Annotated in this window: 446 protein-coding genes, 12 tRNA genes and 3 pseudogenes (1 of these 461 running past the window's edge); 254 read left to right on the forward strand and 207 right to left on the reverse strand. The window is 62.8% G+C overall.

Annotated features, from left to right (window positions below):
* Positions 1–217, reverse strand: the 5' portion of a protein-coding gene (locus tag MCUHO_RS09925) for an MBL fold metallo-hydrolase (RefSeq protein WP_067077705.1). 386 nt of this gene lie to the left of the window's left edge; the window shows 217 of its 603 coding nt (coding positions 1–217); its start codon is at positions 215–217; its stop codon lies off the left edge, out of view.
* Positions 218–242: 25 nt separating this feature from the next.
* Here MCUHO_RS09925 and thiC point away from each other — a divergent pair, with 25 nt between their 5' ends.
* Positions 243–1,532: a phosphomethylpyrimidine synthase ThiC gene (thiC, locus tag MCUHO_RS09930; protein ID WP_153020033.1), complete on the forward strand. Its 1,290-nt coding sequence runs from the start codon at positions 243–245 to the stop codon at positions 1,530–1,532.
* Between the two features lie 182 nt (positions 1,533–1,714).
* Here the strand turns inward: thiC and MCUHO_RS09935 are convergent, their stop codons facing one another.
* Together MCUHO_RS09935 and purE are read right to left on the reverse strand one after the other, a co-directional pair.
* Entirely contained in the window at positions 1,715–2,116 is a 402-nt protein-coding gene (locus MCUHO_RS09935) for an arsenate reductase ArsC (RefSeq protein ID WP_067077709.1), read from the reverse strand.
* Between the two features lie 130 nt (positions 2,117–2,246).
* Positions 2,247–2,639 (reverse strand): 5-(carboxyamino)imidazole ribonucleotide mutase, encoded by a 393-nt coding sequence (purE, locus tag MCUHO_RS09940; protein WP_067077712.1) that lies wholly within the window; start codon positions 2,637–2,639, stop codon positions 2,247–2,249.
* 135 nt (positions 2,640–2,774) lie between these two features.
* Here purE and MCUHO_RS09945 point away from each other — a divergent pair, with 135 nt between their 5' ends.
* The 4 genes from MCUHO_RS09945 to MCUHO_RS09960 are packed head-to-tail and all read left to right on the forward strand — an operon-like array spanning position 2,775 to position 5,956.
* Positions 2,775–3,905, forward strand: a complete 1,131-nt coding sequence (locus tag MCUHO_RS09945; protein WP_067077715.1) for a pyridoxal-phosphate-dependent aminotransferase family protein — start codon at positions 2,775–2,777, stop codon at positions 3,903–3,905.
* On the forward strand, positions 3,902–4,363 hold the full coding sequence (gene ribC, locus MCUHO_RS09950) for a riboflavin synthase (RefSeq protein ID WP_067077718.1): 462 nt from the start codon (positions 3,902–3,904) through the stop codon (positions 4,361–4,363). Before MCUHO_RS09945 ends, ribC begins: the two co-directional genes overlap by 4 nt.
* A 58-nt stretch (positions 4,364–4,421) precedes the next feature.
* Entirely contained in the window at positions 4,422–4,829 is a 408-nt protein-coding gene (gene ribH, locus MCUHO_RS09955) for a 6,7-dimethyl-8-ribityllumazine synthase (protein WP_067077722.1), read from the forward strand.
* Positions 4,826–5,956 (forward strand): pyridoxal phosphate-dependent aminotransferase, encoded by a 1,131-nt coding sequence (locus tag MCUHO_RS09960; protein ID WP_067077725.1) that lies wholly within the window; start codon positions 4,826–4,828, stop codon positions 5,954–5,956. The genes ribH and MCUHO_RS09960 overlap by 4 nt, the downstream gene beginning before the upstream one ends.
* On the opposite strand, the gene MCUHO_RS09965 is transcribed toward MCUHO_RS09960, so the two are convergent.
* On the reverse strand, positions 5,953–7,647 hold the full coding sequence (locus MCUHO_RS09965) for a tetratricopeptide repeat protein (protein ID WP_067077728.1): 1,695 nt from the start codon (positions 7,645–7,647) through the stop codon (positions 5,953–5,955). The genes MCUHO_RS09960 and MCUHO_RS09965 overlap by 4 nt on opposite strands.
* Before the next feature lie 194 nt (positions 7,648–7,841).
* Between MCUHO_RS09965 and radC the strand changes: the two genes are divergently transcribed.
* From radC to MCUHO_RS09990, 5 genes are all read left to right on the forward strand, one after another.
* Positions 7,842–8,513, forward strand: a complete 672-nt coding sequence (radC, locus tag MCUHO_RS09970) for a RadC family protein (protein WP_067078842.1) — start codon at positions 7,842–7,844, stop codon at positions 8,511–8,513.
* 236 nt (positions 8,514–8,749) lie between these two features.
* Positions 8,750–9,406: a YIP1 family protein gene (locus MCUHO_RS09975; RefSeq protein ID WP_067077731.1), complete on the forward strand. Its 657-nt coding sequence runs from the start codon at positions 8,750–8,752 to the stop codon at positions 9,404–9,406.
* A 1-nt stretch (position 9,407) separates the two neighbouring features.
* On the forward strand, positions 9,408–10,550 hold the full coding sequence (locus MCUHO_RS09980; RefSeq protein WP_067077734.1) for a COG1361 S-layer family protein: 1,143 nt from the start codon (positions 9,408–9,410) through the stop codon (positions 10,548–10,550).
* Positions 10,551–10,555: 5 nt separating this feature from the next.
* Entirely contained in the window at positions 10,556–11,227 is a 672-nt protein-coding gene (locus MCUHO_RS09985; protein ID WP_067077737.1) for an ABC transporter ATP-binding protein, read from the forward strand.
* The gene (locus tag MCUHO_RS09990; RefSeq protein ID WP_067077739.1) at positions 11,224–12,369 is read left to right on the forward strand and encodes an ABC transporter permease; all 1,146 of its coding nucleotides are present in this window, start codon (positions 11,224–11,226) and stop codon (positions 12,367–12,369) included. Before MCUHO_RS09985 ends, MCUHO_RS09990 begins: the two co-directional genes overlap by 4 nt.
* A gap of 3 nt (positions 12,370–12,372) precedes the next feature.
* Here the strand turns inward: MCUHO_RS09990 and MCUHO_RS09995 are convergent, their stop codons facing one another.
* From MCUHO_RS09995 to MCUHO_RS10010, 4 genes are all read right to left on the reverse strand, one after another.
* Positions 12,373–12,627: a hypothetical protein gene (locus MCUHO_RS09995; RefSeq protein ID WP_153020034.1), complete on the reverse strand. Its 255-nt coding sequence runs from the start codon at positions 12,625–12,627 to the stop codon at positions 12,373–12,375.
* Entirely contained in the window at positions 12,620–13,297 is a 678-nt protein-coding gene (locus tag MCUHO_RS10000) for a DUF2953 domain-containing protein (RefSeq protein ID WP_067077744.1), read from the reverse strand. Before MCUHO_RS10000 ends, MCUHO_RS09995 begins: the two co-directional genes overlap by 8 nt.
* Positions 13,298–13,312: 15 nt before the next feature.
* The gene (locus tag MCUHO_RS10005) at positions 13,313–13,762 is read right to left on the reverse strand and encodes a spore germination protein GerW family protein (RefSeq protein ID WP_067077747.1); all 450 of its coding nucleotides are present in this window, start codon (positions 13,760–13,762) and stop codon (positions 13,313–13,315) included.
* A 110-nt stretch (positions 13,763–13,872) separates the two neighbouring features.
* On the reverse strand, positions 13,873–14,457 hold the full coding sequence (locus MCUHO_RS10010) for a metal-dependent hydrolase (protein ID WP_067077759.1): 585 nt from the start codon (positions 14,455–14,457) through the stop codon (positions 13,873–13,875).
* 141 nt (positions 14,458–14,598) lie between these two features.
* On the opposite strand from MCUHO_RS10010, the gene MCUHO_RS10015 reads away from it, so the two are divergent.
* The 9 genes from MCUHO_RS10015 to MCUHO_RS10055 are packed head-to-tail and all read left to right on the forward strand — an operon-like array spanning position 14,599 to position 23,478.
* A complete protein-coding gene (locus tag MCUHO_RS10015) occupies positions 14,599–15,957 on the forward strand; it encodes a TrpB-like pyridoxal phosphate-dependent enzyme (RefSeq protein ID WP_067077762.1) in 1,359 nt (452 codons plus the stop codon).
* Positions 15,958–15,997: 40 nt separating this feature from the next.
* Positions 15,998–17,467, forward strand: a complete 1,470-nt coding sequence (locus MCUHO_RS10020; protein ID WP_394328831.1) for an anthranilate synthase component I family protein — start codon at positions 15,998–16,000, stop codon at positions 17,465–17,467.
* The gene (locus MCUHO_RS10025) at positions 17,467–18,045 is read left to right on the forward strand and encodes an anthranilate synthase component II (protein ID WP_067077768.1); all 579 of its coding nucleotides are present in this window, start codon (positions 17,467–17,469) and stop codon (positions 18,043–18,045) included. Before MCUHO_RS10020 ends, MCUHO_RS10025 begins: the two co-directional genes overlap by 1 nt.
* Entirely contained in the window at positions 18,042–19,058 is a 1,017-nt protein-coding gene (gene trpD / locus MCUHO_RS10030; RefSeq protein ID WP_067077772.1) for an anthranilate phosphoribosyltransferase, read from the forward strand. The genes MCUHO_RS10025 and trpD overlap by 4 nt, the downstream gene beginning before the upstream one ends.
* The gene (locus MCUHO_RS10035; RefSeq protein WP_067077776.1) at positions 19,055–19,807 is read left to right on the forward strand and encodes an indole-3-glycerol phosphate synthase TrpC; all 753 of its coding nucleotides are present in this window, start codon (positions 19,055–19,057) and stop codon (positions 19,805–19,807) included. The genes trpD and MCUHO_RS10035 overlap by 4 nt, the downstream gene beginning before the upstream one ends.
* A complete protein-coding gene (locus tag MCUHO_RS10040) occupies positions 19,804–20,379 on the forward strand; it encodes a phosphoribosylanthranilate isomerase (protein ID WP_084385992.1) in 576 nt (191 codons plus the stop codon). Before MCUHO_RS10035 ends, MCUHO_RS10040 begins: the two co-directional genes overlap by 4 nt.
* Positions 20,376–21,548, forward strand: a complete 1,173-nt coding sequence (gene trpB / locus MCUHO_RS10045; RefSeq protein ID WP_067077779.1) for a tryptophan synthase subunit beta — start codon at positions 20,376–20,378, stop codon at positions 21,546–21,548. The genes MCUHO_RS10040 and trpB overlap by 4 nt, the downstream gene beginning before the upstream one ends.
* Positions 21,545–22,381: a tryptophan synthase subunit alpha gene (gene trpA / locus MCUHO_RS10050; protein ID WP_067077782.1), complete on the forward strand. Its 837-nt coding sequence runs from the start codon at positions 21,545–21,547 to the stop codon at positions 22,379–22,381. Before trpB ends, trpA begins: the two co-directional genes overlap by 4 nt.
* Positions 22,378–23,478, forward strand: a complete 1,101-nt coding sequence (locus tag MCUHO_RS10055; protein WP_067077785.1) for an ATP-NAD kinase family protein — start codon at positions 22,378–22,380, stop codon at positions 23,476–23,478. Before trpA ends, MCUHO_RS10055 begins: the two co-directional genes overlap by 4 nt.
* Before the next feature lie 723 nt (positions 23,479–24,201).
* Here MCUHO_RS10055 and MCUHO_RS13015 read toward each other — a convergent pair.
* The 6 genes and pseudogenes from MCUHO_RS13015 to MCUHO_RS10080 form a co-directional block, all read right to left on the reverse strand.
* Positions 24,202–25,092, reverse strand: a pseudogene (locus MCUHO_RS13015) (Na/Pi cotransporter family protein); the annotation flags it as partial.
* Between the two features lie 82 nt (positions 25,093–25,174).
* Positions 25,175–25,765, reverse strand: a complete 591-nt coding sequence (locus tag MCUHO_RS10060; RefSeq protein WP_067077789.1) for a hypothetical protein — start codon at positions 25,763–25,765, stop codon at positions 25,175–25,177.
* Positions 25,762–26,313: a hypothetical protein gene (locus MCUHO_RS10065; RefSeq protein WP_067077791.1), complete on the reverse strand. Its 552-nt coding sequence runs from the start codon at positions 26,311–26,313 to the stop codon at positions 25,762–25,764. Before MCUHO_RS10065 ends, MCUHO_RS10060 begins: the two co-directional genes overlap by 4 nt.
* A 195-nt stretch (positions 26,314–26,508) precedes the next feature.
* Entirely contained in the window at positions 26,509–26,709 is a 201-nt protein-coding gene (locus MCUHO_RS10070; RefSeq protein WP_067077794.1) for a hypothetical protein, read from the reverse strand.
* Positions 26,710–26,721: 12 nt separating this feature from the next.
* Positions 26,722–27,270, reverse strand: coding sequence for a Yip1 family protein (locus tag MCUHO_RS10075; RefSeq protein WP_067077796.1), 549 nt, complete (start codon positions 27,268–27,270; stop codon positions 26,722–26,724).
* Between the two features lie 255 nt (positions 27,271–27,525).
* Positions 27,526–28,026 (reverse strand): hypothetical protein, encoded by a 501-nt coding sequence (locus MCUHO_RS10080; RefSeq protein ID WP_235808240.1) that lies wholly within the window; start codon positions 28,024–28,026, stop codon positions 27,526–27,528.
* A gap of 280 nt (positions 28,027–28,306) precedes the next feature.
* On the opposite strand from MCUHO_RS10080, the gene MCUHO_RS10085 reads away from it, so the two are divergent.
* The gene (locus tag MCUHO_RS10085; protein WP_067077799.1) at positions 28,307–28,990 is read left to right on the forward strand and encodes a hypothetical protein; all 684 of its coding nucleotides are present in this window, start codon (positions 28,307–28,309) and stop codon (positions 28,988–28,990) included.
* A gap of 58 nt (positions 28,991–29,048) precedes the next feature.
* Here the strand turns inward: MCUHO_RS10085 and MCUHO_RS10090 are convergent, their stop codons facing one another.
* The gene (locus MCUHO_RS10090; RefSeq protein ID WP_067077802.1) at positions 29,049–29,783 is read right to left on the reverse strand and encodes a winged helix-turn-helix transcriptional regulator; all 735 of its coding nucleotides are present in this window, start codon (positions 29,781–29,783) and stop codon (positions 29,049–29,051) included.
* Between the two features lie 272 nt (positions 29,784–30,055).
* On the opposite strand from MCUHO_RS10090, the gene MCUHO_RS10095 reads away from it, so the two are divergent.
* From MCUHO_RS10095 to MCUHO_RS10140, 10 genes are all read left to right on the forward strand, one after another.
* Complete coding sequence (locus tag MCUHO_RS10095) at positions 30,056–30,727, forward strand: hypothetical protein (RefSeq protein ID WP_067077805.1); 672 nt, start codon at positions 30,056–30,058, stop codon at positions 30,725–30,727.
* A gap of 77 nt (positions 30,728–30,804) precedes the next feature.
* Positions 30,805–31,932, forward strand: a complete 1,128-nt coding sequence (locus MCUHO_RS10100; protein WP_067077819.1) for a PQQ-binding-like beta-propeller repeat protein — start codon at positions 30,805–30,807, stop codon at positions 31,930–31,932.
* 86 nt (positions 31,933–32,018) lie between these two features.
* Positions 32,019–32,438 carry a MarR family winged helix-turn-helix transcriptional regulator gene (locus tag MCUHO_RS10105; protein ID WP_067077822.1) on the forward strand — a complete coding sequence of 140 codons (420 nt, stop codon included), beginning with the start codon at positions 32,019–32,021 and terminating at the stop codon, positions 32,436–32,438.
* A 54-nt stretch (positions 32,439–32,492) separates the two neighbouring features.
* Positions 32,493–34,874, forward strand: coding sequence for an endopeptidase La (lon, locus tag MCUHO_RS10110; RefSeq protein WP_067077825.1), 2,382 nt, complete (start codon positions 32,493–32,495; stop codon positions 34,872–34,874).
* Positions 34,875–35,082: 208 nt separating this feature from the next.
* Complete coding sequence (locus MCUHO_RS10115; RefSeq protein WP_067077828.1) at positions 35,083–35,484, forward strand: hypothetical protein; 402 nt, start codon at positions 35,083–35,085, stop codon at positions 35,482–35,484.
* A gap of 20 nt (positions 35,485–35,504) precedes the next feature.
* Positions 35,505–35,945 (forward strand): FIG domain-containing protein, encoded by a 441-nt coding sequence (locus tag MCUHO_RS10120; protein WP_067077831.1) that lies wholly within the window; start codon positions 35,505–35,507, stop codon positions 35,943–35,945.
* 37 nt (positions 35,946–35,982) lie between these two features.
* Entirely contained in the window at positions 35,983–36,969 is a 987-nt protein-coding gene (locus tag MCUHO_RS10125) for a hypothetical protein (protein ID WP_067077834.1), read from the forward strand.
* 240 nt (positions 36,970–37,209) lie between these two features.
* The gene (locus tag MCUHO_RS10130; protein WP_153020036.1) at positions 37,210–37,641 is read left to right on the forward strand and encodes a hypothetical protein; all 432 of its coding nucleotides are present in this window, start codon (positions 37,210–37,212) and stop codon (positions 37,639–37,641) included.
* Between the two features lie 17 nt (positions 37,642–37,658).
* The gene (locus tag MCUHO_RS10135; RefSeq protein ID WP_067077840.1) at positions 37,659–38,756 is read left to right on the forward strand and encodes a carboxypeptidase-like regulatory domain-containing protein; all 1,098 of its coding nucleotides are present in this window, start codon (positions 37,659–37,661) and stop codon (positions 38,754–38,756) included.
* Position 38,757: 1 nt separating this feature from the next.
* A complete protein-coding gene (locus MCUHO_RS10140; protein WP_067077842.1) occupies positions 38,758–39,570 on the forward strand; it encodes a hypothetical protein in 813 nt (270 codons plus the stop codon).
* Positions 39,571–39,584: 14 nt separating this feature from the next.
* Here the strand turns inward: MCUHO_RS10140 and MCUHO_RS10145 are convergent, their stop codons facing one another.
* Positions 39,585–40,070 (reverse strand): helix-turn-helix domain-containing protein, encoded by a 486-nt coding sequence (locus MCUHO_RS10145; RefSeq protein WP_067077845.1) that lies wholly within the window; start codon positions 40,068–40,070, stop codon positions 39,585–39,587.
* A gap of 21 nt (positions 40,071–40,091) precedes the next feature.
* The gene (locus MCUHO_RS10150) at positions 40,092–40,286 is read right to left on the reverse strand and encodes a hypothetical protein (RefSeq protein WP_067077847.1); all 195 of its coding nucleotides are present in this window, start codon (positions 40,284–40,286) and stop codon (positions 40,092–40,094) included.
* Positions 40,287–40,336: 50 nt separating this feature from the next.
* Here MCUHO_RS10150 and MCUHO_RS10155 point away from each other — a divergent pair, with 50 nt between their 5' ends.
* The 7 genes from MCUHO_RS10155 to MCUHO_RS10180 all read left to right on the forward strand — a co-directional run bounded on the left by MCUHO_RS10155 (position 40,337) and on the right by MCUHO_RS10180 (position 45,371).
* A complete protein-coding gene (locus tag MCUHO_RS10155; protein ID WP_067077850.1) occupies positions 40,337–40,567 on the forward strand; it encodes a hypothetical protein in 231 nt (76 codons plus the stop codon).
* Between the two features lie 157 nt (positions 40,568–40,724).
* Positions 40,725–40,955 (forward strand): hypothetical protein, encoded by a 231-nt coding sequence (locus tag MCUHO_RS10160; protein ID WP_067077853.1) that lies wholly within the window; start codon positions 40,725–40,727, stop codon positions 40,953–40,955.
* Positions 40,956–41,143: 188 nt separating this feature from the next.
* Positions 41,144–41,299, forward strand: coding sequence for a hypothetical protein (locus MCUHO_RS12790; protein WP_161485896.1), 156 nt, complete (start codon positions 41,144–41,146; stop codon positions 41,297–41,299).
* Between the two features lie 73 nt (positions 41,300–41,372).
* Entirely contained in the window at positions 41,373–42,107 is a 735-nt protein-coding gene (locus tag MCUHO_RS10165; RefSeq protein WP_067077856.1) for a carotenoid biosynthesis protein, read from the forward strand.
* A 93-nt stretch (positions 42,108–42,200) separates the two neighbouring features.
* A complete protein-coding gene (locus MCUHO_RS10170; RefSeq protein WP_067077859.1) occupies positions 42,201–43,676 on the forward strand; it encodes a phytoene desaturase family protein in 1,476 nt (491 codons plus the stop codon).
* Between the two features lie 8 nt (positions 43,677–43,684).
* Positions 43,685–44,509 carry a phytoene/squalene synthase family protein gene (locus tag MCUHO_RS10175; protein ID WP_067077862.1) on the forward strand — a complete coding sequence of 275 codons (825 nt, stop codon included), beginning with the start codon at positions 43,685–43,687 and terminating at the stop codon, positions 44,507–44,509.
* Between the two features lies 1 nt (position 44,510).
* Positions 44,511–45,371, forward strand: a complete 861-nt coding sequence (locus MCUHO_RS10180; protein WP_235808241.1) for a prenyltransferase — start codon at positions 44,511–44,513, stop codon at positions 45,369–45,371.
* A 3-nt stretch (positions 45,372–45,374) separates the two neighbouring features.
* Here the strand turns inward: MCUHO_RS10180 and MCUHO_RS10185 are convergent, their stop codons facing one another.
* Positions 45,375–46,307 carry an AEC family transporter gene (locus MCUHO_RS10185; RefSeq protein WP_067077864.1) on the reverse strand — a complete coding sequence of 311 codons (933 nt, stop codon included), beginning with the start codon at positions 46,305–46,307 and terminating at the stop codon, positions 45,375–45,377.
* Positions 46,308–46,791: 484 nt separating this feature from the next.
* On the opposite strand from MCUHO_RS10185, the gene MCUHO_RS10190 reads away from it, so the two are divergent.
* The 5 genes from MCUHO_RS10190 to MCUHO_RS12430 all read left to right on the forward strand — a co-directional run bounded on the left by MCUHO_RS10190 (position 46,792) and on the right by MCUHO_RS12430 (position 51,022).
* The gene (locus MCUHO_RS10190; RefSeq protein WP_011842978.1) at positions 46,792–47,535 is read left to right on the forward strand and encodes a DUF6345 domain-containing protein; all 744 of its coding nucleotides are present in this window, start codon (positions 46,792–46,794) and stop codon (positions 47,533–47,535) included.
* A 9-nt stretch (positions 47,536–47,544) separates the two neighbouring features.
* Complete coding sequence (locus MCUHO_RS10195) at positions 47,545–48,507, forward strand: hypothetical protein (RefSeq protein WP_011842979.1); 963 nt, start codon at positions 47,545–47,547, stop codon at positions 48,505–48,507.
* Positions 48,508–48,545: 38 nt separating this feature from the next.
* Complete coding sequence (locus tag MCUHO_RS10200; RefSeq protein ID WP_011842980.1) at positions 48,546–49,121, forward strand: hypothetical protein; 576 nt, start codon at positions 48,546–48,548, stop codon at positions 49,119–49,121.
* Positions 49,122–49,623: 502 nt separating this feature from the next.
* Entirely contained in the window at positions 49,624–50,628 is a 1,005-nt protein-coding gene (locus tag MCUHO_RS10205) for a hypothetical protein (protein WP_011842981.1), read from the forward strand.
* A 19-nt stretch (positions 50,629–50,647) separates the two neighbouring features.
* Positions 50,648–51,022 carry a hypothetical protein gene (locus MCUHO_RS12430; protein ID WP_082223163.1) on the forward strand — a complete coding sequence of 125 codons (375 nt, stop codon included), beginning with the start codon at positions 50,648–50,650 and terminating at the stop codon, positions 51,020–51,022.
* 525 nt (positions 51,023–51,547) lie between these two features.
* Here the strand turns inward: MCUHO_RS12430 and MCUHO_RS10210 are convergent.
* The 5 genes from MCUHO_RS10210 to MCUHO_RS10230 form a co-directional block, all read right to left on the reverse strand.
* Positions 51,548–51,742, reverse strand: coding sequence for a hypothetical protein (locus tag MCUHO_RS10210; RefSeq protein WP_011842984.1), 195 nt, complete (start codon positions 51,740–51,742; stop codon positions 51,548–51,550).
* Positions 51,743–51,914: 172 nt separating this feature from the next.
* Positions 51,915–52,388: a winged helix-turn-helix domain-containing protein gene (locus MCUHO_RS10215; protein ID WP_011842985.1), complete on the reverse strand. Its 474-nt coding sequence runs from the start codon at positions 52,386–52,388 to the stop codon at positions 51,915–51,917.
* Between the two features lie 119 nt (positions 52,389–52,507).
* Positions 52,508–53,323, reverse strand: a complete 816-nt coding sequence (locus tag MCUHO_RS10220) for a hypothetical protein (protein WP_067077867.1) — start codon at positions 53,321–53,323, stop codon at positions 52,508–52,510.
* Between the two features lie 26 nt (positions 53,324–53,349).
* Complete coding sequence (locus MCUHO_RS10225) at positions 53,350–54,126, reverse strand: PepSY domain-containing protein (RefSeq protein WP_067077870.1); 777 nt, start codon at positions 54,124–54,126, stop codon at positions 53,350–53,352.
* 15 nt (positions 54,127–54,141) lie between these two features.
* Positions 54,142–54,837 carry a hypothetical protein gene (locus tag MCUHO_RS10230; protein ID WP_067077873.1) on the reverse strand — a complete coding sequence of 232 codons (696 nt, stop codon included), beginning with the start codon at positions 54,835–54,837 and terminating at the stop codon, positions 54,142–54,144.
* Positions 54,838–55,296: 459 nt separating this feature from the next.
* Between MCUHO_RS10230 and MCUHO_RS10235 the strand changes: the two genes are divergently transcribed.
* The 14 genes from MCUHO_RS10235 (at position 55,297) to argB (ending at position 67,702) form a co-directional block, all read left to right on the forward strand.
* Positions 55,297–56,658: a hypothetical protein gene (locus MCUHO_RS10235; RefSeq protein ID WP_161485897.1), complete on the forward strand. Its 1,362-nt coding sequence runs from the start codon at positions 55,297–55,299 to the stop codon at positions 56,656–56,658.
* Positions 56,659–56,829: 171 nt separating this feature from the next.
* Entirely contained in the window at positions 56,830–57,279 is a 450-nt protein-coding gene (locus MCUHO_RS10240) for a hypothetical protein (protein ID WP_048115122.1), read from the forward strand.
* Between the two features lie 27 nt (positions 57,280–57,306).
* Positions 57,307–57,753 carry a hypothetical protein gene (locus MCUHO_RS10245; RefSeq protein ID WP_011842993.1) on the forward strand — a complete coding sequence of 149 codons (447 nt, stop codon included), beginning with the start codon at positions 57,307–57,309 and terminating at the stop codon, positions 57,751–57,753.
* An 815-nt stretch (positions 57,754–58,568) separates the two neighbouring features.
* Positions 58,569–59,357: a hypothetical protein gene (locus MCUHO_RS10250; protein WP_067077879.1), complete on the forward strand. Its 789-nt coding sequence runs from the start codon at positions 58,569–58,571 to the stop codon at positions 59,355–59,357.
* A gap of 1 nt (position 59,358) precedes the next feature.
* Positions 59,359–60,300: a calcium-dependent protein kinase gene (locus MCUHO_RS10255; RefSeq protein ID WP_067077882.1), complete on the forward strand. Its 942-nt coding sequence runs from the start codon at positions 59,359–59,361 to the stop codon at positions 60,298–60,300.
* 76 nt (positions 60,301–60,376) lie between these two features.
* Positions 60,377–60,931 carry a hypothetical protein gene (locus tag MCUHO_RS10260; protein WP_153020038.1) on the forward strand — a complete coding sequence of 185 codons (555 nt, stop codon included), beginning with the start codon at positions 60,377–60,379 and terminating at the stop codon, positions 60,929–60,931.
* Between the two features lie 314 nt (positions 60,932–61,245).
* A complete protein-coding gene (locus MCUHO_RS10265; RefSeq protein ID WP_054847610.1) occupies positions 61,246–61,656 on the forward strand; it encodes a transglutaminase-like domain-containing protein in 411 nt (136 codons plus the stop codon).
* A gap of 9 nt (positions 61,657–61,665) precedes the next feature.
* Positions 61,666–62,523, forward strand: a complete 858-nt coding sequence (locus tag MCUHO_RS10270; RefSeq protein ID WP_067077888.1) for a hypothetical protein — start codon at positions 61,666–61,668, stop codon at positions 62,521–62,523.
* Between the two features lie 250 nt (positions 62,524–62,773).
* Positions 62,774–63,082: a hypothetical protein gene (locus tag MCUHO_RS10275; protein WP_067077891.1), complete on the forward strand. Its 309-nt coding sequence runs from the start codon at positions 62,774–62,776 to the stop codon at positions 63,080–63,082.
* A 204-nt stretch (positions 63,083–63,286) separates the two neighbouring features.
* Positions 63,287–64,192, forward strand: coding sequence for an ADP-ribosylglycohydrolase family protein (locus tag MCUHO_RS10280; RefSeq protein ID WP_067077894.1), 906 nt, complete (start codon positions 63,287–63,289; stop codon positions 64,190–64,192).
* 25 nt (positions 64,193–64,217) lie between these two features.
* The gene (gene argC / locus MCUHO_RS10285; protein WP_067077897.1) at positions 64,218–65,204 is read left to right on the forward strand and encodes an N-acetyl-gamma-glutamyl-phosphate reductase; all 987 of its coding nucleotides are present in this window, start codon (positions 64,218–64,220) and stop codon (positions 65,202–65,204) included.
* A gap of 10 nt (positions 65,205–65,214) precedes the next feature.
* Positions 65,215–65,700 (forward strand): CBS domain-containing protein, encoded by a 486-nt coding sequence (locus MCUHO_RS10290; RefSeq protein WP_067078851.1) that lies wholly within the window; start codon positions 65,215–65,217, stop codon positions 65,698–65,700.
* A complete protein-coding gene (argJ, locus tag MCUHO_RS10295) occupies positions 65,697–66,836 on the forward strand; it encodes a bifunctional glutamate N-acetyltransferase/amino-acid acetyltransferase ArgJ (RefSeq protein ID WP_067077900.1) in 1,140 nt (379 codons plus the stop codon). The genes MCUHO_RS10290 and argJ overlap by 4 nt, the downstream gene beginning before the upstream one ends.
* Positions 66,833–67,702 (forward strand): acetylglutamate kinase, encoded by an 870-nt coding sequence (argB, locus tag MCUHO_RS10300; RefSeq protein WP_067077903.1) that lies wholly within the window; start codon positions 66,833–66,835, stop codon positions 67,700–67,702. The genes argJ and argB overlap by 4 nt, the downstream gene beginning before the upstream one ends.
* 12 nt (positions 67,703–67,714) lie before the next feature.
* On the opposite strand, the gene MCUHO_RS10305 is transcribed toward argB, so the two are convergent.
* A complete protein-coding gene (locus tag MCUHO_RS10305) occupies positions 67,715–67,999 on the reverse strand; it encodes a chorismate mutase (protein WP_067077906.1) in 285 nt (94 codons plus the stop codon).
* A 93-nt stretch (positions 68,000–68,092) separates the two neighbouring features.
* Here MCUHO_RS10305 and MCUHO_RS10310 point away from each other — a divergent pair, with 93 nt between their 5' ends.
* On the forward strand, positions 68,093–68,683 hold the full coding sequence (locus tag MCUHO_RS10310) for a site-2 protease family protein (RefSeq protein ID WP_067077910.1): 591 nt from the start codon (positions 68,093–68,095) through the stop codon (positions 68,681–68,683).
* Positions 68,684–68,698: 15 nt separating this feature from the next.
* On the opposite strand, the gene MCUHO_RS10315 is transcribed toward MCUHO_RS10310, so the two are convergent.
* From MCUHO_RS10315 to MCUHO_RS10355, 9 genes are all read right to left on the reverse strand, one after another.
* Positions 68,699–72,769 (reverse strand): PAS domain S-box protein, encoded by a 4,071-nt coding sequence (locus MCUHO_RS10315; protein WP_235808242.1) that lies wholly within the window; start codon positions 72,767–72,769, stop codon positions 68,699–68,701.
* Between the two features lie 203 nt (positions 72,770–72,972).
* Positions 72,973–73,593, reverse strand: coding sequence for a flavodoxin family protein (locus tag MCUHO_RS10320; protein WP_067077915.1), 621 nt, complete (start codon positions 73,591–73,593; stop codon positions 72,973–72,975).
* Positions 73,590–74,201: a flavodoxin family protein gene (locus MCUHO_RS10325; RefSeq protein ID WP_067077918.1), complete on the reverse strand. Its 612-nt coding sequence runs from the start codon at positions 74,199–74,201 to the stop codon at positions 73,590–73,592. The genes MCUHO_RS10320 and MCUHO_RS10325 overlap by 4 nt, the downstream gene beginning before the upstream one ends.
* A 48-nt stretch (positions 74,202–74,249) precedes the next feature.
* Positions 74,250–75,743 carry a BCCT family transporter gene (locus MCUHO_RS10330; RefSeq protein WP_067077921.1) on the reverse strand — a complete coding sequence of 498 codons (1,494 nt, stop codon included), beginning with the start codon at positions 75,741–75,743 and terminating at the stop codon, positions 74,250–74,252.
* The gene (locus MCUHO_RS10335) at positions 75,733–76,563 is read right to left on the reverse strand and encodes a universal stress protein (RefSeq protein WP_067077924.1); all 831 of its coding nucleotides are present in this window, start codon (positions 76,561–76,563) and stop codon (positions 75,733–75,735) included. The genes MCUHO_RS10330 and MCUHO_RS10335 overlap by 11 nt, the downstream gene beginning before the upstream one ends.
* A gap of 177 nt (positions 76,564–76,740) precedes the next feature.
* The gene (locus tag MCUHO_RS10340; protein WP_067077926.1) at positions 76,741–77,385 is read right to left on the reverse strand and encodes a peroxiredoxin; all 645 of its coding nucleotides are present in this window, start codon (positions 77,383–77,385) and stop codon (positions 76,741–76,743) included.
* A gap of 3 nt (positions 77,386–77,388) precedes the next feature.
* Positions 77,389–77,739 carry a carboxymuconolactone decarboxylase family protein gene (locus tag MCUHO_RS10345; RefSeq protein WP_011843019.1) on the reverse strand — a complete coding sequence of 117 codons (351 nt, stop codon included), beginning with the start codon at positions 77,737–77,739 and terminating at the stop codon, positions 77,389–77,391.
* A gap of 5 nt (positions 77,740–77,744) precedes the next feature.
* Positions 77,745–77,870: a desulfoferrodoxin FeS4 iron-binding domain-containing protein gene (locus MCUHO_RS10350; RefSeq protein ID WP_011843020.1), complete on the reverse strand. Its 126-nt coding sequence runs from the start codon at positions 77,868–77,870 to the stop codon at positions 77,745–77,747.
* A gap of 10 nt (positions 77,871–77,880) precedes the next feature.
* Positions 77,881–78,123, reverse strand: a complete 243-nt coding sequence (locus MCUHO_RS10355; protein ID WP_067077929.1) for a zinc ribbon-containing protein — start codon at positions 78,121–78,123, stop codon at positions 77,881–77,883.
* Positions 78,124–78,222: 99 nt separating this feature from the next.
* Here MCUHO_RS10355 and MCUHO_RS10360 point away from each other — a divergent pair, with 99 nt between their 5' ends.
* A complete protein-coding gene (locus MCUHO_RS10360; RefSeq protein ID WP_067077932.1) occupies positions 78,223–78,813 on the forward strand; it encodes a flavodoxin family protein in 591 nt (196 codons plus the stop codon).
* Here the strand turns inward: MCUHO_RS10360 and MCUHO_RS10365 are convergent.
* On the reverse strand, positions 78,805–79,656 hold the full coding sequence (locus MCUHO_RS10365) for a cation diffusion facilitator family transporter (RefSeq protein WP_235808243.1): 852 nt from the start codon (positions 79,654–79,656) through the stop codon (positions 78,805–78,807). The two genes, MCUHO_RS10360 and MCUHO_RS10365, sit on opposite strands and share 9 nt — an antisense overlap.
* 101 nt (positions 79,657–79,757) lie before the next feature.
* Between MCUHO_RS10365 and MCUHO_RS10370 the strand changes: the two genes are divergently transcribed.
* Both MCUHO_RS10370 and MCUHO_RS10375 read left to right on the forward strand, forming a co-directional pair.
* Positions 79,758–80,258, forward strand: a complete 501-nt coding sequence (locus tag MCUHO_RS10370; protein ID WP_067077938.1) for a rubrerythrin family protein — start codon at positions 79,758–79,760, stop codon at positions 80,256–80,258.
* Between the two features lie 90 nt (positions 80,259–80,348).
* Positions 80,349–81,533 (forward strand): FAD-dependent oxidoreductase, encoded by a 1,185-nt coding sequence (locus tag MCUHO_RS10375; RefSeq protein WP_067077941.1) that lies wholly within the window; start codon positions 80,349–80,351, stop codon positions 81,531–81,533.
* On the opposite strand, the gene MCUHO_RS10380 is transcribed toward MCUHO_RS10375, so the two are convergent.
* Positions 81,493–81,843, reverse strand: coding sequence for a hypothetical protein (locus MCUHO_RS10380; protein ID WP_067077944.1), 351 nt, complete (start codon positions 81,841–81,843; stop codon positions 81,493–81,495). The genes MCUHO_RS10375 and MCUHO_RS10380 overlap by 41 nt on opposite strands.
* A gap of 102 nt (positions 81,844–81,945) precedes the next feature.
* Positions 81,946–83,331: an ATP-binding protein gene (locus tag MCUHO_RS10385; protein ID WP_201786426.1), complete on the reverse strand. Its 1,386-nt coding sequence runs from the start codon at positions 83,329–83,331 to the stop codon at positions 81,946–81,948.
* 141 nt (positions 83,332–83,472) lie between these two features.
* On the opposite strand from MCUHO_RS10385, the gene MCUHO_RS10390 reads away from it, so the two are divergent.
* The 4 genes from MCUHO_RS10390 (at position 83,473) to MCUHO_RS12910 (ending at position 86,803) form a co-directional block, all read left to right on the forward strand.
* Positions 83,473–84,075 (forward strand): CDP-alcohol phosphatidyltransferase family protein, encoded by a 603-nt coding sequence (locus tag MCUHO_RS10390; RefSeq protein ID WP_067077950.1) that lies wholly within the window; start codon positions 83,473–83,475, stop codon positions 84,073–84,075.
* A gap of 134 nt (positions 84,076–84,209) precedes the next feature.
* Positions 84,210–85,523 (forward strand): lysine 2,3-aminomutase, encoded by a 1,314-nt coding sequence (kamA, locus tag MCUHO_RS10395; RefSeq protein ID WP_067077953.1) that lies wholly within the window; start codon positions 84,210–84,212, stop codon positions 85,521–85,523.
* The gene (gene ablB, locus MCUHO_RS10400) at positions 85,513–86,352 is read left to right on the forward strand and encodes a putative beta-lysine N-acetyltransferase (protein WP_067077956.1); all 840 of its coding nucleotides are present in this window, start codon (positions 85,513–85,515) and stop codon (positions 86,350–86,352) included. The genes kamA and ablB overlap by 11 nt, the downstream gene beginning before the upstream one ends.
* 226 nt (positions 86,353–86,578) lie before the next feature.
* Positions 86,579–86,803 (forward strand): nucleotidyltransferase family protein, encoded by a 225-nt coding sequence (locus MCUHO_RS12910; protein ID WP_201786427.1) that lies wholly within the window; start codon positions 86,579–86,581, stop codon positions 86,801–86,803.
* Between the two features lie 90 nt (positions 86,804–86,893).
* Here MCUHO_RS12910 and MCUHO_RS10410 read toward each other — a convergent pair whose 3' ends face one another.
* The 5 genes from MCUHO_RS10410 to tfrA form a co-directional block, all read right to left on the reverse strand.
* Complete coding sequence (locus tag MCUHO_RS10410) at positions 86,894–87,124, reverse strand: hypothetical protein (RefSeq protein ID WP_067077959.1); 231 nt, start codon at positions 87,122–87,124, stop codon at positions 86,894–86,896.
* Between the two features lie 95 nt (positions 87,125–87,219).
* Positions 87,220–87,705 carry a HEPN domain-containing protein gene (locus MCUHO_RS10415; protein ID WP_067077962.1) on the reverse strand — a complete coding sequence of 162 codons (486 nt, stop codon included), beginning with the start codon at positions 87,703–87,705 and terminating at the stop codon, positions 87,220–87,222.
* Positions 87,680–88,213 carry a nucleotidyltransferase domain-containing protein gene (locus MCUHO_RS10420; RefSeq protein ID WP_235808244.1) on the reverse strand — a complete coding sequence of 178 codons (534 nt, stop codon included), beginning with the start codon at positions 88,211–88,213 and terminating at the stop codon, positions 87,680–87,682. The genes MCUHO_RS10415 and MCUHO_RS10420 overlap by 26 nt, the downstream gene beginning before the upstream one ends.
* 169 nt (positions 88,214–88,382) lie before the next feature.
* Positions 88,383–89,846, reverse strand: coding sequence for a fumarate reductase (CoM/CoB) subunit TfrB (tfrB, locus tag MCUHO_RS10425; protein WP_067077968.1), 1,464 nt, complete (start codon positions 89,844–89,846; stop codon positions 88,383–88,385).
* Entirely contained in the window at positions 89,843–91,474 is a 1,632-nt protein-coding gene (gene tfrA / locus MCUHO_RS10430; protein WP_067077971.1) for a fumarate reductase (CoM/CoB) subunit TfrA, read from the reverse strand. Before tfrA ends, tfrB begins: the two co-directional genes overlap by 4 nt.
* A gap of 72 nt (positions 91,475–91,546) precedes the next feature.
* Between tfrA and MCUHO_RS10435 the strand changes: the two genes are divergently transcribed.
* The 5 genes from MCUHO_RS10435 to MCUHO_RS10455 all read left to right on the forward strand — a co-directional run bounded on the left by MCUHO_RS10435 (position 91,547) and on the right by MCUHO_RS10455 (position 96,145).
* Positions 91,547–92,938 carry an aspartate kinase gene (locus MCUHO_RS10435; protein ID WP_067077973.1) on the forward strand — a complete coding sequence of 464 codons (1,392 nt, stop codon included), beginning with the start codon at positions 91,547–91,549 and terminating at the stop codon, positions 92,936–92,938.
* Positions 92,928–93,926, forward strand: a complete 999-nt coding sequence (gene purM / locus MCUHO_RS10440) for a phosphoribosylformylglycinamidine cyclo-ligase (protein ID WP_084385997.1) — start codon at positions 92,928–92,930, stop codon at positions 93,924–93,926. The genes MCUHO_RS10435 and purM overlap by 11 nt, the downstream gene beginning before the upstream one ends.
* A gap of 102 nt (positions 93,927–94,028) precedes the next feature.
* The gene (locus MCUHO_RS10445; protein ID WP_067077980.1) at positions 94,029–95,132 is read left to right on the forward strand and encodes a DUF362 domain-containing protein; all 1,104 of its coding nucleotides are present in this window, start codon (positions 94,029–94,031) and stop codon (positions 95,130–95,132) included.
* 1 nt (position 95,133) lies between these two features.
* On the forward strand, positions 95,134–95,703 hold the full coding sequence (locus tag MCUHO_RS10450; protein WP_067077983.1) for a flavodoxin family protein: 570 nt from the start codon (positions 95,134–95,136) through the stop codon (positions 95,701–95,703).
* A gap of 94 nt (positions 95,704–95,797) precedes the next feature.
* Positions 95,798–96,145, forward strand: coding sequence for a 4a-hydroxytetrahydrobiopterin dehydratase (locus MCUHO_RS10455; protein ID WP_067077986.1), 348 nt, complete (start codon positions 95,798–95,800; stop codon positions 96,143–96,145).
* Here the strand turns inward: MCUHO_RS10455 and trxA are convergent.
* Positions 96,142–96,558 (reverse strand): thioredoxin, encoded by a 417-nt coding sequence (gene trxA / locus MCUHO_RS10460; RefSeq protein ID WP_067077989.1) that lies wholly within the window; start codon positions 96,556–96,558, stop codon positions 96,142–96,144. The genes MCUHO_RS10455 and trxA overlap by 4 nt on opposite strands.
* Before the next feature lie 137 nt (positions 96,559–96,695).
* Between trxA and MCUHO_RS10465 the strand changes: the two genes are divergently transcribed.
* Positions 96,696–96,770: transfer RNA gene (locus tag MCUHO_RS10465), tRNA-Met, on the forward strand.
* Positions 96,771–96,983: 213 nt separating this feature from the next.
* Here MCUHO_RS10465 and purF read toward each other — a convergent pair.
* The 3 genes from purF to MCUHO_RS10475 are packed head-to-tail and all read right to left on the reverse strand — an operon-like array spanning position 96,984 to position 98,854.
* Positions 96,984–98,420, reverse strand: coding sequence for an amidophosphoribosyltransferase (gene purF / locus MCUHO_RS10470; protein WP_067077991.1), 1,437 nt, complete (start codon positions 98,418–98,420; stop codon positions 96,984–96,986).
* Positions 98,421–98,429: 9 nt separating this feature from the next.
* Positions 98,430–98,612, reverse strand: coding sequence for a 50S ribosomal protein L37e (locus MCUHO_RS12440; protein WP_011843084.1), 183 nt, complete (start codon positions 98,610–98,612; stop codon positions 98,430–98,432).
* Between the two features lie 14 nt (positions 98,613–98,626).
* Positions 98,627–98,854 carry an LSM domain-containing protein gene (locus tag MCUHO_RS10475; RefSeq protein WP_011843085.1) on the reverse strand — a complete coding sequence of 76 codons (228 nt, stop codon included), beginning with the start codon at positions 98,852–98,854 and terminating at the stop codon, positions 98,627–98,629.
* A gap of 108 nt (positions 98,855–98,962) precedes the next feature.
* On the opposite strand from MCUHO_RS10475, the gene MCUHO_RS10480 reads away from it, so the two are divergent.
* The 4 genes from MCUHO_RS10480 (at position 98,963) to MCUHO_RS10495 (ending at position 100,725) form a co-directional block, all read left to right on the forward strand.
* Positions 98,963–99,460 carry an RNA-binding protein gene (locus MCUHO_RS10480; protein ID WP_067077993.1) on the forward strand — a complete coding sequence of 166 codons (498 nt, stop codon included), beginning with the start codon at positions 98,963–98,965 and terminating at the stop codon, positions 99,458–99,460.
* A gap of 50 nt (positions 99,461–99,510) precedes the next feature.
* Positions 99,511–99,888: a cell division protein SepF gene (locus tag MCUHO_RS10485; protein WP_067077995.1), complete on the forward strand. Its 378-nt coding sequence runs from the start codon at positions 99,511–99,513 to the stop codon at positions 99,886–99,888.
* Positions 99,888–100,415: a ZPR1 zinc finger domain-containing protein gene (locus MCUHO_RS10490; protein WP_067077997.1), complete on the forward strand. Its 528-nt coding sequence runs from the start codon at positions 99,888–99,890 to the stop codon at positions 100,413–100,415. The genes MCUHO_RS10485 and MCUHO_RS10490 overlap by 1 nt, the downstream gene beginning before the upstream one ends.
* A 76-nt stretch (positions 100,416–100,491) precedes the next feature.
* Entirely contained in the window at positions 100,492–100,725 is a 234-nt protein-coding gene (locus tag MCUHO_RS10495) for a hypothetical protein (protein ID WP_067077998.1), read from the forward strand.
* Between the two features lie 40 nt (positions 100,726–100,765).
* On the opposite strand, the gene MCUHO_RS10500 is transcribed toward MCUHO_RS10495, so the two are convergent.
* The 9 genes from MCUHO_RS10500 to MCUHO_RS10540 form a co-directional block, all read right to left on the reverse strand.
* Positions 100,766–101,245, reverse strand: a complete 480-nt coding sequence (locus MCUHO_RS10500) for a GNAT family N-acetyltransferase (RefSeq protein ID WP_067078859.1) — start codon at positions 101,243–101,245, stop codon at positions 100,766–100,768.
* Positions 101,246–101,255: 10 nt separating this feature from the next.
* Entirely contained in the window at positions 101,256–102,659 is a 1,404-nt protein-coding gene (locus tag MCUHO_RS10505; RefSeq protein ID WP_067078001.1) for a PAS domain S-box protein, read from the reverse strand.
* A 28-nt stretch (positions 102,660–102,687) separates the two neighbouring features.
* Positions 102,688–103,980 carry an ATP-binding response regulator gene (locus tag MCUHO_RS10510; RefSeq protein WP_235808245.1) on the reverse strand — a complete coding sequence of 431 codons (1,293 nt, stop codon included), beginning with the start codon at positions 103,978–103,980 and terminating at the stop codon, positions 102,688–102,690.
* 31 nt (positions 103,981–104,011) lie between these two features.
* Positions 104,012–106,318 (reverse strand): hybrid sensor histidine kinase/response regulator, encoded by a 2,307-nt coding sequence (locus MCUHO_RS10515; protein WP_067078007.1) that lies wholly within the window; start codon positions 106,316–106,318, stop codon positions 104,012–104,014.
* An 11-nt stretch (positions 106,319–106,329) separates the two neighbouring features.
* The gene (locus MCUHO_RS10520; protein ID WP_067078009.1) at positions 106,330–108,711 is read right to left on the reverse strand and encodes a methyl-accepting chemotaxis protein; all 2,382 of its coding nucleotides are present in this window, start codon (positions 108,709–108,711) and stop codon (positions 106,330–106,332) included.
* Between the two features lie 130 nt (positions 108,712–108,841).
* Positions 108,842–109,822, reverse strand: a complete 981-nt coding sequence (locus MCUHO_RS10525) for a chemotaxis protein CheW (RefSeq protein ID WP_067078011.1) — start codon at positions 109,820–109,822, stop codon at positions 108,842–108,844.
* 65 nt (positions 109,823–109,887) lie between these two features.
* Positions 109,888–110,748, reverse strand: coding sequence for a DUF4097 family beta strand repeat-containing protein (locus MCUHO_RS10530; protein WP_067078862.1), 861 nt, complete (start codon positions 110,746–110,748; stop codon positions 109,888–109,890).
* A 32-nt stretch (positions 110,749–110,780) separates the two neighbouring features.
* Positions 110,781–111,617, reverse strand: coding sequence for an ABC transporter permease (locus tag MCUHO_RS10535; RefSeq protein WP_067078014.1), 837 nt, complete (start codon positions 111,615–111,617; stop codon positions 110,781–110,783).
* A gap of 4 nt (positions 111,618–111,621) precedes the next feature.
* A complete protein-coding gene (locus MCUHO_RS10540; RefSeq protein ID WP_067078017.1) occupies positions 111,622–112,572 on the reverse strand; it encodes an ATP-binding cassette domain-containing protein in 951 nt (316 codons plus the stop codon).
* Between the two features lie 337 nt (positions 112,573–112,909).
* Here MCUHO_RS10540 and MCUHO_RS10545 point away from each other — a divergent pair, with 337 nt between their 5' ends.
* Positions 112,910–113,404: a hypothetical protein gene (locus MCUHO_RS10545; RefSeq protein WP_067078020.1), complete on the forward strand. Its 495-nt coding sequence runs from the start codon at positions 112,910–112,912 to the stop codon at positions 113,402–113,404.
* Positions 113,405–113,524: 120 nt separating this feature from the next.
* Here MCUHO_RS10545 and MCUHO_RS12665 read toward each other — a convergent pair whose 3' ends face one another.
* On the reverse strand, positions 113,525–113,725 hold the full coding sequence (locus tag MCUHO_RS12665) for a hypothetical protein (RefSeq protein WP_153020039.1): 201 nt from the start codon (positions 113,723–113,725) through the stop codon (positions 113,525–113,527).
* 202 nt (positions 113,726–113,927) lie between these two features.
* Between MCUHO_RS12665 and MCUHO_RS12795 the strand changes: the two genes are divergently transcribed.
* The 5 genes from MCUHO_RS12795 to MCUHO_RS10570 are packed head-to-tail and all read left to right on the forward strand — an operon-like array spanning position 113,928 to position 117,173.
* Positions 113,928–114,092: a hypothetical protein gene (locus MCUHO_RS12795; protein ID WP_161485898.1), complete on the forward strand. Its 165-nt coding sequence runs from the start codon at positions 113,928–113,930 to the stop codon at positions 114,090–114,092.
* A gap of 5 nt (positions 114,093–114,097) precedes the next feature.
* Positions 114,098–115,396: an arginine deiminase family protein gene (locus MCUHO_RS10555; RefSeq protein ID WP_067078864.1), complete on the forward strand. Its 1,299-nt coding sequence runs from the start codon at positions 114,098–114,100 to the stop codon at positions 115,394–115,396.
* 4 nt (positions 115,397–115,400) lie between these two features.
* Positions 115,401–116,345, forward strand: a complete 945-nt coding sequence (gene arcC, locus MCUHO_RS10560; RefSeq protein WP_067078026.1) for a carbamate kinase — start codon at positions 115,401–115,403, stop codon at positions 116,343–116,345.
* 60 nt (positions 116,346–116,405) lie between these two features.
* Complete coding sequence (locus MCUHO_RS10565) at positions 116,406–116,744, forward strand: DUF5518 domain-containing protein (RefSeq protein ID WP_067078029.1); 339 nt, start codon at positions 116,406–116,408, stop codon at positions 116,742–116,744.
* A 54-nt stretch (positions 116,745–116,798) separates the two neighbouring features.
* Entirely contained in the window at positions 116,799–117,173 is a 375-nt protein-coding gene (locus MCUHO_RS10570) for a DUF5518 domain-containing protein (RefSeq protein ID WP_067078032.1), read from the forward strand.
* On the opposite strand, the gene MCUHO_RS10575 is transcribed toward MCUHO_RS10570, so the two are convergent.
* Positions 117,163–118,383 carry an MFS transporter gene (locus MCUHO_RS10575; protein WP_067078034.1) on the reverse strand — a complete coding sequence of 407 codons (1,221 nt, stop codon included), beginning with the start codon at positions 118,381–118,383 and terminating at the stop codon, positions 117,163–117,165. The genes MCUHO_RS10570 and MCUHO_RS10575 overlap by 11 nt on opposite strands.
* Before the next feature lie 132 nt (positions 118,384–118,515).
* Between MCUHO_RS10575 and MCUHO_RS10580 the strand changes: the two genes are divergently transcribed.
* The 4 genes from MCUHO_RS10580 (at position 118,516) to MCUHO_RS10590 (ending at position 122,268) form a co-directional block, all read left to right on the forward strand.
* Complete coding sequence (locus MCUHO_RS10580; RefSeq protein WP_067078038.1) at positions 118,516–119,892, forward strand: MFS transporter; 1,377 nt, start codon at positions 118,516–118,518, stop codon at positions 119,890–119,892.
* A gap of 86 nt (positions 119,893–119,978) precedes the next feature.
* Positions 119,979–121,595 carry an ATP-binding protein gene (locus MCUHO_RS10585; RefSeq protein ID WP_067078042.1) on the forward strand — a complete coding sequence of 539 codons (1,617 nt, stop codon included), beginning with the start codon at positions 119,979–119,981 and terminating at the stop codon, positions 121,593–121,595.
* A gap of 85 nt (positions 121,596–121,680) precedes the next feature.
* On the forward strand, positions 121,681–121,839 hold the full coding sequence (locus tag MCUHO_RS12445) for a rubredoxin (RefSeq protein ID WP_084385998.1): 159 nt from the start codon (positions 121,681–121,683) through the stop codon (positions 121,837–121,839).
* A gap of 267 nt (positions 121,840–122,106) precedes the next feature.
* The gene (locus tag MCUHO_RS10590) at positions 122,107–122,268 is read left to right on the forward strand and encodes a rubredoxin (protein WP_328585635.1); all 162 of its coding nucleotides are present in this window, start codon (positions 122,107–122,109) and stop codon (positions 122,266–122,268) included.
* A 105-nt stretch (positions 122,269–122,373) separates the two neighbouring features.
* On the opposite strand, the gene MCUHO_RS10595 is transcribed toward MCUHO_RS10590, so the two are convergent.
* From MCUHO_RS10595 to MCUHO_RS10615, 5 genes are read right to left on the reverse strand one after another with little or no spacing between them, the layout of a single operon-like run.
* Positions 122,374–122,895 (reverse strand): hypothetical protein, encoded by a 522-nt coding sequence (locus MCUHO_RS10595; protein ID WP_067078047.1) that lies wholly within the window; start codon positions 122,893–122,895, stop codon positions 122,374–122,376.
* A 34-nt stretch (positions 122,896–122,929) separates the two neighbouring features.
* Positions 122,930–123,979 (reverse strand): ABC transporter ATP-binding protein, encoded by a 1,050-nt coding sequence (locus tag MCUHO_RS10600; RefSeq protein WP_067078050.1) that lies wholly within the window; start codon positions 123,977–123,979, stop codon positions 122,930–122,932.
* Complete coding sequence (locus MCUHO_RS10605; RefSeq protein WP_067078053.1) at positions 123,980–124,792, reverse strand: ABC transporter permease; 813 nt, start codon at positions 124,790–124,792, stop codon at positions 123,980–123,982.
* 2 nt (positions 124,793–124,794) lie between these two features.
* Positions 124,795–125,286, reverse strand: a complete 492-nt coding sequence (gene tsaA / locus MCUHO_RS10610) for a tRNA (N6-threonylcarbamoyladenosine(37)-N6)-methyltransferase TrmO (protein ID WP_067078056.1) — start codon at positions 125,284–125,286, stop codon at positions 124,795–124,797.
* Positions 125,283–126,086, reverse strand: a complete 804-nt coding sequence (locus MCUHO_RS10615) for a molybdate ABC transporter substrate-binding protein (RefSeq protein WP_235808246.1) — start codon at positions 126,084–126,086, stop codon at positions 125,283–125,285. The genes tsaA (MCUHO_RS10610) and MCUHO_RS10615 overlap by 4 nt, the downstream gene beginning before the upstream one ends.
* Positions 126,087–126,252: 166 nt before the next feature.
* Between MCUHO_RS10615 and MCUHO_RS10620 the strand changes: the two genes are divergently transcribed.
* Positions 126,253–126,621, forward strand: a complete 369-nt coding sequence (locus MCUHO_RS10620) for a nuclear transport factor 2 family protein (RefSeq protein ID WP_067078062.1) — start codon at positions 126,253–126,255, stop codon at positions 126,619–126,621.
* Here MCUHO_RS10620 and thiE read toward each other — a convergent pair.
* Both thiE and thiM read right to left on the reverse strand, forming a co-directional pair.
* Complete coding sequence (thiE, locus tag MCUHO_RS10625) at positions 126,618–127,253, reverse strand: thiamine phosphate synthase (protein ID WP_067078066.1); 636 nt, start codon at positions 127,251–127,253, stop codon at positions 126,618–126,620. The two genes, MCUHO_RS10620 and thiE, sit on opposite strands and share 4 nt — an antisense overlap.
* Positions 127,253–128,092 carry a hydroxyethylthiazole kinase gene (thiM, locus tag MCUHO_RS10630; RefSeq protein WP_084385999.1) on the reverse strand — a complete coding sequence of 280 codons (840 nt, stop codon included), beginning with the start codon at positions 128,090–128,092 and terminating at the stop codon, positions 127,253–127,255. Before thiM ends, thiE begins: the two co-directional genes overlap by 1 nt.
* Positions 128,093–128,222: 130 nt before the next feature.
* On the opposite strand from thiM, the gene mch reads away from it, so the two are divergent.
* Positions 128,223–129,179 carry a methenyltetrahydromethanopterin cyclohydrolase gene (gene mch, locus MCUHO_RS10635; protein WP_067078069.1) on the forward strand — a complete coding sequence of 319 codons (957 nt, stop codon included), beginning with the start codon at positions 128,223–128,225 and terminating at the stop codon, positions 129,177–129,179.
* 435 nt (positions 129,180–129,614) lie between these two features.
* On the opposite strand, the gene MCUHO_RS10640 is transcribed toward mch, so the two are convergent.
* From MCUHO_RS10640 to MCUHO_RS10655, 4 genes are read right to left on the reverse strand one after another with little or no spacing between them, the layout of a single operon-like run.
* Positions 129,615–129,887, reverse strand: coding sequence for a 4Fe-4S dicluster domain-containing protein (locus tag MCUHO_RS10640; protein WP_067078072.1), 273 nt, complete (start codon positions 129,885–129,887; stop codon positions 129,615–129,617).
* A gap of 6 nt (positions 129,888–129,893) precedes the next feature.
* Positions 129,894–130,373: a pyridoxamine 5'-phosphate oxidase family protein gene (locus MCUHO_RS10645; protein ID WP_067078871.1), complete on the reverse strand. Its 480-nt coding sequence runs from the start codon at positions 130,371–130,373 to the stop codon at positions 129,894–129,896.
* A 5-nt stretch (positions 130,374–130,378) separates the two neighbouring features.
* The gene (locus MCUHO_RS10650) at positions 130,379–130,870 is read right to left on the reverse strand and encodes a pyridoxamine 5'-phosphate oxidase family protein (RefSeq protein ID WP_067078075.1); all 492 of its coding nucleotides are present in this window, start codon (positions 130,868–130,870) and stop codon (positions 130,379–130,381) included.
* A gap of 18 nt (positions 130,871–130,888) precedes the next feature.
* Positions 130,889–131,977, reverse strand: a complete 1,089-nt coding sequence (locus MCUHO_RS10655) for a (Fe-S)-binding protein (protein ID WP_067078078.1) — start codon at positions 131,975–131,977, stop codon at positions 130,889–130,891.
* 326 nt (positions 131,978–132,303) lie between these two features.
* Between MCUHO_RS10655 and MCUHO_RS10660 the strand changes: the two genes are divergently transcribed.
* On the forward strand, positions 132,304–133,158 hold the full coding sequence (locus MCUHO_RS10660) for an Mrp/NBP35 family ATP-binding protein (RefSeq protein ID WP_067078081.1): 855 nt from the start codon (positions 132,304–132,306) through the stop codon (positions 133,156–133,158).
* 45 nt (positions 133,159–133,203) lie between these two features.
* Positions 133,204–133,395: a hypothetical protein gene (locus MCUHO_RS10665; protein WP_067078873.1), complete on the forward strand. Its 192-nt coding sequence runs from the start codon at positions 133,204–133,206 to the stop codon at positions 133,393–133,395.
* A 35-nt stretch (positions 133,396–133,430) separates the two neighbouring features.
* On the opposite strand, the gene MCUHO_RS10670 is transcribed toward MCUHO_RS10665, so the two are convergent.
* A complete protein-coding gene (locus tag MCUHO_RS10670) occupies positions 133,431–135,302 on the reverse strand; it encodes a PAS domain S-box protein (protein ID WP_067078096.1) in 1,872 nt (623 codons plus the stop codon).
* A 367-nt stretch (positions 135,303–135,669) separates the two neighbouring features.
* Positions 135,670–135,754 (reverse strand) — tRNA-Ser (locus MCUHO_RS10675).
* Between the two features lie 51 nt (positions 135,755–135,805).
* Between MCUHO_RS10675 and MCUHO_RS10680 the strand changes: the two genes are divergently transcribed.
* Entirely contained in the window at positions 135,806–136,009 is a 204-nt protein-coding gene (locus MCUHO_RS10680) for a thiamine S protein (RefSeq protein WP_067078099.1), read from the forward strand.
* A gap of 1 nt (position 136,010) precedes the next feature.
* On the opposite strand, the gene thsA is transcribed toward MCUHO_RS10680, so the two are convergent.
* The 5 genes from thsA to MCUHO_RS10705 all read right to left on the reverse strand — a co-directional run bounded on the left by thsA (position 136,011) and on the right by MCUHO_RS10705 (position 140,733).
* Positions 136,011–137,600, reverse strand: coding sequence for a thermosome subunit alpha (gene thsA / locus MCUHO_RS10685; protein WP_067078103.1), 1,590 nt, complete (start codon positions 137,598–137,600; stop codon positions 136,011–136,013).
* A gap of 214 nt (positions 137,601–137,814) precedes the next feature.
* Positions 137,815–138,429, reverse strand: a complete 615-nt coding sequence (locus MCUHO_RS10690; RefSeq protein WP_067078108.1) for an orotate phosphoribosyltransferase-like protein — start codon at positions 138,427–138,429, stop codon at positions 137,815–137,817.
* Between the two features lie 21 nt (positions 138,430–138,450).
* Positions 138,451–138,906 carry an NOB1 family endonuclease gene (locus tag MCUHO_RS10695; protein ID WP_067078113.1) on the reverse strand — a complete coding sequence of 152 codons (456 nt, stop codon included), beginning with the start codon at positions 138,904–138,906 and terminating at the stop codon, positions 138,451–138,453.
* A complete protein-coding gene (rtcA, locus tag MCUHO_RS10700) occupies positions 138,903–139,889 on the reverse strand; it encodes an RNA 3'-terminal phosphate cyclase (protein ID WP_067078117.1) in 987 nt (328 codons plus the stop codon). Before rtcA ends, MCUHO_RS10695 begins: the two co-directional genes overlap by 4 nt.
* Entirely contained in the window at positions 139,876–140,733 is an 858-nt protein-coding gene (locus MCUHO_RS10705) for a ribose-phosphate diphosphokinase (protein WP_067078121.1), read from the reverse strand. Before MCUHO_RS10705 ends, rtcA begins: the two co-directional genes overlap by 14 nt.
* A gap of 81 nt (positions 140,734–140,814) precedes the next feature.
* Between MCUHO_RS10705 and lonB the strand changes: the two genes are divergently transcribed.
* The 5 genes from lonB (at position 140,815) to MCUHO_RS10730 (ending at position 146,826) form a co-directional block, all read left to right on the forward strand.
* Complete coding sequence (gene lonB, locus MCUHO_RS10710) at positions 140,815–142,752, forward strand: ATP-dependent protease LonB (protein WP_067078132.1); 1,938 nt, start codon at positions 140,815–140,817, stop codon at positions 142,750–142,752.
* A 6-nt stretch (positions 142,753–142,758) separates the two neighbouring features.
* Positions 142,759–144,087 (forward strand): TldD/PmbA family protein, encoded by a 1,329-nt coding sequence (locus tag MCUHO_RS10715; RefSeq protein WP_067078135.1) that lies wholly within the window; start codon positions 142,759–142,761, stop codon positions 144,085–144,087.
* On the forward strand, positions 144,084–145,376 hold the full coding sequence (locus MCUHO_RS10720; protein ID WP_067078138.1) for a TldD/PmbA family protein: 1,293 nt from the start codon (positions 144,084–144,086) through the stop codon (positions 145,374–145,376). The genes MCUHO_RS10715 and MCUHO_RS10720 overlap by 4 nt, the downstream gene beginning before the upstream one ends.
* Positions 145,377–145,640: a pro-sigmaK processing inhibitor BofA family protein gene (locus MCUHO_RS10725; RefSeq protein ID WP_067078141.1), complete on the forward strand. Its 264-nt coding sequence runs from the start codon at positions 145,377–145,379 to the stop codon at positions 145,638–145,640.
* Between the two features lie 550 nt (positions 145,641–146,190).
* Complete coding sequence (locus MCUHO_RS10730; RefSeq protein ID WP_067078144.1) at positions 146,191–146,826, forward strand: hypothetical protein; 636 nt, start codon at positions 146,191–146,193, stop codon at positions 146,824–146,826.
* A gap of 106 nt (positions 146,827–146,932) precedes the next feature.
* Here the strand turns inward: MCUHO_RS10730 and MCUHO_RS10735 are convergent.
* Together MCUHO_RS10735 and MCUHO_RS10740 are read right to left on the reverse strand one after the other, a co-directional pair.
* A pseudogene (locus tag MCUHO_RS10735) lies at positions 146,933–147,610 on the reverse strand (KaiC domain-containing protein); the annotation flags it as partial.
* A 14-nt stretch (positions 147,611–147,624) separates the two neighbouring features.
* Positions 147,625–148,461 carry an RAD55 family ATPase gene (locus MCUHO_RS10740; RefSeq protein ID WP_067078151.1) on the reverse strand — a complete coding sequence of 279 codons (837 nt, stop codon included), beginning with the start codon at positions 148,459–148,461 and terminating at the stop codon, positions 147,625–147,627.
* Positions 148,462–148,733: 272 nt separating this feature from the next.
* On the opposite strand from MCUHO_RS10740, the gene MCUHO_RS10745 reads away from it, so the two are divergent.
* Genes MCUHO_RS10745 through MCUHO_RS10805 form a run of 14 tightly spaced genes read left to right on the forward strand, consistent with a single transcriptional unit; the run spans position 148,734 to position 162,571 of the window.
* On the forward strand, positions 148,734–150,344 hold the full coding sequence (locus MCUHO_RS10745) for a type II/IV secretion system ATPase subunit (RefSeq protein WP_067078155.1): 1,611 nt from the start codon (positions 148,734–148,736) through the stop codon (positions 150,342–150,344).
* Between the two features lie 59 nt (positions 150,345–150,403).
* Positions 150,404–152,284 (forward strand): type II secretion system F family protein, encoded by a 1,881-nt coding sequence (locus MCUHO_RS10750; RefSeq protein WP_162839717.1) that lies wholly within the window; start codon positions 150,404–150,406, stop codon positions 152,282–152,284.
* A 54-nt stretch (positions 152,285–152,338) separates the two neighbouring features.
* Positions 152,339–152,494, forward strand: a complete 156-nt coding sequence (locus MCUHO_RS12855; protein ID WP_162839718.1) for a hypothetical protein — start codon at positions 152,339–152,341, stop codon at positions 152,492–152,494.
* Positions 152,478–153,014: an alpha/beta hydrolase gene (locus MCUHO_RS10755; RefSeq protein ID WP_067078162.1), complete on the forward strand. Its 537-nt coding sequence runs from the start codon at positions 152,478–152,480 to the stop codon at positions 153,012–153,014. Before MCUHO_RS12855 ends, MCUHO_RS10755 begins: the two co-directional genes overlap by 17 nt.
* 51 nt (positions 153,015–153,065) lie before the next feature.
* Positions 153,066–153,395: a V-type ATPase subunit subunit G family protein gene (locus tag MCUHO_RS10760; RefSeq protein WP_067078165.1), complete on the forward strand. Its 330-nt coding sequence runs from the start codon at positions 153,066–153,068 to the stop codon at positions 153,393–153,395.
* Complete coding sequence (locus tag MCUHO_RS10765) at positions 153,382–155,343, forward strand: V-type ATP synthase subunit I (RefSeq protein WP_067078170.1); 1,962 nt, start codon at positions 153,382–153,384, stop codon at positions 155,341–155,343. The genes MCUHO_RS10760 and MCUHO_RS10765 overlap by 14 nt, the downstream gene beginning before the upstream one ends.
* 4 nt (positions 155,344–155,347) lie before the next feature.
* Positions 155,348–155,596, forward strand: a complete 249-nt coding sequence (locus tag MCUHO_RS10770) for an ATPase (RefSeq protein ID WP_066958717.1) — start codon at positions 155,348–155,350, stop codon at positions 155,594–155,596.
* Positions 155,597–155,607: 11 nt separating this feature from the next.
* Entirely contained in the window at positions 155,608–156,186 is a 579-nt protein-coding gene (locus MCUHO_RS10775) for a V-type ATP synthase subunit E family protein (protein ID WP_067078173.1), read from the forward strand.
* Between the two features lie 13 nt (positions 156,187–156,199).
* Positions 156,200–157,255 (forward strand): V-type ATP synthase subunit C, encoded by a 1,056-nt coding sequence (locus MCUHO_RS10780; protein ID WP_067078177.1) that lies wholly within the window; start codon positions 156,200–156,202, stop codon positions 157,253–157,255.
* A gap of 1 nt (position 157,256) precedes the next feature.
* On the forward strand, positions 157,257–157,559 hold the full coding sequence (locus tag MCUHO_RS10785; RefSeq protein ID WP_067078180.1) for a V-type ATP synthase subunit F: 303 nt from the start codon (positions 157,257–157,259) through the stop codon (positions 157,557–157,559).
* Positions 157,559–159,313 carry an ATP synthase subunit A gene (locus MCUHO_RS10790; RefSeq protein ID WP_067078184.1) on the forward strand — a complete coding sequence of 585 codons (1,755 nt, stop codon included), beginning with the start codon at positions 157,559–157,561 and terminating at the stop codon, positions 159,311–159,313. The genes MCUHO_RS10785 and MCUHO_RS10790 overlap by 1 nt, the downstream gene beginning before the upstream one ends.
* A gap of 2 nt (positions 159,314–159,315) precedes the next feature.
* Positions 159,316–160,701, forward strand: a complete 1,386-nt coding sequence (locus MCUHO_RS10795; RefSeq protein ID WP_067078189.1) for an ATP synthase subunit B — start codon at positions 159,316–159,318, stop codon at positions 160,699–160,701.
* A 6-nt stretch (positions 160,702–160,707) separates the two neighbouring features.
* Positions 160,708–161,334: a V-type ATP synthase subunit D gene (locus MCUHO_RS10800; RefSeq protein ID WP_067078193.1), complete on the forward strand. Its 627-nt coding sequence runs from the start codon at positions 160,708–160,710 to the stop codon at positions 161,332–161,334.
* A 22-nt stretch (positions 161,335–161,356) separates the two neighbouring features.
* Positions 161,357–162,571, forward strand: a complete 1,215-nt coding sequence (locus MCUHO_RS10805; protein WP_067078198.1) for a phosphoglycerate kinase — start codon at positions 161,357–161,359, stop codon at positions 162,569–162,571.
* A 571-nt stretch (positions 162,572–163,142) separates the two neighbouring features.
* Here MCUHO_RS10805 and MCUHO_RS10810 read toward each other — a convergent pair.
* The 4 genes from MCUHO_RS10810 to minD form a co-directional block, all read right to left on the reverse strand.
* Complete coding sequence (locus MCUHO_RS10810; protein WP_067078201.1) at positions 163,143–164,000, reverse strand: damage-control phosphatase ARMT1 family protein; 858 nt, start codon at positions 163,998–164,000, stop codon at positions 163,143–163,145.
* A gap of 42 nt (positions 164,001–164,042) precedes the next feature.
* Positions 164,043–164,116, reverse strand: a tRNA-Pro gene (locus MCUHO_RS10815).
* Between the two features lie 64 nt (positions 164,117–164,180).
* Positions 164,181–164,360 carry a hypothetical protein gene (locus MCUHO_RS10820; RefSeq protein WP_067078876.1) on the reverse strand — a complete coding sequence of 60 codons (180 nt, stop codon included), beginning with the start codon at positions 164,358–164,360 and terminating at the stop codon, positions 164,181–164,183.
* A gap of 23 nt (positions 164,361–164,383) precedes the next feature.
* Positions 164,384–165,169 carry a cell division ATPase MinD gene (gene minD, locus MCUHO_RS10825; protein WP_067078204.1) on the reverse strand — a complete coding sequence of 262 codons (786 nt, stop codon included), beginning with the start codon at positions 165,167–165,169 and terminating at the stop codon, positions 164,384–164,386.
* Between the two features lie 354 nt (positions 165,170–165,523).
* Here minD and MCUHO_RS10830 point away from each other — a divergent pair, with 354 nt between their 5' ends.
* Both MCUHO_RS10830 and MCUHO_RS10835 read left to right on the forward strand, forming a co-directional pair.
* On the forward strand, positions 165,524–165,886 hold the full coding sequence (locus MCUHO_RS10830; RefSeq protein WP_235808247.1) for a roadblock/LC7 domain-containing protein: 363 nt from the start codon (positions 165,524–165,526) through the stop codon (positions 165,884–165,886).
* Positions 165,886–166,521, forward strand: a complete 636-nt coding sequence (locus MCUHO_RS10835; RefSeq protein ID WP_067078208.1) for a response regulator — start codon at positions 165,886–165,888, stop codon at positions 166,519–166,521. The genes MCUHO_RS10830 and MCUHO_RS10835 overlap by 1 nt, the downstream gene beginning before the upstream one ends.
* Before the next feature lie 73 nt (positions 166,522–166,594).
* On the opposite strand, the gene MCUHO_RS10840 is transcribed toward MCUHO_RS10835, so the two are convergent.
* Complete coding sequence (locus tag MCUHO_RS10840; protein WP_067078211.1) at positions 166,595–167,026, reverse strand: phosphate-starvation-inducible PsiE family protein; 432 nt, start codon at positions 167,024–167,026, stop codon at positions 166,595–166,597.
* A gap of 190 nt (positions 167,027–167,216) precedes the next feature.
* Here MCUHO_RS10840 and MCUHO_RS10845 point away from each other — a divergent pair.
* From MCUHO_RS10845 to MCUHO_RS10890, 10 genes are all read left to right on the forward strand, one after another.
* Positions 167,217–167,290, forward strand: a tRNA-Lys gene (locus tag MCUHO_RS10845).
* 78 nt (positions 167,291–167,368) lie between these two features.
* Positions 167,369–167,620, forward strand: coding sequence for a DNA-directed RNA polymerase subunit H (locus MCUHO_RS10850; protein ID WP_067078214.1), 252 nt, complete (start codon positions 167,369–167,371; stop codon positions 167,618–167,620).
* A gap of 43 nt (positions 167,621–167,663) precedes the next feature.
* Positions 167,664–169,205 carry a DNA-directed RNA polymerase subunit B'' gene (locus MCUHO_RS10855; protein WP_067078217.1) on the forward strand — a complete coding sequence of 514 codons (1,542 nt, stop codon included), beginning with the start codon at positions 167,664–167,666 and terminating at the stop codon, positions 169,203–169,205.
* On the forward strand, positions 169,202–171,016 hold the full coding sequence (rpoB, locus tag MCUHO_RS10860) for a DNA-directed RNA polymerase subunit B (RefSeq protein WP_067078220.1): 1,815 nt from the start codon (positions 169,202–169,204) through the stop codon (positions 171,014–171,016). Before MCUHO_RS10855 ends, rpoB begins: the two co-directional genes overlap by 4 nt.
* 21 nt (positions 171,017–171,037) lie before the next feature.
* The gene (locus MCUHO_RS10865; protein ID WP_067078224.1) at positions 171,038–173,686 is read left to right on the forward strand and encodes a DNA-directed RNA polymerase subunit A'; all 2,649 of its coding nucleotides are present in this window, start codon (positions 171,038–171,040) and stop codon (positions 173,684–173,686) included.
* An 8-nt stretch (positions 173,687–173,694) separates the two neighbouring features.
* Complete coding sequence (gene rpoA2 / locus MCUHO_RS10870) at positions 173,695–174,867, forward strand: DNA-directed RNA polymerase subunit A'' (protein ID WP_394328832.1); 1,173 nt, start codon at positions 173,695–173,697, stop codon at positions 174,865–174,867.
* A complete protein-coding gene (locus MCUHO_RS10875; protein ID WP_067078230.1) occupies positions 174,867–175,154 on the forward strand; it encodes a 50S ribosomal protein L30e in 288 nt (95 codons plus the stop codon). The genes rpoA2 and MCUHO_RS10875 overlap by 1 nt, the downstream gene beginning before the upstream one ends.
* Before the next feature lie 3 nt (positions 175,155–175,157).
* Positions 175,158–175,607, forward strand: coding sequence for a NusA-like transcription termination signal-binding factor (locus MCUHO_RS10880; RefSeq protein ID WP_067078233.1), 450 nt, complete (start codon positions 175,158–175,160; stop codon positions 175,605–175,607).
* A gap of 234 nt (positions 175,608–175,841) precedes the next feature.
* Positions 175,842–177,278 carry a hypothetical protein gene (locus tag MCUHO_RS10885; protein ID WP_067078236.1) on the forward strand — a complete coding sequence of 479 codons (1,437 nt, stop codon included), beginning with the start codon at positions 175,842–175,844 and terminating at the stop codon, positions 177,276–177,278.
* Between the two features lie 287 nt (positions 177,279–177,565).
* Positions 177,566–178,150, forward strand: a complete 585-nt coding sequence (locus MCUHO_RS10890; protein ID WP_067078239.1) for a GNAT family N-acetyltransferase — start codon at positions 177,566–177,568, stop codon at positions 178,148–178,150.
* A 140-nt stretch (positions 178,151–178,290) separates the two neighbouring features.
* Here MCUHO_RS10890 and MCUHO_RS10895 read toward each other — a convergent pair whose 3' ends face one another.
* The 3 genes from MCUHO_RS10895 to MCUHO_RS10905 form a co-directional block, all read right to left on the reverse strand.
* The gene (locus MCUHO_RS10895) at positions 178,291–179,322 is read right to left on the reverse strand and encodes a DUF1786 domain-containing protein (RefSeq protein ID WP_067078243.1); all 1,032 of its coding nucleotides are present in this window, start codon (positions 179,320–179,322) and stop codon (positions 178,291–178,293) included.
* Between the two features lie 86 nt (positions 179,323–179,408).
* On the reverse strand, positions 179,409–182,813 hold the full coding sequence (nrdD, locus tag MCUHO_RS10900; RefSeq protein ID WP_449405512.1) for an anaerobic ribonucleoside-triphosphate reductase: 3,405 nt from the start codon (positions 182,811–182,813) through the stop codon (positions 179,409–179,411).
* Positions 182,814–183,034: 221 nt separating this feature from the next.
* Positions 183,035–183,331 (reverse strand): glutaredoxin family protein, encoded by a 297-nt coding sequence (locus MCUHO_RS10905; RefSeq protein ID WP_394328827.1) that lies wholly within the window; start codon positions 183,329–183,331, stop codon positions 183,035–183,037.
* 207 nt (positions 183,332–183,538) lie between these two features.
* On the opposite strand from MCUHO_RS10905, the gene thpR reads away from it, so the two are divergent.
* The 3 genes from thpR (at position 183,539) to MCUHO_RS10920 (ending at position 185,951) form a co-directional block, all read left to right on the forward strand.
* Complete coding sequence (thpR, locus tag MCUHO_RS10910; protein WP_067078249.1) at positions 183,539–184,078, forward strand: RNA 2',3'-cyclic phosphodiesterase; 540 nt, start codon at positions 183,539–183,541, stop codon at positions 184,076–184,078.
* Complete coding sequence (gene cca / locus MCUHO_RS10915) at positions 184,075–185,448, forward strand: CCA tRNA nucleotidyltransferase (protein WP_067078252.1); 1,374 nt, start codon at positions 184,075–184,077, stop codon at positions 185,446–185,448. The genes thpR and cca overlap by 4 nt, the downstream gene beginning before the upstream one ends.
* 86 nt (positions 185,449–185,534) lie before the next feature.
* Entirely contained in the window at positions 185,535–185,951 is a 417-nt protein-coding gene (locus tag MCUHO_RS10920; RefSeq protein ID WP_067078255.1) for a hypothetical protein, read from the forward strand.
* A 151-nt stretch (positions 185,952–186,102) separates the two neighbouring features.
* On the opposite strand, the gene MCUHO_RS10925 is transcribed toward MCUHO_RS10920, so the two are convergent.
* Genes MCUHO_RS10925 through MCUHO_RS10940 form a run of 4 tightly spaced genes read right to left on the reverse strand, consistent with a single transcriptional unit; the run spans position 186,103 to position 190,437 of the window.
* Positions 186,103–187,122, reverse strand: coding sequence for a Coenzyme F420 hydrogenase/dehydrogenase, beta subunit C-terminal domain (locus MCUHO_RS10925; RefSeq protein WP_067078258.1), 1,020 nt, complete (start codon positions 187,120–187,122; stop codon positions 186,103–186,105).
* 5 nt (positions 187,123–187,127) lie between these two features.
* Entirely contained in the window at positions 187,128–187,865 is a 738-nt protein-coding gene (locus MCUHO_RS10930) for a GltB/FmdC/FwdC-like GXGXG domain-containing protein (protein WP_067078260.1), read from the reverse strand.
* Between the two features lie 5 nt (positions 187,866–187,870).
* A complete protein-coding gene (locus MCUHO_RS10935) occupies positions 187,871–189,388 on the reverse strand; it encodes a glutamate synthase-related protein (RefSeq protein WP_067078263.1) in 1,518 nt (505 codons plus the stop codon).
* Positions 189,385–190,437, reverse strand: a complete 1,053-nt coding sequence (locus MCUHO_RS10940) for a class II glutamine amidotransferase domain-containing protein (RefSeq protein WP_067078265.1) — start codon at positions 190,435–190,437, stop codon at positions 189,385–189,387. Before MCUHO_RS10940 ends, MCUHO_RS10935 begins: the two co-directional genes overlap by 4 nt.
* Before the next feature lie 101 nt (positions 190,438–190,538).
* On the opposite strand from MCUHO_RS10940, the gene MCUHO_RS10945 reads away from it, so the two are divergent.
* Positions 190,539–191,867, forward strand: a complete 1,329-nt coding sequence (locus MCUHO_RS10945; protein ID WP_067078268.1) for a glutamine synthetase family protein — start codon at positions 190,539–190,541, stop codon at positions 191,865–191,867.
* Between the two features lie 84 nt (positions 191,868–191,951).
* Here the strand turns inward: MCUHO_RS10945 and MCUHO_RS10950 are convergent, their stop codons facing one another.
* The 4 genes from MCUHO_RS10950 to MCUHO_RS10965 form a co-directional block, all read right to left on the reverse strand.
* The gene (locus MCUHO_RS10950) at positions 191,952–192,269 is read right to left on the reverse strand and encodes a hypothetical protein (protein WP_067078271.1); all 318 of its coding nucleotides are present in this window, start codon (positions 192,267–192,269) and stop codon (positions 191,952–191,954) included.
* Position 192,270: 1 nt separating this feature from the next.
* On the reverse strand, positions 192,271–193,173 hold the full coding sequence (locus MCUHO_RS10955; protein WP_067078274.1) for an Mrp/NBP35 family ATP-binding protein: 903 nt from the start codon (positions 193,171–193,173) through the stop codon (positions 192,271–192,273).
* 195 nt (positions 193,174–193,368) lie between these two features.
* Entirely contained in the window at positions 193,369–193,806 is a 438-nt protein-coding gene (tsaA, locus tag MCUHO_RS10960; protein WP_067078277.1) for a tRNA (N6-threonylcarbamoyladenosine(37)-N6)-methyltransferase TrmO, read from the reverse strand.
* 4 nt (positions 193,807–193,810) lie between these two features.
* Positions 193,811–194,239 carry a ribonuclease HI family protein gene (locus MCUHO_RS10965; protein WP_067078280.1) on the reverse strand — a complete coding sequence of 143 codons (429 nt, stop codon included), beginning with the start codon at positions 194,237–194,239 and terminating at the stop codon, positions 193,811–193,813.
* A 177-nt stretch (positions 194,240–194,416) separates the two neighbouring features.
* On the opposite strand from MCUHO_RS10965, the gene MCUHO_RS10970 reads away from it, so the two are divergent.
* From MCUHO_RS10970 to MCUHO_RS10980, 3 genes are all read left to right on the forward strand, one after another.
* Positions 194,417–195,085 carry a phosphoribosyltransferase gene (locus MCUHO_RS10970; protein ID WP_084386029.1) on the forward strand — a complete coding sequence of 223 codons (669 nt, stop codon included), beginning with the start codon at positions 194,417–194,419 and terminating at the stop codon, positions 195,083–195,085.
* Positions 195,086–195,153: 68 nt separating this feature from the next.
* Positions 195,154–195,621, forward strand: coding sequence for a YbhB/YbcL family Raf kinase inhibitor-like protein (locus tag MCUHO_RS10975; RefSeq protein WP_067078286.1), 468 nt, complete (start codon positions 195,154–195,156; stop codon positions 195,619–195,621).
* Positions 195,622–195,677: 56 nt separating this feature from the next.
* Positions 195,678–196,136 (forward strand): YbhB/YbcL family Raf kinase inhibitor-like protein, encoded by a 459-nt coding sequence (locus MCUHO_RS10980; protein ID WP_067078289.1) that lies wholly within the window; start codon positions 195,678–195,680, stop codon positions 196,134–196,136.
* Positions 196,137–196,180: 44 nt separating this feature from the next.
* Here the strand turns inward: MCUHO_RS10980 and MCUHO_RS10985 are convergent, their stop codons facing one another.
* Complete coding sequence (locus tag MCUHO_RS10985) at positions 196,181–196,633, reverse strand: CBS domain-containing protein (RefSeq protein WP_067078292.1); 453 nt, start codon at positions 196,631–196,633, stop codon at positions 196,181–196,183.
* A gap of 118 nt (positions 196,634–196,751) precedes the next feature.
* On the opposite strand from MCUHO_RS10985, the gene MCUHO_RS10990 reads away from it, so the two are divergent.
* Both MCUHO_RS10990 and MCUHO_RS10995 read left to right on the forward strand, forming a co-directional pair.
* A complete protein-coding gene (locus MCUHO_RS10990) occupies positions 196,752–197,681 on the forward strand; it encodes a DUF475 domain-containing protein (protein WP_067078295.1) in 930 nt (309 codons plus the stop codon).
* Positions 197,682–197,770: 89 nt separating this feature from the next.
* Entirely contained in the window at positions 197,771–198,346 is a 576-nt protein-coding gene (locus MCUHO_RS10995; RefSeq protein WP_067078298.1) for a flavin reductase family protein, read from the forward strand.
* Positions 198,347–198,367: 21 nt separating this feature from the next.
* Here the strand turns inward: MCUHO_RS10995 and MCUHO_RS12860 are convergent, their stop codons facing one another.
* The gene (locus tag MCUHO_RS12860) at positions 198,368–198,532 is read right to left on the reverse strand and encodes a hypothetical protein (protein WP_162839720.1); all 165 of its coding nucleotides are present in this window, start codon (positions 198,530–198,532) and stop codon (positions 198,368–198,370) included.
* 157 nt (positions 198,533–198,689) lie between these two features.
* Here MCUHO_RS12860 and MCUHO_RS11000 point away from each other — a divergent pair, with 157 nt between their 5' ends.
* The gene (locus MCUHO_RS11000; RefSeq protein ID WP_067078301.1) at positions 198,690–199,481 is read left to right on the forward strand and encodes a hypothetical protein; all 792 of its coding nucleotides are present in this window, start codon (positions 198,690–198,692) and stop codon (positions 199,479–199,481) included.
* Positions 199,482–199,505: 24 nt separating this feature from the next.
* On the opposite strand, the gene MCUHO_RS11005 is transcribed toward MCUHO_RS11000, so the two are convergent.
* The gene (locus MCUHO_RS11005; protein ID WP_067078303.1) at positions 199,506–200,624 is read right to left on the reverse strand and encodes a TIGR04084 family radical SAM/SPASM domain-containing protein; all 1,119 of its coding nucleotides are present in this window, start codon (positions 200,622–200,624) and stop codon (positions 199,506–199,508) included.
* Between the two features lie 98 nt (positions 200,625–200,722).
* Here MCUHO_RS11005 and MCUHO_RS11010 point away from each other — a divergent pair, with 98 nt between their 5' ends.
* Together MCUHO_RS11010 and MCUHO_RS11015 are read left to right on the forward strand one after the other, a co-directional pair.
* Entirely contained in the window at positions 200,723–201,058 is a 336-nt protein-coding gene (locus MCUHO_RS11010) for a cupin domain-containing protein (RefSeq protein WP_067078305.1), read from the forward strand.
* Positions 201,059–201,255: 197 nt separating this feature from the next.
* Positions 201,256–204,012, forward strand: coding sequence for a cation-translocating P-type ATPase (locus MCUHO_RS11015; RefSeq protein ID WP_067078883.1), 2,757 nt, complete (start codon positions 201,256–201,258; stop codon positions 204,010–204,012).
* Here MCUHO_RS11015 and MCUHO_RS11020 read toward each other — a convergent pair.
* Together MCUHO_RS11020 and MCUHO_RS11025 are read right to left on the reverse strand one after the other, a co-directional pair.
* Positions 203,970–205,895, reverse strand: coding sequence for a beta-propeller domain-containing protein (locus MCUHO_RS11020; RefSeq protein ID WP_067078307.1), 1,926 nt, complete (start codon positions 205,893–205,895; stop codon positions 203,970–203,972). The two genes, MCUHO_RS11015 and MCUHO_RS11020, sit on opposite strands and share 43 nt — an antisense overlap.
* Positions 205,896–205,989: 94 nt before the next feature.
* Entirely contained in the window at positions 205,990–206,919 is a 930-nt protein-coding gene (locus MCUHO_RS11025; RefSeq protein WP_235808250.1) for a calcium/sodium antiporter, read from the reverse strand.
* A 171-nt stretch (positions 206,920–207,090) separates the two neighbouring features.
* Here MCUHO_RS11025 and MCUHO_RS11030 point away from each other — a divergent pair, with 171 nt between their 5' ends.
* The 5 genes from MCUHO_RS11030 to MCUHO_RS11050 all read left to right on the forward strand — a co-directional run bounded on the left by MCUHO_RS11030 (position 207,091) and on the right by MCUHO_RS11050 (position 212,448).
* Positions 207,091–207,804 (forward strand): SagB/ThcOx family dehydrogenase, encoded by a 714-nt coding sequence (locus tag MCUHO_RS11030; RefSeq protein ID WP_235808251.1) that lies wholly within the window; start codon positions 207,091–207,093, stop codon positions 207,802–207,804.
* A gap of 89 nt (positions 207,805–207,893) precedes the next feature.
* Complete coding sequence (locus tag MCUHO_RS11035; protein WP_067078885.1) at positions 207,894–208,607, forward strand: YkgJ family cysteine cluster protein; 714 nt, start codon at positions 207,894–207,896, stop codon at positions 208,605–208,607.
* A 67-nt stretch (positions 208,608–208,674) separates the two neighbouring features.
* Positions 208,675–210,462, forward strand: coding sequence for an SLC13 family permease (locus MCUHO_RS11040; RefSeq protein ID WP_067078313.1), 1,788 nt, complete (start codon positions 208,675–208,677; stop codon positions 210,460–210,462).
* Positions 210,463–210,495: 33 nt separating this feature from the next.
* Positions 210,496–211,896, forward strand: a complete 1,401-nt coding sequence (locus MCUHO_RS11045; RefSeq protein WP_235808252.1) for a dihydrolipoyl dehydrogenase family protein — start codon at positions 210,496–210,498, stop codon at positions 211,894–211,896.
* 177 nt (positions 211,897–212,073) lie between these two features.
* Positions 212,074–212,448, forward strand: a complete 375-nt coding sequence (locus MCUHO_RS11050) for a hypothetical protein (RefSeq protein ID WP_201786428.1) — start codon at positions 212,074–212,076, stop codon at positions 212,446–212,448.
* 182 nt (positions 212,449–212,630) lie between these two features.
* Here MCUHO_RS11050 and MCUHO_RS11055 read toward each other — a convergent pair whose 3' ends face one another.
* The 9 genes from MCUHO_RS11055 to MCUHO_RS11095 form a co-directional block, all read right to left on the reverse strand.
* On the reverse strand, positions 212,631–213,023 hold the full coding sequence (locus tag MCUHO_RS11055; RefSeq protein WP_067078317.1) for a 4Fe-4S binding protein: 393 nt from the start codon (positions 213,021–213,023) through the stop codon (positions 212,631–212,633).
* 7 nt (positions 213,024–213,030) lie between these two features.
* Positions 213,031–214,110, reverse strand: coding sequence for a hydrogenase large subunit (locus tag MCUHO_RS11060; protein ID WP_067078319.1), 1,080 nt, complete (start codon positions 214,108–214,110; stop codon positions 213,031–213,033).
* A complete protein-coding gene (locus MCUHO_RS11065) occupies positions 214,095–214,475 on the reverse strand; it encodes an NADH-quinone oxidoreductase subunit C (protein ID WP_067078321.1) in 381 nt (126 codons plus the stop codon). The genes MCUHO_RS11060 and MCUHO_RS11065 overlap by 16 nt, the downstream gene beginning before the upstream one ends.
* Entirely contained in the window at positions 214,472–214,954 is a 483-nt protein-coding gene (locus tag MCUHO_RS11070) for an NADH-quinone oxidoreductase subunit B family protein (protein WP_067078323.1), read from the reverse strand. Before MCUHO_RS11070 ends, MCUHO_RS11065 begins: the two co-directional genes overlap by 4 nt.
* 5 nt (positions 214,955–214,959) lie before the next feature.
* Positions 214,960–215,838 carry a respiratory chain complex I subunit 1 family protein gene (locus tag MCUHO_RS11075; RefSeq protein ID WP_067078325.1) on the reverse strand — a complete coding sequence of 293 codons (879 nt, stop codon included), beginning with the start codon at positions 215,836–215,838 and terminating at the stop codon, positions 214,960–214,962.
* Positions 215,835–217,739: an NADH-quinone oxidoreductase subunit 5 family protein gene (locus MCUHO_RS11080; protein ID WP_067078327.1), complete on the reverse strand. Its 1,905-nt coding sequence runs from the start codon at positions 217,737–217,739 to the stop codon at positions 215,835–215,837. Before MCUHO_RS11080 ends, MCUHO_RS11075 begins: the two co-directional genes overlap by 4 nt.
* Before the next feature lie 156 nt (positions 217,740–217,895).
* Positions 217,896–218,261 carry an HIT family protein gene (locus tag MCUHO_RS11085; protein WP_067078329.1) on the reverse strand — a complete coding sequence of 122 codons (366 nt, stop codon included), beginning with the start codon at positions 218,259–218,261 and terminating at the stop codon, positions 217,896–217,898.
* A 50-nt stretch (positions 218,262–218,311) separates the two neighbouring features.
* Complete coding sequence (locus MCUHO_RS11090) at positions 218,312–219,490, reverse strand: DUF362 domain-containing protein (protein WP_067078331.1); 1,179 nt, start codon at positions 219,488–219,490, stop codon at positions 218,312–218,314.
* 1 nt (position 219,491) lies between these two features.
* Positions 219,492–220,268 carry a ribonuclease III family protein gene (locus MCUHO_RS11095; protein WP_067078333.1) on the reverse strand — a complete coding sequence of 259 codons (777 nt, stop codon included), beginning with the start codon at positions 220,266–220,268 and terminating at the stop codon, positions 219,492–219,494.
* Positions 220,269–220,394: 126 nt separating this feature from the next.
* On the opposite strand from MCUHO_RS11095, the gene MCUHO_RS11100 reads away from it, so the two are divergent.
* Positions 220,395–221,207: a hypothetical protein gene (locus MCUHO_RS11100; RefSeq protein WP_201786429.1), complete on the forward strand. Its 813-nt coding sequence runs from the start codon at positions 220,395–220,397 to the stop codon at positions 221,205–221,207.
* Positions 221,208–221,221: 14 nt separating this feature from the next.
* Here the strand turns inward: MCUHO_RS11100 and MCUHO_RS11105 are convergent, their stop codons facing one another.
* The 5 genes from MCUHO_RS11105 to MCUHO_RS11125 are packed head-to-tail and all read right to left on the reverse strand — an operon-like array spanning position 221,222 to position 226,848.
* Positions 221,222–222,475 (reverse strand): molybdenum cofactor synthesis domain-containing protein, encoded by a 1,254-nt coding sequence (locus MCUHO_RS11105; RefSeq protein WP_067078335.1) that lies wholly within the window; start codon positions 222,473–222,475, stop codon positions 221,222–221,224.
* A 59-nt stretch (positions 222,476–222,534) separates the two neighbouring features.
* Positions 222,535–223,335 carry a formylmethanofuran dehydrogenase subunit C gene (locus MCUHO_RS11110; RefSeq protein WP_067078337.1) on the reverse strand — a complete coding sequence of 267 codons (801 nt, stop codon included), beginning with the start codon at positions 223,333–223,335 and terminating at the stop codon, positions 222,535–222,537.
* A gap of 13 nt (positions 223,336–223,348) precedes the next feature.
* Positions 223,349–225,061: a formylmethanofuran dehydrogenase subunit A gene (locus tag MCUHO_RS11115; RefSeq protein ID WP_067078339.1), complete on the reverse strand. Its 1,713-nt coding sequence runs from the start codon at positions 225,059–225,061 to the stop codon at positions 223,349–223,351.
* Between the two features lie 3 nt (positions 225,062–225,064).
* On the reverse strand, positions 225,065–226,435 hold the full coding sequence (locus MCUHO_RS11120) for a formylmethanofuran dehydrogenase subunit B (protein ID WP_067078341.1): 1,371 nt from the start codon (positions 226,433–226,435) through the stop codon (positions 225,065–225,067).
* A complete protein-coding gene (locus MCUHO_RS11125; RefSeq protein ID WP_048063713.1) occupies positions 226,435–226,848 on the reverse strand; it encodes a molybdopterin dinucleotide binding domain-containing protein in 414 nt (137 codons plus the stop codon). Before MCUHO_RS11125 ends, MCUHO_RS11120 begins: the two co-directional genes overlap by 1 nt.
* 996 nt (positions 226,849–227,844) lie before the next feature.
* Here MCUHO_RS11125 and mcrB point away from each other — a divergent pair.
* The 9 genes from mcrB to MCUHO_RS11170 all read left to right on the forward strand — a co-directional run bounded on the left by mcrB (position 227,845) and on the right by MCUHO_RS11170 (position 237,250).
* Positions 227,845–229,149: a coenzyme-B sulfoethylthiotransferase subunit beta gene (mcrB, locus tag MCUHO_RS11130; RefSeq protein ID WP_067078343.1), complete on the forward strand. Its 1,305-nt coding sequence runs from the start codon at positions 227,845–227,847 to the stop codon at positions 229,147–229,149.
* A gap of 16 nt (positions 229,150–229,165) precedes the next feature.
* A complete protein-coding gene (gene mcrD, locus MCUHO_RS11135) occupies positions 229,166–229,636 on the forward strand; it encodes a methyl-coenzyme M reductase operon protein D (RefSeq protein ID WP_067078345.1) in 471 nt (156 codons plus the stop codon).
* 89 nt (positions 229,637–229,725) lie between these two features.
* The gene (gene mcrG / locus MCUHO_RS11140; RefSeq protein ID WP_067078348.1) at positions 229,726–230,490 is read left to right on the forward strand and encodes a coenzyme-B sulfoethylthiotransferase subunit gamma; all 765 of its coding nucleotides are present in this window, start codon (positions 229,726–229,728) and stop codon (positions 230,488–230,490) included.
* 5 nt (positions 230,491–230,495) lie between these two features.
* On the forward strand, positions 230,496–232,202 hold the full coding sequence (mcrA, locus tag MCUHO_RS11145) for a coenzyme-B sulfoethylthiotransferase subunit alpha (protein WP_067078350.1): 1,707 nt from the start codon (positions 230,496–230,498) through the stop codon (positions 232,200–232,202).
* A gap of 820 nt (positions 232,203–233,022) precedes the next feature.
* Complete coding sequence (gene dinB / locus MCUHO_RS11150) at positions 233,023–234,105, forward strand: DNA polymerase IV (protein WP_067078352.1); 1,083 nt, start codon at positions 233,023–233,025, stop codon at positions 234,103–234,105.
* A gap of 274 nt (positions 234,106–234,379) precedes the next feature.
* Positions 234,380–234,808 (forward strand): hypothetical protein, encoded by a 429-nt coding sequence (locus MCUHO_RS11155; protein WP_067078354.1) that lies wholly within the window; start codon positions 234,380–234,382, stop codon positions 234,806–234,808.
* Positions 234,809–234,982: 174 nt separating this feature from the next.
* Entirely contained in the window at positions 234,983–235,297 is a 315-nt protein-coding gene (locus MCUHO_RS11160; RefSeq protein WP_235808253.1) for an HNH endonuclease, read from the forward strand.
* A gap of 109 nt (positions 235,298–235,406) precedes the next feature.
* Positions 235,407–236,246: a tetratricopeptide repeat protein gene (locus MCUHO_RS11165; protein WP_067078357.1), complete on the forward strand. Its 840-nt coding sequence runs from the start codon at positions 235,407–235,409 to the stop codon at positions 236,244–236,246.
* 149 nt (positions 236,247–236,395) lie between these two features.
* On the forward strand, positions 236,396–237,250 hold the full coding sequence (locus tag MCUHO_RS11170; protein ID WP_067078359.1) for a MerR family transcriptional regulator: 855 nt from the start codon (positions 236,396–236,398) through the stop codon (positions 237,248–237,250).
* Between the two features lie 10 nt (positions 237,251–237,260).
* Here the strand turns inward: MCUHO_RS11170 and MCUHO_RS11175 are convergent, their stop codons facing one another.
* Both MCUHO_RS11175 and MCUHO_RS11180 read right to left on the reverse strand, forming a co-directional pair.
* Positions 237,261–238,685 carry an alpha-amylase family glycosyl hydrolase gene (locus tag MCUHO_RS11175; protein ID WP_067078361.1) on the reverse strand — a complete coding sequence of 475 codons (1,425 nt, stop codon included), beginning with the start codon at positions 238,683–238,685 and terminating at the stop codon, positions 237,261–237,263.
* A 38-nt stretch (positions 238,686–238,723) separates the two neighbouring features.
* On the reverse strand, positions 238,724–239,935 hold the full coding sequence (locus MCUHO_RS11180) for a geranylgeranyl reductase family protein (RefSeq protein WP_067078363.1): 1,212 nt from the start codon (positions 239,933–239,935) through the stop codon (positions 238,724–238,726).
* Between the two features lie 103 nt (positions 239,936–240,038).
* Between MCUHO_RS11180 and MCUHO_RS11185 the strand changes: the two genes are divergently transcribed.
* On the forward strand, positions 240,039–241,268 hold the full coding sequence (locus MCUHO_RS11185) for a radical SAM protein (RefSeq protein WP_235808254.1): 1,230 nt from the start codon (positions 240,039–240,041) through the stop codon (positions 241,266–241,268).
* A 25-nt stretch (positions 241,269–241,293) separates the two neighbouring features.
* Here the strand turns inward: MCUHO_RS11185 and MCUHO_RS13020 are convergent, their stop codons facing one another.
* The 6 genes from MCUHO_RS13020 to MCUHO_RS11220 all read right to left on the reverse strand — a co-directional run bounded on the left by MCUHO_RS13020 (position 241,294) and on the right by MCUHO_RS11220 (position 249,464).
* Positions 241,294–242,472 carry a DUF2795 domain-containing protein gene (locus MCUHO_RS13020; RefSeq protein WP_235808255.1) on the reverse strand — a complete coding sequence of 393 codons (1,179 nt, stop codon included), beginning with the start codon at positions 242,470–242,472 and terminating at the stop codon, positions 241,294–241,296.
* Between the two features lie 194 nt (positions 242,473–242,666).
* Positions 242,667–244,337, reverse strand: coding sequence for a DUF2795 domain-containing protein (locus MCUHO_RS13025; RefSeq protein ID WP_235808256.1), 1,671 nt, complete (start codon positions 244,335–244,337; stop codon positions 242,667–242,669).
* A gap of 150 nt (positions 244,338–244,487) precedes the next feature.
* Positions 244,488–245,795, reverse strand: a complete 1,308-nt coding sequence (locus tag MCUHO_RS11205; RefSeq protein WP_067078369.1) for a methyl-coenzyme M reductase glutamine C-methyltransferase — start codon at positions 245,793–245,795, stop codon at positions 244,488–244,490.
* A 46-nt stretch (positions 245,796–245,841) separates the two neighbouring features.
* Positions 245,842–246,519, reverse strand: a complete 678-nt coding sequence (locus tag MCUHO_RS11210; protein WP_067078371.1) for a hypothetical protein — start codon at positions 246,517–246,519, stop codon at positions 245,842–245,844.
* Positions 246,520–246,585: 66 nt separating this feature from the next.
* Positions 246,586–247,662: an ABC transporter permease gene (locus tag MCUHO_RS11215; protein ID WP_067078374.1), complete on the reverse strand. Its 1,077-nt coding sequence runs from the start codon at positions 247,660–247,662 to the stop codon at positions 246,586–246,588.
* Entirely contained in the window at positions 247,659–249,464 is a 1,806-nt protein-coding gene (locus tag MCUHO_RS11220) for an ABC transporter (RefSeq protein ID WP_067078376.1), read from the reverse strand. Before MCUHO_RS11220 ends, MCUHO_RS11215 begins: the two co-directional genes overlap by 4 nt.
* 80 nt (positions 249,465–249,544) lie before the next feature.
* Here MCUHO_RS11220 and MCUHO_RS11225 point away from each other — a divergent pair, with 80 nt between their 5' ends.
* Complete coding sequence (locus MCUHO_RS11225; protein WP_067078378.1) at positions 249,545–250,432, forward strand: ABC transporter ATP-binding protein; 888 nt, start codon at positions 249,545–249,547, stop codon at positions 250,430–250,432.
* Positions 250,433–250,848: 416 nt separating this feature from the next.
* Here the strand turns inward: MCUHO_RS11225 and MCUHO_RS11230 are convergent.
* A tRNA-Lys gene (locus MCUHO_RS11230) sits at positions 250,849–250,922 on the reverse strand.
* Between the two features lie 113 nt (positions 250,923–251,035).
* On the opposite strand from MCUHO_RS11230, the gene MCUHO_RS11235 reads away from it, so the two are divergent.
* The 3 genes from MCUHO_RS11235 to MCUHO_RS11245 are packed head-to-tail and all read left to right on the forward strand — an operon-like array spanning position 251,036 to position 254,749.
* On the forward strand, positions 251,036–252,496 hold the full coding sequence (locus MCUHO_RS11235) for a DHH family phosphoesterase (RefSeq protein WP_067078380.1): 1,461 nt from the start codon (positions 251,036–251,038) through the stop codon (positions 252,494–252,496).
* On the forward strand, positions 252,493–253,113 hold the full coding sequence (locus tag MCUHO_RS11240; protein ID WP_067078382.1) for a 6-hydroxymethylpterin diphosphokinase MptE-like protein: 621 nt from the start codon (positions 252,493–252,495) through the stop codon (positions 253,111–253,113). Before MCUHO_RS11235 ends, MCUHO_RS11240 begins: the two co-directional genes overlap by 4 nt.
* Positions 253,103–254,749, forward strand: a complete 1,647-nt coding sequence (locus tag MCUHO_RS11245) for a radical SAM protein (protein ID WP_067078384.1) — start codon at positions 253,103–253,105, stop codon at positions 254,747–254,749. The genes MCUHO_RS11240 and MCUHO_RS11245 overlap by 11 nt, the downstream gene beginning before the upstream one ends.
* 594 nt (positions 254,750–255,343) lie before the next feature.
* Here MCUHO_RS11245 and MCUHO_RS11250 read toward each other — a convergent pair.
* The gene (locus MCUHO_RS11250) at positions 255,344–256,480 is read right to left on the reverse strand and encodes a CBS domain-containing protein (protein WP_067078386.1); all 1,137 of its coding nucleotides are present in this window, start codon (positions 256,478–256,480) and stop codon (positions 255,344–255,346) included.
* A 52-nt stretch (positions 256,481–256,532) separates the two neighbouring features.
* Here MCUHO_RS11250 and MCUHO_RS11255 point away from each other — a divergent pair, with 52 nt between their 5' ends.
* Together MCUHO_RS11255 and MCUHO_RS11260 are read left to right on the forward strand one after the other, a co-directional pair.
* Entirely contained in the window at positions 256,533–256,796 is a 264-nt protein-coding gene (locus tag MCUHO_RS11255; protein WP_067078388.1) for a PRC-barrel domain-containing protein, read from the forward strand.
* A gap of 32 nt (positions 256,797–256,828) precedes the next feature.
* Positions 256,829–257,563 carry a tRNA(His) guanylyltransferase Thg1 family protein gene (locus tag MCUHO_RS11260; RefSeq protein WP_067078391.1) on the forward strand — a complete coding sequence of 245 codons (735 nt, stop codon included), beginning with the start codon at positions 256,829–256,831 and terminating at the stop codon, positions 257,561–257,563.
* Here the strand turns inward: MCUHO_RS11260 and ileS are convergent.
* Positions 257,546–260,722 carry an isoleucine--tRNA ligase gene (ileS, locus tag MCUHO_RS11265; protein WP_067078393.1) on the reverse strand — a complete coding sequence of 1,059 codons (3,177 nt, stop codon included), beginning with the start codon at positions 260,720–260,722 and terminating at the stop codon, positions 257,546–257,548. The genes MCUHO_RS11260 and ileS overlap by 18 nt on opposite strands.
* Positions 260,723–261,412: 690 nt before the next feature.
* Here ileS and MCUHO_RS11270 point away from each other — a divergent pair.
* Complete coding sequence (locus MCUHO_RS11270) at positions 261,413–261,895, forward strand: TIGR00725 family protein (RefSeq protein WP_067078395.1); 483 nt, start codon at positions 261,413–261,415, stop codon at positions 261,893–261,895.
* Here the strand turns inward: MCUHO_RS11270 and MCUHO_RS11275 are convergent.
* Genes MCUHO_RS11275 through MCUHO_RS11285 form a run of 3 tightly spaced genes read right to left on the reverse strand, consistent with a single transcriptional unit; the run spans position 261,822 to position 265,071 of the window.
* The gene (locus MCUHO_RS11275) at positions 261,822–263,696 is read right to left on the reverse strand and encodes a molybdopterin biosynthesis protein (protein WP_067078397.1); all 1,875 of its coding nucleotides are present in this window, start codon (positions 263,694–263,696) and stop codon (positions 261,822–261,824) included. The genes MCUHO_RS11270 and MCUHO_RS11275 overlap by 74 nt on opposite strands.
* The gene (locus tag MCUHO_RS11280) at positions 263,690–264,892 is read right to left on the reverse strand and encodes a molybdopterin molybdotransferase MoeA (protein ID WP_067078399.1); all 1,203 of its coding nucleotides are present in this window, start codon (positions 264,890–264,892) and stop codon (positions 263,690–263,692) included. The genes MCUHO_RS11275 and MCUHO_RS11280 overlap by 7 nt, the downstream gene beginning before the upstream one ends.
* Entirely contained in the window at positions 264,889–265,071 is a 183-nt protein-coding gene (locus MCUHO_RS11285; protein WP_067078401.1) for a hypothetical protein, read from the reverse strand. Before MCUHO_RS11285 ends, MCUHO_RS11280 begins: the two co-directional genes overlap by 4 nt.
* A 94-nt stretch (positions 265,072–265,165) precedes the next feature.
* Here MCUHO_RS11285 and MCUHO_RS11290 point away from each other — a divergent pair, with 94 nt between their 5' ends.
* The 8 genes from MCUHO_RS11290 (at position 265,166) to rpl12p (ending at position 271,006) form a co-directional block, all read left to right on the forward strand.
* Positions 265,166–266,479 carry a D-aminoacyl-tRNA deacylase gene (locus MCUHO_RS11290; protein ID WP_067078404.1) on the forward strand — a complete coding sequence of 438 codons (1,314 nt, stop codon included), beginning with the start codon at positions 265,166–265,168 and terminating at the stop codon, positions 266,477–266,479.
* Positions 266,476–267,573 carry a cell division protein FtsZ gene (gene ftsZ / locus MCUHO_RS11295; RefSeq protein WP_067078406.1) on the forward strand — a complete coding sequence of 366 codons (1,098 nt, stop codon included), beginning with the start codon at positions 266,476–266,478 and terminating at the stop codon, positions 267,571–267,573. The genes MCUHO_RS11290 and ftsZ overlap by 4 nt, the downstream gene beginning before the upstream one ends.
* 6 nt (positions 267,574–267,579) lie before the next feature.
* Positions 267,580–267,789, forward strand: a complete 210-nt coding sequence (locus tag MCUHO_RS11300) for a protein translocase SEC61 complex subunit gamma (protein WP_067078408.1) — start codon at positions 267,580–267,582, stop codon at positions 267,787–267,789.
* Between the two features lie 5 nt (positions 267,790–267,794).
* Positions 267,795–268,268: a transcription elongation factor Spt5 gene (locus tag MCUHO_RS11305; RefSeq protein WP_067078899.1), complete on the forward strand. Its 474-nt coding sequence runs from the start codon at positions 267,795–267,797 to the stop codon at positions 268,266–268,268.
* A 194-nt stretch (positions 268,269–268,462) separates the two neighbouring features.
* Positions 268,463–268,939 carry a 50S ribosomal protein L11 gene (locus MCUHO_RS11310; RefSeq protein WP_067078411.1) on the forward strand — a complete coding sequence of 159 codons (477 nt, stop codon included), beginning with the start codon at positions 268,463–268,465 and terminating at the stop codon, positions 268,937–268,939.
* Between the two features lie 51 nt (positions 268,940–268,990).
* The gene (locus MCUHO_RS11315) at positions 268,991–269,632 is read left to right on the forward strand and encodes a 50S ribosomal protein L1 (protein ID WP_067078412.1); all 642 of its coding nucleotides are present in this window, start codon (positions 268,991–268,993) and stop codon (positions 269,630–269,632) included.
* Positions 269,632–270,660, forward strand: coding sequence for a 50S ribosomal protein L10 (locus MCUHO_RS11320; protein ID WP_067078414.1), 1,029 nt, complete (start codon positions 269,632–269,634; stop codon positions 270,658–270,660). The genes MCUHO_RS11315 and MCUHO_RS11320 overlap by 1 nt, the downstream gene beginning before the upstream one ends.
* A gap of 28 nt (positions 270,661–270,688) precedes the next feature.
* A complete protein-coding gene (rpl12p, locus tag MCUHO_RS11325; RefSeq protein WP_067078416.1) occupies positions 270,689–271,006 on the forward strand; it encodes a 50S ribosomal protein P1 in 318 nt (105 codons plus the stop codon).
* A 188-nt stretch (positions 271,007–271,194) separates the two neighbouring features.
* On the opposite strand, the gene hypF is transcribed toward rpl12p, so the two are convergent.
* Complete coding sequence (hypF, locus tag MCUHO_RS11330) at positions 271,195–273,405, reverse strand: carbamoyltransferase HypF (RefSeq protein WP_067078418.1); 2,211 nt, start codon at positions 273,403–273,405, stop codon at positions 271,195–271,197.
* Between the two features lie 57 nt (positions 273,406–273,462).
* Between hypF and MCUHO_RS11335 the strand changes: the two genes are divergently transcribed.
* The 3 genes from MCUHO_RS11335 to MCUHO_RS11345 are packed head-to-tail and all read left to right on the forward strand — an operon-like array spanning position 273,463 to position 276,774.
* Entirely contained in the window at positions 273,463–273,975 is a 513-nt protein-coding gene (locus MCUHO_RS11335; protein ID WP_067078420.1) for an ArsR family transcriptional regulator, read from the forward strand.
* Positions 273,959–274,768 (forward strand): DUF7839 domain-containing protein, encoded by an 810-nt coding sequence (locus MCUHO_RS11340; RefSeq protein ID WP_067078422.1) that lies wholly within the window; start codon positions 273,959–273,961, stop codon positions 274,766–274,768. Before MCUHO_RS11335 ends, MCUHO_RS11340 begins: the two co-directional genes overlap by 17 nt.
* A complete protein-coding gene (locus tag MCUHO_RS11345; RefSeq protein WP_067078425.1) occupies positions 274,765–276,774 on the forward strand; it encodes a DEAD/DEAH box helicase in 2,010 nt (669 codons plus the stop codon). Before MCUHO_RS11340 ends, MCUHO_RS11345 begins: the two co-directional genes overlap by 4 nt.
* Before the next feature lie 567 nt (positions 276,775–277,341).
* On the opposite strand, the gene MCUHO_RS11350 is transcribed toward MCUHO_RS11345, so the two are convergent.
* The 10 genes from MCUHO_RS11350 to MCUHO_RS11395 form a co-directional block, all read right to left on the reverse strand.
* The gene (locus MCUHO_RS11350; RefSeq protein ID WP_235808257.1) at positions 277,342–278,358 is read right to left on the reverse strand and encodes a PAS domain S-box protein; all 1,017 of its coding nucleotides are present in this window, start codon (positions 278,356–278,358) and stop codon (positions 277,342–277,344) included.
* Positions 278,359–278,706: 348 nt separating this feature from the next.
* Positions 278,707–279,900, reverse strand: coding sequence for an MFS transporter (locus MCUHO_RS11355; RefSeq protein WP_067078428.1), 1,194 nt, complete (start codon positions 279,898–279,900; stop codon positions 278,707–278,709).
* A gap of 118 nt (positions 279,901–280,018) precedes the next feature.
* Positions 280,019–280,855, reverse strand: coding sequence for a class I SAM-dependent methyltransferase (locus MCUHO_RS11360; RefSeq protein WP_067078430.1), 837 nt, complete (start codon positions 280,853–280,855; stop codon positions 280,019–280,021).
* Entirely contained in the window at positions 280,852–281,706 is an 855-nt protein-coding gene (locus tag MCUHO_RS11365; RefSeq protein ID WP_067078432.1) for a polymer-forming cytoskeletal protein, read from the reverse strand. The genes MCUHO_RS11360 and MCUHO_RS11365 overlap by 4 nt, the downstream gene beginning before the upstream one ends.
* A 16-nt stretch (positions 281,707–281,722) precedes the next feature.
* A complete protein-coding gene (locus MCUHO_RS11370; protein WP_067078434.1) occupies positions 281,723–282,958 on the reverse strand; it encodes a 2,3-bisphosphoglycerate-independent phosphoglycerate mutase in 1,236 nt (411 codons plus the stop codon).
* Between the two features lie 27 nt (positions 282,959–282,985).
* Positions 282,986–283,471, reverse strand: a complete 486-nt coding sequence (locus MCUHO_RS11375; RefSeq protein ID WP_067078436.1) for a hypothetical protein — start codon at positions 283,469–283,471, stop codon at positions 282,986–282,988.
* A gap of 98 nt (positions 283,472–283,569) precedes the next feature.
* Positions 283,570–284,163, reverse strand: coding sequence for a 30S ribosomal protein S3ae (locus MCUHO_RS11380; RefSeq protein WP_067078438.1), 594 nt, complete (start codon positions 284,161–284,163; stop codon positions 283,570–283,572).
* Between the two features lie 18 nt (positions 284,164–284,181).
* On the reverse strand, positions 284,182–284,469 hold the full coding sequence (locus MCUHO_RS11385) for a KEOPS complex subunit Pcc1 (RefSeq protein WP_067078440.1): 288 nt from the start codon (positions 284,467–284,469) through the stop codon (positions 284,182–284,184).
* Positions 284,466–285,683 carry a DHHA1 domain-containing protein gene (locus MCUHO_RS11390; RefSeq protein ID WP_067078442.1) on the reverse strand — a complete coding sequence of 406 codons (1,218 nt, stop codon included), beginning with the start codon at positions 285,681–285,683 and terminating at the stop codon, positions 284,466–284,468. Before MCUHO_RS11390 ends, MCUHO_RS11385 begins: the two co-directional genes overlap by 4 nt.
* A 6-nt stretch (positions 285,684–285,689) precedes the next feature.
* Entirely contained in the window at positions 285,690–286,148 is a 459-nt protein-coding gene (locus MCUHO_RS11395; protein WP_067078444.1) for a 30S ribosomal protein S15, read from the reverse strand.
* 247 nt (positions 286,149–286,395) lie between these two features.
* On the opposite strand from MCUHO_RS11395, the gene MCUHO_RS11400 reads away from it, so the two are divergent.
* Together MCUHO_RS11400 and MCUHO_RS11405 are read left to right on the forward strand one after the other, a co-directional pair.
* Positions 286,396–288,621, forward strand: a complete 2,226-nt coding sequence (locus tag MCUHO_RS11400; RefSeq protein ID WP_067078446.1) for a sensor histidine kinase — start codon at positions 286,396–286,398, stop codon at positions 288,619–288,621.
* A 33-nt stretch (positions 288,622–288,654) separates the two neighbouring features.
* Positions 288,655–288,725 (forward strand) — tRNA-Gly (locus tag MCUHO_RS11405).
* Between the two features lie 49 nt (positions 288,726–288,774).
* Here the strand turns inward: MCUHO_RS11405 and MCUHO_RS11410 are convergent.
* A complete protein-coding gene (locus MCUHO_RS11410) occupies positions 288,775–289,473 on the reverse strand; it encodes a V4R domain-containing protein (protein WP_235808258.1) in 699 nt (232 codons plus the stop codon).
* Between the two features lie 433 nt (positions 289,474–289,906).
* Between MCUHO_RS11410 and MCUHO_RS11415 the strand changes: the two genes are divergently transcribed.
* The 7 genes from MCUHO_RS11415 to MCUHO_RS11445 all read left to right on the forward strand — a co-directional run bounded on the left by MCUHO_RS11415 (position 289,907) and on the right by MCUHO_RS11445 (position 297,972).
* Positions 289,907–291,220, forward strand: coding sequence for a formylmethanofuran dehydrogenase subunit B (locus MCUHO_RS11415; RefSeq protein WP_067078450.1), 1,314 nt, complete (start codon positions 289,907–289,909; stop codon positions 291,218–291,220).
* A gap of 3 nt (positions 291,221–291,223) precedes the next feature.
* On the forward strand, positions 291,224–292,930 hold the full coding sequence (locus MCUHO_RS11420; RefSeq protein WP_067078452.1) for a formylmethanofuran dehydrogenase subunit A: 1,707 nt from the start codon (positions 291,224–291,226) through the stop codon (positions 292,928–292,930).
* A gap of 357 nt (positions 292,931–293,287) precedes the next feature.
* Complete coding sequence (locus MCUHO_RS11425) at positions 293,288–294,502, forward strand: FprA family A-type flavoprotein (RefSeq protein ID WP_067078454.1); 1,215 nt, start codon at positions 293,288–293,290, stop codon at positions 294,500–294,502.
* A gap of 128 nt (positions 294,503–294,630) precedes the next feature.
* Positions 294,631–295,689, forward strand: a complete 1,059-nt coding sequence (locus MCUHO_RS11430) for a lysylphosphatidylglycerol synthase transmembrane domain-containing protein (RefSeq protein WP_067078903.1) — start codon at positions 294,631–294,633, stop codon at positions 295,687–295,689.
* Between the two features lie 100 nt (positions 295,690–295,789).
* On the forward strand, positions 295,790–296,467 hold the full coding sequence (locus tag MCUHO_RS11435; protein WP_067078457.1) for a DUF5612 domain-containing protein: 678 nt from the start codon (positions 295,790–295,792) through the stop codon (positions 296,465–296,467).
* Positions 296,467–297,042 (forward strand): L-threonylcarbamoyladenylate synthase, encoded by a 576-nt coding sequence (locus tag MCUHO_RS11440; protein WP_067078459.1) that lies wholly within the window; start codon positions 296,467–296,469, stop codon positions 297,040–297,042. The genes MCUHO_RS11435 and MCUHO_RS11440 overlap by 1 nt, the downstream gene beginning before the upstream one ends.
* Before the next feature lie 3 nt (positions 297,043–297,045).
* Entirely contained in the window at positions 297,046–297,972 is a 927-nt protein-coding gene (locus tag MCUHO_RS11445) for a DNA polymerase subunit beta (protein ID WP_067078461.1), read from the forward strand.
* On the opposite strand, the gene MCUHO_RS11450 is transcribed toward MCUHO_RS11445, so the two are convergent.
* A complete protein-coding gene (locus tag MCUHO_RS11450; RefSeq protein ID WP_067078462.1) occupies positions 297,969–298,631 on the reverse strand; it encodes a CRISPR-associated protein Cas4 in 663 nt (220 codons plus the stop codon). The genes MCUHO_RS11445 and MCUHO_RS11450 overlap by 4 nt on opposite strands.
* Positions 298,632–298,750: 119 nt before the next feature.
* Between MCUHO_RS11450 and MCUHO_RS11455 the strand changes: the two genes are divergently transcribed.
* Positions 298,751–299,047 carry a DUF3467 domain-containing protein gene (locus tag MCUHO_RS11455; protein WP_048063718.1) on the forward strand — a complete coding sequence of 99 codons (297 nt, stop codon included), beginning with the start codon at positions 298,751–298,753 and terminating at the stop codon, positions 299,045–299,047.
* Between the two features lie 73 nt (positions 299,048–299,120).
* Positions 299,121–299,192: transfer RNA gene (locus MCUHO_RS11460), tRNA-Thr, on the forward strand.
* A gap of 907 nt (positions 299,193–300,099) precedes the next feature.
* Here the strand turns inward: MCUHO_RS11460 and MCUHO_RS11465 are convergent.
* Complete coding sequence (locus MCUHO_RS11465; protein ID WP_067078463.1) at positions 300,100–300,708, reverse strand: hypothetical protein; 609 nt, start codon at positions 300,706–300,708, stop codon at positions 300,100–300,102.
* A gap of 354 nt (positions 300,709–301,062) precedes the next feature.
* Here MCUHO_RS11465 and MCUHO_RS11470 point away from each other — a divergent pair, with 354 nt between their 5' ends.
* The gene (locus MCUHO_RS11470) at positions 301,063–301,254 is read left to right on the forward strand and encodes a hypothetical protein (RefSeq protein WP_067078464.1); all 192 of its coding nucleotides are present in this window, start codon (positions 301,063–301,065) and stop codon (positions 301,252–301,254) included.
* An 11-nt stretch (positions 301,255–301,265) separates the two neighbouring features.
* Here the strand turns inward: MCUHO_RS11470 and MCUHO_RS11475 are convergent, their stop codons facing one another.
* Positions 301,266–301,931: a dihydrofolate reductase family protein gene (locus MCUHO_RS11475; RefSeq protein ID WP_067078466.1), complete on the reverse strand. Its 666-nt coding sequence runs from the start codon at positions 301,929–301,931 to the stop codon at positions 301,266–301,268.
* 107 nt (positions 301,932–302,038) lie between these two features.
* Here MCUHO_RS11475 and MCUHO_RS11480 point away from each other — a divergent pair, with 107 nt between their 5' ends.
* Together MCUHO_RS11480 and MCUHO_RS11485 are read left to right on the forward strand one after the other, a co-directional pair.
* Positions 302,039–303,274, forward strand: coding sequence for a deoxyguanosinetriphosphate triphosphohydrolase family protein (locus tag MCUHO_RS11480; RefSeq protein ID WP_067078467.1), 1,236 nt, complete (start codon positions 302,039–302,041; stop codon positions 303,272–303,274).
* Between the two features lie 107 nt (positions 303,275–303,381).
* Positions 303,382–303,723: a hypothetical protein gene (locus tag MCUHO_RS11485; RefSeq protein ID WP_067078470.1), complete on the forward strand. Its 342-nt coding sequence runs from the start codon at positions 303,382–303,384 to the stop codon at positions 303,721–303,723.
* 65 nt (positions 303,724–303,788) lie between these two features.
* On the opposite strand, the gene MCUHO_RS12475 is transcribed toward MCUHO_RS11485, so the two are convergent.
* From MCUHO_RS12475 to MCUHO_RS11510, 6 genes are all read right to left on the reverse strand, one after another.
* Positions 303,789–304,358, reverse strand: coding sequence for an HhH-GPD family protein (locus MCUHO_RS12475; RefSeq protein WP_201786430.1), 570 nt, complete (start codon positions 304,356–304,358; stop codon positions 303,789–303,791).
* A 153-nt stretch (positions 304,359–304,511) separates the two neighbouring features.
* Positions 304,512–306,626: an AIPR family protein gene (locus MCUHO_RS11490; RefSeq protein ID WP_067078472.1), complete on the reverse strand. Its 2,115-nt coding sequence runs from the start codon at positions 306,624–306,626 to the stop codon at positions 304,512–304,514.
* Positions 306,619–307,644, reverse strand: a complete 1,026-nt coding sequence (locus tag MCUHO_RS11495; protein WP_067078476.1) for a PD-(D/E)XK motif protein — start codon at positions 307,642–307,644, stop codon at positions 306,619–306,621. The genes MCUHO_RS11490 and MCUHO_RS11495 overlap by 8 nt, the downstream gene beginning before the upstream one ends.
* Positions 307,634–310,426: a Z1 domain-containing protein gene (locus MCUHO_RS11500; RefSeq protein WP_067078479.1), complete on the reverse strand. Its 2,793-nt coding sequence runs from the start codon at positions 310,424–310,426 to the stop codon at positions 307,634–307,636. The genes MCUHO_RS11495 and MCUHO_RS11500 overlap by 11 nt, the downstream gene beginning before the upstream one ends.
* Positions 310,426–311,931: an ATP-binding protein gene (locus tag MCUHO_RS11505; RefSeq protein WP_067078481.1), complete on the reverse strand. Its 1,506-nt coding sequence runs from the start codon at positions 311,929–311,931 to the stop codon at positions 310,426–310,428. Before MCUHO_RS11505 ends, MCUHO_RS11500 begins: the two co-directional genes overlap by 1 nt.
* Before the next feature lie 93 nt (positions 311,932–312,024).
* Positions 312,025–313,287: a DNA cytosine methyltransferase gene (locus MCUHO_RS11510; protein WP_067078483.1), complete on the reverse strand. Its 1,263-nt coding sequence runs from the start codon at positions 313,285–313,287 to the stop codon at positions 312,025–312,027.
* 162 nt (positions 313,288–313,449) lie between these two features.
* Between MCUHO_RS11510 and MCUHO_RS11515 the strand changes: the two genes are divergently transcribed.
* Both MCUHO_RS11515 and MCUHO_RS11520 read left to right on the forward strand, forming a co-directional pair.
* A complete protein-coding gene (locus MCUHO_RS11515; RefSeq protein ID WP_067078486.1) occupies positions 313,450–313,743 on the forward strand; it encodes a DUF3427 domain-containing protein in 294 nt (97 codons plus the stop codon).
* Positions 313,744–313,853: 110 nt separating this feature from the next.
* Positions 313,854–314,657 carry an esterase/lipase family protein gene (locus MCUHO_RS11520; RefSeq protein ID WP_328585638.1) on the forward strand — a complete coding sequence of 268 codons (804 nt, stop codon included), beginning with the start codon at positions 313,854–313,856 and terminating at the stop codon, positions 314,655–314,657.
* Here the strand turns inward: MCUHO_RS11520 and MCUHO_RS11525 are convergent.
* Positions 314,611–314,901 carry a hypothetical protein gene (locus MCUHO_RS11525; protein ID WP_067078489.1) on the reverse strand — a complete coding sequence of 97 codons (291 nt, stop codon included), beginning with the start codon at positions 314,899–314,901 and terminating at the stop codon, positions 314,611–314,613. The two genes, MCUHO_RS11520 and MCUHO_RS11525, sit on opposite strands and share 47 nt — an antisense overlap.
* A gap of 70 nt (positions 314,902–314,971) precedes the next feature.
* On the opposite strand from MCUHO_RS11525, the gene MCUHO_RS11530 reads away from it, so the two are divergent.
* The 4 genes from MCUHO_RS11530 (at position 314,972) to MCUHO_RS11545 (ending at position 318,719) form a co-directional block, all read left to right on the forward strand.
* The gene (locus MCUHO_RS11530; protein ID WP_161485899.1) at positions 314,972–315,583 is read left to right on the forward strand and encodes a hypothetical protein; all 612 of its coding nucleotides are present in this window, start codon (positions 314,972–314,974) and stop codon (positions 315,581–315,583) included.
* Positions 315,584–315,690: 107 nt separating this feature from the next.
* Positions 315,691–316,617, forward strand: coding sequence for a cysteine synthase A (gene cysK / locus MCUHO_RS11535; RefSeq protein WP_067078494.1), 927 nt, complete (start codon positions 315,691–315,693; stop codon positions 316,615–316,617).
* Positions 316,618–316,631: 14 nt separating this feature from the next.
* Positions 316,632–317,579 (forward strand): serine O-acetyltransferase, encoded by a 948-nt coding sequence (gene cysE, locus MCUHO_RS11540; protein WP_067078496.1) that lies wholly within the window; start codon positions 316,632–316,634, stop codon positions 317,577–317,579.
* A gap of 348 nt (positions 317,580–317,927) precedes the next feature.
* Positions 317,928–318,719, forward strand: a complete 792-nt coding sequence (locus MCUHO_RS11545) for a 4Fe-4S binding protein (protein ID WP_067078498.1) — start codon at positions 317,928–317,930, stop codon at positions 318,717–318,719.
* Positions 318,720–318,735: 16 nt separating this feature from the next.
* Here the strand turns inward: MCUHO_RS11545 and MCUHO_RS11550 are convergent, their stop codons facing one another.
* The 3 genes from MCUHO_RS11550 to MCUHO_RS11560 all read right to left on the reverse strand — a co-directional run bounded on the left by MCUHO_RS11550 (position 318,736) and on the right by MCUHO_RS11560 (position 322,286).
* Positions 318,736–319,425: a mechanosensitive ion channel family protein gene (locus tag MCUHO_RS11550; protein ID WP_067078500.1), complete on the reverse strand. Its 690-nt coding sequence runs from the start codon at positions 319,423–319,425 to the stop codon at positions 318,736–318,738.
* Between the two features lie 186 nt (positions 319,426–319,611).
* Positions 319,612–321,870, reverse strand: coding sequence for an efflux RND transporter permease subunit (locus MCUHO_RS11555; RefSeq protein ID WP_067078502.1), 2,259 nt, complete (start codon positions 321,868–321,870; stop codon positions 319,612–319,614).
* Positions 321,867–322,286: a hypothetical protein gene (locus MCUHO_RS11560; protein WP_235808260.1), complete on the reverse strand. Its 420-nt coding sequence runs from the start codon at positions 322,284–322,286 to the stop codon at positions 321,867–321,869. The genes MCUHO_RS11555 and MCUHO_RS11560 overlap by 4 nt, the downstream gene beginning before the upstream one ends.
* Before the next feature lie 779 nt (positions 322,287–323,065).
* Between MCUHO_RS11560 and MCUHO_RS11565 the strand changes: the two genes are divergently transcribed.
* Complete coding sequence (locus MCUHO_RS11565; protein ID WP_067078507.1) at positions 323,066–323,818, forward strand: TrmB family transcriptional regulator; 753 nt, start codon at positions 323,066–323,068, stop codon at positions 323,816–323,818.
* A gap of 54 nt (positions 323,819–323,872) precedes the next feature.
* On the opposite strand, the pseudogene MCUHO_RS11570 reads toward MCUHO_RS11565, so the two are convergent.
* From MCUHO_RS11570 to MCUHO_RS11620, 12 genes and pseudogenes are all read right to left on the reverse strand, one after another.
* Positions 323,873–324,238 (reverse strand): annotated as a pseudogene (locus MCUHO_RS11570) (HepT-like ribonuclease domain-containing protein).
* Positions 324,231–324,524, reverse strand: coding sequence for a nucleotidyltransferase family protein (locus tag MCUHO_RS11575; protein WP_067078509.1), 294 nt, complete (start codon positions 324,522–324,524; stop codon positions 324,231–324,233). The pseudogene MCUHO_RS11570 and the gene MCUHO_RS11575 overlap by 8 nt, the downstream one beginning before the upstream one ends.
* A 75-nt stretch (positions 324,525–324,599) precedes the next feature.
* A complete protein-coding gene (locus MCUHO_RS11580; protein WP_067078513.1) occupies positions 324,600–325,904 on the reverse strand; it encodes a serpin family protein in 1,305 nt (434 codons plus the stop codon).
* A 70-nt stretch (positions 325,905–325,974) separates the two neighbouring features.
* Positions 325,975–327,888 carry a glycoside hydrolase family 15 protein gene (locus MCUHO_RS11585; RefSeq protein ID WP_067078515.1) on the reverse strand — a complete coding sequence of 638 codons (1,914 nt, stop codon included), beginning with the start codon at positions 327,886–327,888 and terminating at the stop codon, positions 325,975–325,977.
* Positions 327,889–327,892: 4 nt separating this feature from the next.
* Entirely contained in the window at positions 327,893–328,867 is a 975-nt protein-coding gene (locus MCUHO_RS11590) for a TIGR03885 family FMN-dependent LLM class oxidoreductase (protein WP_067078516.1), read from the reverse strand.
* Positions 328,868–329,080: 213 nt separating this feature from the next.
* The gene (locus tag MCUHO_RS11595; protein ID WP_067078518.1) at positions 329,081–330,469 is read right to left on the reverse strand and encodes an Nramp family divalent metal transporter; all 1,389 of its coding nucleotides are present in this window, start codon (positions 330,467–330,469) and stop codon (positions 329,081–329,083) included.
* Between the two features lie 96 nt (positions 330,470–330,565).
* On the reverse strand, positions 330,566–330,688 hold the full coding sequence (locus MCUHO_RS13080; protein WP_268872795.1) for a hypothetical protein: 123 nt from the start codon (positions 330,686–330,688) through the stop codon (positions 330,566–330,568).
* A 51-nt stretch (positions 330,689–330,739) separates the two neighbouring features.
* Positions 330,740–331,018, reverse strand: a complete 279-nt coding sequence (locus MCUHO_RS11600) for a hypothetical protein (RefSeq protein ID WP_153020042.1) — start codon at positions 331,016–331,018, stop codon at positions 330,740–330,742.
* Positions 331,019–331,192: 174 nt separating this feature from the next.
* A complete protein-coding gene (locus tag MCUHO_RS11605) occupies positions 331,193–331,447 on the reverse strand; it encodes a type II toxin-antitoxin system HicB family antitoxin (protein WP_067078521.1) in 255 nt (84 codons plus the stop codon).
* On the reverse strand, positions 331,437–331,694 hold the full coding sequence (locus MCUHO_RS11610) for a type II toxin-antitoxin system HicA family toxin (protein ID WP_067078522.1): 258 nt from the start codon (positions 331,692–331,694) through the stop codon (positions 331,437–331,439). Before MCUHO_RS11610 ends, MCUHO_RS11605 begins: the two co-directional genes overlap by 11 nt.
* Positions 331,691–331,876: a hypothetical protein gene (locus tag MCUHO_RS11615; protein WP_067078523.1), complete on the reverse strand. Its 186-nt coding sequence runs from the start codon at positions 331,874–331,876 to the stop codon at positions 331,691–331,693. The genes MCUHO_RS11610 and MCUHO_RS11615 overlap by 4 nt, the downstream gene beginning before the upstream one ends.
* A 315-nt stretch (positions 331,877–332,191) precedes the next feature.
* A tRNA-His gene (locus tag MCUHO_RS11620) sits at positions 332,192–332,264 on the reverse strand.
* A gap of 442 nt (positions 332,265–332,706) precedes the next feature.
* Here MCUHO_RS11620 and infB point away from each other — a divergent pair.
* The 3 genes from infB to tsaA (MCUHO_RS11635) all read left to right on the forward strand — a co-directional run bounded on the left by infB (position 332,707) and on the right by tsaA (MCUHO_RS11635) (position 335,873).
* Complete coding sequence (gene infB / locus MCUHO_RS11625; protein ID WP_067078524.1) at positions 332,707–334,488, forward strand: translation initiation factor IF-2; 1,782 nt, start codon at positions 332,707–332,709, stop codon at positions 334,486–334,488.
* A 113-nt stretch (positions 334,489–334,601) separates the two neighbouring features.
* On the forward strand, positions 334,602–335,000 hold the full coding sequence (locus MCUHO_RS11630; protein WP_067078526.1) for a 30S ribosomal protein S6e: 399 nt from the start codon (positions 334,602–334,604) through the stop codon (positions 334,998–335,000).
* 315 nt (positions 335,001–335,315) lie between these two features.
* Positions 335,316–335,873: a tRNA (N6-threonylcarbamoyladenosine(37)-N6)-methyltransferase TrmO gene (gene tsaA, locus MCUHO_RS11635; protein WP_235808261.1), complete on the forward strand. Its 558-nt coding sequence runs from the start codon at positions 335,316–335,318 to the stop codon at positions 335,871–335,873.
* 32 nt (positions 335,874–335,905) lie between these two features.
* Here tsaA (MCUHO_RS11635) and MCUHO_RS11640 read toward each other — a convergent pair whose 3' ends face one another.
* A complete protein-coding gene (locus MCUHO_RS11640; protein ID WP_067078527.1) occupies positions 335,906–336,373 on the reverse strand; it encodes a DUF2240 family protein in 468 nt (155 codons plus the stop codon).
* Positions 336,370–336,792, reverse strand: coding sequence for a hypothetical protein (locus MCUHO_RS11645; RefSeq protein WP_067078529.1), 423 nt, complete (start codon positions 336,790–336,792; stop codon positions 336,370–336,372). Before MCUHO_RS11645 ends, MCUHO_RS11640 begins: the two co-directional genes overlap by 4 nt.
* An 86-nt stretch (positions 336,793–336,878) precedes the next feature.
* On the opposite strand from MCUHO_RS11645, the gene MCUHO_RS11650 reads away from it, so the two are divergent.
* Together MCUHO_RS11650 and MCUHO_RS11655 are read left to right on the forward strand one after the other, a co-directional pair.
* Entirely contained in the window at positions 336,879–338,318 is a 1,440-nt protein-coding gene (locus MCUHO_RS11650; RefSeq protein WP_067078531.1) for a bifunctional metallophosphatase/5'-nucleotidase, read from the forward strand.
* Positions 338,315–338,653 carry a DsrE family protein gene (locus tag MCUHO_RS11655; protein WP_067078533.1) on the forward strand — a complete coding sequence of 113 codons (339 nt, stop codon included), beginning with the start codon at positions 338,315–338,317 and terminating at the stop codon, positions 338,651–338,653. The genes MCUHO_RS11650 and MCUHO_RS11655 overlap by 4 nt, the downstream gene beginning before the upstream one ends.
* A 15-nt stretch (positions 338,654–338,668) precedes the next feature.
* On the opposite strand, the gene MCUHO_RS11660 is transcribed toward MCUHO_RS11655, so the two are convergent.
* Both MCUHO_RS11660 and hypB read right to left on the reverse strand, forming a co-directional pair.
* Entirely contained in the window at positions 338,669–339,046 is a 378-nt protein-coding gene (locus tag MCUHO_RS11660; RefSeq protein WP_067078535.1) for a 30S ribosomal protein S8e, read from the reverse strand.
* 104 nt (positions 339,047–339,150) lie between these two features.
* The gene (gene hypB, locus MCUHO_RS11665) at positions 339,151–339,798 is read right to left on the reverse strand and encodes a hydrogenase nickel incorporation protein HypB (protein WP_067078908.1); all 648 of its coding nucleotides are present in this window, start codon (positions 339,796–339,798) and stop codon (positions 339,151–339,153) included.
* A gap of 53 nt (positions 339,799–339,851) precedes the next feature.
* Here hypB and MCUHO_RS11670 point away from each other — a divergent pair, with 53 nt between their 5' ends.
* From MCUHO_RS11670 to MCUHO_RS11685, 4 genes are all read left to right on the forward strand, one after another.
* Positions 339,852–340,124, forward strand: a complete 273-nt coding sequence (locus tag MCUHO_RS11670) for a signal recognition particle subunit SRP19/SEC65 family protein (RefSeq protein ID WP_067078537.1) — start codon at positions 339,852–339,854, stop codon at positions 340,122–340,124.
* A 5-nt stretch (positions 340,125–340,129) separates the two neighbouring features.
* Positions 340,130–340,774: a histidinol phosphate phosphatase domain-containing protein gene (locus MCUHO_RS11675; protein ID WP_048112705.1), complete on the forward strand. Its 645-nt coding sequence runs from the start codon at positions 340,130–340,132 to the stop codon at positions 340,772–340,774.
* A 338-nt stretch (positions 340,775–341,112) separates the two neighbouring features.
* Entirely contained in the window at positions 341,113–342,126 is a 1,014-nt protein-coding gene (locus tag MCUHO_RS11680; protein WP_011843316.1) for a transcription initiation factor IIB, read from the forward strand.
* Positions 342,127–342,138: 12 nt separating this feature from the next.
* A tRNA-Ala gene (locus MCUHO_RS11685) sits at positions 342,139–342,210 on the forward strand.
* 370 nt (positions 342,211–342,580) lie between these two features.
* Here MCUHO_RS11685 and MCUHO_RS11690 read toward each other — a convergent pair.
* On the reverse strand, positions 342,581–344,362 hold the full coding sequence (locus tag MCUHO_RS11690; RefSeq protein WP_084386005.1) for a CotH kinase family protein: 1,782 nt from the start codon (positions 344,360–344,362) through the stop codon (positions 342,581–342,583).
* Between the two features lie 192 nt (positions 344,363–344,554).
* Positions 344,555–345,724, reverse strand: coding sequence for a WD40 repeat domain-containing protein (locus MCUHO_RS11695; RefSeq protein ID WP_067078541.1), 1,170 nt, complete (start codon positions 345,722–345,724; stop codon positions 344,555–344,557).
* A 135-nt stretch (positions 345,725–345,859) separates the two neighbouring features.
* Between MCUHO_RS11695 and MCUHO_RS11700 the strand changes: the two genes are divergently transcribed.
* The gene (locus tag MCUHO_RS11700) at positions 345,860–346,330 is read left to right on the forward strand and encodes a C-GCAxxG-C-C family protein (protein ID WP_067078543.1); all 471 of its coding nucleotides are present in this window, start codon (positions 345,860–345,862) and stop codon (positions 346,328–346,330) included.
* Here MCUHO_RS11700 and MCUHO_RS11705 read toward each other — a convergent pair.
* Positions 346,302–347,408, reverse strand: a complete 1,107-nt coding sequence (locus tag MCUHO_RS11705; protein ID WP_067078545.1) for an acyltransferase family protein — start codon at positions 347,406–347,408, stop codon at positions 346,302–346,304. The two genes, MCUHO_RS11700 and MCUHO_RS11705, sit on opposite strands and share 29 nt — an antisense overlap.
* 68 nt (positions 347,409–347,476) lie before the next feature.
* Between MCUHO_RS11705 and MCUHO_RS11710 the strand changes: the two genes are divergently transcribed.
* Positions 347,477–348,262, forward strand: coding sequence for a YhfC family intramembrane metalloprotease (locus tag MCUHO_RS11710; protein ID WP_067078547.1), 786 nt, complete (start codon positions 347,477–347,479; stop codon positions 348,260–348,262).
* Here the strand turns inward: MCUHO_RS11710 and thiL are convergent.
* Genes thiL through MCUHO_RS11725 form a run of 3 tightly spaced genes read right to left on the reverse strand, consistent with a single transcriptional unit; the run spans position 348,259 to position 351,924 of the window.
* Positions 348,259–349,125 carry a thiamine-phosphate kinase gene (thiL, locus tag MCUHO_RS11715; protein WP_067078550.1) on the reverse strand — a complete coding sequence of 289 codons (867 nt, stop codon included), beginning with the start codon at positions 349,123–349,125 and terminating at the stop codon, positions 348,259–348,261. The genes MCUHO_RS11710 and thiL overlap by 4 nt on opposite strands.
* The gene (locus MCUHO_RS11720) at positions 349,118–351,070 is read right to left on the reverse strand and encodes a DUF460 domain-containing protein (RefSeq protein WP_067078552.1); all 1,953 of its coding nucleotides are present in this window, start codon (positions 351,068–351,070) and stop codon (positions 349,118–349,120) included. Before MCUHO_RS11720 ends, thiL begins: the two co-directional genes overlap by 8 nt.
* Positions 351,067–351,924, reverse strand: a complete 858-nt coding sequence (locus MCUHO_RS11725) for a serine/threonine-protein kinase RIO2 (RefSeq protein WP_067078554.1) — start codon at positions 351,922–351,924, stop codon at positions 351,067–351,069. Before MCUHO_RS11725 ends, MCUHO_RS11720 begins: the two co-directional genes overlap by 4 nt.
* A gap of 49 nt (positions 351,925–351,973) precedes the next feature.
* Between MCUHO_RS11725 and MCUHO_RS11730 the strand changes: the two genes are divergently transcribed.
* A complete protein-coding gene (locus MCUHO_RS11730; RefSeq protein ID WP_067078557.1) occupies positions 351,974–353,008 on the forward strand; it encodes an ATP-binding protein in 1,035 nt (344 codons plus the stop codon).
* Positions 353,009–353,574: 566 nt separating this feature from the next.
* Here the strand turns inward: MCUHO_RS11730 and MCUHO_RS11735 are convergent.
* Positions 353,575–354,297 (reverse strand): glucose-6-phosphate isomerase family protein, encoded by a 723-nt coding sequence (locus tag MCUHO_RS11735; protein ID WP_067078560.1) that lies wholly within the window; start codon positions 354,295–354,297, stop codon positions 353,575–353,577.
* Positions 354,294–355,547 (reverse strand): COG1361 S-layer family protein, encoded by a 1,254-nt coding sequence (locus tag MCUHO_RS11740; protein WP_235808262.1) that lies wholly within the window; start codon positions 355,545–355,547, stop codon positions 354,294–354,296. Before MCUHO_RS11740 ends, MCUHO_RS11735 begins: the two co-directional genes overlap by 4 nt.
* A gap of 91 nt (positions 355,548–355,638) precedes the next feature.
* Here MCUHO_RS11740 and MCUHO_RS11745 point away from each other — a divergent pair, with 91 nt between their 5' ends.
* The gene (locus MCUHO_RS11745; RefSeq protein ID WP_067078564.1) at positions 355,639–356,430 is read left to right on the forward strand and encodes a TrmB family transcriptional regulator; all 792 of its coding nucleotides are present in this window, start codon (positions 355,639–355,641) and stop codon (positions 356,428–356,430) included.
* Here MCUHO_RS11745 and MCUHO_RS11750 read toward each other — a convergent pair.
* Entirely contained in the window at positions 356,424–357,170 is a 747-nt protein-coding gene (locus MCUHO_RS11750) for a DUF128 domain-containing protein (protein ID WP_067078567.1), read from the reverse strand. The genes MCUHO_RS11745 and MCUHO_RS11750 overlap by 7 nt on opposite strands.
* 218 nt (positions 357,171–357,388) lie before the next feature.
* Between MCUHO_RS11750 and MCUHO_RS11755 the strand changes: the two genes are divergently transcribed.
* A complete protein-coding gene (locus MCUHO_RS11755) occupies positions 357,389–358,354 on the forward strand; it encodes a hypothetical protein (protein WP_067078570.1) in 966 nt (321 codons plus the stop codon).
* Positions 358,355–358,363: 9 nt separating this feature from the next.
* Positions 358,364–359,689, forward strand: coding sequence for a dihydrolipoyl dehydrogenase family protein (locus MCUHO_RS11760; RefSeq protein WP_067078910.1), 1,326 nt, complete (start codon positions 358,364–358,366; stop codon positions 359,687–359,689).
* A gap of 15 nt (positions 359,690–359,704) precedes the next feature.
* Here the strand turns inward: MCUHO_RS11760 and MCUHO_RS11765 are convergent, their stop codons facing one another.
* The gene (locus MCUHO_RS11765; RefSeq protein ID WP_067078573.1) at positions 359,705–361,327 is read right to left on the reverse strand and encodes a putative manganese-dependent inorganic diphosphatase; all 1,623 of its coding nucleotides are present in this window, start codon (positions 361,325–361,327) and stop codon (positions 359,705–359,707) included.
* Positions 361,328–361,538: 211 nt separating this feature from the next.
* Here MCUHO_RS11765 and MCUHO_RS11770 point away from each other — a divergent pair, with 211 nt between their 5' ends.
* The 14 genes from MCUHO_RS11770 to MCUHO_RS13175 all read left to right on the forward strand — a co-directional run bounded on the left by MCUHO_RS11770 (position 361,539) and on the right by MCUHO_RS13175 (position 374,199).
* Positions 361,539–362,591, forward strand: coding sequence for a COG1361 family protein (locus tag MCUHO_RS11770; protein ID WP_235808263.1), 1,053 nt, complete (start codon positions 361,539–361,541; stop codon positions 362,589–362,591).
* Entirely contained in the window at positions 362,588–363,262 is a 675-nt protein-coding gene (locus MCUHO_RS11775; RefSeq protein ID WP_067078577.1) for an ABC transporter ATP-binding protein, read from the forward strand. Before MCUHO_RS11770 ends, MCUHO_RS11775 begins: the two co-directional genes overlap by 4 nt.
* A complete protein-coding gene (locus MCUHO_RS11780) occupies positions 363,262–364,461 on the forward strand; it encodes an ABC transporter permease (RefSeq protein WP_067078579.1) in 1,200 nt (399 codons plus the stop codon). The genes MCUHO_RS11775 and MCUHO_RS11780 overlap by 1 nt, the downstream gene beginning before the upstream one ends.
* A 16-nt stretch (positions 364,462–364,477) precedes the next feature.
* Positions 364,478–365,671: an ABC transporter permease gene (locus MCUHO_RS11785; RefSeq protein ID WP_067078582.1), complete on the forward strand. Its 1,194-nt coding sequence runs from the start codon at positions 364,478–364,480 to the stop codon at positions 365,669–365,671.
* A gap of 240 nt (positions 365,672–365,911) precedes the next feature.
* Positions 365,912–367,081 carry a hypothetical protein gene (locus MCUHO_RS11790; protein WP_235808264.1) on the forward strand — a complete coding sequence of 390 codons (1,170 nt, stop codon included), beginning with the start codon at positions 365,912–365,914 and terminating at the stop codon, positions 367,079–367,081.
* A gap of 54 nt (positions 367,082–367,135) precedes the next feature.
* Positions 367,136–367,411 (forward strand): MarC family protein, encoded by a 276-nt coding sequence (locus MCUHO_RS11795; protein WP_235808265.1) that lies wholly within the window; start codon positions 367,136–367,138, stop codon positions 367,409–367,411.
* The gene (locus MCUHO_RS11800; protein ID WP_067078587.1) at positions 367,408–368,373 is read left to right on the forward strand and encodes a phosphatase PAP2 family protein; all 966 of its coding nucleotides are present in this window, start codon (positions 367,408–367,410) and stop codon (positions 368,371–368,373) included. The genes MCUHO_RS11795 and MCUHO_RS11800 overlap by 4 nt, the downstream gene beginning before the upstream one ends.
* 37 nt (positions 368,374–368,410) lie before the next feature.
* Positions 368,411–369,022, forward strand: a complete 612-nt coding sequence (locus MCUHO_RS11805) for a hypothetical protein (RefSeq protein ID WP_067078589.1) — start codon at positions 368,411–368,413, stop codon at positions 369,020–369,022.
* A 47-nt stretch (positions 369,023–369,069) separates the two neighbouring features.
* Positions 369,070–369,528, forward strand: a complete 459-nt coding sequence (locus MCUHO_RS11810) for an NfeD family protein (RefSeq protein WP_067078591.1) — start codon at positions 369,070–369,072, stop codon at positions 369,526–369,528.
* 1 nt (position 369,529) lies between these two features.
* A complete protein-coding gene (locus MCUHO_RS11815; RefSeq protein WP_067078594.1) occupies positions 369,530–370,621 on the forward strand; it encodes an SPFH domain-containing protein in 1,092 nt (363 codons plus the stop codon).
* A 279-nt stretch (positions 370,622–370,900) separates the two neighbouring features.
* Positions 370,901–372,160, forward strand: coding sequence for an ABC transporter substrate-binding protein (locus MCUHO_RS11820; RefSeq protein ID WP_067078597.1), 1,260 nt, complete (start codon positions 370,901–370,903; stop codon positions 372,158–372,160).
* Positions 372,161–372,402: 242 nt separating this feature from the next.
* Positions 372,403–373,419 carry a DNA-methyltransferase gene (locus tag MCUHO_RS11825; protein ID WP_084386007.1) on the forward strand — a complete coding sequence of 339 codons (1,017 nt, stop codon included), beginning with the start codon at positions 372,403–372,405 and terminating at the stop codon, positions 373,417–373,419.
* A 13-nt stretch (positions 373,420–373,432) separates the two neighbouring features.
* Entirely contained in the window at positions 373,433–373,777 is a 345-nt protein-coding gene (locus MCUHO_RS12930; RefSeq protein WP_067078599.1) for a PaeR7I family type II restriction endonuclease, read from the forward strand.
* On the forward strand, positions 373,726–374,199 hold the full coding sequence (locus MCUHO_RS13175) for a PaeR7I family type II restriction endonuclease (protein WP_394328833.1): 474 nt from the start codon (positions 373,726–373,728) through the stop codon (positions 374,197–374,199). The genes MCUHO_RS12930 and MCUHO_RS13175 overlap by 52 nt, the downstream gene beginning before the upstream one ends.
* A gap of 92 nt (positions 374,200–374,291) precedes the next feature.
* On the opposite strand, the gene MCUHO_RS11840 is transcribed toward MCUHO_RS13175, so the two are convergent.
* Both MCUHO_RS11840 and rnhB read right to left on the reverse strand, forming a co-directional pair.
* The gene (locus tag MCUHO_RS11840) at positions 374,292–375,623 is read right to left on the reverse strand and encodes a site-2 protease family protein (protein ID WP_067078602.1); all 1,332 of its coding nucleotides are present in this window, start codon (positions 375,621–375,623) and stop codon (positions 374,292–374,294) included.
* A gap of 37 nt (positions 375,624–375,660) precedes the next feature.
* Entirely contained in the window at positions 375,661–376,290 is a 630-nt protein-coding gene (gene rnhB, locus MCUHO_RS11845; protein WP_067078605.1) for a ribonuclease HII, read from the reverse strand.
* Positions 376,291–376,343: 53 nt separating this feature from the next.
* Between rnhB and MCUHO_RS11850 the strand changes: the two genes are divergently transcribed.
* Positions 376,344–377,009 carry a potassium channel family protein gene (locus MCUHO_RS11850; protein ID WP_067078607.1) on the forward strand — a complete coding sequence of 222 codons (666 nt, stop codon included), beginning with the start codon at positions 376,344–376,346 and terminating at the stop codon, positions 377,007–377,009.
* On the opposite strand, the gene MCUHO_RS11855 is transcribed toward MCUHO_RS11850, so the two are convergent.
* Both MCUHO_RS11855 and MCUHO_RS11860 read right to left on the reverse strand, forming a co-directional pair.
* Entirely contained in the window at positions 377,001–378,197 is a 1,197-nt protein-coding gene (locus tag MCUHO_RS11855) for an NAD(P)/FAD-dependent oxidoreductase (protein WP_067078610.1), read from the reverse strand. The two genes, MCUHO_RS11850 and MCUHO_RS11855, sit on opposite strands and share 9 nt — an antisense overlap.
* A complete protein-coding gene (locus tag MCUHO_RS11860; protein ID WP_048104707.1) occupies positions 378,187–378,363 on the reverse strand; it encodes a 4Fe-4S binding protein in 177 nt (58 codons plus the stop codon). The genes MCUHO_RS11855 and MCUHO_RS11860 overlap by 11 nt, the downstream gene beginning before the upstream one ends.
* 189 nt (positions 378,364–378,552) lie before the next feature.
* Between MCUHO_RS11860 and cbiT the strand changes: the two genes are divergently transcribed.
* The 9 genes from cbiT to MCUHO_RS11905 all read left to right on the forward strand — a co-directional run bounded on the left by cbiT (position 378,553) and on the right by MCUHO_RS11905 (position 385,996).
* Positions 378,553–379,083 (forward strand): precorrin-6Y C5,15-methyltransferase (decarboxylating) subunit CbiT, encoded by a 531-nt coding sequence (cbiT, locus tag MCUHO_RS11865; RefSeq protein ID WP_067078613.1) that lies wholly within the window; start codon positions 378,553–378,555, stop codon positions 379,081–379,083.
* Positions 379,074–379,691 (forward strand): cobalt-factor II C(20)-methyltransferase, encoded by a 618-nt coding sequence (locus MCUHO_RS11870; protein ID WP_067078615.1) that lies wholly within the window; start codon positions 379,074–379,076, stop codon positions 379,689–379,691. The genes cbiT and MCUHO_RS11870 overlap by 10 nt, the downstream gene beginning before the upstream one ends.
* Entirely contained in the window at positions 379,684–380,400 is a 717-nt protein-coding gene (locus MCUHO_RS11875) for a cobalt-precorrin-4/precorrin-4 C(11)-methyltransferase (RefSeq protein ID WP_067078617.1), read from the forward strand. Before MCUHO_RS11870 ends, MCUHO_RS11875 begins: the two co-directional genes overlap by 8 nt.
* Entirely contained in the window at positions 380,397–381,269 is an 873-nt protein-coding gene (cbiG, locus tag MCUHO_RS11880) for a cobalt-precorrin 5A hydrolase (RefSeq protein ID WP_067078619.1), read from the forward strand. Before MCUHO_RS11875 ends, cbiG begins: the two co-directional genes overlap by 4 nt.
* Positions 381,238–382,032 (forward strand): precorrin-3B C(17)-methyltransferase, encoded by a 795-nt coding sequence (gene cobJ / locus MCUHO_RS11885; RefSeq protein ID WP_067078622.1) that lies wholly within the window; start codon positions 381,238–381,240, stop codon positions 382,030–382,032. The genes cbiG and cobJ overlap by 32 nt, the downstream gene beginning before the upstream one ends.
* The gene (locus MCUHO_RS11890) at positions 381,977–382,660 is read left to right on the forward strand and encodes a precorrin-8X methylmutase (protein WP_394328828.1); all 684 of its coding nucleotides are present in this window, start codon (positions 381,977–381,979) and stop codon (positions 382,658–382,660) included. Before cobJ ends, MCUHO_RS11890 begins: the two co-directional genes overlap by 56 nt.
* Positions 382,641–383,654, forward strand: coding sequence for a cobalt-precorrin-5B (C(1))-methyltransferase (locus tag MCUHO_RS11895; protein ID WP_067078915.1), 1,014 nt, complete (start codon positions 382,641–382,643; stop codon positions 383,652–383,654). Before MCUHO_RS11890 ends, MCUHO_RS11895 begins: the two co-directional genes overlap by 20 nt.
* Positions 383,651–384,223, forward strand: a complete 573-nt coding sequence (locus tag MCUHO_RS11900; RefSeq protein ID WP_067078624.1) for a cobalt-precorrin-7 (C(5))-methyltransferase — start codon at positions 383,651–383,653, stop codon at positions 384,221–384,223. The genes MCUHO_RS11895 and MCUHO_RS11900 overlap by 4 nt, the downstream gene beginning before the upstream one ends.
* A 312-nt stretch (positions 384,224–384,535) precedes the next feature.
* On the forward strand, positions 384,536–385,996 hold the full coding sequence (locus tag MCUHO_RS11905; RefSeq protein ID WP_067078627.1) for an ATP-binding protein: 1,461 nt from the start codon (positions 384,536–384,538) through the stop codon (positions 385,994–385,996).
* 305 nt (positions 385,997–386,301) lie between these two features.
* Here MCUHO_RS11905 and MCUHO_RS11910 read toward each other — a convergent pair whose 3' ends face one another.
* The 3 genes from MCUHO_RS11910 to MCUHO_RS11920 all read right to left on the reverse strand — a co-directional run bounded on the left by MCUHO_RS11910 (position 386,302) and on the right by MCUHO_RS11920 (position 388,666).
* Positions 386,302–386,616 (reverse strand): transposase, encoded by a 315-nt coding sequence (locus MCUHO_RS11910; protein WP_067078629.1) that lies wholly within the window; start codon positions 386,614–386,616, stop codon positions 386,302–386,304.
* Between the two features lie 25 nt (positions 386,617–386,641).
* Positions 386,642–387,589 carry a DNA adenine methylase gene (locus MCUHO_RS11915; protein ID WP_067078632.1) on the reverse strand — a complete coding sequence of 316 codons (948 nt, stop codon included), beginning with the start codon at positions 387,587–387,589 and terminating at the stop codon, positions 386,642–386,644.
* An 84-nt stretch (positions 387,590–387,673) separates the two neighbouring features.
* Positions 387,674–388,666 (reverse strand): DNA-methyltransferase, encoded by a 993-nt coding sequence (locus MCUHO_RS11920; RefSeq protein ID WP_067078635.1) that lies wholly within the window; start codon positions 388,664–388,666, stop codon positions 387,674–387,676.
* A gap of 234 nt (positions 388,667–388,900) precedes the next feature.
* On the opposite strand from MCUHO_RS11920, the gene MCUHO_RS11925 reads away from it, so the two are divergent.
* On the forward strand, positions 388,901–391,186 hold the full coding sequence (locus tag MCUHO_RS11925; RefSeq protein ID WP_067078637.1) for a PAS domain-containing protein: 2,286 nt from the start codon (positions 388,901–388,903) through the stop codon (positions 391,184–391,186).
* A 38-nt stretch (positions 391,187–391,224) separates the two neighbouring features.
* On the opposite strand, the gene MCUHO_RS11930 is transcribed toward MCUHO_RS11925, so the two are convergent.
* Entirely contained in the window at positions 391,225–392,439 is a 1,215-nt protein-coding gene (locus MCUHO_RS11930) for a PQQ-dependent sugar dehydrogenase (protein ID WP_067078638.1), read from the reverse strand.
* Positions 392,440–392,692: 253 nt separating this feature from the next.
* On the opposite strand from MCUHO_RS11930, the gene MCUHO_RS11935 reads away from it, so the two are divergent.
* Positions 392,693–394,834 (forward strand): SpoIIE family protein phosphatase, encoded by a 2,142-nt coding sequence (locus MCUHO_RS11935; RefSeq protein ID WP_067078641.1) that lies wholly within the window; start codon positions 392,693–392,695, stop codon positions 394,832–394,834.
* A gap of 145 nt (positions 394,835–394,979) precedes the next feature.
* Here MCUHO_RS11935 and MCUHO_RS11940 read toward each other — a convergent pair whose 3' ends face one another.
* Together MCUHO_RS11940 and MCUHO_RS11945 are read right to left on the reverse strand one after the other, a co-directional pair.
* A complete protein-coding gene (locus MCUHO_RS11940; RefSeq protein WP_161485900.1) occupies positions 394,980–395,819 on the reverse strand; it encodes a cache domain-containing protein in 840 nt (279 codons plus the stop codon).
* Between the two features lie 73 nt (positions 395,820–395,892).
* On the reverse strand, positions 395,893–396,609 hold the full coding sequence (locus tag MCUHO_RS11945; RefSeq protein WP_067078646.1) for a small multi-drug export protein: 717 nt from the start codon (positions 396,607–396,609) through the stop codon (positions 395,893–395,895).
* A 111-nt stretch (positions 396,610–396,720) separates the two neighbouring features.
* Here MCUHO_RS11945 and MCUHO_RS11950 point away from each other — a divergent pair, with 111 nt between their 5' ends.
* A complete protein-coding gene (locus MCUHO_RS11950; RefSeq protein ID WP_067078649.1) occupies positions 396,721–396,987 on the forward strand; it encodes a hypothetical protein in 267 nt (88 codons plus the stop codon).
* Here MCUHO_RS11950 and MCUHO_RS11955 read toward each other — a convergent pair.
* The gene (locus MCUHO_RS11955; protein ID WP_067078652.1) at positions 396,962–398,227 is read right to left on the reverse strand and encodes a hypothetical protein; all 1,266 of its coding nucleotides are present in this window, start codon (positions 398,225–398,227) and stop codon (positions 396,962–396,964) included. The two genes, MCUHO_RS11950 and MCUHO_RS11955, sit on opposite strands and share 26 nt — an antisense overlap.
* A 102-nt stretch (positions 398,228–398,329) precedes the next feature.
* Here MCUHO_RS11955 and MCUHO_RS11960 point away from each other — a divergent pair, with 102 nt between their 5' ends.
* Both MCUHO_RS11960 and MCUHO_RS11965 read left to right on the forward strand, forming a co-directional pair.
* Positions 398,330–398,878, forward strand: coding sequence for a diacylglycerol/polyprenol kinase family protein (locus MCUHO_RS11960; RefSeq protein WP_067078654.1), 549 nt, complete (start codon positions 398,330–398,332; stop codon positions 398,876–398,878).
* 75 nt (positions 398,879–398,953) lie between these two features.
* Positions 398,954–399,622, forward strand: a complete 669-nt coding sequence (locus MCUHO_RS11965; RefSeq protein ID WP_067078655.1) for a hypothetical protein — start codon at positions 398,954–398,956, stop codon at positions 399,620–399,622.
* Between the two features lie 9 nt (positions 399,623–399,631).
* Here the strand turns inward: MCUHO_RS11965 and MCUHO_RS11970 are convergent, their stop codons facing one another.
* The 6 genes from MCUHO_RS11970 to MCUHO_RS11995 all read right to left on the reverse strand — a co-directional run bounded on the left by MCUHO_RS11970 (position 399,632) and on the right by MCUHO_RS11995 (position 405,325).
* Complete coding sequence (locus MCUHO_RS11970; RefSeq protein ID WP_067078658.1) at positions 399,632–400,615, reverse strand: cation diffusion facilitator family transporter; 984 nt, start codon at positions 400,613–400,615, stop codon at positions 399,632–399,634.
* 109 nt (positions 400,616–400,724) lie between these two features.
* On the reverse strand, positions 400,725–402,224 hold the full coding sequence (gene pyk, locus MCUHO_RS11975; protein ID WP_084386011.1) for a pyruvate kinase: 1,500 nt from the start codon (positions 402,222–402,224) through the stop codon (positions 400,725–400,727).
* Positions 402,225–402,315: 91 nt separating this feature from the next.
* On the reverse strand, positions 402,316–403,524 hold the full coding sequence (locus MCUHO_RS11980; RefSeq protein ID WP_067078660.1) for an energy-coupling factor ABC transporter ATP-binding protein: 1,209 nt from the start codon (positions 403,522–403,524) through the stop codon (positions 402,316–402,318).
* Positions 403,521–404,297, reverse strand: a complete 777-nt coding sequence (gene cbiQ, locus MCUHO_RS11985; RefSeq protein WP_067078662.1) for a cobalt ECF transporter T component CbiQ — start codon at positions 404,295–404,297, stop codon at positions 403,521–403,523. Before cbiQ ends, MCUHO_RS11980 begins: the two co-directional genes overlap by 4 nt.
* Before the next feature lie 39 nt (positions 404,298–404,336).
* Positions 404,337–404,636, reverse strand: a complete 300-nt coding sequence (locus MCUHO_RS11990) for an energy-coupling factor ABC transporter substrate-binding protein (protein WP_067078664.1) — start codon at positions 404,634–404,636, stop codon at positions 404,337–404,339.
* Positions 404,633–405,325 carry an energy-coupling factor ABC transporter permease gene (locus tag MCUHO_RS11995; RefSeq protein WP_067078666.1) on the reverse strand — a complete coding sequence of 231 codons (693 nt, stop codon included), beginning with the start codon at positions 405,323–405,325 and terminating at the stop codon, positions 404,633–404,635. Before MCUHO_RS11995 ends, MCUHO_RS11990 begins: the two co-directional genes overlap by 4 nt.
* A gap of 128 nt (positions 405,326–405,453) precedes the next feature.
* Here MCUHO_RS11995 and MCUHO_RS12000 point away from each other — a divergent pair, with 128 nt between their 5' ends.
* Entirely contained in the window at positions 405,454–406,785 is a 1,332-nt protein-coding gene (locus MCUHO_RS12000; protein WP_067078668.1) for a cobyrinate a,c-diamide synthase, read from the forward strand.
* A gap of 41 nt (positions 406,786–406,826) precedes the next feature.
* On the opposite strand, the gene MCUHO_RS12005 is transcribed toward MCUHO_RS12000, so the two are convergent.
* A complete protein-coding gene (locus MCUHO_RS12005; RefSeq protein WP_235808266.1) occupies positions 406,827–407,426 on the reverse strand; it encodes a cupredoxin domain-containing protein in 600 nt (199 codons plus the stop codon).
* A gap of 239 nt (positions 407,427–407,665) precedes the next feature.
* Entirely contained in the window at positions 407,666–408,019 is a 354-nt protein-coding gene (locus MCUHO_RS12010) for a VOC family protein (protein WP_067078671.1), read from the reverse strand.
* Between the two features lie 96 nt (positions 408,020–408,115).
* On the opposite strand from MCUHO_RS12010, the gene MCUHO_RS12015 reads away from it, so the two are divergent.
* The 3 genes from MCUHO_RS12015 to MCUHO_RS12025 all read left to right on the forward strand — a co-directional run bounded on the left by MCUHO_RS12015 (position 408,116) and on the right by MCUHO_RS12025 (position 411,451).
* Complete coding sequence (locus tag MCUHO_RS12015) at positions 408,116–408,964, forward strand: aldo/keto reductase (RefSeq protein WP_067078673.1); 849 nt, start codon at positions 408,116–408,118, stop codon at positions 408,962–408,964.
* A 93-nt stretch (positions 408,965–409,057) separates the two neighbouring features.
* A complete protein-coding gene (locus MCUHO_RS12020; RefSeq protein WP_067078675.1) occupies positions 409,058–410,269 on the forward strand; it encodes an MFS transporter in 1,212 nt (403 codons plus the stop codon).
* A 36-nt stretch (positions 410,270–410,305) separates the two neighbouring features.
* Positions 410,306–411,451, forward strand: a complete 1,146-nt coding sequence (locus tag MCUHO_RS12025; RefSeq protein WP_067078677.1) for a CPBP family intramembrane glutamic endopeptidase — start codon at positions 410,306–410,308, stop codon at positions 411,449–411,451.
* A 242-nt stretch (positions 411,452–411,693) separates the two neighbouring features.
* Here the strand turns inward: MCUHO_RS12025 and MCUHO_RS12030 are convergent.
* The 3 genes from MCUHO_RS12030 to MCUHO_RS12040 form a co-directional block, all read right to left on the reverse strand.
* A tRNA-Ser gene (locus tag MCUHO_RS12030) sits at positions 411,694–411,780 on the reverse strand.
* A 37-nt stretch (positions 411,781–411,817) separates the two neighbouring features.
* Complete coding sequence (locus MCUHO_RS12035) at positions 411,818–412,726, reverse strand: RNA-guided pseudouridylation complex pseudouridine synthase subunit Cbf5 (protein ID WP_067078679.1); 909 nt, start codon at positions 412,724–412,726, stop codon at positions 411,818–411,820.
* Between the two features lie 4 nt (positions 412,727–412,730).
* Positions 412,731–413,411, reverse strand: coding sequence for a uroporphyrinogen-III synthase (locus tag MCUHO_RS12040; RefSeq protein ID WP_067078681.1), 681 nt, complete (start codon positions 413,409–413,411; stop codon positions 412,731–412,733).
* Positions 413,412–413,500: 89 nt separating this feature from the next.
* Here MCUHO_RS12040 and MCUHO_RS12045 point away from each other — a divergent pair, with 89 nt between their 5' ends.
* From MCUHO_RS12045 to MCUHO_RS12060, 4 genes are read left to right on the forward strand one after another with little or no spacing between them, the layout of a single operon-like run.
* Positions 413,501–414,712: a tripartite tricarboxylate transporter permease gene (locus tag MCUHO_RS12045; RefSeq protein ID WP_067078684.1), complete on the forward strand. Its 1,212-nt coding sequence runs from the start codon at positions 413,501–413,503 to the stop codon at positions 414,710–414,712.
* A 34-nt stretch (positions 414,713–414,746) separates the two neighbouring features.
* On the forward strand, positions 414,747–415,607 hold the full coding sequence (locus MCUHO_RS12050; protein WP_067078686.1) for an NOP5/NOP56 family protein: 861 nt from the start codon (positions 414,747–414,749) through the stop codon (positions 415,605–415,607).
* Positions 415,604–416,206 (forward strand): fibrillarin-like rRNA/tRNA 2'-O-methyltransferase, encoded by a 603-nt coding sequence (locus MCUHO_RS12055; protein ID WP_067078688.1) that lies wholly within the window; start codon positions 415,604–415,606, stop codon positions 416,204–416,206. The genes MCUHO_RS12050 and MCUHO_RS12055 overlap by 4 nt, the downstream gene beginning before the upstream one ends.
* A gap of 36 nt (positions 416,207–416,242) precedes the next feature.
* Complete coding sequence (locus tag MCUHO_RS12060) at positions 416,243–416,977, forward strand: DUF1614 domain-containing protein (protein ID WP_067078691.1); 735 nt, start codon at positions 416,243–416,245, stop codon at positions 416,975–416,977.
* Between the two features lie 108 nt (positions 416,978–417,085).
* Here MCUHO_RS12060 and mntA read toward each other — a convergent pair whose 3' ends face one another.
* The 6 genes from mntA to MCUHO_RS12090 form a co-directional block, all read right to left on the reverse strand.
* A complete protein-coding gene (gene mntA / locus MCUHO_RS12065; RefSeq protein WP_084386012.1) occupies positions 417,086–417,472 on the reverse strand; it encodes a type VII toxin-antitoxin system MntA family adenylyltransferase antitoxin in 387 nt (128 codons plus the stop codon).
* Positions 417,473–417,668: 196 nt separating this feature from the next.
* Positions 417,669–417,899, reverse strand: a complete 231-nt coding sequence (locus tag MCUHO_RS12070) for a type II toxin-antitoxin system HicA family toxin (RefSeq protein WP_067078696.1) — start codon at positions 417,897–417,899, stop codon at positions 417,669–417,671.
* Entirely contained in the window at positions 417,886–418,146 is a 261-nt protein-coding gene (locus MCUHO_RS12075) for a type II toxin-antitoxin system HicB family antitoxin (RefSeq protein WP_067078924.1), read from the reverse strand. Before MCUHO_RS12075 ends, MCUHO_RS12070 begins: the two co-directional genes overlap by 14 nt.
* Before the next feature lie 120 nt (positions 418,147–418,266).
* The gene (locus MCUHO_RS12080; protein WP_067078698.1) at positions 418,267–419,097 is read right to left on the reverse strand and encodes a TIM barrel protein; all 831 of its coding nucleotides are present in this window, start codon (positions 419,095–419,097) and stop codon (positions 418,267–418,269) included.
* 48 nt (positions 419,098–419,145) lie between these two features.
* A tRNA-Gln gene (locus MCUHO_RS12085) sits at positions 419,146–419,218 on the reverse strand.
* Positions 419,219–419,270: 52 nt separating this feature from the next.
* On the reverse strand, positions 419,271–419,996 hold the full coding sequence (locus tag MCUHO_RS12090) for a thymidylate synthase (protein WP_067078701.1): 726 nt from the start codon (positions 419,994–419,996) through the stop codon (positions 419,271–419,273).
* A 496-nt stretch (positions 419,997–420,492) separates the two neighbouring features.
* Between MCUHO_RS12090 and MCUHO_RS12095 the strand changes: the two genes are divergently transcribed.
* The 10 genes from MCUHO_RS12095 to MCUHO_RS12135 all read left to right on the forward strand — a co-directional run bounded on the left by MCUHO_RS12095 (position 420,493) and on the right by MCUHO_RS12135 (position 438,584).
* Positions 420,493–422,808, forward strand: a complete 2,316-nt coding sequence (locus MCUHO_RS12095; protein WP_067078704.1) for an MEMAR_RS02690 family S-layer glycoprotein — start codon at positions 420,493–420,495, stop codon at positions 422,806–422,808.
* A gap of 751 nt (positions 422,809–423,559) precedes the next feature.
* Positions 423,560–423,706, forward strand: a complete 147-nt coding sequence (locus MCUHO_RS12865; protein WP_162839722.1) for a hypothetical protein — start codon at positions 423,560–423,562, stop codon at positions 423,704–423,706.
* Between the two features lie 155 nt (positions 423,707–423,861).
* Positions 423,862–424,131: a GNAT family N-acetyltransferase gene (locus MCUHO_RS12100; protein ID WP_268872798.1), complete on the forward strand. Its 270-nt coding sequence runs from the start codon at positions 423,862–423,864 to the stop codon at positions 424,129–424,131.
* A gap of 430 nt (positions 424,132–424,561) precedes the next feature.
* On the forward strand, positions 424,562–424,852 hold the full coding sequence (locus tag MCUHO_RS12105) for a nucleotidyltransferase family protein (RefSeq protein WP_048114148.1): 291 nt from the start codon (positions 424,562–424,564) through the stop codon (positions 424,850–424,852).
* Positions 424,849–425,190, forward strand: coding sequence for a HepT-like ribonuclease domain-containing protein (locus MCUHO_RS12110; protein WP_048114147.1), 342 nt, complete (start codon positions 424,849–424,851; stop codon positions 425,188–425,190). Before MCUHO_RS12105 ends, MCUHO_RS12110 begins: the two co-directional genes overlap by 4 nt.
* A gap of 226 nt (positions 425,191–425,416) precedes the next feature.
* Positions 425,417–426,940 (forward strand): AMP phosphorylase, encoded by a 1,524-nt coding sequence (locus tag MCUHO_RS12115; RefSeq protein WP_067078709.1) that lies wholly within the window; start codon positions 425,417–425,419, stop codon positions 426,938–426,940.
* 40 nt (positions 426,941–426,980) lie between these two features.
* Positions 426,981–428,375, forward strand: a complete 1,395-nt coding sequence (locus MCUHO_RS12120; protein WP_067078712.1) for a carboxypeptidase regulatory-like domain-containing protein — start codon at positions 426,981–426,983, stop codon at positions 428,373–428,375.
* A 260-nt stretch (positions 428,376–428,635) separates the two neighbouring features.
* Positions 428,636–431,713 (forward strand): hypothetical protein, encoded by a 3,078-nt coding sequence (locus tag MCUHO_RS12125; protein WP_067078714.1) that lies wholly within the window; start codon positions 428,636–428,638, stop codon positions 431,711–431,713.
* Positions 431,714–432,145: 432 nt separating this feature from the next.
* Positions 432,146–435,136: a VWA domain-containing protein gene (locus MCUHO_RS12130; protein WP_067078716.1), complete on the forward strand. Its 2,991-nt coding sequence runs from the start codon at positions 432,146–432,148 to the stop codon at positions 435,134–435,136.
* Between the two features lie 508 nt (positions 435,137–435,644).
* The gene (locus tag MCUHO_RS12135) at positions 435,645–438,584 is read left to right on the forward strand and encodes an Ig-like domain-containing protein (protein WP_067078719.1); all 2,940 of its coding nucleotides are present in this window, start codon (positions 435,645–435,647) and stop codon (positions 438,582–438,584) included.
* A gap of 41 nt (positions 438,585–438,625) precedes the next feature.
* Here MCUHO_RS12135 and MCUHO_RS12140 read toward each other — a convergent pair.
* Positions 438,626–438,697: transfer RNA gene (locus MCUHO_RS12140), tRNA-Arg, on the reverse strand.
* Between the two features lie 55 nt (positions 438,698–438,752).
* Here MCUHO_RS12140 and MCUHO_RS12145 point away from each other — a divergent pair.
* Complete coding sequence (locus MCUHO_RS12145) at positions 438,753–439,178, forward strand: dCTP deaminase (protein WP_067078721.1); 426 nt, start codon at positions 438,753–438,755, stop codon at positions 439,176–439,178.
* Positions 439,175–440,143, forward strand: a complete 969-nt coding sequence (locus MCUHO_RS12150; protein ID WP_067078723.1) for a DUF128 domain-containing protein — start codon at positions 439,175–439,177, stop codon at positions 440,141–440,143. The genes MCUHO_RS12145 and MCUHO_RS12150 overlap by 4 nt, the downstream gene beginning before the upstream one ends.
* Here the strand turns inward: MCUHO_RS12150 and MCUHO_RS12155 are convergent.
* The gene (locus MCUHO_RS12155) at positions 440,127–442,073 is read right to left on the reverse strand and encodes a tubulin/FtsZ family protein (RefSeq protein WP_067078725.1); all 1,947 of its coding nucleotides are present in this window, start codon (positions 442,071–442,073) and stop codon (positions 440,127–440,129) included. The genes MCUHO_RS12150 and MCUHO_RS12155 overlap by 17 nt on opposite strands.
* A 343-nt stretch (positions 442,074–442,416) precedes the next feature.
* On the opposite strand from MCUHO_RS12155, the gene MCUHO_RS12160 reads away from it, so the two are divergent.
* From MCUHO_RS12160 to MCUHO_RS12680, 3 genes are all read left to right on the forward strand, one after another.
* A complete protein-coding gene (locus tag MCUHO_RS12160; RefSeq protein WP_067078727.1) occupies positions 442,417–443,424 on the forward strand; it encodes a 5,10-methylenetetrahydromethanopterin reductase in 1,008 nt (335 codons plus the stop codon).
* 152 nt (positions 443,425–443,576) lie between these two features.
* On the forward strand, positions 443,577–444,506 hold the full coding sequence (locus tag MCUHO_RS12165; protein WP_067078729.1) for a galactose-1-phosphate uridylyltransferase: 930 nt from the start codon (positions 443,577–443,579) through the stop codon (positions 444,504–444,506).
* A gap of 26 nt (positions 444,507–444,532) precedes the next feature.
* Positions 444,533–444,706: a hypothetical protein gene (locus tag MCUHO_RS12680; protein ID WP_201786431.1), complete on the forward strand. Its 174-nt coding sequence runs from the start codon at positions 444,533–444,535 to the stop codon at positions 444,704–444,706.
* A 524-nt stretch (positions 444,707–445,230) separates the two neighbouring features.
* Here the strand turns inward: MCUHO_RS12680 and MCUHO_RS12800 are convergent.
* On the reverse strand, positions 445,231–445,444 hold a 214-nt coding region (locus MCUHO_RS12800; protein WP_235808267.1), incomplete at its 5' end, for a hypothetical protein.

Below are 445,444 nucleotides of genomic sequence, written 5' to 3' on the forward strand. Positions count from 1 at the left end.
CCGCCTCATGGATGCAGACGGCCGCATCGCCGCAGAGCCGCGCGATCTCTTTGATGTGGGCGATATGGTCGTAGTGGGCGTGGGTGATGACGATCGTATCGATCGCGGCGGCATAGGGCTGCACCGCCATCGGGAGAACGCCCGCGTCGATAAGGACGTTTTCGTAAACGAACGAATTGGCGTAGGTCGCATCGCTCGCGATCCACCGGACTGGCATGCAGACTAATATGGCTTCCGGGCAAATGGTTCTTATGCATACCCTGATCTCCGCGTGCCTGCGCGGGGTTCCCCCCGAGGTGGAGACGATCGCCCGGGAAGAGGATCTCCCGCCCCACGCCGCCGCCCGGGCCGTCGCCCGCGGCCGGATCGTCATCCCGGCAAACCCCATAAGACCGCACCGACTCTGCGCCATCGGGGAGGGCTGCAGGGTACGGGTCAACGTGAACGTCGGGACGTCGGGAACCCGGTGCGACGAGGATCTCGAGGTCGAGAAGGCGAAGGCGGCCCTCCGGGAGGGTGCGGACGCGTTGATGGACCTCTCGACCGGCGGCGATCTCGTCCGCATCCGGCAGAAGATCCTGAAACTCGATGCGCCGGTCGGCACCGTCCCCGTCTACGAGGCGGTCAGGCGGGCGGGGAGCGCGGCGGACGTCGACGCCGATCTCCTCTTCAAGGTCATCCGGGAGCACTGCCGGCAGGGCGTGGACTTCCTGACGCTGCACTGCGGCGTGAACCGCGACGCCCTCGCGTCGCTCAAGGCCGACCCCCGGACGATGGGCGTCGTCAGCAGGGGCGGGGCGTTCCACGTGGCGATGATGGCCGCGACGGGCGAGGAGAATCCCCTCTATGCCGAGTATGACTACCTCCTCGAGGTCCTCGCCGAACACGACGTCGTCGTGAGCCTCGGCGACGGGATGCGGCCGGGCGCGCTCGTGGACGCCGGCCGCCTCGCGAAGTCGACGGAGTACCTGACGCTCGGCCATCTCGCGAAGCGGGCGCTCGCCGCCGGGGTGCAGCGGATGATCGAGGGGCCGGGGCACATCCCGGCCGACCAGGTCGGCTACAACGTCCGGATGATCAAGGAACTGACCGACGGCGCTCCGCTCTACCTGCTCGGCCCGCTCGTCACCGACGTGGCGCCGGGCTACGACCACGTCGTGGGGGCGATCGGGGGCGCGATCGCCTGCATGAACGGCGCCGACTTCCTCTGCATGGTCTCGCCGGCCGAGCACCTGGCGCTGCCGGACGTTCGCGACATCGTGGAAGGGACGCGGGTGGCGAAGATCGCGGCGCACGTCGGGAGCCTCTCCCGCGCCGCCGCACACACGAAGAACCGCGAGATCCGGATGGCGGAGGCGCGGCGGGCGCTCGACTGGGAGAAACAGTTCGAGGCGGCGCTCGCTCCCGAGGAGGCGCGGCGTATCCACGAGCGCGACGGCGAGATCGAGACCTGCTCGATGTGCGGCGACCTCTGCGCCGTAAAGATGGTGCGGGATATCCTCCCGGTACCGGAAGAACGGATGGAGCCGTGAAAGGTTCTCCTGGATACTCTTCTCCACTTCCTTTATATTTTCCGAATGCTCGAACTCCGCTCGGCGCTGCTGGCCGAACGTCGTGCTCGAAAACGCTTCGCGTTTTCTCAAACTCCGGACGTCCCATCCGTCGCTCTTCGCACCTAACGGTGCTCGAATTCCTTCCCCTTTTGGGGAAGTCATTACCCGAACCGCCCGTCGATCCAGGCGGTTACCGCGTCGCGGCTCCGCCGGTAGGCCGCGATCACCTTGTCGGGGGTTCCGGTTGCGCGGCCCGGGTCGGGGAAGTCGACGTGGATCGTCTCCTTCGTCCAGGGAAACATCGGGCAGACACCCCCGGCACAGAGCGCGACGACGTAATCCATCTCCTTTCCGTCAAAGAGCGTGAGATCCTTTGCCTGCTGCTCTGAGATGTCTATCTCGATCTCGCCCATCACCCGTACTGCGAGGGGAGCGGGTGCGGTGGGGGCGATCCCGGCGGAGCAGGCCTCGTAGCGGTCGCCGTAGCGGGCGCGGAGATAGCCCTCCGCCATCTGGGTCCGGGCGGCGTTGTTCGTGCCGATGAAGAGCACTCTCTGCTTCATGCCCCTCCCTTCGCGGCCGGGTGGAAAAAGGTTGCCCGACGCTCGGGCACCGCCGGGTGCGCGCCCGGGGTTCGAGAAGGCCGCGGTGCTCCTACGTGTAAGGCCGGCGCCCCCGGCCCGGCAGGAGATCTCAGTCGCGCCCTGCTTCAAGGATCCGGATCGCGAGCAGGGCGGCATTCACGCCGTTGTCCACCCCGACGCAGGCCACCGGGACGCCTCTCGGCATCTGGACGATCGAGAGGAGGGCATCAAAGCCCATCAGCGTCCCGCTCACCGGGACGCCGATCACCGGCCGCTTCGTCTTCGAGGCGATCACTCCCGGGAGAGCCGCCGAGAGTCCGGCGATCGCGATGAAGACCCGTGCATCGCTCGCCTTCACATACTCGTCCAGCCGCTCCGGGTCGCGGTGCGCCGAGATCACCTTGTAGTCGTAGGCCACGCCGTGCTCTTTCAGGGTCTCAAAGACCTTCTCCGCGACGGCGCCGTCCGAGACGGAACCGCAGATAACCGTGACGTCTGCCATATCCAGCTTCAATTGTGGCCCGCCTCTTTTTCACCCTGTCGATATTGCACGGTGGTGAGGTTGATATGAAACCACATCCAACTTCCTTGCAGGAACAGCGTCTGTCCTCGACGAGACGATACGGACTGATATCCCATGGAACAAGAACCACTCCTGATGATTCCAGGCCCGGTACCCATTCCGCAGCGGGTACGTGCCGCCATGACGCGGCAGGCCATCAACCACCGCGGCCCCGAGTTCGGCGCCGCATATGCGGAGACCGTCCAGACCTTAAAGACCCTTTTTGGTACCGTAAATGAACTCTACATCATCAGCGGCTCGGGAAGCGCCGGGATGGAGGCGGGCGTCGCGAACTTCGCGCGGGACAAGCGAATCGTCTCGCTCGTAAACGGTAAGTTCGGCGACCGCTTTGCCAAGATCGGCGCGCGTTACGGCACCGTCACCTCCCTCGAATCGGAGTGGGGGACACCGCTCGATCTCGCGGCCCTCGAGCAGGAACTCGAAGCCGGGGCCGAGGTCGTGACCATGGTCCACAACGAGACGAGCGCCGGTATCAAGAACCCCGCACCCGAGGTCGGGAAACTCACCCGGAAGCACGATGCGCTCTTCATCATGGACGGAGTCACTTCCATCGGCGGCGACGACGTCCGGATGGACGAATGGGGCGTTGATATCGCCGTCGTCGGATCGCAGAAGTGCCTCGCCGCCCCGGCGGGCCTCGCCGCTATCGCTGTTGGCGAGCGTGCCTGGGACCGGATATCGGAGAAGCGGCCGTTCTACCTCGATATGGCTGCTTACCGGAAGAGCGGGAGCGGCACCCCGATGGAGACCCCCTACACCCCGGCGGTCCCGCTCTTCCTCGCGCTGCACGAGGCATGCAAAATTATCGAGGAAGAGGGCGTTCCAGCCCGGATCGCCCGCCACCGCCGGATGGCGGACTCCGTCCGCGCCGCAGCGAAGGGATGGGGCGTCGACCTCTTCCCGACACTGGACGCGCACCACGCCTACTCGAACACCGCCACCGCCATGCGGATTCCCGATGGCATCACCGACAAGGACCTCCGGGGAACCGTCAAGAAGTTCGGGATCGAGATCGCCGGCGGCCAGGACCACCTCAAGGGCAAGATCTTCCGGATCGGCACCATGGGCGGCGTCGGGGCGCAGGAGATCCTCGCCACCCTCGCGGCCGTCCAGTTCGCCCTCAAAAAGTCCGGCTTTGCGGCAGGCGACGGTGTCGAGGCAGCCGCAGAGGTGCTCCTCGGATGAAGATCGGGATCGCCGACACAACGTTCGCCCGCATAGACATGGGCGGGATTGCCGCGGACGAGATCCGCAGACACGCGAGCGTGGGGCTCGAGCGCTACGTCGTCCCCGGGATCAAGGATCTCCCGGTGGCGTGCAAGAAGCTGATCGAGGAGCGGGGATGCGACCTCGTGATGGCGCTCGGGATGCCCGGGGGGGCGGAGAAGGACAAGGTCTGCGCTCACGAGGCCTCCCAGGGCCTCATCATCTGCCAGCTGATGACGAACAGGCACATCATCGAGGTCTTCGTCCACGAGGACGAGGCAAAAGACGGAAAGGAACTTGCCTGGCTAATGGAGCAGCGAACCCGCGAGCACGCGGTGAACGCCGTGCGGCTCGCGCTCCGCCCGAAGGAACTCGAGAAGCTCGCCGGAACCGGCCAGCGGCAGGGGTTCGAGGATGTCGGGCCCGCACGCCTCTAATGCAAAAAGTGAGGATTATCAATAACCGGTGCGAGTAGTACCACAGGAAGGATTGTACATGACGATAAAACTTGGATTCGTCGTCGCGGAGTTCAACCGCGACATCACCTATATGATGGAGATCGAGGCCCGGGAACACGCCGGATTCCTCGACGCGGAGGTTGCCGACACGATCTACGTCCCCGGCGCCTACGACATGCCGCTCGCGATCAAGAAACTGCTCGAGCAGAGCGAGATCGACGCGGTCGTCACCATCGGCTGTGTCATCGAGGGTGCCACCCAGCACGACGAGATCGTCGTCCAGCACGCGGCGCGTAAGATCATCGACCTCTCCCTTGAGTTCGGAAAGCCCGTCGCTCTCGGCATCTCCGGGCCGGGGATGACCCGGATGGAAGCGACCGAGCGGATCGACTATGCGAAGCGCGCAGTCGAGTCGGCCGTGAAGATGGTTCAGCGATTGGGATGAGGAGCCTCTCGGAGAAGGTTGCGGCCATCGCTCCTTCTGCGACGATCGAGATCTCGAACGCCGCAAAGCGGATGGCGCAGGAGGGCGTCGACGTCATCAGCCTCTCCATCGGGGAGCCGGACTTCGACACCCCCGAGCACATCAAGGACGCCTGCATCGGCGCCCTCCGCCGGGGCGAGACGCATTACGCCCCGAGCGCGGGGATACCCGCGCTGACGGCCGCGATCGCGGCGAAGATCGGCCGCGAGAACGCCGTCCCCGCAAAGCCCGACGAGGTGATCGTCACCTGCGGGGCGAAAGACGCCATCTACGAGGCGATGGAGGCCGTCCTGAACCCGGGCGACGAGGTGCTCATCCTCGATCCGGCATGGGTATCCTACGAGCCCTGCAGTCAGCTTGCAGGCGCCGTCGCCCGGCACCACCCGCTCTCGACAGAGACCTTCCAGGTCGACGACACCCTTCTTGAGGCCGTCGGTTCCCGGACGAAGATGATCGTGGTCAACTCCCCCTCGAATCCCTCCGGCGCGGTGCTCGATAGAGACTCGCTCCGGCTCATCGCCGATATCTGCCGTGACCACGACATCTACGCGCTCTCAGACGAGATCTACGAGAAACTGGTCTACGGGAAGGAGCACGTCTCCCTCGCCTCCCTCCCGGAGATGGCGGAGCGGACGATCACGATCAACGGGTTCTCGAAGGCCTATGCGATGACCGGGTGGCGGATCGGCTACGCAGTCGCTCCCCGGCCGATCCTCCGGCAGATGGAGAAGGTGCAGCAGCACACCATATCGCACCCGACGACGTTTGCAATGTTCGGCGCCGTCGCGGCGCTCGAGGGTCCCCAGGACTGCGTGGAAGCAATGCGCCGCGAGTTCGAGCGCCGGCGCGACTACCTCATTCCGGCGCTCCGCGATCTCGGCTACGCCACCGCCCCGGCCGACGGTGCCTTCTACGCCTACGTGCAGGTCGACGGCGACGATATGGCGGTCGCCCGGTCGTGGCTCCACGATCTCCACGTGGCGGTCACCCCGGGAACCGCGTTCGGCACTCCCGGCTGGCTCCGACTCTCCTACGCGACCTCGATGGGGAACCTCGAGGAAGCGGTCGAGCGGATTGCGCGGGCCTAGAGCCCGTTCCTTTTTCCCGGACTTTGTTCTCCCTTCCGCTTCCATTCCGGCAGCCGCTGCAGCCTCTCGTAGTATTTGACCGCCTCGGCAGGGCGGTCGAGATTGATCAGCGCCACCGCCTTTCCGTTGAGGGCTTCGGCGTCGTCGGGGTTGAGGGAGAGAACCCGATCGTAGCAGACGAGCGCCTCCTCAGAGCGGTCCAGGAGCACGAGAGCGTTCCCCTTCGTAGTCCAGGCCTCGACCCTCGTGGGATCGATATCGAGCGCGTGCGTATAACAGGTGACGGCATCGCTGTACCGTCCGAGGACGAAGAGCGCGAGCCCTTTGTTGTACCAGGCGTCTATGTTCTCGGGATGTGCCCGGAGTTCCTGGTCGTAGCAGACGAGCGCCTTGTCGTAGTGTGACAGAACGGAGAGCACGCTCGCTTTGTTGTTCCAGACTCGCTGGTTCTCCGGATCGATCTCGAGCGCCCGCTCGTAGCAGACGAGCGCTTCCTCGTAGTGCTCGAGCTGGTAGAGTGCGTTGCCGTAGTTGTTCCAGGCGATGGCGTTCTCGGGGTGCACCCTGACCACGGCCCGGTAACATTCGATCGCAGCCTCACGGTCCCCGAGGGCGTAGTAACTCTCGCCCCGGTAGTATTCCGCGTCGGTGTGGTCGGGCTGGAGTTTGAGCGCCTGACTGAGGCACTCTACTGCATCCCCGTAACGCTTCATGGTGAAGTAGAGCAGGCCTTTCTGGTACCAGATCTCCGCGTCGACGGCGTTCACCCGGAGCGCGCGGTCAAAGCAGGCGAGCGCGAGGTCGTAGCGCTTCAGTTTCTTCAGCGTTGTGGCCTTGTGATGCCAGATACCGGGGTAATCGGGGTTGATCCGGAACGCCCGCTCGTAGCAGTCGAGTGCCTCTTCGTAGCGCTCCAGGTTCTGCAGTCCCCGGCCCCGGTTGTACCAGGCCTCGACGTCGTCGGGGCGGAGGGCGAGCGCGCGGTCGAAGCATCCGATTGCCTCTTCGTAACGCTGGAGCGCCGAGAGCGTGCATCCTTTGGTATACCAGGTATCGGTGTGCTTCGGGTCGATGGCGACGGCCCGATCGTAGGATGCGAGTGCGTCCTCGAAGCGGGAGAGAAGGGTCTCGATGGTTCCCCTGGCATACCAGGCGTTTGCGTTCCCCGGTTCAAGCGCGACCACCCGGTCGTAGCACCCGATCGCCATCTCATACCGGCGTTCGGTGGCAAGCGCCGTGCCGCGGGCGAGCCAGGCGTCAACCCGGTTCGGTTCGAGCGTGACCACCCGGTCGTAGCACGCGATTGCCTCGGGGGTGAGCCCGATCTTCCGGAGAGCGTGGCCCCGGGTGAGCCAGGCGCCCGCGGAGTCCGGTGCGAGTTTCACCGCCTGGCCGGAAGACCCGGCCGCTTCCCGGTACTCCCCGATCTCGTAGAGCGCCTGTCCCCGGGCCTGCCAGAACCGGGCACAGGTCGGGTCGATCCGGATCGCCTGGTCGAAGCACTCGATCGCTGCCCGGTGGTTCCGGGCGCCGGTGAGAGCGAGCCCCTTTTGATACCAGGCGGCGCCGGTGCTGGGGCTCTGCTGAATCGCCCGGTCGTAGCACTCGACGGCCCGGTCGTACTGCCCCTGCTCGGCGTATGCCTGTCCCTTCCTGCACAAGGCCTCGGCGCTCTTCCAGGGGAGTTCCATTTCGTGAAAGATAGTGCCACCGGGTTAAAAAGAGTTTCGATAGGGTTCTCAAAAATCCCTCCCATCTGGAAAGATTATTTCGTTTTTAGTTCGTTCTCCCTGGATTTGGATCCGTTCGGTGTGCCGGATCGATTGGCAACATATACATGCTCCGGGATTAAACCGGGGAGATAACCCGAACGGGTCGGATGAGCATGAGAAAGAGGATGCGTGACACCCCGAACCACGATCGTCCACGCGAGAGGCTGGCAGCACGCGGACCACAGGCGCTCACCGATGCCGAACTGATTGCCCTTCTCCTCGGGCGCGGCACGGCGGGGCGGGACGTCTGGCAGGTCGCGGGCGACGTCGAACGCTGCCTGAAGCGTGCTGAAGGCTGCCCTTCGTATGACGATCTCCTCGAGATAGATGGTGTCGGCTCGGCGAAAGCCTGCGAGATCATGGCTTGCTTTGAACTCGGGCGGCGGTATCTCGGGGACGATGGGGTCTCCGGGCACCGGATCACCCGGCCTGAGGACGTCCTCCCGCTGGTCGCGGAGTGGCGGGACAAGAAGCAGGAGTACTTCATCTGTCTCACCTTAAACGGTGCCGGCGAGGTGATCGAGTGCCGGGTGGTCACCGTCGGCATCCTGAACCAGAGCCTCGTCCATCCCCGGGAGGTCTTCTCCGAGGCGATCACCGACCGTGCGGCATCGGTCGTCCTGGTTCACAACCATCCTTCGGGAACTCTTGAGCCGTCGACCCAGGATATCGGGATCACCCGGCAGCTCGTTGAGGCCGGGTCGATCCTCGGCATACGCGTGCTCGACCATCTCATCGTCACGAAGAACGGCTACGCGAGTTTGAAGGAACTCGGGCACCTGTAATCGGTACAGATCGCGATTGACGTGCCGGCGGCGCGTGCGGGGGTTGCCACGCGGTACGGGGGAGGCCGGGAAACGAACCGCCCGCCCGCCCGGGGAAGACCGCCCCGTCCCCCGGTTTGAGCCGAACCCTGTCGGAGGATCGTGAAAATCCAGCGAATTCCCCCGCATTCGGCATCACTGTCCTGAAAAAAGTTTATCCCTTTCCGTCGGCCAAGAGTATACGAGGCGTACTTATTATGGACACAGGGTTTCTCCGGGTACTGCTTGATCCCGGGCGGTTCTTTGAGACTCGCATGCAGGAAAAACCAAGCCTGAAGATACCGGCGCTGATCGCACTCGCCGTCGGGCTGATCGGTGCGGTCTCGGTCATACCGATGACGGATATCACCATGGCCATGCTTCCCGCGGATATGCAGGGCCTCGGGGTGATCATGACGATCTTCTCCGCAGGTATTGCCTTCGTCGGCGGGTTCCTCGCGTGGATCATCTACGGCTTCGTCTTCCACGTCGTTTCGATGTTCTTCAAGGGCCAGGGCGACCTCGAGCGGACACTGGAGTTCACCGGCTACGGGCTCCTCCCCCAGGTCTTCGGGGGCATCATCGGAACCTACTTCTCCTTCCAGCTCCTCTCGGGCCTGAACATCCCGCCCCTGACGAACCCCGAGCAGATGGTGGAGTTCTCCGAGAACCTGGTGACCATTCTCGCGACCGATCCCCTGGCGCGGATTGCCGGGATCGTGAGCATCCTCTTCGTGATCTGGAGCGCGAACATCTGGATCTTCGGTATGAAGTACGCACGGAACCTCTCCACGCGGAACGCGGTTCTCACCGTCGGGATACCCGTGGGGCTCTACATCCTCTATATCCTCATCACACTTGCCGGATGGCTGTAACATGAAATCGATCTACCTTGCAATCATAACCCTCCTCTGTGCCGCTATCGCGGTTGCCGGCCCGGCCAGCGCCGCCCCTGCGGATCTCACCGTGACCTCCTCGTCGCTCGACCCGGCGGTCCTGATGAAGGGCGACACCGGGACGCTGACGGTTGTCGTCCAGAACAACGGCGCCGAACCTGTCGCCATCAGGAGTGCCCGGCTCCACGGCAGCGGGGTCGTGCCCTTAAGCGACCCCTACCCCTCGGTCGGGGAGATCGGCGCCGGGAACGTCAAGACGTTCACCTTCACCGTCCGGGCTGACGGCGGCGAAGGGACGTTCTACCCGACGTTCGTCCTTGACTTCCGCGACGGTGGCGGCAGTCTCCGCTACCCGGTCCCGATCCAGGTCGAGAACACGCCGCTCAGCGCGTCGGTGATCAAGAAACCGGACGCCTTCGCTGAGTCCCGAACGGCCGACATCACCGTCAGGGTGGGCAACCCGCGGCCGAACGCCGCCTCGGGCGTCCAGGTGATCCCGCAGGGGAACGAATTTACCGTCACCCCGACCGGCGGGTTCATCGGTGCTCTCGCCCCCGACGCGTCCGGGACGGTCACGTTCAACCTGACCCCGACCGCGGAGACGGACGTCACGTTCCAGGTGGTCTGGCGTAACGGGATCAACACCCATACCGCGGATCTCGTGCTGCCGGTCGCCTTCGGCGAGGACAAGCGTCAGGCCGACCCCGTCATCACCAACGTCGAGGTCACGCCGATCGCCGGGGGTTACCGGATCGTGGGCGACGTCATGAACGCCGGCCTCGAGTCTGCCCGGTCGGTGCTGGTCACCCCCGGATCGCCCGCGACGCCCATCGACCCGTTCCGGGTCTATGTCGTCGGAACGCTCGATCCCGACGACATCTCGTCGTTCGAGGTGACGTTTAAGACCAATGGTACCGTGACCGAGATCCCGGTCGTCGTCGAGTACCGGGACGACGACGGAAACCGCTACACCGCCTCGACACCGGTCGGACTCGGCGGCACGACGGCAGCCCCGCTCGAAGAGCGGGAGGACGGCGGGTTCCCGCTCTTCGGGATCATCGTCGTGGTGCTGGTCGCGCTCGGGGTTGCCGGAGCGATCTACTACTCCTGGAAGCGGACGTAACGACGATGCCGGTCATCCGTTTCGAGAACGTGAGAAAGGTCTACCCTCTTCCGGCGGGCGACGTCGTGGCGCTTAACGGCGTCGATATCGCCATCGAGGAGGGGGAGTTCGTCCTGATCATGGGCCCCTCAGGGTCGGGGAAGTCGACGCTCTTGAACATCATGGGGTCGCTCGACGTCCCGACCTCGGGCGAGGTCACGATCGCCGAAAAAAAGATCGGCGGGATGGACGACGACGATCTGACCCTTCTGCGGCGCGATCATATCGGGTTCGTCTTCCAGCAGTTCAACCTGATCCCGCTCCTCTCGATAGTCGAGAACGTCGAGTATCCCCTGATCCTGAAGGGCCGGCAGAACGGCACCCGCGAGAGGGCGGAAGAAGTCCTCAGGGCGGTCGGGATCGAGAAGACCCACTTCACCCATAAGCCGGGCGAACTCTCCGGCGGGCAGCAGCAGCGCGTGGCGATCGCCCGGGCACTCGTCAACGACCCCGACTTCCTCCTCTGCGACGAACCGACCGGGAACCTGGACTCGAAGACCGGCACCGCCATCATGACCCTCCTTGATAGGATGAACCGCGAGGAGGGCAAGACCGTCGTCATGGTCACCCATGACCCCCGTATGACCGAATACGCCGACCGGACGATCCGGCTCGTCGACGGAAAGGTGGAACGATGACGTTCTTCGACCTCGCCCGCCGGAACGTCGTCCGTCACTGGCTCCGGTCGTCTCTTGCGGTCATCGGGATCGTCATCGGTGTCATCGCGATCGCCTCCCTCGGCATCATGGGCAACAGCATCGGCTTGATGTTCAACGACATGGTCAGCGACGTCGGCGACACCGTCATCGTCTCCCCGGCGACGGGCGTGGGCGGCGGCAAACTCACCGACCGGGAGGTCTCCGATATCGCCCGGGCGGTCGGCTCGAACGACGTCATACCGTTCTCGAGCACCGCCGACAGGTTAGCCGTGGGCGATAAAGAGAGCGCCGCGATGATCTACGCGATCCCCGCCGGGGATATCCCCGCTCTGCTCGAAGTGGAGTCGGGGGGCTACCCGAGGGATACCGGCGGCGGGTGCCTGATCGGGAGCGAGCTTGCCGCGAACAGCAGGGAGAACGGCCTGAAACTCGGTGCCCGGGTCAGGATCGGCGACGAAACCCTCCGTGTCGTGGGCGTGCTCAAGGAACGGGGGATGGGGTTCGACATCAATCCCGACTACGCCATCGTCGTCCCCTACGCCTGGTATTCGAGTCACTACGACGAAGACGATTACGATCAGGCGATCGTGAAGGTCAGGGACGTCAATAACATCGACGCGGTCAAGGAGTCGATCGAGCAGAGGATGAACCGCCGGGAGGACACCGTCACCGTCATGGATACCCGGGGGATTCTCGAGAGCGTCTTTGCGGCCACCGAGTCGATCACGGTCTTTCTCGCAGGGATCGGCGCGATATCGCTCCTCGTCGCCGGCGTCTCGATCCTGAACGTGATGCTGATGTCGGTGACCGAGCGGATCAAGGAGATAGGCGTTCTCCGGAGCATCGGCACCCGCCGGGGCGAGGTGATGCGGATGTTCATCTACGAGGCGCTCCTCCTCGGCATTGCCGGCGCCCTCATCGGGGGCGTGCTCAGTTTCTGCGCCGGCTACGTGGTAACGGCGGTCTTCGTCGAGAACCCCGATTACCTCTTCGACCCGACGAGCCTCCTCTACATCGTCTTCGGGATGGCCTTCGGCGTCATCACGAGCGTGGCATCCGGCCTCTATCCGGCCTGGAAGGCGGCGCAGTTAAACCCGATCCAGGCCCTGCGCCACGAGTGAGGGCTACCCCAGACATCTCTCTTTTTCCCGCTCGATATCGTCTCGGAGCGTCTCGAGGAGATCGCTGATCGCCCGTGGCGCACCCGGGAGGAGGGCAAGGTATTCACTCCTTCCCTCGACGACGAGGAGCGCAACCGGGGTCAGGCTGAGTGCGGCCGCTCCCCCCACACAGAGCGTGAATGTCCTGATGACAGGAATGATGCACCGGCCGCCTGCCGTACGGCCGCCCCCGACGACGAGATCGGTTCCTTCAGGCACCCGGCACACCCCTGCCCGACACCTGGCGGAGCCGTTCTCTCACCGGTCTTTTCAGAAGCGCCTTTGCGACCGCGATGAGGATCAGGAGCGGGCGGCGAACCTGCATCCGGAGTATGAAGGTGCCTTCGAAGACCTCGCGGTCGAAGACCGGGATCAGCGCAAACTCGATCGCCTCCGCCGGCCAGAGCGCGTAACGAGCGGCGGTGCAGTAGCCGTACACGACACCGGTGTCGGCGGGGCTCTCGAGGCCGAGGGTGATATCCACCCGGAGCGTCTCAAGGCGGAGAGACCGGCAAATGGTCTCGAGAATCTTCCGGATATGCGGCCAGAGGTCGCCGGCAGCGTCGAGGTACTCCCGCACCGGCCGGGCCGGCCGTCTCTCCTCGGCCTTCTTCTCTTTCTCCTCCGGTTTCTCCGCCAACATCTCCCCGAGATCCCGGGTCACGATCCGGCGTTCGGCGAGGAGGATCTCGATCGCCTGCGTCTCGTCGGCGACCAGAACCCTCGCCCCCACGATGCCCCAGGCTACGGTTGCCGTCGCCCGGGCTCTCTCCCGGCTGCAGTCGGCGACCATCGAGACGGTCACCGGAACCAGGTAGAGGGCCAGCAGAAGAGCGAGGATGAGGACGGCGGCGACGAGCAGGATGAAGAAAAGAAGGGTCGCGGCCATGGAATGGAGAGAACCTTATGCCTCTCCTTCACCGCCGATCGGGATCTCTTTTCCGCCTTCCGATGCCCCGGGCATTCTGCCGCCCTTGTGCTGCTGCATCATCTCGGAGCCCTTCTCGAGCACCCTCTCGACGTGGGGGCCGACCGCCTCTCCGATCGTCGAGATGACCTCGGCGATCTCGCTCTTCTTCTTCAGCGACACCACCTGGATGCCTTCGGGCCCGGGGACACCCCTGGTGATGATGATCAGCGCAACGGCCGATATGCCGCCGCCTCCGGCGCTCGCGGAGCCGGATCCTCCGGCCGGGCCGCCTTCCTTCTTCTCTCCGGAGCCTTCACCGCCGCCGAACCCGAGCCCGAACTCGGCGACCGGTATGATAACCCGCTCGCCGGCCTCGATCGGAGCACCGAGAACCGCGCTCGCGCAGAGTGTTCTTGCAAGTTGATCGACGGTTATCTGAAGCATCGATTCGCCAGTCAAATTATTCACCACAGGTAATCCACTCTCCGGCCTCGTATATAATGGTTGGGGTTTTCCGGCGTTCGCCTGCCGGTTCGGGGGGGCGGCAGGCGTCCTCAGGGCAGGAGACGCCAGCCCACGGCCAGCGTGGCAAGGACGGCGAGGCCGAGTGCGGCGACGAGCGCCAGGCGTAGCGAGGTGTCTGCGAGCCGCGTGAGGGCGGTCGTGAGTTCCTCACGGTAGATGTAGGCGAACAACCCCGCTATCAGGAAGAAGAAGATCCATTCGCTTGGCTGGGCGAGCTCCCGGAGAACCGACTCCCAGAAGTAGTCTTCCGGGTAGCCGTGGCTCGGGAGGGGGCCGAGGAACGGCCAGAACCACTCGACCGGGTGCCACCACATCCCGTCGAGGAACTGGTGGCTCGACATCCCGGCGGCGACGGCGAAGAGCTCGATCCGCCGGCGGTAGCGGTAGAGGATGAGGCCGGCGATGACGACCAGGAAGAGAACGGTGAGGCCGTGGAAGTAGATCCTGCCGTAGTCCAGGGTTCCGGCGAGGAGGATATGCCCGAGCGGCTTGTCGATCAGGTCGGGGAGCACGGCGCCCAGCACGGCGAGCGCGAGAACCCGCCGGTCGCCGGCGATCGCCGCAAGCACGACGCCTATGAGGAGGCCGACCATGGCGTGGGCGAGGAGGTACATCGGTATCCCGTGGCGGGGCGTGCATATACTCTTTTTCCCGTGCGGTTCAGGCAAGGGGTGAGTTCCCGCTGTGCCAAGGCGATCCCAATTGATCAACAATGCGTACTAATGTATATATGTGTTCAAGGTACACCGTGATGCATGCAGACGAAGTTCCTCCTTGGCGAGGAGGAGATGCCGAAACGGTGGTACAACATCCAGGCAGACCTCCCGACGCCTATGGACCCGCCCCTTCACCCGGCTACCGGGAAACCGGCGGTCCCCGACGATCTCCGCCATCTCTTCCCGATGGAACTGATCCGGCAGGAGATGAGCACCGAGCGCTACATCGATATCCCTGAAGAGGTCCGGGATATCCTCACCCTCTGGAGGCCGAGCCCGCTCTACCGGGCAAGAAGGCTCGAGGCGGCTTTGAAGACCCCGGCGAAGATCTACTTTAAGTGGGAGGGCGTGAGCCCGCCGGGTTCGCACAAGCCCAACACCGCTATCCCCCAGGCCTACTATAACCGTGAAGAGGGGATCGAGCGGCTCGCGACCGAGACCGGGGCGGGGCAGTGGGGTTCGTCGCTCGCGTTTGCGACGAGCCTCTTCGACATGGAGTGCACCGTCTACATGGTCCGGAGTTCCTACGACCAGAAGCCCTACCGAAAAAGCATGATGCAGGTCTACGGCGCCGAGTGCATTCCGAGCCCGTCCGAGAAGACCCGATCCGGCCAGACCATCCTCGCCCGCGATCCGGATACGCCGGGCTCCCTCGGGATCGCCATCTCCGAGGCGGTCGAGGACGCAGCCGCCCACGAGAACACCAACTACGCACTCGGTTCCGTCCTCAACCATGTCTGCCTCCACCAGACGATCATCGGCCAGGAGGCAGTGCAGCAGCTCGCGGCCGCGGAGACCTATCCCGACGTGGTGATCGGGTGCGTCGGCGGCGGCACCAACTTCGCCGGGCTCTCCTTCCCGTTTGCGGGGGCGAAGATGACCGGGAAGCATCCCGATACCGATATCGTCGCGGTCGAGCCCGCGGCCTGCCCGACCCTGACGAAGGGGCTCTACGCCTACGACTTCGGCGACGTTGCAGGGCTGACACCGCTTCTTCGGATGTTCACCCTCGGCCACGACTTCGTCCCGCCGGCGATCCATGCCGGAGGGCTCCGCTACCACGGGGCGTCGCCGCTCGTCTCCCGCCTCGTCCAGGACGGGGTCGTCCGGCCGGTCTCCTACCGGCAGAACGAGGTCTTCGAGGCCGCCGTGCTCTTCGCCCGGACGGAAGGGATCGTCGTCGCGCCCGAGGCCGCCCACGCGGTGAAGGCCGCGGTCGACGAGGCCATCAAGTGCCGGGAGACCGGGGACGCGAAGACAATCCTCTTCAACAACTCCGGGCACGGCAACTTCGATTTCTCCTCCTACGAGGCCTATTTTGCAGGAAAGCTCGTCGACTACGAGTACCCGGCCGAGTTGATCAAAGAGTCGCTCGCCCGGCTGCCGGTGACGGGGTGATGCCGGTGGACTGGACGGCGCTCCAAGAGAGCTGAACACAATCTCGGGATACGAGGAGGCCGTTGCCGCGGCGGACGCGGCTGGCCGGCCTCTTCTCGTCCCGGTTTTTGCAGAGATCCCGCTCCCCGCGGCATCGCCGGCCGACCTCTATGCCTCCCTCCGGGACGGCCCGGGGTTCCTGCTCGAGTCGCTCGAGGGGAGCGAGAAGACCGCCCGTTACTCGTTCATCTGCACCGCCCCTGCCGCGACCGTCGCCGTGGCCTCCGACGGCACGCTGACGGTCTCCGGCGATTCGCGCATCCGGGAGGTTGCCGCCGGCGTCGAGGGCGAGGATCCCCTCGACGTCCTCCGGTCGTTCATGGGCCGGTTCCGGGTCGCCTCCGCGCCGTTCCCCCGGTTCTCGGGGGGGCTTACCGGTTACTTCGCCTACGACCTTGCCTCGTCCCTCTACCCGGTTCCCGAACTGGAGGGAGCCGAAGAACCCGCCGCCCGGTTCATGCTGGCGCAGGACTGCCTCGCCCTCGACCACAAGAGAGAGCGGCTCGCGCTCGTCGCAAACCTGCTCGTTGCCGACGGGACCGACGCGGAAGAGGAGTTCCATCGGGCCCGGACGGGGATCGCGGAACGGGCCGCCCGGATTCGCGATCTTGCGCCACCGTCGCCGTGCGGGCGGTGCAGATCCGGCGTTCCGGCGTCGTCCTGCACCCCGGACGAGTTCTCGAACGCGGTCCTCCGGATAAAAGAGCATATTGCGGCAGGAGACGTCTTCCAGGCCGTCCTCTCCCGGCGGCTCGCCTGCCGGATCGAGGGCGACCCGTTCGCCGTCTACCGGCACCTCCGGGCGGAGAACCCGAGCCCCTACATGTACTACCTGGACTTCGGCGACCGCCAGGTCGCCGGGAGCAGCCCCGAGATGCTCGTCCGGGTGGAGGGCGGCCGGGTGACGACCGTCCCGATCGCCGGCACCCGGCCGCGGGGGCGGACCCCGGCGGAGGACGACCTGCTCGCGGCCGAACTCCTCAGCGACGAGAAGGAGCGGGCGGAGCATGTCATGCTCGTCGACCTGGCGAGAAACGACGTCGGGGCGGTCTCCGCCTTCGGGAGCGTCTCGGTGACGGATTTCATGACCGTCGAGCGGTTCTCTCACGTCCAGCACATCGTCTCGACGGTCTCGGGGAGGCTCCGGGAAGGGTGCGACCGGTTCGACGCCCTCCGCTCCTGTTTCCCGGCAGGAACCGTCTCGGGCGCCCCGAAGGTCCGGGCGATGCAGATCATCGGCGAGACGGAAGGGCTCCGCCGCGGTATCTATGCCGGGGCGGTCGGTTATGTCGGGTTTTCCGGCACGATGGACCTTGCGATAGCCATCCGGACGGTTCTGGTGCAGGACGGCGTTGCTTCCGTCCAGGTGGGAGCGGGGATCGTGGCCGACTCCGACCCCGGCCGGGAGTGGGCCGAGACCGAGAACAAAGGGCGGGCGATGCTTGCGGCGCTCGGTGCGGAGGCGGAGTGATGCGGGTGCTCGTCATCGACAGCTACGACAGTTTCACCTTCAACCTCTGCCAGCAGATCGGGGTGTTCGGGGCGGAGCCGGTCGTGGTGAAGAGCGATACGCCGTTTGAACGGATCCAATCCGAATCGTTCGATAGGATCGTCCTCTCGCCCGGCCCGGGGCATCCCCGGGACTCCGCCCTCTACCGGGAGGTTCTCGGCACGATCAGCCGCGCCGTCCCGACGCTCGGGGTCTGCCTCGGCCACCAGGCGATCGGCCTCGCCTTCGGCGCCCGCATCACCCGGGCGAACCGGCTGATGCACGGGAAGCGGTCGCTCGTCCGGCACGACGGTGCGGGGATCTACGCAGGCGTGCCCGACCCCCTCGTCGCGACCCGCTACCACTCGCTCGTCATCGACCCGGCATCCGTTCCGGACTGCCTCGCGGTGACGGCCTTAAGCGACGACGGGGCGGTCATGGGCGTCCGGCACAGGTCGTTCCCGATCGAGGGGGTGCAGTTCCACCCGGAGAGCATCCTCACTCCCGAGGGGGACCGGCTGGTGGCGAACTTCCTCTCCGGCACGGGAGGCGTGGCATGATCCGCGAGGCGATCGCCCGGGTCTCCTCGGGTACGGATCTCTCCCCGGCCGAGGCGGGAGGGGTGATGGAGGAGATCATGCGGGGCGCGGCGACACCCGCCCAGATCGGCGGATTCCTCACGGCTCTGCGGATGAAGGGGGAGACGGTTATAGAGATCGCGGCGTTCGCCCGTGCGATGCGGGCGGCGGCCGTCCCGGTCTCCCTCCCCTCCCCCGGGGCGCGGGTGGATACCTGCGGGACCGGGGGCGACGGCGCGGGGACGTTCAACATCAGCACCGCGGCCGCCTTCGTCGCGGCCGGTGCAGGCATCCCGGTCGTGAAGCACGGGAACCGTGGGGTTTCGAGCCGGTGCGGCTCGGCCGACGTCCTCGAGGCGCTCGGGGTCGACGTCGCGATCCCGCCCGAACGGGTGGCGGACGTCCTTTCGGCCGCCGGGATCGCGTTTCTCTTCGCCCCGGCCTACCACCCGGCGATGCAGTACGTCCGCGCCGCCCGGCAGGAGATCGGGATACGGACGGTCTTCAACCTCCTCGGCCCCCTGACGAACCCGGCAGGCGCCGGAGCCCATCTGCTTGGCGTCTACGACCCCCGCCTGACCCTTCCGGTCGCCCGGGTCCTCGGCGATCTCGGGGCGGAGCGGGCGATGGTCGTCCACGGTGCGGGGCTCGACGAGATCGCGACGGCCGGGTCGACGACGGTTGCGGAACTCCGGGACGGCGAGGTCACGGCGTATACTCTCGACTGCATGGAGTTCGGAATTCCGCGTTCATCCGTCGCGGCCGTCCGGGGCGGCGGGCCGGAGGAGAATGCCGCGACCCTCCTTTCCCTCCTGTCGGGAGAGGAGGGCCCCGTCCGGGATATCGTCCTCCTCAACGCCGGGGCGGCGATCTACCTCGGCGGGAAGGCTCGCGATATCGCCCGGGGGATCGCCCGCGCCGAGGCGTCGATCGACTCGGGGGCGGCGCTCGACCGGCTCCGCCGGCTGGTCGGGGCGACCGGAGGCGGGACATGATCCTCGACGAGATCGTCAGGTCGACCAACGAGCGCCTCCGGCACCTCGACCAGCTGGTCGATCCCGATCCCCTGCCCCGCCGGAGTCTCGCAGCGGCGATACGCGCCTCTTCCGGGAGGCACGCGGTCATCGCCGAGGTGAAGTACGCCTCTCCGTCGCGGGGGAGGATCCACGAGGGCTGCACCCCCGAAGCGATCGCCCGGGAGTTCGTCGCCGCCGGGGCCGCCGGGCTCTCGGTGCTGACCGAACCCACCTACTTTTCGGGGAGTATCGAGAACCTCGTCCGGGTGCGGCGTGCGGTATCCGTCCCGGTCCTCCGGAAGGACTTCATCATCGACGAACGCCAGCTCGCCGAGACCCGGGTGCTCGGCGCCGACGCCGTCCTCCTGATCGCCCGGGTGCTCGATGATCGCCTCCCCGCGTTCGTTGATTCGGCGCTCGCGCTCGGGCTCGAGCCGCTCGTCGAGGTTCACGATAGGGACGAGATGGAGCGCGCTCTCGCGACGGATGCGACCCTCATCGGGATCAACAACCGCAACCTCGCAACGATGACGGTCGATCTCTCGACGACCGTCCGTCTCGCGAGAGCGGCCCGCGACGCGGGGAGGATCGTGGTCTCGGAGAGCGGCATCATATGGCCCTGCGACGTCCGGAGCCTCTCCCGGCACTGCGACGCGTTCCTGATAGGATCCGCCCTGATGTCGGCCCGCGACCGGAGAAAACGGCTGGAGGGGTTCGTATTCGCGTGAAGATCTGCGGGATGACGAGCGTTCGCGACGCACTCCTCGCCGTGGCGGCCGGAGCCGACGCGATCGGCGTGGTGCTCGCGAGCCCCTCCCCCCGGTCGGTGAGCCCGGAGGTGGCGCGGGGGATATTCGCGGCGGTTTCGCCGTTCGCGACCACGGTCGCGGTCACCTCGACCGACCGGCCCGAAGACATCCCGTCGCTCCTCTCCTCGGGGCCGGACGTGGTTCAGGTGCCGGGCAGTCTTGAGGTGCCCCGTGATGCGGGGGTGCGGGTCATCAGGATGCTCTCTCCCGGCGACGCTCTCCGGGACGACTGCGACGCGGTGATCGTCGATGGTAGCCACGGCACCGGGCGGGCGTTCGACCCGGAGTATGCCCGTGAGTGCGTGGCCGCCTCCCCGGTCCCGGTCATCCTCGCGGGAGGGCTCACCCCCGGGAACGTCGCCGACGCAATCCTGGCGGTGCGGCCGCATGCGGTCGATGTCTGTTCAGGCGTCGAGGCGGCGCCGGGGATCAAGGACGAGCGCCTCATGCGGGCGTTCGTGAAGATATGCAGGATGATGGACAATCCATGAAACCAGGACGATACGGTATATACGGCGGGCGGTACGTGCCCGAGACCCTGATGAGCGCGCTGATCGAGCTCGAAGAGACCTACGAGCGGGTTCGCGAGGATCCGGAGTTCTCCAGCCGGCTCTCCTGGTACCTCCGCGAGTACGCCGGGCGGGAGACGCCGCTCACCTACTGCGCGAACCTCTCCCGCGACCTCGGCTGCCGGGTCTACCTGAAACGGGAAGACCTCCTCCACGGCGGTGCGCACAAACTGAACAACACCCTCGGCCAGGCGCTGATGGCGAAGTTCATGGGCAAGCGCCGGCTGATCGCCGAGACGGGCGCCGGGCAGCACGGCGTCGCGACGGCGATCGCGGGCGCGGCGCTCGGTCTGCCCGTCGAGGTCTACATGGGCGAGGTGGATACCCGCCGCCAAGCGTTGAACGTCTTTCGGATGGAACTCCTCGGTGCCCGGGTCGTCCCGGTCGTTTCCGGGACGCGGACACTGAAGGACGCCATCAACGCAGCGATGCGCGACTGGGTGGCGAACCTCGGGGATACCCACTACCTGCTCGGCTCCTGCGTCGGCCCGCACCCCTTCCCCCGGATCGTCCGCGATTTCCAGTCGGTCATCGGCGAGGAGACGAGAAGACAGATCCTTGAGAGGGAAGGTCGGCTCCCCGACACCGTCGTCGCCTGCGTCGGCGGGGGTTCGAACGCGATCGGCATCTTCTACCCGTTCGTGAACGACGACGTTGCACTGGTCGGCGTGGAAGCGGGAGGCGAGGGGCTCGATTCCGGCCGACACGGCGCTTCGCTCTCTGCCGGTTCGGTCGGGGTCTTTCAGGGGGCGCTCTCCTACCTTCTCCAGGACGGCGACGGCCAGGCGCTCGAGACGCACTCCGTCGCCGCGGGCCTCGACCACCCCTCGGTCGGGCCGGAGCACGCCATGCTGAAGGACTCCGGGCGGGTCCGCTACGAGGCGGTCACCGACGCCGAGGCACTCCACGCCTTCCGCCGTCTCTCCCGCACCGAGGGGATCATCCCGGCGCTCGAGTCCGCCCACGCGGTCGCCTACGCTCTCCGGGCGGCGGACGATCTCGATAAGGACGGCATCCTCGTCGTCAACCTCTCGGGGAGGGGGGACAAAGACGTCGCCGACGTCGCGAACCTTCACGGGGGCGTCGCATGAGCCGGATCGACGCCCTCTTTGCCCGGAAGAGCCCGGTCTTCATCGGGTTCACCGTCGCGGGGGACCCCGGGATCGAGGCGTCGCTCCGGGTGGCGAAGGCGATGATCGATGCGGGCGCCGACCTCCTCGAGATCGCCGTCCCCTATGCCGACCCGGTGGCGGACGGCCCCGTGATCGAGCGGGCGCACGTCCGCGCCCTCCGGGCGGGGACCACCCCAGACGACGTCTTCGCCCTCGTCCGGCGGATCAGGGGATATGCGCCGGCGCTCCCCCTCGTCCTCTTCACCTACCATAACATCATCCACCGCCGGGGGCCGGACCGGTTCTTTTCGGAGGCCGCGGCCGCCGGCGCGGACGGCGTCCTCATCGTCGACCTTCCGAGCGAGGAGTCGGGCGAGGTCGCGCCCTGCGCCGCCCGATACGGCATCGACCGGATCGCCCTCATCGCCCCGACGACGTCGCCGGAGCGGCAGCACGCGATCCTTTCCGGAGCATCCGGGTTCGTCTACCTGATCTCGCTCGAGGGGGTCACCGGCGAGCGCGACCGCCTCCCCCCCGGTATCGCCGGGCTGGTCGGCGCGGTGCGGGAGAAGACCGGTCTTCCTCTCGCCGTCGGGTTCGGGGTCTCGCGCCCGGAACACGTCCGGACCGTCGTCGCCGCCGGTGCGGACGGCGTCATCGTGGGGAGCGCGCTCGTCCGGCTGATCGAGGAGCACGCGGGCGACGAGGCCGCGATGCACGCGGCCCTCCGGGCGGCGATAGCCGCGCTCCGGCGCGGGCTCGTCCCCGACCCCGAACCTGATATGCTCCGGCGCGAAAGGGTAGAAGAATGAGACGGATTGGGTTCCTGGTCAACCCCATCGCCGGGATGGGCGGCGCCGTGGGGCTCGCGGGGACGGACGGGCAGGCGGCCGAAGCCCTCCGGCGCGGCGCCGTCCCACGCTCTGCCGACCGGGCGGTGCAGGCCCTCTCCGCTCTCCGGGGTCAGGATATCGCATGGTGCACCTGTGCCGCGCCGATGGGCGAGGACGTCCTCGCTGCGGCGGGGATCGAACGCTTCACTGTTCTCTACCGGCCCGCCGTCCCGACGGGTGCGGCCGAGACGAAGGCCGCGTGCCGGGCGTTCCTTGCGGCCGGGGTGGATCTTGTCGTATTCTGCGGCGGGGACGGGACGGCCCGGGACGTCTTCGACGCGGTGGGGCGGGAGGTGCCTATCCTCGGCATCCCCGCCGGGGTGAAGATGTATTCTGCGGTCTTCGCGGTCAATCCGGCGGCGGCGGCCGACCTCATCCGCCGGGCGGGGGAGGTCCCCTGCCGGGACTCCGAGGTGATGGACGTCGACGAGGAGGCCTACCGCTCCGGCCGGCTTACCGCCCGGCTTTACGGCTACGCGTGCGTCCCCTATATCCCGGAGCGGACCCAGGGAGGGAAGCAGGTCTTCGAGCAGCAGGACGAGGAGCGGGCGAAGGAGGATATTGCGGCGTTCATCGCCGAGATCATGATCCCGGACACCCTCTACATCTTCGGCGCCGGGAGCACGACCGCCCGGATCATGGAGCGGCTCGGGCTTCTCCCCACGCTCCTCGGGGTCGACGCCGTCAGGAACGGGGAGGTCCTCGCCCGCAACGCCGACGAGCGGACGCTGCTCGCCCTCCTCGACACCTACCCGCGGGCTAAGATCGTCATAAGCCCCATCGGCGCCCAGGGTTTCGTCCTCGGGAGGGGGAACCAGCAGATCAGCCCCGCGGTGATCCGGAAGGCCGGGCTACGGAACCTGGTCGTGGTCGCCACGCCGGGGAAGCTCGCCGCAACTCCCCTCCTCTACGTCGACTCGGGGGACGCAGCGCTCGACCGGGAGATGGGCGACTCGCTCCAGGTCGTCTCCGGCTACCGGATTGCGCAGCGAAAGCGGGTCGTCCAGACCGGCTGACGGTGTCCCGGCCGTCTTCTCGCGCGAGTACTGCTCGGCAAGTTTACGGAGGTCCCGCACCCTGGCGTTCGCCGCCTCGATGATCGAGAGAACCTCGAGGTAGCGGCTGTCCCCGAACGCGCCCTCCCTCTTGAGGTTGATGAGCTGTTCGCGGTAGCGGTCGTTGATGGCGTGCTGGAGTTCGACGTCCCGGCCGCGGAGTTCCGCGACGGTCGCGTCCAGGATCTTCGGGAAGAGGAGCCCGAGCCCGACGATGTTCTCGTCAAGAATCCGGTAGACACCCTCCGTCTTCTTCACCAGGACGGCGGAGACGCCGTTGCCGTTTTGGAACATCCTGCGGAAGAACTCCCCGAGGTCAGCCCCGAGGTCGCCGAGCCGCTCGATCTCGTTCGACATCCGCACCAGGAAGACCACCTCGGTCGCTTCCGCATCAGAGAGCGGCCTCGCGGAGATTGTCCGGAGCGCCTGCTCGATCCTCGCATCGAGGTAGTTGTTCAGGCTCTTGAGCCGCTCGACCATCTGGTAGTCCGCCTCCTTTGAGGTGGCGAGGTAGGTCATCACTGCCCGGAAGAGGTCGAGCGTGACCTCATGGGCGTGCCTGAGTTCCTGTCGGATCACCTCGAACCCGACTTCCGTGTCGTCGGGGATGCCCTCCTCGAGGTGGCGCGTCCGCATCAGGATCTCGGGTTCGCTTCCGGGCACCGCCCGCTCCACGAGCTGCCCGAACCTCCCGATGAAGAGGAGGAAGACCGCCGCCGCGATCAGGTTGAAGGCGAGGTGGGCGTTCGCCACCATCTGCGCCTCGGTTCCGCCGATCGCCGTTACGAGCGTGGTGAACGGCACGAGGAAGGGCAGGATCAGGAGCACCCCGCCGAGGTTGAAGATGAAGTGGGCCGCCGCCGCCCGCCGGGAGTAGAGGTTCATCCGGGCGGAGGCGATCAGGGTCGTCGTGGTCGAGCCGATGTTTGCGCCGAGCAGGATGGGGATCGCCTGCGGGAGGGTGAGCAGCCCCTGCTGGGCGAGGACGACGACGAGGCCGGTGGTGACGGAGCTCGACTGCACTGCGGTGGTGAAGAGGAACCCGATCAGGACGGCGAGCGGGAGGGCCGAGTACTCGGTAACGAGCGCGATGATCTCGGGGTCGCTCTGGAACGGCGCGAGCCCAGTGGAGATGAGGTTCAGGCTGAAGAGAACCAGCCCGAAGTAGAAGAGGGGTTTCCCCAGGAACCGGTAGCGCCGCCCGAAGATCCCGACGAGGAACCCGGCCGGGATCAGCACCTGCCCGAGAGCGGTCATCTTGAAGGCGACGAGCTGGGCGGTGACGGTCGTGCCGATGTTCGAGCCGATGATGATCCCGAGGCTCTGGAGGAAGGAGAGCGTCCCGGCGTTGACGAGCCCGATGGTGATGATCGTGGTCGCCGCGCTCGACTGGACGAGGGCGGTGACGACGGCGCCGATGAGTGCGCCGACGACCGGCCGCGACGTCAGCCGCCCCAGGATCTTCGCGAAACTGCCTTTCGCGACCGCGAGGATCTCCCGCGAGAAGTTCTCTATCCCGTAGAAGAAGAGGATCAGGCCGGGTATGATGGCGAATACGAGTTCCCACGGGACCATTGCTGTTCAGGGAGTATGGAGTCGCCGCCCTCAAATACCTCTCTACATGCATCCCGGCCGGGGAGTGCCTCTGCGTGGGAATTTATGGACGGTGTGCCGCACTCCGCTGCCAGGCGAGGACGAGGAGCAGGATGCCGAGGAGCCCGAGCCCGGCGTAGACGTAAGCCGCTCCGGCGAACTCGTAGAGCGAGGGCGAGTGGACTCTGACGGTCTCCGGGAGCGCCGGAGCGAGGAAGAGGCCGTATGCCCGGACCAGGCCGAAAAGGCTGATGACCCCCGCTTCGATCACCCCGAACCATGCCGTCGATCCCCTCTCAAGCGACAGCGCCCCGAGCAGGATCAGGACCCCTGGGGCAAGGAGGACGGTCGCGAGCTGGCCGGGCCCGGATGACCCGGGCAGCGGCCCGAAGACGGCGAGGGCGAGGAGGAGCACCGCGAGGGGCACTGCCGCCCACCACCTGCCGCCTTCTTCCCGCACTGCTGCGGCAAAGAGCACCGCTCCCGCAAGGGAGAGGATACAGAAGAGGAGGAGCGCCGGCGAGACCTCTGCGACCCGGTGATCGAACTGGCCGTTGTAGACGAACCGGGCATACGCGCCGGTCACGGGAACGGCGAGGAAGTAGGCCGCGGTGAGGGCGAGTGCGATCGAGGTCTTCTCGGGCGCCGTTCTCATCCCTCCTCCTCGGCGTGCCCCTCTCCCTGCAACCGCGGGGCGGGGGCGGCGGTCAGGCGGATGGCGGCGTAGAGCAGGGTTGCGGCGAGCACGCACTCGAGGTAGAACCCGAAGCCCGTGAACGCGGAGAAAAGCAGGTTATACGCGGGGGTGCCCGCGGTGAGGGGCAGGGCGCTCATGATCCCGTCGAAGAGCCACCCGAATACCGGCACCCTGTCCGCGATCAGGGGAGCAGGCCCGCCCGGCCACCCGTCGGGATTTATCAGCAGGGCGGCGACGAACGGAACCGAGGCTGCAACGGCAACGAGCGTCGCCTGCCGCTCTCTCCTGACCGGGACGGCGCCCGAGATGAGCGGGAGCGGTGTCGCGGCCCCCGCGACCGCAAGGGTGACCATCACGAGAACGAAGACGGGGAGAACCTGTTGCGGCGTCCCGGAGATGCACACGGTGATATCCGCCCAGACGATGCATGCAGCGACCGCGACGAGCGGGGGGATGGTCGACGAGAACCGGCTCCGGGGAAGAGGGGCGACGATCTTACCTGACATACTGCACCATATCGGGACTGAACCCGGGACGCGGTTCGGCTGCCGTGTCCTGGAAACCTGCGGGAGAGGTCAACGTTCTTCTATAAACGATTTCTGTCACGATCGTCTACACGTCGGGGCCCTTCAATCCGTTTTGTTCCCGGAAAGGCGGTAGAAGGGATATCTCGATGCGGTTCTTCCACCGCGGCAGAACGGTCAGTCCGGCTGCTTCTCCCGGCACCGTTTGCTCGCAACCTGCACGATGAGGCTGCTAAACAGCAGGACGAAAAACAGGTACCGGGCAAAGGCGCCGGGCCGGCCGTGCAGGATTATATCCTGGTAGAAGTTGACCGCGAGGACGACTACGGCAAGGACGAGGAGTAGTTTCCACAGGAGCGACAGGTGGTTGCAGTTCATGTTCGTCACCGGTTATACGACTCCCACCGCGCGATGGAGATAGTACGCGAGCACCACGCCTGTCGCAAGAGCGACGAAGACGGCCCGGTCCTTGGACTTCTCGTGGAATATCCATACGCCGAAGTAGGTCGAGAGGCAGAACCAGCCGAGGAGGAGCAGGCCGGCAAACGGAACCCCCAGGAGAACCGCCCAGGAGAAGAGGATGAGCGGCGCGAGAGCATAGACCGCCGACTTCATCGTCTGCTCGAACTCCCGGTGTACGTCGACGAAGAGCAGGAAGAAGTGCTCGACGAGGCTGACGGCGAGGAGGGCGACGGCCCCGGTTATCAGGCCCTGTGTCAGGGTGACAAGGATGTCTGCCCCAATAAACCAGAACCGGTGTATTCCGTCAATCTTCAGCTCCTCTCCCGTAAGGAGGGGTAGCATCATGAATAGGACTGATGCGACTGCGACGATCGCGAAGTAGAATGTGAGATCGTCGCGCAGCGGTTTTTCGTTGAGTTTCTGGAAGACCCGCCGGGGGCCGGAGAAGGCGCTTTCCGGTGATATTTCTGTTGACATGGTCTTCTTTTCCTTGAACGATGGTAACCGCCCGTCCGCTTCCGGTATCGATGAAGGAGAAATCGATGTCCTCCTATAAACGTTCTCTGTCATGATCGTCCACACGTCGGGTCACGGTTGGTTGAAGAGAGGCAGCCGGTGCCCGTTATCGCTCTGACACTAGGCAGGGCCGGGGGGTGGTATAGCCCCCATTCATCCTTCGTCCGGGTGAGGGGAGCTTGTTTTTACCGATGGGCGGCCTGAAAATCGTTGGTATCAGCGGTGGAGTACTGCCGGGAGGTTCAATCGCCTCTCATGGACGGTCGATGTGAGCTCGAACCGCCCCTCTCCGGGTTCAAACGGGGAGCAGGATACAGTCAACGTTCCGGAATTGATCCCTTCTGATTCCTGAGTTGTGCTGTGAGGTATCCCTGCAGGGTTCCAGACTGTTAGGGTGAAGGTGGCTTTCTTTGCGCTGCTAAATTCGTTTTTCTGGTCGTTTCTCCATGTAGCAGTGAAGACGCTTCTCCCGGTTCCCGTCTCGATTGAGGGGATCGAATTCGAAAATGTTGCGTTGCTCCTGAAGTCGGTCGAAGCTCTGCCGATGTGAAAGACTCCGTGGGAGTCGTTGTCCTGAAAGACGATCGTGCCGCCGGAGGTGGTAGTGTTCACGACAATGTCCTCCGCGGCGTGCGATACGAGCCCGTACCCGAGGAGGCCGACAAAGCCTATCGCCAGCACGATGCTGCATAATAGTTTTCCGTTCAACCCGATCACCGTTCCTTTTCAGAAAGTAAGTACATCCCGGGGATTATCGCTTCAGATGCAAATGCTTCCACGGGTATTGCCTTCTTGAGACTGGATTGCCACTCTATTTACGTTTTCTGTCACATCTCTCTACACATCGAGACGGCGAGAGGGCCTGAGCAGACCAACGGCCGGGGTAAACCAGCGATACTGTGCCCCGAGCGAGAACGCAGGTCTGTTTCGGAAATTTCAAGCCCGGGCGGTTCCATACTGACTTTAACCACGCCGGTTCCATCGGCCCGGAACTACCATGAGACGACCGATCCTTGCCGTTATCGTCGGAGTAATAGTTGTCTACGCCTGCATGCACTTCTTCATCTTACCGGAGGCCCCGGAGGTCACCCGTATCGAGAATATCACCCATCTTGAGTCCCCGGCATACCATCCGGCCATCCTGAACCTCTGGGAGATCGCCGTCGAGAGCACCGGCGTTGAGAACGAGTCGGCTGTGCTGCGGAAGCTGGAGGTCGATCTCGCCGGGAATGGCGCGGCTCGGGTGATATGGCTCTACTTCTACGGTGATAAGGACGGCGAACAGCACGGCTACGAGGCGTATGTGGGGCCGGGCGGAACAGTATCGGCCAAATCGCAGAAGTTCAATTTTTCCGTGCAGGGGGTGCACCCCCTCGAACTCTTGCGGGAGGTCGACGCCATCGCCCTGGAGGATATTCCCTTCCGGGACCGGGGTATGAGGCTTCTTGTAAATCCGAACGCGTACGGGGACCACTACAACGAGACCCGGGGAAGGCTCTACGAGGTTTCGAACGGGATGTTTTGCCCGGTGAAAGAAGTGACGTTCGGCCCGGACGCGTGCTGGTACACCATCACGATCACTCCCCACCGGAGCCCGGGATCCCCGCCGTCTCCAGAAGAGGTTCTTATCGCGTTCACCCCGCAGGATCTTGCAGCAGCCGAGTCCGTAGTCTACGGGTAGGTGAGTGCCGAGAACCGGGACTCGTTCATCGTCTCCAGCCCAACCGCCCCCGGGTAACCTAACCGGTTGCGTCTGCGCCCCTGTCCGCCCGGGATACAACATCCCGCCGGGGGAAGTAGCGCACCAGCCTTCCGTCTCTCTCGCTCCGTACGGCACCGTCCCGGATGAGCAGCGCCATATGCCAGGTCACCGATGCGCCGGAGATCCCGAGCGCGGATGCGACTTCTTTCCGCGCCATTCCCGGGTCCTGTGCAAGGAGATCGAGGATCTGCTTTCGTGTCCCGTTGATGGGGTAGCCCTCTCCCTCACTGGCCGGTCTGCCGTTCGCATAGTACCGCAAGAATCCGTGATCGCGCTCAGCTACTATCCGTCCGGTCTCGCAGAGGGTTGCAAGGTGGTACCGGAGCGTTCCAATGTTAACCCCCAGCCTGTGTGAGAGGGAAGCGTGGTTGATCCCGGGGTTCTCCCGGATGCAGAGGTATGCCGCACGGCGGGTGCCGTGTTCGAAAACGTTCTTTCGGGAGATCCTCTTCTGGCCGAGAATGAGCCATACGGTTACTGATATGAGGAACTGCACCGGGAGGAAGAGCAGGGGTGCGGTCATGAAGACAAAGTCGAGCAGGAGGAGTTTGAGCGGCACATTCCAGATGTATACCGGGGTCGGATCGCCCGGTATCGCCTCCGGAAACTCCCCCTCACTTGATATGGTGCCAGTAGCGCTCCCCGGGGCGATTATAAGCGGGAGGATGATGAGGAGCAGAGCAGTCCTCGCGAGAGGGAGTTGATGGCGCATTAAAAAGATCAGGTGGCCGGGAGTATAAAAACGGTGCTATTCTGCCATTCTCCCATCGCACGCCTCTGCGTGTCTTCGGGTAGCCGGTCCCCTCAGGAGTCTGGGTTCGGTATCGACCGGTCCAGTGAGTGTCCCTGAATTCTCCGGAGCAAAACGAAGGGATCCGGCTCGACGTGTAGAGGATCGTGACAGAAATCGTTTATAGGGGAACGTTGAGTTCTCATGCATAGATCCGGAAGGCGGGGCCCACCCGGCCGGGCGGTGGTGAGAAGATGGGCGAAAAACGTAGCAATACCAGAAAAACCGTACTGAACCTGCTCATAGCGCTCGCCATCCTCGCCGGGGTGGTCTTCCTGCTCTTCCTTGCTGTCGGGTTCGTCGAGACGACCATGCCGAACGACTCCTACATGATCGAGATCACCGGTCTCTCCGTTCTTGCCGTGAACGGCACCGCCACGGTCATGATCCCGGTTCCGGCGAACGCGGAGGGCGAGCTGGTGATGTTCGAGTCGTCCAGTGTTCTCCAGCCCGCCGGGTGGCGGACGGCGATCCGGGAGACGCCGTACGGGAAGATGATCGCGTTCACGACGACGGAAGACTACGCGCAGGATATCTTCAGACCGACCGGCGAGTTCGAGACGAAAGAAGAGCCGCGGCTGCTCGTGCCGGTCCTCGGGACCCCCGAGAACGCGAGCGTCGCCGGGTTCACCCGGGGATCGGGGGGCACCTACACCACGGTCGTCTTCCTCGACGGCTTTGTCCCGCCGGAGAACGCCACATCGATCTCGTTCGATCTCGAGTACCGGGGCGGCGGCGGTGTGAAACATCTGATCAAAGAGAACATCTGGACGGCAACGGTGAATATGGCCGTTTCGAGCACAGAGTCCGGCTTTGTCCCGGTGCCGGCCGACTACCACGTTATTCCCGGGGGTATCAATCTATAATGACCGACTCCGGGAGAGAAGATCTCCATCGATTGAAACGTATGCTCGTTGACGGCAAAACTCATGCAGCCCGTAAAATGGCGATATCTCTTGCTCTTTTATCCCTCATCGTCCTCACTGCCGTATCGGGGTGCCTCTCGATCGACGCTGTCGCCGACCGTCATGCTCTCTCCGTCACCCGAACCGACGCCGCCGGTACCGAGATCTGGCACACCGCTTTTGATGGAGGGGGCGACGAATACGGCACCGTCCTGTTGCCGGTTTCGGACGGCGGCCTGCTTGTCGGAGGGTCGGTCAAACAATCTCCGGGAAGCGATGAGCACGCCCTGCTGCTCAAGATCGCGGAGGACGGCCGGATCGAGTGGAACTGGTCGTTCCCGGCACGGTATGGCGTTGAGGCAGTTGTCTCCCACCCTGACGGCAGTTTCACCGCCGGGACGGGTGACGGGTCTCTATTCCGGGTGGCCGGTGACGGGACACCGGTCTGGAGCAGCCGGGTTTCGGGGTCCGTGCCTGGAATCTCCGGTCTGCCGGACGGAGGCATCGTGGCTGCAGGGAGCAAGCACGAGAGGGATGTCTGGGTGGCGGTCGTGAACGATACCGGGTCGCTGCTCCGGGAAGAGACCTACCCGGATCTCGGCCGGGGGCGGGCTATCGAGGTCGCTTCGGCGTCGGACGGGGGGTGCATCGTTGCAGGGACGACGGATAGCCATCCGCTCTGGGTGATGCGGCTCGATGGGGAAGGCAACGTCATCTGGATCCGCACCTTCGAGGAAGGCCCTGAGTATATCGGGGTCATGCTTCACCGTGTATATTCGGTGCGAGAGAAGCCGGACGGCAGCGTGGAGCTGCTCTATAAGGTCGGCCGGGCCCTGAAGGGGGAGGCCGTCGGAAAATCAGTCACGGTCGACCGAACCCTCGCCCGGGACGGTTCGGACATGAGCGTAACGGAGTTTTATATGCCCTGCCCGGTTGTCCGGGCCTCCGGCGGCGGTTACGCCTGTGCCTCCCTCGAGAGTTCCGAGGGCGACGGTTACACCATGGGGAACCATCTCGGGTCGCCGATTCACGTGATGATATGCGACGAGCGCGGTGAGATTGTCCGGGTCAGTACCGGCACGGAGGCGAAGGTGGATATCGTCACGGATATCGTGCAGACCCCGGATGGGGGGTTTGCGGTGCTTGGTGGGTCTACGAATACCTGAACCTTCAAGAGCCCGTGTGCTCTCCCGGTGCCGGCTGCTATCACAACCTTTATAGTTAGGTCAACCCAAACTAATCAGTATCAACCATGGCGGCAAGACAAGAGCACCTGTTCGAAGTGTTTGATCGCCTGATCGCCATCAAGAACGAATGCTCCTCCGAGATCTTCTCCGAATGCGGGCTCAGCCGTTTGACGGTGAAGCAGGTCGCCTACCTGAAGACGATCGACGAGCACGGCGACGTGACATTCAGCAGTCTTGCCGAGATCACCAGGAACTCGAAACCCACCGTGACGGAGATGGTTAATCGGTTCGTCCGGATGGAGTGTGCCTACCGCCAGAAGTGCCCCGACGACGGGCGGGTCACCTACATCCGGCTGACCGAGAAGGGCCGGATGCTGGCAAACGCCGAGCGGAACGCGCTGAGCCGGATGATCGAGAGGGTGGTGCGGACGCTCGATGAGAACGAATTGGATCTCCTGGTGGAGATCTTGAAGAAGGTCGGATGATTTTTGCCCGGCAAAACAGTTAGGTAAATGCGAACTAAACAATCCGGAGTCACCATGCACTCACAACCAGACACCAGCAAAGAGCACATCGTCATACCGCTCTTCGAGACCGTGGTCTACCCCGAGACCCGGACGAAGCTCCAGGTCGAGACGGCCATCGGGGAGGCGCTGATCGCCGCCATGAAGAGCGACGGATCGGCATATGCGGTCGGGCTGACCGCGAAGAGCGAGGCGGAAACCCCTGGGGATCCGGGCGACGCACTCTATTCGACCGGGAACCTTCTTGCGATTGCTCACGTACAGCCTGCAGACGACGGCTACCTCGTCTTTGCGCACGCAACCCGCCGGGTGAAGGCCGTAACCCTCTCGGAGAGGGACGGGCTGCTCTACGCCGTCTGCGAACCCCTCCCGGACGTGCCGGACCTCGACGAGGGTGGACGGGCACAGATGCTCGCGAACGTCAAAGCGGCCGTCCACGATCTCAGCGGCAACTTCCAGGGCTCCGAGCAGTTCACCCGCCCTGTCGACAGGATGGAGTCCGTCGACCAGATCATGGGTTTCGTCATGCCCTTCCTGCCGATCGGTGTTGCCGAGAAGCAGTCGCTCCTCGAGATCATCTCCACCCGGGAGCGCTACACCGCGTTCCTCCGGATCCTGGTGAACCTGAACGAGAGCATCAATCTCCGGATCGAGGTGGCCAAAAAGGCCAACGAGAAGGTCGGAAAGGCGAACCGCGAAGCAATGCTCCGCGAGCAGCTCCGGGTGATCCAGGACGAGCTCAACGGCTGCGAGGGCTCGTCCGGCGAGGAGAACTACCGGGAGCGGATTGAGCGCTCGACGATGCCCGAGGAGGTGCGGAAGAAGGCTCTTGCCGAACTGAAGAAACTCGAGTCGGGCGGGAGCCAGCACCACGAGAGCCAGGGGATCCGAAACTACCTCGACCTCCTGCTCGATCTCCCCTGGACGGTCGAGAAGAAGAGCATCGATATCGAGGAGGCCCGCCGGGTGCTCGAGAGCAACCACAACGGCCTCGAGAAGGTCAAGGAGCGGATCGTCCAGCACCTTGCGGTCATGAAACTCAAGGAGGAGAAGCAGGGCTCGATCCTCCTCTTCGCGGGCCCGCCCGGCACCGGGAAGACGAGCCTCGGACGGAGCATCGCGGATGCGCTGGGGAGGGAATACGTCCGGATCAGCCTCGGCGGCGTCAAGGACGAGGCGGAGATTCGCGGGCACCGGCGAACCTACGTCGGGTCGCTCCCCGGCCGGATCATCCAGGGGATGAAGCGGGCAGGGGCGAAGAACCCGGTCTTCATCCTCGACGAGGTCGACAAGCTCGCCGTCTCCTACTCCGGCGACCCGGCAAGCGCCCTCCTCGAGGTCCTCGATCCCGAGCAGAACAGCACGTTCTCGGACCACTACCTGGAGGTGCCCTACGACCTCTCGGACGTGCTCTTCATCGCGACCGCAAACAGTCTCGCGACGATCCCGGCGCCGCTCCTCGACCGGATGGAGCTCATCGAGATCTCGGGCTACACGAAGAACGAGAAGTTCGCGATCGCAAAGGATCACCTCCTGCCGGAGACGCTCGAGGAGCACGGCCTGACCGCGGATCACCTTCAGGTCGAGGACGAGGCCGTCTCGGCGATCATCGACCGCTACACCCGGGAAGCGGGTGTCCGGACGCTCAAGAAGCAGCTTGCCCGGATCGCCCGGTATGTCTCGGCGAAAGTGGTCTCGGAGACGGTCGACCTGCCGGTCGTCGTGACGGCGGAGATGCTCCCGGAGATCCTCGGCCGGGAGACCGTCCGGCCGGACGTGGCGCGGAAGGAGAACCAGCCCGGCGTCGTGACGGGGCTTGCGTGGACGCCGGTCGGCGGCGACATCCTCTTCATCGAGGGGACGTTCATGCCCGGCAAAGGGAAACTGACGCTGACCGGCCAGCTCGGCGACGTGATGAAGGAGTCGGCCCAGATATCGCTCAGCCTGATCCGCTCGAGGCTCGCGGCCACCACGACCGGGTTCGACTTCTTCGCAAGCGACGTCCACATCCACGTGCCGGCGGGGGCGACCCCGAAGGACGGGCCGTCGGCGGGCGTGACCCTCTTTACGGCCCTTGCCTCCCTGGTCACCGGGAGAACGGTCGACCCGACGGTCGCGATGACCGGCGAGGTGACCCTCTCCGGCGCCGTCCTCCCCGTAGGCGGGATCAAGGAGAAGGTTCTTGCGGCGCACCGGGCCGGGATCAGGACGGTCATCCTCCCGCGGGAGAACGAGCGCGATCTCGAGGACGTTCCTGAGGACGTGCGGCGCGATCTCGCGTTCGTGACCGTGGAGACGATCGAGGACGTCCTCCGCGAGGCGCTCGGGGTAGAACTCCACGGGCCGGTCCTGCCGTATGCGGGGAAGAACCGGTGTGTCCCCGCGCACAACCTCTGAACACCCTCTTTTTATCGTCTCGCCATACCCCCCTTTCTCTCCTTCGAGCCCCGCTCCGGGAGCAAATAGGCTTGAGGCGGTTCGACGTGTAGAGGATCGTGACAGAAATCGTTTATAGAGGTACGTCGAGCTCTCACCGATAGCTGCCGGAATCGGTGCCCCGATGTGTGGGATCTGTCCGGCCTGCGCCGAGACCGGAGGAGATTGCATGGAACCTGACAGGAAGCGCCTGATTGCCGTAGGGATCTTTGCGTTCATCGGCGTCGTCCTTCTCGTCGCGGCGGTCGTGCTCACGTGCACCGCCCTCGTCACCCTGATCACGGGAATCGACGGTCCTCCGCAAATGTTGGTTGTGGAAGTAGTCGGGGAAGAAGAGCTGCAGAACGCATCCGTCATCCATCTGACCGACCGGGACCTGAAGCAGCACCCGGTGCTTGCCACCGCGATCCGGGAGGCTAGCAGCGAATCCAACGTGGTGAAATCCGCGTCGGTTCCGATGACAGAGGTCGAATGCCTCGCACTCACCGAGTCCTTTGGTGTGTATACGGCGAATGCGCCGATCCTCGAGTACGACGGAGTATACTACTCGACACGTGTTCTGCTCCATTAGGATGCTTGAAGGGGTGCAGAATGGAAGAAGGTAAGAAACCCGGCAACCGGCTCAGAACGGCGGGGCTCGTCGTCGCGTGCGGTCTTGCCGGCATCGTTGCGGTCGTGCTCGGCTTCATGCTCGCCGATGCCCTCCTCATCTACGCGATGGAGGGTTCGGGCGGGCAGCCGATGCTCTACGTCATGGAGAGGACGGAGCCGGGAGAGAACGTGATCGTTCCCCTGACCGAGAAGGACTTCGCCGACCACCCGGCGCTCGACGCGGTCATCCGGGGCGAGGAACGAAATCCGTCAGGATGGGAGTGGGGTATGAGCGACCGGCGCTTCATCGGGGGAACCAACGTCTCCTACGCGGAGAGCAAGGTGCTCCAGGACACTTACGGCCCCGACCGGGAGACGTGGGTCTACCCGCACCTGGAGTATGAGGGTGCATACTATCTGGTGGTGACGACGTGGCCGTGACACGAGGAGATCCTTCGGTGATTGAGGTGGCCGAAAGATGATGAAGATCGCATCCGTCGTTTTTCTGCTGTTTGTCTCGGCCTGTATCGGGGGCTGCTGCACCTACGAAACGGCCTATCCAGCCCCTCCCGGCGGCCCGCAGGATATATTGACGGAACAATGCCCCGACGTCAACGTATCGGAGATTCCTGTAGCAACCCCGGAGTTGATTCGAACAAACGGCTCATACGTAGCCGGGATTGCGCTCGGCGACGAGCGGGCGCGGGCTCTCGTCCGGCACGGCGGCAAACCCGAGTCGGTTGCCGTGCTCTTCCACTCGTGCCCGCGAAACGACCCGTACTGCAACCAGAACCCGAGCCTCGTCATCCGCTACGGGGAGATCCGGTTTGCCGTCACCGTCGACGAGACGGCCGGGACGGTGCTCGGCGGCTCTGCACTCGTGCCTAACACGCCCTCTCCTGCATATTACAAGACCCGCGACCTCTCGACCGGGACCGATACCGTCTACCTGGGGGACGCCCCGATCATGACCTACAACGGGACGTCGCTCCTGTACCTGAACGAGTCGTACGGTCGTTCTTCCGGACCGGCAGAATCTTCCCCCGACCTCGACGGGATCGTGGCGCGGTACCGGGCGGCCCACCTGTCCGGGGATATCGACACCGGCTTCACCCACGAACCCTGCGAGGCTTACTCGAAGACCGGGGAGTTCGTCGAGACAGTCGGCGGGCTCTTCGATCTCGTCCGGGAGGATCCCGCCACCGCCCGGCTCCTCTCCGAAGGGGGCGAGATCACGGGCGTCGTTGTCGTCTGCCCGCCGTCCGCCGCGTCCGAACCGGGGGGCCCGGGATGCTACCCTGCGGTCCGCGTCAGGTACGGGGAGATGACGATCGACTACCTCGTCAACATCGACTGTATGTGCATCGAGAGGGCTTCCGTCGAGGTTCCGTCTGGATATCTCTCCCGTACGGTCGATAATGTGACTTATATCATTCACGATGGCGACGTGGTGCTCGCTCTCTGAGGGAAGGGCGCGCCCCCGGTTCCGGGCCCGTAGTAGGTTTGTTCGGGTTCAAAATCGATCGGGAAGGCCCGACGTGTAGACGATTGTCACAGAAATCGTTTATAGAAGAAGGTCGACCTCTCCCGCGTGGATACCGGTATCCCGGGGCGTGGGTCCGGTCGTGCGACCCGCACCAAAACCTGGCCGGCACCCCGGCGGAGGGTAGATGGACGAAAATGCAACCATTCTTGAGGAAAAGCGGTGGCTCCGTTGCACCACGAGAAGGGCACCCGGCTGAAGCGATACCTCATCGCGGTCGCGGTCGCCGGGCTCCTCCTGTTCGGCTGCTACGTCGCTGTTTCCTCCTACATCGCCGCGACCATCCCGCCCGACGAACTCCTGCTCTACGAAGTCACGGAGGAGACGGCCCGGGAGGGTATCGTCATGCCCCTCGATGAGGAGATGTTCCGGAACCTGCCCGTTCTGGACGCGATCCTCCGGGGTGAGGGGCATGAGGACGAAGGGGGCCCGTATACCGCCGGGGACATCCGGCTGGTGGGGAGCGTGGAGTACCCGGAGAAGATCCACCAGGAGACGATTGATGCCTACATCTTCGATAACGAGACCGGCAAGCGAAAATACTTCGAGTACGAGGGCCGGTACTACCGGGTCGGGACGATTTACCGGGACTGAACGGTGAGGGATTGAAAATGAACGGAACAACCAGAACATGGACACTCCTCCTCCTCGCGCTGCTGCTCGCGGCCGTCCCGGCGGCAGGCGCAGATCTCGGTCCCAACCAGCACCTGATCCCGGAACTGAAGGTGAACGAGTCGATCGAGACGATCGCCATATCCGGGGTGTTGACCCTTCAGCCGGAGTGGGACGGGAGTGTGACCACCGGGATACCGTTCGGCTCGATCATGGTTCATACTGCCGACGCAAGAACACTGATCTTCGATAGCGACGGGAACCAGCTGCTCTCCATCAGCGACGAACTCTCTGCAAAAGTCCCCACCCCTGCGGGTGTCGAGAAGCCCTGCACCTGGGTGCACCAGCTCCCGAACGACTCCCGGGTCTATCATCACGACAACGCGACCTTCATCTTCGGCAAGGCCGGGGACCTCATCCTGACCGTCATCAACGAGCACCCGCCGCCCGTCGAAGACCCGATCACCATCAACATCACCTCCCCGGCCGAGGGCGAGACGGTCTGGATCGACGTCGTTCCGCCCCGCGTCGCCGTCGTCGGGGAGGTCCACGCCCCCACGGGTCTGCACAACGTGGTTGTGCGGAGCGGAACCGGGGAGGTCTCGTGCGGGAACCGGCCCGAGTTCGCCTGCTCGGTCCCGGTCTCCGCCGGGGAGAACACGATCACCGTCGTGGCGGGCACCCATGGACGCCGGGCCGAGAAGACCGTGAACGTGACCGTCCGTATCGGTCTCCCGCCGCCCCCGGCGATCGCCGTCTCGGGCAGGGTGACGGACGCCGGCGGCAACCCGGTTCCCGGTGCATTGGTGCGGTTCGAGTCGGTGTTTACGCTCGACGACGAACCCCTCGCGGGGACGAACGTGACCGGGGAGGATGGCGGCTACCTGGTGGAAGGCGTCTTCGGCTACCGGCAGACGGTCACGGTCGAGAAGGAGGGCTACGCCCCCCTCCGGGAGGAGTTCATCTTTGAAAACCTGACGAACGATCTCGACCTGGAACTGGAGCCCCTCCCCCGGACGGTGCCGGGATTCGGTTCCGCGCTCGCGGTTCTCTCGCTCACGGGGGCGTTCCTCCTCATCGGCCGGAAGAGGCGGTGAGATGACAGAGAAACGTTCGATAATCCCGGCGCTCCTCCTCACCGCCGCAGTCACGGCGCTGGCGGCGGGCTTTGCGGCTTTCGCGCCCGTCGCAGAGGTCACCGTAACCCCGCATGAGCAGATTGCCCCACAGGATCAGGCCCTGGTCCATATCGACTTCTTCACGGAGAAGAGGGATGTCCCGGTCGAGGGCGTGGATATCCTCTCCTCGATCCTGCGTTACGAACTCGCGGTCTACGATACGGAGGGTATCCGTGATCGCCTGCTTTCCGGCGAACCGCTGGCGGTGCATATCGCCGGGCAGCCCTGCACGGCGGTTCTCGAGGAGTCGTTGCACGGCACCGGCTCCTTCACCGGCACCCTATCCGTGGACGGGAGGGTGCACCTGACCATCAGCGGCGACGTCCTTCGCGGCTATTTCGAGACCGGCGGCGTCGCATACTGGGTGGAGAGCACCGGGCGGTACGACACCAAATCCCCGGGGAAGGTCATCCACTATCTCTTCTCCTCCGCCGACGTGAAAGGGCTGAGCGGCTGCTATCTCACGCTGTACAACATCAGCAACGGGGATCTAAAGGATTCCGGGTACCCTGCAGGCTGGACGAGAGCCGACTTCCTGAAGGCCGGCCACGAGGTCGTCCCGCTCACGGATGCCGATCTCGTCGACCTCCCCAGAGTGAACGAGACCCTCCGCACCGGCTTTATCGAGGTGCCGCTCTCCTACAACGAGACAGTGCGTATTGCAAAGAGTTACCGGGGGAAGATCGTGGAGTACCGCGGGAACTACTACGTGATCGACTTCTTCGAGAGTTAGGCTGCGATGGTCCCCTAAACCCTCTTTGCTATCGTCTCGATCGCCTCGATCAGCGTCTGCTGCTGCGGCTTGATGATCGCGACCGGGCAGTCGGCGATCTTCTCCACGATCGGCGCGAGGATCGGAGCGCAGATGATCCCGAGCGCCCCCTCCTTGTCGGCCCGGACGGCGGCGATGATGCACTCTTCAAGGGAATCGGCCGCGTAGCCCCGGATGTGGTATTGCTTCCCGCCGATGGGGAGGTCGCGGTTGTCGATCTCGTCGAGCAGGAACCGGGCCGCGATCACCGCGATGAAACTCTTCTCCCGGGGTTCGAGGACGTTCACGATCCGCCGGACGGTCGAGAGGCGTGGATCCGCCCTGCCCGACGTGAGTTTGTAGAGGGTTGCGGGCGGGATCCCGGCCCGTTCCGCGAGGTCGCGGATGCTCATATCCTGCCGGGCGAGTTCCTCCTGGAGCGCGTCGGCAAAGTCGGTCTCGAAGATCTTTCGCGAAAGCATTGTTCTACTATGGTATGATCCTTAAGATAATATTTCCCTCATACGGTCAATGTGCTCGTCATGAGGGATAATCTTCTCCTCTCCCGGTTTCAGGGGGGCGGTGAGGGAGAAGTACCTCCTCCGAACCCGGACTGCTGTTTTTTTCCTCGAAGCCCATCCGTCAGCCGAGGTGTAGATGCGCGGCACAGAAAAGGTATATGGAAGAACGTTGACCATTCACGCGTGGATTCCGGTGCAAACCAGTTCACACCTCTGGAGGAGCCTTTATGGACGAAGAAAAATTCAATCAACTCTTAGGGGCCCTGTCGGTGCCGGTCATCGTCCTGGCATTTTTTCCCCTGTGGGTGATCGTTTCTCTGATACCAATCGCGATTGTACCGGATCCGCGAGCTTTGATCGGGGCAGTTTATGCCACGGCATTGACCCTGTCGTTTGTCTATTTCGGCCTGAAGATGCGGAGCATCAGTAGTGCAAAGGAAGGTAAATCCATCAGGTAATTGGGGAGTGCAGGCGCTGCATTCCCGGACCGCTACTGGTGCGGAGCGGGTGTTCGTTGCCGGGTCACCACCTGTGTTGAACGTATAGGGAAGTTGGACAGAAGACGTAAATGAGCGGACGTTCAGATCTTTGTTACCGTAGCGAGGCGGGTGAAGCATGCAGCGCAGGGTATCGATGGACACACTCTTAACGGGACTGCTTGCCGCGATGCTCCTTCTCTTGCTCTTCTACGACCCTATCAGGGGGCTCCATCCGGCGCTCGACCCTCTCTTCATGCTCTCTGGTCAGGCTATCGGTCTCGTTCTCCTGGTGCTCATGGTATTCTGCATCGTCGGGTTGGTGTTGCTCGTCGTCCGGCGCCTGTACGGCTTTTGCCGTGGGGGATGACGGCAGTTATCCGGATAGAGCTTTTCTCCGCACAGGGAGATCCGTTCCGGGAGCGATCAACCTGGATGCGAGCGTCTCTCTTAATCCATTGTGGAGATCAAGGCTCTTTATTTCCGGTCACAACTCCCGGACGTGTAGAGAAACGTGACAGAAAACGTATATCCCCGAACGTTCAGGTCATTACATACATGGAACGCAAATACCTCGCCCTGTTGCTGGCCGCCGGCATCGCGGCCGGCCTGTACGCAGCCGTCACCTACCAGTGGATCCTGATGCTCGTCATCGCCGCAGTGGTGGCGCTGATCCTGGTCGCGAGCGACTTCGCAGGGCGGACCGGGGCGTAGCCGGCGGCGATCGCGGCACGGCAGACCCGGTCATACCGGTCACCTTTATCCCCGCCGCCACCCTCCCCCGCCCATGCGCATCACCCGGGCGGCTCTCCTCCTCACCGCCCTCGCCCTCTTCCTCGCCGCCTTCCTGGTGGTCCGGTTCGACGACCCGGTGGTTCCGCCCGCCGTCCCGGTCGTCTTCCTGGTTGCTCTTGCCCTCCCCTCCTACCTTGCCCTCGTCCGCTGGCTCGGGCCCGCCCGCGGCATCGCGCTCCTCCTCCTTTTGAGCCTCCTCCCGCTCGCCGCCGAGGCGTACGCCGTCGCGACCGGCATCCCGTATGGCCGGTTCACGTATTCGGCCGACCTCGGCTACCGGGTCTTCGGCCTCGTCCCCTGGACGGTCGCCTTCGCCTACCTCCCGATGCTCCTCGGCGCCGTCACCCTCGCCGGGGCCGCCGTCGGGACCTCCTGGATCCGGCTGGTTCCGGTGGGAGTCCTCGCGCTCCTCCTCGTCGATCTCGTCATCGACCCGGCGGTCGTCCACGCCGGACTCTGGGTCTGGACCGACGGCGGCGCCTACTACGGGGTGCCGGTCTCGAACTTCGCGGGCTGGATCCTGACCGGAGCGGTCTACATCGCCCTCTTCCGGCTCATCGCGGGCGCCCGGCCGATCCCGGGGACGGTGGCGGCGAGCCTCCTCCTCGTCCTCGCGTTCTGGACCGGCTACCTCGCCCGGAACGATCTTGCCGTACCGGCACTCCTCGGGGCGGCGCTTGCCCTTGCAACCCTTCCGGTCATCTTCGAAGACGACGCTTCACGGTGAGCGCCGCATCGGCGGTGTGCCTTCCCCGATACCAAAGTTTATATTCGATATGATTCTTCCTGCACCCGTTTTCTATTCAGGTGGAGGGAGTTTATGCGGGCTGCGATTGTTGGGGCCGGGTTCGGAGGGCTCTCCGTTGCCGCTCTTCTTGCAAAGGGCGGTTTCGACGTCACGGTGATCGAGAAGAACGAGCAGCCCGGGGGCCGGGCGAGCGTTCACCGCGATAACGGGTTCACGTTCGACATGGGGCCGTCGTGGTACCTGATGCCCGACGTCTACGACCGGTTCTTCGCGGAGTTCGGGAGAACTCCGAAAGACTACTTCCCGCTCGCGAGGCTCGACCCTTCCTACCGGGTCTTCTTCGCCGACGAGCGGGTCGCGGACGTCTCGGCCGACCTCGGGAAGAACTATGATCTCTTCGAGTCGTTCGAACCCGGCGGGGCCGAGAAACTCAGGGGTTACCTCGCCGAGGCCGAGGAGACCTACGGTATCACCATGAGCGACCTCCTCTACCGGGACTACCGGAGTATCTTCGACTTCTTCGACCGGCGTCTCCTTGCCGGGGGGAGGAAACTCAACCCCTTTGAGAACCTGGAGTCCTTCGTCAAGAAGCGGTTTGCAAGCGACGAAGCCCGGAAGATCGTCCAGTACTCCATCGGCTTCCTCGGCGGCTCGCCGAGAAACACCCCCTCGTTCTACCACATCATGACGCATATCGACCTGAACATGGGCGTGTGGTACCCGGAGGGGGGCATGCGGGCGGTCGTCGAGTCCCTCGTCTCGCTCGGTCGGGAGTTCGGGGTCGAGTACCGCTACAACGAACCGGTGACGGCCATCGACGTGGAGGGCGGAGTCGCCCGCCGGGTCGTCACCCCGCTTGGGGCGCACGAGGCCGATGTCGTCGTCGTCAACGCGGACTACCCGTTCACGGAACTCTCCCTCCTCCCCGAACGTTCGCGGTCGTACTCCGCCTCCTACTGGAAGAAGAAGGTTCTCGCCCCCTCCACGTTCGTTGCCTACCTCGGCGTCGACCGGGTGGTCGAGGGGCTCGCCCACCACAACATCTTCCTCGAGCCCGACTGGGAGGAGGGGTTCGAGACGATCTTCGATCCCAAAAAAGCCGCCTGGCCGGAAAGCCCCTCCTTCTACGTCAACGTCCCCTCGAGGACGGACACGACCGCCGCCCCGAGAGGCACCGATACCCTCTTCGTCCTCGCGCCCCTCGCCCCCGGCATCGAGGATACCCCGGAGCTCCGGGAACGGTTCTACGACCACCTCATGAACCGGATGGAAGGGATCCTCGGCGAGAAGATCCGTGACTCGGTCGTGACCCGGCGAATATTCGCGCTCTCGGACTTCTCGAACCGCTACAACGCCTACCGGGGCACGGCGCTCGGCCTCTCACATACCCTCCGGCAGACGGCGCTCTGGCGGCCGGCGCACCGGAGCAAGCGTGTCAGGAACCTCTACTATACCGGCCAGTACACCCACCCGGGGATCGGGGTGCCGATGACCCTGATATCGTCCCAGATCGTCGCCCGCGAGCTGACCGATCAATACCGCCGGTGAGGTGCATCGTGATCGACCGGACCATCTACGATATCTTCAAGCGGGGGAGCAAGACCTACTTCTACTCGACCCTCTTCTTCCCGCCGGCGGTGCGGGAGGACGTCTTTTCCCTCTACAGCTTCGTCCGCACCGCCGACGATTACGTGGACGCGGTGCCGCAGGAGGTCGAGGAGTTCTACGCCCTCACCGACCGCTACGCCGCGGGCGCTGCCGGCGAAGCGACGGGAGACGTGGTGGTCGACTCGTTCGTCGAGCTTGCGGCGCGGAAAGGCTTTGATCGAGGGTGGACAACGGCGTTTCTCCGCTCCATGGAGAGCGACATCACGGTCGGCTCCTACCAAACGATCCGGGATCTCGAGGGCTACCTCTATGGATCGTCCGAGGTGATCGGGCTGATGATGGCCCGGATCCTCGACCTCCCGCCGGAATCCTACCCTGCAGCGCAGAACCTCGGCCGGGCGATGCAGTATGTCAACTTTATCCGCGACATCGCGGAGGACCTCGCCCTCGGCCGAACCTACTTCCCCCTCGAAGAGATGGAGGCGTTCGGGCTCGACGACCTCTCGGCGGCCGCGGCTTCCCGTGACCCCGGGGGATTTGCAGCATTTCTCCGGTTCCAGCTCCGGCGCTACCGGGAGTGGCAGGAGGCGGCGGAAGCCGGGTTCCGGCACATCCCCCGGCGTTACCGGATCCCGATCCGGACCGCATCGGATATGTACCGCTGGACGGCCCGGACGATCGATCGCGACCCGGCCGTCGTCCACCGGAGGAAGGTGAAGCCTTCGGTCTTCCGGATCGTCTCCGGCGCCGCCTCGAACACCCTGAAGGCGTGAAATGTCCATGCCTCCCCGGCTCCTCTCGCTCGCCTGGCGGGTCTCGCGGTTCCGGTTCTGGATTTACACCGGGGGAACCTACGTGGTGGGCTACGCTCTCGGGATGGACTCCTGGACGGCCTTCTTCGATCCCGGCTACGTCCTCTTCCTGCTCTACTTCTTCTTCCCGGCAAACCTCTTCATCTACGGAGTGAACGACTGGTGGGACCAGGATACCGACCGGTTCAATCCAAAAAAAGACGTGAAGGAGTACCGGATCCGCGATGCGGACGGCCGGAACCTCCTCCTCCTCCTCGCTCTTGCGGGCGCCGTCAGCGTCGCGCTCCTCTTCGCCCTCGACACCGTCGGGCGGGCGCTTCTCCTCGCGTTCCTCTTCCTCTCCTACTTCTACAGCGCCCCGCCGCTCCGGTTCAAGGAGGTCCCGGTCCTCGACTTCTCCTCGAACATGCTCTACGTCGTCCCGGGGATCCTCGGCTACTACATCGCGAGCGGCGCCCTCCCGCCGCTGGCCCTGGTCATTGCCGGCTACCTCCACATCTCTGCGATGCACCTCTTCTCCGCGATCCCCGATATCGGATGGGATGCGGCCGCGGGGATGACGACGACGGCCGTCGTCCTCGGAAGGCGACGTTCGCTCCTCCTCTGCCTCGCGTTCTGGTCGGGGCTTGCCGTCCTCGTCATCTGGCTCTCCAATCTTCACCCGGCAAGCCTGCTCGTCCTCGTCTACCCGGCCGTCCCTCTCGCCCTCCTCCTCCGGGAAGGCCTCTCCATCGACCGGGTCTACTGGTACCTGCCTTTCGTCAACACCGGCCTCGGGGGTCTGGCCTTTCTCCTCGCGACCCTGCGGACGGCGGCGTGGTAGGGTCTAGAGCATCACCGTCGCGATCAGCGGAATCGTAACGAGCGACCCGATCGTCGAGACGAAGACGATCTGCGACGCGAGCCGGGAGTCGGCGCCGTACTGCTCCGCGAAGATGACGGTGTTTGCGGCGGCGGGCATCGCGGCCATCGTGATCATGATCCCGTTGATATAGGGATCGGGAAAGACCGGGGCGAGGAGGTAGCAGTAGGCCGCCGGGATGGCGAGGAGGAGGATGGCGCTCGCCGCCCAGATCCGCCAGTTCCCGACCATCTCCCGGGCCGGGAAGGTGGCGAGCATCGCCCCGACGATGATCATCGCGAGCGGCGTCGTCACCCCCCCGAGGAGTTCGATCGAGTCGATGAAGGGCGACGGGATCTCCACCGAGCCGAGGAAGAGGGCGAACCCGACGATGGAGGCCGCGATCCCTGGGTTTAAGAGGAGTTTTGGGTCGAACCCCTTCCCTCTCCCCTCGGTCAGCATCGCGATCCCGACCGAGAAGACCAGGACGTTGAAGATGAGGTTGAAGATCGCGACGTAAAAGAGCGACTCCTCTCCAAAAAGTGTCAGGGCGACCGGGAACCCCATGAACCCCACGTTCCCGAAGACGATCGCGAACTGGAGCACCCCTTCCTCCGCGGCCGGGACCCGCATGGCCTTCGAGACCACCCAGGCGAGGGCGAACGAGAAGACGTAAAGCGCCCCGGTCGCGAGGATCAGGGTCTCTGCGCCGATGAGGCGCTCGGGGGTGAAGGGCACCTGCATCGAGGCGACGATCAGCGCCGGGATGGTGATGTTGACGAGGAGCCCCGAGAGCCCCCGGGTTGCCCGGGGGTCGACGATCTTCGTCGCGACGGCGACGTAGCCCGCGGCGATCAGGAGGACCAGGATGAAGATCTGGTCTGCAACTATCAGGAAATCCGTGACCGCACCGTTCATATGGGCACCGCTCCGTCCGGTTCATCAAGGTGAGTGCCGGTACCCCTTTACGGTTCTGCTCGGGGGTGTGGGGTGCAGTGAGCGAGCGGGAGCCTGCCTGGGTTTTAGAGCGGGGTTTTTCGGGATCGCGGCGTGTTCCTCGCACAGAGGGCGCCTCGCCCGCGTAGAGGAAGGGTGAGGCTGTTCGGGACTGTGAAGTGTCGGCGGGTCTTGCCTTCAAGGGCCGGGATCATTATCCCACCATAAGAAGGTTTATGATGTGTTCGGTTCCAGCCGAACGATGACTGCCGATTTTATATGTTATAACGACCCAGAATCGCGTTGGGTGCCGCGTGCGGTACCCGTTTGTGTGCGGGGGTCTCCCATCCCCGGTTGACGCCCCGGATGACGCGCCCCGCAAGCCCGGAGGCAAAGGGAACGTAAGCGTTCTGCGTGCTTAAATATGTGCCTTTTCTGCCTCCGGAAAACTACAGGAGGAAAGTAAATGAACGGAAAAACCGGATTGCAGGCATTTCCCATGCTCCTGGCGCTGCTGCTGGTGAGCGTGGTTATGGTGCCCGCAAGCGCATACTATTATTGTTGTGCAGAATGGGTGAACAACTATCCCCCACCATCCGACTTGGAGCACAATGATGAAAACGCACAGGGGTTTTACTACCAGCTCGGTGGTGACTCATCCTGGTGGGGAGACTTTATCTATGGCGATGGTCAGGCCCTGGAAAGACACTGGAAAGATCCCAGTAAGTCCGGAAACGGTATAGACTATATTTACACAGATGATACACATTTTGCGTTCTTTTCGGGCCATGGTGCCCCAGAAGGATTTGCATTTTCCTCCTCCCAAGACGATACCTTCCTGAGTTACAGTGATGCTCTCTGGGGAAACACGCAGATGGACTGGATTACCATTGATGCCTGCACTGTTCTGCGCGAGAATAGCCATACAAATTGGTACAATGCATTTGGCGGCCTACACTCGATGACCGGGTTCCATACTGAATGTCACGATGTCTCGGACAGAGGCTCTAACTTCGTACACCGGATGGTCGGTACGTGGACCACCCAACCGATCATCACGGCATGGTTCATTGCAGCGAAGGATACAGAGCCTTCGACCACGTATGCGGCAGCCCTTGCCCGAGAAGGCTGCTGGTCCGATTATGTCTACGGGCACGGGAGCCAGGGGACACCCGGAACGTCGTTCCTGTACGGTACGTACCAGTGTTGAGGTGATCACATGAACATGAAACTAATTGGAGTTAGTGCCGGTGTCCTGGCGCTTCTTGGAGTCATCTGCGTTGTCAGCATACCCGTGTTTTTCAGCGACAGTCATACACCTGACTGTGGTCAATCCAACCAGATAGGTGGCGTGAAATCGGCGGGTGCTGCAAACCTCACCTACACCGCCTCTGTTCCGTTCCCGCCGACGCCTGCGGAGGTTATCCTGTATCGGGTGCTGGAGCCGGAGATCACGACGGAACTTGTCTCATCGATGGCGGAGAAGATAGGCCTGAAGGGAACGGTGCGCGAATCGTACGACCAGATGCTGCTCTCCGATGAACCCCACTCGTTGGAGGTTCATATGAAGTCGGGGAGAGTCGCTCTGATTGATATCCCCCGTTGGATGAACCCGAACGACAAAGACCTGCCGGAAAGCCTTCCTTCGGACGATGAGGCGATCCAGATCGCAACACAGTACCTGGAGGAGACCGGGCTGATGCCCCCCGATGCAATCCTGTGTGGCGTTGCCCACCCCCAAATCGTTGAGTATAACGAGGATGGTGAGGTGATCGGTATCGCCTTTGAAGACGTCCAGGTCTCTTACTCCCGCACAATCGACGGTCGGCCGGTTGTGGGTTCGAAATTGACGGCTGAGATCGGCGGCGGCGGGGATATCCTGAATGTTTACAAACTCTGGAGAGACTATGCCCCGGAGAAGGAGATAGCAGTCATAACGCCACAGGAAGCTTTTGAAGAATTGAAGGCGACTGGGCTGGCGGTCGACGGAAAAGGCCCGACCGCGGTTATCACCGGGATCGAACTTGGGTATTATGAAGCACCGGCGATGGATGAGCCTACCTACCTCGTCCCGGTCTACATCTTCAGGGGCGAGGTGCGGGATGAGACCGGGGGAACCGCATTCGTCAGATACATCCCCGCGTCCCCCGACCTTGGGGAGGGTATCCCGGCGGTAAAGTGACCGCCCCAGGTTCCTCTTCTTTTTCGGAGCGAAATTCTATGAAGAAGATTCTGTACCTCGTCATCACCTGTGCCGCCGCGGGCATGCTGGTCCTGGTTGGAATACATATACTCCCGAACCCGGATCTGCAAGGGCCGGGTGAGATACCGACGGAGGTTCCGGAGAACCGAACACCCCGCCCGACAGGCGTTCCCCGGGAGAATACATCGTTTATCGAGATTCATCATGCAGGAGACCCGGGCGTTATCCTCTATCCAGGAGATCCCGGGTATCCTGCCATCGAAGCAGAGTGCCGCGAGCAGATCCGGAGCACCTGTGGTCAGTATAAGATGGGGTTCTCGCGGGTTGAGCTGGACGCCATGAAACAAAACGACACCTATGTCGCGATGCATCTCCCTGCTCCCACGAGATTCGAGACGGGTTATATCGTCGATGGGTCGCCGAAGGAGATCCTTGCAGACGAAGCGGTCTTCTTTCTGGATTTCGAGGACTGGCCGGAGAACATAATCATCATGCGACTGGGAGATGTTTGCGGGGTCTGGGACGCTTCGCGCGACCGGGAAAAACTTCGGGTTCTGGCTGATCCGTTTTTGGTCGGTCGGGCCGCGTCCTGACAGGCGTAGACGGTCAGTGGTATATATTTGCATTTCGTCTGTTCAAAACAGACCCGTCCAATCGGCAGAATACGATCAACGCCTCCGCGCCGGCAACCGGGATGTATGAGGGGAATAGTTTTCGGCGGTCTTTGCCGGGAACAACTGCGACGGTGCCCGGTTCCGTGGGGGGAGGTTCGACGAGCGTGGCAGGGCCGTGACCATTATCCCGGCGCCCGACGGCGGGTCCTGTCTCCAGGGGCAGGAATTATTGTCCTGCCATAAGAAGGTTTATGATGTGTTCGGTTCCAGCCGAACGATGACTGCTGATTTTATATGTTCTAACGACCCAGAATCGCATCGAGTGCCGCATGCGGTACCCGCTTGTGTGCGGGGGCACCCATCCCCGGTTGACGCCCCGAATGACACGCCCCGCAAGCCCGGAGGCAATGGAAGTGTATGCACTTCCTGCACTTGAAGGTATGCTCTTCCCGCCTCCGGGGAAAAACCGGAGGAAAAACAGATGAACGGAAAAATTGGACTGCGGGCATTCTCCACACTCCTGGCGATAATGCTGGTGAGTGTGGTGATGGTGCCGGCGATGGCAATGGATGCCGGGGCACTCGATATTGAGAAGCTGGACATCGTGGATCCTGCAACACTTCAGGAACGATCTCCCTCGTTCATCAGCGAACTCCGAAGCAAAGGATGTTCCGAAGAAGAGATTGCCGAGGCAATCCGTAGCCTGCCGCGAGTTTCATACCTTGACGGATGGACAGAGGCTGATGACGAACGGGTATCGCCCCTTTTGCAACAGGCAAGGGATGAGGTGAACTATTCGATGTACGGCGAGATAGATCCTCTGACAGAGGATGGCGTTTCGGCAGTAAAGATGTGTTCTTCAGGCATCTGGCTGTTTGACACAGTTTTTCAGGGTGTTAATGGATGGGTACATCCCGGACTGATGGAATGCTCCTCGGATGGCACCAGACGCCAGTTTCTTACGACCCATCTTGGAAAAAAGATCGGTACGACCGCTAACTGGATCGAGATAGGTATAGAGTCAGTCTGCGATGATCCGAATCCGGCTCGCTACCATGTTTTCACCTATGATAACAACAACATATCACGACCGATGGTTGTGCATAGTAACCTTACCAACGGCGACAGGGATTACAATTTCGAGATCTACGTAAGTGACGTGCAGTACCCGGAGGGCTATCCCTATATGATCTTATGGGAAGGACAGGTCGTCCGGGTCGGTCACGTTCCGTTTGCGGAAGGCGATCTGAACGAGGTACACGAATACGTCAGAAACGATCCCGGATCATTCTCCGATGTATCAACCTCCTATGTGTGTGATTCCTACGTCTATTACGACGGATATGGTGTATGGTGGAACGAGCAGCTGGATGCACAGTTAGCACACCCGACACAGCTCCATGCAGATACGCAGGAAGGTGTTTATGGCGATTTCTACAGACCATGGTGGTCGAATGCATACAGAATCGACACGTGGATCGCGTGAACAAAGAAGAATAGGGTTGATGGTAATCATCTCAGTCCTCCTTTTTTGTTGTACGGGTTGCGTTGAAGAGCAACCGGTGAATCAATCGAAATATATCAATATTTCACTTACAGAACCCATCTCTCAAGCAGATGCGGTCATCGTTGCCCTTTCCTATCCGGGAGTTGCTAAAACAATTGAGAATGATTCGTTCCGGATCACCATCGGAAAGCTCACCGTCTCTGACGTACGTGAGGGAAGGCTTAAAGAACACCATATGGTCTACATCGATCGCTTCAATAGCACTACGCACGAACCGCTCGAAGGTTTACAGGTTATTGTGACCTACGACGGGGACGTTTACAAAATCTGGCGGTCGTTCCCTCCAGTTAATTCTTCAATTGCTGCAGAGTGAACAGCCTCTGCAGGACCTGGTATAGATGCCAGCCCCGGAGCCCACCCCGGCAAAAGAGCCCGGGCGGGCCGGGAACCTGACTGTCATCCGGGCAACCGGGGATTCGAAACCCCCGCAGGCCGTCCCGATCCTCTCGTCGTGGAGGGATATCGGACCGGAGATATGTGAGCCGACCGAAGAAGATTGGGCTTTTGTCAAAGATGCCGCAACGGATCTGTCGGAAGAAGAGAAGACCCGGTTTGTTACAGAGGTCAGAAAGATACCTGCGGGGAATCGACACTGCCCCCGGAGGAGCAGGTCGATCTGGAGAGGGGACTTGGGTACTACCTGATTAAGGCAACCGAGGGAGTAGAGACAGCCCTTTAACTGCTGAACGATCCAGCCGTATCTGTAGTATTACTATGCCGGCGATCAGGTCCTGGCGTACCGATCGGCAGATCCCCCTTCCTGTGTGTTCCCGGGGTTATCGAGTTCTTCGTAGTTAAACCAGGGATGGTCGGTGATCGGGTTGCGTCCCCTCCTGCCCTACAGTAGCACCGTCGTCATCAGCGGAACCGTAACAGACGACCCGTTCGTCGAGACAAAGACGATCTGAGAGGTATGCCGGGCGTCGGCAAAGACCCGGGTGAGGAGGGGGGCGACACTTGCCGCGCAGATCCGCCAGTTGTCGACCATCTCCCACGCCAGGAATGTTACGTGCATCGTCCCGACGATGATCATCGCAAATGGTGTGGTTACCCGGCTGAGGGGGTCGACCGCATCGATGGATGGGGCTCGTGCTCTCCACCGAGCCGACGGAGGCGCGATCCCGATCGAAAAACGGGGAGGTTGAAGGTGGCGACGTAGAAGGGGAAGTCGTCGCCGAAGAGCGGCTGTGCGGACAGGAAAGAAACTACGCCGGTATAGGGGCGGTTCTCCGCCGGCACCGCAACGCGATGTACCAGAGCACAAATGTCACGCCGAGGAGCGCCTCGCCCGCGTAGAGGAGGAGGGGTTCCCTGACGACGCTCCCCCCCTGGACGACAAAACCGCGGAGATACGAGGTCACGCAGAGCACCCCGGCAGTCATGGCAACCAGGGATGTGCCGAGGAGGAAGATGATCCGGTGGTCTCTCCCGGGATGAAGGATCCGCCGCCCCTTCTCCGTCAGGGTGTAGTCCCGCCATTTCCGGGCGTTCTCGTGGGCCACGAGATCCGCATCGGCCAGAACGGCAAGGTGTTCGTGGACAGTCGACTTTGCAAGACCGAGCCCGTCGGCGAGCTCGCTCATCGCCATGGGCCGGATATCGAGCGCTTTGAGGATAGCGACCCGGACGTCGGAGGATAGCGCAGCGATATCGCCCCGGTCGAGCGTGACTTCTTCCATGATTTGAAATCTCTCCGATATGGGTCTGGTCCGAAACAATCAGGTACTCCCCTGCCGGGAGAGAAAAGCGTTCCGGAACTGTCCCGGTACTGCCGAAAAAGAGGATGCGCCGATCTCCGTCATTCCGCCCGGAGGGTCGGGGGTGGGACCGGTTCCGGTGCACCTATCCCTACTACGACGAACGTTGCCGATCCCCCCGGGAGGCGGTCCCTGTTGAGGTTGGGGTCCGGGGTAGAGCCGGGGTCGATCTCTTCTTTCCAGGGGGTGTTGGAACCCGGTATGGTGACGGTCGCCCGCCGGAAGTCGAAGTCGATCGGTGTGCCGTTCGGGGTCGTGAGGGTGTACGGGGCGGCAAGACCGATCGTCAGGGAGAGGACCTCCTCCGGGCCGGGCTGCGGGAGGTCCGCCATCACCCGCACCTCGCGCCACTCCCCGGCGGCGAGGTCGTCGACGGGCAGCGAGGTCGAGGCGCCGGGGAGGACATCCCCCTCCGGCGACCCGGTGGTGGTGTTCAGGCTCGCGGTTTCCGTCGTCACGGCAAGATCGGCCCGGGCGCAGTCTTCGCCCGCGAGGTTCCGGATGAAGAAGTCGAGGCTGATCCTGTCGCTCTCGATTGCGATATCGGGAGTGTACCGGATATCCTCCGGGCGGGCCGGGTCGAGGCTGTAGCGATCCCCGAGGGAGATTGTCCGGTTCCAGGCGGTGGCGTTCTCGAGATGCCAGGTCTCGTTATCGGCGTCGTAGGTGATGATCGGGCTCTCACAGGGATCGGGATACTCGAACCCCGGCCCGAACGGCAGTATCCAGTTCACCCGCTTGAGCGGTTCCTGCACATGCTGCTGTCCCGGGGGAAAGGCGGTGAGTATGGCGAGGTTTACCGCAGCAAGGATGAGAACGGCGCCGATACCGAGCCATATCCATGTCTTTGAGTGCATTGTATCACATTAGGAAAAGAGGTGATTTAGAGGTATGGACTCACCATCAGCACTTCTCCGGTCTGTGCGTCGATAACGACAAGCCCTCCCTGGAGAACGTGGTCCTCCGGCTCGCCACTCATCGTGATCACCCATGTCAGCGTCTGTACGTCCGGTCGGGTGTACTCGACGGAGAGGTCGGCCGTTGCACCGGTCACCCGGATTCCCGGGAACTGCCCGGCTACGATCTTCAGCGCCTCGTCCCGGGAAAGTTTTGGCTCAAGCGAACATTTGATCTCCCGCTGGATCCCGATGTACGAGACGATCTCGCCGGTGCTCGGGTTAAGGTTCACGACGACCGTGTTCGGCGTGAGGACATCGCTGATCTCTTCTCTCCAGATGTACGAGTACTCGCTGCCCGCATCACCGTGAGAAACCAGGTCCGATCTGGTAAGCTGCATACTCTTCTTCGCAAAGCCGCTGTACTTCTCTTCGGCGTAGGCCCTTGCCGTTACTTCGGCTGCGGCCCGATCCAGCCGGACATCGCGGCAATCCTTCCGTGCGGAGTCGAACGTGGCACGTTCGATCACCCCGGTCCGGGCGTTGGCGTAAACCTGTCCGTCTCCGGTACCAAAGACATAGTACTCTCCCAGATTCAGGCGTTCAGTCTTCTGGTACTGGACGGTTGCGTCGGGTGCGTTAAGAAAGTCCTGTGCTTTTTCTTTTGCGGTATCCACCCCGATCGGGGCGTTGGCATCAGTTGCCGACACGATCGAGACCGCGACGACGAGGCATAGCATTGCAACAATGTATATCCGTTTCATGATTGAATCACCTCATTAATAGACTCCGTAGCGAGCGGGAGTGAGATAACTGTTGTAACTGCCGGAGATCTCGTAGGTGTCCACTCCATGGTAACCGAACGGCCAGTGCAAGTAGCAGTCGTCCTTTGCATTGCTTGCGGCGCTTGCAACGGTCTCCCCGTTTCGCAACCGGTCCCAGAAGCTCCCGGACCAGCACTTTCCGTTTTCGACCTCGACCTCGCCGTCGAACCCCAGGCAGATGTCTGCACCTTTGTTCGTGACTGTCTCTAAGACCAGATCACCGTTGTAAGGGTTGTAGTGCGACGAATAGCAGGCGAGGTAGACTGCGAGCAGGACATCCCTGATATCGGTTCCGTAGTCAGTTATGTAGTACTGGTAGTTTCCCGGGTAGTGTCCGTCGGTCCTGGCAAGTATCCAGGATTCCGAGGCGAACTTTATTCCACCGCCTTTATGCGAGTCGTCGTAGTAGAGGCCATGGCCGTTGAAGAAGAATATCGCGTCCGACCTGAACTGATTGTACGCTGTCGATGCTACTGCATTCGTGGACGACGAGTTGTCGTAGCCCATTGCACCCTGATCGACCCGTGCGTCGTAGGCCGTCGGCGTCGTATCCGAACAGTCATAGTTGTGCGCGGGTGGTGCGGCGCTGGCGACAGCAGGCAGAGCCGCGAGCAGGAAGAGTGCTGCCAGCATGTAGATCCATGGTTTCATAAGTATCCCTCAAGGAGCGCCCGGGCATTCCTGCACCCGGAACTAAACCCGAATTCGAGGGGGAATCTTATAAAGCCCGCTGTCGTCGTTCGGTTCTGGCCGAACAAATCTTAAACTTTGCGATCTGCTGCGTGGCGGATGGGTAAATGTGCGGGTGTCCGGGACTGTGGGTGTCGGCGGGTCCTGTCTCCAGGGGCGGGGATTATTGTCCTGCCATAAGAAGGTTTATGATGTGTTCGGTTCCAGCCGAACGATGCCTGCTGATTTTATATGTTTTAATGACCTCAAAATGCGTAAGGTGCCGCATGCGGTACCCGTTTGTGTGCGGGGGTCGCCCATCCCCGGTTGACGCCCCGGATGACGCGCCCCGCAAGCCCGGAGGCAACAGGATGTACACATTCTGCGCACTTAAACGTGTGCTTCTCCTGCCTCCGTGGACAGAAACTGGAGGAAAACGAAATGAACGGAAAAACTGGAATGCGGGTATTCTCCTTGCTCACGGCGCTGCTGCTGGTGGGCGTGGGGGTTGTGTCTGCGGTGAGCGCCCAGGATGTCACAGGGACCCTTCCCGCAGATAGCAGCGAGCCGGTCCTGGTCATCGGGGATTCTATGGATGTACTCATCACGGGTACTACATCGGTATCCGATATGCGAGCATCCGGAATCAACGCTCCAGAAGAGCTGAACATCCCGAAGGGCATTACCCGGTACGATCTCGTGACGTTCGATCATGCTGCACTGAACAAGCAGATACGGGGCGTACTCCCCCTCCAGATCCATGGCAAGGAGTACCAGGCCGAACTGCACAGGATGGATTTTGAGCAGATCGACGACGGCATCGACTCGTACGAGGGGGTGATCGTCGGCGTTGGCGGGAGCGATGTTCTCCTGACGACCGGGGAAAACGCCCTTGTCGGGAGTGTAACCTTCGGTAACGAAACATTCTGGATCACCCCGGTCGAGTCGCGAGCGCGCGCAAAGGGAGAAGCATCGCCTCTGCATGTCATCTACAGCTCTCAGGATATTGAAAATCCTGAAAAATGGAGTCTTATCGACTACGGGACGCTCACGCCCCCGGAAGGATACACTCCGATCGAAGTTCCCGAGAATCTGGAATCTTCCATGAGAGAACTCCAGGACCAGTATGCCACGGTCAATCTGCTGGTGGTTACCGATAACCAGTTCTACCAGGATCAGGACAACTGGAAAACAGTCGCTCAGGATATCGTAGCCGAAGCGAACCGGCAGTTTGACCGGGACGATATTAGGGTGACGCTCTGTGTAATGGCGTATACCGATTCAAAGCGGGTTCAACTCTCAAACCATTCTAACATCACGAGCAACCCCGTTGTTGCGGTCCAAGCGATCTATCCGAACACCGACCTTGATCTCTGGGCCGCAGATATTGCACTGTATGTTGGTGGTTACGATGCAGACGGTTCTGCACAGGGGGCTACTTACGGCTACTACCCATATCATCATCGGCATGCCTGGGCTCAGATGGTCCCTGACGACATCTTGTACCTGGGTACCACACACGGCCGCAGGTGCGTGAGCATCCATGAACTGGGGCACCTCTTTGATGCTGGTCACCAGGAGCTGGATGAAAACCGGACGATCCCGTCTTACCGTAGGGCCTACCAGTGGTATCAACCGTTTTCTCCTCCCCTCAACCTCAAGAATACCGTGACATACAGTTACTTCAATGAGTTGATGAGTACCACTGAATTTTCATCGGACGACTACCACGGGGATGCCGATCACGACAACGCAAGGAGAATCCGGGAGACGAAATGGACAGTTGCGAACTATCACTCCTGATGGGAGCCGATGCGAGTCTCACCCCTACCACCTTTTTAAATTGTTACCGGGTGGTTTGGTGGTACAGAAACCCCGGGCAGCATGTGTCAGAAAAGAAGAATGGGGGCCGCCGGAAGGATCCGGGGCGTTCTCTTTCTGGCAGGATCGGGCGAAAGAGATAAAAGAGGTCACATGAAATCGAAACATGACAGACGTTTGGTTATCGAGGGGGTTCTGGCGTTCATCGGCGTCATCCTCCTCGTTGCGATGGTTGTGCTCATGTGCACCGCCCTCTTCAACTGGCTCGAAGCAAGCGGTGGATCCCCGAGATTGGACGTCTGGGAGATCAGGGGCGAACTGCCGCCGGAAAATGCATCGATCATCCACCTGACCGAGAAAGACTTCGAGCAGCACCCGGCGCTCGACTCCGCAATCCGGGGCGACAACCGGGGTCCCGGACCCTGGTATTCGGGAGACACACCGTACGGTGTCCTCGACGAGCGAACGATTGGGAGCGCTCCGGTGACATACCTAGAACGGGAAGTACTTATCGAGTCGTTTGGTCCCGATGTCGAGGCGAGAAACCAGCCGTACATCGAATACGAGGGTGCGTATTACTACTTTCTCATCCTGATCCCCTAAAATCGGGTCAAAACAGGTGCTATTGGAATGGAAGAAGATAAAAATCCGAAATCAAGAAACCGGCTCAAAACGGCGGCCCTCGTCGTCGCCTGTGGTCTTGCCGGCGTCATCGCCATCGCGCTCGGCCTCATGCTCGCCGACGCCCTCATCATTTACGCTCACGAGAGTTCTGGGGAACAGCCGATGTTCTACGTTATGGAGAGAGCGGAGCCGGGGGGGAGCGTGATCGTTCCCCTGACTGAGCAGGACTTCGAACAGCACCCCGAACTCGCCGCAGTCATCCGGGGTGAGGAGCGGAACCCCTCGGCGTGGGAGTGGGGCTACCGGGATCAACGTGTCATCGGGGGAACTAAGGTCTCGTACACGGAGAGCAAGGCGCTCCATGATGCCTACGGTCCCCGAGAGGGGAGGGGGCTGTACCCGCTCATGGAGTACGAGGGTGCGTATTACGTGGTCCTGACGACATGGCCCTGAAGGGGAGTCCCCGTCGCCCGTGCTCGATATGCATCGCCTCTTTCCACGGGGGAGGCAAGTCGGAGGAAGTGAACTGAACCACAACATCAGTCTGGGCGTCACCGCCTGGCCTCGGGCCACCCTATCCCGCTATTATCCGGCCTTAGAGGCCGACTGGGGGAAAATCTCGGGAGGTACCATTCTCCCCCCTCAGCGAAGAAAAGGTTTGGGTTTTTCTGTTCCGAACCGGTTCTCCAGAGATCGGGTGAGTGCATCCTTTCGGGCACACCCCCTGGCGGGGACGGGGGCACACTGCCGTGCGATCGCCCCACAATGAGAGGGTTTAAGATGAATTCGGAAAAAAAACGGACGATGGCTGCCGGTTTTATATGGTCTCATGACACAGAATCGGATTGGGTGCCGCGTGCGGTACCCATTTGTGTGCGGGGGTCGCCCATCCCCAGGTCTGACGCCCCGGATGACGCACCCCCCATGCCCGGAGGCAATGGGCACGTAGGCGTTCTGTGCACTTAAATGTGTGATTCTTCAATGGATTCAAGCGACGATGCCTGGATGACGTTTGATGAGGTAAAGAGCGAGGTGGGTGCACAGAGGCCTTTTGTTCAGCCTGTGGGGCGGCGGCATGCCTATAGGAGGAGATAGGCCTTATGGTGATCACAGCGTTGCCTGTGTAGGTTATCACGACTATACGGAGGGCTGGGTGTCCATACATGACACATGGGATACTCAGATCCATAACGTAGTCTATGGTAACTGGTGGGGTGCCATGGCGACCTGGGTGAGGCCCTGACCCCTCTTTATGGTGGTAGATCCAGATGAAATCCCTGAAAACCGACAGAACCAGCAAATTCGCATTCATTCTCCTCCTGATCGCTATCGGTGCTTTCGGTATCCTCCTGCTCATTGACCTCCTCGCCATCGGTCCTGGGTATCCTCCCCCTGAGGCCCTGCAGAAATGGTATATCCCGCAGCCCCGGTACGAGTATGCGGAGAACGGCTCTGTCGCCGTAAATAGAACGATCGATGGGAATGTTGTCCTGCTCGGCGATATCGAAGACGGGTGTCCATCCTTATTCCCGGTCCTCTCACGGCACTGCAGCTATGCAATGTATGTCGACACCGTGTCGGGTGATCGGTATCTGGTCGTCAACTGGTACTTCGATGACAAGGCAGACCTCTTACAGGCTGAGATGGTCCTCTGCAGCCACCTCCGAGCATCTGGGAATGTCTCTTCCGCTGAGCTGTTCCTCTCCAAAGAACCTGATTTATCACAGGGGGAACCGATCTTTAGTCCCGTTGCCGTAACAAAATTCGATAATGAAACGTCTTTTGGTTATTTCACCGTTGTTGAGAAGCCGCTGTCCCCGGAACACGACGATTACTTCGTTGTTTACTATGGGGTGGTCGGGCCGGCCATTCTCCCTGATCACACTGCTACCTTGGAGAATCTTATGCTCCGGAGTTATTCGCTTCATGGTGCAAGGCCGCTCGCACCCTGCTCGGCACAGGAAGCGGCAACAGGGTCTACGCATTCCGTGTGCGAAGGCACGCCCCTCCCGCCCCGGGCAGCGGAATCTCCCGGGATAGTACATAGAAGGTCTTAAAATGCCACGAAAGATCGGTGCACTCGTCTGTCTCGCTCTCGCGATCATAGTCGGGTGCGTATGGGTTCTTGGTCCGGGCCAGGTCCCGGAAAGCCCTCTTCCCGCCAGGGCGGGCGCAGGTGAAGACAGATACTCCCTCAACGCTGAGTTCCCGGAGGTGCGGGACTCGTACACGCTCTACCGGGCAGTCCCTGTCACCGTCACGGAAGAGCAGGTCCGGGAGGTTGCGGAGCGGTTCGGGCTTGCGGGGGAACCGGGGACGATGAACAAAAAGACCGGGGAGTTCCTCCTCATCGATGCCTCGAAGGACCCGGAGGAGCAGGTATCGGTGTATGCACATTCCGGCGCCGTGGCCTACCACATCCCTGATCTGGAACTGCCGACCGAAGTGACCCGGCAGCCGGACCTTCCCTCGGATGCGGAGGCAGAGAAGATTGCGCTTGCGTTCCTGGAGAAGACCGGCATGCAGTCGCCGGATGCCCGGGTCGTGAAGACCGAGGTGAACCAGAAGCAGGAGGCCTGGGAAGCAGGTGCCACCGAGCCGAAGGTGTCGTACGACATCACCAAGGCAGTCAGGTTCGGCCGGTCACTCGACGGACTGCCGGTCTATGGCGACGAATTCGCGGCGATCCTGGGTGACGGCGGCAAGGTCGTCGGGCTCGTGAAAATCTGGCGTGAGGTGACGCCGGACGGGAATGTCAGCCTCCGATCCCCCGGGGAGGCGTATGAGGATCTTCGTGCAGCACGGACTGTCCGCCCTCACACGGGACAAGAGTACGATCAGATCACGATCGAGCATATCGCGATTGGTTACTGGATGGAGCCAAGGGGCTTTGTGCAGGACCTCGTTCGGCCGGTTTATGCGTTTTCCGGAACCGCGCTCCGGGACGGCGTTGAGGAACCGTATGTCGAATATGTCTTTGCCGATGAGGGGAAGCAGTGAGATCTACCCTTCTTCCCCGGTTTTTGGATATCCGTAGGAGAAATCTGCCCGCGGATACGCCCTCCGGAGTACCGGCATGACTGAATTCGGCTTTACTCAGGTGGTTCTTGTGACTCTGGAGACCGTAGTTTCCCTGGGTCGGGTCTATCTCTTCCTCCTCGGCACATTTGCCGTTGTTCTCTTTCTCTGGTACGCCTGGCCCCGCCTCACCGGCCGGGACCGGGGGCGGATCACGACAAAGGAGTATATCCTGATCGCCTTCAGTACCGTTCTCCTCTCCATGGCGATCCTGCTCCGCTGGCTCAGCCTCTCCCTGTGGGTGATCTCTACCCTTGCGGCCCTCTTCACCGCTGCTCTCTTCGTCTGGTTCTTTCGACCGTCCTTCACCGGGGGAAACATCCCGGTGCGGGAGTCTGCCTGGCTCGCTGTGGTCGTCTTCTGCCTGCCGCTACTGATCCTTTCCTGGTTCGGCATCGTCTCTTTTGTTCTGCTCCAGGTGCACGGTTCGTTCTTCCCGGCTATCGAGGTCTGGGTGTATCTGCTCGGGCTCGACGTCCTACTCCCGGTCCTCGGGATTCTCGTTCCACTCCGGCAGATTGGAAGCGCCCGAAAGCGGCGGCAGGGTGCTTGACGATCTCTCGGCCTGGAACGGCACCTGTGTCGCGATGCATTTCCCGGTTCCAACGACATTCGAGACGAGTTATATCATCGATGGGTCCCACGGGAGATCCCTATAGACGAAGCGATCTCCTTTCTGCATCTCGAGGACCAGCCGGAGAACATGATCATCACGCGGCTGGGGGATGGTTGCGGGGCCTGGGGCGCTTCACGTGGCCGCGACGAACTCCGGGACCTGGTCGACCCGTATCTGCCCGATCCGGCGGCTTCCTGACAACGTGGGCAATCCAACGGCATATAACGCATTTCCTTCTGCTCAAAATAGACATGTCCGACCTGTACACTATGGATCACCCATCCCCCATAGACGGGAAGTACGTGGGAGTCTGCGATGAGTATGGGACTCTGTACACCGCTTCCACCCGGGCGCTGGGCATCCCGACGCGGTTCCTGTCGTTCACCATGCAAGAAGTGTCTACTGGTAATGTATCAGGGCATGCCATCGCAGAATCGTGGAATGGAAATGCCTGGATACACTCGGATCCGACGTGGAACTCGTTTGATAACCCGCAAGTTTATAAGACAGCAGGAAACACTCACATCAACATCACTGTCTACGGTGACGCCGATGACTCCTATTACACCCTGGATCCGAACGACCCGACCGGCGACGGCATTCTTAGGTATGAAGACTTCAGAACACAGATTCTCCTCGGAGAGGTTCCGAGGTACAATTAACCCTTTTTTATGAAGAAAGATATTGTCCTTCTGGCACTCGGGCTCGTCATTGCGGTACTCGCTTGCAGCGCCTCTGCAGGTGCAGTAGTGACGCCCCTTCCCGGACAGGGAAACCAGACCCAGATCCTGTACGGGGTCCACCCGAACGCGAAGACCAACGAGACGATTACCGCGTTCATAGCCGAACACGGAGAGATCTGGTGGCATGAGGGTGTGTACAATCACACCCACAAGTACGTGTACGTCGTGCCGGCGAACGCCTGCGAAGAACAGCTCGTCTACTTTAACCGGATAGCCGATGAACACGGCGGCGAACAGTCTATTGAACGCATCTGGATTATCGGCTGCGACGAGGCGATGCCCCTGGCCGCAGAGCTCCGGTTCCCGGAGATCTTTGCGAAGTACCCGGCGCTCAGCAACGATGCAGAGCTGCGGTCGTACATTGAGAGTCAATCCCCAAACCGCTATGAGGAGGTTACGGCCAGGCCTTCGCGTGCGCAGGTCTATTTCATCAACGATACCGGCGTGTTCACGGAGTACATCGTCCTCCTCTCAGGAGGAGAGATTGTCTCTACAACATACGTCTCGGAGGAGAACCTCACGGTCGGGAGAGCCGAAGCGGAGGCGCAGGCCCTCTCCGGACAGCCCCCGGGCGCCAGCGTCGAGAACATCGTGCTGAAAGTCTACGGCGGCGACCGGATTGTCTGGGAGATTACCGTTCGAGCCGATCAGAAGACCGATGTTGTGCAGGTCCCTTCGGATCTGGCGTCCGGGCAGTCGATCCAGACAACGACGCCGGGGTTTGGGGCGGTCTTCGCGGTTCTTGGTGCCGGGGTGGGTTTTGTCCTGTACCGGAGGCGGAGATAGGGCCAGAATTACGGATGCCCTTTTTTGTTGTTCAACAACCCGGTTACCTGCTCTCGCCGCCGTGTAAGCCTTTCCGTCGTCCGGAGCGGCACTCTTTTCTGGCCCCCTTGCGGTCGCATTTGGGGTCGAAGGCAATCTGGTGAACCCAATGTGTAGATGCGCGGCACAGAAAGGGTTTATAGAAGAGCGTTGACTTTTCCGTCATGAATACCGGGTTCGGTGTCCCGGGACGCGACAGAAGGTGAAATCGATGGAAGAAAGGCGATTCATAAGCGGTATCGGTCGGAGGGGGTTGATCTCTGTCGCCCTGCTGCTCTTCATCCTGGCCGGCAGCGGCATAGCGTGCGCATCTCCGGGTGGAGAACCTCCGGCCGATGCGGGGGAGGGCCGGGAGGCCGTGCTGGCGGAGCCCGGAGATACGACGACGTATCACGGTTCCGAAAGTGCGTCCACCATCTTCTACAACCCCGTGCACCTCGCGTGCGGCCTGGGAGCCGTGATCGTGCTCGCGGTGGGCTACTTCCTCATCCGGAGGTCCCGCGGGAAGGACGCACCGTGAGTCTGCTCTTCTTTCCGGCCGTCGCCTTCGTCCCTGAATAGCCGTTCGTTCTCATAGCCCCGATGGGTCATCCGGGAAGAGGGATCTCCGGCGAGAGCGACTTCCTCTCAGCCGCTCGGACAGCATGAGTTACCGCTCTGCCGTTCTTCCCCGCGCGCAGAACAACAACCCTTAAGAGCAACCCTATAAGAGATACTACCTAAGATGCTCGATCAGTTCAAGGGCTGTCTCCTCGGGGCCGCCATCGGGGACGCGCTCGGCATGGCGCGGGAGAGCACGCCGCCGGACTTCCAGCGCCTCCACGAGGGATACCGCCGGCCGTGGCGGGGGCACCCGAACACGGGGCTGAAACCCGGGCAGTTCACGGACGATACCCAGATGATGCTCCTCGTCGCCGGGATGCTCGCCGACGGCACCTACTCCGAGAAGGCATACGCGGCCGCCCTTGCCCGGATGTACATGAACGAGGAACTCCGGTTCCCCGACGGCGCCGTTGACGCCGCGTGCCGCCACCTCCTTCTCTCCGGCGGCAAACCGGGCGGCGTCTCCTCCAATACCGCCGGCTGCACCGGGATCGCCGTCCCGTTTGGCCTCCTCTACGGCGACCCCATCGACGTCACCGAACGGGTGGTCCAGGCCTGCAGCGTCACCCATACCCACCCGGCGGCGCACGCGGGAGCGGTCACCGTCGCGATGCTCGTCCACCACGCCGTCCGCGGCCGCTCCGACGCCCTCGAGCTCGCCGGGAAGCATGCCGCCCTCGAGGACGTCGCCCTCGGCAACAAGGTTCGCGACGCCGTGAATCTTGCAAACGAGGGGATCAGCCTCGAGAGCGCGCTCTCGGTGATAGGGAACGACGTCACCGTCTACCAGACCGTTCCGCTCGCCTTCTTCCTGATCAGCAGAATCAAAGACGTCACGGCCCTCCTCACCACCGCGGCGCACGTCGGCGGGAACACCGACACCATCGCGCTCATCTGCGGGGCATACGCGGGCGCCGTCTACGGGAGATCCGCCCTCCCGCCCGATCTCCTCGAAGGGCTCGAGGGAAGAGACGAGATCGAGTCCCTGGCCGCCCGCCTCTACGAACGCTGCACCGCAAAGCCTTAAGATTCTATAAAAGACACCTCCTCTTATGGAAATTGCGATTATCGGTGCATCCGGATACACCGGCGGCGAGCTGATGCGGCTCCTACTGCACCACCCGTCCGCGGACGTCGTCGCGGCGACGTCCCGGAAACTGGACGGCACCCCCGTCGCCTCGGTGCATCCCCATCTCCGGGGACTGACCGATCTCGTCTTCCGGAACACGGAGGCCGGCGAGATCGACGCCGACTTTGCCTTTCTCGCCGTACCGCACACGGCGGCGATGAAGGTTGCCGGGACGCTTGCAGAGCGCGGGATCAAAACCGTCGACCTCTCGGCCGACTACCGTCTCGCGAAGGACGTCTACGAGAAGACCTACGGTGTAACCCACACCGCCTACTTCGAGGCGCCCTACGGCCTCCCCGAACTCCACCGCGACGAGGTCCGCGGCGCCTCGTTCGTCGCGAACCCGGGCTGCTTCCCGACGGGAGCGACGCTTGCGGCGGCACCGCTCGCGAAACTCGCTCACACCATCATCTACGACTCGAAGACCGGGGTTTCGGGCGCGGGAACCTCCCCCTCCGCGACCACTCACTACCCGAACGTCGGCGACAACTTCACCGCCTACAAGTGGACGAGCCACCGCCACCTCGCGGAGATGAAGCAGGAAGCCGCCCGGCTCGGCTCGAACGCCCGGTGCTACTTCACGCCCCACCTCCTCCCGGTGAACCGGGGCATCCTGACGACGGCCCACCTCCTCCTCGACGAGCCGATGGGGCAGGACGAGGTCGAGGCACTCTATAAGAAGTTCTACGCAGACGAGTTCTTCGTCCGTTACCAGAGACCGACCCTTGCGGCCGTCCGGGGAACGAACTTCTGCGACGTCGCCGTCGAGAGCGAGGGCGACCGGGTCGTCGCGGTCTCGGCGATCGACAACCTGGTCAAGGGCGCGAGCGGCCAGGCGATCCAGAACATGAACCTGATGTGCGGGTTTGCGGAAGACACCGGTCTGCGCACCGCCGGGATGCTCCCCTGAGGTGACGGCGATGAAGGTAAGAGACGTTATGACCCCGGACCCCGTGACCGTCCGGGTCGCTTCAACGGTGAGCGAAGCAGCCGGACTGCTCCGGAAGTACCATATCGGCGGGCTTCCCGTGATGGACGGCGACCGGGTGGCGGGTATCGTCACCGAGACGGACATCCTCTCGCTCCTCGATACCGGGGACATCTCCGACGACCTCTGGCTCCCGTCGCCGCTCGAGGTGATCGAGGTCCCGGTCAGGGAGTTCATCAACTGGGAGCGGACGAAGCGGGCGCTCACCGATATCGGCAACATGGAGGTTCGGCGGGTGATGAGCAGCCCGGTCATCGCCATCGACGAGGATTCGGATATCGCCGATGCGGCTTCCCTGATGCTCCGCGAGGGTATTGCACGCCTCCCGGTTCTCCGCGACGGAAGACTGGTCGGGATCGTCACCCGGGCGGATATCGTCCACGGCCTCGGGGCGTCTTCGGGGGAGGGGTCGTCATGAAGAGCATCTGTGCGGTCGAGGGCGTCAGCGCCTGGGGTATCAAGGAAGGCAAATTCGGGCTCGCGCTGATCCGGGCGAGCGGAACCGCGGCCGGGGTCTTCACGTCGAATAAGATGCGGGCGGCCCCGGTCGAGGTGATGATGGAGCGGATGAAGAGAGGAACTCTTGACGCCGTCGTCGTCAACAGCGGGTGCGCGAACGCCTACACCGGCGAGCGGGGCTACCGCGACGCGGTGGAGATGTGCGAGGTGGCGGGCGGAGCGCTCGGCTTCGACCCGGCATCGGTCGGCGTCGCGAGCACCGGGGTGATCGGGCGCTACCTCGACCTCCCCCTGATCCGCGACCAGTGCGGGCGGGTCGCATCCCTCCTTGCCCGGAGCGCAGAGGCCGAGGATGCGGCGGCGAAGGCGATCATGACGACCGACACGTTCCCGAAACACGCCCTCGTCCGGACGGAGTCGTTCTCCGTCGGCGGGATCACCAAAGGAAGCGGGATGATCGCCCCGAACATGGGAACGATGCTCGCGTTCATCTACACCGATGCCGAGGTGGAGGCTCCTGTTCTCTCGGATATCCTTCGCCAGGCGACCCGGCGGTCGTTCAACCGGGTCGTCGTCGACGGCGACACCAGCACGAACGACGTCGCCCTCTGCACCGCGACCGGCGCCGCGGGCCGGGTTGACCGGGCCGAGCTCGCGAAGGCCGTCGAGACCGTCTGCCGCGACCTTGCGGTCCAGATCGCCCGCGACGGTGAAGGGGCGACGAAACTCCTCGAGATGACCGTCCGCGGTGCTCCCGACGAGGACGCCGCCGCCGCCGTGGCCCGGACGGTCATCGCCTCCCCGCTCGTCAAGACCGCGATCTACGGCGAAGACCCGAACTGGGGCCGGGTGGTCGCGGCGGCGGGAAGGGCCGGCGTGGAGTTCGACCCCTACGCCGTCTCGCTCTCGGTCGGGGAGATACCGCTCGTCCGCCGCGGCGAGATCGTCGCCGACCTCGGGGCGGCGAAAGCCGCGATGCGCGGTGCGACCGTCGCGTTCGACCTCGACCTTGCGGCAGGCGACGGAACGGCGACCGCGTGGGGGTGCGACCTCACCGAGAAGTACGTAGAGATCAACGGGAAGTACACGACATGAAACGAGAAGACGTGCTGATGGAGGCACTCCCTTACATCCAGAAGTTTTACGGCAAGACGATCGTGATCAAGCTCGGCGGCCACGCGATGGTCGACCAGAGCATCCTCGAGACGGTTATCCGGGACGCCGTTCTTCTCCGCTACGTCGGGATGAAGGTCGTCCTGGTTCACGGCGGGGGGCCGGAGATCACCACGAAGATGCAGGCGATGGGCAAAGAGCCCAAATTCGTCGGGGGGCTCCGGATCACGGACGCCGAGACGCTCGAGATCGCCCAGATGGTTCTTGTAGGCAAGATCAACGACGGCATAGTCTCCCTCATCGCGAACTGCGGCACCCGTGCGGTCGGGATCTCCGGCAACGACGGCAACCTCCTCATCGCCCGGAAGATGGAGCCGCAGCGGGTGAAGGTCGGGGAGGTCGAACAGGAGGTGGATCTCGGCCAGGTCGGCGAGATCGAGGAGGTCGACCCCGAGGTGCTCCACTGCCTCCTCGCCCAGAACTACATCCCGGTGGTGGCCCCGATCGCCATCGACCGGCAGGGGAGGAGCCTGAACATCAACGCCGACACCGCCGCCGCGGAGATCGCGATCGCTCTTGGCGCATTCAAACTGGTCAACCTAACAGACGTCGACGGCGTGATGGACGCCGACCGGACGACGGTCTACCACCGGCTCTCCCTTACCGAAGCGGAGACGATGATCAGCAACGGAATCATCGCCGGCGGGATGATCCCGAAGCTCGACGGGTGCATGAAGGCGGTCAGGAGCGGGGTTACGAGCGCCCACGTCGTGAACGGCAACAAGGAGCACAACCTGCTCCTCGAACTCTTCACCAACCAGGGCGTCGGGACGATGCTCACCCTCTAACTCTTTTTCCTCTCACGGCAGATTGCCGTCGCCGCTGCACTCCCGCTGCCGCTCCTCGCTCATATCGATCAGGATCTCGAAGACCCTCCGGACGGCGACCGGGTCGATCCGGCTCTCGACGGCGTAGGTGAAGACCCGGTCGAGGACGATCTTTCGCTGCGCCGGATCATGGATGGAGAGACCCTCCTCCTGCTTGATCCTCGCGACCTCGGCCGCACGTCTCTGCCGTTCCGCAACCAGATCGATGATTTTCTCGTCGATCTCGCGGATATCGTTCCTGACGGCATCTAGGGACATACTACATGATTGACCGCGGCCGGTGAATAAACCTGACGGGTCGTGCCCGGTGAGGCGAAGGATATTATCGTGCCGGGACAAACCTGATATCCGATGCTGGAACGAATACCGCTGCGTGAACGCCGGGATCTCCTGATCGCGTGGCTTGCCATCTCGATCGCCTTCACCCTGATCTACGTCAGGGGCGGAGTGGACTTCATGGGGTTGGTCTTCTTCTTCGTGATGTCGCTCGTCACGGTGGGCGTCGCCTTCGTCCTGCACGAGCTGGCGCATAAGTTCGCCGCGATGCGCTACGGCTACTGGGCCGAATTTCAGAAGGACAACCAGATGCTCCTCGTCGCCGTGGTGATGGCGGCGCTCGTCGGGGTCGTCTTTGCGGCGCCGGGAGCGACCTACGTCTACGGGAACGCGACGCGAACGGAGAACGGCCGGATATCGGCGGCGGGCCCGATCACGAACCTCCTCCTCTGCATACCCTTCGCGGCGCTGATGCTCTTCGGCGGCGGCGGACTCATCGCTCTCGTCGGCCTCGTCGGCCTCCGGATCAACGCGATGATCGCGACCTTCAATATGCTCCCGATCAGCGTGCTCGACGGGCGGAAGGTTCTCGCCTGGAACCCGGCCGTCTTTGTCGTGCTCATCGCCGCCTCCATCGGGCTCCTCGTCTGGTCGCTCCTCCTCTGAGGAACTACCTTTTTTTCAGGCCTTCTTCAGGGTGAACCGGAACGCCGCGCCGCACTCCGGACGGCCCGGTACCCGGTCGTCGACCCGGACACGGCCGCCGTAGCGCGATACAAGCATCCGGGTGATATAGAGCCCAAGGCCCTGGCCGCTTTTGTGGCTCCGGCTCTGCCCGAACCGCATGAATATGGCATCTTTCATCGCATCAGGAATCCCCGGCCCGGTATCCTCGACAGAGACCACGACCTCGCCGTCGTTCTCCTCCAACCGGATGGTGACCTCGACCTCCGGCCCCCCGAACTTGATGCTGTTCCCGATGAGGTTCGTGAAGACCTCGGGAAGGAGCGCGTCGGCCATGACCACAAGATTCGTGCCGCCGTAACGGATCCGGCTCCCGGAGAAGATCGCGATCTCGTCCCGGATAACCCCGTCGAGGTCGACCGGGGCGAGCACGGCCGATTCCTTGTGGATACGGCGGATCGTCGAGACGTTCCGCAGGATCTCGATGCTTTTGCGGATACTGCCCTGGAGTTTCTGTGCGTAGGCTCTTGTCTCCCCTTCGAGCATATCGACGAGGAGATCGGTGTAGAGGCCCGAGACGTTCTCGGCGTTCCTGATGTCGTGGCTGAGGATGTCGAGGTAGAGGTTTGCCTCCCGTTCGGCCCTCTCAAGCTGCCGGATCAGTATGGTGCGCTCGACGGAGGTGCCGATCTCTCTCCCGATGGCCGTAAGAAGAGACCGGTCGGCGTCGGTGAACTGGTTGCCGCTCTTTGCAGCCACGTTCAGGGCGCCGATCACTCTCCCGTGCGCCGTGATCGGGATGCTTGCGCAGGGATGCCGTGTCTCGTCGCTCTCTCCCGGGTAGCGGAGGTTCGGGTAGTCGTCGGGGAAGAGAGTCTCTCCTGCAACCAGCACCGTTGCGTAGGGCCTGGCGGTGATATCCGGGATGTGCGGGTGTCCGGGGAACCCCTCCGGGAGGCCCTGCACGCAGACGAGCCGCGCACTCTGCCTCCCCGGCTCGATCAGGTAAATGCCGCCGCCGGCGAGATCGAGGAGGGTGAGCACCGCCGCGAGCACCTTCTCCAGCACCTCATCGAGATCCGTTGCGGACGCCGATACCCCGATGATCCGGTTTAAGACCGAGAGCTCGCGGTTATGGGCCTGGATCTCGGCCTCGGCCCGTTTCTGGCTGGTTATGTCGGTGAGCGAAGCCGTGATGCAGAGGGGGACTCCGTCGCTGCCCCTGACCAGGCTCGCGGAGAAGACGATATAAAACGTCGTGTTGTCCCGCCTTCTTCCGATCCGCTCGCCCGTGTACCTGCCGGTGCGGACGACTTTCTCAAACGCATTCCGGCCCTCCTCCTCGTTCTGCCAGAACTCCGTGACCCGTTTCCCGATCACCTCGGTCGGGGAGTCGTAGCCCCACATGGTGAGAAACGCCTGGTTGACGTAGGTCAGGTGGCCGTCGAGGTCGGCGACGGTGAACGCGCTCGGCGACGACGCTATCGCCATATCCCGGATCCGGAGTTCCTGCTCGGCCAGCTTGCGTTCGGTGATGTCGATCCCCGAACCCATCGTGCAGATCCGTCTGCCCGCTTCATCGGTGACGACGGTGAGGGAGAGCTGCATGGGGAAGGTCGAGCCGTCTTTTCGTCGTGATTTCACCTCGCCCGACCAGGCGCCGTCCCGGACGAGTTCCTCCCTGATCAGGTCCATCTCCCCCGGATCCCCCCAGAGCACCGAGACGTGCTGCCCGATGATCTCCTCCTCCTCCCACCCGTGTATGGCAAGGGAGGCGCGGTTGGCGTAGATGATCCTTCCGTCGTAGTCGGAGAGAGAGATGCCCTCGAGCGCCGACGCTATCGCCATATCCTTGATCCAGAGTTCGAGTTCGGCCTGCCGCTGCCGGGTCACGTCGCGGAGGGAGTAGAGCGTCCCGGTAACCCGCCCGAAATCGTCGTGTAAGGTGCTGAGCGTCTCGTCGACGAATATGGCCTCGCCGCCCCTCTTGTAGTGGCTGACGACGCCGTTCCAGGTCCCTGACGACCGGAGAGCGCTCTTCGCCGCCTCTTCGTCGTCCGGCCGGAGCCACTCGACGGTGAAGAGTTCCGAGGCCGGCCGGCCGAGCGCCTCGCTGGAGGGAACGTCGTAAAGCCGCTCCGCTGCCGGGTTCATGTAGGTGATCCGTCCATCCGTGTCGGCCGCGATCACGGCATCCTCCACCTGCGAGAGCACCTGCGCCTGGAACCTGAGCTGCTCTTCCGTCTGTTTCCGTTCGGTGACGTCGCGGCTGATCCCGAGCAGGCCCCGGACGGTGCCGTCGCTTCCCGGCATCGGGATGAGGCGCGTCTCGAACCACACCTCCCCGGCCTCACCGGGGATCTGCCCCTCCGCGGTGAAGATCTCCCCCGGAGACTCCGCTACGGCCCGGAGCACCGGAAGCCACCCTTGAACGAGATCGGGCGGAAACAGTTCCCCGATGTTCTTTCCCTGCAGGTTCTCCGGGTCTGCGCCGACCAGGCGACCGCCGGCACCGTTCACGAAGAGGATATTCCCTTCCGTGCCTACGAGGAAGATGACGTCCGGTGCGAACTCCGTAAGCGTCCGGTAGCGCTCCTCGCTCTCCCGGAGCGCCTCTGCCATGCGTGTCTCCTTGCTGATATCGACGGCGGTGGCCATGATGCAGATCGGGTTTCCGGCATCGTCCTTGAGGATGGTTGCGGTTATGTGAGCGGTAAATTCCGTCCCGCCGGCCTTTCTTCCGACGAGTTTCCCGGTACACCTGCCGCGCTCCGCAAACGTCGCAAGAACCCTCTCGACCTTGGCCGGTTCCACCCAGAACTCCGTGAGGTGCCGGCCGATAACCTCCCCGGGGTCGGTCAGCCCGCCCAGTGCGAGCAGTGATGGGTTGACGTGCGTGATGTAGCCGTCGAGGTCGGCGATGGCGATCGCGGCAAACGACGACTCAAGTGAGACCTTCCCGATCAGGAGTTCTCGCTCCGCCTCCTTCCTCTTCGTGATATTGGAATGCGTCCCTGCGATCCGGAGCGGCGTCCCGCGGGCATCGCGTTCGACCACCCGGAGCCGGTCGAGCACGTAGACCCACTCTCCCGATGCGGACCTCATCCGGAACTCCATCTCGCAACGGTCGCGCTTTCCGGCGGCCATTTCGGTGAGGGCCGCCTCGACACCGTCGCGGTCGTCCGGGTGGACGAGTGCGAGGATGGCGGGGATCGTGGGCACGAACGCTCCTGGTTCGTAGCCGAGCATCGTGAAACTCCGGGTGCTGTAGTAGACCGTGCCGGCGCCGACATCCCAGTCGACCAGTCCGTCGTCTACCGCCGAGAGTGCCAGGTTCAGCCGTTCTTCGCTCCCCTGGAGCCCCTGATCCGCCCGGTTCCGCTCGGTCACATCGAGGAGCGACATCACCGAGCGGGCGGTTCCCGGGATCAGGCCGATGGTGGCCTCGACGATATGCGTGTTGCCGGAACAGTCAATAAACGTGAAGGAGTAGTTCTTCGGCGCGGCCAGAGGGTCTCTTCGCCGGAGGGCGTGGTACTCCTTCAGCCGCCGGCGTTCGTCTTCGGATACGACAAAATCGCTCGGCCGCTTTATCCCGATGATCTCGGTGCGCGGGTATCCGGAGAGCCGCTCGAACTCCGCGTTCGCGAGCGTTATGATGCCGTTCTCCTCGATGAGGATCGTCGCCGTCCCGGTATACTCGACGATCGCTTCGTAATCCCCGGGTTCCGGGGTTTCCCGGAGCCGGAGCACCCAGCCTCTCCCGGACGGCGTTCTCCACCCCGAGCAGTGGTATCCCCGTTCTCCTCCGCCCGGACTCCTGAACCGGCACTCGAACTCCAGAGTCCCGTTTCCGGGTGCCGCAAGCACTCTATCGGCGAGATCGCTCACCGACCCCGTCTGTCCGGGTTCGCCCTTGTGCAGGCCGAGCATCCGGCGGGAGGCCGTGTTCGCCCAGATTATGCGGGCATCCTCATCGAGCACCAGGACAGCGTCTTCCATACCGTCCAGTACCCGGTAGTCAGGCTGCGCGCCGTGCAGGCGCTCCGGAGGCTCGGCGGGGGTCACGCTCGGTTTCTCCTGCTGCCCAAGGATGCATCTTGCGGGCTGATATGGAATATGGAGATCCTCAAAACGTATTAATCTGTTCCGGTTTCAGGGTGGCGAGAAAAGTTATTGATTCGTGCGGCCGTGGCGGAGCGGGGTATCGTGCCCGGGATTGGTGCCGGGGAAACATTCTTTGCCCGGCAGCCGCACGGGGAAAACAGGAGTCAGGCCTCTGCGTTCGCCGGGTCTTGCAGGCCGGCAAGAAGGTTGACCACGTCACGCCCTTTCTCCCGTGCCTCCGTGAGGGCTGTCGGATGCCCTGCGATCCCCCCGTAGCGATCGAGATCGTTTGCAATGACGTTGTCCCAGTACTCGAACCCGGTGGTGTTGAAGAAGGCGGTGATCGCCGGGAACGCCGCGTCGAAGACGTTCTCCCACCCGAGCCCCGCGGTCGAGACGAATATCCCTTTGTGGCGAAGAACGTGGTCGGGTGCGTAGTAGAGGTTCTTCAGGATGAACTTGCGCGCCCAGAGGTACTGCGCGCGGTCGATCAGCCCCTTCGTCTCCGCCGTGATCCCCATCGAGTAGATGGGTGAGGCGAGGACCTGGACATCGGCATCGCCGATCTTTGTAAAGACCTCCGTGAGATCGTCTTTGATGACGCAGACTCCCGTCTTATGGCAGGCGTTGCACCCCCGGCACGAGGCGTACTCGAGCGACCGCAGAACGATCTTCTCGACCTCTGCCCCCGCCTTGCGGGCGCCCTCGAGCACGGCGTCGAGCAGCGTCTCGGTGTTCCCGTGCCGCCGGGGGCTCCCGGAGATGCCGAGGACTTTTATGATCATCCCGCCCCGACCTCCCGCAGGTGCGCGACGGCTTCCCGTGCCAGGCTCTCCGCGTCGGCCTTCGCGGTCGGATGGCGCTCAATCGCGCCCTTCTCGTCGACGCCGTTCACCATCAGGTACCTGATGTCGTTGTTTTTGATATCGACGACGTGAAAGAGGCACTTCACCGACGGGATTGCCGCATCGAAGACGTTGTCCCAGTTCTGCCCGGCGGTCGAGAGGAAGATGCCCATACGTTTTCCTTTCCGCTCCGGCGGGACGACCGGGAGGTGGAGGACGTACTTCCGGGAGCGGAAGACCTGCGCCCGGTCGACCAGCGCCTTCGCCTGCGCGGCAAGCCCCATGCAGTAGATGGGGGACGCGAGGATGATGCAGTCGGCCGCGATGATCCGGTCGTGGACGTAGTCCATGTAGTCGTGCTGGACGCACCGGTTGAGCGTCTCGCAGATGTTGCACCCGCGGCAGGGCCGGATGTCGGCCTCGGCGACGACGATCTTCTCGACCGCGGCCCCTTCGGCCTCCATCGCCGCGAGCACCCAGTCGAGGAGGGTCTCGGAGTTGCCGTGACGGCGGGGCGAGGCCGCAAACGCGAGGACGTCTATGGTCATATATGATGTGTTGTCCCGGCGAAGGCAAAAAACGTGCCGGGATTTGTTTCACTGCACCTTCTCCTGCGACAGCCCGATCGCGAGCGTGTAGCAGAGGCCGATCATCACGAGCATGAACGGGAACGCCGCGGTGATCGCCATCACCTGGAGGGCGTCAAGCCCCCCGGTGAGGAGGAGGACGATCGCGACGGCGGAGAGGGAGAGTCCCCAGACGACCTTCTTGTAGTTCGGGACGACCAGGCCCCCGCCCGATGTGAGCGAGCCGAGGACGACCGTCGCGGAGTCCGCCGAGGTGATGAAGAAGACGATCAGGAGAAGTATCGCGGCGAGCGAGAGGATTCCTGCGAACGGGTAGTGCTCGAGGAACGCGAAGAGGGCGAGTGAGACGTCCTCTCCCGCGACGGCGGCGATGCCCGCTCCCTCTTCGAGTTCGAGGTGCAGCGCCGATCCCCCGAAGATCGTGAACCAGACGAAGGTGAAGAGGGTAGGAACCGTGAGGACGGTCAGGACGAACTCCCGGATCGTCCGTCCCCGGGATATCCGGGCGATGAAGAGCCCCACGAACGGCGACCACGAGATCCACCATGCCCAGTAAAAGACCGTCCAGTCCCTGCTCCACTCGAACCCTGCGAACGGGTAGGACTGGAGGCTCAGGTCGATGATGTTGTTGATGTAGCCGCCGAGGGTGGAGGCGAAGACGTTGAGGACATAAGGCGGCGATCCGAGGGCAAGGACGGCGAAGAGGAGCACCGTCGCGAGGACGATGTTGAACTTCGAGAGGACCTGGACGCCTTTCTCCACCCCGAGGATCGCGGACGCCATAAAGAGCGCCGTCGCGATGAGGATGATCCCGATGGTGACGGAGATCGCGGACGAGAGCCCGTAGAGGTGGGTGAGCCCGCTGTGGATCTGGAGGGCGCCGAACCCGAGCGACGTCGCGGTCCCGAAGACCGTCGCGAAGACCGCGAGCACGTCCACCGTCTTCCCGGCGGCGCCGTAGATCCGCTCGCCGAGGACAGGGTAGAAGCAGGAGCTGATCAGGGCCGGCATCCCGCGCCGGAACGAGAAATACGCAATAGAAAGGCTGACGATGGTGTAGATTGCCCACGGGTGGATCCCCCAGTGGAAGAACGCGTAGCGCATGGCGAACGAGGCGGCGTCGGGGGATGCGGCGTCGATGAAGGGGGGCGGCTGGAGGAAGTGGACGAGCGGTTCGGAGACCCCCCAGAAGAGGAGCCCGATCCCCATCCCGGCGGCAAAGAGCATCGCGATCCAGCCGAAGAAGCTGTACTGCGGGCGTTCTGCGTCATAGCCGAGTTTGATCGTTCCGTATCGCGAGAGCGCGACTGTGAGCGCGAAAGCGAGGAAGAAGAAGACCGATATAAGGTAGAGCCAGCTGAAGTTGTCGAGGATCGCGGCGTGGACCGCGGATGAGACCGAATCAAGGAGGTCGGGCCGCGCGATCCCGAACCCGATGAAGAAGAGGATTACCCCGGCGGAGAGGAGGAAGACCGCCTCCCTCCTGAGGTACTCACGAAGCATTGCGGCTCCCCTGTTGCGGCACGAGGAAGATCGATGCGCTCGACCCGGTCACGATCCGCTCCGCCGTGTACCCCATCGGGGCGGAGAGAAACGCCGGGCTCTTTCTCCCGAGGACGACGACGTCGGCCTCGATCCGGTCGGAGACGTGGAGCACCTGCGCGGCGGGGTCCCCGATCCGCTGCTCGGCGGTGACGCGCTCGAAGTACGGGCGGAGTTCTTCCGCCACCGCGTTCAGTTGCTCATCAACGGCCTCACGCCGCACCCGCTCCGCCAGCGGATCGGCCATCCTCCCCCTGACGTGGAGGACGTGGCACCAGGCTCCCCGGAACTCCATCACGTAGGGGAGCGGGCGGGCGGACGTCTCGTCGAGGTCGGTCGCGTAGAGGACGGCAAGGTCGCTATGGCCGGGCTCCGCCCCGTCGTCGGGCAGGCGGGGCCGGACTTTGTGGACGAATACGGGAACGTCGGCAAGCCGGAGGAGATCCCGCGAGACGCTCCCGAGGAGCATCGTCTCGATGTGCCACCGCCGCTTCGCCTTCATGTAGATGCCGTCGACACCCTCGAGGAGCGCCGTCTCCGCGATTGCCGAGGCGATGTGGCCTTCCCCGGTCTTCACCTCCACGACGAGCCCCGTCTCTTCGAGCGCCTCCGCGAGAAGCGTGAGCCACGAGAGGTCGGCTCCCCGGAAGAACGATCCGGGTTCGTTCACATGGTAGAGGCAGACCGAGCTCGCCCCGAGGCTCTTGAGGATCGTTCCGGCCTTCCTCAGTTCTTCGGGCCTCTCTCCGTAGGCAACCGGAATCAACGTCTTCTCAAACATCCCCTGAACACCTCAAGAACGCCGGGTGCCGCCCGGCAAATCCTGAATACTCGTAACTTCGGGGTTTCGGCACCATTAATGCACCGAAGTCGATCCCGGGTCTGTCCGGAGGCGTCGGATCTCCTGCGTATCATAGCGTCGGGGGATCGGCCGCGACCGTTCGGGAAAAAGATAATTTTAGAGGTTCTTGAAGCAGAGGTACCAGTCTTTGCACTCGTAGCCTTCCTGCATCCGCTTCTCGATCTCTTCGGGGGTCTTCGGCGCCGGGACGATGACCTTCTCACCGGGCTCCCAGTTCGCCGGCGTCGCGACGCCGTGCTTGTCGGATGTCTGGAGGGCCTTCGTGAGCCGGAGAATCTCGGGCATCGATCGGCCGTTGGACATCGGGTAGTAGAGCATGGCCCGCATGACGCCCTTGTCGTCGATGAAGAAGACCGTCCTGATCGTGGAGGTGGTGCTCTGGCCGGGGTGGAGCATCCCGTAGCGTTTGGCGACCTTCATATCGAGGTCGGCGATGATGGGGAACGGGATCTCGACGCCCATCTTCTCCTTGATGTTCCTGACCCACGCAAGGTGCGAGTGGACGCTGTCGATCGAGAGGCCGACGAGCTGGACGTTCAGTTCCTTGAGTTCGTCGGCGATCGCGGCGAAGGCCATGAACTCCGTGGTGCAGACCGGCGTGAAGTCGGCCGGGTGGGAGAAGAGGATGACCCACTTCCCCTTGAGATCCGAGAGTTTCAGGCGTCCGTGGGTTGTCAGCACGTCGAATTCCGGCGCTTTCTCGCCGATAACCGGCATCTGAAGCAGTTCTTCGGGTTCCATGATTCACTTCCTCGGGCGGTTGCCCAGGTACTCCTCGAGGGCGGTCTTGCCGTGGACGTAGGCCGGCATCCCCGCGAGCAGGAACGCGACCCTGAGCCCTTCCTCGATCTCCTCCTTCGATACGCCGATGCTCCCGGCACCGGCCATCTGCGCCCGGACGGCGTGCCCGTCCCGGAGCGCGGCCGCAATCGCGATCGCGATGACCTTCTTCGTCTGCTTCGAGAGAGCGCCGTCGGCCCAGATCATCTGGTCGAGCCCCATCACGCTCGCGTAGAGGTCGGGGTCGGTCTCTTTGAGTTCCTTGAAGATTACGGGAATTTTGCCGATCTTCTCTTCGAGTCTCTTCTCTTCCATACCGATCACTCCTCGAGCACCATCGCCTCGCCGCAGCAGACCAGTTCGCCGCCGCCGGCTTCCAGCACCTGGACAACGTTTCCGCAGATCTCGCAGTGGTAGACCTGCCCTTTTGCCGATACGTTCACCATTCTTCTCACCTCAACGGTTCTCCGGTTTCTTTCTCTCGGGAGGATTCAGGACGTCTTCGGGCGTCTTGATGTCCGGCCTGATGTGCGTCATCGGGAGGCAGTTGTACATCTCGCAGGCGCAGGTCGGGCATTTGACGAGATCTTCATCGCTGCTGTCGATCCGGACCTCCCGTCCACAGTCGATGCAGATGAACCGGCCCGGGCCCGGCTTCTCACCGGCTTTCGCTGTCTTGTTGGTCTCTGGTTCGGCCATAGAAATTCACCAGAGCGGTAATTGCCTCACAAGATATTTAGCCGTTCCCCTCCGGGCATACCCGTATCCTATTAATAGAGTCATGCGCAACCCAGCACCATGCAAAAGAAGGTTGTCGCGCTGCTCGGGAGCCCCGTTCTCGATGGGAACACCGCCCGTCTCCTCGACGAGGCTATCAGGGGTGCAGAGGAGGCCGGGTGCGAGGTCGAGAAGTTCGAGGTCGCACACATGGACGTTCTGCCCTGCATGGAGTTCTTCCAGTGCATGGAAAGCGATACCTGTCTTATCCAGGACGAGATGGAGGAGATCTTTAAGAAGTTCCGGGAACTGGACGGCCTGATCATCGCCACCCCGGTGATGACGATGGGCATCCCCGGACGGCTCAAATCGTTCATGGACAGGTTCCAGGTCTTTTACATGGCAAAATACCACCGGGGGCGCTCGTTCATCACTCCCGAGAGGCGGAAGAAGCGAAAGATGCTCTTCATCTCGATCGCCGGGATGAACATCCCGAACGTATTTCTCGGCGTGAAGATGACCGCCCGGGCGTTCGGGGAGATCATCGACTGCCCTTACTGGGACGAGGTGCTCCAAAATGACATGGACACGATCCGGGACATCCGGACGCGGCCGGAGGTGGTGGAGGCGGCCCACAAGAAGGGCTACGAACTCGGGCAGCTTCTAGGCTGAGTCGTCGGGCTCGATGTGGACGACGACATCGGCGAGCCCCGGCACCGCTTCCTTGAGCCGGCGTTCCACCTCGTCGGAGATATCGTGCGCCCGGGCGACCGGGAGTGCCGGATCGACGGTGATGTGGATGTCGGCAAGGATCTCGTCCGGTTTTCCCCGGCACCGGAAGTCGTGGTACCCGGTCACCCCCGGAGTATCCATCACCACCGCTTCGATGAGCGCCGGGTCGCAGGGGAGTTTCATCGTGTCGGTGAGAACCCGGGCGGCGTCGTAGAGGACCCCGACCCCCATCCTCGCGATGAGGAGACCGATGGCGAACGCGATGACCGGGTCGGCCTCTGGGAACCCGAGCCCGACGGCGAGAAATCCCGCGAGGACGGCTAAGGAGACGAAGACGTCGCTTTTTGTGTGCTGGGAGTCGGCGACCAGGATCTGGCTCCGGTACTCCTCGCCTTTTCGGCGTTCGTAGGTGGAGACGGCGAGATTGATGAGGACAGTTCCGACCATGACCCCGACGGTGACCGCGGTGATCTCGGGGGCGACGGCTTCGACGAGCCGCTGATAGCCCTCGTAGAGGATCCCGCCGGCGGTCAGGAGGAGCATCACCCCGATCGCCAGGGTGCCGAGTGTCTCGATCTTGCCGTGACCGTAGGGGTGTTCGGGGTCGGGAGGTTTCGCGGCGAAGTGGAGGGCGACTATGCCGACGACGTTCGAGAGGGAGTCGAACCCCGAATGGAACGCGTCCGCCACCATGCTCACCGACCCGGCAAGGAGGCCGAAGACCACTTTGGCGAGTGCGACGAAGAGGTTCAGGGCAAGGACGATGAGAAAGATCCGGCGCACCCGTTTGCCATGCATCCGCCCGGGGTAGGTGCTCCGGCGACATAGGGTTTCCGGAGATAAAGGTGAAAGATTTAATACGAGCGTCCTGCAATGATCCATCCATGCCGACAGATGAGAACGCTCAGAATGCGTACGCCGGGGAGTCCCAGGCGAACAGAAAGTACTCGGTCTTTGCAGAGAAGGCAGCCGCCGAGGGGTATCCCGCGGTGGCAAAACTCTTCCGTGCGGCAAGCGAAGCGGAAGCCGTCCACGCGAAACGTCTCCTCTTCATCCTGAACGCCGTCGGGAGCACCGAGGAGAACCTGAAAAGCGCGATGGAGGGCGAGAACTACGAGTTCATGGAGATGTATCCCGCGTTCGTCGCCGAAGCGAAGGAGGAGCGCAAGAACGAGGCCTCGATCGTCTTCACCCACGCGATGAAGGCGGAAGAGGTGCACGCGAACCTCTACCTCCAGGCGCTCGAGGCCGTCCGGGATGGAAAAGACCTCGACGCAGAGAAGGTCTTCCTCTGCCCGGTCTGCGGCAACGTCGAGATCGGCGCGGCGCCGGAGAAGTGCCCGATATGCGGGGTTCCGGCACGGATGTTCCGCGAAATTCAATAATTTCCCTTCTTTTCAGTTTGGTGCCGTCATCTATGGCGTTCTTCCGCGCATCCCTCTATGTTAAATACTCTTCCCGAGATATCCACCTTCATGGCAGGCGTTAAGGTCTACACGACGGAGAACTGCCCCTACTGCCGGATGGTTCAGGCGTTCCTCCGGAAACAGGATGTCGAATACGAGATCGTCGACGTCGGGAAAGATCGCGAGGCGGCCCGGGAGATGATCGAGATCTCGGGGCAGCGGGGGGTGCCGGTCACGGTCTTTGGCGACGAGGTGGTCGTCGGGTTCGATGCAAAGAGGCTCCGGGAGCTCTTCGGGACGCCGGCGGAGGAGATCGTCTACGACGCGGTCATCGTGGGCGCTGGTCCGGCAGGGCTGACGGCAGCGGTCTACTGTGCCCGGAAGCTCATGAAGACCGTCGTCATAGCGGAGAACATCGGCGGCCAGGCGGCCTGGAGCTGGGCTATCGAGAACTACATGGGGTTCTCGACGATCTCGGGCGAGGAACTGATCCGGAAGTTCGAGGAGCAGGTCAGAGGGTTCCATGTCCATCTTGAGCTCGATAGCGTCGGGGAGGTTCGCAAAGAGGACGAGACGCTCCTTGTCCGGACAGCCTCGGGAACGGTCTACCGTTCCCGGACGCTCATCCTGGCTCCGGGCAAAGAGCCCCGGCGGCTTGGGATTCCCGGTGAGGATCGGCTGATGGGGAAGGGTGTCTCGATCTGCGCCGTCTGCGACGCCCCGCTCTACCGCGACAAACCGGTGGCCGTCGTCGGCGGCGGAAACGCGGCGCTCCAGACCGCGATCGAGATGACGGAGTTCGCGAGTTCGGTGACCCTGATCGCCCGGAGGGATCTCCGGTGCGACGAGGTCTACATCGACCGGGCAGAGAAGGCGGGGGTGCAGACCTTCTCCCACCATGAGGTGACGGCGCTCCACGGGGACGCGGGCCTGACCGGGATCACGGTCCGCGACCGCGAGACCGGCGAGGAGACGGATCTCGGCGTGGAGGGACTCTTCCTCGCGATCGGGCTTGCGCCGAATACCGGCTTCCTCAAGGGTCTCGTGGCGCTGAACGAGCAGGGCGAGATCATCATCGACGAGAACGGCCATACAAGCGTTCCCGGGGTCTTCGCGGCCGGGGACGCGACCTGCGTCAAGGCCAAGCAGATCATCGTCGCTGCCGGCGACGGGGCGAAGGCGGCGCTCGAGGCGCACGAGTACTTCGAGGAACTCACGGGCGAACCGACCGAGAAGCGGGCGGTCTGCACGTGAGGCGAGCCCATAGCCGGATCCCTTCGTCCGGCGCCTGGAGGACGAAGGGGTTGGCGCTCAGAACCCGTTCGGCGAACGTCTCGTCGGTGTAGCAGAGCGGTTCGACCGGGAGATCGGTGAGATCGAGGGTGGTCGCCGCCCGTTTATGATGCCGCTCGCGGAAGTCTCCGCGGGCGAACGAGCCGTAGAGGATGACGGCACTCAGCCGCCGGCGCGACCTGGTTTCGTGGGCGGGATCCCGGATCTGCTTCTTCACCCGGGGAGCGATCGCCGCGCGGCACTGCAGATCGCGTCCGCATGCTCGATGCATTCTTCGGCATCCTCCCTGTCATAGTATTCCGACGGTGTCAGGTGAACGTCCCTCTCTGGAGATCCCGGAAATGGCGCTCCCCCTCACGGCATCAAATCTCCTTCAGATCCCCCCGAGCCCGAGGTCGTCGAGATCCATGACGTAGAACCCCCTGGCCCTGAGCACCTCCTTGCTCTCGACGGTGCGGGCGGCGATACCGGTGGCCAAGGGCCTTGCGAGACCCTTCACGAGCGGCAATTTCTCCTCCAGGGCGGCGAGGATGCCGTGTGCCTCGGCGAGGGAGAGGTTGCGGTTCTTGATCTCGACGGCGAGGCTTCCTTCCGGGCCGAGGGCGAGGAGGTCGATCTCGTCCCCCCGGCGGTTCCACCAGGAGCCGATCTCTTCGTACCGCTCCGCGAGGTCACGGGCGAGAAGGGTCCGGATCATCTCTTCGAAGGCCCGGCCGGAGAACCCCCTCCACTCCCGGAGGATCCGGTCTTTCAGGAGGTCGAAGCGGCCGCTCTCGTAGAGGCTCATGTTCCGGTATATGTAAATAGCGTAAAACCGGAAGAAGTTGTCCGCAAAAGCGTATCTGCCCATCTTCGAGCGTTTCCCTCTTTCGGTGACCGGAACCCGGTACTCGATGACCCCGAGAAGGTCGACAAGGTCACGCAGGTACGGGGGGAGCGAGGTCGAGGGAAGGCGGACAACGTCGGCGATCTCCTTCTGGGATCTCTTCCCTTCAGCAATGGCGGCGAGGATCTCGTAGTAGGTCGCATGCTCCCGCCCGAACTCTTCGACCACGACATCGCTCATCTCCCGGCGGAGTGGGGCGAGGTCGTCGAGGACAAGCCGGTCGAGGGCGGTCTCGAGGTCGGTGCACCCGTACTTCTCGATGAACGTGTAGTAGTAGATCGTCCCGCCGAAGAGAAGGTAAAGGTCGAGACGTTCTGCAGGGTTCCGCACCCCAAGGTCTTCGAGGATGGCGAGGCATTCTTCTGGTTTGAACGGGCGGAGCGTCAGGATGTTGTCGGCACGCCGGAAGAGGGGAGCGTTTCCTTCGAGGAAGATCTCGCGGATCATTCCGACCGACGAGCCGGAGATGATGACGAAGAGGTGCGAGTCCCGCCCCTTCAGATCCCAGAACCGTTGCATCTGGGAGATGAACGAGGGATGAACCTTCAGGAAACGCTGAAACTCGTCGAAGACGACGATCAGAGGTTTGTCGTAGGAGAAGAGGAACTCAAGGAACGTCTCCGGGGTGTCGGTCTTGATGTAGCCGGGGAGGTTGAGCGCCTCTGCCGTCAGCCCCCCGAACTCCTCCATGAGAGCTTCGATGCTCTTGTTCCCATCGACGTAGAAGTAGAGGGCCGGTTTTCCCTTGCAGAACTCCTTGATGAGCTCGGTCTTGCCGACCCTTCGCCTGCCGGTGACGACGAGGAAGGAGGGAGTCCGGGCGTAGAGGTGCTCCATCAACTGGAGTTCCCGCTCCCTGCCGTAGAACCTCATAATGATTATAGATATAATAATTATAGGTATAATCATTGTGGTGCCGCCCCGGAGAGACACCCTTATCTCCCGGGAGGAACGATCCCCTGCCATGGCAGGGTCGGAGGCGGTCGCGGATCAGTTCTTCGGGGTGACGGGCCGGTGATCGAGGAGCACCTCCGGGCGGGGACGAGCGGTGCGCTCATGCGAATCGCGGCCCTCATCGCCCGGACTGGGGCGACCCCGAACACCCTCACCCTGCTCGGGTTTCTCGGGATGGGGGCTGCCGGGTTCCTCTGCGCCGCCGGATCGTTCTTCTTCGCCGGCCTCGTCGTCGCCGCATCCTGTGTCTTCGACGCCCTCGACGGGGCGCTCGCCCGGGTGACCGGCGCGGCTTCACTCTATGGCGCGTTCTTCGACTCGTTCCTGGACCGCTACGCCGAGGCTGCGGTCTACGGGGGGCTCGTCGTCTACTACACGGGGGCGGGAACGCCCTGGGGCGTCGAGGCCGCTTTTTTCGCCGCTATCGGTTCGCTGATGGTCAGTTACGCCCGGGCCCGGGCCGAGGGGCTCGGGGTCGAGTGCCGGACCGGGCTCTTTGCCCGGCCGGAGCGGATCGCGGTCATCATCATCGGGCTGGTGACGGGGCTCGTCCTCCCGGCGCTCGTCGTCCTCGCGGTCGCGACGAACATTACTGCGGTGCGAAGGCTCCTCGCTGTCCGGGGAGTTACGCTTTCTGTGTCACGGCCGCCTCGGTCACCGTGATCTCTTCGTTCCTGCCGCCGCTCCGCCCGACGATCCCGATTTTTAGGGCACATTTTTGATTTCTGCGCATTTTTCGGGGAGATCGATCCCGTTATATATGATTGGCGGTACAGTGTGACCCGGAGGAACTGCAAATGGCCATTTTATCAACCAACCAGCAGGAGATAGCAGAAAGGATCGATGCAGGTGCCGCCGCGGAAGTCTGGCGGGACTGGAAGTGGCAGGTCCGGCACGCGATCACTGGGATCTCCACGTTTGAGCGGCTGCTCGGCGTATCGTTCGGAGAGGACGAGCGGCGGGAGCTGGAAGAGACCGCAAGCAGGTTCCCCCTGAGGATAACGCCGTACTACCTCTCGCTCATTGATCCAAAGGATCTCTGGAACGACCCGATCTTCATGCAATGCTTCCCGTCGCCGGCGGAGCTGCAGGTCGAGCCCGACGACATGGAGGACCCGCTTGCCGAGGACGCCGACCACCCGGCTCCCTGCATCACCCACCGCTACCCCGACCGGGTGCTCTTTTTGGTCAGCAACGTCTGCGCCATGTACTGCCGGCACTGCACCCGGAAGCGGAAGGTCGGGGACGTCGACTCCATCCCCTCAGAGGCCGAGGTGATCGAGAGCCTCGACTACATCCGGGAGAACCCCCAGATCCGGGACGTCCTCCTCTCCGGGGGCGATCCGTTCATGCTTCCCGACGACCGCCTCGACTGGATCCTGACCGAACTCGACGACATCGAGCACGTCGAGGTGGTCCGGATCGGCACCCGGGTTCCGGTCGTCCTCCCCTACCGCGTCACGGATGAACTCTGCGCGATGCTCGCCCGGCACCACCCGCTCTGGGTGAACACCCACTTCAACCACCCGGCGGAGATCACGACATCCTCGCAGAAGGCGCTCGCACGGCTTGCCGATGCCGGCATACCGCTCGGCAACCAGACCGTCCTCCTGGCGGGGGTGAACGACTGCCCCCGGATCATGAGGACCCTGGTGCAGAAACTCGTCAGGAACCGGGTCCGCCCCTACTACCTCTACCAGTGCGACCTCTCCGAGGGGCTCACCCATTTCCGCACCCCGGTCTCCAAGGGGATCGAGATCATCGAGAGCCTCATCGGGCATACCAGCGGGTTTGCCGTCCCGACCTACGTCATCGACGCTCCCGGCGGCGGCGGGAAGATCCCGGTAATGCCCCAGTACCTCATCTCCTGGGCCACGAACCGGGTGGTGCTCCGGAACTTCGAGGGAGTGATCACCACCTACCGCGAGCCCGATTCCTACGAGCCGGTCTGGTGCGACCGCAAGTGCGCGACCTGCGGGCAGTACCTCAGGCTCGAGGGCGCGGACGAGTCCAAAGCGGTCGGGATCGTCAAACTCCTCTCGGACGAGGATCCGACGACAGCACTCGTCCCGGAGCACACCGAGCGGTTCGAGCGGAGAAATGAGTCCTGATACCGTCACGACGATCGGCGGCACCCTCGTCCAGCACGGACGGTTGAGCGACCGGATCTACGTGATGCACCTCTCGCCCGCCGACCTTCCTGGAATTCTCGACGACCTCGATGCGCTCGCACAGAGAGAGCGCTACACGAAGATATTTGTAAAAGTGCCGGCCTCCGCCCTCCCGCTCTTCATCGCCCGGGGCTACATCGTCGAGGCGCGGGTTCCCCGGTTCTTCCGGGGCAGGGAGGACGGGTATTTCGCGGCGAAGTTCTTCGATGCGGATCGCAGGCAGGAGTCGGCCGATGTCGCCGCGGTCATCGCGGCCGTCCGCGAGAAGGCCGGCGATGCCCGCCCCGCCGGCCTCCCGCCGGGCTGGAAGTATGCGCCCGGGTCAGAGGACGACGCCGACGACCTGGCCGCGCTCTACGGCGAGGTCTTTGCGACCTACCCGTTTCCCATCGCCGATCCCGGCTACCTGCGGGAGACGATGGCCGGGGACTACCGCTACTTCACCGTCCGCACCGCCGACGGCCGGCTTGCCGCGGCCTCCTCGGCGGAGATCTACCGCGAGGACGAGAACGTCGAGATGACCGATTTCGCCGTGCACCCGGATTTCCGGGGCCAAAACCTCTCGGGCTTCCTCCTCTCCCGGATGGAGGGGGAGATGCGGGCGGCCGGGATGAAGATCGCCTTCACCATCGCCCGGGCGCTCTCCTACCCGATCAACGCCACGTTCGCCCGGGCGGGGTATGCGTGGGGCGGGACGCTCGTCAACAACACCAACATCTGCGGCGGGTTCGAGAGCATGAACGTCTGGTATCGGCCACTCGTGAGGTGAGGAGAAGGTCCGCCGCCGGTGTAAGGATGGGTGTCGTGCCGGCTTTTGGGGCGCACGCTCGTCTGCCGGTGTGATATGGAGAATGGACATCGGGTTACGTCGGTCGGGGTGTCGCGGCAGAGATGCTGCGTCAATCCCGGTTGATGTATACTCCAATGCGGTCCCTAAGTTCTGTCCGGTTGGCTGGATCTCGGTGCAGTCCTGTACCTGGAGGAGATCTATCACGTTGGATCCATCCGGCATCTTCGGCTCGTGCCGGCGCGGCGAGGAGCACGAGGGAAGCGATGTGGACATCCTGGTCGAGTTCTCCGAGGTGCCGGGGATCTTCGGGTTCCTCAGGCTCGAGCGGTACCTCTCCGAGATCCTCGGAAGGAAGGTGGACCTGGTTGAAAAGAGCGCACTCAAACCCCGTATCGGCCACCGTATCTTGAACGAGGTTCTCTACGTATGACGGCTCCGAGAAGCGCCCTGAGTGGACACATTTTGTTCCACATGGAACATTTTTGAACCAATACCTGGAAACGGCCCTGTCTGCCTTGCCTTACCCATCGCCATGCACCGGTTCGGGGCGGTGCCGCCGGGCCTGATGCATCCGGAGGTAATCGGATCGGGAAAGAGCGAAGTTTCCGGCATTTTGAAAGAACGCATCGATCAGGTCGGCCTGTTCGCGGCTCCAGACCTCGTTTGGAACCTCCCTGACCCGGAGGGCATGCCTCCGAACAAAGACCGGCCGCTCCTGCCGGTTCTTCTCGCGATCAAACCCCAATTCCATACGGCTCCCCCCTGACCTGCAGGCACTCCATGAACGATCGCAGGAGATCGCCATCCAGCATCTCCCGGAACACACCCGGGGCATCCTTGACACTGTCACTCGTCCGGCCCTTCTAAGAGCCGCACTGCTTTTTCCCTGAGGCGTGAGATGTCCCCCTGGTGCAGGCGCTCCATGGAATCGAGCAAGTCTGCACAGAACGTCTCAGCCTCCTCTATCGAGTCACGGACATCCTCTGCCGTGATCGCGAAGTCCACATAGTACTGCTTATCGATTCGCTCTCTTTTGGCGGCGACAATCCGGGAATTGTCAATTCCATACAGGTTCTCAAGGAGGATCGTTGCGCCGGAGTGGTTTTCGCATTTTATACCGGTCTTGAAGAGTAGGGCAAGCACCATGTAGTACATGCTGTAGTATGCCATCGATACCGTCTCTTCAAGCCGCCCGTTCTCGAGCAGGATCTTTGCCGAGACGAGAAAACTCTCTGACTTCTTACGGTATGCCTCCTGGATCTGAGTGCTTGGCTCAACGAGCCGGATCTTCCCTTCATCGTAGAGTTTACTCAAAAACCCCTGTTTTTTCATAATACCGTTCGACTCCCTTCACGATGATGTGATTCTTTGCGATCTCCCGAATCAACAGATTTTCCGGATCCCAGGCTCCGATCTTCACGCTGAGCCTCGAGTGGCAACGCTCCAGTTCTCGTTTCACCTCTCTATCATCTGTCTCGATATAGAGATCGATGTCGCTCTTCTCATCCGCAGTTCCTTTCGCATAACTGCCGAAGATTATGGCAAGCGGGATATCCCGTCTCTCCTGGATCGTCCTGATGACTGATCGTAGATGAGGGGCCTTTTCAATCAGGTTTCCGAGCGCGTACCACTCCACTACATAGACGTGCACCCGCGCTTCAAGAGTTTTCTTCAGGAAATAGGTTCTATTTTTCCCCTCTATCCTGAAGTCTACGACGTTCCCGTCTAATAAGTCCTTAAGTCTCCGCAACACGGTGGTGTGTGAAACGTTCAGATCTTTTGCAAGTTTGCGGGGGTGCGAGTCGCCCCTGAGCAGGAGAGCAACGATCTTGATGGACACATTTTGTTCCACATGGAACATATTTGAACCAATCGGTAAAAAGGTTGTGGCTGTTCCTGGCTAAACACCGGAACGGCGGATCGCGCCTGCCTTGTCGACTCACGTGAAGACCTGCCGGTGACGGGGTTGTGTGAAGCGTTTCCGGCTGTAAAAAAGCGTTACCGGGGGTTCACGCAGAGCCTTCCCGCTCCGCGTCCTTCTTCCGGTAGCCTTCGAGCAGGATCGTCGTCAGGTTCTTGACGGGCACGTCCGTGCAGTCCGCGATGTGGAACTCGCAGAACGGGCAGACCGTCACCACGACGTCCGCGCCGGTCGCCTTCACGCACTCGTCGCGCTTCGCCCCGAGGGCACTGGCCTCCTCAGGCACCCCCGACCGGACGCCGCCGCCGGCACCGCAGCACTGCGTCGGCATCTCCACAAACTCCCGGACGGCCCCGCGGAGGAGCGTCCGCGGCTGCTCGCTGATCCCCTGGCCGCGGAGGAGGTGGCAGGGGTCATGGTAGGTCGCCCGGATATCGAGCTTCGCCGGGGGCTCGATCCCGTACTCGGTGAGGATCTCCGTGACGTCTTTGACCGTAAACGGCGTCTCGTAATCGTTCTTCAGCGTCGCCCCGCACCCGGCGCAGATCGTCATCACGGTTGTGATCCCACGGCTGGCGAAGGCCTCGATGTTCTTCTTCTTAAGATCCTCTACATACGACGTCTGCCCCGTCCGGATCAGCGGCGAACCGCAGCAGACCTGGTCGTGGGGGACGATCACCCGGATGCCGTTGCGCTTCATCACTTCCATCGCGTCGAGCGCCGTCTGCGGCACCCGGCCGTTGAACATGCACCCGACGAAGAACCCCACCTCGCCGCGGACGGGGCCGTCGGGCTCGATCACCTCCGGCACCTGCTCGAGGAATGTGGCTTTCGTCCGCTCGACGCTCCGGCCGGTCTCCTGCACCAGCCGTGCCACCTCCTGGTGGCGGGGGAGGGTCAGCCCGCGGCGGTTCGCGATCTCACGGAGTTTCTCGATCGCTTTGCCCGGGATCTCGATCTCTTTCGGGCAGACCTCCGTGCAGCGCTTGCAGGTCGTGCAGTAGAAGAGCCCCTTCTCGATCGCGTCGGTGATCCTGTCCCCCGAGTCGCGGGGATCGAGGGCGAGGCGCATCTCCTGCCGGAGCACCGTCGGGCCGGCGAACTCCGTCACCTGGAGCGCCGGGCAGGCCGATACGCAGCAGAAGCACTCGATGCAGTCCCGGAGCGGCTTGATCGCCTCGATCTCCTCTTTTGTCGGGAGCCCTGCATCCGGTGCCGGGCATATCCGGGCGATCTTCGCGATCACCGGTTCCAGGTCGACCACCAGGTCTTTTAAGACCGGGAGCGCCAGCGGTTCCACCGTCATCCCGTCGCGGGCCTCCTCCATGCAGGCGAGGACGGGCTTTCCGTCCACCCGGACGGCGCAGCTCCCGCACTGCCCCGACCCGCAGCAGTAGCGGTAGGCAAGGGTCGGATCGTGCCCGTCGCGGACGGCGTGGAGGGCGTGGAGCACCCGGGCCCCCTCGTTGACCCGGACGACGTACTCCTCGACGTGCGGCTCCGTATCCATCGCCGGGTCGAAGCGCGAGACCCGGAGGGCGATCGTCTTCATGCCGTCACCTCCCGCCGCTCGATCCCTTCCCGGGCGAGCGAGACGTAGGTGTGGGAGAACGGCGACGCCGCCGGTTCGGTCACGATCTCCGCGTCCAGCCGGACGTGGGCTCCCCGGTTCTCGGGCCGCAGGAGAGCGCACCGGACGATCAGGGACGCCGTGGTGCACATGTTCCGGACCATACAACATTCAAGCAGGTTCGCGGTCGAGGCGGCGCAGAGCCGCTGGTCGGCGAGCCGGCGGATGTGCGTTAAGGCTGTCCGGAGGTCGGGGGCGTTCCGGAAGATCCCGGTCTGGCTCCACATCGTGAGTTTCAGATCCTTCCTGACGTCTGCGGGGTTAACCGCCCCCTCGAAGAAACCGTCGAGCATCCGGAGTCTCTCGTCGATTGCGGCCTCATCATGCCGGCCGCTCCGTGCGGGCGCCTTCCCGGCGAACTCCCCTGCCCGTTTTCCGAAGACCTGCGTGTCGGCAAGGGCGTTCCCGCCGAGGCGGTTTGCGCCGTGCACCCCGCCGGCAACCTCCCCGCAGGCGAAGAGGCCGGGGATGGTCGTCCGGCACTCCGGGGTGATCCGAACCCCGCCCATGATGTGGTGGGCGGTCGGAGCGACCTCCATCGGCTCCCGCCGGATGTCGACGCCGAACGCGAGGAACTGTTCGAGCATCACCGGAAGCCTGCTCTCGATCGTCTCCGCCGAAAGGTGGGTCACGTCCAGGTAGACCCCGCCCCGGTTCGTTCCCCGGCCTTCCAGCACCTCGGTCGCGATCGCCCGCGCCACCACGTCCCGGGTGGAGAGTTCCATCCGCTCGGGGTCGTAGCGCTCCATGAACCGCTCCCGCCGTGCGTTCAGGAGTATCCCCCCCTCGCCCCGGACGGCCTCCGTCACCAGGCGGCCACGGGCGTCGTAGGGGTAGACGGCACCCGTCGGGTGGAACTGAACCATCTCCATATCGATCAGCTCCGCCCCCGTCCGGTAGGCCATCGCGAACCCGTCCCCGGTTCCGGCGGCGGAGTTCGTGGATATATCGTAGACCTGCGTCCCCCCGCCGGTCGCGAGCACCGTCGCGTCGGAGCGGAAGAGCACGACGTCCCCGTCCCGGTCGAGAGCAATCGCGCCGGCGACCGCACCGTTCTCGTCCTTGATGAGATCGATGACCGAGACCTCCTGGTAGAGGTGCGTATCGGTCGCATCGAGCCGGTCGAGGAGGGTCATGATCATCTCGTGCCCGGTTCTGTCCCCGGCATAGCAGGTTCGGGGAAACCGCTGCCCGCCGAACGGCCGTTGCGCGACCTCCCGGTTCTCCGTGACGTCGAAGACGGCGCCCCACCGGACGAGGTCGGCCATCCGCTCCGGCGCCTCGCGGACCAGCGCGTCCACGAGCGCCGGGTCGTTCAAGTACGCCCCGCCTTTCAGTGTATCCTCGCGGTGGACGTCGATCGAGTCCTGGTTCCGCAACACGGCGTTGTAGCCGCCTTCCGCCATCGTCGTGCACCCGCCTTTGCCGGCGATGGTCTTGGAGACCATGACCACGCCGCCGTACCGGGAGGCCTCGATGGCGGCCCGCACCCCGGCGCCGCCGCTTCCGACAACCAGCACGTGCGCGTCCACAATCTCGTCTACATGCATCTTATTAGTCGGTGCGTTGTATAATACCATAAAGTAATTGCAGGGGACTAGTGAGCCAGAATGAGGCTTTTAATGAAATTTGGCGGCACTTCCGTCGGAGAGACGGACTGTATCGGGAGGGTCGCGGATATCGTGGAATCGCATCGTAGCGCAGGCGACGAGGTCGCGGTAGTCGTATCGGCATGCTCGGGGGTCACCGACCAGATCATCGCGGTGACCGACGAGGTCATGGCAAGCAAGGAGCAGCCCCGGATCGAGAAGTTTCTCTCGGCGATACGGGAGCGGCACACCCGGCTCCTTGACAGGGTGGCGCCCGACCACGCCCGCGAGGTGACCGCGGTCATCGACGACCGGCTCACCCGGCTGCAGAACATCCTCACGGCGGTGCATACCTTAAAGGAACTGACCCCCCGGTCCCGCGACTACATCATCTCCTTCGGGGAGCGGCTCTCCGCACCGATCGTCTGCGCCGCCCTCAAGCAGCGCGGCATCCCCTCGGTCGTCCTCGACGGCGTCGAGGCCGGGATCGTCACGACGGGGAATCACGGGGACGCCCGGGCCCTCCCGGTCAGCGAGGAGAACATACGTGCCCGGGTCGCCCCGCTGCTCGCCGATACCGTCCCGGTGATCATGGGGTTCATGGGAGCGACCGAGCAGGGCGTCGTCACCACCCTCGGGCGGAGCGGTTCCGACTACTCGGCCGCCGTCGTCGGCGCCGGGATCGATGCCGACGAGATCTGGATCTGGACCGATGTCGACGGGGTGATGACCTCCGATCCCCGGATCATCAAAGACGCCCGGGTGCTCGACGACATCTCCTACCTCGAGGTGATGGAACTCTCCTTCTTCGGCGCGAAGGTTCTTCACCCACGATCGATCGAACCCGCGATGCAGAAGAATATCCCGATCCGGGTCAAGAACTCGTTTAAGCCCGATGTCCCCGGCACCCTCGTCCTCCGGGACAAACACCAGGAGAAACGGGTGGTCAAGGCCCTCGCCCTGATCGAGAAGGTGGCGCTCGTCAACATCAACGGCGCCCAGATGGTCGGCCGCCCCGGCGTGGCGAAGACGATCTTCTCCGCGCTCGCCGAGCGAGAGGTGAACGTCATGATGATCTCGCAGGGTTCGAGCGAGGCGAACATCTCCCTCATCATCGACGAGTCGCACCTGGACGCCGCGATCGCCGCCCTCAACCCGATCGTGAAACTGGGTGTCGTCCGCGAGGTCACCTACGACCGGGACGTCGCCGCGGTCGCGGTCGTCGGTGCGGGAATGGCCGGCACGCCCGGAACCGGCGGCCGGATCTTCGCGGCGATCGGCCGGGCCGATGTCAACATGATGATGATCTCGCAGGGTTCAAGCGAGGTGAACGTCTCCTTCGTCGTGAAGGCCGGGGATGGAAAGCGTGCCCTGCAGGTGCTGCACGATGAATTCCGGCTATCGGAGAACTCAGATGACTACTGAAGAACATACCTACCGCGAAGCCGGGGTCGATATCGACCTCGAGGCCCGGGCGGTCCGGGCGCTGATCGATTCCCTCACCTACCGGAGATCCGGCGACTTTTCGATGCTCGGGAAGGTCGGGCACTTCGCCGGACTGATCGACTTCGGGCCGTATGTCCTCGCGCTTGCCGTCGACGGCGTCGGCACGAAGATGCTCGTTGCCGACGTGCTTTGTGACTGGAGCACCGTCGGGATCGACTGCATCGCGATGAACGTCAACGACCTCTACGTGATGAACCTCGAGCCCGTGGCGTTCGTCGACTATATCGCGACCGATGCGCTCCTGCCCGAGAAGATGGCCCAGATCGGCGAAGGGCTGAACGAGGGGGCGAGGCTTTCGAACATGAACATCGTCGGCGGCGAGACCGCGACCCTCAAGGGGCTCGTGAACGGTCTCGACCTCGCGGGAACCTGTCTCGGGGTTCAGAAGAAGGAGAAGATCGTCACCGGCGAGGGGATCGTTCCCGGCGATCTGATCGTCGGGGTTCCCTCGAGCGGCATCCACAGCAACGGTCTGACCCTTGCCCGGAAAGTCGTCGAGGACTGCGGATCCTACGAGACCCGTCTCTCGAACGGCAAGACCCTCGGCGAAGAACTCCTGACGCCGACCCGGATCTATGCCGAGGTGCTCCGGGTGACGGAGGCCTGCGAGATTCACGGGATGTGCCACGTCACCGGCGGCGGCCTCCTGAACTTCAAGAGACTCAGCGAGTACGGGTTCTCTTTCACCGATCCTCTCGAAGTCCCCGAGATCTTCTCCTGGCTGCAGGAGAACGGGAAGATCAGTGACGCGGAGATGTACCGGACCTTCAACATGGGCATGGGCTACGCCTTCGTCGTCCCGGCCAAAAGCGTCGCTGCGATCCGGGCAATCGTCCCCGGCGCCCGGGTGGTCGGCGAGGTGACGGAGGAGCCCGGCGTGCGGTTGAAGGGTGTGGAGATCCGGTGAAGGTTCCTCTTCCCCCTCTTTGAACGGTTCCCGGACCACTGGAACCCGGCGCAATTCTTATCCTCCGGCAGCCAGAGAGTACCCGCAAGGGAGCAGAGATCGATGGCAGACGTCTATTTTGCCGGTATTCGGGCACGCGGTCACCAGGAGAGCAAAGTCGCGAAGATTCGCCGTCTCTTTGACGCGGCCGGGTTTGACGCGGCTGTCCGGCCGGGAGACCTTGCGGCCGTCAAGCTGCACTTCGGCGAGCGCGGGTGCGACACCTACACCCACCCGCTCTTTGCCCGGCAGGTGGTCGATAAGATAAAAGAGCGTGGAGCGCAGCCGTTCCTCACCGATACCGCCACCCTCTATGCCGGGAGCCGGGCCGACGCCGTCCGGCACACCGTCACCGCGATCGAGCACGGGTTCGCCTACGCGGTGGCCGGCGCCCCGGTCATCGTCGCCGACGGCCTCACCGGCGGGTACTGGAAGGAGGTCGCCGTCGGGGGGAAGCACTTTGAGCGCGTCCGGGTTGCCGGGAGCATCCTCGACGCCGACAGCATGATCGTCCTCTCGCACGTCAAGGGCCACGACCTCGCCGGGTTCGGCGGCGCGATCAAGAACCTGGCGATGGGCTGCGCCCCGCCGACGGGAAAGGCGGAGCAGCACGCGGGGCGGCCGTTCGTGGAGGTAGAGCGGTGCGGCGGGTGCGGGAAGTGCACCACGGTCTGTCCACGGGCGGCGATGACCCTCGCCGACGGGCGGGCGGTGCTCAACCCGGAGCACTGCGTCGGGTGCGGCGACTGCATGCGCTCCTGCCCGACAGGCGCGATCGAGTTCGACTGGACGACGGAGATCCGGCCGTTCATCGAACGGCTCTGCGAGTACGCCCTCGGCGCCGTTCGCGGCAAATCCGGGAGGGTCGGCTACATCAACTTCCTCCTCAACATCACCCCGGACTGCGACTGTGTCTCCTGGAGTGATGCGGCGGTCGTCCCCGATATCGGGATCCTCGCCTCCACCGACCCGGTCGCGATCGATCGCGCGAGTTTCGACCTCGTCAACAGCGAGCAGGGGTTCTCCCGGACACAGCTCGGAGGGAACTTCGCTCCTGGAGAGGACAAGTTCAAGGGGGTCTGGGACTACACGGACGGCAGGTACCAGTTCGAGTATGCGGCTACCATTGGGCTCGGGGATGCCGATTACCGGCTGATCGAGGTGTGAGATGACGACCGGAAGAGTTGTGCTGCTCTGCGGGAGCCCCCGGCCCGGGGGGAACACCGCAAAGGTGCTCGGGGAGTGCGCGAGAGTCCTCGAGCGCGAGGGTATCGAGACCGAGACCGTCTCGCTCGAAGAGATGCGTATCCTCTCCTGCACCGCCTGCGGGCTCTGCACCAACGGGGAATGCGCCCTCGATGACGGCCTGAACGAGATCATCGAGAAGATCCGGGAGGCCGAGGGGTTCATCGTGGGAACCCCGGTCTACTTCGGGACGGCGCGGGGCGACGTCACGGCGGCCCTGCAGCGGATCGGGATGGTCTCGATGGCGTCCGACTCCTTCCTCTCGCGGAAGGTGGGCGGCCCTATCGCCGTGGCCCGGCGGGGCGGGCATACCGCCACGCTCCAGGAACTGCTGATGTTTTACCTCATGAACGATATGATCGTGCCGGGTTCGACCTACTGGAACATGGTCTTTGGGAGGACGCCGGGCGAAGCCCTGGGCGACGAAGAAGGGATGAAGACGGTTCGGCGGTTCGCCGAGAACGTTGCATTCCTGATCAAGAAACTCGGCTGAACCCCGAGGATCTCCTGCCCGGCGAGAGAACGGGAACGTCTCCCCGGACTATACGGGGAATAACCTTTTTCATCCTCTCCGATGAGGGATCAGTATGGATCTTTCGTCTGAGGCGATCGTTTTGGATGTCGCGGATACGGCGCCGTTGACCCGGCGGGAGATCGCCGACCTCCTGCCGGAAGTCCCGGACTGGTCGCTCGAAGAGGGGCGTCTTACCACCCGGTTCGCCTGCAAAGGGTTCGATGAAGCGGTGACGTTCCTCAACGAGGTCGCCGAATTTGCCGCGCGAGAGAACCATCTCCCGGATCTCGGCATCCACGCGGGCCGGTTCGTGGATGTCGCCTGGTATACCTACGCCATCGGCGGACTCTCCCGGAACGACTTCATCATGGCCGCACGTCTCTCCGAGTGGCTCCGGTGCCGGCAGGGGGGTTTCCTCTAGCCGGTGCCGAACGCCCGCATGACCCGTGTTCTGATGGCCTCTTTCGGGAGCGCGCCGACCACCCGGTCGACCAGCATGCCGTTCGCGAAGAACAAGAGCGTGGGTATCGCCGTTATGCTGAAACTCGACGCGATTTTGGGGTTTTCGTCGACGTTGCACTTGCCGAAGGTCACCCTGCCGGCGAAGTCCCGCGCAAGGTCCTCGACGACCGGGGCAACCATCCGGCAGGGGCCGCACCATTCCGCCCAGACGTCGATGACCAGGGTGGGGTGCTCCTGCAGGGTATTCTGGAACGCACCATCGGCGATCTCGATGACGCCGCCCGGTGTTCCCGTGAACCGTTCCTCGAGTTTCCGGAGACGTTCTTCCCGGAGACGCTGCAGTTCGTCGTCAAGCGGCCTTTCTTCTTCCATATGACGGAAGTATGCCGCTCGTTCATATTAAATGATTAGCCCCGCACCAGGCACCGGTGTCCCGGGACGCGCACCCGTCCGGCCCGCACAAAGGTATATATCTCCCAAAAAACAATGCATATACCTCACAGGACAGAAGCGAGGTGGGGTAGTCAGGATATCCCGGCGGGCTCATAACCCGTAGATCGATGGTTCAAATCCATCCCTCGCTATGAGAGACTCTCTTGCGTTTTTGCAGCTTTTTCTTCGTCATCCATCTCCTGCACCTTTGGGGTTCTTTCACCTGACGGGAGTGCACGCCGAGATTCGATCTGCCCAAAATAGGGGTTTTGACCCGCGCAAAACGTGTACGGGCTCTTTTTAACCCAGAAGAGGGAAAAAATCCCGGCGTGCCGGAAAAAGAGATGGTGTTCCGGAAAGGCTGTTTACGTCCGTTCCTTCCCGGCCTTGAAGGTCGAGAGATCGGACTGGTGGGTGCCGGCCACGTAGTCCACGACAGAGTGGCAGCTCTTCTCCCCGTTGATATCCACCGGGTAGCACCCCGTCAGGCACCCGGTGCAGAGGTTCCGTTCGCCGCACCCGATCGCCTCCACCAGGTCATCGAGCGGGATGTAGGTGAGCGACGTCGCACCGACGCTCTTGCGCACCGTCTCGATCTCCTTGCCGCTCGCGATCAGTTCCGTGCGGGTGGGCATATCCACCCCGAGGTAGCAGGGGGCGATGATCGGCGGGGAGCCGACCCGGAGATGGATCTCTTCGGCCCCTGCATCCCGGATCATGTTCACGATCCGGCGGGAAGTCGTCCCCCGGACGATGCTGTCGTCGATGAGCACCACCCGCTTGTCCTTCAGGTTTCCCCGAACGGTGTTGAGTTTGATCCGGACCGCCCGCTCCCGCTGCTCCTGGGTCGGCATGATGAACGTCCGGCCCATGTAACGGTTCTTCATCAGCCCCTCGATGAACGGGATCCCGGACTGCTCGGCGTAGCCCGCGGCATACGCGATCCCGGAGTCGGGGACCGGACAGGCCGTATCGGCTTCGACGGGATTCGCATCGTAGAGTTTCTGCCCGATCCGGCGCCGGACGTCGTAGACCAGCGTCCCGTCCATCACCGAGTCGGCGCGGGCGAAGTAGACGTACTCGAAGATGCAGTACGCCTTCCGGTTCGTGGTCGCGATCTGGGTGGAGGTGAGCCCGGACTCATCGATCCGGATGAGTTCGCCGGGACGCACGTCCCGGATGAACGTGCCGTCAAGCGCATCGATCGCCACGCTCTCCGACGCCACGATGTAGCCGTTCTCGAGTTTCCCGATGCAGAGCGGTTTGATGCCGAGCGGGTCGCGGAAGGCGTATACGGTATCGTTCAGGAGCGCCACGGTGGCGTAGGAACCCCGTAGCCGCCGCATGCAGAGCAGGACGGCATCCTCCATGCTTTTGGAGGTCCGGAGCGCATCGGCGATGATGTTGCCGATGATCTCGGTATCGGTCGTGGTGCAGAAGATCTGCCCCCGGTGCTCGTACTCCTCGCGGAGTTCGGCCGTATTGACCAGGTTGCCGTTATGGGCGATCGAGAGATCGAGCCCCCGGTACCGGAAATTGAACGGCTGAACGTTCTCCGGGACCTTTGACCCGGTTGTCGGGTAGCGGACGTGTCCGATTCCGGCGTTCCCCCGCAGATCCTGCAGGGTCTGACTGTTGAAGACCTCGGCGACGAGCCCCTGGGCTTTGTGCGTGTACAGGGTCGTGCCTTCAAAAGTAGAGATCCCTGCGCTCTCCTGCCCCCGGTGCTGGAGAGCATACAGGGCGTAGTACAACGGAAACGAGACACCGCCAGCATCGACGATGCCAACGATACCACACATGATGCAGCTCTAATGCGTCGGTACCTTTGCCTTCTTCTCCGTCCAGCGGTAACTGCGGATTCTCCGGCTTTTGCCGAATCCACAGGCCGCACAGACCTTGTGCTGTGCGTGGAACGAGATCTTGCCGCATCGCCTGCAGGCGATGTGAGTACGCTTCTGGCGTTTGCCCATCGATGGTGTGCCTTTTGACATTTTCTCACCTAATGTTATTCGACTGAAGGGGTAATGTAGATCACATTGTCACCGCGGACGATCAACGTGCCGAGTTTCTGCGCCGCGCCGTCCACTTCTTCTTCTGCTTTGTCCAATACCAGATTCATGTGAACGTCGTATCCCTGGAGGATCCCCCGGATCTCTCTCCCACCTTTCAGGCTGATGATGACGGGCTGACGATTCAGTACCTGATCTAAAATATCCAACGGTCTTGGCGTCATATGATTACCCTTTGCCGTCCATTCTGGAGTAATATATTTGAGTGAGGAAGCTACTTAAATATAACCGCGTTGCTGCGCGAGAGTCAGCGCATCCCGAGGTTTCAAGACATGGCAAGGATTACTGTAAAAAAGCGTCACGTCATCCGGAAATCACAGATAAGCGAACTTCTCGAGCGGCTCGCCGACGAGATCGGCAGATCGGCCGACCTCTTCCGGTCGGACAGGATCGAGCGGGTGGAGACGGATGCTCCCGTCGGGATCTACCTCGTCGATAAAAAGCCCCTTCTGATGGGGGCCGAAGATTGGGCGTTTCCGACCCTGCGGGGGCTCGTCGAACACCCGATACCCGAGAGGCGGGTGGTGGTCGATTCCGGCGCGGTCAGGTTCGTTGCAAACGGCGCGGATGCCATGCGCCCCGGGATCGTATCGATCTCGCCGGACATCCGTGCGGGGCACCCGGTGCAGGTCGTCGAGGAACGGCACGGAAAACCGCTTGCTGTGGGGATTGCGCTCTACGATGCAGCCGATATGGAGCGACAGGAGAAGGGCAAGTCCGTTAAAAGCGTCCACTACGTCGGGGACGATCTCTGGAATCTGGAGATCTGACGGAGAAAATAATGGATACTATTAAATAAAATTCATTCCTCAATTTTTCTATGGTTAAAAAACTCTTTGACAGCATCCTCGGCAAAAGTCCAGCACGGAACGAAGAGGACTACATGGAACTCGATCTCGCCTCCTACGAGGGTTCGAGCGACGAAGAGCCGGCATCCATGTACATCAAGATCGCCACCATCGCCGATCTCAAAGATACTCCCCGCGTCAAAGACGAAGTCTACAACGGTAATATCGTCATCGTCGACATCGGGCGGCTGAAGATGGATAAGGTGACGTTCGAGCGGGTCTTAAAGGATCTTCGTGACGTCGCGAAGGACGTGAACGGCGACATCGTCGGCCTCGGCGAGCAGAAATACGTCGTTATCACGCCCATGTCCGTCAAGGTCTCCCGCGAGAAGATCGGCGGGGGCCTCTAGTGCGGGAGTCCCATCCGGGAACCTGTCCCGCCTGCGGGGGCGAGATCCGGATCGTCCATCACCGCCTTGACATCCCCCACTTCCCCGACATCCTCCTCGTCTCTATCGCCTGCGAGGCCTGCGGCTACCGGCACACCGACACCATCATCCTCGGGGAGGGCGACCCGGTTCGGTGGACGGTGCGTGTGGAGGAGCCCGAAGACCTCGCTATCCGGGTGGCGCGGAGCACGACCGGGAAGATCGAGATCCCGGAACTCGGCCTCGCGGTCGAACCCGGAACCGCCTGCGAGGGCTTCGTCACCAATATCGAGGGAATCCTCTCCCGTTTCGAGCAGGCGGTGGAGACGATCCTCGCGAACCCCGAGAGCGAAGACGAGCGGGCGGCCGCACTCAGGATGATGGAGACGATCGCCGCCGCACGGGAAGTGGCCTTCCCGTTCACGGTCATCCTCGAGGATCCTGCCGGAAACAGCGCGGTCGTCGGTGAGAAAGCCGAAAAGATGCTCCTTGATCAGGAAGAAGCCTGACCCTTTTTTCCAACCCCGTGAGGGTTAATCTGAAATAGAACCTCCCCCATACGGCAGCGCCGTGGGGTGAAGAGCAATGGCAACGATATCGGTAATGAAGTGGGAGAGCGAACAGGACGTCGATAACGCCGTCCATGACATAAAAGCGGAGATGGACGAGCGAGGCGGGCTCACCAAGGATACCGAACGGGCGATGCAGCACTCGTTCCTGGTGGCTGATCCGGACCTCACGAACTACTTCCTGCGGACGGTCAGGGCGCAGGTTCCTGAGGCGTTGCGCTACTTCGAGGAGCGCGGCGGCGGAGCGTAGGACAAGGAGCCTGAACGCCGGAAGTTCGCGAGGCGCCGGGTTACAACCCGGCTCTCCTGAGCATCGGCCGGACCTCGGCGCCCTCCATGTTCCCCGCAGCCCAGGTGTAACGCTCCCGGATTCCGGGGGGGAGGTCGCGTTCCGGTATTGAGATGAACCCGAACTCCGCGTAAAACCTGGTGAGGCTCTCGACCGCGTACATGTAGAGGTCGTCGTTGTGGCAGGCCGTGACCAGGGCGGTCATCGTCGTGCGTCCATATCCCCTATTGCGGCAGTCTTCGGGCGTGAAGACGCCGTCGACCTCCAGGCCGTCGGGATGCCTTCTGCACCGGGCGAGGGAGACGATCTGCCCTGCAAGGAAGGTCGCGAAGATCCGGTCCCGTGCGGGATCGCCGGCCGTGCCGTGATACTCGCGCCAGATCTCGTCCGCGGCGGAGAACTCCGCGCTTGTCAGTTCACGGACGTCCGGTCGGATTCCGGTCGACGTTCTGCCCGGTTCTGGAAGAACAGCAGTTATCATACCTTTCACCTCAGACAACCCTGTAGCCCTCGGACGGCACCAGGATCTCGAATTTCGCCCCTGTTCCGAACGTTCCGGTCTCGCGGATCGCGATCCCGGTGATGGCAAGTATCTCGTGGGCGAGGAAGAGCCCGTGCCCGTAGCCCTCTGCCTTCTGCGCAAAAAGACCTTCCTTCTCTGCGTCGGGGATACCGGTTCCGTCGTCCTCTACGATGACGGCACACCCGTCCGGGCGCAGCTGATACGTGACGACGATCCTGCTCGCCTTCGTCGCCGGCGCGAGCGAGTTCTCGAAGAGATGGATGAAGACCGTCGCGAGGTGGGGGTCGGCGAAGATCTCGAGCCGTTCCGTCCACGCGTCGAGGGAGGTGTCCCTGAAGGAGAGGCTGGCGGCTGCCTTCCTGACGGCCTGCTGCACGGGGATCCATGCCGGCGGCGATGTCCCGATGTCGCGGAACTCGCGGGAGATCTCGATCTGTCGCCGGATCCCGTTTGCGGCATCGTTTAAGTCGTCGATGAAGGAGAGTATCTCGGGGTCGTCGAACTTCATCGCACCCACCGAGAGGTGCCCGTACAGGACCGCAAGCCGGTTCGAGAGATCGGTGCGCAGGATTCCCGTGAGGATGTTGAGCTGGCGGCCGGCGTTCTGCAGTGCGGCCTCCGTCATGACCTCGTCGCTGACGTCCCGGATGGACTCGATCGCTCCGGTGACCCGTCCGCTCCGGTCGAGAAGCGCGGTCGCCGCGAACCTGATGTGTGCCCCCCGCCCGCCCCTGAGAAGGGGGGTGTAGATCTCCGCGACAAGGACGTCGCCTCTTCTCCTGACCGACGGGTACGCTGCCTCGGGATCGCCCTGGAGGATCTGGTTTGCAAGCAGCGGGCGCTGTTCGCCGTAGAAGGGCACGGCGTACTCGTATTCCCCCCGGCCGAGCATGGCTTCTTTCTTCACCCCGGTCATCTCCTCGATCGCGCGGTTCCAGGCGATGACCTCTCCCGTGCGGTCGATGGCGAAGGTCGCATCGGGCAGGAACTCGATGATCTGGTTCATCTGCTGCTCGGACTCACGCAGTTTCGTTGCGAGGTACGCAACCACGCCGCCGATGAGAACGAGGAGGATCGCCCGCAGGAGGATGGTGAAAATCAGCAGAGGGGCTGGCGGGGAGAGGAAGTAGGTCGTGACGGCGTAGATGGATGCGAAGCAGACGGAAAAGAGGATGCCCCGCCGCGGATACCAGTAACTCGCGAGGATGATCGGGATGGTGAGCGGGAGGGTGGGAAGGGGGAGAAGGCTCTCCGGTGCACCGATGACCATGGCAAGCAGGTTCCCGCCGAGGGTCAGCACGGCTAGCCCCGCGATGATCGCGATGCGGCGCGTATCGGTGACAAGCGCGGCCTGAATGTCGGTGACGTTCATGAGGGAAGCCTGCGGATATCGTCTCGGTTCATTCGGTCTGCCGGCCGGGAGCGCGGATCACCTTTGCCGGACAGAAGATCTCGAATCGTGCTCCGTTCCCGGGGATCCCCGTCTCCTGGATGGTGATCCCGGTTATGGCCAGGATCTCCCGCGCGAGGAAGAGGCCGAGTCCGGTATTCATGCCGTGTGCGTAGGTGAAGATCTTCTCCTTCTCGTCGGCAGGAACCCCCACCCCGTTATCCTCACAGAGGATGGTGTAGGTCTCTCCATCCTGTTTGAGGCTGAAGGCGATGGTGGTGACCGTCTCCCCGTATCGTAGCGCGTTCTCGATAAGGTTCGAGAAGACCTTCTCGATGAGCGGGTCGGCGAAGATCTCCACCCCCGCCGGAACGGCGTTCTCAAGGGTTACCTTGCCCGTCGAGATATATTTCTCCGACCGCTCCACAAGCGTCCTGATCTCCTGCCAGGTTGGAGCCGTCGCCCCCACCTTCTGGTACTCGGCCGTAAACCGGACGGTGTTGTTGATACGGTTCACCATCTCGGCAGCGCTCTCGACGTGGCGCCACGCGTTTGCCGGTTCACGCTCGCGCAGCACCTGCGCGAGGTCGAGATATCCCCAGAGCGCCGCGAGCTGATTTAAGAGGTCATGGCGGGTGATGCTTGCCATGAGCTGGAGTTTCCGGTTGGCATCCGCAAGCGCTTTTTCCACGCGGCGGCGTTCCTGGTTCTCGGCGGCAAGGCTCTCGTTGCTGCGCGAGAGATCCGCGACGGCGTCCTGGAGTTGTTCGTTTAAGGAGTGCAGCTGCTCCTGCGCCTCCTGGAGTTCGGTGTTCTTCGTCACTGCGACGGTGTATGTCGAGAGAAGGGTGTTTAAGATCTTGAGCCGTCCTGCGGCGATGGTATAGGTGCTGCCGGCGAAGGGAATCTCCAGTTCTGCGGGAGAGTCTTTTGGTTCGGGAATCTCCCGCGTCCGCATGACGGCCTCGATCTGGGAGCGGACGTGTTCCGGGTCGATGGGTTTCACGATGAAACTGTCTGCTCCCGATGCAAGCCCTTTTAAGACGTCGGCGGGATCGAAGAGGTTGGTGACCAGGATGACGGGTGTATCCGGGTTCTGCTGCTTGATCCGGCGGCAGAGTTCGTACCCGTCTATTCCGGGCATCATGATGTCGGTCAGGACGATATCGGGCATATCGATCTCCATCCTCCGCGTCGCCTCGGTGCCGTCGGCGGCCAGGGCGACCTCGTATCCTTCCGTCTCGAGGACGTGGCGAATGAACTCGGCCTGCGTCCTGCTATCCTCTACCACCAGAACGCTCATTCTCGTTCTTCCCTCATGCTTCCCTTCCATATCATCGCTCCTGGAGTTCTCCCTCGCGGCGACGCATCAGGCGCCGGACCATCTTGAGAAACTCTCCTGCCTCGAAGTTCTTCTTGACGATATATGCGTCCGCCCCGACCGCCTTTCCTCGTTCCCGATCTTCGGGCGAATCGAGCGAAGTGACCAGCGCCACCTGAATCCCGGCAAGGTGCCCGCCTTCGGCTCGTATCTTCTCGGTGAGCGTAAACCCGTTCATCCGGGGCATATCAACATCTGAAACGACCATATCAAACTCATGCTGCTTAAGCCTTGCGAATGCGTCGATCCCGTTGGCGGCGGTCTCCACCTGATATCCGGCCCCTTCAAGTATCTCCTGCAGCAGGGCACGCGACGTAACCGAGTCCTCGACGACCATGACCCGGCGCTCTGCCTCCCATGGCAGCATGGATGTCGATGCCGATCGCTCCGCCTGCATCGCGTCCTGGATCAGTTCGAGAGGGTCGAGCACGAGCGCCAGATGGCCGTCCCCGAGGATCACCGCCCCGTCGATCCTCCGCACGGAGATGAGCTGGCTGCCGAGCGGCCGGACGACGATCTCCTGCACCCGGATCACTTCATCGACCATACAGGCGATCTGCCCGGCCCCGTACGCGATGATGACAAGTGGCTTCGGCCGCTCCCCCGGTGCGACGGGGCCGGACGGGGGGATGCCCAGGGCATCGGTGAGCCGGATGACCTCGATCGTCTCGCCTGAGAACTGGATCGTCGCCCGGCCCTTAGAGGCGGTCAGGGAATCCGGCCGAACCCGGAGAACCTGCTTCACCTGCTGCATCGGGAGGACATATATCTGCCGTTCAGAGCGGACGAGCAGCCCGCGGAGGGTGGCCATGCTCACCGGAACGGTCAGGGTGACCGCCGTCCCTTTGCCGACGGCCGAGGAGATCGTCACCTCCCCCCCGAGACGGGAGACGGTATCTTCCACGATTGCAAGCCCGAGCCCCCTCCCCGAGAGATCGGTGACGATCCGGCTCGTGGTCATTCCCGAGCGGAAGATGAGCCAGATCGCCTCGCTGTCCGTGAGGCTTGCCTCCTCGTCCGCCGTGATCACCCCGCTCTCGACGGCGGTTCTCCGGATCGCGCTGCTGTCGATGCCGGCGCCGTCGTCGGCCACCTCGATGCCGACCCTGCTTCCCGACCGGGGGAAGACCCGGATCCGCACGGAGCCGGTGGCCGGTTTCTGCCGCTCCCTCCGGAGATCCGGGCTCTCGATGCCGTGATCGATGCTGTTCCGTATGAGGTGCATGATGGGGTCTTTCAACGCATCGAGGATACGCCGGTCGACCTCGATCTCGCCGCCCTCGATCGTGAGGTCGACCGATTTCCCCGAGGAGCGGGAGAACTCTCTCACGAACGCGGAGAACGGGGTGAGTATGGCTGAAGCCGGGAGGAGTGCGGCATCGTGGACGAGGTCGGATATCTCGGAAGTGCTCGTCTCGAGTGCCGACCGGTCGATCTCCATAAAACGCAGGTGCGAGGCGAGATCATGCTGGAGATTGGTCACGAACTCGCGGTTGTACTCCAGGAACTCGACTGCCCGCTGGAGCGGCAGGACAAGATCGGGAGGAATCGCTGCCTTCTCTTCCCCGAAAGCCCTCCTGCGGATCGTCTGCAGGTCGTTGAACGCCTGAGAGTGGTTCCACTGCCAGAGGGAGAAACGGGTCATCATCTCCTCGAGCTCGCGTATCCTCTGCGTGATGAAGAGCCGGGTCGTGAGGAGACTGTCGGCTCCGGCGGTGAGTTTGTCGAGTTTGTGGGCGGCGATCCGCACCGTGCCCCGGTCGCCCCTCTGTTCGCCGCCGTTATAACTCCAGGCCGTCCCGGGAACGTGGTTCTGGGCAGTCGAACCCGGTTCGGCCGGGCGGCCTTCGGGGGAACCGCTCCGGGCAGTCTCCTTCCCGCCGGGGATGGCCCGGAGCGCCCCGTTGATCTCCGCCGGAGAGACATCGGGTCTCTCTTCCCGGATAAGACTCCTTATGACCGCGATTGCCTGGTGAAAGAGGTCGAAGCCGTCCGCTTCCGGGACGTACTCACCCCGCTTCACAAGGGAGAAGACGGTCTCGAGGTTCTGGCAGATGGACTCGATCTCCCGGAGGTTGACCGCGCGCGATGCTCCTTTCAGGCTGTGGACCGTCCGGTAAACCTGCTCTACCAGCTCGGGCGTCGGCCCGGCCTTCTCGAGCGCGATCAGCCCCTCGGTGATTGTTTCAAGGTATCCGTCCGCCTCCTCGCGGAACGTCTCCAGGAGACGGGCACGGAATACGTCGTCCGATCCGGTCATGGCAGATCGCGTTAGACCCGATACTGCTGGGTGATCCTCTTTAAGCGGGCCCCGAGCTCGTGCAGGTCCTCGGCGGTCTTTTCCGCCTTATGGGTGGTCTCGAGGTTCTTCTGCGCCGCGTCCCGGATATTCTCCATCGCGCGCGAGATCTGGTCGACCCCCGATGCTTGCGTCTGGATCGAGGTGGCGATCTCGATGACCTCCTGCGAGGTGTCTGCTATCGACTGGGCAAGCACCTCGATAACCTCCTGTGCGTTGCTCGTCAGCTGGGCCGCGCTCGCGACGGACATGATCCCCTGCTCGGTCGAGACCGCGGTCGAGGAGACCCCCTGCTGGATATCGGTGAGGATTGCCCGGATGTTCGAGGTCGCTTTCTTAGACTGCTCGGCAAGGTTATGGATCTCGTTTGCGACGACGGCAAACCCTTTCCCGAACTCTCCGGCCTTTGCGGCCTCGATGGAAGCGTTCACCGCGAGCAGGTTGGACTGCTCGGAGATGTCGTTCACGGTCGCGATGATCTCACCGACGGCCTGGCTCTGTTCGGAGAGCCGGATGACGCTCATCCGGACGAGATCCATCTGCCGCTGGATCTGGTTCATACCTTCAAGGGTTTCGCGCACGGACTTCTGGCCGCCTTTCGAGACCTCCAGCGCCCGCATTGCCTTCTCGGAGACATCTTTCGTCTTCTGATTTACCAGTTCGGTCTTCTTCCTGACGCTCTCGACCGAGTCCGAGGTCTCGTTCACCGTCGTCGCGGTCTGGGAACTGGCCGCGGCGAGCTGGCTCGTGACCGCCAGGATCTCGTTTGAGGCGAGCGAGAGAACCGAGACGCCCTCGTATAGTTCCTCGCTGATCAATTTCATCAGCCGCGAGAGTTCGATCCCGATGGTGTTGAGGGCGTCGCGGTAGGCGACGAACTCTCCGGCGACCGGGATCTTCTCGTCGAACCGTGCGGTGAAGTCGCCGGAAGCGTAGAACCGTGCAAGCCGCATCGCCTCGTTCACCGGCTCGGTGATCGACTCGAGGGTCTTGTTGAACCCGGCGATGATCATCCGGTAGCCGCCGCGGAACGCCTTCTCGTCCCCGCGGATTGAGAGATCGCCTGCACGGGCGGCGTCGGTGAGTTTGAGCGTCTCTTTGTGGAGGTGGTCGAGCGACTGGACCATCATCGCGAGTGCGGGTCGGATCTCGTCGCCTTCGTCGGCGACCGGGAACTCCTGGACATACTCGCCGAGAGCGATCTTTTTGAGGTTCCCGACGACGTTCGTCTGGAGATCGCCGGCGAACTCGTCCATTGTTCTGGCCATGACCCCGATCTCGTCCTGCCGCCTGATGTTGAGCCGTGCGGAGAGGTGGCCGTTACGGAGCTCTTTGAGCATCAGCACGACCTGCTGCAGGGGATCGGAGATCGAGCGGCCGAAGAGGATGGCGATCGCGACGCCTATCGCGATGGATGCGAGGACGACGATGATGATGGTGTTCCTGATGGTGTCTATCGGCCCGGTGAAGTCGGAGAGTTCGGCACGGGAGACGATGTACCAGTCGAGCGGTTCGTAGTAGGTGTAGGCGTCGATGATATCGGTACCGTCGATCTGGTGACGGATGACCCCGACCTGGTTCTCGATCATCTCCTGGACGAACTCTTCGCCGGCCCAGTTCTCTCCCTCCTCGGACGGGTGCACGAGCAGCTGGCCGTTGCTGTCGACGACGAACATGTAGCCGTTTCTGCCGATGACCGTCTCTTTAAGGCTCGACTTGACGACGTCGAGCGTCTCCTGCTCCTCCGTCCCGACGAAGAGAACCCCGACGATGTTTCCGCGGCTGTCCTTTATCGGCTCGTACGCGGTGACGTAGCGCTTGCCGAAGAGATCCCTGCTCCCGTAGTAGGTCTCCCCCTGGTTCACCACGACGTCGTAGACGTTCTGGGTCAGTTCGGTCCCGACTGCCCGCGCCCCGTCATTTCCGATGACGTTTGTGGAGATCCTGACGGCATTGTCGTCGTAGACCTGGAAGACCGTCGCCGCGCCGCCGACCAGGGACTGCACCTGGTCGACGATCTCGAAGTTGTCGTTGATGACGTACGGGTTGCCGGTGCCGTCCACCAGGGCCAGTTTCCCGTCGATGACCTCGGGAGTCCCGCGAGCGTAGAAGTTCTCGTGGAGAACGTTGAGGTCGCTGTTCACCTTATTGCGGGTGAGTTTGTAGACATCGTTGGTCCATCCCCGCGCGTCGTGCACCTGTGTCTCGAGCAGTGTCTCGATCTGGTCGTTGATCACACCGCTCGAACTGGTGTACGCCACTATACCGAGCATAAGCGTCGGGATGATCGCCAGAAATAGGCAGATGACGAGGATCTTCGTCCCGACTTTCATGTCTGAAAAAAATGTGAGCATGATACTTCCGTTCCACTCGCTCCTGTACGACGACTTAATAGATTGATGCACACTTGGGGTTAAATAATGATCTGTCCTGCGAATGGCGCTCCTGTGTTCCCGTTCCTCATAATGAGCGTGTAATGTCGGTTTATTTTCGGGTCTGGTCAACCCCCAGCGCGGGGTCGGCGAGGATCGCCGCCGCATCGAGGACGAGCACCGATCCTTCCGTGACACCCAGGAGGTAACGCTGGGGGATCGGGGTCGTTCCGGGCTCTATGGGGGAGAACGGGTCGACCGGCCGGATGTAGATGTCCGTGATGTAGTCCGCAAGAATCCCGAAGGTCACCGTCCCGTCGGAGAGGACGATGACCCGGTTGAGGTCGGTCAGGCCGCGCTTCGGGATCCCGAAGAGCGCGCGGAGATCGACGACGGAGATGATCTCTCCCCTGACGGCACAGATACCGACGATGAAGTCGGGCACCCCGGGAACCGGGGTGATCTCGTGCATGATGAAGACTTCGCGGATGTACTGCGTCTTGATGGCATACTCCTGGTCAGCGAGCCTGAACGTGAGGAGTTCCGAGAACGGGGCCTCGCCGCCCGTCTCCTCTTCCGGCTGCGCGAACGCCCGCGCCCGTTCCGTAAGGATCTCACCGATTTTTTCGGCGTCGTAAGGCGGCGTCTCCCCGCCGGTGCCGGTCGTGCCGGTCGGAAGAGGGTACTGCGCGGTCTCTTCCCCTGCAAGGAACGCACCGAGATCGTAGATGATGATATCCCCGTCTTCGGTCCGCAGCACGCCGGGAGGAGAGGAGGCGTCGGTTTCCGGCGGGAGTTGCACCCGGCTCTCCTGCACTCCCCGCACCCCGTCCGCCCAGAGGGCCACGCATTCCCGGGAGGGGTGAGCGATGACGAGGACGTCGGTGGGGAGAGGAGGGCGGTCGGGGAGTCCGAGGAGACTCCGGAGCGAGTAGACGGGGACGGCTCTGCCGTGCAGATTCATGATTCCCGTTTCCCCGCGGCGTTTGCCGGTCCCGGGCTGGAGTTCCACCATGCCGACGACCTGCCGGGTCTCGGCGAGGGGGAGAGCACAGGCCAGCCCCTCAACGGTAAAGAACAGAAGATGCGTCATGGCGGATCATCGGATGTTCGAAGATTTGTCCCGGGTGAATAAAAGGTTACGGGGGGCCGTGCCGGTCAGGGTCCGAAGAGGTCGATGCCGGCGTTCGAGGTTCTGACGCTGACGGTCGGGCCCCCGGCGCCGAGCGTTCCCGAGACCGAGGTTCCCGTCGACTCTTCGAGCTGGAGCATAAGATTATGAACCGTTATCCTGCCGTTCGAGGTGGTGGCGGCCACCCGGGCATTCAGATCCTCTGCGAACCTGAGCGTGATGCCGGCGTTGCTCGACGATACCGTCATGTCTCCCCGGATGGCGGGTATTTCGGCGGTTATTGCTCCGTTCGAGGTCGCGAGACCCGTAATCCCTCCGCAGTCCTCCACCGTGATGCCGGCGTTGCTGGTCGTCGCCATGACATAGCCCTCGACGCCCGAGAGTTCGATCCGGCCGTTCGATGAGGTTGCCACAAGATCGCCGCCGGGGGCGCCGTTGACGGTCACCCGGCCGTTCGACGTCAGGAGTTCTGTTTCCGTAACCCGCACTCCCGAGAGTTCGATCCTGCCGTTCGAGCTCTCGACCCTCTGCAGGACGACGGTCGGGGGCAGGGATATCGTGTAGTCGACACTCACCCGCGGGTTGAAGCCGGTGTGCACCGTCTCTACCCGCAGTGGGTCGCCCTCCGTCACCTCGATCTCGACCTTATCGAGTTCGCCCCGGCCGTAGACGGATCGCTTGACCGCCGTGATAAGGACGTCATTCCCCTCGCGGACGGTCACGGCGACGTTTCCGTTGTGATTGATCACGACGATACTGCTCTCAGGCTCCACCGCGACCGTCCGGTCGAACTGCTCCGTCTCCTCGACGCCCGGCACCCCGGTGCATCCGGAAAGAGCGGTGGCGAGGACGACAAGGGCAAGTACCGCGTATACGGTTCGCTGCATGCTCATCCTCTCTGCTTCATAGGAGATTACCCTTATGTCACGACGGCCTTCTCAAACGTCCGCCGGGCAAGGAGATACATCACCGCCGCAAAGACTGCCAGGTACGCGAACGAGGTGAGGACGTCGGTCGTGGTGGAGGTGTAGCGGGCGCCGACGGCGAAGAAATCGCTTCCGAGAGCGAAGTAGCGGATCCCGTTGACCAGGTGGGTCAGGGGGTTGTAGGTCGAGAGCACCTGCAGAAACGCCGGGAACGCCTGGATCGGGTAGAGGGCGTTCGAGACGAAGAAGAGCGGCAGGGTGAGGAGCGTCATGATCCCCTGCAGCCCTTCGGGGCTTTCGAGGCGCATCGAGATGGTGGAGGAGAAGAGCAGGAACCCGAGCGAGAAGGCGCCGACGAACGCGAATATGCCGAGGATCGAGAGGGCGATCCGGGCGGCCGGGTACCCCGGGAAGAACTCCACCCCGAGGAGGAGGCCGAAGGCCATGATGATCGAGACCTGGATGAACGATTTCGTCATCCCCGAGAGGCTGACCCCGAGCATGATATGCGTCCGGGGCATGGGGCTTGCCAGCATCTCCCGCATCAGCCCCCAGTTCTTGTCGAAGAGGAGGCTCATCCCTCCAAAGAGGCTCGTGAAGAGGGTCGTCATCGCGATCACCCCGGCTGCCATGAAGGTGAGGTAATCGAGGGGGATGACGCCCGCCGGGGCCGGGATCGACGATGTGAACCGGTCGAAGTTCGAGGACATCGCGACGCCGAAGAACGCCATCCAGAGCGCCGGCTGCAGGAGCGACGAGAAGAGCTGCGTCCTGAACCTGACGAACCGGATCATCTCCCGCCAGTAGACGGTAAGGAATTCCCATGCCATCCGTTCATGCCCCCGCGTCGCGCAGTTCTCTTCCCGTGTAGTGGACGAAGACGTCGTCCATCGTCGGTTTCTTCAGGTTCACGTTCGAGATGGTGATCCCGGCGTCGCGCACAGCATCGATGATCCGCGGAAGGCAGTGGCTCCCGTCGGCCGAGATCGTGACCGAGAGGCCGCGGGGCGACTCCTTGACCGACCGGATCTCCTCGATCCCCCAAAGAGATTCCCTGGCCGTTCTGTCGTCGTCGGTCTCCAGGTAGACGACGTCCTCGCCGAGGGCGTTCTTCAGTTCGGCCGGGGTTCCGGAGACGACGATCCTGCCGTGGTCGATGATGCTGATCCGGTCGGAGAGCATATCGGCCTCTTCCATGTAGTGCGTCGTCAGAAATATCGTCGTCCCGGCCTCGTTCACCTGCCGGATATAGTCCCAGATCCGCATCCGCGTCTGGGGATCGAGCCCCTGCGTCGGTTCGTCCAGGAAGAGCACCCCGGGCTGAGTCATCAGGCCGCGTGCGATCTGAAGCCGTCGTTTCATGCCGCCGGAGAGGTTCTTCGTCCGTTCGTCCCGTTTGAACTCAAGTTCGACGATCCGGAGCAGATCGTCGATCCGGCGCCGCCGTTCTTCTCGGGGGATGCCGTAGAGCCGGCCGTGGAACTCCATCGTCTCCCGAACAGTGAGATCCCGGTCGAGCACGTCGTCCTGGAAGACGATGCCGATCGCCTTCCTGACCTTTCTGGGCTCCCGTGCGACGTCGTAACCGGCCACCCGCACCGCACCCTTCTGGACGGGGAGGAGGGTTGTCAGGATGTTGATGGTGGTGCTCTTCCCCGCGCCGTTCGGGCCGAGAAACGAGAAGATCTCGCCTTTTTTGACGGTAAAACTGATGCCGCGAACCGCCGTGAAGTCGCCAAACGCATGTTCGAGGTCTCGCACCTCGATGATATCATCTCCTCCCATCGATCGCCATCCGCTCCTTTACCCTTCATGCATGATGCCGTCATATCTCCTTTTCCCTCCCTGGATGCGGCAGCCTTTGCGTGAACCCTGCAATCCCCCGTCCTCCCCCGCCGTCTCTTCGGGGTACCGGCCGGGGCGGCAAATGCATCCCGGCGTCCCTTCGGCGGCCGGGCCGTATAGATATCCTGAAATACCAGAACCGGCCATCCATCCTCGGAGACGCGATGCGCGGCAGCAGTTTGCTGACCTATAACGGCGATGAGCGGGCTCGCTCTGCATATAGCATCGCTCACGGGGCATGCGCACCGGAGCGCGAAGAGCGGGCGGGAGGTGTCCGGTGACCCCGCGCCTCCGGACGATCCTTGCTCTTCTCCTCGGAACACTGGCTCTCACCGTGCCGGCGGGCGCGCTCGTGGTCGAGAACGCCGACCTGACCCCCGCGGAGGTGAACCTCTTCTTTGCGATGCGGGAGTATACCCTGACGTACAACGAGTACGCCGACCGGCTGCCGGGATGGGTGACCGGGCCGTTTGCTGACGAGACGGTCAACCTCTACGTCATCTCTCCCGACGGCGTGCTGGTCATCGGGATCACGTTTCACGACAAAAAGGTCATCCAGTTCGACGCGAAGGGCTGCCCCGACCCGATCGTCACGGTGACCACCGACGCCGCGACGGCGGAGGAGGTCATGATCTCCGAGCGGCCGTTCGACACCTTCCGCGAGGCGATGCGGAGCGGCACGGCCACGATCGAGGGGAAGAACCTCATCGGCACGCTCCGGACGGGGATGGTTCGGTTCGGGTTCTGGGCGATGGACGTTATCGGGATGTAACAGTCATCCCTTTCGCGGTTTCTCGAATTCTGTTCCGTCGAGGCGTCGTTCCCGGGCGGTGCAGACGAACGGCGCAGTCTCACGCGGAAAAAGAGGGGGCGGACCTGCATCCGGAGAACGTCACAGCCCCACGAGGCGTATACATGCTCCGATGGTCAGCCCCGACATGGAGGATGTTGCCGAGAGGGCCGCGAGCACGGCGGCGTTCATCACCGGGCCGATCCTGAGCGGGGTGTACGTCGGGTTGCGCTGCAGTCTCCGCACTATCCGAAACGGTTTCGCGGTCGTCGAGATTGGGGGTTTGTATCGTCTGATCCTCACGTGGACACCTCCTTGTGCCGGATAAAGCACTGGCTTGATTGTGGGATCGTTTCACCGGATGATAACTTTTGTGGTTTTGCTCTCCGATCGGCTGGTTACGGGCGCTTCTGAAGCCCTGAAACCCGATTTTCTGCCTCGTTTTGTGGATCCCGGCTCCGATCCGCGACAGGTTTATCCGTTCTCCGGGAGAGGGACTCTTCCGATGCATCGATATGCGAAGCTCCTCCTCTACGGCATGCTTGCGTTCATCGTCTTTGCCGGCATCAGTTTCACCATCGGCGGCCGGGTGAACTGGGTGCTCGCGGCAGCGACGGCGATCGGGGTGATGATCGCTTACTTCTTTGCCGCTCTCCGGGGGGAGAAATGAGCCGGATGGCGACGGGAGTGCGGGCGGAGTGGGAGCACCTCCGGACGGTGGTCGTTCACCGACCGGGGATCGAGATGTTCTTCGGGCTGCTCGAACCGTATGCGGCGCTCTACGAACGGGCGTTCAGCCGCTACGAGGCGCGGCGCGAGCACGACTCTCTCCAGCGCACGCTCAGGGAGGAGTTCGGGGTTCGGGTGCTGCGGCTCAAGGAGACGATCCTCGATGCAGCCGATCGCGACCCGGCGGTGCGTCGGCGGCTCGTTGATCGGGCGCACGAGACCGTCGTCGTCCGGGGCGGCAGGAGGGAAGTGGCGGAGGCCAGGCGGAGCATGGAGCAGAACGCCGATGCCCTGGACTCGCTGCACTTCCTCACCCTCCTGCTCCTGAATCCGGTCATCGACGTGGGCAGGAGGGGTGCCGGCGGCGGGGTGGATGTCCATATCCTTGAGCAGACGCCGCTTGCAAACCTCTACTTCATGCGCGACCAGCAGGCGGCGACCCCCCGCGGCCTCGTCGTCGGCCGGCCGGCAAAGCGGCAGCGGGAAAGGGAGCCCGAGATCACCCGATTCCTCTGGGAGATCCTCGGTATTCCCATCGTCGGGACGGTCGAGGCGCCGGGGACGTTCGAGGGCGGCGACTTCATGCCGATGGGGGAGTTCGCTCTCGTCGGCACCGGGGACCGGACGAACCGTGACGGGGTATCCCGGTTCCTCGGTCTTGCCCCGGGGTTCGACGAGATCGGCATCGTTCACCAGCCGGGCCATCCGCTCATCCCGGGCGACCGGCCCGACCCGATGGTCGACATGCACCTCGACACCTACTTCAACGTCGCGGGAAGCGGGGTGGTGCTCGGTTCAGAGCGGCTCCTCCGGCGGGCACAGGTCGAGGTCCGGCACCGGTCGGAAGGGGGCTACGAGCCTTCCGGCGAGACGACGACCCTCTATGACTACATCCGGTCGAAGGGGTTCTCCGTGATCGATCTCTCTATTCTCGAACAGCTCTCCTACGCCGCAAACGTCCTCTGTGTCCGGGACGGGAGCATCCTCGCGGTGGAGGGGGAACGGGTGATGCGGACGGTGCTCCTTAACCTGGAGCGGAAGGCCGCCCATGACCCGCAGCGCTACGGGCGGCTTTTACGCCACGCGGAGGAGGACTACCGCCGGATAACGAATGAAGGGCGGATCTTCCCGCACAAGCCGGAGTTCTCCCGGCACGGCATCGAGGTCTGCCCGCTGCACCTCGAGAACCTGACGGGGGGCTACGGCGGCCCCCACTGCATGACATGCACGCTGGAGCGGGGGTGACGGGATGCCGGGAAAAGGTGTGGTGATCGCGCTCGGCGGCAACGCCATCCTGCAGCACCGGGAGACGGGGACGGCCGAGGAGCAGTTCGCAAACGTCAGGCAGGCATCGCGGCGTATCGCAGAGATCGTGGCCGAAGGCTACGCCGTCGCCATCACGCACGGGAACGGCCCGCAGGTGGGGGACATCCTCCTCAAGAACGAAATTTCAAAGGATACCCTCCCGCCGATGCCGCTCGACGTCTGCGGGGCGGAGAGCCAGGGGATGATCGGCTACATGCTCCAGCAGTCGATGCAGGAAGCGCTCCAGGAGGCCGGGCTGGATCGCCCGGTTGCGACGGTGCTCACCCAGACCCTGGTCGACGGCGACGACCCTGCGTTTGAGAACCCCGAAAAACCGATCGGCCCGTTCTACACCGCGATGCAGGCGAGGAGGCTGGAGGGGGAGAAGGGCTGGCGCATGGTGCAGGTTCCGGGGCAGGGTTACCGGCGGGTCGTCCCCTCCCCGCGCCCGATCGCCCTCGTGGAGGAGCGGGCGATCGCCCGCCTCGTCTCGGCCGGGGTGATCGTGATCGCCGCGGGCGGGGGCGGCGTCCCGGTGGTCGCGGACGGCGGGGGCAGCCTCCGGGGGGTCGAGGCGGTCGTGGACAAGGACTACACCGCGGCGATCCTCGCCCGGCTCGTCGGTGCCGAGGATCTCCTGATCCTGACCGACGTCGAGCGCGTCGTCTTGAACTACGGGCGGCCCGACCGGCAGGAGATCGACGAGATGACGGTTCGCGAGGCGCAGAGCCACCTCGCGGCGGGGCAGTTCCCTCCCGGGACGATGGGGCCGAAGATCGAGGCGGCCGTCGGGTTCCTCGAAGCTGGAGGGAAGCGGGTGATAGTCGCATCGCTGAAAGACGCCTCCAGGGCGCTTGCCGGGCGGGCCGGAACCCGGCTTCGCCCGTGACCGGTCACCCTCCCCAACGCTTATATACCACGTTCTCGAATTCCCCGCGGTGATAAGGATATGGCGGATAACTTCTGGACAGGAGTCATCGTCGGGTGGCTCGTGGGGCTTATTCTCGGCTTCCTGCTGCCGGTCATCGGACCGTTGATCGGCGGGTTCGTTGCCGGCTGGATGGTCAGAGGCGGGATAGGGAACGGTGCAAAGGCCGGACTGCTTGCCGGCATCCTCGGCGCCATCGTCATCGCGGTGCTGCTTCTCATCGGCGGCACGGTTCTCCTCGGGGCGTTCGGGTTCATCACGGGCCTCGGAACGTCGCTCGTCATCATCGTGATGGCGTTCGTCTACCAGGGCCTTCTCTCCCTGCTCGGCGGCGTCATTGCCGGGGCGATCCGGCGGTAATCGGAGGTCGAACGCCGGGGTCTTCCCCCGGAACATCTTATTTCGGAGGCGCGCTTGGCGAAACAGCACAGTCCCTACTGGCTTTCTCCGCTTGTAGGCATCATATTCATGCTCTTCATCAGCCCGTTCTTTCCGGTAGGGGGCCCGATCGTCGGGGGGATCATCGGCGGCTACCTCGGGCCCCCGGGGGCGGCTCGGGGCGCGCTCGGCGGACTTATCGGCGGGCTCGTCGTCGCCGCGATCTTCTCGGTCGTCGCCGTCGTCGGGGGGACAGCGCTCCTCGGCCCAATCGGGGCCCTCATCGGCCTCGGGATCGCCGCCCTCCTCTTCGCCCTCGCCCTCTACTTCGGCATCCTCGGCGCCGTCGGCGGTGCAATCGGCGGGGCGCTGAAAGCGTGGATGGTATCGCGTCGCAGGGTTACGGGATGATATCCCCGAGCCCCTCCTGGAGCCTCACCGCGATCCGGGAGCGGCACATCCAGAGGTATGCGGCGACCGCCGCAACCTCGACGATGACGACGTACGCGACGATGTGCCCGATCGATACGTCGTAGAGGACACCCATCACGGCGCTCCCCACGAACCACGCCGTCCCGAAGACCGCGGTCACGCTCCCGTAGACCCTCCCCCTTCGGTCGGTCGTCGTGGACTCTGCTATCGACGCCCGGAGAACGGGCTCGAAGATCCCGATCCCGGCCCCCCAGATAAGCGATCCCGCGACGGCGACGGCCGGTTCGGGCGAGAATGCGAGGACGGCCGTCGTGATGCTGAGGGCGGGAATGGCGAGGAGGACGTGGGTGCCGGCCCGGTCGAAGATCCGCCCGACGAGCAGCGCCACGGCGACCGAGACCGTCATCGCGGCGGCGTAGAAGAGGGGTATGGCGGCGTCGGGGACGACCGATTGGGCTTTTAAGTGGAAGGAGATGAGCGGGAAACTGGCAAAACCTGCCATCCCGAGGAATATAAACGCGGCATACGGCACGATCCCGGGCAGATCGTCCCCCTCCGCCTTTCCTTCCCCCTCTTCTTCGAGGCATCCCGGCCTCGGCACCTCCGACCGGCCGAGGAAGAGTGCGATTGGAACGCCGGCGAGAGGGATCCCGAGCAGGAGGAATCCCTGAGCGTATCCGCCGGTGACGGCCAGGGCGGCGGCCATGACCAGCGGGCCGGCGACCGCACCGACCTGGTCGAGCGCCTTGTGGACGCCGAATCCCCATCCCCTCCCGACGGCGGTCGTGGCATGGGAGAGGATCGTATCCCGGGCCGGTGTCCGGACGGCTTTTCCTATCCGCTCGGCGATGATGAGGACGGCGGCGTTCTCCCACCGCCCGGCGACGGCGAGGAATGGTATGGCGGCGAGCAGGCTGTAGCCGGCCGTCGCCGCCTTCCAGTAACGGTGATTCCGGCCGACGTAGATGCCGGTGGCCGATCGCAGGGCGTATCCTATGAACTCGCCGGCGCCGGCGACCAGCCCGATGATTGCCGCGCTCCCCCCGAGGAGGAGGAGGTAGGGGCCGGTGACGCTCCTGGCACCGTTCGAGACGAGGCTCCCGAAGAGGCTTGCCGCGCCGAGGAGGAGGATGAGCCGGAGCGAGAGGTCGCGGAGATCCTCCCGGGTCCCCGGGGGAGGGTCGGGCATATCCTCCCGGGTGCTCTTCTCACTAAAGTAGTCCGCGGGCGGCGGCAGTGCCCTTATCTGCGCTCGCCGCGAATATTCTTATCACGCAAACCCGGCGCGGGCTCGGGGCGTTTCAGGAGCACGAGGGATACCGTGGAGCAGGAAGAGAGCGGGCCGTATTCGCGAAGATTCATCCTCATACTGGTCACCGTCGCCACGTTTTTGAACCCCTTCACGGGCTCCGCGATCAACCTCGCTCTCCCCGCAATCGGCGGGGAGTTCTCCGCCGACGCCGCCACGCTTGCCTGGGTCACGAGCGCCTATCTCCTCGCGTCAGTCATCTTCCTCCTCCCGGCGGGGAGGCTTGGGGACTCGCAGGGAAAGGTCAGGGTCTTTTTAGCCGGGATCGTGGTCTACACCGCCGGCTCCCTCCTCACCATCTTCACGCCCACGATGGACCTCCTCCTCGTCTTCCGGTTCATCCAGGGGATGGGCGGCGCCATGATCTACGCAAACAGCGTGGCCCTGATCACCCACCTCTACCCGCCCGGCGAGCGGGGCTATGCGATCGGGCTGAATACGACGGCAGTCTACGCCGGGCTCTCGCTTGGGCCGTTCCTCGGGGGCGCCCTGACCCAGTTCCTCGGCTGGCGGAGCATCTTCATCGTGACCGCGCTCCTCGCCGTCCCGGTCCTCTTCTACGCCGGGAAGTTCCCGGCGTTCTTAAACGAGCGGCAGCGGGAGCACTTCGACGTCGCGGGTCTGGTTCTCTCCTCCGCCCTGATCCTCTGCCTCTTCCTGGGCCTGGCCTGGGTGACCACCCCGACCGGCGCAACGCTCCTCGCGGTAGCCCTGGTGCTCGGAGCGATCTTCTTCCGGGTGGAGCGGAGCCGCCAAAACCCGCTTCTCCCGGTCACGCTGCTTGAGAAGAACCGGGTTTTTGCCGCCTCGAACGCCGCCGCCCTGATCAACTACAGCGCCACGTTCGCGGTCGGGTTCCTCCTCTCCCTCTACCTCCAGTACATCCGGGGCTACGAACCCGTCGCCGCGGGCACCCTGCTTCTCCTTCAACCGATCGTCCAGGTCTTCGTCGCCCCGACGGCGGGCCGCCTGGCCGACCGGATGCAGCCCGGGCTCGTCGCTTCGGCAGGGATGGCGATTACGGCCGTGGGCCTCTTCGGCTTCTCCCTGCTTGACGAAATGACGCCGATCGCCGCGATCCTCGCGCTCCTGGTGCTGCTGGGCGTGGGGCTCGGGATCTTCTCGTCCCCGAACACCACCGCCATCATGGGCTGTGTGGAGAAACGCTACTACGGGAGCGCGTCGGCAATGGTGGCGATGATGCGGTCGCTCGGGATGATGCTGAGCATGGGAGCGGTTCTCGTGGTCTTTGCGGTCATCATGGGATCGACGACCGTTACCCCGGCGATATTCCCGGAGTTCCTGGCGAGCCTGCGGCTAATCTTCCTCGCGTTCGCGGTTCTCTCGGCCTTCGGGGTCTTCCTCTCGCTCCGCAGGAACAAATGCTGACGAAAGGAGCCGAATCCCCGAACGAACCCTCCTGAAACGAAGAGGAAACGTTAAACCTCCCGCCGTCCTGTGATCTCTTTGAGCGGATGGAGATCGTAATCGGGAAGGACGGCGACCACGACGTCGCCGTTGATGCCCAGGAACTGGTCACGGGAAGAACCTGCATCATCGCGCAATCCGGTGCCGGGAAGAGCTGGAGCATTGCGGTCCTCTGCGAGCAACTCCTGCAGGCGCGGGTGGGGTTCTGTCTCATCGATACGGAGGGGGAGTACTCCTCGCTCAGGGACCGGTTCCACCTCCTCTGGATCGGTTCCGGGGACGACTGCGACGTGGATATCGAGCGGGCGAACATCCGGGAACTGATGCAGAACGCGATCTGCTCCCGGACGGCGGTGATCTTCGACGTCTCGGAGACCGATATGCACGAGAAGGTGACGCTCCTCGCCGACGTCCTCTACGATCTCGAGAGCGGGCTCAAAAAACCCTTCCTGCTGATCGTGGAGGAGGCGGACAAGTTCATCCCCCAGTCCGGCGACTCCATCAAGAAGATCGAGGAGATCTCCCGCCGGGGGCGCAAACGCGGGCTCGGCATGCTGGTCGCGACCCAGCGGCCGTCGCTCGTGACGAAGAACGTCCTCTCGCAGTGCAACAACCAGATCATCGGCAAACTCTCGATAGAAAACGACTTAAAAGCCGTCGCCCTCTTCTTTTCGTCCCGTAAAGAGGTCGCTGAACTCGCGGAACTCGAGCCCGGGGAGTTCTTCGTGATGGGCGGCCTCTGCCGCGAGAAGGTGAAGATGCGGTTCCGCGACCGGCTCTGCGAGCACCGCGGGCTGACGCCCCGGCTCGTGGCCGCGCGGCCGGTCGAGCCCGGCAGGCCCGCGAAGCCTTCCCGGGCGGAACCGGCCCGCGCCGAACCCTGCGATCCGGAGGATCTCCCGCAGGAAGAGCCGGCAAACATCCCGCAAGCCGCCGCGAATGCGGTTGTCCCGGTGCTGCTCCGCGAGGAGGCGCTCGATATCGCGAAGGGGAAGCGGAAACGCCGGTACCTGATCCTTGAGCCGGAAGAGCGGATCGTCTCCGGGGAGCGGGTCTATCGGCCGCTCCACCGGGTGGATCTCCGCTACATCGGCGGGTTGCTCCGGAAGGCGACGAAGACGGCGTCGTTCGTCATCGACGGATTTACCGGCTGCATCGTCGAGATGGATCGCGGCCTGAGAGTCCGGCCGGGGTTCTCGGAACTCCTGGGGCTCGATGAGGCCGCGGTGAAGGTCGTTGCCGGGCTTGCGAACGGCGGCTCGACCCTGACCGAGATCGAGGCAGATACCCATCTAGCGCCGGCCGCGGTGAAGAAGGCGATCAAGAGCCTCGCCGGTGCGAAACTCATCACGGAGATGAAGACGGTGGGCGATACGACGGTCTACGTCCCCCTGCTTGCAGCGGACGTCCCTGCGCTCTCCGCCCTCCGTCCTGGATCCGGCGACCTTCCGATGGAGCCCCTTCGCGGGGAGTCCCTCGAGGCAAAGGCCACGGAGTCGTCCCTTCGGACGATCCTCAAAGGGCTCGAACCCACGGCGGAGATCGTCGGATTCGATACGATCTACTACCCGGTCTACCTGATCCGGTTCGCCTCGGAGCGGGGGGAGCGCTCGATCGTTCTCGACGGCTGCACGGGGAAAGAACTTCTCTTTCCGGGCTCGTGACCGGAGTGCTTATCCTCACGCGGGGGCATAGGGGATCGTATGCCCTGCCGCCCCCGTGGCCGGTGGGCGGAGAGGTGAAGAAGCAATGGATTCATACCGCTGCACGCTGTGCGGCTACGTTTACAGTCCTGCTGTCGGCGATTTCGATCATGGCGTCAAGGCCGGAACGGCGTTTGAGGATCTGCCCGAGACCTGGAGATGCCCCCGGTGCGGTGCGCCGAAGAGCCGGTTTAAGAAGGTGTAAGGGAGAGCCGTTCTTGACCGGATTCCGGTCTTCTCTTCTGGCGATGTGCGCCGGTTGGCGCATTGCTCTCTCTTTGTTGCCTGAACCGGAACCTCCCGTGTCCCCCTCCGCGAATCTCCCGCCTCGAAGAGTTATTCGTCCATGACGGCCCTGCCGGCAGGAACTTCATCCCCCGATCTCCTGATCGGAGTACTTATCCCCACGGGGCTACATGGGTGCCGTGCCCCCATCGACGTTGCGGCCGGTCGGGGCGGTGAGGTGAAGGAGATGATGGATTCATACCGGTGCGGACTCTGCGGCTATGTCTACAATCCCAGGGCCGGCGAGCCCGGCCAGGGGATCGAGGGCCGCACAGAGTTTGGAGACCTGCCCGAGAACTGGGCATGCTCCCGGTGCGGTGCGGAGAAGAACCTGTTTCGGAAGGCGTAAGGGGCGGTTCGGGGCCGGCCTCCCCATAACACATCTTCTCTTTTAGGGGTGTGGTCGTACGAGAGCGTTATATGGCGTTCTATTCTCCCGGCCGCACAAACTTCCTCACCCGAACCGGAAGGTCCGGAGCCCCTCCCCGCGGATCTCGCGCCCGGCGAGGTGCTCCATCTCGTGGTCGATCCCGTAGGCGGCGGAGCCCGAGAATTCCATCTCCGCGGCATCGAGGTCTTCGGTCCGGATCGTCTTCTCGAGTGGGTGGACGGTCATTTTGATCACGCGGCGGGCAGCAAGCCGTACCCGGTACGGCCGTGCGACAAGCAGCCGCGCGGGAGTACTGCCGCACTTCTCCAGCCGGTAGACGGTTCCCTCCCGGTGCAGGAGTACCGGGTCGATGAAGAGGTAGATCTCTTCGAGGGAGTAGCCGATCAACTGTTCATCATCGTAGACCGTGGTCTTCGTCACGGCCGATATCGCGGTGAGCCCCTCCGCTGCGTAACTCCAGTCGCCCCCGTAACGGAGCGAGAAGAGAAGGGGAACGAGCGCATCGGCGGGTATTCCGAACTGCTCGGCGAGGGCGGCCTCCCGGGCGGCAAAGACGAGTTCTTCCCGGATATCGTCGGCATCCATCGGCTCGCCCCTGCGCCGGGGGACCGGATAAATACTACCGCTTGAAGACGTGGACCGCGGAGGCCTTGAAGGTGACACTGGCCGGCTCGCCCTCGACGAGGCCCAGGCGGGCGACGCTCTGCCGGGTCAGGACGGCGACGAAAAGCAGTCCCGTATCCACGACGACCCGCGAAAACATGCCGTTCTGACGAATCTCAGCAACCGTGCCCGGAAAGGTGTTTGCGGCGCTCGACTCGAACGGCCGGCGGGAGAGGATCACCTCCTCCGGCCGGATGCCGACGCAGACGTCGCCCTCGATCGCGGTGACCGTCCGGACGACGATCTCCCCGAGGTCGATCGCCGCTTCCCCGTTCCGGACGCGGGATACCCCGCAGTAGACGTTCTCCATGCCGGTGAAGGCGGCGACGAACTCGGTGGCGGGTCGCCGGAAGACCTCGTCCGGGGTGCCCGCCTGGACGATCCTCCCATCCTGCATCACCGCCACCCGGTCGGCAAGGGCGAATATGTCCTCGAAGTGGTGGGTGATGTGGATGACCGTCGTGCCGGTCGCCCGGTGGATCGCCTTCAGTTCCCTCCGGAGCCGTTCCCGGGTGACGGTGTCGAGCGCCGAGAGCGGTTCGTCGAGGAGCAGGACGCGGGGCCGGAGGACGAGCGCCCGGGCGATCGCCGCCCGCTGCTGCTCCCCGCCGGAGAGCGTCCCTGTCGTCCGTTCCAGGAGGTGGCCGATCCCGAGAAGGGCCGCGGTCTCCTGCACGCTCTCCCTGATGCGGGCGGGATCGGCCTTCCCCTGCTTGAGGCCGAACCCGATGTTCTCCCCGACGGTGAGGTGGGGGAAGAGCATGTAGTCCTGGTAGACCATGCCTATCCCCCGGTCTTTTGGGTCGGTGTGGGTGATATCACGGCCGTCCAGATCGATCGTCCCGGCGTCCGGGGCGTATATCCCCGCCAGGGTCTCGAGGAGGATGGTCTTTCCCGCGCCGGTCGGCCCGAGGACGACGAAGTATTCGCCGTCGGCGACGGTCAGGTCCACGCCGTCGAGAGCGAAGTCCCCGAGGCGTTTGGCGAGCCCGGCGATCCTGAGCACCTAGAACACCCCCCGTCCGCCGGTGTAGCGTTCGAAGACCGCGAGCGAGATGACCGATATGACGATCAGGATGACGGATGCGGCGACGGCAAGGTCGAGATCCCCCGTCGACATGTTCAGGAAGAGCGCGATGGGCAGGGTCTCGGTCTTCATCCGGGTGGCTCCCGCAAGCATCAGGACGGCGCCGAACTCGCCGATGGACTTCGACCAGGTGATGACCAGGCCCGCGATGAGACCGCTCTTTGCGAGAGGAAGGGTGATCTGGTGGAACGCTCCCCACTCGGTGCACCCGAGCGTCCGGGCGACGTGTTCGTAGCGGGGGTTGATCGTCTCGAAGGCCGACCGGGCGACCCTGACCATGTAGGGCAGGTTGACGAAGAACTGGGCGACGATGATCCCGAGCGGGGTGTAGATGACGTCGAGCCCCCACTCCGAGAGCATCTTCCCGAATGTCGAGGGGCCGTAGAAGATGAGCAGCGCCACGCCCGCAACGAGCGGCGGGAGGGCGAGCGGGATGTTGAAGATCGTGTTCGCCACCCCTCTGCCGGGAAACGAGAGCCGGGCGAGGGAGTAGGCGACCGGTACGGCGGCGACGACGCAGAAGGCGGTGGAGACCGCCGAGGTGACGAGCGAGAGTTCGACGGCAAAGAGGATCTCGGGTGAGAGCAGGCTCTCGATGAGAGCCGGAAGCGGCGGGTAGACCACGAGGCCGGCGATGACGACGAGCATGTAGGCGATCAGGGCGAATGAGACGGCAAGAAAGATCGCCTTGAACGGGGTGAGGCGGGGGAGGGCTGCCCGGCTCGGAAACACGGTCAATCTACCCTGAAGGATGCGCTCTGTTTCTTGATCTGCTCGACGTGCTGCGGCGTCACCCACCCGGAGGCCGCACCCGGGATGCAGTCGAACGCCGGGATGTAGGGTTTGATATCGAGGATCGGTGTCCCGTCCAGGAGGTCGATGCCCTCGACGGCAAGCGTGGCGCCGTCGATCCCGGCAAGCCTGACGACCGATATCCCGAGCATGTTCGGGCGGTTGAAGTGCCGGGTGGCGAAGATGCCGTGCGCCTTGGCGCCGTCGATGAGCGGTCGTTCGGCGATTTCTTCACCGGCGGCCCGGTGGAACCGGTAGATGAGGATGAGATGGGAGAATCCCGTGAGTGCCGCTAGACCGTCCCGGAATTCGGGGTAGACCTCCACCGTCCCGCGAACGGTGGCGAAGGCCGCCTGGATGGGGGTGGCGGCCGGGTCGGTGAAGGGCGTCCGGACGATTCCGATTGCCCTGCAGGGGTACTCCGTGCCGTTCATGGCTCTACCCCCGCGTATGCCGGATCGGGGTAGACGGGGAACCCGTGTTTGGCAAAGATCGCCTTCCCCTCGTCGGAGGTGACGAACTCGACGAACTTCCGGGCGGCGTCAGGCTGCTCCGTGAAGGCGGTCGCCCCTATCGGAATGATGAGGGTGAGCCCGTCTTCCTGCGCCAGATCGATCCTGTCCATCGTCTCGGGGTTTATCAGGTCGAGCGTGAGGAGCGCGGCGTCGGCGGTGCCCATGTTCATCGCCACGACCACCTCGTTGATCGTCGGCGCCCGGAGGACGACGTTTGCTTCGACGGCGTCGAGGATGCCGTGCTTCTCGAAGAGTTTGTCGCCGGCCCTGCCGATCGCGGTGGTGTTCGCGCCGCCGAGCGCGATCTTCAGCCCGGGCCGGGCGAAGTCGTCGACCGAGGTGATGTTCTTCGGGTTTCCTTTCGCGACGGCGATCACCGGGACGTGGTAGGCGGCGTAGCCGGGCTCTCCGACCAGTCCTTTCTCCCGGGCGATCCGGTAGTCGGGCGTTCCGCCGGGCACGAAGGCGTCGCCTTTCCGGGAGAGTTCCATCTGAGTGATGAGCGTACCCGAGCCGGCGAAGGTGTACTCGACGTCGATGCCGTATTTGTCGGCAAATACCTCCCCGATCTCGATCATCGGCTTCTTGAGGCCGGCGCCGGAGTAGACGAGCAGTGTGGCGTCGTCGCCGGCGGCGGTGTTATCCCCGGTGACGGTGGTGCATCCCGCTACGAAGAGGAGAAGGGCGAGCGTGACCAGTGCTATGGCATTTTTTGACATGGATACCATTCAGTACCCGCTACACTGATATTAAAGTGATTTCTTTTACTTTTGAGTTGATTTAAAATGTTTTACTTGACAACATCCCTGTTTAACCTTGCTGTTCTCAGGGTGGATAGGACCCGGGGAAACGATTATTATCGACTCGTGCGTCCAGACGCTCCTTATGGAAGACCTGTTATCTACTCTGCTGGATATCGAGGAGCGGGCCTGGAAGGCGGCCGACACCCGGGACGTGGAATTCTACCGGGAGTACCTCGCTCCGGAAGCCCTCGTCGTCAGCCCCCGGGGCATCCTGGACCGGGATGGGATCATCCGGGACCTCATGGAGAACCCCAATGAACTGCCGGCGTATGTCATCACGGATCCGAAAGTCGTGCCCCTCGGGGAGGAGGGTGCCGCCCTCGCGTATACCGTCTCCTTCGGTGGGCAGACGATCTTTGTATCGACCGTGTATACACGGAGCGACGGCCGGTGGCGGGCGGCCTTCCACCAGCGGACGCCTGCTTCCCCGGCGACCTGCCCGGCGGATTAACGGCCTTCCGTTTTCGCGGCGACGATCCGGGCACGGAGATCCCTGGCGGCGGCGGTGACGTCGTCCCGGGCGACGACCGCCGAGATCACCGCGATGCCGTCCGCCCCCGCGGCGATGACGTCGGAGACGTTTGCCGCGGTGATTCCCCCGATCGCGACGAGCGGGAGGGATACCACGGCCTTGATCCCCGAGAGCGTCATAAGCCCGTGCCCCGGGCCTGCGTCGTCCTTCGACCCGGTCGCAAACGTCGGGCTGAGCGCCACGTAGTCGGCACCCGCCGCGGCGGCCCGGAGAGCCGCATCGACCGACCCGACCGATGCCCCGATGATGAACCCCGGCGGGGCGAGCCGCCGTGCATGCCTGAGGGGCAGATCGCCCTCGCCGAGGTGGACGCCGTCGGCACCGGCTGCGAGGGCGACGTCCATGCGGTCGTTCATGATGAAGAGCGCGCCGGCATCAAGGGTGATCTCGCGGACGGCAACGGCCGCATCGAAGAGCGCCCGTCCCGGGAGAGTCTTGTCGCGGAGCTGGATCACGTCCGCTCCCCCCGCGACGGCGAGGCGGGCAAGTTCCACATGGGAGCGCCCGCGGCCGATCGTCTCGTCGGTGACTACATAGAGGTCGTATCCCATCAGTGCTCCTCGATCAGTGCTCCCCGGGTAAGGTCGTCAGTGACGAGCCCGGCAAGTTCGTCGAAGAGCCCCGTCCGGAACGAGTACGGGCCGCGTGCCCCACAGGCCGCCCGCTCCCCGGCAAGGCCGAAGGCCGCGAGCGCCGCGGCCGACGCGACCGCGTAATCGTCCGCGACCGCGACGAACGCCGCGGTGACCGAGGAGGCCATGCACCCCGTCCCCGAGAGCCGGTCCATCGCGGGGTTGCCGTTTTTGACGAGGTAGACCCTGCTGCCGTCGGTCACGACGTCGACCGCCCCCGTCATCGATACGACGGTTCCGGTCGAGCGGGCGCACGCCCGCGCCGTCTCGACGGGATCCCCCGTGACTCCGCCGGAGTCCACGCCCCGGACGTTCCCGCCCGTCCCGGCAAGGACGCCGATCTCCCCGGCGTTACCCTTCAGGACGGCGACATCGAGGGCATCGAGGAGTCTTTGGGCGGTCTCGGTGCGGAACCGGGTCGCCCCAACGCCGACCGGGTCGAGGACGACCGGGATGCCGAGGTCGTTTGCCCGGCGCCCGGCAATCAGCATGGCCTCGACCTGCGTGGCGGAGAGTGTCCCGATGTTCAGGACGAGGGCGCCGGCGGCGGCGACCATCTCGGCGACCTCCTCGGGCGCCTCGGCCATCACCGGGGCGGCCCCGGCAGAGATCGTTATGTTCGCGCAGTCGTTGATCGTGACGCTGTTCGTGATATGATGCACCAGCGGCCGCCCTGATCGCACGGCGGCAAGGAGGCCGGCGGGGATGGTGCCGTTCATGAAGCGTGCCGATGAACTGTTGTTCGTGCTGTCCGGCATAGGTACCTTAGTTGTTCTCCGGGAAATTGCATAAAGCCGGTCGTTGCCGGGTGCGCGTCGGGCCGGATTGCATGCCCGGAGGGGAACTGCTAAAGCGATCTGCACCCTACCGCTGAGAGAGGTGAGGACGATGCTCAGCGTAAACCGCACGGCGATGCCCGCCGTGAGAGAGATGATCGGCCGCCGGGACGAACTCGGGGTGGCGGTTGCAGAGCTGGAGGACGGTGCGACGTGCATCGACTGCGGCGTGCACGTCCCCGGGAGTTACCGGGCGGGCACCCTCTTCGTGGAGATCTGCCTTGCGGGGCTCGCGACGGCGGCGATAACCATGGGCCGGGTCGGCGACGTGCCGGTCCCGTTCCTGCACCTCACCGTGAGCCGTCCTGCTCTCGCGTGCCTGGGGTCGCAGAAGGCGGGATGGGTGCTCAAGGCCGGGAACTACTCCGCGATGGCCTCCGGTCCGGCGCGGGCGCTCTCCTTAAAGCCGAAAAATACCTACAAAATGCTCGGCTACCGCGATACCTCTGAGATCGGCATCCTCGCGCTCGAAGCAGACACCCTGCCCGATGAGGAGGTCACGGGCTTCATCGCGGAGAAGTGCGGCATCGATCCGGAAAACCTCTACGTCCTCGTCGCCCCGACCCGGAGCCTGGTCGGTTCGGTGCAGATCTCCGGGCGGGTCGTCACGGCGACCCTCCACAAACTCGAGGAGAAAAGATACGACGTCCTCCGCATCAGCCACGCGGCGGGCCGATCGCCGATCGCGCCCGTAAAGCGGACCGACATCGAGGCGATGGGGGCGACCAACGACTGCAACATCTACTACGGCTCGGTCTCCCTCGTCGCGGAGGGCTACGATTCTGTCTTTTCGACCCTCCCCTCCCGGACCTCCCCCGACTATGGGAGGCCGTTTGGCCGGGTGCTCAAGGATGCCGGCTACGACTTCCTCAAAATTGACTCGCTGCTTGCCTTCTCGCCGGCGGAGGTCACGGTGAACGATTCGGAGACCGGCGAAGTCCACCATTTCGGGGGCCTGAACCCTGATGTGCTGCTTGAGTCGTTCGGGGTTCTGCAGAATCAGGTATGAGTCTGGGTTCAAGGGCTCTGTTGAACTCCTCTACTTTCTTCAGAAAGTATTTCAGGCGACTCCGTTCTACTCACATAACCCTATCAGCCGATATTCCCGGGTATCGCCACGCACTGCCCCCGCCCCCCGGGGCGGGGTGCGACGGACTGGACGTCCGGAGCTTTAGAAGACCAAAGGTCTTCGAGTGGGGGTTACAGGCGTATAGTTATCTGTAGAAATTGGTTCTGAACGCTGAAGACACGAGGCAGAGACAGGGGAGGGGGCTCGCCCCCTCCCCGTCAGCCCCACCCCCGTGGCGATATCCACCACGGTCCAGCGTACTGGTCGGTGCTGTGGCCCAACACACTCTCATAGGTGTGTGTTTCAGGATGCCCTTGCTTCCATCGATAGCGCGACACCATTCATGGAACATAAAAAAGAGAGCCTGACCCCGGCTCACTCCGGCGTCGTCTTCTCGCGGTAGCGCTCGAGCGCCTTCTCGACGTAGGAAGTCATCTGCACGGCGCCGACGACGCAGGCATCGGCGCACTTCCCGCAGCCGACGCAGGTCTCCGGGCACGTTATCCAGGCCTTGTCGATCTTTCTTCCCAGATCCACGAGCTCGATCGAGCCGGTCGGGCAGGCCTCGACGCAGTCGCCGCACCCCTCGCACGAGAAGGGGATGATCCAGGGGAACTGTTTAGGCATCTTTTTTTCGTCGCTGCTCATCAGACCTCAGTCCCTCTTTCTCGGCACGTCCTTCCAGCGCTGCCGCTCCCAGGCGTCGAGTTCCTCCGGCGGCATGCCGTCGAGCCTCTGCCCGGCCTCGTAGCCGGGCTTCGTGCAGTAGAGTTCGGTCAGGCGGACGAGAAGCACCGCTGCCGCGTCAATCCCTTTCTCCGCGTTTGCCTGTGCTGCGACCGTGTCGAAGGCCTCCCCCGACCGGAGGAGTTCCCCGGTTCCCTTGAACTGATACGCAGCACGAATACCCCCCTGGCGCGAGACGCCGAACGCCACTCTGGGGTTCTCCGACAGCACGGGTGCGATCAGATTCGCTTCGTCCTGTGCAAGCGCGAACGCCACCTCATCGTTGGCCGTCGCCTTTGCGTAGCGGCCCAGCACCACGAACGGCACGCCCTCCGGCGTCGCGACGCAGAGGTGGCAGCCCATCGCCTCGATCCAGGCCTTCATTCGCTCTGTAAGGTTTACCGTCATCTCGATCACCCCGTTAGAACCTTCTCTCCCACGTGCCCCGGCTCGATGGAGTAGGCCTCCTCGACGTGCACGACCACGACCCCGCGCTGGACGGCTTTCGGGAAGACGATGTCCGGCGGCACCTCATCCGGCGGCTCGGCCTTGTTCCAGTTCCCCCACTCGTTCAGGATATCCGTCGCGTTCGCGCCGTACCAGTCGAAATCGCGCGGGAACCCGTACTCCATGTCCACGGCCTTACCTTTGAAGACCCACCACCGCCCCTCGTCGAGCGGGTGGCAGATCGTGACCGCGACCTCGGGGTTCTCCTTGATGTTCGCCTTCGTCTTCAAGAGGAACATATCGGCGATCAGGATCTTGTCGTCCATGTGGGTGGCGACGAACCGCATCGCGGCGATGTTCGGGTTGCCGTCCCTGCTCGACGTGCAGAGGTAGATCAGGCTCCCTCCCTTGCCGGGAACCCGCAGGGCTTCTCTCATCTCCTTCGTAAACTTCACCATTCTTCTCACCTCGTCTGGCTACTTCACCGGATACCCGAACGCGGCGGTTCCGGCAGGGCCGAGTTCCTCGCCCAGCGCCTGTTTCACGAGCTGGGTGATGTAAATCGGTTCGATCTCCATCTTCCGGCAGGTCGCCCGCATCACGGAGATGCAGGCCGGGCAGATGAAGACGAGTTCTTCGGCGCCGGCTTCGGCGGCATCGCCGATGTTTTTACGCTGGATATCGACCGCTCGCTCGTGCTGGGTGTGGAAGATTCCGCACCCGCAGCAGAGCCGGTCATCTCCCGTGTACGTCCGCTTCTCCTCGACGGACTCTACACCGATCATCCCGAAGATATCGGCGAGCCAGTCCGACCAGACCTCGCGGTCCCCGCCTCTCGGCGCGTAGCGCGTCGTGCAGCCGCCCTGCACCGCGACGCTGATCCCGAGCGGATTCCTGATCCGGTCGGGGTGGTCGCGCAGCCAGTTCCTGATGTGCTCGAGGATATGGACCGGCCGGAACGGCACCTCGATCCCCTGCTGCGTCGCGATGGTCGTCGCCACGTTGTAGCAGGCGTCGTGGGTGAAGACGATCTCGTCGACCCCGAACTCTTCGGCCGCTTTCGCGAGGTTCTCGATGAACTGCGGGAGGTTCTTCAGCGGCCGGGACGCCCGGCCGAGGTGGGTCTCGGTAAACCCGCACGCGTACGGCCCGCCCCCGATGATGGTTGCCTCCTCAAAGACCTGTCCCGTGAGGAACTCCGCCTGGGGCACCACCTCGTAAATCCCACCGGCCGAGATCAGCGGGCCGCCCGGTCTTCCCCTCCTGATGACCGTCGCCGGCTTCGTCAGCCAGTCGCTCGACGGCTTTGCGTCTGCAGGAATGCCGAGAACGCCCGTCTCCTCCTGCCGCTGTGCAATGAGATCCCACGGGTCGGCGCCCGTGGGGCAGAAGTCATTGCATGCCGCACAGGTGATGCACTCCTTCAGGATCGGGTGGCGTTCACCCTCTATCAGGGATTTCATGGCGGTCTTTGCATCGTCCTCTCCATAGGATACGTACGGGCAGCGGACGAGACATTCTCCCCTGCAGCGGGAAAAGTCGCATTTCGATAGATCAAATGCCATCGCAGATCCCTCGATCTACCCTGTGTCAATACCCTCTCTTTAACGTGGGGTTCCCGGCAAGATGGGTCTCGAACCGATCTCCGCCCTTTTCCGCCGGAGAACCGTTCAGGGGGGCAGATCCGGTGAGCGCCGTGGATCGCCGTGTATCCCTGAGAGGGGCCGAACATGTAAGTATCAATACCACTTTCTGTTAACGTTGTTAACATTATTGTGCGAGCCGTGTTGCATGATCCTGTTCGGGAAGAACACTCGTGTGGGCTCACAATCACTTCGTGACCGGTGGACGGACGATTCCGCCCACCAGGATGAGGTGTTGAGGGTACGTTATGGCAGAAACAGACAATACAACGAAGGATGCTGGACAGCAGCAGAAAAACCCGTTTGAAAAGGTTTCCGTGAGCGTCAAGCACGTCATCCTGGTGCTGAGCGGAAAGGGGGGCGTCGGGAAGAGCACGGTAGCCGCGAACCTTGCAATGGCGCTTGCGAACCACGGCTACCAGACGGGCCTTCTCGATCTCGATATCCACGGCCCCAACATCCCCAAGATGCTGGGCATCGAGGAGACCAAACTCACGTCGACGAACGGCACGAGGATCGAACCGGTATACGTGGTGCCGGCACTCGGCGTCGTCTCGATGGCGTTTCTCCTGCCGGATAAGAGCACTCCCGTCATCTGGCGCGGCCCCATGAAGATGCAGGTCATCAAACAGTTCCTCACGGATGTTGACTGGGGAGACCTGGACTACCTCGTGGTGGATCTGCCACCGGGCACGGGAGACGAGGCGTTATCGATCATCCAGCTTGCCCCGAACGTTGCCGGTGCCGTTATTGTTACGACGCCGCAGGAGGTTGCCGTACTCGACTCGACAAAGGCCGTAAAATTCGTCGAGAAGATGGGTATCAAGGTTCTCGGGATAGTCGAGAACATGAGTGGGATGGTCTGCCCCCACTGCGGCAAGGAGATCGACCTCTTCGGACAGGGTGGGGGGAAGAAGGCCGCAGGGGATCTCGACGTGCCGTACCTCGGCAATATCCCTCTGGACCCCGATATGCGCAAAGCCGGTGACGAAGGGCGCCCTTTCATCGTCCGGCGTCCGGGAATGGGTGCGGATAACTCCACATGGAGGCACGTGGACGATGTCATGCAGGCGGTTCTCCACAGTATCGGAGAGGCACATTAGGATGCCGGAAGTAGGTGCCGCCAGGAGATGGGGGTGGGCAGGGGCATGAAAAAGTTCCATATAGAACTGACCGGGTTCATCGAGATGGATACCGATCAGGAGCGCGACGCACGGATACTGGCTGAGCGGATTCTTGGGGAGATCCGTTCGGTCTTTTCCGAGCATGGTGCGATACAGAATTGCGGCATCGGGATAAACTCGGTCACGGAGAAGCAGCTCACCCGGCGCTATGGGTAGTCTCTCCGCACGGATCGCGGGAGTCCGGCCGGAGATCACTCCCGGTCGTGCCGCCTGAGGAACGCACGAACTTCGCGCGACTCCACCCATCCCCGATCCAGCTGCCTGATGTACTCGTTGATCCGCTCGACCTGGTCGTGGATGACCGTCGATGTCTTCGTATCGTCGGCCAGGTCGGCCATGCCGAGGATCACCTGCAGGGGCTGGCGTATGTGATCGCCGAGGACGGCGAACTGCTCGATGTTGCGCCCGATCTGCTCGAACGCCTGCCGGTTAAGTTGCTCGCTCTGTTTCCGTTCGGTGACGTCCCTTCCCACCGCCTGGACGCCGACCACCTTCCCGTCCTCCACGATCGGGGATTCGTTCAACTCGACGAAGGCTGTTGTCCCGTTTTTCCGGCGGAACTCGACCTCGAGCCCCTCGATCGATTCGCCTCTCGCCATCTTCTTCTGCCCCTCCTCCCATGCGGCGAGCGATACGGGAGTGACGTAGTCACGGCACTTGCAGCCGATGAGTTCGGCGGGGGTGAAGCCGAGGATCCGGGTCACGGCCGGAGAGATGTAGGTGATCCCCCGGTCATGATAGCAGGTGTAGATCATGTCGAAACTCCGTTGCGCTATCTCGCGGAACTTCTCCTCGCTTTTGCCGAGCGCCTCTTCGGCTGCCTTTCGCTTGATCCCCTGTGCCAGGACGTTCGCGGCCGCCTGAACGAAGTTGATGTCGTCCCGGGTGAACCTGCGCAGGGTCCGGGTATGGGCGCCGAGCACCCCGTACGGCGCCTCGTCACCCTGGATGATGACGCTGATGCCGCTCATGATCTCCTCCCTCCGCAGGAGGGCCGGGCCCCGGAACCGGGTCTCGGCGTCGAAGTCTTCGACGATCACCGGTTCGTGGGAGAGAAGGGTGTATCCCGCCTGGGAATCGGTTCCCCCGTTCACTCTCTCGGTACCGATCCGGACCCCGCTGAACCCCACCGCCGCCTCGAGGATGAAGAGATCCTCATCGGGCAGGTAGCGGAGCACTTTGGCGTACTCGACCCCCAGGCGCTCCGCCACCACCCGGACAACGGCGTCCATCAGCTCGGGAGGCTCCGCCCCTGCAAGAGCGAGTCGGCCGAGATCTGCGATGGCCCCCTGCTGCGCCGCCCGGACGGCAGTGAGCCGTTCGGCCTCTTCTCTCGCGGTGATATCGAGGTTGATCCCTGCCCAGAAGACGATGCTGCCGCTCCCGTCCCGGACAGGAGCCCCCCGGGAGAGGATGGTGTGCTGCTCCCCGTCGACGCCCAGAAGCCTGAGTTCGCGGTTCCACCGGCACCCGGCATCGAGGCACCGTCTCCAGTCCGCACGTGCCGCTGCCGCGTCCTCGAGCCGGATGCATTCCAGCCATCCCTTATCCCGGCATTCTTCCATCGTCCTCCCCAGCAGTTCGAGGAACGAGGCGGAGAGATAGAGTACGTTGCCGTCCGGCCCGCATACCCAGAGGCCGTAGGGCACCAGTTCTCCGACGGTGGCAAAGACCGTCTCGACCCCGACCCGTGCCCTCTCCTGACTGCATCCAAAAGTGATCTCCCGGAACCGTGCAAGCCTCTCCCCGGCGCAGGACTCGCCGGAGATCGCCCGGCACGAGAACGAGAAGCGGCGCACCTCGCCGGTGGAGGTTCGCATCCGACAGGTCTCGTGCGCCACCTCCTCCCGGTTCCGGAGCGCTTCGATTATCCTCCCGGCAGAGCCGCTCTCCTCGGAGAGTGGTGCAAGGTGGCGGGCGATGAGGTCGTCTATCTCCATGCCGCGGGCAGCATCATCGCCGATCCCGAACGTCTCCTGAAACGATCGGTTCAGCCGCACAACGGTATTGTCCCGGCCAAGGATGGCGACGGCATCGTTGAGTTCGTCAAAGCAGCGGTACACAGGAGATCTCCATGGTGCGGAATCCCCGGGCGGGGGTGCGCATGTCAACTATTGGATCGGGTCAATAGATATCTTTTTTTGGAAATCTTCCGCGCCCGCAACGGTACCGGTCCTGCAGGCGACAGCCGCGGAGAAGAGGTCTCTGCCGGTGCGGCCCGGCTCATAGTGGGACGGTGTTGCAGAAGATGCAAAAGGCATGCTGCTGCATATCGGGCAGCCATGACCGGTACGATGGCAGGCGTGGAGGCAAACCGGCTGATCTCCAGGCCGCGATCATCGTGAGAAGGATCCCTCTGAGATTGATGATGCCGATCCGGTTTGGTCGGACGAGGCGACGTTCTACCGGAACCTGAACTCTCAAAATGGACGCCGAGGGGGAGATTTGAACTCCCGAGGTGCCGAACACCAGTGGCTTTCGAGGCCACCGCCTTCCCGGACTAGACTACCTCGGCACAGAATCAGCCTAGAGTATTTAGGCTCTACGACTATAATAGTATCGAGATATGCTCTGTCGGTTCACCCTTATCCCGGACGGTCGTGTGCTGGTCTACCGCGGGCAGCCGGGCGACACGTATGAGACCGCCCTCCACTCCTTCGGGCTCAACCCGGATACGGCGCTGATATTCCGCCGCGGACGGAGCGTCCCGCAGGACGAAGAAATAACGGAGGAAGAAGCCGGGATCTTCCTGGCCTCTTCACGCGGGTGACTTATTGTGCGGCCGGTCTTCCGGTCTGGGTGATCATCATATCGTCGACGCGGACAAGGAGCATGGCCGTCTCGGTCGCGCTCTTGATCGCCTGGGTCTTTACCCGCTGCGGTTCGATGACCCCGGCCTCGAACATGTCGACGATCTCGCCGGTGTAGACGTTGAGCCCGGCGTACTTCGCGCCGTCGGCGTGGGCCTTCCGGAGAGCGACGACCTTGTCGATGGTGTCGAACCCGGAGTTCTCCGCGAGCGTCCTCGGGATGACCTCGAATGCGTTCGCAAACGCTTCGATGGCGAGCTGGGCCCGGCCACCGACGGTTGCGGCGTACTCGCGGATGCGGAGTTGCAGTTCGGTCTCGACCGATCCGCCGCCGACGACGAACTTGCCGTCCTCGATGGCATCCTGGATGACCCGGGCTGCGTCGTAGACCGCCCGCTCGAGTTCGTCAAGCAGGAGCTGGGAGGTGCCCCGCAGGAGGATCGTGACGGCCTTCGGGTTTTCGCATCCGGAGATGACCGTCAGGTCGGTGTCGGGGATCTCCTCGGCTGCCTCGGCGTGGCCGAGCGTCTCCTCGGTGAGTTCCTCGGGCTTGTTGACGATACTGCCGCAGAGTGCTCTTGCGGCGAACTTCATGTCGGCCTCTTTCACGTCTTCTACGGCGTAGACGCCGTGCTTGGCCAGGTAGTATTGCACGGCATCGGCGATCCCCTTCTGGCAGAGGACGACATTCGCGCCGGCGGCAACGATCTGGTCGGCGAGTTTCCGGAGGGACTCGCGCTCCTGCTCGGAGAACGCCTTCATCTGGTCGGAGGAGGTGATCTTGATCTTCGACTTCACCTGGGTCTTCGTGATCTCGAGCGGCTGGGCGAGGAGAGCGACTTTAGCGTCCGTGACCGCATCAGGCATCTGCTCGAAGACGCGCTTCTTGTCGATGACGACACCCCGGATCAGCTCGGCGTCGTCCATCGAGTCGCCGACCTGCTTCTTGATCTTGATGTCGTCCTCGTCCACGGTGTAGATGCCCTGTTCGGTCTCGGTCGCGACCTGCCGCACCGCGTCCACCACGATGCTGGATATCTGGTCTTTGATCGCTTCGATGGACTTTCCGGTCATGGCGGTTCCGGCGAGTTTGATGAGGTTATCCCGGTCGTCGGCACTGATGGCGACGGCCAGTTCCTCGAGGATCGAAAGAGCCTTCTCCATGCCGAGCCGGTAGCCGTTCGCGATGATGGTGGGGTGCACCTCCTGTGCGAGCAGCGCCTCCGCCTCTTCCATGAGGGATCCGACGATCACGGTCGCGGTCGTGGTGCCGTCGCCGACCTCGTCGTCCTGGGTCTCCGCAACCTCAACGACCAGCTTACCGCCGGGGTGCTGCACGGACATCTCGTGCAGGATGGTTGCCCCATCGTTCGTGATCACCACGTCACCGCTGGAGCTGACCAGCATCTTGTCCATTCCCCTGGGACCGAGCGTCGTCCTAACGGCGGCCGCAATTGCCTTTGCAGCCATGATATTCGAGCGCTGCGCCTCGAATCCACGAGTGCGCTCAACATTGTCCCGCAAAATAATGATGGGCTGTCCAGCAAGCATTGTATAATCCTCCTTTGCTCGTTAGGTTTGTTCAGAGGTTCTATATAAATCAGTCGATGGGGATCGGCCTTCTCCGGACGTCCGGGCAGAACGGCGGGGATGCATCGCCGTCAGCCATTGCTACGCGCCTTGATACCCCGCACGGAGTGCCGTCCGTTTCGCCGCTCTCGCCGGAGCACGTTTTGGGCGTACCGAAAAAGAAGTGCCGGGTCGTTCACCCGAGCCTCGAGATCACGAAGAGCGAGTGAACCGGAACCCCGTCGACCTCCCGGACGCCCCGCTTGTCGAAGAGCGACCAGACCGCCATCGGCGTGGCCCCGTGCTGCCGGAGGAACGCTATCGTCTCGGAGAGCGTTGTCCCGGTCGTAACGACGTCGTCGACGATGATGCACCGCTGTCCGGTGATCGTGGAGAAGGTGCCCGATAGCGACCCGGTAGGCGTCTCGCTCCGGCTGTGCTTCGCCGGGAGGTAGACCGCGAGTTTCAGCCCCTCCTCCGCGGCGATGAGGGTGGCGAGCGGTGCGCCCGACGGCGCGATGCCGACGACCGTATCGGGAAGGTCGTCGACGGCACGTGCGACGCTTCCTTCCGCCAGGTAGAGGAAGCGTTTGAGCATCATCATCGCCATGTCGTTTAAGAGCATGCCGTGGCTCCCTACCGCCGCCCAGTCGATATGGACGTCTTTCGGGGCTTCCATGCCCTTCTGCTGGGTGAGCAGCCAGGTGACCGTCTCCATCGAGAGACCCAGCTCGTCGGAGATCTGGCCGGGGGTGTGCCCCTCAGCCTGGAGGGCTTTTGCCTTCGTTATCAGCTCTTCGAGCGCGGACATGGAGAAAAGATCTCCGGGTGATTATTTAAGTTTTCTTTTGATTGATGCGCCGCAGATCGGGCAGTCTCCCGGTTCCTTCCAGTACCGGCCGCACCCACTGCACCGGTAGCGCCACCGGATCGGCCGGGCGGGCCGTTGCCTGATACTTTGTGTCTCGATGCCGAGACGGTGGGCGACGTTCTGGACGGCGAAGTCGTCGGTGACCAGGACGGCCGAGAGTTCCAGCGCGAGCGCAAGGATCTCCCGGTCGGTTCCGGAGAGCACCCCGCTATCTCCCGTCCGGAGTGCGGCCGCGTCCACCCGTGCCAGATCTTCCCCGCGCGGCTCCCGGACGGCGAGCCCCGCTGCCATGAGCACCTCGAACCGGCATTTCGCGTGGGTGTCGGCGAGCTCCGCGACGACCGACGAGGTGGTCGCGATCGGCCCCTCGAGGGGGATCTCCGCAAAAAAGACCGAGGCATCGAGGACAAGCGTCATGCACAGAACCTCACGGTGTCGTTCTTCTCGCACCGGATGGCGTACCCGAACTCGGAGAGGAGAGAACTTGCGGTCTTTGCGTGCATCGAGAGGGTATGGGTGCTGTACTCGCCCCCGTAGAGGGCGAGGTAGACGAGGAGCTGGTCGGCGAGGTGGACGTCGACCGTGCCGGGGTTCCGGCACTCTTCGGCGAGGGCCCGTGCCGCCGTCCGGCCCACCTCTTCGGCGGGAAGCCCCCGCCTCCCGAGCGCAACGGCACCTTTCGCACCGCTCCATGCCGTGATCGAACTCCCGACGCTCATCCCGCCCTTGCGGGGGTCGAGGGCGGCGGTGCAGGGAAGATTGAGTTCCCGGTTCAGGTGTTCGCGCGCGGCCGCCGCCTGGCGCTCCGCGACGTGTGCGGGAAGACCTCCCGAACAGGAGACGATCCCGCAGTCTCTCTCCTTCCCTTCCGGAATCGCGATCGGGGCCGGGCGGGACGGCTCCACCCGGACATGCACCCGCCCTCCTCCGCGGGGATAATACCCCCTTTCGAGCACTGTAATCTCGATCGAGGCGCCGGCGCGGCGGAGCACCGGCGCGAAGACCTGCTCCAGATAGTCGATGGTCGGACTCCACGGCACCTCGGTGCCGCCAAAGACCGTGATGCTCCCGCCGGCGGCAAAGGCGACCGGAAGCCACGCCTGGACGATGAGGGGTATGCTCCCGGCGGTGCCGGGATCGATCTCAAGATCCGTCCTCCGGATCCGATCGGGAGCAAACGAGATCTCCCGGCTTCCCGGAAAGAGGCCGGTGCACTCTGCGTTGCAGGCCCCGGCGACTGCCCGGACTGCGGCGATGTGCTGGGGGGCAAGCCCGGGGTTCTTCCGGTTCTCCCGGATCCTCGTCACGGTGACCGGTTCGGCGGAGATCGCCGATAGAGCGACCGCCAGGCGTAGGATCTGCCCGCCCCCCTCGAGGTGTGATCCGTCAACGGTGAGCATCTTCCCTGATCGCGGTGACGATAGCGCTTGCCGCCGATATGAAGCTTGAGGCGTTCTCGTAGGTGTCGCTGGAGACGACCGAAGAGACTCCCGCCGCCCGCAGGCGGGTGTAGGCGCCGCTCGTGAGCACCCCGTGGACGCAGGCCGCGTGGATGGACGCTGCGCCCTGCTCCCGGAGCATGCAGGCGGCGGTCGCGAGGGTCCCGCCGGTGGATATGATATCGTCCACGATCACGGCGTCCCGGCCGGCCGCATCGATGGTCTTCGGGGCGATCCTGACCTCCTCACCCGAGAGCCGGGTCTTTTCGAGGTGGTCGCAGTCCCACCCGCCGACCGCCGCGACGTCGGTCGCAAAGTCGATCGCGCCCTCGTCCGGAGCGAGGATCAGGGGGTTTTTCAGGTGCAGGTCGCCGACGTAGCCGCCGACGGCCGGGGCGATGGTGACGTTCTTTGCCGGGACGCCGAAGTGGTCGAGCACGCCCGGATCGTGGATGTTGACGACGTAGACCCGTTCGACGCCGGCCGAGAGGGCTCGTGCGACCGCCCGGGCACTGATCGGTTCGCCGGGGGAGAAGCGTTTGTCCTGCCGGGAGTAGCCGAGATACGGAATCACCAGCGTGTTCCTCGATTGGTCGGCGGCATCGATCGCGAGAAGGGTCTGCATGAACATATCGTTGTCCACGATGCTGCTGACGATCAGGGTCTCGTCGTCCAGTTCTCTGCACTTAAGATATAGTTCCCCGTCGGGGAACCGGGTGAATTTCGTCTCGACCAGTGAGGCCCCCAGTTTTTCGGCAACGCGGGCTGCGAGAACCTGTGACCGTTCCGTGCTGATTATTCTCATTGAACACCTTTGCTAGAAACTATTTGAACGAGGATGAATAAATTATATAAGTACCAGTGCAGCAAAGAGGTAAACTCGACGATGGATTCGACGCTAACAACAGAAATTCCCAATATCGAGCTCACGAACGATGAACTGGAGGAGACGGACGTCTTTTCCGGCCTTGAGCTGAGCGCATCGTCGGATATCGACGTACCTCCGAATCTCATCGACCAGGTCATCGGCCAGGAGCACGCCGTTGAGGTGATCCGGAAGGCCGCGGTCCAGCGCAGGCACGTGATGATGATCGGCACCCCCGGAACCGGCAAATCGATGCTGGCGAAGGCTATGGCCGAGCTCCTCCCGAAAGAGGAACTGCAGGACATTATGGTCTATCCGAATCCCGAGGACAACAATAATCCCATCATCAGGACAGTCCCTGCCGGCCGCGGCAAGCAGATCGTCAACGCCCACAAGGTGGAGGCGCGAAAGAAGATCCAGATGCGGAGCACCCTCATCATGCTCCTCATCATCGGTATCATCGGCTACGCGATCATCACCTACCAGTGGCTGATGGGCATCATCGCCGCCGCGTTCGTCTTCATGGCGCTGAAGTATTCGATGCCCCGCGAGGAGGCGATGGTGCCGAAGCTCCTGATATCCCACGACACGAACACCACGGCGCCCTTTATCGATGCCACCGGTTCGCACGCGGGTGCTCTGCTCGGCGACGTCCGGCACGACCCCTTCCAGAGCGGCGGGCTTGAGACCCCGTCCCACGACCGGGTCGAGGGAGGGGCGATCCACCGGGCGCACGGGGGCGTACTCTTCATCGATGAGATCAACACCCTCACTCCCCACTCCCAGCAGAACCTGCTGACCGCGCTCCAGGAGGGCACCTTCCCGATCACCGGTCAGAGCGAGCGTTCGAGCGGCGCGATGGTCAGGACGGAGCCGGTTCCCTGCCGGTTCGTGATGATCGCGGCGGGCAACATCGACGCCATTCAGGGGATGCATCCCGCGCTCCGGTCGCGTATCCGGGGCTACGGCTACGAGGTCTACATGCGCGAGACGATGGAGGACACCGCGGAGAACCGGAAGAAGTTCCTCCGGTTCATCGCGCAGGAGGTCAAGAACGACGGGAAGATCCCCCACTTCGACCGGGCCGCCATGCTCGAGGTGCTCCGTGAAGCCCGGCGCCGCTCGAACCGGAAGGGTCACCTGACCCTGAAACTCCGTGACATGGGCGGGCTCATCCGCGTGGCGGGAGACCTCGCCCGGCAGGAAGGTGCGGAGTTCACCACGGCAAAGCACGTTCTCGCCGCGAAATCGGCCTCCCGCTCGATCGAGGACCAGATCTCCGACGAGTACATCCGGCGGAGCCGCGACTACGACATCACCGTCATCGAGGGCACCCGGGTGGGCCGGGTGAACGGGCTTGCGGTGATGGGGAGCGACTCCGGTTCGGTGCTTCCCGTCATGGCCGAGGTGACCCCGAGCCAGGGGGCGAACGGTACGGTCATCGCGACCGGCATGCTGAAAGATATCGCCAAGGAATCGATCACGAACGTCAGTGCCCTCATCAAGAAGTTCACGGGCAAGGACATCCGGAACATGGACATCCACGTCCAGTTCATCGGCACCTACGGCGGTGTCGAGGGTGACTCCGCCTCCGTGACCGTGGCGACGGCGGTGATCAGCGCCATCGAGAACATCCCGGTGCGCCAGGACGTCGCGATGACGGGTTCGCTCTCGGTCAGGGGCGACGTTCTCCCCATCGGCGGGGTCACCTACAAGATCGAGGCGGCGGCAAAAGCAGGTATCAAGAAGGTGATCATCCCGCGGTCGAACCTCGACGACGTCCTCATCGAGGATCGTTACCGCGCGATGGTCGAGGTGGTGCCGGTCGACCACATCGAAGAGGTTCTCCAGAATGCGCTCGTCCCCGAGAACCGGGACGGGTTCCTCTCGAAGCTCCGGAAACTGGCGGTCAACCCGACCGCTCTCTTCGACCCGAACGTCGGGCGTACCGTGGTCTGATAGCCTATGGCTGAAGTACGCTACTATGATATCCGGTGCGTACGCGGCGAGATCACCCTGGTCGATATCGACAACGGGGTGGTCGAGTCCGCGGGCACTTCATTCTTCGACAAAGCCGTGATCCGGGTGCTTGGATCGAAAGGTTGGGGCATCCTCACCCGCGATCACGTCGATATCGATTCGAAACGCGAGGTTGAAAGTCTCGTCGAGGCGGCATCGCGCCTTGCGGCCGTCACGGAGGATCACCTCGACCTTGCCGACGCGCCGCGCGGCGTGCTCCCGGCCCTCCCCCTCAAGGAAGACCCCCGGGATGTCGATCTCGAAGAGAAGACCCGGCTGCTTGCCGGGATCGAGGAGGCGGCACGCGTCTCCGGCGTAGGAAACACCCGGGCGCGCTACACCGAGGGGATCGACGCGGTCAGGTTCCTGGATTCGAGCGGGAACGAGTACTCCTACGAGACCGTCCGGTCCGGGTTCTCGGTCGTTGCCATCGCCTCCCGGGGCGGCGTGATGCAGATGGGGAGCGAACGCGATCACATCGCCACCGGGTTCAACCTCCGGAACAAGCAGGAGTTCGGCCGGAAGGCGGGCGAGGTCGCGGTCTCGCTCCTCGACGCGAAGATCCCGAAGGGCGGGACGAAACGGGCGGTGCTCGACCCGGAGCTTGCGGGCGTCTTCACCCATGAGGCGGTCGGCCACGCGAGCGAGGGCGACCTCGTCCGCGAAGGCGCATCGGTTCTCGGGGGGAAGATCGGCGAGCGCATCGGCTGTCCGGGTCTCGTCATCGTCGACGATCCCTCCCTCCCCGAGTTCGGTTTCATCCCCGTGGACGCCGAGGGCGTCGCGGTAGAGCGCACAGAGATCGTCCGCGACGGCATCCTCTCCTCTTACCTCCACAACCGCGAGACCCTCGCGGCGGTCGGGAACGGGATCGCGGGCCACGCCCGGTCGGAGCACGGGGCGCCGCCGATCGTCCGGATGAGCAACACCTTCATCGAGAACGGCGACGCGACCTACGACGAGATCCTCGAGGAGTGCCGGGACGGTATCCTCCTCATCGGGTCGCGGGGCGGGCAGGTCGATCCCGGCCGCGGCGTCTTCCAGTTCAACGCGGAGTACGGCTACCTCATCGAGGGCGGCGAGAAGGCCGGTATGGTTCGGGACGTCTCGCTCTCGGGTGAGATCCTCTCGACGCTCCATAACATCGTCCTGGTTGGAAACGACCGGAAGATGAGCCCCGGATACTGCGGCAAAGGCGGGCAGAGCGTCCCGGTCAGCGACGGTGCGCCTCATCTGCTGCTCGAGAACGCAACCATCGGGGGGCGCGGCGAATGAACGGCGAAGACCTGATCGAGAAGATTCTCCGGGAGGGCGAACGCCGGGCGGACGAGGTCGAGGTCTTCTACGCCCGGGGGCTGAGCATCGGCACCGAGATCAAGAAGGGGATCCTCGGGAACGCCGAGGAGTCGGAGGCCTGGAGTATGGCCATCCGGACGGTCAAGGACGGGCGGATAGGATCCTCGGCCACAAGCGATCCCGACCGGTGGAAGGAATGCCTGGACGCGGCGCTCGCGAGCGGTCGTCTCGCCACCCCGCAACAGTGGGGCGGGTTCCCGAAACCGGCCGATCTCGCGGGCACTCCTTCCGCGGCCGACGGGGATCTCGTCGTCGCGGTGGAGGGTGCGGCGAGGATGGTCGGCGACCTCCTTGCCGGCGCGGCGGAGCACCCGGTGGAGGTCGTCGGCGGAGGTGCGGATCTGGCCCGGTCGTATCTTGCGGTCGCGAACTCGAGCGGCGCCTTCTACGGTATGGACCGGACGGTGGCGGCGGTCTCCCTCGAGACGATCAGGGAGCAGTCTACGGGCTACGAGTTCGACGCCTCCCCGTTCCTTGCCGATATCGACGCCCGGTCGGTCGGTGAGAGGGCCGCCTCGCTTGCCGCCCGATCTCTCGGGGGCTGCGATATAAAGACCGGCTGCTACGACGTCGTCCTCTCTCCGGTTGCGGCGGCAAGCCTCCTCGGGCAGGTTCTCCTCCCGGCCCTCTCCGGCCGGAACGTGAAGGCCGGCCGGTCGTTCCTTGCGGACAAAGTCGGGGAACAGGTCTTCGACGAGCACCTCTCCGTCTACGACGATCCGTTTGCTCCCGGCCTCGGGAGCACGGCCTTCGATGCGGAGGGGGTTCCGACCCGCCGCCTGGTCTTCGTGGAGCAGGGGGTGCTCCGGCAATTCGCCTACGATCTCAAGACCGGCTACCGCTACGGCGAGGGGAGCACGGGGAGCGCCGTTCGTTCCGGGGGCGAAGGCCCCGGGATCGGCGTGCACAACCTCTTCATCGACGGCCCGCGGGTGAAAGAGCCCGGCGACGAGCGGGCGGTCTGGATCCACGACGTCGTGGGCGCCCATACCGCGAACCCGTTCTCCGGCGACTTCTCGGTCGAGATCTCGAACCCCTTCTGGATGGAGGGCGGGGAGACGGTCGAGCCCATCCGGACGGCGATGCTCTCCGGGAATGTCTTCGAGATGCTCCGGGAACTCGAGGGGCTCGGAAATGACTCAAGACGCGTCGGACGGCTGACGATTCCATCAATACGATTAAATAACCAGCAGATCATTGGTAAATAGATGATGGAAGAGATCCTTGCCATCCTTCTCGCGGTCGCGATAGCCGCGACGCTCTACTACCTCATGAAGAAGGCCATGACGCTCGTCATCAACGCCGTCGCCGGGCTCATCACGCTATGGGCTCTGAATTACTTCGACGTCCTCAGCTGGTTCGGCGCTCCCGACATCCAGATCAACCTGGTGACGATCCTCATCTGCGCCCTCGCCGGGCTGCCGGGCGCCCTGGTTCTGGTCCTGCTTCACCTCGTCGGGATTGCAATCTGAGAGGGCACATTAGATGTTTTCCGGCCGACGGGGCGGCCGCGTCTCAATTTTTGGTCTATTACCGGACAGCTTCGTTATCCATCACAGCGAAAATAGTACCGAAGCGCTGGAAAGCCCCATACAGTGGACCGTGGTGGCAATCGCCACGCACTGCCCCCGCCCCGAGGGGCGGGGAACGACGCTCCGTTAGGAGCGGAGTTGAGGCACCACAGGTGCGGGTGAGGAGGCCGAAGGCCGGGAGGGGTGGGGGTTACAGCCTTATTTTCGGAGTGGGGACAGGGGAGGGGGGAGACCCCCTCCCCGTCAGCCCCACCCCCTGTGGCGATATCCCCTCGAAATCCGTGCCAGGGGTGCACTCTGAGGGCGTTCAAGCTTCTTCAGGCATAAGACTCCTATGGGAGCGAACCCCTCCGAATGTCTGAGGCTCCGAACGCTTGCATGATGCACCTCTCAAGTGCTCGAACTCAGGATGTCCCCAGGACCCGCCCGCCCGCTCCCATGACGCACCCCGGCCGAAACCCTTATCCCCTGCCGCGAGCCTTCTCGAGCCGTGGCCCCGACGACCCGGGCGGGTGCGCTCTTTGCAGCCGTCATCCTGGCCCTGTATGCGCTTGTCGCCGCGGTGGTCCTGACCGAACCCGCGGACGACCCGTTCAACGTCATAGCGCGTCTTGCCGCCCTGTGGGGGTTCCTCGCCCTCGGCATCGCAACCCTTCTCACGCCGTTCCTCCGGGAGATCATGAAGATCTTCGGGAGATCGTTTCTCTCGGTGCACCACACCTTCGCCGCCGTCGGCCTCCTCCTTCCCACGCTGCACCCGGTGGTCATCGCCATAGGAGCGATGAACCCTGCCGTCTTCATCCCGATCTTCTCCCCGTGGGATCGGTTCTGGGCGCTCGCGGGCCGGCCCGCACTCTACCTCCTCTACATCGCGTTTGCCGGCGTGCTGCTCCGGAAGTACATCCCGAAGTACTGGCGGTGGGTGCACGGCCTGATGTATGCCGTGCTCCTCTTTGCCGTCGTCCACGGGAACCTGATCGGGACGGACTTTGAGAATCCTATCATATGGGTGCTCTTCAACACGCTCTTCGCTCTCACCGTCGCGGCATTCGTTCTCAAGCGCTGGCGGATGAGGCAGAAGAAGAGGGGGGCGGGTGGGAGCTCTGGTTCTACGGAGCGTCGCTGATCGTGCCTGACGGAGTTTGAGCTCCGCCTGCCCTAGAGGGGCACGCGGCGCCATCGAAAATTGCTGCGCAATTTTCTCAAGCTCCGTTCCTGACGGAACGTCGCAATTAGAATAGACTCGCCTCTGAGTAGACCACGATCTGGTTCTGGAGGATCTCGAACGGCTTGATCTCCCGGGAATGGGCCGAACGGCGCATCTTCACGACCTCGAGAACCAGGTGCACTTCGGTGAGCCCCGGAGAGCGGACATAACGGAGGAAGACCACCGTATCCGCCAGGTATTCCACGAGGCCGTATCTGCTCCCGTCCCGGTTTACCGGGTCGGTCTCGCTTGTCAGCACAAGCGTGCAGGCCTCATCCCGCATCACCTCGATGAGCCGGAACATCTCCTGCCGCCTGTCGGCCTCGTCCTCGAAGAGCCCCTCGAAGAGAGATATCGGGTCGATGATCACTCGTGAGGCTCCCGTGCTCTCGATGAGAGCGGGGAGTTCGCTCTTGATGCTGCTGACCGCGAGGTTGAAATCGGTCGGATCCAGCCGGAGAAGGTAGAACCGGTCGCCGAAGGCCTCCATGTCCCACCCTTTCTGTGCCATGGTGGCCTGGAGGAGTTCCTCCCGTTCCTCGAGGCTGATGTAGATCACCTTCTCGCCACGGCAGAGTCCATCATATGCGAACTGGAGGGCGAATGATGTCTTTCCGGTGCCGTAGGTGCCGACGATCGCGCAGATGCTCTTCTCGAGAAGTCCCCCCGAGAGCATCGCGTCCAGCCCTTCGACTCCGAAACTCACCCGGCTTATCGTCATGCCACCATCCTGATGTTTCGCACCTCAAATCCCTCCGTCGCCGAGATCGAGACGGCGAACCTCACCAGGTTCTTGGCCTCGAGGCGGGGCATTACCCCCCGGAACTTCTCGAAGTACATAACCCGCTGCCGGCGCTGCGCACCGTTATCCTCCCAGCGAAAGAGGATCGTGGCGTCGACACAATCGGCGATCTCAAGTTCCCGTGATCTGTCCAGGATACCGGACGTGAGTAGAAGATAGATCGTGTTGTTCCGGCGTTTTGCGGCGCGCTGCAGGCCGCGCAGGAAGGCGATGAATGCATGCCAGCGTTTCCCTTCCGTAAGCGGCGGTGCGATATCGGTCAGCGAATCAAGGACGATCAAACTGTTCGCGGGGCACTGGTCGATCGCTCTGGCGAGTTCTGCAAGGATATCCCCGTTTTCCTTGCGCTGCTTCTTCTGCAGGCGTTCCATGATGCTCCCCTCTCCGTACCAGTCGGGAGGAACGATGCTGGCGTCGAAGTAGAGTTCCGAGAGGTCATGGAAGACAATCCCCTCCCCGAGGTGAGCGGTGGGGGCAGGGTTGAACGAAAGGGCGATCTCCTTCAGGATATCCTCCTGCATCCGGGTGAACGTCACGTATGAGATATTCTCCGGGAGCAGGAGATGCTTGCCGTCCACCCCGTTCCGCTTCAGCAGGGAGAGCCGCATGAGCAGTGTCTGGACGAACTCGACGTTGCCGGCCCCGGGTTCCCCGAGAAGCAGCACCGCCGATCCCGGTGGGACACCTCCTTCCAGCACGGGATCGAGCGAGGCGATACCCGTCGGCACCCGTAACAGGAGAGCGTCGTGCATGTATGCATTATTTATATAAGGGATACGATTAAAGCATTCTGGTTTTACGCGAAATCAGGCGAAACTATAACCTTCAGGGGCGTCCTCTCGAAGAAAAAAGCAGATTTATAAGTATTCGCCGCCACATTCCCTATTACCTCAGGCAGTTTCAGGGCGTCGCGACCCGGGATGAGATCTCAAGGCAGATGGGTCACAGAGAAGATGCAGAAATCCGTCAGTAATTCCCGGGTTCCGAAGACCTCTACGAACCTGTTTCCGGTGCGGATGTCGTGATGATATCAGAGAACGATAACCAGACTGCCCGTTTTCTTGACCGCGTTCTCCACTCCTGGAGACGCGGCGGGCCTCCGGGCGAGTATAATCCCGAGGCGCACGGCTTCCTCGTGGAAGGAGTGATCCCTCCGGCCTACGAAGAACTTGACCGCTATTGGGTCACCGAGGGACTCGCGCTCGTCGTGATAGCCCGCAACACAGAGACGAACCAGGTCGAGTATCTCCTCTTCGAGCCGGTGCTCTCGAACTTTGAGTACGAACTCCTTGAGCGGCTCTTTGAGGATCTTCGTGACGTTCTGGTTCTCGACGATCACGACCTTGCCTCCGACCGCCGGACAGTCCTTGCGAGGAAGATACAGGAGCTCCTCGTGGAGTACGGCCTCGCTCTTACCGATACCTCGATATTCCGGCTCCGCTACTATCTCGAGCGCAACTTCCTCGGCTGGTCGCGTATCGACGCCCTGATGAGAGATCCCGGGATCGAAGATATCTCCTGCGACGGCACGAAGATCTCTCTCTTCCTCTACCACCGGAGGTACCAGAACATCAGGACGAAGATCTCGTTCGATGAGCCGGCCTTAAACTCGCTCGCGATCACCCTCGCCCAGCGTTCGGGCAAGCATGTCTCCATAGGGAGCCCGCTCGTGGATGCGACTCTCCCCGACGGCTCGAGGCTGCAGCTCACCTTCGGCAACGAAGTCACCCCCCGCGGCACGTCGTTTACCATCCGGAAGTTCCGCGAGACCCCGTTTACGCCCGTGGAACTGATCGAATCGAACACCTTCGACATCGACCAGATCGTTTACTTCTGGATGGCGATCGAGAACAACAAAAGTTTGCTCTTTGTCGGCGGCACGGCGTCGGGAAAGACCACCTCGCTCAACGCAGTCGCCCTCTTCATTCCCCCTCTCTCGAAGATCGTCTCCATCGAGGATACCCGGGAGATCACGCTCTACCACGACAACTGGATCGCGAGCGTCACGCGCGATACCGTCTCGGAGGGAACCGGCACCACCGTCATCAAGATGTTCGAGCTCCTCAAGGCCGCGATGCGGCAGCGCCCCGAGTACATCCTGGTCGGGGAGGTCAGGGGGAGCGAAGCCCAGACGCTCTTCCAGGCGATGAATACCGGGCATACGACCTTCTCCACGATGCACGCGAGCGACGTCGACGCGGCAATTCACCGTCTCGGGAGCGAACCACTCAACGTGCCGAGGAACATGCTCCAGGCGCTCGACGTCATATCGGTTCAGGCGCTCACCCACCGGGGGCACGACCGGGTGAGAAGGTGCCGCGAGATCGTCGAGCTCGCCGGGATCGATCCTCTCACCGAGAACTTCCAGGTGAATACGGTCTTCGAGTACGACCCCGTGGCCGACACCTTCTCCTATTCCGGGCGCTCGCGGATCTTTACCGAGATCATGGAGTATCGCGGCTGGAGCCGGAGCCAGCTCGAGGAGGAACTCCGGATCCGGCGAACCGTCCTGCTTGCGATGTTTGAGCAGGGCATCAGGGACTACGAGTCGGTTGCCCGGATCATCCAGGCCTGGACCGTCCAGCGCGATCGCGTGCTCTCCTCCCTTGACGACCTTGGTGAGTTGATCCGGTGATACCCTCTTCCTGCGTGCAGTTCTGCCGTTCCATCCGCCGGAGGGTGGAGGGCGACCCCATGCACTACCGCGATCTCCACAACGACCTCATCGCGGCGAACATGGGGATTACGCTTGACCGCTACCTCCTGCGCACGTTCCTCGCTTCCGGGCTCTTCGGCCTCTTCTGCGCTACAATGGGCTATCTCGCGATGAGTCTCCCCTCGCTTCCACTCTTCCATATCGGGATCTATAACGTCTTCGGCGTCAGTATGCCGGAACTCGTCCTGACCGAGACCGCGGTCACGATTCTCCGGGTTGTTGCGGCAGGGGTCATCTTCGTCCTCGCCACCGATGCAGCCTACCTCTTCTTCCTGTATTACCCGTCCCTCCTCGCGAAGAACCGGGCGACCCGGATCAACCTGCTGCTTCACAACGCCGTCTCCTACATGTATGCCCTGCGCCGGGGCGGCGCGCAGATGGTGACGATATTCCGCTCGATCAGCGAGAACGCGGCGATCTACGGAGAAGTGGTTCACGAGTTCCGGCGAGTTGTCCGGGACACCGACTACTTCGGCTACGACCTGATCACGGCGCTCAGGCACCTGCAGGAGACGACCCCGTCGGAGAAACTGCAGGAGTTTGTCCAGGACCTCATCTCCGTGATCGAGAGCGGTGGAGACGTGCTCACGTTCCTTGAAACCCGGGTGCGGGTGTACCAGGAGGATGCCCGGTTCGAGCAGAAGACCTTCCTCTCCATGCTCCAGATGGCGGCCGAGTCATATGTGGCGCTCTTCGTCGCCGGCCCGCTCTTCATCATCATCGTCATGGTCATCATGGGTTTTGTGAGCAGCGCTCCCGTGCTGCAGCTCTCGATCGTCATCTACCTCCTCGTTCCAATCGGATCGCTCTTCTTCATCCTTGCAATCGATGCCGTCTCGATCAAGACCGAGACGGTCGAGCGGTATACGGAGACAAAATGGCTCCATGAGTTCAGCGACGTCCGGGTCGATAAGCAGGCCGGGAGCGAACCGCTTTTCCGGAGACTGGAGCGCTACGACAGGATGAAGGCGTTCCGATCCTTCCTGCGCCACCCCTTCCAGGCGTTCCTGATCGAACCGAACCGGACGTTTTACGTGACGGTGCCGGTCGCGCTCGCGTACGTCCTTCTCACCCTCCTCGCGACCCCGGCCTATCCCGATGCCGAGATCGTCGTCGACGTGCTGGACGACCACCTGATCGTGGCGCTGCTGATCGTCCTTCTTCCCTTCGGCATCTTTCACCAGTTCTGGAGAAAGAAGGTGACGGAACTTGAGGCGAGCATCCCCGAATTCCTGAACCGTCTCTCCGGGATAAACCAGGTGGGCCTGACACTCGCACAGGCGATCCAGGTTCTCGTAAAGGCCGATCTCGGCGTGCTGACCTACGAGATCAGGAAGATCCAGCGCGACATCGAGTGGGGCGCGAGCGTCCAGGAGGCGCTTGTCAGGTTTGAGGTGCGGATACGCACCCCCACCATAGCCCGGATGGTCACCCTGATCACGACGGCGAGCCGGATGACCGGCGACATCGGCGAGGTGTTGAACATCGCAGCCCGCGATGCAGCGATCTCGGAGAACCTCAAGCGCGAGAGACGGTCTGAGATGTTCATCTACACCGCCATCGTCTACCTGGTCTTCATCGTCTTCCTCTTCGTCGTGGCCGTCATCGATATCCAGTTCCTCTCAGTGCTCGCCGAGATCAATGCCCTCACCGCCGGCGACTCGATCGCCGGCCCGGTGCCTCTCGGGAACACCCCCATCATAACCTTCGAACGCCTCCTCTACCACGGCTGCCTCATCCAGGCGATCTTCTCCGGCCTGATCGCCGGACAGATGGGGGAAGGATCACTCCGGGCGGGCGTCAAACACGCGGCCGTGATGCTCATCATCGCGCTCGTGGTCTTCACCGCCGTCATCTAAGGGCGCGATAGGGTTTTATCCTCTGCCCTCCTCTCTCTCTTCTGGTGATGCCAGATGTGTACAGTCGGTGGACCTGTCGATATCGAGTTCGATGACGATCGGGTGAAGGGCAAGAATTACCGCTGCAAAGAGTGCGGCGAGAAGTTCAAGGGCGTCGGGAAGCGGCCGATGTGCCCGAGCTGCCAGTCCGAAGATGTCGAAGAGATCTGAAGGCGGCGCTTTTGGGGCCTCCCCCGCCGGGGCGGGCGCGACGACCGTCCCCCTCGGCGGCGAACCCCTCCTCATCCGGGGAGAACGCTCTTTTCTGCTCGTGGCGAAAGCCGGCTCACGGTTTACGCTCTGCATCGAGACTCCGGACGACGAGTACTGCCAGGCGGTCGATCCCGAAGATCTGGTCGCCGTCTCGATGCCGGAAGGCGGGCCGATCGAGCAGGCACGCATGATGCTCGAGCTGGTTCGGCGCTACCATATACCGCTTGTCGTCCTTCCTAAAGATCATCCGGGTTCGCGGAGACTCTCGATGGTCGTCTCGGTCGCCCCGGCGATCCTTTTGGCCTGCGATATCCGGCGCGGAACCCACCCCGAGCAACACCTGCTCTGCTCGTCGGCGGAGTTCTCCGGGCTCTCGCTTGCCGGGATTCCCGGGGGCGTCACGATTGAAAACCTGCCCGCCGGGGTGGAGGTGGAGCATCTGAATGCGGAAAAATCCTCAGCGGACAAACAACAATAAATATATGCTCAATTTCATCAAATATTCATACGCCGTGAGAAGGAGGGTTTGATGAAGACCGATGTCCTGAAAAGCATCAGGGAAACTGAAGAAGAGTATCAGGCGATGATCCGTGATGCGCAGGCTGAGAGGAAGAAAAGCCTCTCGGATGCCGAGCTGGAGGCTGAAAACCTGGTCGTCAAGGCACAAAAAGATGCCGAGGACTACAGGAATCAGCGTCTGGCGGAGGCACGAGCCCAGGCGCAGAACAGATACGCGGAGATTGTCAGGGAGGGCGAAGCGCGCGCAGAGGCGCTGAAAGCATCCGGAAACAAGAACCTTGCGGAAGCCGTAGACTTTGTTGTTACGCGGTTTAAGGAGCATCTGCATGTTAAGGCCTGAACGGATGCGCCGGCTGCTCATCGCGGCTCCGAAGGGTGAGATCGACACCATCATCAGAGAACTTTACCGGTACAATGTCTATCACATCGAGGACTTCGTGCCGGAGAGTTCGCCTGGAGCGCTGTCGATGGGCCACCCGCTTCCGGAGGCGAGCGACGCAGCTTCGGCGCTCATCAAGGTCAGAGCAATTGAAAATGCGTGCGGGATAGACCCCGAGAACGTAGAAGGCAAAACGAAGCTCCCCGCGTCGAAGGTCAGGGAGATGATCCGGACGGATCTGCCCGCTATCCAGACGGAGGCGGAAGGTCTCGTCGGTTCACGATCGAGACTGGAGACGCGGCAGAAGGAGCATGAGCAGCGCGCGAGGGAACTTGAACCGTTTACTGCGGTTCCCCTGGATCTGGAATTCTATCGCGGATATACACGGTTTACCGTCTTTACCGGGCACATAACCCACGACGTCGAGATCGACGTCCCGAACGAGAAGTACTTCTCCGACAAGGTGGCCGGCAACATGATCGTCGTCGTGGTGCAGAACGAGCACCGCGAAGAGGTCGAACGGACTCTCCTCGATGCCGGGTTCCAGGCGATCCCCGTCCCGGAGGAGACCGGGGCGCCGGCCGACCGTATGAAGGCCCACCTGGAAGAGGCCCTGCGGATCGAGGGCGAGGTTGCTGCAATCAATGGAAAGATTGCAGGGATCCGGGAGAGGCATACCGACTTCCTGGTAGCATGCGATGAACTACTCACGGCTGACGTAGAGCGGGCGGAAGCCCCGTTGCGGTTTGCTACCACGGAGGAGACGTTCCTCACCGAAGGATGGATCCCCGAGGGTACCATCGAAGAGGTCAAAGAAGCCCTGATCCGGGTGACCGGCGGGAAGATTTACCTCGAGGATCTGGAGATCGAGCACCAGGACGAGGTGCCGGTAAAGTACAAAAACCCGGGGTTTGCGCAGCCATCGCAGATGTTCATGGATCTCTACTCCCATCCCCAGTATGCCGAGGTCGATCCGACCCTGATGGTCTCGATCGTCTTTCCGATCTTCTTCGGGATGATCCTCGGTGACGTGGGATACGGTCTGATCCTGCTGGCGCTGTCCCTTGGCCTGCGGAAGTTCTTCAAGGGAGGAGACGGTCGTTTACTCCTGGTTTCGCTGCGAAACGCCAGTATCGTCAGCGTCATCTTCGGGTTGCTGTACAGTGAGATTATCGGCTATGCACTTCCCTGGGCGCCCATCATCTACAGCCGCCACCTCAATATCGGTGGTCACGCATCAGAGCATGGGGCTCAGGTTGCGGAACTGTTGATCGTCTCTATCTGGATCGGCATTCTTCACATCTCGCTTGGGCGTATCCTGGGCATTATCAATGCCAGAAACCTGTATCATGGCAAACATGCCACTCAGGCGATCCTTTCGAACGCCGGGTGGCTCGGTGTCATGTGGGGTATCATCCTGATGATCTGGTCGATGTATGCCATTCCGCTGATGCCGGATCTGTCCGGTCTTCCTGCAGTCGTCATGGGCTTTAATCTCGCGACCGTTATCGGTGCCGTGCTCCTGGTCGGAGGCATCATCGCCATCGCTCAGGAAAACGTACTCGAGATTATCGAGATCCCGACAATCATCAGCCATGTGCTCTCCTATGCACGTCTGGCCGCGGTGGGACTCTCGTCGGTTGCCATCGCGATGGTGGTCAATTACATCGCTATCGAACTGATGATCAGCCCGCAGCTTGAAAATCTCAGCATCGTGGGCGTTGTCATCATCATCGTCGGTATCATCGTCTTCCTCCTCGGACATGTGCTGAACACAGCGCTTGGTATCCTTGGTGGCGGACTGAACGCGATTCGTCTCCACTATGTCGAATTCTTCACCAAGTTCTACAAAGGTGGAGGAAAGAAGTACAATCCATTCGGTATGAAATCAAAGTTTACGGAGGAATAATGAAATGGTAGATGTTGGCACAACTCTTGAAATGGTACAGGCATCGCAGGTTGGTCTCAAGGCAGTCGGCGCAGGTCTCGCAGTAGGCCTTGCAGGCGTCGGTACCGGTCTCGGTGAGATGGGTATCGGTGCGGCGGCCGTCGGTGCAACCGCAGAGAACAGGGACATGTTCGGTCTCGCACTGCTCTTCACGGTCATTCCGGAAACCATCGTCATCTTCGGTCTTGTGGTTGCACTGCTGCTTCTGTTCTGATGGAGTGAACCATGGGACTCGAAGCAGTAGTGAACGAGATCCGGGAGAAAGGGCGAAAGGAGGTCGAGGCGATCCGGGCAGAGACCCGGATCGAAGTCGAGGAGACCCTGAAGGATGCGCAGATTCGCGCCGCAGGGATCAAGACCTCGGCGCAGGAGGAAGCGGATCGGGCAGCCACCCACATCACCAACCAGGAAGCCTCGGCGGCGAACCTCGTCGTCAAGCGGCAGGTCCTGAACGCCCAGAAGACGCTCCTCGATCAGGTTCATTCGGCCTCGCTTACCGCTATCGGTGATCTGCCCGCCGAGTTCCAGGAGAAGGCGCTCACAGCCCTGCTGAAAAGAGCGGTAAAGGAGATCAAGAAGGGCGTCGTCCATGCAAACGAGCGGGATACCCCGGTTGTCGAAGGGATCATCTCCCAGGTGAAGATGCTCTCCGGCTACACCATGGGCGCCCCGGTCGATATTCCCGGCGGCATCATCGTTGAGAGCAACGACGGCGAACTGCAGATCGATTACAGTTACCGCACGTTCCTGGACGAGATCTGGGAATCCGGCCTGAAGGATGCGTCAGATATTCTGTTTACATGAGGAGGGTTCATAAATGGCAGGGGTAAGTAGCGGATCGGCCCAGTACATTTACGCCTGTACCCGCATGCGGGTGCGTAAATCGCTGCTGATACCGCGCGAAGACTATCTCCGGATGCTGAATATGAGCCTGCCTGAGATCGCCCGGTTCATCGGCGAGACCACCTACCGGTCGGAGATCGATGAACTCGGCACCTCCTTCTCCGGAATCAACCTCGTCGAGGTTGCCCTGAGCTGGAACCTCGCCAAGGAGTACCAGAGCATCCTGGAACTGGTTCCGGGAGAACTGAAGCACTTTACCGCCAGTTACCTGCGGCGCTGGGATATCCAGAACGTCGTCACTGTCCTGCGCGGTAAGATGCAGATGATGCCGCCCGGCAAGATCAAGGAGGTCCTGGTTCCGGCCGGCCGACTCGATCGGGTCATTCTCGACCGCCTTATCGCGGAAGAGTCGCCGGAGCGGGTCGCCGAGGCGCTCAAGGGTGAGCGGTTCTACCCCGTCATCGAGCGGGAACTGCCCCGCGCAATGGAGACCGGGTCGTTTGCTCACCTGGAAAACGAGCTCTACAAGGGCTACTACGCGCGGCTCATCACGGATGCGAAAGGAGGCGTCAAGGGCGGGGATATCTTCCTCAAGTATATCCGGCTCGAGATCGATATCCGGAACATCCAGAACCTCTTCCGGCTACGGGCCGGACATGTCCGTGAGGACGTCAGGGAACTGTTGATCAGTGGCGGTTCGTTCACGGTGGACGAGTTGCAGCGTCTCTCGGGACTCGAGAGCCAGGACGAGTTCATCGATGCCTTAAAACGGCAGGTGAAGATGATCCCGCTCCTGAACACGCTTGAAGAGATCCGGGGCAAGACCGCACCCCACGAGATCGAGGTTGCGCTGACCCGGGTCCAGCTGGATCAGATGGAACAGATGTCGAAGCGGTATGCGTTTTCGATCCTTCCGGTCCTCGTCTATCTGGAGAAGAAAAAGTACGAGGTCGCGAATCTTCGCGCCCTTGCCCGGGGTAAGGAAGCCGGCCTCCCCGGTGAGCGGTTACAGGGCTACCTGGTGATGTAGAATGGAGATCGCAGTTGTCGGTACCGGTGAATTCATCCTCGGTTTCAGGCTCGCGGGTGTTCGAAGAACCTACGCGGCCGAGACCGACGAACGACTGGTCGAGCATATCAACCAGGTGCTGGATGACAGGGATGTCGGCATCCTCGTGCTGAAAGGCAGCGACATGGAGCGGATCCCTCTGCGGCTTCGCACCACCCTCGAAAACTCCGTCAAGCCGACGGTTATCGCGATCGGCGGAGATGAGGGCGGCCTGTCGATGAGAGAGAGAATCAAGAGATCGGTGGGTGTTGATCTGTGGAAGTAATGGAGAAAGGAAAAGAGAACAGGGCTCAGGGAGTCCTGAAGCGGATTTCAGGGCCGGTCGTCACTGCTGTCGGTCTCGACGCGCATATGTACGACGTGGTGAAGGTCGGCAATGAAGAACTGATGGGGGAGGTCATCAAGATCCAGGGTGAGAACATCATCATCCAGGTCTATGAGGATACCGCCGGCATCAGACCCGGTGAGCCGGTGGGAAATACCGGTCTCTCGCTCGCTGTTGAACTCGGGCCCGGGCTGCTGACCAGTATCTACGACGGGATCCAGCGGCCGCTCGAGGTGCTCGTGGACAAGATGGGCAACTTCATCGAGCGCGGCGTCTCGGCACCCGGCCTCTCCCACGAGAAGAAGTGGGAGTTCGTGCCCACGGTGAAGGAAGGCGATGAAGTCAGGGCCGGCACCGTCATCGGCACCGTCCAGGAGACGAACATCGTCCATAAGATCATGGTTCCCCCGAGAGCGAAGGGCGGCAAGATCAAGAAGATCTCGGGCGGCAGTTTCACGGTCGATGAGACCGTCTGTGTCCTCGAGGACGGCACCGAGATCGCCATGCTCCAGCGCTGGCCGGTTCGTGTGCCCCGCCCCGTGCAGGAGAAGCTGAACCCGGACATCCCGCTGATCACCGGTCAGCGGATTCTGGACGGTCTCTTCCCTATCGCGAAGGGCGGAACGGCGGCCATCCCCGGCCCGTTCGGCAGCGGCAAGACGGTCACCCAGCAGCAGCTTGCGAAGTGGTCGGACGCCGAGATCGTCGTCTACATCGGCTGCGGCGAGCGCGGCAACGAGATGACCGAGGTTCTGACCGAGTTCCCGGAACTCGAGGACCCGAAGACCGGCAAACCGCTCATGGAGCGGACGGTGCTGATCGCGAACACCTCGAACATGCCTGTCGCGGCCCGTGAAGCGTCCGTGTATACGGGCATCACGATCGCCGAGTACTTCCGTGACATGGGCTACGACGTCTCGCTGATGGCCGACTCCACCTCGCGGTGGGCTGAAGCCATGCGTGAGATCTCGAGCCGTCTTGAGGAGATGCCCGGTGAGGAAGGCTACCCCGCGTACCTTGCGGCACGCCTCTCGGAGTTCTATGAGCGTGCGGGACGTGTCATCTCCTTGAACGGTGAGGGCGGTTCCGTCTCCGTCATCGGCGCGGTCTCGCCGCCGGGCGGCGACTTCTCCGAGCCGGTCACCCAGAACACCCTGCGTATCGTCAAGGTCTTCTGGGCACTGGATGCGAAGCTCTCCCAGCGTCGGCACTTCCCGGCGATCAACTGGCTGAACTCTTACTCGCTCTACCTCGACGCACTCAACGAGTGGTACGACAAAGAGGTCTCACCCGAGTGGAACCCGCTCCGGGCCTGGGCGATGGGTGTCCTCCAGAAGGAGGCCGAACTCCAGGAGATTGTCCAGCTGGTCGGTTCCGATGCCCTGCCCGACGAGGAGCAGGTCACCATCGAGGTGGCCAGGATGATCCGTGAGATCTTCCTGCAGCAGAACGCCTACGATGCGGTCGACACGTTCTGTCCGATGTCCAAGCAGTACGACATGATGAAGGCGATCAAGCACTACGCCGACCTCGCGCGTACCGCCCAGGTGGGCGGCGCGACCCCGCAGCAGGTCATCGGCGTCAAGAGCAAGAACGAGCTTCCGCAGATCAAGTTCATCAGGGACTACGAGCCCGAACTCGAGAAGATCATGAAGCAGATGGAAGCTGAATTCGACGCGATGAGGACGGTGTGACCATGAAGGAATACAGAACGGTTGCACAGGTTGCAGGACCGCTGGTCTTCGTCGAGAAGACAGAACCGGTCGGCTACAGCGAACTCGTCAACATCGTGACCGCCGACGGCACGGTCAAGCGCGGCCAGGTGCTGGATACGAGCGACGAGATCGTGGTCGTCCAGGTCTTCGAGACCACCGCAGGCATCGGCAGGGACTCGGGCATCCGGTTCACCGGCGAGACGATCAAGATGCCGGTGGGCAAAGACATGCTCGGCCGTATCCTCTCCGGCGGCGGCAAGCCGATCGACGGAGGGCCGGAGATCGTGCCCGAGAAGAGGCTCGAGATCACCGGTGCGGCCATCAATCCCTACGCCCGCTCTTCACCCGAGGATTTCATCCAGACGGGTATCTCGACGATCGACGGGACGAACACCCTCGTCCGCGGTCAGAAACTCCCGATCTTCTCTGCCTCCGGTCTGCCCCACAACGATGTGGCGCTCCAGATCGCCCGGCAGGCGAAGGTGCCCGGTTCGACCGAAGAGTTCGCCGTGGTCTTTGCTGCGATGGGTATCACGCGTGAAGAGGCCAACTACTTCATGGCCGACTTCGAGAAGACCGGCGCTCTCGAGCGTTCGGTCGTCTTCCTGAACCTTGCCGACGACCCGGCCGTCGAGCGGACGATCACGCCGCGTCTCGCGCTCACGACCGCCGAGTACCTGGCGTTCGACCTCGGCTACCACGTGCTGGTCATCCTGACGGATATGACCAACTACTGCGAGGCGCTCCGTCAGATCGGCGCGGCCCGTGAGGAAGTGCCCGGCCGGCGTGGTTACCCCGGCTACATGTACACCGACCTTGCGAGCATCTACGAGCGTGCGGGTATCATCAAGGGTGTCAAGGGTTCTGTGACCCAGATCCCGATCCTGACGATGCCCGGCGACGATATCACCCACCCGATCCCGGACCTGACCGGTTACATCACCGAAGGACAGATCGTGGTCAACCGTGATCTGCACCGGAAGGGTATCTACCCGCCGATCAACGTGCTGCCGTCGCTTTCCCGTCTGATGAACCTCGGTATCGGCGAGGGGCACACCCGCGAGGACCACAAGAAGGTCTCCGACCAGCTCTACGCGGCATACGCGGAGGGTAATGATCTCCGTGGCCTGGTCGCCATCGTCGGCAAGGACGCGCTCTCGGAGCGCGACCGGATGTTCCTCGAGTTCGCCGACCTCTTCGAGGACCGGTTCGTCAGGCAGGGCCTGTATGAAGACCGGTCGATCGAGGAGACGCTCGACCTCGGCTGGGAACTCCTCTCGACGCTGCCCGAAGAGCAGCTCGTCCGTATCGACCGCGAACTGATCCAGAAGTACCACCCGAAGTACCGGAAGAAGGCACAGGGGTAAACGTCCATGGCGCTACGAGATATCAAGCCGACCCGATCCGAGCTGATCAACGTCAAGCGACGGATCAAGCTCTCGGAGCGCGGCTATAACATCCTCAAGATGAAGCGCGATGGGCTGATCCTGGAGTTCTTCAAGGTGCTGCAGCAGGCGAAAGACAGCCGTGGCGCCCTTCTGGAGCGCTACGAGCACGCAATGGAGATGATCGCCCTCGCGGAGACCGTCGAGGGCGCGATCGGGGTGAAGGCCGCCGCCTTCTCGACGGCGGACGCCCCCGCCATCTCCCTCAAAAGCAAGAACATCATGGGCGTCGTCGTCCCGGAGATAGAGGCGTCTTCCGTCCGGAAGGGCGTGCTCGACCGCGGCTACGGGATGCTCGGCACCTCCGCCGTCATCGACGAGACTGCTGAAGCGTTCGAGGATCTGCTCGAGGCTATCATCGAGGCCGCCGAGATCGAGACGACCATGAAGCGGCTGCTCGACGAGATCGAGAGCACCAAGCGGCGCGTGAACGCGCTCGAGTTCAAGGTGATCCCGGAGCTCTCCGAAGCCAGAGATTTCATCAAGATGCGGCTCGATGAGATGGAGCGCGAGGAGCTCTTCCGCCTGAAAAAGATTAAGGCACGGAGCGCCTGAAGAGAGAGACTGGTGATACCCGGTGGAGATCGGTACGCTCGCAGATACTGGGAAGTTGACGGGAACGGTGATGCTGCGGGTTGATTTCAACTCGCCCATCGATCCCTCCTCAAACCAGATCTTAGACGACAAAAGGTTTCGGGAACACCTGCCGACGGTGCAGGCACTTGAGGACGCACGGCTCGTCGTCCTCACGCACCAGAGCAGGCCCGGCAAGAAGGATTTCACGACGCTTGAGGCGCATGCGGCGAAACTGGAGCGGCTGCTCGGCCGCCCGGTGACGTACGTGGAGGACATCTTCGGGCGGTGCGCCCGGGATGCCATCCGGAGCGCGAAGCGCGGCGACGTCCTGATGCTCGAGAACCTCCGGTTCGCCGCCGAGGAGAACCTGACCCTGAAGCCCGATGAGGCGAAGAAGACTCTTCTCGTCCGGCGGCTGGCGTCGATGGCCGACGTGTACGTCAACGATGCGTTCGGAACGGCACACAGGTCGCAGCCATCGATCGTGGGGCTGCCGCTCGTGCTGCCGTCGGTGGCCGGCCTCCTGATGGAGAAGGAGGTCGCGAACCTCTCCCGGGTCTTCACCGGGGCCCCGCGCCCCGTCACCTTCGTCCTTGGGGGGACGAAGGTGGACGACTCGATCGCGGTCGCAGAGAACGTCCTCGCGCGAGGGACGGCCGATCGGGTGATCGTCGTCGGCGTGGTGGGCAACGTCTTCTTGCTTGCGGCGGGACACGATATCGGGCGCCCGTCGGCCCGGCTGATCGACGACCTCGGCTACCGGGCTGAGATCGATAAGGCGAAAGCCCTCCTGGAGTCCTACGCCGACCGGCTCTCTCTGCCGCACTCGGTCGCCGTGCGCGAAGACGGCGAACGGGTCGATTACCCTCTTGACGCCGTCCCGGAGGACGCCCAGGTGCTCGACATCGGGAGCGACTCAATCCGGAGCCTCACGGGGACGATCACGGAATCGGGAACGGTCGTGGTGAACGGGCCGGCGGGACTCTTCGAGGAGGAGCAGTTCGCCGTCGGCACCTTCGAGCTCCTGAGGGCGGCGTCCACCGTGGAGTTCTCGGTGGTGGGCGGCGGACATTCCGGCGCGGCCATCGAGCGGCTCGGTCTCGAGAGCGAGTTTACGCACATCTCTACCGGCGGAGGGGCGGCAATCGAGTTCCTGACCGGGAAGAAGATGCCCGCCATCGAAGCGCTGGAGATGTCCCGCAAGATCTTCGGCTGAGGGGTATAGCGCCCCTCCCTTTTCTCTCGATTTCCTCTCCTCTTCCGTTGCGCAGTCACGTGAGGGTGTAGTACCCCCTTATCGGCGGGTCGGGTGAAGTTGCGGATGCTGGGCTGCACGGTGAGCGTTTGCGGTATAATAACGCGAATTAAGCCGTGTACCATCCGCCTGACGATAAAAGTGAGGTGATGTTGACCTTATAGAATGAGGTGGGGGGCCACACCCGAAAGCCTTGCAGCCCGGCGTAATCTCGCTTGTGGTTGCTGAACGCTGGTTCAGGGGCACCCGTGCCCCCGAACCGAACCCTTGGCATCGTTGGCGGTGTAGTTGGTTGTGCAGTTGGTTGTGGTGATTGCTGATGGAATTGAATGATTGGTGAATGCTGGGTGTGGTACTTCCCCGCACCAGTATCTATTCTGGCCGATATATATTATTTTCCAATAAATATCTAAACGAATATATGTGCCAAAATAATAATCAGGGTTGCTATAATTCACCGTTAACCGAAATGCCTGCAAGTATTTCAGGAACGTTTTGCGGGAGGGTTTATATACCCGGTCCCCGCGTCGGATCACTCACGAAGGAGGGCAACCCGGGAGCCGACCGGGATGCCGATATCCGCGCCAATCGGGCCACATTTCACCGACATCAGGTAGGCGACGGGGGGAAGGTCGCGGCCGTCGGAGAGCGACTCGTAGTTCGCCATGCCCTTCGCGAGGACGAGCGTCGCGCGGTCAAGTGCATCGGCGAGCGCCGGCGGAGCGAGCTCGCGGTTGAGCCCGAGTTCGGCGATGCCGTCCGTGGTGGGGGTGAGCAGGTCGACCCGGCGGTCGAGACCGAGCGCCGCGGCATCCTCCATCGTCGCGTCGTTTAAGATCGGGGCTCCCCGGACGGCGAACGTGACGTGGGAACCATTCTTCTTGAGATGGTCGGCGAAGAGCGCGTCGAAGACGATCTCGCCGCAGTTGTCGGCGAGGTAGACCACCCGGGAGGTGAGCCTCTCGATCGCGGTGGTGTCGTCGACGGTCAGCCCCGCCGCAAACTCCCGCCGGAAGAACTCGACGAAGTTGTCGGTGACGGTATGCGCCTGTGAACCGTAATCCAGCGTGTTGCCGATGACGGATGCCAGCGCAAGGTCGTGGAACGTAGATAGATCGCCGCGCACCGTCCGGCAGACGATCGCCGCGTCGGCGTTGTTGTCCCTCTTCAACGACCGGTAGGGGTCGGGATCACCGATCATCCGGTAGGCGAGCCGGTGTACCCGGCTCGCGATGACGGGTGCGGGCACCGGATCGGCAGCGATGCGGCTGAGAAGGTCCCGGCACGCATCGACGATCTCGGAGACGCGCAGGGAATCGTCGATGCAGAGCCGGCTCTCGTATTCAACCCGGCTGAGCAGGCAATTCGTGCAGTCTGCAGTCAACCTCATGCTACGAATAATTCTGTCCGGGACAGAGAAAAAATGGTCTGATGGGGCCACTGCGATTTGAACGCAGGTCAGAAGACCCCCAGTCTCCTAGGATGGCCAGGCTACCCTATGGCCCCTTCCCTACTATATATGCTCGAATTACACATATATCTTCGCTTTGGAGGGGAGAGGATAGACCTTCTACCCGCGGACTTTCTTATACTCCTCAACGCTTCGTGTCAGTTGTTCCAGTTCACTGCCGGTGATCTCCATTCTACCACTCAGTGCTTCGACTTCTTTGAGAAGCTGCTGGATGCGCACGTACATCACGTACATGATAAACAGCAGGCAGACGATGGTTACCGAGAGCAGGACTATCATGATTGCGTTAATATCCATAGTTATCATGGTTCCCTCCTGAATAGTGCGCGGGCAAACCGCTCAACAAATCCTTCCTGCACCTTGTGCGGCTCCGCCTCAACGGGGATACCCGCCAGTTTGGCTGCAATTCTTCTGAACGCTTTCGATGATTCGGAACCCGGCGCTCCGACGACGACCGGTGTCTTTGCCGCTGCTGCCCTTCGTACGTTTGCGTCTTCGGGCACCGTATCGATGATCGATACGTCGAGGGTCTTCTCGATCTTTCTCCGGCTCATCTCGGTCTCTTCCAGTATCGCCCGGTTGAGAATAGCTCCCCCGATGGTGCCGCCGACCGTCTCCGTCAGGATCTTGATCTTCAGAGCATCCACGATCGAAGAGATCTCGGGGTTCACGACCAGCAGAACCTCATCTGCTACCGTGAGCGGTATGACCCCATCCGTTCCGATACCGGCGGGTGCATCGAGAAGCAGAAATTCACAACGGTCAGTGAGATCACACATCACGTCCGTGAGCCGTTCTGGATTCGCGTTCTGGAACCCCTGGAGCGAGAGACCACAGGGTACTACCTTGAGGCCGTACGGCCCCTCGTACATTGCATCCCTGATTGACGCTGTCCCTGCCAGAACCTCGTGGAGCGTGATCGGGGTCTCTGCAAGCCCAAGTACCAGTCCGAGGTTGGCCATCCCGACATCCGTGTCAACGATACACGTCTCTCTGCCATGCTGGGCCAATGCTGTTCCCAGGTTTGCGGTGACGGTCGTCTTCCCGGTGCCGCCTTTCCCGGAGGCGATAGTGTAGGCTTTAATCATCCAAAACCGTCTCAAGGATAGATCGTAGTTTTCAAACATAAACTTATTTATTTGCCCCTCTCGCTTGAAGGACATAAATACAGTTTTCGAAGGTGGAGATACTTCTTATTGGGTGAGCCGAACTGGAAACAGTCTTGAATGCCTTCGCGACCTGGTTTCACGGTTATGCCGCGGGGCCGGTCGAGTTGCGGGAAGAGAGATATTTCACTTCAAGGGCGGTGATCCCTGGTTTACATGGTAAAAGCGAGTTAGTAGAGCGATTTGGTGCAATGTAGATTCGATATTCATATATGATGCGACGAAGATATCTCACTGAGATATCTTGGGGTTAGTATGATGAGCCGTCATCCCTTTATGGAAGAGAGTGCCCGGAAGTACATCGATGAGATTCAGTCGGTTGTCGGTGTTACCGCGTGCGCTCTCGTATCCAGTGAGGGCAGAATTTTAGGTAAACACTTCCCGGAAGGCGACATTACATCGTCGCTTTTCGCAGCAATGTGTGCAACTGTCCTCGCGTCGGCGGAGGCGGCTTGCGGCAGCGTCGATGTAGAGCGGCCGACCCTGGTCACCGTTGCCTCAGCCGACGCTACAGTCCTCATCGTGAGTGTCGGGGAAGCCACCCTGATCACGGCGGTGATTGATAGGTCGGCGGATCTCCCAGCAGTACAGAGACAGTTATTGGATATAGCAGCCAGGATCGGAGAGGAGGAGGCATGATGTATACGATATTAGTTGTTGACGACAGCCCCATGATCGTCGATGTTTTTGTTACCATGCTGGAGCGTGGTGGCTATCGGCCGATAACCGCCTTCAGTGGCGAGGAGTGTCTTGAGACCCTGAAGGCGACCCCTCCGGACCTGGTTCTTCTCGACATCATGATGGAGCCGATGGACGGCTGGGAGACGCTTGAGAGGATCAAGACAAACTCCGCAACGCGGGATATCCCCGTCCTCATGCTGACCGCAAAACCCCTCACGCCCGAGGAGGCGAACGAATACGGCCCCTATATCGAGGACTATATCCTCAAGCCCACCACCCATCACCAGCTCTACGAGGCCATCGAGCACGTGCTGGCACGCCGGCACTCCATCGCCACCAACATCGAGCGGGCGCGCGAAGCCGGTGTGGATCAGAAACTCGTCGACGAATATGAACGTCTCGCAAAAAGCGTCGATATCAACCGCCGCCTCTTAAAGATCCTTGAGACCACCTACAGCATCAAGGATGCCCGGGCGGGCATGGGCGAGGACATCACGAGGGCGATCAAGAGCATGGCAGCGAGCATCAAGATTCAGGAAGAACGGTTGAATCAGGTTCGCAACCAGTTTGAGGATCTCTTCGAGGCGCGTTGATCGCCCTCAATCTCCGATTTGATAACTCTCCTCCGGAATAAAAGATGCTAAGCCCGGTCGGGGCTTCCTGCTCCTAGTAACTATCCGCGCGTTCCTGCTTCCCGATATAGACGATCGCGATTGTCAGCACGAGGATCGCCGCGAGTGTCATTCCGATATCGACGGGATCCAGTTGTTCGACTCCAAAGGTCAGCACCCGCCGCACCATTGCGGTGATGCCTGCAATCAGGATCGGCGTCACGAGCACCCTGTTGGTCCGGAAATACGCCGTCACCGTCTCCAGGATCTCGACGATGATGAGGGTCAGAAGGAGCGCGTGCAGGACCCCGAGTATGCCCTGGGTCATATTCTCGGTATGGATGAGCGCCGCTACCTGGAGGATGACGTCGTAGAACGAGAAGATCGCGAGCAGGGAGAGCGAGGCGGCGATGAGCAGGTATATGCTCAGCGTTACCCATGATATGGAGGATATGATCGTATCTGCGCGATTTTTGGTGGGAATCATGGGACACCCTCATCCGGGGGAATACGTATATAACCAGAATGTTCGAGGAGCATTAAACATTCCGATAGGTCTGCAGTGGGTTGATAATTGAAAGGTTTATATCGTTAGACTGCGAATGATATGATACGCCTTCAAGTAAGTTATTTATACTATTCTCGCATTGTAATAATGCTGGATGGCAGTACTCGCGGGGTCTATAGCTCAGTTAGGTAGAGCGCCTGGCTTTTAACCAGGTGGTCGGGGGTTCAAATCCCCTTGGGCCCGTTGCCATGGGCGATGTCTATGGGTTTTAACAAGGTGATGTATCTGATACGCAACTTTTTCGTCGGTGAGGTGTAGGTGATGGGGACTTCACTTGACGTACTCAAACACGAGATGGTTCCGGACCATCAAATTATGGGCGAGGAAGAGGTCGCCGACCTCCTTGCGACGTACCATATAACTTTAGAGCAATTGCCGAAGATCTATCACGACGATCCTGCAGTGAAGGCCATAGGGAGCGAAGTCGGGAGCGTCATCCGGATCGTTCGCGACAGTCGTACCGCAGGCAGAGCCGAAGCCTACAGGCTCGTTGTGAAGAGACCGAAGAAATAAATTCAGAGGCCGGGAGCTGATCCATCTGTTAGACAGAAGTGTTTTGTCGAGAGCATATTTTGCGCGTGAGCACGTAGCGCGCCACCAGTTAGACTCTTATAACAACTTCCTCCTGCACAACCTTCAGAAGGTCGTCGATGAACAGCGCGTCATCGAGACCGATATCGAGACCCGGGGGAAAGGGAAGGAAGCTGTATGGGTTGAACTGGGCAAGATCGAGGTGAAAAAACCTCTTGTCCGTGAGGCGGACGGATCGCAGTCCGAACTCTTCCCGAGCGAAGCGCGTCTCAGGAATCTCACCTATGCGGCACCCATTCAACTTGGGATGACGCTTGTGCAGGGCGAAGAAGCGCAGGATCCGATCGTCACCACCATCGGGCAGTTGCCGGTGATGGTGGGTTCGGCCGCCTGCAACCTCTACAACATGAGCGACCCCGAGCGGATCGAGCACGGCGAAGACCCCCTCGATCCCGGCGGCTACTTTGTCGTCAACGGCACGGAACGGGTCCTGATGACGCTCGAGGATCTCGCCTCGAACAAGATCATGACCGAGTTCACCGAGCGCTACAACGAGCGGATCTACGTGGCGAAGGTCTTCTCGCAGTACCGGGGCTACCGCGCGCTCGTGATCGTCGAGCGGAACAGGAAAAACCTGCTTGAAGTCTCGTTCCCCTCGGTCGCCGGGCATCTCCGCTTCGTCGACCTGATGCGGGCGCTGGGGCTCCAGGGCGACCACGACATCGTGGAGGCGGTCTCCACCGATGAGGAGATCCTCACCTTCATGATGCAGAACCTGGAAGAGAGCGAGTGCGACACCGTCGACGACGGTGTCATGTATGTGGGCAAGAAACTCGCCCCCAACCAGACGCGGGACTATCAGCGCAAGCGGGCGGAGTTCGTCCTTGACAACTACCTCCTTCCGCACTTAAACTACCTGATGCCGGTGGGCTTGAAAGAAGAAGACCCCGGATACCGGACGGCAGTCGAGGGTGTCCGCCTTGCAAAGGCGCACTTCCTCGGCCGCATGGCCGAGGCCTGTTTCGACCTGGTGCTTGACCGGCGCCGGATCGACGACAAGGACCACTACTCGAATAAGCGGCTGAAACTTGCCGGCGATCTGATGGAAGACCTCTTCCGGATATCGCTCAATCGTTTGACGCGCGATGTGAAGTACCAGCTCGAGCGGGCCAGCATGCGCCACCGCGACCTCTCGATAGGCACCGCCGTGCGCGCGGACGTCCTGACCGAGCGGCTGCTCCACCCGCTTGCCACCGGGAACTGGGTGGGCGGGCGCACCGGCGTTTCGCAACTCCTCGACCGGGTCGATCACATGGCGGTGCTCTCGCATCTCCGGCGCGTGATCTCCCCGCTCTCCCGCTCGCAGCCCCACTTCGAGGCGCGTGATCTGCACCCCACCCAGTGGGGACGGATCTGCCCGAGTGAGACACCCGAGGGCCCGAACTGTGGACTGGTGAAGAACTTCGCCCAGATGGTCGAGATCAGCAAGGGCGTAATCAACGAAGAGGAAGTGAAGAACATTCTGTACGATATGGGCGTCATCGCCCTCCGGAGAGAGACGACATGAGACAGTCACGTGTCTTCGTTGACGGAGCCCTTATCGGGCTCGTGGACGACCCGCGGGAACTGGTCGAGCGGATGCGCGAGATGCGTCGGCGCGGCGAGATCTCCTCCGAGGTCAACGTATCCTACAAGGAATTCAACAACGACGTCATCATCCATACCGATCGCGGCAGGGCGCGCCGACCACTGATCGTGGTCAAGAACGGTGCTCCGCAGGTGAGCAACGACGACCTCGATCGTCTCCGAAACGGGGAGACGGTCTTCGAGGACGTGGTGCGGAAGGGCGCGATCGAGTTCGTCGACGCCGAAGAGGAGGAAGACCTCTTCATTGCGATCAACGAGGAGGAGCTCACCCCCGAGCACACGCATCTCGAGATCGATCCCTCGCTCATTCTCGGTATCGGCGCGGCGCACGTCCCGTTCCCCGAGCACAACGCCAGTCCCCGTGTCACCATGGGCGCCGGGATGGTCAAGCAGGCGCTCGGCTTTGGAGCAGCGAACATGAAACTCCGGCCCGACACTCGTGGGCACATGCTCCACTACGGCCAGAAGCCGCTCACCTTCACCCAGACCTCGGACGTCATCGGCTCCGACGATCGGCCTGCAGGCCAGAACTTCGTCGTCGCCATCATCTCGTATGAAGGGTTCAATATTGAGGACGCGTTGATCATCAACAAAGCCTCCATCGATCGAGGCCTCGGGCGCTCGCACTTCTTCCGAACCTACGACGGCGAAGAGCGGCGATACCCCGGCGGTCAGGTCGACCGGATCGAGATCCCGGACGAAGAGGTCTCCGGCGCGCACGGTGCCGAGTTTTATGCAAACCTGGACATCGACGGCGTCATCAACCCCGAGACAGTCGTCCACGAGAAGGACGTGCTGATCGGAAAGACTTCTCCGCCCCGGTTCCTCGAAGAGCCTACGAGCGAGCTGATCGCCGTCGAGAAGCGGCGGGACACCTCGGTCACGATGCGGAGCAACGAGCGCGGTATCGTGGACACCGTCATCATCACCGAGGGCGAGAACTCTTCGCGCCTGGTGAAGGTCCGGACCCGCGACCTCCGGGTGCCGGAGATCGGCGACAAGTTCGCGTCCCGGCACGGTCAGAAGGGTGTCATCGGGCTCATCCAGCCCTCGGCGGATATGCCGTTCACCGAATCGGGCATGACGCCCGACCTGATCATCAACCCCCACGCCGTCCCGAGCCGTATGACCATCGGGCATATGCTCGAGATGCTGGGCGGAAAGGTCGGTTCGCTCGAGGGACACCGGATCGACGCGACCGCCTTCCGCGGAGAGCGCGAGACGGGCCTGCGGGGTTCGCTGAAAGAACTCGGATTCGCGCACAACGGTCGCGAAGTCATGTACGACGGCATCACCGGGCGGCAGTTCGCGGCCGATATCTACATCGGCGTCATCTACTACCAGAAACTCTACCACATGGTATCGAGCAAGATGCACGCGCGGTCGCGCGGCCCCGTGCAGGTGCTCACCCGCCAGCCGACCGAAGGACGTGCCCGCGAGGGTGGTCTCCGGTTCGGTGAGATGGAGCGGGACGTGATGATCGGCCACGGTGCGGCCATGGCCTTGAAAGAGCGTCTCCTCGACGAGTCGGACAAGGTGACCCAGTGGGTCTGCGCGAAGTGCGGTATGGTGGCGATGGTTGATAGGAAGAGGAAGGTGACACGATGCCTTGCCTGCGGCGGCGAGACCGATATCTACCCCGTCGAGATGAGTTACGCCTTCAAACTCCTCCTTGACGAGATGAAGAGCATGGGCATTGCTCCCCGCCTGAGACTCGACGATATGGTGTAAGAGAGGGGGCACAATCAAACTATGACCAGTCCAAAACGTGTTGGGAGGATCGAGTTCGGGCTCTTCTCCCCCAAAGAGATCCGCAAGATGAGCGTTCGAAAGATCATCTGGGCGGACACCTACGACGACGACGGGTTTCCCTACCCGCAGGGCCTGATGGACCTGAACCTCGGCGTCATCGACCCCGGCCTCCGGTGCAAGACCTGCGACCAGAAAGCAGCCGACTGCCCGGGCCACTTCGGGCATATCGAACTCGCGAAGCCCGTCATCCACGTCGGGTACACCCGGCTGATCCGGAAACTCCTCCGGGTGAGCTGCAGGTCGTGTTCCCGGCTGCTGATGACGGCCGAAGAGGTCGAGAAGATCGTCGGCCCGGAGGACAGCGAGCTCGCAGGCGAGATCGTCTCTGAAAAGGATATCAAGAAAGAGCGGGTCTGCCCCCACTGCGGGGAGCAGCAGCTCAAGATCAACTTCGAGAAACCCACCACCTTCTCCGAGGTCTTCGTGGAAGATGGGAGAAAGGTCGAGCACAAACTGACCCCGGCCGACATCCGGGCGCGCCTCGAGCGGATCCCGGACGACGATCTCCGGGCTCTCGGGGTCAACCCGGACGTCGCGCGCCCGGAGTGGACGATCCTCACCGTTCTCCCGGTACCGCCGGTAACGATGCGCCCCTCGATCATCCTCGAGAACGGGCAGCGGTCCGAGGACGACCTGACCCACAAACTCGTGGACATCATCAGGATCAATCAGCGGTTCAAGGAGAACCAGGATGCCGGCGCCCCGCAGTTGATCATCGAGGATCTCTGGGAACTCCTGCAGTACCACGTCACCACCTACCTCGACAACGAGGTGGCGGGATGCCCGCCGGCCCGGCACCGGAGCGGTCGGCCCTTAAAGACCCTGTCGCAGCGTCTCAAGGGGAAGGAAGGCCGTTTCCGTGGCTCGCTCTCGGGTAAGCGTGTCAACTTCTCCGCTCGTACGGTCATCTCTCCCGACCCGAATCTCTCGATCGGCGAGGTGGGGATACCGCTCGCCATTGCAAACGAGATGACGCTTCCGATAAGGGTGACCACGTTCAACATCGAGGAGATGCGGCAGTATGTCTTAAACGGCCCCGAGCGTCCCACCATTCGGTCGCCCTGCGGAGCGAACTACGCTATCCGGCCGGACAACCGGAGGATGCGTCTTTCGGACGCGAACCTGGAGACGGTCGCGGAGATGATCGAGCCGGGCTGGACGGTGGAGCGGCAGTTGAAGGACAACGACATCGTCCTCTTCAACCGGCAGCCCTCGCTGCACCGGATGAGCATCATGGCCCACCGGGTCGTCGTGATGGATGGGAAGACGTTCCGGTTGAACCCGGCTGTCTGCCCGCCTTACAACGCCGACTTCGACGGCGACGAGATGAACCTGCATATCCCGCAGACCGAGGAGGCACGGGCTGAGGCCGAGATCCTGGTCTCGGTCTCGTCGAACATCCTCTCGCCGAGGACCGGCGGCCCGATCATCGGGGGTATTCACGACCACATCTCGGGCATCTTCCTCCTGACGCATACCGTCCGCCACTTCAGCAAGGAGGAGACACTCTACCTCACCCAGCACCTGGATATCGAGCACCTGCCCGAGCCGGACAGGGTGGACGAGGACGGCAACCCCCTCTGGACGAACAAGCAGGTCTTCTCGCTCGTTCTCCCCGACAACCTTAACATGGTCTTCCAGGCCTCGTCGTGCCAGAACTGCGAGACCTGCCGGCGCGATATGTGCGAGAACGACGCGTTCGTCCGGGTCGTCAACGGGAACCTGGTCTCCGGAACCATCGACAAGAAAGGGATCGGCGCGTTCGACGGCCAGATCCTGCACCGGATCATCCGGCAGCACGGCATGAAGCGGGCTGCCCGGTTCATCGACGACGTGACCAAACTCTCGATCCGGGGCATCATGCTCGAAGGGTTCTCGTTCGGTATCGATGACGAAGACCTGACCCGAACGGAGTACGGCCAGATCGACGAGGTGCTCGATACCGCCGTCAGCGATGTCGAACGCCGGATCAAGATCTACAACGAGGGGCAGCTCGAACCGATGCCCGGGCGGACGCTTGAAGAGACGCTCGAGATGCAGATCATGCAGGTGCTCGGCAAGGCCCGTGACCGCACCGGTGAGATTGCCGGCCGGCACCTCGGTATAGACAACAGCGCCGTGGTGATGGCGGTCTCCGGTGCCCGTGGATCGATGCTGAACCTGACGCAGATGGCCGGATGTCTCGGACAGCAGTCCGTTCGTGGCGAGCGGATCATGCGTGGCTACGAGGACAGGACGCTGCCGCACTTCCGGCGCAACGATCGCGGTGCCGAGGCGCATGGATTCATCACCAACAGTTACAAGAGCGGTCTCTCCCCTACCGAGTTCTTCTTCCACGCCATTGGTGGGCGTGAAGGTCTCGTGGACACTGCGGTCAGGACGTCGCAGAGCGGGTACCTCCAGCGGCGGATGATCAACGCCCTGCAGGACCTCAAGGTGGCGTACGACGGCACCGTCCGGACGACGGGAGGCCGAATCATCCAGTTCCGCTACGGCGAAGATGGAACCGACCCCGGGAGAAGCAGCTACGGCGCCCCGGTGGACGTGAAGGGTATCATCGAGAGCGTCTTAAAGGAGGAGGTCAAATGAACAGCGATATGGAGCAGCGGATCGATTCCCTCGATCTGCCTTACCGGACGCGGGAGGACCTCAAAGCAACTCTCGAGGACCGTGACGTCACCGATGAGCAGTTCGAGCAGATCCTCGAGATGGTCTTTTCGGAGTATCAGAAGAGCCGGATCGAGCCCTGCGAGGCGGTCGGTGTCGTGGCGGCGCAGTCGATCGGCGAGCCCGGTACCCAGATGACGATGCGTACGTTCCATTACGCGGGTGTGGCCGAGATCAACGTTACTCTTGGTCTCCCCCGCCTGATCGAGATCATGGACGCCCGGCGCGAGCCGAGCACCCCCACGATGGCGGTCCACCTGCTGGACGACTGGGCGTACAACCGCGACCGCGCTCGTGAGGTGAGCTGGCAGATCGAGGCCGCGCCGCTCCACGAGTTCGGGGACATCACCATCGACATGGAGAACATGCAGGTTCTCGTCATGCTGAACAAGGCGGTCTGCGACCGCCGGAAGATCTCAATCGACGAGATTCTTGAGACGGGGCCGAGGAAGATCCGCGAAAAGCGGCACTTCCGGGACTTTGACATCGAAGGAGACCCGAAGGGCGCTTCGCTCACGTTCACTCCGAAGAACCGGGAGAGTTACCAGAACCTCTTCCAGCTCGCGGAGCACGTCCGGCACGTCATCGTCCAGGGTATCGACGATATCGAGCGGGTCGTCGTCAGAAAGGAGGGCGGAGAGTATATCCTTTATACTGAGGGCTCCAACCTAAAAGATGTCTTCGAAGTCGAAGGAGTCGATACCTCCCGCACCCGGAGCAACAACATCAGCGAGATCGCCGATGTGCTCGGTATTGAGGCGGGCCGGAACGCAATCATCCAGGAGGCCTTGAGTACCCTGAACGAACAGGGTATCGGCGTCGATGTCCGTCATATCATGCTCGTCGCGGATATGATGTGCATGGAGGGTGAAGTCAAGCAGATCGGCCGCCACGGTATCGCCGGTGAGAAGGAGAGTGTCCTTTCCCGGGCTGCATTCGAAGTGACGGTCAACCATCTGCTGGATGCTGCAATCGCGAACGAGGTGGACGAACTAAACGGCGTCACCGAGAACGTGATCGTGGGCCAGCCTATCCAGCTTGGCACCGGTGATGTGAAACTCATCGCAAAACCCATAAACCTAAAAATCCAGGAGAAATCATAATGGACTTTAATGCTTCACTACGCAAAGCCGTGAAGACTGGTACCGTGTTCCTCGGGCGAAACAAGACCCGGGAATCCATCGAAGAAGGCAAGGCCAAACTTATCGTGGTGGCCAGGAACAGCCCGGAATCCGTTAAAACTCTGGTGAATGAGACCGATATCCCTGTCTACGTCTACGAAGGCTCGAGCGTCCAGCTCGGGAAAGCCTGCGGCATGCCGTACGTCGTCAGTGCGCTCGCCGTGATCGAGCCAGGCGAATCCGATATCCTGAATGTTGCGAGAGTGTAGACGATGCCACAGGTCACGCTGACTGAGGAGTGCATGCGCCTCATCTCCCAGTTCGAGAGTCTTACCGGCGCAGGCAGCCGCGATTGCATCGTTGATAACCGCAACGAGCGGATCATCTTCGTGATCAATCCCGGCGATATGGGACTTGCTATAGGAAAGAGCGGGTCCAGCATCAAGAAAGCATCCGACGTGATGGGGAAGCGTATCGAGGTCGTGGAATACTCCGCTGACCCGGGCCAGTTCCTCCGGAACTGCTTCCTGCCTGCCCAGGTCACCGACATCGACTTCGACACGAACGAGGAGGATCAGCAGGTTGCCCTTATCGAGGTCCGGGACGAGGACCGGGGCCTTGCCATCGGCAAAGCAGGGAAGAATATCTTCAAGGCAAAAGTTCTCGCACAGCGGCAGCACGACATCGCCGATGTTCAGCTGATGCAGAACGATTCTGCCTGAACACTTTTTTTACCGTAATCCAGTAATATCCCGTGGCGACAGGGAACCGGTTCTTCCGGGGACGATTTGCGGGAGGGTTTTTAGCGCGCTCCTGCCCGGAAATTATTTATATCGGTGTGCACTCCATGAGACTCCCATGAACGGAGTCCTCGCCCGGATAGTGAATCCTGCGCCATCCGCTGCGGAACCGGCGAACAAGGTGCGTGGAGTTGCCGTACGCCCGGGGTGGTGTCGTTGAAAGGATTTTATCTGATCATCGGGGCTCTTGTGCTCTGTATCTGCATGACCGCCCTTCTCACGTTTGCCTTTGCCGGCTCAGACGAGAACGTCACCCCCGGTGCACCGGGCGAGAAGCCTGTCGCCAATAAAATACCGGTCACGCCTGCGGAGAGCCTGGCGCCTGAAGAGACGGGGGAGAAGACCGCAGCACAGAAGGAACCCGAGATGATAGCCGGAGATACCGAGTCTCCAGCCGAAGAGGATCCGGAGCCGGAGACGACTACAACGGCCCTGTCGAATTTCACCGGGGATACGGTTGCAACCGGCAACGCGACCGCCGACGCGGAGACGGAGGATATCCCGACGGAAGAGCCGCTCCAGAACGCAACAAACACCACTGAATCCACCGGAACGGAGACCGGTGTTCTCGTCGACGACTCCGATGACGAGGAGGACGAGGAGGATGAAAACCCGGTACCGACTCTTGAGCGGTTTGCTCCCCCGCGGCCGAGCGCGACGATGGCGAAAGCGCACTATTTCCCCGATCGCCCGCTTGTCCAGAGCGGCCATCACCTCGTCAACCCCTCCCTGTCGTATACCGGCGGGGAGAATGAGTCCGGGTTGCCCGCCGGAGCCGTCGCGCCGCGCGACGGTCTCTTTGTAAGGGGTATCGGGGTGCTCCTCGACCGGACGCCTGAAGACGTCGCTCTCACCCGGGGCGGGGTGGAGATAGCGAACCTCGACTGGCTTCTCGACACGCCGATGGTTCTAGGCGGCCGGCATCCGCGGGCCGTATTCGAGGGAGAGACGTTCACCGTCACCGTGACGGTCGAGGCGAGGAACGTGACGATCACGGAGGAGAACCCGGCCTACGTCGTCCTGGTTCCGCCCCCGGACGAGACCGGGGTCTACGAGATCACCCGGACACGTGAGTTCCAGACCCTCGGGGACGGAGAACGCGGTGTCTGGGAGTTCTCGGTCACCACCCGCACCGGAAGGCTGACGCTTGCAAACCTCACCCTTCCCGAGGAGCGGCTGGTCACCAACCTGACGTCGAACCCGAACCTCTTCGCCTTCCAGGCGTACGCGCTTGCCGGCGATCAGGAGGTGCCGTCGGGGGGCTTCTCTGACCCGGTGCTCGCCATCCGGCCCGAAGGCAATGCGGACACGGCGGAGGAGTCTACGCTCCCCGAACTTTACGCGCTTCTGGGCACCGGGGACTCGACGCTCCGCCCGTCGGAGACGATGACCGGGGCATGGGCGCGGGGCGTCGATCACGACACGATCGTCGCCGCGGCGGTCGGGCACCTCGAAACCATGCAGGGTCTCGGCCTTGAAGAGATAGCGGCCATCTATGCCGCCGAAGAGGGTGCCGGGACGGGGCGTTCTGGCGGATCGCAGTCGTCGTTCTTCGACCGGATCCTGGAGTTCTTCCGGGGGTTGTTTGGGTGAGCGACGGGCCGAAGGGCCGGAGCTCGAGAAAACGCGAAGCGTTTTCGAGTGGCGACTTCCCCGTAGGGTGCGACGGGCCGAAGGGCCGGAGCTCGAGAAAACGCGAAGCGTTTTCGAGTGGCGACGGGCGGAGGTTGCGACGTCCCCACAGGCCCACAACCCTCCTCTTTTCCCTGAAGAACCATGCAGTCCTGCGCTATACCCGGAATGGCCGGGAAAATACCCCGCCTGCCTTCTTACAGCAGTAAGATATATTCAGCCCGTTGCCACGAATAGAATATAGCCGTATGACAGGGAAAGACAGAGCGAACCGGCAGATCTACATCGAAAAAGATGGGATTGCGCTGCTATATGCCGAACCTTCGGACAGGCGCTTCATATACGAGATGGCGTTTGAGGAGCCGGAGATCTGGCAGTCCATGCTGGCAAAGAAGGACGATTTTGATTGGTCCGAGTTGAGGGACGAAGAGGATCACTTCTTCGGCAGCGTGCCCGGGAAGAGCAAATATCTCCTGATCCAATACCGGGGCGAGATCATCGGGACGATCTCGCATACCTACAACAACGGGAGAATCGAAAATCTGGAGCTCGACCTGTGGCTCCGCTCAGAAAAGTATGCCGGGAGAGGCATCGGTTCTGCCGTGATAACGATGCTGATAGACCGGCTGGTCGAAGAGTACGGCATAAGAACCTTCATCGTCCGTCCGTGGCTGAAAAATGCCCGTGCCGTGAGGGCGTATGAAAAGTGCGGTTTTCGGCGGCGTAAGGACTTTGCACCGGCTGAATACTATGGAAGATATCTGGAACAGTACGGCGAGGGCGATTACGGCAGACAGGAGACTGTGAACATGGTTTTAGAAGTTGACCAATGATCCAGCATTGCCATGGATAACGGTTCGGTCACTTCTCTGGTGCTCTCCCCGTTTAGCGTCCGCCCGGACTCCGACAGGGCATTGCCCGCGCCATGATGAACCCAGGTGACGGGGCCCGGGCCGGTGGTGAGGAGAGGAGTTCACCCCTTCCTGAATACTTTCCAGAGATACGCGAGCCCGAAGCATCCCGCGAGCATCATGTCCCCGAATGGCGCTGCCTGGTAGGCCTCCGGCAGCAGCCGGAGCCGGTTCGGGCCGGTGACGACAACGGCACCGGTCGCGAGGGGTTTGCTGACCGCCGCTCCGTGACCCCCGTCGTCGAAGACCTCTTCCGTGGTCAGGGTGCCGTCGGCGAGCCGCCGGATGTAGTCCTGCAGTTTCGTGGGGTCGAGCGCGCCGGTGTGGTGCTCGAAGAGCCCGTGGATCTCCCGTCCTTTCAGGGTGAAGCAGAGGGTGTGCCCGTTCCCGGCGTTGACGAGGGTCACTCCGGTCTTTGCCATGCGCCGGACCTGCGGGTCGCAGAGCGCCCCGATGAGGGCGACCGGTCCGGTATCGGTGACGAGCGCGCCCGGTGCCCGGCGGCGGACGGCCTGCATCCGGGTCATGTCGGCGAGCGGCGGATCCCGGACGAGCGAGAGGAGATCCCAGCCGCCGGCGTCCAGCCGCTCCCGCATCAGTTCGAACCGGTGGATGCGGTTGCTCCGGTGCGGCGAGTAGCCGTGATCCTGGACCGCTATTGCAACGTTCTGCGGGTAGTCCACGCCGAAGAGGGAGAGCGCCTTTCTCAATTCCGGCTCCATGTAGTCGGTGGTGTGGACGGTTACCGCGTCCCCCGGAGGGGTGGCGCGGATCTCAACTCCAAGCGCCCGCACCCGTTCCGGGTCGTCATGGAGGGTCGCGGCAGCCTCCGGCGTGGCGTAGACAGGGAAGCCTGCCGCCAGGTGCGCGCGCACAGCACCGGTGTTCGCACCGCCGCCCATCAGGGTTCCGTCCAGGAAGACCGGCCTTTCGGCCCGGGTTGCCTGCCGGATCTTCTCCGCCGTCACCACGGTCGGGGAGGGAAGAACCAGCTTGATGCTGTTCTCGATCGAACGGCCGGGCTCGTAGATCAGGACGTCCTGGGTGCCCCTCCCGACATCGATGGCGAGGAGTGATGTTTTGAGATCGATCATGGGTGTGCCTCACGCGCTGCCGCGGCGTCGTGCCGGGCGGTTCCTATCTGTGTCTTCCCGGCGAACCAAAAAAGGTATGATCCGGGTCAGGCACCTGCCCGGTCTGCCGCCGGGGAGGTGCCGGCCGTCTTCCCCGTGTCGGGGCGCGCCGGTTTCAGTTCCCGGTACTCCTTCAGGGAGACCGTCAGGTCGCGGGTGAAGGCGAAGTAGCCGATCTGGGTCGTCCGGCAGAGGTTCATCGCCATCTCCATCAGTCCCCGGGGGTCGGGGCGCGCCTCCCCGAGCCAGACATGGAAGATGTTCCCCCCGTCGACGACCGGGAAGAATACATGCTCGATCTCGATCCTTTTTGTGAGCGGGACCGGGGCTCCCGGGGTGACGTGCGTCCCGTTGGTGTAGTAGATGGGGAGATCGAGCGTCGTGCCGAGCATATCGAGCGCCTGCTCGGCGTTGCCCTTGATGACCTTGATCGCGTGGTCGCGGAACCGCTCGTCGAGGAGGTCGGCGACCGCGAACCGCTGGCCGGTCGTCTCCGCCGGGGTGCGGGCGAGGGCGATCGTCATGTTGTGCTTCTTGGAGAGTTCGCGGGCGTACATCTCGAGTTCGGTCATCGCCCGAACGGCGAGGCGGAACGCCTCCTTGGACTCGTGGAGCTGGTGGCCGGTGAAGTGCTGCACCATCTCGTTGACCCCGACGACGCCGATGGTATAGACGAGCCCTTCGAGATCTACGGCAACCGCGCCGCGCTCGCCGGTGTTCGGGTCCTTCGGGCGCTGCATCGCAAACGGCATCCTGCCGTTCGTCCGGATGAGGGACATCCAGCGGCGCTTGATCCGGAAGAGTTCGACGGCGATGTCCATCAGGGATTTCAGTTCGGCAAAGAGTCGTTCCTGGTCGCCTTCCGCCTTATACGCCGCCCGCGGGCAGTTGATGGACATCACCTGCCAGGAGCCCATCGAGAAGTGCTTCCCCTCCCGGAAGTAGAGTTTGTCCTCGAACAGGTCGTCCTCGTCGGCGAGGGAGGAGAACTGGTAGGCACAGCATTGATAACACGAGATCCCCTCTCCGGCGCCGCGATACGCGGGGATCTGGTTGTCGTAGTAGGGGCTGCCGTACTTGGACGCGAGCTCGAACGTCATCAGGTAGAGGTCCTGGTAGGTAGGGAGGTCTGGGTGCTCGCGGTTGAACTCCTCGTCCTCGGTAAGGAAGTCGGGCTCGATGCTGATCTCGGGTTTCGGGAAGGAGAAGGGTTTGCCCCAGTAGTCTCCCTCGAGCATCACCTCCATCAGCGCCTTGAAGAGGAGCCGGACCTCCCGCTCGAACTCGCCGTAGGTTCTGAGCGGCGCCTGTTCTCCGTTCCAGACCTTGCCGCGGTAGACACAGGGCTTGTCCCGCCAGAGGGCCGGGACGCCCGGGGAGAGCTGAACCGACGAGAAGACCACCTGGCCGCCGCGTGCGACCATCATCTGGGTCATCTCGTAGACGAACATCTGCATCAGCTGCCTGATCTCTTCGTAGTCCATCCCCTCGAAGAAGGGCGCCATGAACGTGAGGAAGTTGTAGTAGCCCTGGCCGCCGGCGAAGTTCGTCTGGGCGGAGCCGAGCGCCTTGACCGCGTGGAGGACCGCCACCTCGACCCTCTTCGCGGGGCCGGCGACCGAGGCTTTCGTCCCGTTCCCGTCAGGCATCAGGCCGTAGTAGAGGAAGTAGCGCAGGTCCCAATCCTGGCAGTTGTGGATGAGGAGGCCGTCGGATGCATAGAACGTGTGGCTCTCCTCGCTCCCGTCGCCGTCGAGGAAGAGGTCGTAGACGTACTCGCCGGTGGGCTCCGTCGCAGAGACCTCGACGACGGTCTCCTCCCGTTCCGCGTTCCGCCCTTCCTTTACCGCGGAGAGGAACCTGCCGATGTGGTCTTGCCGCGAATCAAGGAATGTAGCATACCGGGCGAACGTTTCGACGTTCCTCCGGCCGTTGAGCTGAAGCCGGTAGAGCGTCCGCCGCTCTTCCTCTCCGTAGAGCTCGACGATGTGGGGGGTCATCCCGAGCGAGGTGAGCAGGAGCGAGAGTTCCTGCCGGAGTGCCGGCGATGCGGTGGTGTAGTTGACGATGCAGTCCGACTTCTCCGGGCGATAGTACGCCGAACCGTCCCCGGTGAAGAGGGCGGAGAGAAACTCGTGGAGGAGGACGTCGTCGAGATGGTAGACGATCCAGGGGAGGCGTTTCCCTGCTGCGCCCTCCGGGATGCCGAAGACGTAACGGAAGAGCAGGTAGGCCGCTTTGCCGCCGAAGTAGACCTGCAGCGCCCGGTTGCGCTCCACCTCAACCCCGTAGATGGTCGTGGTGTCGGGAGCGCCGCCGGCGATGGTCGCGTAGGTGTTCAGGGCAGCGCATGCCGCGGCCTGGATCGCGGGCGCCTGGTGGTTCTCGGTTATCGCGAGGTTGTACTGTCCGACCGCCGGGGCGGCGTTGTAATTGCCCTCGGAGACGAAGAACCCGAGGAGCCGGACGAGGTCCGGCGTAAGCGCAAGAAGGGCTGGCAGTTCGTGCTCGCTCCCCGCGACCCCGACGGTGATCCCGGCGTAGTCCTCGATGCCGTAGCGGCGGGAAAAGGCTGCAAAGAGAGCGACCGGCATGATCCCGCGCGTATACCACTGCTTCTGGTGCTCGATGCCGAGCTCCCGCGAGATATCGGCGTATGAAGCGGCCTGCCCGCTCTGCACCACATGGCTAAAGATCCCTTCGGCACCGCGGACGTAGACATTCTCGAGGAGGTCGGCCGGAACCGATGCGGGTAGTTCCCGGACGAGATCGACCGCTCCGATCGTCTCTCCGCGGACGGTGCTGGTTCGGGAGATCCGGTAAAGGGCGTCTCCGGGCCTGACCTCGTCGGCACGACGGATGGTCATCCCCTCACCGGTCCGCATCGGGATCCGGTGTTCGCCGGTGACCAGGAGCGACCGTCCGCCCGATGTCCGGATCCGGAGCATCTCACCCGGGTTCACCCTCCGCCGGGTCACCTTCGCGACGCGCCTCCATCCTCCGGGAGTGAGCGCAGAGAGATCCTCCGGGAGCCAGGCATCGCCGTCGATCGGGAGTTCGGCAAGAAGGATGCTCCTGACACGGTTCTCCATCCGCAGGGGCACAACCGTGCTCCCGTCGATACAGAACGGGCGGGTTCCAAAGTATTCCAGGTCATGGATGTGGAGATCGCCGCGGAGGTGATGGTCTGCAAGGTCCGGGGGGAGCTGCAGGAGGTACTGCTCCTTGCTGATCTTGTCCGCCTTCTTCTTGTGCGAGGTCTCGGCGTTCTCCTGGAGGTTGGCGTTGTCGTGCGCCTCGAACCCCCGCCCGACGTCGATGAGGTGCGCGTCGAAGACCGGGGTTCCTACCCGGGTGCAGACGTTGCGGTAAGGGACGAGGCCGCGCTCGAGGAGCGTCATGTTGACGATCTCGCGGATCAGGGGGCCGGAGAGCGACTGGAGGCCCAGCATCTGGATCTTCCTCTCGACCCGGCGGGCGATGTCCTTTGCCGTCTCCTCGTCGGCCCCCTCGTAGCCGTAGAAGGTCTCGACGAGCCGGCTCTCCTCCATGATCTGCCTGACGATCCGGTTCCGGTTCCAGTCGAGGAGGTAGCCGCGGGATGTCCTGACCTTTGGGAAGGTGGGGACGAACTCCCCGAATAGGGTGGCCTGCGTCGACTTCTGGGTCAACCTTATGCCTCCGCGATCAGATCGGCGACAAGGCTTTCCTGGAACACGCCTCCGCTGAAGAGATCAGCGGACGTATAGAATGCGTCGCCCTTCTGCAGGACCGGCGCTTCCTGAACGAATACGCCGTTTATGCGGAGTTCCGTCAGCGCTTCGGCCGATGCCATGTCGCATTCAACGAAAGAAACGCTCCTGGAGGCCAGGAACGCTTTGAGTATCTCGCAATTCGGGCAGAATTCCAGTGTGTATACGGTGAATTGCGTTGTATCGGAAATGATAATACCCCCGGATTGTTCGGTCACTATGTTTTCGTTTTGCACGGTTATAACAGATCTCATTCTATACGGAGCGCTGCTTCTCAGCCGGGAGCATATCCCCGCGCCTCCGATGCGGATACCCGGAAAAATCCTGCCGGTCGTCCCCCCGAACCGCCTTTCGCTCTGTCCCGGCGCTCAAGCCTCCGCCGGACAATCACCATTTTGTAGGGTGAAGCACGATAGTACGGTAGTATGGTCAGGACGTTCGTTGCAATCGATCTTCCGGAGGATATCCGGGAGCGCGCCCGTGAGTCCCAGGAGATCTTGAGACGGTCGTCCGGACGGCTTGCCATCGTCGACCCTGCAAACCTCCATCTCACGGTGAAGTTCCTCGGAGAGATCGATCCGGCGCAGGTTGCTCCGGTTGTCGAGGCGCTCCGGGCCGTCCGGGCAGATCCTTTCAGCCTGACGGTCGGGTACCCGGTCTGCAACCCGCCGCGGAAGCCGCGGGTGATCTGGTGCGACGTCACGGACGGCGGGGAGAGCGCCGCACTCGCCCGGCAGGTGGACGATCTTCTTGTGCCGCTCGGGTTCCCCCGGGAGACGCGTCCTTTCCGCCCCCACATGACACTTGCCCGGGTGAAAGAGTTTCACCCCTCGCAGTGCCGCGAAGTGGAATCTACTCCACGCGAACCGCTCGGAACCTGCCGGGTGGCGAGCATCAAACTCAAGAAGAGCACGCTGACGCCCCGGGGATCGATCTACGAAGATCTTGTGGAGGTCGTGTTTTGACCCGGTGTCCCTGCGAGGAGGTGGTGCTCAATAAGATCCGCCCCACGCCCGAGGAGCGGACATACGTCCGTACGATCGGACAGCAACTGATCGAGGCGGTGGAGCGTTCGGGAAAGGCAAAGGCGATGATGGTGGGCTCGGTCGCCCGCGACACCTTCGTCCGCGGCGACCGGGATCTCGATATATTCATGCTCTTCGATCCCGCTCTCTCCCGGGAGGATCTGCAGGAGCAGGGATTGGCCCTCGCGCACCGGATCGCGGAGGAGTTCGGCGCGACCTGGCGCGAGAAGTACGCGGAGCACCCCTACGTCAACGCGACGGTCGACTCGCTGGACATCGATCTCGTCCCCTGCTACGCCGTCGCGAGCGCCACCGAGATCAAGAGCGCCGTAGACCGGACGCCGTTTCACACCCGCTACATCCTCGGCCACATCGGCGGTTACGCCGACGACGTTCTCCTCTTCAAACAGTTCGCGAAGTCGGGTGGGGTCTACGGCTCGGATCACATGACCGAGGGGTTTTCCGGCTACCTCTGCGAAGTTCTGACGATCTACTACGGGGGATTCCACCCGCTTCTTCGCGCCGCCGCCTGCTGGAAGCCCGGGGATGTGATCGATATCGAGGGGCACGGGGCGAAGGAGTTCGAAGATCCGCTCGTCGTCATCGATCCGGTCGATCCGGAGCGGAACGTGGCGGCGGCGCTCTCGCTCTCGCGGATGTTCGAGTTCGTGGAACTCGCCCGCGGCTACCTCGCCGAGCCGTCGGAGGCGTTCTTCTGCCGCCCGGCCTCCCCGCCGCTCACCCGGGAGGTCTTCGCCCGCCTTCTTGCCGCGCGCGGAACGCACCTCTTCTCATTAACGTTTGCAACACCGGACTACACACCCGACACGGTGGTCCCCCAGCTCAGGAAATCCGCCGAGTCGATCCGTGAACTCCTTGAGCGGAGCGGGTTTCCGGTCAACCGCATCGACGTCTGCATGGGAAAAGAGCGGTGCATGCTCCTCTTCGAGCTGATGGCCGATACCGTCCCGGTGGTGCGCCGGCATATCGGCCCGCCGCTCTCGACGCGGGAGAACGCCGAGAAGTTCCTCGCGAAGTACGTCCAGGAAGAGGTCTTCGCCGGCCCCTATGTGGAGGACGGCCGCTACGTGGTGGAAGTCCCTCGCACGTTCACCCGGGCCGTCGACCTGCTGCGGTCGAAGACGCTCTTAGACGTGGCGCTCGGCAAGCACGTCCGCCGCTCGATGAAGCAGGGCTGGACGGTGAAGGGCGGTGCGGAGTGCTGGGACGAGGAGTTTGCCGTCTTCGTCTCGAGGTTCCTCGACCGGGCATCGCCGCTTGCGAGGATCAAGCGGACGACGGGGAAGTAGGGGGTCCTGATCGGGATCCGGACTCTCGCCTGCCCGCCCGGCGCTTATCCGTTCGGTATATCTGCACCGGTGTATCATTCTTCCTTATGAACGCAGCATCGGGCGTAAAACTCGTCGGTTTCGGCCTCCTCACCTGGATCCTCCCCTTCCTCATCTCGATCCCCCTCTATTCACCTGAGGGCGAGCCGCTCTACGATATCTTCCTCGTCAAGTCGATCCTGCTCGTCTTCTCGGCCGCGCTCGGGACCTTCCTCATCCTGGTCTACTTCAGGGACGTGCATGCCCGCTTCATATGGGAAGGCGCCCTGCTCGGCGGGGTATGGCTCCTGATCAACTGGGTGCTCGACGCCCTCATCCTCCTCCCCGTCTCGGGGATGGACGCCGGCACCTACATGGCAGAGATCGGCCTTCGCTACCTCATGATCCCGATCATCGCAGTCGGAATCGGGTATGCGGTCGAGCAGGCCGTGCGAAGTGCGACAGTTCGCAGAACCGGTGTTTGAGCCCCGGAGGTGCGAAGTGCGACGGTTCGTAGAACCGGTGTTTGAGCCCCGGAGGTGCGAAGTGCGACGGTTCGTAGAACCGGCGTTTGAAAAACCCGAAGGTCTTCGAGTGGGAGTACCCCTTCACTACCCGGCGGCGTAAAAAAAAGTGTTATTCCTGCCGGCGCTGCGCCTTCCGCGCGGCCAGCTGCTCGATGACGGGGAGATCGACAGCGCTGCCGGTCGCGAGTTTCCCCTGCCAGACTGCACGGTCGACGAATCCTCTCCCGATATCGTTCCGGATAACAAGGGTCGTGTATCCGTCCGGCGACCCGACGGCACCCGCCGAGACGTCTGCGTTCACCGCTGTAAAGTCGGTGCAGACCCGGCACCCGGGGCGGACGGACTCCTCCAGCTCCGCGAGCGGGATGGAGATGTGCCGCTCGTCCTGCAGGTAGACGTCCAGTTTGCCCTTGATGTCCAGGTGGCGGATCTCCCAGGGCGCGATCTTCTTCTCGGACTGCAGTTTCCCCTCGACCAGTTTCGCGTAGTCGAAGGTCTCCGTGCAGAAGAGGCCGATCACGAGCCGAATCGCCTTTGCGTAGGGCTGGAGGAGTTCGTGGTCGCTCGCCCGGATCGCCTGGGTTGCCCGCGCCACGCAGGGCACGCCCACGACGGCGACGCGGCGGTACTTCCGGGTGACCACGGCTTCCTTGAGGGATGCAAGGAGCGGCACCCACCAGGAGTAGCGGCTCCCGGCGTGCTGGACGAGTTCCTCCGAAGCGGTGATCACCGCTGAGGACGGTTTCATCGTCCAGGGGTCTCTCGTCACGGTGACGACCGCGTCGATGAGCCCCTCGTCGAGCGCATTGACGAGGATCGCCGTCACTGCGCCGCCGCTCTGCTTCCGCTCAACCGGGAATACCGCCCGGGCTGCAACGATATCCTGGTACAGCCCGAGCATCTTCCCCTGCTCTACGATCTCGACCCGCGGACAGGCCGCGTAGCACGCCCCGCAGGGCACGCCGTCGTTCTCGGCCTTGCAGTAGCCGATGTTCACCGGCGTATCGGTGTTCCCCGGCTCGAACCGGAGGGCATCCGCCGGACAGACCGCCACGCACGCCCCGCACCCGGAGCAGAGTTCCGTATCCCAGACCTCCGACTTCAGGTCCTTGAATGTCTTCATCTCCATGCCTATCACTCCCACGTATACTTCCCGGCAAAGGGCCTTGCGCTCGCAGGAACGATCCGGGTGTAGTTCGCCTTTACGAGCGGCTCTGCATCGAGCCCGAAGTCGGCTGCAAACTCCCGGATGACCGGGGCGATCCGTTTCCTGTCCTCATCGGTGAGCGGCAGTTTCTTTGCCCCTGCAGCGAGGCAGGCGTCGTCCACGTCTCCACGGATGACGATCTCGCCGCCGTGGATCCCGCTCCCGATCTCCCGGGCTTTCATGGCCCCGTCGAGACCGAGGACGAGCAGGAGGCCGCCTGCCATGTACTCGCCGAGGAACGTCTGTGCCGATCCGCCGACGACCAGTATCGGTCGCTGCGTCTCGTACTGCTTCATGTGGATTCCGCCCCGGTAGCCAATGTCTCCGCGGACGAAGACCTTGCCGCCCCGCATGCTGTGCGCCACCGCATCGCCGGCGCTCCCGTGGATCACCACTTTCCCGGAATCCATCGTGTTGCCGGGCGCGTGCTCCGCGTTGCCGTCGACGATGACGGTCGGGCCGCTCATGAACATGGCGAGATCCCCGCCCGCGACGCCGTTGACCCGGATGGTGGCGTTCCCGCGGAGACCGTCACCGATGAACCGCTGTCCGAGGACGTTGTCGACGACGATCTCGTCGGCTCCGTCCTCGATGGCCTTCCTGATCTGCTGGTTTAAGGGGGTGTAATGCAGCCCCTTTGCATCGATCTTGACCTGTTTTGCCATTTTGCTCACGCTCCCACCGACTTGACGTCGAGAGTTTCGAGGAGCCCTTCGTCAAGCATGTAGCCCCGGAGCCGGTCGCGGTTGCCGCGCAGGCTCTCGATGCTGTTGATACCGGCCGCGCCCATCAGTTCGGTGATCTCGAGCGTCCAGGCGTGGATCAGGTTTGCCACCTGTTTCGATGCCACGTCGGGGTCCAGGCGCGCCACGAGGTCAGGGCGCTGGGTGGCGATTCCCCAGGTGCAGAGGCCCTGGTAGCAGTTCCCACAGACCCGGCATCCCATCGCCGCGAGGGCTGCGGTTGCGATGTAGACTGCGTCCGCACCGAGGGCAATCGCCTTCACGACGTCCGTGCTCTCCCGGATGCTGCCGCAGGCGATGAGGGAGACCTCGTTCCTGAGGCCCTGCTTGCGGAGTTCCTTATCGGCGGTCGCGATGGCGACCTCGATCGGGATACCGACGTGGTCGCGGAAGACCCGCGGTGCCGCACCGGTGCCGCCCCGGAACCCATCGATGGCGATGGCGTCCACCCCGGAACGGGCAACGGCCGCCACGTTCTCGGCGTTGTTGTTGACGGCGGCAATCTTCGCAAAGATCGGCTTCTTGTACTCCGTCGCTTCCTTGACGGAGTTGACGAGCTGGGGGAGGTCCTCGATGCCGTAGATGTCGTGGTGCGGCGCGGGGCTGATCGCGTCGCTGCCCTGCGGGATCATCCTTGTTCTGGAGACGTCCGCACTCACCTTCTCACCCGGGAGGTGCCCGCCGATGCCGGGTTTTGCGCCCTGTCCGAGTTTGAGTTCGATAGCGGCGCCCCGCTCCAGGTAGTCGATGTTCACGCCGAACCGCCCGGACGCGACCTGGACGATCATCCTGTCCTGGTAGGGGTAAAGACCGGGATGCAGTCCGCCCTCACCGGTACCCATGAAGGTGCCGGTCTCCTTTGCTGCCCGGGCCATTGCCACGTGGGCATTGAGGCTGAGCGCACCGTAACTCATGTGGCCGAGCATGATCGGCGTCTCGAGCATGAGGTTCGGCGTGAGCTCCGTGGAGAGTTCGACGTCGCCGTTCGGCTTCTGCGTGAAGTCCAGCTTCGCCGGCTTCTTCCCGAGGTAAGTCCGGAGTTCGACGGGCTCGCGGAGCGGATCGGTCGGGGGCGTGGTCACCTGGCAGGCGTCCAGCATCAGGTGATCGAAGATGATCGGGAGGTTCGAGACGCTGCCCATCCCGGCGAGGATGATCTTCCCCGTCCGGGCCTGGTTGTAGATCGACTCCCTGACCGACCTGGTCCAGACCGGGTGGCTCCGGTAGTCGCAGGGGTGCTCCTGGAGCATGATGGCGTCCCGGGGACAGTAGGTGAGGCACCGGTGGCAGGCGGTGCAGTTCCGGGAGTTGATCAGGATCCTGTCGCCGTCCCGCCGGAAGACGCCATAGGAACAGTTCTCGATGCACCGTCCGCACTCCATGCACTGCTCCCGGTCGATCGTGACCCGATAGCGGAGCGGCATGCTGCCGAAGTTGCTGCTCATGGGGCAACCCTCCCGATAACCGGCTCTCCTGCAGCCGGTCTCGTGATAGACTCGACGCAGGGCTCCATCGCCCGGATCGCCGTCTCTTCGCTTGCGATGTAGAGACGGTCGCCGCACTCGCCGACGACCATCGGCCGGAGCTTGCCCCGGTCGGTGAACCCGACCATCATGTCGGGGTTCGCGGCCACGACAGTGAACGGCCCGTTCATCGTCGCGGAGCCGTAGGCGAACCGGAGCGCGCGGTTCAGTTTCTGCTTGGCTTCGGGCATCCGGTCGATCTCATCCCAGTAGGGCGGAGCGAGCGCGCGGATGGCGAGGTCGATCCCGAGACCGTGCTTACGCGTCAGAAGGTCGATTAAGTAGGCGATAACCTCGCTGTCGGTGCCGGTCGAGCAGGTGTAGCCCTGGCTCTCGACGTAGCGCCGGTTTGCCCCGTAGGTGGTGGTCTTTCCGTTCTCGACGACACTCCAGTCGTGCAGGTTGAACGGATCGGGCCGTTCCCACAACTCAGGACAGCTCGTCGCGTAGCGGTTGTGCGCGAGCCAGATGTAGCCCTCGTAGTCCTCGATCCGGTAGTAGTTCGCCACATCCACCGGCCAGCCGCTGGCCTTGAAGAGGCCGACGTTCTTGCCGGACGAGACAACCTCGGCACCGTTCGCACTCGCGTTGATCTGCATCACGAGATTCGTGACGACGTCTTTTTCCGGCGACGCGCTTCCCGGAGCAAGGGAAGCGTCGGGCTTGAAGAAGTAACGCCAGGGCGTACAGTTTGCCTTGAGATTCGGCTGGTCGCAGGTGGGGATCGCTTCGTCGTGTTCGATCGTTCCCCACTGCTCCAGTGTTGCGTCGACAGTCGCTTTGCTCTCGCATGCTCTGTCGAAGAAGACATGGAGCGCGTAGCAGTCCGGGTAGTCGGGGTAGATGCCGTAGGCGACGTACCCCGCCCCTTCGCCGCTGCCGCGCTCGTTCATCATGGTAAGGGCTTCCCGGATGCCGGAACCGTCCATCATCTGGCGCCTCTTATCCATTACACCAAAAATGCCGCACATGGTAACCTCGGTGAATACGTTCTGTTGTCGTTTCTAGAACTCTGCCCGGGAATATTTGTGTCAATAGGTATTTATTTCATCGGATAGAAGTAGACTTCCACATGTCCCGTGATGCCACTTCTGCAATGCTCGAGCGCATCGAACAGGATAACGTCCGATTCCTCCGTCTTCAATTTACCGACCTCCTTGGCATGCCGAAAAATGTCGCGATCCCGGTGAAGCAGGCCGAGAAGGCGCTGACCAGCGGCATCGGGTTCGACGGGTCGTCGATCGAGGGGTTCGTCCGGATCGAGGAGTCCGATATGGTGCTCAAACCCGACCTCTCGACCTACACCCTCCTGCCCTGGCGGTCGGGTGAGTATGCGGAGGCGCGCTTCGTCTGCGACGTCTGCAAGGCCAGCGGCAGACCGTTCGAGGGCGACCCGCGCTACGTGCTCCGGCGGGTGATGGAGGATGCGGCGAAGGACGGCTACATCTTCAACACCGGGCCGGAACTGGAGTTCTTCCTCTTCCGGATGCACGAGGGGCGGCCGACCACGCAGTTCCAGGACGTCGGCGGCTACTTCGACCTCGCGCCGACCGATCTTGCGGAAGACGTCCGGCGAGAGATCATCCTCGCGCTCACCGAGATGGGGTTCGAGATCGAGGCGTCCCATCACGAGGTCGCCGAGAGCCAGCACGAGATCGACTTCAAATACAGCGACGCGCTGCATACGGCCGACAACGTCATCTCCTTCAAGTTCGCCGCGAAGACGATTGCGCTGATGCGCGGCCTGCACGCATCCTTCATGGCGAAGCCGATCTACGGTATCTGCGGGAGCGGGATGCACGTGAACTGCTCGCTCGCGAAGAATGATAAGAACGCCTTCTACGACCCGGACGCCCCCCTGCAGCTCTCGGAGACCTGCATGCACTTCATCGGCGGGCTGCTTCGCCACGCACAGGCGATCACCCGGGTCGCGAACCCGACGATCAACTCCTACAAACGGCTCGTCCCGGGTTATGAAGCGCCCTGCTACGTCAGCTGGAGCGCCGGCAACCGTTCTGCCCTGGTACGGGTTCCGTCGCCCCGCGGCAACAGCACCCGGGTCGAGTTCCGCAGTCCCGACCCCACCTGCAACCCCTACCTCGCCTTCGCCGCGATGCTCACCGCGGGGATGGAGGGCGTCCGGGAGAAGATCGAGCCGCCGGCCGGTGTCGATACGAACATCTACCATATGTCGATCGAGGAGCGGAACCGTGCCGGGATCGAGACGCTGCCCGGAGACCTGTACGAGGCGAACCGGGCCCTGCTCGCCGACGATCTCATCTGCAGGGCGTTCGGATCCCATGTCGTCGAGGCGCTCACGAGCGTTGCCGAGGCCGAGTGGGATGCGTACCGGACGGCCGTCCACCCCTGGGAACTCGACCGGTATCTCGCGACCTACTGAACTCTTTTTTTTGGCGGATTGCTTCCGCCTCGTTGTGGTGTAAAAAAGCAGGAGGATCTATGGTCTTTTCGGGAATATCCGGCCTCAGCAGCACTGCTTGCCGCCGGCCTCTTCTCCTTCGAGGAGGAGTTTGCCGAAGAGCACCCGCTCGATCGTCGCGGCCACGTACTTCATCCGCTGGGCCGCTTCCATGTCCTCGTAGCGGTGGATGTCGGCGTAGACCTGCAGGCGGACGAGACCGAACCGAAGGCGGTCGAGATCGTCGTCCTCGAGTTTCGAGGCCTCCTGGTAGATGGGTTCGAGCAGGAAGGGGAACTCCTCGAACTCTTCGAGTGCCTCGACGACCCGCGCAAAGACGGGGAGGGGTTCCCCCCGGCCGACAAGAATCCTCGAGAAGTCCATGTTACTCCTCGATCTGATCGACCAGGGCCTGCATGATGGCGTCGAAACTCTTCCAGGTCGGGCTCTCTTCTGCTCCGGCCTTGCGGATGATGAACGGCCTTCCTTCGTCCGCTGCCTTGCGCATCTCGGGGTCGAGCGGGATGGAGCCGAGGAAGGGCACGCCGAGTTGCTCCGCCTCTTTCTTGCCGCCACCCTTGCCGAAGATCTCGATCTCCTCTTTGCAGTGGGGGCAGACGAAGCCGCTCATGTTCTCGACGATCCCGAGCACCGGGAGTTCGAGTTTCTTGATGAACTCTGCCGCCTTGCTCGAGTCGAGGACCGCGACGTCCTGCGGGGTGGTGACGATGACCGCGCCGGCGATGTTCGGGGCGAGCTGCGCAACGGTGAGCGCCTCGTCGCCGGTTCCGGGCGGGAGGTCGACGATCAGGTAGTCGAGGTCGCCCCAGTTGACGTCCTCGAGGAACTGCCGGATGACCGTCATCTTCATCGGCCCGCGCCAGATCACGGGGGTGTTGCGCTCGGGAAGCAGGAACGCCATGGAGATGACCGCGAGGTTGCCGGTGACCTTGACCGGCTCGATGATCTTCCCGTCGTAGGACTGGAGGCGGGCTTCCTCGATCCCGAGCATCTTCGGGATGTCCGGCCCGTGGATATCGAGGTCGATGAGCCCCGTGTTGAAGCCGCGGTTGGCGAGGGCGTAGGCGAGGTTTGCCGAGACCGTGCTCTTCCCGACGCCGCCCTTCCCGGAGAGGACGAGGACGACATGCTTGACGCTGACATCGGCCTTCGGTGGGAGGCCCTTCGGCGCGTCTGCATTTCTCGGGTCGTCGCACTTGGTCGTAGACGGGCAGCTGGAGCAGTTCCCGGTGCAGGTTTCCTTATTGGGTTCGTTCGTTTGAGTCATAGGAAGTATCCTCTGCGGTATAGTATCCTTCTAGAGAAGGATCTAGAGCTACTATATATTAACGTTAAATGCCACAAAAAGATATAGGTGGTGGCAAATAATCCCGTTCCGCCACCGGGAAACCTTTTTCGGGCATGAGGCCCGCCCCGCCGGCGGGGGTGAACGCCATCGCCGGATCCGGAGATGCCGGGCTGCCTACTTCTTGATGTGCCACCCGCCCGTCGCTTCGGGGATGCAGTCGATCTCCGGGGAGTAGGGTTTGATGTCCAGCACCGGCGTCCCGTCCAGGGCGTCGAGCCCCCTGACCACCAGGACGTTTTCCTCCCGGCGGACGAGGTCGACGATCCCGAGGCCGATCGGGTTCGGCCGGGCGGGCGAGCGGGTGGAGAAGACGCCCCTCTCCCGGGTCTCGCCCGGCGGTTTCGCGAAGAGCAGCCCGCGTTCCGCCCTATCAAGCCAGTAGAGGATGATGAGGTGGCTGCTCCGCTCCAGGCCTTCGAGCCCCGGGGCGTAGGCGTCGAGGACGTGAATCTCCGCGACGGTATCCGCGAGGCGGCCCTGCCGGGGGGCGTCGCCCCGCTCCCGGTAGGGTGACCGGACGACGCCGATGGGGATGCACTCGATCGCAGTCATGCCGCTATCGCCTCCCCCGCCTCTCCGCATCGAGCGTCTCGTTGCAGAGACGGTCTGCGACCTGGATGCAGGGGTGCTCCCGCGGAACGCTCTCGAACCTGACCTCCGCGAAATGACGCATCCGCCGCCGCACCTCCTCGGCGAGACCGGCGAGGTGCTCTTTGGTGATGCGGTACCGGCCGGTGAGCTGGCGCACGACCAGTTCCGAGTCCGACCTGACGTCGAGCCTGCCGCCCGTGAACTCCCGTGCGGCGTCAAGGCCGTTGATGACGGCATGGTACTCGGCCACGTTGTTGGTCGCGGTTCCGATGTAGCCGGAACGGCCTGCCACGACGGAGCCGTCCCGCACGATCACGTATGCCCAGGCGGCGTCTCCGGGGTTGCCCCGTGAAGCACCGTCGGTATACAGCGTCACCGAATCGGTCTTTGTCACCGGTGCCCCCTCCGGTCTGTCTCTCTCCAGATCATCTTCCGGTTGATCATCGATCTTTTGGGAGTTATTGGTATCGTTCCCCGGAACTGGCGGCCTGCCCACCGCAACATGTTAATATCCCGGTGCGGTAAGGGCGGACGCATGCTGGATGCGGGCCGGGTCGTTGAGGAGAGATCGATGCGCGATGGGCTGAGCGTTTTTGAGAACCGGACCGACGCCGGGAGGCGACTCGCGGCGACCCTCTCAACGCTCGAGATGGCTGCCGAGCCGGTGATCTGCGCCATCCCTGCCGGAGGGGTTCCTCCGGGGCTCGAGGTGGCGCGGGCACTGAAGGCACCGCTCCGGATGGCGGTGGTGCGGAAGGTGCAGGTACCCTGGAACCCGGAGGCCGGGTTCGGCGCCGTGACCTGGAACGGGCAGGTCTTCTTGAACCAGCCCCTCATGAATGCCCTCGCCCTCTCGGATGCCGAAGTGAACGCCGCCGTCGCGAAGGCCAGAATGAACGTGGAAGAGCGGATAGCGAAGTTCGCCGGCGGCCGGGAAGAGCCGGGGATCGAGAACCGGACGGCGATCCTGATCGACGACGGACTTGCAACCGGGTATACGATGCTCGCCGCAATCGAGGCCGCCCGCGCCGGCTCCCCCCACGAGATCATCGTGGCGGTTCCCACCGGGTCGCTTCACGCCGTCAACTTCATAGCCCGGAAGGCGGATCTCGTCGTCTGTTTAAACATCAGGACCAGCCCCACCTTTGCGGTGGCGCAGGCGTATGAACAGTGGCATGACCTCACCGACCTGGAGGTGCAGGAACTGCTGATCCAGGCCCGGGACATGGGGCTCTTCTGAGGGTCGCGGTACGGCGGTGGAACGCTTAACGGTGATACTTTTTTATTGGCCTGCGCCGAGAATCCCGCATGAATCCCGGCATAGCAAACCTGATCGTCTCCCTTCGTTCGGCGGAGCTTTCTGTCTGGAACACCTGCGACGGCCCCGATCTCTCTCCGGAACTGAGGATTCGCGGTTTAACGGACGAGATGCGATCGATGGCAGTCTTTGCACTGAACCCCTTCGAACCCGGGTGCTCCTTCACGACCTGGATCGCCTGGAACCTCTCGCCGTCGCCCCTGATCCCGGAGGGCATCCCGCCGGAGGCTGTCGTCACGGCCCCGGTGAATGCCGTCCAGGGGACGAACGACTACGGGAGCATCGGGTGGCGCGGCCCCTGTCCGCCCCGGGGCGAGACGCACCGCTGTCTCTTCAAGGTCTACGGGCTCGACGCCATGCTCGATATCGCGCCCGGCACAGGCAAACACGACGTCATCGATGCGATGCGGGGGCACGTCCTCGGGTTCGGCGAGACCGCCGCCATGTATGCGCGGTGACCGCACGCACCATTTTTATACCATGTTCTGGAAGGTGAGTATCGACGGTGCCTGATATGACGCAGAAACTGGTAGTAAGCCTGGGCTTTGAAGAGTTCCCGCCGGAGTACACCTGCAGGGGAGCGAACCGGTCGCCCGCTATCCGGGTCGAGGGGCTCCTCCCGAACATCAAGTCGCTCGCGATCCTTGCGACGACGAGCCCCGAGGAAGGGCCGTCGAAAGTGGCATGGGTTCTCTGGAATCTTCCCGCCGTCCCGCTGGTCCCCGAAGGGTTCCCGGAAGGAGGGACGGTGGAGTCGCCGCTCCACGCCGTACAGGGTACAAACGATTTCGGCATCCTCGGTTACCGGGGGCCCTGCCCGGAGGCCGGAACAGCCGAAGCCTACCTCTTCCGGGTCTACGCGCTCGATCTCGATCTTGCGCTCGTGCCCGGGGCGACCTGGGAGGAGATGGTTCGGGCGATGAACGGGTCGCTGAACCAGTCCGGGGAGGCTATTGTCTTCGCCATGAGTTAGGGGGCCGAACGTGCGGCCTGCACCAAAAAGAGGGTGCCGGCCCCCTACATGGGTATGGGAGCGCCTGCTTCCTGCATGGGGGGGCTTTGTTTCTCGATGTTCTTTGCAATGGCGGCCATCTCCTCCCCGAGCATCCGGACGATATCGTCCATCGTGACGATCCCGATCAGCCTCCCGACATCGTCGACGATCGGCATCCTCCGGATACCCTCGTTGGTCATCTTCTGGATGGCCTCGTAGATCCCCATGCTGTCCTGGAAGGTGATCACGTCCCGGGTCAGGATATCGCTCGCCCGGACCTCGCCCGGGTTCTTCTCCTGCGCCATGACCCTGACCGCGAGGTCGCGGTCGGTAAGTATGCCGGTAGGCCGGTTGTCGCCGGTTACGACGACGACGCTTCCGACGTTCTTCTCCCCCATGATCCTCGCCACCTCAACCGCCGGCGTATCCGGCGAGACGGCGACGACCTGCTCACGACAGCACTTCACAATTCCCATACACGTTTCCTCCGTTGCGACGACTGACTCATGCCGGTATGGTATATGAACGTAACCCACTTCCCGGGCCGCCCCTTCTCCTTATATGCGATCGACGACAGAGCGTATATCATACAAAATGGACTGGTTGTTGATCGTTCTCACCGTGGCGGGTCTCTCGGTCTTCGAGATCGTCTCGAGCATCGATAACGCCATCATCAACGCCGACGTTCTCGCGACGATGGGGGAGAAGGCCCGCAGATGGTTCCTCCTCTGGGGCCTGATCGCGGCGGTCTTCGTCGTCCGCGGGCTCCTGCCGTGGCTGATCGTCTGGGCGACGAATCCGTCGCTCGGGCCTGTCGATGCGCTGTTCGCGACGTTCTCAAGCGATCCCGCGGTCACCGGGGCGATCGAGGAGTCGGCGCCGATCCTCCTGATCTTCGGAGGAACGTTCCTCGTCTTCCTCTTCTTCCACTGGCTCTTCGCGGAGGAGAAGACCTGTGGGCTCCGGAGCGAACGGTTCTTCTCCCGGCAGAGCGTCTGGTTCTACGCGGTCGTCTCGGTTCTGCTGGCGATCCTCGTCTGGTTCGCCCTCCAGATCAACGTCATGATGGGGTTCGCGGCCGTGCTCGGCTCGACCGCCTTCTTCATCGTCCACGGGTTCAGGCAGAACGCCGAGGTGCAGGAGGCCCGGCTCCGGCAACCGGGGATGTCGGACCTCTCGAAGATCGCCTACCTCGAGGTTCTCGACGCGACCTTCTCGATCGACGGCGTCATCGGGGCGTTCGCCTTCACCCTCTCGGTTCCGCTCATCCTGATAGGGAACGGCATCGGGGCGGTCGTGGTCAGGGAACTGACCGTCCGGGGCGTCGACAAGATCCGGAGTTACTGTTTCCTCAAGAACGGGGCGATGTACTCCATCCTGGTCCTCGGGACGATCATGCTCGCGGACAGTTTCGGGTTCCATATCCCTGCCTGGCTCTCGCCGATTGCGACGTTTGGAATCGTCGGCTACTTCCTCTACCGCTCGGTGCAGGAGCAGAAGGGTGGGGCGGCGGGCGCCGCGTGACCGCCCCTCCTTTCTCCCGCTCTTTCCGGCCGGCGCAGCATCCGGGGTTTGAAAAGGTTTATCCTGCTCCGGGTACGAATCGTATCCCCATGACAAAACGATCGATTGGCCCACGGACCCTCCTCTATCCCCATCCCGACCTGATCATCGGAACCTACGGCTCCGATGGCCGTCCGGATGCGATGGCGGCGGCGTGGGGCGGCATCTGCTCGTCCCGTCCGCCGTCGGTGGCGGTCTCGGTGCAGAAGGCCCGGCAGACCTACGCGAACCTGGTGGAGCAGCGCGAGTTCACGATCAGCATCCCCTCGACGGACTACGTCCGGGAGGCCGACTACTTCGGCATCGTCTCCGGCCGGGACGAGGATAAGTTCGCCGCGACCAACCTGACGCCGGTGAAGAGCGATCTCGTGAACGCTCCGTACGTCGGGGAGTTCCCGGTCGTCCTCGAGTGCCGCCTCCTCCAGACGGTCGAGATCGGGATGCACACCCAGTTCATCGGGGAGATCCTGGACGTGAAGGTGGAAGAGAGCGTCCTCGGGGAGGACGGCAAGCCCGAGATCGAGAAGATCCGGCCGTTCGCCTATGACTCGATGCGGCAGGAATACTATGGGTTCGGGAAGTTCCTCGCGAAGGCCTTCTCTGCAGGGAAAGAGTTCAAAAAATAATTTTTTTCGCGGGTAGCCCCGTCACCGCCGCCGGTCCCGCTTCGCCTCGACCCACCGTTTTCTCTTCCCGCACCGTTCGCACCGCTGCTCCCACTCGATGACATTCGAGGAGTATTCGTCGTATCCCCGCTTCCTGCCCCACTGGTGGAGCCCGATTCTGCAGAGGATCTCTCCGATAGCCGTCATGGGTCTCTGCAAGTAGTCTTTCTTCCGGACGGATGAATGTTGGCTTCTCCCTCAGGGGAGCCGCTCCTGTGCCACATTTCCTCCGGGGACGCCCGGGAAGGTTTTTTATTAGATACAACTGTATTTACTATCATCGAAAACCGCAACAGGTGATCCTATGGCGTTTATCTACTACGGGCAGGGAGTCTCGTCTCTTTACGGCGATTTCGTGGAACGACTGATGTCGCAGCTCGCGCTCAGGGGCACGGAGATCATGCAGCAGGAGATCGGGGATGCGTCTTCGAGGATGGATGTCCGGCACATCGGCGAAGAGGGGCGCATGGAGATCACGGTCGACCGCGAGAACGTTCGGGTGAGTTACACCGTCAACCGGGAGCGCAAAGAGATCAAGAAGGGGATCGCGGGAGCTATTGCCGGGGCGGGCCTCGGCGGCATCCTTGGCGGCATCATCCGGGGCGACAGGGAGATGAGCGACGTCATCGGCGGTGCCCTCGGCGGTGCGGCAGCCGGCGGTGCGTATGGGGCCTATGACGGCTACGAGTCCTCCCGCGAGGAGAGGACGGCGTTCGCCGAGGTGCTTGCGCAGGCGGTCAAAGACGTCGAGGACGAACTCCAGTCGATCCTCGAAGGGCAGGAGGAGGCCCGCGAGGCGCTCCGCGAGCGCGGCCGGCAGAAGCGGGAGGAGGATGCGGCGCGGACCGAAGAGTTGCGCGAACTCCTCGAAGAACTCTACGGCGATCTCCTCGCCATTCAGGAAGAGGTCGAGATTGCGGCAGCCGAGGGACAGAACGTCAAAAAGTCCCGGGCGCGAACCGACCGGGCAGAGACCCTCTACCTGGAAGCGGAAGCGGCACTCGACGAGGGCAACCACGCCATCGTGAAGGCGAAGGCGAAGGCCGCCCGGGCGATGGTGGACGGCGCCCGGGAAGTCCTCGAAGACGCTGAATAGATAGGGGTCCCCCGAACCCTCTTTTCAGGGTATGATCTCGCAGCTGTTGTACTTCCGGTGAGCGAACTCCTCCATCCGGACTCTCCCGTCGCGGATGAGGTCCCGGATCTCCGGGAGCGCCGCCGAGAGCGCCGAATGGAGGTTCTCCACCGTCCCGCAGACGATCCGCCGGCCTTCCTCCGGCCAGGGGCGGGTGATGTTCGAGTAGAGACACCGGCCGCCGCAGAAGTCACGGATACCGCACGTCGTGCAGGGGCTCCCGACGGTCGTCACCGGGAGGCGGAGAGGGTCGGCGGTGGCGATATGCCCGGCGTAGTAGTCCTTCATCCCGACCATGATCGGGCAGGGAGCGATGTGGCCGTCGGTCATGATGCTGTAGTTCGCGTGGCCGCACCCGCACCGGAGCATGCTCGGCCGCGACAGAAGCATATCCTCCACCGGGTCGATGAAGGGGTACCACCGGAGCACCCGGCCATCGTCGCGCATCGTCTCGACCCAGAACGCGACGAGCGACCGGATGCCGGGGTTGTAACTCTCCTCCACCCACGCAGCGTAGTCGCGGAGGCTGTAATCGTTCCAGAAGTTCGCGTCCATCTGCCAGTGGATGGCCGGAAAGGAGAACAAGTCGTTCTCCGTGAGGTAGCGGACGGCCTCCACGATATCGGTATCCTCGGTCACGGTCATCCGGGCGATCAGTTCGCCGGAAAATCCGCCCGCTACGAGGCCCTTAAGGTTCCTCGTGATCCGGCGAAACGTCCCTTTCCCGCGGTGAGTGTCGGTGAGTTCCTCCGGGCCGTCGATCGAGACCAGGATCGTGTCGAACCGGTTCGCGACTCCGGGTTCGAGGCGGTCGAGGAGGGTGCCGTTGGTGTGCAGGATCAGCGCCGAGACCGGGGCGTCGCGGACGAGCTCGCGGATGCGGTCGACGGCCAGCAGGGGCTCCCCGCCGTAGAAGATCAGCACGGCGTCGGGGTCCTCTGCGAGGAACCGGTAGAGGTCGGCGAGGTTGATATCGAGGTCGACCGGGAGGTCTTCGTCGACGGCGATATCGGGCAGTTCCGGCGGTTCGACGGTGAACGCTTTGCCGCGGCAGTAGGTGCAGCAGAGGTTGCAGTTGTCGGTCAGGATGAGATGGTAGTACACAGAGGGTCTCTTACTATTTTGTGGGCCGGGTGAAAAAAAGGTGAGGATGTAGCCCCTCCCCCGCAAGACAGAATACCCTGCAGTGAGAACGGACTCCTATGCCAGAAGCAAAGAAAGAGAACCTCGCCGAGCAGGTCATCGACCCCCGCGACCTCGTCGCCTACCAGCAGGGCTCGATCGTCAGCCGGATGCTCGCCTACACGAAGTCCGGCACCATCACGATCTTTGCCTTCGACGAGGGCGAGGGCCTCTCGGAGCACACCGCGCCTTACGACGCCGTCCTCCAGGTCATCGACGGGGAGGCCCTCGTCACCATCGCGGGCAAGGAATACTCGGTGACGGCCGGCAACCTGATCATCATGCCGGCAACGATACCTCATGCTGTCCACGCCGTCACGCGGTTCAAGATGATGCTGACGATGATCCACGCCTGATCCCCCGGGGAGGGGGTTCCTCTCGGAACCGGTCTGCGGGTTTTTTATATGCGGGTGGCGGATAGCCTCCCGGGCAGGTTCCGGGAGGCCGGTATTGACGGCGGTCCCGGATTTGCAGGGTGAAACGGTTCTACCATACAACCGGGTTTCTCTCCCCGGTAATCCGCACCCGTGACCTACGCTCGGAAGATGGTATCATGACCCCCTCCCTCTCCCCCGACGAGTCCCGGACGACGGCATGGCACGCCCTACCGCCGGACGACGCAGCCGAGATGCTCGCCTCGCCGGAGGGGGGCCTTACGGATGAGGAGGTCGCCCGGCGGCGCGGGATCTTCGGGGAGAACGTCCTCCCACAGAAGCGCCCTCCGACGGTGTTTGAGGTCTTCCTTCGCCAGTTCACGAGCCCGCTCATCTACGTGCTCCTTGCAGCAGGGATCATCTCCATCCTCTTCGCCGACTTCACCGACGCGGTCTTCATCTTTATCGTCATCCTGATTAACGCCGTCATCGGGACGTTCCAGGAGGTGAAAGCGGAGCGGAGCGCAACGGCGCTACAGCAGATGCTCAAGATCCATGCACGGGTGCGGCGGGACGGCCGGGAGGCGACTGTCCCGGCGGAGGATCTGGTCCCCGGCGACCGCGTCGTTCTGGAGTCGGGCGACCGGGTTCCTGCCGACATCCGCATCGCGAGAGCGCAATCGCTCGCCGTCGACGAGTCCCTCCTGACCGGCGAGTCGCATGCGATTCAAAAGCGTCCGGATCCCCTCGATGCCTCGCTGCCCCTGGCCGACCGTCTGAATATGCTCTATGCCGGCAGCACTATCATGACCGGCCGCAGCATGGGAGTCGTGGTCGCGACCGGCCAGGACACCGAGATCGGGCAGATCGCCGAGACGGTCACGGCGTCCGAGATGGGCAAACCTCCGCTCGTCCTGCGCATGGAAGATTTCTCCAGAAAGATCAGCATCGCCGTCCTTGCCGCCACCGGGGTGCTTGCGTTCATCGTCCTCGGCCAGGGGGTGCCCCCACTCGAGGTCTTCTTCCTCGCCGTCGCGCTCGCCGTCTCGGCGATCCCCGAGGGCCTGCCGATCGCCCTGACCGTCGCGCTCTCGATCGCGACGTCACGGATGGCCGGGCGGAACGTCATCGTCCGGTTCCTCGCCGCCGTGGAGAGCCTCGGGAGCTGCACGCTGATCGCGAGCGACAAGACCGGCACCCTCACCGTGAACCAGCAGACCGCCCGGGTCGTCGCCCTGCCCACGGGCGAAATGTTCTCGGTCACCGGGGCCGGGTACGCGGGCGAGGGAGAGGTTGTCAGGGAGGAGGGGAGCCCCGTATCCGATCCCGCCCGCAGCCGGCTGGAGCATCTGGCCCGGGCCGCGACGATCAGCAACGAGGCCGGCCTGGAGCGGAACGACGAGGGGGACTGGACGCACCGGGGCGACGCGATCGACGTGGCGTTCCTCGCGCTCACCTACAAGCTGGGACTCGACCCCGCCGGTATCCGCGAGAGGGCACCTGCCGTCGCCGAGATCCCCTTCGAGTCCGAGCGCCGGTATGCTGCCGTCTGGTACCGGGAGGGGGAGGAGACCCTGGTGGCGGTCAAAGGGGCTGCGGAAACGGTCATTCCATCCTGCCGCACCATGGCCGGCGGGCCGGGCGGCAGCATGCCGCTCGACCCGGACACGGTGCAGGAGGACATCGACGCCCTCACCTCTCATGGCTACCGGGTGCTTGCCGTGGCTCACGGTCGTGCGGAGGGGGAGGTCTCTGCAGAGAACCCCACGCTCCCTCCCCTCGAACTCCTCGGCCTGGTCGGGTTCATCGACCCGATCCGGCCCGCCGTGCCCGACGCCGTGCGGCGGTGCCGCGACGCCGGGGTCGACGTGGTGATGGTGACGGGGGATCACCCCGCAACGGCGCTCGCCATCGCACGGGAACTCGAGATCGCGGACTCTCCGGATCAGGTGATCACCGGCTCGGAACTGGGCGACGACGAGATCCCGACGTTCTCGGAGTTCGTCGACCGGGTGCAGGGCGCCCGGGTCTTTGCCCGGGTGACGCCGCTGCAGAAACTCCGGATCGTCGAGGCTTACCGGGAGAGCGGGGCCTACGTCGCGGTCACCGGGGACGGGGTCAACGACGCGCCGGCGCTCCGGAGCGCGAACATCGGGGTCGCGATGGGTTCCGGAACCGACGTCGCCAAGGATACGGCGTCGCTGATCGTCACCAACGACGACTTCGCCTCGATCGTCGCCGGGATCGAGGAGGGTCGGTATGCCTACGAGAACGTCAGGAAGGTCGTCTATCTCCTGATCTCGACCGGGTTTGCGGAGGTTCTCCTCTTCATGCTCGCCCTTCTGGTAGGTCTCCCGCTGCCTCTCCTCGCGGTCCAGCTCCTCTGGCTGAACCTGGTGACGAACGGTATCCAGGACGTGGCGCTGGCGTTCGAGGGCGGAGACCCCCGCGTCATGAACCGGCCGCCGCGACGGCCGGAGGAGGGGATCTTCAACCGGCTGATGATCGAGGAGACGGTGATCTCGGGCACGGTCATCGCGCTGGTTGCGCTCGGAACCTGGCACTGGCTGATCTCAAATGGGTGGGACGAGTTCGCGGCCCGGAACCTGCTCGTCCTGCTGATGGTACTCTTCGAGAACTTCCATGCCTTCAACTGCCGGTCGGAGTACTTCTCCGCGTTCCGCATCCCCATCAGCCGCAACTACTTCCTGGTCGCCGGCGTCATTGCCGCTCAGGGCATCCACATCCTCGCGCTCTACGTCCCCTTCCTCCAGGACGTCCTCCAGCTGCAGCCCGTCTCCCTGGTCGAGTGGCTCGTACTGCTCGCCCTTGCCTCCTCGGTCGTGATCGTGATGGAGATCTTCAAGGCGGTCAGGAACCACCGGCCTCCGGTTCACCAGACTGGAACCGGGGTAGGGGAGATCCCCCACCGGTAGGGGAGGATGACCTCGTTCACCCGGCTGCCGTCGGCGAGTTCGGTCATGATGATGCTTCTATGCGAGACGGTGTAGAGGGTATCGTCCATGAAGAGCGACCGCCGCACCGCATCGGGCGAGTCCCAGGTATAGGGGGATCCCTTCTCCGCGTGGGTGACCGTCCCGAGCAAGGTGAGCCCGTCTGCCGGTTTCACCGAGTAGACGTAAGCCCCCTGCCAGGTCGTGGTGCCGTAGGAGCCGGGGTACTTCGATTCAGGGTTCTCGACCCGCTTTATCTCGCTCACCGGGATGACGAGGAGGTTCTTCTCCTTCACGAAGAGGAAGGCCTTGTGGTCGCGGAGGGCCTCCGAGTCGGTTCCGGGCTCACCGATAACAACGGTATCGACTTCTCGCGGGTTATTCACGTCCGATACGTCGAAGAGCGCGATCTTGAGCCCCTCTACCGAGACGCCGCCCCAGGCGTTCTCGCCCGTCTCTTTGCCGATCCCGATGATGTGGTCGGCGTCATAGGGATGGAGGTAATCGGAGTAGCCGGGGATCTTGAGTTTCCCGAGGATGCCGGGGTGTTTCGGATCCGAGAGATCGATGACGAAGAGGGGGTCGACCCGCTTGAATGTCACGAGGTAGAGCCGGTCGCCGACGAACCGGGCGGCGTAGATACGTTCGTCCGGCGCGAGGTGTTCGAGCGTCCCGATCGTCTCCATCGCGGGGTTGAGGACGTAGACGTTGTTGTACTGGACCGACCCCTCACGTGTCCAGCCCTCGACGGTCGTCGCCACCCGGAGGTTCTCCCCGTACTCGTCGAGCGAGAACTGGTTTAAGAGATGTCCGGGAACCCTGCCCATGGCCTGATAGTCGATCCGACCGTCATCGATCGCGAACCGGTGGACGATCGTCTGCTCCCGGCTGCCGGCGTAGTCGGGCATCGTTGCGGCGACCGGGCCGGAGTAGGCGGCCTCCATGTAGCGGTAGCCGATGTAGAGGTTCTTTTGCGACACAAAGAGGGTGGTGTCGTAACCGAGGAGGAACGTCTCGGCGTCGGGTGTGCCCCTGTCGTTTCTGACGGAGAAGGCGCTTGCGGTGTAGAAGACGTAGTTCTGCAGCGGTGTCCCGGGGCGGTAGATGTCGGGCAGGATGGGCTCGCCGCCGTCCGTCCGCACCTCGGGGAGGGCGATCTCGTCCCGGATCCAGAGGGGTGCTTCCTGCGTGATGACGTAGACGTTCTCGCCGATCATCCGGGCGTTGTAGTAACTGCCGGTGAAGGTCTGCGTCCGGACCAGGTCGGGATCGCTCCGGTCGCCGATATCATAGATGTATGCGTGCGTCACCACCCGCTGGACGGGGATGGGCGCCACACTCCCTTTCACGGTGGTCATGCTCTCTTCCGTTCCGGAGGCAAAGACCACCAGACGGTCGCCGGCAAGGAAGAGCGCCGTCGGGATCCCTTCGATCCGGGTCTCGGATACGATCTTCGCATCCTCCGCCGGGAACGCTTCGAGGATCGCAAGCGACTCGCCCGATATGACGTAGATGTATCTTCCGTCGTTCTTCAGGAAGTCGGCCTCGTCCACGCCCTCTACCTGCACGTTCGTGGTTGAGTAGTCGCGCGCGGCCGTCGGGGCGGGCGGTGCGCTCGTCGGTGCAGGGGCGTCCATAGCGGTCTCCTGTCCGCCGGCTCCCGGCAGCCAGGAGTAGCCGTTACCGTGCTCCACTCCCTGCGCGTGTTCCTTTAAGAACGCCTCAACCTCGTCCTTCGACGAGAACTTCTGCAAATCCCCCTGTGTCTCGTTCCCGGCGTCCTCCGACGCGAGGGCGGTCCCGATGATCGCGGCGATCACCAGGCTCCCGAGGACGGCGACCAGCACCGGACTCCACTTCCACATATCCGTTCACCTTCCGATAGAGGGAGATGCACGTGCCGACGCATCAGGTTTGCGTAACCTACGAATATTTTCGAAGTCTTCCGGAGCGGCTCTCTCACCCGGTCGGGATCGCCCCGAAGCTCCAGGCGATGTAGGCGGCGTAGGCGAGGAGCAGGAGGGCCGACCAACCCCGGACGACGGCAGGGCGGGCGAAGAGCAGGGGGAGGACCGCGACCGAGATGAGGACGACGACCGCGATGTCGACAAGCGACCCGACGGTGGCCGGGGCGAGGAGAAGGCTTATCCCGAGGACCAGGAGGAGGTTGAAGATGTTGCTTCCGAGGATGTTGCCGATGGAGATGGAGCCCTCGTCTCTCATGGCGGCCACGACCGAGGTCGCGAGCTCCGGAAGCGACGTCCCGATGGCGACGACCGATACGCCGATGACAAATGCGGGGATCCCGAACGCCTCTGCGAGCGTAACGGCCCCATCGACGACCAGCTGCGCCCCGACGATGACGGCGACGAGCCCGAGGCCGATGTAGAGGGCATCTGCCCACCCATGGGACTTGATCTCGACCTCCCCCTCCTCACGCCCTTCCCGCAGGAGAACGAAGAGGATTACGACGAAGAGGAGGAGGAAGACCGTTCCGGCGACGATGTCGAGCGTGCCTCTTACGGCAAAGAGAGCGAAGGCTGCCGTCGCGGCGAGCATCAGCATGGTGTGCCGGATGAGCGCGGAGCGCGACGTCCCGGAGGAGGCGATCATGGCCGGCCGTATGAAGGTGCAGAGGGCGAGAACGAGGGCGATGTTCGCGATGTTGCTCCCGATGACGTTCCCGAGAGCGATGCCGGTGTTTCCCGTGGCTGCGGCGTTCGTGCTGACGACGAGCTCCGGAAGCGAGGTGCCGAACGCGATGATCGTGGACCCGATCAGGGCCGGGGAGATGCTGTACCGCAGCGCCAGGCCGCTTCCGCCGCCTACAAAGAGGTCGGCCCCTTTGACGAGAAGGGCTATGCCGATGGCGAGTATCAGAATGGTCACGATCACGGAGGTGCCTCGAAGTGGTATGTAGGTTGGACGGGGTCTGCTAATACGTTTCCGAATCCCGGCCCCGGAAAGGGTGCAGGGCAAAGGGTTATCCCTTTCCTGAACCACCGAACCGCCATGCTCACCCCGGGAGCCAGGTTCCTGCACGGAGCGGGAAGAGAGTTCATGCAGAGGACAGAGTTCGGCAACCAGCCGCCGTCGGATCAGGTGCTCGGCCGCCCGCCCCCTCCTCTGGAGTTACCGTACACGAAAGCAGAGACGACCATCTCGCTGCCGGCGCCCGGCGATATCACCATCCCCGCCGTCGATCTCCGGGACGCAATCGAGCACCGGGAGAGCGTCAGGAACTACGCGCCGGAGCCGCTTACGCTTGCTGAGGCTGCGTTCCTCCTCTGGTGCACTCAGGGAGTCAAACGCGTCGTCGACGGGACGTTCACCATCCGCACCGTCCCGTCCGCGGGTGCACGGCACGCGTTCGAGACCTACCTGCTGGTCAACCGGGTCGAGGGCCTGGCGCCCGGGCTCTACCGCTACCTCGCGGTGGAGCACCGCCTCGCCGAAGAGTCCCGTGACCCCGGCATCGCGCGGCAGGTGGCGGCGGGATGCCTGAACCAGCCGCACATCACCGAGAGCGCCGTCACCTTCCTCTGGACCGCTGTCCCCGACCGGATGACATGGCGATATGGGGAGCGCGGTTACCGCTACCTCCATCTCGACGCCGGGCATGTCTGCCAGAACCTCTACCTCGCGGCATCGGGCACAGGGTGCGGGGTCTGCGCGATCGCTGCCTTCGACGACGCGGCGATGAACCGGCTTCTCGGCATCGACGGCGAACGCCAGTTCCTGATCTACCTCGCGACGGTCGGAAAGAAGCCGTGATCCGGCGGGTGCCAAAGGGCATATCCCTCCTACCGTCCAACACCAGAGGGAAGAAGTCCCGGCATTCGTGCCGGGCAAACAAACGGAGGCTGCCGGTTACGTTCACGTTTGACGAACAGATTGCTGCCCTTGAGGCGGAACGGGAGAGGCTTCTCCTGTTCCCGGAAGACGAGTTCATCGAGATCATCCGCGAGGTGGGGTTCTCCTGCGACTGCTGCGGGCGGTGCTGCACCCGGGAGTTCAACGATCACGTCTTTCTGCTGGAGGAGGACACCGACAGCGTCCGCTCGCTCCTGCCGGACGCCGTCATCCCGGCGCCCGCGTTCGACGCCTGCGATCAGGAGGGACGGTTCTATGTGTCGGGCTATGCCCTCCGTACGAAACCGGACGGTTCCTGCATCTTCCTCTCCGACGGCAGGTGCAGCATCTACGACCGGCGATTCGCCATCTGCCGGGTCTACCCCTACATGCTCCACCGGGAGGCCGACGGGACGGGCCGCATCGAATGGCGGCAGATCGGCGGTCTGAACAGACACGGGAGTTACAACAACCCGATCGACGATGCCGAGTGCGCCCGGATTGCACGGGAGACCCGGGCCTACGAGGCGGCGTTTCTCGAGCAGGAGATCCGGTTCCGGCAGGCTCTCCGCGATCTCTTCGCCCGGGAGGGCCTCCGCTACGTCCGGCGAACCTACGACCTCCTGATGCGGGAGTTCAGGAAGGGCGCCGAGGTCGAGGTCCGGGTCTTCCACCGGGGCCAGTTTGAGCCGCACCGGATCACCTGCGACGTGTACGGGCAGTAACGCTCCGACCGGTTTCGAGACCTTTCGCCCATACCCTTTTTCTGCTCCGCTCACTCCCGGGTGACCGATGGAGACCGAGGTCCTCCTCACCCTGCTGGTGGTGGCCGCCGCTGCCGTCCTCTTCATAGCCGGCGCCGTCAGGGTCGACGTCGCCGCCGTGCTCGTGACCCTCGCGCTCGCGTGGCTCGGGCTCGTCACGCCGGCACAGGCCCTCTCCGGGTTTTCGAGCAGCGCGGTCATCGCGATGCTCTCGGTGATGGTGCTCGGCCGCGGGCTCGACCGGACCGGGGTGACGATCCGCATCGCCCGCGCGATCGTCGGGTTTGCCGGGACCGGCGAGCGTCGTCTGACCGCCGCCGTCTCACTCGTCGCAGGTGGGCTCTCGGCATTCATGCAGAGCGTCGGGGCGACCGCCGTCTTCCTCCCCTCGCTTCTCCGGGTCTCGTCGCTTACGGGGGTCTCTGCGTCACGTTTTCTCCTGCCGGTCGGCTACGCCGCGACTCTTGGGGGCACCATCAGCATGGTGGGAGCGGGCACCCTCATCATCTTAAACGACCTTCTCCGGCAGCGGGGGTACGCGCCGTTCGAACTCTTTGCCGTCACCCCTGTCGGCCTGCCGCTCCTGCTCGCCGGGATAGCCTTCTTTTATCTCTTCGGGGATCGGGTTCTCCCCCGGCACGAGAGACCCCGGCTGACTCCGCAGGAGGAACTGATCCAGACCTGGTGCCTCCCCTGCCAGATATTTTATCTGCGGATCCCGGCGGGAAGCCCGCTTGTCGGGATGACCCGGGAGGCGGCGCACATGATCTCGCGCTACAACCTTCACCTCATCTCCCTCGCCGAGCGGGACGAGGTCGTCTACACGCCCTGGCGGTATACCCGGTTCGCCGCCGGGCAGGAGCTCGGCATTCTCGGCGAGGCGGAGAACATCGCGCGATTCATGGACGATTTCGGGCTCGAGTGGATCCGGGCGGGGGAGAGCACCGCGAACGTCATGGCCGACCCGAACGTGGGGTTTGCCGAGGTGATCGTCCGGCCGTATGCACCGATCGTCGGCAAGACGCTCCGTGACCTCGAGTTCCGGGTGACCTATGGTGTCGAGGTGCTGGTCATCCACACGGGGGAGAGTGAGCGGCGGGAGGATCTGGCCGATCTCCCCCTGCAGGCGGGGGATGCGATGGTTGTTCTGGGGCGGTGGAGACGGCTCCGGGCGCTCGCCACGAACCGGAACTTCGTCATGGTAACCCCCATTGAGGGGCGGGCGGGGGTTCGGGAACGCGATGCGCCTGTCGCCGTCCTCTGCTTTGTTGCCGCCGTCGGCCTCACCTACACCGGGCTCTCGATCGCGACGAGCCTTCTTTCGGGGGTGCTCGCGATGATCCTCCTCCGGGTCATCCCGGTCGGGGAGGTCTACCGGGCCATCGACTGGCGGACGCTCACGATGATAGCCGGCCTCCTTCCGCTCGGCATCGCCATGGAGACAACCGGAACTGCCCGGTTCATCGCCGACCAGGTGGCCGCCCTGGTCGCCGGGTACCCGACGCCCCTCATCCTCATCGCGGTTGCGCTTCTCGCGACCGCCTTCTCGCTCGTGATCTCGAACATCGCCGCCACCGTCATCCTGGTTCCGCTCGCGCTCGTGATGGCGGGTTCGTTCGGGCTCGATCCCCGCGGCCTCGCGCTCCTCGTCGGGATATGCACCTCCAACTCCTTTCTCCTCCCGACGCATCCGGTGAACGCCCTCCTGATGGGGCCCGGGGGCTACCAGACCCGGGACTACATCGTACCCGGGAGCATCATGACGGTCGTCTTCATCCTGATCACCGTCGGCATCGTCTCCCTCCTCTACTTCTGATCTCTCACCTCTCCATGCCCGGGGTAAACCTTTATGGCGCTTTGCGGCGACCGGAGGCTCACCATGGAGCGGGAGTACGACGTCGTCGTCATCGGGACCGGGGTCGCCGGTTCAGACATCGCCTGGCACTGCAGGAAGGCCGGGATGCAGGTAGCTATCGTTGATTCCCGGGAATACGGGGGGACGTGCGCCCTACGAGGCTGTGTCCCCAAGAGGGTGCTTGCCGGTGCCGCGGAGGCGGTTTCCCGTGTCCATAACCTGCAGGGGAACGGCATCCGGGGCGCGGTCTCGATCGACTGGCCGCAACTGGTTGCCTTCGAACGAACCATCACCGGTCACATTCCCCAACGGAAGGAGGAGGGGTTCCGGGGAGCGGGGATCCATACCTACCACGGGGTTGCCCGCTTTGCCGGGCCGGACAGGGTGACGGTCGGCGGTGATACGCTCGTCGCCCGGTACATCGTGGTCGCCGCCGGTGCGCGTGCCCGGCCGCTGAACGTTCCGGGCGAGGATCTGATGACGTCGAGCGACGACTTCTTCTACCTGGAAGCGCTCCCCGAACGGATCGTCTTCGTCGGCGGGGGCTATATCTCGTTTGAGTTCGCCCACGTCGCCGCCGCTGCCGGGTCGGCGGCGACCATCCTGCAGCGGAGCGGCCGGCCCCTCTCGGGGTTCGATCCCGATATCGTCGATCGCCTGCTGCTGGCTTCAGTCGAGGCGGGGATCGACGTGCAGATGCATATGCCGCTCGTCTCGGTCGAGAGGGACGGCGCCGGCCTGCGCGTGCGGGCTGGAAAGGATGGGGAGGAGAAGATCTTCGGTGCCGATATGGTTGTCCACGGCGCGGGCAGGGTCTCCGCGATCGAGGAACTCGACCCCGCCGCGGGGAACGTCGAGACCGACCGCCGGGGGATCGTGGTCGACGACCGTCTCCGGAGCGTCTCGAACCCCGCGGTCTACGTTGCCGGGGACGCGAACCCGCGGAGCCCGCAGCTGACGCCGGTGGCGGTGATGGACGCTCACATCGTCGTCGACAACATCCTGGGCGGCGACGCCCGCGTCGCGGACTACTCCGTCGTCCCGAGCGCCGTCTTCACGTATCCGCCCATCGCCTCCGTCGGGCTCACGGAGGAGAAGGCGAAGGAGAAGGGGATCCCCTATGTCGTCAACGCCGGCGACCTCTCCGGGCGGTTCACAAACCGGGGCATCGGCCAGAAACACGCCGGTTACAAACTTCTGGTCGACGAGGACTCCCGGCTGGTTCTCGGCGCCCACCTCATCGGGCCGCACGTCGAAGAGGTGATCAACATCTTCGCCCTCGCGATCAGACACGGCCTGACGGCGGACGACCTCACGCTCGACGCGATCCCGTGGGCCTACCCGAGCAACACCTACGATATCATCCACATGGTGCATCCGCTGGTGAGGAAGTAAGGTAAGTGATAAACTGGAAGATGATGCGGTTCGACTGATTGGGGATTCTTTGGGATGCCGAAAAGATGGGGGAGTCGGCACCCCCATTTCAGAAAGAAACGGGTTTTTACTGTATTGGGTAGTTTAACATTGCAGGTCTGGAGGTTGGAGTTTTTGGATAATTCTACAAAGAAAGATATGGAGGAAGCACTCGGCGCCATAGTTTCAATGATCAACAAGACTGAGAAAGCAAAAGAAAAATTCGCACAAGGTACTCCTCAGCATACGCTACAAAAGAACAGGCTTCAAGCGCTAAACATAGTTTTATCATTGATATCAAAAGAATTAGCAGAAAGCGATGATCTGGATTATTATTCAAAAGAAAATTTGAAAGAAGCATTTGCGCCAATAACTTCCTTGATTAGTAAATCTGAGAAATCGCAGAAGAAATTAGCACAGGGTACCTGGCAGCATACGATGCTGAGTAATAACCTTAAAGCACTCTATATCGCTTTGCCATTGTTAACGAAGGCATTTAGCGAGATAAGTGCCGAAAAAGAGCAGATAGAATAATACCCGTGTTATAAGCATACTCCTCAAGCAACGAAATTCCAAGTTATCGGCTCATATGGCGCATACAATGATGAAATATCTGGACATTTTGGCAGTCGCAATCACACTTTTAACGCATCCACTGCTCGATAAAACGTGACAAAAAAGATCCCGCCGGGGCACCTCACCCCGGTCCCCTCACTTCACGCGCCGGTGCTCTCTTCGGCCGATTTCTTCGCCGGCTTCTCGGGTTTCACGTAGGTGATGGTGTAGCGCTCCACCACGTGCTCCACCCCCGGCGGGAGGTAAGCCTGCTCCATCGTGAGGCTCCCGAACGGGCAGCCCTCGACGCAGTCGCCGCAGGCGATGCACCGCATGCGGTCGATCTCCCAGACCTTCGCCTCCTTGTCGAGACGGATCGCCTCGCACGGGCACCGTTTCACGCAGAGGTTGCAGGAGCGGCAGGTGGCCGGGTCGAAGACGATGTGCCCCCGGGTGAGGGAGCAGCTCCGTGCCGGCACCGCCGGGTACTGGCGGGTGGCCGGACCGCCTGCAAGGTTCCGGAGAACCGTCTTTGTCATCTGAAAAATTCCCATTCTGTCTTCACCTCTCCATGCAGCCGATGCAGGGGTCGATCGAGAGGACGACGACCGGGACATCCGCGAGCTGGATGCCCGGGAGCATCTTCACGAGCGGCGGGATGTTCGCGAGCGTCGGCGTCCTGATACGGGCCCGGGCAAGGTGCTTGCTCCCGTCGCCCTTGAGGTAGTGGATGACCTCGCCCCGGGGCTGCTCCGCGCGGGAGAAGTACTCGCCGTCGGGCGTCCCCTTGACCTTCACGTCGATGGGTCCTTCGGGCATCTCCTCGATCGCCCGCCGGATCAGGTCGATGGAAGCGTAAACCTCCTTGACCCGAACTGCGCACCGGGCGTAGCAGTCGCCGGTGGTCTCGACGACCGGCTTGAAGCCGAGATCCCCGTAGGCGGCGTAGCCGGTCTCGCGGTGGTCCATCGCGACCCCGCTCCCCCTGGCGGTCGGTCCCGCCGCCCCGAGGTCGTAGGCCTCGTCCTTTGAGATGACCCCGAGTCCCTTGAGACGGTATTTCACCGTATCGTCGTTCAAGAATACGTCGCCGAGATCCCGGCACTGCTGCTCGAAGGGATCGAGTGTCCGGTGCATCTCGTCGAGTTTCTCCTGCCCGATGTCGCGCCTGACCCCGCCGACCTTGCAGGTACCCTGGATGACCCTTCCGCCGGTGGTGTCCTCGAGCACGTCGAGCACGCTCTCCCGGAGTTGCCAGGACCGCATGAAGAGGTTCTCAAAGCCCATCCCGTCGGCAAAGAGCCCGAGCCAGAGGAGGTGGGAGTGGAGACGCGAGCACTCCGACCAGATCGTCCGGAGATAGCGTGCCCGGTCCGGAACCTCGATCTTCATGATATGCTCGACGCCCTGACAGTAACAGAGCGCGTGGATGAAACTGCAGATCCCGCAGATCCGTTCCGCCACGTAGACATACTCGGTATACTCGCGCTTCTGCACGAGACGTTCGAGTCCCCGGTGGATGTAGCCGATCGAGGGGATCGCTTCCACCACCTTCTCGTCCTCGAGAACGAGGTCGAGATGGATCGGCTCCGGCAGCACCGGATGCTGGGGTCCGAACGGCACGATTATGCGTTCTGGCATCGGTCGCCTCCCCTTCTCGTGACGCTGAACGGATATTTTTCATCCGTCCTGAGGAACGTTCCTTTAAAGTCGATATTAATTCCTTTGACCGGAATCCCGAAGGAGTCGTGCATCTCGTTCTCGTAGACGAACGCTCCCCAGTAGATCCCGGAGATGCTCGGAATCTCCGTCTCCGGCCCGACAGTCAGGCGGAGGTTCCTGAACTGGTAGCCTTTATCGAACGAGTAGTTGAGCTCGTAAGACCCGTCGAGATCCGTGCACCCGATCTGGACGAGGCGGTACCCCCCGGCGTGAAGCGCCTCGACCTCTCGCAGGAGATCCTCCAGCGCGATACCGGTGGTAGTCTGCTCTTCGTTAACCGTCATGTGCTCTCACCTGCCTGTTCTGCGTGCTGCTCTTCTTCTCTCGTCTGCGCCGTCCCCGCCATCGCCGCTCGTTTCTTCTCGAGGATCGAAAGCGCGGTTACGACACCGTCGATGATCTGTTCCGGCCTTGCCGCGCATCCCGGAACGTAGACATCCACGGGGATAACCTTGTCGATGCCCCCCACGATGTTGTAACACTCCCGGAATATGCCGCCGGTTGCGGCACAAATGCCAACTGCAATGACGACTTTCGGCTCCGGCATCTGCTCGTAGATGTTCTCGACCACCTCCCGGTTCTGCGTGTTGATTCCGCCGGTGATCAGCAGAATATCTGCGTGCTTCGGGTTCCCGGTGTTGATGATGCCGAACCGCTCCACATCGTAGAGCGGGGTGAGGCATGCAAGCACCTCTATGTCGCACCCGTTGCAGCTGGACGCATCGTAGTGAAGGATCCAGGGTGATCGCTTCAGGAATGCCATGGTACTTATGCACCTCCAGTCATCATATAGCCGAGGATATAGGCGAGGATCGCCAGGTTCGCGATGCCGAGTACTGCCGCGAACCACCCGCTCTTCAGCGCCGCCTGCCACCGAACCCGTGCCGTGACGTTGTCGACGAAGATCTCGGCGAGATACGTGACCACGACCGCGATGATCCCGATCACGGGGTTCCAGGCAAAGAAGAGGTAGACGAACCCGAGGAGGAAGACGTTCTCGTACCAGTGGGCGATCTCGACCTGGGCGAGCGTCGATCCCGAGAACTCCGTCGTTATGCCCTTGACGATCTCCTGGTGCGCGTGGTGCGACGTCGAGATGTCGAAGGGGGACTTCCGAAGTTTGATCGTGAGGATGGTCACGAAGCCGAGGAAGACGCCGGGGAGGTAGAGAATGGCCGGTATGGTCGTCACGGCGATATCGGCGACGTAGAAGCTGTTCGTGATCATGTAGAGTCCGACGGCCGCGAGGATGATCATCGGTTCGTAGGCCATCAGCTGGATCAGTTCGCGCTCGGCCCCGATGTGGCTGTAGGGGGAGTGGACCGCATAGGCCCCGAGCACCAGGAATACGTGGGCGAGCGTGAAGGCGAAGATGATCAGCAACAGGTCCCCTCCCGCGAAGAAGAGCGCGCCGGAGAGGGCGATGAAGATCAGGTAGGCGAGGACGTAGAAGTTCTGCGCCGTCGTGACGACGACGCTCTCCTTCTCGAAGAGTTTGCCTACGTCGTAGAAGGGCTGAAGGAGCGGCGGCCCGACCCGCCCCTGCATCCGCGCGGTGATCTTCCGGTCGACTCCCGCGATGAGGCCGCCGACGACGGGCGCGAGGACGAGGAAGAGGATCGCCCCGATAAGCCAGGTCCAGGTCATAGCGCCACCCCCGCGAGAACCCACGATGCCAGGATCAGGATGGTGCAGACCACTGCTCCCGGAAGGAAGAGTTTGGCCTCGCCGAAGTACTCGGTGAGGTAGTAGTTCCGCGTCTGAGCCTCCTGTGTCCGGCCGAGCGATCCGCTGAAGTGCAGATCCGGCGTGGCGGTTCTCCCGCCCATGTAGGCGGGGAGACTCTTTGCGCTCCTCCTGAAGAGGAGGAACGAGACCGGGAGGACGAGGAGGAGTGCCATCATCAGGAGCATGATGGCGACGTTCGCCTGCGCCATGAGCGCCGTGACCCCGTAGATGGCAAGGACGTACGGCTCGATCAGTACCGAGGAGATGACCGGGAAGAGGAGAACGGCCGCTATCACGAGGCCGGTGATGATGTAGAGGGGGGCCCAGGGCTCCTCGAAGAACCCTTTCTCCACCCGCTCCTGGTTTCTGGTGACCGCGACGAGTTTGCCCATCCACTTCGCCCAGAAGAAGACCGTGACGGCGCTTCCGTAGGCGAGGATGGCGATGAAGACGATGCCGAAGGGAACCTGGACGAACGCTTCGATCGCCGCCCACTTGGAGATCAGCATACCAAAGGGTGCAAGGAACATCCCGGCGATGCCGATGAACATCATCACGGCCATCCTGGGCATCCGGACGATCAGGCCCTCCATGTCCTCGATGTCGCGGCTCCCGATCCGGTGCTCGATCGCCCCGGTTCCGAGGAAGAGGAGCGCCTTTGCGACGGCGTGGAAGATGATCAGGAGGATCGCTGCCCAGACGAGCATGTAGGTTCCGACACCCGCACAGGCGGCTATCAGGCCGAGGTTCGCGATCGTCGAGTAGGCGAGAACCAGTTTGGCGTTGTTCTGCGATATCGCGATCGCGGATGCGACGACGAAGGTCACGGCGCCGACGAGGCCGATGGAGAACCCGGCGAATGTCCCGGCAAAGACCGGTGAGAACCTGACCAGGATGTAGACGCCGGCCTTGACCATGGTGCTCGAGTGGAGCAGCGCCGAGACCGGGGTCGGGGCCACCATCGCCCCGAGGAGCCAGGAGGAGAAGGGCATCAGCGCGGCCTTCGTGATCCCGGCAAACCCGATCAGGGCGGCCGGAAGCAGGATGATGGCCGTGTCGCCGGAGGCGAGCACCCGGGCGAGATCGATGCCCCCGCTCGTCGCCTCGGTGGCGGCAAGAATGATGAGCGCGACGACGAACGCGACCCCGCCGAGGAGGTTCATCACCAACGCGCGGAATGCGTTCTTCGTCGCCTCTTCGGTCTCCGAGTAGCCGATCAGCAGGAAGGAGCTGATAGTGGTGATCTCCCAGAAGAAGAAGACCCACATGAGGTTGTTCGAGAAGACCAGGCCGAACATCGCGGCGAGGAAGGCAAAGATGACGAAGAAGAAGATCTTCTGCCGGTCACGCACCTCCGGGTGGTGGTGGTGATACGTCTCCATGTACCTGACCGAGTATACGGCTATGAGGCTCCCGATGAGCCCGATGATCAGGGCCATGATGATCGAGAACTGGTCGATGAAGAGGTTGTTGACCGCATGAAGGCTCCCCGAGAACGTGGCCTCGAGGTATACCACCAGCGCCGCCTGGACGGCGGCCAGCGCGATTGCCAGGTAGTTCCTGAACTTTGCGCCCATGTAGATGATGAAGAGCGCAAGACCCATCTCGATGGCCACCATGACGAGGCCGGCCGCTTCCGACGGCGCGGCGAAGTAGACCGCGCCCTCGAACGCATACCGCATGAGCAGGTATATCGAAGCCCCGCCGATAGCGAGAGCCGAGAGGGCGACCACCACGTAGCGAAGTGTCGTCCGCTTCACGAACAATAAAAGGCACGCAACGAGGATGGGGAATAATATTAGGAAGAGCAGCGTCTGCACTATTGTCCCTCGTAGGGTACCTATGCCTTAACTGCATAATTAATCATTCCACATGAGCACCCCGGGGATCGGCCGGTGCATGCCCGGTGCCGCTCAACCGGGCACGGCGGTACGATGAGGAACCTGGGAATCATGCCTGGAGATTGGTATTTGCCGTTATTCCGGTTCGCATGGTATTACGCCCCGGACGCCTCCCCCGTACTCTCCGGCATCTCCCCGGTAGCGCGGGATGAAGTGGATGTGGACATGCATGACGTTCTGCCCCGCGGCCTCCCCGACGTTGACGCCGATGTTGTAGCCGTCGGGGTGGCGGCCGCGGCCGGTGATCTCCCTGCAGTCGTCGATGAGCCGGGCGAGGGCCGTCCTCTCTTCATCGGTCGTATCGAAGTAACTCCCGACGTGCCGGAAGGGGATCACGAGCAGGTGGCCGGGGCTGACCGGGTGGATGTCGTAGCGGGCGTAGCAGAGTTCGTTAGCGGTAACGATATCCTCGGGGGCCGGGTTGCAGAACGGGCATGGCATGGCCCCTGCTCTTTCTCCGATCGCTCATGAGTGTTTTGGCTCGATCGTTCTCACCCGAGCAGGCGGGCGAGGATCTTTCCCGGGAGGCTGCGGGAGAGGGCGATGGCGTGCTCGGTGCACATCTCATGACAGCAGTAGCACCTGATGCAGCGCGTAAGATCGATCGTCGCTCTGCCTTCGGCAACGGTGATCGCGTGGACGGGGCAGATCCGCTCGCACTTCCCACAGCCGATGCACGAAGGAGCGATCACGGCGGGGCGGGGAGCGTAGGTTCGCCCGAATCGCCGGACGACGGCCTGGACGACCCGCCGCCAGATGCCCGTCCTGCCCCCGACGTAGGTCGAGGGTTTCCGGAAGTCCGGAACCGTGAACTCCGCCGGGTCGTCGCCGACCGTCCGGACTCCCTCGGGATCGAGGAGCCCGCGCTCGGCCGCGCTTCTGGTGCTCCCGATCTCGAGCGGGTCCATGCCGATGAGCCGCGCGAGGACAGCGTCCACGGCCGCGTAATCGCTCCCGGCAAGGACGACTCCGATCGTTCGCGGACTGCCGGCCTGAGGCCCGTCCCCCTCCATCCCCACGACCGCGTCCACGATCTGGAGCCGGGGCTGCATACACTCATTGAGGTCGACGAGCATTCGGCCGAAGGCGTACTCGTCCTGGAACCGGAAGTGAAAGACCGGTTTTTCGAGCCCCGGGATCAGCCCGAAGAGGTTCTTCGCGGCGCCGGTCATCCGCGTCCACATGTGGGTCTTGGCTTTGGAGACGACCACGATCGCGTCGGCCTCTACGGCGGGGGTGATGATGGAGAACTGTTTCATCACCTCGCCTTCCGGGAACGGTACTATCTGCGAGCCGGTGTCGTAGTTCAGGGTGGTGCCGGTCTCCTCGGCCACCGCGGCGAACCCGCTCCGCGAATACGCCCGCCGCAGATTCGCCTCGCTGTAGACAATCCCGGCACCGGGGCTGTCGCCGATGACGACCCGGCACCCGTGCTCCGTAAGAAGCCGCGCGATGGCAGCGACGACCTCCGGGTGGGTGGTGACGCACTTCTCAGGCGCCTGCCCCTGCAGGAGGTTCGGTTTGAGGAGGACGCTCTCCCCCGGCGCAACAAACCGCCCGATGCCGCCGATGAGGTCGATTGCACGGCGGACGGCCGCATCGACCTTCTCCGGCGCGTACCCCTCGCACCGGGCGACCGCGACGGTTGCGTCCCGGCCGGCCGGCTGCACTTCATTCCTCCCCGATGCGGCCGAGCGCCTCTTTTGCCGCGAGCATCGCCGCGCCCTGTTTGGTCCTTGCCTCGCCCTCTCCGAATGGAATTCCCCCGACCGTCACCCGTGCGGCCCAGACCGGACAGCTCCCGGGCCCGGTCTGGCGGAAGGCGTACTCGAGTTCGCCGAGGTTCTCCCGGGCGACATGCTCCTGGAGCCGTCCGCGGTAGTTCCTGTGGGTATCGCACTCCGCGATCTCCTCCTCGAAGATCGCGAGCACCACGTCCCGCGCCACGTCGAGGCCCCGGTCGAGGTAGATCGCGCCGATCAGGGCTTCGAAGGCGTCTGCGACGATCGAGTCGGTCGGCGCCTGCCCGCGCCCCCGGACGGCGGCGTCGATGCCGAGGCCCTGCCGTCGAACGATCTCCGCGAGTTTGGTGTTTCTGGTCACCTGGAGCCTCCGGTTCATCTCGCCCGGGGGGAGGTCGTACTCGCCGTAAAGGTGGTCGGCTATGACGAAGTCGAGGACGTAGTTCCCCAGGAACTCGAGCCGTTCGTTGTCCTCGAACGTCGCTATGGGGTACTCTCTGCCGTTCGCGTACGACCGGTGGGTCAGCGCCCGGTCGTAGAGGGGGAGGGCGGTCTTCGCGACGTCGGTGATCCCGAAGGGGGCGCGGGCGAGGAGCGCACGCACCTCCGCTTCCCGGTCGAGGGCGACGGGCATCGGGCGTCGGGTGAGCCTCCTTCCGCAAAGGCCGCCGATACGAATTCTGGTCCAGAGGGTGGAGAGTTTCATGTCCGTCGGGTGCAGGACGCCCTGCCGCTCTTCTCTATAGAATGGCTTATCTTCTGCTGGATAAACTTTTGCCGGATACGGAGCATCCGGGAAACCTTTTCGTTGCCCCCGAAGAGATACTTACTCGTGGTGCTGCCGGAAGCGGGCGAGGCAGGCAGGTGGGTCTACCTGGACATCGAGTTCGGTTACGTCTACGGAACCTGCCGGGCGGTCATGATGCCGATCGAGATCGGTGCGGTTGTCCATAGGCCACAGGATGACAGCGTCCGCTATCTGGGCGAGCAGTTCTGCTACGACGTCGATGTCGAGATATGGAAGAAGGTGACCGACGGGTGCGGCAAGACCGTCGGCGTCGCGACGACCGTGGCGAACATGGGGCGCGGGGAGTACGGGAGGCCCTACAATCACTCCTACCGGATCCCGGGCGCCGGGGTGCCCGCGGCAAAGGCGACGGCACAAAGAGCATTTGCCGATCTCCGCCTCTTCATGGAGTCAATCGTCTCGGCCGGGGATGCCCGGGCAATCGTCGTCTTTGCCGCGAGCATGGAGAAACGAGCCTTCCGGGCCGCGGGCTTCTCGCTCGATGGGTGCATGCTGGTCGACCTCCAGCGGGAGATCCGGAGACACTTCAAGATGAAACAGGTTCTCTCCCTCGATCGCCTCGCCCGGCTCATCGATTTTTCCGCCGACGATTCCGTCGTCGCCTCGACGCACTTCAGGTACCCCGTCCCGCGGGAGTGCCGCCACATCCTCGCCGCCCACCGGGGGATGGGCGACGCCGTCCGGACGTTCCTGCTCGCACGCGAGTTCCAGGAGAATCGCCCGCATATCGAGGAGCGCATCCGCCCTCTGATGGAGACCTGTGGGGGCGACGGCGAGGAGGGGGGCTGCCGGAAGGATTCGGCCGGAGGCGCCGCCGACGGTACGGCGGGAACCTGAGCATAAAACTCCCGTCAGGATCCGCCCTTCACCTGAAGTAGCTCTTTTCGTTCCTGCACCGGCTGTTCCGGCGTGGGTTTGCAGATTTCGTCCGGCTCCCGGTACGGCCCGGTCAGCAGAATGTCGACCTCAGCACCGTCGTCGATGCCTCCGGTGCCTGCGGGGACGTGCAGGTAAGCATCTGCACGCACCAGTGCCATCTGCGGCCCGGCCCCCCGCGGCAGGGGGGTCGCGACGTGCCCGTCGCCGGTCCGGGAGACGGTGAGGAGGACGAACTCGTCGTAGCCGGGGTCGGTCGTGACCGTTCCGGCGAGCCGGACGCGGAGGCGCTCCAGCGGCCGGGGATGAAACCCCCATGCCGCGAGCAGCGGAAGGGCGAGTTCCCGCACGGCTGTCAGGGCGGCGATCGGGTAGCCGGGGAGCCCGATGACCGGTTTGCCGTCGATGCGGCCGATGATGGCCGGTGCGCCCGGCCTCATCGCGACGCCGTGGACGAGCACCTCGCCGAGGTCGCCGATGACGGCGGCGGTGAAGTCCCGTGTGCCTGCCGACGACCCGGCGGAGATCAGGAGGAGATCGTTTTCGCGAACGCCGTTCTTGATGGCCTGCCGGAGCAGTACGGGGTCGTCGCGGACGATTCCGTAGCGTGTGCAGGTGGCGCCGGCCTCGCCGAGCATTGCCGCGCTAACGGCGGTGTTACTCTCGACGGCCCCTCCCGGCCCCGGGCACTCGCCTGCCGGTACCAGTTCGCTCCCCGTCGGGATGAGGCCGACCTTCACCTCCCGCACGTCCACCGCGGCGATCCCGCAGGAGAGGAGCGCCCCGATATCGCAGGGGCGTATCCGGTGCCCGGCCGGGAGGATCGGGTCGCCCTGCCGGATCTCCGAGCCGGCCGGATGGATATGCTCTCCCGGGAGCACCGCTCTCTTCGTGCTCCAGGCCCCGTCTCTGACGACGTCCTCGATCATGACGACCGCATCGTAGCCGGGAGGGATCGCGTTTCCCGTGTTCACCCGGTGCGGGTTCCTGAGCGGGACGGGGCTCCCGCCGCCCGCACCGGTGGTCTCGCCGCTCACGACGGCAAACCCGTCCCTTGCGGCGATCTCTGTTGCCGGGACCGTCAGGAGCGAGTATACGGGCCCTGCCGTCACCCGTCCGGCCGTCCCGGCAACCGGGAGGGTAGCGACCCGGTCGGGGCAGGGGAAGGCCGAGCGCATCATCGCCCGGACTTCCGCGAGCGGTCTTGACGCGAGGCGCCGCCTCACCATGGCGTTATACCCATATCATCGCCTCTTCCCGGCGGCGCCGGCCGCTTTCGCAAAAAAAGTTAGATCCGGGTGTAGAGGTTCGCATACACCGTCTTGCCCTTGGAGACCGGGTGGCGTTCGCCGAGGTCGCCGATGTAGTGGGCGAAGCGGGCGGTCTGGCCGTCGACCTCCTGCTCGACCTCGCCGACCATCTGGAATCCCGGGAGCGGGTTCTCGATCGTCCCGTAGACGTAGATGTCGCCTTTCACCATCTGTCCGCCGACGCGGCCCTTGGCGTTGCCCTTGACGATGACGGTGCCGCCTTCGCCGTGAGTGGAGACGTGAATGTCCGCGTCGCCGCCGATGACGATCGTCCCGCCGTTGATGAACGTGGCGGTATCGTTCGCGACGCTCCCGGCGACCCGGATCAGCCCGCCCTGCATGCCGCGCCACTCGCCGCGGGGGGATGAGCCCAGGTGGCTCCCGGCGTTTCCGTCGACGACGAGTTCGCCGCCTTCCATCCCGATGCCGCAGAACGAGTCGACGTTCCCTTTGACGTAGATCTTCCCGCCTTTCATCCAGCCGCCGATGTACATATCGGCGTTGCCTTCGATGACGATCTCGCCGGCGGTCATCTGCTGCCCGATCCTTTTGACACGGGTGCAGTCTCCCCGGAGGATGATCTTCGTCTCTTCGGCTGTCGGTGCACCGTCGCCCTCGACGGTGAAGTACTTCCCGAGCGGGCTCTTCTGCTTGCCTTCCCAGACATCAAGGGCAGTTATCTCGGCGGCTTTCTTGCCTGCAAAGTTGTCCGGAGTGATGTTCTGCCCCTCAAGCATGAGCTCGGGGGGGTTGGTCAGGGTGAGGATTACTGTCTTCATGCTTCTCATCACCTCATTGTGTCGTATCGACCTCGATAACCCGCGGGTTGTGGAGATGCTCTTCGAAGAGCGAGTAGTTGTCAAGTTTCACGCTGTAGTGCCGGAGGAAGTGCTCGTAGATGTCTCTCTGCACCTGTGCGTTCTCCGGAACCTTCACGTCGACCCAGATCGTCCGCTTCGCGGGCTCCGCGATGACTTCGCCGTTCCGGACGGTCACGATGCCGTCTTTGACGAGCCCGGCGCACCGCGAGAAAGCCTTCTCGATATCCGCCGGGTCGGAGGGCATATTCTCGGGGTTGAGGGCGTAGACGGCGATATCGGCATCCATACCGGGGGCGAGCCCGCCATAGGTGTTGCTGATGCCGAGCGCCTTTGCCGGCCCCGCCCGGGTCATCTGTGCGATCTCGTAGAGGCCGAGTTCGCGATCGATACCGTCGATGGAGGTCGCGTCGATCGTCTTGTCAAGCCACTTGAACGTCTTCATCGTCTCGTCACGCGCAGCCCTGCTCATCAGCCAGGTGATGACGCGCGGGTAGCGGGTGAACGGTCCGGCGTTCGGGTGGTCGGTGGTGATGAACGTCCGCATCATGTCCTTGGAGAAGAGCGCCAGCTCCAGGCCGACCGCCCACTGGATGGTGCAGACCTTGACCTTCGGGCTGTAGATGTAGGGGACGACGCCTGCAGCGGTCTCGAGTTCCACGTCTACGTTCGCCCACTTCAGGTGGTTGAGGGAGCAGAGGTGGTGCTCGAACGGCCCGTCGGCGGTCATGGTTGTGGTCTCGTCGAGGGTCACCTGCCCGATATCGATGGTGAGGTTGTCGTGGGCGTTCACGTAGTCCATCACGTCTTTTGCCCGGGATTCGAAGTTCCCCCAGGAGTCGCCGCCGTAGGAGTGGAACTGGAGGTGCGTGAGGTGCAGCACCTGCTCGCGGCCGAAGTCGTTCTTCGGGGCGTAGCCCTCGGCGAGTTTGAGCGACTCGAGCGTGTCGACGTAGTTGCCCGGGTTCCCGAGGTTGTTACAGTGCAGGTGCACTGAGTGCGGGAGGCCGAGGTGCTCGTTCGTCTCGATGAGCCCCTTCACGATCTCTGCCGGCGTGATGTCGAAGTAGGGAACCGGGTCGTGGATGTTCACGCAGTTCAGGCCCCATCCCCAGGCTTCGGAGCCGCCGGGGTTGACGACCTTGATGCCGAACCCGCGGGTTGCCCGGAGGAGCCAGGCGGTATACGCGGCGTTGTTCTCGATCTCGTTATTTTTGAGGTATTCAAGGGTGAACCAGTTATTCCCGAAGACCGGCATCGCGGCGATGTCGATGATCGGGGTATCCCGGATCTCTTCGTGGACGTGCGGGGAGTGGAGCGGGGGCATCGCCGCCTCGTTGACGAAGACGTAGCCCATCCGCGCGTAGTCGTAGCCGGTCTTGAACGTCGAGGGGACGGAGGAGCCCATCTCCATGCGGCTGCACGTAGGGGATTTGTGGGGGCTCTTGAAGAGTTTGTCCTCCGGCCGGAAGAGCCGGCCGACGTTCACCTTCGGCCCGACCACGTGAGAGTGGACGTCGACGCCGCCCGCCATCACGGTCATGCCGGTCGCGTCGATCGTCTTCGGGCTGGCGAGAAGACTGGTCTCGACGATCTTGCCGTCCTTGACTCCGATGTCCATGCGGTCGCCCTTGATCCCCTGCAGGGGATCGAAGACGAACCCGTTCCTGATCAGTAGTTCGCTCATGCTTCACTCCTCCGCGCGGACGCCGGCCGGTGCGGCCTTTGCCGGTCCTTTCGCAGCCTCTTCGGCATCCAGTTCAGAGAGTCTCTTATGAATCCGCTCGAAGAGCTCCTCGTCGCTGATGACGCCTTCGGGCGGGTCGATGACCTTGCGGTACTGGATCGGGACGTTGTCCATCCGGTAAACAATGCCCGGAACCTCGACCCCGACGATGCCCACCGGAATATGGAGGTCGGAGATCTCGCTCGCCATGCAGATGTTCGGGTCGATGGTGATCCAGGGGTGCTTCCGGAGGTGCTTGACCGCCTCGATCGGGAAGTGGGCGCCGGCATCGGTTCCGATGTTGATGAAAGCGTCCACCTCGTCGCGCATGGCAAGATCGACGGAACTCGTCTCGCCGGGGTTCATGTGGGCGATATCTTTCTTCGTCAGGTCGAGACAGTAGGGGTAGCCATACTGCCATGACCAGACCGCGCCCGGCCCGGTGATGTTGTAGTGGCCCCGCATCGCCATGATCGTCCACTTGGTGTGGTCGTTCAAGTCGCGGGTCAGGCTGATGGCGATGTCCACGTTGTGGTTCCGGCCGTCGGAGTGGCAGAGGCCCATGCCGTAGAAGATGGTGCCGAACCGGGCCTTCTTCATGATATTGGCGACCTCGAGGATCTGCTCGCGCTTGATCCCGGCAACCTCGGCGGGGATCTCGTGGCCGCGGATGGCGGTGCGGAACGCGTTGAAGAGGTCGTAGTCGTGCCCCTGCTTCACCTGCAGGTAGATGTCCGCCACCTGGGCGGTGTCGGTGTGGCGGGGGTCGATGACGATGATCTTGCGGCTCTTGTGGCCCTTGCCGGTGAAGAAGCCGCGGGGGAAGATCGAGTAGCGGGACATGTGCCGCGGGTGGGCGTGGGCGGGGTTTGCGCCCCAGTAGACGATGACGTCCGCCCGGTTCTTCGTCTCGCCGAGGGTGCAGCTCGGGTAGCCGTTGTCGAATATGGCTAAAAATGAGCTCCCGTGGCAGATGGACGCGCAGTTGTCGAGCACGGCCCCCGCTCTCTCGGCGACCTTGGCCGCGGCGGCCATGCCCTCGCAGTTGGTCGACCCGAACCCGTAGATCAGGGGTTTCTTTGCGTTGTAGAGGACTTTCGCCGCGTAGTCGACCGCCTCATCGTAGGAGATATCCTTGTAGGTGCCGTCCGGCTGGCGGAGACGGGGCAGTTTGACCCTCTCGCCACCCGTTGCGTGGTGGAAGATCTGGTTGCCGATGGCACAGGCATTCTCCACCTCGAGGATCTTTTTTCCGTCGTCCGATACGGTCACGACAAGGTCGTCGCAGCAGACGCCGCAGTAGGGGCATCCGACATTCTCAATCTTCTTTGGCATTACTGATCACCTCTCCACATCCCGACGGCTCCCTGGACGAGTTCGAGCGCGCTCTTGCGCCTCTCCCCGTTCACCGACTCGACCGTCACGGGGAAACCGCTGTACTGCGGCTCCCCGGTCGCCTGGGTCCGGGGAGGTACCACCTGGTTTGCCCAGACACCCTGCGGGATGAATGCAAGGCCAGGGTAGAGCGACTGACGCCCTTTGACGGCCTTGACGACCACGCTTCCGCATTCACTCGTCACCCGTACCAGCTGGTTCGGAACCAGGCCGAGCGCCTTAACGTCGTCGTCGTGCATCTCGATGATCGAGCAGGCCTCGAAGTATTCCGGGGTCGTTTTGCCCTTTTCCATCGCAACGCCTTCTTCGATGGAGCGCTGAGTGATCATGTTCAGTGTAATCCTGTTCGCCATGGTTTTGCCTCGATGTAGTTGGAAAGACCGGTCTTCCGGGTTTTCGGGAGACCGGCCGCGTAGGATACGGTAACCCCGGCAACACCCGTCATCGGGTACTCCGTTCTGGGAGGGTCTACCGGGATTCTCTGTACCCGGCGAGCAGAGCCTTCCGGCATGGTGCGGCCCTGCTCACCCGAGGAAACGAAACATCCGGGCGGAGCACCGGGCGGATCGTTTTGTCATAACTTGTAATGTTTTGTATTTAACCATTCCGGATTTGTAAGCAACTAAAGATTACAGGCTTTACATCCTGGTTTTTTAAATGGATTGTTTTTTACCGGATGGGTTGATCCGCAATGCGTTGCAGAATGGCCGGATCACCGGCCGCCGCCGGTCGAGAGTGCGAGAGTCGCAGAATGGGGGGCATGGCGTGGCGGGTGAGGAGTATGCCCTTTTGCCCGGGGTAGACCTGATTGTAGATGTGCTATATACGGAAGTCCTTTTTACATCTTGCCGATGTCATGATCTTTTAACAAACGGCGGTCTGGGTATCTGGTTCTCCGGGAATCCTCCCCGGAGAGGGGTAGGATTATATATTTTTGTGCCCAACCGATATAATCAGGTACAGTTGAATCTTTTTCGGTGTGACAATTTTAATTATTGCTATTACTATTGTTCCACGTAATATTTAATATGTCCCTCCTGCCCGCCTCCTCTCCAGGGCGATAACGCCTTTTGGGCAGTGGGGAGAAACCCTTTTTAATGATCGGGTTCAACTATCTAACCAATTGAATCCCGATTTTAAAATATCCGATTCGAAATATATTTGATATTAATATTACTTTTTGCAAAAAAATCAGTCTTATTTCGCAAATTTTATTAATAGCTCTCCTTCTACTCTTATAGTCCCTTTTGGGACGTGCAGTAGCGGCCTTCTGGGATCTAGAACAGATGACTGTCTCGATCTCTTGCATGAACGGAACGTATTGAACAAGGGTAAAAGGATGAAATACTATGGCTAAATACACGGAAACAATCGATCTCTATTCTGATGACGGGAAGCTGCTCAAGAGCGGCGTCACCCTCGACAGAATCAGCCCGCTGGTTAACCCGGCCACAGGTAAGATCATCGACCTGACCAAGAGGACGATCAGCGTAAACCTCGGCGGCATCCAGGATGCGCTCAAGGTTGGCAAGCTTGGAAAGGGCAAGATCAAGGGAAGAGAACTCGACCTCCCCATCATGGAGAACAAGGACGCGATCGTCGCCAGGATCAAGGAGATGATCCAGGTCGAGGAGGGTGACGACACCGAGATCATGGAGTTCAACGGTGGAAAACTTCTGCTGGTCCAGGTCCCGACGAAGCGCCTGGTCAACGCGTCCACCTACGACGCCGCGATCACCTCGGTCGCAGCCGCGACCACCTTCTCGATCGTTGACCAGTTCAACATCGACGCCTTCAATGCATCCACCGTCAAGGCGGCCTGCTGGGGCAGCTACCCCCACACCCAGGACATGGAAGGTGCGCTTGTCACGTCGATCCTGACGATCCCCCAGAACAACGAGGGTATCGGCTACGCGCTCCGGAACATCCCCGTCAACCACACGGTCATGATGACCGGCAGGAACGCTCTGCAGGGTGCAGCACTCTCGTCCACCCTCGAGACCGCCGGTATCTTCGAGATGGGATCCGCCGTCGGGCCGTTCGAGCGCGCTCAGCTGCTCGCCTACGGCTACCAGGGCCTGAACGCGAACAACATGGTCTACGACCTCGTCAAGGCAAACGGCCAGACCGGAACCGTCGGTACCGTCGTCCAGAGCCTGGTCGAGCGCGCCATCGAGGACAAGGTCATCGTCCCCGGCAAGAAGGGCGGGTACTTCCAGTTCTACGACACGAAGGACCCCATGCTCTGGAACGCCTACGCAGCCGCAGGAACCATGGCAGCCACCATCGTCAACTGTGGTGCCGGACGGTTCGCCCAGGCGGTCTCCGCGACGCTCCTCTACTTCAACGACCTGCTTGAGCACGAGACCGGCCTCCCGAGCACCGACTACGGTCGTGTCATGGGTACCGCCGTCGGATTCTCGTTCTTCAGCCACTCGATCTACGGTGGTGGCGGCCCCGGTATCTTCAACGGCAACCACGTCGTGACCCGGCACGCAAACGGCGTGGCTATCCCGTGTGTGGTCGCCGCAGCGGCACTCGATGCCGGAACGCAGATGTTCTCGCCCGAGAGCACCTCCAAGCTCTTCGCCGACACCTACGGTAAGATCGACGTCTTCAACAAGCCGATCGACCAGATCGCAAACGGAGCCTGAGCGAGCAGAGATTCGAATGACGAACGCCGCATTTCCGCAGGTCCGGATTGTGCCCGTACGGATGCTCAAGCCCGCGACCGCAGAACGCCTGCTCAATATGCTTGCCGGCATCGCCGGTATCCGCCGGATGATGATCCACGGGCCCGGCCTGCCGAAGACAGTCCCGTACGGACCGGCACGGGGAAGCCCGAACCCACACTCCGACCGCAAAGCGATCCGCGTCGCCGACGCCGAGATTGCGCTGCGCGTCCAGGTGGGCATGGTCATCCTGGAGGTCGAGGACGCTTCCGCCATTGAGGAGATCCGCTCGCTCTGCGACGGCTTCTTTGTGGAGTTTCCCTACCTGCTCCAGGAAGGCAGGTTCATGAAGACCGCCCCGACGCTCGTGGACTACGCGAAGTATGGGCCGGACGCCGATACATCGCTCGTCGGTCTCACGGATCCCCGGAATGGGGAGAAACCGGTGATTATCCGGACGGAACAGTGACGCGAGGCGCATAAAATCCGGAAATATGGCTGAAAATCATTCAAGATAGGAAATGAATAAGATATCAATCACTTTGAGGTGAATGAAAAATGGCATACAAGCCCCAGTACGGTCCCGGGACATCGGTTGTCGCCGAGAACCGGCGCAAACAGATGAACCCCAACCAGAAGCTTGAGAAGGTTCGTTCCGTAACGGATGAGGACATTGTGCTGATCCTCGGCCACAGGGCTCCCGGATCGGCATACCCGACCGCCCACCCCCCGCTCGCCGAGCAGCAGGAGCCCAACTGCCCCATGCGCAAGCTCGTCAAGCCCACCGAGGGTGCGAAGGCAGGCGACCGTGTCCGCTACATCCAGTTTGCAGACTCGATGTTCAACGCTCCCTCGCAGCCCTACCAGCGGACCTACACCGAGATGTACCGCTTCCGCGGTATCGACCCCGGTACGCTCTCCGGTCGTCAGATCGTCGAGTGCCGCGAGCGTGACCTCGAGAAATACGCGAAGGATCTCATCGAGACCGAGATGTTCGACCCTGCCCTCGTCGGCATCCGCGGTGCGACCGTGCACGGCCACTCGCTCCGTCTCGCTGAGGACGGCATGATGTTCGACATGCTGCAGAGGAACGTCCTCGGTGAGGACGGCATCGTCAAGTACGTCAAGAACCAGATCGGCGAGCCCCTCGACCGTGCGGTTGCCGTTGGCAAGCCCATGGACCAGAAGTGGCTCAAGGCTCACACGACGATCTTCCACTCGCTCGTAGGGACTTCCTACCGCGATGACACCGAGTACGTCGAATATATCCAGCGCATCCACTCGCTGCGCACGAAATACGGCTTCATGCCGAAAGAGGAGTGATTACAATGGCAAAGATTGAGAGATCCCAGAAGCTGTTCCTGAAAGCCCTCAAGGAGAAGTTCCAGGGACAGGACGTCGAGTCTGAGACCGCCGAGTTCTACAAGTTCAACGGTGTCCGCCAGTCTCCCCGTAAGATGGAGTTCATGAAGGCAAGCCGTGCCGTCGAGATGGACCGCGGTGTCTCCATGTACGACCCCGAGCGCTGCCACCTTGGCGGTATCCCGATGGGCCAGCGCCAGCTGATGACCTACGAGGTCTCCGGCACCGGCGTCTTCGTCGAGGGTGACGACCTGCACTTCGTCAACAACTCTGCGATGCAGCAGATGTGGGACGATATCCGGAGAACCGTCATCGTCGGGATGGATCTTGCTCACCAGACCCTGCAGAAGCGTCTGGGCAAGGAAGTTACCCCCGAGACGATCAACGAGTACCTCCACATCTTGAACCATGCGATGCCCGGCGGCGCCGTCGTCCAGGAGCACATGGTCGAGACTCACCCCGGCCTCGTCGACGACTGTTACGTCAAGGTCTTCACCGGCGACCAGGAGCTCGCAGACGACATCGAGCCCCAGTTCCTGCTGAACATCGAGAAGCTCTTCCCCGCAAAGCAGGCCGAGGAACTCAAGGCCGAAGTCGGCAAGAGCATGTACCAGGCAATCCACATCCCGACCACGGTCTCCCGGACCTGCGACGGTGGAACGACCTCCCGGTGGTCTGCGATGCAGATCGGTATGTCCTTCATCGCTGCCTACCGCATGTGCGCCGGTGAAGCGGCCGTCGCCGACCTCTCCTACGCTGCGAAGCACGCAGGCGTCGTCAACATGGGATCCGTCCTGCCCGCCCGGCGTGCCCGTGGCCCGAACGAGCCCGGTGGCATCAAGTTCGGTCTCTTTGCCGATATTGTCCAGGCGAACCGGAAGTACCCGAACGACCCCGCGAAGGCCTCTCTCGAGGTCGTCGGCGCCGGAACCATGCTCTACGACCAGATCTGGCTCGGCTCCTACATGTCCGGCGGTGTCGGATTCACGCAGTACGCAACCGCGGCCTACACCGACAACATCCTCGACGAGTTCACCTACTACGGTATGGACTACGCCAAGGACAAGTACAAGGTCGACTGGAAGAACCCGAGCCCGAGCGACAAGGTCAAGCCGACCCAGGAGATCGTCAACGACCTTGCAACCGAGGTCACCCTCAACGCCATGGAGCAGTATGAGATGTTCCCGACCATGATGGAGGACCACTTCGGCGGTTCCCAGCGTGCCGGTGTCATCGCCGCTGCATCCGGTCTCACGACCTCTATCACGACCGGAAACTCGAACGCCGGTCTGAACGGCTGGTATCTCTCCATGCTCCTGCACAAGGACGGATGGTCGCGTCTCGGCTTCTTCGGCTACGACCTCCAGGACCAGTGCGGTTCCGCGAACTCCCTCTCCATGGTCTCCGACCGCGGTCTGATGGGCGAACTGCGTGGCCCGAACTACCCGAACTACGCGATGAACGTCGGCCACCAGGGCGAGTACGCCGCAATCGTCGCGGGGGCCCACTACGGCCGCAGCGACGCGTTCTGCTACAGCCCGCTCGTCAAGGTCTGCTTCGCCGACCCGAGCCTGAGGTTCGACTTCGCCGAGCCCCGCCGCGAGTTCGCGAAGGGTGCAATCCGCGAGTTCATGCCCGCCGGCGAGCGCTCGCTCATCATCCCGGCGCGGTAAATAACTCCATAACCCTTTTTATTTGCACGTCCTCATAATCCGCGATCGCAAGCATTCCTGCCGATCAGCTGGAGAAGGTGGAGCGAGTGGTCCTCACTCGCCCACGTATTATGAGGTTGAGTGTTCGTATCATGATGTATGCTGTTTTTATAGCGGAGCGTCGCATTTGCCGGGTTCCCCGTCCGTAAAGAACCCGTCTCGGTCGCCGGGAGGCGCGCGGGGGTTGGGATGGGGTGCGTGGTGGTGGGCGAAACCCCTGTTGCAAAGATGCCCTATACTCGGGGATGCCTGGAGATCCGGGCAAGTTTGAGAATCGGAGACTAAATCCCGAAAACAGATTTCTACAGCAACTGGGTATGCTGAATCCGTGGGAAAATGTCTCCTCCAGTGGACCGTGGGGGTATCACCATGCACTGCCCCCGCCCCTTGGGGGCGGGGGAGGAGGCCGGAGGCCGGGCGGGGTGGGGGTCAAAGGTAGAGCCTTACGGGGTAGAGACAGGGGAGGGGGGATGCCCCCTCCCCGTCAGCCCCACCCCCAATGGCGATATCCCCTTGGAAGCCGTTTTCGGGCTTTTACATAGCCTTGCAGATACGCTCGGAAGATGCTCAAAGATCTTAGACGTGATGGGCGGCCGGGCCTATGAGTGTTCTCGAATGCGCCCTCGAATTCCCTCAAGACGCAACTCTGACCGCTCCCGTCCCATATCCGGCACCCGCGCAAACCTCTCTCACCCCTGCACTTTCGCCCCGCGCCACCAAACCCCCTATATCGCCGGACTCCCAACACTCCCGTAAGAAACCGGGAGGAGATGTTCACGGAATGACAACCGGCAGCCGCATCGTCCTGCACGTGGATATGGACAGTTTCTTCGCCTCCATCGAAGTCCGCCGCGCCCCCTCTCTTGCCGGGAAGCCGGTGATCGTCGGCGCCGACCCGAAGGGGGGGGCGGGCCGCGGGGTCGTGAGCACCTGCTCGTATGAGGCCCGCCGCTACGGGGTGCACTCCGGCATGCCGATCTCCCGGGCGTTCGACCTCTGCCCGCATGGCGTCTACCTCCCGGTGGATCACCCGTTCTACGCCAGCGTCTCGGAAGAGATCATGACGATCCTCTCCCGGCACGCCGGGCGCATCGAGCAGGTGAGCATCGACGAGGCCTACCTCGACGTCAGCGATGCCGGGAGTTTCCCCGCGGCGGGAGCGCTTGCCGCCGCGATCAAGCGGGAGGTCCGGGAAGAGACCGGGCTCACCTGCTCGGTTGGGGTCGCTCCGGGCAAGGCGGTGGCGAAGATCGCCTCCGACTACAAAAAGCCCGATGGACTGACGATCGTCCGCCCGGACGAGGTCGCCGGGTTCCTTGCCCCCCTGCCGGTAGGGAGGATCCCCGGGATCGGAAAGAAGACCGGCGAGGACCTCCGGCAGATGGGCATCCAGACCGTCGGCGACCTTGCACGCCGCGACGTCCAGGAGGTCATCGCCCGTCTGGGGAGATCCGGCGTCCGGGTGCACCACCTCGCCCGGGGCATCGACGAAGGCGAGGTTCAGGGCCGGGAGGGATGCAAGTCCATCTCCCGGGAGACGACGTTTGAAGTGGATACCGCCGACCCGCCGCTCCTCGCGGGGACGCTCGGCGCGCTTGCGGACGACGTCGCGGAGACGCTTCGTGCCGATGGACTCCGGTGCCGCACCGTCACGGTCAAGGTCAGGTATCGCGGCTTTCAGACGCATACCCGGTCCCGGACGCTCCCGCGGTTCACCGCCGACCCCGCGGCGCTCCGGCAGGCCGCGTCCGGGCTGCTCGATCCGTTCCTCAACGGCGAGCCCATCCGCCTGATCGGGGTCAGGCTCTCGGCACTCGAGGGCGGGCGCACCCGGCAGGCGTCGATCGACGAGTTCCTCTCCTGAACCGCCCCGCGAAGCGAACGTTCTTTATCGGGGGTATGCATTACGCTCCGGCATGCCCGACTTCTGGACGGTGCTCCTCGCCGCCGTCCTCCTCCTCCTCTTCGCGGTGCCGGTCGCCTACGTCCCGATCCCCTACCGGGAAGAGAAGAAGAGGTGACGTTTTGCCGCAACTCCCATAGAGCCAATTTTTCTGTCCCGGCGCCAATACTTCTCTGTCCGTGCCGCACGCTCGCCGCCGTGTCGGTGCGCGTGGGCACCAGACTGGAAGAAGGAAATGACGACTACAACGACGGTGCGCTCGGTTCTTGCGTGCCTGTTTCTCACGGCGGTGCTCCTCTCCGCCGGCTGCACCGGCGAAGAGCAGCCTTCCGTGGGGCAGGCGGCCACGGAATTCCGGAGTGAGACCTTCGGTTACGACGATCGCGTGGAGTTCCGCTACATCCCGAACTCCGATGAACCGGGGATCTACAGCGCGACCTGTACGATCGAGAGGGACGTCTCGTGGGGCACCACGATCGAGACCCGGGAGAACGTGCGATACGAGGAGATCTCCCGTGCGAACCCCATCGAGATCGTCGTCCCGCGCGAGGATCCCCTGGACCGCGTAGCGCTTGAGATTGAGATCCGGAACGCCGGAGGCGACGTCCTGCACCGGAGCCGGACGGCCGTGGCCCCCGCGACGCCTGTCCCGACGCCGCCGTGATCCGCGGGATGGGTGGAAAACCACTTATCCCGTTCCACGACCCACCTTCTTCTGATCGTGAGCACCGAGATTCAACTCTGTCTGGATGCGTTTGATCGCTCAAATCCTCCTCTCTGCGGAGACGAGCCCGCCCGGAACGGGTTTCGCCGGCTCTGCTGCCGGTGCCCGTTTGCCATGAGGAGCAGGGGCATCATTTACTGCGAACGCTTCGAGACTCCCATCCGGGCGCGGGAGAAGTACGGCCTCCCGGGATGGAAAGAGATCCGCAACGCTGTGCTTGACCGCGACGGGCAGCAATGCTCCGTCTGCGGCGGAGAGCAGGATCTCCACATCCACCATCTCGACCGCGACCCCACGAACGACGATCTCTCAAATCTCGTCACCCTCTGCGGCATCTGCCATGCCCGGGTGCATACCGAGCTCCGCCGCGAGGGAGGGGCAGGAAGGGTGGCGCGGGTGCTTCCGGCAGCACGGCGTCGTTTGAGGTGACGCCCCCGGCAGGACTCCCCCGAAACCCGGCAGGTCTACCTGCCGGGTCCTGTTCCGGGGGTAACGATTATATTATATGCGCGCTACCAGTTGCCTGACCATGGGGGGAATGTCCGGCGTGAGCATTACTGAAAGACTCTTCGGCAGGAGCGAACCCGAAGGCCGGGAAGGCACCTGCACCGATTCCACAGTGAGCAGGAAAGCCGTCTCTCTTGCGCAGCAAGGGCGGTTTCCCGAGGCGATCGATTGTTTCGACCGGGTGCTCAAAGATGATCCGGCAAACGTGAAGATGTGGAACAACAAAGGGGTCTTTCTTGATCTCCTGGGGCGGGATCAGGATGCACTGGACTGCTGGGAGAAGGCGCTCTCGATCGACCCGGATTTTGCTCCCGCCTGGGTCTCCCGGGGGATGCTCTACCGGCGCCGCAACCGGCTCGAGGAGGCGCTCGCCTGCTACGACCGGGCGGTGGAGCTCAACCCGGACTCCCCGGTCGCCTGGTACAACCGGAGCGGCGTCTTCGTCGCGATGCACCGACTGGACGATGCGATCGCCTGCTACGAGCGCGTTCTCGGGATCGATCCCCACTTCGTGGCGGCCTGGACGGATCTCGGCTACGCCCACTTCCTCCAGCACCGGCACGAGGAGGCGATCGGCTGCTACGACCGTGCCATCGCCGACGATCCCGGGAGCGTCCGGGTCTGGAGCCTGAAGGGCGGCGCCCTGTACGCGCTCGGCGAATACCGCAAAGCGCTCGAATGCTTTGATAAGGTGCTCTCGATCGATCCGAAGTACTCCGCCGGGTGGAGCATGAAGTGCAGCGTCCTCTATCACCTCGGCATGTACCGGCACGCGCTCGCGTGCGCCGACAAGGCGCTCGAGATAAATCCCTCCTGCGAACTGACCGCACAGGTCAGAAAGATGCTCCTCTCTCTTATCCAGAAGTGGTGACGGGCTCATCCACCCCTCCCGGATTGTTTCGGAAGGTTGACCCCTCCGGCCGTCCAACCGCGAATAACTGCGCCGGACGTCGGGAACTCTTCCCCGGGGGAGACTCCGACCGTCTATTATCCGGCGACGCCAACAGGTGGATGTAATCCATGCCGGTCGATCAGATCCCTATAGGTACGTTCTCGCGGATCACGCACCTCTCGCAGAAAGCGCTCCGCCTCTATGACGAGCGGGGACTCCTCGTCCCCGCGGCAAGAGACATCTGCACGGGATACCGCTACTACACTTACGCCCAGGTCGAGCGGGGCGTCCGCATCCAGCACCTGCTCTGGCTCGGGTTCGACCTCACCGAGGTCGAAGCCGTGCTCGATGCGCGGGAACGTGGCGATGCCGGAACGATCCGGGTCCACTTTGAACGGCGTCTCGCGGCGACCGAGCGGGAGATCGGGCGGCTGCATGCGATTGCAGAGGTCCTGCGGACGCAGAACCCGCTGAACGGAGGATTCAGTATGTCGATCACCGAACCAGTTATCAAAGATATCCCTGCCACGCGGGCGCTTTCCCTCCGCGAACGGGGTGTTTACCAGGAGGCGATCCCGAGAATGATCGGGGAACTCTGCGCTTATGTCTACCCTGCTGACGGGCGGCAGCCCGCTGCAAGGATTGCCGGGCCGATCATGTTCATCTGCCATGACGAGGAGTACCGGGAGACAGACGCAGATATCGAGGTCGCGCTCCCGATCGTCGGGTCCGTCAACCTCGACGGAACCGCCGTCGAGATCCTGACCCTTCCGGGCGGCCGGTTCGCCTCGGTGCTCTACACGGGCCCCTATCCCGGGGTCGCGAAGGCCTACGAGCGGCTCTTTTCCTACATGGGCGAGTATGGCCTTGCACCGGCCGGCCCCTCGCGGGAACTCTACCTCAACGACCCCGCCGAGGTGCCGGAGGAGGAGCTCCTGACCGAGGTCCAGTTCCCGATGGAAGACCTTCCCCCGTCCCCCTGAAGGGGAGCGGTCACTCTCCTGCGACCTCGAAGACGTGGCGGCCCCATCCGGGGATGTCGAGAAAGAGCCCGGGAGAGAGGAGCCCCTCGCCGTCCCGGTCGTACGCCGCCTGTCCGATGAGATCGCGGAGCCGGATGGTCTTCCCCGTGAGATCGCCCCAGGGGAGCGGGACGTAACACTGGCCCCGGTCGGGAGCATAGTTGACGGCGACGATGTAGCGCTCTCCCTCGCGCTCCCAGGCGAAGGCGATATATCCCTTGTGGGAGGGGTTCCCTTCCCATGCGGGGGTGCAGTCGAGAAGCCGCCACTCGCCGTCCCGGAACGCCGGCAGGCGCAGGCAGGCAACGAGCTGCTGGTAGAACTCTTCTATGGCCGGGTCGACCGGCTCTTCGGGCTCCCGGCAGAGGTGGACAGGGGTCTTTCTCCGCCGCCCGGCAAACTGCCCCCGGTGAAAGAATCGGAGACCCGGGCAGAGGAAGGCGAGAACGGCGGCGGCCCGGTGCCGTTCCGGCGGAAAGACCGCTGCCGCCCGGTCTTCGTCGTGGTTCTCGAGGAACCGGACGGAGTTATTCTGGTATTCAAGATCCGCCCAAAAATGCTCCCGCACCGGTCGTGCCGTTCCGTTCCTGAGCCGGTCGTAGAGGCGTTTGTCGTAGGTGTAGTCGAACCCCTGCTCTTGCAGCGTCCACTCGAGGTCCCAGTAGACCTCCGCCATGAAGAGAAACGCCGGGTGCTCCTCCTTGACCGCACCTATCGCTCCCGGCCAGAACGGCTCCATCTCCCGCCCCCAGGTCTGCTGGAAGACCTCCGGGAGGACGAGCATCGCCATATCGCACCGGAGGCCGTCGCACTGCCCCGCGATATTCTGCGCTTCAGCGGCCATCGCCTCCGCGAGGGCCGGGTTGGCGTAATCGAGCTGCAGGGTGTCGGGCCAGCCGCCGGAGTAGGGGTCCCGGCCGTGGGCGAGGTTCCCGTCGGTGTCGCGGATGTAGTAGTCCGGGTGCTCCTGCACCCAGGGGTGATCGGGGGCGGTGTGGTTCGGAACGAAGTCGAGCATGAGGCGGAGTCCCTCTCCGTGCAGGCGTTCGCGGAACCGGGGGAGTGCCTCCGGCTCCCCGAGGTCGGGGTGGAGCGAATAGCCGGTGACGGCAAAGGGGGAGCCGCAGATATCCTCTTCCCTGAGATCGGGAAGCAGGCCCCGGTACCCGGCGAGCCACTGCTCGTTCGAGCGGGAGACCCGGCGCCCGGCCTCCCCGGTCTTCCAGGCTCCCATGAGGTAGACCCACGAGAAGCCGCATTCGGCGAGCCTCGCGAGCCATGAGTCGGGGATCTCGTCGAGCGTGGGGCGGCGCCCGCTCTCCCTCGCGAGGCGGCGGAGCAGGATGCGGGCGTTGGCCTCGTAGAGGGAGGGGTAGCGGGGGGTGTGGGTGTTCATGGTACTCTCCCGGATCTCGGGGTGGATAGAGGTATCCCTTACCAGATAGCGGAATGGAGTTCGTCGTCACGCAAAAAACCCCGGAACGACCGGGTGCCCTGCACCGCACCGATGACCAGCGGTTTCGTCGCCCTCATGAAGGCCGCGAGCGGTGCATGCATCCGGGCGTCGAGGCAGCGGTAGACGAAGTTCCGGAGCGCCGTCTCCGCCCGCAGTTCGGGGATGAGGCGCCGGCGGAGGAGGGCGGTGTAGGTCGCGGCGAGCGGTGCTCCGGCGGTCAGGTGGCGGTCGACGGCGTGGGCGGCGAGCTCCGCCGTCCGGTGGGCGTAGAAGATCCCCTCCCCGAGGAGCGGGCCCGTAAACCCGGCCGCGTCGCCGACGAGAACCGTCCCCTCGTGGGCCGGGGAAGGGATGTAGTTCCCGAGCGGCAGGAAGCATCCTATCGGTTTCCGGTCGGCGAACGCGGAGAACCCGACGGTCTTCTGGAACGTTTCGAACTTATCGCGGAGGTTGCCGCCGTTTGTCGATAGCAGCCCCCCGATCCCCACGACGATCGCCTCCCTGTTCGGGAAGACCCACCCGTAGCCCCACCGGCAGGCGGCAAGGATCAGGTGGGGCGTCGCGAGGTCGTCATCCAGGCGGATCGCCCCCCCCTCGTCTGCGCGCGCCTCCGCCTCCCTCCGGGGGATCGCGAGTTCCAGCGTCCACCCGAGGTTGCTCTGCCAGCGCTCTCTGTCGACGACGCCCTCCGGGAGGGTGCGTCTGACCCGGCTGTGGACTCCGTCCGCCCCGACGATCACCCGGGCGGAGTACCGGTCGCCGTCCGATGTCGTGACGGTTCGATGGGCGTGGTCGATCGCGGTCACTTCCGCGCCGGTCTGGACTTCCGCCCCTGCCTCTGCCGCCATCGCTGCGAGATAGGCGTCGTAGCGTTCCCGGCTGGTGAAGTAGACCGGCTCGTCGAGGTCTTCAACGAAGATGCGGCGGCTGCCGATATAGAGCGCGTACCCCGTCCCGGTGAAGTCGATCAGCCCTTCCTGCCGGAGGGCCGGAACCGGGAGGGAAAAGACCCGGTCGAGAAACCGGACGGTCTTCTGGCTGAGGCAGCCCCCACAGACCTTGTTCCGTGGATACGCCCACCGCTCGAGGAGCGCCACGCTGTGCCCGGCCTCCGCGAGCAGGCAGGCGGCGGTGCTCCCGGCGGGCCCGCCGCCGACGACGACCGCATCGTATTCGGGCCGACTCTCCATCTCGTCTCTCCTCGCGACGGTAGAGTCCGGCACAGACCATATCTCTTTCCCCCGTGAGAGGAAGGCCGCTCCCGGACACTTTCACCCTCCGCGGAGCAGGCTCTTGTATTCGCGGGCCGATGCTTCCGGTATGTCCGTCGCGGAGCAGAAACTCACCTACCTCACCGCCGCCGGGCGGTTCGACATCTGCAGCCCGGGCGAGTGCCTCCAACTCCTCCCGGTCGCGGTCGAGGCCCGAAAGGTCTCTCAAGCGCCGGAGATCCTGCCTGTTCCGCTCAATACCCTTCGTACCTCTCAGGAAGCCCTCGGTGGTCTCGAGGATCCGGATGCGCGACCCGTGATCGCTCCCTACATCTCCTACAACCGCCGAACGGGCGGGTGCGGGCGGATGCTCAAGATGCTCCTCAACGGCACCTGCTCTTACGACTGCGCCTACTGCCCCGTCCGTACCCGGCGGGAGCCGGTGAGTTTCTCCCCGACGGAGTTCGCCGATACCTTCCTCCGCCTCTGGCGTGACGGGCTCGTCGAAGGACTCTTCCTCAGTTCCGGCATCCCCCGGGACGTCGATTACGTGATGCACGACCTCGTGGAGACGGGGGAGATCCTGCGCCGCCGGGGCTACGGCGGCTACCTTCACCTGAAGATCCTTCCCGGTGCAACCCGGGCGGATATCCACGACGCCGCCCGCGTGGCCGACCGGATCAGCATCAACCTGGAGACGACGTCGCCCGACCGCCTCGGTGGCATCGCCGGGGTGAAGGACTACCGGCAGGACATCCTGAAGCGCCAGTCGTGGGTGGCGGAAGAGAAGCCCGGCGGCCACACCACACAGTTCGTCGTCGGGGCTGCGGACGAGACCGACGCGGAGATCCTCTCCTCCCTTGCCGACCAGTACCGGCGGATCCGGCCTTCACGGGTCTACTTCTCGGCGTTCCACTCCCTCCCCGGGACTCCCCTCGCGTCGCACCCCGACACCCCGGCATGGCGGGCGCGGCGGTGGTACCAGGCCGACTACCTGCTCCGAGACTACGGCATCACGGCCGACGAACTCCGGACTGCTCTCGACGAGGAGGGGTTCTTCGCGAACCGCGACCCGAAAGCGGTTCTTGCGGCCGGGAGCGCACCGGTGAACGTCAACCTCGCCCCGCGCCGCGACCTCCTCCGCGTCCCCGGTATCGGGCCGAAGGCCGCGGACCGGATCCTCAGCCTGCGGAGGGTGCGGCCGTTTGCCGGCCCGGCCGACCTTGCGCGTGCCGGTATCCGGGGGAGGGCCGCCGGGCGCCATCTCGTATTCAGCGAGCGGGAGACCATCCAGACGAAACTCTTCACGTAACTGTCGTTCCTTCCGAAAAAAAGGGTTATCTGACCTTTCCGAACTCCGTGCTCACGTCTGCGGCCGAGCGGTAATCTCTCTCCTCGAACCGTTCGAGTGCCGCGATCACGGTCTCCGGCGCATCGTTCTTCCGGGCGTGGGTGATGAGATCCTGCCTGCCCGCCGGATAGTCCATGCCCTTGAGGTAGACCTGCAGGTCGGCGGCCGAGAGGTGGGTGAGAGACGGTGCCTGCGTCCTGGTTTCGCGAACCTCCCCGGCCGGCGTCTCGATTCCGGTCGGCTGCCGGGTTCGGGCCTCGCCGCCGAACTCCGCGCTGACGTCGGCAGCCGACCGGTAGGTTCGGTCGGGGAACCCTTCGAGCGTCGTGAGCACGCTCTGCGGCGCGTCATGCTGCCGGGCGTGGGTTACGAGATCCTGTCTCCCTGCCGGGTAGTTCATGCCTGCAAGGTAGGTCTGCAGCCCGGCGGCCGAGAGACGCCCGGTAGCGGGTTTCGTCGTCGTGGGCCGTTCGACTTCCCGGGGCGCAGTCTCGGTAACAGGCATCGCCGTCGCGACCCTGCCCTCTTCCACATCCTCGGCTTTCATCATGGAATCGAGCGTCGGCGCATGCGCCTCCGTCACCGGCCGGGTCTCCACCTCCTCGACGACGGTCTCCCGGGACGGGGGCCCCGTTACGGGCACCGTCGTCCGGGTTCGGCTCTCTTCCACCTCTTCGGCTCGAATCGGCATCTCCTCCCGGGGTGCCCGCTCCCGCACCTCCACCCGCTCCGTCGTGACGACCTCGCGGGGCGGCGGCTCCGTCCGTGTCACGGCCCGGGCTTCCTCCTGGCTCGGGGGGCCCACGGGGCGTCTCGACTCGATCAGACTCCAGTTCGCTTCTCTCGGCCAATCCCCCTCCGAGAACCCTGGTTCGTTGTCGAGCCGGTACTTGCTGATGTTCACCACGAAGACATCGTCCCCCGGCCGGTAGACCATGGCCTCGATGGGGATCGCGAAATGCTTCGCTCCCAGGCCGAACATGCCGCCGGTCCTGAGCACCGCATACGCCACCCTCCCCGTCGGTAGACCTACCCGCAGGCTCGAGATCTCGCCGAGGTCATAGCCCTCCGGGTTCTTCACCCGTTTCCCCACGACATCATCGGATGAGAAGAACTCCTGCCCCTCCGTCCTCCGCACCTGCTGCTCCAGAATCGTTTCAGCCATTGCAACCACCATACCCTGTTCGAAGGCGATCTTCACCCTCGCGCAGAGCGGGCGATGCGTGTTGCGACTATTTAACAGTTCCCCGGTTCCGGGACGGGGCTACCGACGAAGAGTTCTCCGCCATAGAATGGGCGTGCCGGGGAGGTTGGGAGGGGTGTTTCCCGGCTGCCCCCCATAGCGGCGGTTCCTCCCCGTCACCTGATCTTTCCGAACTCCGAGCTCACGTCGGCGGCCGACTGGTATGTCCGGTCGGAGAATCCTTCGATCACCGAGATAACGTCATCCGGGGCATTGTTCTGCCGGGCCCGGGAGACGATCTCCTGCTTGCCTGCCGGGTAGTCCATGCCCTTGAGGTAAACCTGCAGGTCTGCGGCGGAGAGACGGGTGAGGGACGGTGCTGTCCTCCGTGTCGTGGGGGCCTCCTCGACGTGGGTTTCAGGCCGGACCACCTCTTCTCTCCGGACCTCCTCCGTGGTGACCCCGGGCTCCCGCCGTGTCTCCATCACGGACGACTGCTCCCCGCGGACCTCTCTCCCGAACTCCGTGCTGACATCGGCGGCCGACTGGTATCTTCGGTCAGAGAAGCCCTCTATCGCCGAGATAACATCCTCTGGGGCATTGTTCTTCCGGGCCTGGGCGGCGACCTCCTGCTTGCCTGCCGGGTAGTCCATGCCCTTGAGATAGACCTGCAGGTCGGCCGCAGAGAGACGGGTACGGGGTGGTACCGTTCTGGTCGTGGGTGCCTCTTCGCGGACTTCCTCCACGGTAGTCTCGCGAACCTCCTCCATCCTGGTCTCGCGGACCCGCCCGGCAGGCACCTCGATTCCGGTCGGCTGCCGGGTTCGGGCCTCGCCGCCGAACTCCGCGCTGACGTCGGCAGCCGACCGGTAGGTTCGGTCGGGGAACTCTTCGAGCGTCGTGAGCACGCTCTGCGGGGCTTCATGCTGCCGGGCGTGGGTCACGAGATCCTGTCTTCCCGCCGGGTAGTTCATGCCTGCAAGGTAGGTCTGCAGCCCGGCGGCCGAGAGGCGCCCGGCAGAAGGCCCGGGGGTCATACGCGATCGTTCGAGTCCCGTTGTCGGCCGGGCCGCCGGCGGCCCCTCCATCGCGGCCGCCGGCTCTCTCCTGACTTCCTCGACGACGGTCTCCCGGGGCGGCGTCTCGACTATCCGCTCCCTCCTGACCTCCCTGACGCCGGACTCCCGGGCTGGCGGGGCCTCCGTCATCACCGGCCGCTCCTCGACAGGCTGTGTCGTCGGGTGCTCTCCCCAGCCGCGTGCGACCGTCTGGACCGGCGGAGGCGTCGGAACGACCCTCTCCCTGCTCGGGGGCGCGGTCTCGGCCGGTGCCGTCGCGCCTTTCACTGCTGCCCCTGTCACCGCTGCGCCCGTCATCGCTGTGCCGGTGGCCGCTGCTGCAGCCGTGCCCACCCCCCGTGACGGCGGAACCTCCCTCTCCGTTACCGGGGCCGTGGGTTCCGCTGCCGCACGTGCCGGGGGCGGTGTCCTGACCAGGCTCCAGTCCGCTTCACGCGGCATCCTGTCCCGGGAAAACCCGGAAGAACTGTCCAGCGTCCTCTTGTCTGCGTCCACGATAGCACTCCTCTCCCCGGGGCGGGTACGAACCGCCTCCCAGGGGATGGCGAAATGCTTCTCCCCGAATCCGAGGATCCCGCCGTAGGAGAGCACCGCATACGTGACACAGCCGCTGTCGCGGTCTATCGCGACATCGCTGATGTCGCCGAGGCTCTCTCCTTCCGGGTTTCGCACCTTGATGTCCCGGATGTCGTGGGCACGCATCAGGTTCACCGTCTCTTCCCGTGCCGGCCGGGTCTCCAGCACTGATCCCATCTGTTGTTCTGCCATCGTCTCTCCCTCCAACTCGTTTTTCTCGAAGAGGTTACCCCCTCAAGGCGGGGGAGTAGATGTTCGAGGATACTTAAGGGTTTCCGGCCCTGGCAAACCGGCCGGTGCCCGTAGGTAAAAAGAAGAAAGGGTGGGATCCCGGCCCGGATCTTACGGTCGGGCGTAGCGGAGGATGAGTTCGGTCGCCGCCCTGATATCCCGCCCCTGCTTCCTTGCCTCGGCGAGGTAAGTGTTGTAGACCTCGTCGGTCACGAGCCGCAGTTGCGGGCGGAAGAGATCGGCGTGCATCATCAGGTCGAAGCACCGCGCCTCGCTCTCGGTCAGGCTGAGCGCCCGGTACTCCCCGGTATGCGGCACGAACGCCGGGTTTCTGTCGCGGGGCGTCCTGACCGCGAGGTCGGCGAGCGGTGTCGCCGGGATGGGCTCGGCGCTGCTCACGAAGACGTCGTCGAGGGAGAGTGCGGCGATGAGATCCTTCGTCGCCTCGTAGTCCCGCTCCGTCTCCCCGGGGTAGCCGACGATGAAACTCCCCGCAACGCGAAGGCCGTGCTCCCGGCACCGTTCCACCGCCTCCCCGACCTGCCGGACGGTCGCGCCCTTGCCCATCATCCGGAGCACCCGGTCGCTCCCCGACTCGATCCCGAAGAAGACCCACCCGATGGTGTACTGCCGGACGGCGTCCAGGATCTCGTCGGTGATGCAGTCGACGCGGATGTCGGGAGAGGAGACGTTCTTCTGCCCCATCACCTCCGCCATCGAACGGAGGAGGCCGATGAAGGCTTCCGGGTTCATCTCCCCACCGGTGGAGCCGTAGAGCGATCCTGTCCCCCCGGAGACCGAGAGCCTCGTCGCACCGTGCGCGGAAAAAGCCTTCACCTCCTCGACGATGCGATCAAGCGGCCGGCTCCGGATCGCCCTCCCGAAGAACCGGGGCACCTGACAGAAGGTGCATCCCCCGATGCACCCCCGGTGGGTCTCGATGTAGGCGCTCGCCCCCCTGACGCTCTGGCTCCCGATGTCGTCCGGGATCAGGGGGAGCGGACGATCCATCGACGCCGGAGGGGCAGGGGGCATCACGACCGGCCGGCCGGCGTCGAGGAACGCGATCCCCGAAAGATCGGGCGAGACCCCCTCCTCGACGAGCCGAACCACCGTCTCCTCGCCCTCGCCGACGACCACCGCGTCGGGGGCGAGCTCCCCGAGCACCATCTCCGGTGCGGCCGAGACCGGCCCCCCGACGTAGACCACCCCTCCGCGCTCGCGGTGCGCCCGGACCAGGTCGCGGATCGCGGGGTCGAGGAGGTGCTGGGTCGAGAAGAGGCTCATGAGCAGGATCGAATCGCCCGGGGCGGCGGGCGTCCGGGTGAGGGTGACCCGGTGTCCCGCGTCGCGGAGGACACCGCCGATCAGCATGGCGCCGTAGGTGTAGATGCCGGGAGAGAGGATCGTGATCTCCATGATACAGTATCGCCGGAACAGTATACAAAAGGTGGGGATCTGCCGGTCAGAGCGGCACGGGCTGCCTGAACCGCCGGGCCTCGGCGACGGTATGGGCGCCCCGGTCCGATGCGGCGATCAACCGTGCCTGGAGTCGCATGATGTCGGCGATGACGGGTTGCGGGCGCTTCTCCAGAGTCTCCGCGACAACGGCGCGGGCCTCCCGGAACCTTCCCGCCCGGCGGAGCAGATCGGCGAGGACGGCCTCGTCCGCCCCCTCCAGGACGGCCAGCCGCTCCCCCTTCTCCCACCCGCGCCGCAGGAGATCGGCGGCACGTTTCCGGCAGATCCGGGCGGGCACATCCGCCCCCTCGTCGTCGCAGACCCAGGCGGCATGGAGGGACGCCCACGCAGCCTGGGCCAAAAGACCGAGATCTTCCTGGATGATCGACCAGCAGAGGAAGGTGTTTGCAATTCCAGGGAACTTCCGGGCGTCGAGCTGCCAGCGGTAGCGCGGGAGTTTCACCACGTCGGCCGCTCCTTCCGGTGCCTTGCCCGGGTCGGGCGCGCAGTAGCCGCAGGACGGACACCGTTTCACCCATGCATAGATGGTCGATCGCAGGGGTTCGGCGGGGCGGGTGTCGAGGTCGCGCGACCCGACGCTGCCCGCGGCCTCGGGGATGGTGAACCGGCAGGCCTCGCCGCAGACTGCGCAGGTGGTATTGAGGTGACGGAGGTGGATCATCGATGGGCTGAATGACCTATCCGCCGATATATAGTTTGCCCACGATGGAATGCGGCGAGATGACGGCTATGCTGGAACCCCTTCCCCGACCCGGCGGGCGTAAGCCGTTACCGCCCACCCGAGGAGGGCCGTTACGCCCGCGACCAGAAGAAGGATCAGCCAGTGGACGGGGCCGGCGGTGTCCACAGCGAGCCTGACCATGAGGTTCAAGGGGTTGTAGGGGACGGCCATGACGAGGAGGAAGACCACGACGAGCGCGGTCGAGAAGATGAACTGGGCGCTCGTCCGTTCGCGGTAGTGGAGCGCCACGAGAGCCCCGAGCAGGATGAGGAAGAGCCCGCCCACCGAGGCGTGGAGGAGGATCGCGGCGGCGTTATCGACCGCGATGCCGTTGAACCCGAGGAGGAGGAGCCAGGCTCCGGCCTGAACCGGAACCAGAACCTCGCAGGCGGCAACCTTCCCCCAGACCATCTCCGCGAACGTGACCGGCGTCGACATCAGCGTCTCGAGCGTCTGGCGCTGATACTCCTCGGTGATGAGGTCGATGATCAGGGCGGCCGAGACGATCGCCGGGAGGAGGACGAGCAGCGGAATGAGGAGGCCGTAGACGAACTCGAAGAAGTTCTCGCCGCCCCCGGACTCGGGGAAGTTCAGCGAGACCGGGAAGGCGGTCATCCGGTCGGCCCTGACCTCCCGCAGTTCCTTCTCGTAGCCCTGGAGCACCTCTTTCACCTTGACGTTGATGACGCTCGACTGCAGGTCGTTCTGGATGAGGTAGAGCGTGACCATGACCGCCCCATCTGCGTCGGGCGGGGTGTCCGGGACGTAGACCACCGCCGAGACCTGCCGTTCGCGGAGCGCCGCAAGCGCCTGGCCGAGATCCATCCGGTGGAGGATGAGGTCGTCTCTCTTCTCGAACTCGTCGATGAGCGGTGAGTCCGCCCCTGCGTAGCCGACGCCGTAGGCAATCGTCGAGTAGCCCTCGATCGCCTCCGGGTCGTACATGGCGGTGAGCCCCACCATCAGAAACGACGAGAACATCGCGATAAATACCTGCAGGAGGATCGCAAAGACGATCGTCTTCTCCGACGAGAGCCCCAGGAGTTCCTTCTTCGCGACGATGCCGACATGACGCGCGTTCACAGGAGCGCCCCCATGAGGAAGTGAAGGTTATAGAGGCTGTGCACCACGCTCGCCGCGATGAGCCCCGGCCCGTAACCCTGCCGTCCCCAGAGCAGGAGGAAACCGCCGGTGATGAGCACCCCCGTGATGTGGAGGAGGAGCGGCATCCAGAGTACCTGGAGGGAGAGGAAGAGGACGCTCCCGAAGATCGACTCGGTGATCTGGGCGAGCGTGGCGAAGAGGAGGAGTTTTTCACCGGCAAGGAACCCGAACCCGATCGCGACCGCCGCGAGGAGCAGGTTCCTCGACGTCAGGAACCCGGGCCGCTCCCGTGCCACCGCATACAGCCCGATCGACTTCGCGAACTCCTCGATGAACGCCGCAGAGACCGTCAGGAGGACGAGGGAGAGCGGCATCGGGATGTTGAAGAAGAGGACGAGCGTCAGCATCTGGGCCATGAAGACGAACGGTATCGTGAAGCCGGCGAGCAGGAAGAGCGAGAGGTGCGGGTGATCGCGGCTTATCCCGGCCGAGACGAAGTCAGCGAGCCTTGATGCGAGCGGTTTCTGTGAGAAGAGCCGCTCCTCGCGGAAGTTCGTGATGCCGACGTAGAAGAGGATGATGCTCGTTGCAAAGAAGAGGACGGTCGAGTAGACATACTCCATGGCGGTGAACCCGTCGCCCTGGATATCGAGGACGACCAGGGTGAGGGGCGAGATGATGCTGATGACGTGGGTGTTCGCAAAGACCGTCGGGAAGAAGAGGTACGACGTGGCGAGGGTCGAGAAGAAGATCGAGACGAACGAGAGTTCCTTGAAACTCCGCGAGGCCATCCCGATGATCAGGGCGTTTGCGAGGAAGAAGAGGATGACCGGGACGAGCGGGAGGAGGATGGTCATCGGCGCCCCGGCAAAGAGGGTGATCGCGGCGGCGATGAGGATCATGATCGTGAAGTAGGGGAGCGCTTTGCCGACGACGATCGCGGCCGGCCGGATGGGGGTGGAGAGGAGGGCTTCCCCGGCCCGTCCCACCCGCTCGTTCATCACGCTCATCATGAAGAACTGCGAGGTGAAGTAGAGCGGGAAGATGAAGACGAAGACCAGGATGATTGCGTCGAAGGGAAGCGGTGCCGAGAGCTCCGAGGGCGTCCTGAACTGCTCCATGGGCGAATCGCCCGAGACGACGCCGGTGTAGCGTTCGAGAGGGTGATTGCTCCCCGTATCCGCAAGGTGCTCGCGGAGGGTCTCTTCGGAGACGGGCATTGCCGATGCCGGCGGCGTCACCGCCTCGACCGGGCCCGAAGGTACCGGCGGTCTTCCGGCATTCGCCGGGGCGCCGACCTGCTGCCCGCTCTGGGTCGCCAGGAAGTCGATCTCGCTCTTCACGTACTGAAGATCGATCCAGAGCGGGTAGGCGGCGAAGAGGTCGGGTTCTCCTGCGGCCACGTAGGAGACGTAGCCCTCGTAGCCGCGTTCGAGCGTCTTTAAGGCCGCCCGCCCTTTCTCCGTGTCGGCGGCGTAGACCTCGCCCTGCAGGATGATAATGTCGTACGCGAACCGGTTCTCCCAGAGGGATGCCCCGCTATCGAGGTAGGCAGTAAAACGGCTGTCGGGAGCGACGATCCGGGCGATCTCGGGGTCGTCGATGCCGATGCGGTACATGCCGTCCTGCATATGGACGCCGCTCTGGGCGGCAAATGCCGTTACCAGCATCAGGAGAACGAGAAGCCCCGCCGCAAGCGGGAGGATGCTTCTCCCCATCGTGGTCATCGACCGGTTCATCTCCCAGACGGCGATCGTCCGGATAGAGGAGGCAAGACTCATGGTAATCCCAGGCGGCGCTAGAGAACCATATTTCTGTGCAGCAACCTATTAGTAGCCATCGGCAACATAAGGGGTACCGGATGATCACGGCCCGCTCTCTCGTCAAGCATTACGGCGACTTTCCGGCTCTCGACGACGTCACGTTCGACCTCGACGACGCACGGATACTCGGGGTTATCGGGCATAACGGCGCCGGGAAGACGACGCTCCTGAAGATCATGGCCGGCCTTATCTCACCGACGGCAGGAAGCCTCGCCGTCGACGGGGTTGATGTTGTCAGAAGGCCGCTCGACCTGAAACAGAACCTGGGGTACCTCCCCGAAGAGTCGCGGCTCTACGAGACGATGACCACGGACGCGTACCTCGCGTTCTTCGGCGAGATCTACGGCCTCTCGAAGCCGGCCATCCGCGAGCGGCGCGAGGAACTCCTCGATTCGCTCGCGCTCGATGCGGACAACAAGAAGATCGGGGAACTCTCGAAGGGGATGAAGCGGAAGGTCGCGATAGCGCGATCGCTGATGCACGACCCGGGGCTGCTCATCTACGACGAGCCCACCTCCGGCCTCGACCCCATGACCTCGCGGTCGGTGCTCGACTACGTCAAGGATCTCCGCGACCGGGGCAAGACGGTGATCTTCTCCGCCCACAACCTCTTCCAGGTGGAGGAGGCCTGCGACCTCGTCCTTATCCTGCGCCGGGGGAAGGTGGTGGCGAAAGGCACCATGCCCGAACTCCGGGAGACCTTTGGTTCGCTCACCTACCAGGTCTTCTTCCGGGTGCCCGATCCGGCGGCGTTCGCGACGTCGGTCGGCTATGCCGCTTCCGACGGGCGGTACCTTGCCGAGGCGCGTTCCGTCGAGGAGTTGAACCGGACGACCGCGGCGCTTGCGGCTGACGGCGCGACGATCGAGCGGATCGAGTCGCACTACCCGACACTCGAAGAGATGCTCTTGAAGATTGGGCGGTAAGAGCAGGGTATCTCTCCCCCTCTCGGGGAATCGCGACCCCCCTCGAACGCTGCGAAATACCAAGAATCCGCTCTTTTCCGACCTTGCTGCCTTACCTGCGGGAGGAGGTGTGGAAAGGGGAGTCTCCAGTTTTCTCCTCCCCATGCAACGCTCTTGCGGGTTTTCCGCCGGGACAGATTTTATATAGCAGCGGCATATATGTGCCTTCACAACCCCGTTCCCGTTACAGCAACCGGCCTCCCGTGAGAAAACCCGGCGTGGGTGGAGGGTGGCGGGGGTTGGCCGTGTGGCCGGGCGTCCCGTCCGCAATGGAGAGCCCGCTCTGCGGTGGATATTCGCACGAACCGAACAGTCGCAACCTGAAGTGACAAAGAATCGATCTCGGGTGCAAAGGATGAAGAAAATCGGGTGTTCGACGGGCCTGAAGGGATTTGAACCCTTGGCCTACGGATTAAGAGTCCGTCGCTCTGCCGAACTAAGCTACAGGCCCATGCGTCTGACCTAACAGTGTTGCATGGGAAACAGTATAAACTTTATGGAATCTTCCAGAAAATCGCCGAAATGGAATCCCTTAATACCATGAGAAGTTACACCATTGTACGCATGCCTGAGGCGGTCCAGAACGTTTCGAAGGAACGTATCAAATACATCATTCTTGGCTGCGGAAGCACCGGCTATAACGTCGCCGAGGAGCTCGAGCAGGAGAACGAAGATCTCATCATCGTCGATAAGGATCAGAAGCGGGTAGAAGATCTCCGCGATCAGAAGTACGAAGCGCTCGTTCGCGACCTCCGTGACCCGAACTTCATGGAAGGGCTGCCCGTGCCGGAGGTCGCGTTCATCCTCGCGAACGACCGGGAGGCCAACCTGACCGCGCTCCAGACCGTCAAGAACCGGTACCCGGCGACCTATGTCATCGCACGCGCCACCGACCCGGTCAGCGTCGACCTCCTCCAGCAGGAAGGCGCCGATATCGTCCTCTACCCGCAGGAAGTGGTTGCGAGAACCGCCATCCACCACATCCGGAAACTTCAATCATCGAGGCTCGCTCTGCGGCTCTACGATATGCTCGCCTCCTGGGAGGGGATGCTCTGCATCGTCACCCACCTGAATCCCGACCCCGACTCGATATCGAGCGCCATGGCACTCTCGATGATCGCGCGGCACGCGAGCCGCAACAAGCTCAACTGCCGCATCGTCTACGAAGGGGATATCGGGCACCAGGAGAACCGGGCGTTCATCAACCTTCTCGATATCAAGCTGGAGCGGCTCACCCCCCAGATCCTCGAGGAGTGCGACTACATCGCTCTCGTCGACTCGTCGGGTCCCGGCGTGAACAACGAGCTCCCCAAGTCGACCCGGGTCAACATCATCATCGACCATCACAAGAACGGCGAGCACCCGTCCACGGTCGCCGACTTCATCGACATCAGGCCGGGGGTCGGCGCCACGGCGAGCATCATGACCCAGTACCTGATGGAGCTCGATATCCCGGTGAACAAATCGGTGGCCACAGCGCTCCTATACGGTATCCGGGCCGACACTCGCGACTTCAAGCGGAACGTCACCCCCCAGGACCTCAACTACGCGGCGTTCCTCCTTCCCCTGACCGACTCGGATCTCCTCGATAAGATCACCTCCCCGTCAATGTCGCTCGAGACACTGGAGATCATCGGGAACGCCATCCGGAACCGCCGGCTCAAGAGCGGCTACCTCTTCTCGAACGTCGGCTACATCAGGAACCGCGACGCTCTCCCGCAGGCGGCCGATATGCTGATCCACCTCGAGGGCGTGAACACGGCGCTGGTCTACGGCATCAGCGACCAGAACATCATCATCTCGGCGCGAAACAAGGATATCCGGCTCCATCTCGGCAACGTGATGGCCGAGGCGTTCGGGCCTATCGGTGAGGCCGGCGGGCACGCCACGATGGCGGCCGCCCTGATACCGCTCAACTACTTCTCGATGGCGAAGGAGAAGGAAGGCCTGCTCGAACTGATCATCGATCCGATCCTGAAGAGGTTCTCGAGCATCGTCGGCCTGGACGACGAGGACGGACAATGAGGTTCTCGGACTGGGAGCCTCACTACACCGCAATTTTAGAGTATTTCGGATTCGAGCGCGAGGCGGACGAGGCGGCCGCCCGTCTGCTCGCGGATCTTGCCAGGCGCGACGATCTCGGGCTGCTTGAGGCGCTCATCCGGGGGAGGCCGGTGACGGTCTGTGGGAACGCCCCATCCCTTCCCGGGGAGCTCGACCGGATCGAGGGGACGATCCTTGCCGCCGACGCGGCGGCGGAGGTGCTCGCGGATCACGGTATCCGGCCGGACGCGGTCTTCACCGACCTCGACGGGGCGACGGACGTCTTCATCGACCTCTCGGAGCAGGGGACGGTGATGGTCGTGCACGCCCACGGCGACAACCTTCCGCTCCTCCGCCACTGGGTTCCGCGTATAACGGGGCCGCTCGTCGCGACCACGCAGGCGGCACCGCTCGCGCACGTCCACAACTTCGGCGGGTTTACCGACGGCGACCGGGCGGTCTTTGCCGCCGACGAACTCGGGGCGGCGAGCGTCCGGATCGTCGGGTTCGATCTCGCCGACAAGAACGTCGATCCCCTCAAGCGGGGAAAACTCTACTGGGCGGGGCAACTCCTCCATCTGATCGGGTATGACCTCTAACGCCCTCATCATCGACGGCTACGTCGACGAGCCCGCTTGCCTCGGCGTCGCGCCCTATATCTCCCCGTACATCCGCGAGGTCGCCGGCGTCCTCGCCGGGCACGGCTATGCCGCCCGCTACGTCACCATCGACCAGGTCCGGGCCGATCCCTCGATCGTCGCCGGCTACGGCCGCGGCGATCTCGTGGTGATGATCGCCGGGCTGACGGTGCCGGGGGCCTACATCGGGGGGAAGCCCGCGACCCTGACGGAGATCCAGCAGCTCGGGATCCTGCTCCGGCAGCCGACCACGGCGATCGGCGGGCCGATTGCCTTCGGCTACGCTCCCGGAGGCGGGAAGAAGGCGATCCGGCAGGCGATAGCCGGGTTCGACGTCACGCTCTCGGGGTCGCCTGCGGTCGCGCTGGATACCTGGCTCTCGGGCGGCGAGCCTGCCGGGGCGGGCGATTACTCTCTGACCGATCCCTGGTGCGCGGCGGGTGCCGGTATCATCGTACAGCACCCGGCGTTCCCCTACGTAATGTGCGAACTCGAGACCGCGACCGGGTGCTCGCGGGCGACGGTCGGGGGGTGCTCGTTCTGCACCGAGCCGTTCTACGGGCTCCCGCGCTACCGGAGCATCGAGGGGATTGCGGCGGAGGTGGCGGCGCTCCATGCGGCGGGCGCACGCCACTTCAGGCTCGGCCGGCAACCGGACCTCCTCGCCTACAAAAGCAGCGGCGGCGGGGAGTTCCCGCTCCCGCGCCCCGAAGCACTCGAAGCACTCTTCTCGGCCGTCCGGGAGAACGCCCCGGATCTCAAAACCCTGCACATCGACAACATCAACCCGGGCACCATCGCCCGGCACGAGGATGCGGCACGGGCGGCGCTCGGGGTGATCGTCGCCGGCCACACCCCCGGCGACACCGCGGCGTTCGGGATGGAGACCGCCGATCCGGCGGTTGTCGCGGCCAACAACCTCAAGGCCATGCCGGACGATGTCTTCCGCGCGATCGAGGTCGTGAACGAGGTCGGGGGGAAGCGGACGAAGGGTATCCCGGAGCTCCTTCCGGGCCTGAACTTCATCGTCGGTCTTGCAGGGGAGACGCCGGCGACGTTCGACGCAAACGAGGCGTTCCTCCGCCGGGTGCTCGATGCCGGTCTTCTCGTGCGGCGGGTGAACATCCGGCAGGTGATGCCGTTCGAGGGAACGAAGGCTTACGAGGAGAACACCCTCGGAAGGCACGACGCCCGGTTCCGCTCCTTCAAGGAGTGGGCGCGGAAGGAGTTCGACGAACCGATGCTCCGCCGGGTCTTCCCCGTCGGCACCGTCCTTTCGGAGGTCGTCGTCGAAGTCACGGGCAAGCCGTCGTTCGGCCGGCAGATGGGCTCGTACCCCATCCTCGTCGGAATCCCCCTCGACCTCGCGGAAAGGGCGGTAATCGACGCTGTCGTGGTCGACTGGGGGATGCGGTCGGTGACGGCCCTCCCCTGTCCGGTGGAGGTCAACACCCTGCCGGTAGCGGCGCTCCGGTGGATCCCGGGGGTGGGGAAGAAGAGGGCCGCGACGATCGCCGCCCGCCGGCCTTTTAAGAGCCTTGAAGAGTTCCGTGAGGTCGCGGGGGAGACGGGGATCGAGGACGTGATGAGGTTTTAGGGGGGGTTCTTTAGTGGCGGTAGTTCTTTTCAGGAGTCGCGTTTGTCCGTATCTGGCTGCGCTCAAACTCCACTCCTGAAGAATAGGGTTCCTGTGGTGCTCACCTCCCCCGCTTTAAGTCAGTTGCAAACCCCATCTACGGATTTCCATCGGCCATCGCCACGCACTGCCCGCCCCCGAAGGGGGCGGAACGACTTCCCCGCAGGGGAAGGAGTTTGAGCACCGTCAGGTGCGAATGAGGAGCGCGAAGCGCGGGCGGTGGGGGGCTATTTGAGGAGAGGCATCTGGTGTGAGATGACAGGGGAGGGGGGATGCTCCCCCCTCCCCACCTGATGGTGGTCGAACTCCGGGCGTTCCGCCCATCGCACTCCCCGTCAGCCCCTCGCACCTAACGGTGCTCGTGCTCCTGCCCTTCAGCCAGTCGCACTCCCCCAATGGCGATATCCCCTCGAAATCCGTGCATGGGGTTATGCGATGTTCCAACGGAACGACTTTCCGTAGGATGCAATGGCCCGATGGGCAGGAATTCGAGGAGTTTGGGCGCATCTCAAACCCCTGCCGATCTGTCCGTCACACCTTCGAAAAATTGCCTGACTATTCCTCCTCCCGCAGTTCCATCACCCGCAGAACGTCCGTCCGGGTCACGATCCCGACCAGGGTGTCGTTCTCGACGACGGGAATCCTCCCGATCTCCTGGCCGGTTATGATCCGGAGCGCATCGATGAGCGGCGCCGACGGCGGGAGGGCGGTCGGGTTCCGGGTCATGACGTCGCGCACCTGCATCGCCTCCCGGTCGATCGGCGAGATCTTGTGGACGTCGGCGAGAGCGATGATCCCGACGAGCGATCCCCTATCCACCACCGGGAATCCGAGGTGCTTCGTCTCGTACATCATGTCCACCACCCGGGGCAGCGGCAACGTCGGTTCCACGGTGACGACGGGGCTGCTCATCGCGTCGGCGACCGTGACATCCTGCAGCAGGACGTTGTAGCGGAGGAACGTGGCCTCCTGGTTCGCCCCGATGTAGATGAAGAAGGCGATGATGATCAGGATGGGATTCAGGAGCAGGAGCCCCACGATCCCGAAGAGGACGGCGAACCCTTTCCCGACGTCGGCGGCGATCCGGGTCGCACGGGAGAGCGGCATCCGGCGGGCGAGCCATGCCCGCAGCACCCGTCCTCCGTCCATGGGGAACGCCGGGAGGAGGTTGAACCCGAAGAGCAGGACGTTCAGGAGCCCGAGGTAGCCGAAGGTGAAGATCAGGACGCCGGCGACTCCCGGATCCAGATTGATCGCCGCAACGACATAGACGAGGGCGGCGGAGATGATGCCGACCGCAAGGCTCGTCATCGGTCCCGCGAGCGCCATGGGAAGTTCGATCTTCGGATCCGGCATCGTCTCCTCCATCTGGGAGACGCCGCCGAGGATGAGGAGCGTGATGCTATGGATCTCGATCCCCTTCGCTTTCGCGATGAGCGAGTGAGCCATCTCGTGAATGAAGACGCCGAAGAAGAGGCCGAGCGCCACGACGATCCCGAGAATATAGGGGTTGAACCCCTCCGTGATCAGCGTCATATCGATAGGGACACCGAAGAGTGCCTGGATCAACTCGGTCGTGAGCACGATCTGGCTCCCGATGATCCAGGCGAAGAGGGGGATCACCAGGAGGAAACTCCAGTGCAGTTTGACCGGAATCCCGGCCAGGGTGCCGATCTGTAGCGACGCTTCCATGAAAAGGAGTATCTTTTTATCATTTATAGTAATATACCTTCAGAGGATACCGATGAGAACCCAGATCACAGAGATGTTCGGATTACGCGTCTATACCGACAGAGCTGTCTTTATCGGGAATGTTGACGATGTCGTGCTTGATGTGGACCAGAAGAAGATCGACGCCCTTGCGGTCGGCGAGCTCAACCCCGAGATCGGGGAGGTAAAGGGCTACAACGGGCTGCAGATCCCCTTCCGCGTCGTAAAGAGTGTCGGGGATATCGTCATCGTCCGCCACATCCCCGGGCTCTTCAAATCCCCGGCAAAAGAAGACTGACCACGATGTCCGGGGCTCCTGGCCGATACAATATGGATACCGGGGATCGCGAGATCTTCTCGAACCTCACGATCTTCCCCCCTGTTTTTCTCCGACTCGACGGTCGCGCCTTTCACCGCCTGACACGTGTGCATAACCTCAAAAAACCGTTCGATCCCGCCTTCAACGAGAGCATGCGGTCGGTCTGCCGCTACCTCCTCACCGGGAGCGGTCTTTCCCCCGTATTCGCTTACACCTTCTCCGACGAGATCAGCCTCTACTTCTCGACGCTGCCGTTCTCCGGGCGGGTGGAGAAACTCGACTCCGTGACCGCCGCGGCTGCGGCGAGCAAACTCACGATCGAACTCGGGTGCACCGAACCCCTTGCGTTCGATGCCCGGACGATCCCTGCGGCGGGAGAGTTTGCGGTCGAATACCTTGTCTCGCGTCAGAACGAAGCGTGGCGCAACCACATCAACGCCTACTGCCAGAACGCGCTCGTCTGTGAGGGGATGACCACCCGTCAGGCCGCCGCGGCGCTCCGGGGGATGCAGTCCGAAGCCATGCACGAGATGATGTTCGAGCGGGGCGTCAACCTGGCGGCAACGCCGGCGTGGCAGCGGCGGGGGACGCTCCTCTACCGGGACGAGTGCATAAAAGAGGGGTATAACCCCCTGACGGGGGAGACCGTCGAGGCTGTACGGGCCTGCATCCGGGAACCGGAGGAGACGCCTCTCTTCTCCACCCCGGAGGGCGCGGCCCTGATCCGGTCACTCACCGGCGCGTGAGATGCCGATCTGCATCTGCACGCCTTCCACGTCCCAGTCCTTCTCGAGCGCAAAGGGCTCCGCCGGCTTCCCGCCGTTGCGGCGGACGGTGAGGGCTGCCGCCCGCACCTCCCCGGCGATCTCCTTCTGCCACTCCTCATCTGCGATGAGCGAGGCCACCCGCTCGTCGGCGACGTCCACGGCCGCGACGATGAAGTCGTCGACGTTCAGGTCGAGCTGGCGCCGCATCTCCTGGATCCGCCGGATCACCTCGCGGGCGTATCCCTCGGCCTCCAGCGCCGGCGTGAGGGTGACGTCGACGTAGACCGTCGCGTCCTTCATGGGCGCGGCAAAGACGCCCTCGGGAAGGGCTTCCGCGAAGGTGACGTGGCGTTCGGCGATCTCGTAGCCGTCGAGTTGGGCCTTTCCGTCCCGCTCGATGGCGGTTTTCAGGGCGGTGCCGTCCGCGCTCTCTATCAGCGCTTTGACCTTCGGCCCATCTCTCCCGAACTCCGGGCCGATCGCCCGCATCACAGGTTCTGCCTGCCAGAGGATCCGGTCCCATCTTCCGGTGACGACCCTGACCGCCCGGGCGTTCGCCCGGTTCAGGGCGAGTTCGTTCAACTCCTCGAGAGCCGTCTTCACCTCGTCGCTCCCGGTGACCACAACGGTCTCGGAGATCGGCCAGCGGAGTTTCCGCCTCCCGTTCTGCCGGGCGGTGGCGACCGCGTCGTCGAACGACCGGACGACCTCCATGGAGCTCTCGAGATCGGGCGCGATCAGGAGTTCGTCCACCCCCGGCCAGTCGAGCATATGGACGCTCTCCGGGTCGCCCGCAAGGCGCAGGTTGCCATAGATCTCCTCGGCGATATGGGGGGTGAACGGCGCAAGGAGCGCGATCAGGCGGCGCATGACGTAATATACCGTCTCGTAGGCGTACCGCTTCTCAACCGAATCTTCCTCGAGCCACATCCTCGCGCGGACGAGCTGGACGTACCAGCGGGAGAGATCCTCAAGGATGAAGGAGGCGAGCGCCCGCGTCACCTTATGGAGTTGGTACTCCTGCATGTCTCCGGCCGTGGTTCGGGCGAGCGAGTTCACCCGGGAGATTATCCAGCGATCCTCTTTGGGCATATCCTTGATATGCGTCCGGACGAACGAGTCGTCCCAGAGGCCGCCGTCGCCTGCGGCGGGCTCGAACGAGTCGAGAACCATATACGGGAGCGGGAACCGGTAGACGTTCCAGAGGATGTTGAGCGTCCGGTGGATGGTCTTGACGCTGTCCCAGTTGAACTTCAGGTCGTCCCAGGGAGCGTTCGCCCAGAGGACGTAGAACCGGAGAACGTCGACGCCGAACTGGTTCATCACTTCTTCGGGCGTCACCACGTTGCCGAAACTCTTGCTCATCTTGCGCCCGTCGGCGTCGAGAGCGAACCCGTGCATCAGGACGCTCTTGTAGGGAGCGCGGCCGAACGCCACGGTGCTCGCCCCGAGCTGGGAGTAGAACCAGCCCCGGGTCTGATCCTGCCCTTCGGTGATGAAGTCCGCCGGCCAGAGGCGGTCGAAGGCCTCGCGCTTCCTGGGGAACCCGAGGGTCGCCCACGACGCGACCGCCGAGTCGAACCAGACGTCGAAGATATCGGCGACCCGGCGCATCTCCCCGCCGCAGGAGCACGGAATGACGATCTCATCCACGTAGGGCCGGTGCGGGTCGGGAACCTTCGCACCCGACCGCTCCTCGAGTTCGGCGATGGTGCCGATGACGGTTCGCTCGCCGCACTGCTCGCACTGCCAGATGGGGATGGGGATGCCCCAGTAGCGCTGCCGGGAGATGCACCAGTCGCGAGAGTCCTTGACGAAGTCGTGGAACCGGGCGCTTCCCGCCCACTCGGGGAACCACTTCACCTTCGCGATCTCATCAAGCATCGGTTCGCGGATCTCGGTGGCCTTCAGGAACCACTGTGCGGTCGCGCGGTAGATGATGGGGGTCTTGCACCGCCAGCAGTGGCCGTAGCGGTGGGTGATCGTCCGCCGGGCGAGGAGGTAGTCGCCGAGCGCGTCGATGACGAGGTCGTTTGCGTCCCGGACGTACATGTCGGCGAACGCCCCGGCCTCCCGGGTGAAGCATCCGCCGGAATCGACCGGGCAGAACGCCTCGAGCCCTTCCTGGATGCCGACCAGATAGTCGTCCCACCCGTGTCCGGGAGCGATATGGACGAGACCGGTGTTCTCGAGCGTGACGTAGTCCGCCGCGACGACCCGGTGCCGGATCTCCGCCTGGTGGGGAACCTGGCCGGCGAGCGGCGACGTGTACTCCGTTCCGACGAGGTCGCTGCCGCTCGCCCGCTCAAGGACGGTGTAGTCCTGGTAGCGGCCCATCTTCAGGACGGACTCGACGAGTTCGTCGGCGATCCAGAGGATCTCCTCGCGGCCGTCCTTCTTCGCCGCCACCCGCGCGTAGGTGAACGCGGGGCTGACCGCCACCGCGACGTTCGCAGGAAGCGTCCATGGCGTGGTCGTCCAGATCACCAGGTACTCGTTCTCGCGCCCGGTGACCGGGAACTTGACGAAGATGGAGGGGTCGGTCTCGTCCCAGTGCTCCACCTCCGAGTCGGCGATCGCCGTCTCGCACCGGGGGCACCAGTTCACGACACGGTGGCCGCGCTCGAGCAGCCCGCGCTCTTCCGCCCGCTGGACCGCCCACCACGCGGACTCGATGTACTCCGCCTTGATCGTCTGGTAGGGGTCGTCGAAGTCGAGCCAGATGCCGAGCTGCCGGAACTGCTCGCTCATGATCTCCATGTGCGTCACGGCGAACGTCCGGCACTGCTCGATGAATGCGGCGATTCCGTAATCCTCGATATCCTTCTTGGAGGTGAACCCGAGCTGGTGCTCCACCTTCACCTCGATAGGGAGGCCGTGCATATCGTAGCCGGCCCGCTCGATGATGTTCCTGCCCTGCATCCGGTGGTAGCGGAGGATGGCGTCTTTTAAGATCTTGTTCCAGGCGGTGCCGAGATGGATGTGGCCGGTGGTGTACGGCGGCCCGTCGACGAAAAAGAACGCTTTCCCATCCTTTCGCACCTCCTGAACGCGTGCATAGGTGTTCTCCCGTTTCCAGGAATCCTGGACCCCCGCCTCAAGTTCGCGCGGGTTATAACTGCCGGTGACCTCTTTCACCTCATATCCCTCATATTCAGCACTCTGGTGTACCGTTTGTTGTTGGGGGACAAAGCGTTTTGTACTATGTGGGGTGGTGCAGACTCACGCGAAGTGCGACGTTCTGTCAAGCTCGCTTCGCTCGCACTCCGCACCCTCCGGGTGCTCGAGCTCCGTTCCTCGAAGCCTGACGGCTTCTCGAACTCCTGTTCTGCGGACAGTCGTTCTCCGGAACGTCGCACTCCGCACCCTCCGGGTGCTCGAGCTCCGTTCCTCGAAGCCTGACGGCTTCTCGAACTCCTGTTCTGCGGACAGTCGTTCTCCGGAACATCGCACTCCGCACCCTCCGGGTGCTCGAGCTCCGGGCGTTCGCACCTTCGGTGCTCATGCTCCCGCTCTGGCGACCGGTCGCATTCCGCCCATCGCACTCCCCGTCAGCCCCTCAAAGAACTTCGTTCCTCTCATGCTCCTGCCCTTCGGCCAGTCGCACTCCCCGCGTGGCGATAAGTGACGTTCCGGCAGGAACGGAGCTGGAGCACCGAAGGTGCGATACCCTATGGAAAACCGTGCATGGGCGTAGCCTGTGCAATGCTCCAGAGCACGGCGTTCGGCCGGAAGGTGACCCGTAAGAACAAATCTTCCCCTGTTTCTTGATTCGCACATTGCCACTCCACCCCTCCTTTTATCCCTCACTCCCCCGACATCTCCCCCATGCAGATTGCAGTCATCGGGCGGGGGGACTGCTCCGGGGAGGAGTACGAAGCGGCGGAGACCATCGGCTACCTCATCGCCGGGAACCGCGAGACCGTCTGCTGCGGCGGCCTCGGCGGGGTGATGGAGGCCGCCTGCAGGGGTGCAAAAGAGGCCGGCGGAACGACCGTCGGCATCCTCCCGGACACCGGGGAGGGGAACCCGTATCTCGATATCGTCATCCGTACCGGGATGGGCCACGCGAGGAACGTCGTCCTGGTAAACTCGGCCGACGCAGTGATCGCCGTTGGGGGTGGCTACGGCACGCTCTCGGAGATCGCCATCGCGCTCAAGACGGAGAAGCCCGTATTCGGCCTTCTGACCTGGAAGATAGAGGGGGTGTTTGTCTGCGCGACGCCCGAGGAGGCGGTCATCCTCGCAGTTCGCGCAGCACGCCTGTCCCGGCCGTCTCGTAGCCCCCGAGATCCCGGAGAATCTTCTTGAACGCCTCCGAGGAGACGGTCTCGACGAGGGCCGCGATCCGCGGGTCATCGAGCATCTCGCGGTGCATCGCGAGTTCGTAACGCTCCGTCGCCACCGGGACGAACGCGAGACCGAGTGCTTTGGCGGCGCTGTAGACCCCCATCCCCGCGTCGACCTCCCCGGTCCGGACGGCAAGCGCCACCGCAAGGTGCGTCGTCACCTCCCGCTCGTAGCCGGGGATGGATCTCGGGTCGATCCCGCGCTGTGCAAGATGGTGGTCAAGCAGCATCCGTGTCCCCGATCCCCTCTGCCGGTTGACGAACGTCCGGCCGGGCAGTTCCTCGAACCCGAGGCCCTCGCGGGAGATGACGCCCTGCTGGCGCTCCGCCACGCAGAGGAGGACGAGATCGGCGCCCGGTATGTAGCGCTCCAGGTAATGGACGTTGTAGGTGCCGTCGGGGGCGAGGAGGTGCATCGGGGCCGCGTGGCACTCCTGCTTCTTCAATGCAATCACCCCGCCCATGCTTCCCGTGTGGGTGGAGTGGATATCGACGCCGCGCGGCCGCACCAGGTCGGCCAGGTGGTCGAGGGCGGGGTCGTGGCTGCCGGTGACGAGCACCGCCTCCTCCGCCTCCGCGCGGGGGACGGCGAGCCGGACGTCCACGGTCTCCCCCACCTCGACCCCCTCCTTCTGCGACGGAATCTGCATGTATCCGTTCGCCCGCACCGCGCTCATCTGAACGCCCGCTCCCCGTGACTGCGGCACCGCCACCCAGCGGTCGCCGATCCTTCCTGCCGAGAGGAGGACGAACTCGTCGGTCCCGATATCGGAGTGGAGGCTTGTGGTCAGCCGGGCGGCGACGCGTTCGGGCTCGCGGACAAAGAGGCCGTAGCGGGCGACGAGCGGCATCACGAGCTCGCGGAGCACCGTCGCAGCGGCAAGGGGATAGCCGGGAAGCCCGATCACCGGCTTTCCCTCGATCCTCCCGACGATCACCGGCTTTCCGGGTTTGATGGCGACCCCGTGCGCCAGCACCTCGCCGAGATCCGCGATGATGTCGGCGGTGTAGTCCCGCGTTCCGGCGGACGACCCCGCCGAGACGAAGAGGATGTCGTTCTCCGCGACACCGCGCCTGACCGCCTCCCGGATCATCCCGTAGTCGTCCGGGACGATCCCGTAGCGGTGCGTCTCCACGCCCGCCTCCGCGAGGACGGACGCGGCCATCAGGGTGTTGCTCTCCACCACCTTCCCGGGCGGAGGCATCTCGCCTGCCGGCACGAGTTCGCTCCCGGTGGGGATCAGGCCGGCCCGGAGCCTCGTGACCGCAACCTCCGTGACGCCGTAGTTTGCGAGCGCCCCGAGGTCGTGCGGCCGGATCCGGTGCCCCCTCGGGAGGATCATCTCCGACTCCCCGATATCCTCGCCGACCGGGCGGATGTGCTGCCAGGGGCTGACTGACTTCCGGACGGTGTAGGTCTCGCCGTCAGGCTTCGACTCGACCCAGACGTCCTCGATCATGATCACTGCATCGTAGCCGGGCGGAACGATGTTTCCGGTATTGACCCGCGCCGCGTCCGGGAGGGTCACCGGCCGCTGCTCGCTCGCGCCGACGGTATCGGCGCTCTTGACCGCGATCCCGTCCATCGCCGAGAGGTGGATGGCGGGGACCGAGAACCGGGCGAAGATGGGCTCTGCGGTGATCCTCCCCACCGCCCCGACATTCACCGGGACGCGGACGACTCCCGGAACCGCCGAAAAGGAGGCTTTGAGTAACTCCCGCGCCTCCGCGAGCGATATCACCGAGAGGTAACGCCTCACCACAGGATCACCTCGACCTCTTCGCCGACCTCGAACCCCTCGCTCGATGCCGGGATCCGCACCACCCCCTCGCTCTGCACCAGGGTGTTGAGGAGCCCCGACTTCCCGAAGACCGGTGTCGCCTCCCCGTTGCCGAGACTGACCCGGACGTAATCCTCCCGCCCGCGGGTGGAGGGGACGTTCTGGGTCAGCCGGGCGCGGACGGTTCGCCGGAAGACGGCGGTCTGCCGCATCGCCGCGAGGAGATGGTCGACGACGGCGACGAGCACGACGAAGGCCGAGGCCGGGTGCCCGGGGAGCCCGATGACCGGTTTTCCGCGTGCCGTCCCGATGATGGTGGGTTTGCCGGGTGCGATGGCGATCCCGTGCACCATCACCTTGCCGAGTTCCGCGACGACCGCCGCGGTGTTGTCCCGCTCGTCTTTCGACGAGCCTCCCGAGACCAGAACCGCATCGCACCGTTCAAGGGCGGAGGAGACCGCCCGCTTCAGTACCGCCCGGTCGTCCCTGACGATCCCGAAGTAGACCGGGTGGCAGCCCCGTTCCGTCACGAAGGCACCGGCGAGGTAGGAGTTCGCGTCCCGGACCTCGCCCGGCCCGGGGGCCTCGACGACAGGGACGAGCTCGTTTCCCGTAGAGATGATCCCGATCTTCGGCATCTTCACCACGCTGACCCGGTCGGCTCCGACCGCCGCGGCAACGCCGATCTCGCGAGGGGTCAGCACGCGCCCCCGTTCCAGAACCGCCTTCCCTGCCCTGAAATCTTCACCGCCAAAGACCACGTTCTCGCCGGGCGCCACCGGGCGGTGCACCAGGATGTCGTCCCCAATCTGTTCGGCGTGCTCGATCATCACCACCGCGTCCGCGCCTGCGGGGAGTGCTCCGCCGGTGGGGACGTACCGGCACGATCCGGGAGAGATGCTCCCGGCGTCCGCGCTCCCCATCCCGACCCGGCCCCGGCACTGGAGCATCGCCGGGATGGCCTCGGACGCGCCGGTGGTCTCGGATGCGGCGACCGCGTAGCCGTCGACCGTCGAGCGGTCGAACCCCGGGATGTCGATATCGGCAAGGACATCTCTCGCGAGAACCCGATGCAGGGCGTCTGCGAGCGGGACGTCCTCGCATCCGGGCGGCGGCGCGATCGTCTGCACCGCCTTTACGGCCTCGGCGACCGATACGACCTCGAGGAAAAGGCTCATCTGAAGCAGCCCAACTGACAGCCGCGGATCTTTATTCTCGGTTCGCGCTGGTTGCAGTACCGGGCGATATCCATCTTCGGGATGCTGTACTTCTCCGATATCTCGAAGGCCTGCGGGCAGGTAATCTCGTCTACTATGCCGTATGCCTCGAAGGCCTCCCGTATCTTGTCCTCGTCCATAGTACCCACATGATATGCCGCAAGGGAGATAGGATTTACTATCGCGCCGGTCAAGCACTACCATTTAGCAGCCCCGCGACCCACATTGTACCCGATGCGGATCGCGCTGATCAATTCGGAACAGGACGCTGCAGGGGTGAACATCAGGCGCCACCTTGAAACCCTGCTCGCGGCGTGCAGGGGGTGGCCGCTTGCCGAACGGCACGAACTGACGTTCTATGAGGTCGCAGGAAGGCTGATCCACCAGGACCGGATCGATACGGAGGTCGATGCCGATCTCATCCTCTTCATATCCCGGCACGCGAGCGTGCACCAGACGCCCGCCCTGACCGTGCACGTCACCGGCAACTACGAGACCGCCGACCTCGGCGGGGAGCCGGGAAAACTCGCTCCGGCGGCTCCCGCGTGGATGCACGCAATCCTTCATAACCTCGCCGCCCGCGCCCCGGAGGGCTACCGGGTCTCCTACGAGGTGACGCACCACGGCCCGACGGAACTCTCGACGCCCTCCCTCTTCGTCGAGATCGGGTCGACCGCGACCGAATGGGCCGATCCGGTCGCCGGAAGGGCGGTGGCGGAGAGCATCCTCGCCGCGGAGCCAGAGGAGACGATCAATCTCCTCGGTTTCGGCGGCACCCACTACGCCGTGCGGCAGACCGAGATCGCCCTCTCCTCCCGGGGCGCCTTCGGGCACATCGTTCCGACCCGACAGATCGGCGCGATCGATCCCGCTCTCCTCCGGGCGATGCAGGAGGCGAGCGGCGCCGTGGCAGCCTACATCGACAGGAAATCACTCTCCCGGGACGAGGCCGGGCGGATCGAGCACCTGCTCGGCGGTGCCGCCATCCCTCTCCTCTCCGAGTCGGAGATCCAGGAGGCATCCGGCCTTGCGTGGGCCACCTATCTCCGGGTCAGGTCTCTCGCCGAAGAGGTCGCTCCCGGGTCACGCGTCCGCATCCACAACCTCAGAGGAGAGGGGAATCCCGCCGTGGTGCGGATCGCTCCCGGGTTGATTGAAGAAACGATCAAATCAGACAAGTCGGGTTTTCTCAACGGTCTCGACCGATTGCCGGTCGTTCATCTCTCGGAAGGCTCGAAGGAAGTTCTATCGACGTTCATCTGCTTTGAAAACGAGTCGTCCCGACTCGCAAGTGATATAACTACCCTGTGTGTAAAACTCTTACTTATCTGTGAAAATGCTGTTATCGACGGTGATCACCTCGTCCTTCGGAAGGTGCGGTTCGACCCTGAGAAGGCGCGCAGGCACGGGATCCCCAAAGGGCCGCTCTTTGCCATGCTTGCCGGCGGAAAGGCGGTCGATATCGAGGGGAGGAAGGTCACACCCGATGCAGTGCAGACAACCAGCGTGAAGCGGATACATATTCCGGGATTGGAGAGTTACATATGAAATCCATCGTAGAAGAGGCACTTTCACGGGCGCGAGAGGAGCAGCGCTTTGCTGAGCCCACGGAGGTCGACAAGGATCTTGAAGATCTCCTCATGGAACTCAGGACTGAGATCGCAGTCGTCGGGTGCGGGGGCGGCGGTTCGAACACAGTGACCCGGATGGCGGATGAAGGCATCAACGGGGCACGGCTGATCGCTCTCAACACCGACGCGCAGCATCTTGTCAGAACACGGGCGGAGACCCGGATCCTCATCGGAAGGCAGAGAACCCGCGGTCTTGGCGCGGGCTCTATCCCCCAGGTCGGCGAGGAGGCGGCCCTCGAGAACGAGGACGAGATCAAGCAGGCTGTCCAGGGATGCGACATGGTCTTCATCACCACCGGACTCGGGGGCGGGACCGGTACCGGCTCAGCACCCGTGGTCGCGAAGGCCGCGAGAGAGGAGGGCGCACTGACCATTGCGGTGGTCACCCTGCCGTTCACGGTGGAAGGCGCTATCCGGGGCCAGAATGCGGAGGCCGGTCTCGAGCGGCTCCGTGAGGTGGCGGATACCGTCATCGTCGTCCCGAACGACCGGCTGCTGGAGGTCGTGCCCCGGCTTCCGCTCCACGCGGCGTTCAAGGTCTCGGACGAGGTGCTGATGCGGGCGGTCAAGGGCATCACCGAGCTCATCACGATGCCCGGTCTCGTGAACCTCGACTTTGCCGATGTCCGGACGGTCATGGAGCGGGGAGGCGTCGCGATGATCGGGATGGGTGAGAGCGACAGTGAGGACAAAGCCGCCGACTCGGTCAAGAAGGCGCTGCGCTCCCCGCTGCTCGATGTCGATATCTCCGGGGCGAGCGCGGCTCTCGTCAACGTGGTCGGCGGGCCCGATATGACGATGTCCGAGGCGGAAGGCGTCATCCAGGAGGTCTACGACCGCATCGATCCCGATGCCCGCATCATCTGGGGTGCTCAGGTTGACCCCGACATGCAGGGCAAGATGCGGACGCTGCTCGTGGTCACCGGCGTCCGGTCACCACAAATATATGGGAGAAACGAGAAGAGTATGCCGCGCATGATGAAACAGTTTGAGATCGACTTCCTGAAGTGAGCCGGTATGATGGATTATAAAGAGACGTTAGAGGAAGTAAAGTCGTTCAGGATCGAGGAGGAACTCTTCAAGAAGTACTGGCGGGTGCTGAAACTGGCACGGACGCCGACTCGCGACGAGTTCTCCAAGATTGCCGTCGTGGCGGCGGCCGGGATCATGCTCATCGGCCTTGTCGGCTTTATCATATACGAGATCATGCTGGTACTGCCCAAATGATGGATATGGTTGAGAGTACAAACCGGATATACGCGATAAAGACGACCGCAAAGCAGGAGCGGACGGTCGCCGACAACATCGATAAGGTGATCCGCGAGCAGAAGGACATTCACGTGGTGGCCGTCATGGTTCCCGAGGAACTGAAGGGCTACGTCCTCGTGGAGAGCCCGGACTCCATCGCCCGGATAGAGCAGCTGGTGGAGATGATCCCCCATGCGCGCGCGGTGGTGCACGGCTCGACGGCCCTCTCCGAGGTGGAGCATTTCCTGGTGCCGAAGAAGGCAGTCAGCGGCATCACCGAGGGCACTATCGTCGAGATCATTGCAGGTCCGTTCAAGGGCGAGAAAGCGGTCGTCAAGCGCGTCGATTCCGGAAAGGAAGAGATTACGGTCGAACTCTATGAGAGTATGATTCCGATCCCGATTACGGTCCGTGGCGACTCCGTTCGCGTCGTGGAGCGGTCGGAAAACATTTCCTGAATAATATAACGTTCATCTTCTTTTTTCCCCGCCGCGTTCCGCGTTATCGGCAGCGATGCAACTCCCGGCGGCCGGGCGCTACGTTGAATGCGGGCCGGTGCGCCACCCGGGTACTGTACTTTAAATCCTCCCACGTTGACCTTAGATAACCCAGGCAACTATTCCCCTGAGGAATAATCAGCTGGTGAACTTGTATGGCAGAAACGGTCGAGGTATTGGTACCCGGTGGCAAGGCAACAGCAGGCCCGCCTCTGGGGCCCGCGCTCGGACCTCTCGGTATCAACGTGAAGGCTGTCGTCGACGAGATTAACAAGAAAACAGCCGAATTCAACGGCATGCAGGTGCCGGTGACGGTTACGGTCGACGATAAGAAGAACTTCACGATTGAGGTGGGCATTCCGCCCACGACGGCGCTCGTCATGAAAGAGGCCGGTATCACGAAGGGTTCGACAGAGCCGGGTGCTTTAGTGGCGGGAGATCTGCCACTGGAGGCCGCTGTCCGTATTGCCCGTATGAAGTTTGATGGCATGCTCTCGTACGATCTGAAGTCCGCGGTCAAAGAGGTCCTCGGAACGTGCGTGAGTGTCGGTGTCACCGTCGAGGGGAAGAAGCCCCGCGAGATGATCCAGGCCGTCAACAACGGGGAGTACGACAGCGTACTCGTCGCATAGATGTCAGACAACCATAGAAGATCGTGAGGTCGTGTACTATGGAGGCAAAGGATGGTTGATAAAACCAGTATACAGGAAGCCGTGAAGACGGCCCTCTCAAAGGCTCCGGAACGGAAGTTCAAGGAGAGCGTGGATATCACCGTCAACCTCAGGAATATCGACATGTCCCAGCCCAAGAATCGTATTGATGAGACGATTCTCCTCCCGAACGGTTTTGATAATATCAAGATCGCAGTTCTCGGGAAGGGCGATATCACCACACAGGCAAAAGAGGTGAATGTGGACCTCATCATCGGACCTGAGGAGATCGAGCGGCTCGGGGGAGAGCCCCGCGAAGCGCGCAAGATGGCGGATGAGTACCGGTTCTTCCTTGCCGAGACGGCAATGATGCCTCTCGTCGGCCGTTATCTCGGTGTCAGGCTCGGTCCGCGTGGACGGATGCCGATGCCGGTTCCGCAGGGAATGGACATCCGGCCGATCGTCCAGCGTCTGAGGAGCTCCGTGAAGATCCGGACGAAGGATAAGAAGGTCTTCCACACGAAGGTCGGTTCCTCCGGAATGACCCCCGAGCAGATAGCCGAGAACATCGATACGGTTATCCGGAGGGTCGAGTCCGTGCTCGAGAGCGGAGCGATGAATATCCACTCAGTCTACGTGAAGACGACCATGGGGCCGGCAGTGAGGGTGATCTGATGGCGCTCTATACGCACCACCTGCCCCGGTGGAAGAAGGATGAAGTAGAAGAGATCAAGCGCGGTATCGAGGAGCACTCGCTCGTCGGCGTCGTGGACATGTATGGCATTCCCGCCTCGCAGGTCCAGCAGATCCGGCGGAACCTCCGCGGCACGGCGAGGGTGAAGATGGCAAGGAACACGCTGATCGAGCACGCCTTAAACGAGCTCGGCGGCAGCGTCGCGGCCTTAAACGACCACGCCGACGGCCAGAGCGCTCTGATCTTCACGAACGAGAATCCTTTCAAGCTCTTCAAGCTGCTCGAGAAGACCAAGACGAAGATGGCGGCGAAGCCCGGCGAGACAGCTCCCGAGGATATCGTCATCCCGAAGGGTCCGACCAGCTTCAAGCCCGGCCCGATCGTGGGCGAGCTCCAGCAGGTGGGCATTCCCGCAGCCATTGAGGGCGGAAAGGTCAAGATTCGCGAGACGAAGACGGTCGTGAAGAGGGGCGAGGTCATCAACAAGAAGGTTGCCGACGCTCTCGTGAAACTCGGCGTCAAGCCGATGGATGTCGGCCTCATCCTGCAGGCCGCATACTACCGGGATACCATCTTCACGCCGGACCTGCTCGCTATCGATGAGGACGCCTACGCGAACAACATCGTGCTCGCGGCCCAGCAGGCGTTCAACCTCTCGGTCAACGCCGTCATCCCGACCAGGCTTACCGTCGCGGCCATCATCGGCAAGGCGGTGCGCGAGGCCCGGAATGTGGGCGTCGAGGCGAGTATCTACGAGAAGGATATCGTCGACCTGATCATCGGGCGGGCACAGCGCGAGATGCTGGCCGTCGCGCTCGCGGCGCAGGGCCGTGGGTTCGAGCTCGATGAGGCGACCCTGAAAGCCGCATCGGCTGCGACCGCTGCGGCACCCGCGGCAGCAGCCCCGGCGGCAGCCGAGGATAAGCCCGAGGAAGAAGAGTCTGAAGAGGAGAAGAAGGAAGAGGATGAAGAGGGCGGCATGGCCGGTCTCGGCGCCCTCTTCGGCTAATATCATTTCAAAAAGAGGTGAATGAACTATGGAGTATATCTACGCTGCACTGCTCCTGCACAACGCAGGCAAAGATGTAACTGAAGAGAATGTGACTGCTGTCCTGAACGCGGCCGGTGTCGCGGTCCAGGATGCCCGCGTGAAGGCGCTCGTCGCCGCACTCGAGGACGTGAACATCGAGGAGGCCATCAGCAAGGCCGCCGTCGCGTCCGTCGCCGCTGCCCCCGCCGCAGCCGCTGCCCCTGCAGCCGCCGCGCCAGCAGCCGAGGAAGAGGCCGAGGAAGAGGGCAAGAAGGAAGAGGAAGAAGAGAGCGGCATGGCCGGTCTCGGCGCCCTCTTCGGCTAAACCTTTTTTCTTTCGCCTTTAACGAACCGGTTGTCTTCGCGGTTCGAGTGACGTTCCACTCTCGCCAGACCTTTTAGAATGCTTCTCCGGGCAGCCGTGCGTCTTTTTTCGGTATTACGCTGCCAGGCGGGTGATCTACGGGGAAAAAGAGGGCTTCTGTCCGATCACAACCCGCGGGCTACGGGATCTCACTTCTCCACGCTCCCGCCGTAGACCACCTGCCCGAAGCTGATGCAGCCGTCGCCGAGCGGGTAGTCCCTGTTCATGATGAACTCGAGCCCGGCGGCACGGATCTCTGACCGGATCGTCTCCCGGATCGCACGGTTGTAGGCCACCCCGCCCGAGAGCGCCACCCGGGGGATCCCTCGTTCTTCGGCCGCCCGGACGGCCATCGCGGCGACGCCACGGGCGAGGTTGTGCTGGAGCGATGCGGCGAGATCCTCGGCCCGCTCCCCTGCGGCTGACCTCCGGTATGCCTCAGAAAGGAGCGAGCGGGTCGAGAGAACCTCGCAGCCGCCGTCGCCCCGCCGGTATTCAATCTCCCAGGCCGAGGGCTTCCCGGCGTGCGCCGCGGTCTCGAGTTTCATCGCCGGCTCCCCGTCGTAGGTTCGCTCCCGGCAGATCCCGAGGAGGGCCGCGGCGGCGTCCAGCACCCGGCCGGTGCTCGATGTCGCGGCGACGTTCAGCCCCCGCTCCACCTGCCGGACGAGGACGGCAAGTTCGATATCGCTCCAGCCCCGCGCTGCAAGGAGGTCTCTCACCCCCGATGTCGGGAGGATGCCGTAGAGCATCCGTTCCGGGAACCGGGTGGCGAGGTCGCCGCCCGGCATCGGGACGACCTCGAGGTGGGCGACCCGGTCGAGGTGGGGTACCTGTCCGGCGAATACCTCCCCGCCCCAGATCGTGGCATCGTCGCCGTAGCCCACCCCGTCGATCGCGATCCCGACGCACTCCTCCCGGGTCGTGGCGGCGATGTGCGCCCGGTGGTGCTGGACGGCGAGGAGCTCCGCCCCGGTCGCTTCGGCAACCTCCTTCGCGTAGCGGGTCGAGAGGAACTGCGGGTGGAGGTCGTGGACGATCCGGTCGTACCTGGCGCCGGTGAGGCCGCCGAGTCTCTCCGCCGTCTCCTGCAGGTAGGCGAGGGTCTGGGGGTTCCTGACGTTTCCGACATGCGGGGAGGTGATGCAGAAACCGCCCTTGTAGATGGAGACGTTCGCGTTCAGTTCCGGGCCGACGCCGAGGATGCATCCTTTGCCGAGGTCGATCGCCTCCCGTTTCGGGGCGAGGCCGCGGGAGAGCCGGATGATGTAGCCGTCCCGGACGACGGAGTCGTCGCACCGGTTGACGATCCGGCGGTCGTGGGTGAGGATGTAGTCCACCTGCCCCGGAAGCCGCTTGAGAGCGAGACCGAGATCGGTGATCATCGGGTAGCCCGGCAGGTTCGCGCTCGTCATGATGAGGAGCGGGTGGGCGAGGTTCGCGAAGAGGAGGTGGTGCAGCCCGGTGTAGGGGAGCATGCATCCGATGGTGTGGAGGTCTGATATCGCCGGGAGAGACGTGGGATCACGCTTTTCGAGCACCACGATCGGGCGAGCCCGGGAGTGGAGGATCGCCCGCTCTTCGTCCGAGACGATCGCGAGCCGTTCCACCTCCTCCGGGGTCGCCATCACTGCGAGGGGTTGTTCCGTCCGGCCGAGGCGGCGTTTCAGAACCCCCGCCGCCTCCTCGGTGCAGGCGATATGAAATCCCCCGATCCCGCGGATGGCGACGATCGAGCCCGCGTCGAGGAGGGCCGCCGCTTCCCGGATGGGGTCTCCCGCCACCGCCGTTCCGTCGGCCCGGAGGAGGGCGAGACCCGGCCCGCAGGTCGTACAGGCGATCGTCTGGGCGTGGTGGCGGCGGCACGACGGGTCGGTGTACTCCCCCTCGCAGGCGGGGCAGACCGGGAACTCCGCCATCGACGTACGCTCCCGGTCATAGGGGATGGTATTGATGATGCTGTACCGGGGCCCGCAGTTGACGCAGGACGTTGCCCAGTACCCCTCGTATCGGCCGCCCTGCGCGAAAATATCGGCGATGCAGTCGTCGCAGATGGCGACGTCGGTCGGGATGAACCCCGAGAGGCTCCCGGAGTTGCTTTCGAGGATGGTAAACCCTTCGGTCTGCCCGCCGCGCAGATTCTGGACATCTACGGAATCTATCTGAGATAATGGCGTTCCTTTAGAAACAGCCACCAGAAACTCCTCGAAGCGCTCGCCGAACGCATGGATCTCGACCTCGCTCCCGAGGTTTTTGACCGTCCCCGTGATCCCGAATTCCCTCGCTTTTGCATAGACAAAGGGACGAAACCCGACGCCCTGGACGATGCCCCGGATGATGATTATGCCACTGGTACGCATTGAGATTTCAGCAAAAATTTATGGAGTTATACCACCATATAACAATAGGGTATCGCAGTGACGGGACATATTAAAATTCTTAACGATCCAGTAGAACTGGTTCCTCTTCTCATAACGTTCAATAATGTCGATTATAAAAAGATCTACGAGCTCCTGAACAAGGCCTGGCTGACCGAGGAAGATCTGGTGGCGTATGCCGGCCCCTCGACAGTGACCGAGTGCCTTGCTATCCTCAAGAAGGGAAACCTGATCGAAGAACAGTGGCGGATGCCCAAGCCCGGAGAGAAGCCGTTGAAGGAGTACCGCGCGACATACAGCAAGTTCCGGGCCAGTTTCCAGTGTTCCATGGGCGATATCGGAGATCTGCTGCACATCGCCGTCTCGAACGACGAGGGTCTCCGCACGATTGTGGACTCGGTCGAGCAGGAGATCGTGGCCGGAACCACCTCCATCGGCGATATCTCCCGAAAATACGGGGTCAGCCCCACTTTCATCAAGGGACTGGCGAAGAGGATCCCCGGTCTCGACGTGAAAGGGCAGGGAATGGTGCTGCTTGACCGAATTCACTGACGACCCTCTTTACGTCATCCTGCGCAGCAAACGGGAGGCCACCCGGTTCCAGATTCTCGTAGAGGTCGCTGAACACCAGCCGGCCGTCCGCCAGCAGGAGATCGCCGCGAAACTCGGGGTGACGCCTCAGGCCGTCTCCGAGTACATCCGGGAACTGGTTGACGAAGGGCTGGTCACCGCTCATGGCCGGGGCCGCTACGAGGTGACGAAGAACGGGATCGAGTGGGTTCTGCATCACGCCGAGGCGCTTGAGTCCTACGCCCGCCACGTCAACCGCGATATCATCCAGCAGGTGGCGGTCTGGACGGCCATCGCCCGGGACGATATCCGGAAGGGGGATACGGTCGGTGTCTTCATGCAGGACGGGTGGCTTTATGCAACGAAAGAAGAGCAGAGCGCCACCGGCCTCGCGACCATGGACGCGGCACCGGGAGAAGACCTCGGCGTCGCCCAGTTGAACGGCATCATCCAGCACGAGGAGGGGCTCATTCACGTCTGCAAGGTGCCGCGGGTGGAGCGGGGCGGGTCCCGGCAGGTCAGCACGGATCTTCTCCGCGAGGCGATCCGGGACGTCGAGATGGTGGGCGCCGTCGGCCTCGAATCCTACGTGGCCCTCAGGAAGGCGGGCATCGAGCCGGATATGTTCTTTGGCTCAAGGGAAGGTGTCGTCGAAGCGGCGTTTCACGGTCGGGAGTGCGCAATTTTTATCGTCGATGAGGAGTTTACCGATTTCCTCAAACGTCTGGAGACGGTGGGGCTCACCTACACGATCCACGACCTGATCCCGTCATGAAAGTCATTGTCCAGCCCCAGAAAGGCACGTATAAACTGTTGTTCGTCGAAGGCGGCCGTGTCGAAGGTTCGGGTTTCGTCGACCTGACTGCGACCCCGAAGGGTCAGCGGCCGAAGAACTTCAAGATGCGCCGGCGCGGCAAACAGCTCAAGCCCACCCCGACCCGCGATCTCATCGCCCTGTTGCGCCGCTCCTCGGTGCTCCTTGCAGCGAGGAGCCCTGAGTTCGAGTCGTTCCTTGCCGATCTCCAGATCTCATGGTCGCGGATCAATATCTGCCGGTTCTGCCAGCTCGAGGACCGGTTCGTGCCGGTCGACAGGACGACCGGTGTGCGGTACGGCGGCGAGTGGATCTGCATGGAGTGCGCAAAGCGTGAGATGCGCCGGGAGCTTGGTTACCTGGGGAAGTTCGGCGGCTCGGTGCTCGTCCACCTGGAGAAACTTCTCGTTCAGGTTCGCGATCTCGACCGGGTGCTGGCGTCGGTGGGGCCCGAGCACCCCGACCGGAAGCGGACGCTCTTTGACCGGCTCGAGGCACACGAGGTTCAGGAGACCGCCCATATCACCGACCTGCCGTTGCCTCCCGCATTCGCGAAGGCCGCCGGGGTCGAGTACCTGATGCCCGTCCAGCAGCTCGCCGTCCAGAACGGCCTCCTCGAGGGGCAGCACCTCCTGGTCGTCGCGGCCACTGCGAGCGGCAAGACCTTCATCGGGGAGATGGCCGGGATGAAGAACTTCCTCGAAGGCCGGGGGAGGACGCTCTTTCTGGTTCCGCTGGTCGCGCTCGCGAATCAGAAGTATCAGCGGTTCCGCGACCGCTACGGCCATCTCGTCCGGGTCACGCTGCAGACCGGGGTGAGCCGTCTCAACCTCCCCGAGACCCGATCCTCAGGGGACCGGGACGTCAACGCTCCCGTGGTGGTCGGAACCTACGAGGGAATCGACCACGCTCTCCGGACCGGGCGATCCTTGAAGGATATCGGGACCGTCGTCATCGACGAGGTGCAGATGCTCGAAGACCCGGAGCGCGGCCACCGTCTCGACGGACTGATCGCCCGGCTCAAGCACATCGCGCCCGAGGCTCAGTTCCTCTATCTCTCGGCCACGATCGGGGCTCCCGGGCTGCTCGCGGAGAAACTCCAGGCAAACCTTGTCCGCTACGCGGACCGGCCGGTCCCGCTCGAGCGCCATCTCATCTTCGTCGAGAGAAACAAGAAGATCAACTTCATCAAGCAGATGGTCGCCGAGGAGTTCAAGATACGGTCGTCGAAGGGCTACCGCGGCCAGACGATCGTCTTCACGAACTCCCGCGCCCGCTGCCACGTCATCGCCGACGCCCTCGGAAAGAACGCCGCCCCCTACCACGCGGGGCTGACCTCCCAGGAACGCCGCGACGTCGAGCGGCGGTTTGCAAACGGGGAAGTTGCCGCCGTCGTGACCACGGCGGCGCTTGCCGCAGGCGTCGATTTCCCTGCATCGCAGGTGGTCTTCGATGCCCTGGCGATGGGCATCAAGTGGCTCACCGTCCAGGAGTTCCACCAGATGATGGGTCGGGCGGGCCGTCCGGACTTCCACGATCTCGGCCGGGTGGTCATCCTGGCCGAGCCCGGGGGATCCTACTCCCGGGCGTCCGGGAAGACCGAGGAGGAGGTCGCCGTCGGCCTCCTGCGAGGCGAGATGGAGGAGGTCGCGCCCGAGTACGACATGGAGCAGAGCACGGAGGAGTTCGTCGCGAACGCCGTGGTCTCGAACGGCGACGAGCAGCAGGTCATCAAGATGACCCGCGCGATGGTCGGGACGCTGGAGCCGGCCCTCCCCACGCTCCTCGACTACGGTCTGGTCAAGCGGCGGGCAGGGCGTATCGAACTCACCGATATGGCCCGGGTGATGGCCGAGCACTTCATCGGCGCCGAACGGTTGATGGAGATCATGGATCTCGTCCGGCGCATGGACGATGCGGCCGAGATCGTCGCGGAACTCGAGTGTGCCGAGGAGACGACGCCGTAGGGTTTTTTTTGAGGCTGTCGGGAGAGCCGCCTGGAAAAGATGGCTCTCCCAGAAACCGCGTTTATTTGTGCGCTTAAAGTTTACTTGTCCCCCTGTTTCACGTTTCGGGACGTTGCAACCCCGTGCACGGATTTCCACCGGACATCGCACCTTCGGTGCTCCAGCTCCGTTCCTGCCGGAACGTCGCTTATCGCCACGCACTGCCCCCGCCCCCGGGGCGGGGTGCGACGGGCTGTAGGGCCGGAGCATGAGCACCGAAGGTGCGGAGGAGGAGGCCGGAGGCCGGGTGGGGTGGGGGTTACAGGCATTCATTCCGACGTGGAGACAGGGGAGGGGGGATGCTCCCCCTCAAACCCTACCGGCTTCTCGTGCTCCGTTCCTGCCGGAACATCGCACTCCCCGTCAGCCCCACCCCCACGTGGCGATAGCCACCACGGTCCACTGTATTTGGACTCTCTTGTCTCAACAGGTCTATTGGCGATCAACAGCACTGCAGTATTCTCAACCATCACTGCAGGTTCACTGGCTTCTCACATCCCGGCCGGGTACAGCCCAAACCCCCTCTTCCTACCGATACCTCTCCAGATACTCCCGCACCTTCTCCGACTCCACCCAGCCTTCGTCGAGTTGCTTGAGGATCGCCTTGATCTGCCGGACCTGCTCGCGGATCTTCTCCGCCCGCGGATCATCGATGAGGTCGGCCATCCCCTGGACGACCTGAAGGGGGTTTCTGATGTGGTCGGTCAGAACTGCGAACTGCTCGATGTTCCTCTCGATCTGCCGGTATGCCTCCATCCTCTCCCGCTCGATCCTCTCCCGCTCTTTCATCTCGCGCCTGAGGTTCTCGTTTGCCGCCCGGAGTTCATCTGTTCGTTGCGTCACCAGTTCCTCAAGGCGGTAGCGGTAGTCCAGCAACTCCTTCTCGGCCCGCCGCCTCTCCGTCACGTCCCGGGCGATGATGAGGATGGCCGGCGTGCCCCCGAGGGTGATGCGGTGGATGCTCGCTTCGACGGGGATCCGGTTGCCCTCCCGGGGGATCAGGTCGGCGGAGTGCAGGCGCAGGTCGCCCTTCTTGAAGTCGCTCCGGATGAGGATGACCGATCCCGGGGCGAGGGCGAAGAGTTCGTCCCGGGTATACCCGAGGCACCGGCAGGCGAGCGCGTTCGCATCCAGTACCCGGTAGGGCGTCCCTTCCCTCCCGACGGCACATACCAGCAGGAAATCGTTTCCGCTATCAAAGAGGAGACGGTAACGGTCCCTGCTCTCCTGGAGATCGCGCCGGGAACGGTCCAGTTCTCCGAGCATCAGGTTGACCTCGTCCACAAACCGCGAAACCGGGTCGCCCCGGGCGGCAGGGAAGCGGGCCGGGGGACTGCTCGTTGACCTGATACCTTCGATGCTTGAGTCCATGCCGGCGATGCGTGCGGCGACTTCCCGCTCCTTGAGCCAGATTCCGAGCAGCCCGAAGGCGATGCAGACGACGAGGAGTTCGATGAGCAGAACGCCGGGAGAGGTCAGGATATCGCCGGAGATGCCAAACGGGAGAATAAGCGCGAAGGGGATCCGGTTGCGAGGCCGGGGCATACGGTAGGCCGGGGGGGAAAAAGCGGGGGACAGGGGGTGGTCGTTGCAGGAGGCCATGCCGTTATACCGAGTCGCATATACCGGGGCAGATTCCTGCCCGTGGCCTGCGGGACTGACCGGGGAGGTCATCCGGTCGCCCCGCAGGTGTCTACCGTGGTGGTTCCGGGGCGCTTTTTATCCGTGCGCCTTTGTATCCCATGATAGTAAATGTAGTATATATATGTTGCCTATACGGGGGAGAAGTTTACAGCGTAAATTCGATTTTTTATATCGGTTGAGGGGACCTTGCGGGACACCGAAGCAGGTGTGTCGGTCTTTTGGCAGACTGATCCGGGGGGCGGAGGAGACCTATCCGGACCCGGGACTCTCATTCTTATCGGCTGCGCGGGCGCTCCTCTGCATCATCACCGCGAAGATCACGGTTCCGAGGAGGCTTATCGCGCCGCCTACGTAGAAGACGGCGTCGATGCCGATGTAGTCCATGAAGACGCCCCCCATCAACGGTGCGATGATCATGCCGATCCCGAAGACCGTGTTGTAGGCGCCCATCGAAGTTCCCATCCCGATCGTTCGGCCCGCATCGACCGTCAGGGCCATGATGGCCGGCTGCTGGATGGCCCCCCCGATACCGACGAAGGAGGTGATCAGGAGCAGGGGGCCAAACGATCCCGATAGAGGAATCACAGCGATCGCCAGCGCTGTTATTGCCGAACCCACGACGATCAGGGTGACCTTGTTCCCGGTATCGGTGATCCTTCCCATCGGCACCTGGAGGAGCGCCATCAGGAAGGTGTTCGCGGAGAGGACGATGCCCACCTCGGTGGGACTGATCGCGATCAGCGGGCCGAAGATCGGAATGAAGACCATCATGCCTCCACGCCCGAGTGCGCTGATGAAGGAGAAGACCATGACCCCCCGCATGACCGGGAGCCTGAGGATCTCCCGGAGCGGGACCGCGTTCCCTTCGGAAACCGTGAACGTGCCGCTTTTCGCCTCCGGAAGGGAGATGCCGACGAGGAGCGTGGCGAACGCCGAGAGGGCGGCCATGACGTAGAAGACCGAGTCCAATCCGAACGTGTCGTTCAGGAAGCCCCCGAGCAGCGGCCCCATCCCCATGCCGAGGAACATCGAGATGGAGAAGTTCCCCATATGGCTCCCCTCTTTCCCCTTCTCCGAGAGGTCGGCGACGTAGGCCATGGCTATCGGGACGACCATGGCCGATGCGAGGCCGTGGGCGAAGCGGACTGCGGTGAGCGAGTAAACACTGTCGACGATGATATACGCAAGCGACAGAACCGCGTACGCGAACATGCCGATGAGGATGATCCATTTCCTCCCCCGGCGATCGGATATCCGGCCGATGATGGGCATGAAGACCGACCGGGAGAGAGCAAAGGCTGAGAAGATGATGCCGAGCCAGATGCCGGTCGCACCGAGGTTCTCCGCGTAGATGGGCAGCAGCGGGCTGACGATCCCGAGCCCGAGCATGGTGGCGAAGACGGAGATGAATAAGACGTTATAGATGCGTTTGGCGGTATTCATGCAAGTTACACTCGAATAAGGATCAGGCCCGCGAATCGGGTCTGCGGGGGGTTGTTCTACAGTTGCGGGGAAAAGAGTTGGTGGTACTGCGCCTTATATATTAGGTCGCGGTTCGGAATCACATCTGGTGTGCGACGCAGCACCACCGGTCGTAGAGCGGATCACGCCGGTTCTCGAAGATCTCGGTCTTCCTGCCTTCTCGTGTGCACCACTCTTCCACTCTGGCAGCCTCCTCCTCCGTGCCGACGGTGATCAGCGTCTCGCTGGTGAGAGCGAGGAGGTTCGCGACGATCGTTCTCCAGAGGGTTGTATTGTAGGAGTAGATCTCCCCGACCATGAAGGCCGCGCCGAGGGGAACCGGGTCGATATAATGGGACGCCTTCTGCGCGTCGATGCAGATGGTGTCTGAGGGCACGAGACGCCCTTTCGAGAGGCCGAGCGCGAGGAGCGCCGGATCGTTGTCGTAGGCGAGCGCCCGCACCCCTCCCGCCCGGAGAGCCGCGGTGCCGACCCCCGACCCGCAGCAGCAGTCGAGACAGGGTGTTCCCGCGCGGTCGCCCCAGACCTCGTCGAGGAGGTCGCGGATCTTTCCTTCCCGGTCGTGGCGGAGGTCTTCGAGGGCGGGGAACGTGGTCGCCAGCAGTTCCGTGCTGTAGTACTCGCGGACCGCCGAGAGCCATCTCTCCCGGCTCTCCTGGTAGATCTCGCCGCCGACCGCCTCGAAACACTCGATGGCGGCGAGCGTCGGCTCCCGGAAGAGGAACGAGGCTGCGTGCCACCCCTCGTCGTCGTGGAGCGCGAGCGCGATCGGCTCCTCCTTCTCGTCGACCAGGAGGCGGCCCTCGTCCGGCGCTATCCGGAGCAGCAGCAGCGTGCACGAGTCTACCGCCAGGTCCGAAAACGACGGCTCGACCAGCCGGCACCCCTCGACCTCGAGGATCTCTGCAACCTTCATGCCGCCCGCCTCTCGATCTTCATGCCGCCCGGCGCCCGGATGACCCCGTCCACGCGTGCGTCTTCGTGCAGGGTGAGACGTTTGCAGGAGACGTTCCCGAGGATATGCACTTCCTGCTCGATCGTCACGTCGCCGTCGCTCTGGACGTCGCCGTGAACGGCCGTTCCTCTGGCGATGCTCGCACCTTCGCGCGCATGAAGGCTCCCGAAGATCGTCGTCTCCTCCCGGACGGCGATCGAGCCGGCGCGGATGTTCCCGTGCAGCCGGCACCCGGCCCCGACAGCCATCTTCTCCGGAACGGCGAAGGTCTGCATGTTGAGGACGGCGCCGCCCGGGATCATCAGCGGCGTGGCGGTGGGAGTGGTCTCGTCGTCGTCGCCGAAGAGTTTCTCGAGGACGGAACTCAGCTCTTCCTCCTTCTCGATCCCGAGGACGGCCACCAGGTACATCACGATGTAGATGATGACCGGCATCGGGTTTCGGATGGAGATCCAGCCTTTCGCCTCGAACCCGCGCTCGATCTGGACGTTGTCCCCGATATCGAGGTCGCCCTTGACGACCAGTTTGCCCAGGATCTTCACCCCTTCGCCGAGGTAGGCGTCCTCCTCGACGACGACGTCCCCGTTGATCTCGCACCAGTTGTCTATCCTGGCGTCGCCGCTTGCAACGATGTTGCCGTTGATCTTGCTGAATTCACAGACCACGACATCGTTGCCGAAGAGGCCGTAATCGATCCGGCACCGCTCGCCGATGACGATATCCTGTTCGGTCTTGAGCGTCCTCTCCTGGAGCTCGGTATTGTCCGGGAGGGTGCAGCCCTTGATCCAGTCGTGGTCTCCTGTCGGTTCCATTTACCCGGTATAATCTTCATGCCCCATACTTATGACTCTTATTAATTAGATCCAGGGTGATCGGCATGAGATCGCGGCCGCGGATACGGTGAAGCCCACCCTCCGCGCACGAGATCTCGTCGAACCGGTTCGTCCGGTCGATCCGGACGCCCGGCCCCCGGATGACGACCGGAACCGGGTCGGCGCTGTGGTCTTTGACCGAGCAGGGCGTGCTGTGGTCGGCGCAGATGACGATCAGCGTCTCCTTGAGATCGAGCAGCGGCGCGAGGGCCTTATCAATCACTTCGATGAAGTCGCGTTTCTGGATGCCTTTGCCGTCGTGACCGGCCTCGTCCGCGCCCTTGATATTCATCAGCACGAAGTCCTTCCGGCCGAGTTCGCCTATCGCCGCCCGCACCTTGGCGTCGAGATCGGAGTCGGCCGACCCGGTCGTCCCCGGCACCGGGATGTGCTCGAGCCCCACGACCTTCCCGATCCCGGAGATGAGGGTGGCCGCCGAGATGACGCTCCCGGAGAGCCCGTAGCGCTCGGAGAACTGCGGCAACTCGCCCATCTTTCCGGCACCCCGGATCAGGAGGAGATTTGCGGGCGGCAGTCCTTCCTCCATTCGCCGGACGTTCATCGGGTGGTGATACAGGATCTTGCCTGACTGGCGGATGAACTCGTTGCAGGCATCGGCGGTCTTTCTGTCCGCCGGGTCGTCGGTGCAGGGCCGAATCGTGAGCGGCTGCACCCCCTCTTTCTTCGGGTCGTTCGAAGAGACCTTATCGCCGAGCCCTTCCCCGACGAGAGCGAGGGCTGCCCGGTGGCCGGCGCCCGCCTCGAACCGGAACTCCAGGCCGAGCGCCGAGAGGTCGACGCCGTCCCGGATGGCCTCTGCAAGCGGTTCCGTCCCGGATATCCGGCCGGCCCGGCGGTCGGTAACGAGGCCGTCCGCGTCCACGGTGCCGAAGTTGCACCGGAAGCCGATCATCCCGGCGGTCATGTGGATGCCGGTTCCTTCGGCCTCGAGCGGGCCGCGGCCGGTGTAGAACTCCTGCGGCGGGTAGCCGAGCAGGGCGAGGTGGGAGGTGTCGGACCCGGGCCGTATCCCGGGCGCGACGGAATCCATGATCCCGCATATGCCTTCAGCGGCGAGCCGGTCGAGAACCGGGGTTCGTGCGGCGGCGAGGGGGGTCAATCCGTCCAGCGCTTCGCAGGGGCGGTCGGAGATCCCATCCAGTACCAGGAAGAGAACCTTCTCAGCAATCATCGAGAACAGATGAGATCCGTAACGTGATTACTCTTCCCGGTAGGCAACCGAGATCCGGGTCGCCGGATAGCCCTTCTCCTTCTGGACGAGTGCCAGGCACCGCTCGATCCGGAGAAGCGCCTCCTGTGCGAAGATCTCGCTCTCCTTGCGGCGCTCCTCCCCGCACCCGAGCATGATGAGGATGTTGGCCGTCTTGATGATCTCGGCCGAGAGACACCGGAGTTCTCCAGCGAGTTCCTCGCCGAGGACTGCTCTCATGTCGCACGCGCAGTTATAGAGCTGGTGCGAGCACTGCTCGAGCATCGCGTTCGAGGCGAGAACCCGGGCGCTGCCGCTCTCCCTCTCCCGGAGTTCGTCCCACTCCCGGTGGAACCGGACAATCATCCTCACGATGATCCCCCGCGCCATCGTCTGCTGCTCGTCGAGACCCTGACGATTGAGCACGACCCGGTTCGTTCTCCGCCCTTCGACCATCATTGCCGTCACCTCCCTCTCGTCTTCCGGCGGATGCATACCCCGTCATGGAGCATATACCCTTCGCGCCGTTCCCGCCGGGTGAGCGAGGGGGCGTGAAGGCAATGGGATTGCAAAAATAAGGTGAGCAGCCGGCCTTATATGGCCGCAACCTGCTCGAGTTTGGACTTGGTGATCTCGACCCGGCGGATCGGGTAGATCGTCTTGACGACCTTGAAGATGTCCCGGGCCATGTCGCCGGAGACGATCTCCTTGACCAGGGTCTCGAAGTCGCTCTCTGCCGCCCTGGCAGCGAGGGCCTGCGAGATTGCCTGCCGTACGGCGTGCACCTGGCTCTGCTCGGCCCTCGAGAGGGTGAGACAGACGACCGTCACCCGCAGGAGTTTCTTGTCCTTGCTGACGATCGGGTGGATGGTGTCGATGCGGGATGCCCGCCGCTTGACCATCGACCGGAGGTAGTCGCGGGTCACTTCGTGCCCGACGAACTCGGTGTACGCGGCGTCGCCTGCGACGTTGTTGATCTTGAACCTCATCTTGATGTGGGACTTGGAGTAGTCCTGCACGACTTCGCCGAGCGTAGCGGTCATGACGCGGCCGACCATGTTCTCGGGGTCGGCGGAGATGGCGTCACCGATCTCGGCTTTGCCGAAGGCGTCGGGTACGTAGACACGGTACCACTTCTTGGCCTTCCAGCCTTCCAACCTTCTTCCAACCTGTTTCTTCTTTGCCATGGTATCACTTCTCTCTTATTATCGATTTTTCAGCCCATTTGATCCTGATTCCACTCCGGACTTCTCCGATCCGCTCTGCCGCCGTCTCGTGGCGGCGCTGCATACGTCCTCCGCGATCGCCAGGTTCATGAGGTAGTCGTCCACCGAGGCGATGATCGACCTGAGCCTGGTTCCGTCGATCTCGGCCCGCACCCTCTCCTCGATCGCGGTTGTCCGGATCAGGGTGAGGTTGTCGGGTTCGAGTGCCGCGGCCACGCAGCCGGGGAGGCTGTGCGGCGTCTCGATCGTGCCCTCGATCCGGATCATGCCGGAATCGCCTCCAGGAGCGCTTGCCTGAACCGGTCGGCCTGATCGGCGGCGATCCGGGCGCCGGCTCTCAGGCGGTGCCCGCCGCCCCGGCCGCCGCACGCCTCCGCGATCGTTCGCATCAGCGCCTCGAGGTCGAGGTCGATGCCCGGCGGGCAGCGTGCCGAGACGGAGCAGTCATCGCCGTTCCTGCCGATGACGAAGACGGGCCCGGTCTGGACGAAGTCGTTTGCGAGCGCGTCCGCGACGTCGCTTGCAACACCTCCGTTGTCCACGCTGAAGATGGCGACGCGTTCGTCGAGGCGGCGCGCCCCGCGGATGCCGGCGACGACCTCCTGCCGGTAGCGGGCGGCGATCTCCCAGGCTTCCTGGATCGCGTGGCTCGAACGGAGACAGAGCGATGCGCCGACATCTCCGTTCCCGGCCTTGCCGCAGGCGTCGACGACGGCGGTGAGATTCAACGCCTCGTCGATCACCTCCCGGCCGAGGCTGTAGGTGGTGCCCCAGATCCCCGAGAGTGCGGAGGCCGAGGCACTGGGGGCGGCCGCGAGGACGACCCGGGTGAGGAGCGACTCGGTGTCCATGTCGTCCTCGTCGGTGACCTCGGCAACCAGCGTTCGGGCGGCGTCGGGCTCGCCCGAGAACCCCGTGAGGTAGGGGTCGACGGCGAGCGCGAGTTGCTCGACGAGCCATCTCCCCGGGAGGCGGAGGCCGCGCCGGGGCGTTATGAACCCGTTCGCGATGCCTTCGTTCACGATATCCCTGTTCGGGCCGTCGAGTGCCTGGCCGTCCCCGATGATCCCGAGGAGCGCGAGCCCCGCGAGATCCCGGTTGTCTCCCATGCGCTGGGCGACGAGGTAGGCCGCGCCGGCCGCCGAGAGGTTCCGGTCGCCGTCGACTCCGGCAAGGTGCGGGTTGACATGATAGTCTCCCTCGAAGCGGGGCAGGTGGTGATCCACCACCATGACGTCGCCGGGGAGGTCCGTGAGTGCCGATCCAAAGTCGCAGAGAAGCACGCTGCCGTCGCCGGGGAGGTCGGCCGTGGCGATGCCGGGGCGGATCCTCAGCCGGAACTGTCCGCCCTTGCGGAACATGGCGTGGCAGAGGATGGATGCGGCGGCTATACCGTCGGCATCGTGGTGCGCCAGCACCTCCACGAACTCCTGTTCGAGCAGGTGGTCGGCCAGGCTTGCAGCAGCGGCGTCAAGCGACATGGATCATCAGCGGGTGAGCAGGATCTCCGCGGTCTCCGGTTTGTATGTCCAGCCTTCCGGCATCCGTCCGGACTTGACGTAGTACTTGACCAGTCTGCGCACCTTGGACTCGGCGATCTGCAGCTGACGCTTGTTGTGGACGTCTTTGTTGTTCTCCGCAAGGTGTTTCCTGATCCCGAGTGCTTTCTGCATCAGGTTCCGAAGATCTTCGGGGATCTCGGATTCAAGCCCGTTCTCGCGGAGGATTTCGTTTATGCGCTTGCCGGTGGCGAGCTTGACGTCGGGTACGGCGTACCGATCCCGCAGCGCAAGGCCGATCTGGCTGGTCGACATGCCGTCTTTACGAAGATCAACGACGATCTTCTCGATCTCTGTTGTGTCCGTGTTGGACCACTCGGGAGCCTCCTTCCGGTAGGGCCGGACGGAACCACTGGTTCCGCGACGCCGAGCGTACATTCTTGCCATTCATGCACCTCCGATAGGTATACTATGTTAAGTCCAGAAAAGAGTCCTTTTACTGACTAATCTCTGTAATCCCGAGCCCTTGCGGGCAGTGCTTCCGGGAGCACGTCGGACTTACCACAGCCAGCACGTAGTCGTGCTGCAGTATCGTTCGCTACAAGATGCCTTAAGGATATCGGAGGCGTGTCCGGTTCCCCAGAAAATGCGATTCCTGGGGTTTTATCATGTTTTAGAGTGAATCCTATGTATAATGGGTGTTCACCCGGACTACACTCTCGCGAATGCTCCTGCAAAGGAGCATCTCCTCACTTATGGGATCATCGTCTCCACCCTGCTTGCATTCACCATTACTGCATACTGCCTCTCCGCGGGGATATTTGTGGTCTGCTCCCACCTCTTCTACGTCCCGATCATACTCGTGTCCTATCGCCATCCCAACCGGGGCATCGCGTTCGCCGGTCTGCTTGCCGCGGGCTATCTCGCGGGGATCATCGCTCTCTCCCCGGGCAGCGGGTTCGAGATCCAGAATGCCCTGCTCCGAACCGCGCTCTTCTTCGTCGTCGCTGCAGTCGTGTCGCAACTCTCCGCCCGCCTGCAGGCACGGGAGAACCGGTACCGGGGGATATTCGAGACGTCCGGCGCGGGGCTCTTCCTCTTCTCGCCCACGACCGGGAAGATCGAGGAGATGAACCGGGGGTGCGCCGAGATGCTCGGGTATCCCCATGACGCGGTCCCGCCCCTGGATGTTGCTGCGGTCTGGCCCGGGTATGCCGCAACCCCGGGGGTGAACAGGATTGAGAGCCTGGACTGCACCCTCGCCGGGCGGGACGGGAGACCCTGCCCTGTTCTCCTCTCGGCGAACCTGCTCCCCGACCCGGATCTGGTCTGCGTGGCGGTCACCGGGACGACGGAGCAGAAGCGGGCGGAGAACCGGCTCCGGCGCTCGGAGGAGACCTACCGGGTCATCCTCAACACCTCGGATGTGGGGGTTCTCCTCAGCGATCCGGGCAGACAGATCGTGGAGACGAATGCGGCCGCAGTCCGGCTCTTCGGCGGGGCCGGGCCGGAAGACCTGATCGGCCGGAACCCCGAAGACCTGATCGCAGAGGGGTCACGTGAGGCTGCCCGGATCTACCGGGAGCGGGTTCTCTCCGGGGAGACGCCTGCGCCGGCTGAGTGCGTCTTCTGCAGGCTTGACGGCAGTGGGTGGCCCGGGGAGGTCTCGGTCACCCACCTTCCGAGGGACGGCGACGCCCCGGAGCGGCTGGTTCTCTCTATCCGGGACGTCACCGAACGGCATCGAGCGGCAAAGAGGATGCGGGAGGAGAACCGGCGCCTCTCGATCGTCAACGAGGTGGTTGCCGCTGCGACTGCGTCCCGCCGGCTAGACACCCTTCTCGGCGCCTCGCTCGAGAAGATCGTCGACCTGCTCGAGTTTGACGAGGGCGCGGTCTACCTGATACGCCGCGGGAGCGATACGGCGGTTCTCCATGCCCGGGAAGGGGCGGATCCGGTTCTGCCGGAGACGATCCGTCCCGCCGATCTCTTCTGCGGGGCTCCCGTCCCGGCAGGCGAGGTCTACTGCATCGAGGATTGCCAGGAGCGATACCCTGGCTCCAGCATACGGACTCTTGCCATGGCGCCAATTCCCGGCGATGACGGGCCGGTGGGCTGGATCGCGGTCGGACGCAGGGTCCGCGATACCGTCCCGGAGAGCGAGCGCGATATCCTCCTCAATATCGGGAAGGAACTCGGCAACGTGGTCGTGAAGGGGATGCTTCACGAGGAACTGGAAGCGGCGCTCTCGGAGGTCAACCTCTACGTGGATATCCTCACCCACGATATCAACAACGCGAACACCATCGCACTGGGCTACCTGCAGATGTACCTCGAGTTCGCTGCCGGAGAGGACGGGGCGATGGTCGGGAAGTCGCTTGCGGCCGTTCACCAGAGCAACGAGATCATCCGGAACGTATCGACGCTCCGCAGGCTCAAGGCCGGACCCGTGGAACTCGGGCCGGTTCCGCTTGCGCCCGTGATCCGGGGGATCTGCAGTTACCAAGCGGACGCCCGCGTCACCTGCAACGGAGCGGACGCAACGGTTCTTGCCGACGATCTCATCGGTGAGATCTTCACGAACCTTATCGGCAACGCCGCGAAGTTCGGGGGGCCGGAGGTTGAGATCGCCATCAGCGTCCGGGAGGAAGGGGAGACGGTCATGGTGACGGTTGCCGACACCGGCCCCGGGATCCCCGACGACCTTAAGCCGCGTATCTTCGGGCGCTACCAGCGTGGAGAGACCAAGAAGAGCGGGAAGGGCCTCGGCCTTTATATCGTCTGGATGCTCCTCGAACGTTACGGGGGGAAGGTTCTCGTCGGCGACCGGGTTTCGGGCCGTCCCGGGGAGGGGGCGGCCTTCACGCTCACCCTGCCCCGTTACCGCCCGGCTGCGGCTGCAGGTGAGCCGAATGTTTAATCTTCTCCCGGGTCAACATGTAATGGTACCAATGCGATAGTAGTCTAATGGTAGGACAGGGGCTTCCCAAGCCTCTAGTCCGGGTTCGATCCCCGGCTATCGCATGGCTTTTTCTCGCGTTTTCTTGTTCTCCGATCCGGTTCCCCTGTGCTCTCACACCCGCTCTTCGTCGCTTTCTATAGCGATCTCGAACCGGCAGTGATCGAATCCCATCGAGTAGCACCGGGTCTCGACCGCTTCTGCCGGCCGGCCGTGGTGACAGGAGAAAAGCGCCCGGAGGATGCCTGAGTCGAACGCACATGCAGGTTTCCCGGTGACGGGCAGGTCGGCGCATTCGAAGCAGTCGTAGATGAGGAGGACGAGCGGTTCCGTCTCCGCGATCTCGATCCGGCCGAGGCGGTGCTCCTCCCAGAACCGGGCGATATTCGCGCAGAACCCTCCCGTATCCGGGTCGGCAACCGCCGGGTAGAGTTCTTCGCCCAGCCATTCCCCGGCCCGGGTGAGGAGCGGGTCGAGGAGGACTCCCTCCTGCATGAGCGCCACGCGGATCGTCCGAAACGTGAGCCGGTAGAATGCGAAGGGGTCACCTGACCCGGGTCGATACATCCCTGCATAGGCGGCGAGGTCATCGGCCACCCGCGTCTCAGGTAAGACGCTTGCGACGAGATCGCCGGTGAGGAAGAAGATCTTTCTCCGGGAGTCCTCCGGGTCGGGCCGCGACCCGATCACGCCCGCCGCCGCGAGGTCCTGGAGGTGCACCGAGACCGTCGACTTGGCCCGTCCCGCAAGGATGACGAGTTCCTCGAACGTATGCTCGCGCTCCCGGAGGGCCGCGAGGATACTACGCCGCACCGGGTTCCCGACCGCCCGCGTTCCCCCCGGTGTCGAATAGAGATCTATGTCACGTTCCGGTCTCGGCCGGCCGGCCCTTCCCCTGCCGATCATTCCTTGCTCCATATATCTGGTCGAAAGGATGATATATCAAATGTTCGGATATACTAGTACGTTCGTATGACTGCGAACATTCGAGTGCTTGCTCCAGAACCTGCTCTCGTCGTCTACCCGGCCGGGGCGGCTGGCTGCAACCTGCGGGAGTGCTGCGACTGTCCACTCCCTGGAACAACCTGCAAGACCGACCTCATCCGCGGTGAGAGAATCGCTCACGCCGGATCCTTGATGCGGATGCCAACGCTTAAGGGCAAACATGTTGAGGTGGAGGCCGCCCGGAACGAATCCATTCCCCGACCCACCTGAACCCGTGCCCAAGGTACAGGGGTGAACTCATATGACGAAGACGGTACCCGACGTAATCTGCCCGTTCTGCGGGACGCTCTGCGACGACCTCGAGGTCGTCGTCAGCGATGATGGAAAGGAGATCCTTGAGGTCTACAACGCGTGCGCCATCGGCGCCGAGAAGTTCCTCCATTCCCAGGCAAAGGACAGAATCACCCGCCCCCGCATGCGGCAGGAAGACGAGTCCTGGAAGGAGATCTCGTACGACGAAGCGATCGAGTATACCGCCCAGATGCTCGCCGAAGCAAAGAAGCCCCTGATGTACGGCTGGAGTTCCACGAACTGCGAAGCCCAGGCCGTCGGCTCGGAGCTCGGCGAGCTGGTCGGAGCGGTCATGGACAACACTGCGACCGTCTGCCACGGAACATCCCTTATCGCGGTTCAGGATATCGGCATTCCGAGCTGCACGCTCGGCGAGGTCAAGAACCGTGCCGACCGGATCCTCTTCTGGGGCTGCAACCCGGCACACGCCCACCCACGGCACATGTCCCGCTACTCGCTCTTCCCCCGCGGATTCTTCACCGGCAAGGGCCACACCGGCCGCAAGATGATCGTCATCGACCCGCGCCCCACCGATACCGCCCGCGTAGCGGACATCCACCTGCAGGTCGAGCAGGGACGCGACTACGAACTCCTCAGCGCGCTCCGCATGGCGTTCAGGGGCGAGCAGCTCCCCGACGTAGTGGCGGGAATCCCGAAAGAGCAGATCAACGCGGCCGCCGAGACGCTCAAGAGCGGTCGGTTCGCGATCATCTTCTTCGGCATGGGCGTGACCCAGTCGCTCGGGAAGAACCACAACATCGACATCGCCATCGCAGTCACCCGCGACTTAAACGAGTACACGAAAGCAGCCATCATGCCGATGCGCGGGCACTACAACGTCACCGGCTCCGGCCAGGTCTGGGGCTGGCAGTTTGGGTTCCCCTTCGCGGTGGATCTCTCCCGCGGATTCGCCCGCTACAACCCCGGCGAGACGACCTCCAACGACCTGCTCCGCAGGGACGAGGTGGACGCCGTCTTCGTCCTCGGCAGCGATCCCGGCGCACACTTCCCGTTCAGTTCGGTCAAGAAGATCTACAACCTCCCGTCAGTCGTTATCGACCCCCACGAGACCCCGACCACCGAGGTCTGCAAGGTTCATGTCCCGGTCGCCTTCGTCGGCGTCGAGGTGGGCGGGTGCGCCTACCGGATGGACAACGTACCGATTGAGACGAGAAAAGTCGTCGAGCCCCCGGAGGGCATGATGACCGATGAAGAGTTCCTGAAACGTGTCCTCACGCGGGTCAGGGAGATCAAGGGAGTATAACCGATGGCAGAGTATCTTATCAAGAACGGTTTCGTCTTCGATCCGGTTCTCGGGATCAAGGGCGATAAGGCCGACATCGCTATCAAGGACGGCAAGATCGTTGAAACCAGCGCGATCAAGGACCCGAAGGTCATCGATGCGACCGGCAAGACCGTCATGGCCGGCGGTGTCGATATCCATGCCCATGTTGCCGGTCCGAAGGTGAATGTAGGCAGGAACTTCCGCCCCGAAGACAAGCTCTTCGGCTACAAGGCCAAAAGCGGCATCGAGCGGATGCAGGGCGGGTTCTCGGTCCCGACGACGATCCGGACCGGCTACAACTACGCCCGCATGGGCTACACGACCGTGATGGAAGCGGCCATGCCGCCGCTCTACGCCCGGCACACGCACGAAGAGATCCGGGATACCCCGATCATCGACCAGGGCGCCTACCCGGTCTTCGGGAACAACTGGTTCGTCCTCGAGTACCTGAAGAACCACGAGATCGAGAACACCGCCGCTTACATCGCCTGGCTGCTTCGCGCCACGAAGGGCTACGCAGTCAAGGTCGTCAACCCCGGCGGCACCGAGGCCTGGGCCTGGGGCCTGAACTGCGAGAACGTCCACGACCCGGTTCCCTACTTCGACATCACCCCGGCCCAGATCGTCAAAGGCCTCATCGAGGCGAACGAGTACCTCGGCCTCCCGCACTCGATGCACATGCATGCGAACAACCTCGGGAACCCCGGCAACTACACGACGACGCTCGATACATTCCGGCTCTCGGAGGGCATCAAGCCGAACAGCAAGTTCGGCCGCGACCAGGTGATGCACCACACCCACGTCCAGTTCCACTCCTATGGCGGAGATTCCTGGGCGAACGTGGACTCCCGGACAAAAGAGATCATGGACTACGTGAACTCGCACGAGAACATCACCATCGACATGGGTCAGGTGACGCTCGACGAGACCACGACCATGACCGCCGACGGGCCGTTCGAGCACCACCTCACTGAGCTGAACCACCTGAAGTGGGCGAACACCGATGTGGAACTCGAGACCGGCTCGGGTGTCGTGCCCTACGTCTACAGCCCGAACATCAAGGTCTGCGCCATCCAGTGGGCCATCGGCCTCGAACTCGCGCTGCTCGCGAAGGACTCCATGCGGGTTTACCTGACCACCGACCACCCGAACGCCGGGCCGTTCATCCGCTACCCGCGGATCATGAAGTGGCTGATGAGCCGGGAGGCCCGGGAGCAGCAGTTCGATGCCTTCAAGCACAGGGACAAGGTCATCGACGCGACCAACCTCGCCGGCATCGACCGCGAACTCGACCTCTACGAGATCGCGCAGATGACCCGGGCAGGACCCGCGAAGTCGCTCGGTCTTGCGCACATGTACGGCGGGCTTGCCCCCGGCCTCGAAGCGGATGTTGCGGTCTTCGACTTCAACCCGAACGAGCCTTACGCGCCCGACGATATCGAGAATGCCTTTTCGAGCGTGCGGTACCTCTTCAAGACCGGTGTCCAGGTCATCAACGACCACGAGATCGTCAGCAACGGCAACAAGCGGACGCTCTGGGTGAACGCAAAGGTCAACGAGAACCCGCAGGTGATGCGTGACGTCAAGGAGAAGTTCCTCCGCTATTACACCGTCTCCCTGAACAACTACGAGGTTTCCGGGCACTACCTCCCGAACCCGTATGTCATCGAGGTTGATGCTACCGGGTGAGGCGCGTTGCAACTATCATGCGAGTCGTTACTCCCCCGGGCCGGTCATACCACCTCCATTCCGTTCGCCGGAACGGCCGCATAGTATAACCTGAGGTTCCCGAGAGTTCGGGAACCCGGGGTGTCGGTTATCGCCGGCACCTCTCACCACCGCTCGATACCCCTCTTTTCCGGGCCCGGCCGGCCGGGTCATGATGCAGCGGTACCGGTCCGGGCAGAAGTGATCGATCTCGCGGTTCCGGCCTGTTCTCCACCCCGCGCTCATCTGGCGCTCCCCGGATCAAGATCGAAAGGGTGATATGAGATATGTTCCGATATTGGTATGTTCGTATTATGACGAACATTGTGAGGAACAACCATGATGGCTAAAGAACTCGCCCCCGGCGTCCACTGGGTCGGGGCTATCGACTGGAATCTCCGTGAGTACCACGGCTACACCCTCCCGGGAACGACCTACAACGCCTACCTCGTCCGGGGCGAGAAGACGGCGCTCATCGACGGGGCCTACCACGGGTTCGAGGGAGAGGTTCTCGGCCGCATCGGGGCTGTCTGCGACCCGGGCGTGATCGACTACATCGTCGTAAACCACATCGAGATGGATCATTCCGGAACTCTGCCCGAGTTCGTTCGCCGGATGCCCAACATCCCGATCTACTGCACGGAGCGGGCCCGTGCCGGGCTTGCCCGCCATTACGACACGAAAGGATGGAACATCAAGGTCGTCAAGTCCGGCGACACCCTCGACCTCGGGGGGAAGACACTCGTCTTCCTCGAGGCGCCGATGCTCCACTGGCCCGACTCGATGTTCACTTACCTTGCCGAGGACGCCATCCTCTTCCCGAACGACGCCTTCGGGCAGCACGTCGCGAGCGCCGCCCGGTTCGACGACGAGCTCGGGCGCGACGCGGCGATGGTCCACGCGCAGAAGTTCTTCGCGAACCTGATCGTGCCGCTCGCGCCGAAGGTCCTGAAGAAACTCGCCGAGGTCGGGGGGCTCGGGATCGATATCAGGATGATCGCGCCGAGCCACGGCGTCATCTGGCGGTCGTATGCCGGGGATATCCTCGAGGCATACACCGACTGGAGCCGGGGGGTTGCAAAGGATAAGGTCACGATCGTCTACGACACCATGCACGGCTCGACCACGATGCTGGCGAAGGCGATCGCCGAGGGGGTCATGGCCGAGGGCGCCGACGTCCGGGTCTGCCTCCTCGCCGACGGGCGCTACGAAGGAACGCACCGGAGCGACATCGTCACGGATATCCTCGACTCGAAGGCGGTTCTCGTCGGGTCGCCGACGCTCCAGGACGAGGTCCTCCCCACGGTGGCGGGGTTCCTCAGTTACCTCCGCGGGCTTCGACCCGGCCGGTTGGGGGCGAAGAAGATCGGGTGCGCGTTCGGGTCCCACGGCGGTATGGGGGGCGCGGTTGCTCAGGCGGAGGCGGCCCTGAAGGCGGCCGGGATCGAGGTGATCGACGGCGGGTTCCACGTGAACTACCGCCCGGACGGTGACGAGATTGCCCGGGCTTACGAACTCGGGCGGAGGGTGGCGCGGGAGATCCGCATCCGGTAACACCGCCTCTCCCTCCTTTTCTTCCACCCTTCCCCGGCCGCGCAGGACGGAAGATGTAATCATGATGAGCGGTACCTACCTGCCGTGCTGCCGAACGGGACGAGCGTTCCATGGGGGGAGGTGCGGGCATGAAGCGCCGCCTCTGGATCGGGCTCTCGCTCCTCCTCAGCAGCGCGGCTCTCATCGGGCTGCTCGCAGCGACCTTCACCCCGGCAACACGGGCCTACCTCGGGGAGGTCGGCGTCGCCGCCCTCCTCCTCGCCCTCGCGCTCCGGGGCGGTTCGATTCTGTGCCGGGTGGTGCGGATCGGCGTCATCTGCCGCGGCCTCGGCTATACCGTGCCGTTATCGAGCCTCGCGATCACCCAGAGCCTCTCGCTCTTCGCCGGGTCGCTCACCCCCGGCCAGGTCGGCGGCGAACCCGTCCGGATCCACCGGCTCTCGCGTGCCGGGCTCGCCGTCGGGGACGCCGTCACCGTCGTCGTCGCGGAGCGGGTGCTCGACCTCGCGGTCTTTGCCTCCCTTACCTTCGCAGCCCTGTTTGCCGTCCGACATCTCTGGGGCTACCTCGCCGCGACCGTCCTCTACCCGGTGGCGGCCTTTCTCGTCCTTGTCTTCGTCCTTCTGCTCGCGCTCGTCGTCCTGGTCCGTCGCCCGTCCCTCGCGAACCGGATCATCGGCGGCGCTGCCGTCCGGGTGCTCGACCGGTGCGGCCGGAGCCGGCGCTGGCTCCGGTTCTGTCCCGGCTCGGACGGTGCGGAGAGGCTTACGGAGCGGATTGCCCGCGAGACCGAGATCTTTGCCGCGAGTTCTGCCCGGTTTGTGAGGGCCGATCCCCGGGCGCTCGGCGGCGCGATCTTGATAAGCATCCTCGACTGGGTCTTTCTCTTCTCTACGGCGTCGGCGCTGCTCGTCGCTCTCGATCTCCCGCCGTCCTTTCCCGAGTCGTTCCTCTTCCAGGGCATCCTCCAGATGATCGCGGCCGTCCCGCTCATCCCCGGCGCGGCGGGGATCGCGGAGCTCGGCGCCGCCACGCTGTACAGCCGGATCGTGCCCACCTACCTCCTCGGCCTCTTCGTCGTCCTCTGGCGGCTGATCCTCTACTTCCTCAACATCCCGCTCGGCTTCCTCGCGGCGGCTCTTGCGGCGAGGGAGAAGGCGGACATGCAGGGCACCGAAAACCTATAACCCTTAGAGACCAAAATCTATCCATTAACGCGGATATGACGAAAAATACCCAGTTCGTGAAACGATCGGAGGACGTTTCGCTATCCTGCCGGGGAGGGTCATGACCACCGATACCGAAATGTATGCCCTGAGTATCATCACCGAGAACAGGGCCGGCGTGCTGCGCGACGTGGCCACGGTGATGGCGGATTACCGGGCAAACATCCAGATGATCCAGCAGTCGATCATCGCCTCCGGCCCGAACACCGGGAAGGCCTACCTCTACTTCGAGTTCGAGGAGTGCGGGGATCACGGCAGACTCATCGCCGACCTGGCACGGGTGCCGTCCGTCGTCGACGTCACCATCTACCCGCCGTTCTCCCGGATATTCGGCTCGAGGGTGATCATCATCGGCGGCGGCGCGCAGGTGGCGCAGGTGGCGATGGGCGCCGTGAACGAGGCGGACCGGCACAACATCCGCGGCGAGCGGATATCGGTGGATACGATCCCGCTCGTCGGGGAGCAGAACCTGGCGCTCGCCGTTGATGCGGTGGCGCGGCTCCCCCGGGCGTCGATCCTGGTGCTCGCCGGGTCGCTGATGGGCGGCGAGGTCTCGCGGGCGGTGGAACGAGTCCGGGCGGCGGGCATCCCGGTGATTGCGCTCAAGATGGCCGGGAGTGTTCCTTCGCACGCCGACCTGATCGTGACCGATCCGATCCAGGCGGGGGTCTTTGCCGTGATGCACGTCAGCGGCAAAGCCGTCTTCGATATCAACCGCGTGAAGGGGCGCGAGTTCTGATGGATCCGATCGATATGGCCGTACGGGTGCTCTCGCGCGACGGGCTCGTTGTCTATCCCACCGAGACGGTCTACGGTCTCGGGGCGGACGCCCTCTCGGAGGACGCGGTGATGCGGGTGTACGAGGCCAAGAACCGGCCGGTGGGCAAACCGATATCGGTCGCGGTCTCGGATATGGAGATGCTTGCCGCCGTCGCGGTGGTGGACGATGCCGCCCGGGCGTTCATCGAGCGGTTCCTGCCCGGCCCGGTGACGGTGCTCCTCCCGGCGAAGTCCTGCCTTCCGACGGTGCTGACGGGCGGAACCGGTCTCATCGGCATACGGTGGCCCGACCACGAGATCGCCCTTGCCATCATCTCGCGGTATGATGCGCCGATCACGTCCACCAGCGCAAACATCTCCGACGATATCCCGCCGACCCGCCCCGAGGAGGTCTCCGTTCCCCACGACTACCTGGTCGACGGCGGGGAACTCCGCGGGACGCCGAGCACGGTGGTGGATCTCCCTGCCCGGCGCGTCCTGCGCAAGGGCGCGGAATGGGAAGCGGTGAAAGCGTTCCTGGAGACCCTGGGGTGATTCATGCAATCGGTACGACTCCGTGACTTCATCGAGGACCGCGAGGGCTGCCTCTATGCGGTCTCGAACTACGACAACGCCGGGCGCATCGGGTGCATCCTCCGCTACGTCCCCGACGCGGCCGGGGAGCGGACGAACTGTGCCGGCCGGCGGTACCATAAATACGATTTTGCCGAGTCTTTCGACTGGGTTCGGGCGCACAGGCCGGAGTACCTGGACGGTGTTCACCGGGTGCCCTACTGCGATGTGGCCCGGGTCTACAAGCCCGAGGAGGAGATCGCCAATGTGGCAGCGCGGAATGTCCGGGTGGCGCGGCTCCTCGCTCACCTGGCCCTCCCGGCGGGCTCGTTCGGGTGCACGGGTTCCCTCCTCTGCGGCCTCGAGAACGACGCGTCGGACATCGACCTGGTGGTCTACGGCGACGCCTGGTTCGTCGCCCAGCGCCGGCTCCGCGACCTGGTGGGGAGGGGGGCGATCCCCGCGATGAGCACCGCGATGTGGCGGAAGGTCTACGACAAGCGAGTGCCCGAGATCTCCTTCGACGCCTTCGTCCTGCACGAGCAGCGGAAGTGGAACCGGGGCGAGTTCGAGGGAACCTACTTCGACCTCCTCTACACCCGCGCCTATGAGAACCTGGACGCGGTTCCGGCGGGTGCGGGGAAGGTTCTTGGCCGGGCAGCGATCGAGGCGACGGTCACGGACGCGTCGCTCTCCTTCGACAGCCCGGCGGTCTACGCGGTGGATCACGATGAGATCTCCCGGATCCTCTCTTTTACCCACACCTACTCGGGCCAGGCGCTCGCGGGGGAGGTCATCGAGGCGAAGGGCGTCGTGGAGGAGCACGGCCACGAGCGGTGGCTGATCGTCGGGACGACCCGCGAGGCGAAGGGCGAGTACATCGTCTCGAAGACGCTGCTCGAGAGCGTTTAGAAGAGGTCGGAGAGCCGGCGGGGGCCGGCGGTGCACCGTTCGAGGTGCGGGCAGCCCTCGCAGGGCGCCCGGAGGGGCCGGGGCGGGAGTTCGCCTGCGACGACCCGTTTTGCCGCCCGGATCGCCTTGATCATCTCCCGCCGGTCGCGGGGCTGCGGCTCGACGTAGCGGCAGACGCCGCTTGCGACGTACTCGACGTAGCCGCCGGCGACGGGGCGGCCGAGGGTCTCCTTGAGGCAGGCAACGTAGCAGGCGATCCGGAGCCGGTCGGTGTTGTAGACCCCGGTCTTCGGCGCGGCGCTCGACCGGGCGACGGCGAACGTGCCGTCCTCGAAGATCTTATCGACTCTCCCCCGGATGCCGAGGGTGTCGGACTCGACGCCGAGGTCGACCTGGACGGGCCGCTGCCATTTGGTCTCGCTGCAGGCGGCGATGCACTCGTCGAAGAGTTCCCTGACGTCCTCCGTTGCTTCGGGGAGGACGCAGAGGATCTCCTGCCAGATCTCCTCCGGTTCCAGGAGTTCCCCGAGGTGCGTCGAGACCTGTTTGCAGACGGTGTAGCGCGGCGACTCCGGGTGCTCCTCCGAGCGCTCGAAGTAGTAGCGCCGGGGGCAGGTGTGGCAGGCGACGACGCCGGATACCGGGATGTAGTCGGTCATTGGCAGGGTTCCGTTTGAGAGGAACTACGCCCTCCCGCTATTTAGCGGGGTATGCTCCGCACCGGCGGCGACCGCGCCAAGACCAACTCTTATGCCGGAGCGGGTCACAGAAGATGGGTATGGCAAACCGCGAGATATCGGTCAACATCCCCGGCAATCTCGACCCGGTCTACTCCAACCGCATCCAGATCGCCTACAAGGAGGACGAGTTCACGTTCCTCTTCCTGCACGAGATCCCCGGCATGAACCAGGCGCGGGGGAAGGCAATCGTCTCGATCAGCCCCCGGCACGCGAAGAACCTGGTGGAGGTGCTGGCGAAGAGCGTCGCCGACTACGAGCAGAAGTTCGGCAAGATAACCGCCCCGGAGGCCGCCGCACAGCAGGAGAGCAACGTCACCATCCGGGGGTACTCCTGAGCGGGGCCGGGTCGGCGGGCCTCCGGCAGGTGATACCTTTTTAATTCCGGACGTACAATATTCTAGGGCAGTCGCCGCTGTGGCTTAGCGGTATAGCGGCTGATTCGTAATCAGCAGGTCGGGGGTTCGATTCCCCCCAGCGGCTTTCGTTTTTGGTCAAATCCCTTGGAGAACGCTTATCCCCCTGTTGTCCGACTCTTCAATCATGAGGACAACCAGTGAACCTATCCCGCCACGCACGATTTCCATCATATCAAGATCATCAATGTAGATCGCTCGATTTTACGTGATTATGTACTCGCAGGTGCTCCTGAAGACGACTGCTGGGAATTGGTGATATATTAGAGACCCAATGTCTCCTTTGAGGGGATGCGCTATCTCCGATAAAGCACTATCGTACATTTTTGCCCGTAGTGTGAGCAATACTGCCAGAACTTGCCTTAATCTTAAAACTGAGTGGAGAACGTGCATAATTCACTTTCCAGTGAACTCGCGGATTCTCGATACATTAAAGACTCTATAAATCGATAAAATATGCAGCCCATTCGGCTAAGAGGTGGGCCACCGGGGAGAACGTGGGCAAGCACGCCCGGCGCAGTGACCTCTCGTGTGGAATATGCATAATGCAATTGGAAGTTGCAAATAATGCATACGTCCGTACCTTGATATACCTTGCGTTTTTGAAGGGGAGCCCAAGCTCGCCGCCGCGGTCAGCCTCCGCGAGGAGGTGGTAATTTGGCTGAAGACATCATCGAGGTAATCGTTTCGATAATTACTGCGCTTGTCATCCTTGTCTTTGGGATCTGGCTCGTCGCAGAAATCTACAACATCCTTTACATCTAGGGGTCAGAGCATTCAATTTTTTTTAAATTTGTATAATATAGGATCTGAGTGTCTGCTGGTTGGACAGATGTGTACGGGTATCCTGGGGGAACTGAACGATAAATGTTGAGGTATTCGCTCTGCCGCGTCCGGCCGGATGGGGCGAGAAAGTGAGCCGATTCCGGCGCAAAATGGGAGGTTCGCCTTTCTGCACATCATACCTGGCTTCTTTAGAATAGCCAGTTCCAGATCCTCATCTTATAATGCTTATTTATGCTGATATTGGGGTCCCCGTCGAGCATCTTGCTCACCTTCACCTTCATCTTATAGCCTTTTTTGATCTTCAAGAACGTTTTGCTGAATAAGACGTTCGGCGTCATTACCTGGTTGAGGTAGCCATACTGCTCCTTTATCGATTCCAGTTTCATGGCGGCTGTGACCTCGTCGCAGTCCCTTGCTCCCGTATCCGTGAACGTATGGCAGTCCCGTATGAAGTCCGTAAGGATCTTCACTCCCTGCTCGTTCTTGTTCTTCGTCTCGGTCAGGTTCAGTATTTTGTCGGAGAACGAGATGATAAATATCAGGAAACCCAGGAATGCAATCACGTTTCTCGTGTCCTGCTCGGTGTGGAAGGGAAGCGAGAGCGAGATCAGGATATCGGGGTCCACGATACTTAAAAAGGCGATAGATGCCGAGAAGAAGAGGATGGAAAGCGACAGGCCGGTCGAGATCCATTTATATTTCCTGCACTGGTACGAGCAGATCTCTCTGATCAGCCCGGCCTTGTCCGCTAACCTGTTAATCTCGGCAACGCAATCTTCTATGGTTTTTCCGCTCATTTGAGTTCCTCGCAGTTGTAATCAATCATCGACGAATACATTTTAGATCGTTTCAGGTGCGTTCTCCCCGGAATCAGCGTAAAGAGGCGTAATGAGAGATCCTGCTCGGGAAAATTTGCGTAGGTTAGCGGCGGAATCGATACCGCCATCGAAGAAGAGCGGGCACCGTTTTGACATCGTCTGACCATCTAAATGGATTAATTAATTGGATATATATGTTCCGGAACTTCTTTTGCCCCGGATCGTTCCGGGAACAGTTATCCGCTGTCCCGGGGTTGAACGGGCTCACCTCCTGACGAGGAGCGATCCAGAAGATGGATATGAGATCCCCGCCCATCTTTCCCCTGAATTCTCATGGGAAACGACACCGGCACACTGGCAATCACCATCTCCCTCCTCGGCATCGCGTTCGTGCTACACTTCTCGGCAGCACCCTACTACTTCATCGGATCGGCGCCGACGGGGTTCGGCACCGGGACGCTCGGCCTGATGATCTGCGTCCTCGGGGTGCTTCTCGGCGGGTTTGCCGCCGCAAAGAGGGAATGAGGGCCGACCCCTCACTTCTTCGCGGCGTAGACCAGATGCACCGTCCCCTGCTCCATCGGCACGGCCTTCTGGAGTTCGAGCGCCGTCTGTCCCCCTGCCCGGCCGAAGAGTTTCTTCTCTCCTTCACCGGCGATGACCTGATAGACGATCAGGCTGATCTTATCCGCGATCCCCTCACGGATCAGGACGTCGTTTAACTCGGGACCGGAGTCCGAGACCACCCGCGTGATCCCGAACCGCTCCCCGAGTTCCCGGAGAGCCGCCCTGAGGTCTACCCGCTCCGCGCCGCACCGGATGAACGGGTACTCCCGCTCGCGGAGGTAGTCGAGGTAGTCCACCGGAGTCGCCTCCGAGACGAGGACGACGACGTCTTTCGTGTGCTCCATGTTCCGGTAGAAGTGGAGCAGGTTCTTGAGTATGCCCCTGCTGTCGACGAGGACGAAGATGGGCCGGGGGTCGTCCGGCCGGACCCCGGGCCGGTGCCGGTCGGCCTCCGTCTCGGGCTCGTTGATATCCATGAAGAGCTCGATCCCGGTCTTTGCCGTGGCCGAACCCGCGAGGACCGCCCCAGCCTCGAAGGCCAGGAGCGCACCGTAGTGCAGCCCGAGATCGACCTCAAAGCCTCGTACCGCGTGATCGAGGCTCACGCTATTGTGGATGATGACTTCCGGACACATGCAGGATGGATACGCGCGTTCGGGATATAGCCTGCGCAGGTTCGCACCCCCCGGCCGATACAGAAAGCCCTATCCCCTTTCCCGGCCGAGAACTCTTCACTGGTACCATGGAGATCCCGCCCCACATCGCCGACCGGATGGCCCGGAGGATGGCCGACCGGGAATCGCTCCTCTCGCCCCGGGCGACCCGGAACGCCGATTACCTCAGGCGGTCCGGCCGCAAACCCGAGGACCCGATCATCCGGCCGCCGTTCTTCCGGGACGCCGACCGGATCGTCCACTCGAAGGCCTACTCGCGCTACATCGACAAGACCCAGGTCTTCTACCTCGTCGAGAACGACCACATCACCCACCGCGTCCTCCACGTCCAGCTCGTCTCGAAGATCGCAAGGACGATCGGGCGTGCCCTCAGCCTGAACGAGGATCTGATCGAGGCGATCGCCCTCGGCCACGACATCGGGCACGTGCCCTACGGCCACCTCGGGGAGAAGTTCCTCGACGAGCTCTGCGCCGAGCACGGGCTCGGGGGGTTCCGGCACAACGTCCAGAGCGTCCGGTTCCTCGACGTCGTCGAGGACTGCGACCTCACGCTTCAGGTGCTGGATGGGATCCTCTGCCACAACGGCGAGGTCCACGACCAGAGCCTCGTGGTCGAGGGCGAGGCCAACTGGGACTCGTTCGCGGAGAAACTGCAGAGGATCGAGAACGGGACCGACGCCCTCCCCCTCACCGCCGAGGGGTGCGTGGTGCGGATCGCCGACAGCATCTCCTACCTCGGCCGGGACCTTGCGGACGCCCTCGAGGTCGAGGTCATCGACGATGGGGCTCTGCAGGAGTTCCCCGAGAACTGCATGGCCCTCTTCGGCATCACCGGGAGAGGGAAGGAGGATTTTTCAGAGATCAACCGGAGGGTGCTCGACGTCCTCATCAAGGACATCGTCACGAATAGTTACGACGCCGACTGCATCGCCTTCTCGGCGGAGGCATCGGCGTGCGTTGCGGCCTTCAAAGAGTTCAACCTACATCACATCTACGGGAATAAAAAACTCCTGAAAAACGAAGAGAAGATCCGGTTCATGTTCCGCTACCTCTTCGACCGCATCCTTGAGGATATCGGGAATGAGCGGAAAGACTCGTCGGCCTACGAAGACCTGATCGACGCGCCGTGGGCGTCCCGGCGGTACATCGATGCCGCTTCGCCGGCGGAGCTCGCGAGAGACTTCATCGCCGGGATGACGGACCGCTACTTCGAGCAGGTCTTCCGGCAGAGCATCCTTCCGGAGAGGGTCCGGTCGAGGTACCGGGTGGAAGGACCCTTGCCGGGAGAGCGGGACCGACCGTGAGCGAAGGCCCCTGACCGCCCGATATCGGCCGGAAATCCCGTTCTGGTCGATGGGTATAACCCGCTGGTTCCTATGAATTCATATCGCGTTACTCACTGACCCCCTCTATGCACAGACCAATTCTCATTCTGGGCCTGGTCGCGGTTCTTGTTCTGGCAGCCGGTTGTATTGGGCTCGTCGGCCCCGACCCGAAGGTCGTGCAGGACTCCGCGACCCGGGACATCAGCCTCTCAAAAGGGCTCGTGTACAACGTGGACGCGGAGATCCGAAACGACGGAAGTGACGGAGACATCATCGTGACGGCGAGACTGATCGACGAGGAGAAAGGATTTACCCGCGACGAAATCTCGGTGCGGGTTTTCATCCCCGGAGGAGAGACAAAATGGGTCAGCCTCGTCCTGGATGGGGACGTCGGCAGGACGTACCGGCACAGTGTTGAGGTGCGGTAACAGGAGGTGCTGGCGGAAGGGTTTTTCGCCCCTCTTAGCACACTGATTTCAGGATGATCTCGATGTTAATCTCCTACATCTGCAGCAGATAACTGCTTCTCTCTATAATATTTGCATTTTTCTCGTAATGGACACTCTAGATGCAATGGATTTCTTGACCTGCAGATCGCTGCTGAAAAATCAAGGATCGCAAAGAGAAGTTTTCCCGGCTCGTCAACATCGAAGAGGGTATCTGCCAGATCCCGTACCTCCTTCTTCCTGCGGATCTCACCAGTGAGATGTAAGCCGAAAAATCTGTTTATGAATCGCGCTATATTTGCGTCCACAACACGGTGTGGTATCTTATAGCAGACTGTAAGAATTACACCGGAGACATATTCTCCCACCCCAGGGATGGCCTGTAGCCTACTTTCGCTGTCCGGGAATATCCCCTGATAATGCTCGACAACATATTTTGCTGCTCCGATAAAGTGACCCGATCGCCAGTGCAGCCCAAGGTGCTCTGTAACTTCTCTTATATCTGAAGGATCCGCTTCCGCGAGAGAGTAGATATTGGGATACTTCTGTAGGAATTGGGTATAGACTGGAACAACCTGATCTGCCCGAGTTCTATGAAGCATGAATTCTACAATCATTATTCGGTAAGGATCCCGGGTGCGACGCCATGGATAGTCTCTGTAATGTTTTTCACCCCAACGAAAAAGAGCAGATTGTAGCACCTTCATCTCACCCGATCTCATAGATTACCCACCACTGCCAGATCGCATGCGGTCCATGAAAAAGTGGTACTATGACTCTACCCCGTCTTTCCGGCCACTCTCTGCCAAGACCTGCAATATCGTTTTTGCCTGCAGGACCTGTTCTTTCTTAGGTTTCATCCCTCTCCCGGACATCTTCTGCATCCTCCTGAGAAGAGCGATATCCTCGTGAGAGAAACTCTCTGTCCCGGCAGCATCCCGGATGATTTTCAGCCACTTCTGGGGAGTCAGCTTTCTGATAAATTGTTCATAATCGATAGACTCCCCCAACAGTGCCGGCCCGTGCCCGGTTGCCGCCTCATTTGCTTGATCTGTACCGGAAGTCCCTGTCTCCTCAGTCCTGCAGCGGGTCCTGGCGTCACGCGCTCTTATGGTTTCTTTGTCGACCAGCTCAGACTTTAAAGCATCCGGGAGGGAGACGTTCTCCTTCAGCAGCGATTCCCAGCACTCCTCCTTCTTGCACCACTCAGTGATGTTCTTCCCTCCGGGAGGAGTCGTGATGTGTGCCTGCACTATCCGGGACAGAGCAGTAATGGCATTTTCAAGAGCCGGCGAGAGCCTCTGCTCCTTCCAGATCCGCTCTAGGTTAATGCGCTGATCTGTGAGTTTCGACAGAAGGGCAACTGTGTAAGTGACGATATTCGCCTTGTATCCACCATATTTCAGACCGTGGACGATCTTATCCGTGCGTCTGAAAAGAATTGCCTGTGCGATCAGGAGCCGGAAGTATTCGGCATCCGGAACAAACTCGCCCCGCTCCCTGTATTGGATAATGAAATCGCGGTAATTCTTCTCCGCACCGAGACTGACGATATGAGGCAACTGGTCCCAGGACTGTTCAAACTTTGCAAGATCTGTCTTGGTGAAACGCTGTCCGGTCGGGTTCTGCTCCCCAAATACCCTCCTCTGTTTTGGAGTGATTTTTCGTGCCTTATCATCCTGGTACTGCCCCCGGGCACGCTCATAATACCAGCGGGTTTCCAGCTGACTCCCTCTTTTCGCCGGAGCCCACATCTGACGGGATAACTTCTGAAGGGTAACATGGAAGGGATCGTTGGAGGTAAAGTCAGCGGTGTTTATTTTATTCTGGCTGTTGGCACATTCAGAGATCTTCGGAACAATATAATCGATATCCTCCGGATTTTTCAAGACGGTCAGTTTCACCTGAACGTAGACTCCTGATACATCCTTTTTGTCCTTTGTACGGGTGTGGTAGATCGATGCAGTTGTCTGCCCTCCATTCACGATCTGAAAATCCCGGATACGACGGATTCCCGGCACCCCGCTATCTGTATCCACCAGCTCGACACTTTCGGCAGTTGCAGATATTCCGTTATTGTATGCCAGGAACATATGCGGCTGGTTGAGAACTGTATCGCGGATCCCCTTGTTGACGTTTCCTCTCATCTGCAGGTAGGCGCGGACATTTCGCTCAAGAAGTCGGGGACCAAACTTCCCATAGAGATCTGCCAGAATGTCCGCTGGCATGATGCAGAGATATGAGGTGTATACCGGGTTCTCCTCTGGCATAGGGAGGCATAGGAGTGGTTTTCCGAAATCGCTGGCCAGATCAATCTCGATTGGTTCAAGTCGGTTCTCCGAACTTACCAGCCGATGCAGCCGCTGCATGTCCCAGACATGGCTGGAGATCCGGTATGAGCCGCATTCCTCATCCTCGATAGCGTCGATGCCGGCAATGCCATCGGTCAGGACAAACAGCCGGACGTGGGTGAGCCTGTTCCGGAGCTGGTATATGCGGTCGGCCAGGTCAAAAGCTGGCGAGGACTCCTCCAGATTCGCGTAATCACGCCGGATTGCCCTATCAAAGAATGTTCTGAGTCGTTTCAGCTGCTGCTGGAGATCCCCTTTCGCAACGCGGACAGGTGGACATTCACCGGTATAATGCGAAACAAACAGATCAAGGTTCTCATTATCATTGAAAAAAGCATATCCGTTAACTTTGATACCTCGCGCCTGATGGGTGCAGATCTCGCGGTCATCGATCTCTCCTGCATCGGCAAGGTATTCCATCATCAGATTTGTAAACTGCTCTTCCGAAAACGCCTCGGCATCCGTATCCCGGGAACCCGCTATGATATCCTGACAAAACTTCTCTGCAAACTGATTGAGTTCTGTATCACTCATTTCTGCACCCTGCAATTTTTATCCGGAATGTCTCATCATCCACGACAAAGGCAGCACAGGCAGAGAGACTCACTGAGTACTGAACGTCCCCCACCCCGTTAACAAGAGCCCGTTCGGTTATCCGGGGGAAACCTTCTCTGATATGGAAGATCTGCCCGGTGCGGTCTGTGTAGCCCGTATCCTCGTACCTGTCCCGGTGCTCATCCAGATAGCCTGCCTGAATCAGAAGATCCTCAAAAAGTGTGGTAGTAGTGGGGTCCCCGGACAGCTCATTACGGATACCATCAATAATCGCCGGTAGGGTCCCATCACCGTCACGCACTTCTCTGAGTGAAAGGTGATACAGGTATAACGCATCCAGACCGGTGTCATCCAGCTGCTGTTCACTTGCGATCGGCACTTTCTGATGCTGCTTGGCGATGCTGGTCTTCACCTCGATGGCAATGCCGGAGATCTGGAAGTCCTGCTGGGCTTTGCGCGGTCCGGTCCATGCTGGAACGGCCTGCCCGGCCCCGACAGCGGGTATGAGGTAATCCTGGAGGAACCTGAGCTCACCATACAGACCCCTTTGTGCAGCAGGGCTCAGCCCTTCCGGTCCGTACCGGTCGAGGAACTGCTGCCACATCTCCAGCCGCTGAAGAAGAGCCTTTAACATCGCCTTCTCCGAAGACTCGCGGGAACAGGAGGATACAACATCTTCCGTGAGTCGGGAGAAAATATCCTGATACCGGCGGTCGTTCAGAACCAGCTGGATTGTCGCATGGTGGCTCCTGTCTTCTGACAGGACGGTCTGCCGTATCTCAAAACCTTTCGAACGCGGGAGTGACCACTGGTTGATTACGCTTTCACGTCTGATCCGGATCAGGAGCATCCGGCTGTTATCCGGCACCTGCACACCAAGGAGGAAGTCAAATGCCGAATCCTGAAGTACTCGCAGCGTGAGAATATCCTCCCGGGTTGTGCCTCCGGCACGCTGCTCCAGATCGGCCCAGATCCGATCAAAGTCCTCAGCTGCCAAACTCCTGCTCCCAGTAGATATTATTCACCTTATACTCTATCTTTACATCCTTCGGGCTGTCAGGAATGCTGAATGCAAGCCCCATAACCGGTACTTCGACCTTTGGTGGTTCAGGGTCAAGCGGATAAATAAGAAGCAGCCCCCGCTGGGGAGACCGGATCTTCCGGATATATGGGCCGCTCGGATCTGTCAGGTTTGTCGGGTTTGCCGGATCCCCATCTTTCTTTGGGCGAATTTTCCGGTCAGGGTCAGCCTGCATCATCTGGAGAGCTTCATGGTGTTGTTCCGGGGTAAGATCAATAAATTCATGCTTGGGATCGATAATGTGCCCCTTGGTCAGCGCGTACTTCGAATCTGATGGACTTGGATCTTTACGCTTGGTGAGGCCAATCTCATGGCCACCAAGGGACAGAGTCCGGGTTGCCGTACTATTGTGGATCAGGGCAACCGTCCAGTGCGTAAGTTCACCATGGGACGACCGTTTTTGAATGTAATCTTTCAGGAGTCCCGGATTTGCCTTTCTGCAAGCTTCATGTATAATATACTCATTCAGCATCCCAAGGACAGCGGGGGTTGGCACATTTTCCCAGCGAAGATGCCTTTTGGTTGAATCAGAGGGGGAGGGACTGCCCAGACTTCGGATAAACTGATCGATCGCATTCAGATTATTTCTGAGAGTAACTGGATCTCTGTGGAAGAATACCGTTTCAATAAGGGAATTACCGTAAGATACGTTCATTACCGTCCCGTTCCGCATTTTATTAGCAGCGGTGATCAGCAGCCCGTCAGGATGTGTCCGGACACGGAGGCCGTAATCGGACGGAGTGCCGTTCAGGGTTGCCATATAGTCGAATTCACTCCGCAACTCCTCGGACGCGAGATTGATATGCTGATACCATTCGACCAGATCCCGGGATGTGTAGAGCCGGCAGAGATCGATATAGCCCGGGCGGAAACCAAACCACCGCCCCATCTGCATCAGTGTGTCGTACATCTTTGATGCCCGGAGGTAGTAACTGACGCTGAGCCCTTCCAGCGTCAGCCCCCGGGAAAGTTTGTCCCCGCCGATTGCAATAGCGCTCAGCCCGTCAGGATACTCGTTATAATCTAGGGCATCCTTTGCCGTCCCGTTGATCAGTTTGACCTGGATCCGGGCTGCAGCATCATACAGATATGACTGCACCTCATGCCATGTCACTTCGGTTATCAGTGGATCGCTAATCTGCTGCAGAACAGAACATGTCGTCGGAACATAGTCCGAATCCCAGAGATCCTTCATCTCCCCATAGATCCCCTCCGGGGACAGAGGATCAGTATATTCCAGCTGACGGCGCAACCGATTCAGTTCATCGTTGACCCGTCTCCCGACCTCTTTCTGAACATTAGTGTACCGGGTTACGTGGACCAGCATTGAGTTATGATTTTTCTGTTCACCGCGGGCTCTCCGGACAGCACATGAGAGGATGAAGGATTTTAACGCCTTCTTCAGGGATTCCGGGAGCTTCCCGGGGATGTGATCCTTTCCATGATCATCGGGGATGAACTTCCGGTAGTCATCGATTTTCCTGATTATCTGAAGATCGCTCCGGCTTTCCGCATCGTTCTCCCCGTTCCGGGAGAACCCGAAGATCTGCGACGGACCGATGTAATTTGGTGGTGGCGGGAGGTTTATGATGAAATCCCGAGGAAAGAGATCTTCACCGTGGGTCGTGGTCTCCCCCTCCGGGTAGATGAAAATATTGGCAAACGGTGTCGCGGTGTAACCCACATATGCACTCTTCTCAAAATGGCTCAGGAGAGCGCGTATTTTACCATTTATCGCACTGACGTCGTAATCATCAAGCGGAAGTCCGTTTTCGTCCCGTGGAATAGTTGTTGTGTTCACCGATGCATTATCCGCTTCATCATCGATGACGAGAAGGGGAATACCGTGTACAATTTTCTTCAGGGTATGGGAGTTTTCGTGCCCTCTGATATTAACAGCCCAGTTGATAAGATTTGCAAGAACAGATTTGTTCTTCTTGACGACAAGCAGAATGGGATCACTGCCCCCGAGCATTACCCCGGCCTGGGACGCGATTTTCCGGTTGAAGTCACCCTTATCTGCACTGCTGGTCAGAGAGTGAACTGTGATGAATTCCTCTCCTGGCAGCCTTCCGACACCAATCCGGAGATTTTGATGGTCAAAAGCACGATTCAGCTGAGTATCAAATCCGAGGAACCCTTGGTCAAGACGCAGTTGGGTCTGGCTTCGCAGACTCTTGTGCATACCGGCAAGAACAATAATAAGTCTGTATCCTGCATCGGCCGCTTTACAGATAAGCCCTGTATAATTTGCGGTCTTTCCTGACTGGACGTGCCCGACCACCATCCCACGGCGATCCCATGCTCCCTCCCGCTGCGGTTCTTCAAGCCGCTCAAGCACCCGATCGGTGAGATCGTCGAGAGTCATGATGCTCTGCTCGGAGAATCCTTTCTCCTCCATCAGATAGCGTTCGTACCGCTTCCAGAACTTCCATTCAATCTGGCTTTTTCTGTATGGTAGCCAGACGGTGTGATTCTTCTTTTCTTCCAGTATAGTTGCCGTGCCCCGCCAGACCTCACACCGGGACTCAATATCTCTGATCAGCCGATCTCTGTCCACAGAGTCCTGTTTCCCTTCTGCATGAAGCATCGCAAGGACAAGGTCTGCCTTCTTCTGAATGATTTCCGGGGTAGGACACGGTTCCCCTTTCAGCATAACAAGAACGAGCGAAACCGCCTCATCATACGCATCTGCCATTATCTTTCCTCCAGTGATTCGAAAAATGCTGATATATACTCAGGATAATCGCAGAAGGGTTCCATCCGAGCAAGCCTTTTCTCCGCCTCGGCAGCAGGGACTCCGGAATGTCTCATGGATAACCAGATCTCATTCATTACAGCACGAAGCTCCTCTGACGGACAGCCTTCGAAGGGACGGCGAAGTTTGTCAGGATTTTCTGTATTGTTTACGATAATTGTCGGGATCGGGACAGTTTCTTCAATCAGTTTCAGCATTGCCTCGATATTTTTCCTGTTATCAGCAGAGTTGGCGAGGGTGGCGGCAACAAGGGGGTGACTGCGGTTGACAGTGTAGAAGTATGTACCCTCCCTGACATTCGTATTCCACGGAAATACAAAATCCTCAGCAGCCTGACGCTCAATCACCTTTCCCCGGTGTCGGTACACCGCCGTGGCACGTTCGATCGTCAAACGGGCAATACGTTTGAAGTCTTCGCGGAGGTGAGCAGGAGGGCGGGCAACGGATTTTCTGACATCAATCTTCCAGTCTTCGTCCATTGTATTGGGGATATCCACGATTATCCGGGCAAGTTTTGTATGCGCTTCCTTCCGGAATCCGAGGCCGAGCCAGTCCCCGGCAACAATGAGGCGGTTATTACGATAGATGTAAAATCCCTGGCGGGCGTTCCAGCCCCCTGGTCCGCCTGCGGCCTCATATATCCGGTCGCTCAACTTTGATCGGTAAGGAAGAACAAACGGGCGGACAGTGATTTTTTTTCCTGAATGATTGAGAGGTTCTTCGGGAAGGAGCTGTGTTGCGGGGTGATTCCTGAGAAACGGATCCCACGGTGAAAGCGGGTGGTTATTGATAAAGATTTTCAGAAAATTCGGGCTCTCAAGGAATCGGTGAAATACCATGCCAAGATGACTTTTGACCGTATCAATGTACTCATAAAAGAGGTTCTCACGCCGTGAATCATCCTTCTCAGCCCCTCGGACCAGACGATCTATCTGCTCCCATAAAACGATTGTACCACTTTTCCCGGTTTCGAGGGCCGAGAAGATACTGTTACTATCCCGTGGATCCACCTTCTTTAATCGCCACTCGCCGCACTGGTTTACATAATCGAGATCCCAGATCCGGATAGCCGGTTCGTGTCCAGCGGCTTTCGATCCGACGGAGAGCTTCCGGCACTGTGAAAATGATGCGGTCTTCAGACCCAGTCCGAACCGGCCCAGATCGGCCGGGTCGCGGTCTTCCAACGGATTCCTGCTCCCCGGCCGCATAGCGGTAACCAGCCCGTCCTCGGCCATCCCACAGCCGTCGTCCATAATGGCAATGGTGGACTGCTCTCCATGCCATGAAAACTGAATGTGGATGTTGCGGGCACCTGCGGTAATACTGTTATCGACGATATCAGCGATCGATGCCTCAAGGCTGTAACCGAATGACCGTAACGATTCAATCAGCGCGCCAGGATCTGGGTTTACTACATCAAATGCGTCTGATATGGTGGAATTCATGCTAAGTCATTTCCTGGTGGCGCTGATCCGGAAAGGACAGCTCCCGTAATCGGAAATGACATGCAATGAAGATTAAATCTTTTGATCCTGATTTCAGACTTTGTCGAGCAGGATCTTGATTTCCCGTGCGATCCCCCTGGCCATCAGCGGAGGGACTGCGTTTCCAACCTGGACATACTGTGCCGTTCTCGGGCCTTCGAAGAGATAATTGTCAGGGAATGATTGGAGGCGAGCAGCTTCTCGCACCGTAAGGGAGCGTGCCTGCCTGATGTCCGGATGGATAAAATAGTGCCCGTCTTTAGAAAGATGAGCAACGACCGCATGGGAAAGCCCATCCCCGTCGACCACTTTGAACCGATCCCGGAACGAGGACCGGTTTTTATGCGTCTTCAGGTTCTCCGGCAGATCATCATAATGTAGACGTTTGCCTTCTTTCCACATCTGTATCGCAATTCGGTAGATCTCGCGGTCTCTATCGATGTGTGTCCGGGCAACATGATGTCGGACAGATTTCTGACCATTGCGAATCTCGTACTTCCGAAGGTATTTACACGGACACCCGAGTTTGTAACTCTGGGGGCCATCAGTACCCGCTCCGGGTTCGAGCTCAGGAAGATCTTTCAGCACGTTCCATACGTGATACGGGGGTTCATCGCATCCAAATACCGGATACTCAAAATCATATTCTTTCTTCCATCCTATGAAGATGATCCGCTTCCGGTTCTGCAGGACACCGAAATCCCGTGCATTCAGTATCTGCGGTTTGGCATTGGTGTAATATCCGAGACGATCGATCCTCCGGAGGAAGTCCGAATAAATTTCACCGTTTCTGGCGCTGATGAGGCCTGGGACGTTTTCAAACACAAATATCTCCGGCTCAAATTCGTTGATGAATCGAAGGTAATGGAGATACAGGTGATTTCGCGGATCGTTCCGCATACTTTCCGGGTCCCTGCCTCTCCCAATCAGGGAGTATGCCTGACAGGGCGGGCCTCCGATGATCACATCCACATCATCACGGCCAATTTCAGCAAGTCTGCCATAGACCTTTTTTACAATTGAATCCTCGGTCACGCGCGAAAGTTCACAGTTGATGACTCCGGAATCCGGGATGTCAAGCGATTTACACTCGTCAAGAAATTCATCCCGGGTCGTCTTCTGGTTATAGTAACGATCATAGATCTCCTGATGCCCTTTCGCGTGGAGTGCATGATATAGAGTCCGGGTTTCAAGCGTCCGGGCGGCGTGGGTGTTCATTTCGATATGCGAAACGATGTTGAAGTCATTCCGGAAGAAGCCCTCGGTGAGTCCGCCTGCGCCCGCGAACATATCCAGCACTACATACCGAGATGCCATTGGAACTCTCACCCTATACTCCTAACCGACCTTATGCTCCGAACCAAACTGAGATTTAGCCTGACAGGTAGTTTTGCCTGGATAAGTGATTAGAGTTTTCATTTTGCATTAAATCCCTGCCGTGCGGGGTGAAAGTAGAGATCTTGCCATAAACGGCTATAAATGCCCAAATGCACCATCAGCGAGACCCTCTTCCACTGGCAGTCCCAGAGCACCACGTCCGCGTCGTCACCGACCGGCCGGCGCTACATCGAGCACGAACGGCAGGAGAACCGGGTCCTCCTCTTCGTCCGGGAATACAACAAGGTCGACGGCATCACGCAACCGTATCTCTCCCTCGGAGCCGTCCGCTACGTCTCCCACGAGGGGAGCCGGCCCATGAGCATCACCTGGAAACTCGACCACCCGATGCCCGCGGGCTTCTTCCTGAAAGCGAACAAGATGGTGGTCGGCTAGCCCCGTCGAAACCTACTTCGTGGAGAACCGTCAGATCATGAAGGAATGAACTGCTGCCGGCACAGAAGGAGCGTGCTGCCATTCTGACGAACCCACGCTGCCCGGCCGTCCTGGTTCACGGCTGGCGGAGCCATCCCGGCATCTGGAACCGCCTTGCCCCCGCGCTCTCGGACGCCGCGGTGCCCTTCTGGAACTTCGACCACACCGCGATGCAGGGCGCCGGAACGGAGACGATCGCCCTTGCTCTCCAGGACTACATCCACACGAAAAGGGAGGAGACCGGCTACGTTGGCCCGGTCGATGTCGTCTGCCACTCGATGGGGACGTGCATCGCCCGCTACCTCCTCGAAGTTCTCGACGGCGATGCACGGGAGGAGGACGTCCGGCAGCTCGTCGGGATCGGCCCCCCGAACAACGGCTCGGCCATGGCCGAACTCTTCAACGACCCCGAGCAGGGCTCCGAAGTGATCCGGCGGCTTATCGGGGTCTTCGTGCCGGAGGACTACGACCCCGGGGAGGACACCATCGTCCAGGAGTTCCGCCCCCGGAGCAGGACGATTGCGGCTCTCCGCCGCGCCGGAACCCGCGACGACATCGCCTACCGGATCGTCCTCGGCGCGAACCTCACCGCGACCCCGGCGTTCTTCCCGGCGTTCGGCGGGAGAACCTGGGAGTTCGCCCCGGATGGCGGGTGGCGGACGACGTATGCCGGCGACGGCATCGTTCCCCACTCCGACTCGCACCTCCCGGGTGCACTGGTGGACGTCCTCCCTGGAGACCCGGCGAACCTCGCCCGAAACCCGGAGCTCTACTGCCACACCATGCTGCCGAGAAACCCCGAGGTTGTCGCCCGCGTCAGGGACTACCTTACTCTCGCTGCAGGGCCTGGCGTGCAGACTCCGCCCAGGCATTGATCGCCCGTTCGAGATCCTCGCCGGCCTTCCGTGCCGCTTGCTGGATATGGTCGTGTCCTTCGGGCGTCCCGAAGAGGTGCTGGCCTGTACTCACCACGTTGGTGACCGCCTTCCGGACCGACTCCGATGCCTCCTGCACCCGCTCCTCGATGGTAGGGACGGCCGATTCCGGTTCCTCCTCCGGTTCGGGGGCGGGGTCGACAACCCACCGCCCCTTTTCAAAGCGACCTTCAGTCTCGCTCATATGCGTGGATGTAGGTTAGCCCTGGATAAAAACCTGGCTTTCTGCACCGCCGTGCTTCCCAGCCGGGGGGATGCGCAGGTTCATTTACCCGGAGGACTACAATGGGTGTGATATGGTCTGGGTTGCCGCCGTCGAGGCATGCGGGCGAGTTCTCTCACCGGACACCTGCCGGTTCCGGGTTGTACGGGCCGTTGCGCTTGTGCTCCTCCTCCTCCTGATCGTTCCGCTCATCCTCGGCTCCGCCTTCGGCGTCTCCCCCGCGGCCGTCCTGGCCCTCATCGGATCGACCCTCCTCCTCCAGGCGGCCGCGGCCATCGTCGGCCTCTCGCTCGGGCTGCACCCGGCGGCCGTCCTTCTCTTCCTGACGTCGGTGGCCGCTGCCGTCCTGGTCGGCATCCTCGAGGTCTGCGACCTCTTCGCCGGGCGTTCCCGGATGATCCAGGGGCTTTTATCGAAGATCGACACGAAGACCGGGAGTATCGATTACCTGAAACGCTACGGCGCCCTGATGTTGATTCCGGTCATCTGGATCCCCGGGATCGCTCTCTATGGAACCCCGGTCGTCGCGTGGATCTTCCAGTACCCGCGGGCGGTCTCCCTCCTCTGCATGCTCGCCGGGTGGATGATCGCGATCCTCGCGGTCATGGCGGCGGCGATGGGGCTCGTCCGCCTGGCCTTCTGAGCGGGCCAGGGGGGTAAGGGTTTTATCGCCGGTATGCCGATGGGGAGCAGGGCGCCTCACCGGGGTGAGGTCCCCCTGCCGGCGCAAAATGACGGGGATGTGAAGAGATGGGGCGGGTGTATCGGGATATAACATGGACGGTCGGCAACACTCCGCTCGTCAGGCTGAACCGGATCACGGAGGGCGCTCCGTCCACCGTGGTTGCCAAACTCGAGTCGTTCAACCCGATGGGGAGCGTGAAGGACCGGATTGCCGTCGCGATGATCGAGGCCGCCGAACGGGACGGAACGATCCGGGAAGGGACGGTGATCGTCGAGCCCACCAGCGGGAACACCGGGATCGGGCTCGCGTCGGTCTGCGCCGCCCGGGGATATCGGCTCAGGCTCGTGATGCCCGAGACGATGAGCGTCGAGCGGCAGAAGACGCTCCGCGCCCTCGGGGCCGATCTGATCCTGACACCGGGCGCCGGGGGGATGGCCGGGGCGGTCCGCCGGGCGGCCGAGATCGCCGCAGAAGACCCGGGCGCCTTTTTCATCCCCCAGCAGTTCGAGAACCCGGCCAACCCCGCCATACACCGGATGACGACCGCCGAGGAGATCTGGCGCGACACCGACGGAGAGGCGGATGTCCTGGTCGCGGGTGTCGGAACCGGCGGGACGATCACGGGGATCGCGGAGGCGTTGAAAGCCCGGAAGCCCTCCTTTAAGGCAATCGCCGTCGAACCCGCCGAGTCCCCGGTCATCTCCGGGGGGAAGCCCGGGCCGCACCGGATCCAGGGGATCGGGGCCGGGTTCGTGCCGCGGATCTACCGGCCGGACCTGATCGACGAGGTCGTCCGGGTCACATCGGAGGAGGCGTTCGCCATGACACGCAGGCTTGCCCGCGAGGAGGGCGTCCTCGCCGGGATATCGTCCGGTGCGGCGGCACACGCTGCCTGCGAGGTCGCACACCGGCCGGAGTTCGAGGGGAAACTGATCGTCGTGATCCTCCCGGATACCGGCGAGCGTTACCTCTCCACCGGCCTCTTCGACTGAACAGAGGTGTAAGGTTGGGGATCAGGGAGGATATCCGGACAGTCTTTGCAAAAGACCCGGCGGCCCGGTCGGCGATCGAAGTGATCTGCTGCTACCCCGGCCTCCACGCGATCTGGGCGCACCGGATCGCGCACGCCTTCTATCGCCGCAGGCTCTACTTCCCGGCCCGGTTCGTCTCCCATATCTCGCGAGCGTTGACTGGAATCGAGATCCACCCCGGTGCGAAGATCGGCCGCCGGGTCTTCATCGACCACGGCTCGGGCGTCGTGATCGGGGAGACGGCGGAGGTCGGCGACGACGTCCTGATCTATATGGGCGTGGTGCTCGGCGGCACCGCGCTCGAGCAGACGAAACGGCACCCGACCATCGAGGACGGTGTCATCATCGGGTCGGGGGCGAGCGTTCTCGGCCCCATCACCGTCGGGCGCGGAGCGAAGATCGGGGCGGGTTCGGTCGTCGTCCACCCCGTCCCCGCCGGTGCGACGGTCGTGGGCGTGCCCGGCAGGCTCGCCGGCCCGAAGTGCCAGAAGGGCCAGGAGAGACTCGACCGTGGCGACCTCCCCGATCCGATGCTCCGGGTGGTCAGCCGCATGCTTGATAGGCAGAACCGGATCGAGGAGCGGCTCCGGGCGATGGAGCGGTCGGGACTGGTCGGCGGTAAACGGCAGGAGGAGATCGCGCTCGAGGAGAGTATCCGGGCGGCGCTTAAAGAGGTGATCGACCCGGAGGTCGGGATCGACGTTGTCGATCTCGGCCTGATCAAGGGGATCACCGTCCGGGACTCCTCGGTGCTCGTGGAGATGGTCCTGACCACCGCCACCTGCCCGCTCGTCGACTACCTTACCGACCGGATCCGGCGCCGGGTGCTCGACGTGAGCGGCGTCCGGGACGTCGAGATCCGGGTGTTCGACGAGCCATGGGACTGGGACCGGTTCTTCAGCCAGAGGGATGTTCTCAGGTGATCCTGATGTCCGGATACCCCTGCCGGAGAGAGGTCCGGGACCGCTATGGTCTCACTGGAGAGAACGGTTCCTGACCACCGGCGTGCCCGGAGGCGGCACGGAGGCTCGTGATCCGTCAACCGCCCCCGCCTGAGGCCGCAGGGTTCCCCGTCCGCAATGATACCGGCGGACGGTGCCTGCCCCCGCTTTGCCCTGCAAAAGCCTTCAAGGCACAGAGCATGAGGGAGGCCCGGAGCGTCTCGTGCGGGTACTTGATGACCTCGGCAATGCTCCGACCCTCGTGTGTCAGGGCCGCGTCGTTTCAGGGGCGAACCTTTTTTCCTGCCGCACGCCAGAGATCCGGTAACCATGAACAGCGACCTGAAGGCGGCCGTCCTCGAGCGGTGCCGGAAGATGGAGATCCCGCTCGTCGGGGTCGCGAGCACGGAGCGGTGGGAGAACCCCCCGTTCCGGCCCTGGATGCCGGAGGAGTTCTACCCGCAGTCGATCTTCCCCGAGGCCCGATCGGTGATCGTCATCGGTCTTCCTGTCCACCTCCCGGTGCTTGAGACCTCACCCTCCATCTACTACCATGAACTCTACAAAACCGTCAACGCCCTGCTCGACCAGTACACCTACCGGCTCGCCTCCTACCTCAACGACTGCGGCTACCCGTCGGTCTTCGTCCCCCGCGACGGTTACGGGAGCATCGAGGTGCTCCAGAAGAACCCCATCGCCTTCTTCTCGCACCGCCACGCAGCGCTCCTCGCGGGGCTCGGGACGTTCGGCGTGAACAACACCCTCCTCACGCCGGATTACGGCCCCCGGATCAGGTTCGGCTCGGTTCTCACCGCCGCGGACCTCCCGCCCGATCCGCTGCTCACGGAGAACCTCTGCACCCGGTGCATGCTCTGCGTCGAGGCCTGCCCCGTAGGCGCGCTCGACGAGCGGGACTACCCCGAGGGCCTCACCGACAAGGCGGCCTGCGCGGAGGACAGCGCCGAACTCGCCCGGCGCCACATCTCTCCCTGCGGGATCTGCATCAAAGTCTGCCCGATCGGGGATGACCGACGTCACTACGGGCACAGTACCGCTGCAGGTGACGGGGATCCGCGCTACCGGCGCGCCAGGGAACACGTGCAGAGATGCGGCGGGCTGTAAACCCGCCAAAAAAAGATTATTCTCTTCTTACTCTGCCCATCAACTGATCCATGAGTTCCGGCGCCCGGTCGCGCATGCCGAACCCGACGATGATGGCGATCGCCGCGCCGATGCCGATCCCGACTCCCCAGGCTATCGGGACGACGAAGACGTAGATGATCGAGAGGTCGAGCATGAGCTGCTGGAGCGCGAGGATGGCGACGACGAAGTAGAGGAAGGCTCGTAACAGCATCGCGATCAGTCCGAAGCCCTGGATGCTCTGCGTCTCCCCCATGTTCTGGAGTAGGTCCAACAGCCAGTCGATCAGGATGAACCCGGCGACCAGGATGATGAGGAACGCGACGACGTTCGGGATGTAGGCTACGATGGCCGCGACCGCTGCTGTCAGGGCCGGGATCTGCAGGACGCTGACCGCCGTGAGGATTGCGATGAGGTAGATGAACCAGCGGACGATGAGGTCGAAGAGGCGGCTTATGTTCATCGTGGAACGTTCGATCTGCTGGCCGACCGACGTCTTCCGGAGCGCGTCGTCGACGCCGATCCGGTCGAGAACTCCGGCAACGACCCTCCCAAGGATGCGTCCGAGGATCCAGCCGATGATCAGGATGACGATCGCTGCAATGAGGTTTGGCAAAAACAGAATGACGTTACGGGCCAGTTCTTGAACCGGCTCTAACACCTGAGCCGAAAGGTCTCCATTTGTCACGGTATATCACCGGGAGAAGGATCTAGGAGGTACTATATATACCTTAATGCCCCGGCCACCCGGGGAGCGCGGGGAGACCGTAGCCAGGGGAGTGCGACGGGCGTGAGCACCGCCAGGTGCGAGCACCCGGAGTTTGAGCACCGATAGGTGCAAGCGCCTTCTCAGAAAGGGGGGGTGACGGAGAGGTTACTCCTGAGCCCCGGCCGCTGCTATCGCCCGGGATCGCCCGGTGAAGCGGTACATCAGCGCGAGGATCGCCGGCATGACGACGATTGCGCCCACGAGCGAGAACCCGACCGATATGACCGTCACGATCCCGAAGTTGCTGATGATGTTGAACGTCGAGAACGTGAGCGCCGAGAACCCGAAGACCGTCGTCAGCCCCGATACCGTGATGGCCGTCCCGATCTTCTGCACGGCGGTCTGAATTGCATCGAGGAACTCCATGCCCCGGGCGAGTTCCTCCTCACACCGCTCCATGATCAGGATGGTGTACTCGGACGCGACGCCGATCGTCATCGAACCGAGGACGGCGGTCAGCGGTGTATATTCGAGGCCGAGGAGGTACATGATCGCGCCGTTCCAGCCCACGATGAAGACGATCGGAATGACCGGCGAGACGGCGCCGAACTTCCGGTAGACGAGAATCAGGAAGCCGAGGATGAAGGCGAACCCGAGCAGGGTCATATACACCCTGGACTCGCTGATGTCGTCCATGACGGCGGCAAACATCTCCATCTGGCCGGTGATCTTCACCGTCACGCCGGCCGGCGGGTTGTTCCACGCGACGTCGCTCTGTACCCTCTCGACGAGGCCGCGGGCGACGCTCATCTCCATATCAACCGTCGAAAACTCGAGCACCGCTTCCAGATTCCCGTTGAGGTAGCGTTTCAGGGTCGATTCCGGGATCCGGGCAATGACGTTGTCGACCTCCCTCTCGGTCGAGGGGAGTACCCCGTTGTTGTACTCGCGGACCAGGGTCGCGATGCTCGTGACGCCCGTGATCTTGTCATTATGCTCCTGCTCGTAGACCCCGAACCGATCTATCCAGGCGAGCGTCTCCGGAGAGAGTACGTCGTCCGCGAGCACGATGACGGGGATGGTGCTCGTCGAACCCATGACCCGGGTGAGTTTTTCGAGGGAAAGAAGGGCGGGCATATCGCCGGGGACGAAGGTCTTCTCGTCCGCGCTGACGGGGACGCTCTGGTCGAGGTAGAACCCTCCTGCCGCCACAACCGCAAAGAGCATGATGACGGGGATCGGGTATTTTGCGACGGTGTAGGCGAGCCGCCCGAGAAGACGGTCGTATCGCTCGATGGTGGATTCTCCCTTCGCCGGTTCGGTTCCGGCGGCTGCGGCCTCCTTCCTCGGCCGATAACGGGTGACGATCGCAAAGACCGGGACGATGATCAGCGCCGCGATGTAGCAGGAGACGACCCCGATGGTGCAGACCATCCCGAAATCGGCCACCATCGGTACCGGCGCAAAGAACATCGCGATGAACCCGAGCGCCGTCGCCGACATCGCGATCAGGATCGACGGCCCCATCTGGGTAACGGTGGCCCATACGGCCTCTGCAGTCGGTTTGCTCTGAATCTCCTCGTCGAACCGTGCGTGGAGCTGGATCGCGTAATCGATCCCGATCCCGATGAGTACCGGGAACGCCCCGACCACCACCATGCTGATGGGAATGCCGAAGAGACCCATGAACCCGAAGGTCATGATCAGCCCCACGGCCACGATCCCGACCGGGAGAAGGCGGTAGCGAACGTGGGAGAAGAGGAGCATCACCGCGAGAACCATCAAGATCATGGCCACCAGGATCAGCATGCCCGTCTCGGATCCCATCGCCTCGCCCATCTCCAGCGAGAACGCAGGGTTGCCGGATACCGTGACCGTGAGCCCTGCTGGGGGCTCCGATATGGCGATGATGGACTTGATGCTCCCGACAACCTGTTGCTGCGCCTCCATGGAGACCCCCGGTTCGAGGTTGATGACGCTGATCGTCATCAGGTCAGAGGGCAGCATCCTCTCGACCATCTCGGGTGGAGCCTGGCCGATGATCGCATCGATCTCAGCCTTGGACGACGGGAGGGTGCCGTCGTTCGCCTGTTTCAGGAGGTCGACGACGCCGGAGACGGAATCTACGTAGCGTTCGTTCCTGAGGTCTTCCTGGAGATGGTCGATGTACCCGAGAATCTCCGGACTCCGGACGCTGTCCGTCTCGTAGATGAGCATGATCGCGTCGGAGCCGTAGGTTTCGGCGTAGTGGGCGAGGAGCGCGCCGCGGGGGGTGCTCTTGTCCAGGTAGGCGTCGTCACCGGTCTCCATCGAGACCATCGAGAGCCCGAAGCACGCCAGGATGAATATGGCGGCGGCGACCCCGACGACGGTCCAGGTACGGTTGTTGATCGCGGCGGCAAGCCACTCGTAGGGGTTCTTCATACGTGCTCCTCCGCCGCCTTCTCCCCGTACTCCCCGATGATCGCAATGGTCACCGCGTGAGCAATCTCGCCATCGCTCCTGCCGGCGGGCTCGATCCCGTAATCTTTTGCCATGTCCCGGAGTCTTGCGGGGTTGAGGATCCGGTAGCCGTGGCCGCCCTCCCCGGATGTAACCATTGTCATGAGGACGGACGAGAGCAGGGACGCTGCGGACTCTTCATCCATGGCGAGACGGTGCAACAGGGCTACAGCCCGCCGGCAGTCCGGCGGGGGGATGAATCCCGCCTCGATCCAGACCTGGTCGGTCTCCTCGATACGCGGCTCTTTGCAGGATTTTTTGCGATAAACCGGTCTTCTGCACGGTGATTCCCGGGAACCCCGGCAGGATCCGGTATTACAGGTGGTTGCGCAGTTCACGTCTCTCCTCGTGATAAGTGACTCTCTTGCTGGAGGTAGTGTTTTTAAGGGACAGGATATGAACCTGCTGCAACTCCGGCGGGGACAGGTTCTGCGATCTGCATGTCTACACCGGTATCGGCGACGGCGGGAACCTGAACGAAGTTCTCCACCTCATCTCCACTTACAAAGAGGTACGAAATGTCATCTTCAAGGAGGCCATTTTCTCCGGGAACGGGGCGCTCCCGGGCCTCAACGCCGGAGGCAGAGAGAACTTTTGATTGCGGCGAGGCGCCGTGGCTGCTACGAGTATCCCCAAAAGATCATGCGCCAGCGGTTCGCGTTCGCGGGAAAACCGGGCACCAGCAAGGCCGCTGCGATCGAGTACCTGCGAAAGGCAGAGGCTGCCCGTTGCCCGGGAGACGGGTGGTTCGGGCGACGGCTCAGCCACACCCGGCCCCCGCTCGTCCGTTGCCGCTGGATACGCTCCAGGGCCTGCCGGCGATGGTTCTCCCGGTTTTCGGAGGGAAGATACATGCGAGCATCTGTTCTGGTGGTATCGCTCTTCTATGCTGCTCCCGTTCGTCCTTGCGGAACGGCCTTCTTCCGAAGGTGAGTATGCCCGGCCGGGCGCCCCGGCACGTTCTGCAGGGCCCGAATCACAGACGGTGTGACTCCGGTTTCTGGCAGGAGGCTGCTCCGGTGAAGGGCAGCCTTGCGAGGAGAGTCGAACCCTCTCTCGCCGGTATATCCGTATCTCGTCGCAACTCATAAGTGTGTTGCAACCAAACGGAGGTGCAATGGTTGCGGAAATAGTGCCCGGGCTCCGGGCTCTCGGGATGAACGAATACGAGGCAAGCGTCTACTCCACGCTCGTCGGGCTGCAGAAGGCGACCGCACGGGACATTCACGAGGCAAGCGGAGTCCCCCGGGGACGGATCTATGAGATCTTAAATGACCTTGCCCGCCGGGGTTTCATCGCGGTTGAAGAGGGATCCCCCACCTCCTACTACGTGCTCGAGATCGACGTGGTCTTCGACCGGCTCAAAGAGGACTACATCCGCGCCCTCGACGAGACCCGCGAGGCGCTCAAGAGCCTCTCGGTCAAACCGCGTCTCCCGCCCGACTCGTTCTTCATCCTCAGGAGCGGCTGGGCAATCGAGAACCATCTCTCCTCGCTCTTCCGCCGGGTAAAGAAGAGCATGGTGATCCTCTGCTACGATCCGGAATTCCTCCGGAAACACTATGCGGCCATCAAGCCGCTCGAGCGCAAGATAAACCTCTTCGTGGTCGTGCGGGAGAAGGGGGATTATGCCGGCATCAGCCTCCCTATATACGAGGCCAGGGGAACCGTGCTCGAGCTCCTTGAAACTCCGGCGGTGAACGAGTCCGTAATGGGCCAGAGAAGAGATGAGTGCGCGCTATTGGTCGACGGTCGTGACTTCTTCGTCATCGCCACGGTGGGGTCCGGGCGGCACGCGGTGATCGGATCGGATATGCCGATCATCGGTTACATGCAGAAGACGATCGTCGAGCGGCTCACCGGGGCGTGAGGGGCACGAGCGGTGACCTGCCCGGATAACGTTCGGTAACCGCATGCATCGCCTTCACGGTGGCTTCTCGTTCTGCCTGTCGGGGACGCGGACTACCTTTAGCCGTTCGCGAAGTGCCGGTATGTCGGAACGTGCCGTTTCCCAGACGATCTCAAGGCTGACGCCGAAGTAGTGATGAATAAGTTTGTCCCGCATTCCAGCGATGAAGCGTCACGGGACTTCAGGATATTGTTCTTTGAACGGTCCCGGGAGGTTCTTAACCGCCTCTCCGAGGATCTCCAGGTTTCTTGTGACTGCGTCCTGTGTCTTTGTGTCGGCGAGAAACTCACCGTAGGTCATGCCTGTGGTATACCGGAAGATGCGTTCGACAGCCTCGGTGATGTCGCTGCAGAGGAGGCGGATCTCCGAGCGTTCAGGCATACGCAACCTCGGCGGCTACCCGCTCACGGATAAGTGGCTTAAGGGCGTCAGGCGTCACCAGGTCAACGGGAGCGCCGAGATGGAGCGATAAATACTCCTCGAGTTCGACGAAGGTGAAGAACCCAACCGGTCGGGAGAACTCGACGAGGATGTCGATATCGCTTGTCTCGGTCTGCTCACCGCGTGCGACCGAGCCGAAGATACCGATCCGGCTGACCGAGAACCGCGTGGAGAGTTCATCCCTGAGCCGTTGCAGAATCGCGAAGATCTCTTCCCGGGACCGCATGGTTACTGGTATTCTGTCAGGGAGGCATTAATGAGTTGCTGCAAGAGGGGAGGGCGGCCGGCCGCCGCCGCCCCCTTACGCGCTCTCCGGGTTCACGACCCGCCCTGCAAAGAGAATCGTGCCGGAACCCTCCTCGACGATGAGGAAGACAAACGGGTGGTCCGCCCGGAAGACGGGCGTTGTGTCCCCGCCGGGCGCGCTCTTTATGTTCATGACGACGCCGGTCGCCGCCGCGGCCTCGGTGCCCTCCTCGTTCACGTCGACGAATACCTTGTGGACGACCTCGCTGATGAAGAGCATGTCAGTGCCGTCCATCCCCGAGAAGTCGGCATCGCCGGAGAACGCCGTCGGCATCCCCATCGCGGCGAGCGCCTGTGGGAGGCTGTACGTCGTCTCAAGCGTGAACTTCGGGAAGACGACCCTGACGCGCCGGTCGGCGAGCGTTTTCCGGAGTTCGGCGAGTGTCCCCGCATCCAGCGCCTCCTCTGCCGCCGTCAGGTTGTCATCCCGCGGGAGGAGGACGAGCATCGAGAGTTCGGTTCCGTTCCCGTGCGCATACGGCATCCTGAGCGCCTGGAGGGTCTTGGTCTCGGCATATCCGTAGATTGCATCCTCGTCTGTCCGGTGCATCATCGGTACCCGCACCGTCTCGCCCGGAGCGACCTTGAACTCCTCATCGGTCGTCTCGGCTGGGTCGAACTGCTTGACCCAGGTGCCCTTGAAGTAGATCGCGTTCGTGATCACGAGCCGGGTCATCGGGTTGACCGAGCCGGGCGGGAGGAGGTCGCGGATCTTATTCTCGGTCTTCTCCTCTACCCAGCGGTTGATCGTCTCGCGGGACGCTTCGGTATCGCCGATGAAGTCGAGGTTCGTCACGTTTGCCGAGTACCGCCGGGCGGCCGTATCGACGTATCCCGGGAGGAACGGGTATGTCTCCTCCGCCCAGAGGGCGTTTGCGGTGCGGAGGGTGTAGGTCTCGTCCCCGTCGTTCAGGACGGCGTCGAGCCCGGCAAACCCTGCCCGCCGGAGGGTCTCGTTCTGTGGCAGGTGGAGCACCGACCCGATCTCGTCGGCGGTCGTGCCCCGGGCGCCCTCGTAGGTGATCGCGAGGGCCGAGGAGATGCTGTAGGGCGAGAAGAAGATGTTCTTGCCCGCATTCCCCGGGTCGCTCGCGAGGTGCCGGTAGAGGTCGGCCGCGAACCGGTTGTTCCCCGCCGAGACGTTGCCTGTGCCTTCCGCAACCGGCCCCGGCGTCTCCTGCCCGGCGGGAGGGGCCGACTGCCCGGACGTGGTTTGCGGCGTATCGGTGCACCCGGCAACGATGCAGCCGATCACGATGAGGCCTGCGAGAAGCAGCAGGCCGCTGATCCTTCTGTTCATGCTGTGTGATATGGCACACCGGATAATTATGCCTGGCGTTAACGACGAACGTCTTCGAAGTCTTGCCCCCTCAGACGGGCATCTTCTGGACGCGCCCCCCTTCGAGTTCCGCACGGTGCTCCGGTGTCCCTATGGGTGCGTGTCCCGGAATCGGTTTTCCTTCGGCGTAGGCAAGGTAGAGAGCGCTGTTGACAAGGCCGATATGCGTGAATGCCTGGGGGAAGTTGCCGAGGAACTCTCCCGTCGCCGGGTCGAACTGCTCGGGGTAGAGGCCCACGTGGTTCGCGCGGTCTACCATCCTCTGAAAGAGCGGTTGCGCCTCCCCGACCCGGCCCGAGAGTGCGAGGCAGTCGATGAGCCAGAACGTGCAGAGGCCGAACGCGCCTTCTTCCCCGGGAATGCCGTCGTCCACCCGGTAGCGGTAGACAAGACCGTTCTCCATCAGCCCCTCCATCGTCGCGTCGATCGTCCCCTGGACCCGCTCATCATCAAAGGGGAGGAACTCGAGCAGCCCGATACGGAGGTTCGCGGCATCCAGATCCTTCGACCCATACGACTGGACGAACGCGCCCACCTCCGCATCGTAGCCCTGTTCGAGGATCTGCCGTTTTATTGCCGTAGCGCCTCGCGCCCACCGCTTTTTGTCCCCCTGGAGACCGTATCGGTCGACGAGGTGAACCGCCCGGTCGAGGGCCACCCAGAGCATCACCTTCGAGTAGACATAGTGGCGCTCCTCGCCCCGGATCTCCCAGATCCCGTGGTCGGGTTCTTTCCGGAGGGAGCATGCCTCGTCCGCGACCCTGGAGAGGAACGCCATCTCCTTCTCCGGGAGTTCGTACCCCCGCCGGAGGAGCTCGTACGCGGTGTTGAGGAGTTCCCCGTAGATCTCGAGCTGGAGCTGTTTGGCGGCGCCGTTCCCGATCCTGACCGGGCGCGAACCCCGGTAGCCCTCGAGGTGGGGAAGTTCCTCTTCATCGAGGTCGGTCCACCCGTGGATGCTGTACATGAGATGGAGCCCCGGCCCTTCTTCGGCATGTATCTCCGAAACTCGCTCCATCCAGGCGAGGAGATCGATCGCCTCCTCGTCATGCCCGAGAGCGATGAGCGCCTGCGCCGTCATGGCCGAGTCGCGGATCCAGGAGAACCGGTAGTCCCAGTTCCGCACGCCCCCGATATCCTCGGGGAGCGACGTCGTCGGCGCGGCGGTGATCGCTCCCGTCGCGGCGTTCGTCAGCAGTTTGAGGACGAGTTCCGATCTGACGAGCAGGGGGAGCAGGCCGTCCGCCCATTCTTCGTTGTGGAGGGGCTCGCTCCCGTGAGCCCACGCCTGCCAGACCTCTCCTGTCTTCTCTACGATGGCCTCCGCCTGCTCCGGCACGTAGGTCAGGTCTTCGGTTCCCCACCGTGCGATCAGGACGCGCCGTTCTCCTGCCCGCATTGGGAACGCCGCCAGGAGGGTATGGCCGTCCGCCTCCTCGGCCACCTCGCCCTCTTGTGTGCCGAAGAGAGTCATGTCGTCCCTTCCGTCGGTTGCCATCCAGCCGTTTGGGACACGCTCGATCTCGGTCGTCCCCCGGGCATAATCGAACCGGGGCGACCACTCCACCGCCACCTCCACGGCGCCCTCCTCGCAGTCGAGGATACGGTAGAGCTCGGGCGGGGCGAACGACCCCCCGCGTCCCCTGATGCTCCCAAACAGCGGCATCAGGTCGGTCACCACGAGCGTCCCCGCTTCATTGGAGAACCTGGTCACGAGGATGTTGGTGTCCTCGATGTACTGCTGTCTCCCCCGTTCTACCTCCGGGACGGAGACCCGAAACCTGCCGCCGAGCCGGGCGTCGAGCAGTGCGGCAAAGACGCTTGTCCGGTCGAGGTAGGGGTAGCAGCACCAGTCGATAGAGCCGTCCGTTCCGACGAGCGCCGCCGTCCGGAGGTTCCCGATGACGGCGTAGTCGGCGATGGGTTTGTAGCCTTCGTCCCGCATACGGTCACCCGGTCAGCGCGGGGAGAACCTCGCGCCCGAAGTCCTCGATGAACTCGACCTGGCCCCGGTTCACGTTGTGGAGGAAAAGGTGCGAAAAACCGAGATCGATGTCGTCGTTGAGCCACCGGAGATGCTCCTCCAGGTCGGCCGAGACACGGATCTTTCCAAAGACCTTTGCAGGTTCGGCGAACTCCCCCATCGCCTCGAACTCTCCCGGCTCCCGGAGGGTCTCGAGCACCGTCGCCGGAAAGACGTTCGCCCGCCACTGATCCCATGCGCCGGTTCGCGCCTCGTCGTCGTCCCGCGCGTAGGAGAGATCTACCTTGAGGTGCATCGGTTTTCCCTCCCCTCCCCCGCGGCGGAACGCCCCGGCGACCTCTGCGAGTTCGCGTTTCGGCATCGCGACGGTGATGAGGCCGTCCGCCCATCCGCCGACCCATTCCGCGGTCGCAGGCGTCAGGGCCGCGCCGACGAGAAGCGGCGGTTCGGGCGGCCGGGTGTAGAGGCGTGCCGAGACAGTTCTGACCGGGACGTCGGCCGTGACCGTCTCCCCCGCCCAGAGCCTTCTGATGATGGTGGCGGACGCGAGAAGCCGGTCGTTTCGCTCCTGCTTCTCCGGCCAGACCTCGCCCGCGATGCTCTCGTTGAGGGCCTGGCCGCTCCCGACGGCTACCCAGAACCGGCCGGGGAACATCTCGGCGAGCGTCGCCGCCGCCTGGGCAATGATTGCCGGGTGGTAGCGGTAGCCCGGGGCACAGACCACCCCTGCCGGAAGGGCGGTCGCCTGGAGCGCCGCGCCGAGCCATGACCAGGCAAACCCGCTCTCCCCCTGGGCGGGAGTCCAGGGGTTGAAGTGGTCGGAGGAGAGGATGCCGCGAAATCCGGCTGTCTCAGCACGTTTCGCAAGATCCAGCAGCAACCCGGGAGGAAACTGCTCGTGCGATGCGTGATATCCTACCGTCACCGTTGATTCTGCCATTGATGCCGCCTCCGTGCCGGTTCTTCCCGCGAACCGGTGGGCAGACTGGAGGTGAGGATACTTAAAACGTACCTGCCGCCCGCACCTCCGGCGACAGATTCTCATGTCCGATCGATAACGCTTCCGTTCGGGCCGATGCGATGGCCGGGATATACCCGTTCGTCTTCCGAATCAGGAGCAGCCGTCACCTCTCCTACCCGGGGCGCGGGGGGTTCAGGCCGGTCCCAGGAACTCGATGTAGATATAGTAGGCCGAGAAGGCCGCAAAGAATACGCCCACGGCAAACGTCAGGATGGTGACGAAGAAGGACGGGCGGAACTCGACCGGGAGCATCCGCCGGTTCAGGTAGATCGTCATGAAGGCGACCACCGGGATCTGGATCGCCTCGATGATCCCTGCGATGGCAAGAGCGGTCACCGGTTCGAGCCGCACGATAACCAGGATGAGCGGCAGGATCCCCATCAGCCCGAGCAGGTAGACGTAGCGGTAGAACCGCATCGAGACCCATCGCCCGGCCGCCTTCACCTGCCGGGCGATGAAGATCGACCCCTGGCCGAGCATCCTGGTCCAGCCGTCGAGGTTGGCGACGAGGGTGCTCCAGAAGGCGAAGAACGCGGCAAGGATCATCAACCAGGCGCCCGGTGGCCCCCAGACGTCCCCGAGGAGCACCGAGAGGACCGCCGTCACCTCGGGCCCTTCGGGGAGAAGGCCCTCCGGCCGGAGGAGTTCGGTTCCCAGGATGAGGAGCGCGACGAGCAGGAGGAGGACGATGCCCGCAGCGACGGTCGTGGATATGGTCATGAGCCGGAGCCAGCCCCGCATGTAGTCCTTCTCGCCCCGGGAGAGGTGCGCGATCTCCGGCAGGCCTTCCTCCTCGATGACCCGCTCCTCCCCGCCTTGCCTGTGGACGGTGTAATAGGCGGAGCCGTACCCCCGGGCGGTGAGCCAGTAGGAGTACCAGACGAGACCCGCAGCCCCGGACATCACGAACCCGAGCCACGGGAGGAGTTCGGCGAACTCGACGTCGGGGGGAAGGGTCGGCGCGAGGCCGGCGGCGAGCGGCACGATGCCGGGGAAGACGATACCGGCGGTGGTCACCAGGGCGACGATGATCGCGAGTGCCATCACGATGGATGTCCGTTCAACACCCTGGTATCTGCCGAAGAAGACGAGGAGGATGGAGACCAGGAGGACTATGGCCGCCCATACCGTGAAACTCCCGGGAAGGGCGATGATGATCGCGGAACTCGCGGCCCCCGCCATCCCGGTGATGGTCGTGACCGCAACCAGGAGCTGGGGGATCACGATGACCCAGACGCCCCAGTTCGCCGGCCCGGGGAGGTTCTTGATCCCCTGCAGGAGCGAGCCTCCCGTCACGACCGCGTAACGCCCGATCTCGATCGAGAGCACCGTCTTTAAAAATATCGCAAGGATGAGCGCCCAGAGGACGGAGTAGCCGTAGAGGGAGGCGATTCTCGGGGTGAAGAGGAGCTCTCCGGTCGCGATGGCGGAGATCATCCAGATGATCGCGGGCCCCATCCATGCAAGGGCCTCCCGTCCTCTGGGGGCCGGGGGGACAATGGTCCGGTCTTCGTCTGCCATGGGCATTCTGCCCTGCAGGGTCCGGGCATACATAAGTCTTGCCGCGGTGACCTGACCCGCGGAGGCCGGGCCCGGTGGGAAAAAGTGGGGTTGTTCTCAGGCGGCGGCTGCGGGCTGTCCCGGAGAAGTGCCGTCGGAGAGCCGCTTGATGAAGAGCCGGGCCCAGATGTATGCAACGATACCGCCGGCGACCTGCCAGCACCTGGGTAGCTGCGGCATATCCGGGACAGGTCGGCGACTGATGTATACCGGGGCGATCCGGCTACGTGATCACTGCTGCCCGAGATTCTGATACGCCCACTCTACAGCCTCAATGAACTCCCGATACCCTGTTTCATCTATCAGGGCGCGGAGTGGAATCCTGGGGAGAGGGGGATGTCCATCACCAGGTACCTGAACACCGGGGATCGCGTTGAGCATACGGAAGAACTCTCGAAGCGTCTTTTCGTCGGTGAACGAGCCCCTGCAGATCAGCCTCATACTCGTAGAGCGTCTCCTCATTGGTACCAGAGTGTCGTCTTCTGAGACGAGATAAACAGGATCGCTCATGTATCTCCCTTCTAGGTGGACGTATCTCTGGGCTGCTCTGGTTATTGCTGAACTGAGTGTTGCAGGGCTATTGCGTGTGCCTGTCCGCCCTGTAGAATAGCGTTAGTGCTTGATACCTGAAGGTGCCGAATTGTTTGAGAGGAGAGACCCCTTCCCATCCCTCAAAAAGAGTTATCACACCATCTGCTCGCGGGCAACGCCCTTTCCCGCAAGAATGTCCCGTAAATGCTCTCGGCCGCTCGGCTCCGGGATCTCCCGCCCTTCTTCCCGGGCGGTTTCGAGCCAGAGGTCGATAGCCACCTTTACTTCGCGGAGTGCCTCCTCTTCGGTCTCGCCGAACGCGGAGCAGCCGGGAAGCTCCGGGACGACGGCGATGAACCCCTCGTCCTCGTCGCTGAAGAAGATCTCAATCGCGTATTTATGCGGCATCTTCGCCCTCCAACAGAGTATAGTGCTCAATGATCTTAAGAAGTTGTCTTACCTGGTACGGCTTTGCTTTACCCTTCACGTTCTGGAAGTTGAGGATCTCAGGAATCCCGTCGCGCATGTAAACAATGTGACTGCCTTTCCCGCCCTTCCGGTGAAACCCAAAGGTCTCCGCCGCACGGCAGAGGTCTTCGAACCGCACGTTCTTCGGGTTGTGCTTCAGATGCTCGTAGATTTCACGCCGGTTCATGCGGAGCACCCTTGCAGTTCACCTCGCCTGATCTTCTCCTCGATCAACTCGTTCTGCAGCATCCGCACGAGCTCCAGGTTCTTGAGCACGCCCTTGCTTATCGCCTCCTGCGTATCCACCCCGTCGCAGCGGTGGAGTTTGTCTGGTATATGGGTGAACTCGAAGACCTCGCGGTCGCGCAAGAGCGTCTGGTTGTAGCGATGAGTCTCTCTGCCTCATGTGTAAGCAATTAGAGAGCGGTTATATGAACCCGCGCCGTGGTCAGGGTGAAAGTGAACAAGTACATCTAGCAGCACCCCTGGCATGGTGTATGACAATTTTACGGCGCAATACCCGGGATCGGAGAATCCTGCCGATGTTCGACAGTCTTTGAAGGCTATTTGGAGGGCCTGGATGGATAGGCGTTCTTGAGGAATAGCCGATTCAAACTAATCCAGGCAGCAGATGCTTATATCTCCTGCAGAAATCACGGTAAGCAGTTGTGAGGGAAATAAGAAGGCCAGGGCCGAGATTCGAACCCGGGTCGAGGGATCCACAGTCCCTTAGGATAACCGACTACCCCACCCTGGCAAGGTACTCATTATAGTTGGTAGTCGGATTTGATTAAGGTATCTCTTCACTGTGCCGGCATCAGACGCCGTCTCGGGGGTCACGGACACACGGCTGGCCAGAGGGCGGGAGCGTTGAGCACCCTCAGGTGAGAGTAGCGACGTTCCGCCGGGAACAAAGCTCGAGCACCCCCGGGTGCGAGCGTCCGGAGCATGAGAAGACCGAAGATCTTCGGGGAACGACAGATGGAACATCCAGAGTTTGAGCGCCGAAGGTGTGAATCGGCGAGGTGAATTATTAATAGACGCCATGTTCTATAACGTACCAGTGTTCCGGGCGCCGAGCGACGCCCCGGGGGTAGGGGAATCACCCCGACTCTGGTGTGATTCAGGAAAAGCGACCAATATCTCGGGATTTTTTCGGGTTTATTCGTCCATACAGTATATACCGGAAGGTGATTATCATGGCAAAGGAATCAACGATCAGGACCCCCATCGTCTGCGTGATGGGCCACGTAGATCACGGCAAGACATCGCTCCTTGACCGGATCCGGGGCTCGTCCGTGGTATCTACCGAAGAAGGCGCGATTACACAGCATATCGGCGCCACACTTGTTCCCATCGATGCAGTCACCCGCATGGGCGGGGCCCTGAGCAAGATCAGCGTCAATGTCCCGGGCCTCCTCTTCATCGACACCCCCGGGCACCACGCCTTCACCACCCTTCGTGCGCGCGGCGGGGCGCTTGCCGACATGGCGATCGTCGTGGTGGACATCAACGAGGGCTTCCGCCCACAGACGATCGAGGCGCTCCAGATCCTGCGCAACTACAAGACGCCGTTCGTCATCGCGGCAAACAAGGTCGACCGCATCCACGGCTGGCGCGTCCAGGAGAATCAGCCGTTCTTGAAGACGTTTGCGCAGCAGAACGAGCGCGTCCAGGGTATGGTCGAGACGAAGGTGTATGAACTCGTCGGCAAACTCTCCGACCTCGGGTTCAACTCCGAGCGGTTCGACCGGGTCTCGGACTTCGCGCGAAACATCTGCATCGTCCCGACGAGCGCCATCACCGGGGAAGGCCTTCCCGACATCCTCATGGTTCTGATCGGGCTTGCCCAGCGCTACATGACCGAGAGCCTCAAGGTCAGCGCCGAAGGTCCCGGCGCCGGCACCGTGCTCGAGGTGAAGGAGGAGCGGGGGCTCGGGATGACGCTTGATCTGATCCTCTACGACGGCACCCTCAAGGTCGGGGACGAGATCGTCGTCGCGGGGAACGACCAGATCATCGAGACGAAAGTGCGCTCCCTCTTAAAGCCCCGCCCGATGAGCGAGATCCTGATCGAGGAGCGGTTCGAGCGCGTCAAGTCCATCACCGCCGCAGCGGGTATCAAGGTCGCCGCCCCGAAACTCGACGGGGTCATCGCGGGCTCCCCTCTCCGCGTCGTCCGCGGCGGCAACCGGGACGAGGTGATTGAGCGCGTTCGCCACGAGGTTCAGGACATCGAGGTGAACCTCTCCGATGTCGGCGTCATCATCCGGGCGGACACCATCGGTGCCCTCGAAGCGCTCTCGAAGGAACTCGAAAGTCACCAGATCCAGGTGATGCGGGCGACCGTGGGGCCGGTCACCCGCCATGACGTCATCGAGGCGGGAACGATCAAAGACCCCCTCTACAGCGCGCTCATCGCCTTCAACACCCCCGTCCTGCCGGACGCAGTCGACGCCCTTGCGGATTCGGCGATGTCCCACGTCAGCATATTCGAGGGCGGGGTCATCTACCAGCTCATCGACGACTACGTCGAGTGGAGCGACGAGAAGAAGCAGGAGTTCGAACGGCAGAAGTTCGAGAAGGTGATCATGCCCGCCAAGATCCGGATCCTCCCGAACTGCGTCTTCCGGCAGAGCAACCCGGCGGTGGTCGGTGTTCGGATCCTCGGCGGGAAACTCCAGAGCGGGGTCGATCTCGCCCTCCCGAACGGCAAAAAGGTCGGTCGCATCAAGCAGATCCAGGCGAAGAACGAGTCGGTTCAGGAGGCCGAGGCGGGCAAGGAGGTGGCGATCTCGATCGAAGGGCCGACGGTCGGCCGCCAGATCAACGTCGACGACGACCTCTACGTGGATATCCCGGAGCGGCACGTGAAGGTGATCGAGCGGGAGATGTTCGATCACTTAAGCCCGAGTCTGCGCGAGACCCTGGAGGAGTTCACCACCCTTAAGCGCCGGGAAGACCCCTTCTGGGGGAAGTGACCCGTTCGGGGAACGTGCGGGTCTCTCCCGCTCGCCCCCCTCCAACCCTGCAGAGGTAGTCTTTTAATACCATATTCTCAAATTGTATAGGTACCTTCGAAGGAGTCGTCAACATGGCAGATTTCAAAATCATCCTATCAGACCCGGAGACCGGGCGTTCATATAAGATCGATGCGACCGGCCCCACCGCCGGAGCATTCATCGGCAAGCGCATCAGCGACGAGATCAACGGGGACATCCTCGGCTTTGCGGGCTACACGATCCGGATCACCGGCGCTACGGACAAGACCGGTATTCCCTCACGCCGCGACCTTCCCGGCCCATCCCGGAGAAGGCTCCTCCTCTCCAAGGGTGTCGGGTTCCACCCGGCCATGGACGGGGAACGCCGCAGGAAGTCGGTGCGGGGCAACGAGATCAGCGCTGACACCGTCCAGATCAACGCCGCCGTGAAGCAGAGCGGTGCAAAGCCCCTGGCAGAATACTTCAGCCAGCCCGAGGCGGCGGCTGAATAAATCCGCCCCCGATCTTTTCTAAAACGCTATTTTCCCGGGTCGATCCGCCCGTATTTCCTGTCGTTCTACCGGCCGCGCCAGGGTTCGCTGAGCGTCGCCGTGAGTCGTGGCGTCCCCTTGCCGGCCTCGTCCGGTCGGCCCCGCACCTCCACTCACAGAGGCGGCAGGAGTTGAGGTCTTCCAAACCGGTTCCTGACGCAGGCATGCACGATTGCCTTTGGGACGGCGGTATGCCACCTCCGGTACAACTATTCGCGAGGCGAAGCTCCGCAGGAACAGAGCTTGAGCACCGAAGGTGCGAACGGGTGCCAACGTATGGGCATGGACATGACATCGCCCGAATCCGGCGGCATGGTCCTGCGCCCCGTGGGTTTTGTCCGGAGCAGCGTGCAGGAACCCTTCCTCGTCTCCGGGAGAGACGGCATCGCGATGCGGGAAGGGCCGGACGCGAGCAGGGATCACGTCAGGAGCGTGAAAGAGGCAGTATCGGAGATCGTCATCGAAGAGAACCGCATCGCGCTGCTTGACGGCATCGAGGAGTACTCCCACGTCACGGTGCTGTACTGGGGGCACAAGGTGCCGGAAGAGGACCGGTCAGTCGACCGCGTGCACCCGATGGGCAGAACGGATATCCCGAAGACCGGGATCTTCTCGACCTGTAGCCCTGCCCGTCCCAACCCCGTGCTCGCGACCGTTGTCGGGTTGCACTCACGGCGGGGGAACGTTCTCGAGGTCACCGGGCTCGACGCCGTCGACGGCAGTCCCATCATCGATATCAAGCCCTATGTCCCGGCCCAGTACCCGAACGGCGATGTGCGGATCCCCGCGTGGATGGAGCGGCTCATGAACGAAGTGGGCGAGCGCCGGGCGTGAATCTTTCCTCAAGATGCGTGAAAAAAAGTATGTTATCGCGACTTCGCGATCGATCTCTCCAGGGCAGGCAGTTTGTCGTCGAACGCCACCCCGTATCTCTTCGCGAGGATGATCACTGCCGCCTCCACCCGGATGTTCCCGTCGAAGTTGTCGGTGACGATCCGGTGGAGTTCGGCGACGACCTCCTGGGGCGGCTTCTCCGTCGCGGCGGCGATCCGCCCGATCAGTTCCTCATAAGGGCTCTCCTCCGCTGCGAGGACGTCGGAGGTGGGCTTGAACCCGAGCGGTATCGAGACTTCGGCGAGATCGAAGAGCGGCCGGATGGATCCTCCGTCCACCTCGATGAGTCCCTCAGCCTTCGCCCGCTCCAGGAGCTGGTTTGCCTGCTCCTTGTTCATCCACTTCCGGTCGATGGCGATGTAGAAGACGAACTCGCTCTTCTGCAGCCGATCTTTACGCATGTGCTTGAACGGCGCGGCAACCGCAATCCTGACACTCACTCGCAGGCACCCTTGAGCATCGTTCGCAGGTCCATCGCGTCCAGGTCCCCGAGCCGTCCCTCCTTCGCGATGTAGCACTCCGTCACCGCACCTTTGTCGACGATCCGGAGGAAGAAGATGTTCTCCGAGACCGGGAGCCGCTTTTCAGGGGTGAGCAGCGTCCTCTGCAGGTCGACCCGGAAGTCCGCCACCTCCGTGACCTTCTCGGCGAGCGGCGCGAGGTCGTTCAGGTCGAGAAACTGCGTCCGCCCGTCTGCGATCTGGACGAGCATCCGCTCCTTGACGAGCCCGTCGACACCCCGTGCGGTGGTATGGGAGTCATGCATCCGGGCTATACAGGCAAGCACTTCCCGGAACGGCCGGTTGAGCTCGAAGTCGAGGTCGATGGATTGAGGGAACCGATGGTATATCCTGCGCATCACTAGAACTGAGGTCTGCGGAAGGTAAAAAGAATGTGATCGCTAGAGACGCAAACGTTTTCTGCACATCTCCCCCTCCTCCCCCCATGGCCAACCACCTCACGCTCCTGCAGATGAACGACTCGCACGGGTACCTGGAGCCGCACCAGGAACTCTTCTATGCCGCCGGGCCGCCGGTGTACCGGACGGCAGGCGGGTATGCCCGGATTGCCACGCTTCTTCAAGATGCGCGTGATGAGCGGCCGGGAACTGTGCTCGCGTTCGACTGCGGCGACACCATCCATGGGACCTACCCCGCCGTCCAATCAGAGGGCGAAGCGCTCGTCCCGATCCTGAACGCTCTCGCCTTCGACGGCATGACCGCCCACTGGGAGTTCGCCTACGGCCCGGAGCAGTTCCGGAACGTGGCGGGGAGACTCGACTACCCCGTCCTCGCCGACAACTGCTACGACGACGCGACCGGCGACCTGGTCTTTCCCGCGTACACGGTCTCTGAGACCGACGACCTCGCGGTAGGCGTCATCGGCATCGCCGCAACCATCGTCGACAAGGTGATGCCGGACTCATTCTCGAAAGGAATCCATTTCTCGCTCGGCAGCGCCGAACTCCCGGGGCACATCGCCCACCTCCGCGAAGAGGAGGGGGTGGATCTCGTCGTGGTGATCTCGCACCTCGGGTTTCCGCAGGAGGTGCGACTCGCCCGCGAGACGGATGGGATCGACGTCCTCCTCTCGGGGCACACCCACAACCGTCTCTTCGAACCGGCGGTCGTGAACGACACCGTCATCATCCAGTCGGGTTGCCACGGCTCCTTCCTCGGGCGGCTCGACCTTACGGTCGAGAACCGGCGGGTGAAGGGGTTCGACCACGATCTCATCGTCGTCGGCGAGGAGGTCTGGCCTCACCCGGAGGTCGAGGAGATGGTCGAGGGGGTCATGGAGCCCCACCGCGAGTACCTCTCCCGGGTCGTCGGGGAGACCCGGACGGGTCTTAACCGGAACACGGTTCTTGAGGCCACGATGGACAACCTCCTCCTGCAGGCGCTCATCGACGTCACGGGCGCGGAGATGGCGTTCTCGAACGGGTGGCGCTACGGCGCCCCGGTGCCGCCGGGCGAGGTCACGATGAACGATCTCTGGGACATCATACCGGTGAACCCCCCGGTCTCGACGGTCGAGGTCACCGGCCGGGAGCTCAGGGCGATGATGGAGGAGAACCTGGAACGGACTTTTTCGCGCGATCCCTACCAGCAGATGGGCGGCTACGTGAAGCGGTGCATGGGAGTCAATATTTACTGCAAGCTGGAGAATCCGCCTGGCCTGCGGATCCAGGAGTTCTTTGCCGGCGGCAGAAGGCTCGACCCGAACGCCGTCTACCGTGCGGCGTTCGTCACCGGCCAGGGCGTGCCGCCGAAGTACGGGCGGAACCGGGAGAACCTTGAAATTCATGCAATCGAGGCGCTCGAACGCTACCTGGCAAAAGGCCCCGTCAGCGCCGAACTCCGCGGGAGCGTGACGGCGATATGAGCCCCTCCGTTCGGGTCGTCATCCACCTCGACGAGCGCGAGAAGGCGGCCCTTGTGCTGCGGAACACAAAGAACCTCGTTGAAGATCTTGCCGGTGTCGAGGTGGAGGTGGTCGCGCACGCCGACGGGGCGGAGGAGCTCCGCACCGGAAGCCCGCAGGCGGCGCTGATGGCGCAACTTGCGGATCGGGGTGTCCGGTTCGTCGTCTGCGAGAACACCCTTCGTTCCCGGAACCTGTCGGAGAAAGACTTCCCCGGTTACGTTGGAACCGTCCCGTCCGCGATCGTAGAACTGGTCGTCAGACAGGCAGAAGGCTGGCAGTATCTTCGGCCGTAAAAAAGGATGGGTATCTTATACGAGCAGGACGGCGTTGACGACACCGTCCTGGCTCGGTCTGCTGACGATCCGCGCGCGCCCCATCTCGGTCTTGATGACGGCGCCCTTCGTCAGGAGTTTCCGCCGGACGTAGTTCGGGTTGGCGCTGTTCGCCTCGACCGCCTCGATCTTCGCCTTCTTGGTCTCGCCGGTTGTGGGGTTCGAGACCGTTGCGTAGTCTACCCGGAGTGCCCGAACCTTCTGGTTGCCACCATAGGTACGGATAATTCTCCTGCGCTCTTCACCGATATGCGTCTCTGCCGGAGCTCTTCCGATCTCCGATCTCTTCTTGCCCTGGGAGGTGTGGTAGCGTCCGCCCGACGGCTTCCGTACTGATCTTCCTTGCCACTGCATGTGACCACCGATATACTCTGCTGAGGACGCAATACCCATCGGGGGTAGCAATCTCTCGTTAAAGTGCTATAACTATTCGGGACCAGGATATTTAACTCTGCTGATCACGCGAGGATCGCGTCCAGCAACGCCTCGAGCCCTTCTCCGGTCTTCATGTTCGTCCGGAAGATCTTCATCTCCGGGTTGTAGCGGCGCATATCCGCCTCCATCCGGTCGAGGTTGGCGCCGACGAACCCGGCGAGGTCGACCTTGTTGATGACGCCGATGTTGCTGCTCCGAAACATCATCGGGTGCTTGTTCACCACGTCGTCTCCTTCTGTCGAGCTGACGACGACGATCCTCTTCTCGGCGCCCAGCCGGAAGTCGGTCGGGCAGACCATGTTGCCGACGTTCTCGATGAAGAGAACGTCGATCTCGTCGAGCGGGAGATGATCGATGGCGTGCTCCACCAGGTGGGCGTCGAGATGGCACTCCTTCCCGGTGTTCGCGTTGTAGGCCGGAACGTCGAGAGCGACGATCCGCTTGAAGTCGTCGTCGCCGTAGACGTCCCCGGCGATGGCGCCGGCGCGGAGGCCCCGCTTCCGGATAAGCGGCACCAGCCGCTCGATCGTGGCGGTCTTCCCCGACCCGATGGCGCCGAGAAGATCGAACGCCCGGATGCCGTGGTCTTTGAGGTGGGCTGCGTTGGCATCTGCAAGGCGGTTGTTGACATCGTAGATGTCCTTCTCCACGTGGACGTCGATGTGATGCATGGTATGTACTGTGATCATGATCTGTTTATAGATTAACCACCAGATCATACACTATGAGCGCTGAACGCATCCTGTACCCCTGTTACTTCGACGCCACGCTCGAGCGGCGGGAGGGGCGCCGCGTTGCTAAAAATATCGGCGTGAAGTCCCCGGACATCCCTGCCGTCGAGGCAGTCCTGCGGAAGATGAAGGTTCCGCACCGGGTTGAGGAGCACCACCATCCCGCCCGGTGGGCCGAGCACGAAGGCCGGGTCGTGGTGGAATGGGAGGGGAGCAAGGAAGACCTGATCCGGAAGGTTGCAAGCGGTCTTGCCGCCCGGAAGTGACTGCGATGTATGATCTGCACACCCATACCATCCTCTCCGACGGCGAACTCCTCCCGACCGAGCTGGTTCGCCGGGCCGCCGTGCTCGGCTACGAGACGCTCGCGATCACCGACCACGCGGACGCCTCGAACCTCCGGCACCTGGTGGGGGCGGTAGAGGGCGTCCGTGAGTCTGCGCGGTGCTACGGCGTGAACCTGCTCGTCGGGGTGGAACTCACTCATGTCCCACCGTCCCTGATAGGGGCGTTTGCACGCGATGCGAAGAAGTTCGGCGCCGATATCGTCGTGGTGCACGGCGAGACGGTGGTGGAACCGGTCGCCCCGGGAACCAACCGCGCGGCATGCACGTGTGAGTACGTGGACGTGCTCGGCCACCCCGGACTCATAGCGATCGAGGATGCGCGGATGGCCGCGGAGCACGGGGTGGCGCTCGAGATCACCTCGCGAGGGGGGCATAACCGCACCAACGGCCACGTGGTCCGGGTGGCGCGGGAGGCCGGGTGCCGGCTCGTGGTCGATTCCGATACGCATGCTCCGTCCGATCTGCTCTCAAAGGATGCACGGTGGGCGGTCGCGCTCGGCGCGGGGCTGACGGAGGCGGAATCCCGGGAGGCGCTTTCCCGGGATATTAATCGGCTTCTTCAGAAGTGAGATGTGGTATTTATAATTTAGCAAAAGCTTTTTATACTCTAGTGGTTAATATATATATGTTACTAAATACGCCCGGGTATAGTACCCCCTAGAGGTTGCAGTTTGCGGTTAATCGGTCGTTCTGTAAGTGTTTGCGGCAATCGCTTGTTAATCTTGCGATGTGATGCTGCTCAGTTGCCCCGCCTCTACGGCGAGGCAGTGGATCGCCGGTTAAAACCCGTAGGGAAGGTCGTTGACATATTTGGGAATATATCATCGCCTTATGCCGTAGTCCTCTGCTACAACGGCTGCTCCGTGCAGGTTGGCGAGAAGATCTTTGCGAGATAGGTGTATAATCGATGGCTGAAGTAGAAAAACTAAAACAGCTGCAGTTGCAGCGTGAGGCCCTGAAGAAGAGAGGGGAGCAGAAGGTCAAGGAGACGGAGAAGAAGCGCACCGAAGAGAGCGTCCAGTCCGTCTGCCCCGAGTGCGGCAGTCGCCAGCTCGTCCACGACTACGAGCGCGCGGAACTCGTATGCCAGAACTGCGGTCTCGTCCTCGATGAGGAGTTCATCGACCGCGGCCCCGAGTGGCGTGCATTCGACCACGACCAGCGCATGAAGCGCTCCCGTGTCGGCGCACCGATGACGTTCACGATCCACGACAAGGGTCTCTCGACGATGATCGACTGGCGGAACCGTGACTCCTACGGCCGCGCGATCTCGAGCAAGAACCGCGCCCAGCTCTACCGGCTCCGGAAGTGGCAGCGGCGTATCCGTGTCTCGAACGCGACCGAGCGGAACCTGGCGTTCGCGCTCTCGGAACTGGACCGGATGGCCTCCGCGCTCGGTCTGCCCCGGAACGTGCGCGAGACCGCCGCGGTCGTCTACCGCGACGCGGTGGACAAGAACCTGATCCGCGGCCGGAGTATCGAGGGTGTCGCGGCGGCGGCGCTGTATGCGGCATGCCGCCAGTGCAGCGTCCCGAGGACGCTCGACGAGATCGCCGAGGTATCCCGTGTATCCCGTAAGGAGATCGGCCGCACCTACCGGTTCATCTCCCGCGAGCTCGGGTTAAAGCTCCTGCCGACGTCCCCGATCGACTACGTACCGCGCTTCTGCTCGGGCCTGAACCTGAAGGGTGAGGTCCAGAGCCGGGCGGTCGAGATCCTCCGGCAGGCCGGAGAGCGCGAACTTACGAGCGGCAGAGGCCCGACGGGCGTTGCTGCGGCCGCCATTTACATCTCGTCGATCCTCGGCGGAGAGCGGCGCACCCAGCGCGAAGTCGCCGAGGTTGCGGGCGTGACCGAGGTCACGATCAGGAACAGATATAAGGAACTGGCAGAAAAATTAGATATCGAGATCATACTCTGATCTCATATCTTCGGGCTCGTAGATCAGGGGTAGATCGCTACGTTCGCAACGTAGAGGCCGCGGGTTCAAATCCCGCCGGGTCCATCCGTTCTTTATTATTATTTTCGCGAGATGCATCTGTCCATAGGCGACCGCAGGTCGCCGGGGGTGTCGAGAGGGGCGCGGCCCCTTCGGTTGGGACAGAGAGGCCGCGGGTTCAAATCCCGCCGGGTCCATCCGTTCTTTATTATTATTTTCGCGAGATGCATCTGTCCATAGGCGACCGCAGGTCGCCGGGGGTGTCGAGAGGGGCGCGGCCCCTTCGGTTGGGACAGAGAGGCCGCGGGTTCAAATCCCGCCGGGTCCATCCGTTCTTTATTATTATTTTCGCGAGATGCATCTGTCCATAGGCGACCGCAGGTCGCCGGGGGTTTCGAAAGGGGCGTAGCCCCTTTGCGCCCGGGACGCTCCTCGCCTATCCCCAGGTGAAGTTCCTCCCCGGCTCCTCCCCCTGATCCGGCAGCACCAGTTCGAACCGGGTCGTTCCCCGCAGCGAGACGTCTGCAGACACTTTGTTCGAGTACGGGTTGACGTAGGTATCGAGCGCCGTCCGGTTGCCGGTCTCGTCCTCGAGAACCATCTCTAAGTCCCACTGCGAGTAGTTGTCGTCCCTCACCGCCGCGTCGCCGACGAACCAGTTCTCTGCCGGGAAACAGCACGACTCGACGTCGTTACGGTAGTAGAGGGTCAGTTCGCCGCTGACGTCAGCGTCGCCCGCATCGAACTCCCAGCGCCGGTCGATGCCGGGATTCTCCGGCGTCCCGTTCACCGTAGCGGTGATCGTGCCCGGCCCCCTCACCTCCGAGACCTCGAAGGTTGCAATCACCCATCCGTTGGGGTCGGTGAAGTAGACGGTACTCTCCCCCGGCTCCGCCGGTACCGCGGCGGAGGCGGTATAGGGCTCCCCGGAGCCGGGCGAGATCGCCCTCTCGATGAACCGGTAACGGAGCCGCACAAAGTCCAGCATCGCTTCGGTGTGGTATCTCAGGTAGCCGAGATCGCCGTGGTGGTTCTGCGGGTGCAGCGCGAACGCGTCCTCCGCGGGCGTGACATTCAGCCTGTCCCCAATCGTCTCTGTGTGGAGAGCGAGCTGCCCGGCATAGTAGTCTTCGGTGAAGACCTCGTCCATCAGGAACGTCATGCGGAGGTTGAGCCGCTCACGGAGCGCGGGGGTCTCGAGGAACTTCTCCACCAAGTCGTTGTTCCAGTTACTTGCTATCGCCGACTCATACCCGAAATAGTCGTTGACTGTATCGCCTCTCCGGGTGTGCGAACCGAACGTCAGATCTTTGTCCCAGGGGATGACCACCCACCCCGCATCCGGATTGTCGGTGTCCAGGTAGAGCCAGTAGTCGTCGCTGAACGCGTCGACGTCACCGATGAGGTAATGAATAGCCAGCCAGTCGATGAAGTTCTCCTCGTCAAAACGCTCGATGAAACCTTCTTCGAACTCCGGGCCGGCAGGAGTCCGGTAGACCCAGGCGATGAGGTCACGGAACGCTCCCCAGTCCGGTTCGCCCCGGCTGTCCATGGTCTCTGCGAGAAACGCCTCCGGGTCGTCCTGCTCGTCGATGGGATACCCGAAGACCGAGAGGCGATTGATCTCCGGCACGAGATAGTAATGGCCCCGGAAGTCGTCGGCGACCAGTGTCCCTGCGGGGTTCAGGCCGTTGCTTGCGAGCAGATCGCCGTCGACCCGCTCCACGTGGATGTACAGGCCTTCATAGACGCCGTTGATGTACAGGTCGAAGTACTTCGTCCTCGGTGCCGGCTGCCCGAGAGCGTGGAAGAGATCCATCGACAGCCTCTCCCGCATCATCGTGGGATCGGTGTAGGTGGCTTTCAGGTTCATATCGGTGCTGCCGAAGATGAACTCCTGTGATTCGTCAAACCGGATGTTGAACGATTTCTTCGGCAACTCTCGTGAAGAAGTGCCCCGGAACCGCACTCCCTCCAGTTCGATATCCTCGCCGTCGGGAGAGAGCCGCACGTAACCGTCCAGCCGTTCATCGGATGCATCTCCGCGGGTATACAACTCGACGAGATCCTTCCAGCCCATGAAGAGGTACAGGTCCTGCACGCCGGAATCCGGGCTGCTCACGTTCTCCTGTCCCGCTGCCGGGGGTATGACGGAGGCTGCCAGAGACAGCACGATGAGCATGCTGGTCGCAGCCCGGGTAGTAGATTCCATCGTCATGGCGGGCAGTCATGCCGTCAGATGGCATTAAGGTTCCCCGGTGGGGGAGCGAGCGAAGCAGCACCGGGTACGCGATCACCCATGCCGACAGCCATGGCAGATGGGGCCGTCACGCTGTTCCTCAATGCCACCCGAGGTGAACGTCTATGTAAAAACTGCAGGGAGAACGGGGATATTCCCCGTTCTCCCGTCTCACCGCCGCCGGAGACGACCCGCGGCGCCCGCGGCAGCGACGGCGAGGAGCCCGATGAGCGCACCCGCCCCGCCGGCCTCGGTCGGGGCCGTCGTGGCGCTCTCCGTCTCTTCCGCCGCCGTCACCGGTTCGTCGGCCGTCCGGAAGATGAAGGCCCGCTCACCCGCGCCCGCTGCGAGGTAGTCTCCTTTTTCCGAGAGGGCGACCGCACTGACGGGGGCGCCGGCGTCGAACGTCCAGCGCGGGTTGCCGTTGCCGTTCCAGAGGTACACGGTTCCGCCCGCGTTCCCGGCCGCGACGGCCTCCCCCCGCCGGGAGACGTCCACGGCGGGGACGTTGCTTGCCGTCCGGTTCTTCCAGATGAGGGCGTCGTTCGGCCGGTAGCACTCCACGTCGCCACCCTCCTTGCCGACGACCACGAACTTCCCGTCACCCGAGAGCGCGAGCGCGAGGATCGGCGCTCCGGTGGGGAGCGCCCAGGGGAGGCCCCCTGACCGGCCGTAAACCTGGAGGGCGCGATCCCGGGCCCCGGCGGCGACGACCGACCCGTCGCGGGAGGCGTCAACCGCGGTGACGGCATCCCGGGCGAGGCCCTCCCAGACCAGGTTCCCGTCCCTGTTCATGAAGAGGATGGCGCCGTTGCTGCTCCCGGTGACGATGAATTTGCCGTCGCTGGTGAACGCGACGGACGTTGCGTGCGGCGGGGTCTCCCCGGAACGGGCCCCCGGCTGCATGGCACGGTTCCACTCCTCCTTCCCGAGGTTGGTGAAGAGGATGATGCGATCGCCCGCCACCGCGAGCGACCGCCCGTCACCCGCGAAAGCAAGGTCGCGAACGGATCCTGCGACGCTCTTGGTCCAGTAGCGGCCGCCGTTACCGTCGAAGAGGAGCACGTCGCCCCCCCCGGTTCCGGCGGCAATGTAGTCCCCGGCGACGGCAACCGCGGTCACCGCATCCGGAGCACTCGCGTTCCAGAGAACGGTGCCGTCCCGGTGCAGGCAGACGATCCCCCCGTCGCCCGTCCCCGCGACCATATACCTCCCGTCGGCGGTTATCGCAACGTCGTTGACGATGCCTCCCGTCGATACGCCGTGGTAGGAGGTCTCCGCCCCGGCCGCTGCCGGAATCAGGGCAACGAGCAGGGCGATGATCAGTGCAGTTCTTTTCATGGTTTATCCCTGCCCGGGAAAGGATTCCCGGAATACACCTACTTTCTCGGGTGGGTTCTTAAACCATTCCGGTATCGGGTTCTGCCGCGGAAGTTTGAATACCCACGGCGCGCAATCTCCCGTCAGGTGAATTATATGGATACCAGGGCGGACGAGGCGGTCTCCCGCTTCATGCAAGGCTACAACTGTGCACAGGCGGTCAGTTCGGTCTTTGCGAAAGATGCCGGGGTTCCCGAAGAGGTCGTCCTCGGGATAGCCACGGGGTTCGGCGCCGGGGTGGCGCGTACCGATGGCATGTGCGGAGCGGTCTCGGGGGCGGTCATCGCCATCGGGCTCCTGTTCGGGAGCACCGGCCCCGAAGAGAAAGAGGCGAAAGACCTGACCTATGACATCACCCGGGAGTTCGTCACCCGTTTTGTCGAGAAGAACGGCACCGTCTCCTGCACCGGGCTTCTCGGGTGCGATCTCTCGACCGGCGAAGGGTTTGCCCGGGCACGCGAAGAGAACCTCACCCGGACGATCTGCCCCCGCTGTGTCAGAGATGCGGTCGAGATCCTAGAAGAGGTTCTCGCGCCCGTCACTTCCGGGCAATCCACCACGCGGTGAGGGACTCCGGCAGGGACGGGAGCCTGAGTCTCCGCCGCAGGTCGTCGGCACCGAGGCTCTTTGCTGCGAGAGCCCGCTTCTCGACGAGGTGCCAGGAGAGGAACGCGAGAGCAAACGTCACGGCGAACGAGAGCCCGAAGAGCGCCGGGAGAAGGAGCGCGTTTGCCGTGACCTGGATAAGTGCCTGCTGAACCGGGTAGTGGTAGATGTAGACGCCGTAGGAGAAGTCTCCTGCTCTCCCGAAGGTGCTCAAGTACGGGATCGGCAGGTGCGCGGCGTAGATGGTGAGGTAGGGGATGGCGATCACCCCGGCGACGGTCAGGTAGGGCGTCATGGCCGAGAACCCGAGCAGCAGGAGCAGCCCCCCGGCGATGACCGGCCGGTAGGCGATGCGATGGCGGTGGAGGTAGAGGAACGCCCCGATGAGGAAGTAGAGGGTGAATCTGACCTTCGCCATCCGGGGATCGTCGAACCAGTACATCCAGACCAGGATGTTTACGGCGGCGAGGGCGGCGATGGCGCCCCATCGGTGCAGGAACCCGGCGATCCCGAGGGCCGCGACGACCCCGTACATGAAAACCTCGACGGGTATCGTCCAGAGCGACCCGTTGACGTAAGTCCACGGATTGCCCTGGAAGAGGCCTATCACCGATCCGTCTTCAAAATAGGGGGCGGTAAAGAACGCTGCCGGGGAGAAGAGGGCGGCGAAGTAATCCCCCGGGGGAAGCGACGTCATCAGCGGGCCGATGACGAAGAGCGTGACGAAGATCGCGACGACGAGGGCTGGAATCACCCGGAGGAGTCGTTTCCAGGCAAACTGGAGCGGCGATGCGGTCGACTCCCAGCTCATAGCGATCAGGTAGCCGCTGGTGACGAGGAGAGCGGCGAGCCCTCCCTGTGCCACGAGTGTGACCGGGTCGTACATCCCTATCCCGACGTAGCCGAGCCTGAGGGCGTAGGCGTGCGCGAAGACGATCATCGCCGCCGCCGCGAATCGCAGGAAGTCGAAGTTGTTCGAGAACCGGCCCCCTGGAATGCTCCCACCTTCGGTGACCGCCCCCGGGTGCTCTCTTTTCATGGCTATCGGGATCCTTTCCTCACTGTACAGTGACAATCGTTAAATATTTAGTCAAAATATTCTCTCCAATGGATCCGCTCGTCGTCGCCACGTTCGCTGTCGTTATCCTTCTCGAGATCGCCATCCCGCTCGCGCTCGGCTACTGGATCGTGAGAAGGTTCGGGGTCCCGTGGCGAATCTTCGCCCTCGGCGCCCTCTTCTTCATCGCCGTGCAGATCGTCCACGCGCCGCTTGTCCTCGTGACGCAGAACCCACTCTACTTCGCGCTGCTGCCGTCCGGGGTAACCGTGGCCCTTGCCGGCCTCGCCGTCTACCTCGGTCTCATGGCGGGGCTATTCGAGGAGGTCGGGCGCTACCTCGTCTACCGCTACTACTTCCGGCGGCGGGAGATCCCCCTCACCCGGGAGACCGGTCTCCAGTTCGGGGTCGGGTGGGGCGGCGTCGAGAGCATCTTCGTCGCGCTCCTGGTGCTCACGAGCATGGTCTCCTACATCCTTCTCATCGGCGACGGTGGAGCGATCCCCCTGCCCGACGATCCCGCCGTCCAGGCGGAGATAGACGCTCTCCGGGCGCTCACGCCGCTCGATATCCTCCCCGGTCTCGCCGAGCGGATGATGACGATCACCCTGCACATCGCCTGGTCGCTGATGGTGCTCGCCGCCGTCGTCTACGGGAGAAAAACGCTCCTCGCCCTTGCCGTCATCTGGCACGCCGCCGTGGATGCCGCTGCCGTCTACCTCGCGCAGACGCAGGGGATCCTGGTGACCGAGGCGGTGGTATTCGTCTCTGCGGTGCTCGCTCTCGCGTATATCCTCTGGGAGTGGCGAAGGATGGGGGTAAGGGCGGCAGCCTAGCCCTGCCACTTGTGCAGGTATCCCCGGCGTTCGAGCGGTTTTCCGTCCGTGAGAACGACCCGCTCCGGTATGACCTCGCCGATGACGTGCGCAGTAACCCCCGGAACCGGAAGGATGCCGGGAGGAGCGGTAAAGAGGAGTTCGAAGTCTCCCCCGCCGTAGAGCGCGAGGTCCCGCCCTTCCCTCTCCGGGACGCCTGCCGGGAGCGGGAGGCGGGCGGTATCGATCGAGAAACCGCAGTCGTTCACGGAAAGAAGGTCATGAAGCGAGAGTGCAAGGCCGTCGGAGATGTCCATCATCGCCGAGACCCCGGCACGGCCGAGCGCCTGCCCCTCCTTCACGCGGGGCTGCGGTTCGAGGAGTTCCCTCATGTGCCGATCATGGCCGTTCAGGGCTGCCTGCGCTTCCCCGAGCGATCCTGTGACCGCAACGACGTCGCCCGGCCGCGCTCCCCGCCTCCGGACGAGGTGCTCCGGGGCGACGAGCCCGAGCCCCGTGCTCACGATCGTCAGTTCCCGGTGGGCGTCGAGATCGCCGCCCACGAGTTCGGCGCCGAACGCGGTGCAGCAGTCCCGGGCGCCCTCCATGATCCCGGAGAGGCGTTCCGGACGGTCGAGGCCGACCGCGAGGAGCACCTCGCCCGGCGCCGCGCCCATGCTCGCGACATCCGAGAGCGTCACCGCCGTCGCCATCCACCCAATCTGCCAGTCGGTCATCCCGGCCGGGAAATCGGTCGTCTCGTGGAGCATATCGGTGCTTGCGACCATGAGACGGTCGCCGCAGGGGATGACGGCACAGTCGTCCTCGAGCCGCTCCGGGTCGATGATCGTTCCGATCAGCCGGTGCAGGCTCCGTTCATCCACCGCGGCGCACCTCCTTCTCCCGCTCGCTCCGGTACTCCTTGAAGAGGTACTCGACCCGTTCGGCCTCCTGCTCGCGCCGGAACTCCTTCTGCTCCTCCTTCCACTCCGCGGTCGCCTCATCGAGGGTACCGGTCAGCGCTGCGCCGGTTCTGCCGCGAATATCCGGCCCGACAGCCTCCGCGGGGAGGAGGGGGAGATCGATCTCGCGGGCGACCCGGATCAGGTGCGGGTCGGGCGGCTCACCGCCGACGACCAGCGCCCGCACCCCTGTTCCCGCGAGGTCCTTCACCACACCGCGGCCCCAGCCGTGAGTCCGCGGGACGTAGAGGACGTCCCCTTCGGCGATGCCGATCTCCTCCTGGAGAGCCCGCACCGCTTCACGGGTGAGGGAGTCGAGCACCTTGAGCGGGGTGTAGTCCTCCGAGACCTCGAGGTTCGCGACCTTCTGCATCCGTTCCAGGCGTTTCTTCAGCCGCCGGGATCGCCGCCGCTCGCCCCGGAGCTGCTCGCGCAGGCTCTCTATGGCCGCGTCCTTCGCCGCCATTTCCGCGTCCAGACGAATCTTGCGCTCGGTCGCGGAGCGTGCCCGGCGCACGTCCTGACGCAGCCGCTCCAGATCCCGATCGCGTTCCCGGAGTTCCTCCTGCAGTTCCTGGACGTAACTGCGGAGCCTTTTCACCATCCCGTCGAGCGCCATCACCCGCTCGTCCTCGACCGGCCGCTCCGGCTCGGCCTCCACCGCTGGTGCCTCCTCCTTCTTTGCCGCCGGAACCCCCTGCAGGTCTGCAAGGACGGTGTCGAGCGGCTGGCCCCGGAGTACCCGCGCCCGGACCTCGTCGAGGTCGAACCCCGGCCCCACTCTCTTTGCGATGTTCCGAAACTTGTTCTGAAGACTCCGGTAGGCGTCCAGCGCCGCCGAGAGTGCGTCGCGCTCGTGGTCGTTCGTGTAGGAGAACGGGGCGGTCAGGTCGTATTTCGCCTCCACCGAGAGCGACTGCTTCGGGGTGTAGGGAATGGCGTTGAACGCCCGCCGGATCTTCTCGACCGAGTAGGGCATCTGCTGGACATCGGAGGCGACGATGAGTGGTTTTCCCGCACGGTAGAGTTCTTCGACGATATCGGACATCGTCATCTGCCGCGAGCTCGATAGAAGAACCAGATTGCCGTCGAGGTTCACGGCCGCGATGCCGGTGGTCGTCCCCGGGTCGAGCCCGACGATCAGGTAGCGGGGGCGGCCGGAGAGGGGTTCGAACCGTATCCGGTCGAGCTGCCTTCCTGCCACCCGCACCTGGACGTCGGCGCCGCGGGAGGAGTGGACCGGAACCATCTCCCGGGGAGCCTTGACCCGGAAGGCGACCCTTGAGTAACCGCCGAAGGCCTTCGTCTCTTTCTTCTCGTAGTCGAGTCCGGCGCCCCGGAGCCGCCCCTCGATCTCCCGGGCCTTCTGCATCACGCCGCCGTGGATCTTTCTCGCGTAACGGTTCTGGCTCCACCCGCCCCGGCCCGGCGAGCGGTGCCTGCTCACCACGATATCGGTGGTGTTCTCGAACGCGATCACCTCGACGCCCGCCCCGAGCGCGGCCACCCGGGCGGTGGTCCGTGCCTCGGCGTAGGGGTCGAACTTGTTGAAACTGATGTTGTAGCGTGCCGCGACCTTCCCGAGGCTCTCTGTGCGCTCGCCGCCGGTCACCTGGACGAGTTTTGTGGTGGGTGGGAGCGACTGGAGGAATGCGTGGAGTTCGCGCTGGTCGGCGGCGATCTCCTGGAGGCTGTCCACCGCGAGGATATCGGGCTCTTCGGCGGCAAGGAGGCGCTGGAGCCGGAACCCGGTCACCTCCTCGACGCCCTGGACATCGCCGTCCTCCACCCGGGCGAGGGCGTAGACCGGCCGGCGGGTACGGGAACGAACCGAGCCTTTGATGATGTCGATCCCGAAAACCTTCACCCCACCACCCTGGCCAGTGCTTCGTCGAAGGCGTATTCGATGCCGTATTTTCGTTTGAAGTACTGGAGGATGTTCTCGATGTCGCGGTTGAGGATCTCGCCGGCGTTCGGGTGAGCGGTCTCCACCCACTGCGGCCAGTCGATCAGCCAGCACTGTCCCTCGTCGACCATGACGTTGAACTCGCTCAGGTCGCCATGGACGATCCCGAGGCGGTAGGCTTCATGGATGTTCTCGAGGATCTCGTCGAGAACCGGCCGGGGCTCTTCGAGGGTCGCCCGGGAGAGGTTGACGCCTGGAATGAACGACATCGCCACGACGTGCCGGTTCTGGTCGATCGGGAGCGGCACCGAGACGGCAGGATGGAGGGCCTTTAGAGCGTCGTACTCCATCTTCGCCGAGTTGCTCGAAGCGAAGATCCAGGGGCAGTGCCCGGTCTCCGGCATGTAGCCGCGCTTTACGCGGGCGGACTGGAACGATCGCTGTCCGACCCGGTGGAACTTGAGCACCACGACGCCGAGGCCCATCGCCTCGTAGACCTCCGACTCCTTCCCGACCCCGATCTGCGTCCCGAGCGCCTGGATGGTGCCCCGGCGGGTGAGGGAATGGAGGGCCAGGCTGTCGTAGCCGTTGAAGACGAGCGCGTACCCCTCATAAGGGGTCTTCTCGTACCGGACCATATCCATGGCCATCAGCCTGCCCAGGCGGTAGGAGAGCTCGGACTCCGAGAACCTGGTGGCCGACTTGAGCACCTCGAGCGGCACCCACTGGTACCGGCGCATGAGACGTTCGAGGGCGAGCAGGATCCGGAGTTCGTAGGCGTGCAGGGATCGCACATATTCTGCAGGAACAGGCATCTTCTACACCATTTATGTGGCCCGGTGATAAAAGGATGATCGAGAAAGTATGAAGTGCAGCAAATGCCGCCGCGACGCGATTCTTTTCCAGCGATACTCGGGGCTGCACCTCTGCGAGCAGCACTTCAACCGGGATTTCGAGGCGAAGGCGAAGCGGGCGATCCGGGAGCACCGCTGGATCGAGTCGGGCGATACGGTGGCGGTGGCGCTCTCGGGGGGCAAGGACTCGAGCGCTGTCCTCTTCTTCCTCCACCGGCTCCTCGGCGAGCGCCGGGACGTCCGGCTGATGGCGATCACGGTGGACGAGGGGATATCCGGCTACCGCGATCCGGCCCAGGCCCGGACGATCGCCGAGAGCATGGGCGTCCCCTGGGTGACGGCAACGTTTGCCGACGAATACGGGATCACGCTCGATGAGATCGTGGGCCGGAAGGGCACGGGGCTCTCCTGCTCCTACTGCGGGGTGCTCCGGCGGGCGCTGATGAACCGGATTGCCCGGGAACACGGCGTCACGAAGTTTGCCTACGGGTTCAACCTGGACGACGAGGCGCAGTCGGTGCTGATGAACGCTCTCCGGGGGGATGCCGACCGGCTCACCCGCCCCGTGCGGGAGACGGAGGGGATGGTTCCGCGGATCAAGCCGTTCATGTACATCCCGGAGCGGGAGGTGGCGTTGTATGCCTTCCTCCACGTCGAGGGGTTCGACCTTGCGGGCTGCCCCTACGCGGGCGACGCTCTCCGGGGCGACGTCCGGGGCATCCTCGACGACTACACCTACCGCCACCCGGCGACGAAGTACTCCCTCGTGAACCTCGGCGAGGCCCTCCGGGGGACGGAGAGACCCGAGGGGGAGAAGATGGGGTTCGGGGTTTGCGAGAGGTGTGGTGAGCGACTGCCGGAACGGCAGGAGCTTGAGCACCGGGAGGTGCGAGATGCGACTGCCGGAACGGCGGGAGCACGAGCACCGAAGAACGACGTTCCTTCAGGAACGGAGTTTGAGCACCGGAGGTGCGAAGGTGCGAAGCCGTGCGGGAAGATCTGCCGGACGTGCCAGGTGCTTGATGAGGTTCGGAAAGGTGGTTGACAGAGACTGGATGCACTCATTTATGGTATGGAGCGGAACAGTCCAGACGATGAAACCGCCTGGTACGGTGGACCGTGGGGCTATCGCCATTGGGGGAGTGCGACTGGCTGAAGGGCAGGAGCACGAGCACCGTTAGGTGCGAGGGGCTGACGGGGAGGGGGGCGAGCCCCCCTCCCCTGTCTCTACCCTGTAAGGCTCTACCTTTGACCCCCACCGCCCGCGCTTCGCGCTCCTCATTCGCACCTGCGGTGCTTCAACTCCGCTCCTAGCGGAGCGTCGTTCCGCCCCCTCATGGGGGCGGGCAGTGCGTGGCGATAGGCGATGTCCCATGGGGACATCGCTGGAGAAGACGGAAGATATTGGACTAGCGGCTGGCCGAAGGTGCGACATACCGAAGAAACGGAGTTTGAGCACCATTGGGTGCGGGGGCAGGAGCAGGAGAAAACCAAATGTCTTGAACCGACGGCTGGTTGAAGATGCACAAGCCAGTGGAAATTCGTGTATAGATTACATAACGTGGCAAAAAAACTGGATTTTAGTGCCGGCTGAGACTCTGCCCTCGGCCTCTACCGCATCGCGAGACATCCGCCGGTCACTTCGGCGAAGATCTCCATGAACTGCTCGGGATGGTTTAAGAACGCCACCGATCGCGGCCGTCCGACGAGATCGTAGAGCCCGGTCTCTTTCTCGATCCCGAGTTCCGGAACCTCCACCGGGTTGCAGTAGCGCACCGGGGATGCGTCGGGGTAGCGGGGGTTCTTCACCAGCGCTCCGCCCTCCATCTCGTAGTATGCGGCTCCCTTCAGGTCTGCGTAGGGGCCGTAGTTGCTCGAAAACTCCGACGAGACGAGGTTCGCCATCACGAGATCCTCACTGCCGGGGTTGATCGTCACGTGGCCGTAACCCGGCGGGATCAGGATCTTGTCGCCGGTGGTGGCCTCGATCATCACCACATCGTCGGCATCGCGGGTCTGGAGGAGATAGTGCCCCGTCCCCTCGAGCACCTCGTAGATCTCCGGGTAGAGTTCTCCTGCCGGGTTCTCGGTATGGTAGTGGCCCTTCGTCTTGACGTACTCCCCGCAGAGTGTCCGGGAAGGGATAACGGTGATATCGTAGCGAACGTGGTGCTGCCGGAGCCACTCCCGGTCGCTCTCGCCTTTCGCGAGATCCCGGTACATAAAATAGAGGGGCTGATCGGAGGTGCAGCCGGGATCTGCGAGAACATCCCGCATCTCCTCGATTGTCCGTACCTGCGGCTCCGGTTTAGATCCGTCCCAGTACCCGTTCATCTCTGTTTCTTACGGTACACGAATATATAATACCCTGCTCCGATGATGACGGCCAGAACGGCGATGAGGAAGACCGGATTGGTGAAGAGCGTGCCCGGCCTCTGCTCAAGCGCGACCCGAACCTTCATGGTGTCCGATATCTTGCTGTTGTCGAGGTCGTCGCGGTAGCGGATCTCGGAGTCGATCCCGTACTCCTTCTCGGTGCCGGCACCGTCGACGTTCACCTCGAACCGTGCCGTCGCGGTCTCGCCCGGGGCGAGGTCGCCGAGGAAGGCGGTGTCGTCGCTGCTGGTGAAGGGGTCGACTGCGCTGATCCGGGCCTGTGCGTTGTAGACTGTTGCCGCCCCGGAGTTCCTGTACACGACTTCAAGGATGCTCTTCTGACCCAGGTAGAGGGTCGACGGAGGCGAGACGACCTCGAAGGCGATCTTGCCGCCTACGGGAAGGCCGAACGTCGCCGGGCGGGAGGTGACTGTCTTGCCCTCGTAGTCCTCGTAGGTGACCGCGACGTCCAGCGGGTAGGACTTAGGCTCGGCGGTGTCGGCGACCGAGACCTTGAACTTCACGTCGACCGTCTCGCCCGGGTCGAAGGTTCCGATGTAGGAGTTGCCGTCGGTGGGGATGAGCGGGCTCGCACCGCTTCTCGTGACCATCGCGACCGCCTTGTTCGCCGTGTCGTGGCCGATGTTCTTCAGGGTCATGTAGACGTAGCCCTCCGTGCCGACGTTCAGCGACTCGGAGTGGACGTCAAGGATCTCGACCTGGAGGTCGGGCGTGACCCGCACAGTGAGCGGCAGGGTCACGGTCTTCTTCAGGTAGTTGTTGCGGAGGAGGTCGCCATAATCTTCCGCATCCTGCAGGTAGGTGTAGGTCACCTCGAGCGGCAGCACGTAGTTGCCCGGCTCCGCGGAGTCCGCGATCTTCACATCGAACGTTGCGGTTGCGGAGGCTCCGCCCGCAATGTCGCTCAGGAACTGGGGATCCGTCTTGACGGTGAACGGTGTATCGGTGCTCTCGAGTGCTACGGTGACCAGTTTTGCGGTGTTCGGCTGGTCATCGGCGGGAATCGCCGGGGTGGCGATCTTGACGGTATTCAGGCCGCTGTTGGATATGATAACCGCAATCTGGGTCTCGGCACCCGGTGCAAACTGGTTGGTGCCGGAAATCGTTGCCGACAGATCAGGGCTTCCATAGAGATACTTGACGCCTTGCGCAGCCCCCGGCGCAGCCAGGAGTGCCAACAGGAGCATCAGTACGGGTAAGTATTGCCAACGCATCTCTTCACCTTGTTGTTATAGTAGCAACAACATTTATTGCTGAACCGTATATATACATGATGGAATGAAGGCTCCCCGGGACGTTCCAACCCCCCTCCTCGAATCCCTCAAATCACTGGGACTTACAAAGTATGAAGCCCTTGTATATATCGGGCTTCTCAGAACGGTGGGCGCGACCGCAACGGAAGTTCACGAGATCTCCGGCGTGCCGCGCGCATCCGTCTACCCGGTCCTCGACCGGCTCGTCCAGAAGGAGCTGGTCAGCGTCTCGCACACGACACCCAAACGCTTCGACGCCGTTGCCCCCGACCAGGGCGTCGAGAACCTGATGCGCCGGATCGAGAGCGACGCAGAGAGCGCCCGGGAGGCCCTCGACGTCTTTTACCGGGAGAAGGAACTGGAAGGCCCGGGCGGCCACGAACTGGTCTGGACGATCTACGGCGAGGAGAATATCCGGACTCGTCTCGCAGAAATGTTTCGGAGTGCGGAGCGGAGCGTGGAGTTGCTCGCGACGGAGGATCTCATCCGGCAGAAAGTGCTGCCACTGCTCGATCCCGTTCCGGACTCCGTGCCGGTCGAGATCGTCACCGACCGCTGGGCCGGCGAGCGGCCTTCCCGGTTCCATCTTCATATTCTCCCTCTCGCCACGCTCTGCAAGACCCCGATCCTTGCGGAGAAACTGCTGCCGTACGATAGGTCCGGCGTCTTTTTAGTGGACGACACACGGGCGCTGCTCTGGATGGAAGGGGCCGACGGTCAGCCCTCCGCCCTCTATTCGGAGTCCGCGGGGCTCGCCCTCTTCGTGCGGCGGCACATCGCCACCGTCATGGAATGGGCAAAGGCTGCGGTTCAGTAATCGTCCAGGTAGCCCATTGCCTGGACATCGATCAACCCTTTGAGCGCCCGGGTCACGACCGGACGCCCGGTCTCCCTGACGGCCGCCATCGCGTTCGTGCCCCCGACCATCGCCACGCCTATGTACTGCGGGCTCACCGGGACACCGAGCAGGGGGACGTTCGGGGCGCCGACGTCGAGGATGCCGGAGAACCCTATGGCCGCAAGTTCGTCGAGCACCTCACCCAGGAGTTGCTCGGCCTCCATGTGGCACTCTCTGATGTTTGCGAGGATGTTGCCCTTCCCGTGGTTCATGACGTCGAGGATCGACGTTGCCTCCTGGGAGATGAGAACTTCGAGAGGGTCGAGCGTGGTGTCGCGGTAGAGGATCATGCTCGTGAACCGCTGCGCAACCCTCCCGTCGACCTCGACGATCCCGCCCCCGATCGGGCTCGCCGGGATGCCGCGCTGGAGGAGAAGAGCGTCGAGCGTGATGCTGCACATCGTGCAGATGGCGTGCCGACCATCCGGCACGGTGTAGCCGCCGACCTGCTCCCCCGGCCCGGCGACCAGGAGCCGGTCGCTGATGGTGATGCCCCGTTTGTGCGCCTCTTTCATGACGGAGAGCGTGAACTCGAGGTCGCGGCTCTCGATGAGCGAGAGGTTGTAGATGATCTTCCCCGTGTCGTCCTCCGGGCGGTAGGTCACCTTGAGCGCGTACTCCTCGATGCGGTGGTTGGTGAACTTCAGGGGAGCATGCATTATCAGATCTCTTGCATTGCAGGAGAAAAAGTGTTGCCTTCGGATTCAACGGATTCGGCCGGCAGAAGCGCGGGGCGGCACCGGCCTTCTGCCGCCTTTCGTTCACCCGGCGTTACGCATTTTGAATCTTCCCCGTCAAACGCCCTGCTCCACTGCTGCCCGCGGCCGCCCTCTCGAAGGGAAAACTTGTTCTATCTCCCTGTGGTATTGTTAGATGAATGGAGAGTGGGACTCGGGAAAAAGCCCGGAACGTGCTGAAGCGGATCCTTGCCGCGGCCTCCTACGACGTTGAGGAGGTCGGCGACCCGCTGGATCTCTCCGCGATCGGGAACGAGGATGCCCTGGTGGTGCTCTGCTCGGACGATCCGGAGACGATTGAGAGCTTCGATTCGATGATCTATCGCCTGCGCACCGGTGAAGACGACTGGGTCTGCAGGAAATTGCTCTTCACCCTCGATTCGGCGGTGCAGACGGAGGACTGCATCCGGTGGGGGCCGGACGAGTTCGTCCGCTACGCAGGCAGGGCTGCGCTCGCGGAGGTGCTCGGACAGAACCTGATCCTGGATCTTCCCCGGCCGGTCCGGGCTGCCCGCCGGGGGCAGATCGAGGCCTCTCCTGCCGCGGTGAAGGAAGAGCCGCTGGATGGGCCGGAGTTGCCCCACCTCCCGGTGCAGGTCTCCGAGCAGCGTGCCTGCGGCATCGCCGGAATACACGGGACGGCGAAGTGCCGGTTCATCCCGTACTGGAACTACCGCTACGTGAGCACCGGCGAGCGCGAGGTGAAAGATCGACTGGTCTCTTTCGACGCCGAGGGTGCCGGGGCGGTCAACGCCATCAACGGCCTGAAGATGGAGATCAACCCCGACGAGATCGAGCGGGGCCCGGTTCCGTTCGGATCAGAGATCGTCTCCACCCGGCTCGTGCGGGAGGACGTGGAGGAGCAACTGGTGCGGGACGTCATCGACCGTCTCACCCAGAGGGTGCGGTTCCGCTACGAGAAGGGCGATGCCATCTTCTACGAGGAGAAGACCCTCAAACCCGACCGGAACAACATCACCATCGACATCGAGGCCGTCTATGTGCCGGTCTGGCAGGTGCGGGGCGGGAGCAAGATCGTCGAGGTCAACGGGTTCACCGGCGAGGTTCTCTCGATGCCGATGGACGAAGGCGTCGAACTGCTGTAGGTGAAGATCATGATCGTCGTCATCGGCGGCGGGCCCGCGGGGAGGCTCGGGGCGATCCACCTCGCGCAGGCGGGAAAGGAGGTCAGGCTTGTCGAGCGGCGCAGTATCGGGGGGCAGTGCCTCCATGAGCGGTGCATGACGATCTGTGCCTTGAACGACGTTGCGCGGCTGATCGAGTCTGCCAGAACCCAGAAGGATCTCGGGATCCTCGACTCGGTGCCGACCGTCTCATACCCGGCGATCCGGAAGCGAATATGCGAAGTCCAGGATAAACTCTCCTCGGTTCTCGATGCGGAGACCCGGCGGGCGGGAGTCGAGATCGTCTACGGAGCCGTTGGCCTGCTGGAGGGGAGCCGGGTCTTCATCGACGACGAAGAAGTCCGGGCGGACGCGGTTCTCGCGGCCACCGGTTCGCGGCCGGCAATCCCCGAGATCCCCGGCACCGATCTTACCGGTGTCTATACCTACCGGACGCTCCCCACCATGCCCGATATCCCCCGCCGCATGGCCGTCATCGGCGGCGGAGTGGTGGCGGCGGAGTTCGCCCATATCTTCCACGCCTTCGGGGTCGAGGTCGAGATGATCGCCCGGCACGGGCTGCTCCGGGATCTCGACGAGAAGATGCGTTCCGCTGCGCTGCGCGACCTTGCCGGGGTCGGCATCCGTGAAGAGACCCCGGTTATGAGTATCGAAGGCGGCGGACGAGTCCGCTCGGTTCTCCTCGCCGACGGCGAGGAGGTTGAGGCCGATGCCGTGCTGCTTGCAACAGGGCTCGTCCCCCATTCGGAGATGCTCCAGGGACTCGATAAGCGCCCGGACGGTGCCGTCATCGTCGACGCGAAGATGCGCACGAGCGTTCCGGGTGTCTACGCCGCAGGCGACGTCATCGGCCCGCCCTATCTCACCCCCGCGGCCCGGAGGGAGGGTGTGGTGGCGGCCGAGAACATCCTCGGCCGCGAGACCGTCATGAACTACGAAGGCATTCCCCAGGCGATGAGCCTCCGCTACGATTACGCCTCCGCCGCGATCGCCGCCGGGGACGAAGGCGTCACCCTCTCGGCCCCCGCGCCCGCGGGCCCCGGTTCGTTCTGGGATGTCGCAGGGGGTTGGGCGGGGCTTGCCCAGGTTCGGGTCGATCCCGCGACCGGCCGGCTGATCGGGGCGGCCGCCGCCGTCCCCGGGGCGTCGCTCCTCCTCTCTTATATCGGTTACCTGATGAAACAGGGCATCACCGTCGACGACTTCGACGAGATCGTCGAGGTTCATCCCTCGACCGACGGCGTCTACGGGCTCGCCCGCTACGCTTCCGGGATGCTCAAGAAGAAAGATGAATGATGCATTCCGGCGGCTCTAGAGCTGCCGGAACATCTGCCCGAACTTCGGGATGAAATCTTTTTTGCGGGACATGACGCCCTCGAGCCGAACCGGCTGGTCCCGGAGATCCAGTTTGGCGATGCAGGCCTCGTCACCGGCGGCGAAGAGGTCGCTTGCGTTGCAAAAGACGTTCGTAAAGAGGGCGAAGAAGCAGTCGACCCCCATCGTCGTCCGGAGATGGTCGATCTCCGCGCGGATCTCGCCGGCGTGGGTCTCTGCGAATTCAAACGACGACGTCATCACCTGCGAGACCATGATGCTCTTCCCGAAGAGGTTGTAGCGCTTCATGTCCCGGGTGAGGAGCTCTTCCTTTGGGAGAGCGTCGAGATCCATGCCCTTCCGGATCAGTTCCGGCCCGTACTCGGCCGGGTCGACCCCGGCGATCTCCGCGAGGTAGTCGGCCGCCCGGATATCCGCCGGAGTGGTCGTCGAGAGTTTCATCACCATCGTATCCGAGAGGATCCCCGAGAGAAGGAGCCCGGCGGTCGACGGCGTGGGCTCCACGCAGGCCTCGATGAACTTGTTCGCCACGATCGTCGAGGTCGACCCCACGGGGTCGTTGAGGAACCGCACCGGTTTTAAGGTCGAGATCGCGCCGAGACGGTGGTGATCGATGATCTCCAGGATATCCGCCTGCTCGATCCCGTCCACGGCCTGGGAGTACTCGTTGTGGTCGAGGAGGATCACCGACTTCTGAACCTCCTGCATCAGCGTCGTCCGGGATACGAGCCCGATATGCCTTCCCTCTTCCCCGACGACACAGGCCGTCCTGAACTTGGAGTTCGAGACGACCCCTTTCGCATACTCAAGCGAGTCCTCCATACGGACGGTGGGGACGTCGGTCTCCATGATCATGCTCGCGGGGAGGGAGAGGCTGATCATCTTGCCGACGCTGAACGCGTCGAGTGTCGTCGAGAGCACCGAGGCGCCCCTCGCCCGCGCGGCGTCGATCACCCGCTCGCCCACCGGCGCTCCTTCGGCGATGATGAGCGCGGCGACCCCGGCCGATATCAGGGCGAGCTGGGCCGGCTCGTTGTCCCCGACGATCGCGATATCGTCGGGTGTCATCCGCGAGAGGGTGACGTGCAGGGCGTCGATGACGGTGTAGACCCGGCCCTCCCCGAGCGTCTCGCGCGCCGGCACGACCGTCCGGGCGTCCAGGATGCGGGCGAGGGTCTCGAGCGGCATCGGGATGAGGGAGAGTTGCTCCCGGGGGTTCTTCCGGACATAGGTCCGGGCGAGGCCGTACTCGCTGACGAGGCCGACCAGGCTCTCGTTCACGTCCGTGATCGGCATGTTTCGCATGTCGTAGGTGTCCATCAGGGCGGCGACGTCGATCGTCGGGACGTCCTGACGGACGCTCCGGGTGTCGAGCGGTATGTCCGATACGGTGGGTTCGACGCTCGCTACGTAGACCGGGGCCTCGACGCCGAACGTCTCGAGCGCAGACCTCGCCTCGGGGCTCACCTCCCCGCACCGGGCGGGGATGTACTTTCCCGGCTCGGCGCGGTTGCGGAGTTCGGCGTAGCCGATGACGCTGCAGATGCTGTCGGTGTCGGGCTGTTTGTGGCCGATGATGATGATCTTGTTCTGTCCCATAGTTTCCTCGGAACCCCGGCGGGGCAACGGTTGTCTCCAGAGGTATCACCCTCTGCCGTCAAAGGTTTTATCCCGGCCATGGGGTGGTGCGGGGGTAACGTTGAAGTAGAGGCTCTCTCCATTCTTCCGTGTGGAATCCGGTCGTCCCCTCCTCATCCTGTTCGCCCTTGTATGCGTTCTTGTCTTTCCGGCCGCGGGAGCGCAGGGTGACATGACGGTGACGTCCGTTTCTGTCGAACCGGAAGTCCTGATGCCGGGCGATACGGGGTTTGTGACGGTTGCCGTGCAGAACACCGGCCGGTTCACCCTCCCGCTCGGCGGCGCCCGCCTCTACGAGGACGGCGTCGTCCCGACAGGCGAGCCCTACCCCTCCGTCGGGAGTCTCGGGGCCGGCCTCAACCGAACGTTCACCTTCGCCGTCCGGACGGACGCCTCGAACGGGATATATTACCCACGGTTCTCTCTCGATCTCCGGGAGAATGGAACCCTCAGCCACCCGGTTCCGGTCCGGGTCGACGACACGCCGCTCAATGCATCGGTCTTCGAGAGACCGGATGCCTTCGCTGAGTCCCGGACGGCCGCCGTCGCCGTCCAGGTCGGAAACCCGCGCTCGAACGCCGCCTCCGGCGTCCAGGTGATCACCCGGGGCGCGAACTTCTCCGTCACGCCGGAGAGCGCGTTCGTCGGCACCCTGAAACCCGGTGCGTCGGGGACCGTCGCCTTCAACCTGACCCCGGCTGCCGAGACGAACGTCACGTTCCAGGTGGTCTGGCGCAACGGCGTCAACACCCATACCGCCGATCTCGTGCTGCCGGTCACGTTCGGCGAGGACAAACGGCAGGCGGACCCCGTCATCACCAACGTCGAGGTCGCCGTGGAGGGAGAGAACTACCGCGCGACGGGCGACGTCATGAACGCGGGGCTCGAGCCTGCCCGATCGGTCATCATCTCCCCGGGCGCGCCCGCGGCGCCGGTCGATCCCTTCCGGGTCTACGTCGTCGGGACGCTCGATCCCGACGACATCTCGACGTTCGAGGTGACGTTCAGGGCCGGTGCAAACGCGACCGAGATCCCGCTCGTCATCGAGTACCGGGACGACGACGGTAACCCCTACTCCGTCGAGCGGCCGATCTCGCTCGAGAACCGCACGGGAGAGGAGGCTGCCGATGCCGGACTACCCGCTCCGGCCGTTGCCGCCGTGGCGCTGCTCGTCGTCGCTGCCGGCCTGGCGGCCCTCTGGTACGTCCGGAGGCGGCAGCGGTGAGCGGCGAACCGATCCTCCGGTTCGAGGAGGTCAGCAAGATCTATCCCCTCCCGGCAGGCGACGTCGTGGCGCTCGACCGCGTCACCCTCACTGTCGATCCGGGGGAGTTCATCGCCGTGATGGGGCCTTCGGGCTCCGGGAAGTCGACACTCCTGAACCTGATGGGCTGCCTCGACGTCCCGACCACCGGGAAGATCTACCTCTCCGGGCAGGAGATCTCTCAGATGAGCGACGACGACCTCACCCGGCTCCGGCGCGACCGCATCGGGTTCGTCTTCCAGCAGTTCAACCTGATTCCCCTCCTCTCGGCGGTCGAGAACGTCGAGTTTCCCATCGTTCTCACCACCGACCGGGAGGAGAGTCGGCGCCGGGCGATCGAGGTCATGCGGGCGATGCACCTCAACGACGCCCTCTTCACCCACAGGCCGGGCGAACTCTCGGGCGGCGAGCAGCAGCGGGTCGCGATCGCCCGGGCGCTCGTGAACGACCCCGATCTCCTCCTCTGCGACGAACCGACCGGGAACCTGGACACGAAGACAGGGACGGCGATCATGGAGATCCTCGCGGAGGAGAACCGGGAGGGCAAGACGGTCGTCATGGTCACCCACGATCCGGGAGTCGCCGCGTACGCCCGCCGCACGATCCGGATCGTGGACGGGAGGCTGGCGTAGTGTTCTTCTCGTTCGCGGCGAGGAACCTCAAGCGGCACTGGGCACGCTCAGGCCTCTCGATCATCGGGATCGTCATCGGGGTCGTCGCCATCGCTTCGATGGGGGTCATGGGCAACAGCATCAACCTCCTCGCCGCGAACATCATCACCGACGTCGGGGACACCGTCGTGGTCACGCCGCACACCGCGATCGGCGGAACCTTCGCCGGAGACCCGCGGACGGCCGTGGACGCCGCCATCCCCGCCCGCGAGGTCGAGGAGATCCGGCGGGCGGCAAACCCGCACCGGACGATCCCGGTGCTCCAGGGAGCCGACGAGGTCGAGTTCGGCCGCGGCGAGAGCGGGTATGCCCAGATCATCGGGCTCGCATCGGACGATATCCCCGTCCTGCTCGAACTCGCGGAGGGGCAGCACCTCCGGCAGAACCAGGCGGGCGCGCTCGTCGGGATCCACCTGGCCCGGGAGTACGGTATAGCCCCGGGTTCGAGGATCGTGATCGGGGGCGAGGACGTCCGGGTGGCGGGCGTGCTTGCGGAGCGGGGGATGGGGTTCGATATCAACCCGGACTATGCGATCGTCGTCTCCGAAGGCTGGTACGAGAGCCACTTCGGGGCGAAGGACTCCTATCCGCTGGTCATCGTCCGGGTGGGTGATGTCGACGAGATCGACGCCGTAAAGGATGCTATCGAGAGCCGGATCAACCGGCGCGAGGAGGTGGTCGACGTAGCCGACTCGCGCGAGATGCTCGGGCAGTACGAGGAGATCTATGGTCAGATAACGCTGTTTCTCCTCGGTATCGGCGGGATTGCACTCGTCGTCGCCGCCGTCAATATCCTGAATGTTATGTACATCTCGGTGACCGAGCGCATCCGTGAGATCGGCGTCATGCGGAGCATCGGGGCGTTGCGCGGGGAGATCCTCCGGATGTTTCTGTATGAAGCGGTGATCCTCGGGCTCATCGGAAGCGTCGTCGGCGGTCTTCTGAGCACCGCCTTTGGGTACCTCATCAGCGTCGCCGCGATCGAGGTCGCCACGGCCGGGACGACCTTCGGCGAGAACTTCACGGTCTTCGACCAGAGCGCGATCGGGTTCATCGTCTTCGGGATGGCGTTCGGCATCGCAACCAGTATCGCCGCCGGGTTCTACCCGGCGTGGATTGCCTCGCACCTCGCCCCGGTCGATGCGATGAGGCAGAGATGAAGAGGAGCGGCCGGGCATGATCTTCATCGAGCTCGCGGTCAGGAATCTCAGGCGGCACAAAGTCCGTTCGGTTCTCGCAACGGTCGGCATCATCATCGGTGTCGTCGCCATCGCCTCCCTCGGCATCATGGGCAGCAGTCTCTCGACGCTTGTCGGGGGCATGGTCTCGGACGTGAGCGACACCGTTCTCGTCACCCCCCACCTCGCGGCATCGAGCGGCGACCCGTTCGATCCCCGAAACACCCTTGCCGCACGCATCTCCGAGAGGAACGTGGGGCTGGTAGAGAAGGCCGCCGGACAGCACCGCGTCGTCCCCATGATCGTCGCGTCCGATCGGCTTCGGGTACGGGATACGAGCGGCTACGCAACGATATACGCCATGCCTGCGGCCGATATCCCCTTCCTGCTCGAGCTGGAGGCGGGCCTCTACCCCCAGGGAAGATCTTCGGGGGTGATGGTGGGCTCGCTCCTTGCCGATGAGTTCGACCTCCATCCGGGGAGCCGCATCGAGGTCGGGGGCGAGAGCGTCCGCGTCATGGGGGTCGCGGCGGAGCGGGGGATGGGCATCGACATCAACCCCGATTACGCCATCATCGTCACGGAGGACTGGTACACGGAGCGGCACGGGGCGCAGGACTACAGCCGGGTCGTCGTGAAGGTCAGCGATCTCTCCGCTATCGAGGATGTCAAGGCCTCCATCGACCAGCAGATCAACCGCAGGAAGGAGGTCGTGGACATCCTCGACTCACGCGAGATCCTGGAGATCTACTACGAGACGATTGACGCCATGAACGTCTTCCTCCTCGGTATCGGCGGGGTATCGCTCCTCGTCGCGAGCGTGAGCATCTTGAACGTCATGATCATATCGGTCACGGAGCGGACGGCGGAGATCGGGCTGATGCGGAGCATCGGGGCGCGAAGACGGGAGGTTCTCCGGATGTTCCTCTACGAGAGCCTGATCCTCGGGGCCATGGGGAGCATCGTCGGCGGCACCATCAGCGCGGTGGTCGCCTACTACGCCTCTGCCTCCGTAGGAGACCTCTTCGCCGATTTTGCCGTCTCGGGAGAGGCCGGCATCCCCGTCTCCGTGGTGATCGGCTACGTCACCTTTGCGATGGCGTTCGGCATCGGGACAAGTGTCGTCGCCGGGTTCTACCCCTCGTGGAAGGCGGCGCAGTTGAACCCCATCGAAGCGCTCCGCTACGAGTGACGAGTTCCCCCGGGGGAGGGAGGAGGCCGCCCCACGGCACTGCCCCCCTGGAAGCCGTCGCGAGGCCGGGGGTGGCGAAGCCCCTTCCGGGGTGAGACCATGCGTAATTTCATAGCCCTGGAGACCGGAAACTCTATGAGCACTTATAGGATGATAGAGTTCTCTGTCAGGAAGTGCTCTGACCTCCATCGGGTCCTCAATACGATAACAATACCCGGCTGTGTGAAACGAATGTTGCAAATGATTACGTGGCTCGACAAAAACTTCAGCTCGCTCCAGCCGACGCGGGCGATCATCATGAGAGCGCTGCGCCACCTGCGCCCTGCGGATCGAAAAAAGCTCTTCTCCGAAGACATCCCCGAGATGCGGACCGCCGAAGGGCGGTGGTTCGAGGCGATCGTTTATGAGATGATCCTCGATCTCTCCCGGCAGACCAACCTCATCCGCTCCGTCGTGGCCCGGGGTGCCGACGGGCCCGCCAAAGTCCGGCGTGCGCAACTCGGTCAGAACGGACTCTTCTACTCGAACATCGGGGATATCAAAGTCCGGGGAAACGGCCAGGATCTCGCCGAGGTCGATCTCGTGCTCGTCGACCATACCGGAGCACTGACGTTCGGGGAGATCATCACGTCTCCTGCCGACTTAAAAGAGTTCGAGGCGGAGATCCGCTACAAAAAACAACTCTTCGGCTATCTCTACGGGCAGCCGACCGTGCCGTTCCTTCTCATCTCCTCGGTCGATATCTCCCGGACGGCCGTCGTCCGCCGCCTCCTCAAGGAACCCGACAACGTCCTCCTCACCACCCCGACCTGCGAGGACTTAAAGGCCCTTATCCGGCAGCGAGACCTGAAACGAGGTCCTACCGGCCGGGTAAAGCATGAGAGGCTGGTATCCATCAAGGACATTCCGCCCCGCCGGCCGTTCGACTACAAGAAATTGCACGACGAACGGCTGCAGAGCATAATCTCCACCGTCACCTCGAAGAAAGGCGTCGTGGAACTCGGTACCCCGGACGAGATCCCGCCGATCGTGAAGAAGGTTCTCTTCGGAGGACTCTACCCCTCCGCCGTCCGGATGCTCGATGCCCGATACCCCATCCGCATCAAGGGAAAGACCTACGACCCGGATACGATTCAGAAACAGTTCTCGAAGGTCATTCTCGCCGTGAACATCCCGGAGTACCGGCCGATCATCTATCTCCGGGCCCGGAACAAGAAGGAGTACCTCAAGATGGTGCCGAACAAGACTGGCGGGTTCAAGTTCGAGAGCCGGCGGACGCCTCATATGGCAGGCTTCTTCCTCTGGCTCGAGTCCGTTCAGCCGTCGCTCGGGGCCGAGTTGACGCGGGAACTCCTCGATGCGTTCCCCACGATTCATGTCCCGGATGCGATCGCGGACGGGAAACCGTAAGATACGTATGCCGGCCCCAGGTGACCTCATGAACTCGGACGGCGGTGATCCGGAATGAGCCCGGTGGCGGAGATCGCCGGGTTCGTGGGGATTGCCCTGGTCGCTGTCTTCCTCGGGATCGCCGCGGCTCTCGGGGTCTCGTACGTCGGGATGCTCTACGGCCCCCGCATATTCGCCTTCATCGGGGAAGGAGGGCTCAGGGTCGTTCCGAAACTGATGGCGGTCATCGTTCTTGCGATAGCCATCCAGTTCATCATCCGCGGAATCGCGGAGGCGATGCCCCAGCTGCTGGCGAATGTCGAGTTCGGTGGGGATGCGGGTACGGAATGACGGATGTTCAGATCGCTCTCATCCAGGCGCTCCAGGCCCACGCGGCGTGGCTCGAAGTGCCGATGCTCGCCTTCTCGTTCCTCGGGGAGCCGGAGTTCTACCTGCTCGTCATTGCGGCCCTCTACTGGTGCTGGGACACGCGCCTCGGGCTTCGTCTGGCCCTCCTGATGGGGATCACCGGCGGGGTCAACGAGGCCCTCAAGGTCGCGTTCCACCTTCCCCGCCCCTACTGGGTCTGTCCGGAGATCAGGGCGCTTGGAAGTCATCCGTCGTTCGGGCTGCCGTCGGCGCACGCCCAGGGGTCGGCGTCGTTCTGGGGACTGCTCGCCGCCGACGTCCGGTGGAAGTGGTTCACCGTCTTCGCCGTCGGAATGGCCTTTCTCATCGGCGCATCAAGGATCTTCCTCGGGGTTCACTTCCCGACCGATGTTCTTGCGGGCTGGGCGATCGGCGCCGCCGTCCTCCTGGGGTTCCTTGCTCTCGAGAGGCCGGTAGGCCGCCGGATCGCCGCCCTCCCCCTCTCAGGGCAGGTGCTTGCCGCATTCATAGGATCGCTTGCCCTGGGGCTGGCCTCGTTTGGTGCTCTCGCGGCCCTCGGGGACTGGGAGGTCCCCGCCTCCTGGGCGGCGGGGGCGCTCGAGCAGTCCGGGGAGGCGATCCACCCGCTCGATCTCCTGGACGCGGTCATGGCCTCGGGCCTCTTCTTCGGGTTCGCGGCCGGTGCGGCGGCAGACCGCCATCCGGGGAGCATCTGCGCCGAAGGGAAGGGATCGGTCCGGCTGTTTCGCTACGTCTTCGGGCTCGCCGTGGCCGGGGCGATCTGGTACGGGCTCGGGCTTCTTTCCCCGCAGGGTGCCGTTCCCGCCGCCTACCTCTTCCAGTACCTCCGGGCCGCCGTCGCCGGTGCCTGGGTCTCGTTCGGCGCCCCGGCGTTCTTCGCCCGGTATTGCCCGGGCGCGTAACGCAGGAGTATATATCCCCTGCAGGCGAGGATCCAGTATGGATTCGGCGGACGGTGGTTTCACGGTGCTCGAAGGTCTCATCCTCTGCATCGTGGCGGTCCTGCTTGCCGTGCTTGCGGCCCACGCCCTGAACGCTCCCCCCGGCCATCCGGCGGGCTTCGTCTACTCCGCCCTCGAGGAGACCGGGGGATGCCTGATGGTCTCCGGCGATGTTTACGGCTACGCGCTCGGCGGCGGAACCGTCGACGGCGTCGCCCTCGTCTGCGACCGGCCCGACCTATCACGGATGGGATCGGTCTCCTGCAGCATCCGCCTCTTCGTCGGCGATATGGGGAGCGTCGATATCGGCCGCGCCGTGGTCGAGGTCGCCACCCCCGAAGGAACCGAGCGCCTCGATAGAACTGCCGGAGCGCCGGTATCGCCCGGGAACTGGACGATCGTCCGGATGGGGCACACGATCCCGTTTCTGCAGGCGGACGACGACACGCTCCTCGAGCCTGGAGAGCAGTTCGACCTGGTCATCTATCCCTCCCGGCCGTTTGCGCCCGGCGAGAGGTTCCTGATCCGCATCGCCCCGCCCGGCGGCGTTCCGCTCACGATGGAGCGGGTCGTGCCGCCCCGGATCACGCCGGTGATGGATCTCGGCTGAAAACACCCTTCAGCAGACTTTTATAGCCGAAAGCCGACTCACTCTCTATGCTTGCAGAGGGGATCGCTCTCGGCTGGATTCTGATCGTGCTCGGGGCGGTGCTGCTCCTGGTGGAGGTCTACCAGCCCGGTTTCTTCATCGCCGTCCCCGCGACGGTGATGGTCATTCTCGGGGTTCTCCTCCTCCTCGGCGTCGACATCCTCACGTCCCCCTGGGGCCTCGTCGTCGGGGTCCTGGCGGCAATCGTGGCGGCCTCGGTCACCGTGTGGCTCTACGGCCGCCTCACGCCCGGTCAGGAACCGCCGACGACCCTCTCCCGCGACTCGCTCGTCGGTCTCGAGGGAACGGTGGTCGTCCCGGTCGATCCGGAGACGCTCGTGGGGAAGGTGCGGCTCGGGAGCATGGAGTGGAGCGCCCGATCTGAATCGGGAGAGATCCCGGTCGGGAGAAAAGTTATCGTCGTTCGCTCCGAAGGGGTGCACGTCGTCGTGAAGGAGGTAGTTTAAGATGCTTTTTACTGGAGAGGGCCCGTTGACCGGGCTCATCACGGTCTTTCTTATCATCGTCATCATCATCATCTTCGCCCGTGGCGTGGTGATCGTACAGCCGTACGAGCAGGGACTTCAGATCCGCCTGGGACGCTACATCGGGAGGATGAACCCCGGCTTTCGGTGGGTCGTCCCGCTGATTACGGTAGTCAAGAAACTCGACCTCCGGACAGAGGTGATGGACGTCCCGCGGCAGGAGGTGATCACGAAGGACAACTCCCCGACGAACGTCGACGCGATCGTCTATGTCCGAATAATCGATCCCGAGAAGGCCTACTTCGAGGTGATGAACTACCGGTCGGCGACGGTGGCGCTGGCGCAGACGAGTCTCCGCGGGATCATCGGCGACATGGAACTCGACGAGGTCCTCTACAACCGGGACATCATCAACGCCCGCCTCAGGGATATTCTGGACCGTGAGACCGATGCCTGGGGCGTCAAAGTCGAGCGAGTGGAGATCAAGGAGGTCGACCCGGTGGGTGCGGTCAAGCAGGCGATGACCGAGCAGACCGCGGCCGAGCGTGAGCGGCGTGCGGCGATCCTCCGTGCGGACGGCGAGAAGCGGGCGGCGATCCTCAAGGCGGAGGGGAGCCGGCAGAGCATCATCCTGGAGGCCGAGGGCGAGCGGCAGAGCAAGATCCTGCGGGCCGAGGGTGAACGGCTATCGAAGATCCTGCAGGCGCAGGGCGAGGCGCAGGGGCTGCGCATCCTCTCGGTCGGCGCCCGGCCGCTTGATAAGCGGGCGATCACGGTCCTCTCCCTCGACGCCTTGAAGAAGATGGCCGAGGGCCAGGCGACGAAGATCATATTCCCCTTCGAGCTCTCGAGCATTGTGAAGCAGGCCGCGGAGTACCTCGGCGCCACGACCGAGGCACCCGAAGTTCCGGAAGGAGGAGAACTGCCCCCGGAGGATATCCTCGGGGAGATCCCGGGACGGGATGTGGTCAGAACCGCTGAGGAGGCGGTAAAGAGCATCGATACCGATATCGGCGTGGAGATGCAGAAGAAGTCGCGGGACCTGATCAGCAAGGGAGACCAGGAGGAACTGTGAGGCTTCGCACCTTCGGCCCGTCGCCCTCCCGGCCGCTCTCGGCCGGATCTCACCTTTTTTCACTGGCCTGAACCGTCCCGGTTACAGTCCACGATACCGTCTGCCTCCCTGTCGGAGCAGGCTTATCGGAACGCTTTTTCTGGCGAAAGAGCACCTCCTGAGCTCCTGTCCGGAGCAGGAGATGCCTGGTGGGGGGTTGATTCCTGTAAATCTCCTGTACCCCTCCTGATACAGAAACGAAACGGTTATTCCCGTTATCGTGAAGTAAATTGTATGAGAATGGTCTCATCAGCATTCGTGCTTATCATCCTCGCGGCGATCGTCTTCGTTTGCGGGTGCACCGGAACAGAGACCGGTCCCGGACAGCAGGGCGGGGCGGTGCAGGATATCGTCGTCGGCGCCCTTCTGCCGCTTTCCGGCGATTACGCCGGGGGCGGGGAGGCGAGCCGGGTCGCCCTCGAGGTGGCGGCCGGGGAGATCAACGACTACTTTGTCTCGATCGGATCGGACTACCGTGTCGGAATCATCATCGAGGACACGAAGGCCGATCCTGCAACAGCGCTCGCGAAACTCCAGACGCTCGAAGGTCAGGGGGCTACGGTTGTTATCGGGCCCAGTACCAGCGCCGAACTTGAGGCGATCCGGACGTATGCCGACGATCACGGGATCCTGATCGTCAGCACCATGAGCACGGCGCCGTCGCTTGCGATTGCGGGCGACAACGTCTACCGGTTCGTGCCGCCGGACACCTACCGGGCCGACGTCATGGCATACTACCTGAGGGAGCAGGGAGTAACGGCGATTGTACCGGTCTGGCGCGGCGACGTCTGGGGCGACGAACTGGAGAAACTGACGGCGGCGGCGTTTGCGAGGAGGGGCGGAAAAGTACTCGACGGCGTCCGGTACACGCCGGATCTGGAGGGGTATGACGCGATTGCGGCGGATCTCGATGCCCGGGTGGCCGGGGCGGTCGCGGCGCACGGGAAAGAGCGGGTCGCCGTCTACCTGGTCAGCCTCGACGAGGCGGACAGGATGATGGAGGCGGCTCTCGCGACAGAGAACCTGCCGAAGGTCCGGTGGTACGGGTGCGACGGCAATGTCCTCCTCGACTCGCTTGCGACAGGAGAGCCCGCCCGCTTCGCGGAGCAGACGAAGTTCACCTGTCCGGCGCTCTGGAACCAGAAGAGCGTCGCGTCGAACACGGCCACCATCCAGAAGATGCGGGAACTCCTCGGGAGACATCCCGACGGTTACGGCCTCGCGACCTACGATGCCCTCTGGATCGTCACCATGGCCAGGACACAGACCGGCACCGCGGACGTCGCCATGCTGAAGACCGCGCTTGAGAAGACCGCAGGGGAGTCCGGCGGCCCCCTCTTCGGGCCGGCGCACCTGAACGGTGCCGGCGACCGATCGAACGCGCACTACACCTTCTGGACGGTGAATGCCGACGGCGATGCCTACCGGTGGGTGCCGATCGTCCAGTACGGTATCGCGTCGGCCGGCGCCACCCCGGAACTCGAGTGGGTCGGCGCCTGAATGCCGGGGCACTCCCCCGGTTCTTTTCTTTAGCATCGTGCCGGTTCAGTTTCATCCCCCGCACGGCGCACTTTAATGGTCGAAGCGGAAAACATGACGGTGCAGGTGTGAAGTTGCCCTCGTGGCGACGGGAACCGCCCATGAGCGAACGTGATGGTGTTCACGTCGTGCCCGCAAAACTACTGGGGAGGAACTTCGGTGCGGTTATGTAATAAGGGATATTAATCATAGAAACAGTGGCCATGAGTTCAAGACCATTTCATCCGCCGGGAACGTTCCCCGTTGTTGCCGAGAGACAGTTTTTTATCAATAAGACCGGGCAGGATCAGCCGCTGGAGGACTACGTGCCGGCCGAGATCTTTGAAGTGGTCAGGACTGATGGGCAGCGGGCCATCCCGAAGATAGCAAAGGATCTCTCACTGATAAAAGAGATCGAGGCCATCTCCGGCAACCTGCCGACGAACCACCGTTTTGTAAATGCGGATAGCCGCGAGCTTGCATTTCTTCCCGATGAGAGTGTTCACCTGGTCGTGACGTCGCCTCCCTACTGGACTCTGAAAAAATATCCCGATAAGGACGAGCAACTCGGGCAGATTGAGGACTACGAGACCTTTTTAGAGGAACTTGACAGGGTCTGGAGGCATATCTACCGGGTTCTCGTTCCGGGGGGCCGTCTGGTCATCGTTGTCGGGGATGTCTGCCTCCCCCGGCGGGAGGCCGGGCGCCATGTTGTCATGCCCCTCCACGCGAGCATCCAGGAGCACTGCCGGAAGATTGGTTTTGACAATCTGGCGCCGATCATCTGGTACAAGATCGCCAATGCCTGCTTTGAGGCAGATTCGCCTGGGTCGTTTCTGGGTAAACCCTACGAACCCAACGGGATCGTCAAGAACGATATCGAATACATCCTATTCCAGAGAAAGCCCGGCGGGTACCGGAAGCCCTCGCTCGAGGCACGGCTGCTCTCGGTCATATCCGAGGAGAACCAGAAGGCATGGTTCCGGCAGGTCTGGGATCTCAAAGGAGCATCGACAAAAGAGCACCCTGCACCATATCCCCAGGAACTCGCCGAGAGGCTTGTGCGGATGTTTTCTTTCGTGGGCGACACCGTTCTCGACCCATTCGGTGGTACCGGGACAACTGCCCTCGCCGCAGCACGGTGGGGTCGAAACAGTATCAGCGTCGAGATAGAAGAAAAATACTTTGTCATGGAGGTTGAACGGTTTACTCATCAGGCAAAACAGTCCCGGTTGTTCTGATTGAGGTAGATTCATGGTAAGCAAGAGAATTCTCCGGAAACTTTCTCGGGAGGACTATTTTTCCAGTGCGGTGCAGTACTTCTGGGATAAGAGAGCATCACAGGCGAAAGATCAGAATGACCGTGGTGTAAGAGATCAGGGCTTTCGTTCGGAGGCGACGGGCGGAAAGCATATGGATGGATTCTTCTCGCTGATCCGAAGTCTGCTCGTGGATATCGGAGTTCCCGAGGATGATATCTGCACGCAGAAGAGATCGCTCGATCTTCCAGGATACTTCCGTGCTGAAAACAGTGGGATCTTATCGTCATCAAGCACTATCCCGACGGGAAGAGGGAACTTGTTGCCGTCCTTGAACTGAAATCCCAGAAGGGGCCTTCGTTCGGGAACAACATCAATAACCGGACCGAGGAGGTTTTAGGGAGCGCATACGATCTCTGGACTGCCTACCGCGAGGGAGCGTTCAGGACATCTCCCTCTCCCTGGTTAGGGTATATGCTGCTGCTTGAGGATTGCGAGGGGTCTCGAAGGAGCGTGAGGAACAATGAACCGCACTTTGAGGTATTTCCGGAGTTTAAGGGCGCTTCTTACATCGAACGCTATCGACAGACCTGTCTCAGGCTGGTGCGCGAAAGAGTCTATTCCGAGGTCTGCTACTTGCTTGCGAAGGAAGAGGATAGGGCGAAACCACGGAACTATTCCGAACCAGACGAGATTTTATCGGGATACCGGTTCCTGCGCTCCCTGTGTTCCCACCTGAGCAACTTTTACGAGATCGCGTAACGCTGTCTCTGACCCGTTGCCGTCAGCGGATCGGTTGCGGTCGCGTCAGCACCCGGAGTCATTGATCGGAGAGCGCACGAAGATGGGGGTCTCTACCCCATCGCCAGCACGAACCGTAGCGCCGCGACGATCATCGGCATCGTGATGAGGAGGATCAGCAGCACCGTCACGAATCCGCTGATCGAGGCGACGACCCGCTGTGCGTACTGCGACCAGCCCCGCCGCTCGAAGAACCGTTCCACGCCTTCCTTCATCATGTAGCCGCCGTCGAGCGGGACGATCGGTATGGCGTTGAACATCCCGACCAGCAGGTTGAACCACCCCGTCCAGAAGAGGAGGTGAACCGTGCCCCAGAAGAGGGGGAACGGCTCTTCCCAGGCCATCTGCTCGGGGGTGTCGGTGAGCAGGATCCCGAGCTGCTGGGTGTTGCCCTGGATGAAGGCGTCGATCGGGGCTATCGTCAGGTAGAGCGGCGCAAGAAGCCCGAGATCCGCGATCTTCCCGATATGCTCCTTCACGGCAGGTGCGCTGTAGTAGTAGACCCCCATGAACCCGGAGTCCCGGTCGCCGTCGAGCTCTTCCGGCCACCCGGAGAGGGTGAGCGTATACGTGCTCTCGACCCCGTCTTTTGTTGCCGTCAGCGTGACCGTCTCTCCCGACCGCGTCCCGTCCATGATCGCCGCAATCTCTTCCTGGCTTGCCACGGGAACGCCGTTTATGCTCGTGATGACCGAGTAGCCGGGAAGTCCCGCGTCGGCCGCGGGGTAGTCCTGGTAGACTCCCTGGACGAGCGGGACGGCAAGGGGCGTCGCCATCCCGAAGAGAAGGAACATCGCCGCAAAGCACGCGAGCCCGAAGACGATGTTGTTCGTGATCCCGGCGCCGAACATCCGGATCTTCGGCATCCCCTTCGCAGCTTCCACGTCCTCCTCATCGGGCTCGACGAACGCCCCTATCGGGACGACGGCGATGAGGAGGCCCATGCTTTTTACCCGCATATCCTCGACCCGGGCAAGGATGGCGTGGCCGAACTCGTGGATGACGATTGTCAGGAGGAGGCCGAGGAAGACGGCCGCGGTGATCGGGATCGCCTGGTTGACGCCCGGTATCGCGAGGAGGTTTCTCGGGTCGTAGATCCCGGTCGGCTCCGGGGTGTGAACCAGAAGCTGGGGCACCGCGACGAGCAGGGCGAGTGTCATGAAGGCCGAGACCACGACGACCAGCAAGACCCCGAGCGTCGCATACGCCCGGAGTATCGTCCTGAACTTCTGGAACCAGTCGAAGAAACCGACCCGCTCGGTCTTGATGGCGAGGATCGGGCCGAAGAACATGACGTGATCCTTGAACAGCCCTCGTTCGCGGATGTAGTAGGCTATCAGGAGGTATGCCGCAACGAGGAGAAGGAGTATCTGGAGCCAGTTCATCACTCAGGGTTAGGGCGCGCGAGGCATAAATTCTTGGTCAGGCGAAATCCTGCATCGTCGTCTGGCAGAGGTTCGTCACTGTCTTCCAGCTCCGGCGGGCGCAGGGCGGCGGGCTCCCGTGAGAGCGGATGTAGCCCCGGAGGAACTCGATGGTCACCGGGTCGGAGGGGTAACCGCTCCCGAGCGTACCATACTGCCCCTCGAGTTCCCGGATCGCCCGGTCGCGGGTGACTTTCGCGACGACGCTTGCCGCGCCGACGATCTTGTGCCGGGCGTCGGCGTGGTGCTCGGCGACGATCTCGCAGGGGAAGTCGAGGAGCCCCGCCACCGTCCGCCCGTAGCGCTCCGCGTTCACGTCGCAGGCGTCCACGTAGGCGTACTCCGGCTGGAGCCCCCTGATCGCTTCGGCGTGAAGCTCGGCCACGCAGGTGTTCATGCTCATCCTGCTCCGGGCATCGTCGATCCCGGCGGCATCGATGGTGACGATCGCTATCGAAAAGTCGCGGAAGAGAACCTCGTAGAGTGCCTCGCGCTGTTTCGGCCGGAGCACCTTCGAGTCCCGTATGGGAAGTGCCGCAAGATCCTCGATCTCGCGGCACCCGATGGCGGCAACTACCATCGGGCCGAGAACCGAGCCCTTCCCTGCTTCGTCCACCCCGCAGATCACACAAGGTGGTTTATTCGCAAGGTATTTCAATGCTGACGGTTGAATCCAGATGGATGTACACGATCATCATCGGCCTTGGCGGAATCGGCCGGAACCTGACTGCGATCGCCGTGAACGCCGGCGACTCCGTGGTGGTGATCGACCAGGACGAGGAGCGCGCGAGCGATATTCTGGAGCACTACGACGTTCTCGCCATCACCGGGAACGCAACCGACAAATCGGTGCTCGAGGACGCGGGGATCGACCGGGCCGATGCGCTGGTCGCCACGACGAGCGACGACGCCGTGAACCTGATGACCTGCTGGCTCGCGAAACGCTACGAGGTCGGCAACGTCGTCTCGATCGTCAACCAGAAAGAGCACTCCGACCTCTTCAACGAGGTCGGCGTCCGGATCAGCGAGAATCCCGACGAACTGGTGGCGACCCGTCTCTACTACTGGGCGAAGAGCCCGAACCTCCAGCAGGTCGCCTCGATCCCCGGCGGCACCATCTTCGAGATCGTCGCCGACGAGGGCGCTCCCATCGTCGATCACGAGATCCGCGAACTCGAAGTCCGGGACTTCGTCTTCATCGCCATCCGGCGTGCCGGGGGCGATCTCATCATCCCGAGCGGCACCGTCCGTATCCGGCCGGGCGACGTCATCACGGTCTTCACGAAAAAAGAGGCGGAAGCGGAGACCTTAAAGACCCTCAACAAGCAGTTAATACGCTCAGGATAGCGTATCTTTCAGCGCTTTGAGTTCGAGGAGCAGTTTCGGGTTCCGCTTGATCAGTTCCTTGACGAGAGCCAGGACCGAGAACTCATCGAAGCTGATGCTTGCGATCGAGTCCGCGAGGGTGTTGAGTTTTGTATCGTCGAGCGTGACGAAGTACTCTTTGACCTTGTAGTTCCGCTCGATGGTCGCACCCATCTTCGATGCCCGCCACTCCGCGTCGTAGGGCCTCAGGGCCTCCTTCGAGCAGTTGCCCGCCTCGATGCATCTTGAGGCAACCTGGGCCGCGAGCCGTCCCGTGTACATGGCGTTCCCTATCCCGCCGCCGGTGATGGGATCGACGACCCTCGCCGCGTCGCCGGCGACGAGAAGGCCGTCCCCGACCGTGCAGGGAAGCGGTCGGCAGACGGGAACCCCGCCGACGATCATCTCGATCGTCTTTCCATCGGGGAAGTTCTTTGCGACGAATCGGTCCAGGTAGTCCTTTGCCCGGGCACCGTCGTGGCTCTTTCTTCCGGTGATCCCGATCCCGACGTTCGCCGTCCGGTCGCCCTTCGGGAAGACCCAGAGGTAGCCTTCGGGCGCGATCTCGTTGCCCAGGTAGAAGTCGGTGCAGCCCGCGCCGATATCGATATCCGTCATCACGTACTGAGCGCAGCTCATCATCTCGCGGAGAGGAACCGTGGTGTCGAGACCTGCCCGGCGGGCGAACTGCGCCTCCGTGCCGTCTGCGGCGATGACGACCTCGGCCCGGATATCTGCCGGCGTCCCGGCAGAGAGCACCTTCGCGCCCCGGACTGCTCCGTTCTCCATGATCGGCTCGGTCGCCCGGGTCTTGACGATGACGTCCGCCCCGGCCTCGGCCGCCTGCCAGACGAGCTCCCGGTCAAAGACCTTCCGGTCCAGGACGTAGCCGACCTCGTTCCCCGCCCGGGCCTGATCGAGGCAGATGGCGGTGCCGTTCGGGGCGATGATCCGGGCACTCTCGATATCGGCGGAGATCCAGCGGGGATCGGGCCTGATGAACTCTTTCAGGAGTTCTTTGCCGATTCCCTCCGCGCACCGGACGGGCGTGCCGATGGCAGGACGCTTCTCGACGATGCAGACCGAGTTTCCGGCTTCTGCTGCCGTCCTCGCCGCAAGAGCGCCGGCGGGACCGCCCCCGATGATGAGGATATCGTACTTACTCTTCATGGACGACCTCCAGTGCTCCGAGCGGGCACGCCCGTGCGCAGATACCGCAGGCGATGCACTCCCGCTCAAGGCTGAGGTAGGCGTCGATCAGCTCGAGCGCATCCTCGGGACAGACTGCGACGCAGGTGCCGCAGTATCCACACTTGTCTCGGTTTATCCTGAGCATTGTACACATAATGTCTTTTGTCTTGCAAAAACCTTTATGCTCCTTGCTTGAGTTGCAGCACCAGAGTCTCTCTTTCTGATGCCGGATCGGTGGCCGATCATTGCGGGCCGCCCTGACCCCGGCGATGAGGCGGCCCACTACGCTATTTAATAGATGTTAACACAAATTTATCCGGGTAACGTGAACGCTATGGGATTGAGGGGTGGACCAACACAGGACGAGGTCATGGCCGTCTCGCTCGCAAAACTCGGCATCCGTCCGGGCGACCGGGTGGTTGATATCGGGTGCGGGACGGGGAAGATCTCCGTCGCTCTCTCGGAGACGGCGGAGCGGGTCTACGCGATCGACCGCCGATCGGAGGCGATCGCGTATGCCCGGGCCGAGGCGGCTCGCGCCGGCAGGGGCAACATCGAGTTCTTCGAGGGCGACGCGGCGGAGATCCTCCCGGGGCTGGACCGTCTCGACGCCGCCTTCGTCGGCGGATCGCGCCGCCTGCCGGAGGTTCTCGATCTCCTCGCCGACCGGGTGCGGGGAAAGATCGTCGTGAACGCGGTGATGGTCGGGACGCTTCATGAGGCGATAGAAAGCATGCAGCGCCTCGGGATCTTCGTCGAGGCTGTCCACCTCCAGGTCTCGCGGTCGGCCGGGATCGCCGGCGGGACGATGTTCAAACCGATCAATCCCGTCTACATCGTCGTCGGGGGTGCCGGATGCTCGTAGGCGTGGGGCTCGGGCCCGGCGACCGGGAACTCCTGACCCTGCGGGCGGTCAGGCTCCTTGGCGAAGCCGCAGCGGTCTTTGTCCCCGGAAACCTTGCCTATGATCTGGTGAAGCCCTACCGGCCCGATGCTGTCGTCCTCAACTTCCCGATGACGAGCGACGAGGATTACATCCGAAGGTGCATGGAAGAGAACGCCGACCGGATTGCGCCGCACGCAGAGGATGGGCTTACCGTATTCGGGATCATCGGCGACCCGAACTTCTACTCGACCTTCTCGCGGCTCTGCGAGGTGATCGCGGAGCGCTATCCCGGGATAACGTTTGCAACCGAGCCCGGGATCAGTTCCATCACCGCGTTCGCCTCGGTCGCAAACGTCCCGGTTTCCGGCGGGTTTCTTGTCTCGGACGGGAACGGGCCGGAATCAAGGATCTTCATGAAAGTCAGGAAGCCGGCGGCGCTCGCGGCCTCCCTCTCGGAGGAGGGCTACTCGGAGTTCGTCCTCGTCGAGCGGATGTTCATGCCGGAGCAGCGGGTCTACCGGGGGGTTGATCTCCCTGAAAAAAGCGACTACTTCTCGATCCTCTTTGCGAGGCGGCCGCATGCATAAGTTTTACATCGTGGGCGCGGGGCCGGGGGCGCCCGATCTCATCACCGTCCGGGGGATGGATCTCCTCCGGCGGGCGGACGTCCTCATCTACGCGGGTTCGCTCGTGAACCCGGCGCTTGTCGCGGAGTCGGGAGCCGGCGTGAGACTCGACAGCTGGGGGATGACCCTTGACGAGATCGTCGATGCCGTCGAAGAAAACGTCCGGGCCGGCAAACTCGTCGTCCGGCTCCACTCCGGCGATCCGGCGCTCTACGGCGCGATCGTCGAGCAGATGACGGAACTCGAGCGGCGCGGGATCGAGGCCGAGATCGTCCCGGGGGTCTCGTCGCTCTTCGCGGCCGCTGCGGCCTTGAAGACCCAGTTCACCCTCCGCGACGTCTCCGAGAGCCTGATCGTCACCCGCCCGGCGGGGGCGACGCTTGAGGCCGACCTGATCCCCGAGTTCTCCCGGCTCGGGCAGACGATGGTGGTCTTCCTCGGAACCGAGCGGATGGAAGAGGTTCTCGCCCGGGTGGAGTGCCCGCCCGATACCCCGGCGGCGGTCGTCTACCACGCTTCGTGGCCCGACCAGAAGATCGTCTTAGGGACGGTTGCCGACATTGCGTCAAAGGCCCGGGCGGCCGGGATCGAGCGGACGGCGCTGATCGTCATCGGGCGAGTGGTGGACCCGGCTACGTCCGGGTTCGGGAGGTCGGTTCTCTACTCATGACCGGGACTGTCGTGATCGCGCTCGAACGGTTCCTCCCCGACGCCCGCCGGATCGCGGACGCTCTCGGTGCCGACGTCCTTCCCTACGGCCGGGACGTCTTCCGGACGGCGTTTGCCGGCTACGGCCGGATCGTCGCCCTGATGTCGGCCGGGATCGCCGTCCGGGGGATCGCGCCCCTCCTCACCGACAAGTGGCGCGACCCGGCGGTGGTGGTGATCGGGCCGGACCTCCGCTACGCCGTCCCGGTCGTCGGCGGGCACCACGGCGGAAACGACCTTGCCCGGGAACTCGCTGCTCTCGGGATTGAAGCGGTGATCACGACCGCGACCGAGACCCGGGGCCGGGAGTCGGTCGAGGGGATCGCCGCCCGGAGAGGCTGCGATGTCGTGAACCGCGACTCCACCCGGGCGGTGAACGCCGCGATGCTGGACGCCGATCTGCCCCTCTACGCCGTCACCGGCCCCGGGATCGTCGTCGCGGGCCCGGCCGTCTCCCTCCTCGTCCGGGAGGGGGAGTACGTCGTCGGCGTCGGGTGCAGAAAGGACGCCGACGCGGCCGAGGTTGAAGAAGCCGTCCAGCGGGCGCTTCGTGAGGCCGGGATCCGCCCGGAAGAGGTGCTCGTCTACGCGACGACCATGAAGAAGCGCAACGAGACGGGGCTCATTGACGCCGTCGCGGAACTCGGCGGCAATCTTGTCTTTTTAGACGACGGGACATTGAACGCACAGGAGGCTCCGTCGCCCTCGCGTGCCTCCCTCATAGGGCTCGCCGGGGTCGCGGAACCCGCGGCTCTCGCGATCGCGAAGCGCAAAGTTCTGGTTCTTGTCAAACAGACGTATGGTGGTGTCACTGTTGCAATCGCGCGATAATGGAGGAAGGCTGTACATCGTCGGCACCGGCCCCGGTGACCTGCTGCAGATGACGCCCCGCGCCTTAAAAGCCCTCGGCGAGGCGGACTGCGTCGTCGGCAACGGGTTCTACCTTGATCTCGTCGAGCCGATGCTCGCCGGGAAAGAGGTCGTCCGGAGCAGCATGGGCAAGGAGGTCGACCGGGCGGCAAAGGCGCTCGACCTCGCGCGCGACCGGGTCGTCGCGATGGTGAGCGGCGGCGACGCCGGGGTCTACGGGATGGCGAGCATCGTCCTCGAGGTGGCCGAACGGTCGGGCTCGACGGTCGCGGTCGAGGTCGTCCCCGGGATCACGGCAGCGGTCTCGGCGGCGGCACGGCTCGGTTCGCCGCTCTCGGGCGACTACGTCACGATGAGCCTCTCGGATCTCCTGACCCCCTGGGAGGAGATCGAGCGGAGGCTCGACCTCGCGTTCCGGATGCGGGTGCCGGTCGTCCTCTACAACCCCCGTTCAAGGGGAAGGCCGCACAACCTTGATGCAGCGGTCGCGATCGCCCGCCGCCACCTCCCGGAGACGACGCCGGTCGGGGTGATCAAGAACGCCTACCGGAAGGGTGAAGAGCGGCTGATCACGACGCTTGGAGAGTTCATAGACCACTTCGCCTTCGTGGACATGCATTCGATCGTTTTTATCGGCGGAGAAGAGACCAGGATCTGGAGGGATGAGCATGGTGCGAGAGGAATCGTCACGCCCCGGGGATACCACCGGAAGTACGTATACTGACCTCGCGGCGGTCACGCCGGAGGCCTACGCGATAGCGAGCGCGAGCCGGAACCTGGCCCGGGAACGGGTGGGGAACGTCACCCTCGAAGACCGGATCCGGCAGCGGTGCTCGGTGGCGGTCGGCGACTTTGCGATGGCCGATCTCATGCGCTTTTCCGGCGACCCGGTCGAGGCCGGGGTTGCCGCGCTTGCCCGCCGGGCACCGATTATCGTCGATATCCGGATGGTGCAGGCGGGCATCCTGAAACGCGGGCATGCAAGCGAGGTCGTCTGCGCCCTCGACTACGGCGAGGATATCGCCCGCGAGCGCGGGATCACCCGGACGTCGGCGGGATTTCTCGCCCTGCGCGACCGTCTTGAAGGGGCGGTCGTGGTGATCGGGAACGCTCCTTCAGCGCTTCTCGTCGTCTGCGAGATGATCCGCGAAGGGGTCCGGCCGGCGCTGGTCGTTGGAACCCCGGTGGGGTTCGTGAACGCCGCGGAGTCGAAGGGGATACTACGCACCATCGACGTGCCGTCGGTCTCGAACGCCGGCACCCGGGGCGGGACGCCGGTCGCGGTAGCGGCGATGAACGAGATCATCACGATTCATGCCGAGCGTGAAGGTCATGCGGGACCCGGTTACTGACTTCGAGTATCCCGGGGCATGGGTGGCGGCCTGCCGCTCCCCGGAACTTCTCGACGACGTCCGGAGAGGGCTTGCGGTTCTGACCGCATCGGGAACTGTCCTCCGCCGGGGGTTCACGACCGGGACGACTGCGGCCGCGGCCTGCAAGGCTGCGGTTCTCTCGCTCGTCCTCGACACCGTCCGGGAGGTGGACGTCACCCTCCCCTGCGGCATCACGGTCCTGCTCCCGGTCGACGGCTACCGCGGGCAGGCATCCTGCCGGAAGGACGCCGGCGACTACACCACCGACGTAACGGGGGGGCTTGAGTTCGTCGCGATGGCGACCCCCTCCCTCTCGGGCGGTGTCCAGTTCGTCCCCGGCGAGGGCATCGGGAGCTTCGCCCGCGACACCCCCCGTCACCGGCAGGGAACGCCCGCGATCAGTGATCCGGCGCTCGACTGCATCCGGCGTGCTATCGATGAGGCGGTGGAGGAGGCGGACCTATCCGGGACGACGGTCATCCTGACGATCCCCCGGGGGGCGGAGGTGGCACAGAAGACGCTGAATCCCCGGGTAGGGGTGCACGGGGGAATATCCGTCCTCGGGACGACCGGGTTCGTGGAGCCCTGGGACGATCACGTGACGGAGGGGGTGATCGACCGGATCGCCCACGCTCCCGGGGCGATCGTGCTGACGACCGGCAGGCTCGGCCTGCGCTACTCCCGCCTCCTCTTCCCGGAGCACGAGGCGATCCTGATCGGGAACCGTCTCGCCGAAGCGCTCCCGGCGGTCGACGGCGACGCGGTCATCTGCGGGCTGCCCGGCCTGATCCTGAAGTTCATGAACCCCGATGTCCTCGAAGGCACCGGGTGCGCGACGGTGGAGGAACTCTCGGCGACCCCGCTCTGGGAGGAGACGGTCTGCCGGGAGATTGCAGCGTTTTGTGCCCGTTACCCCCGTATCAGGGTCGTGATCGTCGACCGCGACGGCCGGATCGTCGGTGAGTCGCCATGAAGATCGTCGGGGTGGGCTGCGGCCCCGGTCTGCTGACCGCGGAGGCGGCGAGGGTCATCGCGGGTGCGAAGCTCGTCTACGGCTCCGCACGGGCGATCGCGCTTGCCCGCGACGCCATCCCGCCGGGCTCTGAGGTGCACGAGATCGAGGATTACCAGAGCCTCCGCTCCCTCCCGGCCCATGCGGTCGTCCTCTCGACGGGCGACCCGATGCTTGCGGGGCTCGGCTACCTTCCGGGCGAGGTCGTCCCCGGGATCTCCTCGCTCCAGGTCGCGTTTGCCCGTCTGAAGGTTCCGCTGGCGCGGGCCGCGGTCGTCTCCGCCCACGGGAAGGATCACGCCCGGGCGATAACCGAGGCCCGGGAGGAGGTCGTCCGGGGGAAGGTCGTCTTCCTCGTCGCCGACCCGGCCTTCGACGTCGGGGTGCTCGCGGCCGCCCTCCCGGCGGAGACCCGGCTTGCCGTCTGCGAAGACCTCGGCTACCCGGCGGAGAGAATCGCCGTCGGGACGGCGGCAGAGTTCCCGGCGCCGCTGGGCGAACTCTATGTGGTGGTGGCGGGGGCGTTTTAGAGGGTGTCTCCAGCACCTTATCTCCAAGTCATCCCCCCTTAAGTGGCTGGTCGCAGACGAGCACTGTCCTATCTTCACTTAACGCCCCTCTTGCTGGTACAAACAGCAGATAAACCCGGATCCACTGGAGTGAGTTATTCGCAGGTTTCTTTTGACCTCGTTGGAGGAGGCCGAATTGCTCCTGAGAATATGAATAGACGAATCTTTTACCAGATATTAACCCGGGGAGATCAGCATCCGGGCAGGAGAGCGTCGCATCGATAGAGACGATAATTGCATAAGTATTTAGTTATTTATGATAATAGTGCTCTGATGTCTGTTGATGCTTTTTGGCGCGATTTCGTCGATAAAGTGAGGGCCGCGCCTGCTGAGACGGAATGGATTGAGTTTAAGTTGAGTTATGCGAATCCCCAAAGAATTGGCGAATATATTTCAGCTATAAGTAACTCTGCAAGTCTGAATGGGCAGAAAGCAGGCTATATTATCTGGGGGATAGATGATAAAACTCATGAGATCGTCGGAACAAATTTCCGACCAAGGATTTGCAAAGGAAAAGGTAACGAAGATCTGGAACCCTGGCTTCTCCGCGGTCTAAATCCCGCTGTAGATGTTAAAATTGTAGAATTAGGCTATGATGTTGGGTCTGTCGTTGTTTTCCAGGTAACCGCTGCCCGAAACCAGCCAGTTTGCTTTTACTCTAAAGCATATATCCGGATCGGCTCTACAACACACTCCTTATCGAAGTTTCCAGAAAAAGAGAGAAGAATCTGGCACATGGATAATACCATGCTTTTTGAAAATGATGTCGCATTACCAAACCTATCATCGGATGATGTTCTTGCAAAGATTAACTACCCTGCCGTTTTCGATCTGCTGAAACATCCTTTTCCAGATAATCGGGCAGGTATTTTGAATTTTCTTGAGAACGAGGGAATAATTGAACAGTGTGACTCAGCGTATGCTATCACGAATCTTGGGGCAGTCTTGTTTGCAAAAGATTTCCGCATGTTTCCCTCCCTTGAGCGAAAAGCGGTGCGGGTTGTATATTATAAGGGTAATGATCGTCTCCAGGCCCTTAAAGAGGATGTGTCCTATGAGGGATACGCTGTTACGTTCGAGGCACTAATTGACCGAATATGGGATCAATTGCCTGCAAATGAGGTCATTAAAGATGCACTTCGCGTAGAAGAGAAGATGTATCCAAAACTGGCCATCCGCGAGATTGTTGCGAATGCCTTGATCCACCAAGATTTCTTTATACGTGGAACAGGCCCGCTCGTCGAGATCTTTTCCTGCCGTATGGAAATAACCAATCCTGGGAAACCGCTGATCGAACCGATCAGATTTATCGACCATCCCCCACAATCTCGGAATGAGAAACTGGCCTCGCTGATGCGGAGGATGAACATCTGCGAAGAGCGGGGTTCGGGTATCGATCGTGCGATAGGAGAGGTCGAAGTATATCAACTTCCTGCTCCTGAATTTCAGGCTGAAAACGATTTTATGCGGGTAACCTTATTCTCACACCGCACGCTGAGTGGTATGGATCGGAAAGATCGGGTCAGAGCCTGCTATCAACATTGCTGCCTGCGTTACATCTGTCATGATTACATGACCAATACCTCTTTGAGGAAACGCCTGGGCATTAAGGACAGAAATTACTCGATAGCATCACGTATCATCAAAGATACAATTGATAGCGCCCTGATCAAAGTGTCAGATCCGGATAACAAATCACCACGGGATAGGAAATACGTCCCCTTCTGGGCTTGAAGTTTGCCCAGTGTGTACTATATACCACTTTCGTGACTGATATGTGATCCAGACGAATGTGATGAGACTGGCTTCGCGACACCTGTGCTTTGAATTCGAAAATCTATTAGAATCGCTCGAATCCTCGTATCATATGTATGTGACGGATATGTGATTGATGGATAATGGCCATCTGGCTTTGAATCGCGACGTTCCATCCGGAACGGAGCGTAAGAAGCCATCTCACTTCGAATCGCGAAGAACGCGAAGAGATCTGTGAAATACTGGACGTCGCGCTATTTCGCGGGTGGCTGGAGCTACATGCACTACACTGCGGAAGCCGCGAGATCCGCCGCGGCGCTCTCCTTCTTCCGAAACTCGTAGCCCGACCGGAGGAGATCGAGGAAGATCGCCTGGTACGCCCCCCGCCTGCAGAGTTCGAGGTGGTAGCGGTGCACCGTCGACTTTGTCCCGTACTTCGCCGGCACGTCGCTCCAGGCGCATCCGGTGGTGAGGACGTAGAGAACCCCGTTGAAGAGGTGTCGGGGGTCGCGCCTTGGTCTCCCGATATGGGGCTTCTGGGGCGGGAGGTGTCTACTGACGATCTCCCAGAGGTCGTCGTTGATCTCCCGAAACGTCATGAACGCTGCATACCGCGGTGAGACCTTATAGTTTTGGGACGGTTCGGGCTCCCGGGGATTCGTAGTTCATGACGATGATCTCGCGAACCTCTCCGCGTTTCGTCCCGTCGCAGTTGATTGCCCTTCTTGCCGGAACCCGGTCGATACGGTAGTTGGCGTAGAGGTCGTCGAAGAACCCGTCGTTCGGATCGACGTTTCTCGGATCGGAGTTGCTCAGCATCAGCCTCGCGCCCTTTGCGTCGCATTGTGCGTAGAATGCCCCAAGGCGCCTCTGCTCCTCATCCGAGAACCTGTTCTTCGAGTACTGCGTGAACGACGACGTCCGGTTCAGCGGCCGGTAGGGCGGGTCGAAGTAGACGAAGGTCTCCTCTGCGATATACGGCTCCGCCTGCGTGAAGTCGCCGAGATGGATGGTCGTGTTCCGGAACGCGAGCGAGTCGGCTAAAAGAACCTCTTCGTGCAGGATCTTCGGCGTTTTGTACCTGCCGAACGGGACGTTGAACCCGCCCCGGGAGTTCACCCGGTAGAGGCCGTTGAAGCCCGTCCTGTTGAGGAAGATGAACCGTCCCGCCCGTTCGATCCACGCGTCGCCGTACCCGGTAAAATCGATCTCTCTCTTCTCGCGGTTGAACGCGTCCCGGACGGCGTAGTAGTAGTCCTTCCGCCCGGCATCGTCTTTTGCGAGGAACTCGCTCTCGACGTCGCGGAGGTACTCGATGAGAGCGGAGACGTCGTTTTTTACGACGGTGTAGGCGAGGACGAGATCCTCGTTGATGTCGAAGAGGTGGCACTCCCTGAACGCAAACGTGCTGTTGAAGTGAAAGTAGACGGCTCCGCCGCCCATGAACGGTTCGACGAAGACCGGAAGGCTTCCCTCGGCGAGTTCCCGCGGAACCCGTGCAGTGAACGCATCGAGCAGTTGCGCCTTGCCGCCTGCCCACTTGAGGAACGGTCGTGCGGTGGGTGTTGCCATCGGTCTCTTCCGTCGTGGTGAATGCTGAAGGAAAGGTTGGTCTTGAAGGGCATTAGCGTTGTCCGTATCCGCCGGGTTCAGGGACTACCGCCTGTTCGAGCATCCTGATTGTTTCAGCATCTTCTCGATTGCCCACCGGCCCCGGCCGAGTTCTCCTCCCAGGATCTCGACCGCCCTCTTCTTCGTCTCGCCGGACTCGATGAGCGCGGCGAACCGGGAGACCAGGATCTCGCGGTCGGTCTCCGTCCAGGGCTTGCCCCGGTTCGCCGGCTCTCCGGTCTCCGGTCTCCTGAGCGTGGGAAGCAGGCAGCCCGGGAGGATATCCCGCAGTTCCGTGACCTTCAGGTCGAAGGCCTGCTCTGAGGCCTCGAACCCGGTCGCCCGCCGGTTGAGGCCGATAGCCGCCTTTGCCGTCGAAAAGCCGCCGAGAAACATGTCGCAGACGAGATCGCCCTCGTTGCTGCTGTACTGGAGCATCTTGACGAGCAGTTCCGTCGGCAGTTCGTTCTTGTTCTTCGCCTGCCCCGGTTTGTACTCGCGGTTGATGCACCAGACGTCTTCGCGGTCGCGATAGTTCAGCGACCCGTTCTTCGGCCCCCTCTCCCCGGCGCCATAGCGCGACTCCAGATTGAACGTCCGCTCGCCGCCGGGTTTCTCGTAGAAGAGGATGTGGTAGTGGGAGGAGACATACTTCCTGCTCGTGTAGACGCCGAAGTTGTAGCGCCATATGATATGGTTGACCTCGCGAAGGCGTGTTCCGCGCAGCGCGTGGAGGATGTGGTAGAGGTTCGTGTAGCCCGAGACGATGTAGATCGACCCGCCCGGCCTTAATATCCGTTCGGCTTCCCGGATCCAGTCTCTGCTGAACGTCCCGTAATCAGATGCGGCGACCTCGATATAGCCGTCGACGACGAACGCCTCGTCGCGGTTGTAGTGCTGGTGCAACCGGTCGCCGTTGATGCCGTAGGGGGGGTCGGTGACGATCAGGTCGACCGAGTCGTCGGGGATATGCGCTCTTGCCCCCGCGATGCAGTCGCCGTTGTAGAAGATGTTGCTGTTGACCTCCTCTAACCTCATGCTATTCCCTGCAGGCTGCAACGTATTCACGTTGGTCGTAGGAGCATAAGATACTCGTTATGGCCCTGCCCCTCTCCGCCCCGCCTACCGGGAGGTAGCATTAATACGATTAAAACAAACGAAAAACTGACTGCCAGCAGTACAACAGCCCCGGGAGTTTGGATCGTGGCATATTCGGAGGACTCAGAGAGTGCGTTACGCACCGCGGCGCAGGATCGGGAGGGTCATGAACGCGTGGCACACCTTCTGGCCGAGAACGAGGCGCTCCGGCGGGAGAATGCCGCGCTGCAGTCCGTAAAGGACGCCCTGCAGGAGAGCGAGGAGCGTTACCGGCGCCTCTTCGAGGACGACCTCACCGGGGATGTTGTCGTCGCCGCGGATGGTCGGATACTCTCCTGCAACCCGGCGTTCGCAAGGATATTCGGGTTCGCCTCGAGGGAAGAGGCTCTGGATACCGATGTCCGGGATCTCTTCGAGGATCCCGGGGAACTGAACCGGATCGTCGCAAGTCTCCGGAAGGAAGGAAAGATAGAGAACGTGGGCCGGACACGGAGACGCCGGGACGGAACCCGCATCCATATCGTGGAGAATGTGGTCGGGCGTTTCGGTTCCGGCGGCGAACTGTTCGAGATCCAGGGCTACATCTACGACGACTCGGAGCGCAAGCGGGCGGAAGAAACCCTCCGGGAGAACATGGAGTGGTACCGCCAGGCGCTCGACAACCCGCTCATCGGCTACGCACACTGCGAGATCGTCGTCGATGCCGCCGCAAGACCCGTTGATTACATATATCTGGAGGTCAACCGGGCGTTTGAACTCTTTACCGGACTCAGAAGGGAAGATGTCGTGAACCGGCGGGTGACTGAAGTTCTCCCTCCTGATGAGGCTGCCGGAATCATTGCGATCTATGGAGACGTGGCGCTGACAGGAGAATCCGCAGCGTTTCAGTATCCTTTGCCGAGCCTTTCGAAATGGTTCGAGGTCACCGCGTTTTCACATCAACGGGGACGCGTCACGACCTTCTTCACCGAGATCACCGAGCGCAAACGGGCGGAGGAGGCTCTCCGGGAGAGCGAGGAGCGTTACCGGCGGCTTTTCGAGGACGATCTCACCGGAGACTTCCTCACCACCGCGGATGGCCTGATACTCGCCTGCAACCCGGCATTCGTCAGAATATTCGGGTTTGCTTCCATAGAAGAAGCACTGAATACCAATATCCGGGACCTCTATGAAGATCCCCGTGACCGGGACGCGCTCCTCACGCGCCTGCAGAGAGATGGGAAGGCCGAGAACGAGGGGAGGATCCGGAAGCGCCGGGACGGGACGCGCATCCACGTCGTAGAGAACGTGGTCGGACGCTTCAGCGCGGACGGCAAACTCCTGGAGACCCAGGGCTACATCTACGATGATTCGAGGCGCAAACAGGTGGAGGAAGCCCTGCGCGAGAGCGAGGAACGGTTCCGTGCGGTTCTCGAGAACTCGCTCGACGCTGCCTACCGGCGCAACCTCCAGGCCGACCGCTACGATTACATGAGCCCGGTCATCGAGGAGATCCTCGGCTTCACCCCCGAGGAGATGGCTGTGATGAGCCTTGAGGATGTCATGGAGCGCATCCACCCCGACGACCGGCCGGCGGTCGTGGCGGAACTGAACGCCGCGGCCGCTTCGGGGAGAGGCCTCCTCCTCTACCGGTTTCTGGCGAAGAACGGGGAGTACCGCTGGCTTGAGGATCACCTCATGGTGATCCGCGATCCCGGCGGCCGGCCGCTCTACCGGGGCGGCATGGTTCGCGACGTCACCGGGCGGAAGGAAGCCGAGGCGGAGCTCGCCCGGGTGCACCGGGATCTCCGGTCTGCTCACCGGGAGGCAAACCTCTACCTCGATATCCTGACCCACGACATCGGGAACACCGAGAACGTCTCGAACCTCTATGCCGAACTGCTGCTCGAGATGCTCGACGGCGAGGTGGCAGGATACGCGGCGAACCTGAAGCGGAGCATAGCAAAGAGCATCGAGATCCTCGGCATCGTCTCCAAGATCCGGCGGATTCATGCCGGACCTCCCGCGCTCCGGTCGACCGAGATCGATGCGGTCATCCGGACCGAGATCGACCACTTTCCGTCCGTACCCACCAGTTATGAGGGCGCATCGTGCGAGGTCGTTGCCGACGATCTCCTCTGCGAGGTCTTCACGAACCTGATCGGCAACGCCGTCAAGCACGGGGGTCCCGGGGTCACCGTAACCATACGGGTCGAGCCTGAGGAGGGCGGGTTCGTCCGGGTGACGGTCGCGGATACCGGCCGGGGCGTCCCGGACGACCGGAAGGAGGAGATCTTCCACCGCTACGAGAAGCAGCAGCGGGGCGTGGGCGAGGGGCTCGGGCTGTATCTCGTGCAGATCCTGATCGACCGCTACGGCGGCCGGATCTGGGTGGAAGACCGGGTGCCCGGCCGTCCCGGGGAGGGGGCGGCGTTCGTATTCCTGCTCCGGAAAGCGGCCGACGTGCCGGTACGTCCGTGAGACGGGAGAGGGTTGTGAATCCCCTCTCGCCGGTAGGTTTAGCTGGCCGTCGCGTTCTCCGCTCCTGCGTAGGATACCCGGTAGATCACGCCGTTGGTATCATCACCCACGAGCAGCGAACCGTCCTCTGCAATCGCAAGTCCGCAGAGCCGGGCGGAGAAAGCCGTTTCGTTGTTGTGCAGGAACCCGGTCATGAAGTCCTCGAACCCCTCGGGCTCGCCCGCGTCATTGAACTGAACCCGCACCACCTTGTAGCCGACCGGCGGGTAGCGGTTCCACGACCCGCGGAGGGTTAAGAAGGCGTCGTTCCGGTACTCTTCCGGGAACTGCGTCTCGTTGTAGAAGACAAACTGCATCGGCGAGCTGTGCGCCTGGTACTCGAGCACCGACGGGACGCTCATGGCGCAGAACTCTTCGCGGGTCATGTTCGGGGGCTCCTGTGCGATGACCGTGTCGATCTGCTGCTTCCCGTAACACCACGGCCACCCGTAGTTTCCTCCTTCCTCGATCCGGTTCAGCTCCTCAGGGGGCAGATCCGGGCCCCGCCAGTCGGATCCCTGGTCGAATGCCCAGAACTCGCCGGTCTCGGGGTGCCAGTCGAAGCCGATGGTGTTTCGGAGCCCTTCGGCATAGATGCGGCGCTCGCTGCCGTTGATCTGGAGCATGGTTGCATGTTCGGGGTTCGGCTCCGGGCAGGCGTTGCAGCTGCTCCCCACCGAGAGATAGAGCCGGCCGTCGGGGCCGAAGCGGAGCGTGCGGTTCGGGTGCTGCCCTCCGTCGGGCAGTCCGCCGACGAGGAGTTCGGCGTCGCCGACACTGCCGTTCGGGCCGACTGCGGCGACGTAGACCTCTGTCGGCGTCGCGAGGTAGAGGCTGTCGTTATGATAGGCGATCCCGTGCAGGTAACCGATCCCGGAGACGACGACCTCCTCTTCATCGGCCGCGCCGTCGCCGTCCGTGTCGCGGAGGGCAGTTGTCTGATTCTCCTCCGGCTGCGTGACATAGACCGTGCCGTCATCCCCGACGGTTATGATCCTCGGGTTCACGAGATCACGTGCAAAAACGTTCACTTCAAAGCCCTCGGGGAGGTTAAGGTCGTCCAGCAGGTCTTCGCTGAACTCCAGGCGTTCCGGCACGAAACTGGAGCCGTTGACCTGCACCACGTCCTCGGCCTGGGCGAGCACCCCTGCCGGGAGAAGGCAGAGGAGAACCAGAGCAGCCGCGAGCACAAAATGTTCCGGTGCGTACTTCATCTCTCAAACACCTCAAGATGCCGCAGGCTGGCGCCTGCACCGTCGGCCCGATAGTCCCGGCGGCTCGGAGTTCCGGGTCGGCGGGTCAGAGTTGTCCCACCTGACCGGCGGCGCCGGTGGGATCACGGAGCGAGTTATAGGTTTGGGTGAGTGCGAGATCCGTTCCCTGCTGCCGTCCGGGGCCCGCCTGTCCGGCAGGGATGGACGATTCAATCCAGCATGCCTTATCTCCTTTACCGGAGCAATCTTAGTGATGAGCGAGAGTGAGCCGGAGCGCCGCCGGATCCGGATCCCGGTCAGAACCAAGTTCCTCCTCGCATTCCTGGGCCTCTCGACGGTCGCCCTTCTTCTCGCCGGTTCTCTTGCATTCACGCAGATGAACGATGTCGGCAGCTATGCCCTTGACCGGAGCACCGATCTCGGAATCCGCGCGATGAACGACAGCACAGCTGCGCTTGAGCGCAACGCCGAGGAGTCGCTTCTCCGGCTCGCGCAGGATCAGGCCTATATCAGCAACATCGTCTTTGAGCAGGTGAGCGGGGACCTTGAGGTGATGGAGCGCTACGCGACGACCCTCCAGGGGAACCCATCCATGGTTCGGCCGCGGCACTTCTACCTGCAGGACGAGGAGCCGGCAGACCGGCGTTCGACCTCGGTTCTCTTCCTCTCGCCCGGCATCGATGCCGGCCTTCTCAGCGAAGAGCGGAACGCCGCAGGGATGATGGACGATATCTTCATTCCCATCTCCGCAACGAACCGGCACCTGGCGAACGTCTACGTCGGGACTGGGTCCGGGATGGCGATGATCTATCCCTGGACGGCCGGGCTTGACGCCACGTGCGATCCCCGGCTCAGGAGCTGGTTCGTGCAGGCGAACGGGGCCGGAGGAGCGGTCTGGTCCGAGCCGTACGTCGACCTCATCGGCCACGGCCTGATGGTGACATGTTCGCGGCCGGTTTACACCTCCGGGAGAGACTGGGTCTGGGTGGTCGGTGCGGACGTCACGATCGAGACGATCAACCAGCAGATCATCGGCACCCAGGTGGGCGACCGGGGCTATGCCATGCTGATCGACTCGCATGGAAACGTCATCAGCCGACCCGGCCTCACCTCGGGCGATCTGCGGTGGGACGAGTCGTTCGTCACCGAGAACCTGCTCGCGAGCGAGAACCCGGATCTCGTCGCGGTCGCCGGGAAGATGACCGCGGGGGAGAGCGGGGTCGCCAGGGTCGGGTTTGACGACGGCGAGCGATTCATCGCGTATGCCCCTGTCCGGAGCGTGAACTGGAGCGTCGGCGTCGTGATGCCGGTCGATGAGGTGCTCGCGCCGATAGAGGAGACCCGGACGAGCATCTTCCAGGCGTCGGAGGATACCGTCCAGCACATCAGCGGTCAGCAGGAGACGATGAAGGCCGTCTTTACCGGAACCTTCCTCGGCCTGCTCGCCGTCGTCGCCCTCCTGACCCTCGTCGTCACCCGCCACATCACCCGGCCGATCGAGGAGTTGCAGAGAGGCTCGGAGGCCATAGGGCGGGGCGACCTCGATCACCGGGTGGAGGTGGCGACCGGGGACGAGTTCGAAGATCTCGCCTGCTCGTTCAATAAGATGGCGGCCGATCTGAAGGGGCATGTCGAGGATCTCCGCCGAACTACCGCGGAGAAGGAGCGGGTTGCAAAAGAGCTCGAGATCGCGAAGGAGATCCAGCAGAGCATCCTCCCGGAGTCGGCTCCGGTGCTCCCCGGCTTCGACCTCGCGGGTTTCAACCTGCCTGCCCGCGAGGTGGGCGGGGACTTCTTCGATTACATCCCGGTCGGGGAAGGCTGCTGGGGCGTTGAGATTGCCGACGTCTCGGGGAAAGGCGTTCCTGCCGCACTCTTCATGGCGCTCTCCCGCACCCTCGTCCGGGCGAGCGCCTCGGAGAACCCGGATCCCGCCGGGTCGATCCTTGAGGCGAACCGATACATCTGCATGGACTCAAAGACCTGCATGTTCGTCACGCTCTTCTACGGGATCCTCGATACCCGGAAGGGAACCTTCACCTACGTAAACGCAGGCCACAACCCTCCCCTCCTCTTCAGGAAAGGCTCGACCGTTGCGGAACTACTCCAGGGGAAGGGGATCGCGCTCGGGATCTTTGACGATATCGAGCTCGAACTCGTGGAGCTCCGGTTGAATTCCGGCGATACGGTGGTCTTCTACACCGACGGAGTGACCGAGGCCACGAATGAGCGCGACGAGGAGTACGGCACGGAGCGGCTTACAACGCTCATCCCGAAACTGGTCGGCCTCGGGGCACGGGAGATGATCGCGGCGATCGTGGAGGATGTCACCACCCACGCAGGAAGTCAGCCTCAGTTCGACGACATCACGCTCGTGGTCCTGAAGGTCGGGTAACGGAGTGCCCGGCGAGCGGTGCCGGGATTCCGGCGCCCTCGTTCCGCTCCGCCACAGTTCATCCCGAATGCTGCCGCGGCAGAGTCCGCAGGAGGACAGGCAGACCCATCAGAAAAATGAGGGCACGGATGCCCTTATCTCGCTTCTACTCAACCGCCCGGATCACCGCCACTCTCCACTCTACCCCGTGGAGTCCGGCGGTCGTCCAGGTGATCTCCTTCTGCACCGCCTCACCGCCGTCAGTGAACCCATAGGTCGCGGTGCCGTAACGCTCACCGGCGACCCGGCGGGCCACGTCGAGCAGATCCGGGTAGTCGACATAGAGCGGGTCTTCAAACGTCATCTTCCCGATCTGGGCCGGGTCGGTGTCGTAGATCACCCGTCCGTCCGTCTGGACGACCATCACCTGGTACGGGGTGCCGTTCGCCGCCGGGCCGGCGATGCCTCCGATCAGAACCTCCGGCCGGAAGACGATGGAGGAGAACCCGACAAACAGCCCTTCGTTCGTGAAGACGGGTGCTACGATGACCGCCGCCGGGATCTCCTCCGCGACCGTGATCGTCTCGCTCATGATCGGCCGCTTCGTCGCGAGGATGTGCCGGACATGGGCCTGGCCACCGATCTCCATGCCCTCGACGTCGCGGTACGCCGCCGGTTCGACGGCGAGGATCGTGCCGTTCGCGTTGCTGACCGTGCAGTCGATGATCGACGGGTCGGTTGCGGAGAGGTTCGCGAGGGTTCCGCGAGCGGCGGCGCCGGAGAGATCGGTCTTCCCGAGTTCGAACGCGGCATGGCTCAAGTGGCCGTCCAGGGCCTCGAGCGCCGCTGTGATATCGGACTGCAGGTGGATGAGGAGCGTCGCAGCATCTCCATCGGTCACGGAGGCAGGCGGCGGTGCCTGCTGGTTCAATGCGGCAAAACCGGCGCCGACAGCGATCAGAACCGCCAGCATGGCAACGATCCACGGGTATAATTGAGAATTCATAGAAACCACTCAGTACAGGAGAAAGGGGGGCGCGGGAAATTTAAGGCCTGCGGAATTGCCCTTAGGTATGCCGTCACCGGGGAGTCCGTTCCCGGAGCCGCCCTTGGTGTATTCGCCATCCCACAAAGGCGGCCAGAACGGCGACGACGATCGCGACCAGGATGCCGATCCCGAGCGCGGGGTCATGCCGGTAGATATCCAGGAGCGCGTCGGACCCGAGGGCGATGACGAGGCTGGAGGCAAGCGACCCGGTGCAGACGCAGGCGAAGACCCTGGCCTTCTCCAGCCCCAGCAGCCGGCCGAGGATCGCCCCGTTCATCGCCCCTGTTCCCTGGAGCGGGAAGAAGACGAAGAGGGCAAGCCCTATCGTCGAGAACCGCCGGAGCCAGGGCCGGGCATCGGTGTAGTTCCGGCCCGCGGTCATCCCGCTCTCGAGCAGGCGGCCGACGAGCGGGATCTTCAGCGCCAGATCGAAGTTCCAGACGACGAAGAGGGAGACGGCCACGTCGAGGAGGAAGATTGCGAGGGTGATGAGCCACCAGGGGTAGCCCATCACGATCGCTATGGGAATGATCGACTCCTTTCCGGCCGGGGGGACAAAGTAGGCGGCGAGCAGCCCCGAGATGACGAGGAACTGCTGGTAGGGCTCGATCAGGTAAAGTCCCGCGAAAAGGGCCAGCGCGATGACGAACGGGAGAACGAATTTTATGGGGCCGGCAAGGCAGGGGCTTGCGAAGAGGTTCCAGTAGCCCTCGGGTCTGGGTATATTGTTCGTATCGTCTGTGCTCATGGGCCGATCTCCGGCGAGGAGATACTCAATTCAGATTGGGGTTTTTTAGTTAATACGTTATCTGCAGAGGTTCCAGCAGGTTCAAGTTCATGAAGCGCAAGGATAGGGTGCATGACCCCTGTTCCCGTTACCCGGCCACCCCGTTCTCTCCCCGTTGTCGATGCCGGCACCCGGGAGAGCGCTTTATGCACGATCGCGAACGTCGCGACCGCGCTCGAGACATTGCGCGAGGTGAGGAAGCACGTTCGCGGCGACCACAAGCGGCGCCTCGACGACGTCGCGGTGATCCTCCGTGTCGTTGCGCTCGATGCCCAGGCTACCTACGCGATCACCGACGAAGAGGCCCGGTCGTTCATTCGGGACTGTCGGCCGAGGTGAGGTCGCCGGGCAGCACCGGTTCGGTGAGGGTGTGAACGAAGCGTTCCCACCGGTCGTCGCCGTCCCCGACGTAGTCCCGGACGATCCGGTAACCCTGAGCGAGAGCCACCGGGTACGCCCGGAACTCCTCGATGAACCGGAGGCGTATCCGTGCCGCCTCCGCCTCGAGGAACAGGACGTCCTGGAGGAGCCGGCTCGCCTCCTCCCGCGACAGCGTGCCGCCGAGGTATCCGCGGGCCACCCGGGCGTTTCCCATGAGGTTCAGGGCCGCGGACGCGGTAACGACGGCATCGAAGCGATCGACATTCTCCGTCTCGAGCCCGGCCAGGGGAAAGAGAACCTCCTCGAAGAACCGCGCGCGCTCGTGACCGGAGAAGATCATCTCCTCTCCGAGCATGGCTGCTCCTTCGGCGACCGTCGCGAGTGGCGACGCGAGGGTGACGACCGAGTGCTCGATCCAGCCCCGGGCACGGACGAGCGCCGCCTCCCGGATCGCCCGCATCGTGTGGTGACCGGGGTAACCCTCGTGGCAGGCGTAGGTAAGTGCCCGATCGACGGTGATCGGCAGATCGGCGTTCACCCGGACGAGGCTCGTTCCGTCTCCCAGGTAGCGGATGAAAGCCTCCCACGGCTCCCCGGTGGCGTAGCCGATCTCAAGCCGCTCCCCTGCCGGGAGCGGCAGGTGTTCGGCAGTTCTGCGGCGGCTTTCGGCAAATGCCGCCGCAAAGACTGGTCCCAGCCGGTCGAACGGGATGACGAATGAGTCCATGAACGCCCGGTAACGGACGGAGAGGTCGCCGTCTCCAGGAAGATGGAGATCGAGCGCTGCATGGAGTTCGCCGTACCAGTCGGGATCATCCCTCATCACCGCGATCCCATAGAGCGCCTCGGCCTCGGCATCGAAGACGAGGCTCTCCCCCGTGAGGATTCCGGCACGTGCTTCAAGCGTCCGGATCATCTCCCGGAGGTGGGTGTGGCGGATGCGTCCGGCCTCCTCCAGGCGGTCGGGTTCGATCCTGTCCAGGGTGGCAAGGAGGTCGGCGGCGTATCCGGCGATGCGATCCGGCGGGACCGTAACCGTGAGCGCCTCCTCCTTCACCGCCGCCGGGCCGAAATAGGCGTCCACGAAGACCGGATCGTGCACCCCGAGCCAGAGTGCGCATTTGACATAAAATCGTGCGACGGCGTCCATATCTCGGGCTTCGGCAGCGTTATTTCCGGTATAGGCTGAAGGCTCCATCCATCACCTCCTGCTGAAATATGCGCTCCCCGGCTACTTAACCGCCATGATCCGCATCCGCCGACAGAGGGTTTAACCGGTTTTGAGCCAACCTCTGGAGTGATGCACGAGTCGCTCCGGCAGATCGTCCACCTCACCTTCGGTCTCGGGATCGCAGGTTTCGTCCTCCTCTTCGACCGCGACCTCGTCCTCTCCGTCCTCGTGCTCGCTCTCTTCGCGGGGTTCATCCTCTCCGACGCCATCTCCCGGGGCTACACCATCCCGGTCGTCTCGCCGATCATCGCGGGACTCGAGCGGCGCGACGCCGCCCCCGGAAAAGGAGCGCTCTTCTTTGCGCTCGGGGCTCTCTTCTGCGTTGCTTTCTTTGCAAAAGAGATCGCATTCGTCGGGCTCGTCGCGCTCTCGTTCCTCGACAGCGTCACCACCCTTGTCGGTGTCCGGTTCGGCAGAACCCGGATCTATAACCACAAATCGCTCGAAGGCACACTCGCCGGGTTCGCGGCGACGGCGGTCGTGCTCTCCCTCCTCGTCCCGCCCGGGGTAGCCCTCGCGACAGCGGTTGTCGCGGCCGTCGCCGAACTGGCGAGCCCTGTGGATGATAACCTCGTCGTCCCGGTCGTGGCCTCCCTCGCCCTCACGATACTGCTCTGAGAGCGTTGAACCGCCAGGTTCAATCATTGTATATACGTCTGTTCCCGATCTCTCTTCCACCAGAGGTGAGGATCGATGAAACGCATCATTGCAGCAGTCATGATTGTCTTCCTCTTCCTCCCCGGGTTTGCAGCGGCCGCTTCCGGCGGCTATGGCGGTCCGGGGGGAGCACAGGCGGGGTATGGCGCGGTAAACGCGACGCCCGCCGGAGAAGAAGACGGTGCCGGGCTCATTCCGGCACCGGGAAGAGGGCAGCAGGTGGGGACGGAAGAAGGAGACGAGATCCCCGGGGAGCGAGTGCAACAGCGGACCGTAGAGCACACGCCCCTCCAGCCGGGAGATGGGGCTCCCGATCGGAACCGTGTCCGGCTCGCTGTCCATGCCCTGCTCGGCGCCGAGAACCGGACCGGCGGCATAGGAGAGAACGTCTCCGCCATCGCCCGGGAGTTTAATAACTCCGTCGAGAAGACTATCCGGGCCGAGGAGCAGATCCGGGCCCGGCACGCCTTCACGCGGTTCCTCTTCGGCGGCGATGCAGAAGCCGCCCGGTTGATCGAGGAGGAAGCGCAGCGGAACCGGGAGCGGGTCACAGAACTCCGGGGCCTGATTGGAAACTGCACCTGCGACGACGCAACCCGGACGATGCTCCGAGAGCAGGTCCGGACGATCGAGCAGGAACAGGACCGGCTCGAGACCCTTGCAAGCGAGGAGATGCAGGTTCGCGGCCTCTTCTCCTGGCGGTAAGTCCCCTTTTTACTCCCTTTCTTTATCTTTCCCGCAGAGCGCGGGCCGGTCGCACCCCGGGCAGGTGGTGAAGATCCCGCAGTCGGAGCAGTCCTCGCCGGTGCAGGGCTGAACCCGGATCGTGACGCTCGTCCGGGGGAACTCCCGCCGGACATCGTCTTCCACCTGTTTCACGATGCCGTACGCCGCTTCGAGGGTTGCGGTCCGCGGGACGACCAGGTGAAAGTCCACGAACCGGTTTGGTCCCGATCGGCGGGTCCGGAGCCGGTGGAAACCGATGGCGTCCGAGCAGTGCCCACTGACGATCTCCCGGATCCGGTTCTCCTCGTCGACGGGAAGGCTCCTGTCCACGAGATCCTCGAACGCGCGCCGGATGAGATCGTAGGCCGCCCGGAGGATGATGGCGGCGACTGCGAGCGCGATGAGCGAGTCGAGCACCACAAGACCGGTCAGCCGGATCAGGACGAGCCCTACGACGACCCCGACGGAGGTGTAGACGTCCGTCCGGAGGTGCCAGGCGTCGCTCTCGAGTGCGATCGACTCGGTCTTCTTCGCCACCGTCATCAACCGGGAGGAGACATACACGTTCACCCCGGCCGAGAGCAGCATGACGGCGATACCGAGCCCGAGCCCCTCGATGTTCAGCGTCTCCTCGCCGCCGAGGAGGTTTCTCGCCGCCTCGTTGATGATCAGGATAGCCGCCGCGAGGATCAGGACCGCTTCAAGAAGCCCCGATATGCTCTCGTACTTCCCGTGCCCGAAGGTGTGGCACTCGTCGGGCGGCCGGGCCGACTGGCGAACAGAAACGTAGGCGATTGCCGCGGCGATGAGGTCGATGGCGGAGTGGATCGCCTCGGATATGATCCCGACCGATCCGATGGATATGCCGACGGCAAGTTTCGTCGCGACAAGAAGCGTGTTCGACGCGACCGAGAGGCGTGCGGTCTTCTCTTTGAGCGCACTCTCCTGTTCTCCCGGAATGACCGTCTCCATACCTGATGAGTGGTTAACTCTCCTCCGGGATAGGGTTTGTGTGCCGGAGGCCGCTCTCCCGGAGGGAGGGGCTCGCAGGATCCCCGAAAGGTGCAGCCGGCTCGCCGTCTCAATCGACGGTGAGGATGATGAGCGAGTCGGTTCCTTCGCGTCCGGGAGATACCCCCTCGGTCAGCACCACACGCTCGCCGGGCGTGATCAGCCCCGAGTCCCGGATCGAGTCGAGGATCGCCCCGTGCCAGTACTCCTTCTCGCTCCGGATCAGGAACGGGCTGACCCCGTAGGAGAACGCCAGGAACTTGAAGGTGCTCGGGTTTCGGGTGAACGCGAGGATCCAGGCCCCGGGCTTGAACCGGGAGATGTTTCGCGCGGTGCTTCCGGAGCGGGTAGGGGTCAGCACGTACCGGATGCCGAGCGCGTCCAGCGCCTCGATGACGTTTAGGGAGACGACGTCGTTGACGGTGATCTCCTCGCGTCCTTTCCCACGCCGGAAATATTCGAGCGGGGTGCATCCGGCCCCGACGATCGAGCGCTTCTCCTCGGTCGAACGGGCGATCTTCGCCATCATCGCCACTGTCTCGGCCGGGTACTTCCCGATGGACGTCTCCTCGGAGAGCATGACGGCGTCGGTGCCGTCGAGGATGGCGTTCGCGACATCGGTCACCTCCGCACGGGTGGGCCGGATGTTGTCGGTCATCGACATCAGCATCTGGGTGGCGGTGATCGCCGGTCGGCCGAGGATGTTGGCCTTCTGGATGATCCGCTTCTGCACCGCGGGGACCTCCTCGATGGGTGTCTGGACACCGAGATCGCCCCTGGCGATCATCACCCCGTCGGCCTCCCGGAGGATCTCGTCGAGGTTTGCGAGCGCCTCCTGCCGCTCGATCTTTGCAATCACCCGGATGGTCTTCCCGGACCGGGCGGCGTATTCCCGGGCCCTCAGGATGTCCTCCGCCCGCTGGATGAAGGATATGCTGAAGGTGTCGAGCCCCTCGGCAAGCCCGAACTCGATGCACTCGAGGTCTCTCTCCGTCAGGGCGCTGACCGCGAGGATCCCCTCGCCACCCACGAGGCTCATCCCCTTGCGCGAGAGGAGGGGGCCGCCGATGATCACCGTCGCCCGGACGTCTCTTTCGCCGACATCGTCGACCCGTATCTGGAGGAATCCGTCGTTGAGAAAGATGGTGCTCCCCGGTGAGACCAGCTGCGGGAACTGCTTGAAGTCGACGGGGATCAGGGAGGGGTCGCTCGACGCCGGGGCGGGGATAAGGGTGATGGTTTCGCCTTTCTGGAGCATCATGGGCTCTTCTGCGAGGACGCCGACCCGGATCTTCGGTCCCGGCAGATCGAGCAGGATCGTGACCGGGAGGTCCGTATCCTCCGCGGCGGTCCGGATGTTTCGGATGTTCTCCCGGTGCTCGTCGAACGATCCGTGGGAGAGGTTGAGCCGGGCGACGTTCATGCCGGCGAGGAGCATCCGGCCGAGCACCTCCCGGGAGCGCGATGCGGGCCCGATGGTACAGACAATCTTTGTTTTATGGTCGGGCAGGCTCATCCGCTTCCGTTTCGCCTGCTCGGATATCCGGTGCAGCACCTCTTCGAGCATCATACGTACCCTTCGGGCACCGGCACCGGATTAACCTTCTCCCGGGGGGGCAGGGGGATGCCGGAAAAACAGACGTGGAGCGTCGGCACGCCCGTCAGGAGGGGATGCGCTCGTTGTTCGGAGGAGGGATCTCCTCCGTCTCCCAAACCGGGATCACCGCAAGCGCCCGTCCGCTCTCGGCGCTGTAATCCCCGATACGGCGATGGACGTGCTCGACCATGCCCCCGGTGGTGATGATGAGCGAGTTCTCCCCGATGAGCGCTTTTAGAATACATTTGTCGATGACGCCGTAGGTGTAGTCGAGGAGGATCCGTTCCCGGTTGGCGAACTCCTTCGCGCGGGTGCCCATCGCCCCGACGTGGTCGACCGTCCCGCGCTCCACGAGCGCCCGCACCTCGTCGCCCCCGGTTCTGTCGGCGTTGCAGAGGTAGATCCTCCCGCCCCCGTCCCCTGCCGGGGCGTGGCCGTGTATCGCCTGCTCGATCCGGTCGGTGAACTCGAGCACGCTCTTTGGAGGAACGTCCCGGTCGATGATGCCCCGGAGGCCGAGCTCGTTGTAGAGGTCGAGGAGAGCGGGAGGTTTCAGCCTGGCTGACGCGAGGAGGCCGTGGTCGGAGAAGACCTCCTCCGGCGGCCCCCGGGCGAGGACGCCCCCCCGCTCCATGAGGACGATCGAGTCGGCCCAGCGGTAGGCGAGTTCGACGTCGTGGGTGGAGACGAGCACCGTCCGGCCGCCCGAGGCGAGTTCGTCGAGGAGTTCCATCACCTCCTCCGAACTTGCAGGGTCGAGCGCGGAGGTCGGCTCGTCGAAGACAAGAACCGCAGGTTCCATTGCGAGGATGCCTGCGATGGCGACCCGTTTCTTCTCGCCGCCGGAGAGGTGGTGGGGCGGCCGCTTCTCGTAGCCCCGGAGCCCGACGTAGCCGAGCGCGTCTCGCACCGCTCGCCGGACGGCGTCGGGAGGGAGGCCGAGATTCACCGGCCCGAAGGCCACGTCCGCTTCAACGGTCGGGGCGATTATCTGGACATCGGGGTTCTGGAAGACGAACCCGACCCGCCGCCGGAGTTCGCGGAGGCTCCGGTTGTCGTAGGCGAGCGGCCTGCCGTCGAAGCGGATCACGCCTGAGGCCGGCCGGAGCATGCCGTTGAGCATCAGAAGAAGCGTCGACTTCCCGGCGCCGTTCGGCCCGACGAGAGCGGTCTTTGAGCCGGCCTCGATCCGGATGCTCACCCCGGCGAGGGCGGCGGGGCCGTTCGGATAGGTGTAGGCGATGTTCTCGGCTTCAAGCAGCGGTTCCGTCATACGAGCACCACCCCCCCGGTGAAGAGCGAGACACCGAGGACTGCCGAGAGGTAGAGGAGGCCGCCTGCGAGCGCGAGAACCGAGATCGGCCGGGTGTCGCCGGGAATCCCGAGCCTGCCGTCGTAGCAGCGTGCGTCCATCGCAAGAACCAGCGCTTCGCCGCTCTCCCAGGTTCTTATGAAGAGCGCCCCGGCGAGCATCCCGAAAGACCGCACCGACTCCCGGAACTTTCCGTAGCCGAGCCGCATCACCTGCGAGCGGTAGACCTGGCCCGCCTCCTCGATCAGGATGAAGATGAACCGGTAGGTGAGCATGGAAAGGTCGATGAGGACGGCGGGAACCCGGAGTCTCCGGAGGAGATCGAAGATCTCGGTCATGGGCGTCGTGAGCGCGATGAAGTAGAGCGAGCACATGCCCCCGAAGACCCGCGCGAGGAGGAGAAGGGCGAGGTTCGCACCGTCTGCCGTGATTGCGAGAGGGAGACCGGGAACCTGCAGGAGCACCGCCCCTCCGCCGGTGATGAAGAGGATCACGACGATGCTCATCGCTGCAAACGAGACCGGAACCAGGAGGAGTTTCGCGTAGAACCGTGCCGGTATCTTCGCGAGGGCGAGGACGGCGGCGCTCATCGAGGCCGCGACGAGCAGGGGGGCGACGGGGCCCGGCGACGAGACGCATAAAAGGATGCTTGCAAGCCCGATGAAGAGTTTGAGCTCCACACTCGTCTCCCGGAGGTTATTGGTCTGGGCATAGTCTTCAAGCACCTCGTACATTGCGTCTCCCCCTATCTCTTTGCGGGACTGCCGGAATAATCAGGCGGCCTTCCTGTTGCCCTGCCAGTAGCCGAAGACGTAACCGATGATCACGGCGCCGATGGCAGCCTGCAGGGCGAAGAGGAGCGACTCGATCTCGCCGCTCGGGGGCTCCCAGAACGGCTCGATCCACGGCTCGTAGCCGGAGGCTTCGATGAGCCCGGCGGCCTCGCCGTCGGCCCCGCCCCAGGCTTCCTCCCCGTCGCCGAGGGTTGCCTGTATCGCGGCGTCCTGAAAGAGAAAGACGGCGGCGAAGATGACGATGAGCGCGGCGACCGCAAGCTCCATGCCGTGCTTCATGCCGCGGCCTCCCGGAGTTTCTGGACGGTGCTCTCGGAGAGGAGGTTCAAGCGCGTGAGGATCTCGGGCTTGAGCTGGACGATGTACTTGAAGACGAGCATGATGACCGCGCCCTCGATGATGGCAAGCGGCACCTGGGTGACGGCGAAGACCGCGGCGAATGCCGAGAACGCCCCGAAGAACCCGGCGGTTCCCGGGAAGGCGAGCGCGAGCTGAACCGAGGTGACGACGTAGGTGACGAGATCCGCGAGGGCTGCGGCGATAAAGACCGTCGCGTAGGTGTTTGCGCCCGCCCGGGTACCGGCCTTATAGACGAGGTAGGCGACGGCCGGCCCCGCGATCCCCATCGAGAAGACGTTCGCGCCGAGGGTGGTGATCCCGCCGTGTGCGAGGAAGACCGCCTGGAAGACCAGGACGATCAGCCCGAGGACGGCGGCGATGCAGGGGCCGAAGAGGATACCCCCGAGCCCTGTCCCCGTGGGATGGGAGCAGCTCCCGTTGAACGAGGGGATCTTGAGCGAGGAGAGGACGAAGACGAAGGCGCCTGCGACCGCGAGGAGCGGCAGGGTTTCCCGCCTCTCCCGTACAAGTCTGTTCAGCTGGTACAGTCCGATGGCCACGAAGGGCAGGGAGATGAGAATCCAGATCTCCCACCAGGGGCTTGGTAAGAATCCTTCCATGATGTGCATGATATCACCGCTGCCGCCGTAGAGGCGAGCAGAACAAATACAGTTTATCTAAGGCAAACTAATTTGATGTAACCTGGTTATCTCCGGTCATATTTATCTTCTGCGGTATTCAACACTAGAGGAACGTTATGCGCCATATTCCAGTGATTGTCGTCGCGGGAACCCACAGCGGCTGCGGCAAGACCACGCTTGCAAGCGGCCTGATGGCGGCGCTCGCCGCCCGGGGACTTGCCGTCCAGCCCTTCAAGGTGGGCCCGGACTTCATCGATCCCACCCACCATTCGGCTATCTGCGGCCGGACGTCCCGCAACCTCGACCCGTTCATGATGGGGGAGGCAGGGGTGCGGGAGACGTTCGTCCGTGCCTCTGCCGGGGCCGAGATCGCCGTCGTCGAGGGTGCGATGGGGCTCTTCGACGGGCTCGAAGGAACCGATACCGCGAGCACGGCGCACGTCGCAAAGATCCTCGATGCTCCGGTTCTTCTCGTGGTTGACGCAGGGGGCGCGTCACGGAGCGTCCACGCCATGGTTCAGGGCTACGCAGGGTTCGATCCGGCCGTCCGGGTCGCCGGAACCATCTTCAACCGGATCGGGAGCCCCCGCCACCTTGCCATGATCCGGGAGACGAAGAGCCTCCCCATCTACGGGGGAATCCCGCGACGAAAGGATCTCGTGGTCGAAAGCCGGCATCTCGGGCTCGAGATGGCGGCCGAGACGGGGATGATGGCGCGGTTCGGCGCAGTTGTCGAGGAGACGTGCGATCTACCCGGGATCATCGACCTCGCCCGGTCGGCCCCGCCCCTCCCGGCGCCGGCGGGGACCCCCGCCCGGCCGGAGGGCGGGGTGCGGATCGGTGTCGCGAACGACGCGGCATTCTGTTTTTACTACGCGGACAACCTCGATACGCTCGTGCGGGCCGGGGCGGATCTGGTCTTCTTCTCGCCGATGACCGACCGGCTCCCGGACGTGGACGCCCTCTATCTCGGGGGCGGCTACCCGGAGCTCCACGCGGAAGCGCTCTCCTCATCCCGGTGCCGGGAAGACGTCCGCCGGGCGGCCGATGACGGGATGCCCATCTACGCCGAGTGCGGCGGGCTCGTCTATCTCACCGACCGGCTCACGACCGATGAGGTCGATTACCCGATGGCCGGCGTCCTCCCGGCGGCGGCGGAGATGACTGGCCGTATCCAGGCCCTCGGGTACGTCGAGGCCCGGGTTTCCGGGTCTGCACCGCTCCTTGCCCCGGGCTCGGCCTTCCGCGGCCACGAGTACCACTATTCCCGGCTCGACTGTTCCCGTGATGCCCGGTTCGCCCTGGAACTCCTCCGGGGGCGGGGTATCGACGGCGGCCGCGACGGGCTTACCGTGCAGAACACGATCGGGCAGTATACCCACGCTTATTTCCCGGACGGTTTCGCCGAGAGATTGGTCGAGGCGGCCGGAGCGTACCGGCGGACGTAAGGGGATGCTGCTCCCCTACGGCCGCCGGCGCAAAAAAAGTTTCAGGGGGTGACGATGATCGTCCCGGTGATCCCGGTCGTCTGCGACTGGTAGGTGTAGTTGTCTGCGGCGTTGAAGGTGTAACTATAGGAGTCGCCCGGCGCAAGCAATCCGGAGTCGAAGAACCCCGTTGCCCCGGTCGCCGATACGGTCTGGTTTGAGGACGCGTCGTTGGTCCATCCCACCGTGGTGCCGACAGGTACGGTGAGCATGTCGGGCACGTACCCGCTTTCGGTGATGGAGACGGTCTCGTCAGCGACGAGGGCCGCCGGCGTTCCCGGCGGGGTTTCGGTCACTCCCGCGGCAACGGTCGTTGTGGTTGCTGCCGGTGTCTCCGTCCCCATCGGGGTCTCCGTTGTCATCGTGGTTGTGGTTGCCGCCGGCGTTTCTGTCTCCATCGGTGTCTCGGTCTCCATCGGAGTCTCCGTCTCCATTGGGGTCTCTGTCATTGCCGGCGTCTCCTCTTCTGTCTCCATCGGGGTCTCGGTGAGTCCCGGTGTCGTACCGGGTGTCACCGTCTCGTTGCCCGCTGGCTGCACACATCCTGCAATCATGATGCTCGCAATGACCATGAGAGCAAGGATACCAAACATCCTCTTCATGTGGTGGACGATGCGTCTTGGCGTAGATAAACTTTACCCCTTGCCTGAAAACCGAAATGCAAGGCGTAAAACGGACGTAGCAGCGCCACGCCCGGTGATACCGGCATCGGAGTTTTCGGAAAAAGGCTCCGGTCAAAAGGGCCCCTGAAGGCTTCTATACAATCTAACAGGGGTTTTTCGGAACGTATTGGGAGCCGCAACGCATCATCCGGATCGTGCCGGGGCCGGCGGCCGTCCGGTCAACCCGCGGTGCTGTCGTCCTCCCATAGGCCGAGCTGGTTTTGCTCGGTATCCTCGAAGATGGTGAAGTACCCCCGGCCGGGTACCGGTCTCTTCGCAACAACGACCACTCCTCCGGCCCTTTCGATCCGGGCCGCATACTCCTCGATGGAAGGGACGCCGATGAAGACCGTCACCGCCTCGCCCGGCCGGGCCCGCGGGAAGATTTCGCCGTCTACTCCTCCGGTCGTCACCAGAAAGGCGCTTTCCATCCCCGGAAACGGTTCTACCGTCCAGGCAAAGACCGCCTCGTAGAAGGCCCGCGCCCGCTCGGTCTCGGCGGCCGGTATATTGAACCAGGTGATCGTCGGCATATGCCTACCTCGGGCCCCCGACGACGGCCGGCCGCATAACCCTTTCCCCGGTTCCGTGCTCAAAATTTTTATACGCGAGCCTGGATAGTGTGGCCCATGGCGGGGCTCACGAAGCAGAGGTTCGGAAAGACGGGACGCGAGGTCACCCGGGTGGGCCTCGGAGGAGAGGGCATTCTCAGGACATACGGGCAGCATGCCGGGGCAAACGCTGTCATCATGGAAGCGCTTGATCAGGGGATCACCTACTTCGACTCGGCAAAGGTCTACGCCGGGAGCGAGGAGTACTACGGCGAGGTCTGGCGGAACCGCCCCGACCTCCGGGAACCGGTCTTCCAGGCAAGCAAGTCGGCGTGTCGGGGACACGCGGACGCCGAGACGGACCTTCAAGAGACTCTCCAGAGGATGGGCATCGAGACCCTCGACCTCTGGCAGATCCACGATATCCGGTCTTTCCCCGATATACGGGAGGTTGAAGGGCCGTCCGGTGCGCTCGAGGCGTTTATCGAGGCGCGGGAGTCCGGCGTCGTCCGGCATATCGGGGTGACGGGGCATCACGACCCGGACGTCCTCGCACACGCGGTCGAGAACTGGCCGGTCGACGCCGTGATGATGCCCGTAAACCCCGTTGAGGGGGCGCTCGGGGGGTTTCTCGATGGGGTGCTCACGACCGCGAGGGCGCAGGGGGTCGCGGTCATCGGGATGAAGGTGCTCGGCGGGTCGAACTACCTCGTCCCCGATGCCGGGGTGACGCCTGAGGTTCTTGTCCGATACGCCCTCGCACAGGAGATCTCCGTCGCGATCGTCGGCTGCTCGACGCCCGCGGAGGTGCAGGCGCTTGCCGCTGCCGGCCGGAGCGGCCCTCTGCCCGACGACGAGGCGGCGGCGCTCGTCGAGGCGTTCCGGCCCCATGCCCGCGAGCTTGCCTACTATCGCGGAATCCGGTGAGGCGGCCCCGGCAAAATCTTCTTCTGCAACCGATATAACCCGGCGGCGCGAACCTACGAAGGAGAGCAGTTCTCTATAGGGAGATGAGTCAGCATGACGACCGAAAGACCGCATCGGCTCCGCACCTTCCGGAGCCGTATCGCCGCATCGCCGGACGCGATCCTCGTGCTGGTCGTGCTCGTCATCTTCATGGACATGCTGATCTACGGTCTCCTCATCCCGGTCTTCCCCCAGTATGCCCCCCGGCTCGGTGTGGGAGAATCGGTCATCGGGATCATCTTCGGGATCTACGCCGCCATGCTCCTCCTCTTCTCCATCCCGATGGGCCTCCTCTCCGACCGGGTGGGCCGCCGCCATCTCATCGTCGCCGGGATGCTTCTCCTTGCTCTCGCGACGGCTCTCTTCGGTTTCTCGACCACGATCACCCACCTGATCGCCGCCCGGATGGTTCAGGGGGTCTCGGCCGCGGCCACCTGGTCGGCGGGGCTTGCGCTCCTCGCCGACACCTGCGAACCCGCCCGGCTCGGGGAGAAGATGGGCGTCGCGCTCTCGGCGGTCGGGGTCGGGACGATCCTCGGGCCGGTCGCCGGCGGGCTGCTCTTTGAGTATGCGGGCTACACCACCACCTTCCTCGTCCCGGCAGTGCTGGCGGCCGCTGTCGGCCTCGCGGTCCTCGCAATACCGGTGCGCACCTGCAGGCGGGAGAGCGGCCCGCACCGCTCCTCGATGCTGCCCCGGGGCGCCCTCCTCCCGCTCGGAGCCTGTTCGGTCGTGATCGTCGCGGTCTCCGGGACGTACGGCGTCTTCGACCCCTATCTCCCGGTTTACCTGCATGCGGTCTTCGCCGCGTCCCCGGCGACGATCGGGGTCGTCTTTGCGGTTCTGGCGGTTGCGGCCATCCTCGCCCAGCCGGCTGCAGGAAGGATCTACGACCGGTACGGCGGCAGCCGCTACCTCATCGGCGGCGGCCTTCTCCTCGCGGGGGGTGCGACTGTCGCCGCCATGCAGGCGGGCTCTCTCCCGCTCACCGCCGCCGCCGTCTTCGTGCTGGGGGTCGCGCTGAGCTGCGCCCTGGTGCCGACGATGCCGCTCCTCGCCGATATCTACCGCGACCGCGGCTCGCAGGGCGCCGCATACGGCATGTACAACACTTTCTTCGCCGTAGGGCTCTCGGCAGGGCCGTTTGCAGGAGCCGTCCTCGCGGGCCGGTGGCCGCTGCCGGCGATCTTCCTCGGGCTGGCGGCGTTCCTCGGGGTTATGGGAATCCTGAGCGGGCTTGCCTTCGGGAGACTTACGCAACGGTGAGATACGTTCTTGATGCCACCGGTTGATGGTATTCCAATGTTACCGGAGTTCTTCCGTCGGTACGCACCCGAACTGCTGATCGCCTTCTTCGGCCTCATCTTTCTGGTTGGGGCCTTCTGCGGGATCGGCGGGGAAGCAGGAGCGTTCCTCACCTCGGCGCTCGATGTGGCGCTCTTCGTCATCCTTGCCATGCTTGTGTATCTCGCAACCCGGCACCCTGCGTTCCGGTGGATCGCCGTCTTCTGGCTCCTGATCATGGTGGCCGGGCTTGCGGCCCTCGCGGTGGGGTTCGGGGCGATAGCGATCCTGCCGGCCGAGATGCTCGAGACTGAGGAGATCGATCCGGAGACGGTCGACCTTGCTATGGCCGTGGAAATTGCGCTTCTCCTCCTCGGCGCCCTCGTCGCGGGATTTGCAAGCCTCGTCGGGCTTTCACGCCGGTTCAGGGTATGGCTCGCGGGGTATCTCCCGTTCGACCCTGACTCGCTCCTCCATACGGTCGCGCTCGTGGTCATCCTCGCCATGATCCTCATCCCTCCCATACCGCTCCTTGTCACGGGTGTTCCGCCCTTCCTCTCGGAGCAGTTCCTCGGCCTCCTGCTTGAGTCCGGGGATCTGCTCGCGAACACCGTCACGCTGGATGCCTATACCCTCTTCTGGACGCTCGTCGGCTCGTTCTTCATCGCCGGGGCGTTCGTCTGGCGGACGGGGCGCGAGACCCTGGAGCGGCTCGGCCTCGTCCGCCCGACGGGCCGGCAGGTTGTTCTCGCCGTCGTCGCGGCTCTCGCGCTCGTCGCCGCCTTCCACTTCATCGACCTGGCGCTCGCCATGCTTATGGGCTGGCTCGGCATCCCGGTCACCGACGAGGATGCCGTCAACCTGCTCTTTGCCGGCGCGCTCACGCTCCCCGGGGTCATCATGGCATCCGTCGCGGCGGGGTTCGGCGAGGAGGTGAGCATCCGCGGCCTGCTCCAGCCCCGGTTCGGCATCCTCCTCCCGGCACTCCTCTTCGCGTCGCTTCATGCGTTCCAGTACAGCTGGGACGGCCTCGTCTCGGTCTTCTTTGCGGGGATTATATTCGCCTATATCCGGCGGTATACGAACACAACGACGTCGGCGATCACGCACACCGTCTACGACCTGGTGCTCTTCTCGATGATGCTGGTCGGGATGTCGATCTGAGGAGCAGAACACCTATTTTTTCCAGCACGTCAGTGTTTGCTGTGCACACTTGATCGGTGGCCAGCTTCCACCGCGACGGTCAGAAGTTGGTCGCCGGACCAATTCAAAATAGCACGGCCTCTTCCAACTCGAAGCAAGGAGAGAGTTTTTTTTCTGTCGGAGGTATCCCGTATTTACGCTGCACGCCGAAAGACTCGGTATACTCTCTTGAATGCCGATCGAAGTTCATGAAAAACAAGAAGCGCTGAGGGGGAGATTTGAACTCCCGAGGGGCTCAACGCCCCACGGGCTTTCCAGGCCCGCGCCCTACCGGTCTAGACTACCTCAGCAATGTGCATCATTAGTTGGCGGTGTATTCTATTAATATTAGCTCTTGGCGTGCGCTTTCCAGCCGCGGGGATAGGTGCCGGGCTGCATCAGGATGGTGGTGGGCGCGACGACGAACCCCGGTTCCCCGGGCTTCAGCGCCGACGAATTGACGAGGCCCTTCCCGAGCCCGACGAGTTCGCCGCGCTCGGTCACGATCGCGACCGTCTCGCCCTTTGCAAACCCGCCTTCCTTCCCGACGACCCCGACCCCGGCGAGCACCGCACCGTGGCAGACGGCGTCGACGGCGGTGTCGCGGACGACGACCTTCGCGAGATCGGCGACGGCGGTCGCCGGGGGGAGGATCATCCCCTGCAGGGGTTCAGGGTTGCCCTCCCGGGCGGTTGCAGCGGCATCGGCGAGTTCGTGGAGCGTGACGACAGCGGTCTCGTCAAACGATCCCGAGCGTATCCTCCTGAGTTCCGCCATGTGGGCGCAGACCCCGAGCGCGTAGCCCAGGTGAACGCAGAGCGTCCGGATGTAAGTCCCGGCGTCGCACCTGACCCGGAAGAGGACGAGCCTGCCGTCCATATCCAGGATCTCGATCTCCTGGATCTTCCTGATCCGGAGGTTTCGTTTCACCGCGCTCTTTCTCGGCGGGCGCTGGTATATCCGGCCGGTGAACTCCTCTGCCACCCGCTCCACGGCCTCCCGGGAGGCGTCGCCGTGAAGACGCATCAGGCAGACGTACTCTTTGTTGTGCGAGAGGAGGACGGGGGCGAGCCGGACCGCGCCGCCGAACATGACGATGAGCACCCCGGAGACCTGCGGGTCGAGCGTTCCGGCGTGGCCCACCCGGCGCCCGAGGATATCCCCGACCCAGGCGGTCACCTGATGGCTGCTTGGTCCACGGGGCTTGTCGACGACGACGATCCCGGATTCCGGGATGAAATAATCCTGGTCGGTCATCTCCTCACCTGCCTTCCATGTAGTGGTTCAGCGCCTCAAGCGTTCCCGCAAGCGATCCGTCCCCGGTGACCGCCGGGGGATGCCCGCCGGCCCGCATGGCATCGGCGGTGATCTCGCCGATGGCGACGAGGAGCAGGTCGTCGCGGGGCTGCCAGCGGGCTTCCCGGTAGGACATGGCGCTCGTGAAGAGGACGGCGTCGGCGGCGTCAAGCGCGAGTTTCACACCCGTGGGGATGAGGGCGTAGACCCGCTCCTCCCGGACCGTTCCCCCGGCCGCGGCGATCGCCTCAAGAAGACCCGGGTTCGGGACGTCGGCCCGCGGGATGCCGACCGTCCGGCCGCGGAGCCAGTCCCCGAGGTAGGGGACGAAGTCCCGGGAGTAGAACGTGGGGAGAACCTCCGCCTCGATCCCGAACCCCCTGAGGACTTCGGCGGTCTTCGGCCCGATCGCGATCACCCGCGGCCACCGCTCGAGTTTCGGCCCGACGACCGCGGCGGGGAGGGCGCTTGAGAAGAAGAGGCAGTCGAACTCGCCGCGGTGGACGGCCTCGACGAACGTATCGACCCGGTCGGGCCGGAGCTCCGCCCGGAGCGGCGAGACCGTGTAGCAGTCGTGACCATACGTAGCGCAGAGGGCGTGGTCTCCCGCCGCCTTGTTCTCGAGCCGGGTGATGGCGATCTTCATCGCTACAACCTTCGTCCCGGAGGAATATGACTGTATCGGGGGACGCAATCCGGTTGGTTTATCCCCGACCGCCCCGACCGTTAATTATCGTGCTCTCCGGTATCGTGCTCGGGGCCGCCGTCGGCATCGGTTGCGGCGCCGTGAGCGGCCTCGTTCCCGGCATCCATGCAAACACCGTGGCGGGAGTCCTCCTCTCGCTCCAGGCGCTCCTGCTCGCCTGGTTCGACCCGGTCTTCGTCGCTGCCGCGATCTTTTCCACCCTTGTTACGCACACGTTCCTCGACAACGTCCCGAGCACCTTCCTCGGCATCCCCGACGCCGATACCTCGCTTGCGGTCCTTCCCGCGCACGCCCTCTGCCTCGAAGGGCGGGGAGAGGAGGCCGTCCGGATATCGGCTCTCGGGAGCGCCGCAGGTGTCGCCCTCTCCCTCCCGCTCGCGGTGGGTTTCATCCTCTTCCTCCCCACCCTCCAGCCGGCGATCGACTGGGGTATCGGTCTTGTCATCCTCGCTGTCGCCGGCTACCTCATCGTCGTCTCCGAATCCCCCGGGTGGGCGCTCGCGGTCTTCTCGGTGTCCGGGCTCCTCGGGCTCTTCTCGCTCGGCTACTCCTTCCTCGCCTGGCCGACGGGCGGCGAGTCCGGGGTGCTGATGCCCCTCCTCTCCGGGCTCTTCGGGATCGCGGTTCTCCTCAAGGCCTCGCACGGTGTGATGCCGGAGCAGCACTTCTCGGGGTTCGATCTTCCCGCAGGCGCTCTTTCCCGGGGATCCCTGCTCGGTTCGGCCGCCGGCGCTCTCGTCGGCTGGCTCCCGGGCCTCTCGAGCGCCACGGCGAACGCACTGCTCACCTCGGTCGTCGGCTACGACTCCAACCCCCGGGAGTATATCCTCGCGACCAGCGCTGCGAACACCGTCAACGCCTTCCTCGGGCTTGCGGCCTTCTACGCTATATCCCGGACGCGGAGCGGCGTGATGGCGGCGATCGGTGCGCTCGAGGAGATCCCGCCGGCAACCGCCATTCTTCTTGCGGGTGCGCTGGCCGCGCTCGGTGCCTACCTCCTGACCGTTCGCCTCTCGTCGACGGCTGCGTGGTTCTCCGGTGTGAACATCACGAGACTCAACCATGCCGTCATCGTCTTCGTCGCCATCCTCTCCCTCTTCCTCTGCGGCCCGTTCGGGGGACTCGTCCTGCTCCTCGCAACGGCGGTCGGCTACGTTCCGTCCCTCGTCAACGTCCGCCGGGTCTACTGCATGGGCGCGATCATGGTTCCCGTGATGGCCTACTCCTTCGGTCTTGCCTGACGTTCTTATATCGACTGCCTCCCAATACCGTACCATGCTACAGCGCTACTGGTTCGGGGACATCGACGAGGAGGGGTGCCGGCCGGCCGGCACCGATCCGGCCGCGCTCGCGGAGCGGGCGGCCGAGCTCCGCACCGGTATGGATTCCTTTGTTCCCATCGACTGGGAGATTGCCCGGGACTGCGGGGTCGTCCGGACACGGGAGGAGTACGTCGACCTGCTCCGTTCCGTCTGCACCGCCCTTGCCCGGCAAAAGATCGCCCGGGCTTACCAGGGCCGGGACGTCGAGCTCCTCCAGATGGTCAGGATGCTCGACGAACTCGACAACGTCATCAATCTTCTTCAGGAGCGTGCGGCGGAGTGGTACCAGGTCACGAATCCGTCCTTCTCCCGGAAGTATCGCTCTCTTCCGGCGAAGAAGATGCTCGGGATTGTCCGAAAAGGGGCGCGGGGCGGGCTCTCCGACGTCGCCGACGAGATTGAGCGGCTTACCGGGACGCGGAGCCGCCTGATGCGGGAGGTCTCGGCCCGTGCCGATGAGGTGATGCCGAATACGAGCGCGCTCATCGGCGGGCTGGTCGCGGCCCGGCTCCTCTCCCGAGCGGGGGGGCTTCCTGCACTCGCGAGGATGCCGGGGAGCACCATTCAGGTTCTCGGCTCGGAACGCGCCCTCTTCTCGCACCTCCGGGGCGGGACGCCGCCGCCGAAGCACGGGATCATCTTCCAGCACCGGCGGGTTCACAACGCCCCGAGACCCGTGCGGGGGCGGGTGGCCCGGGTGCTCGCGGCGAAACTCGCCATCGCCGCCCGGCTCGACTATTACCGGGGCGAGGCGGTGCCGGAGTTCCTCAAAGACGCCCAGGCGCGGATCGACGATGCGGGGGTCGAGGCATGATCCGGCTCGGGAACGTGCTGGTCTCGCCCGGAGAGGGCGGAGTCTACGGGGAGCGGACGCTCGACGGTTACCGGGTCTGGGACCCCTACCGGAGCAAGCTCGCGGCGCTCTACACCCTCGGCGGCGGGGTGGAACTCACTCCTGAGATGCGGGTGCTCTATCTCGGTGCGGCGAACGGGACCACGGTCTCGCACGTCGCCGACTACGTCGAGACCGTCTACGCGGTGGAGTTTGCGCCCCGGCCGATGCAGGATCTCCTCGAGGTAGCCCGCCGGAGGCGGAACATCGTCCCGATCATGGCCGACGCGAACCGCCCTGAGGAGTATGCGCCGTTCATGGAGGCGGTCGACCTCCTCTATCAGGACGTGGCGCAGCCGAACCAGGTCGAGATCGCCGAGAAGAACCTCGTCTTCCTCAAACCGGGAGGTCATCTCATTCTGATGCTCAAGACCCGGAGCGTGGATGTCCGGCAGGAGCCGGTAGAGGTGCTCGCCGGGGCGCGGGCCGGGCTCGAGCGGCGCCTCGATATCGCGGATGTCCGGTGGCTCGACCCCTACCACCACGATCACGCCGCGATCGTCTGCACCCTCCGGGAGTAGCATATTATATATTAGAGGGGAGGGCGACTCCTTGACATGGACCGGGTAGTCTTCAACCCCTTCTCCCCGCTGATGATTCTCTTCTTCTTCGGACTGCTCGTTCTCTTTCTCCTCGCCGTCATCGTCTTTCCGATCCTCTTCCTCTCGGCGATCGGAGCGACTTTCACGCGGCTCGGGTTCTCCTGGTGGCAGGCGCTCCTCATCCTCTTCCTGACGCTTATCGGGAGTTTCATCAATATCCCGGTGAGGACGCTTGAGGGTCGGCCGGGGGTGCCGGCCTACGACCGCTACGCCGTGATGTATGGACGGCTCTACCGCATCCCGCAGCAGGCGCCGCGAACCGTCCTCGCGGTCAACGCCGGCGGCGCCCTCATCCCGGTGGCGATATCGCTCTACCTGCTTTATGAGTCGGTCGTGATCAGCGAAGGTTACCTGCTCTTCGCCCTCGCGCTTGTCGGGGTCGCGGTCGTGACCGTCGTAACGAAACTCGTCGCCCGCCCGGTGCCGGGGCTCGGGATCGCGACGCCGTTCTTCATCCCGCCGCTCGCGGCGCTTTTTGCGGCGCTGATCCTCTCGCTCTTTGCGGGCGGCGTCCCGGGCTCGTCGGTGATCATCGCCTACGTGAGCGGGACACTCGGCACCCTGATCGGGGCGGACCTCTTGAACCTCCACCATATCGCGGAACTGGGAGCGCCGACGGCGAGCATCGGCGGGGCGGGGACGTTCGACGGGATCTTTTTAACCGGGATCATCGCGGCGCTTCTAGCGTGAACTCCATCACTATATGGGCGGGGTCTCCCGGTTAGAGTGAATCCCCAGGCTCGACGGCGCTCATCCGGGTTCTGCCGGTACGGATTGCCGTATCCCGGATCCCTCCCGTCACGTCATCGCCTCCTTGCCGATGTAGTCGTATAACCGGTGCTTAAAATCGTCGAATTCCCGGATCGTTCGGTACGCAACATCATAGAGGAAACGCTCGTCGAGACAGTAGATCACCGTTCCGCGGAGGACTTCCGTCCGGAGATAGAGCGGCAGGTGGGAGAAGATCTGGATGTCATAGCGGTCGTCGGCGAGTTCGGAGAGCGCCGCAAACCTGAACCGGGCTGCTTCCTCGCGGTCTCCGTCGTAGTAGACGCAGAGGTCGATGTCGGATCTCTCTCTCGCCCGCCCTTCGGCAACGGAGCCGTAAAGAATGATGAAGCGGACCTTCTCGAAGCCCTCGATGGTTCCCATCCGCTCCAGTGCGTGCCGGACAAAATGATTCACTCGCTCTCACCCCCCGGGGCGCGCCCGGAAGTTCTGTAGGTTCTAGATGGGGATCGCTCTCACATTAACGTTTCCTGCAGTGCGGGGCCGAATAGGGCTGGTCGTCGGTCCAATTCCCCCACAATGTCAATATCAATATTCGGGATCCCCGGAAAGTCGTTCAACCCCACAACCACAAAATAGGTGACATAGACCGCTACCCGGCGAGCCGGCTCCATTCTTCACGGGATACGCCCGCCTGCCGGAGAATGCGCACGAGCAGGTCGACGCTGATCTCTCTACCGTGCGGGTTTGGGATGGTCAGAACGAGATCTCCTTTCACCATGAACGGGTGTCTGCCTCCCTGGCACGGCCCCTCGAATCCCAGGGCCTGAAGATTCTTAACAAGTTGGTTCCATGAGACGGGTCTGATCCTATGCTCCGGCACCCGTATCAACCCTGACGACCTCTTCCACCGTGCGGCCGGCGATCGGAGGTATCGGGAGGCCGCGCCGGAGTCGTATAACCAACCATTCGTCGATGACGCCGGCAAGGTTCCTCCTGCACTCTTCGAGCGTCCTGCCGGTTGCAAAGACTCCGGGAAGTTCCGGGATCTCTCCGTAATACGGTTCATCGTCCTCGATGATCTCGTAGCGGGCGTGTTCGAGTGCCGCGTTGATATACTCAAGGATCATTATATACTTCAATGGGATTGCCCCCGCATATAGGATTTTGCTTTCCCTGACCCGGCGGGATTACGACTGCTGTTGTCGGGCCGATTCTTCGGGGCGGCTCCGATGTGCTACGGGTGCGATTCACTCCCCGGCACGGTCTTTCCAGAGCCCGGCAAAGACCTTCACCTGCCGGGCGTAGACATCCGCAGAGTCCTCCTTGTACTCGAGTGTCGTCGGGACGGCGGGGTGCCGCCGCAGCCGGGCAAAGACCGCTGTGAGGTCGAGGCCGCCGTCGGGACGGTCGAGTTCGAGGTGCTCGTCGGTGATCGAGGCAAGCCGGATGTTCGAGAGGTGGTGGAGAACCACGTCGAGGTCTTCGAACTTATTCAACTCATCCGCAAACGAGAGGCGGCGGTAGTTCGTGGTGCAGGCAAGATGGGGGAAGTCGAGACAGAACCGGGTGATCCTGATGCCTGCAAGCGCCGCGAGTTCTTCGGCGGTGTTCCCGAGGAGGGGGTAGCCGGCGTAGACCGCGGGAAGGTTCTCGAGGGCAAGGCGGGGATCGGCGTGGCGGTCGAGGAAGTGGGCGAATGCCTCCACGGCGGCGAGCCGCCCGCCCGGCTCGTACCGGCCGGCGTGGAGGACGATCGTCTCTGCCCCGAGGGTGTCGGCGGCTTCGAGCGTCCGGGTCATCATCTCCTCGATGTACTCCTCGATCTCCGTGAGCGGACGATCGTCATAGGCGGCGGGGGCGCAGGGGTTGACGCCGTGGTTGTGGTGGGGCGCGTGGATGACGGCCGGGATGCCGGACGCGGCGATCCGGTCGAGGCGTTCGAGGAAGAACTGCCGGGGCAGGGGGACGGCCTGCACCTGGATGTGGCGGATTGCGCCGTCGTCGTAGAGGCCCGCGAGCAGGGCAAGCGTCTCTTCGTCGTCGAGGCGCACGGTGCCGCCGAGATTGTGATCAATCATATACCACCCTCCGGTGTATGCCGTTTGTAGACGGAGAAAAAGATTGAGTAGCCCGGAGCAGATTCGAACTGCTGTCGCGAGATCCAGAGTCTCACATGATTGACCGCTACACTACCGGGCTATTGGGCTCTAAAATGTTGTTTGTGAATCTTAATTAAAGTGACGGCCGGGGTTTATGCCCCGGACGAGCGCGGGCACTTTCCGCAGGCCCTGCAGACTTCGGCAACAGGCCGGATCTCGGCGCCTGATCTACAAAACGGCTCGATATCGTTGATATCCCGGCGGTAGTAAACGTGGGGGACGAGCGCGATGTGGGTGTAGCGCCCGCAGGGCACGCCGAGCCTGTCCGCGATCATCTTCTGGAGGCGGACGAGCGCATACATATTGGAGCCGGCGGCGGAGAGGATGTCGTTGCTCCTGAAGACGACCTTCATCTGGAGTTTCCCGTCCCGCACCAGGCACTGGACGAGCTGGAGGCAGGGGCAGTCGTCCAGGTTCTCGTCGACGACGGGGTTCCAGGTGATCGCGACCGCCCGCCGGGAGTTCGGGGCTTGCCTGAGTTTCCGGGCGATGTAGTCGATCTGGTCGACGTGGACGTCCTCGCCGTTCACCGTGAGGGTCTCGCCCCAGTCGAAGAGCCGCCGGTGGTAGTCGTACTCGAACTTCGCGTCGGAACCCTTGAGGAGGTTCTCGGCGTAGACGTCCAGGAACCGTTGCTGGAACCTTGAGGCGGGGCTTGCCATCGGCTCGCTCTCCGGCGACTCCACCTCCAGCGCGAGTACCTCGCACTCGATCGTCGCCTCGTCGTTCTCGGTATCCAGCACCCATCCTTTCTCGAGGACGGTCCTGACCGCCAGTTCGTGTGCCCGTGCGAGCGTAGGCGCCCGAATGATCCGCATAGAGAGTTGTTTGCAGGCCGGGGTAGAAAAGGCTCCCCACTGGGAACGGTCATGTATATACGTGCTCCGGTGGTGCCACCCGCCCCGGCGGTTGCCCCCGGTGGGGGCGGGGCGACCACCCGGACGGCGCCGTCCGGGCAGTGCAGGGCGCGTGCGGCACCGCGGAGAGTAAGCGCGGCAGGGTCGCGCAGGGAGCGCTGCCGGGGTCGGGAGTTCCCGCTAATCCGCGGAGTAAGATTTTTATCCTCGCGTATCTATGGACTCCGGTGATCCGGGAATGAAGTGTGATCCTGACGTATTCGGGGCGTTTTCCAGTATTGTGGTGCCTTTCGGGGGCGTCGGACACCCGGTCGACCACAAAGGATATATTAAGTGTTCCACAAATATTGTGACATATTCCGTGAATCGGAGTATAGAGCGTGGTGAACCCGTATTCGACGTCTGTCGAGTACCTCGCGTTCACATTCCCTCATGTCATCACAAATGGAGGTATAGTATGAAGAGTATGACAAAATTGATGGTGGTCGCCATGATCCTCGCGGCTGCGCTGGTCGTTGCACCGGCTGCGGCACGGACGGTTGATTCGCTCAACACCACCATCTATGTAGGCGAAGAAGGCATAAACTTCGTAGGCAACTTCTCGGACATCCAGAGCCTTCGCCATTACAGTGGCGATACGGAAGACAATGTCATCACGGTCACCGATGCCAGCAGCTTCGATCTGACCGCATCTGACGTTGATGGGATATATGGCAGCTACAGGGTGTACAATGCCACTGCTGCTAACGGATCCGTCATCATCAGGGCGCCCTCAGTGACGGTTGACGTCATGCTGAACCAGTCCGGCAAGAACCCTTCCCAACTGAAGGACTCGGTGGGCGGCAAATCCATCACGCGCCAGAATGAGGTTATCTTCAAGCTGACCAACAACCTGGGCGGTTTCGCTGGATACGTCGGCCCCAAGAACAACATCAGCATTGATGTTACCCTGCCCGGCGGCGGTGTGGTCCGTCAGCTTAAGACCGTGAGCCTGGAGAACATCCCTGCAAACGGTACGAACTGGTATTCCGCTAATGTATCCATGGCCGGTCTCGAAGCAGGCACCTACACTGTCCAGGCGAACTGGCCTAGCGCGTCTGACTTCTACGGCAAGGGCTTTAACTCCAACACCGTGACCTTTGAGCTCCTCACCAAGTCACTTGCCGTCACGTCCAGCAAGGACAGCCTTGTTCGTGGCAACAGTTTCTCTGTGACGGTCACCGGTGAGTCGAAGGAGACATACCGGTTGTTCATCAAGCCCGACACAGCTCTTGGTCCCGATGAATACCCGTTTATCGTAGCCGGCCAGGCTGGCGTTGATTACACCAGTGCTAACCCAACCCGGAACGTAACTGTTGAGACCACCGCCGGCGGCGTGAGGTCTGTCCAGTTCAACACCAACACGACCACCGACGACCGGACGTACACTATCCGTGTCGAGAGTCTCACCGACCCGACCGGCACTTACGACGAGGTCAAGGTAAAGGTCGAGAAGGGAAGCGTTACCATCACGGCGTCCGGCACCGGTACCTACTACATCGGTGAGGAAGTCACTCTCTCCGGCACCTGCACCGACAACGCCACGACGGTTCACCTCTTCATGACCGGTCCGAACCTTGCATCCGCAAACGGCGTCAACATCTTGACCCTACAGCCTGTGACGAACAACGCTACCGGTACGTTCAAGACCGCGGATGTTGAGAGCGACGACACCTGGTCGCTCAAGTGGAACACCGGCGACATTGCGACACAGGGAGGCGCTCTTGATTCCGGCGGCTACACGATCTACGCTGTCTCGAAGCCCCTGGACAAGAGCAAACTCTCCGACGCCCAGTACGCCACGGCTTCTATCCAGCTCCGGTCCGGGTTCATCACCGCGACCTCGAGCGGTGCAGTCGTTGCGAGGGGTGACGACCTGACGCTCACCGGAACCGCACAGGGCGACCCAGATTTCGTCAAGGTCTGGATCTTCGGCAAGAACAAGCAGATACTCGGGGATTCCGCAACCGTTGAGGATGACGGCAGCTTCGAGTATGAACTCAAGGGTGGCGATACCAGCAATCTCGCTGCAGGCCAGTACTTCGTGGTCATCCAGCACCCGATGATGAACAAGGAGTTCGACATAAACACTAATGCTACTGCTGGCTGGATCGTCGGCCGGGGTGTCTCCGGCTTTGCTCCTGTATATATCAGAGGGCTCCAGGCCTCCGATGCGGCGACCGCGCTGATCAACGCCCTTGACTCCCCGAACATCGACGACACCTACGTGAAGCTCACGTTCCTCGTCGAAGAGCCGAACATCTGGATCGACGCGATCGGCGACAAGGCTGCAGGCAGCACGTTCACGATCACCGGCACGACCAACCTCGCCGTCGGCGACACGCTGAACGTTGAGGTCACCTCCGCTGCGTTCCAGCCGACCTCCAAGAGCGAGGCCTCCGGCTTCGGCTCGGTTGCCGGCACAACGGAAGTCAAGCAGGGCGACGGTGCGAACACCTGGTCGTTCGAGGTTGACGGTGCGAGCTTCAAGCCCGACCAGTACATCGTCAAGATCGAGTCCATCGAGACCAGCACGACTTCGACCGCGACCTTCAACGTAGTCGAGGCAGTCCCGACAACTCAGGCTACCCCGACCGCGACCGCGACCGGTGAGGTCACCCCGACCGCTACCACGACCACTGAAGCTACCCCCACCCAGTCCCCCGGATTCGGAGCACTCCTTGCTCTGGCCGGCCTTGGTGCGGTTGCCTTCCTGGTCCTGCGTCGGGATTAAACCCTAACCAACCCTAATTTTTTGTTTTGAGTCTATTTTTCCGAAAGTTTTTCCGGGGACGGGACGGGATCGCGAGTCCGGGGATTGACGGCAGCGGACCGTTGTAACTGTAGTTCACGTCTCCTTCGCGCCAACGCGAGAGACTCTCTCATTTCCCTTCACTGCCGACTCACGCGAAGAGGCGTGGGTATTACGGCATGAAACGGTCTGCCCGATACTCCAGAGTTCTGGCCCCGTCGCGGCCGCCCTGGAGAGCCCTGTCCTGTCCTGGGGTAGTGCCCATGCCGTGGACTGTGGCAGGTATTCGCCCCGGGGAGGGATCTTCCCCTCCCCTGTCTCGCGCAAACGTCTCCCACCTTTTATCAACCCCACCCCACCCGCGCTTTCAGCGCTCCTCCCCCGCCCCTTGAGGGGCGGGGGCAGTCATGGCGATACCCTATGGAAAGCCGTATCTTGGACTGGCATGCAAACGGGAGCGCCCGGGTCTCAAAGCCGTTGTTTCGCAGGGCACTACCCTATCCTGGGCCGGACGGAGGAGAAAATCAATGTGATAGAGCCCGGCGTTTTCCCGACATCGCCCCCCAAACCTGCCGTTGCCGAAAGAAGCACCTATTGTCTATTGGTGGGCTGCTAGCCTTCATGCTCAGATGTCGAGGGCGATTGTGGAGGCGCAGAGAGAGTTTGCCCCGGGATCAAGAGAAACCTATTTGAGGTATCCACGGTCATATTTCATATCTAGAGGTGCGTGACGATGGCAAAACCAATCGAACTTGGGCTTACCCTTGAGGGCGAAGATGCCCGGCGCTTTCACGAATATATGGAGAGGCCCACCTATACTGACGACGCACGGAAACTGATCCGGCTTGCAGCACAGGACGCGCAAAACCGGCGCCTGTGAACACAACATGCCTCTATGACGCTCCTTTTTTACCTCTTTCCAGGGACTCTGATTATCAACTTGCAGCTGCGGTCATGCTGTTCTGGACGAATTCCTGATCGAGGATTCGATGGAGTGATGGGAGACGAGGGTATCCTTACAGGAAGTATCCTGCAATCAAAATCGCCCGACTGGCAACATCAAAAACGCATCAGAGAAAAGGCATTGGTTCTCTGATGCTCCGCGAGGTCCTGGCGCTCACAATAATGATATCCGGGTATGTCGGATGTAGGATCATCACGGTGGATGCAAAACCCGGCTCCGTGGGCTTTTACGAGAAATTTGGGTTCAAACGGGCAATGAGCAAACGTTCCGATCCTGTCCCTACTGTCCCTATGTACATGGACTATCATCGACTGCTGGAGGAGGAGCCCCGAATTGGGTGACCACACGCCCCGGGACTTCTGCCCAGAACCCGCCCTCTTCGGCCTTCTGGATCACAACCGTAAACTCCATTTTTAGCACCTCCATTTTAAAGCAATGCAAGCAACTCTTCCTCTGTTTATCCGGCTTTCTTTATTGCCGCCGTAAGAAGTCCGATCTTTAGCTCCTTTGACCAGGGCAGAGTTATAATCGCTCCGGACGGCATTTTGATGTCGCCGTGATCGCCTTTTACCTGCCGCATCACGCCGCTGCCCGTATGATGGCCCGCACCGCCTCGTGGTCTTTGGTTCCCGAAGCATCCCCGAACCAGCCCCTCATCCTATAATAGCCCCACCAAAGGATATGCGTTCTGCAGGGGTTCAGCGCATCCTCGCCTCTCGGGCGAACCCTTATATCCCCTGCTCCATAAGATCGATGCAGGAGAGGGTTTGAATGAGTCTGCATGCGGAACTGCTCAAAAGAAGGGATGAGATCCTCGAGATCGCAGCCAGACATGGTGCCCGCACCCTCAGAGTCTTTGGATCGGTGGCCCGGGGTGAGGAGACCCCGGCAAGCGACCTCGACCTCCTCGTCGAGTTCGAGCCCGGAAGGAGCCTCCTTGACCACATTGCCCTCGCCCAGGATCTGCAAGACCTGCTTGGCCGTGATGTCGACGTGGTGACCGAGAAAGGACTGCACTGGTATATCAGGGATCGCGTCTGCCGGGAGGCCGTGCCGCTGTGAGTGACGACTGCCTCTATCTCATCCATATCCTCGAGTCGATAGAGCGGATTGAGGATTATACGCGAGAAGGGCGAGACGTGTTCATGAACTCCCCGATGGCACAGGACGCGGTGATACGGAACTTTGAGATTATCGGCGAGGCGGTGAAACAGATTCCGGTATTTCTGAAGGAGGAACATCCAGATATCCCGTGGCGCCGGATTGCGGGTCTTCGTGACGTCCTGATCCACCAGTACATGAGTGTGGACCTGGAGGCCGTTTGGGCTATCACCGGAGAAGATCTCCCTGAGTTCAAGCGGGCAGTTGCGGAGATCCTTGCTGGACTGCAGGGCCGCTGAGCAGCCCGCCCGACCCCTCTCACTATAACCTCACCCAAGCGCCGTCTCGCCTGGATGAGGCGTAGCTCCCGGTCCGGTGCTTCGCCGGGATCTGTATCCACACCAAACGCCGCGAGAGAAGTCCGGGGAATGTTGGGCTCCGGGTAGATGCCGTCTGCCCGCTCCCCCGATCAGCCGTCCTTAAGTAGTACAAAACCTCAATTTCAGGTAGGATGGGGTTACACGTATGAAACTGACCGTGAAACTACTCGACATCGCAAACCGTGGGGTTCTCCTCCACAGCACCGACGCCAGGAACATGCGGGTCCGCGACGGCGACCGCGTTCTGGTCGCCGACGAGGCGACCGGAAAGACCGCCCAGGCCCACGTCGACACCACCGGCTCGCTCATCGAGCCGGGTGTCATCGGGGTCTACCGCCCGCTGAACGCGACGCTTGCCGTCGACGAAGGGGCCGTTGTCGTGGTCCGGAGTGCCGAGCGGCCCGCATCCCTCCGGCACATCAAGAAGAAGATGGACGGCGGCCGGTTCACCAAGGACGAGACCGTGGATATCGTCAGGGATATCGTCGACGACATCCTCTCGCCCGGCGAGATCACCGCCTACGTCACCGCGTCGTACATCAACGGCCTCGACATGGACGAGGTGGAGTACCTGACGAGGGCCACGGTCGAGACCGGGGAGCGCCTCCACTTCACCCGGCACCCCATCGTCGACAAGCACTCCATCGGGGGCGTGCCCGGGAACAAGATCACCCTCCTGATCGCGCCGATCATCGCCGCGAGCGGCCTTTTGATCCCGAAGACCAGTTCCCGCGCCATCACCGGCGCCGGCGGGACCGCCGACCTCATGGAAGTTCTCGCGCCGGTCTCATTCACGGCGACCGAGGTGCAGCAGATGACCGAGAAGGTCGGAGGTGTCATCGTCTGGGGCGGCGCCACGAACATCGCCCCCGCTGACGACAAGATCATCACCTACGAGTACCCGCTCCGGATCGACGCCCGGGGCCAGATGATCGCGAGCGTCATGGCGAAGAAGTTTGCCGTCGGCGCCGACCTCGTGGTCATCGACATCCCGGTCGGTCGCAACACCAAGATCCCGGACCCCCAGGAGGGCCGGAAACTCGCCCGGGAGTTCATCGAGATCGGGGAACGGCTCGGCATGCGGGTCGAGTGCGCGCTCAGTTATGGGGAGTCGCTCGTCGGCCACACCATCGGCCCGAACCTCGAGGTGCGTGAAGCCCTCGCCGTCCTCGAAGGCGCGACCGAACCGAGTTCCCTGGTCCAGAAGAGCCTCTCGCTCTCCGGGATTGCGCTCGAGATGGCCGGGAAGGCCGCACAGGGGCAGGGGTACCAGGCGGCCGCAGAGCTACTCCGGAGCGGGAAGGCGCTCGAGAAGATGCGGCAGATCATCGAGATCCAGGGCGGTGATCCGACCGTGAAGGCCGAGGATATCGTTCCGGGCGAGTACCGGTTCGATGTCCGGGCGCCGCAGGACGGCTACGTCATCGAACTGAACAACAGCGCGCTCGTCACGCTCGCCCGGCTCGCGGGGTCGCCCTACGATCACGGCGCGGGGCTCGAGATCCACGCAAAGAAGGGGACCCGGGTCAAGAAGGGCGACCCCATCTTCACCATCTACGCCGAGCGGGAATGGCGGCTCGAACGTGCGATCGAGGTCGGCCGGACGCTGATGCCGGTGGTTGTGGAAGGTATGGTACTTGAACGTATCCCATCCGAGCGCTGGGTGTAAACCGATGCACTCAAATTTTTTGCCGCAATAATACTCCTTCATGAAGAAAAGTCGTCTCGTCATAGTTCTTCTGATCTCCTGCGCCCTCCTCTGCTGCACGGCGCAGGCGGTCACCCTGCGCATCAGCGTGGTCGACGATAGGACCGATGACGCGCTTGCCGATGCCTCGATATACATCGATGGGGACTACGTGGGGAGCACCAACTCCGCTGGAACCTACTCCTACGCCCATTCCGGGAAGAAGGACCTGTACCTGAAAGTCGTCCGGAAAGGCTACCGGAACTGGGTGGAGTACGTCGATTATGACGCGACCCGCGTCGAGATCGATATGATCCGGGAGGACGCGACCCTCATGTTCGAGCTCTACGATGCGGGTACCCTGAATCCGATCGTAGGCGGCGTGGTGCGCGTTACGGGTAACGATTACTCAGATTCCGAAGTCAGCGGGAGCAGCGGGAGCGTGAACTTCCCGGTGAAGGCGAATGAGTTGTACAACGCCGAGATCCGCGCTTCGGGATACCATGACCTCTCAAAGAGCGTGCAGATGGAGAGCAGCAGTAGAACCGTCCAGTGCCTGCTCTTCTCCAATGATATCCTGGGCATCCAGGTGCTGGACGTCGAGACCTCCACCCCGCTCAAGGGTGCGGAGGTGTATATCGACAACGCGCGCGCAGGGGAGACCGATGCCGACGGCAGACTGCAGTTCCACCTGGAGCGTGCGAAGAGGTACTCCTTCAGGATAACGGCGCCCGACTACCAGCCCTACCAGGAGAGCCGCTACCTGGAGGTGGACGACGTCTTCCTCCCGGTACGTCTCTCGAAGTCGGAATACCCCGTCTCGATAACGGTCTTCAACGAGGCGACGAAGCCGGTCGAAGCGGCTGAGATCTATCTCAACGGGACGCTGCAGGGCAAGACCAGCCAGTACGGCAGGTTCATGCTCTCCAATATCCATGCAGGCACCTACGAACTCGTGGTGCGGGCGCCCGGTTACGCGGACTGGAGCGAAACCCGCCAGATCACCGGACAGGGCGAGGATATCGTCGCCGAGCTTGGTTACGACCGGGCGAGCGTGACCATCCGCGCGTCAGACCCTGAGAACAACCCGGTTGCCGGAGCGGTCGTCGTCATCGACGGACAGGTCATCGGAGTGACCGACGGCCTGGGTTCCCTCAAGACACCGCTCGTCACGAACAAGGTGCATGCCGTCACCGCTGCCTGTGAGGGTTACCGGAACATATCGATCGATGCCGATATCCCGCTCGGCATAGCCGAAACCACCATTCCGCTGGTCCTGGAGAAAGATTTCAACGTCTGGGTGCTCGTGGCCGGTGTCGGGGTTGTTGCCGTGCTTCTCCTTGCAGCGGTCATGGTCGTGCGATACAGGCGGGCCGGGCGGAACCGGGGCAAGCCGCGCCGTCCGGACAGCCTGTAACCCCATCTTATTTTTTTACGGGGCCGGGTTTCCGGCGATATCTTTTTCCCGGGCCTGGCGGCCTGTTCTGTTTCTGGAGGAGGGAGCGTTGTACCTGCCGGAGAGCCAACGCCTCTTCTTCGTATCAGAGGTGTTATGCGGCGAATATGCTCGTTTAACGCGAGAATATTCGTCTGATTCGACAAAGGGTCTTTCTGAGAAGCCTGTTTTGTCAATAACATTTATATGGTATGCCGTGTCAGGGTGACATACGGTGACGTATGAACGGATGGACGTATGCGTGCCTGGTGGTAGGGCTGCTCTTTCTTGCGGCCCCGGCCGGGGCGCTGATACCTGATAATGTCGAGATCATTACAAGCGGTGAATGGCTGACGGCGGGGAGCGGGGAGACCGCGACCGTCATGGTGCGGGTCACAAACGGCACCCCTGCCACTGCGGTTGCCGGTGCTGTTGTCTATCTCGCGGTGGATGATGATGAGTATGGGAGTATCTCGCCCGCGTACGTGGTCACAGGGTATGACGGAAAGGCCACGGCGATTTTCCGGCACGGGACCGTTGCCGGGACGGCAATTATCACAGGGGAGGTGTCGCACGAGGAACTGCACGCGCCTCTGACCGACAGCGGCGAGCAGGAGATCGACCACGCGACACCGCATAAGATTGCCAATCTCTGGTACGATCCGGAAGTGACTGCCGGGGAGACGACGGATATCGTCGTCCGGATGGTGGACCGGTATGGAAATGTGGTGGACGGGCGGAACGTGGCCGAGGAGGTGACGTTTATGGTGGGTTCGCCGACGGGCAATGCGACGTTCGCCAACGGCATGGATGAGGTCAAAGTGCCAGTGGATTCTGTCGGGAACGCCACCACAACGCTTCGGGTCGACACGATGGCCGGGCAAAATATTGTTTATGTAACTTTTCCCGGAAATATCGGGCCACGCTCTCTGACTATCACCGGGCTTGCGAATGGAGAGCCGTCGGAGATCTACCAGTCCGTTTCCCCGATGGTGGCGGATCCGAACCCCGATTACTACCCCGAACTGCCGCTGGGCGAACAGTTCACCATCACCTACACACTCTATGACGAGTATGACAACCCCGCAGGTGATCGGGAGATACGAGTAAACGTCCAGCCGATATCCGGTTTCCTGAACCCGGAGGAGTTGTTCACCAGAACAAACAGTATGGGTAAGGCACAGATCACGTACAGGTCGCTTGACCGGGTCGGCGTCGCAGAGATAACCGCGACCGCCGTCAATAACAGCAGTGTTTCATGTACACAGAAGGTGGGCTTCTACAGCGCTGACCCGACCGGTGTGGTTCTTACCGCCGTCCCCCAGACCATCGCGAGCGGGGATGTGAAAGGCGATATCGTCTCTTCGATCAAAGCGAAGGTAATGGACTCAAAGGGCAACCCTGTTCGAAACGAGAGTGTTTCGTTCGGGATCACCAGGGTCGACGGCGAGGGAAATTTGATGACTGACGAGCCCTGGATATCGAACGGCATCTCCATTTCCAAGAAAGATGGTGCGCCTCTTGTTGCCATGACCGATGAGGATGGGTTTGCCACGATCGAATTCCACCCCGGAGCCTTCACCCGGGATATGTCAGATCCCCTATACAATGATATGGCCTCGGGGAGTGCAACGATCCAGGCCGAATGGGAAGGTATGCAGGAAGACACTACAGTGTCGTTCAGGAACTACCCCTACCTCAGCGTCAATGTCATGGTCGAGCCCCAGGTGGTTGCTGTGAACAGCAGTGTGAACGTCACGATCCAGTTGATCGGCGACGGCTGGGCCCTCCAGAAGAAGCCGATCGACGTGATGCTTTGCACCGACCGTTCGGGGAGTATGCTGAAAGACAATCCCGATCGTATGGTCAAGGCGATGGATGCCTCCAAGATCTTCAATGTCCAGATTGATCATGGATATGACCGACTTGGACTTGTGTCCTTTGGCGGCCAGGGGCAGACAGATCTCCTTTACTATAATTGGCTCGTTGGGGGATGGCTGGGTTGGGATGACAAAACCTCGGATGACTCGGTTTATCGCAATACGCACTATGGCAGCGATAGATACTACGCAGAGTACGCGACCCTCGATCTTGAACTGAGCAGCAACCCGTCAACAATTAATACCACTATCGAAGGGATGATCCCCGATTCGGGGACACCGATGCGTTATGGCATCTACAAATCTATCACCGAGTTAAAGGATAACGGTCGTTCCAATGCCGTGAAAGCGGTTGTTGTTCTCGGCGACGGCGAGTATAACTACTATGGCGACCCGCTTGCACGGGGTGCAGGGAGAACTAAATTTGATTGGTCGAATACCCAGAACGATTATACTTACTTCTCGAATCTTGGAGGCGCTGAACAGAGAATGTCTACCTATGCTAGCAACAACAATATCCAGCTGTACATGATATCGTTCTCCGACGACATCATAAATGGTAGCCACACATGGAATACAATGGAAATCCTTGCAAGCGAGACTGGTGGAGAACACCATCATGCGCCTTCTGGCGGTGACCTTGCCGAGATCTACACCAAGATTGCGCGGAACCTCCAGGAGGCGGCCAGCGTCAACACCACGATGGACCTGGCGTTCGATAAGGTCATGATCAATACCTCCACGCCCACAGAGGACGTCTTTGACTATGAGCCGCCGACCAAGATGGTCAAGTATTGGACAGACAACAAAACGACCATCTGGGGACCGGAGTGGGAAGACCTGAGCGGAGATTGGGAAGGCGACCAGACCCTCAGCTTTGAAGTTGGAGACATCTTCCTCGACCAGACCTGGGAAACCACCTTCCGCCTGAAGGTCTTGAAAGAGGGGAACATCGACATCTTCGGCAACGATTCCGTCATCAAGTTCAACGGCAGCGTGGGCCCGACGGAACTGCATCTCCCCCACACCTTCATCACCGCCAGCCATAACCTCAGTGAGTCCGGCGCTGCCGCGGCGCAGATCTGGTTGACCCAGGAATCTCTCGACACGGATGACTCCGGCATTCTTGTCCCCACCTGGGGCCTTAACTACACAGGAAACCGATCCGTGACACAGAAGATCATGTACCAGTTCAGCCAGGACGATATCTGGTGGGACGGCAACTGGCACGAGGCCGATACGCTGCACCACCCCGCAGACACCAATGTTAACGGCACGTATTCGACCACTCTTAACCTCGGGGAAAAGGAAGGGTGGTACAAGATACGGGTTTTTGCCCAGGAGATCACACCTGACGATGACGGTGCGAGTGATGAGGTTACATGGGCGGACTCCGTTCAGGTTGGGGCAAGCGGCAGGTCATATATCAAAATTAGTTAATGCATATCCTCATCTCCTCTTTTTTTGATCTGAATAAGCAACAAGGCAACCTGTTGCCTCTTCTTTGAGACGAGCGGATTATGATCTCCCGCATGCTTATTGAACACCGAGATCTAGTCATCTACATACCTGTGTAACCCGGGCAACGTTGTGGCCTGCCGGCGAACCCCGCCAGCTCCCCTCCCCGCCTCCCCCTCTTCGGCACCCGGCCCCGTGTGGGCCCGTGAACGGTTTTTTTCCTGGAAGGAAACAAATTCTGCAGTATTCCAAACCCTGCCGCATGGTTGTTCGAGGCGAACGCCCCAAATCTAAATAATTTCTACATCTAGCTAATATTTAGCTTTAAAATCGTACTATTCGGATCTAGCTTGATTTTTATCAATGGGATATTATTATATACTAGTTAGGTTAAATGACCCTCCTTGAGACATTATGAGAGCGTGGATATGCACCTACATAATCATCGCCGGGCTGCTCCTTCTTGTGGTTCCGGCCGCTGCCCTGATGCCCGATGCGGCCGAGGTCGCTACGAGCAGCGACTGGCTGACGGCGGGGAGCGGGGAGAGCGCGGCCGTCACGGTGCTGGTCACAAACGGCACCCCTGCCGCTCCGGTTCCCGGCGTTGCCGTGGATCTTACAGTGGACAGCGTCTACGGGAGCATCTCGCCTGCGCGCGTGGTCACGGATAGTGACGGAACGGCGACGGCGACCTTCAGGCACGGGACGGTCGCCGGGACGGCAACGATCGCGGCGACGGTCTCGGAAGGGGTTGGTGTGCCCCTGACGGGGAGCGTCGAGCAGCAGATTGACCATGCAAGAGCGAATAAGATAGCCGGTATCCGGTACGATCGTGAGGTGACCGTCGGAGGGACGACGGAGATCGCCGTCAGGATGGAAGACCTGTATGGAAATACGGTTGACAACCGGCGTGAGGCCGAGACCGTGCTCTTCATGGTAAGCCCCCCGGCAGGGTTTGTGGCCGGTGCCTCCCTTATAGACGCGCACACGGTGCCGGTGGACGCGGCCGGGAACGCCACCGCGACGCTCCGGGTCGATACGATGGCCGGGGAGAACCTCGTCTGGATCCAGCCCCCGGCACCGATCGGGAGCGATATGATCTCCATCACCGGGATAGGGGGGCTGCCGGTCGATATCGCGCAGGTTGTCGCTCCGGAGAGCGGTTCGATTCCGGCCGACGGGAAGACGAAAGCTTCGCTCACCTACACACTGCTCGACGAGTACGGAAACCCTGTTCCCGGGCATGGCCTCTGGGTGAACGCCACCCTGCTCCGGTTGAACCAGCCGGATGAGCAGGAGAGCCGCCTCCTCAACACCAACTCACTGGGGCAGGTGATGATCACCTACGGGCCCGAGGACTCCGTCGGCCGGGCCATCGTCACCGCGGCGGCAGCAGCGAACCCGGGCGTGAGCGTATCAAAGGAGATCGAGTTCACCAGCACTGATCCGACGAACATGCTCCTCTCCGCAAGCCCGCAGTCGATGCCGAGCCGGGACGTCAAAGCCGAGTCCGTCTCGCGACTCCGGGCCAAGGTGATGGATGTCAGGGGGAACCCGGTCGAGGGCGAGACGGTGACGTTCGCAATCGTGTCGACGAACTGTACGCCCTACGTGCAGACCCGAGAACCTGAACTGGCGACGGCATCGGGCGAGACCGATACCGACGGGTATGCGACGGTGGAGTTCCGGCCGGGCGCGTTCACGATCGACCGGAGCGATCCGCGCTGGAGCGACACCGCGACCGGGACGGCGACCGTCCGGGCGACGTGGGGCAACGTCAGCCGGGACATCGAGCTCACCTGGAAGAACTACCCCTACCTCTCGGTGGAGACGGAGGTCTCTCCCGAGACGGTGGCGGTGAACGATACGGTCGACGTCACGATCCGGCTGAAAGGCGACGGGTGGGCGCTCCAGCCCGACCCGATCGACGTGGTGCTGGTGATCGACCGGTCGGGGAGTATGTCGGGCACGGACGTGACACCGACGCGGATGGCGGCGGCAAAGACTGCGGCATCCACGTTCATCGAACAGATGAACCCCGGGCGGGATCGGATCGGCCTTGTCTCGTTCTCCTCCTCTACAACGGTGGATAACGAACTGGGCGATTCTTTCGAAGAGGTGACCACGAAACTGAATGCTCTTAACGCGAACGGCGCAACCCAGCTGCGTCGGGGAATCTATGAGGCGATCCTCATGCAGAAAGAGAAGGAGGATCGACCCAACGCCGTCAGAGCCGTGGTCGTCATGACCGACGGCGACTGGAACTACGACGGAAGCCCGATTGGCCACGGGACGGGGTATCCAGCTGATTCGGCATGGGCCTACACCTTCAGCGGCAGCAACCTGGAGCCGGATAACTACCGGTACTACGACGGCCTCGGCGGAACGCTCCGGAGCGGGACGAAGTGGTACAACTGGTGGAACCCCGACCGTGAATATACGTACTGCATCGACGGCGAGACCACCAACCAGAACATGTCCCGGTTTGCCGTCGACAACAACGTGAAACTCTACATGATCACGTTCGCCTACAGTCCCAGCACAACGGTCCGCGACACGATGCGCACACTCTCGACATCGACCGGCGGGTTCTATGAGCATGCCAGGAACGGTGATGATCTCACCGACATATACGAGCGTATTGCCGGTGAACTCAAGACCGAGGCGGGCGTCGATACGGAGTTGAATGTCGCCTTTGAAAATGTCGAGGTGAACGGGAACCTCACCTCCGGATCCGGTGTATTCGAGTATGTCTACGAAGACGGGGCATCGACCACCATCGAGAGCTGGGTCGTCAACGAGACCGGAAACTATACGGTCATCCCCTTCAATACCATCGACCAGACCCTCGACTGGAACGATGACCAGAACCTCCCCTTCAACATCGGCACCGTGCGCCTCGGCCAGACCTGGGAGACGACCTTCAGGCTTGCGGTGAAGACGGAAGGCAACATCAACGTCTTCGGCCCGGGGTCGACGATCTCGTTCAACAACGGCACCGATTCCCTGACGCTTCCCGACACCTTCATCACGGCCGTACCCCTGAACAACACCGGGATGAACTTTGCGGCGCTCAATATCAGCAACTTCCGGTTCACCGGCACCGAGCCGGTCAAGGAGCTCCTCCCGGTCGCCTGGGATCTCAACTACACCGGCCTGTACAGCGTGACGGAGGATCTCTTCTACTCCAACGACAACGAGTACACCTGGGTGAAGTTCGACACCCTCAGCGCCACGAATACGACGACGGCCGGCACATCAACACTCGACGTGCGGGGTCTCCCTCCCGGTGACTACGCCATCCGGATCCGCGGTTCTGCACCGGATACCGAGGATGCCTCGGCAGAGATTACCCTGGGTGTGGCCGCCGGGACGACCGGAATCGCGTATATCCGTATCCGGTGAGTGGCTCCGGCACCCTTTTTTTCCTGTGCCGGTGCGCCTCCGGGGGTTCAGCGGCCCGCACTCCCCCACGGCCGACCGTCTGTGCCTGACGGTCGCGGCACCCTTCTCCCGTGACCCGTATCCGGAGACACTGGGTGCCTGCAGATTTCGCCTCCGGGCGCTCCCGGTTACCTGCACGAACCTGTATTTATTCATCGCGGAACGTTCGCCGCTCTCCCGAAAGCATTGCACATTTTGATCCGTTTGTTCACGTTTTAACCGGGTGATGGGGCCAGTATTGACTGATTTACTGGTCTTTCATGTGTTAAAATTATTTGAAGTAATTACTATATTATTGTTCTGTGGCGCGGGTGATCGCCCTGCCCCGATTCAGATTGAAAAATACTCCATAAGATCTAAAATTGGGGTTATTCAATCCGTTTTAAGCGCCATTTCTGATCTCCTCTGACCAAGATCAAATAAAAACTCTTATATATATTGCATGGGATCACGGCTTCCTGATCTCAGTATGAATTTCAAAAAATTATTCCTCCTCACGATCCTGCTCGGCCTGATCGTTCCTGCGGCGAGTGCGACAGATCCCGATAGGATCCTCATATCGAGCGATGCCGGCTGGCTGGCGGCAGGCGGAACCGAGCCCGCTGAAATAACCGTGCAGGTCTTCGACGGGAGCGGGATGCCGCTCGACAACTGCACCGTGGCGTTCGGGGTCGACCCGGTCTTCGGCCGCATCTCGCCTGCAACCGTCACCACCGATGCATCCGGAACCGCGGTTGTAACGTTCATCCCCGGCAGGACGAGCGGCGTCGCCGTGATAACCGCACGGGCCGGGACTGTAGAAGAGACGTTTCACCTCCCGATCGACCACGGCACGGCCAGCCGCATCACGTACCTTGACTATGAGTTCGAGGTTGCCGCGGGCGACGTCACCGTCATCACCGTGGGGCTGGCCGACCGGTACGGCAACCCCGTGGACGATAGCCGGGTCACCGAGGCCGTCCACTTCAGCGTCGGTTCGATCGACGACGATGCCGTCTTCATCGACGACGGGGGCGCTCCGGTGCCCGAGATCGAACGGACGGTCAACGCCACCGGATACGTCCGGGTGCCCTTCAGAACCGCCCGCACCGTCGGCGAGAACATCGTCCGGATAACTGTTCCTTCGGGCGAAATCGACCGCTACATCTCCATCCGCGGGCTCCCCGCCGGGCTTCCGGCCGCAGTTGCCGTCTCGGTCAATCCCGATGCCGATCCGGAACCCTACCAGCCCGCCGATGGCGAGAGTACGTTTACCCTGACCTACCGGCTCTTCGACTCCTGGGGCAACCCCGCAGCCGGCCGGGATATCCGGGTCGCCACCACGCTCGCAGGGGAAGGCACCGTCCTGACGACGAACGGATCGGGCGTCGCCCGCCTCACCTACGGCCCGAAGGATACCACCGGCAGGATCACCGTCACCGCAACGGCCGCGGACAACGCAAGCGTGACGGTATCGCAGGTTGTTGAGTTCGTGCACACCGTCCCTGTAGATATGCTCCTCTCGGCAAACCCCCAGTCCATGCCGAGCCTCGACGTGCCGGGTTCAAGACCGGCAACCCTCCGTGCGAAGGTCGTCGACGTGAGAGGAAACCCGGTCGGTGGAGAAGACGTAACCTTCGCTATCCGAGACGTCGATACCGGCGAATTCCTGCAGGTCGCCGCCCCGTACCTCTCTGCGTCCTCTGCCGAGACCGATGACGATGGTTACGCTGTCGTCCGGTTCTACCCGGGCACGTTCACGACCGACCGGACTGATCCGCGCTGGAGCGCCGCGGCGAGGGGCGGGTGCGACATCGCCGCTACCTGGAACGGCACCACCCGGACGATCCCCCTGGCCTGGGAGAACTACCCCTACCTCTCGGTGGAAGCAGTGGTCTCTCCCGAGACGGTGGCGGTGAACGATACGGTCGACGTCACGATCCGGCTCATAGGCGACGGGTGGGCGTTCCAGCCGGACCCGATCGATGTGGTGCTCTGCACCGACCGGTCGGGGAGCATGCTCTATGACGACCCCGATCGGATGCACTCGGTACGCGAGGCGGCAAAAGTCTTCGTGGATCAGTTCTCGGAGAACCACGATCGCGCGGCCGCCGTCTCGTTTGGCGGTAAAGGCCGTATCTCGCGCCCCGGTGTCAGTTCCGGCATCAGCACGCACGAGATCGATAACGACTATGCCTGCCCGAAGACCTACGATGACTACGCTACGCTCGATCTCGGGCTCACCCGTAATCTCCGGGCGGTGAAGGATGCGCTCGACGGGGTCGTCCCCGACCACGGCACCCCGCTCCGGCACGGGCTGAAGGTCTCGATCGACCACCTGGTCGCCGGAGCAGACGACGGTTCGGTAAAGGCCGTGGTGCTCCTCTCCGACGGGGATTACAACTGGTACGGCGACCCGCTTGCCCGGGGTTCGGGTTCGACCCATTACTCGCCGGATCAGTACGGGACGCTGACCCGGAGTTACTACCGGTATGGGGATCTCCCCTCGAAATGGCAGAATCTGGCGGCTTACGCCGCGGACAATGACATCCGCATCTTCACGATCTCGTACTCGGAGAGCCTCTCCGGTGACGCGAGGTCGACGCTGCAGAGCATTGCCGCATCGACCGGTGGAAGGTACTACCACGCACCGGCCCCGGATGCCCTGGGCCCGATCTACACCGATATCGCCGGGGCCCTCAAGACGGAAGCCGGCGTCAACACCACGATGGGACTTGACTTCGGCACGATTCGGGTCAACGGTGAAGAACGGGACGGGGAGAGGGTGCTCTCCTACGTCTACGAAGACGGGATATCGACCGTCATCGAGAGCGTGGTCGAGAACGAGACGGGCGAGTATGTGATCGTGCCGGGAAGAACCGTCAACCAGACCGACGACTGGAGCGACGACCGGAACCTGGAGTTCGAGATCGGGACGGTTCACCTCGGCCAGACCTGGGAGGCGACGTTTCGCCTGAGGGTGCTTGCCGACGGCAACATCAACGTCTTCGGGCCCGGGTCCAGGATACGGTTCAACGACGCGGCGGAGCTCGCCCTCCCCGACACCTTCGTCACGGCCGTTCCGGATCTCAGCAACACGGGTTTCGGCTCCGCGACGCTGACGCTCTCAAACCCGCGCTACACCTGTACAGAACCGGTCGAGGAGATCCTCACCGCTGCCTGGGACCTCACCTACACCGGGGCGGGAACCGTGACCGAGTCCGTGGAATACTCGAACGACGGCGGCCTCTCCTGGGTGCGGTTCGAGACCGTGACCGGTGAAACCTCCTCGCTCCATGTCCGGGCACTTCCGCCGGGTGAATACCGGGTTCGGGTGCGCGCATCTGCAGACGACGTACCCGATGCCGGTTTGGTCTTCCCTCCCATCCAGGTCGGGGAGCGGCATCAGGCGTATATCCGGATCATGTAGCGGTTATTTGGGTGCGTGGTTCACGCACCCCAAAAAATTAACGGACCCAGCGGGAATTGAACCCGCGTCCTTGGGTTCGAAGCCCAAAAGGATGTCCACTACCCCATGGGTCCCCTCTTCGGTTTCTATCATAAGTTATTAAGCGTTTTTGTGCCAGTACTCTATACAATGATCCTCTCGTCCAGCGAAATCGCTTGCCGGCGCGAAAACGGCGATCTCGTCATCGAGCCGTACCACGATGCGTCCCAGCAGCCCGCGTCCTATGATCTCCGTGCGGCCGAGGAGACGGTGCTCCCGCGCGGCGTATGCACTCTCGTTCCCTCGATCGAGCGGGTGGAACTCCCCGCCGACCTCGCCGCAACCCTCCGGTGCCGCTCCTCGCTCGCCCGCCGCGGCGTCCTCCTCGGCGGCGGGTTCGTCGATCCCGGGTTCCGCGGCCAGCTGACGCTCTGCCTGACGAACACCGGCGCCGAGGAGATCCGCCTTGCAGCGGGCGACCGGATCGTGCAGATGATCCTGCAGGAAGTGTTGAGCGGCGACCGGCTCTATCAGGGCCGGTACCAGGACAGTGTTGGCACGGTGCATACCCGATGACCCCTTCGATACGTTCGGAACGGAAGTACCTTGAGATCCTCCGGATTCTTGCGGAATCGCACGAACCCCTGGGTGCAAAACGGTTGAGCGAGAAGATGGCCGAACGGGGATTCATCCTGAGCGACCGCGCCGTCCAGTACTACCTCCAGTACCTCGACGAGATGGGATTTACGGAGAAGGCCGGGAACCGGGGGCGCCTCCTGACCGAGGCCGGGATCGCCGAGAGTGAGAGCGCGCTCGTCGATCAGAGGCTCGGCTTCATCATATCGAGGCTCGAACAGCTTGCCTTCCGGAGCACCTTCGACCCGGCGACCGGCACGGGCAGCGTCACCTACAACCTCTCCTTCGTGCGGGAAGAAGACCTCCAGGCCGTCACGGCAGCCTTCGACGAGGTGGCGGCGGCGGGTTACGGGTTTCTCTCCGCCTACCGGATCGTCGATTCCGACCCCCGCATACCTGAGGGCCATGTCGGGATCATGACGGCCTGCAGCGTCACCCTGGACGGCGTCCTCCAGAAGATGGGTATCCCGACGAGGCTCGAGTATGCCGGCAGAATTGCCGTCGATGAAGGCGGATCCGCCGGATTCCTCGATCTCATCGGCTACCGCGGAACGTCGGTCGACCCGCTTCATCTCTTCATATCCGCCGGACTCACCTCGATCAACCGGCTGGTGACGACCCGGGCCGGCGTCGCGCTTGCGAACGTCCGTGCGGTGCCTGCGGCCGCACGCTATCGGGTGGAGGTGACTGTCGGCCTGATGGAGGAGTGCGGCTTCACCTTCCCTGCCGGAGGGGGCATCGGTGAGTTCAACCTCCCGAAGCACCCCTACCGCCTCTCCGTTGTTGCGCTGAGCGGCATGAACATGGTGGCGAATGCCATTGAGAAAGGCTACGCCATAAAAACCGAGATTGGTGCAGGAACGATCCCGTTCGAAAAAATAGCGGACGCTACTGGATCCAGGTGATCCCGCCGTCCTCGTCGTCCGATCTCTTCTCTTCGTTCCGGCTCTTCTGCCGGGCGGCCGTGTCGATCACCTCGAGCCTTCCGCGCGAAGGCTCGACCTCTTTCGGGGTGGGGCCTGATCTGGCAAATCCCTTCCGGCCCAGCGAACCATCCTTCGGTAAGGGCGCTCCTTCGCGCATGCACAGGCCGGCTTCCTCGAAGAGGCCGTCCTTCGGCCGCTGCATTCCGTGGCCGAGCGTGACGCGGTCACCGGTGAACACCCCGTCTTTCGGGCGCTGGGTCGCGCGATCCAGGGTGCCCGCGTCTGCGGAGAGCGCCCCTTCTTTCGGCCGCTGCACGGGTTTTAAGGATGTGGAGTACGATACCGCATCGTCTTTCGGCCCCGTCTTCTCGATGCTGATCCCTTTCAGGCCGAAGGTGGAGTTCTTCGGGGCGGGCACCGACGAGGTGATCGAGGCCGACCCGGTGAGATCGATCTCCCTCCCGCCCTGCTTCGGGGGAAGGATGAAGGCCCCGTCGTCCTGCTTCTTCTCGGCTTTCGGGAGCATATCGATGGTATCGTCCCTGCGCTTCCGGTCGCTCCCGCCGCTGCCCGGGAGCCGGATCATCTCATCCTTCTCCGGTGTGATTGGTTCTGTCATGTATCCGATCTCCTCGAGATATGCCGACTCAAGAGGCGAGGCAAAGCCGGAGACATCATCGTCACCCGGCATCTCGGAGGCGGCGCCGGCTGCCAGGGCTTCCTCCTCTTTACGCAGCCGCTCCTCCTCTTCCGCCCTCAGCCGTTCTTCCTCGCACTCGAGGTGGTATTCCGTCCGGATATCCCGGAGTTCCTCGACCCGGGGGACGTTGGTGAGCCCCGAGAGCACGATGATGATCCCCACATAGGATGTGTTCTTCACCGGGTAATCGCCCGATCGCATCTCGAGCCCGGCGATGCTCCGGTCGATCCACTTTCGGACGGTCTGGAACCCCTTCATCGAGAGCTCGGCCGAGGGGCCGGCGATCAGCACCAGCGCTTTGTCGGCGCTCGTGAGGTCGCAGGGAACCGATACGTCTTCGTAGACCGCTTTTTTGGCGAGGGAGATGATCCGGGCGGCTTTCTCCTGCGAACCCTGGATGAAGTCCTTCAGCGACTGCCGCCGGTGGAGGACGTTCAGCCATCCCGTCGGCAGTCGCTCCGTGGCGTAGCCGACCGCGACGAACCCGTTCCCTTTCAGGGTGTTCAGGACCTCGCCGGCATCCAGAACGATCTCGGCGACATCCAGCCCGGATTCGTTGAACTCCCCGGCACGAAGGAGAAGGCCGATCTGGCGCGCAACCCTCTCGTTGAGCATGTTGTAGTGCGTTCTCGGATCCGACCCAATGGGAAGCTGGCGCAGCTGGCCCATGACGCCGGTGTTCTCGGCCTCGGCTGCAGCGGCGGCCACCTTGATCTTCTTCGACCAGGTCTCGTTGTCGAAGAGGACGACGGCATCGACGAGTTCCTGGAGCACGTCGAGATCGTCGGCGGCCTTGGCAGAGATCCGCTTCCCCTCCTCCAGGCACGGCAGTACGGCAAGAGCGAAGATCGGCTCGATGTAGGACTTCCGGATCTCGGCGATGATGAGCGGCGCGATGTCGATGACGCTGCCACCGAGCCCGCAGCAGAAGAGGATGGCGTCGATCTCCATCGTATCCAGACTCTGGAGGCGGGTCATCACCTCCTCGATATCGATCACGTCCGTGATATGGGCACGATCCGAGATATCGACCCGCGGGAAGAAGATCCTCGCGGGGTCCGGGAGGTAGCGGAGTTGCAGCAGGGAGTTCGGGTCGATGTCGATCGCTACCGCACTCATGCAGTAGACTTTGCTGCGCCGGTCATGGTTGTAGAGTTGATCCACAACCCTTGAGCCGGCGCCGCCCAGCCCAATCGTCAGCACTCGCATGAGATTATACTCCCTGCCTGATACCTTCGCATGCCCGGAGTGACCTTTGCCGCGAAAGATGCATAAATTTCATCCAAAACTATTGATGAATATGTGGGCGGACGGACATATACATTTCTGTACGTTCCGGGATGGGCGAAACCCGCCCAATCAGAAAATATTCATACTTAAATGTTCCGGTTTGGCATCCTCCGGCTGAAGCCCCCTCAAGGGTAAGGAAGAAGAATCACCAGATGCCCAGGAGAACCCGTTACACCTCTCCGTTTTGCACTACCTGTGCGGTACGTGTCGTTTGGAGAGCACAAAATGATAATATATATAACTCCCGGCACGTAACTACTCAATGAGGTGCATAGCCTTGACTACATATGGAATTGAATTTGTGCCCGGAGCAATCAACGTCAAGCAGGTGGTGAACTACACCAAGCTTGCAGAGTCGAAGGATATCGACTACGCTTGGATCACCAACCACTACAACAACCGTCATGCATACCCGACCCTTGCCATGATCGCGGCAAACACCGACTCGATCAAGATGGGACCGGGCATCATGAACACGTTCACCGACACCCCGGCAGCCATTGCTTCTTTCATGGCTACCCTGAACGAGATCTCCGATGGACGTGCCGTCCTCGGTATCGGGCCCGGCGACCTCTCGACCCTTCCCAAGCTCGCGATCGACCCCGTCAAGCCCGTCGGTCACCTGAAGGAAGGTGTCGAGCAGATCCGGAAACTCCTCGCCGGTGAGGAAGTCAAGAAGTCCGGCAACCTGGAGTTCTTCGACTACGACGGTGCCAAGCTGACCGGCGTCAACCTGCCCGGCAAGAAGGGCATCCCGGTCTACATCGGTGCCCAGGGTCCCAAGGTGCTCGAGCTCGCCGGCACGATCGGTGACGGCGCCCTGATCAACGCCTCGAACCCCAAGGACTTCGACGTCGCCATCCCGATCATCAAGAAGGCGATGGAAGCAGTCGACAAGAAGAAGTTCGACGTCGGTGCCTACACCGCCATGTCCATCGACAGGGACGAGAAGAAGGCCCGGAACGCCGCAAAGATTGTTGCCGCATTCATCGCCGCCGGTTCCCCGCCCGCGCTTCTCCAGCGCCACGGACTCAACCTCGACAACGTCGCGAAGATCAAGGAAGCGCTCGGACGCTTCGACTTCAAGACCGTCGGCGGACTCGTCGGCGACGCGGAGATCGACGCCTTCACCATCGCCGGTACCCCCGACATGGTCAAGCAGAAGTGCGAAGACCTCACAAAGGCTGGAGTTACCCAGATCATCTTCGGCTCGCCGCTCGGCCCCGACATGACCAACTCCATCCGCCTCCTCGGCAAGTACATTGTCTGAGACGGAAGAACACGATCTCTTTTTTTACGGCGTTGCCGGATAGTTCGAACCGACCGGGGTACTCCCGGGTTTCGCCGTGGTCTCCGGCGCCACCGTCCGCAGTCCGGACAGGGTTTTATACGCTCGGCGCGCCAACCGGAGTATGAAGGGCCATGTTCACCATCCGCGAGATCCTGACGGAACGGGGGATTCTCCAGTACCGCCGGGAGTCTCTCACCGGCATCCGGTGCCGGATCAGTCCCGTCCGGGTCGAGAGGCAGATCGACGCCGCTCCTGCCATGCCTTCATCCCGCGACGGCTGCCCCTTCTGTCCTGGTGCTATCGATACTTCCACGCCGACGTTCGAGGACGGAAGCCGGCTCCGGTGTGGGGAGAGCGTGACGTTCCCGAACCTCTATCCGTTCGCCGGGCGCCACGTGGTCACGGTGATCACCTCCGATCACGGGCCCGGCCGGTTCGATGCGAGGTGCCTTGCTGATGCCATATCCGGAACGGCTGAGGCTCTCGCTCGGTCCCCGGGGTATGCGAGCATCAACTGGAATAACCTCCCGTCGGCGGGTGCGAGCATCGTCCACCCGCACCTGCAGGGCATCGCCGATGCGGAGCCCACTCGGCTTGCGGAACTCTACATCTCCGGCGGCCGCCGTTATCTCGCCGATCACGGCCGCCTCTACTGGGATGACCTCGTGGAGCGCGAACGCTGCTCGGAGCGGCTTCTCTTCGAAGACGAGATCTTCTGGTCGGCGAACCCCGTCCCCCTCGGCGAGCGGGAGGTGCGGGGAATCCTCCCGGTAGCGACGCTCGATGAACTCGAACCATATGTAGAACCGCTGGCCGAGGGTATCCTCCGGGTCGTCGGCTTTTACCGGAGCGTCGGCACGCATGCATTCAACGTCTCGATCTTCTTCGATGCCCCCGGAAAAGCGGGGCAAGGCCATCGTGCCTTCTGTTCCATCATCGCACGGCTGAACCCGAATACCTTCTCCATGTGCGACTCGGCGTTCATGGAGCGCCTGCACCTGGAACCGGTCATCCTGACGCTTCCAGAAGACCTCGGCGCGCTCTTCCGGGCGAAAAAGTAATTTTGAGCCGTATCGATTCTCTCCCTATGACGGGCCCGCGTGGATTCCTGATCGGCGGCCTGGTGGTCAACGACGTCTTGACGTTCCGGATGGATCACGCCCCCTACGACAGGGTCAGGGGTTCGGGCATCGGACGGGGGGGGCCGAAGTACGCGATCGAGGAGATGACGGAAGAGCGGATGATGATCTCTTTGCCGTAGGTGGTGAGATGGGATCCAACTGTCTCTCACGATCTGCATTGGGCGATATTCTGCAGTAACACTGGCACGGATTTTAAGGGGGCTGTGCATCTGCCCCCGCACCTAGCGGTGCTTACACTCCTGCTCCCACCCTTCGGGTGCTCACGCTCCGGCCCTTCGGCTCATCGCGGCTGGAAGCCTAACGGCCTCTCAAGCTCCGGACATTGTCCGTCGCACCTTCGGCCAGTCGCATGTCGTATCTCTTGTGCTTGAACTCTGAACAGATACATGCCTCTCAATTGCGATCTTTAGATCCTAGTGCATCGATTCCAAAATAACAGACCATATCAGGTCTTCGTCTTATCCCCCTATGAAGCGCTCTCCTCCGTCCCCCACCCCGCCCGCGCTGCGCGCTCCTCCCCCGCCCCCTCCCGGGGGCGAGGGCAGTCATGGCGATATCCGGTGGAAAGCCGCGTCAGGGGGTGGTGCTGACGCCGGTTTCCCGAAAGACCAAGACGAATCGGTCAGGGAGAACCTGTTTCTAACTAGTTCTCCCCCGGGATCGCCCCGTGCAGTGGACCGTGGTGGCCTTCGCACCTTCGCACCTTCGCACCTTCGCACCTTCGCACCTTCGCACCTTCGCACCTTCGCACCTTCGCACCTTCGCCCTTCGCGACCGCCGACGAGATCCTCGGGGCCATCGGGTTTGAGACCACCCGCAAAGCACGGGCCTGGTCGGACGAGGACGTCGTTCTTCGG

Source organism: Methanoculleus horonobensis, from assembly GCF_001602375.1.
GTDB lineage: Archaea > Halobacteriota > Methanomicrobia > Methanomicrobiales > Methanoculleaceae > Methanoculleus > Methanoculleus horonobensis.

Bases quoted from the DNA above. Each gene is read 5' to 3' on its own strand.
- thiC (WP_153020033.1), top strand. From the start codon at position 243: ATGGTTCTTATGCATACCCTGATCTCCGCGTGCCTGCGCGGGGTTCCC.
- MCUHO_RS09935 (WP_067077709.1), bottom strand. From the start codon at position 2,116: ATGAAGCAGAGAGTGCTCTTCATCGGCACGAACAACGCCGCCCGGACC.
- purE (WP_067077712.1), bottom strand. From the start codon at position 2,639: ATGGCAGACGTCACGGTTATCTGCGGTTCCGTCTCGGACGGCGCCGTC.
- MCUHO_RS09945 (WP_067077715.1), top strand. From the start codon at position 2,775: ATGGAACAAGAACCACTCCTGATGATTCCAGGCCCGGTACCCATTCCG.
- ribC (WP_067077718.1), top strand. From the start codon at position 3,902: ATGAAGATCGGGATCGCCGACACAACGTTCGCCCGCATAGACATGGGC.
- ribH (WP_067077722.1), top strand. From the start codon at position 4,422: ATGACGATAAAACTTGGATTCGTCGTCGCGGAGTTCAACCGCGACATC.
- MCUHO_RS09960 (WP_067077725.1), top strand. From the start codon at position 4,826: ATGAGGAGCCTCTCGGAGAAGGTTGCGGCCATCGCTCCTTCTGCGACG.
- MCUHO_RS09965 (WP_067077728.1), bottom strand. From the start codon at position 7,647: ATGGAACTCCCCTGGAAGAGCGCCGAGGCCTTGTGCAGGAAGGGACAG.
- radC (WP_067078842.1), top strand. From the start codon at position 7,842: ATGAGAAAGAGGATGCGTGACACCCCGAACCACGATCGTCCACGCGAG.
- MCUHO_RS09975 (WP_067077731.1), top strand. From the start codon at position 8,750: ATGGACACAGGGTTTCTCCGGGTACTGCTTGATCCCGGGCGGTTCTTT.
- MCUHO_RS09980 (WP_067077734.1), top strand. From the start codon at position 9,408: ATGAAATCGATCTACCTTGCAATCATAACCCTCCTCTGTGCCGCTATC.
- MCUHO_RS09985 (WP_067077737.1), top strand. From the start codon at position 10,556: ATGCCGGTCATCCGTTTCGAGAACGTGAGAAAGGTCTACCCTCTTCCG.
- MCUHO_RS09990 (WP_067077739.1), top strand. From the start codon at position 11,224: ATGACGTTCTTCGACCTCGCCCGCCGGAACGTCGTCCGTCACTGGCTC.
- MCUHO_RS10000 (WP_067077744.1), bottom strand. From the start codon at position 13,297: ATGGCCGCGACCCTTCTTTTCTTCATCCTGCTCGTCGCCGCCGTCCTC.
- MCUHO_RS10005 (WP_067077747.1), bottom strand. From the start codon at position 13,762: ATGCTTCAGATAACCGTCGATCAACTTGCAAGAACACTCTGCGCGAGC.
- MCUHO_RS10010 (WP_067077759.1), bottom strand. From the start codon at position 14,457: ATGTACCTCCTCGCCCACGCCATGGTCGGCCTCCTCATAGGCGTCGTG.
- MCUHO_RS10015 (WP_067077762.1), top strand. From the start codon at position 14,599: ATGCAGACGAAGTTCCTCCTTGGCGAGGAGGAGATGCCGAAACGGTGG.
- MCUHO_RS10025 (WP_067077768.1), top strand. From the start codon at position 17,467: ATGCGGGTGCTCGTCATCGACAGCTACGACAGTTTCACCTTCAACCTC.
- trpD (WP_067077772.1), top strand. From the start codon at position 18,042: ATGATCCGCGAGGCGATCGCCCGGGTCTCCTCGGGTACGGATCTCTCC.
- MCUHO_RS10035 (WP_067077776.1), top strand. From the start codon at position 19,055: ATGATCCTCGACGAGATCGTCAGGTCGACCAACGAGCGCCTCCGGCAC.
- trpB (WP_067077779.1), top strand. From the start codon at position 20,376: ATGAAACCAGGACGATACGGTATATACGGCGGGCGGTACGTGCCCGAG.
- trpA (WP_067077782.1), top strand. From the start codon at position 21,545: ATGAGCCGGATCGACGCCCTCTTTGCCCGGAAGAGCCCGGTCTTCATC.
- MCUHO_RS10055 (WP_067077785.1), top strand. From the start codon at position 22,378: ATGAGACGGATTGGGTTCCTGGTCAACCCCATCGCCGGGATGGGCGGC.
- MCUHO_RS10060 (WP_067077789.1), bottom strand. From the start codon at position 25,765: ATGAGAACGGCGCCCGAGAAGACCTCGATCGCACTCGCCCTCACCGCG.
- MCUHO_RS10065 (WP_067077791.1), bottom strand. From the start codon at position 26,313: ATGTCAGGTAAGATCGTCGCCCCTCTTCCCCGGAGCCGGTTCTCGTCG.
- MCUHO_RS10070 (WP_067077794.1), bottom strand. From the start codon at position 26,709: ATGAACTGCAACCACCTGTCGCTCCTGTGGAAACTACTCCTCGTCCTT.
- MCUHO_RS10075 (WP_067077796.1), bottom strand. From the start codon at position 27,270: ATGTCAACAGAAATATCACCGGAAAGCGCCTTCTCCGGCCCCCGGCGG.
- MCUHO_RS10085 (WP_067077799.1), top strand. From the start codon at position 28,307: ATGAGACGACCGATCCTTGCCGTTATCGTCGGAGTAATAGTTGTCTAC.
- MCUHO_RS10090 (WP_067077802.1), bottom strand. From the start codon at position 29,783: ATGCGCCATCAACTCCCTCTCGCGAGGACTGCTCTGCTCCTCATCATC.
- MCUHO_RS10095 (WP_067077805.1), top strand. From the start codon at position 30,056: ATGGGCGAAAAACGTAGCAATACCAGAAAAACCGTACTGAACCTGCTC.
- MCUHO_RS10100 (WP_067077819.1), top strand. From the start codon at position 30,805: ATGGCGATATCTCTTGCTCTTTTATCCCTCATCGTCCTCACTGCCGTA.
- MCUHO_RS10105 (WP_067077822.1), top strand. From the start codon at position 32,019: ATGGCGGCAAGACAAGAGCACCTGTTCGAAGTGTTTGATCGCCTGATC.
- lon (WP_067077825.1), top strand. From the start codon at position 32,493: ATGCACTCACAACCAGACACCAGCAAAGAGCACATCGTCATACCGCTC.
- MCUHO_RS10115 (WP_067077828.1), top strand. From the start codon at position 35,083: ATGGAACCTGACAGGAAGCGCCTGATTGCCGTAGGGATCTTTGCGTTC.
- MCUHO_RS10120 (WP_067077831.1), top strand. From the start codon at position 35,505: ATGGAAGAAGGTAAGAAACCCGGCAACCGGCTCAGAACGGCGGGGCTC.
- MCUHO_RS10125 (WP_067077834.1), top strand. From the start codon at position 35,983: ATGATGAAGATCGCATCCGTCGTTTTTCTGCTGTTTGTCTCGGCCTGT.
- MCUHO_RS10135 (WP_067077840.1), top strand. From the start codon at position 37,659: ATGAACGGAACAACCAGAACATGGACACTCCTCCTCCTCGCGCTGCTG.
- MCUHO_RS10140 (WP_067077842.1), top strand. From the start codon at position 38,758: ATGACAGAGAAACGTTCGATAATCCCGGCGCTCCTCCTCACCGCCGCA.
- MCUHO_RS10145 (WP_067077845.1), bottom strand. From the start codon at position 40,070: ATGCTTTCGCGAAAGATCTTCGAGACCGACTTTGCCGACGCGCTCCAG.
- MCUHO_RS10150 (WP_067077847.1), bottom strand. From the start codon at position 40,286: ATGGTCAACGTTCTTCCATATACCTTTTCTGTGCCGCGCATCTACACC.
- MCUHO_RS10155 (WP_067077850.1), top strand. From the start codon at position 40,337: ATGGACGAAGAAAAATTCAATCAACTCTTAGGGGCCCTGTCGGTGCCG.
- MCUHO_RS10160 (WP_067077853.1), top strand. From the start codon at position 40,725: ATGCAGCGCAGGGTATCGATGGACACACTCTTAACGGGACTGCTTGCC.
- MCUHO_RS12790 (WP_161485896.1), top strand. From the start codon at position 41,144: ATGGAACGCAAATACCTCGCCCTGTTGCTGGCCGCCGGCATCGCGGCC.
- MCUHO_RS10165 (WP_067077856.1), top strand. From the start codon at position 41,373: ATGCGCATCACCCGGGCGGCTCTCCTCCTCACCGCCCTCGCCCTCTTC.
- MCUHO_RS10170 (WP_067077859.1), top strand. From the start codon at position 42,201: ATGCGGGCTGCGATTGTTGGGGCCGGGTTCGGAGGGCTCTCCGTTGCC.
- MCUHO_RS10180 (WP_235808241.1), top strand. From the start codon at position 44,511: ATGTCCATGCCTCCCCGGCTCCTCTCGCTCGCCTGGCGGGTCTCGCGG.
- MCUHO_RS10185 (WP_067077864.1), bottom strand. From the start codon at position 46,307: ATGAACGGTGCGGTCACGGATTTCCTGATAGTTGCAGACCAGATCTTC.
- MCUHO_RS10190 (WP_011842978.1), top strand. From the start codon at position 46,792: ATGAACGGAAAAACCGGATTGCAGGCATTTCCCATGCTCCTGGCGCTG.
- MCUHO_RS10195 (WP_011842979.1), top strand. From the start codon at position 47,545: ATGAACATGAAACTAATTGGAGTTAGTGCCGGTGTCCTGGCGCTTCTT.
- MCUHO_RS10200 (WP_011842980.1), top strand. From the start codon at position 48,546: ATGAAGAAGATTCTGTACCTCGTCATCACCTGTGCCGCCGCGGGCATG.
- MCUHO_RS10205 (WP_011842981.1), top strand. From the start codon at position 49,624: ATGAACGGAAAAATTGGACTGCGGGCATTCTCCACACTCCTGGCGATA.
- MCUHO_RS12430 (WP_082223163.1), top strand. From the start codon at position 50,648: ATGGTAATCATCTCAGTCCTCCTTTTTTGTTGTACGGGTTGCGTTGAA.
- MCUHO_RS10210 (WP_011842984.1), bottom strand. From the start codon at position 51,742: ATGATCATCGTCGGGACGATGCACGTAACATTCCTGGCGTGGGAGATG.
- MCUHO_RS10215 (WP_011842985.1), bottom strand. From the start codon at position 52,388: ATGGAAGAAGTCACGCTCGACCGGGGCGATATCGCTGCGCTATCCTCC.
- MCUHO_RS10220 (WP_067077867.1), bottom strand. From the start codon at position 53,323: ATGCACTCAAAGACATGGATATGGCTCGGTATCGGCGCCGTTCTCATC.
- MCUHO_RS10225 (WP_067077870.1), bottom strand. From the start codon at position 54,126: ATGAAACGGATATACATTGTTGCAATGCTATGCCTCGTCGTCGCGGTC.
- MCUHO_RS10230 (WP_067077873.1), bottom strand. From the start codon at position 54,837: ATGAAACCATGGATCTACATGCTGGCAGCACTCTTCCTGCTCGCGGCT.
- MCUHO_RS10235 (WP_161485897.1), top strand. From the start codon at position 55,297: ATGAACGGAAAAACTGGAATGCGGGTATTCTCCTTGCTCACGGCGCTG.
- MCUHO_RS10240 (WP_048115122.1), top strand. From the start codon at position 56,830: ATGAAATCGAAACATGACAGACGTTTGGTTATCGAGGGGGTTCTGGCG.
- MCUHO_RS10245 (WP_011842993.1), top strand. From the start codon at position 57,307: ATGGAAGAAGATAAAAATCCGAAATCAAGAAACCGGCTCAAAACGGCG.
- MCUHO_RS10250 (WP_067077879.1), top strand. From the start codon at position 58,569: ATGAAATCCCTGAAAACCGACAGAACCAGCAAATTCGCATTCATTCTC.
- MCUHO_RS10255 (WP_067077882.1), top strand. From the start codon at position 59,359: ATGCCACGAAAGATCGGTGCACTCGTCTGTCTCGCTCTCGCGATCATA.
- MCUHO_RS10260 (WP_153020038.1), top strand. From the start codon at position 60,377: ATGACTGAATTCGGCTTTACTCAGGTGGTTCTTGTGACTCTGGAGACC.
- MCUHO_RS10265 (WP_054847610.1), top strand. From the start codon at position 61,246: ATGTCCGACCTGTACACTATGGATCACCCATCCCCCATAGACGGGAAG.
- MCUHO_RS10270 (WP_067077888.1), top strand. From the start codon at position 61,666: ATGAAGAAAGATATTGTCCTTCTGGCACTCGGGCTCGTCATTGCGGTA.
- MCUHO_RS10275 (WP_067077891.1), top strand. From the start codon at position 62,774: ATGGAAGAAAGGCGATTCATAAGCGGTATCGGTCGGAGGGGGTTGATC.
- MCUHO_RS10280 (WP_067077894.1), top strand. From the start codon at position 63,287: ATGCTCGATCAGTTCAAGGGCTGTCTCCTCGGGGCCGCCATCGGGGAC.
- argC (WP_067077897.1), top strand. From the start codon at position 64,218: ATGGAAATTGCGATTATCGGTGCATCCGGATACACCGGCGGCGAGCTG.
- MCUHO_RS10290 (WP_067078851.1), top strand. From the start codon at position 65,215: ATGAAGGTAAGAGACGTTATGACCCCGGACCCCGTGACCGTCCGGGTC.
- argJ (WP_067077900.1), top strand. From the start codon at position 65,697: ATGAAGAGCATCTGTGCGGTCGAGGGCGTCAGCGCCTGGGGTATCAAG.
- argB (WP_067077903.1), top strand. From the start codon at position 66,833: ATGAAACGAGAAGACGTGCTGATGGAGGCACTCCCTTACATCCAGAAG.
- MCUHO_RS10305 (WP_067077906.1), bottom strand. From the start codon at position 67,999: ATGTCCCTAGATGCCGTCAGGAACGATATCCGCGAGATCGACGAGAAA.
- MCUHO_RS10310 (WP_067077910.1), top strand. From the start codon at position 68,093: ATGCTGGAACGAATACCGCTGCGTGAACGCCGGGATCTCCTGATCGCG.
- MCUHO_RS10320 (WP_067077915.1), bottom strand. From the start codon at position 73,593: ATGATCATAAAAGTCCTCGGCATCTCCGGGAGCCCCCGGCGGCACGGG.
- MCUHO_RS10325 (WP_067077918.1), bottom strand. From the start codon at position 74,201: ATGACCATAGACGTCCTCGCGTTTGCGGCCTCGCCCCGCCGTCACGGC.
- MCUHO_RS10330 (WP_067077921.1), bottom strand. From the start codon at position 75,743: ATGCTTCGTGAGTACCTCAGGAGGGAGGCGGTCTTCCTCCTCTCCGCC.
- MCUHO_RS10335 (WP_067077924.1), bottom strand. From the start codon at position 76,563: ATGTTTGAGAAGACGTTGATTCCGGTTGCCTACGGAGAGAGGCCCGAA.
- MCUHO_RS10340 (WP_067077926.1), bottom strand. From the start codon at position 77,385: ATGGAACCCGAAGAACTGCTTCAGATGCCGGTTATCGGCGAGAAAGCG.
- MCUHO_RS10345 (WP_011843019.1), bottom strand. From the start codon at position 77,739: ATGGAAGAGAAGAGACTCGAAGAGAAGATCGGCAAAATTCCCGTAATC.
- MCUHO_RS10350 (WP_011843020.1), bottom strand. From the start codon at position 77,870: ATGGTGAACGTATCGGCAAAAGGGCAGGTCTACCACTGCGAGATCTGC.
- MCUHO_RS10355 (WP_067077929.1), bottom strand. From the start codon at position 78,123: ATGGCCGAACCAGAGACCAACAAGACAGCGAAAGCCGGTGAGAAGCCG.
- MCUHO_RS10360 (WP_067077932.1), top strand. From the start codon at position 78,223: ATGCAAAAGAAGGTTGTCGCGCTGCTCGGGAGCCCCGTTCTCGATGGG.
- MCUHO_RS10370 (WP_067077938.1), top strand. From the start codon at position 79,758: ATGCCGACAGATGAGAACGCTCAGAATGCGTACGCCGGGGAGTCCCAG.
- MCUHO_RS10375 (WP_067077941.1), top strand. From the start codon at position 80,349: ATGGCAGGCGTTAAGGTCTACACGACGGAGAACTGCCCCTACTGCCGG.
- MCUHO_RS10380 (WP_067077944.1), bottom strand. From the start codon at position 81,843: ATGCATCGAGCATGCGGACGCGATCTGCAGTGCCGCGCGGCGATCGCT.
- MCUHO_RS10385 (WP_201786426.1), bottom strand. From the start codon at position 83,331: ATGAGGTTCTACGGCAGGGAGCGGGAACTCCAGTTGATGGAGCACCTC.
- kamA (WP_067077953.1), top strand. From the start codon at position 84,210: ATGGCCATTTTATCAACCAACCAGCAGGAGATAGCAGAAAGGATCGAT.
- ablB (WP_067077956.1), top strand. From the start codon at position 85,513: ATGAGTCCTGATACCGTCACGACGATCGGCGGCACCCTCGTCCAGCAC.
- MCUHO_RS10410 (WP_067077959.1), bottom strand. From the start codon at position 87,124: ATGGAATTGGGGTTTGATCGCGAGAAGAACCGGCAGGAGCGGCCGGTC.
- MCUHO_RS10415 (WP_067077962.1), bottom strand. From the start codon at position 87,705: ATGAAAAAACAGGGGTTTTTGAGTAAACTCTACGATGAAGGGAAGATC.
- tfrB (WP_067077968.1), bottom strand. From the start codon at position 89,846: ATGAAGACGATCGCCCTCCGGGTCTCGCGCTTCGACCCGGCGATGGAT.
- tfrA (WP_067077971.1), bottom strand. From the start codon at position 91,474: ATGCATGTAGACGAGATTGTGGACGCGCACGTGCTGGTTGTCGGAAGC.
- MCUHO_RS10435 (WP_067077973.1), top strand. From the start codon at position 91,547: ATGAAATTTGGCGGCACTTCCGTCGGAGAGACGGACTGTATCGGGAGG.
- purM (WP_084385997.1), top strand. From the start codon at position 92,928: ATGACTACTGAAGAACATACCTACCGCGAAGCCGGGGTCGATATCGAC.
- MCUHO_RS10445 (WP_067077980.1), top strand. From the start codon at position 94,029: ATGGCAGACGTCTATTTTGCCGGTATTCGGGCACGCGGTCACCAGGAG.
- MCUHO_RS10450 (WP_067077983.1), top strand. From the start codon at position 95,134: ATGACGACCGGAAGAGTTGTGCTGCTCTGCGGGAGCCCCCGGCCCGGG.
- MCUHO_RS10455 (WP_067077986.1), top strand. From the start codon at position 95,798: ATGGATCTTTCGTCTGAGGCGATCGTTTTGGATGTCGCGGATACGGCG.
- trxA (WP_067077989.1), bottom strand. From the start codon at position 96,558: ATGGAAGAAGAAAGGCCGCTTGACGACGAACTGCAGCGTCTCCGGGAA.
- purF (WP_067077991.1), bottom strand. From the start codon at position 98,420: ATGTGTGGTATCGTTGGCATCGTCGATGCTGGCGGTGTCTCGTTTCCG.
- MCUHO_RS12440 (WP_011843084.1), bottom strand. From the start codon at position 98,612: ATGTCAAAAGGCACACCATCGATGGGCAAACGCCAGAAGCGTACTCAC.
- MCUHO_RS10475 (WP_011843085.1), bottom strand. From the start codon at position 98,854: ATGACGCCAAGACCGTTGGATATTTTAGATCAGGTACTGAATCGTCAG.
- MCUHO_RS10480 (WP_067077993.1), top strand. From the start codon at position 98,963: ATGGCAAGGATTACTGTAAAAAAGCGTCACGTCATCCGGAAATCACAG.
- MCUHO_RS10485 (WP_067077995.1), top strand. From the start codon at position 99,511: ATGGTTAAAAAACTCTTTGACAGCATCCTCGGCAAAAGTCCAGCACGG.
- MCUHO_RS10495 (WP_067077998.1), top strand. From the start codon at position 100,492: ATGGCAACGATATCGGTAATGAAGTGGGAGAGCGAACAGGACGTCGAT.
- MCUHO_RS10500 (WP_067078859.1), bottom strand. From the start codon at position 101,245: ATGATAACTGCTGTTCTTCCAGAACCGGGCAGAACGTCGACCGGAATC.
- MCUHO_RS10505 (WP_067078001.1), bottom strand. From the start codon at position 102,659: ATGAACGTCACCGACATTCAGGCCGCGCTTGTCACCGATACGCGCCGC.
- MCUHO_RS10510 (WP_235808245.1), bottom strand. From the start codon at position 103,980: ATGAGCGTTCTGGTGGTAGAGGATAGCAGGACGCAGGCCGAGTTCATT.
- MCUHO_RS10515 (WP_067078007.1), bottom strand. From the start codon at position 106,318: ATGACCGGATCGGACGACGTATTCCGTGCCCGTCTCCTGGAGACGTTC.
- MCUHO_RS10520 (WP_067078009.1), bottom strand. From the start codon at position 108,711: ATGCTCACATTTTTTTCAGACATGAAAGTCGGGACGAAGATCCTCGTC.
- MCUHO_RS10525 (WP_067078011.1), bottom strand. From the start codon at position 109,822: ATGACGCATCTTCTGTTCTTTACCGTTGAGGGGCTGGCCTGTGCTCTC.
- MCUHO_RS10530 (WP_067078862.1), bottom strand. From the start codon at position 110,748: ATGCAGCGAACCGTATACGCGGTACTTGCCCTTGTCGTCCTCGCCACC.
- MCUHO_RS10535 (WP_067078014.1), bottom strand. From the start codon at position 111,617: ATGGCATGGGAATTCCTTACCGTCTACTGGCGGGAGATGATCCGGTTC.
- MCUHO_RS10540 (WP_067078017.1), bottom strand. From the start codon at position 112,572: ATGGGAGGAGATGATATCATCGAGGTGCGAGACCTCGAACATGCGTTT.
- MCUHO_RS12795 (WP_161485898.1), top strand. From the start codon at position 113,928: ATGCATCGATATGCGAAGCTCCTCCTCTACGGCATGCTTGCGTTCATC.
- MCUHO_RS10555 (WP_067078864.1), top strand. From the start codon at position 114,098: ATGGCGACGGGAGTGCGGGCGGAGTGGGAGCACCTCCGGACGGTGGTC.
- arcC (WP_067078026.1), top strand. From the start codon at position 115,401: ATGCCGGGAAAAGGTGTGGTGATCGCGCTCGGCGGCAACGCCATCCTG.
- MCUHO_RS10565 (WP_067078029.1), top strand. From the start codon at position 116,406: ATGGCGGATAACTTCTGGACAGGAGTCATCGTCGGGTGGCTCGTGGGG.
- MCUHO_RS10575 (WP_067078034.1), bottom strand. From the start codon at position 118,383: ATGCCCGACCCTCCCCCGGGGACCCGGGAGGATCTCCGCGACCTCTCG.
- MCUHO_RS10585 (WP_067078042.1), top strand. From the start codon at position 119,979: ATGGAGATCGTAATCGGGAAGGACGGCGACCACGACGTCGCCGTTGAT.
- MCUHO_RS12445 (WP_084385998.1), top strand. From the start codon at position 121,681: ATGGATTCATACCGCTGCACGCTGTGCGGCTACGTTTACAGTCCTGCT.
- MCUHO_RS10590 (WP_328585635.1), top strand. From the start codon at position 122,107: ATGATGGATTCATACCGGTGCGGACTCTGCGGCTATGTCTACAATCCC.
- MCUHO_RS10595 (WP_067078047.1), bottom strand. From the start codon at position 122,895: ATGGATGCCGACGATATCCGGGAAGAACTCGTCTTTGCCGCCCGGGAG.
- tsaA (WP_067078056.1), bottom strand. From the start codon at position 125,286: ATGAACGGCACGGAGTACCCCTGCAGGGCAATCGGAATCGTCCGGACG.
- MCUHO_RS10615 (WP_235808246.1), bottom strand. From the start codon at position 126,086: ATGTCAAAAAATGCCATAGCACTGGTCACGCTCGCCCTTCTCCTCTTC.
- MCUHO_RS10620 (WP_067078062.1), top strand. From the start codon at position 126,253: ATGGAAGACCTGTTATCTACTCTGCTGGATATCGAGGAGCGGGCCTGG.
- thiE (WP_067078066.1), bottom strand. From the start codon at position 127,253: ATGGGATACGACCTCTATGTAGTCACCGACGAGACGATCGGCCGCGGG.
- thiM (WP_084385999.1), bottom strand. From the start codon at position 128,092: ATGCCGGACAGCACGAACAACAGTTCATCGGCACGCTTCATGAACGGC.
- mch (WP_067078069.1), top strand. From the start codon at position 128,223: ATGCTCAGCGTAAACCGCACGGCGATGCCCGCCGTGAGAGAGATGATC.
- MCUHO_RS10640 (WP_067078072.1), bottom strand. From the start codon at position 129,887: ATGAGCAGCGACGAAAAAAAGATGCCTAAACAGTTCCCCTGGATCATC.
- MCUHO_RS10645 (WP_067078871.1), bottom strand. From the start codon at position 130,373: ATGACGGTAAACCTTACAGAGCGAATGAAGGCCTGGATCGAGGCGATG.
- MCUHO_RS10650 (WP_067078075.1), bottom strand. From the start codon at position 130,870: ATGGTGAAGTTTACGAAGGAGATGAGAGAAGCCCTGCGGGTTCCCGGC.
- MCUHO_RS10655 (WP_067078078.1), bottom strand. From the start codon at position 131,977: ATGGCATTTGATCTATCGAAATGCGACTTTTCCCGCTGCAGGGGAGAA.
- MCUHO_RS10660 (WP_067078081.1), top strand. From the start codon at position 132,304: ATGGCAGAAACAGACAATACAACGAAGGATGCTGGACAGCAGCAGAAA.
- MCUHO_RS10665 (WP_067078873.1), top strand. From the start codon at position 133,204: ATGAAAAAGTTCCATATAGAACTGACCGGGTTCATCGAGATGGATACC.
- MCUHO_RS10680 (WP_067078099.1), top strand. From the start codon at position 135,806: ATGCTCTGTCGGTTCACCCTTATCCCGGACGGTCGTGTGCTGGTCTAC.
- thsA (WP_067078103.1), bottom strand. From the start codon at position 137,600: ATGCTTGCTGGACAGCCCATCATTATTTTGCGGGACAATGTTGAGCGC.
- MCUHO_RS10690 (WP_067078108.1), bottom strand. From the start codon at position 138,429: ATGTCCGCGCTCGAAGAGCTGATAACGAAGGCAAAAGCCCTCCAGGCT.
- MCUHO_RS10695 (WP_067078113.1), bottom strand. From the start codon at position 138,906: ATGACGCTTGTCCTCGATGCCTCGGTCTTTTTTGCGGAGATCCCCCTC.
- rtcA (WP_067078117.1), bottom strand. From the start codon at position 139,889: ATGCTCACCGTTGACGGATCACACCTCGAGGGGGGCGGGCAGATCCTA.
- MCUHO_RS10705 (WP_067078121.1), bottom strand. From the start codon at position 140,733: ATGAGAATAATCAGCACGGAACGGTCACAGGTTCTCGCAGCCCGCGTT.
- lonB (WP_067078132.1), top strand. From the start codon at position 140,815: ATGGATTCGACGCTAACAACAGAAATTCCCAATATCGAGCTCACGAAC.
- MCUHO_RS10715 (WP_067078135.1), top strand. From the start codon at position 142,759: ATGGCTGAAGTACGCTACTATGATATCCGGTGCGTACGCGGCGAGATC.
- MCUHO_RS10720 (WP_067078138.1), top strand. From the start codon at position 144,084: ATGAACGGCGAAGACCTGATCGAGAAGATTCTCCGGGAGGGCGAACGC.
- MCUHO_RS10725 (WP_067078141.1), top strand. From the start codon at position 145,377: ATGATGGAAGAGATCCTTGCCATCCTTCTCGCGGTCGCGATAGCCGCG.
- MCUHO_RS10740 (WP_067078151.1), bottom strand. From the start codon at position 148,461: ATGCACGACGCTCTCCTGTTACGGGTGCCGACGGGTATCGCCTCGCTC.
- MCUHO_RS10745 (WP_067078155.1), top strand. From the start codon at position 148,734: ATGATATCAGAGAACGATAACCAGACTGCCCGTTTTCTTGACCGCGTT.
- MCUHO_RS10750 (WP_162839717.1), top strand. From the start codon at position 150,404: ATGCACTACCGCGATCTCCACAACGACCTCATCGCGGCGAACATGGGG.
- MCUHO_RS12855 (WP_162839718.1), top strand. From the start codon at position 152,339: ATGTGTACAGTCGGTGGACCTGTCGATATCGAGTTCGATGACGATCGG.
- MCUHO_RS10755 (WP_067078162.1), top strand. From the start codon at position 152,478: ATGTCGAAGAGATCTGAAGGCGGCGCTTTTGGGGCCTCCCCCGCCGGG.
- MCUHO_RS10760 (WP_067078165.1), top strand. From the start codon at position 153,066: ATGAAGACCGATGTCCTGAAAAGCATCAGGGAAACTGAAGAAGAGTAT.
- MCUHO_RS10765 (WP_067078170.1), top strand. From the start codon at position 153,382: ATGTTAAGGCCTGAACGGATGCGCCGGCTGCTCATCGCGGCTCCGAAG.
- MCUHO_RS10770 (WP_066958717.1), top strand. From the start codon at position 155,348: ATGGTAGATGTTGGCACAACTCTTGAAATGGTACAGGCATCGCAGGTT.
- MCUHO_RS10775 (WP_067078173.1), top strand. From the start codon at position 155,608: ATGGGACTCGAAGCAGTAGTGAACGAGATCCGGGAGAAAGGGCGAAAG.
- MCUHO_RS10780 (WP_067078177.1), top strand. From the start codon at position 156,200: ATGGCAGGGGTAAGTAGCGGATCGGCCCAGTACATTTACGCCTGTACC.
- MCUHO_RS10785 (WP_067078180.1), top strand. From the start codon at position 157,257: ATGGAGATCGCAGTTGTCGGTACCGGTGAATTCATCCTCGGTTTCAGG.
- MCUHO_RS10790 (WP_067078184.1), top strand. From the start codon at position 157,559: ATGGAGAAAGGAAAAGAGAACAGGGCTCAGGGAGTCCTGAAGCGGATT.
- MCUHO_RS10795 (WP_067078189.1), top strand. From the start codon at position 159,316: ATGAAGGAATACAGAACGGTTGCACAGGTTGCAGGACCGCTGGTCTTC.
- MCUHO_RS10800 (WP_067078193.1), top strand. From the start codon at position 160,708: ATGGCGCTACGAGATATCAAGCCGACCCGATCCGAGCTGATCAACGTC.
- MCUHO_RS10810 (WP_067078201.1), bottom strand. From the start codon at position 164,000: ATGAGGTTGACTGCAGACTGCACGAATTGCCTGCTCAGCCGGGTTGAA.
- MCUHO_RS10820 (WP_067078876.1), bottom strand. From the start codon at position 164,360: ATGATAGTCCTGCTCTCGGTAACCATCGTCTGCCTGCTGTTTATCATG.
- minD (WP_067078204.1), bottom strand. From the start codon at position 165,169: ATGATTAAAGCCTACACTATCGCCTCCGGGAAAGGCGGCACCGGGAAG.
- MCUHO_RS10830 (WP_235808247.1), top strand. From the start codon at position 165,524: ATGGAAGAGAGTGCCCGGAAGTACATCGATGAGATTCAGTCGGTTGTC.
- MCUHO_RS10835 (WP_067078208.1), top strand. From the start codon at position 165,886: ATGTATACGATATTAGTTGTTGACGACAGCCCCATGATCGTCGATGTT.
- MCUHO_RS10840 (WP_067078211.1), bottom strand. From the start codon at position 167,026: ATGATTCCCACCAAAAATCGCGCAGATACGATCATATCCTCCATATCA.
- MCUHO_RS10850 (WP_067078214.1), top strand. From the start codon at position 167,369: ATGGGGACTTCACTTGACGTACTCAAACACGAGATGGTTCCGGACCAT.
- rpoB (WP_067078220.1), top strand. From the start codon at position 169,202: ATGAGACAGTCACGTGTCTTCGTTGACGGAGCCCTTATCGGGCTCGTG.
- MCUHO_RS10865 (WP_067078224.1), top strand. From the start codon at position 171,038: ATGACCAGTCCAAAACGTGTTGGGAGGATCGAGTTCGGGCTCTTCTCC.
- rpoA2 (WP_394328832.1), top strand. From the start codon at position 173,695: ATGGAGCAGCGGATCGATTCCCTCGATCTGCCTTACCGGACGCGGGAG.
- MCUHO_RS10875 (WP_067078230.1), top strand. From the start codon at position 174,867: ATGGACTTTAATGCTTCACTACGCAAAGCCGTGAAGACTGGTACCGTG.
- MCUHO_RS10880 (WP_067078233.1), top strand. From the start codon at position 175,158: ATGCCACAGGTCACGCTGACTGAGGAGTGCATGCGCCTCATCTCCCAG.
- MCUHO_RS10890 (WP_067078239.1), top strand. From the start codon at position 177,566: ATGACAGGGAAAGACAGAGCGAACCGGCAGATCTACATCGAAAAAGAT.
- MCUHO_RS10895 (WP_067078243.1), bottom strand. From the start codon at position 179,322: ATGATCGATCTCAAAACATCACTCCTCGCCATCGATGTCGGGAGGGGC.
- nrdD (WP_449405512.1), bottom strand. From the start codon at position 182,813: ATGCTGGGCCTCCAGTCGCTCTCCGGCCCCCTGATCCGCGAGATCGTC.
- thpR (WP_067078249.1), top strand. From the start codon at position 183,539: ATGGTCAGGACGTTCGTTGCAATCGATCTTCCGGAGGATATCCGGGAG.
- MCUHO_RS10920 (WP_067078255.1), top strand. From the start codon at position 185,535: ATGAACGCAGCATCGGGCGTAAAACTCGTCGGTTTCGGCCTCCTCACC.
- MCUHO_RS10925 (WP_067078258.1), bottom strand. From the start codon at position 187,122: ATGGAGATGAAGACATTCAAGGACCTGAAGTCGGAGGTCTGGGATACG.
- MCUHO_RS10930 (WP_067078260.1), bottom strand. From the start codon at position 187,865: ATGGCAAAACAGGTCAAGATCGATGCAAAGGGGCTGCATTACACCCCC.
- MCUHO_RS10935 (WP_067078263.1), bottom strand. From the start codon at position 189,388: ATGAGCAGCAACTTCGGCAGCATGCCGCTCCGCTATCGGGTCACGATC.
- MCUHO_RS10940 (WP_067078265.1), bottom strand. From the start codon at position 190,437: ATGTGCGGCATTTTTGGTGTAATGGATAAGAGGCGCCAGATGATGGAC.
- MCUHO_RS10945 (WP_067078268.1), top strand. From the start codon at position 190,539: ATGTCCCGTGATGCCACTTCTGCAATGCTCGAGCGCATCGAACAGGAT.
- MCUHO_RS10950 (WP_067078271.1), bottom strand. From the start codon at position 192,269: ATGGACTTCTCGAGGATTCTTGTCGGCCGGGGGGAACCCCTCCCCGTC.
- MCUHO_RS10955 (WP_067078274.1), bottom strand. From the start codon at position 193,173: ATGACTCAAACGAACGAACCCAATAAGGAAACCTGCACCGGGAACTGC.
- tsaA (WP_067078277.1), bottom strand. From the start codon at position 193,806: ATGACTGCGATCGAGTGCATCCCCATCGGCGTCGTCCGGTCACCCTAC.
- MCUHO_RS10970 (WP_084386029.1), top strand. From the start codon at position 194,417: ATGCGCGATGGGCTGAGCGTTTTTGAGAACCGGACCGACGCCGGGAGG.
- MCUHO_RS10975 (WP_067078286.1), top strand. From the start codon at position 195,154: ATGAATCCCGGCATAGCAAACCTGATCGTCTCCCTTCGTTCGGCGGAG.
- MCUHO_RS10980 (WP_067078289.1), top strand. From the start codon at position 195,678: ATGACGCAGAAACTGGTAGTAAGCCTGGGCTTTGAAGAGTTCCCGCCG.
- MCUHO_RS10985 (WP_067078292.1), bottom strand. From the start codon at position 196,633: ATGGGAATTGTGAAGTGCTGTCGTGAGCAGGTCGTCGCCGTCTCGCCG.
- MCUHO_RS10990 (WP_067078295.1), top strand. From the start codon at position 196,752: ATGGACTGGTTGTTGATCGTTCTCACCGTGGCGGGTCTCTCGGTCTTC.
- MCUHO_RS10995 (WP_067078298.1), top strand. From the start codon at position 197,771: ATGACAAAACGATCGATTGGCCCACGGACCCTCCTCTATCCCCATCCC.
- MCUHO_RS12860 (WP_162839720.1), bottom strand. From the start codon at position 198,532: ATGACGGCTATCGGAGAGATCCTCTGCAGAATCGGGCTCCACCAGTGG.
- MCUHO_RS11000 (WP_067078301.1), top strand. From the start codon at position 198,690: ATGGCGTTTATCTACTACGGGCAGGGAGTCTCGTCTCTTTACGGCGAT.
- MCUHO_RS11010 (WP_067078305.1), top strand. From the start codon at position 200,723: ATGCCAGAAGCAAAGAAAGAGAACCTCGCCGAGCAGGTCATCGACCCC.
- MCUHO_RS11015 (WP_067078883.1), top strand. From the start codon at position 201,256: ATGACCCCCTCCCTCTCCCCCGACGAGTCCCGGACGACGGCATGGCAC.
- MCUHO_RS11020 (WP_067078307.1), bottom strand. From the start codon at position 205,895: ATGTGGAAGTGGAGTCCGGTGCTGGTCGCCGTCCTCGGGAGCCTGGTG.
- MCUHO_RS11030 (WP_235808251.1), top strand. From the start codon at position 207,091: ATGCAGAGGACAGAGTTCGGCAACCAGCCGCCGTCGGATCAGGTGCTC.
- MCUHO_RS11040 (WP_067078313.1), top strand. From the start codon at position 208,675: ATGGAGACCGAGGTCCTCCTCACCCTGCTGGTGGTGGCCGCCGCTGCC.
- MCUHO_RS11045 (WP_235808252.1), top strand. From the start codon at position 210,496: ATGGCGCTTTGCGGCGACCGGAGGCTCACCATGGAGCGGGAGTACGAC.
- MCUHO_RS11050 (WP_201786428.1), top strand. From the start codon at position 212,074: ATGGAGGAAGCACTCGGCGCCATAGTTTCAATGATCAACAAGACTGAG.
- MCUHO_RS11055 (WP_067078317.1), bottom strand. From the start codon at position 213,023: ATGGGAATTTTTCAGATGACAAAGACGGTTCTCCGGAACCTTGCAGGC.
- MCUHO_RS11060 (WP_067078319.1), bottom strand. From the start codon at position 214,110: ATGCCAGAACGCATAATCGTGCCGTTCGGACCCCAGCATCCGGTGCTG.
- MCUHO_RS11065 (WP_067078321.1), bottom strand. From the start codon at position 214,475: ATGACGGTTAACGAAGAGCAGACTACCACCGGTATCGCGCTGGAGGAT.
- MCUHO_RS11070 (WP_067078323.1), bottom strand. From the start codon at position 214,954: ATGGCATTCCTGAAGCGATCACCCTGGATCCTTCACTACGATGCGTCC.
- MCUHO_RS11075 (WP_067078325.1), bottom strand. From the start codon at position 215,838: ATGACCTGGACCTGGCTTATCGGGGCGATCCTCTTCCTCGTCCTCGCG.
- MCUHO_RS11085 (WP_067078329.1), bottom strand. From the start codon at position 218,261: ATGCCATGCCCGTTCTGCAACCCGGCCCCCGAGGATATCGTTACCGCT.
- MCUHO_RS11095 (WP_067078333.1), bottom strand. From the start codon at position 220,268: ATGAAACTCTCCACCCTCTGGACCAGAATTCGTATCGGCGGCCTTTGC.
- MCUHO_RS11105 (WP_067078335.1), bottom strand. From the start codon at position 222,475: ATGGTGAGGCGGCGCCTCGCGTCAAGACCGCTCGCGGAAGTCCGGGCG.
- MCUHO_RS11110 (WP_067078337.1), bottom strand. From the start codon at position 223,335: ATGAAGACAGTAATCCTCACCCTGACCAACCCCCCCGAGCTCATGCTT.
- MCUHO_RS11115 (WP_067078339.1), bottom strand. From the start codon at position 225,061: ATGAGCGAACTACTGATCAGGAACGGGTTCGTCTTCGATCCCCTGCAG.
- MCUHO_RS11120 (WP_067078341.1), bottom strand. From the start codon at position 226,435: ATGCCAAAGAAGATTGAGAATGTCGGATGCCCCTACTGCGGCGTCTGC.
- MCUHO_RS11125 (WP_048063713.1), bottom strand. From the start codon at position 226,848: ATGGCGAACAGGATTACACTGAACATGATCACTCAGCGCTCCATCGAA.
- mcrB (WP_067078343.1), top strand. From the start codon at position 227,845: ATGGCTAAATACACGGAAACAATCGATCTCTATTCTGATGACGGGAAG.
- mcrD (WP_067078345.1), top strand. From the start codon at position 229,166: ATGACGAACGCCGCATTTCCGCAGGTCCGGATTGTGCCCGTACGGATG.
- mcrG (WP_067078348.1), top strand. From the start codon at position 229,726: ATGGCATACAAGCCCCAGTACGGTCCCGGGACATCGGTTGTCGCCGAG.
- mcrA (WP_067078350.1), top strand. From the start codon at position 230,496: ATGGCAAAGATTGAGAGATCCCAGAAGCTGTTCCTGAAAGCCCTCAAG.
- dinB (WP_067078352.1), top strand. From the start codon at position 233,023: ATGACAACCGGCAGCCGCATCGTCCTGCACGTGGATATGGACAGTTTC.
- MCUHO_RS11155 (WP_067078354.1), top strand. From the start codon at position 234,380: ATGACGACTACAACGACGGTGCGCTCGGTTCTTGCGTGCCTGTTTCTC.
- MCUHO_RS11160 (WP_235808253.1), top strand. From the start codon at position 234,983: ATGAGGAGCAGGGGCATCATTTACTGCGAACGCTTCGAGACTCCCATC.
- MCUHO_RS11165 (WP_067078357.1), top strand. From the start codon at position 235,407: ATGTCCGGCGTGAGCATTACTGAAAGACTCTTCGGCAGGAGCGAACCC.
- MCUHO_RS11170 (WP_067078359.1), top strand. From the start codon at position 236,396: ATGCCGGTCGATCAGATCCCTATAGGTACGTTCTCGCGGATCACGCAC.
- MCUHO_RS11175 (WP_067078361.1), bottom strand. From the start codon at position 238,685: ATGAACACCCACACCCCCCGCTACCCCTCCCTCTACGAGGCCAACGCC.
- MCUHO_RS11180 (WP_067078363.1), bottom strand. From the start codon at position 239,935: ATGGAGAGTCGGCCCGAATACGATGCGGTCGTCGTCGGCGGCGGGCCC.
- MCUHO_RS13020 (WP_235808255.1), bottom strand. From the start codon at position 242,472: ATGGCTGAAACGATTCTGGAGCAGCAGGTGCGGAGGACGGAGGGGCAG.
- MCUHO_RS13025 (WP_235808256.1), bottom strand. From the start codon at position 244,337: ATGGCAGAACAACAGATGGGATCAGTGCTGGAGACCCGGCCGGCACGG.
- MCUHO_RS11205 (WP_067078369.1), bottom strand. From the start codon at position 245,795: ATGGAGATCACGATCCTCTCTCCCGGCATCTACACCTACGGCGCCATG.
- MCUHO_RS11210 (WP_067078371.1), bottom strand. From the start codon at position 246,519: ATGATCCACCTCCGTCACCTCAATACCACCTGCGCAGTCTGCGGCGAG.
- MCUHO_RS11220 (WP_067078376.1), bottom strand. From the start codon at position 249,464: ATGAGTCTTGCCTCCTCTATCCGGACGATCGCCGTCTGGGAGATGAAC.
- MCUHO_RS11225 (WP_067078378.1), top strand. From the start codon at position 249,545: ATGATCACGGCCCGCTCTCTCGTCAAGCATTACGGCGACTTTCCGGCT.
- MCUHO_RS11235 (WP_067078380.1), top strand. From the start codon at position 251,036: ATGCCTGAGGCGGTCCAGAACGTTTCGAAGGAACGTATCAAATACATC.
- MCUHO_RS11240 (WP_067078382.1), top strand. From the start codon at position 252,493: ATGAGGTTCTCGGACTGGGAGCCTCACTACACCGCAATTTTAGAGTAT.
- MCUHO_RS11245 (WP_067078384.1), top strand. From the start codon at position 253,103: ATGACCTCTAACGCCCTCATCATCGACGGCTACGTCGACGAGCCCGCT.
- MCUHO_RS11250 (WP_067078386.1), bottom strand. From the start codon at position 256,480: ATGGAAGCGTCGCTACAGATCGGCACCCTGGCCGGGATTCCGGTCAAA.
- MCUHO_RS11255 (WP_067078388.1), top strand. From the start codon at position 256,533: ATGAGAACCCAGATCACAGAGATGTTCGGATTACGCGTCTATACCGAC.
- MCUHO_RS11260 (WP_067078391.1), top strand. From the start codon at position 256,829: ATGGATACCGGGGATCGCGAGATCTTCTCGAACCTCACGATCTTCCCC.
- MCUHO_RS11270 (WP_067078395.1), top strand. From the start codon at position 261,413: ATGCAGATTGCAGTCATCGGGCGGGGGGACTGCTCCGGGGAGGAGTAC.
- MCUHO_RS11280 (WP_067078399.1), bottom strand. From the start codon at position 264,892: ATGAGCCTTTTCCTCGAGGTCGTATCGGTCGCCGAGGCCGTAAAGGCG.
- MCUHO_RS11285 (WP_067078401.1), bottom strand. From the start codon at position 265,071: ATGGACGAGGACAAGATACGGGAGGCCTTCGAGGCATACGGCATAGTA.
- MCUHO_RS11290 (WP_067078404.1), top strand. From the start codon at position 265,166: ATGCGGATCGCGCTGATCAATTCGGAACAGGACGCTGCAGGGGTGAAC.
- ftsZ (WP_067078406.1), top strand. From the start codon at position 266,476: ATGAAATCCATCGTAGAAGAGGCACTTTCACGGGCGCGAGAGGAGCAG.
- MCUHO_RS11300 (WP_067078408.1), top strand. From the start codon at position 267,580: ATGATGGATTATAAAGAGACGTTAGAGGAAGTAAAGTCGTTCAGGATC.
- MCUHO_RS11305 (WP_067078899.1), top strand. From the start codon at position 267,795: ATGGTTGAGAGTACAAACCGGATATACGCGATAAAGACGACCGCAAAG.
- MCUHO_RS11310 (WP_067078411.1), top strand. From the start codon at position 268,463: ATGGCAGAAACGGTCGAGGTATTGGTACCCGGTGGCAAGGCAACAGCA.
- MCUHO_RS11315 (WP_067078412.1), top strand. From the start codon at position 268,991: ATGGTTGATAAAACCAGTATACAGGAAGCCGTGAAGACGGCCCTCTCA.
- MCUHO_RS11320 (WP_067078414.1), top strand. From the start codon at position 269,632: ATGGCGCTCTATACGCACCACCTGCCCCGGTGGAAGAAGGATGAAGTA.
- rpl12p (WP_067078416.1), top strand. From the start codon at position 270,689: ATGGAGTATATCTACGCTGCACTGCTCCTGCACAACGCAGGCAAAGAT.
- hypF (WP_067078418.1), bottom strand. From the start codon at position 273,405: ATGCGTACCAGTGGCATAATCATCATCCGGGGCATCGTCCAGGGCGTC.
- MCUHO_RS11345 (WP_067078425.1), top strand. From the start codon at position 274,765: ATGAAAGTCATTGTCCAGCCCCAGAAAGGCACGTATAAACTGTTGTTC.
- MCUHO_RS11350 (WP_235808257.1), bottom strand. From the start codon at position 278,358: ATGCCCCGGCCTCGCAACCGGATCCCCTTCGCGCTTATTCTCCCGTTT.
- MCUHO_RS11355 (WP_067078428.1), bottom strand. From the start codon at position 279,900: ATGAATACCGCCAAACGCATCTATAACGTCTTATTCATCTCCGTCTTC.
- MCUHO_RS11360 (WP_067078430.1), bottom strand. From the start codon at position 280,855: ATGAAGGTTGCAGAGATCCTCGAGGTCGAGGGGTGCCGGCTGGTCGAG.
- MCUHO_RS11365 (WP_067078432.1), bottom strand. From the start codon at position 281,706: ATGGAACCGACAGGAGACCACGACTGGATCAAGGGCTGCACCCTCCCG.
- MCUHO_RS11370 (WP_067078434.1), bottom strand. From the start codon at position 282,958: ATGATTGCTGAGAAGGTTCTCTTCCTGGTACTGGATGGGATCTCCGAC.
- MCUHO_RS11375 (WP_067078436.1), bottom strand. From the start codon at position 283,471: ATGCATCCGCCGGAAGACGAGAGGGAGGTGACGGCAATGATGGTCGAA.
- MCUHO_RS11380 (WP_067078438.1), bottom strand. From the start codon at position 284,163: ATGGCAAAGAAGAAACAGGTTGGAAGAAGGTTGGAAGGCTGGAAGGCC.
- MCUHO_RS11385 (WP_067078440.1), bottom strand. From the start codon at position 284,469: ATGATCCGGATCGAGGGCACGATCGAGACGCCGCACAGCCTCCCCGGC.
- MCUHO_RS11390 (WP_067078442.1), bottom strand. From the start codon at position 285,683: ATGTCGCTTGACGCCGCTGCTGCAAGCCTGGCCGACCACCTGCTCGAA.
- MCUHO_RS11395 (WP_067078444.1), bottom strand. From the start codon at position 286,148: ATGGCAAGAATGTACGCTCGGCGTCGCGGAACCAGTGGTTCCGTCCGG.
- MCUHO_RS11400 (WP_067078446.1), top strand. From the start codon at position 286,396: ATGGGTGTTCACCCGGACTACACTCTCGCGAATGCTCCTGCAAAGGAG.
- MCUHO_RS11415 (WP_067078450.1), top strand. From the start codon at position 289,907: ATGACGAAGACGGTACCCGACGTAATCTGCCCGTTCTGCGGGACGCTC.
- MCUHO_RS11420 (WP_067078452.1), top strand. From the start codon at position 291,224: ATGGCAGAGTATCTTATCAAGAACGGTTTCGTCTTCGATCCGGTTCTC.
- MCUHO_RS11425 (WP_067078454.1), top strand. From the start codon at position 293,288: ATGATGGCTAAAGAACTCGCCCCCGGCGTCCACTGGGTCGGGGCTATC.
- MCUHO_RS11430 (WP_067078903.1), top strand. From the start codon at position 294,631: ATGAAGCGCCGCCTCTGGATCGGGCTCTCGCTCCTCCTCAGCAGCGCG.
- MCUHO_RS11435 (WP_067078457.1), top strand. From the start codon at position 295,790: ATGACCACCGATACCGAAATGTATGCCCTGAGTATCATCACCGAGAAC.
- MCUHO_RS11440 (WP_067078459.1), top strand. From the start codon at position 296,467: ATGGATCCGATCGATATGGCCGTACGGGTGCTCTCGCGCGACGGGCTC.
- MCUHO_RS11445 (WP_067078461.1), top strand. From the start codon at position 297,046: ATGCAATCGGTACGACTCCGTGACTTCATCGAGGACCGCGAGGGCTGC.
- MCUHO_RS11450 (WP_067078462.1), bottom strand. From the start codon at position 298,631: ATGACCGACTACATCCCGGTATCCGGCGTCGTCGCCTGCCACACCTGC.
- MCUHO_RS11455 (WP_048063718.1), top strand. From the start codon at position 298,751: ATGGCAAACCGCGAGATATCGGTCAACATCCCCGGCAATCTCGACCCG.
- MCUHO_RS11465 (WP_067078463.1), bottom strand. From the start codon at position 300,708: ATGAGCGGAAAAACCATAGAAGATTGCGTTGCCGAGATTAACAGGTTA.
- MCUHO_RS11470 (WP_067078464.1), top strand. From the start codon at position 301,063: ATGGGAAACGACACCGGCACACTGGCAATCACCATCTCCCTCCTCGGC.
- MCUHO_RS11475 (WP_067078466.1), bottom strand. From the start codon at position 301,931: ATGTGTCCGGAAGTCATCATCCACAATAGCGTGAGCCTCGATCACGCG.
- MCUHO_RS11480 (WP_067078467.1), top strand. From the start codon at position 302,039: ATGGAGATCCCGCCCCACATCGCCGACCGGATGGCCCGGAGGATGGCC.
- MCUHO_RS11485 (WP_067078470.1), top strand. From the start codon at position 303,382: ATGCACAGACCAATTCTCATTCTGGGCCTGGTCGCGGTTCTTGTTCTG.
- MCUHO_RS12475 (WP_201786430.1), bottom strand. From the start codon at position 304,358: ATGATTGTAGAATTCATGCTTCATAGAACTCGGGCAGATCAGGTTGTT.
- MCUHO_RS11490 (WP_067078472.1), bottom strand. From the start codon at position 306,626: ATGAGTGATACAGAACTCAATCAGTTTGCAGAGAAGTTTTGTCAGGAT.
- MCUHO_RS11500 (WP_067078479.1), bottom strand. From the start codon at position 310,426: ATGGCAGATGCGTATGATGAGGCGGTTTCGCTCGTTCTTGTTATGCTG.
- MCUHO_RS11505 (WP_067078481.1), bottom strand. From the start codon at position 311,931: ATGAATTCCACCATATCAGACGCATTTGATGTAGTAAACCCAGATCCT.
- MCUHO_RS11510 (WP_067078483.1), bottom strand. From the start codon at position 313,287: ATGGCATCTCGGTATGTAGTGCTGGATATGTTCGCGGGCGCAGGCGGA.
- MCUHO_RS11515 (WP_067078486.1), top strand. From the start codon at position 313,450: ATGCCCAAATGCACCATCAGCGAGACCCTCTTCCACTGGCAGTCCCAG.
- MCUHO_RS11525 (WP_067078489.1), bottom strand. From the start codon at position 314,901: ATGAGCGAGACTGAAGGTCGCTTTGAAAAGGGGCGGTGGGTTGTCGAC.
- MCUHO_RS11530 (WP_161485899.1), top strand. From the start codon at position 314,972: ATGCGCAGGTTCATTTACCCGGAGGACTACAATGGGTGTGATATGGTC.
- cysK (WP_067078494.1), top strand. From the start codon at position 315,691: ATGGGGCGGGTGTATCGGGATATAACATGGACGGTCGGCAACACTCCG.
- MCUHO_RS11545 (WP_067078498.1), top strand. From the start codon at position 317,928: ATGAACAGCGACCTGAAGGCGGCCGTCCTCGAGCGGTGCCGGAAGATG.
- MCUHO_RS11555 (WP_067078502.1), bottom strand. From the start codon at position 321,870: ATGAAGAACCCCTACGAGTGGCTTGCCGCCGCGATCAACAACCGTACC.
- MCUHO_RS11565 (WP_067078507.1), top strand. From the start codon at position 323,066: ATGGTTGCGGAAATAGTGCCCGGGCTCCGGGCTCTCGGGATGAACGAA.
- MCUHO_RS11575 (WP_067078509.1), bottom strand. From the start codon at position 324,524: ATGCGGTCCCGGGAAGAGATCTTCGCGATTCTGCAACGGCTCAGGGAT.
- MCUHO_RS11580 (WP_067078513.1), bottom strand. From the start codon at position 325,904: ATGAACAGAAGGATCAGCGGCCTGCTGCTTCTCGCAGGCCTCATCGTG.
- MCUHO_RS11585 (WP_067078515.1), bottom strand. From the start codon at position 327,888: ATGCGGGACGAAGGCTACAAACCCATCGCCGACTACGCCGTCATCGGG.
- MCUHO_RS11590 (WP_067078516.1), bottom strand. From the start codon at position 328,867: ATGGCAGAATCAACGGTGACGGTAGGATATCACGCATCGCACGAGCAG.
- MCUHO_RS11595 (WP_067078518.1), bottom strand. From the start codon at position 330,469: ATGGCAGACGAAGACCGGACCATTGTCCCCCCGGCCCCCAGAGGACGG.
- MCUHO_RS13080 (WP_268872795.1), bottom strand. From the start codon at position 330,688: ATGCCGCAGCTACCCAGGTGCTGGCAGGTCGCCGGCGGTATCGTTGCA.
- MCUHO_RS11600 (WP_153020042.1), bottom strand. From the start codon at position 331,018: ATGAGCGATCCTGTTTATCTCGTCTCAGAAGACGACACTCTGGTACCA.
- MCUHO_RS11605 (WP_067078521.1), bottom strand. From the start codon at position 331,447: ATGCCGCATAAATACGCGATTGAGATCTTCTTCAGCGACGAGGACGAG.
- MCUHO_RS11610 (WP_067078522.1), bottom strand. From the start codon at position 331,694: ATGAACCGGCGTGAAATCTACGAGCATCTGAAGCACAACCCGAAGAAC.
- infB (WP_067078524.1), top strand. From the start codon at position 332,707: ATGGCAAAGGAATCAACGATCAGGACCCCCATCGTCTGCGTGATGGGC.
- MCUHO_RS11630 (WP_067078526.1), top strand. From the start codon at position 334,602: ATGGCAGATTTCAAAATCATCCTATCAGACCCGGAGACCGGGCGTTCA.
- tsaA (WP_235808261.1), top strand. From the start codon at position 335,316: ATGGGCATGGACATGACATCGCCCGAATCCGGCGGCATGGTCCTGCGC.
- MCUHO_RS11645 (WP_067078529.1), bottom strand. From the start codon at position 336,792: ATGCGCAGGATATACCATCGGTTCCCTCAATCCATCGACCTCGACTTC.
- MCUHO_RS11650 (WP_067078531.1), top strand. From the start codon at position 336,879: ATGGCCAACCACCTCACGCTCCTGCAGATGAACGACTCGCACGGGTAC.
- MCUHO_RS11655 (WP_067078533.1), top strand. From the start codon at position 338,315: ATGAGCCCCTCCGTTCGGGTCGTCATCCACCTCGACGAGCGCGAGAAG.
- MCUHO_RS11660 (WP_067078535.1), bottom strand. From the start codon at position 339,046: ATGCAGTGGCAAGGAAGATCAGTACGGAAGCCGTCGGGCGGACGCTAC.
- hypB (WP_067078908.1), bottom strand. From the start codon at position 339,798: ATGCATCACATCGACGTCCACGTGGAGAAGGACATCTACGATGTCAAC.
- MCUHO_RS11670 (WP_067078537.1), top strand. From the start codon at position 339,852: ATGAGCGCTGAACGCATCCTGTACCCCTGTTACTTCGACGCCACGCTC.
- MCUHO_RS11675 (WP_048112705.1), top strand. From the start codon at position 340,130: ATGTATGATCTGCACACCCATACCATCCTCTCCGACGGCGAACTCCTC.
- MCUHO_RS11680 (WP_011843316.1), top strand. From the start codon at position 341,113: ATGGCTGAAGTAGAAAAACTAAAACAGCTGCAGTTGCAGCGTGAGGCC.
- MCUHO_RS11690 (WP_084386005.1), bottom strand. From the start codon at position 344,362: ATGACGATGGAATCTACTACCCGGGCTGCGACCAGCATGCTCATCGTG.
- MCUHO_RS11695 (WP_067078541.1), bottom strand. From the start codon at position 345,724: ATGAAAAGAACTGCACTGATCATCGCCCTGCTCGTTGCCCTGATTCCG.
- MCUHO_RS11700 (WP_067078543.1), top strand. From the start codon at position 345,860: ATGGATACCAGGGCGGACGAGGCGGTCTCCCGCTTCATGCAAGGCTAC.
- MCUHO_RS11705 (WP_067078545.1), bottom strand. From the start codon at position 347,408: ATGAAAAGAGAGCACCCGGGGGCGGTCACCGAAGGTGGGAGCATTCCA.
- MCUHO_RS11710 (WP_067078547.1), top strand. From the start codon at position 347,477: ATGGATCCGCTCGTCGTCGCCACGTTCGCTGTCGTTATCCTTCTCGAG.
- MCUHO_RS11725 (WP_067078554.1), bottom strand. From the start codon at position 351,924: ATGCCTGTTCCTGCAGAATATGTGCGATCCCTGCACGCCTACGAACTC.
- MCUHO_RS11730 (WP_067078557.1), top strand. From the start codon at position 351,974: ATGAAGTGCAGCAAATGCCGCCGCGACGCGATTCTTTTCCAGCGATAC.
- MCUHO_RS11735 (WP_067078560.1), bottom strand. From the start codon at position 354,297: ATGAACGGGTACTGGGACGGATCTAAACCGGAGCCGCAGGTACGGACA.
- MCUHO_RS11740 (WP_235808262.1), bottom strand. From the start codon at position 355,547: ATGCTCCTGTTGGCACTCCTGGCTGCGCCGGGGGCTGCGCAAGGCGTC.
- MCUHO_RS11745 (WP_067078564.1), top strand. From the start codon at position 355,639: ATGAAGGCTCCCCGGGACGTTCCAACCCCCCTCCTCGAATCCCTCAAA.
- MCUHO_RS11750 (WP_067078567.1), bottom strand. From the start codon at position 357,170: ATGCATGCTCCCCTGAAGTTCACCAACCACCGCATCGAGGAGTACGCG.
- MCUHO_RS11755 (WP_067078570.1), top strand. From the start codon at position 357,389: ATGGAGAGTGGGACTCGGGAAAAAGCCCGGAACGTGCTGAAGCGGATC.
- MCUHO_RS11760 (WP_067078910.1), top strand. From the start codon at position 358,364: ATGATCGTCGTCATCGGCGGCGGGCCCGCGGGGAGGCTCGGGGCGATC.
- MCUHO_RS11765 (WP_067078573.1), bottom strand. From the start codon at position 361,327: ATGGGACAGAACAAGATCATCATCATCGGCCACAAACAGCCCGACACC.
- MCUHO_RS11770 (WP_235808263.1), top strand. From the start codon at position 361,539: ATGACGGTGACGTCCGTTTCTGTCGAACCGGAAGTCCTGATGCCGGGC.
- MCUHO_RS11785 (WP_067078582.1), top strand. From the start codon at position 364,478: ATGATCTTCATCGAGCTCGCGGTCAGGAATCTCAGGCGGCACAAAGTC.
- MCUHO_RS11790 (WP_235808264.1), top strand. From the start codon at position 365,912: ATGATTACGTGGCTCGACAAAAACTTCAGCTCGCTCCAGCCGACGCGG.
- MCUHO_RS11795 (WP_235808265.1), top strand. From the start codon at position 367,136: ATGAGCCCGGTGGCGGAGATCGCCGGGTTCGTGGGGATTGCCCTGGTC.
- MCUHO_RS11800 (WP_067078587.1), top strand. From the start codon at position 367,408: ATGACGGATGTTCAGATCGCTCTCATCCAGGCGCTCCAGGCCCACGCG.
- MCUHO_RS11805 (WP_067078589.1), top strand. From the start codon at position 368,411: ATGGATTCGGCGGACGGTGGTTTCACGGTGCTCGAAGGTCTCATCCTC.
- MCUHO_RS11810 (WP_067078591.1), top strand. From the start codon at position 369,070: ATGCTTGCAGAGGGGATCGCTCTCGGCTGGATTCTGATCGTGCTCGGG.
- MCUHO_RS11815 (WP_067078594.1), top strand. From the start codon at position 369,530: ATGCTTTTTACTGGAGAGGGCCCGTTGACCGGGCTCATCACGGTCTTT.
- MCUHO_RS11820 (WP_067078597.1), top strand. From the start codon at position 370,901: ATGGTCTCATCAGCATTCGTGCTTATCATCCTCGCGGCGATCGTCTTC.
- MCUHO_RS11825 (WP_084386007.1), top strand. From the start codon at position 372,403: ATGAGTTCAAGACCATTTCATCCGCCGGGAACGTTCCCCGTTGTTGCC.
- MCUHO_RS12930 (WP_067078599.1), top strand. From the start codon at position 373,433: ATGGTAAGCAAGAGAATTCTCCGGAAACTTTCTCGGGAGGACTATTTT.
- MCUHO_RS11840 (WP_067078602.1), bottom strand. From the start codon at position 375,623: ATGAACTGGCTCCAGATACTCCTTCTCCTCGTTGCGGCATACCTCCTG.
- MCUHO_RS11850 (WP_067078607.1), top strand. From the start codon at position 376,344: ATGTACACGATCATCATCGGCCTTGGCGGAATCGGCCGGAACCTGACT.
- MCUHO_RS11855 (WP_067078610.1), bottom strand. From the start codon at position 378,197: ATGAAGAGTAAGTACGATATCCTCATCATCGGGGGCGGTCCCGCCGGC.
- MCUHO_RS11860 (WP_048104707.1), bottom strand. From the start codon at position 378,363: ATGCTCAGGATAAACCGAGACAAGTGTGGATACTGCGGCACCTGCGTC.
- cbiT (WP_067078613.1), top strand. From the start codon at position 378,553: ATGGGATTGAGGGGTGGACCAACACAGGACGAGGTCATGGCCGTCTCG.
- MCUHO_RS11870 (WP_067078615.1), top strand. From the start codon at position 379,074: ATGCTCGTAGGCGTGGGGCTCGGGCCCGGCGACCGGGAACTCCTGACC.
- MCUHO_RS11875 (WP_067078617.1), top strand. From the start codon at position 379,684: ATGCATAAGTTTTACATCGTGGGCGCGGGGCCGGGGGCGCCCGATCTC.
- cbiG (WP_067078619.1), top strand. From the start codon at position 380,397: ATGACCGGGACTGTCGTGATCGCGCTCGAACGGTTCCTCCCCGACGCC.
- cobJ (WP_067078622.1), top strand. From the start codon at position 381,238: ATGGTGGTGTCACTGTTGCAATCGCGCGATAATGGAGGAAGGCTGTAC.
- MCUHO_RS11890 (WP_394328828.1), top strand. From the start codon at position 381,977: ATGGTGCGAGAGGAATCGTCACGCCCCGGGGATACCACCGGAAGTACG.
- MCUHO_RS11895 (WP_067078915.1), top strand. From the start codon at position 382,641: ATGCGGGACCCGGTTACTGACTTCGAGTATCCCGGGGCATGGGTGGCG.
- MCUHO_RS11900 (WP_067078624.1), top strand. From the start codon at position 383,651: ATGAAGATCGTCGGGGTGGGCTGCGGCCCCGGTCTGCTGACCGCGGAG.
- MCUHO_RS11905 (WP_067078627.1), top strand. From the start codon at position 384,536: ATGTCTGTTGATGCTTTTTGGCGCGATTTCGTCGATAAAGTGAGGGCC.
- MCUHO_RS11910 (WP_067078629.1), bottom strand. From the start codon at position 386,616: ATGACGTTTCGGGAGATCAACGACGACCTCTGGGAGATCGTCAGTAGA.
- MCUHO_RS11915 (WP_067078632.1), bottom strand. From the start codon at position 387,589: ATGGCAACACCCACCGCACGACCGTTCCTCAAGTGGGCAGGCGGCAAG.
- MCUHO_RS11920 (WP_067078635.1), bottom strand. From the start codon at position 388,666: ATGAGGTTAGAGGAGGTCAACAGCAACATCTTCTACAACGGCGACTGC.
- MCUHO_RS11930 (WP_067078638.1), bottom strand. From the start codon at position 392,439: ATGAAGTACGCACCGGAACATTTTGTGCTCGCGGCTGCTCTGGTTCTC.
- MCUHO_RS11935 (WP_067078641.1), top strand. From the start codon at position 392,693: ATGAGCGAGAGTGAGCCGGAGCGCCGCCGGATCCGGATCCCGGTCAGA.
- MCUHO_RS11940 (WP_161485900.1), bottom strand. From the start codon at position 395,819: ATGAATTCTCAATTATACCCGTGGATCGTTGCCATGCTGGCGGTTCTG.
- MCUHO_RS11945 (WP_067078646.1), bottom strand. From the start codon at position 396,609: ATGAGCACAGACGATACGAACAATATACCCAGACCCGAGGGCTACTGG.
- MCUHO_RS11950 (WP_067078649.1), top strand. From the start codon at position 396,721: ATGACCCCTGTTCCCGTTACCCGGCCACCCCGTTCTCTCCCCGTTGTC.
- MCUHO_RS11955 (WP_067078652.1), bottom strand. From the start codon at position 398,227: ATGGAGCCTTCAGCCTATACCGGAAATAACGCTGCCGAAGCCCGAGAT.
- MCUHO_RS11960 (WP_067078654.1), top strand. From the start codon at position 398,330: ATGCACGAGTCGCTCCGGCAGATCGTCCACCTCACCTTCGGTCTCGGG.
- MCUHO_RS11965 (WP_067078655.1), top strand. From the start codon at position 398,954: ATGAAACGCATCATTGCAGCAGTCATGATTGTCTTCCTCTTCCTCCCC.
- MCUHO_RS11970 (WP_067078658.1), bottom strand. From the start codon at position 400,615: ATGGAGACGGTCATTCCGGGAGAACAGGAGAGTGCGCTCAAAGAGAAG.
- pyk (WP_084386011.1), bottom strand. From the start codon at position 402,224: ATGATGCTCGAAGAGGTGCTGCACCGGATATCCGAGCAGGCGAAACGG.
- MCUHO_RS11980 (WP_067078660.1), bottom strand. From the start codon at position 403,524: ATGACGGAACCGCTGCTTGAAGCCGAGAACATCGCCTACACCTATCCG.
- cbiQ (WP_067078662.1), bottom strand. From the start codon at position 404,297: ATGTACGAGGTGCTTGAAGACTATGCCCAGACCAATAACCTCCGGGAG.
- MCUHO_RS11990 (WP_067078664.1), bottom strand. From the start codon at position 404,636: ATGAAGCACGGCATGGAGCTTGCGGTCGCCGCGCTCATCGTCATCTTC.
- MCUHO_RS11995 (WP_067078666.1), bottom strand. From the start codon at position 405,325: ATGCACATCATGGAAGGATTCTTACCAAGCCCCTGGTGGGAGATCTGG.
- MCUHO_RS12000 (WP_067078668.1), top strand. From the start codon at position 405,454: ATGCGCCATATTCCAGTGATTGTCGTCGCGGGAACCCACAGCGGCTGC.
- MCUHO_RS12005 (WP_235808266.1), bottom strand. From the start codon at position 407,426: ATGAAGAGGATGTTTGGTATCCTTGCTCTCATGGTCATTGCGAGCATC.
- MCUHO_RS12010 (WP_067078671.1), bottom strand. From the start codon at position 408,019: ATGCCGACGATCACCTGGTTCAATATACCGGCCGCCGAGACCGAGCGG.
- MCUHO_RS12015 (WP_067078673.1), top strand. From the start codon at position 408,116: ATGGCGGGGCTCACGAAGCAGAGGTTCGGAAAGACGGGACGCGAGGTC.
- MCUHO_RS12020 (WP_067078675.1), top strand. From the start codon at position 409,058: ATGACGACCGAAAGACCGCATCGGCTCCGCACCTTCCGGAGCCGTATC.
- MCUHO_RS12025 (WP_067078677.1), top strand. From the start codon at position 410,306: ATGTTACCGGAGTTCTTCCGTCGGTACGCACCCGAACTGCTGATCGCC.
- MCUHO_RS12035 (WP_067078679.1), bottom strand. From the start codon at position 412,726: ATGACCGACCAGGATTATTTCATCCCGGAATCCGGGATCGTCGTCGTC.
- MCUHO_RS12040 (WP_067078681.1), bottom strand. From the start codon at position 413,411: ATGAAGATCGCCATCACCCGGCTCGAGAACAAGGCGGCGGGAGACCAC.
- MCUHO_RS12050 (WP_067078686.1), top strand. From the start codon at position 414,747: ATGCTACAGCGCTACTGGTTCGGGGACATCGACGAGGAGGGGTGCCGG.
- MCUHO_RS12055 (WP_067078688.1), top strand. From the start codon at position 415,604: ATGATCCGGCTCGGGAACGTGCTGGTCTCGCCCGGAGAGGGCGGAGTC.
- MCUHO_RS12060 (WP_067078691.1), top strand. From the start codon at position 416,243: ATGGACCGGGTAGTCTTCAACCCCTTCTCCCCGCTGATGATTCTCTTC.
- MCUHO_RS12075 (WP_067078924.1), bottom strand. From the start codon at position 418,146: ATGATCCTTGAGTATATCAACGCGGCACTCGAACACGCCCGCTACGAG.
- MCUHO_RS12080 (WP_067078698.1), bottom strand. From the start codon at position 419,097: ATGATTGATCACAATCTCGGCGGCACCGTGCGCCTCGACGACGAAGAG.
- MCUHO_RS12090 (WP_067078701.1), bottom strand. From the start codon at position 419,996: ATGCGGATCATTCGGGCGCCTACGCTCGCACGGGCACACGAACTGGCG.
- MCUHO_RS12095 (WP_067078704.1), top strand. From the start codon at position 420,493: ATGAAGAGTATGACAAAATTGATGGTGGTCGCCATGATCCTCGCGGCT.
- MCUHO_RS12865 (WP_162839722.1), top strand. From the start codon at position 423,560: ATGGCAAAACCAATCGAACTTGGGCTTACCCTTGAGGGCGAAGATGCC.
- MCUHO_RS12105 (WP_048114148.1), top strand. From the start codon at position 424,562: ATGAGTCTGCATGCGGAACTGCTCAAAAGAAGGGATGAGATCCTCGAG.
- MCUHO_RS12115 (WP_067078709.1), top strand. From the start codon at position 425,417: ATGAAACTGACCGTGAAACTACTCGACATCGCAAACCGTGGGGTTCTC.
- MCUHO_RS12120 (WP_067078712.1), top strand. From the start codon at position 426,981: ATGAAGAAAAGTCGTCTCGTCATAGTTCTTCTGATCTCCTGCGCCCTC.
- MCUHO_RS12125 (WP_067078714.1), top strand. From the start codon at position 428,636: ATGAACGGATGGACGTATGCGTGCCTGGTGGTAGGGCTGCTCTTTCTT.
- MCUHO_RS12130 (WP_067078716.1), top strand. From the start codon at position 432,146: ATGAGAGCGTGGATATGCACCTACATAATCATCGCCGGGCTGCTCCTT.
- MCUHO_RS12135 (WP_067078719.1), top strand. From the start codon at position 435,645: ATGAATTTCAAAAAATTATTCCTCCTCACGATCCTGCTCGGCCTGATC.
- MCUHO_RS12145 (WP_067078721.1), top strand. From the start codon at position 438,753: ATGATCCTCTCGTCCAGCGAAATCGCTTGCCGGCGCGAAAACGGCGAT.
- MCUHO_RS12150 (WP_067078723.1), top strand. From the start codon at position 439,175: ATGACCCCTTCGATACGTTCGGAACGGAAGTACCTTGAGATCCTCCGG.
- MCUHO_RS12155 (WP_067078725.1), bottom strand. From the start codon at position 442,073: ATGCGAGTGCTGACGATTGGGCTGGGCGGCGCCGGCTCAAGGGTTGTG.
- MCUHO_RS12160 (WP_067078727.1), top strand. From the start codon at position 442,417: ATGAGGTGCATAGCCTTGACTACATATGGAATTGAATTTGTGCCCGGA.
- MCUHO_RS12165 (WP_067078729.1), top strand. From the start codon at position 443,577: ATGTTCACCATCCGCGAGATCCTGACGGAACGGGGGATTCTCCAGTAC.
- MCUHO_RS12680 (WP_201786431.1), top strand. From the start codon at position 444,533: ATGACGGGCCCGCGTGGATTCCTGATCGGCGGCCTGGTGGTCAACGAC.